This is a genomic window from Micromonospora sp. C28SCA-DRY-2, from assembly GCF_030519475.1.
In the GTDB taxonomy this organism is placed as follows: Bacteria; Actinomycetota; Actinomycetes; order Mycobacteriales; family Micromonosporaceae; genus Micromonospora.
Genome location: NZ_JAUMKD010000001.1, coordinates 452356 through 909073 on the forward strand (window position 1 = coordinate 452356; position 456718 = coordinate 909073).

412 protein-coding genes, 6 tRNA genes, 5 pseudogenes and 1 riboswitch (2 of these 424 running past the window's edge) are annotated in these 456718 nt (G+C 74.5%); of the genes and pseudogenes, 167 read left to right on the forward strand and 256 right to left on the reverse strand.

Translation table 11 applies throughout. From position 1 onward, the window contains the following. From dxs to Q3W71_RS02055, 4 genes are all read right to left on the reverse strand, one after another. A protein-coding gene (dxs, locus tag Q3W71_RS02040; protein ID WP_302917555.1) for a 1-deoxy-D-xylulose-5-phosphate synthase crosses the window boundary here: on the reverse strand, positions 1-1929 show its 5' portion. It extends 27 nt beyond the left edge of the window; the window shows 1929 of its 1956 coding nt (coding positions 1-1929); its start codon is at positions 1927-1929; its stop codon lies off the left edge, out of view. Positions 1930-2011: 82 nt separating this feature from the next. After that, positions 2012-3169 carry an anhydro-N-acetylmuramic acid kinase gene (locus Q3W71_RS02045; protein WP_302917556.1) on the reverse strand — a complete coding sequence of 386 codons (1158 nt, stop codon included), beginning with the start codon at positions 3167-3169 and terminating at the stop codon, positions 2012-2014. Between the two features lie 54 nt (positions 3170-3223). Continuing rightward, positions 3224-4459, reverse strand: coding sequence for a class I SAM-dependent RNA methyltransferase (locus Q3W71_RS02050; protein WP_302917557.1), 1236 nt, complete (start codon positions 4457-4459; stop codon positions 3224-3226). Continuing rightward, a complete protein-coding gene (locus Q3W71_RS02055) occupies positions 4452-6530 on the reverse strand; it encodes an APC family permease (RefSeq protein WP_302917558.1) in 2079 nt (692 codons plus the stop codon). Before Q3W71_RS02055 ends, Q3W71_RS02050 begins: the two co-directional genes overlap by 8 nt. Positions 6531-6693: 163 nt before the next feature. Between Q3W71_RS02055 and Q3W71_RS02060 the strand changes: the two genes are divergently transcribed. After that, positions 6694-7359, forward strand: coding sequence for a TrkA family potassium uptake protein (locus tag Q3W71_RS02060; RefSeq protein WP_302917559.1), 666 nt, complete (start codon positions 6694-6696; stop codon positions 7357-7359). Between the two features lie 2 nt (positions 7360-7361). Next, on the forward strand, positions 7362-8051 hold the full coding sequence (locus Q3W71_RS02065) for a TrkA family potassium uptake protein (protein WP_088995322.1): 690 nt from the start codon (positions 7362-7364) through the stop codon (positions 8049-8051). 17 nt (positions 8052-8068) lie between these two features. On the opposite strand, the gene Q3W71_RS02070 is transcribed toward Q3W71_RS02065, so the two are convergent. The 4 genes from Q3W71_RS02070 to dut all read right to left on the reverse strand — a co-directional run bounded on the left by Q3W71_RS02070 (position 8069) and on the right by dut (position 10490). Next, positions 8069-8749, reverse strand: coding sequence for a DUF3159 domain-containing protein (locus Q3W71_RS02070; RefSeq protein ID WP_302917560.1), 681 nt, complete (start codon positions 8747-8749; stop codon positions 8069-8071). Then, positions 8746-9126, reverse strand: a complete 381-nt coding sequence (locus tag Q3W71_RS02075) for an OB-fold nucleic acid binding domain-containing protein (RefSeq protein ID WP_302917561.1) — start codon at positions 9124-9126, stop codon at positions 8746-8748. Before Q3W71_RS02075 ends, Q3W71_RS02070 begins: the two co-directional genes overlap by 4 nt. A gap of 124 nt (positions 9127-9250) precedes the next feature. Beyond that, positions 9251-9952 carry a DUF3710 domain-containing protein gene (locus Q3W71_RS02080; RefSeq protein WP_302917562.1) on the reverse strand — a complete coding sequence of 234 codons (702 nt, stop codon included), beginning with the start codon at positions 9950-9952 and terminating at the stop codon, positions 9251-9253. Positions 9953-9977: 25 nt separating this feature from the next. Continuing rightward, the gene (gene dut / locus Q3W71_RS02085; protein WP_302917563.1) at positions 9978-10490 is read right to left on the reverse strand and encodes a dUTP diphosphatase; all 513 of its coding nucleotides are present in this window, start codon (positions 10488-10490) and stop codon (positions 9978-9980) included. Positions 10491-10579: 89 nt separating this feature from the next. Here dut and Q3W71_RS02090 point away from each other — a divergent pair, with 89 nt between their 5' ends. Then, the gene (locus Q3W71_RS02090; RefSeq protein ID WP_302918703.1) at positions 10580-11086 is read left to right on the forward strand and encodes a DUF3093 domain-containing protein; all 507 of its coding nucleotides are present in this window, start codon (positions 10580-10582) and stop codon (positions 11084-11086) included. A 10-nt stretch (positions 11087-11096) separates the two neighbouring features. On the opposite strand, the gene Q3W71_RS02095 is transcribed toward Q3W71_RS02090, so the two are convergent. Beyond that, a complete protein-coding gene (locus tag Q3W71_RS02095; protein ID WP_302917564.1) occupies positions 11097-11909 on the reverse strand; it encodes a hypothetical protein in 813 nt (270 codons plus the stop codon). 120 nt (positions 11910-12029) lie between these two features. Further along, positions 12030-12326 (reverse strand): DUF4193 domain-containing protein, encoded by a 297-nt coding sequence (locus Q3W71_RS02100; RefSeq protein WP_007075406.1) that lies wholly within the window; start codon positions 12324-12326, stop codon positions 12030-12032. 435 nt (positions 12327-12761) lie between these two features. Between Q3W71_RS02100 and Q3W71_RS02105 the strand changes: the two genes are divergently transcribed. Further along, complete coding sequence (locus Q3W71_RS02105) at positions 12762-13277, forward strand: LytR C-terminal domain-containing protein (RefSeq protein ID WP_302917565.1); 516 nt, start codon at positions 12762-12764, stop codon at positions 13275-13277. A 185-nt stretch (positions 13278-13462) separates the two neighbouring features. Here the strand turns inward: Q3W71_RS02105 and Q3W71_RS02110 are convergent, their stop codons facing one another. Further along, complete coding sequence (locus Q3W71_RS02110; RefSeq protein WP_302917566.1) at positions 13463-14278, reverse strand: inositol monophosphatase family protein; 816 nt, start codon at positions 14276-14278, stop codon at positions 13463-13465. A gap of 288 nt (positions 14279-14566) precedes the next feature. Here Q3W71_RS02110 and Q3W71_RS02115 point away from each other — a divergent pair, with 288 nt between their 5' ends. Both Q3W71_RS02115 and Q3W71_RS02120 read left to right on the forward strand, forming a co-directional pair. Next, complete coding sequence (locus Q3W71_RS02115) at positions 14567-16177, forward strand: RNA polymerase sigma factor (RefSeq protein WP_302917567.1); 1611 nt, start codon at positions 14567-14569, stop codon at positions 16175-16177. Between the two features lie 245 nt (positions 16178-16422). Then, positions 16423-16656: a hypothetical protein gene (locus Q3W71_RS02120; protein ID WP_073835435.1), complete on the forward strand. Its 234-nt coding sequence runs from the start codon at positions 16423-16425 to the stop codon at positions 16654-16656. 211 nt (positions 16657-16867) lie between these two features. Here the strand turns inward: Q3W71_RS02120 and Q3W71_RS02125 are convergent, their stop codons facing one another. The 3 genes from Q3W71_RS02125 to Q3W71_RS02135 form a co-directional block, all read right to left on the reverse strand. Then, positions 16868-18601, reverse strand: coding sequence for a DEAD/DEAH box helicase (locus tag Q3W71_RS02125; RefSeq protein WP_302917568.1), 1734 nt, complete (start codon positions 18599-18601; stop codon positions 16868-16870). Positions 18602-18814: 213 nt separating this feature from the next. Further along, positions 18815-19453: a trimeric intracellular cation channel family protein gene (locus Q3W71_RS02130; protein WP_302917569.1), complete on the reverse strand. Its 639-nt coding sequence runs from the start codon at positions 19451-19453 to the stop codon at positions 18815-18817. Positions 19454-19493: 40 nt separating this feature from the next. Then, positions 19494-19712, reverse strand: a complete 219-nt coding sequence (locus Q3W71_RS02135; protein WP_091340497.1) for a DUF3039 domain-containing protein — start codon at positions 19710-19712, stop codon at positions 19494-19496. A gap of 88 nt (positions 19713-19800) precedes the next feature. On the opposite strand from Q3W71_RS02135, the gene Q3W71_RS02140 reads away from it, so the two are divergent. Together Q3W71_RS02140 and Q3W71_RS02145 are read left to right on the forward strand one after the other, a co-directional pair. Further along, positions 19801-20730: a pseudouridine-5'-phosphate glycosidase gene (locus Q3W71_RS02140; RefSeq protein ID WP_302917570.1), complete on the forward strand. Its 930-nt coding sequence runs from the start codon at positions 19801-19803 to the stop codon at positions 20728-20730. Further along, a complete protein-coding gene (locus Q3W71_RS02145) occupies positions 20727-21620 on the forward strand; it encodes a carbohydrate kinase family protein (protein ID WP_302917571.1) in 894 nt (297 codons plus the stop codon). The genes Q3W71_RS02140 and Q3W71_RS02145 overlap by 4 nt, the downstream gene beginning before the upstream one ends. Before the next feature lie 30 nt (positions 21621-21650). Here the strand turns inward: Q3W71_RS02145 and Q3W71_RS02150 are convergent, their stop codons facing one another. Then, a complete protein-coding gene (locus Q3W71_RS02150; protein WP_302917572.1) occupies positions 21651-22010 on the reverse strand; it encodes a DUF3099 domain-containing protein in 360 nt (119 codons plus the stop codon). Between the two features lie 104 nt (positions 22011-22114). Here Q3W71_RS02150 and Q3W71_RS02155 point away from each other — a divergent pair, with 104 nt between their 5' ends. After that, positions 22115-22426, forward strand: a complete 312-nt coding sequence (locus Q3W71_RS02155; RefSeq protein WP_302917573.1) for a hypothetical protein — start codon at positions 22115-22117, stop codon at positions 22424-22426. Continuing rightward, positions 22416-22727: a hypothetical protein gene (locus Q3W71_RS02160; RefSeq protein ID WP_302918704.1), complete on the forward strand. Its 312-nt coding sequence runs from the start codon at positions 22416-22418 to the stop codon at positions 22725-22727. The genes Q3W71_RS02155 and Q3W71_RS02160 overlap by 11 nt, the downstream gene beginning before the upstream one ends. Before the next feature lie 13 nt (positions 22728-22740). On the opposite strand, the gene Q3W71_RS02165 is transcribed toward Q3W71_RS02160, so the two are convergent. From Q3W71_RS02165 to Q3W71_RS02175, 3 genes are all read right to left on the reverse strand, one after another. Continuing rightward, positions 22741-23982, reverse strand: a complete 1242-nt coding sequence (locus Q3W71_RS02165) for a low temperature requirement protein A (protein WP_302917574.1) — start codon at positions 23980-23982, stop codon at positions 22741-22743. A 53-nt stretch (positions 23983-24035) separates the two neighbouring features. Continuing rightward, positions 24036-24626, reverse strand: a complete 591-nt coding sequence (locus Q3W71_RS02170; protein WP_302917575.1) for an HhH-GPD-type base excision DNA repair protein — start codon at positions 24624-24626, stop codon at positions 24036-24038. Positions 24627-24729: 103 nt separating this feature from the next. Further along, entirely contained in the window at positions 24730-25950 is a 1221-nt protein-coding gene (locus Q3W71_RS02175; RefSeq protein WP_302917576.1) for a S8 family peptidase, read from the reverse strand. A 191-nt stretch (positions 25951-26141) separates the two neighbouring features. Here Q3W71_RS02175 and Q3W71_RS02180 point away from each other — a divergent pair, with 191 nt between their 5' ends. The 4 genes from Q3W71_RS02180 to Q3W71_RS02195 all read left to right on the forward strand — a co-directional run bounded on the left by Q3W71_RS02180 (position 26142) and on the right by Q3W71_RS02195 (position 32958). After that, entirely contained in the window at positions 26142-27626 is a 1485-nt protein-coding gene (locus tag Q3W71_RS02180) for a methyltransferase (protein WP_302917577.1), read from the forward strand. Further along, positions 27626-28048 carry a D-aminoacyl-tRNA deacylase gene (gene dtd / locus Q3W71_RS02185; RefSeq protein WP_302917578.1) on the forward strand — a complete coding sequence of 141 codons (423 nt, stop codon included), beginning with the start codon at positions 27626-27628 and terminating at the stop codon, positions 28046-28048. Before Q3W71_RS02180 ends, dtd begins: the two co-directional genes overlap by 1 nt. A 106-nt stretch (positions 28049-28154) precedes the next feature. After that, positions 28155-31853, forward strand: coding sequence for a S8 family serine peptidase (locus Q3W71_RS02190; RefSeq protein ID WP_302917579.1), 3699 nt, complete (start codon positions 28155-28157; stop codon positions 31851-31853). A 124-nt stretch (positions 31854-31977) separates the two neighbouring features. Beyond that, on the forward strand, positions 31978-32958 hold the full coding sequence (locus Q3W71_RS02195; RefSeq protein WP_302917580.1) for a helix-turn-helix domain-containing protein: 981 nt from the start codon (positions 31978-31980) through the stop codon (positions 32956-32958). A gap of 92 nt (positions 32959-33050) precedes the next feature. Here Q3W71_RS02195 and Q3W71_RS02200 read toward each other — a convergent pair whose 3' ends face one another. Then, positions 33051-33839, reverse strand: coding sequence for a sporulation protein (locus Q3W71_RS02200; protein WP_302917581.1), 789 nt, complete (start codon positions 33837-33839; stop codon positions 33051-33053). A gap of 242 nt (positions 33840-34081) precedes the next feature. Here Q3W71_RS02200 and sigB point away from each other — a divergent pair, with 242 nt between their 5' ends. The 4 genes from sigB to Q3W71_RS02220 all read left to right on the forward strand — a co-directional run bounded on the left by sigB (position 34082) and on the right by Q3W71_RS02220 (position 36476). Continuing rightward, entirely contained in the window at positions 34082-35092 is a 1011-nt protein-coding gene (gene sigB, locus Q3W71_RS02205) for an RNA polymerase sigma factor SigB (protein ID WP_302917582.1), read from the forward strand. A gap of 121 nt (positions 35093-35213) precedes the next feature. Then, complete coding sequence (locus tag Q3W71_RS02210; protein ID WP_302917583.1) at positions 35214-35573, forward strand: helix-turn-helix transcriptional regulator; 360 nt, start codon at positions 35214-35216, stop codon at positions 35571-35573. Beyond that, the gene (locus Q3W71_RS02215; protein WP_302917584.1) at positions 35570-36058 is read left to right on the forward strand and encodes an SRPBCC family protein; all 489 of its coding nucleotides are present in this window, start codon (positions 35570-35572) and stop codon (positions 36056-36058) included. The genes Q3W71_RS02210 and Q3W71_RS02215 overlap by 4 nt, the downstream gene beginning before the upstream one ends. A 10-nt stretch (positions 36059-36068) precedes the next feature. Beyond that, the gene (locus Q3W71_RS02220) at positions 36069-36476 is read left to right on the forward strand and encodes a VOC family protein (protein ID WP_302917585.1); all 408 of its coding nucleotides are present in this window, start codon (positions 36069-36071) and stop codon (positions 36474-36476) included. A gap of 4 nt (positions 36477-36480) precedes the next feature. Here the strand turns inward: Q3W71_RS02220 and Q3W71_RS02225 are convergent, their stop codons facing one another. Genes Q3W71_RS02225 through Q3W71_RS02235 form a run of 3 tightly spaced genes read right to left on the reverse strand, consistent with a single transcriptional unit; the run spans position 36481 to position 41139 of the window. Further along, positions 36481-39036, reverse strand: a complete 2556-nt coding sequence (locus Q3W71_RS02225; protein WP_302918705.1) for a bifunctional GNAT family N-acetyltransferase/acetate--CoA ligase family protein — start codon at positions 39034-39036, stop codon at positions 36481-36483. A 16-nt stretch (positions 39037-39052) separates the two neighbouring features. Beyond that, positions 39053-40234, reverse strand: a complete 1182-nt coding sequence (locus Q3W71_RS02230; RefSeq protein WP_302917586.1) for an acetoin utilization protein AcuC — start codon at positions 40232-40234, stop codon at positions 39053-39055. A gap of 47 nt (positions 40235-40281) precedes the next feature. Next, the gene (locus tag Q3W71_RS02235; protein ID WP_302917587.1) at positions 40282-41139 is read right to left on the reverse strand and encodes a sulfurtransferase; all 858 of its coding nucleotides are present in this window, start codon (positions 41137-41139) and stop codon (positions 40282-40284) included. A 100-nt stretch (positions 41140-41239) separates the two neighbouring features. Between Q3W71_RS02235 and Q3W71_RS02240 the strand changes: the two genes are divergently transcribed. Continuing rightward, positions 41240-41929, forward strand: coding sequence for a metal-dependent transcriptional regulator (locus Q3W71_RS02240; RefSeq protein ID WP_302917588.1), 690 nt, complete (start codon positions 41240-41242; stop codon positions 41927-41929). Between the two features lie 77 nt (positions 41930-42006). Here the strand turns inward: Q3W71_RS02240 and Q3W71_RS02245 are convergent, their stop codons facing one another. The 5 genes from Q3W71_RS02245 to Q3W71_RS02265 all read right to left on the reverse strand — a co-directional run bounded on the left by Q3W71_RS02245 (position 42007) and on the right by Q3W71_RS02265 (position 45869). Continuing rightward, entirely contained in the window at positions 42007-42555 is a 549-nt protein-coding gene (locus Q3W71_RS02245) for a hypothetical protein (protein ID WP_302917589.1), read from the reverse strand. Positions 42556-42629: 74 nt separating this feature from the next. Continuing rightward, positions 42630-42872, reverse strand: a complete 243-nt coding sequence (locus Q3W71_RS02250; RefSeq protein WP_302917590.1) for a DUF5522 domain-containing protein — start codon at positions 42870-42872, stop codon at positions 42630-42632. Positions 42873-43074: 202 nt separating this feature from the next. Continuing rightward, a complete protein-coding gene (locus Q3W71_RS02255; RefSeq protein WP_302917591.1) occupies positions 43075-44064 on the reverse strand; it encodes an asparaginase in 990 nt (329 codons plus the stop codon). Positions 44065-44279: 215 nt separating this feature from the next. Next, a complete protein-coding gene (locus Q3W71_RS02260) occupies positions 44280-45572 on the reverse strand; it encodes a M23 family peptidase (protein ID WP_302917592.1) in 1293 nt (430 codons plus the stop codon). Positions 45573-45608: 36 nt separating this feature from the next. Then, positions 45609-45869: a hypothetical protein gene (locus Q3W71_RS02265; RefSeq protein ID WP_302917593.1), complete on the reverse strand. Its 261-nt coding sequence runs from the start codon at positions 45867-45869 to the stop codon at positions 45609-45611. Between the two features lie 379 nt (positions 45870-46248). Between Q3W71_RS02265 and Q3W71_RS02270 the strand changes: the two genes are divergently transcribed. The 3 genes from Q3W71_RS02270 (at position 46249) to Q3W71_RS02280 (ending at position 49254) form a co-directional block, all read left to right on the forward strand. Further along, entirely contained in the window at positions 46249-47211 is a 963-nt protein-coding gene (locus Q3W71_RS02270) for a helix-turn-helix transcriptional regulator (protein WP_302917594.1), read from the forward strand. Between the two features lie 160 nt (positions 47212-47371). Then, the gene (locus tag Q3W71_RS02275; RefSeq protein WP_302917595.1) at positions 47372-48661 is read left to right on the forward strand and encodes an MFS transporter; all 1290 of its coding nucleotides are present in this window, start codon (positions 47372-47374) and stop codon (positions 48659-48661) included. Positions 48662-48690: 29 nt separating this feature from the next. Next, positions 48691-49254 (forward strand): dihydrofolate reductase family protein, encoded by a 564-nt coding sequence (locus tag Q3W71_RS02280; protein ID WP_302917596.1) that lies wholly within the window; start codon positions 48691-48693, stop codon positions 49252-49254. Here the strand turns inward: Q3W71_RS02280 and Q3W71_RS02285 are convergent. From Q3W71_RS02285 to nrdR, 3 genes are all read right to left on the reverse strand, one after another. Beyond that, positions 49251-50186, reverse strand: a complete 936-nt coding sequence (locus tag Q3W71_RS02285; protein ID WP_302917597.1) for a DUF2332 domain-containing protein — start codon at positions 50184-50186, stop codon at positions 49251-49253. The two genes, Q3W71_RS02280 and Q3W71_RS02285, sit on opposite strands and share 4 nt — an antisense overlap. A gap of 173 nt (positions 50187-50359) precedes the next feature. Then, on the reverse strand, positions 50360-53263 hold the full coding sequence (locus Q3W71_RS02290) for a vitamin B12-dependent ribonucleotide reductase (protein WP_302917598.1): 2904 nt from the start codon (positions 53261-53263) through the stop codon (positions 50360-50362). Between the two features lie 21 nt (positions 53264-53284). Further along, positions 53285-53779 (reverse strand): transcriptional regulator NrdR, encoded by a 495-nt coding sequence (gene nrdR / locus Q3W71_RS02295; protein WP_167187561.1) that lies wholly within the window; start codon positions 53777-53779, stop codon positions 53285-53287. 567 nt (positions 53780-54346) lie between these two features. Here nrdR and lexA point away from each other — a divergent pair. Then, positions 54347-55135 carry a transcriptional repressor LexA gene (gene lexA / locus Q3W71_RS02300; protein WP_302917599.1) on the forward strand — a complete coding sequence of 263 codons (789 nt, stop codon included), beginning with the start codon at positions 54347-54349 and terminating at the stop codon, positions 55133-55135. A gap of 87 nt (positions 55136-55222) precedes the next feature. Here the strand turns inward: lexA and Q3W71_RS02305 are convergent, their stop codons facing one another. Next, positions 55223-56884 carry a hypothetical protein gene (locus tag Q3W71_RS02305; protein ID WP_302917600.1) on the reverse strand — a complete coding sequence of 554 codons (1662 nt, stop codon included), beginning with the start codon at positions 56882-56884 and terminating at the stop codon, positions 55223-55225. 50 nt (positions 56885-56934) lie between these two features. Further along, complete coding sequence (gene hflX / locus Q3W71_RS02310) at positions 56935-58386, reverse strand: GTPase HflX (RefSeq protein WP_302917601.1); 1452 nt, start codon at positions 58384-58386, stop codon at positions 56935-56937. A gap of 177 nt (positions 58387-58563) precedes the next feature. On the opposite strand from hflX, the gene Q3W71_RS02315 reads away from it, so the two are divergent. Further along, complete coding sequence (locus tag Q3W71_RS02315) at positions 58564-60030, forward strand: NAD-dependent malic enzyme (RefSeq protein WP_302917602.1); 1467 nt, start codon at positions 58564-58566, stop codon at positions 60028-60030. Between the two features lie 133 nt (positions 60031-60163). On the opposite strand, the gene dapF is transcribed toward Q3W71_RS02315, so the two are convergent. From dapF to Q3W71_RS02330, 3 genes are all read right to left on the reverse strand, one after another. Further along, a complete protein-coding gene (dapF, locus tag Q3W71_RS02320) occupies positions 60164-61015 on the reverse strand; it encodes a diaminopimelate epimerase (RefSeq protein WP_302917603.1) in 852 nt (283 codons plus the stop codon). Between the two features lie 7 nt (positions 61016-61022). Further along, positions 61023-61970, reverse strand: coding sequence for a tRNA (adenosine(37)-N6)-dimethylallyltransferase MiaA (gene miaA, locus Q3W71_RS02325; protein WP_302917604.1), 948 nt, complete (start codon positions 61968-61970; stop codon positions 61023-61025). A 61-nt stretch (positions 61971-62031) separates the two neighbouring features. After that, complete coding sequence (locus Q3W71_RS02330) at positions 62032-62748, reverse strand: hypothetical protein (RefSeq protein WP_302917605.1); 717 nt, start codon at positions 62746-62748, stop codon at positions 62032-62034. Between the two features lie 201 nt (positions 62749-62949). Here Q3W71_RS02330 and Q3W71_RS02335 point away from each other — a divergent pair, with 201 nt between their 5' ends. After that, the gene (locus tag Q3W71_RS02335; RefSeq protein ID WP_302917606.1) at positions 62950-64158 is read left to right on the forward strand and encodes a DUF349 domain-containing protein; all 1209 of its coding nucleotides are present in this window, start codon (positions 62950-62952) and stop codon (positions 64156-64158) included. A gap of 332 nt (positions 64159-64490) precedes the next feature. Here the strand turns inward: Q3W71_RS02335 and miaB are convergent, their stop codons facing one another. After that, on the reverse strand, positions 64491-65990 hold the full coding sequence (gene miaB / locus Q3W71_RS02340) for a tRNA (N6-isopentenyl adenosine(37)-C2)-methylthiotransferase MiaB (protein ID WP_302917607.1): 1500 nt from the start codon (positions 65988-65990) through the stop codon (positions 64491-64493). 52 nt (positions 65991-66042) lie between these two features. Between miaB and Q3W71_RS02345 the strand changes: the two genes are divergently transcribed. After that, positions 66043-66273 carry a DUF2277 family protein gene (locus Q3W71_RS02345; protein WP_302917608.1) on the forward strand — a complete coding sequence of 77 codons (231 nt, stop codon included), beginning with the start codon at positions 66043-66045 and terminating at the stop codon, positions 66271-66273. A 137-nt stretch (positions 66274-66410) separates the two neighbouring features. Here Q3W71_RS02345 and Q3W71_RS02350 read toward each other — a convergent pair whose 3' ends face one another. Together Q3W71_RS02350 and selD are read right to left on the reverse strand one after the other, a co-directional pair. Continuing rightward, a complete protein-coding gene (locus Q3W71_RS02350; protein ID WP_302917609.1) occupies positions 66411-66890 on the reverse strand; it encodes a hypothetical protein in 480 nt (159 codons plus the stop codon). Positions 66891-67110: 220 nt separating this feature from the next. Beyond that, entirely contained in the window at positions 67111-68100 is a 990-nt protein-coding gene (gene selD, locus Q3W71_RS02355; protein WP_302917610.1) for a selenide, water dikinase SelD, read from the reverse strand. A 193-nt stretch (positions 68101-68293) separates the two neighbouring features. Between selD and Q3W71_RS02360 the strand changes: the two genes are divergently transcribed. From Q3W71_RS02360 to Q3W71_RS02375, 4 genes are read left to right on the forward strand one after another with little or no spacing between them, the layout of a single operon-like run. Next, complete coding sequence (locus Q3W71_RS02360; RefSeq protein WP_302917611.1) at positions 68294-69049, forward strand: amino acid ABC transporter ATP-binding protein; 756 nt, start codon at positions 68294-68296, stop codon at positions 69047-69049. A 57-nt stretch (positions 69050-69106) separates the two neighbouring features. Then, positions 69107-69988, forward strand: coding sequence for a glutamate ABC transporter substrate-binding protein (locus tag Q3W71_RS02365; RefSeq protein WP_302917612.1), 882 nt, complete (start codon positions 69107-69109; stop codon positions 69986-69988). A gap of 41 nt (positions 69989-70029) precedes the next feature. Further along, entirely contained in the window at positions 70030-70737 is a 708-nt protein-coding gene (locus Q3W71_RS02370; protein WP_302917613.1) for an amino acid ABC transporter permease, read from the forward strand. Then, complete coding sequence (locus tag Q3W71_RS02375; RefSeq protein ID WP_302917614.1) at positions 70734-71699, forward strand: amino acid ABC transporter permease; 966 nt, start codon at positions 70734-70736, stop codon at positions 71697-71699. Before Q3W71_RS02370 ends, Q3W71_RS02375 begins: the two co-directional genes overlap by 4 nt. Positions 71700-71758: 59 nt before the next feature. Here Q3W71_RS02375 and rny read toward each other — a convergent pair whose 3' ends face one another. The 11 genes from rny to Q3W71_RS02430 all read right to left on the reverse strand — a co-directional run bounded on the left by rny (position 71759) and on the right by Q3W71_RS02430 (position 83509). Further along, positions 71759-73525 carry a ribonuclease Y gene (rny, locus tag Q3W71_RS02380; RefSeq protein ID WP_302917615.1) on the reverse strand — a complete coding sequence of 589 codons (1767 nt, stop codon included), beginning with the start codon at positions 73523-73525 and terminating at the stop codon, positions 71759-71761. Positions 73526-74700: 1175 nt separating this feature from the next. Next, on the reverse strand, positions 74701-75429 hold the full coding sequence (locus Q3W71_RS02385; RefSeq protein ID WP_302917616.1) for a 3-keto-5-aminohexanoate cleavage protein: 729 nt from the start codon (positions 75427-75429) through the stop codon (positions 74701-74703). A gap of 94 nt (positions 75430-75523) precedes the next feature. Next, positions 75524-76222 (reverse strand): regulatory protein RecX, encoded by a 699-nt coding sequence (locus tag Q3W71_RS02390; RefSeq protein WP_302917617.1) that lies wholly within the window; start codon positions 76220-76222, stop codon positions 75524-75526. Between the two features lie 8 nt (positions 76223-76230). Then, positions 76231-77277 (reverse strand): recombinase RecA, encoded by a 1047-nt coding sequence (recA, locus tag Q3W71_RS02395; protein WP_088995380.1) that lies wholly within the window; start codon positions 77275-77277, stop codon positions 76231-76233. 184 nt (positions 77278-77461) lie between these two features. Beyond that, positions 77462-77662: a DUF3046 domain-containing protein gene (locus tag Q3W71_RS02400; RefSeq protein WP_302917618.1), complete on the reverse strand. Its 201-nt coding sequence runs from the start codon at positions 77660-77662 to the stop codon at positions 77462-77464. A gap of 4 nt (positions 77663-77666) precedes the next feature. Continuing rightward, entirely contained in the window at positions 77667-79004 is a 1338-nt protein-coding gene (locus tag Q3W71_RS02405) for an MFS transporter (RefSeq protein WP_302917619.1), read from the reverse strand. Positions 79005-79084: 80 nt separating this feature from the next. Next, entirely contained in the window at positions 79085-80224 is a 1140-nt protein-coding gene (locus tag Q3W71_RS02410) for an acyl-CoA dehydrogenase family protein (protein WP_302917620.1), read from the reverse strand. Between the two features lie 67 nt (positions 80225-80291). Next, positions 80292-81071 (reverse strand): GNAT family N-acetyltransferase, encoded by a 780-nt coding sequence (locus tag Q3W71_RS02415; protein ID WP_302917621.1) that lies wholly within the window; start codon positions 81069-81071, stop codon positions 80292-80294. Positions 81072-81206: 135 nt separating this feature from the next. Continuing rightward, positions 81207-81911 (reverse strand): UdgX family uracil-DNA binding protein, encoded by a 705-nt coding sequence (locus Q3W71_RS02420; protein WP_302917622.1) that lies wholly within the window; start codon positions 81909-81911, stop codon positions 81207-81209. Positions 81912-81962: 51 nt separating this feature from the next. Continuing rightward, positions 81963-82094, reverse strand: a complete 132-nt coding sequence (locus Q3W71_RS02425) for a hypothetical protein (protein ID WP_302917623.1) — start codon at positions 82092-82094, stop codon at positions 81963-81965. 74 nt (positions 82095-82168) lie between these two features. Further along, positions 82169-83509 (reverse strand): aminotransferase class I/II-fold pyridoxal phosphate-dependent enzyme, encoded by a 1341-nt coding sequence (locus Q3W71_RS02430; RefSeq protein ID WP_302917624.1) that lies wholly within the window; start codon positions 83507-83509, stop codon positions 82169-82171. A gap of 34 nt (positions 83510-83543) precedes the next feature. Between Q3W71_RS02430 and Q3W71_RS02435 the strand changes: the two genes are divergently transcribed. Together Q3W71_RS02435 and leuE are read left to right on the forward strand one after the other, a co-directional pair. Beyond that, positions 83544-84785: a bifunctional pyridoxamine 5'-phosphate oxidase family protein/GNAT family N-acetyltransferase gene (locus tag Q3W71_RS02435; RefSeq protein ID WP_302917625.1), complete on the forward strand. Its 1242-nt coding sequence runs from the start codon at positions 83544-83546 to the stop codon at positions 84783-84785. Next, entirely contained in the window at positions 84785-85453 is a 669-nt protein-coding gene (leuE, locus tag Q3W71_RS02440; protein WP_302917626.1) for a leucine efflux protein LeuE, read from the forward strand. Before Q3W71_RS02435 ends, leuE begins: the two co-directional genes overlap by 1 nt. Before the next feature lie 14 nt (positions 85454-85467). Here leuE and Q3W71_RS02445 read toward each other — a convergent pair whose 3' ends face one another. The 11 genes from Q3W71_RS02445 to Q3W71_RS02495 all read right to left on the reverse strand — a co-directional run bounded on the left by Q3W71_RS02445 (position 85468) and on the right by Q3W71_RS02495 (position 97487). Then, positions 85468-86397 (reverse strand): sporulation protein, encoded by a 930-nt coding sequence (locus Q3W71_RS02445; RefSeq protein WP_302917627.1) that lies wholly within the window; start codon positions 86395-86397, stop codon positions 85468-85470. 89 nt (positions 86398-86486) lie between these two features. Beyond that, positions 86487-87551 carry a hemolysin family protein gene (locus tag Q3W71_RS02450; protein WP_302917628.1) on the reverse strand — a complete coding sequence of 355 codons (1065 nt, stop codon included), beginning with the start codon at positions 87549-87551 and terminating at the stop codon, positions 86487-86489. Continuing rightward, entirely contained in the window at positions 87548-88906 is a 1359-nt protein-coding gene (locus tag Q3W71_RS02455) for a hemolysin family protein (protein WP_302917629.1), read from the reverse strand. Before Q3W71_RS02455 ends, Q3W71_RS02450 begins: the two co-directional genes overlap by 4 nt. A gap of 193 nt (positions 88907-89099) precedes the next feature. Beyond that, positions 89100-90662 carry a M20/M25/M40 family metallo-hydrolase gene (locus tag Q3W71_RS02460; RefSeq protein ID WP_302917630.1) on the reverse strand — a complete coding sequence of 521 codons (1563 nt, stop codon included), beginning with the start codon at positions 90660-90662 and terminating at the stop codon, positions 89100-89102. A 228-nt stretch (positions 90663-90890) separates the two neighbouring features. Continuing rightward, complete coding sequence (mnhG, locus tag Q3W71_RS02465) at positions 90891-91223, reverse strand: monovalent cation/H(+) antiporter subunit G (RefSeq protein ID WP_302917631.1); 333 nt, start codon at positions 91221-91223, stop codon at positions 90891-90893. A 34-nt stretch (positions 91224-91257) separates the two neighbouring features. Next, the gene (locus Q3W71_RS02470; RefSeq protein ID WP_302917632.1) at positions 91258-91521 is read right to left on the reverse strand and encodes a monovalent cation/H+ antiporter complex subunit F; all 264 of its coding nucleotides are present in this window, start codon (positions 91519-91521) and stop codon (positions 91258-91260) included. Next, positions 91518-92111: a Na+/H+ antiporter subunit E gene (locus tag Q3W71_RS02475; RefSeq protein ID WP_302917633.1), complete on the reverse strand. Its 594-nt coding sequence runs from the start codon at positions 92109-92111 to the stop codon at positions 91518-91520. Before Q3W71_RS02475 ends, Q3W71_RS02470 begins: the two co-directional genes overlap by 4 nt. After that, positions 92108-93613 (reverse strand): Na+/H+ antiporter subunit D, encoded by a 1506-nt coding sequence (locus tag Q3W71_RS02480; RefSeq protein ID WP_302917634.1) that lies wholly within the window; start codon positions 93611-93613, stop codon positions 92108-92110. Before Q3W71_RS02480 ends, Q3W71_RS02475 begins: the two co-directional genes overlap by 4 nt. Before the next feature lie 34 nt (positions 93614-93647). Next, positions 93648-94127 carry a Na(+)/H(+) antiporter subunit C gene (locus tag Q3W71_RS02485; RefSeq protein WP_302917635.1) on the reverse strand — a complete coding sequence of 160 codons (480 nt, stop codon included), beginning with the start codon at positions 94125-94127 and terminating at the stop codon, positions 93648-93650. Then, complete coding sequence (locus Q3W71_RS02490) at positions 94124-96961, reverse strand: Na+/H+ antiporter subunit A (RefSeq protein ID WP_302917636.1); 2838 nt, start codon at positions 96959-96961, stop codon at positions 94124-94126. The genes Q3W71_RS02485 and Q3W71_RS02490 overlap by 4 nt, the downstream gene beginning before the upstream one ends. Before the next feature lie 139 nt (positions 96962-97100). Beyond that, positions 97101-97487 (reverse strand): hypothetical protein, encoded by a 387-nt coding sequence (locus tag Q3W71_RS02495; protein WP_302917637.1) that lies wholly within the window; start codon positions 97485-97487, stop codon positions 97101-97103. Between the two features lie 275 nt (positions 97488-97762). Between Q3W71_RS02495 and Q3W71_RS02500 the strand changes: the two genes are divergently transcribed. After that, positions 97763-102337 (forward strand): ATP-dependent helicase, encoded by a 4575-nt coding sequence (locus Q3W71_RS02500; RefSeq protein WP_302918706.1) that lies wholly within the window; start codon positions 97763-97765, stop codon positions 102335-102337. Positions 102338-102415: 78 nt separating this feature from the next. Here Q3W71_RS02500 and Q3W71_RS02505 read toward each other — a convergent pair whose 3' ends face one another. After that, positions 102416-102991: a hypothetical protein gene (locus Q3W71_RS02505; protein WP_302917638.1), complete on the reverse strand. Its 576-nt coding sequence runs from the start codon at positions 102989-102991 to the stop codon at positions 102416-102418. Between the two features lie 152 nt (positions 102992-103143). On the opposite strand from Q3W71_RS02505, the gene Q3W71_RS02510 reads away from it, so the two are divergent. The 4 genes from Q3W71_RS02510 to Q3W71_RS02525 all read left to right on the forward strand — a co-directional run bounded on the left by Q3W71_RS02510 (position 103144) and on the right by Q3W71_RS02525 (position 109333). Continuing rightward, positions 103144-103668 carry a GNAT family N-acetyltransferase gene (locus Q3W71_RS02510; RefSeq protein ID WP_302917639.1) on the forward strand — a complete coding sequence of 175 codons (525 nt, stop codon included), beginning with the start codon at positions 103144-103146 and terminating at the stop codon, positions 103666-103668. Positions 103669-103677: 9 nt separating this feature from the next. Continuing rightward, positions 103678-104472 carry an S-adenosyl-l-methionine hydroxide adenosyltransferase family protein gene (locus Q3W71_RS02515; RefSeq protein ID WP_302917640.1) on the forward strand — a complete coding sequence of 265 codons (795 nt, stop codon included), beginning with the start codon at positions 103678-103680 and terminating at the stop codon, positions 104470-104472. A gap of 151 nt (positions 104473-104623) precedes the next feature. Beyond that, positions 104624-105433, forward strand: coding sequence for a DNA-formamidopyrimidine glycosylase family protein (locus Q3W71_RS02520; protein ID WP_302917641.1), 810 nt, complete (start codon positions 104624-104626; stop codon positions 105431-105433). 261 nt (positions 105434-105694) lie between these two features. After that, on the forward strand, positions 105695-109333 hold the full coding sequence (locus tag Q3W71_RS02525; protein WP_302917642.1) for a hypothetical protein: 3639 nt from the start codon (positions 105695-105697) through the stop codon (positions 109331-109333). 9 nt (positions 109334-109342) lie between these two features. Here the strand turns inward: Q3W71_RS02525 and Q3W71_RS02530 are convergent, their stop codons facing one another. The 7 genes from Q3W71_RS02530 to Q3W71_RS02560 all read right to left on the reverse strand — a co-directional run bounded on the left by Q3W71_RS02530 (position 109343) and on the right by Q3W71_RS02560 (position 115838). After that, positions 109343-110122 (reverse strand): hypothetical protein, encoded by a 780-nt coding sequence (locus tag Q3W71_RS02530; RefSeq protein WP_302917643.1) that lies wholly within the window; start codon positions 110120-110122, stop codon positions 109343-109345. 25 nt (positions 110123-110147) lie between these two features. Then, the gene (locus Q3W71_RS02535; RefSeq protein WP_302917644.1) at positions 110148-111029 is read right to left on the reverse strand and encodes a PspA/IM30 family protein; all 882 of its coding nucleotides are present in this window, start codon (positions 111027-111029) and stop codon (positions 110148-110150) included. A 200-nt stretch (positions 111030-111229) separates the two neighbouring features. Beyond that, positions 111230-111679, reverse strand: coding sequence for a helix-turn-helix domain-containing protein (locus Q3W71_RS02540; protein ID WP_302917645.1), 450 nt, complete (start codon positions 111677-111679; stop codon positions 111230-111232). A 281-nt stretch (positions 111680-111960) separates the two neighbouring features. Then, positions 111961-112494 carry a CinA family protein gene (locus tag Q3W71_RS02545; RefSeq protein WP_302917646.1) on the reverse strand — a complete coding sequence of 178 codons (534 nt, stop codon included), beginning with the start codon at positions 112492-112494 and terminating at the stop codon, positions 111961-111963. Between the two features lie 57 nt (positions 112495-112551). Then, entirely contained in the window at positions 112552-113142 is a 591-nt protein-coding gene (gene pgsA, locus Q3W71_RS02550) for a CDP-diacylglycerol--glycerol-3-phosphate 3-phosphatidyltransferase (RefSeq protein WP_302917647.1), read from the reverse strand. Positions 113143-113219: 77 nt separating this feature from the next. After that, positions 113220-114785: a 30S ribosomal protein S12 methylthiotransferase RimO gene (rimO, locus tag Q3W71_RS02555; protein ID WP_302917648.1), complete on the reverse strand. Its 1566-nt coding sequence runs from the start codon at positions 114783-114785 to the stop codon at positions 113220-113222. A 126-nt stretch (positions 114786-114911) separates the two neighbouring features. Further along, positions 114912-115838 (reverse strand): ornithine cyclodeaminase family protein, encoded by a 927-nt coding sequence (locus Q3W71_RS02560; protein ID WP_302917649.1) that lies wholly within the window; start codon positions 115836-115838, stop codon positions 114912-114914. A gap of 110 nt (positions 115839-115948) precedes the next feature. Continuing rightward, positions 115949-116013, forward strand: a riboswitch (guanidine-III (ykkC-III) riboswitch). Between the two features lie 64 nt (positions 116014-116077). On the opposite strand from Q3W71_RS02560, the gene Q3W71_RS02565 reads away from it, so the two are divergent. After that, complete coding sequence (locus Q3W71_RS02565) at positions 116078-116392, forward strand: multidrug efflux SMR transporter (protein WP_302917650.1); 315 nt, start codon at positions 116078-116080, stop codon at positions 116390-116392. A gap of 138 nt (positions 116393-116530) precedes the next feature. Next, the gene (locus Q3W71_RS02570; protein ID WP_302917651.1) at positions 116531-116776 is read left to right on the forward strand and encodes a hypothetical protein; all 246 of its coding nucleotides are present in this window, start codon (positions 116531-116533) and stop codon (positions 116774-116776) included. Positions 116777-116969: 193 nt separating this feature from the next. On the opposite strand, the gene Q3W71_RS02575 is transcribed toward Q3W71_RS02570, so the two are convergent. Both Q3W71_RS02575 and Q3W71_RS02580 read right to left on the reverse strand, forming a co-directional pair. Continuing rightward, entirely contained in the window at positions 116970-117359 is a 390-nt protein-coding gene (locus Q3W71_RS02575) for a glyoxalase/bleomycin resistance/extradiol dioxygenase family protein (RefSeq protein ID WP_302917652.1), read from the reverse strand. Then, entirely contained in the window at positions 117352-119811 is a 2460-nt protein-coding gene (locus Q3W71_RS02580; protein ID WP_302917653.1) for a DNA translocase FtsK, read from the reverse strand. The genes Q3W71_RS02575 and Q3W71_RS02580 overlap by 8 nt, the downstream gene beginning before the upstream one ends. Before the next feature lie 114 nt (positions 119812-119925). On the opposite strand from Q3W71_RS02580, the gene Q3W71_RS02585 reads away from it, so the two are divergent. After that, positions 119926-120405, forward strand: coding sequence for a YbjN domain-containing protein (locus Q3W71_RS02585; RefSeq protein ID WP_302917654.1), 480 nt, complete (start codon positions 119926-119928; stop codon positions 120403-120405). Positions 120406-120473: 68 nt separating this feature from the next. Continuing rightward, complete coding sequence (locus Q3W71_RS02590; RefSeq protein WP_302918707.1) at positions 120474-122030, forward strand: YbjN domain-containing protein; 1557 nt, start codon at positions 120474-120476, stop codon at positions 122028-122030. 163 nt (positions 122031-122193) lie between these two features. Here Q3W71_RS02590 and Q3W71_RS02595 read toward each other — a convergent pair whose 3' ends face one another. The 6 genes from Q3W71_RS02595 to Q3W71_RS02620 form a co-directional block, all read right to left on the reverse strand. Then, entirely contained in the window at positions 122194-123762 is a 1569-nt protein-coding gene (locus Q3W71_RS02595) for a S1 family peptidase (RefSeq protein ID WP_302917655.1), read from the reverse strand. A gap of 101 nt (positions 123763-123863) precedes the next feature. Next, on the reverse strand, positions 123864-125552 hold the full coding sequence (locus Q3W71_RS02600; protein WP_302917656.1) for a ribonuclease J: 1689 nt from the start codon (positions 125550-125552) through the stop codon (positions 123864-123866). 52 nt (positions 125553-125604) lie between these two features. Beyond that, positions 125605-126531, reverse strand: a complete 927-nt coding sequence (gene dapA, locus Q3W71_RS02605; protein ID WP_302917657.1) for a 4-hydroxy-tetrahydrodipicolinate synthase — start codon at positions 126529-126531, stop codon at positions 125605-125607. A 47-nt stretch (positions 126532-126578) separates the two neighbouring features. After that, the gene (thyX, locus tag Q3W71_RS02610) at positions 126579-127322 is read right to left on the reverse strand and encodes an FAD-dependent thymidylate synthase (RefSeq protein ID WP_302918708.1); all 744 of its coding nucleotides are present in this window, start codon (positions 127320-127322) and stop codon (positions 126579-126581) included. A gap of 418 nt (positions 127323-127740) precedes the next feature. Further along, on the reverse strand, positions 127741-128292 hold the full coding sequence (locus tag Q3W71_RS02615) for a DUF2752 domain-containing protein (RefSeq protein WP_302917658.1): 552 nt from the start codon (positions 128290-128292) through the stop codon (positions 127741-127743). Positions 128293-128296: 4 nt separating this feature from the next. Then, entirely contained in the window at positions 128297-129526 is a 1230-nt protein-coding gene (locus Q3W71_RS02620) for a winged helix-turn-helix domain-containing protein (RefSeq protein ID WP_302917659.1), read from the reverse strand. Between the two features lie 78 nt (positions 129527-129604). Between Q3W71_RS02620 and Q3W71_RS02625 the strand changes: the two genes are divergently transcribed. Beyond that, on the forward strand, positions 129605-130156 hold the full coding sequence (locus Q3W71_RS02625) for a GNAT family N-acetyltransferase (RefSeq protein WP_302917660.1): 552 nt from the start codon (positions 129605-129607) through the stop codon (positions 130154-130156). Here Q3W71_RS02625 and Q3W71_RS02630 read toward each other — a convergent pair. Then, positions 130055-131332 (reverse strand): glycosyltransferase family 87 protein, encoded by a 1278-nt coding sequence (locus Q3W71_RS02630; RefSeq protein WP_302917661.1) that lies wholly within the window; start codon positions 131330-131332, stop codon positions 130055-130057. The genes Q3W71_RS02625 and Q3W71_RS02630 overlap by 102 nt on opposite strands. 35 nt (positions 131333-131367) lie before the next feature. On the opposite strand from Q3W71_RS02630, the gene Q3W71_RS02635 reads away from it, so the two are divergent. After that, the gene (locus Q3W71_RS02635) at positions 131368-131949 is read left to right on the forward strand and encodes a GNAT family N-acetyltransferase (RefSeq protein ID WP_302917662.1); all 582 of its coding nucleotides are present in this window, start codon (positions 131368-131370) and stop codon (positions 131947-131949) included. Between the two features lie 106 nt (positions 131950-132055). Here the strand turns inward: Q3W71_RS02635 and Q3W71_RS02640 are convergent, their stop codons facing one another. The 7 genes from Q3W71_RS02640 to truB form a co-directional block, all read right to left on the reverse strand. Further along, positions 132056-132529 carry a GNAT family N-acetyltransferase gene (locus Q3W71_RS02640; protein ID WP_302917663.1) on the reverse strand — a complete coding sequence of 158 codons (474 nt, stop codon included), beginning with the start codon at positions 132527-132529 and terminating at the stop codon, positions 132056-132058. Between the two features lie 41 nt (positions 132530-132570). Next, positions 132571-133344 (reverse strand): 4-hydroxy-tetrahydrodipicolinate reductase, encoded by a 774-nt coding sequence (gene dapB, locus Q3W71_RS02645; RefSeq protein ID WP_302917664.1) that lies wholly within the window; start codon positions 133342-133344, stop codon positions 132571-132573. Positions 133345-133480: 136 nt separating this feature from the next. After that, complete coding sequence (locus Q3W71_RS02650) at positions 133481-134875, reverse strand: pitrilysin family protein (RefSeq protein ID WP_302917665.1); 1395 nt, start codon at positions 134873-134875, stop codon at positions 133481-133483. A gap of 47 nt (positions 134876-134922) precedes the next feature. Further along, a complete protein-coding gene (locus Q3W71_RS02655) occupies positions 134923-137286 on the reverse strand; it encodes a polyribonucleotide nucleotidyltransferase (protein WP_109900103.1) in 2364 nt (787 codons plus the stop codon). Positions 137287-137508: 222 nt separating this feature from the next. After that, positions 137509-137778 (reverse strand): 30S ribosomal protein S15, encoded by a 270-nt coding sequence (gene rpsO, locus Q3W71_RS02660; RefSeq protein ID WP_043962418.1) that lies wholly within the window; start codon positions 137776-137778, stop codon positions 137509-137511. A gap of 263 nt (positions 137779-138041) precedes the next feature. Next, the gene (locus Q3W71_RS02665) at positions 138042-138971 is read right to left on the reverse strand and encodes a bifunctional riboflavin kinase/FAD synthetase (protein ID WP_302917666.1); all 930 of its coding nucleotides are present in this window, start codon (positions 138969-138971) and stop codon (positions 138042-138044) included. A gap of 87 nt (positions 138972-139058) precedes the next feature. Next, positions 139059-139940: a tRNA pseudouridine(55) synthase TruB gene (gene truB / locus Q3W71_RS02670; protein WP_302917667.1), complete on the reverse strand. Its 882-nt coding sequence runs from the start codon at positions 139938-139940 to the stop codon at positions 139059-139061. Between the two features lie 226 nt (positions 139941-140166). Between truB and Q3W71_RS02675 the strand changes: the two genes are divergently transcribed. Then, on the forward strand, positions 140167-140469 hold the full coding sequence (locus tag Q3W71_RS02675; protein ID WP_302917668.1) for a hypothetical protein: 303 nt from the start codon (positions 140167-140169) through the stop codon (positions 140467-140469). A gap of 146 nt (positions 140470-140615) precedes the next feature. Continuing rightward, a complete protein-coding gene (locus Q3W71_RS02680) occupies positions 140616-141563 on the forward strand; it encodes a hypothetical protein (protein WP_302917669.1) in 948 nt (315 codons plus the stop codon). A 9-nt stretch (positions 141564-141572) separates the two neighbouring features. Here Q3W71_RS02680 and Q3W71_RS02685 read toward each other — a convergent pair whose 3' ends face one another. The 12 genes and pseudogenes from Q3W71_RS02685 to rimP all read right to left on the reverse strand — a co-directional run bounded on the left by Q3W71_RS02685 (position 141573) and on the right by rimP (position 153043). Then, the gene (locus tag Q3W71_RS02685; RefSeq protein WP_302917670.1) at positions 141573-142898 is read right to left on the reverse strand and encodes an MATE family efflux transporter; all 1326 of its coding nucleotides are present in this window, start codon (positions 142896-142898) and stop codon (positions 141573-141575) included. Between the two features lie 47 nt (positions 142899-142945). Further along, on the reverse strand, positions 142946-143890 hold the full coding sequence (locus Q3W71_RS02690) for a DMT family transporter (RefSeq protein WP_302917671.1): 945 nt from the start codon (positions 143888-143890) through the stop codon (positions 142946-142948). A 1013-nt stretch (positions 143891-144903) separates the two neighbouring features. Continuing rightward, complete coding sequence (locus Q3W71_RS02695) at positions 144904-145113, reverse strand: DUF6186 family protein (protein ID WP_302918709.1); 210 nt, start codon at positions 145111-145113, stop codon at positions 144904-144906. Beyond that, entirely contained in the window at positions 145113-145520 is a 408-nt protein-coding gene (locus Q3W71_RS02700) for a hypothetical protein (protein ID WP_302917672.1), read from the reverse strand. Before Q3W71_RS02700 ends, Q3W71_RS02695 begins: the two co-directional genes overlap by 1 nt. A gap of 244 nt (positions 145521-145764) precedes the next feature. Next, the gene (locus tag Q3W71_RS02705; protein WP_302917673.1) at positions 145765-146844 is read right to left on the reverse strand and encodes a bifunctional oligoribonuclease/PAP phosphatase NrnA; all 1080 of its coding nucleotides are present in this window, start codon (positions 146842-146844) and stop codon (positions 145765-145767) included. Continuing rightward, positions 146841-147344, reverse strand: a complete 504-nt coding sequence (gene rbfA, locus Q3W71_RS02710) for a 30S ribosome-binding factor RbfA (protein ID WP_302917674.1) — start codon at positions 147342-147344, stop codon at positions 146841-146843. The genes Q3W71_RS02705 and rbfA overlap by 4 nt, the downstream gene beginning before the upstream one ends. 158 nt (positions 147345-147502) lie before the next feature. Then, positions 147503-147796, reverse strand: a complete 294-nt coding sequence (locus tag Q3W71_RS02715) for a DUF503 domain-containing protein (protein ID WP_302917675.1) — start codon at positions 147794-147796, stop codon at positions 147503-147505. Positions 147797-147886: 90 nt separating this feature from the next. Further along, positions 147887-150013 (reverse strand): annotated as a pseudogene (gene infB / locus Q3W71_RS02720) (translation initiation factor IF-2); the annotation flags it as partial. A 711-nt stretch (positions 150014-150724) separates the two neighbouring features. Beyond that, positions 150725-150877: pseudogene (locus Q3W71_RS30930) on the reverse strand (translation initiation factor IF-2 N-terminal domain-containing protein); the annotation flags it as partial. An 81-nt stretch (positions 150878-150958) separates the two neighbouring features. After that, positions 150959-151291: a YlxR family protein gene (locus Q3W71_RS02725; RefSeq protein WP_302917677.1), complete on the reverse strand. Its 333-nt coding sequence runs from the start codon at positions 151289-151291 to the stop codon at positions 150959-150961. A gap of 16 nt (positions 151292-151307) precedes the next feature. After that, on the reverse strand, positions 151308-152351 hold the full coding sequence (gene nusA / locus Q3W71_RS02730; RefSeq protein WP_302917678.1) for a transcription termination factor NusA: 1044 nt from the start codon (positions 152349-152351) through the stop codon (positions 151308-151310). Beyond that, the gene (rimP, locus tag Q3W71_RS02735) at positions 152348-153043 is read right to left on the reverse strand and encodes a ribosome maturation factor RimP (RefSeq protein WP_302917679.1); all 696 of its coding nucleotides are present in this window, start codon (positions 153041-153043) and stop codon (positions 152348-152350) included. The genes nusA and rimP overlap by 4 nt, the downstream gene beginning before the upstream one ends. A 227-nt stretch (positions 153044-153270) precedes the next feature. Here rimP and Q3W71_RS02740 point away from each other — a divergent pair, with 227 nt between their 5' ends. The 7 genes from Q3W71_RS02740 to Q3W71_RS02770 all read left to right on the forward strand — a co-directional run bounded on the left by Q3W71_RS02740 (position 153271) and on the right by Q3W71_RS02770 (position 159645). Beyond that, positions 153271-153720 carry a hypothetical protein gene (locus tag Q3W71_RS02740; RefSeq protein WP_302917680.1) on the forward strand — a complete coding sequence of 150 codons (450 nt, stop codon included), beginning with the start codon at positions 153271-153273 and terminating at the stop codon, positions 153718-153720. After that, the gene (locus Q3W71_RS02745) at positions 153717-154166 is read left to right on the forward strand and encodes a ferritin-like domain-containing protein (RefSeq protein WP_302917681.1); all 450 of its coding nucleotides are present in this window, start codon (positions 153717-153719) and stop codon (positions 154164-154166) included. The genes Q3W71_RS02740 and Q3W71_RS02745 overlap by 4 nt, the downstream gene beginning before the upstream one ends. A 67-nt stretch (positions 154167-154233) precedes the next feature. After that, positions 154234-154815, forward strand: coding sequence for a PadR family transcriptional regulator (locus tag Q3W71_RS02750; protein ID WP_302917682.1), 582 nt, complete (start codon positions 154234-154236; stop codon positions 154813-154815). Then, a complete protein-coding gene (locus Q3W71_RS02755; protein WP_302917683.1) occupies positions 154812-155576 on the forward strand; it encodes an ABC transporter ATP-binding protein in 765 nt (254 codons plus the stop codon). The genes Q3W71_RS02750 and Q3W71_RS02755 overlap by 4 nt, the downstream gene beginning before the upstream one ends. Next, positions 155573-158290, forward strand: coding sequence for an FtsX-like permease family protein (locus Q3W71_RS02760; RefSeq protein ID WP_302917684.1), 2718 nt, complete (start codon positions 155573-155575; stop codon positions 158288-158290). Before Q3W71_RS02755 ends, Q3W71_RS02760 begins: the two co-directional genes overlap by 4 nt. 58 nt (positions 158291-158348) lie before the next feature. Beyond that, a complete protein-coding gene (locus tag Q3W71_RS02765) occupies positions 158349-158846 on the forward strand; it encodes a nitroreductase/quinone reductase family protein (RefSeq protein WP_302917685.1) in 498 nt (165 codons plus the stop codon). A 61-nt stretch (positions 158847-158907) separates the two neighbouring features. Next, positions 158908-159645, forward strand: a complete 738-nt coding sequence (locus Q3W71_RS02770; protein WP_302917686.1) for a nucleotidyltransferase domain-containing protein — start codon at positions 158908-158910, stop codon at positions 159643-159645. A gap of 65 nt (positions 159646-159710) precedes the next feature. On the opposite strand, the gene Q3W71_RS02775 is transcribed toward Q3W71_RS02770, so the two are convergent. Together Q3W71_RS02775 and map are read right to left on the reverse strand one after the other, a co-directional pair. Then, positions 159711-160427, reverse strand: a complete 717-nt coding sequence (locus tag Q3W71_RS02775) for a VIT1/CCC1 transporter family protein (RefSeq protein ID WP_302917687.1) — start codon at positions 160425-160427, stop codon at positions 159711-159713. Then, on the reverse strand, positions 160424-161281 hold the full coding sequence (gene map, locus Q3W71_RS02780) for a type I methionyl aminopeptidase (RefSeq protein WP_088995449.1): 858 nt from the start codon (positions 161279-161281) through the stop codon (positions 160424-160426). The genes Q3W71_RS02775 and map overlap by 4 nt, the downstream gene beginning before the upstream one ends. Before the next feature lie 95 nt (positions 161282-161376). Between map and Q3W71_RS02785 the strand changes: the two genes are divergently transcribed. Next, positions 161377-161691, forward strand: a complete 315-nt coding sequence (locus Q3W71_RS02785) for an STAS domain-containing protein (RefSeq protein ID WP_302917688.1) — start codon at positions 161377-161379, stop codon at positions 161689-161691. Positions 161692-161756: 65 nt separating this feature from the next. Here Q3W71_RS02785 and Q3W71_RS02790 read toward each other — a convergent pair whose 3' ends face one another. From Q3W71_RS02790 to pcaF, 10 genes and pseudogenes are all read right to left on the reverse strand, one after another. Next, positions 161757-165413: a SpoIIE family protein phosphatase gene (locus Q3W71_RS02790; RefSeq protein WP_302917689.1), complete on the reverse strand. Its 3657-nt coding sequence runs from the start codon at positions 165411-165413 to the stop codon at positions 161757-161759. 361 nt (positions 165414-165774) lie between these two features. After that, a pseudogene (locus Q3W71_RS02795) lies at positions 165775-166483 on the reverse strand (gamma-glutamyl-gamma-aminobutyrate hydrolase family protein). Beyond that, the gene (locus Q3W71_RS02800) at positions 166480-167247 is read right to left on the reverse strand and encodes a 3-oxoacyl-ACP reductase (RefSeq protein ID WP_302917690.1); all 768 of its coding nucleotides are present in this window, start codon (positions 167245-167247) and stop codon (positions 166480-166482) included. The pseudogene Q3W71_RS02795 and the gene Q3W71_RS02800 overlap by 4 nt, the downstream one beginning before the upstream one ends. Positions 167248-167341: 94 nt before the next feature. Next, the gene (locus tag Q3W71_RS02805) at positions 167342-168697 is read right to left on the reverse strand and encodes an aldehyde dehydrogenase (protein WP_302917691.1); all 1356 of its coding nucleotides are present in this window, start codon (positions 168695-168697) and stop codon (positions 167342-167344) included. A gap of 111 nt (positions 168698-168808) precedes the next feature. After that, positions 168809-170173, reverse strand: coding sequence for a glutamine synthetase family protein (locus tag Q3W71_RS02810; protein ID WP_302917692.1), 1365 nt, complete (start codon positions 170171-170173; stop codon positions 168809-168811). Positions 170174-170267: 94 nt separating this feature from the next. Beyond that, on the reverse strand, positions 170268-171875 hold the full coding sequence (locus Q3W71_RS02815) for an amino acid permease (protein WP_302917693.1): 1608 nt from the start codon (positions 171873-171875) through the stop codon (positions 170268-170270). Positions 171876-172166: 291 nt separating this feature from the next. After that, entirely contained in the window at positions 172167-172667 is a 501-nt protein-coding gene (locus tag Q3W71_RS02820) for a DUF456 domain-containing protein (RefSeq protein WP_302917694.1), read from the reverse strand. Between the two features lie 13 nt (positions 172668-172680). Continuing rightward, on the reverse strand, positions 172681-174849 hold the full coding sequence (locus tag Q3W71_RS02825; protein ID WP_302917695.1) for a bifunctional diguanylate cyclase/phosphodiesterase: 2169 nt from the start codon (positions 174847-174849) through the stop codon (positions 172681-172683). A 4-nt stretch (positions 174850-174853) separates the two neighbouring features. Beyond that, positions 174854-175672 (reverse strand): SAM-dependent methyltransferase, encoded by an 819-nt coding sequence (locus tag Q3W71_RS02830; protein ID WP_302917696.1) that lies wholly within the window; start codon positions 175670-175672, stop codon positions 174854-174856. Between the two features lie 234 nt (positions 175673-175906). Next, the gene (gene pcaF / locus Q3W71_RS02835) at positions 175907-177112 is read right to left on the reverse strand and encodes a 3-oxoadipyl-CoA thiolase (protein ID WP_302917697.1); all 1206 of its coding nucleotides are present in this window, start codon (positions 177110-177112) and stop codon (positions 175907-175909) included. Positions 177113-177217: 105 nt separating this feature from the next. Between pcaF and Q3W71_RS02840 the strand changes: the two genes are divergently transcribed. From Q3W71_RS02840 to Q3W71_RS02855, 4 genes are all read left to right on the forward strand, one after another. Further along, entirely contained in the window at positions 177218-178183 is a 966-nt protein-coding gene (locus tag Q3W71_RS02840; protein WP_302917698.1) for a glutathione S-transferase family protein, read from the forward strand. Further along, a complete protein-coding gene (locus tag Q3W71_RS02845) occupies positions 178176-178841 on the forward strand; it encodes a DUF998 domain-containing protein (RefSeq protein WP_302917699.1) in 666 nt (221 codons plus the stop codon). The genes Q3W71_RS02840 and Q3W71_RS02845 overlap by 8 nt, the downstream gene beginning before the upstream one ends. 202 nt (positions 178842-179043) lie before the next feature. Continuing rightward, complete coding sequence (locus Q3W71_RS02850; RefSeq protein WP_302918710.1) at positions 179044-180345, forward strand: dicarboxylate/amino acid:cation symporter; 1302 nt, start codon at positions 179044-179046, stop codon at positions 180343-180345. Positions 180346-180409: 64 nt separating this feature from the next. After that, entirely contained in the window at positions 180410-181477 is a 1068-nt protein-coding gene (locus Q3W71_RS02855) for an NADH:flavin oxidoreductase/NADH oxidase (RefSeq protein ID WP_302917700.1), read from the forward strand. Positions 181478-181574: 97 nt separating this feature from the next. On the opposite strand, the gene Q3W71_RS02860 is transcribed toward Q3W71_RS02855, so the two are convergent. The 6 genes from Q3W71_RS02860 to Q3W71_RS02885 form a co-directional block, all read right to left on the reverse strand. Further along, the gene (locus Q3W71_RS02860; RefSeq protein ID WP_302917701.1) at positions 181575-185111 is read right to left on the reverse strand and encodes an ABC transporter ATP-binding protein; all 3537 of its coding nucleotides are present in this window, start codon (positions 185109-185111) and stop codon (positions 181575-181577) included. A 125-nt stretch (positions 185112-185236) separates the two neighbouring features. After that, positions 185237-185830 (reverse strand): TetR/AcrR family transcriptional regulator, encoded by a 594-nt coding sequence (locus Q3W71_RS02865; RefSeq protein ID WP_302917702.1) that lies wholly within the window; start codon positions 185828-185830, stop codon positions 185237-185239. Between the two features lie 29 nt (positions 185831-185859). Continuing rightward, on the reverse strand, positions 185860-188094 hold the full coding sequence (locus Q3W71_RS02870; protein ID WP_302917703.1) for a YhgE/Pip domain-containing protein: 2235 nt from the start codon (positions 188092-188094) through the stop codon (positions 185860-185862). Beyond that, entirely contained in the window at positions 188091-189032 is a 942-nt protein-coding gene (locus tag Q3W71_RS02875; RefSeq protein ID WP_302917704.1) for an ATP-binding cassette domain-containing protein, read from the reverse strand. The genes Q3W71_RS02870 and Q3W71_RS02875 overlap by 4 nt, the downstream gene beginning before the upstream one ends. 86 nt (positions 189033-189118) lie before the next feature. Further along, positions 189119-189958 carry a DUF4081 domain-containing GNAT family N-acetyltransferase gene (locus Q3W71_RS02880; RefSeq protein ID WP_302917705.1) on the reverse strand — a complete coding sequence of 280 codons (840 nt, stop codon included), beginning with the start codon at positions 189956-189958 and terminating at the stop codon, positions 189119-189121. A gap of 55 nt (positions 189959-190013) precedes the next feature. Further along, positions 190014-191240: an MFS transporter gene (locus tag Q3W71_RS02885; protein WP_302917706.1), complete on the reverse strand. Its 1227-nt coding sequence runs from the start codon at positions 191238-191240 to the stop codon at positions 190014-190016. Positions 191241-191364: 124 nt separating this feature from the next. Here Q3W71_RS02885 and Q3W71_RS02890 point away from each other — a divergent pair, with 124 nt between their 5' ends. Then, entirely contained in the window at positions 191365-191997 is a 633-nt protein-coding gene (locus tag Q3W71_RS02890; protein ID WP_302917707.1) for a PadR family transcriptional regulator, read from the forward strand. A gap of 123 nt (positions 191998-192120) precedes the next feature. Here the strand turns inward: Q3W71_RS02890 and ispG are convergent, their stop codons facing one another. From ispG to Q3W71_RS02915, 5 genes are all read right to left on the reverse strand, one after another. After that, positions 192121-193293 (reverse strand): flavodoxin-dependent (E)-4-hydroxy-3-methylbut-2-enyl-diphosphate synthase, encoded by a 1173-nt coding sequence (ispG, locus tag Q3W71_RS02895; RefSeq protein WP_302917708.1) that lies wholly within the window; start codon positions 193291-193293, stop codon positions 192121-192123. 9 nt (positions 193294-193302) lie between these two features. Then, positions 193303-194553 (reverse strand): RIP metalloprotease, encoded by a 1251-nt coding sequence (locus tag Q3W71_RS02900; RefSeq protein ID WP_302917709.1) that lies wholly within the window; start codon positions 194551-194553, stop codon positions 193303-193305. After that, complete coding sequence (dxr, locus tag Q3W71_RS02905) at positions 194553-195764, reverse strand: 1-deoxy-D-xylulose-5-phosphate reductoisomerase (RefSeq protein WP_302917710.1); 1212 nt, start codon at positions 195762-195764, stop codon at positions 194553-194555. The genes Q3W71_RS02900 and dxr overlap by 1 nt, the downstream gene beginning before the upstream one ends. 75 nt (positions 195765-195839) lie before the next feature. Continuing rightward, on the reverse strand, positions 195840-197156 hold the full coding sequence (locus tag Q3W71_RS02910; RefSeq protein WP_302917711.1) for a family 43 glycosylhydrolase: 1317 nt from the start codon (positions 197154-197156) through the stop codon (positions 195840-195842). 132 nt (positions 197157-197288) lie between these two features. Then, positions 197289-197864: a GNAT family N-acetyltransferase gene (locus Q3W71_RS02915; protein WP_302917712.1), complete on the reverse strand. Its 576-nt coding sequence runs from the start codon at positions 197862-197864 to the stop codon at positions 197289-197291. 169 nt (positions 197865-198033) lie between these two features. Here Q3W71_RS02915 and Q3W71_RS30935 point away from each other — a divergent pair, with 169 nt between their 5' ends. Then, entirely contained in the window at positions 198034-199005 is a 972-nt protein-coding gene (locus Q3W71_RS30935) for a peptidoglycan DD-metalloendopeptidase family protein (RefSeq protein ID WP_368050137.1), read from the forward strand. Between the two features lie 159 nt (positions 199006-199164). Beyond that, positions 199165-200013 carry a YhjD/YihY/BrkB family envelope integrity protein gene (locus Q3W71_RS02930; RefSeq protein ID WP_302917713.1) on the forward strand — a complete coding sequence of 283 codons (849 nt, stop codon included), beginning with the start codon at positions 199165-199167 and terminating at the stop codon, positions 200011-200013. Positions 200014-200101: 88 nt separating this feature from the next. On the opposite strand, the gene Q3W71_RS02935 is transcribed toward Q3W71_RS02930, so the two are convergent. Next, positions 200102-201268 (reverse strand): alkaline phosphatase PhoX, encoded by a 1167-nt coding sequence (locus Q3W71_RS02935; protein ID WP_302917714.1) that lies wholly within the window; start codon positions 201266-201268, stop codon positions 200102-200104. A gap of 67 nt (positions 201269-201335) precedes the next feature. After that, the gene (locus tag Q3W71_RS02940; RefSeq protein WP_302917715.1) at positions 201336-203495 is read right to left on the reverse strand and encodes an MMPL family transporter; all 2160 of its coding nucleotides are present in this window, start codon (positions 203493-203495) and stop codon (positions 201336-201338) included. A gap of 102 nt (positions 203496-203597) precedes the next feature. On the opposite strand from Q3W71_RS02940, the gene Q3W71_RS02945 reads away from it, so the two are divergent. Both Q3W71_RS02945 and Q3W71_RS02950 read left to right on the forward strand, forming a co-directional pair. Then, the gene (locus tag Q3W71_RS02945) at positions 203598-204320 is read left to right on the forward strand and encodes a TetR/AcrR family transcriptional regulator (protein WP_302917716.1); all 723 of its coding nucleotides are present in this window, start codon (positions 203598-203600) and stop codon (positions 204318-204320) included. 100 nt (positions 204321-204420) lie between these two features. Further along, positions 204421-206013: an NAD(P)/FAD-dependent oxidoreductase gene (locus tag Q3W71_RS02950; protein WP_302917717.1), complete on the forward strand. Its 1593-nt coding sequence runs from the start codon at positions 204421-204423 to the stop codon at positions 206011-206013. A 107-nt stretch (positions 206014-206120) separates the two neighbouring features. On the opposite strand, the gene Q3W71_RS02955 is transcribed toward Q3W71_RS02950, so the two are convergent. Further along, a complete protein-coding gene (locus tag Q3W71_RS02955) occupies positions 206121-206735 on the reverse strand; it encodes a TMEM175 family protein (RefSeq protein ID WP_302918712.1) in 615 nt (204 codons plus the stop codon). A gap of 152 nt (positions 206736-206887) precedes the next feature. Continuing rightward, positions 206888-208468, reverse strand: coding sequence for a Rieske 2Fe-2S domain-containing protein (locus Q3W71_RS02960; RefSeq protein ID WP_302917718.1), 1581 nt, complete (start codon positions 208466-208468; stop codon positions 206888-206890). A gap of 386 nt (positions 208469-208854) precedes the next feature. On the opposite strand from Q3W71_RS02960, the gene Q3W71_RS02965 reads away from it, so the two are divergent. Further along, on the forward strand, positions 208855-209076 hold the full coding sequence (locus tag Q3W71_RS02965) for a DUF2631 domain-containing protein (protein WP_302917719.1): 222 nt from the start codon (positions 208855-208857) through the stop codon (positions 209074-209076). Positions 209077-209161: 85 nt separating this feature from the next. Here Q3W71_RS02965 and Q3W71_RS02970 read toward each other — a convergent pair whose 3' ends face one another. From Q3W71_RS02970 to Q3W71_RS03005, 8 genes are all read right to left on the reverse strand, one after another. Further along, positions 209162-210196: a DivIVA domain-containing protein gene (locus tag Q3W71_RS02970; protein WP_302917720.1), complete on the reverse strand. Its 1035-nt coding sequence runs from the start codon at positions 210194-210196 to the stop codon at positions 209162-209164. 31 nt (positions 210197-210227) lie between these two features. Continuing rightward, positions 210228-211379: a 23S rRNA (adenine(2503)-C(2))-methyltransferase RlmN gene (gene rlmN, locus Q3W71_RS02975; RefSeq protein ID WP_302917721.1), complete on the reverse strand. Its 1152-nt coding sequence runs from the start codon at positions 211377-211379 to the stop codon at positions 210228-210230. 104 nt (positions 211380-211483) lie between these two features. Continuing rightward, on the reverse strand, positions 211484-212686 hold the full coding sequence (locus Q3W71_RS02980) for a phosphatidate cytidylyltransferase (protein WP_302917722.1): 1203 nt from the start codon (positions 212684-212686) through the stop codon (positions 211484-211486). 317 nt (positions 212687-213003) lie between these two features. Next, positions 213004-213561, reverse strand: coding sequence for a ribosome recycling factor (gene frr, locus Q3W71_RS02985; RefSeq protein ID WP_109904139.1), 558 nt, complete (start codon positions 213559-213561; stop codon positions 213004-213006). 79 nt (positions 213562-213640) lie between these two features. Continuing rightward, the gene (pyrH, locus tag Q3W71_RS02990; protein WP_302917723.1) at positions 213641-214408 is read right to left on the reverse strand and encodes a UMP kinase; all 768 of its coding nucleotides are present in this window, start codon (positions 214406-214408) and stop codon (positions 213641-213643) included. 161 nt (positions 214409-214569) lie between these two features. Continuing rightward, positions 214570-215424, reverse strand: a complete 855-nt coding sequence (tsf, locus tag Q3W71_RS02995; protein WP_302917724.1) for a translation elongation factor Ts — start codon at positions 215422-215424, stop codon at positions 214570-214572. Positions 215425-215561: 137 nt separating this feature from the next. After that, positions 215562-216407, reverse strand: coding sequence for a 30S ribosomal protein S2 (gene rpsB, locus Q3W71_RS03000; protein WP_302917725.1), 846 nt, complete (start codon positions 216405-216407; stop codon positions 215562-215564). A gap of 514 nt (positions 216408-216921) precedes the next feature. Then, a complete protein-coding gene (locus Q3W71_RS03005) occupies positions 216922-218244 on the reverse strand; it encodes a hypothetical protein (RefSeq protein ID WP_302917726.1) in 1323 nt (440 codons plus the stop codon). A 357-nt stretch (positions 218245-218601) separates the two neighbouring features. Between Q3W71_RS03005 and Q3W71_RS03010 the strand changes: the two genes are divergently transcribed. From Q3W71_RS03010 to Q3W71_RS03020, 3 genes are all read left to right on the forward strand, one after another. Beyond that, on the forward strand, positions 218602-218961 hold the full coding sequence (locus tag Q3W71_RS03010; RefSeq protein ID WP_302917727.1) for a YraN family protein: 360 nt from the start codon (positions 218602-218604) through the stop codon (positions 218959-218961). Positions 218962-219045: 84 nt separating this feature from the next. Further along, the gene (locus tag Q3W71_RS03015; protein ID WP_302917728.1) at positions 219046-220566 is read left to right on the forward strand and encodes a YifB family Mg chelatase-like AAA ATPase; all 1521 of its coding nucleotides are present in this window, start codon (positions 219046-219048) and stop codon (positions 220564-220566) included. Beyond that, the gene (locus tag Q3W71_RS03020) at positions 220563-221816 is read left to right on the forward strand and encodes a DNA-processing protein DprA (protein ID WP_302917729.1); all 1254 of its coding nucleotides are present in this window, start codon (positions 220563-220565) and stop codon (positions 221814-221816) included. Before Q3W71_RS03015 ends, Q3W71_RS03020 begins: the two co-directional genes overlap by 4 nt. A gap of 133 nt (positions 221817-221949) precedes the next feature. Here Q3W71_RS03020 and Q3W71_RS03025 read toward each other — a convergent pair whose 3' ends face one another. Both Q3W71_RS03025 and Q3W71_RS03030 read right to left on the reverse strand, forming a co-directional pair. Next, entirely contained in the window at positions 221950-223308 is a 1359-nt protein-coding gene (locus tag Q3W71_RS03025) for a M28 family peptidase (RefSeq protein WP_302917730.1), read from the reverse strand. A 695-nt stretch (positions 223309-224003) separates the two neighbouring features. Next, positions 224004-224345: a hypothetical protein gene (locus Q3W71_RS03030; protein WP_302917731.1), complete on the reverse strand. Its 342-nt coding sequence runs from the start codon at positions 224343-224345 to the stop codon at positions 224004-224006. A gap of 519 nt (positions 224346-224864) precedes the next feature. Between Q3W71_RS03030 and Q3W71_RS03035 the strand changes: the two genes are divergently transcribed. Together Q3W71_RS03035 and Q3W71_RS03040 are read left to right on the forward strand one after the other, a co-directional pair. Next, positions 224865-226055, forward strand: a complete 1191-nt coding sequence (locus Q3W71_RS03035; RefSeq protein WP_302917732.1) for a tyrosine-type recombinase/integrase — start codon at positions 224865-224867, stop codon at positions 226053-226055. 108 nt (positions 226056-226163) lie between these two features. Beyond that, complete coding sequence (locus tag Q3W71_RS03040; RefSeq protein ID WP_302917733.1) at positions 226164-227345, forward strand: aminotransferase class V-fold PLP-dependent enzyme; 1182 nt, start codon at positions 226164-226166, stop codon at positions 227343-227345. 63 nt (positions 227346-227408) lie between these two features. On the opposite strand, the pseudogene Q3W71_RS03045 reads toward Q3W71_RS03040, so the two are convergent. Then, a pseudogene (locus Q3W71_RS03045) lies at positions 227409-228050 on the reverse strand (murein hydrolase activator EnvC); the annotation flags it as partial. A 142-nt stretch (positions 228051-228192) separates the two neighbouring features. On the opposite strand from Q3W71_RS03045, the gene Q3W71_RS03050 reads away from it, so the two are divergent. Further along, complete coding sequence (locus Q3W71_RS03050) at positions 228193-228837, forward strand: class I SAM-dependent methyltransferase (RefSeq protein WP_302917734.1); 645 nt, start codon at positions 228193-228195, stop codon at positions 228835-228837. Positions 228838-229055: 218 nt separating this feature from the next. Continuing rightward, positions 229056-230162 (forward strand): sulfite oxidase, encoded by a 1107-nt coding sequence (locus Q3W71_RS03055; RefSeq protein WP_302917735.1) that lies wholly within the window; start codon positions 229056-229058, stop codon positions 230160-230162. Positions 230163-230324: 162 nt separating this feature from the next. Here Q3W71_RS03055 and Q3W71_RS03060 read toward each other — a convergent pair whose 3' ends face one another. From Q3W71_RS03060 to proS, 12 genes are all read right to left on the reverse strand, one after another. Continuing rightward, complete coding sequence (locus Q3W71_RS03060) at positions 230325-230648, reverse strand: DUF2469 domain-containing protein (RefSeq protein WP_007075222.1); 324 nt, start codon at positions 230646-230648, stop codon at positions 230325-230327. Then, positions 230645-231457 (reverse strand): ribonuclease HII, encoded by an 813-nt coding sequence (locus tag Q3W71_RS03065; RefSeq protein WP_302917736.1) that lies wholly within the window; start codon positions 231455-231457, stop codon positions 230645-230647. The genes Q3W71_RS03060 and Q3W71_RS03065 overlap by 4 nt, the downstream gene beginning before the upstream one ends. Continuing rightward, a complete protein-coding gene (locus Q3W71_RS03070; protein ID WP_302917737.1) occupies positions 231451-231927 on the reverse strand; it encodes an NUDIX hydrolase in 477 nt (158 codons plus the stop codon). Before Q3W71_RS03070 ends, Q3W71_RS03065 begins: the two co-directional genes overlap by 7 nt. A 77-nt stretch (positions 231928-232004) precedes the next feature. Then, the gene (gene lepB / locus Q3W71_RS03075) at positions 232005-232640 is read right to left on the reverse strand and encodes a signal peptidase I (RefSeq protein WP_302917738.1); all 636 of its coding nucleotides are present in this window, start codon (positions 232638-232640) and stop codon (positions 232005-232007) included. A 10-nt stretch (positions 232641-232650) separates the two neighbouring features. Beyond that, complete coding sequence (lepB, locus tag Q3W71_RS03080; protein WP_302917739.1) at positions 232651-233523, reverse strand: signal peptidase I; 873 nt, start codon at positions 233521-233523, stop codon at positions 232651-232653. A 184-nt stretch (positions 233524-233707) separates the two neighbouring features. Beyond that, on the reverse strand, positions 233708-234064 hold the full coding sequence (gene rplS / locus Q3W71_RS03085; protein ID WP_302917740.1) for a 50S ribosomal protein L19: 357 nt from the start codon (positions 234062-234064) through the stop codon (positions 233708-233710). A 143-nt stretch (positions 234065-234207) separates the two neighbouring features. Beyond that, positions 234208-234981, reverse strand: coding sequence for a tRNA (guanosine(37)-N1)-methyltransferase TrmD (gene trmD / locus Q3W71_RS03090; RefSeq protein ID WP_109899947.1), 774 nt, complete (start codon positions 234979-234981; stop codon positions 234208-234210). Between the two features lie 19 nt (positions 234982-235000). Further along, complete coding sequence (gene rimM, locus Q3W71_RS03095; RefSeq protein WP_302918713.1) at positions 235001-235558, reverse strand: ribosome maturation factor RimM; 558 nt, start codon at positions 235556-235558, stop codon at positions 235001-235003. Between the two features lie 2 nt (positions 235559-235560). Continuing rightward, positions 235561-235821, reverse strand: a complete 261-nt coding sequence (locus Q3W71_RS03100; RefSeq protein ID WP_302917741.1) for an RNA-binding protein — start codon at positions 235819-235821, stop codon at positions 235561-235563. Beyond that, positions 235796-236254 (reverse strand): 30S ribosomal protein S16, encoded by a 459-nt coding sequence (rpsP, locus tag Q3W71_RS03105; RefSeq protein ID WP_088995517.1) that lies wholly within the window; start codon positions 236252-236254, stop codon positions 235796-235798. The genes Q3W71_RS03100 and rpsP overlap by 26 nt, the downstream gene beginning before the upstream one ends. 266 nt (positions 236255-236520) lie before the next feature. After that, positions 236521-237168 (reverse strand): DUF402 domain-containing protein, encoded by a 648-nt coding sequence (locus Q3W71_RS03110; protein ID WP_302917742.1) that lies wholly within the window; start codon positions 237166-237168, stop codon positions 236521-236523. 118 nt (positions 237169-237286) lie between these two features. After that, positions 237287-238693 carry a proline--tRNA ligase gene (proS, locus tag Q3W71_RS03115; protein WP_302917743.1) on the reverse strand — a complete coding sequence of 469 codons (1407 nt, stop codon included), beginning with the start codon at positions 238691-238693 and terminating at the stop codon, positions 237287-237289. Positions 238694-238797: 104 nt separating this feature from the next. Between proS and Q3W71_RS03120 the strand changes: the two genes are divergently transcribed. Next, on the forward strand, positions 238798-239409 hold the full coding sequence (locus tag Q3W71_RS03120; RefSeq protein WP_302917744.1) for a TetR family transcriptional regulator: 612 nt from the start codon (positions 238798-238800) through the stop codon (positions 239407-239409). Between the two features lie 57 nt (positions 239410-239466). Here the strand turns inward: Q3W71_RS03120 and Q3W71_RS03125 are convergent, their stop codons facing one another. The 9 genes from Q3W71_RS03125 to ftsY form a co-directional block, all read right to left on the reverse strand. Beyond that, entirely contained in the window at positions 239467-240546 is a 1080-nt protein-coding gene (locus Q3W71_RS03125) for an amidohydrolase family protein (RefSeq protein WP_302917745.1), read from the reverse strand. 156 nt (positions 240547-240702) lie between these two features. Then, the gene (gene ffh / locus Q3W71_RS03130; RefSeq protein WP_302917746.1) at positions 240703-242259 is read right to left on the reverse strand and encodes a signal recognition particle protein; all 1557 of its coding nucleotides are present in this window, start codon (positions 242257-242259) and stop codon (positions 240703-240705) included. A gap of 169 nt (positions 242260-242428) precedes the next feature. Then, complete coding sequence (locus Q3W71_RS03135) at positions 242429-243085, reverse strand: response regulator transcription factor (RefSeq protein ID WP_302917747.1); 657 nt, start codon at positions 243083-243085, stop codon at positions 242429-242431. Further along, positions 243082-244200 (reverse strand): sensor histidine kinase, encoded by a 1119-nt coding sequence (locus tag Q3W71_RS03140; RefSeq protein WP_302917748.1) that lies wholly within the window; start codon positions 244198-244200, stop codon positions 243082-243084. Before Q3W71_RS03140 ends, Q3W71_RS03135 begins: the two co-directional genes overlap by 4 nt. 137 nt (positions 244201-244337) lie before the next feature. Further along, positions 244338-246599 carry a [protein-PII] uridylyltransferase gene (locus Q3W71_RS03145; protein WP_302917749.1) on the reverse strand — a complete coding sequence of 754 codons (2262 nt, stop codon included), beginning with the start codon at positions 246597-246599 and terminating at the stop codon, positions 244338-244340. A 16-nt stretch (positions 246600-246615) separates the two neighbouring features. Continuing rightward, positions 246616-246954: a P-II family nitrogen regulator gene (locus Q3W71_RS03150; RefSeq protein WP_170839442.1), complete on the reverse strand. Its 339-nt coding sequence runs from the start codon at positions 246952-246954 to the stop codon at positions 246616-246618. A 25-nt stretch (positions 246955-246979) separates the two neighbouring features. Then, positions 246980-248413: an ammonium transporter gene (locus Q3W71_RS03155; RefSeq protein WP_302917750.1), complete on the reverse strand. Its 1434-nt coding sequence runs from the start codon at positions 248411-248413 to the stop codon at positions 246980-246982. A gap of 209 nt (positions 248414-248622) precedes the next feature. After that, positions 248623-249486 carry an aminoglycoside phosphotransferase family protein gene (locus Q3W71_RS03160; protein ID WP_302917751.1) on the reverse strand — a complete coding sequence of 288 codons (864 nt, stop codon included), beginning with the start codon at positions 249484-249486 and terminating at the stop codon, positions 248623-248625. Between the two features lie 7 nt (positions 249487-249493). Continuing rightward, complete coding sequence (gene ftsY / locus Q3W71_RS03165) at positions 249494-250681, reverse strand: signal recognition particle-docking protein FtsY (protein ID WP_302917752.1); 1188 nt, start codon at positions 250679-250681, stop codon at positions 249494-249496. A gap of 149 nt (positions 250682-250830) precedes the next feature. On the opposite strand from ftsY, the gene Q3W71_RS03170 reads away from it, so the two are divergent. From Q3W71_RS03170 to Q3W71_RS03190, 5 genes are all read left to right on the forward strand, one after another. Further along, positions 250831-252543: an alkaline phosphatase D family protein gene (locus Q3W71_RS03170; RefSeq protein ID WP_302917753.1), complete on the forward strand. Its 1713-nt coding sequence runs from the start codon at positions 250831-250833 to the stop codon at positions 252541-252543. A 22-nt stretch (positions 252544-252565) separates the two neighbouring features. Then, complete coding sequence (locus tag Q3W71_RS03175) at positions 252566-253006, forward strand: MarR family winged helix-turn-helix transcriptional regulator (protein WP_302917754.1); 441 nt, start codon at positions 252566-252568, stop codon at positions 253004-253006. Positions 253007-253133: 127 nt separating this feature from the next. Continuing rightward, complete coding sequence (locus Q3W71_RS03180) at positions 253134-254753, forward strand: MDR family MFS transporter (RefSeq protein WP_302917755.1); 1620 nt, start codon at positions 253134-253136, stop codon at positions 254751-254753. Position 254754: 1 nt separating this feature from the next. Continuing rightward, positions 254755-255252, forward strand: a complete 498-nt coding sequence (locus Q3W71_RS03185; protein WP_302917756.1) for a universal stress protein — start codon at positions 254755-254757, stop codon at positions 255250-255252. Between the two features lie 43 nt (positions 255253-255295). Further along, a complete protein-coding gene (locus tag Q3W71_RS03190; RefSeq protein WP_302917757.1) occupies positions 255296-255817 on the forward strand; it encodes a DinB family protein in 522 nt (173 codons plus the stop codon). On the opposite strand, the gene Q3W71_RS03195 is transcribed toward Q3W71_RS03190, so the two are convergent. After that, positions 255804-256835: a helix-turn-helix transcriptional regulator gene (locus Q3W71_RS03195; protein ID WP_302917758.1), complete on the reverse strand. Its 1032-nt coding sequence runs from the start codon at positions 256833-256835 to the stop codon at positions 255804-255806. The genes Q3W71_RS03190 and Q3W71_RS03195 overlap by 14 nt on opposite strands. Positions 256836-256910: 75 nt before the next feature. On the opposite strand from Q3W71_RS03195, the gene Q3W71_RS03200 reads away from it, so the two are divergent. Next, positions 256911-257861 carry an SMP-30/gluconolactonase/LRE family protein gene (locus Q3W71_RS03200; protein WP_302917759.1) on the forward strand — a complete coding sequence of 317 codons (951 nt, stop codon included), beginning with the start codon at positions 256911-256913 and terminating at the stop codon, positions 257859-257861. A gap of 53 nt (positions 257862-257914) precedes the next feature. Here Q3W71_RS03200 and Q3W71_RS03205 read toward each other — a convergent pair whose 3' ends face one another. The 3 genes from Q3W71_RS03205 to Q3W71_RS03215 all read right to left on the reverse strand — a co-directional run bounded on the left by Q3W71_RS03205 (position 257915) and on the right by Q3W71_RS03215 (position 262672). After that, positions 257915-258535, reverse strand: coding sequence for an HAD-IA family hydrolase (locus Q3W71_RS03205; protein WP_302917760.1), 621 nt, complete (start codon positions 258533-258535; stop codon positions 257915-257917). Then, complete coding sequence (smc, locus tag Q3W71_RS03210; RefSeq protein ID WP_302917761.1) at positions 258536-262147, reverse strand: chromosome segregation protein SMC; 3612 nt, start codon at positions 262145-262147, stop codon at positions 258536-258538. 330 nt (positions 262148-262477) lie between these two features. Further along, positions 262478-262672, reverse strand: coding sequence for a hypothetical protein (locus Q3W71_RS03215; RefSeq protein WP_302917762.1), 195 nt, complete (start codon positions 262670-262672; stop codon positions 262478-262480). Between the two features lie 371 nt (positions 262673-263043). On the opposite strand from Q3W71_RS03215, the gene Q3W71_RS03220 reads away from it, so the two are divergent. Both Q3W71_RS03220 and Q3W71_RS03225 read left to right on the forward strand, forming a co-directional pair. Then, positions 263044-264393, forward strand: a complete 1350-nt coding sequence (locus Q3W71_RS03220; RefSeq protein ID WP_302917763.1) for a CAP domain-containing protein — start codon at positions 263044-263046, stop codon at positions 264391-264393. 105 nt (positions 264394-264498) lie between these two features. Then, positions 264499-265341, forward strand: coding sequence for an endo alpha-1,4 polygalactosaminidase (locus tag Q3W71_RS03225; protein ID WP_302917764.1), 843 nt, complete (start codon positions 264499-264501; stop codon positions 265339-265341). 159 nt (positions 265342-265500) lie between these two features. Here Q3W71_RS03225 and Q3W71_RS03230 read toward each other — a convergent pair whose 3' ends face one another. The 9 genes from Q3W71_RS03230 to rsmD form a co-directional block, all read right to left on the reverse strand. After that, positions 265501-267720, reverse strand: a complete 2220-nt coding sequence (locus Q3W71_RS03230; RefSeq protein ID WP_302917765.1) for an MMPL family transporter — start codon at positions 267718-267720, stop codon at positions 265501-265503. A gap of 220 nt (positions 267721-267940) precedes the next feature. Continuing rightward, the gene (gene mutM, locus Q3W71_RS03235; RefSeq protein WP_302917766.1) at positions 267941-268798 is read right to left on the reverse strand and encodes a bifunctional DNA-formamidopyrimidine glycosylase/DNA-(apurinic or apyrimidinic site) lyase; all 858 of its coding nucleotides are present in this window, start codon (positions 268796-268798) and stop codon (positions 267941-267943) included. Next, a complete protein-coding gene (rnc, locus tag Q3W71_RS03240) occupies positions 268791-269630 on the reverse strand; it encodes a ribonuclease III (protein WP_302917767.1) in 840 nt (279 codons plus the stop codon). The genes mutM and rnc overlap by 8 nt, the downstream gene beginning before the upstream one ends. Further along, positions 269627-270607 carry a phosphate acyltransferase PlsX gene (locus Q3W71_RS03245; protein WP_302917768.1) on the reverse strand — a complete coding sequence of 327 codons (981 nt, stop codon included), beginning with the start codon at positions 270605-270607 and terminating at the stop codon, positions 269627-269629. The genes rnc and Q3W71_RS03245 overlap by 4 nt, the downstream gene beginning before the upstream one ends. A gap of 113 nt (positions 270608-270720) precedes the next feature. Continuing rightward, positions 270721-270894, reverse strand: coding sequence for a 50S ribosomal protein L32 (rpmF, locus tag Q3W71_RS03250; protein ID WP_012181392.1), 174 nt, complete (start codon positions 270892-270894; stop codon positions 270721-270723). 5 nt (positions 270895-270899) lie between these two features. Further along, positions 270900-271463 carry a DUF177 domain-containing protein gene (locus Q3W71_RS03255; RefSeq protein WP_302917769.1) on the reverse strand — a complete coding sequence of 188 codons (564 nt, stop codon included), beginning with the start codon at positions 271461-271463 and terminating at the stop codon, positions 270900-270902. Positions 271464-271573: 110 nt separating this feature from the next. Further along, entirely contained in the window at positions 271574-272071 is a 498-nt protein-coding gene (locus Q3W71_RS03260; protein WP_109906109.1) for a hypothetical protein, read from the reverse strand. A gap of 226 nt (positions 272072-272297) precedes the next feature. Next, positions 272298-272789, reverse strand: a complete 492-nt coding sequence (coaD, locus tag Q3W71_RS03265; protein ID WP_302917770.1) for a pantetheine-phosphate adenylyltransferase — start codon at positions 272787-272789, stop codon at positions 272298-272300. Next, positions 272786-273349 (reverse strand): 16S rRNA (guanine(966)-N(2))-methyltransferase RsmD, encoded by a 564-nt coding sequence (rsmD, locus tag Q3W71_RS03270; RefSeq protein ID WP_302917771.1) that lies wholly within the window; start codon positions 273347-273349, stop codon positions 272786-272788. The genes coaD and rsmD overlap by 4 nt, the downstream gene beginning before the upstream one ends. A 315-nt stretch (positions 273350-273664) precedes the next feature. On the opposite strand from rsmD, the gene Q3W71_RS03275 reads away from it, so the two are divergent. Continuing rightward, positions 273665-275167 (forward strand): cell wall anchor protein, encoded by a 1503-nt coding sequence (locus tag Q3W71_RS03275; RefSeq protein ID WP_302917772.1) that lies wholly within the window; start codon positions 273665-273667, stop codon positions 275165-275167. A gap of 350 nt (positions 275168-275517) precedes the next feature. Here the strand turns inward: Q3W71_RS03275 and recG are convergent, their stop codons facing one another. Next, positions 275518-277719, reverse strand: coding sequence for an ATP-dependent DNA helicase RecG (gene recG / locus Q3W71_RS03280; protein WP_302917773.1), 2202 nt, complete (start codon positions 277717-277719; stop codon positions 275518-275520). Continuing rightward, positions 277716-279323 (reverse strand): DAK2 domain-containing protein, encoded by a 1608-nt coding sequence (locus Q3W71_RS03285; protein WP_302917774.1) that lies wholly within the window; start codon positions 279321-279323, stop codon positions 277716-277718. The genes recG and Q3W71_RS03285 overlap by 4 nt, the downstream gene beginning before the upstream one ends. A gap of 273 nt (positions 279324-279596) precedes the next feature. On the opposite strand from Q3W71_RS03285, the gene rpmB reads away from it, so the two are divergent. Together rpmB and Q3W71_RS03295 are read left to right on the forward strand one after the other, a co-directional pair. Further along, complete coding sequence (gene rpmB / locus Q3W71_RS03290; RefSeq protein ID WP_088963534.1) at positions 279597-279788, forward strand: 50S ribosomal protein L28; 192 nt, start codon at positions 279597-279599, stop codon at positions 279786-279788. Between the two features lie 190 nt (positions 279789-279978). Next, positions 279979-281232: an ATP-grasp domain-containing protein gene (locus tag Q3W71_RS03295; RefSeq protein ID WP_302917775.1), complete on the forward strand. Its 1254-nt coding sequence runs from the start codon at positions 279979-279981 to the stop codon at positions 281230-281232. 34 nt (positions 281233-281266) lie between these two features. Here the strand turns inward: Q3W71_RS03295 and Q3W71_RS03300 are convergent, their stop codons facing one another. Both Q3W71_RS03300 and Q3W71_RS03305 read right to left on the reverse strand, forming a co-directional pair. After that, a complete protein-coding gene (locus Q3W71_RS03300) occupies positions 281267-281728 on the reverse strand; it encodes a GNAT family N-acetyltransferase (RefSeq protein ID WP_302917776.1) in 462 nt (153 codons plus the stop codon). A gap of 29 nt (positions 281729-281757) precedes the next feature. Next, on the reverse strand, positions 281758-282696 hold the full coding sequence (locus tag Q3W71_RS03305) for a thiamine-phosphate kinase (RefSeq protein ID WP_302917777.1): 939 nt from the start codon (positions 282694-282696) through the stop codon (positions 281758-281760). A gap of 307 nt (positions 282697-283003) precedes the next feature. Here Q3W71_RS03305 and Q3W71_RS03310 point away from each other — a divergent pair, with 307 nt between their 5' ends. Further along, positions 283004-283237: an Lrp/AsnC ligand binding domain-containing protein gene (locus Q3W71_RS03310; protein ID WP_013284547.1), complete on the forward strand. Its 234-nt coding sequence runs from the start codon at positions 283004-283006 to the stop codon at positions 283235-283237. A gap of 9 nt (positions 283238-283246) precedes the next feature. Continuing rightward, positions 283247-283867, forward strand: a complete 621-nt coding sequence (locus tag Q3W71_RS03315) for a DUF3515 family protein (RefSeq protein WP_302918714.1) — start codon at positions 283247-283249, stop codon at positions 283865-283867. Positions 283868-283990: 123 nt separating this feature from the next. Here Q3W71_RS03315 and Q3W71_RS03320 read toward each other — a convergent pair whose 3' ends face one another. Further along, positions 283991-285091, reverse strand: coding sequence for a D-alanine--D-alanine ligase family protein (locus Q3W71_RS03320; protein ID WP_302917778.1), 1101 nt, complete (start codon positions 285089-285091; stop codon positions 283991-283993). Positions 285092-285329: 238 nt separating this feature from the next. On the opposite strand from Q3W71_RS03320, the gene Q3W71_RS03325 reads away from it, so the two are divergent. Continuing rightward, the gene (locus Q3W71_RS03325) at positions 285330-286652 is read left to right on the forward strand and encodes a 26S protease regulatory subunit (RefSeq protein ID WP_302917779.1); all 1323 of its coding nucleotides are present in this window, start codon (positions 285330-285332) and stop codon (positions 286650-286652) included. A 78-nt stretch (positions 286653-286730) separates the two neighbouring features. Here Q3W71_RS03325 and Q3W71_RS03330 read toward each other — a convergent pair whose 3' ends face one another. After that, positions 286731-286949, reverse strand: a complete 219-nt coding sequence (locus Q3W71_RS03330) for a hypothetical protein (protein WP_088995555.1) — start codon at positions 286947-286949, stop codon at positions 286731-286733. 281 nt (positions 286950-287230) lie between these two features. Between Q3W71_RS03330 and Q3W71_RS03335 the strand changes: the two genes are divergently transcribed. Together Q3W71_RS03335 and Q3W71_RS03340 are read left to right on the forward strand one after the other, a co-directional pair. Beyond that, entirely contained in the window at positions 287231-288076 is an 846-nt protein-coding gene (locus Q3W71_RS03335) for a helix-turn-helix transcriptional regulator (protein ID WP_302917780.1), read from the forward strand. Positions 288077-288080: 4 nt separating this feature from the next. Next, positions 288081-288281 carry a DUF397 domain-containing protein gene (locus tag Q3W71_RS03340; RefSeq protein ID WP_302917781.1) on the forward strand — a complete coding sequence of 67 codons (201 nt, stop codon included), beginning with the start codon at positions 288081-288083 and terminating at the stop codon, positions 288279-288281. Between the two features lie 88 nt (positions 288282-288369). Here the strand turns inward: Q3W71_RS03340 and Q3W71_RS03345 are convergent, their stop codons facing one another. From Q3W71_RS03345 to Q3W71_RS03370, 6 genes are all read right to left on the reverse strand, one after another. Beyond that, a complete protein-coding gene (locus Q3W71_RS03345; protein WP_302917782.1) occupies positions 288370-289422 on the reverse strand; it encodes an ROK family protein in 1053 nt (350 codons plus the stop codon). 271 nt (positions 289423-289693) lie between these two features. Then, positions 289694-290923: a serine protease gene (locus tag Q3W71_RS03350; protein WP_302917783.1), complete on the reverse strand. Its 1230-nt coding sequence runs from the start codon at positions 290921-290923 to the stop codon at positions 289694-289696. 154 nt (positions 290924-291077) lie between these two features. Continuing rightward, a complete protein-coding gene (locus Q3W71_RS03355; RefSeq protein WP_302917784.1) occupies positions 291078-291866 on the reverse strand; it encodes a putative protein N(5)-glutamine methyltransferase in 789 nt (262 codons plus the stop codon). Between the two features lie 165 nt (positions 291867-292031). Further along, complete coding sequence (locus Q3W71_RS03360) at positions 292032-293177, reverse strand: cystathionine gamma-lyase (RefSeq protein WP_302917785.1); 1146 nt, start codon at positions 293175-293177, stop codon at positions 292032-292034. Then, positions 293174-294172, reverse strand: a complete 999-nt coding sequence (locus tag Q3W71_RS03365) for an NAD(P)H-dependent glycerol-3-phosphate dehydrogenase (RefSeq protein ID WP_302917786.1) — start codon at positions 294170-294172, stop codon at positions 293174-293176. Before Q3W71_RS03365 ends, Q3W71_RS03360 begins: the two co-directional genes overlap by 4 nt. A 76-nt stretch (positions 294173-294248) precedes the next feature. After that, positions 294249-294989 (reverse strand): 1-acyl-sn-glycerol-3-phosphate acyltransferase, encoded by a 741-nt coding sequence (locus tag Q3W71_RS03370; protein ID WP_302917787.1) that lies wholly within the window; start codon positions 294987-294989, stop codon positions 294249-294251. Positions 294990-295117: 128 nt separating this feature from the next. On the opposite strand from Q3W71_RS03370, the gene cofC reads away from it, so the two are divergent. Genes cofC through Q3W71_RS03390 form a run of 4 tightly spaced genes read left to right on the forward strand, consistent with a single transcriptional unit; the run spans position 295118 to position 299289 of the window. Beyond that, positions 295118-295753 carry a 2-phospho-L-lactate guanylyltransferase gene (gene cofC, locus Q3W71_RS03375; RefSeq protein ID WP_302917788.1) on the forward strand — a complete coding sequence of 212 codons (636 nt, stop codon included), beginning with the start codon at positions 295118-295120 and terminating at the stop codon, positions 295751-295753. A gap of 23 nt (positions 295754-295776) precedes the next feature. Continuing rightward, positions 295777-295974 (forward strand): cold-shock protein, encoded by a 198-nt coding sequence (locus Q3W71_RS03380; RefSeq protein WP_302917789.1) that lies wholly within the window; start codon positions 295777-295779, stop codon positions 295972-295974. A 54-nt stretch (positions 295975-296028) separates the two neighbouring features. Further along, positions 296029-298332: an RNA degradosome polyphosphate kinase gene (locus Q3W71_RS03385; RefSeq protein ID WP_302917790.1), complete on the forward strand. Its 2304-nt coding sequence runs from the start codon at positions 296029-296031 to the stop codon at positions 298330-298332. 24 nt (positions 298333-298356) lie between these two features. Continuing rightward, positions 298357-299289, forward strand: coding sequence for an NUDIX hydrolase (locus tag Q3W71_RS03390; protein ID WP_302917791.1), 933 nt, complete (start codon positions 298357-298359; stop codon positions 299287-299289). A 179-nt stretch (positions 299290-299468) separates the two neighbouring features. On the opposite strand, the gene Q3W71_RS03395 is transcribed toward Q3W71_RS03390, so the two are convergent. The 4 genes from Q3W71_RS03395 to leuC all read right to left on the reverse strand — a co-directional run bounded on the left by Q3W71_RS03395 (position 299469) and on the right by leuC (position 304546). Beyond that, on the reverse strand, positions 299469-301532 hold the full coding sequence (locus Q3W71_RS03395; RefSeq protein ID WP_302917792.1) for an endonuclease/exonuclease/phosphatase family protein: 2064 nt from the start codon (positions 301530-301532) through the stop codon (positions 299469-299471). Positions 301533-301716: 184 nt separating this feature from the next. Further along, on the reverse strand, positions 301717-302319 hold the full coding sequence (locus Q3W71_RS03400) for an HU family DNA-binding protein (protein ID WP_368050159.1): 603 nt from the start codon (positions 302317-302319) through the stop codon (positions 301717-301719). Positions 302320-302491: 172 nt separating this feature from the next. Then, a complete protein-coding gene (gene leuD / locus Q3W71_RS03405; RefSeq protein ID WP_302917794.1) occupies positions 302492-303079 on the reverse strand; it encodes a 3-isopropylmalate dehydratase small subunit in 588 nt (195 codons plus the stop codon). Positions 303080-303094: 15 nt separating this feature from the next. Then, positions 303095-304546, reverse strand: coding sequence for a 3-isopropylmalate dehydratase large subunit (leuC, locus tag Q3W71_RS03410; RefSeq protein WP_302917795.1), 1452 nt, complete (start codon positions 304544-304546; stop codon positions 303095-303097). A 49-nt stretch (positions 304547-304595) separates the two neighbouring features. Here leuC and Q3W71_RS03415 point away from each other — a divergent pair, with 49 nt between their 5' ends. Next, positions 304596-305282 carry an IclR family transcriptional regulator gene (locus Q3W71_RS03415; RefSeq protein ID WP_302917796.1) on the forward strand — a complete coding sequence of 229 codons (687 nt, stop codon included), beginning with the start codon at positions 304596-304598 and terminating at the stop codon, positions 305280-305282. A 160-nt stretch (positions 305283-305442) separates the two neighbouring features. Here the strand turns inward: Q3W71_RS03415 and Q3W71_RS03420 are convergent. The 4 genes from Q3W71_RS03420 to Q3W71_RS03435 all read right to left on the reverse strand — a co-directional run bounded on the left by Q3W71_RS03420 (position 305443) and on the right by Q3W71_RS03435 (position 306853). Next, positions 305443-305515, reverse strand: a tRNA-Glu gene (locus Q3W71_RS03420). A 151-nt stretch (positions 305516-305666) separates the two neighbouring features. Then, positions 305667-305739: transfer RNA gene (locus Q3W71_RS03425), tRNA-Glu, on the reverse strand. A gap of 132 nt (positions 305740-305871) precedes the next feature. Beyond that, positions 305872-305943: transfer RNA gene (locus tag Q3W71_RS03430), tRNA-Gln, on the reverse strand. Positions 305944-306049: 106 nt separating this feature from the next. Continuing rightward, a complete protein-coding gene (locus Q3W71_RS03435) occupies positions 306050-306853 on the reverse strand; it encodes a fumarylacetoacetate hydrolase family protein (RefSeq protein ID WP_302917797.1) in 804 nt (267 codons plus the stop codon). A 161-nt stretch (positions 306854-307014) separates the two neighbouring features. On the opposite strand from Q3W71_RS03435, the gene Q3W71_RS03440 reads away from it, so the two are divergent. Continuing rightward, positions 307015-308301: a hypothetical protein gene (locus tag Q3W71_RS03440; RefSeq protein WP_302917798.1), complete on the forward strand. Its 1287-nt coding sequence runs from the start codon at positions 307015-307017 to the stop codon at positions 308299-308301. A 37-nt stretch (positions 308302-308338) separates the two neighbouring features. Next, positions 308339-309208: a 3-methyladenine DNA glycosylase gene (locus Q3W71_RS03445; RefSeq protein ID WP_302917799.1), complete on the forward strand. Its 870-nt coding sequence runs from the start codon at positions 308339-308341 to the stop codon at positions 309206-309208. Between the two features lie 109 nt (positions 309209-309317). Here Q3W71_RS03445 and arfB read toward each other — a convergent pair whose 3' ends face one another. From arfB to Q3W71_RS03480, 7 genes are all read right to left on the reverse strand, one after another. Further along, positions 309318-309743 carry an alternative ribosome rescue aminoacyl-tRNA hydrolase ArfB gene (arfB, locus tag Q3W71_RS03450; protein ID WP_109899383.1) on the reverse strand — a complete coding sequence of 142 codons (426 nt, stop codon included), beginning with the start codon at positions 309741-309743 and terminating at the stop codon, positions 309318-309320. Between the two features lie 9 nt (positions 309744-309752). After that, positions 309753-310049, reverse strand: a complete 297-nt coding sequence (locus Q3W71_RS03455; RefSeq protein WP_302917800.1) for a hypothetical protein — start codon at positions 310047-310049, stop codon at positions 309753-309755. Positions 310050-310242: 193 nt separating this feature from the next. Next, the gene (locus Q3W71_RS03460) at positions 310243-311106 is read right to left on the reverse strand and encodes a S1C family serine protease (protein ID WP_302917801.1); all 864 of its coding nucleotides are present in this window, start codon (positions 311104-311106) and stop codon (positions 310243-310245) included. A gap of 29 nt (positions 311107-311135) precedes the next feature. Further along, complete coding sequence (locus Q3W71_RS03465; protein WP_302917802.1) at positions 311136-312095, reverse strand: VWA domain-containing protein; 960 nt, start codon at positions 312093-312095, stop codon at positions 311136-311138. Then, positions 312092-313105, reverse strand: coding sequence for a DUF58 domain-containing protein (locus Q3W71_RS03470; RefSeq protein WP_302917803.1), 1014 nt, complete (start codon positions 313103-313105; stop codon positions 312092-312094). The genes Q3W71_RS03465 and Q3W71_RS03470 overlap by 4 nt, the downstream gene beginning before the upstream one ends. After that, on the reverse strand, positions 313102-314151 hold the full coding sequence (locus Q3W71_RS03475; protein ID WP_302917804.1) for a MoxR family ATPase: 1050 nt from the start codon (positions 314149-314151) through the stop codon (positions 313102-313104). Before Q3W71_RS03475 ends, Q3W71_RS03470 begins: the two co-directional genes overlap by 4 nt. A 181-nt stretch (positions 314152-314332) precedes the next feature. Then, a complete protein-coding gene (locus Q3W71_RS03480) occupies positions 314333-314833 on the reverse strand; it encodes a hypothetical protein (protein ID WP_302917805.1) in 501 nt (166 codons plus the stop codon). 372 nt (positions 314834-315205) lie between these two features. Here Q3W71_RS03480 and Q3W71_RS03485 point away from each other — a divergent pair, with 372 nt between their 5' ends. Continuing rightward, a complete protein-coding gene (locus Q3W71_RS03485) occupies positions 315206-316195 on the forward strand; it encodes an endonuclease/exonuclease/phosphatase family protein (protein ID WP_302917806.1) in 990 nt (329 codons plus the stop codon). A gap of 29 nt (positions 316196-316224) precedes the next feature. Here the strand turns inward: Q3W71_RS03485 and cimA are convergent, their stop codons facing one another. Beyond that, positions 316225-317808, reverse strand: coding sequence for a citramalate synthase (cimA, locus tag Q3W71_RS03490; protein ID WP_302917807.1), 1584 nt, complete (start codon positions 317806-317808; stop codon positions 316225-316227). 336 nt (positions 317809-318144) lie between these two features. Here cimA and Q3W71_RS03495 point away from each other — a divergent pair, with 336 nt between their 5' ends. The 4 genes from Q3W71_RS03495 to Q3W71_RS03510 all read left to right on the forward strand — a co-directional run bounded on the left by Q3W71_RS03495 (position 318145) and on the right by Q3W71_RS03510 (position 320632). Continuing rightward, entirely contained in the window at positions 318145-318705 is a 561-nt protein-coding gene (locus tag Q3W71_RS03495) for a peroxiredoxin (RefSeq protein ID WP_109900148.1), read from the forward strand. A 2-nt stretch (positions 318706-318707) separates the two neighbouring features. Then, positions 318708-319238 (forward strand): carboxymuconolactone decarboxylase family protein, encoded by a 531-nt coding sequence (locus Q3W71_RS03500; RefSeq protein ID WP_302917808.1) that lies wholly within the window; start codon positions 318708-318710, stop codon positions 319236-319238. Positions 319239-319374: 136 nt separating this feature from the next. Continuing rightward, entirely contained in the window at positions 319375-319833 is a 459-nt protein-coding gene (locus Q3W71_RS03505) for a PRC-barrel domain-containing protein (RefSeq protein ID WP_302917809.1), read from the forward strand. Positions 319834-319894: 61 nt separating this feature from the next. Then, positions 319895-320632 (forward strand): tyrosine-protein phosphatase, encoded by a 738-nt coding sequence (locus Q3W71_RS03510; RefSeq protein WP_302917810.1) that lies wholly within the window; start codon positions 319895-319897, stop codon positions 320630-320632. A gap of 106 nt (positions 320633-320738) precedes the next feature. On the opposite strand, the gene Q3W71_RS03515 is transcribed toward Q3W71_RS03510, so the two are convergent. Together Q3W71_RS03515 and Q3W71_RS03520 are read right to left on the reverse strand one after the other, a co-directional pair. Further along, positions 320739-321836 (reverse strand): branched-chain amino acid aminotransferase, encoded by a 1098-nt coding sequence (locus Q3W71_RS03515; protein ID WP_302917811.1) that lies wholly within the window; start codon positions 321834-321836, stop codon positions 320739-320741. A gap of 171 nt (positions 321837-322007) precedes the next feature. Next, positions 322008-323039: a 3-isopropylmalate dehydrogenase gene (locus tag Q3W71_RS03520; RefSeq protein WP_302917812.1), complete on the reverse strand. Its 1032-nt coding sequence runs from the start codon at positions 323037-323039 to the stop codon at positions 322008-322010. A gap of 153 nt (positions 323040-323192) precedes the next feature. Between Q3W71_RS03520 and Q3W71_RS03525 the strand changes: the two genes are divergently transcribed. Both Q3W71_RS03525 and Q3W71_RS03530 read left to right on the forward strand, forming a co-directional pair. Continuing rightward, positions 323193-324038: an FAD:protein FMN transferase gene (locus tag Q3W71_RS03525; RefSeq protein WP_302917813.1), complete on the forward strand. Its 846-nt coding sequence runs from the start codon at positions 323193-323195 to the stop codon at positions 324036-324038. Positions 324039-324362: 324 nt separating this feature from the next. Continuing rightward, the gene (locus Q3W71_RS03530) at positions 324363-324719 is read left to right on the forward strand and encodes a hypothetical protein (RefSeq protein ID WP_302917814.1); all 357 of its coding nucleotides are present in this window, start codon (positions 324363-324365) and stop codon (positions 324717-324719) included. A gap of 84 nt (positions 324720-324803) precedes the next feature. Here the strand turns inward: Q3W71_RS03530 and serA are convergent, their stop codons facing one another. The 5 genes from serA to Q3W71_RS03555 form a co-directional block, all read right to left on the reverse strand. Beyond that, entirely contained in the window at positions 324804-326402 is a 1599-nt protein-coding gene (gene serA / locus Q3W71_RS03535) for a phosphoglycerate dehydrogenase (RefSeq protein ID WP_302917815.1), read from the reverse strand. Positions 326403-326847: 445 nt separating this feature from the next. After that, positions 326848-327861, reverse strand: coding sequence for a ketol-acid reductoisomerase (gene ilvC, locus Q3W71_RS03540; protein WP_109900155.1), 1014 nt, complete (start codon positions 327859-327861; stop codon positions 326848-326850). A gap of 77 nt (positions 327862-327938) precedes the next feature. After that, entirely contained in the window at positions 327939-328454 is a 516-nt protein-coding gene (gene ilvN / locus Q3W71_RS03545) for an acetolactate synthase small subunit (protein WP_088995589.1), read from the reverse strand. Continuing rightward, entirely contained in the window at positions 328454-330340 is a 1887-nt protein-coding gene (locus tag Q3W71_RS03550; RefSeq protein ID WP_302917816.1) for an acetolactate synthase large subunit, read from the reverse strand. Before Q3W71_RS03550 ends, ilvN begins: the two co-directional genes overlap by 1 nt. 182 nt (positions 330341-330522) lie before the next feature. Further along, positions 330523-332907: a bifunctional diguanylate cyclase/phosphodiesterase gene (locus tag Q3W71_RS03555; protein WP_302918715.1), complete on the reverse strand. Its 2385-nt coding sequence runs from the start codon at positions 332905-332907 to the stop codon at positions 330523-330525. 143 nt (positions 332908-333050) lie between these two features. Between Q3W71_RS03555 and ilvD the strand changes: the two genes are divergently transcribed. After that, the gene (gene ilvD, locus Q3W71_RS03560; protein WP_302917817.1) at positions 333051-334898 is read left to right on the forward strand and encodes a dihydroxy-acid dehydratase; all 1848 of its coding nucleotides are present in this window, start codon (positions 333051-333053) and stop codon (positions 334896-334898) included. Positions 334899-334954: 56 nt separating this feature from the next. Further along, complete coding sequence (locus Q3W71_RS03565; protein ID WP_302917818.1) at positions 334955-335665, forward strand: hypothetical protein; 711 nt, start codon at positions 334955-334957, stop codon at positions 335663-335665. Positions 335666-335720: 55 nt separating this feature from the next. Here the strand turns inward: Q3W71_RS03565 and Q3W71_RS03570 are convergent, their stop codons facing one another. Continuing rightward, on the reverse strand, positions 335721-336902 hold the full coding sequence (locus tag Q3W71_RS03570) for an ROK family transcriptional regulator (RefSeq protein ID WP_302917819.1): 1182 nt from the start codon (positions 336900-336902) through the stop codon (positions 335721-335723). Positions 336903-337094: 192 nt separating this feature from the next. Between Q3W71_RS03570 and Q3W71_RS03575 the strand changes: the two genes are divergently transcribed. Genes Q3W71_RS03575 through Q3W71_RS03600 form a run of 6 tightly spaced genes read left to right on the forward strand, consistent with a single transcriptional unit; the run spans position 337095 to position 342076 of the window. Then, entirely contained in the window at positions 337095-337823 is a 729-nt protein-coding gene (locus tag Q3W71_RS03575) for an amino acid ABC transporter ATP-binding protein (RefSeq protein WP_302918716.1), read from the forward strand. Between the two features lie 17 nt (positions 337824-337840). Continuing rightward, a complete protein-coding gene (locus tag Q3W71_RS03580) occupies positions 337841-338794 on the forward strand; it encodes a glutamate ABC transporter substrate-binding protein (protein WP_302917820.1) in 954 nt (317 codons plus the stop codon). A 15-nt stretch (positions 338795-338809) separates the two neighbouring features. Continuing rightward, a complete protein-coding gene (locus Q3W71_RS03585; RefSeq protein ID WP_302917821.1) occupies positions 338810-339454 on the forward strand; it encodes an amino acid ABC transporter permease in 645 nt (214 codons plus the stop codon). After that, complete coding sequence (locus tag Q3W71_RS03590) at positions 339451-340314, forward strand: amino acid ABC transporter permease (protein WP_302917822.1); 864 nt, start codon at positions 339451-339453, stop codon at positions 340312-340314. The genes Q3W71_RS03585 and Q3W71_RS03590 overlap by 4 nt, the downstream gene beginning before the upstream one ends. Continuing rightward, positions 340311-341333 carry an asparaginase gene (locus Q3W71_RS03595; RefSeq protein ID WP_302917823.1) on the forward strand — a complete coding sequence of 341 codons (1023 nt, stop codon included), beginning with the start codon at positions 340311-340313 and terminating at the stop codon, positions 341331-341333. The genes Q3W71_RS03590 and Q3W71_RS03595 overlap by 4 nt, the downstream gene beginning before the upstream one ends. Then, positions 341333-342076, forward strand: a complete 744-nt coding sequence (locus tag Q3W71_RS03600) for a copper homeostasis protein CutC (RefSeq protein ID WP_302917824.1) — start codon at positions 341333-341335, stop codon at positions 342074-342076. The genes Q3W71_RS03595 and Q3W71_RS03600 overlap by 1 nt, the downstream gene beginning before the upstream one ends. A 171-nt stretch (positions 342077-342247) precedes the next feature. Here the strand turns inward: Q3W71_RS03600 and Q3W71_RS03605 are convergent, their stop codons facing one another. Together Q3W71_RS03605 and Q3W71_RS03610 are read right to left on the reverse strand one after the other, a co-directional pair. Beyond that, complete coding sequence (locus Q3W71_RS03605) at positions 342248-343951, reverse strand: SulP family inorganic anion transporter (protein WP_302917825.1); 1704 nt, start codon at positions 343949-343951, stop codon at positions 342248-342250. Beyond that, positions 343948-344286, reverse strand: a complete 339-nt coding sequence (locus Q3W71_RS03610; RefSeq protein WP_302917826.1) for a helix-turn-helix transcriptional regulator — start codon at positions 344284-344286, stop codon at positions 343948-343950. The genes Q3W71_RS03605 and Q3W71_RS03610 overlap by 4 nt, the downstream gene beginning before the upstream one ends. 519 nt (positions 344287-344805) lie before the next feature. Here Q3W71_RS03610 and Q3W71_RS03615 point away from each other — a divergent pair. Continuing rightward, the gene (locus tag Q3W71_RS03615; protein WP_302917827.1) at positions 344806-345825 is read left to right on the forward strand and encodes a LacI family DNA-binding transcriptional regulator; all 1020 of its coding nucleotides are present in this window, start codon (positions 344806-344808) and stop codon (positions 345823-345825) included. A gap of 21 nt (positions 345826-345846) precedes the next feature. Here Q3W71_RS03615 and Q3W71_RS03620 read toward each other — a convergent pair whose 3' ends face one another. After that, positions 345847-347499: a bifunctional diguanylate cyclase/phosphodiesterase gene (locus tag Q3W71_RS03620; protein WP_302917828.1), complete on the reverse strand. Its 1653-nt coding sequence runs from the start codon at positions 347497-347499 to the stop codon at positions 345847-345849. A 208-nt stretch (positions 347500-347707) separates the two neighbouring features. Between Q3W71_RS03620 and Q3W71_RS03625 the strand changes: the two genes are divergently transcribed. Continuing rightward, positions 347708-348085, forward strand: a complete 378-nt coding sequence (locus Q3W71_RS03625; protein WP_302917829.1) for a PH domain-containing protein — start codon at positions 347708-347710, stop codon at positions 348083-348085. A 151-nt stretch (positions 348086-348236) separates the two neighbouring features. Here Q3W71_RS03625 and Q3W71_RS03630 read toward each other — a convergent pair whose 3' ends face one another. Beyond that, a complete protein-coding gene (locus Q3W71_RS03630) occupies positions 348237-349163 on the reverse strand; it encodes a 2-hydroxyacid dehydrogenase (protein ID WP_302917830.1) in 927 nt (308 codons plus the stop codon). 221 nt (positions 349164-349384) lie between these two features. Here Q3W71_RS03630 and Q3W71_RS03635 point away from each other — a divergent pair, with 221 nt between their 5' ends. From Q3W71_RS03635 to Q3W71_RS03645, 3 genes are all read left to right on the forward strand, one after another. Beyond that, positions 349385-351205, forward strand: a complete 1821-nt coding sequence (locus Q3W71_RS03635; protein WP_302917831.1) for a SpoIIE family protein phosphatase — start codon at positions 349385-349387, stop codon at positions 351203-351205. Positions 351206-351333: 128 nt separating this feature from the next. After that, positions 351334-352509: a sorbosone dehydrogenase family protein gene (locus tag Q3W71_RS03640; protein WP_302917832.1), complete on the forward strand. Its 1176-nt coding sequence runs from the start codon at positions 351334-351336 to the stop codon at positions 352507-352509. A 49-nt stretch (positions 352510-352558) separates the two neighbouring features. After that, positions 352559-354136 (forward strand): metallophosphoesterase, encoded by a 1578-nt coding sequence (locus Q3W71_RS03645; RefSeq protein WP_302917833.1) that lies wholly within the window; start codon positions 352559-352561, stop codon positions 354134-354136. A gap of 14 nt (positions 354137-354150) precedes the next feature. On the opposite strand, the gene Q3W71_RS03650 is transcribed toward Q3W71_RS03645, so the two are convergent. From Q3W71_RS03650 to ligA, 6 genes are all read right to left on the reverse strand, one after another. Next, positions 354151-356508 (reverse strand): transketolase C-terminal domain-containing protein, encoded by a 2358-nt coding sequence (locus Q3W71_RS03650; RefSeq protein WP_302917834.1) that lies wholly within the window; start codon positions 356506-356508, stop codon positions 354151-354153. Between the two features lie 115 nt (positions 356509-356623). Beyond that, positions 356624-358123 carry an Asp-tRNA(Asn)/Glu-tRNA(Gln) amidotransferase subunit GatB gene (gene gatB / locus Q3W71_RS03655; protein WP_302917835.1) on the reverse strand — a complete coding sequence of 500 codons (1500 nt, stop codon included), beginning with the start codon at positions 358121-358123 and terminating at the stop codon, positions 356624-356626. A 13-nt stretch (positions 358124-358136) separates the two neighbouring features. Continuing rightward, entirely contained in the window at positions 358137-359612 is a 1476-nt protein-coding gene (gene gatA, locus Q3W71_RS03660; RefSeq protein ID WP_302917836.1) for an Asp-tRNA(Asn)/Glu-tRNA(Gln) amidotransferase subunit GatA, read from the reverse strand. After that, complete coding sequence (gene gatC, locus Q3W71_RS03665; protein ID WP_088995614.1) at positions 359609-359914, reverse strand: Asp-tRNA(Asn)/Glu-tRNA(Gln) amidotransferase subunit GatC; 306 nt, start codon at positions 359912-359914, stop codon at positions 359609-359611. Before gatC ends, gatA begins: the two co-directional genes overlap by 4 nt. Before the next feature lie 153 nt (positions 359915-360067). Continuing rightward, on the reverse strand, positions 360068-362911 hold the full coding sequence (locus Q3W71_RS03670) for an EAL domain-containing protein (protein WP_302917837.1): 2844 nt from the start codon (positions 362909-362911) through the stop codon (positions 360068-360070). A 186-nt stretch (positions 362912-363097) separates the two neighbouring features. Then, on the reverse strand, positions 363098-365233 hold the full coding sequence (ligA, locus tag Q3W71_RS03675) for an NAD-dependent DNA ligase LigA (RefSeq protein ID WP_302918717.1): 2136 nt from the start codon (positions 365231-365233) through the stop codon (positions 363098-363100). Between the two features lie 263 nt (positions 365234-365496). Between ligA and Q3W71_RS03680 the strand changes: the two genes are divergently transcribed. After that, a complete protein-coding gene (locus Q3W71_RS03680) occupies positions 365497-366090 on the forward strand; it encodes a type II toxin-antitoxin system PemK/MazF family toxin (protein ID WP_302917838.1) in 594 nt (197 codons plus the stop codon). Between the two features lie 19 nt (positions 366091-366109). On the opposite strand, the gene Q3W71_RS03685 is transcribed toward Q3W71_RS03680, so the two are convergent. From Q3W71_RS03685 to Q3W71_RS03705, 5 genes are all read right to left on the reverse strand, one after another. Next, positions 366110-367114 carry an ADP-ribosylglycohydrolase family protein gene (locus Q3W71_RS03685; RefSeq protein ID WP_302917839.1) on the reverse strand — a complete coding sequence of 335 codons (1005 nt, stop codon included), beginning with the start codon at positions 367112-367114 and terminating at the stop codon, positions 366110-366112. A gap of 67 nt (positions 367115-367181) precedes the next feature. Next, positions 367182-367547, reverse strand: a complete 366-nt coding sequence (locus Q3W71_RS03690; protein ID WP_302917840.1) for a VOC family protein — start codon at positions 367545-367547, stop codon at positions 367182-367184. A gap of 36 nt (positions 367548-367583) precedes the next feature. Next, the gene (locus Q3W71_RS03695) at positions 367584-368588 is read right to left on the reverse strand and encodes a methionine synthase (protein ID WP_302917841.1); all 1005 of its coding nucleotides are present in this window, start codon (positions 368586-368588) and stop codon (positions 367584-367586) included. A gap of 109 nt (positions 368589-368697) precedes the next feature. Continuing rightward, on the reverse strand, positions 368698-369771 hold the full coding sequence (gene mnmA / locus Q3W71_RS03700; protein WP_302917842.1) for a tRNA 2-thiouridine(34) synthase MnmA: 1074 nt from the start codon (positions 369769-369771) through the stop codon (positions 368698-368700). 167 nt (positions 369772-369938) lie between these two features. Continuing rightward, on the reverse strand, positions 369939-371114 hold the full coding sequence (locus Q3W71_RS03705; protein ID WP_302917843.1) for a cysteine desulfurase family protein: 1176 nt from the start codon (positions 371112-371114) through the stop codon (positions 369939-369941). Positions 371115-371470: 356 nt separating this feature from the next. On the opposite strand from Q3W71_RS03705, the gene Q3W71_RS03710 reads away from it, so the two are divergent. After that, positions 371471-371641, forward strand: coding sequence for a hypothetical protein (locus Q3W71_RS03710; RefSeq protein ID WP_302917844.1), 171 nt, complete (start codon positions 371471-371473; stop codon positions 371639-371641). Between the two features lie 62 nt (positions 371642-371703). Here the strand turns inward: Q3W71_RS03710 and Q3W71_RS03715 are convergent, their stop codons facing one another. From Q3W71_RS03715 to Q3W71_RS03735, 5 genes are all read right to left on the reverse strand, one after another. Continuing rightward, on the reverse strand, positions 371704-374412 hold the full coding sequence (locus Q3W71_RS03715) for an HAD-IC family P-type ATPase (RefSeq protein WP_302917845.1): 2709 nt from the start codon (positions 374410-374412) through the stop codon (positions 371704-371706). A 149-nt stretch (positions 374413-374561) separates the two neighbouring features. Beyond that, the gene (locus tag Q3W71_RS03720) at positions 374562-375521 is read right to left on the reverse strand and encodes an electron transfer flavoprotein subunit alpha/FixB family protein (RefSeq protein WP_302917846.1); all 960 of its coding nucleotides are present in this window, start codon (positions 375519-375521) and stop codon (positions 374562-374564) included. 11 nt (positions 375522-375532) lie between these two features. Next, on the reverse strand, positions 375533-376312 hold the full coding sequence (locus Q3W71_RS03725; protein ID WP_302917847.1) for an electron transfer flavoprotein subunit beta/FixA family protein: 780 nt from the start codon (positions 376310-376312) through the stop codon (positions 375533-375535). Between the two features lie 379 nt (positions 376313-376691). Continuing rightward, positions 376692-377096 (reverse strand): hypothetical protein, encoded by a 405-nt coding sequence (locus Q3W71_RS03730; RefSeq protein ID WP_302917848.1) that lies wholly within the window; start codon positions 377094-377096, stop codon positions 376692-376694. Positions 377097-377098: 2 nt separating this feature from the next. Next, complete coding sequence (locus tag Q3W71_RS03735) at positions 377099-377896, reverse strand: GNAT family N-acetyltransferase (protein ID WP_302917849.1); 798 nt, start codon at positions 377894-377896, stop codon at positions 377099-377101. Positions 377897-377935: 39 nt separating this feature from the next. On the opposite strand from Q3W71_RS03735, the gene Q3W71_RS03740 reads away from it, so the two are divergent. The 3 genes from Q3W71_RS03740 to Q3W71_RS03750 are packed head-to-tail and all read left to right on the forward strand — an operon-like array spanning position 377936 to position 379140. After that, entirely contained in the window at positions 377936-378328 is a 393-nt protein-coding gene (locus Q3W71_RS03740; RefSeq protein WP_302917850.1) for a YidH family protein, read from the forward strand. Beyond that, positions 378325-378705 (forward strand): DUF202 domain-containing protein, encoded by a 381-nt coding sequence (locus tag Q3W71_RS03745; protein ID WP_302917851.1) that lies wholly within the window; start codon positions 378325-378327, stop codon positions 378703-378705. Before Q3W71_RS03740 ends, Q3W71_RS03745 begins: the two co-directional genes overlap by 4 nt. Positions 378706-378732: 27 nt before the next feature. Beyond that, positions 378733-379140: a PLD nuclease N-terminal domain-containing protein gene (locus Q3W71_RS03750; RefSeq protein ID WP_302917852.1), complete on the forward strand. Its 408-nt coding sequence runs from the start codon at positions 378733-378735 to the stop codon at positions 379138-379140. 27 nt (positions 379141-379167) lie between these two features. Here the strand turns inward: Q3W71_RS03750 and Q3W71_RS03755 are convergent, their stop codons facing one another. From Q3W71_RS03755 to Q3W71_RS03770, 4 genes are all read right to left on the reverse strand, one after another. Continuing rightward, positions 379168-379977 (reverse strand): ABC transporter permease, encoded by an 810-nt coding sequence (locus tag Q3W71_RS03755; RefSeq protein ID WP_302917853.1) that lies wholly within the window; start codon positions 379975-379977, stop codon positions 379168-379170. Further along, positions 379974-380948, reverse strand: coding sequence for an ATP-binding cassette domain-containing protein (locus tag Q3W71_RS03760; RefSeq protein ID WP_302917854.1), 975 nt, complete (start codon positions 380946-380948; stop codon positions 379974-379976). The genes Q3W71_RS03755 and Q3W71_RS03760 overlap by 4 nt, the downstream gene beginning before the upstream one ends. Positions 380949-381132: 184 nt before the next feature. Continuing rightward, entirely contained in the window at positions 381133-382755 is a 1623-nt protein-coding gene (locus Q3W71_RS03765) for an acetolactate synthase (protein WP_302917855.1), read from the reverse strand. A 97-nt stretch (positions 382756-382852) separates the two neighbouring features. Continuing rightward, positions 382853-383626 (reverse strand): enoyl-CoA hydratase-related protein, encoded by a 774-nt coding sequence (locus Q3W71_RS03770; RefSeq protein WP_302917856.1) that lies wholly within the window; start codon positions 383624-383626, stop codon positions 382853-382855. Positions 383627-383736: 110 nt separating this feature from the next. Here Q3W71_RS03770 and Q3W71_RS03775 point away from each other — a divergent pair, with 110 nt between their 5' ends. Then, positions 383737-384213, forward strand: a complete 477-nt coding sequence (locus Q3W71_RS03775; RefSeq protein WP_302918718.1) for a DUF6232 family protein — start codon at positions 383737-383739, stop codon at positions 384211-384213. On the opposite strand, the gene Q3W71_RS03780 is transcribed toward Q3W71_RS03775, so the two are convergent. Further along, positions 384210-384611, reverse strand: coding sequence for a nuclear transport factor 2 family protein (locus tag Q3W71_RS03780; protein WP_302917857.1), 402 nt, complete (start codon positions 384609-384611; stop codon positions 384210-384212). The genes Q3W71_RS03775 and Q3W71_RS03780 overlap by 4 nt on opposite strands. Positions 384612-384739: 128 nt before the next feature. On the opposite strand from Q3W71_RS03780, the gene Q3W71_RS03785 reads away from it, so the two are divergent. Together Q3W71_RS03785 and Q3W71_RS03790 are read left to right on the forward strand one after the other, a co-directional pair. Further along, positions 384740-385222, forward strand: coding sequence for a DUF6232 family protein (locus Q3W71_RS03785; RefSeq protein ID WP_302917858.1), 483 nt, complete (start codon positions 384740-384742; stop codon positions 385220-385222). Positions 385223-385265: 43 nt separating this feature from the next. Further along, positions 385266-385994 carry a hypothetical protein gene (locus Q3W71_RS03790; protein WP_302917859.1) on the forward strand — a complete coding sequence of 243 codons (729 nt, stop codon included), beginning with the start codon at positions 385266-385268 and terminating at the stop codon, positions 385992-385994. 6 nt (positions 385995-386000) lie between these two features. Here Q3W71_RS03790 and Q3W71_RS03795 read toward each other — a convergent pair whose 3' ends face one another. Continuing rightward, positions 386001-386459 (reverse strand): rhodanese-like domain-containing protein, encoded by a 459-nt coding sequence (locus tag Q3W71_RS03795; RefSeq protein WP_302917860.1) that lies wholly within the window; start codon positions 386457-386459, stop codon positions 386001-386003. A 72-nt stretch (positions 386460-386531) separates the two neighbouring features. Here Q3W71_RS03795 and ftrA point away from each other — a divergent pair, with 72 nt between their 5' ends. After that, positions 386532-387530: a transcriptional regulator FtrA gene (gene ftrA, locus Q3W71_RS03800; protein ID WP_302917861.1), complete on the forward strand. Its 999-nt coding sequence runs from the start codon at positions 386532-386534 to the stop codon at positions 387528-387530. A 57-nt stretch (positions 387531-387587) separates the two neighbouring features. On the opposite strand, the gene Q3W71_RS03805 is transcribed toward ftrA, so the two are convergent. Beyond that, positions 387588-388160 carry a hypothetical protein gene (locus Q3W71_RS03805; RefSeq protein WP_302917862.1) on the reverse strand — a complete coding sequence of 191 codons (573 nt, stop codon included), beginning with the start codon at positions 388158-388160 and terminating at the stop codon, positions 387588-387590. 185 nt (positions 388161-388345) lie between these two features. Between Q3W71_RS03805 and Q3W71_RS03810 the strand changes: the two genes are divergently transcribed. Further along, complete coding sequence (locus Q3W71_RS03810) at positions 388346-389701, forward strand: BTAD domain-containing putative transcriptional regulator (protein ID WP_302917863.1); 1356 nt, start codon at positions 388346-388348, stop codon at positions 389699-389701. Positions 389702-389773: 72 nt separating this feature from the next. Here Q3W71_RS03810 and Q3W71_RS03815 read toward each other — a convergent pair whose 3' ends face one another. Both Q3W71_RS03815 and Q3W71_RS03820 read right to left on the reverse strand, forming a co-directional pair. Beyond that, entirely contained in the window at positions 389774-390670 is an 897-nt protein-coding gene (locus Q3W71_RS03815) for a ribokinase (RefSeq protein ID WP_302917864.1), read from the reverse strand. Positions 390671-390691: 21 nt separating this feature from the next. Further along, a complete protein-coding gene (locus Q3W71_RS03820) occupies positions 390692-391534 on the reverse strand; it encodes an ABC transporter ATP-binding protein (protein ID WP_302917865.1) in 843 nt (280 codons plus the stop codon). Between the two features lie 131 nt (positions 391535-391665). On the opposite strand from Q3W71_RS03820, the gene Q3W71_RS03825 reads away from it, so the two are divergent. Together Q3W71_RS03825 and Q3W71_RS03830 are read left to right on the forward strand one after the other, a co-directional pair. Then, positions 391666-392691, forward strand: a complete 1026-nt coding sequence (locus Q3W71_RS03825) for an ABC transporter ATP-binding protein (RefSeq protein WP_302917866.1) — start codon at positions 391666-391668, stop codon at positions 392689-392691. Beyond that, a complete protein-coding gene (locus Q3W71_RS03830; protein WP_302917867.1) occupies positions 392688-393701 on the forward strand; it encodes an ABC transporter permease subunit in 1014 nt (337 codons plus the stop codon). The genes Q3W71_RS03825 and Q3W71_RS03830 overlap by 4 nt, the downstream gene beginning before the upstream one ends. An 87-nt stretch (positions 393702-393788) precedes the next feature. On the opposite strand, the gene Q3W71_RS03835 is transcribed toward Q3W71_RS03830, so the two are convergent. After that, positions 393789-394964, reverse strand: a complete 1176-nt coding sequence (locus Q3W71_RS03835; protein ID WP_302917868.1) for an ROK family transcriptional regulator — start codon at positions 394962-394964, stop codon at positions 393789-393791. A 177-nt stretch (positions 394965-395141) separates the two neighbouring features. Here Q3W71_RS03835 and Q3W71_RS03840 point away from each other — a divergent pair, with 177 nt between their 5' ends. After that, positions 395142-396593 carry a glycoside hydrolase family 3 N-terminal domain-containing protein gene (locus tag Q3W71_RS03840; RefSeq protein ID WP_302917869.1) on the forward strand — a complete coding sequence of 484 codons (1452 nt, stop codon included), beginning with the start codon at positions 395142-395144 and terminating at the stop codon, positions 396591-396593. A gap of 75 nt (positions 396594-396668) precedes the next feature. Further along, the gene (locus Q3W71_RS03845; RefSeq protein ID WP_302917870.1) at positions 396669-397871 is read left to right on the forward strand and encodes a PP2C family protein-serine/threonine phosphatase; all 1203 of its coding nucleotides are present in this window, start codon (positions 396669-396671) and stop codon (positions 397869-397871) included. A 76-nt stretch (positions 397872-397947) separates the two neighbouring features. On the opposite strand, the gene Q3W71_RS03850 is transcribed toward Q3W71_RS03845, so the two are convergent. Then, positions 397948-398298 carry an STAS domain-containing protein gene (locus tag Q3W71_RS03850; protein WP_302917871.1) on the reverse strand — a complete coding sequence of 117 codons (351 nt, stop codon included), beginning with the start codon at positions 398296-398298 and terminating at the stop codon, positions 397948-397950. Between the two features lie 162 nt (positions 398299-398460). Here Q3W71_RS03850 and Q3W71_RS03855 point away from each other — a divergent pair, with 162 nt between their 5' ends. Genes Q3W71_RS03855 through Q3W71_RS03865 form a run of 3 tightly spaced genes read left to right on the forward strand, consistent with a single transcriptional unit; the run spans position 398461 to position 400125 of the window. Continuing rightward, positions 398461-398976: a hypothetical protein gene (locus Q3W71_RS03855; RefSeq protein WP_302917872.1), complete on the forward strand. Its 516-nt coding sequence runs from the start codon at positions 398461-398463 to the stop codon at positions 398974-398976. Next, positions 398973-399464, forward strand: a complete 492-nt coding sequence (locus Q3W71_RS03860; RefSeq protein WP_302917873.1) for a thiol-disulfide oxidoreductase DCC family protein — start codon at positions 398973-398975, stop codon at positions 399462-399464. The genes Q3W71_RS03855 and Q3W71_RS03860 overlap by 4 nt, the downstream gene beginning before the upstream one ends. Continuing rightward, complete coding sequence (locus tag Q3W71_RS03865) at positions 399427-400125, forward strand: TetR family transcriptional regulator (RefSeq protein ID WP_302917874.1); 699 nt, start codon at positions 399427-399429, stop codon at positions 400123-400125. The genes Q3W71_RS03860 and Q3W71_RS03865 overlap by 38 nt, the downstream gene beginning before the upstream one ends. Before the next feature lie 386 nt (positions 400126-400511). On the opposite strand, the gene Q3W71_RS03870 is transcribed toward Q3W71_RS03865, so the two are convergent. Then, a complete protein-coding gene (locus tag Q3W71_RS03870; RefSeq protein ID WP_302917875.1) occupies positions 400512-401171 on the reverse strand; it encodes a GNAT family N-acetyltransferase in 660 nt (219 codons plus the stop codon). An 84-nt stretch (positions 401172-401255) separates the two neighbouring features. After that, positions 401256-401855, reverse strand: coding sequence for a DUF4396 domain-containing protein (locus tag Q3W71_RS03875; RefSeq protein WP_302917876.1), 600 nt, complete (start codon positions 401853-401855; stop codon positions 401256-401258). Between the two features lie 135 nt (positions 401856-401990). On the opposite strand from Q3W71_RS03875, the gene Q3W71_RS03880 reads away from it, so the two are divergent. The 4 genes from Q3W71_RS03880 (at position 401991) to Q3W71_RS03895 (ending at position 404653) form a co-directional block, all read left to right on the forward strand. Next, positions 401991-402686, forward strand: coding sequence for a response regulator transcription factor (locus Q3W71_RS03880; RefSeq protein WP_302917877.1), 696 nt, complete (start codon positions 401991-401993; stop codon positions 402684-402686). Next, positions 402679-403707: a sensor histidine kinase KdpD gene (locus Q3W71_RS03885; protein ID WP_302917878.1), complete on the forward strand. Its 1029-nt coding sequence runs from the start codon at positions 402679-402681 to the stop codon at positions 403705-403707. The genes Q3W71_RS03880 and Q3W71_RS03885 overlap by 8 nt, the downstream gene beginning before the upstream one ends. A 64-nt stretch (positions 403708-403771) precedes the next feature. Then, positions 403772-403969 (forward strand): DNA repair protein, encoded by a 198-nt coding sequence (locus Q3W71_RS03890; protein ID WP_302917879.1) that lies wholly within the window; start codon positions 403772-403774, stop codon positions 403967-403969. A 165-nt stretch (positions 403970-404134) separates the two neighbouring features. Continuing rightward, entirely contained in the window at positions 404135-404653 is a 519-nt protein-coding gene (locus tag Q3W71_RS03895) for a hypothetical protein (protein ID WP_302917880.1), read from the forward strand. Positions 404654-404662: 9 nt separating this feature from the next. Here Q3W71_RS03895 and Q3W71_RS03900 read toward each other — a convergent pair whose 3' ends face one another. Further along, positions 404663-405394: a Clp protease N-terminal domain-containing protein gene (locus Q3W71_RS03900; RefSeq protein ID WP_302917881.1), complete on the reverse strand. Its 732-nt coding sequence runs from the start codon at positions 405392-405394 to the stop codon at positions 404663-404665. 78 nt (positions 405395-405472) lie between these two features. Next, positions 405473-406225 (reverse strand): methyltransferase domain-containing protein, encoded by a 753-nt coding sequence (locus Q3W71_RS03905; RefSeq protein WP_302917882.1) that lies wholly within the window; start codon positions 406223-406225, stop codon positions 405473-405475. Positions 406226-406253: 28 nt separating this feature from the next. On the opposite strand from Q3W71_RS03905, the gene Q3W71_RS03910 reads away from it, so the two are divergent. Beyond that, entirely contained in the window at positions 406254-406664 is a 411-nt protein-coding gene (locus Q3W71_RS03910) for a MerR family transcriptional regulator (RefSeq protein WP_302917883.1), read from the forward strand. Positions 406665-406772: 108 nt separating this feature from the next. Here Q3W71_RS03910 and Q3W71_RS03915 read toward each other — a convergent pair whose 3' ends face one another. Further along, positions 406773-408605: a glycoside hydrolase family 15 protein gene (locus tag Q3W71_RS03915; protein WP_302917884.1), complete on the reverse strand. Its 1833-nt coding sequence runs from the start codon at positions 408603-408605 to the stop codon at positions 406773-406775. 262 nt (positions 408606-408867) lie between these two features. On the opposite strand from Q3W71_RS03915, the gene Q3W71_RS03920 reads away from it, so the two are divergent. Both Q3W71_RS03920 and Q3W71_RS03925 read left to right on the forward strand, forming a co-directional pair. After that, positions 408868-409047: a hypothetical protein gene (locus tag Q3W71_RS03920; RefSeq protein WP_302917885.1), complete on the forward strand. Its 180-nt coding sequence runs from the start codon at positions 408868-408870 to the stop codon at positions 409045-409047. A gap of 226 nt (positions 409048-409273) precedes the next feature. Beyond that, positions 409274-409561 carry a DUF421 domain-containing protein gene (locus Q3W71_RS03925; protein ID WP_302917886.1) on the forward strand — a complete coding sequence of 96 codons (288 nt, stop codon included), beginning with the start codon at positions 409274-409276 and terminating at the stop codon, positions 409559-409561. 144 nt (positions 409562-409705) lie between these two features. On the opposite strand, the gene Q3W71_RS03930 is transcribed toward Q3W71_RS03925, so the two are convergent. The 3 genes from Q3W71_RS03930 to Q3W71_RS03940 all read right to left on the reverse strand — a co-directional run bounded on the left by Q3W71_RS03930 (position 409706) and on the right by Q3W71_RS03940 (position 412390). Next, on the reverse strand, positions 409706-410965 hold the full coding sequence (locus Q3W71_RS03930) for an MFS transporter (protein ID WP_302917887.1): 1260 nt from the start codon (positions 410963-410965) through the stop codon (positions 409706-409708). Continuing rightward, entirely contained in the window at positions 410962-411678 is a 717-nt protein-coding gene (locus tag Q3W71_RS03935; protein WP_302917888.1) for a winged helix-turn-helix domain-containing protein, read from the reverse strand. The genes Q3W71_RS03930 and Q3W71_RS03935 overlap by 4 nt, the downstream gene beginning before the upstream one ends. Before the next feature lie 636 nt (positions 411679-412314). Next, positions 412315-412390: transfer RNA gene (locus Q3W71_RS03940), tRNA-Lys, on the reverse strand. A gap of 186 nt (positions 412391-412576) precedes the next feature. Here Q3W71_RS03940 and Q3W71_RS03945 point away from each other — a divergent pair. Both Q3W71_RS03945 and Q3W71_RS03950 read left to right on the forward strand, forming a co-directional pair. Continuing rightward, entirely contained in the window at positions 412577-413836 is a 1260-nt protein-coding gene (locus tag Q3W71_RS03945; protein WP_302917889.1) for an Ig-like domain-containing protein, read from the forward strand. 285 nt (positions 413837-414121) lie between these two features. Next, complete coding sequence (locus Q3W71_RS03950; protein WP_302917890.1) at positions 414122-415411, forward strand: Ig-like domain-containing protein; 1290 nt, start codon at positions 414122-414124, stop codon at positions 415409-415411. 68 nt (positions 415412-415479) lie between these two features. Here the strand turns inward: Q3W71_RS03950 and Q3W71_RS03955 are convergent. Both Q3W71_RS03955 and orn read right to left on the reverse strand, forming a co-directional pair. Beyond that, positions 415480-415552 (reverse strand) — tRNA-His (locus Q3W71_RS03955). A 106-nt stretch (positions 415553-415658) separates the two neighbouring features. Next, positions 415659-416249 (reverse strand): oligoribonuclease, encoded by a 591-nt coding sequence (gene orn / locus Q3W71_RS03960; RefSeq protein WP_302917891.1) that lies wholly within the window; start codon positions 416247-416249, stop codon positions 415659-415661. A gap of 72 nt (positions 416250-416321) precedes the next feature. Between orn and Q3W71_RS03965 the strand changes: the two genes are divergently transcribed. After that, a complete protein-coding gene (locus Q3W71_RS03965; RefSeq protein ID WP_302917892.1) occupies positions 416322-417617 on the forward strand; it encodes a glycosyltransferase 87 family protein in 1296 nt (431 codons plus the stop codon). Positions 417618-417764: 147 nt separating this feature from the next. Here the strand turns inward: Q3W71_RS03965 and Q3W71_RS03970 are convergent. The 4 genes and pseudogenes from Q3W71_RS03970 to Q3W71_RS03985 form a co-directional block, all read right to left on the reverse strand. Continuing rightward, a pseudogene (locus Q3W71_RS03970) lies at positions 417765-418244 on the reverse strand (hypothetical protein); the annotation flags it as partial. Positions 418245-418913: 669 nt separating this feature from the next. Next, on the reverse strand, positions 418914-419651 hold the full coding sequence (locus Q3W71_RS03975) for a YcnI family protein (protein WP_302917893.1): 738 nt from the start codon (positions 419649-419651) through the stop codon (positions 418914-418916). Between the two features lie 14 nt (positions 419652-419665). Then, the gene (locus Q3W71_RS03980) at positions 419666-421330 is read right to left on the reverse strand and encodes a copper resistance CopC/CopD family protein (protein ID WP_302917894.1); all 1665 of its coding nucleotides are present in this window, start codon (positions 421328-421330) and stop codon (positions 419666-419668) included. A 35-nt stretch (positions 421331-421365) separates the two neighbouring features. Then, entirely contained in the window at positions 421366-422010 is a 645-nt protein-coding gene (locus Q3W71_RS03985) for a zf-HC2 domain-containing protein (protein ID WP_302917895.1), read from the reverse strand. 107 nt (positions 422011-422117) lie between these two features. Here Q3W71_RS03985 and Q3W71_RS03990 point away from each other — a divergent pair, with 107 nt between their 5' ends. From Q3W71_RS03990 to Q3W71_RS04005, 4 genes are read left to right on the forward strand one after another with little or no spacing between them, the layout of a single operon-like run. Next, positions 422118-422708, forward strand: coding sequence for a sigma-70 family RNA polymerase sigma factor (locus Q3W71_RS03990; protein WP_302917896.1), 591 nt, complete (start codon positions 422118-422120; stop codon positions 422706-422708). Between the two features lie 32 nt (positions 422709-422740). Further along, positions 422741-423265 carry a MauE/DoxX family redox-associated membrane protein gene (locus Q3W71_RS03995; RefSeq protein ID WP_302917897.1) on the forward strand — a complete coding sequence of 175 codons (525 nt, stop codon included), beginning with the start codon at positions 422741-422743 and terminating at the stop codon, positions 423263-423265. Further along, positions 423258-423974, forward strand: coding sequence for a thioredoxin domain-containing protein (locus Q3W71_RS04000; RefSeq protein WP_302917898.1), 717 nt, complete (start codon positions 423258-423260; stop codon positions 423972-423974). The genes Q3W71_RS03995 and Q3W71_RS04000 overlap by 8 nt, the downstream gene beginning before the upstream one ends. Beyond that, positions 423971-425050: a hypothetical protein gene (locus Q3W71_RS04005; protein ID WP_368050188.1), complete on the forward strand. Its 1080-nt coding sequence runs from the start codon at positions 423971-423973 to the stop codon at positions 425048-425050. Before Q3W71_RS04000 ends, Q3W71_RS04005 begins: the two co-directional genes overlap by 4 nt. Before the next feature lie 105 nt (positions 425051-425155). On the opposite strand, the gene Q3W71_RS04010 is transcribed toward Q3W71_RS04005, so the two are convergent. From Q3W71_RS04010 to Q3W71_RS04025, 4 genes are read right to left on the reverse strand one after another with little or no spacing between them, the layout of a single operon-like run. Continuing rightward, a complete protein-coding gene (locus Q3W71_RS04010; RefSeq protein WP_302917899.1) occupies positions 425156-425920 on the reverse strand; it encodes an energy-coupling factor ABC transporter ATP-binding protein in 765 nt (254 codons plus the stop codon). Beyond that, complete coding sequence (gene cbiQ, locus Q3W71_RS04015) at positions 425917-426687, reverse strand: cobalt ECF transporter T component CbiQ (protein WP_302917900.1); 771 nt, start codon at positions 426685-426687, stop codon at positions 425917-425919. The genes Q3W71_RS04010 and cbiQ overlap by 4 nt, the downstream gene beginning before the upstream one ends. Positions 426688-426701: 14 nt before the next feature. Next, entirely contained in the window at positions 426702-427109 is a 408-nt protein-coding gene (locus tag Q3W71_RS04020; RefSeq protein ID WP_302917901.1) for a PDGLE domain-containing protein, read from the reverse strand. Beyond that, entirely contained in the window at positions 427106-427822 is a 717-nt protein-coding gene (locus Q3W71_RS04025; RefSeq protein ID WP_302917902.1) for an energy-coupling factor ABC transporter permease, read from the reverse strand. The genes Q3W71_RS04020 and Q3W71_RS04025 overlap by 4 nt, the downstream gene beginning before the upstream one ends. Positions 427823-428063: 241 nt before the next feature. Here Q3W71_RS04025 and bcp point away from each other — a divergent pair, with 241 nt between their 5' ends. The 4 genes from bcp to Q3W71_RS04045 all read left to right on the forward strand — a co-directional run bounded on the left by bcp (position 428064) and on the right by Q3W71_RS04045 (position 430262). Next, the gene (gene bcp / locus Q3W71_RS04030) at positions 428064-428540 is read left to right on the forward strand and encodes a thioredoxin-dependent thiol peroxidase (RefSeq protein WP_302917903.1); all 477 of its coding nucleotides are present in this window, start codon (positions 428064-428066) and stop codon (positions 428538-428540) included. Between the two features lie 30 nt (positions 428541-428570). Next, a complete protein-coding gene (locus Q3W71_RS04035; RefSeq protein WP_302917904.1) occupies positions 428571-429512 on the forward strand; it encodes an HNH endonuclease in 942 nt (313 codons plus the stop codon). Further along, positions 429475-429562, forward strand: a tRNA-Leu gene (locus Q3W71_RS04040). The genes Q3W71_RS04035 and Q3W71_RS04040 overlap by 38 nt, the downstream gene beginning before the upstream one ends. A 157-nt stretch (positions 429563-429719) precedes the next feature. Further along, entirely contained in the window at positions 429720-430262 is a 543-nt protein-coding gene (locus Q3W71_RS04045) for a GNAT family N-acetyltransferase (protein ID WP_302917905.1), read from the forward strand. A 110-nt stretch (positions 430263-430372) separates the two neighbouring features. Here the strand turns inward: Q3W71_RS04045 and Q3W71_RS04050 are convergent, their stop codons facing one another. Together Q3W71_RS04050 and Q3W71_RS04055 are read right to left on the reverse strand one after the other, a co-directional pair. Then, positions 430373-431191, reverse strand: a complete 819-nt coding sequence (locus Q3W71_RS04050) for an MOSC domain-containing protein (RefSeq protein WP_302917906.1) — start codon at positions 431189-431191, stop codon at positions 430373-430375. 4 nt (positions 431192-431195) lie between these two features. Further along, positions 431196-432029: a class I SAM-dependent methyltransferase gene (locus Q3W71_RS04055; protein WP_302917907.1), complete on the reverse strand. Its 834-nt coding sequence runs from the start codon at positions 432027-432029 to the stop codon at positions 431196-431198. A 117-nt stretch (positions 432030-432146) separates the two neighbouring features. Here Q3W71_RS04055 and Q3W71_RS04060 point away from each other — a divergent pair, with 117 nt between their 5' ends. The 11 genes from Q3W71_RS04060 to Q3W71_RS04110 all read left to right on the forward strand — a co-directional run bounded on the left by Q3W71_RS04060 (position 432147) and on the right by Q3W71_RS04110 (position 445922). Then, positions 432147-433211, forward strand: a complete 1065-nt coding sequence (locus Q3W71_RS04060) for an LCP family protein (protein WP_302917908.1) — start codon at positions 432147-432149, stop codon at positions 433209-433211. A gap of 354 nt (positions 433212-433565) precedes the next feature. Next, a complete protein-coding gene (locus Q3W71_RS04065) occupies positions 433566-434867 on the forward strand; it encodes a sugar transferase (protein WP_368050379.1) in 1302 nt (433 codons plus the stop codon). 130 nt (positions 434868-434997) lie between these two features. Further along, entirely contained in the window at positions 434998-436134 is a 1137-nt protein-coding gene (locus Q3W71_RS04070; protein ID WP_302917910.1) for a glycosyltransferase, read from the forward strand. Between the two features lie 21 nt (positions 436135-436155). Beyond that, a complete protein-coding gene (locus Q3W71_RS04075; RefSeq protein WP_302917911.1) occupies positions 436156-437028 on the forward strand; it encodes a glycosyltransferase family 2 protein in 873 nt (290 codons plus the stop codon). Next, entirely contained in the window at positions 437025-438266 is a 1242-nt protein-coding gene (locus tag Q3W71_RS04080; protein ID WP_302917912.1) for a hypothetical protein, read from the forward strand. The genes Q3W71_RS04075 and Q3W71_RS04080 overlap by 4 nt, the downstream gene beginning before the upstream one ends. Beyond that, positions 438259-439155 carry a glycosyltransferase family 2 protein gene (locus Q3W71_RS04085; protein WP_302917913.1) on the forward strand — a complete coding sequence of 299 codons (897 nt, stop codon included), beginning with the start codon at positions 438259-438261 and terminating at the stop codon, positions 439153-439155. The genes Q3W71_RS04080 and Q3W71_RS04085 overlap by 8 nt, the downstream gene beginning before the upstream one ends. Before the next feature lies 1 nt (position 439156). Then, positions 439157-440299: a glycosyltransferase family 4 protein gene (locus Q3W71_RS04090; protein ID WP_302917914.1), complete on the forward strand. Its 1143-nt coding sequence runs from the start codon at positions 439157-439159 to the stop codon at positions 440297-440299. Continuing rightward, positions 440296-441660, forward strand: coding sequence for an O-antigen ligase (locus Q3W71_RS04095; protein ID WP_302917915.1), 1365 nt, complete (start codon positions 440296-440298; stop codon positions 441658-441660). The genes Q3W71_RS04090 and Q3W71_RS04095 overlap by 4 nt, the downstream gene beginning before the upstream one ends. Before the next feature lie 238 nt (positions 441661-441898). After that, complete coding sequence (locus tag Q3W71_RS04100) at positions 441899-443206, forward strand: polysaccharide biosynthesis tyrosine autokinase (RefSeq protein ID WP_302917916.1); 1308 nt, start codon at positions 441899-441901, stop codon at positions 443204-443206. A gap of 183 nt (positions 443207-443389) precedes the next feature. Beyond that, on the forward strand, positions 443390-444661 hold the full coding sequence (locus Q3W71_RS04105; protein ID WP_302917917.1) for a DUF1800 family protein: 1272 nt from the start codon (positions 443390-443392) through the stop codon (positions 444659-444661). 1 nt (position 444662) lies between these two features. Beyond that, complete coding sequence (locus Q3W71_RS04110; RefSeq protein ID WP_302917918.1) at positions 444663-445922, forward strand: DUF1501 domain-containing protein; 1260 nt, start codon at positions 444663-444665, stop codon at positions 445920-445922. A 70-nt stretch (positions 445923-445992) separates the two neighbouring features. Here Q3W71_RS04110 and Q3W71_RS04115 read toward each other — a convergent pair whose 3' ends face one another. Beyond that, positions 445993-447753: a trypsin-like peptidase domain-containing protein gene (locus tag Q3W71_RS04115; protein ID WP_302917919.1), complete on the reverse strand. Its 1761-nt coding sequence runs from the start codon at positions 447751-447753 to the stop codon at positions 445993-445995. Between the two features lie 204 nt (positions 447754-447957). Here Q3W71_RS04115 and Q3W71_RS04120 point away from each other — a divergent pair, with 204 nt between their 5' ends. From Q3W71_RS04120 to Q3W71_RS04150, 7 genes are all read left to right on the forward strand, one after another. Next, the gene (locus tag Q3W71_RS04120; RefSeq protein WP_302917920.1) at positions 447958-448809 is read left to right on the forward strand and encodes a MurR/RpiR family transcriptional regulator; all 852 of its coding nucleotides are present in this window, start codon (positions 447958-447960) and stop codon (positions 448807-448809) included. A 12-nt stretch (positions 448810-448821) separates the two neighbouring features. Continuing rightward, on the forward strand, positions 448822-450471 hold the full coding sequence (gene hutU / locus Q3W71_RS04125) for a urocanate hydratase (RefSeq protein ID WP_302917921.1): 1650 nt from the start codon (positions 448822-448824) through the stop codon (positions 450469-450471). Positions 450472-450473: 2 nt separating this feature from the next. After that, positions 450474-451676 carry an allantoate amidohydrolase gene (locus tag Q3W71_RS04130; protein WP_302917922.1) on the forward strand — a complete coding sequence of 401 codons (1203 nt, stop codon included), beginning with the start codon at positions 450474-450476 and terminating at the stop codon, positions 451674-451676. Positions 451677-451797: 121 nt separating this feature from the next. Continuing rightward, on the forward strand, positions 451798-453159 hold the full coding sequence (locus Q3W71_RS04135; RefSeq protein ID WP_302917923.1) for a formimidoylglutamate deiminase: 1362 nt from the start codon (positions 451798-451800) through the stop codon (positions 453157-453159). Between the two features lie 114 nt (positions 453160-453273). Further along, the gene (hutI, locus tag Q3W71_RS04140; RefSeq protein WP_302917924.1) at positions 453274-454479 is read left to right on the forward strand and encodes an imidazolonepropionase; all 1206 of its coding nucleotides are present in this window, start codon (positions 453274-453276) and stop codon (positions 454477-454479) included. Positions 454480-454555: 76 nt separating this feature from the next. After that, positions 454556-456091 (forward strand): histidine ammonia-lyase, encoded by a 1536-nt coding sequence (gene hutH, locus Q3W71_RS04145; protein ID WP_302917925.1) that lies wholly within the window; start codon positions 454556-454558, stop codon positions 456089-456091. Between the two features lie 103 nt (positions 456092-456194). Next, on the forward strand, positions 456195-456718 hold the start of the coding sequence (locus Q3W71_RS04150; protein ID WP_302917926.1) for a hypothetical protein. It continues 751 nt past the right edge of the window; the window shows 524 of its 1275 coding nt (coding positions 1-524); it begins with the start codon at positions 456195-456197; the stop codon falls past the right edge of the window.

Consider the following 456718-nt stretch of genomic DNA (forward strand, 5'->3'; position numbering starts at 1 on the left):
GGAGAGCCGGACCGGCTCCACCGGCTCGACGTCGAGCCGGGAGATCCAGCCGGTGACGTCGCGGGCCACGTCCTGCGCGGTCAGGCCGAGGTCGGCCAGGATCTGCGCCCGGGTGCCGTGCGGGTGCCAGTCGGCCGGTACGCCGAGGTCGCGCAGCGGCACCCGGACGTCGGCGTCCCGCATCGCCTGGGCGAGCGCGTCGCCGACACCGCCGACCCGCACGCCGTCCTCGACGGTGACCACGAGGCGGTGCCCGGCGGCCAGCTGGACCAGCTCGGCCGGGATCGGGCGGACCCAGCGCGGGTCGACCACGGTGACCCCGTAGCCCTGCTCGGCGACCCGGGCGGCCACCTCCATGCCCAGCTGGCCGAACGCGCCGACCGCGACCAGCAGCACGTCGGTACGCGCCGACTCGGCCAGCACGTCGACCGACCCGACCCGGCGCACGGCCGGCAGGTCGGCGGCCACGGTGCCGGTCGGGAAGCGCACCACGGTCGGGCCGTCGTCGACGGCCACCGCCTCGCGCAGTTCCTCGCGGAGGGTGGCGGCGTCCCGGGGCGCGGCGATCCGCAGCCCGGGCACCACCCCGAAGACCGACATGTCCCAGATGCCGTAGTGGCTGGGGCCGTCCGGGCCGGTGATCCCGGCCCGGTCCAGCACGAAGGTGACCGGCAGCTTGTGCATCGCCACGTCCAGCAGGACCTGGTCGAAGGCGCGGTTGAGGAAGGTCGCGTAGACCGCCACCACCGGGTGCAGCCCGCCCAGCGCCAGCCCGGCGGCCGAGGTGGCCGCGTGCTGCTCGGCGATGCCCACGTCGTAGGTGCGCTCCGGGTACTTGCGGGCCAGCGAGGCGATGCCGGTCGGCTCGGCCATGGCGGCGGTGATGCCGACCACGTCGGGCCGCTCGTCGGCGATCGCGACCAGCTCCTCGGCGAAGACGTGGGTCCACTTCACCGACGGGGCGGCGACCAGCTTGCCGGTCTCGATGTCGAAGGCGCCGCCGGGGCCGTGCAGGCAGTCCGCCTCGTCCTCCTCGGCCGGCCGGTAGCCGTAGCCCTTGCGGGTGACCGCGTGCACGATCACCGGGCCGCCGAAGTTCTTCGCCGCGCGCAGCGACGACTCGACCGCCGACACGTCGTGCCCGTCCACCGGGCCGACGTACTTGATGCCGAGGTCCTCGAACATCGCCTGCGGGGCGACCGCGTCCTTGATGCCCTTCTTGACCGCGTGCAGCACCTCGTACATCGGCTTGCCGACCAGCGGGGTGGAGCCGAGCGCGTCCTTGACGGTGTCCAGCACCTTCTCGTAGCCGGGGTTGAGCCGCAGCGAGGAGAGGTGGTCGGCCAGCCCGCCGATGGTCGGCGAGTACGACCGGCCGTTGTCGTTGACCACGATCACCAGCGGGTTGCCGCTGGTGGCGATGTTGTTCAGCGCCTCCCAGCACATGCCGCCGGTCAGCGCGCCGTCGCCGACCACCGCCACCACGCTGCGCGACTCGCCCCGCAGCGCGTACGCCTTGGCCAGGCCGTCGGCGTAGGAGAGGGCGGTGGAGGCGTGCGAGTTCTCGATCAGGTCGTGCTCGCTCTCCGCCTGGCTGGGGTAGCCGGAGAGCCCGCCGCGCTGGCGCAGCCGGTCGAAGCCGGCCTGCCGCCCGGTCAGGATCTTGTGCACGTACGCCTGGTGGCCGGTGTCGAACAGGAGCCGGTCCCGGGGGGAGTCGAAGACCCGGTGCATGGCCAGGGTCAGTTCCACCACACCGAGGTTGGGCCCGACGTGCCCGCCGGTGCGGGAGACCTTCGCGATCAGGAAGTCGCGGATCTCGGCGGCGAGGACGTCCAGTTCCTCGGCGGACATCCGCTTGACGTCCTGCGGACCGCGCACGGTGGCCAGCAGCCGGCCCGGGGCGGCCGTGTCCTGTTCAACACTCATGACCGGAGAGTCTATCGGCCGCCCGGTACTCCGCAGCCCGGGCCGAGCCCGCCCGGCCCCCGGCGCCGGGCTGAGCACCAGCTCAGGACCGGATCCGCAGCCGGCGCGGCGGGGTGGGCGGGACGGCGTCGCGGGCCGGCCCGGCCGGGGTCCAGGAGCCGAGCACGGCGGCCCGGGTGGCCCCGGTCACCGACGGCAGCGCGCCCGGCAGCCCGTGCCAGGAGTGCCAGCCCAGTAGGGCGAACGCGTACGCCTCCTTGGCCTGCGCGGGCACCCCCAGCTCGTCGGTGGTGCGCAGCCGCCACCGGCCGGCGCCCAGCGCCGCCAGCCGGCGCCGCAGGGTGGGGTTGCGCACCCCGCCACCGGCCGCCACCACCTCGACCACCCGGTGCCGGTCGCACTCGGCGGCGACCACCCGGGCGGTCAGCTCGGTCAGCGTGGCGAGCACGTCGTCGGTGGGCACCGGCTCGCCGACCGCGGCCAGGTGCCGGTCCAGGTACCCGGCGTGGAACAGCTCCTTGCCGGTCGACTTGGGCGGCGGCGCGGCGTAGTACGGCTCGGCCAGCAGTGCGGCGAGCAGCCCGGCGTGCACCCGGCCGGCCGCCGCCCGGGCCCCGTCGGTATCGCACGGGCGGTCCAGGAGGCGGCGGGCGGCCGCGTCGAGCAGCGCGTTGGCCGGCCCGACGTCGTACCCGAGCACCGGGGCGCCCGGCGCGACCACCGTGAGGTTGGCGATGCCGCCGAGGTTGAGCGCCGCCCGCGGCCCGGCGGCCGGGTCCAGCAGCAGCGCGTCGAAGGCCGGGACCAGCGGCGCGCCCTGCCCGCCGGCCGCGATGTCCGCCGAGCGCAGGTCGCTGAGCACGGGTACGCCCACCCGGGCGGCCACCCGGGCCACCGCGCCGAGTTGCAGGGTGCCCCGGGCGCGCCCCTCGGCGACCCAGTGGAAGACCGTCTGCCCGGGCGAGACCACCGCGTCCGCGCCACCGGCCAGCTCGACCCCGACCGCCGCCGCCTCGGCGAAGACCTCGCCGAGCCGGTTGTCCAGCCGGCAGACCGCCTCGACGGTGGTGCCGGCCGGGGGCAGCAGCGCGCCGATCTCGGCGCGCAGCTCGTCGTCGTAGTCCAGCCCGCGGTGGCCGAGCGGGCGCAGCCACAGCGTGTCGCCCTCGACCTCGAACTCGGCGGCGGCCACGTCCACCCCGTCGTAGGAGGTGCCCGACATCAGCCCGACGATCTTCACCGGGCCAGGCTAGCGCCACCCGGCCGCGCGGTCGGCCGGGGCACCGCGGCCGGCTCAGTCGGGCGGCAGCAGCAGCCCGACCAGCTCGACGTGCTGGGTCATCGGGAACAGGTCGAAGCCGCGCACCGTGGCCAGCCGCCAGCCGAGCCCGGTGAAGGTGCGCACGTCCCGGGCGAAGGCCGCCGGGTCGCAGGCCACGTACGCCACCGCGCGCGGACCGGCGGCGGCCAGCTCGCGCACCACCCGGGCGCCGGCGCCGGAGCGCGGCGGGTCGAGCACCACCACGTCGACCGGGCCGGTGATCCGGCGCCGGGCCAGCGCGGTCTCCACCCGGGCCGCCACCACCTCGACCTGGCGCAGGTCGCGCAGGTTCTCCCGGGCCGCGGCCACCCCTTGGGCGGCCGACTCGACCAGGGTGACCCGCCCGCCGGGGCCGACCCGGTCGGCCACCGCCGCGGCGAACAGCCCGGCCCCGCCGTAGAGGTCCCAGGCCGACTCCCCCGGCCGCGGCTGCAGGGCCGCCAGCACCGCGCCGACCAGCGTGTCCGCCGCCGCCGGGTGCACCTGCCAGAAGGCGGACGCGGGCAGCGTCCACTCCCGGCCGGCGGCCACCTCGCGCACCTCGGCCGGCCCGTCGACCGGCGTGGCGACCCCCTCGGCGACGGTGGAGACGGTGACGTCGCCGCCGGTGGAGGCGACCGTGTCCACCGCGTCCGCGTCCGGCCAGCGCGCCCCGCTCGGGCTGAGCACCGGCAGCTCCTGGATCACCGGGTGGGCGATCAGGCAGCGGTCGATCGGCACCACCTCGTGCGAGCGGTGCTTGAGCAGGCCGGCCCGCCCGGCCGCGTCCACCGCGTAGCGCACCCGCGAGCGCCAGCCCAGCGGGCCGCCGGGCAGCGCCTCGACCCGTACGCCCAGCCGGTCCAGCTCGTCCCCGGTCAGCCCACCGAGCCGGGTGAGCTGCTCGCGCACAACCGCGGCCTTCCACTCCAGCTGCGCCGCCGGGGTGACGTGCTGCAGGTCACAGCCGCCGCACCGGCCCGGCTTCGCGTACGGGCAGGGCGGCTCGACGCGCTCCGGCGCGGCGGTCAGCACGGTCACCGCGTCGGCCCGCACGAAGCCCTTGTGCACCTCGGTGACCTCGGCGACCACCCGCTCGCCGGGCAGCGCGTGCCGGACGAAGACCACCTGGCCGTCCACCCGGGCCACGCAGTGCCCGCCGGGGGCGACCGCCCCCACGGTCAGCTCGACCCGCTCGGCCTCCTCCAGGCCCCGCCCCGGCTCAGTCACGGCGGGCCCCGGCGCCACGGCCGCCCTCCCCGGGCTCGTCGGCGCCGAGCGGCGGCACGGCCGGCGGCAGGGTGCTGCGCGGCACCACCCGCGGGCCCCGGGCCGGCCCGCGGCTGAGCGTCGCGTCGAGCCGGTCGAGGTTCTTGCTGGCGGTCGACTCCAGCTGCCACGGCACGCTGGTCACCATCACCCCCGGCTCGAAGAGCAGCCGGCCCTTGAGCCGCAGCGCGCTCTGGTTGTGCAGCAGGTTCTCCCACCAGCGGCCGACCACGTACTCCGGGATGAAGACGGTGACCACGTCGCGCGGGGACTCCCGGCGGACCCCGGCCACGTAGTTGAGGATCGGCCGGGTGATCTCCCGGTACGGCGAGTCGATCACGGTCAGCGGCACCGGCAGCTCCCGCCGCTCCCACTCCTCCTGGAGATCCCGGGTGTCCTTGTCGTCCACGTTAACGGTCACCGCGGTCAGCGTGTCCGGCCGGGTGGCCCGGGCGTAGGCGATGGCCCGCAGCGTCGGCTGGTGCAGCTTGCTGACCAGCACCACGGCGTGGTTACGGGCGGGCAGCACGGCGCGGCCGCCGTCCGGCGGGGTCAGCTCGTCGGCCACCCGGTCGTAGTGCCGGCGGATGGCCAGCATCAGCACGTAGATCACCGCCATCGCGGCGATCGCGATCCACGCCCCGAGCAGGAACTTGGTGACCAGGACGACGACCAGCACCGCGCCGGTCATCGCCATGCCGAAGGTGTTGATCGCCCGGGAGCGGAGCATCCGCCGCCGGGCCTGCGGGTCGCGCTCGGTCTTCAGGTGCCGGTTCCAGTGCCGGATCATGCCGGCCTGGGAGAGGGTGAACGAGACGAACACCCCGACGATGTAGAGCTGGATGAGCCGGGTCACCTCGGCCTGGAAGCCGACGATCAGCACGATCGCGAAGACGGCCAGGAAGACGATGCCGTTGGAGAACGCCAGCCGGTCGCCCCGGGTGTGCAGCTGGCGGGGCAGGTAGCGGTCCTGGGCGAGGATCGAGCCGAGCACCGGGAAGCCGTTGAACGCGGTGTTCGCGGCCAGGAAGAGGATCAGCGCGGTGGCCCCGGCCACCACGTAGAGCAGCACCGAGCCGGAGCCGAAGACCGTCTCGCCGAGCTGCGTGGTGACCGTCTTCTGCACGTACCCCTCGGGGCCGGCGACGATCTGCAGGGCCGGGTCCTCGACGAACTGGAGCCCGGTGAGCCGGGACAGCCAGATGATGCCGACCAGCATCGCCACCGCGATGGTGCCCAGCAGCAGCAGGGTGGTGGCCGCGTTGCGGCTCTTCGGCGCCTTGAAGGCGGGCACCCCGTTGGAGATCGCCTCCACGCCGGTGAGCGCCGCGCAGCCCGAGGAGAAGGTGCGCAGCAGCAGGAAGACCAGGGCGAAGCCGGTCACGCTGTGCTCGGCCTGGATCACCAGGTCGGCGCTGGGGGCGCGCAGGTCGTCACCGAGCACGAAGATCCGGATCAGGCCGGTGAGCAGCATCGCGCCGATCACGATGACGAACCCGTAGGTGGGGATGGCGAAGGCCGTCCCGGACTCGCGCAGCCCGCGCAGGTTCATCGCGGTCAGCAGCACCACCGCGAGGACCGCGATGAGCACCTTGTGGGTGGCCACGAACGGCACCACGGAGCCGAGGTTGGCCACCCCGGAGGAGACCGACACCGCGACCGTCAGCACGTAGTCGACCAGCAGCGCGCTGGCCACCCCGACGCCGGCGCGCGGCCCGAGGTTGACCGTGGCCACCTCGTAGTCGCCGCCGCCGGAGGGGTAGGCGTGCACGTTCTGCCGGTAGCTGGCCACCACCGTCAGCATCACCACGACCACGGCGAGGGCGATCCACGGCGAGAAGAGGTACGCCGACGCGCCCGCGATGGAGAGCGTCAGCAGGATCTCGTCCGGCGCGTACGCCACGCTGGAGAGGGCGTCGGAGGCGAAGACGGGCAGCGCGATGCGCTTCGGCAGGAGGGTGTGCTGGAGCCGGTCGGACCGGAACGGTCGACCGACGAGCAGCCGCTTCAGCAGCGAGGTGGGACTGGCCACAACCGCCAAGCGTACGACCCGCCGTCCGGGCGCGCGGGGGTGGTCGATCACGTCGGGGGCGCCCCGGCGGAGTACCGTCGGTGCCCGCCCGTGCCGGGAACGTGGCAGGCTCGCAGACACACGCCCGATCCGGCGGGGGCGGGTGGCACCTTGGGAGGGCAGCGTGCACGTCGTGATCATGGGATGTGGCCGGGTCGGCTCGACCCTCGCCCACAGCCTGGAGTCCCGGGGGCACTCGGTGGCGGTCATCGACCAGGACGCCGACGCCTTCCGCCGGCTCGGCCCGGACTTCGCCGGGATCACCGTCACCGGCGCCGGCTTCGACGGCGAGGTGCTGCGCCAGGCCGGCATCGAGCGGGCGGACGCCTTCGCGGCGGTCTCCAGCGGCGACAACTCCAACATCATCTCGGCCCGGCTGGCCCGGGAGACCTTCGGGGTGTCCCGGGTCGCCGCCCGGATCTACGACCAGCGCCGCGCCCAGGTCTACGAGCGGCTGGGCATCCCCACCGTGGCCACCGTCCGGTGGACGGCCGACCGGATGCTGCGGCACCTGGTGCCGGAGGGGAACGTGGAGATCTTCCGCGACCCGACCAGCACGGTGTCGATCGTCGAGGTGCCGACGCACAAGGACTGGATCGGCCGGCCGGTGCGCGCCCTGGAGGACGCCACCGGGGCCCGGGTGGCGTACCTGACCCGCTTCGGTATCGGCACGCTGCCCACCACGTCCAGCGTCGTGCAGGAGGGTGACCAGGTCTTCATGCTGGTCACCGACGACATCGTGGCGACGGTCACGTCGGTGGCGGCGGCGCCGCCGGAAGGAGTGCACTGAGCATGCGGATCGCCATCGCCGGCGCCGGCAACGTGGGCCGTTCCATCGCCCAGGAGCTGATCGACAACGGCCACCAGGTGATGCTCATCGAGCGCCAGCCCAAGATGCTCCGGCCGGACCGGGTGCCGGCCGCGGAGTGGGTGCTGGCCGACGCGTGCGAGCTGACCAGCCTGGAGGAGGCCAACGTCGCCGGCTGCGACGTGGTGGTCGCGGCCACCGGCGACGACAAGGTCAACCTGGTGGTGTCGCTGCTGGCCAAGACCGAGTTCGCGGTGCCCCGGGTGGTCGCCCGGGTGAACCGGGCCGAGAACGAGTGGCTCTTCACCGAGCAGTGGGGCGTGGACGTCGCGGTGAGCAAGCCCCGGGTGATGGCCGCCCTGGTCGAGGAGGCGGTCACGGTCGGCGACCTGGTCCGGCTGATGACCTTCCGGCAGGGCGAGGCCAACCTGGTCGAGATCACCCTGCCGACCACCGCCCCGTACGTCGGCCAGCCGCTGCACGCGGTGCCGCTGCCCCGCGACTCGGCGCTGGTGGCGATCCTGCGGGGCAAGCGGGTGCTGGTGCCCAGCCCGGACGACCCGCTGGAGGCCGGCGACGAGCTGATCTTCGTCTGCACCGCCGAGGTGGAGGACGCGGTGCGGGCCGTGGTGCTCGGGCCGGACAGCGTCGAGCGGACCCGCGAGGCGCGCTGACCCCGACCGGGGGTGGCTCAGCCGCCGGCCAGCGGGGCCGGCTGGTTCTCCCGGGTGGCGCGGCGGACGGTCCAGACGGTGATCAGCAGCAGCAGCGCGTAGGGCGGGTAGCCCAGCGCCAGCCGGGCCACGCCGAGCGCGGTGTCCTGGTGGGCGAGGTAGAGCCCGGCCTGCACGCCCACCTTGGCCAGCCAGACCACGCCCCAGAGCACGGTCAGCCCGGTGAAGGTCTTCACCAGCCGCGGGTCGTCGCGCCACTCCGAGCGGCCCTGGGCCACCAGCACCGACCAGATCCACCCCACCAGGGGCTGCCGGATCGCCGCCGAGAGCAGCAGCGCCAGGCCGTAGCCGATGCCGTAGAGGATGCCGGGGAGGTAGAAGTCCCGCTCGTCGCCGGTACGCCAGGCGATCGCCGCGCCGATGGCGATGCCGAAGAGCCCGTTGACCGCGTGCCGGACGGGCCGGCGCTGGGCCAGCCGCAGCACCGCGATCGCCAGCGCCACGGCCACCGCGGCGATCACCGCGGGGCGCAGCTCGCCGAGGATGTTGGCGACCACGAAGACGACCACCGGGATGCTCGACTCGACCAGCCCCCGCCAGCCGCCGAGCTGGTCGGCCATCTGCTCGGCGATGGAGGGCAGCCGCTCCTCCTCCGGCCCGGTCTCCGGCTCCGCCGCCCGGTGCTGTCCGGTCGTCACTTCGGCGACTCCAGCTCGTAGTACGGGTTGTAGATGACCTTCCGGTCGTCCCGGACGGCCACCCGCCCGCGCGCGGTGAGGTGCCGGCCGGGCTCGATGCCGGCGATGTGCCGCCGGCCCAGCCAGACCAGCGTCACCACGTCGCTGCCGTCGTAGAGGTCCGCCTCCAGGGTGGGCAGGTTGGTGCGCGGGGTGTAGACCACGGTGCGCAGCCGCCCGGAGACGGACACCACCTGGCCCCGGTGGCACTGCCGGGCCGGCACGCCGCCGTGCTCGGCGCTCTCCTTCTGCAGCTCCTGCGCCTCGATCTCGGCCTCGCTGGCCGTGAACCGGCGCAGCATCCGCCGCAGCGATCTCCGGTCCTCGTCGGTCGTCATGACCTCCGCGTCACCCTTCCACGCCGGCCGGCCCGCGCCGGCACTGCCCGAGCCCGGCGGCGCCGGGACCGTTCCGCCAGCGTACGCCGAGCGGGCCGGTCCCGGCGGGCCGGCGAACGCCGGGTCAGACCTCGCGGGGCTCCGCAGCCGCCCGGCCGGCCGCCGCACCCGTGTCGGCTCCCTCGGCGCCGGCCGGGGCGGCCTGCTCGGCGACGTCCCGGGGCAGCCGCAGCGGCAGCGGCTCGCGCACCGGCTTCGCCTCCTGGCCCCGGTCGACCACCAGCCCGTCGAGGCACTGGGCCAGCGGCCCGGCCGCGGCCGGGTCGACGGCCGCCGGGCCCTGGTAGACCCCGCGGACCATCCAGCGCGGCCCGTCGATGCCGACGAACCGCAGGTCGGTCAGGCCGTCCGGGGTGCGCACCCGGGCCCGCAGCTCGGTGCCGTACTCCCCCTCGGCCTCCTGGGCGGCGGCGCCGTCGTTGAACAGCGACTGCCGGATCTCCTCGCGCACCTCGTCCCAGATGCCCTCGGAGCGGGGCGCGGCGAAGACGCCGAGTTGGAGCGCGTTCTGGCCGTGCACCAGCACCACCTGCTGGATCACGCCCTGCGGGTCGGCCTGCACCCGCACCTCCACCTCGGGCACCGCCGGGATCTGCAGGCTGCCCAGGTCGAGCCGCTGCACGCCGGCGGGCGCCTCGCTGACGTCGTACGGGCCGCGCGCCGGGGCCGCCGGGGTCTGCTCGCCGTCGTGGCTGTCGAGGACCTCGGTGGTCCGCTCGTCGCGGCCGCGCCGCCCGGCGTCGGCCCGCTTACGGGAGAAGATCACTGCGCCAACCCTCCGCTGTTCGCACTCACCCTGCCACCTCTTCCGTCCGCCCGTCCGCCCCGTCGGTGCGCGGCGCGGGCGGCACCAGCCCGGCGTGCCCGCCGGTGGAGCCGTGCCCGCCGGCGCCGCGCGGGGACGCGGGCAGCTCGACCACCGGCTGGAAGACCGCCCGTTCCACCCGCTGGATGACGAGCTGGGCGATCCGGTCGCCACGGGAGATCTTCGCCGGCACGTCCCGATCATGGTTGATCAGGTTGACCAGGATCTCACCCCGGTAGCCGGCGTCGACCGTACCGGGCGCGTTGAGCACGGTCACGCCGAGCCTGGCCGCCAGCCCCGACCGGGGGTGGACCAGGCCCACGTACCCCTCGGGGAGGGCGATCGCCAGGCCGGTCGGGACCAGGGCCCGACCGCCGGGTGGCAGCTCCACGTCCGCGGCGGCCACCAGGTCGGCCCCGGCGTCACCGGGATGGGCGTACGCCGGCAGCGGCAGCTCCGGGTCGAGCTGCCGTACGGGCACGGGTACGACGTCGGTCACGGTTCCCCTCTTCCGTCCGGTTCACGGGGTGACCCTGCCATCCTGCCGGGTACCCGGGCGGTTGTGCGCCGTACCCTCGGACTGTGAGCCTGTCGCCATCCTCGCCGTCGCCGTCGCCGTCACCGACGTCGCCCGTCGCGGCGCCCACCGAGCACTCCGAGCGGCTCGGCCTGCCCTGGTGGCTCTGGCTGGCCGGGGTGGCCGCGGCCGCCCTGCTCGCCGCCGAGCTCTGGATGGGCTACTCCGGGGTCCGCGCGTGGCTGCCGTTCGCGGTGCTGCCGCCGGCGGCCGTGCTCGGTCTGGCCTGGCTCGGCCGGGTCCGGGTCGCGGTACGCGACGGCGAGCTGCGGGTGGACGACGCCCGCCTGCCGGTGCGGTTCGTGGCGGACGCGATCCCGCTGGACGCCGCCGGCCGGCGCGAGGTGCTCGGGGTCGGCGCGGATCCGCTGGCGTTCGTGGTGCAGCGGCCGTGGATCAGCGGCGCGGTGCAGGTGGTGCTGGACGACCCGGCCGACCCGACCCCGTTCTGGGTGGTGAGCAGCCGCCGCCCGGTCGAGCTGGCCGAGGCGATCCTGGCCGCCCGCGACGCCGGCTGACCGCCGCCGCTCAGGGGCGCGCGGACGCGCCGGGCGGCTCCGGTGGGGCCCCCGGCAACGCGCGGCGCCTGCGGTGCAGGTCGGCCCGGACCTGGTCGGCCAACCCCCGGGTGGCTCGCCGGTTGAGGTAGCTGGCGACCGCCGCCCCGGTGAGGAACGGCCCGAGCGTGGTCAGGTTGCGCCCGAAGCGCCGCAGCAGGGTGTCCCGCAGTTCCCGGCGGGCCGCGGTGCCGAGCACGGCGCCCACCCCGGCGCCGGGGATCATCGGGTTGACCCCGCGCTGGCTGGCCCAGGAGTGCACCAGCGCGACGGCGCGCGGGGTGCCGCCCATCGGCAGCGAGACCCCGTAGACCTCGTGCAGCTCGCCGACCAGCTTCAGCTCGATCGCCACCACGGCGACCGTCTCGGCGGCCAGCAGCACCGGCGCGGAGAGCAGGGTCGGGGTGACCGCCCACTCCACGGCGGCGACGCCGCCACCGGCGGCGCCCACCCCGGCCGTCGCCCGGGCGGCGTTGCGTACCAGCCGGTCGGCGAGCGCGTCGTCGTCCAGCCCGGGGAAGTGCCGGCGCAGGGTGGCCAGGTCACGCACCGGCACGTGCGGCGCGATCTCGGCGACCGTGTCGACCATCCAGCGGACCGCGGCGCGGGGCTTGAACAGGTCGCCGAGCCCGCGGGCCCGGGCCTGCCCGACGAGCCGGGTGAGCAGTTGCCGGCGCCGGGCCGGCTCGATCTCGTCGGCGGTCAGCGCGGCGACGGTCGCCCCCAGCTCGTCGTCCGCGCCACGCTCGCCCACACCCGCCTCGTCCGCGCCACGCTCGCTCATCGAACCAACCTCCGTGCCGGCTACCCGTCACGAGTCAAGCAGTTCCCCGGGCGCGCCGCACGACGACTCGGACAGCGGCGGCCCCCGCCCGGGAGCCGCCGCTGGTGGACCCGGTGCGGATCAGACGCACTCGCGGCAGATCAGCTCGCCGTTGCGCTCGACCGCCAGCTGGCTGCGGTGGTGCACCAGGAAGCAGCGGGCGCAGCGGAACTCGTCCTGCTGCATCGGCAGCACCTTGACCGTGAGCTCCTCGTCGGCCAGGTCGGCGCCGGGCAGCTCGAAGCTCTCGGCCACCTCGGCCTCGTCGACGTCCACGGCGCCCGACTGTGAGTCGACGCGCCGGGCCTTGAGCTCTTCCAGGCTGTCCTCGCCGAGGTCGACCTCGTCGCGACGCGGGGCGTCGTAGTCGGTGGCCATCGGTTTCACTCTCCCATATCGATGTTGTCGCTTCCGGTTGTAACGCCGGACGACGCTGTTTCGGTTCCGCTGGCCGGCCACCACTTGTGTCGGTCACCCGACCCGGCTGACCGTACGGGCCGGCGCCGCCAGAGGAACTCCTCCAGCGAGCGCGGAACCATACCCCCCCTTTGGGCGAGGCATGTATACCGCCCTCGTGGCTGAGATGTACGCCCCCGCACGCGAAGTTGTTCCCAATGTGACTCAGGCGACACGAAGATAGGGGTAGTAGTACCCGGTTCCGGGATGGCGCGCCGGCATGTCCGGCTGTTTCCACGCGACGGCCGGACAACCGTTAACCTCAGCGGCGTACTCGACGGCCGGCGGGGCGGTCCGACCGCCGGCGGCCGCCGCCACCCATCACTGTCCGGGAGCACCCTGATGAGCTTTGCGCGAGTGCGAGCACTCGTTGTCGTCGGCCTGCTGGGGGTGCTCGCCCTGGTCTTCGTGGTCGTCGCGCTGGTCCGCGACACCCAGGGCAACGCCGGCCTCGCCGGTGGCTGCCCGGAGGGCTGGCCGCTGGTCGACGTGAGCCTGCGCGAGCCCAAGGACGTGAAGATCAACGTGCTGAACGGCACCGACCAGCCGGGTCTCGCCGCCAACATCGCCGACGACTTCCGCAACCGGAAGTTCCAGGTCAAGAAGGAAGGCAACGAGAAGAAGCAGGTCGACGAGGTGGCGGTGCTGCGCTACGGCCCGAAGGGCGTCGGCTCGGCCCACCTGCTCCGGGCGTACTTCCTGAACGCCGCCAAGTACGAGTACGACGCCGGCCGCCAGGACGACACCGTCGACGTGGTGCTGGGCAACGACTTCCAGCAGTTGGCCACCACCACCGAGGTCAACCAGTCGCTGGGCGACCTGGGCTCGCCGGTGGCGCCGCCCGGCTCCTGCCCGATGCCCGAGAAGGGCTGACCGGCCCGGCCGGCTCCAGCGGCTCCCGGTCGCGGCGGCCGTCCCACCCCGGGGAGACGGGTGCCCGCCCCTGCCCGGACGCCGCTGCCCCGGCCCCACGCCGCTGCCCCCGGGAGCGCGCCACCGCCACCGGGGGCCGCGCTGCCGCAGCCGGCCCAGGGCGGCCACCGGGCGCGGGACGGCCGTCAGGGGCCGCCGGAGGCGTCCAGGTCGGCCAGCCGGGTGTGCAGCGGCCCGAACAGCGCCGGCGGGGCGGCGATGACCATGTCCGGGCCCGGCGGGAGCCCGCCCAGTCCGCCGACCCGCAGCCCGGCCTCGCCGGCCACCAGGCCGCCGGCGGCCAGGTCCCAGGCGGCCAGCCCCTTCTCGTAGTACGCGTCCACCCGGCCCTCGGCGGCCAGGCAGAGGTCGAGCGCGGCGGCGCCCAGCCGGCGGATGTCCCGCACGTGCGGGATCAGCTCGGCGATCACCCGGGCCTGGTGCGCCCGACGCCCCGGGTCGTAGCCGAAACCGGTGGCCACCAGCGCCTGGCCGAGATCGGTCTCGGTGGAGCAGCGCAGCCGCTCGCCGTCGCGCCAGGCGCCGCCACCCCGGGTGGCGGTCCACTCCTCGCCGGTGCTGACGTTGCGCACCACCCCGGCGACCACCTGGCCGTCCACCTCGGCGGCCAGCGAGACCGCGCAGTGCGGCAGCCCGTAGAGGTAGTTCACCGTGCCGTCGATCGGGTCGAGGATCCAGCGCACCCCGCCCGGCCCGGCCGGGCCGCCCGCGCCGTACTCCTCGCCGAGCACCGCGTCCGCCGGCCGCAGCCGGTGCAGCGCCTCCATCACCTGCCGCTCCACCGCCCGGTCCGCGGCGGTCACCACGTCCGTGGCGGTGCTCTTGGTGGCCGCCACCGACACGCCCTCGGCCCGCATCCGGTGCGCCGTCGCGGCCGCGTCCCGGGCCACCTCGACCGCGATCTCCAGCAGTTCCCGCGGCGCCGGCGCCGTCCGGTCCATCGTCCGTCCCCTTCCCGCACGACCGGGGTGTTCCGGATCCTGCGCGGGTATCATCCTTACAAAGTCCACATCTGCGTCGAATCCGCGGTCCCCGCCGCGGGTACGCCGTGCGCCGCAGGATGATCGCCGCAGACGGCGTTACAATTCACCCCTGCCCACGCGCCACGGACCGCCAGCGACCGGCCGGCCCGGGACACGGGGGTTCCTCAACCACATCGTTCGGCACGGTGCCCCGCTCTGCGTCGGACGACCCGGCCGTGCTCGCTCTTCGCCTCCGGAAGGTCATTCGTGACAGAACCCCGCCAGACCGGCGCCGACGTTCGCTCGCTCACCGACACCCTGATCGCCCACGCGCAGAGCGCCGGCGGCCAGCTCACGTCGGCCCAGCTCGCGCGCACCGTCGAGTCCGCCGAGGTGACTCCGGCCCAGGCCAAGAAGATCCTGCGGGCGCTCTCCGAGGCGGGAGTGACCGTGGTGGTGGACGGCTCGGCCAGCACCCGCCGCCGGGTGGCCGCCGCCCGCTCGGCCACGCCGGCGTCCCGGGCCACCACCGCCAAGACCACCAAGAAGGCCGCCGCGCCGGCCCCGAAGCAGGCGCCCGCCGCCGAGGAGGCCCCGGCGCCGGCGCCGCGGAAGGCGACCGCGCGCAAGGCCGCCGGCACCACCGCCGAGGTGGCCGCCAAGGCCGCCGCGCCGGCCAAGAAGGCCACCCGGGCCACCAAGGCCACGGTGGCCGCCGCGACCGGCCCGGCGAAGGCCACCAAGGCCGCCGGCAAGGCCAAGGGCGACGCCGCCGAGGGCGAGATCGACCCGGAGGAACTCGCCGCCGAGATCGAGGACGTCGTGGTCGAGGAGCCGGCCGAGCTGACCCAGGCCGCCGAGACCGACGCGGCCAACTCGGCCAGCGACAACGACTTCGAGTGGGACGACGAGGAGTCCGAGGCGCTCAAGCAGGCCCGCCGGGACGCCGAGCTGACCGCCTCCGCGGACTCGGTCCGGGCGTACCTCAAGCAGATCGGCAAGGTGCCGCTGCTCAACGCCGAGCAGGAGGTGGAGCTCGCCAAGCGGATCGAGGCCGGGCTCTACGCCGCCGAGCGGCTGCGCGCGGCCGAGGAGGGCGAGGAGAAGCTCACCCGCGACATGCAGCGGGACCTGCTCTGGATCTCCCGCGACGGCGAGCGTGCCAAGAACCACCTGCTCGAGGCCAACCTGCGGCTGGTCGTCTCGCTGGCCAAGCGCTACACCGGTCGCGGCATGGCCTTCCTCGACCTGATCCAGGAGGGCAACCTCGGCCTGATCCGCGCGGTCGAGAAGTTCGACTACACCAAGGGCTACAAGTTCTCCACCTACGCCACCTGGTGGATCCGCCAGGCCATCACCCGCGCCATGGCCGACCAGGCCCGCACCATCCGCATCCCGGTGCACATGGTCGAGGTGATCAACAAGCTCGGCCGGATCCAGCGCGAGCTGCTCCAGGACCTGGGCCGCGAGCCCACCCCGGAGGAGCTGGCCAAGGAGATGGACATCACACCGGAGAAGGTGCTGGAGATCCAGCAGTACGCCCGGGAGCCCATCTCGCTCGACCAGACCATCGGTGACGAGGGCGACAGCCAGCTCGGCGACTTCATCGAAGACTCGGAGGCCGTGGTCGCGGTCGACGCCGTCTCGTTCTCGCTGCTGCAGGACCAGCTCCAGCAGGTGCTGCAGACGTTGTCCGAGCGTGAGGCGGGTGTGGTACGCCTGCGCTTCGGCCTCACCGACGGCCAGCCGCGCACCCTGGACGAGATCGGCCAGGTGTACGGCGTGACCCGGGAGCGTATCCGGCAGATCGAGTCCAAGACGATGTCCAAGCTGCGTCACCCGTCGCGGTCGCAGGTGCTGCGGGATTACCTCGACTGATCCGCGATCGTCAACCCGGCGTGTCGTTTTGGCCACTTGGCGTGCAACGTCGGATGGTGATCCTTCGGTTGCACGAATGTGATCGTTGACGTGGCACCCTTGGTGCACGGCACACTGTGCCTGCCATGTGTGACCTCCATCCCGCGCGGGCACACAGGGAAGGCAAGGCCCCACAAGGGTGTTGCACGATAGGTGAGCAACGACCGAAGAGATTGTTCATCGGTGACGACCAGAGGAGGAAGGCGATGACCCCGACCCTCACGCCGCCGCCCGAGACGGTGAGCCCCCCGGCCGCCGATGAACGGTGCGACCGCTGCAATGCTGCCGGCAAGCTCCGGATCACTCTGGCGGGTGGTAGCGAGCTGGTGTTCTGTGGGCACCACGCGAACAAGTACGCGGAGGATCTCGTGAAGATCACCGTGCGGTACGCCACGGACCCCGAGTTCAGCTGGCGTGGCGCCGATCTGATGGCGAACTGAGTCCGCTAACCGACATAGCCGGCCGGAGGCACCCCCAGGGTGCCTCCGGCCGGCTTTTCGCTGTCCGCGCCCGGTGACCGCCCGATCGCATCCACCCCACGCACCCCTCACCCCCCGGCTCAGGTCGGCCGACGCGGGGCAGGCGTGCGGTGGGCCTGCTGCGCTGCTCACGGCGAGACGATCAGGGCACGGCGGGATGAGCGTCCGGCCGTCAGAGGGTCTGGACGGTGGCGATGCGCTCTTCGAGTTGTTCGATGGTGGCCTGGGCGCTGGGCGGGCCGCCGCAGAGCCGGCGCAGCTCGGCGTGGATCTTGCCGTGCGGCTGGCCGGTGCGGTGGTGCCGGGCGGCCACCAGGGCGTTCAACTGCCGGCGCAGCGCCACCCGGCGCTGAGCGGCACTCATCGGGGCGGCCGGCTGCGGGGGTGCGTCGGCGGCCGGCTCGGTCGCCCGCGCGGCGGCCTTGCGCCGCTGGGCGGCCAGCTGCTCGGCCTGCCGCTTGCTCAGCAGCAGGGCCACCTGGTCGGCGGTGAGCAGGCCGGGCAGGCCGAGGTACTCCTCCTCCTCCGGGGTGCCGGCCTGGGCGGCGGTGCCGAACGAGGCGCCGTCGAAGATCACCTGGTCCAGTTCGGCGGTGGCGGAGAGCGCCGCGAACCGCTTCTCCAGCTCGCCGCTGGCCTGCTCGTCGCGCTGGGCGCGTTCCAGCAGGTCGTCGTCGAAGCCCTCGCGGTCCTTCGGCTTGCCGAGCACGTGGTCCCGCTCGGCCTCCATCTCGCTGGCCAGCCCGAGCAGGTGCGGCACGCTGGGCAGGAAGACCGAGGCGGTCTCGCCGGGGCGACGGGCCCGGACGAACCGGCCGATCGCCTGGGCGAAGTAGAGCGGCGTGCTGGCGCTGGTGGCGTAGACCCCGACCGCCAGCCGGGGGATGTCGACCCCCTCGGAGACCATCCGCACCGCCACCAGCCAGCGCTGCTCGGACGCCGCGAAGCTGGCGATCCGCGCGGAGGCGCCGACGTCGTCGGAGAGCACCACTGCCGCCTTCTCGCCGGTCACCTGCTCGACCAGCTTGGCGTACGCGCGGGCGGCCTGCTGGTCGCTGGCGATCACCAGACCGCCCGCGTCACTCATGCCGGCCTCGCGCAGCACGGTGAGCCGTGCGTCGGCGGCCCGCAGCACCTGCGGCATCCAGTCACCGGCCGGGTCCAGGGCGGTCCGCCAGGCCTGGGCGATCAGGTCCTGGGTCATCGGCTCGCCCAGCCGGGCGGCCAGCTCCTCCCCGGCGTTGGTGCGCCACCGCGTCTCCCCCGAGTACGCCAGGAAGAGCACCGGCCGGACCACGCCGTCGCGCAGCGCGTCGGAGTAGCCGTAGACCGAGTCGGCGCGGGACCGGAGCAGGCCGTCGTCGCCCCGCTCGTAGCTGACGAACGGGATCGGGTTGTCGTCGGAGCGGAACGGGGTGCCGGTGAGCATCAGCCGGCGGACCGCCGGCTCGAAGGCGGCCTTCACCCCGTCACCCCAGGACCGGGAGTCCCCGGCGTGGTGGATCTCGTCGAGGATGACCAGGGTGCGCCGGGTCATGGTGCGCCGCCGGTGCACCTGCGGGGCCATGCCGACCTGGGCGTAGGTGACCACCGCGCCGTGGAAGTCCGCCGAGGAGTGCAGGTCGGCGTTGCGGAACGCGGCGTCGAGCTGGATGCCGACCCGGGCGGCCGAGGCGGCCCACTGGGTCTTCAGGTGCTCGGTCGGGGCGACCACGGTGACCGCCTCGACGGTGCCGTCGGCGAGCAGCTCGGCGGCGATCCGCAGGGCGAAGGTGGTCTTGCCGGCGCCGGGCGTGGCGACCGCTGTGAAGTCCTCGCTCCGGCGGCGCAGGTACTCCACCAGCGCCTTGCGCTGCCAGGCGCGTAGTGCCGGAAACGTCTCGATCGCCGGCAACCGGGCAGCCACGCGACGCTCCTCTCCGACCGCACACAGGCGGACCCCGGCCGAGGGCCAACGGGGACCGCCGCCCATGAAAACGCCTCCGCGCAGAAGATGCCGCGAAGGCCGACTCAGCATAACCAGCGGCCCCCACCGGGTGCAGCGGACGCCACGCTGGTCACCCCGGTCACATCCGGAGCGCCACCACCGCGCGTCCCCGCCACCACCGGGACGGCCGGATCAGAGGCCCGGGCCGCGCGGCGGGCGCAGCGTGGCCACCGGGGCCGACCAGCGCCGGCGCAGCGCCACCAGGCGGATGCCGAAGACCAGCGCCGCGGCGGCGATCAGCCAGCCCGCCTCGGCCCGGTCGAGGGCGTGCAGCATCGCCACCACGACCGAGCCGACGAGCGCGGCGACCGCGTAGATCTCCCGCCGGAGCACCACCGGGATCTCGGCGGTGAGCAGGTCCCGGCCGAGGCCGCCGCCGATCGCGGTGAGCATGCCGATCACGCAGGCGCCGACCGCGGGCACCTGGGCGTCCAGGGCCTTCAGGGTGCCGGTGACGGTGAACAGGCCGAGGCCGGCCGCGTCCAGCACCAGCACGGTGGTGCGCAGCCGGGCGAGCTGGGGGTGCAGCCAGAACACGGCGGCGGCGGTGACCGCCGCGGTCGCCGCGTAGCGCCAGTCGGCGAAGGCCAGCGGCGGGACCTCGTCGATGACCAGGTCCCGGAAGATACCGCCGCCGAGGGCCGCGACGAAGCCGACGAAGACGACACCGAAAAGGTCGAGCCGTTTGGCCACCGCCGCGGAGGCACCGGAGGCGGCGAAGACGGCCACCCCGGTCAGGTCGGCGAGGAGCAGCGCGGTGGAGGTGGTCACCGCCGCAGGCTACGTGGGCGGCCGGCGGGGCCGCCCGTGATCACTCGGCCCAGGAGTCGTAGATCTCCTTGCACTTCGGGCAGACCGGGGAACCGGGCTTGGCGGCCTTGGTCACCGGGAAGGTCTCCCCGCAGAGCGCGACGACGAACGTGCCCATCACGGCACTTTCGGCAATCTTGTCCTTCCGGACGTAGTGGAACATCTCCGGACCGGTGTCGGCGTCCTTCAGCTCCGGACGCTCGAGGACCTGTGTGCTCACTTTTCCACCTCCAACCCTCAAGTCTGGCAGGTCACCGCGGCCCGGTCCACTTCAGCCCGGCCGGGACGCGGCCCGTACCGTGGCGGTCGTGAACAACTTCCACATCCGTTACGGCACCGAGGTGGCCGACGCGCTGCGCGACGGGCGTCCCGTCGTCGCCCTGGAGAGCACCATCGTCTCGCACGGGCTGCCCCGCCCGGACAACCTGCGGGTCGCCCGGCAGATCGAGCAGGCGGTCCGGGACGCCGGGGCGGTGCCGGCGACCATCGGCATGGTCGGCGGCAACCTGGTGGTGGGCCTCGACGACGCCGAGCTGACCCGGCTGGCCACCGCCGACGGGGTGACCAAGCTCTCCGTACGCGATCTGGCGGTGGCCGCCGCCACCGGCGCGGACGGCGCCACCACCGTGGCCGCGACCAGCGCGGTGGCCGCGGCGGCCGGGATCGGGGTGTTCGCCACCGGTGGCCTGGGCGGGGTGCACCGGGAGGCGGCGCAGACCTTCGACGAGTCGGCCGACCTGGTCACCCTGGCCCGGACGCCGATCGCGGTGGTCTGCGCCGGGGTCAAGTCGATCCTCGACGTGGGCGCCACGCTGGAGCGGCTGGAGACCCTCGGCGTCGGCGTGGTCGGCTACCGCACCCGGCGCTTCCCCGGCTTCTTCGTCACCGATGGCGGCTTCGACCTGGACTGGTCGGTCGACAGCCCGGAGCTGGTGGCCGACGTGCTGGCCGCCCGGGAGCAGCACGGCGTGCACCGCGGCGGCCTGATCGTGGCGAACCCGCTGCCGGCCGACGAGCAGCTCGACCCGGACCTGCACGACAGCACCCTCGCCGAAGGGCTGGCCCGGCTGGAGCGCGACGGGGTGACCGGCAAGGCGGTGACGCCCTACCTGCTGGCGCACTTCCACTCGGCGACGGAGGGGGCGAGCCTGGCGGTGAACGTCCGGATCATCCTGCGCAACGCCGACCTCGCCGCCCGGATCGCGGTCGCCGCGGCCGCCCGCCGCGCCGACGCATGACCGCAGGCCGCGTCCTCGTCGTCGGTGACCTGATCACCGACGTGGTGGCGGTGCTGGCCGGGCCGCCGGCCACCGGGTCCGACACGCCGGCGGCGATCCGGTTCAGCGGTGGCGGACAGGCCGCCAACACCGCTGCCTGGCTCGCCGCCCGGGGCGTGCCGGTGACGCTGGTCGGCGCGGTCGGCGACGACAGCCAGGGGCGGGACCGGGTGGCCGAGCTGGCGCGCGCCGGGGTCGACTGCGCGGTCAGCCGGCACCCGGACCACCCCACCGGCACCGTGATCGTGCTGACCACCGACGGCGAACGCACGATGATCACCGAGCGGGGCGCCAACCTGTGGCTGACCGCGGAACACGTCGAGGCGGCGCTGGCCGCCGCACCGGACGCGGCGCACCTGCACCTGTCCGGCTACACCCTGCTGGACGCGGCGTCCCGCCCGGCCGGCCTGGCCGCGTTGGCCGCCGCGCGCGGGCGTGGGCTCACCACCAGCGTCGACGCGGCCTCCGCCGCACCGCTGCGGCGGGTCGGCGCGGCGGCCTTCCTGACCTGGGTACGCGACGTCGACCTGCTGCTGGTCAACGCGGACGAGGCGACCGTGCTGGCCGGCGGGCTGGACCCGGCCGCCCAGGGTCGGGCGTTGACGGCGTCCGCCCGGCGGGTGGTGGTGAAGCGGGGCGCGGCCGGGGCGGTCTGGGTGGACCGGGACGGGGCGGTGACGGTGTCGCCGGCCCGCCGGGTGGCGGTGGTGGACGTCACCGGCGCCGGGGACGCCTTCGCGGCCGGGCTGCTCTCCGCGTGGCTGGCCGGGGCGGCACCGGCGGCGGCGCTGGCCCGGGCCGGTGACCTCGGCGCGTCGGCGGTCTCCCAGGTGGGCGCCCGCCCGGAGTGAGCCGACCCGGCCGGGTGGAGCCCGGCCGGGTCAGGGCTCGGCGTCGATGACCTTGTGCGGCCGTTCCTCGGCCGTGAGGCTCATCGGCGGTGTCTCGTCCCGGTGCCGGGCCTGGAACCGGTTCATCAGCCGGTGCTCGTCCTTCGGCGGCCGGTCGTTGGCCAGCAGCACGGCCAGCCAGGGGATGAGCAACATGCCCAACGCGACCATCGGCAGCCAGAGCCAGAGCAGCGGGGCCTGCACGCCGACCAGGATCGCACCGACGATCAGGCAGGCCACCCGGATGCCCATCATCAGCACGTACCGCTTCTGCCGGCTGGTGAGCTGGTCGTCCTGGCTGCGCGAGGCGTCGGTGATCAGGATCGGCTGGTACGCCTGACGCTTCACCACGGACCTCCTCGAGGGGGTTACGCCCCATCCTGTCACCCCGAGCCCGTGATCAGCGAAATTCCGCGGCATCGAGGCTCGTGTTACGCCCGTGGTACGCTCGCCCCGTGGGCAGCAGGTTCAGCTTCACCGACGAGGCGTTGGCCAACCTGAGGGTCTACGACGTCACGCCGGGGGAAGTCTGGGAGGCGCTGCACAGCAGCCGGCGGGTCATCCGCCACCTGGGCGACGACGTGATGGTCGTCTACGCCGCCGCCCGCCGGGGGCGTCGGCTGGCCGTGCTGCTCGCCGAGGCCGACGGCACCGACAACGACTGGGACATCCTCTCCGCCCGCGAGCTGACCGAGGTCGAGGCCAAGCGCTACGACGAGGCAGTGCGGAGGTCCCACCGACGAGGAGGCGGTGACGATGCACCGTAACGACGCGACCAAGCAGTTCCACAGCGGCGGTGACCGGCTCGCGGAGCTGATCGACGAGAGCCCGCCGGTGGAGCTGCCCACCCCCGACACCGACACCCCGATGGTGAGCCGCTCGGTCCGGCTGCCGCTGGAGACGTACGAGCGGGTGCGGGCGGCCGCCGAGGCCCGGGGCATCGGCGTCACCACGCTGATGCGGCAGTGGATCGAGGCCGGGCTGGCCGACCTCGACGACTCGGCCACCGTCTCGCTCGCCGACGTCCGGCGCGCGCTGGCCGCGCTGGCCCACCCGACGGCCGCCTGAACCCCACACCCGCTCAGGGGGCCCGGTGGAAGTCGCCGCCCGCGTCCCCGCCGTGCAGCAGCGGTGAGGCGGGCACCTCGGGGGGCCGGCCCCGGCTGCGCCACGCGTCGGCGGTGGCCACCGCGGCCAGCACGGCGGCGACCGCCGCCAACGCCACCATCGGCGAGCTCAGGGTGAGGGCCGGCGCCAGCAGGAGCAGTGCCGCCAGTCCGCCCCAGCGCGACCAGGACACCCGGCCGAAGATCTCGTACTCGAAGCGGGCCCGGGCGGCCAGGAAGATCGCCGGGCCGCCCACCACGAAGACCAGCCAACCCGGATCGGTCCGGCCGTACGGGTGCGCGATCACCAACTCGTAGCCCACGCCCGTGCCCAGCACCCCGACCACGATGGCCAGGTGGGTGGCGCCGACGGAGGAGCCGAGCCGCCCCGCCGACCGGGCCACCCGCAACGCCTCGGCGAGCAGGTGGCCCGCCCGGTGGAAGTAGATCCGCCAGAGCAGGGCCGTGGTGACGAACGCGATGGCGAAGGCGCCGGCCCGGTCGGCGGTGAACGCCATCCCGCTGTAGGTCACGCCGATGACCAGGATGGTCTCCCCCAGCGAGATGAGGAAGATCTGCTGGTACCGGTCGGCCAGGTGCTCGCCGGCGATCAGCCAGCCGGACGCCCGCGCCGGGCCCAGGCGGGGCAGCGGCCAGCCGAGCAGGAGGCCGATGCCGTCGACGGTCAGCGCGAGCACCCACAGCGGCAGGCGCAGCTCGTCCGGTGCGTACGCCCCGGCCAGCCAGGGCACGGCACCGGCCGCCGCCCACGCGGCCAGCCGCAGCGGCACCGTGCGGCGCGGATGGCGGTGCAGTGCCGCGGCGACGACCAGCGGCCGGCCGATCATCGCCGCCAGGTAGCCGAGCACGAACGGCAGCGCCCGGTCCTCGAACGCGCCGGGCAGCGCGACCGCCATCACCAGCGCGGCGAACATCGACCCCACCACGACGAACTGGATCACGCCGTGCTCGGGCTCGTACCGGCTGGTGACCCAGGTGGTGATCGACCAGAGCAGCCAGAGGGCGAGGAAGAGCACGCCGGTGCGCGCGACCTCGACCGCCAGTTCACCGCCGGAGTCCCCGGCGGCGTCGATCAGGCGCACCGAGACCCGGGTCAGCGCGAAGACGAAGACCAGGTCGAAGAAGAGTTCGAGGAAGGTGGCCCGGGTCGCGCTGACCTCGGGGCGCAGCAGTTGCGCTCCGCGCCAGTCCGTCATCGGTCGCCCGTCGCCATCCTGCCTACAACGACCGTGCCGGCGGCCCGGTTGCGTCAGCCCTGCGCGGTCTTCGCCTTGGCCGCCGCCTTCATCTGCTGCTTGTACTCGCGCACCCGGCGCAGCGAGTCCGCGTCGACGACGTCCGCCACCGACCGGTGCGCGTCCGGGTCGCCGTACCCGCCGGCCGCCTCCCGCCAGCCCTCCGGCGTGACGCCGAACCGCTTGCCGAGCAGGGCGAGGAAGATCTGCGCCTTCTGCTTGCCGAAGCCGGGCAGGTCGGCGATGCGCCGCAGCAGTTCCCGGCCGTCGGTGACGTCGGACCAGAGCCGGGCGGCGTCGCCGTCGTAGCGGTCGACGAGGACCCGGCACACCTCCTGCACCCGGGCGGCCATCGCCTTGGGGAAGCGGTGCAGCGCGGGCGGCTGGGCGAAGAGGGCGACCAGGGCCTCCGGGTCGTACCCGGCCAGTTCCGCGGCGTCCGGCTCGTGCCCGAGCCGTTGGGTCAGCACGTACGGCGAGGAGAACGCCTTCTCCATCGGCACCTGCTGGTCGAGGACCATGCCGAGGAGCAGAGCCAGCGGGCTGCGCTCCAGCAGCCGGTTGGCCTCGGGATCGATGGGCAGCGCGAGCGTCATGGCAGCCATGGTCCCGCACGAACCGGCCCGGGTGCAGCCGGGACACCGAACCCGCCGGCACGCACCCGCGGCCCGGCGGACCGGTCAGGTCGGTCCGCCGGGCCGGTCGGGGTCAGTTGACCACGAAGAGCAGCCGGTTCGGCGAGCCGGAGCCGGGGTTGGTCACCTGGCCGGTGGTGGCGTTGCTGGTCAGGTAGCTGCTGACCTGCGCCGGCGACCAGGACGGGTTGGCCGAGAGCACGAGGGCGGCGGCGCCGGCCACGTGCGGCGAGGCCATCGAGGTGCCGCTGATGGTGTTGCTGGCGGTGTCGCTGGTCCGCCAGGCCGACAGGATGCTCGATCCGGGGGCGAAGACGTCCACGCAGGAGCCGTAGTTGGAGAACGACGAACGGGCGTCGCTGCTGGTGGTGGAGCCGACGGTGATCGCGGCCGGGGTGCGGGCCGGGGAGTAGTTGCAGGCGTTGGCGCTGGAGTTGCCGGCCGCCACCGCGTAGCTCACCCCGGAGTTGATCGAGTTGGCCACCGCGTTGTCGATGGCGCTGCTCGCCCCGCCGCCGAGGCTCATGTTGGCGACCGCCGGCTTGACCGCGTTGGCGGTGACCCAGTTGACGCCGTTCACCACGCTGGTGGTGCTGCCGCTGCCCGAGCAGTTGAGCACCTTGACCGCGATCAGCCGCACCTGCTTGGCGACGCCGTAGGTGGAGCCGCCGACGGTGCCGGCGACGTGCGTGCCGTGGCCGTTGCAGTCGGTGTTGTTGCTGTCCACCGTGTTGGTGCCCCAGGTGGCCCGGCCGCCGAACTGGGAGTGGGTGGTCCGGATGCCGGTGTCGATGATGTACGCCCGCACGTTCGACGCGGTGTTCGGGTAGGTGAAGCTGCGGCTCAGCGGCAGGGTGCGCTGGTCGATGCGGTCCAGCCCCCACGGCGGGTTGGACTGGGTGGCCTGGACGGTGAGCACCTGGTCCTGCTCCACGTAGGCGACCGCCGGGTCGGCGGCGAGCCGGCCGGCCTGGGTGGCGCTCATCCGGGCGCTGAAGCCGGTCAGCGCCGCGCTGTACACGTCGCCGACGCTGCCGCCGTACCGCTTGGTCAGCGCGCTGGCCCGCTCGGGCACGGCCGCGCGGGCGGTGGCGGTGCCCGCGGCGCCGGCCGCGTCCGGCCGGAGGACGACCAGGTAGCTACCGCTGATCGCGTTCGGGGACGCGGCGCCCCGGATCTCCCCGGTGGGTGGCGCCGCCAGGGCGGGGGTGGCGGCCGCGGTGACGGCCGCCATGCCGGCGGCGACGGCGAGCGCCCGGAACAGACGCCGCCGCGCAACGGACCCTGCTGGCATCGTGTGCCTCCTCATCGGTACGCCCGGCCGTGCCTGCTGGGCCGCGGGGCGCACCCTCGACGGTTGGTGCCGCAGATGGTAGCCGTTACATCGACGATGATGATAGAGATGATTGTCGATTAGTTTGGGCGTCCGGCACGGATGTCGCGGGTGGCGCCGCCCGCCGCGACGGCAGGAGGCAGGATGGCGACGTGGACGAACACGACATGCTGCTCTCCCCCGCCGGGGTGACGGCGCTGCGGACCGCGCTCACCCGGGCCGGGTTCACCGCCAACGGCATCGCCACCCGGCTGGGCCCGCAGGCCACCGGCGGGGTGGCCCGCAACGACTTCCGGGCCGCGCTGCGGGCCACCGAGGAGCGCGACCCGCTCGGCACCCTGATCCGGGTCTTCATCTGCGAGCAGACCGAGCCGGAGGCGGCGGTGGCCGCCGCGCTGGCGCCCCTGTCGATCGAGGAGGCACTCGCCGGCGGCCTGGTCGAGCGGCACGGCGACGGCCTGCGGATGGGGCTGGACCTGGAGCCCTACGGCGACGACTGGTGGGTGCTCGCCGACGTGCCGGCCAGCGCCCGGCCGGGCCGGCCGCTGCACGCCGAGCACGTGCTCGGCATCGGTGGAGCGACCCAGACCCTGATCGGCGCCACCGTCCGCCGGCCGGTGGAGACCGCCCTCGACCTGGGCACCGGCTCCGGGGTGCAGGCGTTGCACCTGTCCACCCACACCCGGCGGGTCACCGCCACCGACGTCTCCGAGCGGGCGCTGCGCTTCGCCGCCACCACCGCCGCGCTGAACGGGCAGGACTGGGAACTGCTCCGCGGCGACCTGGTCGCCCCGGTGGCCGGGCGCCGGTTCGACCTGGTGGTCAGCAACCCGCCGTTCGTGGTCGGGCCGGGCACCACCACGCACGTCTACCGGGACTCCGGGCGGGTGGGCGACGCGATCGGGGCCGAGCTGGCCGCCGCCGCGCCCGACCTGCTCACCGAGGGCGGCACCATGCAGTACCTGGCGAACTGGGTGCACGTCGCCGGGGAGGACTGGGCCGAGCGGGTCACCGGCTGGTTCGCCGGCACCGGCCTGGACGCCTGGGTGATCCAGCGCGAGGTGGCCGACCCGATGGCGTACGTCAACCTGTGGCTGACCGACGTCGGCGAGGCCGCCGACCCGCAGCGGATGGCCGACTGGCTGGACTGGTTCGACGCGCACAAGGTGGAGGCGATCGGCTTCGGCATCGTGTCGCTGCGCCGGGCCGGGCACGACGACCCGGTGATCCGGGTGGAGGACCTGCGCCAGCGGGTGGAGGCGCCGATGGGCGACCGGATCGCCGGCTGGTTCGACCGGCAGGACTGGCTGCGTACGCGCGGCGCCGACGGCCTGCTCGCCGCGCGCTACCGGGCCGCCGAAGGGCTCCAGCTGCGCCAGGAGGCCACCATGGGCGACGAGGGCTGGGCGGTCGACCGGCAGGTGCTCGCCATGCCGCACGGGCTGCGCTGGACCGAGGAGATCGACCCCCTGGTGCTGGCCCTGGTCGGCGGGGCCGACGGGCGGTTGCCGTTGCGCGACCAGCTCGCCCTGCTCGCCGCCGCGCACGACGTGGCCGTCGACGAGCTGGCCGAGGCGGCCGGGCCGATCGTGGCGCACCTGGTCGAGCGGGGCTTCATCGAGCCGGTGACCGGCTGATGCGGGCGGTGGTGCAGACCGTCGGCCGGGCCGGGGTGACGGTCGACGGCGAGCTGGTCGGCGAGATCTCCGACGGGCTGCTGGTGCTGCTCGGGGTCACCCACACCGACACCGTGGAGACCGCGCGCACGATGGCCCGCAAGGTGCACGAGCTGCGCATCCTCGACGACGAGCGGTCGGCCGCCGACACGGGGGCGCCGATCCTGGTGGTCAGCCAGTTCACCCTCTACGGCGACGCCCGCAAGGGGCGCCGTCCGAGTTGGACGGCGGCGGCCCCGGCCGAGGTCGCCGAGCCGCTGGTGACCGCGGTCGTCGAGGCGCTGCGCACCCGGGGGGCGAAGGTCGAGACCGGGCGGTTCCGCGCGCACATGCTGGTGGAGAGCGTCAACGTCGGGCCGCGCACCATCCTGCTCGATCTCTGACGGCTCCCGCGGGCCGGCCAGGCGGGCGGTGGCGGAGTGACGCCGTGGCGTGACCCCGCCACCGCAAGCTGTTCACCGGGCCGGACGGCGGCGGTAGAACCGTCGCATGCCATCGCCCTCACAGCCCTCCGCCGCCGGCCGGACGAGACGGCGGCTGCTCGCCGCCGCGACCGCCGCCGGACTGGTCGCGGCCGGCGCCGCCGCGATCCAGCCACCCGCCGCCGCGGCCGACCCGGCCCCGCCCGCCCCGGCCACCACCCGGGACACCCACACCGTCACCCTGGTCACCGGCGACGTGGTCACGGTGACCACGTTCGCCGACGGCCAGTCCACCGCCGACGTCGACCGGCCCGACCACGCCACCGGCGGGGTACGGATCCAGCAGAGCGGCGGCGACCTCTACGTGCTGCCCGACGAGGCGCTGCCGCTGCTCGGCAGCGACCGGCTGGACCGGCGGCTGTTCAACGTCACCGACCTGATCGAGATGGGCTACGACGACGCCCGGACGGCGGAACTGCCGCTGATCGCCACCTATCCCCCGGCCAGGGTCCGGGCGGGTCGCCCGGCCGCTCCGCCGGGCACCAAGGTGGTCCGCGAGCTGCCCAGCGTCACCGGCGCCGCGCTGGCCGCCGACAAGAAGCAGGCCCGCGCCTTCTGGTCCACCGTCGCGTCCGCGCCGGCGGCCCGGTCCGGCACGGCGCTCGGCGGCGGGCTGGCGAAGCTCTGGCTGGACGGCCGGGTGCGGGCCAGCCTGACCGAGAGCGTGCCGCAGGTCGGCGCCCCGGCCGCGTGGGCCGCCGGCTACGACGGCGCGGGCGTGACGGTCGCGGTGCTGGACAGCGGGGTCGACGCCGGCCACCCCGACCTGGCCGGCCAGGTCGACGAGGCGGTCAGCTTCGTGCCCGGCGAGGACGTCTCCGACCCGAACGGGCACGGCACCCACGTCGCCTCGACGATCGCCGGCACCGGGGCGGCCTCCGGCGGCGACCGCAAGGGCGTCGCCCCCGGCGCCGACCTGATCGTCGGCAAGGTGCTCGGCAACGACGGGTACGGGCAGGACTCGTGGATCATCGCCGGCATGCAGTGGGCGGCCGAGTCCGGGGCCGACGTGGTCAACATGAGCCTGGGCGACGCGTCGCGCACCGACGGAACCGACCCGATGACGGCGGCGGTGGACACCCTCACCGCCCGGCACGGCACGCTCTTCGTGGTGGCCGCGGGCAACTCCGGCCCGCAGACCATCGGCTCGCCCGGCACCTCGGCCAGCGCGCTGACCGTCGGCGCGGTGGACAAACAGGACGAGCTGGCCTGGTTCTCCAGCACCGGCCCGCTGGCCCGTACCGGCGCGCTGAAGCCGGACCTGAGCGCGCCCGGCGTCGGCATCACCGCCGCCCGGTCCGGGCAGGCCGCCGGCGAGGGCGCGTACCAGAGCATGGACGGCACCTCGATGGCCGCCCCGCACGTGGCGGGAGCGGCGGCGATCCTCGCCCAGCGGCACCCCGACTGGTCCGGCCCGCAGCTCAAGGAGGCGCTGACGAGCAGCGCCAAGGGCCTGTCCGACAGCTACCAGCCCTACCAGGTGGGCAGCGGCCGGCTGGACGTGGCGGCGGCGGTGCGCAACACCGTCCGGGCCACCGGCTCGGCGTTCTTCGGCAGCTTCGACTGGCCGCACGAGCCCACCGACGCGCCGGTCGTCCGGTCGGTCACCTTCACCAACTCCGGCCCGGCGGACGTCACCCTCGACCTGGCGCTCACCGGCACCGGCCCGTTCACCCTGGGCGCCACCTCGGTGACCGTCCCCGCCGGCGGCAGCGCCGACGTTCCGGTGACCGGGGACCCGCGCGGCGAGGCCCACGGCCAGCTCACCGGTTACCTGGTCGGCACCGACGCGGCCACCGGCGCGCCGGTCACCCGCACCGCGCTCGCCCTGCTCAAGGAGGACGAGCGGTACGACCTGACGGTCAGACTGACCGGCCGGGACGGCCGGCCCACCAGTTCCGAGGTGGTGCTGAAGAAGGCCGGCGAGTACTACCCGTGGCGGTACGCCGTCGACGGCGAGCGGACGCTGCGGCTGCCGCCGGGCACGTACACCGTGGAGGCGGTGCTGGACGTCCCCGGTGAACGGCCCGACCGGCTCGGCCTCGCCCTGCTGGTCGACCCGGAGACGGTGCTCGACGGCGCGGCCGAGGTGGTGCTGGACGCGAGCCGCGCCCGCCTGCTCGACACCACCGCGCCGCAGCGCGCCGAGGACCGGCAGCGCCGGCTCGACTACCGGGTCGAGTACGCCGGCGGCGACAGCTACCGTGCGGCCTACCAGGTGCCGGTCAGGTACGACGACCTCTACGTGACGCCGACCGAGCCGGTCCGCCAGGGGTCGTTCACGATGGCGACCCGGTGGCGCAAGGGCGAGCCGATGCTCAGCCTGCGCTCCCCCGGCGAGCCGCCGCTGGCGGCCACCGTGCAGCCGGGCAGCGCGCTCACCGCGGGCACCGGGAAGCTGCGCCCGGTCCACGCCGGCACCGGCGCCCCCGCCGACTACGCCGGCATCGACGCCAAGGGCCGGATCGCGGTGGTGACCCGCAGCGACGCGGTCTCCCCGGCGGAGCGGGCCGCCGCCGCGGCGGACGCCGGAGCGGCGCTGCTGCTCGTCGTCAACGACGGGCCCGGCATCCTCAACGAGTACGTCGGCGAGGCCCGGATCCCGGTGGCCACCCTGCACCGCGACGCGGGACAGCGGCTGATCACGGCGATCCGTCGCGGCACGGCGCCCAAGCTGACCGTGGAACGGGCGCCGTACGCGAACTACGTCTACGACCTGACCCGGGTCTACCCGGACCAGGTGCCGGACCGGCCGCTCCGGTACCACCCGGACCACCGGGACCTGGCCCGGCTCGACGCCCGCTACCACGCCGTGCGGGACACCGCCGGCGCCGGCTACCGGTACGACATGACCTTCAGCCCGGCGTTCGGCTTCCCGGAGTCGGAGTGGCACCCCGGCACCCGTACCGAGTGGGTCACCCCGGACGTGGTCTGGCACGAGGTGCACCAGCAGGACAGCTGGACCGACACCGCCTACCTGAACACGTACGCCAAGGGCACCGCGACCCGGCTGGACTGGTTCGCACCCGCCGTCCGGCCCGCCTTCAACCGGGCGTTCGGGGTCCGCAACAGCCGCTACCGCGACTTCATGACCCTCAACGTGCAGGCCTGGAGCCCGTCGGACGACATCCTGGAGCACGGCGGCAACCTGGACTGGGGGTCGGTGCCGACCAACCTGAAGCTGTACCAGGGCGACACCCTGCTGGACGAGAACACCTTCAACGCCGATCTCCAGTGGACCGAGGTGCCCGCCGGGACGCTGCCGTACCGCCTGGTGCTGGACGCCTCGCGGCCGGCCGAGCAGTGGCGGCTCTCCACCCGTACGCACACCGAGTGGGACTTCGTCTCCGGCTCCAACCAGGCGGACACCTTCGTGCCGTTCGCACTGCTGCAGCTCGACTACGCGCTGGAGACGGACCTGCGGGGTGACGTCAGGGCGGGCACCAGCCAGCAGATCAGTGTCACGGCGGGGCCGCAGCCGGGTGGCACCGGCACCGGCACCGTCACCTCGGTCGAGCTGGAGGTCTCGTACGACGACGGCGGCAGCTGGCAGCCGGTGACGCTGAGCCAGGGCGCCGGCGACCGGTGGACCGGCTCGCTGAAGCTGCCGAAGCAGCCCGGCTTCGTCTCGGTCCGGGCCGCCGCGCGGACCGACGCCGGCTTCGCCATCCGGCAGGAACTCATCCGGGCGTACGGCCTGCGGTGAGCCGGCCGGCGGACCCCCGGGACCGGCACCGTCCCGGGGGTCCGCCCCGCCCCGCCCCTGGTCAAGATCCATGAAGGTGACCCATACTCTGCGTGCCGTCACCGCCGGAGGGAGGCAGCCACCGATGCTGGGCGCCCTGGGTCTGAGCCCGGACGACGAGGCGGTCTACGGCCTGCTGGTCCGGCGCGGGTCGGCCGGCCCGGCCGAGCTGGCCGACGCCCTGCGGCTGCCCACCGCGACCATCGGCGCGGCGCTGTCCCACCTGGCCGCGTCCGGCCTGGTGAAGTCCGGCCCGGACGAGGCGTACTCGGTGGCACCGCCGGCGGTCGCGCTCGGGGCGCTGATCAGCGAGCAGCGCAGCGCCCTGCGCAGCGCCGAGCTGGCGCTGGTCACGTTGGCCGAGGAGTACCGGGGTGCGGTCGCGGGCCGGGCCATCGACGAACTGATCGAGGTGGTCACCGGCATGGACGCCATCCGCCACCGGTTCGCCCAGGTGCAGCACGCCGCCCGGACGGAGGTCCGCAGCTTCGTCACCACGCCCTTCATCGCCGTGCCGCCGGGCACCAACGCGGTCGAGGAGGTGGCGGTGGGGCACGGCGTGCGGTTCCGGGTCGTGGTGGATCGCCCGACGCTGGCCGAGCCCGGGGTGGTCACCGAGACACTGGAGTCGCTGCGCAACGGCGTCCAGGTGCGGGTGGTCGACTCGTTGCCGATCAAGCTGATCCTGGCCGACGCGGACCTGGCCCTGGTGCCGCTCGCCGGCACGCCCGGCGGCGAGCCCGGCGCCGTGCTGCTGCACCGCACCGGGCTGCTGGCGGCGATGGACGCGTTGTTCGAGACCGTGTGGCGCACCGCCCGCCCGCTCGACCTGACCGCCGAGGGCCTGGCCGAGCGCCCGGACGCCGACGGCACGGCCGGCCCGACCGAGCTGGACCGCCGGATCCTGGCGCTGCTGCTGGCCGGGCTCACCGACCAGGTGGTCGCCGCCCAGCTCGACCTGTCGTTGCGGACGCTGCAACGGCGGCTGCGCCACCTGATGGACCTGGCCGGCGTCGAGACCCGGATGCAGCTCGGCTGGCACGCCGCCAAGCACGGCTGGACCTGACCGGGCTCCCCCGCCGACCGGCGCCGGCCCGGCCCGGCCCGGCCCGGCCCGGTCCGGTCAACCCCGGTCCGGTCAACCCCGGTCCGGCTCGATCAGAAGAAGAGGCCCCGGCGCTGCAACGACTGGCGCAGCCAGCCGTCGAGCTGGGCTGCCCAGTCGGTGCGGTCCATGGTGGCGTAGTCGACGGTGAACCGGCCGAACGCGTCGCGACCCTCGGTGAGCAGCCCACCGCGCTTGTCCAGCTCCAGCACCACCTGCATCTGCCGCGGGTCGGCGACGAAGGTCACCTCCAGCTGGTTGATCGCGCGGGCGTACTGCGGCGCCGGGTGGAACTCGATCTCCTGGTAGAACGGCAGGGTCTGCCGTACGCCGTAGATGTGGCCCCGCTCCACGTCGGCGCGGGCGAACCGGAAGCCGAGCCGCAGCAGCGCCTCCAGCAGCCGTTCCTGGGCCGGCAGCGGGTGCACCGCGACCGCGTCCAGGTCGCCCTTGTCCACCGCCCGGGCCACCTCCAGCTCGGTACGCAGCCCCATCGTCATCCCGTGCAGGTGCTGCCCGTACAGCTCGGTGACCGGGGTCTCCCACGGCACGTCGAAGCGGAACGGGATGTCGTAGCGCTGCCCCGGCTCCAGCCGGAACGCGCCGGTCACCTGCTGCCGGTGGAACTCCTGGGTGGAGTTGTACTCGTTGTCGCCGCTCTCCACCTCGACCCGGGTGACCAGGCCCAGCGCCACGTAGCTGACGTCGACCTGGTGGTCGCCGCCGGCCACGTGCACGGTTCCCTCCAGCTGGCCACCGGGCCGGCAGTTGGGGTTCGCCAGCACGGTTTCCACCGACGGGCCGCCCACACCCATCGCCTGCATGAGCCGCTTGAAGACCACGACGCCCTCCGTTGCCTGATCCGCGCCGGCCGGCGCGATCGGCCCCGCTGGCCGACCGCTGGCACGGTAACCGGGCCCGGCAACCACCGGCGGCCGACACCCCGGCACCCGACGTTCCGCCGAGATTGGTGTCGGTTCCCCGATCGCCTCACTCCCGTTTCACGCCCCGCCCGCCAAGCTGTGTGTCACACCGGCACCACTGGGCCGGACGAGCGGCACAGACGCGGACACGGGGAGAAGAGATGGCCCTGCAGATGACGGAACACCGGATGCGCGGCACCATCGAGGCCGAGCACGGCACCGACACCCTGACCGACCTGGACGCCACCGACGAGCGCGGCGTCTCCACGGACCTGGTCCGGGCATACCTGAACGGCATCGGCCGTACCAAGCTGCTGACCGCCGCGCAGGAGGTCGACCTGGCCAAGCGGATCGAGGCCGGGCTCTTCGCCGAGGAGAAGCTGGCCACCTGCACCCCGGTCTCCGCGCAGCTGCGGGCCGACCTGGAACTGATCGCCGCCGAGGGCCGCGCCGCCAAGGACCACCTGCTGGAGGCGAACCTGCGGCTGGTGGTCAGCATCGCCAAGCGGTACACCGGTCGCGGCATGGCCTTCCTCGACCTGATCCAGGAGGGCAACCTCGGCCTGATCCGCGCGGTCGAGAAGTTCGACTACACCAAGGGCTACAAGTTCTCCACCTACGCCACCTGGTGGATCCGCCAGGCCATCACCCGCGCCATGGCCGACCAGGCCCGCACCATCCGCATCCCGGTGCACATGGTCGAGCAGGTCAACCGGATGGTCCGGGCCCGCCGCGAGCTGTCCGTGACGCTGGGCCGGGAGCCCACCGTGGCCGAGGTCGCCCGGGCGCTGGACATCCCGGAGTTCCAGGTGATCGAGCTGATCTCGTACGACCGGGAGCCGGTGAGCCTGGACCAGGCGGTCGGTGAGGACGGCGAGAGCGCGCTCGGCGACTTCGTCGCCGCCGTCGACCCGGCCGCCGAGCCGGGCGACGCCGCCGCGCAGGGCGAACTGCGCAACGAGGTGAGCATCGTGCTGGCCACCCTCTCCCAGCGGGAGCAGGCGGTGATTCGGCTCCGGTTCGGCCTGGACGACGGCCGCCAGCGCACCCTCGACGAGGTGGGTCGCGAGTTCGGCCTGTCCCGGGAGCGGATCCGGCAGATCGAGAAGGTGACCCTGCTGAAGCTGCGGGCCCCGGAGCGGGCCCAGCGCCTGGAGGCGTACGCCTGCTGACGGCGCCTGCCGCACCGTGGCCCCGGCGGTTCGCCGGGGCCACGGTGCGTCCCGGGGTGCTTGACCCGGCCCCCGATCCGCGATAGAACCAACTGGTTATAGAACCAGGAGGTTATGAACGGTGGCTCCCGAACTGCTGGACGCGACCTTCGCCGCGCTCGCCGACCCCACCCGGCGGGCCATCCTCGCGCGGCTGGCGGCCGGCGAGGCCACCGTGACCGAGCTGGCCGCGCCCTTCGCGATGAGCCAGCCGGCCATCTCCAAGCACCTCAAGGTGCTGGAGCGCGCCGGGCTGGTCAGCCGGGGCCGGAACGCCCAGCGGCGGCCCTGCCGGTTGGAGGCCGGGCCGCTGCGGGAGGCCAGCGCCTGGCTGGCGAACTACCGCGACTACTGGGCGGAGAGCTACCAACGCCTCGACGCCCTGCTCGACGAGGTGCGGTCCGGCGACCGGACCGCCGCGGAACAGGACCCGGCCCGGTGACCGGCCCCGCCGACCCGCTGGTGGTGGCCACCCCGGGCGACCGGGAGATCGTGCTGAGCCGGCTCTTCGACGCCCCGGCGCACCTCGTCTTCGCCGCCTTCACCCGCCCCGAGCTGCTGGTCCGCTGGTACGGCGCGCGCGGCTGGCGGCTGGTGGAGTGCGAGGTGGACCTGCGGGTGGGCGGGCGCTGGCGCTATGTCTCGCAGGGCCCGGACGGCGAGCGGATGGGCCAGGGCGGGGTCTACCGCGCGGTCGAACCACCGCACCGGCTGGTCTGCACCGAACTCTTCGACGACCAGTCCTACCCGGGCGAGACCCTGGTCACCCACGAGTTCACCGAACTCGTCGGGCGCACCACCGTCACCACCACGCTGCGCTACGCCACTGCCGAGGGACGCGACCGGGTGTTGCGTTACCCGATGACCCGCGGCGTCGGTGAGAGCTTCGCGCGGCTCGCCGAGCTGCTGCACGAGACGACGAGGTGAGGAGAGCACCGTGAACTGGACCCTGGAAGTGGTGATCGTGCCGGTCTCCGACGTGGACCGGGCCAAGGCGTTCTACGCCGACCAGCTCGGCTTCACCGTCGACCACGACACGGTGGTCGGCGACGACGCGCGGATCGTGCAGCTGACCCCGCCCGGCTCCGGCTGCTCCATCGTGATCGGCAAGGGCGCCGTGCCGGAGATGCCGCCGGGCTCGCTCAAGGGCCTCCAGCTGGTGGTGCCCGACCTGCACAAGGCCCGGGCCCAGTTGGTCGAGCGGGGCGTCGAGGTCAGCGAGATCCAGGTGCTGGGCGAGAACCCGCGCCCGATGCCGGACCCGCTGGACAACGTCGGCTTCGTCTTCTTCACCGACCCGGACGGCAACTCCTGGGCCGTCCAGCAGATCTCCGACCGGGCCTGAGGCGCTACAGCCGGCGCGGGCCGGTGTCCGGCCGGTCGGCCGCGGAGCCGGTGCGCACGGCGGCGTGCAGCACCGAGAGGCCGTCCGGCCGCACCAGCACCGGGTTCAGGGTGAGGGAACGGACCCGGGGCTGCTCGTCGGCGAGCCGGCCGACCCGCAGCAGCAGCTCGGCCAGGGCCGCCCGGTCCACCGGCGCGGCGCCCCGGTGCCCGCGCAGCAGCGGCGCCGCGCGCGGCTCGTCGACCAGCTCGGCGGCGTCCAGGTCGGTCAGCGGGACGGCCCGCCAGGCCCGGTCGCCGAGCAGCTCGGTCGCGACGCCGCCGAGGCCGAAGCCGACCACCGGCCCGAACGCCGGGTCCTCCACCAGCTCGACCACGCAGGCCACGCCGGGCGGGACCATCGGCTGGACCAGCACGTCCGCGCCGAAGACCGGGGACATCTCGGCGTACGCGCGGCGCAGGGTCGCCGGGTCGGGCAGGTCGAGCCGGACCGCGCCCAGGTCGAGCCGGTGCCGCAGCCCGGGGGCGGCCGCCTTCAGCGCCACCGGGTAGCCGAGCCGGTCCGCCGCGGCCACCGCCTCGTCGGCCGAGCGCGCGGGCACCGACTCGACCACCTCGATGCCGTACGCGGCGAGCAGGCCCGCCGGGTCGGTGGCCTCCGGGCGCAGCGCCGCCTGCGCCGCAGCCCGGTCGACGCCGGGCAGCTCCGGCACCGCCCCGGGCGGGCGGCGCAGCCAGTCGGCGTACGCGGCGACCCGGGCCAGGGCGCGGACCGCCTCCTCCACGCTCGGGTACGCCGGCACCCCGGCCGGCGCCCGGCCGACCAGGAACGTGGCCACTGTCGGCTTGCCGGGCGCGAGCGCGTTGGGCAACGCGGCGGAGAAGTCCGCCTCGGCGTCGGGGAGCTGGCCGGGCAGCGGCGGCGCGAAGACCACCACCAGCGCGTCCACCTGGTCGTCGGCGGCGGTCTCGGCCAGCGCGGCGGCGAACTCAGCGGCCCCGGCGCGCGGTCCGACGTCCCGGACGCCGCCGGCGGCGACGGTCAGCCCCTGGGCGGCGCAGGCGGTGGCGGCCAGCCCGGTCAGCGCCGAGGAGTTGCCCACCACGCCGACCCGCCGGCCGGCCGGCAGCGGCTGGTTGGCCAGCAGCACCCCGACGTCGAGCAGTTCGGCCACGGTGTCCACCCGGATCACGCCGGACTGGGCGAACAGCGCGCTCACCGCCACCTCGTCGGGGCCGACGGAGTCGCCGACGCCCGGCGGGCGGGCCGGCGAGGCGAGCGCCACCACCGGCTTGTCCCGGCCGATCCGGCGGGCCAGCCGGGCGAACTTGCGCGGATTGCCGAACGTCTCCAGGTACAGCATGATCACGTCGGTGCCCGGGTCGTCCTGCCAGTACTGGAGCAGGTCGTTGCCGGAGACGTCGGCCCGGTTGCCCGCGGAGACGAAGCTGGACAGCCCCAACCCGCGGCGGTCCGCCTCGGCCAGCAGGGCCACCCCGAACGCGCCGGACTGGCTGAAGATGCCCACCCGGCCGGGCACCGGCAGCCGCGGGGCGAGGGTGGCGTTGAGGCGTACCGCCGGATCGGTGTTGGCGACGCCGAGGCAGTTCGGGCCGACCACCCGCATCCCGGCGGCGTGCGCGGCGCGGACCAGGGCCCGTTGCGCCGCGGCCCCCTCCGGACCGGCCTCGGCGAAGCCGGCGGAGATCACCACCAGGCCGTGCACCCCGGCGGCGGCCGCGTCCGCGACCACCGTCTGCGCCGCCTCCGGCGGCACCGCGACCACGGCCAGGTCCACCGGCAGGCCGGCCGCGGCCGCCGACGGGTACGCGGGCAGCCCGGCGACCGTCGCCGCGCTCGGATGCACCGGCACCACCGAGCCGGTGAAGCCGGAGTCGCGCAGGTGCCCCAGCACCGCCGCGCCGACGCCCTGCCCGGTGGCGCTGGCACCGTAGACCGCCACCCCGCGCGGGGCGAGCAGCCGGGCGATGGACCGGGCCTCGGTGCGGTGCTCCCGGCCGCGCTGCACCTCCAGCGTCGCCTCGGTGGGCGCGATCGGGAAGCTCAGGTGCACCACGCCGTCGGCGAACTCGCGCTGGACCTGGTAGCCGAAGTCGGCGAAGACCCGCAGCATCGCGCCGTTGGCCGGCAGCACCTCGGCGACGAAGTTGACGATGCCGACCCGGCGGGCCGCGTCGGCCAGGTGCTCCAGCAGCACCGAGCCGATCCCCCGGCCCTGGTAGGCGTCCTCGACCACGAAGGCGACCTCGGCCTCGGGCGCCTCCGGGCCGAGCCGCTCGTAGCGCCCCACGGCGACGATCCGGTCGCCGGCCAGCACCACGAACGCCTCCCGGTCGCGGTGGTCGACGTTGACGAAGCGCTGCAGGTCGCGTTCCGGGATCCGCGGGTACGGCGAGAAGTAGCGCAGGTAGCGGGTGCGCTCGGAGAACCGGGAGTGCATGGCCACGATGCCCGGGGCGTCCGCCGGCCCGATCTGTCGCAGCTGGACGGTGGTGCCGTCGCTGAGCAGCACGTCCACCGGTTGCGGCGCGGTCGCCACCGGCCCGGCCGGGGGTTCAGTCACGGGGGTCGTGCGGGTCGAGCCCGAACAGCGGGAAGACCGCCTTGCGGGTGGCCGCGATGGCCCGGTCCACCGCGTTCGGCTCCCCGGTCGGCTGCCACGGCTCGTACGCCGGGTCGACGTCGTCGGTCATCCGCAGCGGCACCTGGTGGCCGGGACGGCGCGCGGCGGCCAGTTCCCGCCAGGCCGGCGGGGTGAGCGTGGCCGGGTCGACCGGCTCGCCGGTGGCGACCGCCAGCAGGTGCGTCCAGGCCCGGGGCACCACCTCGACCAGCGCGTACCCGCCGCCGCCGGTGGCCACCCAGCGGCCGTCGCAGAGTTCGTCGGCGAGCGCCCGCAGGACCAGGTAGGTGGCGCGCTGCCCGTCCACCGACAGGTGCAGGTCGGCCAGCGGGTCGAGCCGGTGCCCGTCCGCGCCGCACTGGGTGACCAGCAACTGCGGCCGGAACGCGCGCAGCACCGAGGGCACGATCGCGTGGAACGCGCGCTGCCAGCCGGCGTCGCCGACGCCCGGCGGCAGCGGCACGTTGACCGCCGTCCCCACCGCCTCCGGGCCGCCGGTCTCGTCCGGGAACCCGGTGCCGGGGAAGAGCGCGAGCGGGGTCTCGTGCAGGCTGACCGTGAGCACCCGCGGGTCGTCCCAGAAGATCTGCTGCACCCCGTCGCCGTGGTGCACGTCCACGTCGACGTAGGCGATCCGCTCGGCGCCCAGGTCGAGCAGGCGGGCGATGGCCACCGCCGGGTCGTTGTAGACGCAGAAGCCGGCGGCCCGGGCCGGCATCGCGTGGTGCAGGCCGCCGGCCACGTTGACCGCGCGGCGGGCCTCGCCCCGCCAGACCGCCTCGGCGGCGGCCACGCTGGCGCCGGCGACCAGCGCGCTGGACTCGTGCATCCCTTGGAAGACCGGATTGTCCGAGGTGCCCAGCCCGAACCCGGCGAAGAGCGGATCGCTCGGCGCGACCCGCACCGCGTCCAGGTAGCGCGGGTCGTGCACCCGGGTCAGCAGCGCCTCGTCGGCCGGCTCCGGCTTGACCAGCCGCACCCCCGGCCGGCGCAGGACGCCCAGCTCGCGGGCGAGCGCCATGGTCAGCTCCACCCGCACCGGGTCCAGCGGGTGGTCACCCATGTCGTAGGCGAGCAGCGACTCGTCCCACACCACCACCGTGTCGTCGGACATGGGCTCATCGTCGCACGCGTCCCGGAGTGACCCCGCGCACGCGCTGCTCACGCGTCGGGTGTCGCCCCGGTGGCCACCGGCCGGGAGGGGTCGGCGACCCAGTTGCTCCACGAGCCGACGTAGAGCGCGGCGTCCGGGCGGCCGGCCAGGTGCAGGGCGAGCACCGCCTGGGCGGCGGTCACCCCCGAGCCGCAGTACGCCCCGACCGGGCGGTCCGCGCCGACCCCGGCGGCGGCGAACCGGTCGCGCAGCGCGTCGGCGGCCGGGAACCGCCCGTCCGGACCGACGTACTCGGCCGCCGGCAGGTTGGCCGCGCCCGGCACGTGCCCGGCCACCGGGTCGATCGGCTCCGTCTCGCCCCGGTAGCGGGGGGCGGTCCGCACGTCCAGCAGCACGCCGTCGCCGGCGGCGAGCCGGGCCGCCGCGCCCGCGTCGAGCACCGGCAGTTCGCCCGGCCGGACGGTGACGTCGCCGGGGCGGGGCTCGGGCACCTCGGTCGAGGTGGGCAGCCCGGCCGCCAGCCAGGCCGGGAAGCCGCCGTGCAGCAGCCGCACCGCGCGGTGGCCGGCCCAGCGCAGCGTCCACCAGGCCCGCGCGGCGGCCATGCCGTCGCCGCCGTCGTACACCACCACGGGGTGACCGGCGCGGACGCCGGCGGCCCGCAGCGCCGCCTGCAACGCGGCCGGGTCGGGCAGCGGGTGCCGGCCGGCGGCGCCGGGCGGCCCGCAGAGGTCGGTGTCCAGGTCGACGAAGACCGCGCCGGGCAGGTGGCCGGCCGCGTAGTCGTCCCGGCCGGGCGGGCCGGTGAGCCGCCAGCGGACGTCGAGCACGGTGGGCGGGTCGGCGCGGTCGAGCTCGGCGGCGAGCCGGTCGGGTTCGACCAGAAGATCATCGGTACCGGACATGGCGTCCAGTCAACACCATCGGGGCTGCCACCACCGGTTCGGCGGCGGTCAATCGTCGGACGTCCGAGGTAGCATCGACCACCGGAGGGCCGCTGACGATATGAAGTCTCACGACCTGGTCGATACGACCGAGATGTACCTGCGCACCATCCTCGAACTCGAGGAGGAGGGGGTGCCGCCGCTGCGCGCCCGGATCGCCGAACGGCTGCGGCAGAGCGGCCCCACCGTCAGCCAGACCGTCGCCCGGATGGAGCGCGACGGCCTGCTCACGGTCGAGGGCGACCGGCACCTGACGCTCACCGCGCAGGGCCGGGCCACCGCGGTCTCGGTGATGCGCAAGCACCGGCTGGCCGAGCTGCTGCTCGTCAACGTGATCGGGATGCCCTACGAGGAGGCCCACGAGGAGGCCTGCCGGTGGGAGCACGTGATGAGCGACGCGGTCGAGAAGCGGGTCTACGACCTGCTCAACCGGCCCACCCGCTCGCCGTACGGCAACCCCATCCCCGGGCTGGAGGAGCTGGGCTCCCCCGAGCCGCAGACCGCCGAGGTGGCCGAGGGTGAGCGCAACCTGGCGTTCCCCGGCCTGTCCGGGCCGGTGGTGGTGCGGCGGATCTGCGAGAGCGTGCAGACCAACGCCGACGTGCTGCGCCAGCTGCACGCCGCCGGTGTCGACCCGGGTGCCCGGGTGACCGTGGCGCAGGAGCGCGACGGGGTCTCCATCGACCGTGACGGCGGCCGGATCCGGCTGCCCCGCGAGGTCGCCTCGCGGGTCTTCGTCGCGGCCGGCTGACCGGTCCCGCTCCCGGGCCGGCTGGCCCCCGCTCCTGCGGCGGCCACCGGCCGGCCGGCTGACGGTGCCCGCCGCCGTCACAGGGCCCCGGTGTCGACCTTCTTCGCCAGGTCGACCAGCGCGGCGACGAGGTCGTCCACCGCACCCCGGTCGGTGCCCTTCGGGCTGGTCCAGTGCAGCGTGGCCAGCCGCCCCCCGCCGGCCAGCCAGCCCACCTCGGCCACCGGGCCGTGACCGCCGCCCGCGGCACCGGTGCGCCGGTACGCCCGCTGGCCGAGCCCGGTGACCTTGGTCGCCTTCGCCGGCACCACGTCCTCGGTGAACGTGGTCGGGTCGATGGACGTCTCGGTCACGGTCAGGGTCAGCTCGGGCAGGCTCGCCGTTCCGGAGCGCACCACGCAGGTGTGGCTGTCGCCCCGATCGCTGGCCGCCGCCACGTCGAAACGGACCTGGGCGTGCTCCTCGATCACGGCGAAGTCGAGCAGCCGGCACGCGCCGCCGGACGAGGCCGCCGGCACGTCGATCGAGATCGGCGCCGGCGGCGGCACCGCCACCGGTTCGGCCTCCGCCGCGCAGCCCGCCACCAGTAGCACGGCCACGCCGGCGACCACGCTCCGCCCGTGCACGATCACTCCTCCGCTGTCCACCCCGACGTGTCCGCCGGACACCGTACGGGCTCACCCGGTCCCGGCGGAAGCCCTCAATCGGCCACGTACGGGCAGTGCCGGCAGCCGCGGCCGCAGCAGGTGCCCCGGCGGGCCAGGAAGCCCGCGCTGAGCACGAAGAGACCGGTGCCCGGGTCGAGGTAGCCGGCCTCCCCGGCGGCCAGCGCGGCGGCGTGCGCGGCGAGGATCCGGTCCCGGTCGGGGTGCCCGGGCGGCAGCCGGGACGGGTGCGGCTCGGTCAACGGCCGGTCCGCCAGCGGTCGTCGCTCTCCGCTCACCGGGGCAGTCTAGGGAGACGACCCGGCCGCCCCGGACCAGGGCGGCGACCCATCCGCCCGGACCAGGGCGGCGGCTCAGCCGGACCGGAGCGCGCGACTCAACCGCCGGGCCGCAGTGCGGCTCAGCCGCGCCGGGCCGGAGCGCGGCTCAGCGTGCCGGACCGGAGCGTCGCGGCGCAGCGGCGGCGGGCCGGAGCGCGGTTCAGCCGTGCCGGGCCAGGGCGGCGGTGATGGTGCCCCGGCTCGCACCCGCCGCGAGCAGCAGCCGGAGTAGCACCTTCGCCTTGTACGGGTCGAGCAGACCGCCGTCCAGCAGCCCGCGCCGGCGCAGGTCGGTCTCCGAGCCGACCGCGCCGTAGGTGTTCCGCAGCACCGACCCGGCGCCGCAGCGGGAGGTGAGCACCACCGGGATCCGGTCGGCCAGGGCGCCGAGCACCGGGGCCAGCGTGGCGGGGACGTGCCCCACGCCGAAGCCGGCGACGACCAGTCCGTGGTGGGTGTCGGCGACCCGGTCGAGGAGCAGCCCGTCGTCGTCCAGGGTCACCGTGTGCAGGGCGACCCGGGTGTCGGCCAGCCGGGCCGGGTCGACCGGCGGCAGCGGCGCCGGCCGCTCCGGCCGGAGCAGCACGCGTACCCGCCCCTCGATCACGTGCCCGAGCGGGCCCGTGTTCGGCGAGGCGAAGGTGGCCGTGCTGGTGCTGTGCGTCTTGCGTACCCAGCGGGCGGCGTGGACCTCGTCGTTGAAGGCGACCAGCACGCCCAGGCCGCGGGCCGCCGGGGCGGCCGCCACCCGGGCCGCGGCCAGCAGGTTCGCCGGGCCGTCCGGGCCGGCCAGGGTCGGGTTGCGCATCGCCCCGGTGAACACCAGTGGCGCGTCGTGCGGCCAGACCAGGTCGGCCAGGAACGCCGACTCCTCCAGCGTGTCCGTGCCCTGGGTGACCACCGCGCCGGTGGCGCCCGCGGTCACCGCCCGGCCGGCGGCGTCGACCACGTCGAGCAGCTGGCGGTACGTCAGGTGGGCGCTGGGCACCGCGAGGGCGTCCCGTACGTCCAGCGGCGCGTCGAGGTCGCCGAGCCCGGGCACCGCGGCGACGAGGTCCGCGCCGGTCAGCCGGGTGACCACCCCCGCCCGCCCCGGGTCGTGCCCGCCCATCGCGATGGTGCCGCCGAGGGTGAACAGGGCGATGGACACGTGCGGACCTCCCGTCAGCGCCGCGGCGCGCGGCCCGCCGACCGTACCGCCCGGGCGGAATGGGGTGGCACCGGGCGAGCCGCGCCGGCAGGCTGGCCGGGTGCCCTACCGCCGCGTCGAGACCGATCCCGGCCCCGACGCCGTACGGGCAGGCGCACGACGGCCGCCTGCCGCGACCGGGGTGGTCGCGGCAGGCGGGGTGACCGTCGTACGGGTCAGCTGACCGTCCTCGGCTGCGTGGAGAGCAGCACCTGGGTCCAGCCGGACGCGTCGACCGGGTCGCTCAGGTGGTACTGGACGTCACTGCCGTCCAGGTCGTACGGGTTGACGTCGTGGTAGTGGTACATGCCGCCGGAGGAGGTGCGGCCGAAGTAGATGCCGCCGCCCGGCGACATCAGGTGGGTGAAGCCCCAGCCGTCGGCGTCGAGCGTCGCCGGGTTCCAGTCGTCCGGCCCGTTGATCTTGTAGGACCGGAGGGTGCCCGCGCTGGTGGTGCCCAGGATCCAGTTGGTCCCGGTCGCGGTCAGGGTGTTCAGCGTGAAGCCGCTGCCGATCAGGGTGTTGGTGTTGATGGTCACGGAGTGGGTTCCCACGGTGACGCCGTAGCGGCGCAGCTGGCCGTCGGCGATGCCGAACAGGTTGCCGGCCCCGTCGTAGGCGAGCAGGTCGCTGGTCCAGCCCTTCGAGCCGATCTCGACGGGCGCGTCGAAGGTGAGGGACTCGTTGTTGGTACGGACGTCGACCCGGTAGAGCTTGCCGGCGGTGGAGGTGACCAGGATCGTGTTGAAGTTCATCGTGGCCATCGCCTTCGGCGTGAAGCCCAGGGTGGCGGTGGAGATGACCGGCCCGAAGGTGCGGTCCCCGGTGCCCGCGTCGATCACGGAGTAGGTCATCCGGCCGTCCGGCAGCACGCCGTAGACGGAGGCGTTCCCGGCCACGTGATCCGCCGACCACCAGCTCGTCCGCTTCTGCGCGCCGGCCCAGCTGAAGCTGAAGTGGATGTGGTCGGTGTGCGGGTTGGCACCGCTGTAGGTCTGCCAGCCGGCCGAGGGCTCGTACGCCTTCCAGATCTTGTTGTTCCAGATGATGTACATCATGCCGAGCCGGCGCGCCATCGCGTGCCGGTTGCCGTACGAATCGGTGGCGAGCAGCCAGTTAAGCAGATCGGTGGCGTCCGCCCGCTGCCCGGCGTCGTAGTAGTTGAAGTGGTAGTCGAGGGCCCGGCCCTCCTTGTGTTCACTGGTCCCGCCGCTGCCGCAGTCCCGGCCGATGCCCCAGGTGTGGGAGCCGTAGGTCGCGTTGAGCAGGTCCTTGAAGCCGACCACGCCCGGCTTAGCCGTGGGGTCGCAGGTGTCCTGGCCGTCGTAGGCGGCGTAACCGTCGATCCGGGAGCCGAAGGCGGGGGTGCTGGGGGCGGCCAGGGCAGTCGTCGGCGCGGCGACGACGGTCGCCGCCAGGGCGGTGGTCACGGCGGCGGCCAGGCCGGCCATCCGGAGCAGACTTCTCACGTACGGTGTCCTTTCCCGGGACTGGAAAAACGGAAATCAGACGATGCGCCAGAGGTCGAGCCGCGGATCATCCGCGAGGCAGCACTGAACCGCCCGACGCAGAATTGCGTACGCCAACGACGGCCGGTCGGTGGCGACGAATGCGAGAATGTCGAATCCGGACGGCCCGGCCCGAATTCGGAAATGGTTAATCCGATCGTCCAGACGCGCCCGCGCCGACAGCAGGCCGTTCAGCTCCGGTTCGGGATATCGCGGATCCCCGCCGAGTGGGGCTATCCGGACCACGGCGGCGATCACGCCTGGTTCGGCGCCGGAAGCGGCGGCGTCCAGCCGAAACCCTCGGCGAGCGGACCCGTGGTGACCTCGATGCCGAGGGCCGCGGCGATGGCCGTCAACACCGCGACGAGCAGCACCGGAACGAACAGTCGGGTGGACAGAGAGCGGCACGCGGACATGACTGGTCCCTTTCGGATAATGGCGGAAGATGGCACCTCGACGCGTATTCGGTGATTGCTCACCGGCGTTGGGACAAGCGTGCCGCTCCCGCGGGGCGCTGTCACCGTCTTGGGGCTGGCCAGACCCTGCCTGGCGAGAAGTCGCAACCGCCGCCACGGGACAGCGGAAAAGGCCGCGCCACATCTACACTCGTCCCCATCGAACCAACGGGGAGGTTTCGGTGCTGGAAGCGCTGGGTTTGTCCACTGTCAATGAATCGGTCTACCGGGCGATGCTCGCGCATCCCACCCTCGACGTGGCCGGTCTCGCCGCCCACCTGGATCTCGACCCGGCGCAGGTGCACGCCGCGCTCGACGTGCTCGCCGATCTGGCGCTCGTCCGGTTGGACGGCACCGGCGGCGCGGCCCGCGCGGTGCGGCCGCAGACCGGGCTCGCCGCGCTGCTGGCCCGGGTCGAGGCCGACATCGCCGTACGGCAGCAGCAGATCGAGGCGGTGCGCGCCGCCATCGCCGACATCGCGGTGACGCACGAGCAGCACGAGGTGGTGCTCCGGCTGGAGGGGATCGACGCGGTCCGCGACCGGCTGGCCGAGCTGGCCGGCAGCGCCACCACCGAGTGCCTCTCGTTCAGCCCGGGCGGCGCCCAGCCCGCCGACACCCGGCATTCCGAGGCGCCCCTCAACGCCGCCGCCCTGGACCGCGGCGTCCGGATCCGCAACGTCTACCAGGACAGCTTCCGCAACGACCCGGCCACCCTGGCCCACGCCCGGCGGATGGCCGCGCTGGGCAGCGAGTCGCGCACGGTGCCGACCCTGCCGATGCGGCTGATCATCGTCGACCAGAGCATCGCGCTGACCCCGATCGACCCGCGGGAGCCCCGCCTGGGCGCCCTGGAGCTGCGCAGCCCCGGTCTGGTCGCCGGGTTGCTCGCGCTCTTCGAACAGGTCTGGCAGCAGGGCAGCCCGTTCGGGGAGGTGCCCGGCGCCCGGTCCGGGACACTGACCCCGCAGGAGAAGGCGTTGCTGCACCTGTTCGCCGACGGGCACACCGACGAGTCGGCGGCCCGGCAGCTGGGCATCTCCGCGCGCAGCGTGCAGCGGCTGATGAACGCGCTCACCGAACGGTTGCAGGCGAGTAGCCGGTTCCAGGCCGGCGTCGAGGCCACCCGGCGCGGCTGGATCTGACCGCCCGGCGGCCGGCGCGCGGGCCACCGGCGCCACCGCCGGCCCGGAAATGGCTGGCACGGGCCGGGGTGGGGCGGCAGGCTGGCGCGGTGCCGCACCGCTGCGTCCAGACCGACTCCGCCCCGGCCGCCGCACGCCGGCTGACCCGGGGGGCAGGGACGTGACGCAGCGACTGCTGCCGTCCGCCGAGGCGGCCACCCCGGCACCGCTGTGGCGCAGCCGGGACTTCGGCCTGCTCTGGGGCGGCCAGACGGTCGCCGAACTCGGCACCCGGATCTCCAACGTGGCGGTGCCGCTGCTCGCCGCGGGCACCCTCGGCGCCAGCGTCTTCCAGGTCTCCCTGCTGACCTTCCTGGCCTGGCTGCCGTACCTGCTCTTCTCGCTGCCGGCGGGGATCATCGCCGACCGGGTCGACCAGCGCCGGCTGATGGTCGCCTGCGACCTGGGCCGGGCCGTGCTGCTGCTGTCGGTGCCGGTGGTCGCCCTGGTCGGCCGGCTCAGCCTGCCCTTCCTGTACGCCGTGGTCGGCCTCGCCGGCGTGCTCACCGTCTTGTTCACCGTGGCGTACAAGAGCGTGCTGCCGGCGCTGGTACCGGCCGAGCAGTTGCTGGACGCCAACGCGAAGCTCACCATCAGCCAGGACTCGGCCGAGCTGGTCGGGCCGACGATCGGCGGGGTGCTGGTCGGGCTGGTCGGCGCCGCGAAGACCTTCCTGGCCACCGGGGCGACCTTCCTGGTGAGTGCGGTGACGTTGCTGCTGGTCCGGCGCCGCCCCGCCGTCCGGTCCGGGCGCGAGCGAGGGCCGCTGCGCGCGGAGCTGACCGGCGGGCTCGGCTTCATCCGCCGGCAGCGGATCCTGCTGGCCATCCTGGCCTGCACCACCACGTCCAACTTCTTCGTGATGGCGTCCAGCTCCATCGAGGTCGTCTTCATGCTGCGCGAGCTGCACGCCTCCCCCGCGCTGGTCGGGCTGGTCTTCTCGGTCAGCGCGGTGGGCGGGCTGGTGGTCGGCGCGCTGGCCGGGCGGCTGACCGCCTGGCTCGGGTCCGCCCGGGTGATCTGGGTGGCGATGGCCGCGCCCGGCCCGCTCTACCTGCTGATGCCGCTGGCCCAGCCCGGGTGGGGGGTGCTGCTCTACGGGGTCGGGCTGGCCGCGTTCTCGGCCAACGCGGTGCTGTTCAACGTCGCCTCGATGACCTACCGGCAGCGGATCACCCCACCCGAGCTGCTCGGCCGGGTCAACGCGGCGTTCCTCTGGATCTGCTTCGGGGTGATCCCGCTCGGCGCGTTGCTCGGCGGCGCGCTGGGCAGCCAGCTCGGGCTGCGGCCCGCGCTGTGGATCTGCGTGCTCGGCACCTGGAGCGCGTCGCTGTTCGTGGTCTGTTCGCCGCTGCGCGGGATGCGCGACGTGCCGGCGGCTGTCCGACCCGTCGGGGATGCTGTGAGCTGACGGCAGCCGATCGCGAAGGAGCACCGACGATGCGGAAGATCATCGTGCACATGAGCGTGTCGCTGGACGGGTTCTTCGAGGGCCCGGGCGGGGACATCAGCTGGCACATGGTCGACGAGGAGCTGCACCGCCACTTCAACGCCGAACTGCGCACCATGGGCGGGTTCCTCGACGGGCGGCGGACCTACGAGCTGATGGCCGCCTTCTGGCCCACGGCCGACCAGGATCCGGCGAGCAGCGAACCGATGAAGGAGTTCGCCGGGATCTGGCGGGACATGCCCAAGGTGGTCTACTCGCGGACCCTCGAGCGGGCCGACTGGGGCACCACCATCGTCCGGGAGGTCGTCCCCGACGAGGTACGCAAGCTCCAGGCCGAGCCGGGCGGCGATCTCGTCCTCGGCGGGGCGGACCTCATCGCCACCTTCCTCGAACACGACCTGGTCGACGGGTGGCGGATCTACGTCCACCCGGTCATCCTCGGCCGGGGCCGGCAGATCTTCCCCACCTCCGGCGAACGGCGCCCGCTGCGGCTGGTCGGCACCCGCACCTTCGGCAACGGCGTGGTGCTGCTCTGCCACGAGCGGGCACGCTAACCGAACCAGGTCATCGCCTGGCCGTGCCCGCGGGTCCAGGCCAGCGGCGTCCCGTCCAGCGCCAGCACGTTGTGATGGGCATCGCCCGGCGGCTCCGGGAGCGCGTCGTACGGCAGCACGTCCGGCGCCTCGTTGGCGATCCAGTGGCCGGGCAGGGCGCGTACCGCCTCGGCGAACGCCGCCCGGCGCGGCGCCGGCACCTGGTAGAGCACGGAGGTGTGGAACACCACCAGGGTGGCGCCGGCCGGCGCCCGCGCGGCCAGCGCGGGCAGGTCGTCCACCAGGTCGCCGCGCACCAGCAGCGGCGGGTCGGCCGCGGCGACGGCCGCCGCGGCCCGCAGCCGGTCCCGGCGGTGCTCGTGCTCCGGCCAGATGAGCGCGTCGAGCCAGGCGACGTCCGCCGGATCGGTCACGTCGAGCGGGTTCAGGTCCAGGCCGGCCCGCCACACCACCTCGGGCCGGCGCTCCGGCGGCGCGCTGCCGGTGAGCGCGCAGTCGAGGACCGGCCCGCCCCGGCCGAGCAGCCGGTCGCCGTAGCGGTAGGCGTACCGGTCGGGATAGAGGCAGAGCCCGGCGGAGGCGCCCACCTCGATCAGCGCGAGCGGCTGCGGCAGGGCGGCGAGCACCGGCAGCAGTACGGCACAGCGCCCCGGCTCGTTCGTCTGCACGGCCCGGCTGCGCAGCTCCGCCTCGATCGCCGGCCAGTTGGCCAAGGTGAAGTCGTGGAACGCTGCCGGGTCGTGCACCGGCCCGCCGAGCAGCCGCACCACACCGAAGAGCAGGTTCGGCTGCCGCTTGGCCGGCGGGAGCGTCTCGGCGAGGGCGAGCAGCCCGTCGTCTCGGGAGACCGCGAGGGAGAGGCGCTCGTACGCGGGCGACACGCCCCGCGCCTCGCGGGCTCCGAACCGCACGTACGTCTCGGCGATGGTCATCCCCCGATGATCGCCGGCATGCCCCCACGTTGTCCTGCCCGCCGACGGCGTCGACACCGGATTCGCCGTGGTGGACTCCCCCAGGGCGTTGAGGCCGCGACATCCCGCATCGCGCGCGGAGGAACGGACGAGCCCCGGGCGTCGGAACGCCCGGGGCTCGTCGCGGTGGTTCGTCAGCTGCAGCCGCTGGTGGAGCCGCAGCCCTCGCAGACGTAGCAGCTACCGGCCGGGCGCATCTTCGTACCGCAGGTGAAGCAGAGCGGCGCGTCGGCGGCCTTGCCGATCACGGCCTCCAGCAGCTCGGTGCTGGAACCCACCGACGGCGCCGGCTTGGCGGCGGCGACCTCGGCGACCTCCTGGGCCGGCTGGGCCACCGGGCCGGTCTTCGGCTCCTCCGGCTTGGTCTCGACCGGGGCGGAGGCGGCCATCGCGGCGAGGTCCGCGCCGCTCTCCGCCTCCGCCTCGGCCCGCAGCTGGGCAGCCCGCTCCTTGGCGGTGAAGATGCCCAGCTCCGCGCGCCGCTCGTACGGCAGGAAGTCCAGCGCGAGCCGACGGAAGATGTAGTCCATCACCGAAGCGGCCATCCGCACGTCCGGGTCGTCGGTCATGCCGGCCGGCTCGAAGCGCATGTTGGTGAACTTGCTGACGTACGTCTCCAGCGGCACGCCGTACTGGAGGCCGATGGAGATGGCCACCGAGAAGGCGTCCATCACCCCGGCGAGGGTCGAGCCCTGCTTCGACATCTTGAGGAAGACCTCGCCGAGGCCGTCGTCCGGGTAGGACGACGCGGTGAGGTAGCCCTCGGCGCCGCCGACGGAGAAGCTGACCGTCTGGGACGGGCGCTTCTTCGGCAGCCGCTTGCGCACCGGGCGGTACTCGACGACCTTCTCGACCACCTTCTCCACCTCGGCCGGAGCCTCGGCGGTGGCCTTGTTCGGCTTGGCCGCGGACAGCGGCTGGCCGACCTTGCAGTTGTCCCGGTAGATCGCCAGGGCCTTGAGGCCGAGCTTCCAGCCCTCGAAGTAGATCTTCTCGACGTCCTCGACGGTGGCCTGCTCGGGCATGTTGACCGTCTTGGAGATCGCGCCGGAGATGAACGGCTGGACCGCCGCCATCATCCGCACGTGCCCCATCGGGGCGATCGACCGCTCGCCCATGGCGCAGTCGAAGACCGGGTAGTGCTCCGGCTTCAGGCCGGGGGCGTCCACCACGTGGCCGTGGTCGGCGATGTGCTCGACGATCGCCTCGACCTGCTCCTCGGGGTAACCGAGGCTGCGCAGGGCGCGCGGCACCGTCTGGTTGACGATCTGCATCGAGCCGCCGCCGACCAGCTTCTTGAACTTGACCAGCGCCAGGTCGGGCTCGACGCCGGTGGTGTCGCAGTCCATCATCAGGCCGATGGTGCCGGTCGGGGCGAGCACGCTGGCCTGCGAGTTCCGCCAGCCGTTCTTCTCACCGACCTTGTTGCCCAGCGTCCACTGCTTCGTGGCCTCCCGCTGGATGGCGGTGGCCACGGTGCCGGCCGACTTGATCTCGTCGTTGGCGGCGGCGTGCTTGCGCATGACCCGCTTGTGCGGCTCCGCGTTGCGGGCGTAGCCGTCGTACGGGCCGACGATGCCGGCCAGCTCGGCGGAGCGGCGGTAGGCGGTGCCGGTCATCAGCGAGGTGATCGCCGCGGCGACCGAGCGGCCCTGGTCCGAGTCGTACGGCAGGCCGGAGGCCATCAGCAGGGCGCCCAGGTTGGCGTAGCCGATGCCGAGCTGTCGGTAGGCGCGGGTGGTCTCACCGATCTTCTCGGTCGGGAAGTCGGCGAAGCAGATCGAGATGTCCATCGCGGTGATGACCAGCTCGACCGACCTGACGAACTTCTCCACCTCGAAGCCACCGTCGGCGCGGAGGAACTTCATCAGGTTGAGCGAGGCCAGGTTGCACGAGGAGTTGTCCAGGTGCAGGTACTCCGAGCACGGGTTCGACGCGGTGATCCGGCCGGTCTCCGGGCAGGTGTGCCAGTCGTTGATGGTGTCGTCGTACTGCAGGCCGGGGTCGGCGCACTCCCAGGCGGCCTGGGAGATGGTGCGGAACAGCTTCTTGGCGTCGATGGTGTCGATCACCGAGCCGTCCAGCCGGCCGCGCAGGTCGAAGCTGCCGCCGTTCTCCACGGCGGTCATGAACTCGTCCGACACCCGGACCGAGTTGTTGGCGTTCTGGTACTGCACGCTGACGATGTCGGCGCCGCCCAGGTCCATGTCGAAACCGGCGTCGCGCAGCGCGCGGATCTTGTCCTCCTCGCGCGCCTTGGTGACCACGAACTCCTCGATGTCGGGGTGGTCGACGTCGAGGATGACCATCTTGGCCGCGCGCCGGGTGGCGCCGCCGGACTTGATGGTGCCGGCGGAGGCGTCCGCGCCGCGCATGAAGCTCACCGGGCCGGAGGCGGTGCCGCCGGAGGAGAGCAGTTCCTTGGAGGAGCGGATCCGGGAGAGGTTCACCCCGGAGCCGGAGCCGCCCTTGAAGATCAGCCCCTCCTCCTTGTACCAGTCCAGGATCGAGTCCATCGAGTCGTCGACCGCGAGGATGAAGCAGGCGCTGACCTGCTGCGGCGACGGCGTGCCGACGTTGAACCAGACCGGCGAGTTGAAGCTGAACACCTGGTGCAGCAGCATCCAGGTCAGCTCGTGCGCGAACACCTCGGCGTCGGCCGGGCTGGCGAAGTAGCCGTACTCCTCACCGGCCGTGCGGTAGGTGGTCACCACCCGGTCGATCAGCTGCTTGAGCGACCACTCCCGCTCCGGGGTGCCCACCGCGCCCCGGAAGTACTTGGTGGTCACGATGTTGGCCGCGTTGACGCTCCAGGTCTCGGGGAACTCCACCCCGCGCTGCTCGAAGTTGATCGAGCCGTCCCGCCAGTTGGTCATCACGACGTCGCGGCGCTCCCAGGTGACCTCGTCGTACGGGTGCACCCCCTCGGTCGTCCAGACCCGCTCGACCTTCAGACCTGTCCCCGCCTTGTTCCGCGACCTGCTCGTCGTCACGACGTCCGCCCCCTCGTCTACGTGGTCACCCACCACGCGTCCCATCTGTCAGAAATCTGGAAAAACTCAACCGGCCCGGCCCGCGGCCTCTGCCGCGCCGGCCTCGGCGCCCTCCCGGGCGCGTGCCCGCAGCGTCTCGATCTCCCGCTCGAAGTCGGCGAGCGAGTCGAACGACCGGTAGACGCTGGCGAACCGGAGGTAGGCCACCTCGTCCAGGTCCCGCAACGGGCCCAGGATGGCCAGCCCCACCTCGTGGCTGGGGATCTCGGCGGCCCCCTTGGCCCGGACGGTCTCCTCGACCCGCTGCGCGAGCAGCGCGATCGAGTCGTCGTCCACCGGCCGGCCCTGGCACGCCTTGCGCACCCCGCCGATGATCTTCGTGCGGCTGAACGGCTCGGTCACCCCGCTGCGCTTGACCACCGCGAGGACCGCCTCCTCGACGGTGGTGAACCGCTTGCCGCACTCCGGGCAGGACCGCCGCCGGCGGATCAACTGGCCGTCGTCGGCCTCCCGCGAGTCGACCACCCGAGAGTCGGCGTGCCGGCAGTACGGACACCGCATCGCCTGACCTCCTTCGTCGATCCACGGGCCCGATCCCACGCATCTCCGGGCACGCCGGACCCCGGCGGGGCCATCCTCCGATGGCCGTCGCCGTGCCGACAGTACTGGAGTGCGGTCGGTAGTCGAACCCAACCTGTAGGCGACTTACGCCCGTGTGACTACTACATCTAGGGGTCGACCGTATGCCGCCGACGAACGGAGGTCAAGTTGGGCGGCGTGTCCGGCGCGTCACCGGCAAACCGCGTCGAACCCACCGTCCGGTGCCGCCGGAGGACCAACCGAACGACCCCGCCGGGGGTTACCGCCCGGCCGGTCCGCGCTCGCCGACGATCCGCCAGGATCGAACACCCGTTCGACCCGACGTACCATTACCAGAACGGGCGTACGAGCCGCGAGCTTTTCCACCGCGACACGCCGAGCCGAGGTCGTACAGATGTTTGAAAATGACCGATCTCACCTATACGGTCAGGAACAACCGGTCGCGGCACCCGCCGCACCGGCCAGCACAGCCCCGCCGCACGCACCACGAGCCGCCGAGGCACCCAGCGCCGACCAGGGAGGACGGACGTGACCGAGGACCGGGCCAGCCGGCCCAAGAGCCCGCACCAGATCACCGAGGCGGGCCCGCCGGCCACCCGACGCCGGGCCGCCACCCGCGGCCGGGCGGCCGGGCAGCCCGCCGTGCGCCCGGTCACCCCGGTGGTCAGCGCATTCCCCGACCCGGCGACGGTCGACCTGACCGCCCGGCAGCGGCGGATCCTGGAGTTCATCCGCACCTGGGTCGACCGGCACGGCTACCCGCCGAGCGTGCGCGAGATCGGCGAGGCGGTCGGCCTGGTCTCCCCGTCCAGCGTCGCCTACCAGCTCAAGGAGCTGGAGAAGAAGGGCTTCCTGCGCCGCGACCCGAACCGGCCGCGGGCGGTGGACGTCCGCGCCCCGAGCGACGTGGTCGACGACGAGCTGAGCCGCTCCCAGCGCCCCACCCCGGCGTACGTGCCGATGCTGGGCCGGATCGCCGCCGGTGGCCCGATCCTGGCCGAGCAGGCGGTCGAGGACGTCTTCCCGCTGCCCCGCGAGCTGGTGGGTGAGGGCGAGGTCTTCATGCTCCAGGTCAAGGGCGACTCGATGCTCGACGCGGCGATCTGCGACGGCGACTGGGTGGTGGTCCGGCAACAGCCCAACGCCGAGGCCGGCGACATCGTCGCGGCCATGCTCGACGGCGAGGCGACAGTGAAGACCTACCGTCGGCGCGACGGTCACGTCTGGCTGATGCCGCAGAACCCGGCATTCGACCCGATCCCGGGCGACGACGCCACCATCATGGGTCGGGTCGTCGCGGTGCTGCGCCGCATCTGACCCGTTCCGCCGGGTGGCCGCCGACCGGCGGTCACCCGGACCGGCCCACCCCCGACGGCGGGTCAACCGGTCGGGCGAAGGGGATGGTCAGTACCGGTCGCCCCGATAGCCCCGGCCGGGCACCTGGCCGTACGAGCCGCGCCCGTCGTCGTAGCCGCCGTCGCGGCGGCGCCCTGGCCGCTGCCCCCGGGGATCCTGCTCCGGGCCGCCCCGGCGAGGCGGCTCCGCCCGGCCACCACCGCCGTACCCACCGCCGGGCTGACCGCCGTAGACGCCGCCACCGCCACCGGCGGGCCGGCCGTTGGGGCGGCCGCCACCGTAGACGCCACCCCCGTCGGCCGGGCGGCCACCGCCGTAGACGCCACCACCGCCCGCCGGGCGGCCACCGCCGTAGACGCCGCCACCGGCCGGTGCGCCACCCCGGCCACCGCCGCCCGCCCGGCCACCACGGTCACCGCCGCCGGCCGGGGGGCCACCGCGGCCGCCGCCGTAGACCCCGCCGCCGGCCGGTCCCCCGTACACGCCGCCGCGGCGGGCGTCGGGCTCGGAGCGGTCGTCGTCGGGTCGGATCCGGCGATTGTCGGGCAGGTCGTCGTCGGGGTCCCGGCCGTCCGCGTCGTCACCGGACGACCCGGCGCCGCGCTTGCGGGCCCGGAGGATGCCGACGATGCCGGCGCCGACCAGCAACGCGCCGATCACGCCGACCGCCGCGATGAGGTAGGTGATGTCCTGCAGCGACAGCGAGTCGAACCAGGACAGCGAGGCCTTCTTCGGCTGGCCGTCATCCTCGCCGGCCACCGGCTTCGCGCCCTCGGTGGAGGGGGTGTAGCTGAGGATCTCAATCGGCTCGTCCTCCTCCATCTGCCCGCCGTCGGAGACGGTGAGGAAGGACTTGCCGTCGGGGGTGTAGGCGATCGCCTCGCCGAACGGGTCGGCCAGCGGGGTCACCTTGGGCTTGCCGGTGGTCACCGCGGCCAGCACGTCGCCGTTCGACACGTCGTACTCGAAGGCGTCGGCGTACGTGCGCAGCACCACCCGGGTGCCGTCCGGCGACCGGGCGGCGCCGGTGATCGCGACCCGGCCGAAGGTGTTGAACGGGTTCTCCGTGGCCGTCTTCGGCAGGGTGATCTCGCCGACCTGCTTCATCGGCACCGGCTCGGTGTCGCCGGTCTTGAGCTTGCCGTCCGGGGTGAAGACCTTCGCCTTGCCGCTCGTCACCTTCGTGATGACCAGCGGGCTGCCGTCGGAGTTGATCAGCAACGCCTCGGCGTCGTGGTGCTTGCCCTCCGGGTACGACAGCCGGTGCAGCTGCGGCTTCTTGCTGCCGCTGACCGGCATGCTCCACACCGCCACCCGGTCCCGCCGGTTCTTGCTGGTGACGTTGTCGCCGGTGTCGGCGATCCAGAGCGTCTTGCTGTCCGGGGAGAGCGCCAGGTCCTCGGTGTCGAACGGCCCGCCGCCGGAGTAGCTGACGTCCTTGGTGACCTCGCACTTGCTGTCGAGGAAGAAGACCCGCTTGCGGCTCTCGACGTCGGTGCCGTCGTTGATCACGATGTAGCCGCTCCGGGTGGCCACCAGGCCGGAGAGTTCGCGCAGCCGCTCGTCGGCCACGGTGCACCGCTTCTTGCCCGGGGCAACCGCGGACGGGAGGGAGGCGGGGGCGGGCGCCGCCACGGCGGCTCCGCCGGCCGCCACGGCTACCCCCACCAGACCGAGGGCAGCCATGATCAACGAGACAGCGCGGCGCATGGAGTCAGTGTCGCATGCCCCACGTTTCGGCCGGGTGACGCCGGGACGCCTCACCGGGCCCCGGCGACCGCCTGGTCCTCCCCCGCCCGGAACGGCGCCAGCTCGGCCGCGAGGCTCTCGCCCACCCGGACGTGCAGCAACGTGCCCTCCGCCAGGTGGGCCGTGCTGAGCACCTCGCCCTGCCGGTGCACCCGGGCGACCAGGTCACCCCGGTCGTACGGGAGCACCGCGCGGACCTCCACCGCGGGGCGGGGCAGCCGTGCCTCGATCTCGTCGCGCAGCCCGTCGATGCCGCGGCCGCTGTGCGCCGAGACGAAGATCGCCTCCGGCCAGAGCCGCTTCAACCGCAGCAGCGTCTCCTCGTCGGCGGCGTCGGTCTTGTTCACCACCAACAGCTCCGGCAGCCGGTCGGCGCCCACCTCGCCGAGCACCTCACGGACCGCCCGGACCTGCTCCTCCGGATCCGGGTGGGTGCCGTCGACGACGTGCACCACCAGGTCGGCCTCGGCGACCTCCTCCAGCGTCGAGCGGAACGCCTCGACGATCTGGTGCGGCAGGTGCCGGACGAAACCGACGGTGTCGGAGAGGGTGTAGAGCCGCCCGTCGGCGGCGGTGGCCCGGCGGGTGGTCGGGTCGAGGGTGGCGAAGAGCGCGTTCTCGACCAGCACGCCCGCCCCGGTCAGCCGGTTGAGCAGGCTCGACTTGCCGGCGTTGGTGTAGCCGGCGATGGCCACCGCGGGGACGGCGTTGCGGGCCCGGCGGGCGCGCTTGGTCTGGCGTACCGTCTTCATGCCCTTGATCTCCCGGCGCAGCCGGGCGATCCGGTGCCGGATCCGGCGCCGGTCGGTCTCCAGCTTGGTCTCACCGGGACCACGCAGGCCCACGCCGCCGCCGGCGCCGCCGCCGCGACCGCTACCACCGGTCTGCCGGGACAGCGTCTCGCCCCAACCCCGCAGCCGGGGCAGCAGGTATTCCAGCTGGGCCAGCTCGACCTGGGCCTTGCCTTCCTTGCTCTTGGCGTGCTGGGCGAAGATGTCGAGGATCAGCGCCGTCCGGTCGACCACCTTGACCTTGGTGCGCTGCTCCAGGTTGCGCAGCTGGGACGGGGACAGCTCGCCGTCGCAGATCACCGTGTCGGCGCCGCTGGCGAGGACCACCGAGCCGAGGTCGTCGACCTTGCCCCGCCCGATGTAGGTGGCCGGGTCCGGCCGGTTGCGCCGCTGGATCAGCCCCTCCAGCACCTGCGAGCCGGCGGTCTCGGCCAGCGCGGCCAGCTCGGTGAGGGAGTTCTCGGCGTCGATCTGGGTGCCCTCGGTCCAGACGCCGACCAGGACGACCCGCTCCAGCCGGAGCTGGCGGTACTCGACCTCGGTGATGTCGGTGAGCTCGGTGGAGAGGCCGGGGACCCGCCGCAGCGCCTGCCGCTCCGACAGCTCGAACTCACCGGTGGTGGCGTCGAGCTCGTCGTCGTCGAGGGGAACGTAGGTCTCCTGGTCTCGCAAGCTGTTCTCCTGTCCGTTCTGTCAGGTACCGAGCAATCCTGACATGTAGCAACGCCGGACGCACCTGCAATATGCCCGGTGGCGTACCCGCCGGTAGCGGGGTCGGATGCCGGCCGACCTGCGCGGGCGAGTAGAAATGCGGGGCGACACCCGTTCAGTGCTGACGGAGGGAAACCCGTGGCCATCACCCGACTTCCGAGTGCGGGCTTCTCGATCACCATCCGGATCGCCGTACCCGCCGACGCCTCGTCGATCGGCCGGCTGACCACCTCCGTCGGGGAGGCAGGGGCGATCGTCACCGCGCTGGACGTCGTCGACTCCGACCCGACCCACGTGATCGTCGACCTGACCTGTGACACCGCCGACGCCGGCCACGCCGACCAGGTGGTCGAGGCGCTCACCGCGCTGGACGGGGTGGACGTGCGGAAGGTGTCCGACCGCACCTTCCTGCTGCACCTGGGCGGCAAGATCGAGGTGAGTTCGAAGGTCGCGCTGCGCACCCGCGACGAGCTGTCCCGGGCGTACACCCCGGGGGTGGCCCGGGTCTGCCAGGCGATCGCCGAGAACCCGGCCGACGCCCGCCGGCTGACCATCAAGCGCAACACCGTGGCCGTGGTCAGCGACGGCTCGGCGGTGCTGGGCCTGGGCAACCTCGGGCCGGCCGCGTCGCTGCCGGTGATGGAGGGCAAGGCCGCGCTGTTCAAGCGCTTCGGTGGGGTGGACGCCTGGCCGGTGGTCCTCGACACCCAGGACACCGACGAGATCGTGCAGATCGTCAAGGCCATCGCCCCGGCGTACGGCGGGATCAACCTGGAGGACATCGCCGCGCCGCGCTGCTTCGAGATCGAGGCCCGGCTGCGCGAGGCGCTGGACATCCCGGTCTTCCACGACGACCAGCACGGCACCGCCATCTGCGTGCTGGCCGCGCTGACCAACGCGCTACGGGTGGTGGGCAAGCAGCTCGCGGACGTCCGGGTGGTGGTCTCCGGCGCCGGTGCGGCGGGCACCGCGATCATGAAGCTGCTGCTGCGCCAGGGTGTGGGCGACATCATCGCGTACGACCGGCAGGGCGCCCTGCACCGCGGCCAGGCCGGCCTCAACCCGGCCTGGCAGTGGCTGGCCGAGCACACCAACAAGGAGAACTACTCCGGCGACCTGCCCGGGGCGATCCGGGGCGCCGACGTCTTCATCGGGGTGAGCGCGCCCAACCTGCTCACCGGCGAGGACATCGCCGCGATGGCCAAGGACGCCATCGTCTTCGCGCTGGCCAACCCGGACCCGGAGGTCGACCCCCGGGAGGCGCGCAAGCACGCCGCGGTGGTCGCCACCGGCCGCTCGGACCAGCCGAACCAGATCAACAACGTGCTCGCCTTCCCCGGCGTCTTCCGCGGCATGCTCGACGCGCACGCCGAGGAGTTCACCGAGGAGATGGCGATCGCCGCCGCCCAGGCCATCGCCGACGTGGTCGGCGAGGACAAGATCAACCCGACGGTGATCGTGCCCAGCGTCTTCGACTCGCGGGTCGCGCCGGCGGTGGCCGCGGCCGTCCGGGCCGCCGCGCAGAACCCGGCTCCCGCCCCGGCCGCCGACCCCGGTCCGGCCGACCTGCCCGAGATCGCCGCCGAAGCCTCCGCCACCCCCTGACCCGCCCGCGCCCCCCTCCCCGCGCCAGGTCGGCGCGACGGGGACGGTGATCGCTGGTGTTCGGGTGCGTCTGTCGTCGCCACAGCAGCAACAGACGCACCCGGACCGCGGCGCCGGGTGGCGGAGGGCCGGGTCAGGGGGCGGTGGTGAGGGCGGTGGGGGCGATCTCGCCGGTGGCGACCAGCACGGCCGGACCGGCGAGCCAGCACGAGTCGTCGGTGACGGTGACCGAGAGCCGGCCGCCGGGGACGTCCACCGCCACCACGCCGGTGTCCCGGCCGGCGTCGCGCAGGGCCACCGCGGCCACCGCGCAGGCGCCGGTGCCGCAGGAGAGGGTCTCCGCGGAGCCCCGCTCGTACACCCGCATCAACACGTGCCCGTCGGCGCCGTCGACCGGGTCGCCGAGGGCGGTGAACTCGACGTTCACGCCGTTGGGGAAGGCGGCCGGGTCGACCTCGGGTGCCCGGGTGAGGTCCAGCCCGGTCAGGTCCAGGCCGGCCGGCAGGGCACAGACCAGGTGCGGGTTGCCCACGTCCACCGAGGTGCCGGGCAGGGTCAGCCCGCCCAGCGAGGCGGTCGACGTGTCGTACAGCCGGGGGCGGCGCATCTCGACGGCGATGCTGTCGCCGCTCACCCGCGCCCGCACGACGCCGGCCCGGGTGGCCACCGGCAGCGTCCCGTCCGCCGGGTCGGCCAGCCCGGCGGCGACCAGGTAGCGGACGAACACCCGGGCCCCGTTGCCGCACATCTCGGCGAACGAGCCGTCGGAGTTCCAGTAGTCCATGAACCACTCGGCGTCCCCGGCCTGCCCGGCGGCCTCGGGGTGCGCGGTCGCCCGGACCACCCGCAGCACGCCGTCGGCGCCGAGCCCGCGCCGGCGGTCGCAGAGCGCGGCGACCATCCCTGGCGTCAACTCCAACTGCCCGTCCGGGTCGGGCAGGATCACGAAGTCGTTGCCGGTGCCGTGCCCCTTGGTGAACTCCACGCCCCCATCATCGCGCAGCGGCGGGGACCAGCCGCAGGGCCTCGGCAACCAGGTCCGGCGCGGCCGCGTCCAGCCAGTGGATCCGCGGGTCCCGGCGGAACCAGGAGCGTTGCCGGCGGACGAAGCGCCGGGTGGCCCGGATCGTCTCGTCGTGCGCCTCGGTCTCGGTCAGCTCACCGGCCAGGAACCGCAGCACCTGCTGGTAGCCGAGCGCCCGGCCGGCCGTACGCCCCTCGGGCAGGCCGCGGCCGACCAGCTCGCGGGTCTCGGCGACCAGGCCGTCCGCCCACATCCGGTCCACCCGCAGGGCGATCCGCTCGTCCAGCAGCGCGGTGTCCAGGTCGACCCCGACCTGCACGGACGGGTAGTACGGCGTCGGCTCGGGGAGCGCGGCGGTGAACGGCGCCCCGGTGAGCTCGATCACCTCCAGCGCCCGCACGATCCGCCGGCCGTTGCCGGGCAGGATGCCCGCCGCGGCGGCCGGGTCGGCGGCGCGCAGCCGGGCGTACAGCGGCGCCGGGCCGGCCTCGGCCAGCTCCCGCTCCAGCCGCTCGCGGACCGCCGGGTCGGTGCCGGGGAACTCGAACCGTTCCAGCACCGCCCGGACGTACAGCCCGGAGCCGCCGACCAGCAGCGGCACCCGGCCCCGGGCCAGGATGTCGTCCACCGCCGCCCGGGCCAGCCGCTGGTACTCGGCGACGCTGGCCGGCTCGGTGACGTCCCAGATGTCCAGCAGGTGGTGCGGCACCCCCTCGCGCTCGGCGGGGGTGAGCTTGGCGGTGCCGATGTCCATGCCGCGGTAGAGCTGCATCGAGTCGGCGTTGACCACCTCGCCGTCCAGGGCGTGCGCGAGGGCGATGCTCAGCGCCGACTTGCCGGCCGCGGTCGGCCCGACCACGGCCACCACCGGGCCGGCCGGCGGGCGGCTGCCACCGGCCTCGACCGGCCCGCTCATGCCGGCCCGCCGCTTCGCCGCGCGCCGCCGCGCGGCACCACCGCGCCGACGTTCCGCCCGCTCACCCGAGCTCCCAGCCGGCCACGAAGTAGGCCACGCCGTAGGGGGCGGCGTGGTAGCTCAGCTCGCCACGCCAGGCGCCGCCGGCCGCGCGGGCCGCGCCGGCGAGCACCTGCCAGGGCGCGCGCCCGGCGACCCGCAGCTCCGCCGACAGCCCCGGGTCCAGGCCGAGCAGGGCCCCGGCGTCCGCGTCGGCCAGCGCCCGGGCGACCCCCCGGTCGTACGGCTCGGCGCGCGGGTCGTGGTAGCCGGGCGACTTCTCCCCCCGGCAGGCGGACCCGTCCCCCATCGCCAGCAGCGCGACCCGCGGGCGGTACCCGTCGACCTGTCGGGCGAGTTCGGCCACCTCGTCGGCGGGCGCGTCCGGCGACACCTGGGCGCCGACCACCCGCGCGCCGACCCGGTGCCGGCCGAGCAGCCACGCGCCGACGGTCACGCTCAACGGCAGCACCGCCGGCCCGTCGGGCAGCGCCGGGACCAGCGGGACGGTGCGGTCCACGCCGAACGGGCGGAGCGTGCCGAGGGCGGGCGGGATGATCCAGCCCGTCTCCGGGCCGGCGCCCAGCACCACCACGCAGTCCGGCTCGCTGGCCAGCAGCCGGGTGACGGCGGCGTCGCAGGCGGCCCGGAGGTCGTCCAGCTCACCGGCGGCGGTGCCGGCCACCTCGGGCACGAGCAGGGGCGGATGCGGGCAGACGGCGGCGGCGACCAGTGGCACGGGTCCACGTTAGCGGGACGTCCCGGTGCGTCCCCGCGCCGATCCGGTCATTCGACGGCTAGGACACCGTATGGTCACGGTCGGCGATAGGCGCTCGACGCGGACGGGGGCGGACCTGTGACAATGCCGGGAGAAACTTTGCTGCGCCGTGGCGGCGATCGCGGGACTGCTCCCCGACGCCGGGAGAACGAGGATGGGCACATGAGCGACTGGACTGCCTTCGGACGGGTGGACGCGGACGGCACCGTGTACGTCAAGACCGCCGAGGGTGAGCGGGTGGTCGGTTCCTGGCAGGCGGGAGCACCGGAGGAGGGGCTGGCGCACTTCGCCCGGCGCTTCGCCGACCTGGTGACGGAGGTGGACCTCACCGAGGCCCGGCTCAACTCGGGTGCGGCGGACGCGGGCCACTCGCTGACCACGATCCGCCGGCTGCGTGCCTCGCTGGCCGAGGCGCACGTGGTCGGCGACATCGACGCGCTCGCCGCGCGGCTCGACAAGCTCGCCACCGTCGCCGAGGAGAAGGCCGGGGAGGCCCGGGCCGCCCGGGACGCCGCCCGCAGCGAGGCGCTGGCCCGCAAGACGGCCCTGGTCGAGGAGGCCGAGAAGATCGCCGCCGAGTCGACCGGCTGGAAGACCGCCGGGGACCGGCTCAAGGAGATCCTCGACGAGTGGAAGACCATCCGCGGGGTCGACAAGAAGACCGACGGCGAGCTGTGGAAGCGGTTCGCCGCGGCCCGGGACGGCTTCACCCGCCGGCGCGGCGCCCACTTCGCCTCCCTCGACGCGCAGCGCAAGCAGGCGCAGTCGGTCAAGGAGGAGCTGGTCGCCGAGGCCGAGAAGCTGACGGACTCCACCGACTGGGCGGCCACCGCCAACCAGCTCAAGGACCTGATGAACCAGTGGAAGGCCGCGCCGCGCGCCTCCAAGGAGGCCGAGCAGCGGCTCTGGGAACGGTTCCGGGCGGCGCAGGACGCGTTCTTCACCCGGCGCAGCGAGGTCTTCTCGGCCCGCGACAACGAGCAGCGGGCCAACCTGGAGCGCAAGCAGGCCCTGCTCGCCGAGGCCGAGGCGCTGGACGTCGACGGTGACCCGAAGGGCGCCCAGGCCAAGCTGCGGGAGATCCAGGCGCAGTGGCACGAGGCCGGCCGGGTGCCCCGGGAGGCGGCCGCCGGGCTGGAGCGCCGGCTGCGCGCGGTCGACGAGAAGGTCCGCGAGGTGATGGACTCGGCCTGGCGGCGGACCACCAAGGAGGACAACCCGCTGCTCGCCCAGATGCGGGCGCAGGTCGCCGAGGCGGAGGAGCGGCTGGCCCGCGCCCAGGCCGCCGGCGACGCCAAGCGGATCCGCGAGGCCGAGCAGGCGCTGGCCTCGAAGCGGCAGTTCCTCCAGCTCGCCGAGCAGTCCAGCTGACCTGATCCAGCGTGACGAGCCCCGGTCCCCCACGGGACCGGGGCTCCTGCGTGTCCCGGACCCGCCGCGCGCCCGCCGCCCGTCCCCGCCCCGCCCCGCCCGCAGGCCGGGGGCCGTCCCGCTCGGATGGCCGCCCTGCCCCGGGACCGCCGCCCCGCCCGCGCCGCTGCGGGCCGCGGCGCGGCCCGACAACGGCGCACCTTCCCGGTGCGCGGATCCTGGGGCGCGCCGGGCCACGATCGCGCTACACCAACGATCCAGTGGCCTCACCGTGCGGTCGAGGGCACTACATCCGGGTTGCGCGTGATCTTGCGGCAGGCCCCGGTGACCGGTCAGTGGGCGGCGCAGCCGGTGGTCGGCGCGGGCGCCGCGGCCGGCGCGCCGACCGTGGGCAGCCCGAGCAGCACCCCGGGCGTACGCGGGGCACGCCCCGCCTCGGCCGCGTCGCCGGCCCGGGTGCGCCGGTGCGACAGCGGCTCGCCGTCGGCGTTGAGGTGGTGCGGCGCGGCGTACGTCACGGTGGTGTGCACGATGTCGCCGGGGCGGATCCGTCCCGCGTACGAACCGGCGTCGAAGTGCACGAGCCGGCCGTCCCGGGCCCGGCCGGACATCCGTCCGGTGCGCTCGTCCTTGCGCCCCTCGCCGACGGCGACCAGCACCTCGACGGTCTCCCCGACCAGCTTCCGGTTCTCCGCCCAGGTGATCTCCTCGACGCAGGCGATCAGCCGCTCGTAGCGCTCCTGGACGACCTGCTTGGGCAGTTGGCCGTCCATCGTGGCGGCCGGGGTGCCGGGGCGCTTGGAGTACTGGAAGGTGAACGCCGAGGAGAACCGGGCCTCGCGCACCACGTCGAGGGTGCGCTCGAAGTCGGCCTCGGTCTCGCCGGGGAAGCCGACGATGATGTCGGTGGTGATCGCCGCGTCCGGCATGGCCGCCCGCACCTTGGCGATGATGCCCAGGTAGCGCTCGGCCCGGTACGAGCGCCGCATGGCACGCAGCACCGCGTCGGAGCCGGACTGCAACGGCATGTGCAGCGAGTGGCAGACGTTCGGGGTCTCGGCCATCGCGGCGATCACGTCGTCGGTGAAGTCCTTCGGGTGCGGGCTGGTGAACCGGACCCGCTCCAGGCCCTCGACGTCGCCACAGGCGCGCAGCAGCTTGCCGAAGGCCAGCCGGTCGCCGAACTCGACGCCGTAGGAGTTGACGTTCTGCCCGAGCAGGGTCACCTCCAGCACGCCCTCGTCGACCAGCGCCCGCACCTCGGAGAGGATGTCACCGGGGCGGCGGTCCTTCTCCTTGCCGCGCAGGGAGGGCACGATGCAGAACGTGCAGGTGTTGTTGCAGCCCACCGAGATCGACACCCAGCCGGCGTACGTCGACTCGCGGCGGGTGGGCAGCGTGGAGGGGAAGACGTCGAGGGATTCGAGGATCTCCACCTCGGCGGCGGTGTTGTGCCGGGCCCGCTCCAGCAGCACCGGCAGCGAGCCGATGTTGTGCGTGCCGAAGACCACGTCCACCCAGGGCGCCTTGCGGACGATGTCGCCGCGGTCCTTCTGGGCCAGGCAGCCGCCGACGGCGATCTGCATGCCGGGGTGCTTGTCCTTCACGGGGCGCAGATGACCGAGGTTGCCGTAGAGCCGGTTGTCGGCGTTCTCCCGCACCGCGCAGGTGTTGAAGACCACCACGTCCGGGTGCTCGTCGGCCTCGGCGGCGCGCACGTAGCCCGCCTGCTCCAGCAGCCCGGAGATGCGCTCGGAGTCGTGCACGTTCATCTGGCAGCCGTAGGTGCGCACCTGATAGGTGCGCGGGCTGCTCGCCGCTGCGGTAGTCATGACCCGGACAGCGTATCCGGGCCGGGTAGCCCGAACCGAACGAGGAGGAGCCGTGTGCCGGAGCATCAAGACCCTGCGTGAGCCGTACGTCGCCGAGGTGACCCCGGCCGACGTCGACGCCGCGGCGTTGCAGTACGTCCGGAAGATCTCCGGGTTCCGCAAGCCGGCCGCGCACAACGCGGCCGCCTTCGACGCGGCGGTGGCCGCCGTCGCCGCGGCCACCCAGACGCTGCTGGAGCAGTTGGAGGTCCGGGGCGGGCGGTCGGCCAGCCCGACGAGTTGACCGCGGGTCCGACCGGGCCCGGCCCGCTGACCGGCCTGGCCCGCTGACCGACGGGCCCACCGGCTCCCGCTCGCTGACCGGCGCGCGATCCGCCGGTCCGGCGCGCTGACCGCCGGCCGGCCCGCCCGCGTCGTCGGTCAGGCGGCGGCGAGCGCGGGCAGCACCGAGTCGGGCGCCCACTTCGAGCGGTGGCACTGGGACCAGCCCCGACAGCCGGCGTTGGCCTCGGTGCAGAGCCGCTGGTCGCCGAGCACCTCGCCGTCGTCGGTCTCCCGGACGGTGAAGTGCACCGGCCGGATCGTGCCGTCCGGCGCGACGAGCAGGTGCCGGCCGGCGTCGAGGGTGTCGTCGCGCACCAGGCAGTTGCGGTCCAGCAGCCGGGCCAGGGCCGCGATGCTGGCGTGCTCGGGGAGCCGTTCCGGGACCCCGTAGCAGTCCACCATCGTGCCGAAGTCGCCCGGCGCCTCCCAGACGTCGCAGATCACCGCGTACGTCGGCAGCCGGGTCGGGTCGGCCACCGCCAGGGGCATCACCACCCGGCCGAGCGCCTCGGCCAGTGCCGGGTAGACCTGAACCGGCGCCGCCCGGTCGATTCTCCAGTTCCACAGCTCGGTCATGCCGCCTCCTCGCTGTGCTCGTCCCACCGGCCTCCGGATCGGGCCTTACTGACGATGGTGGGGTGCATTTGACCTCAGCCGGGGGCAAGTTACCGGTCTGTGACCATTCCGGGCAAAATTTACCCGAGCCGCATTGCTCCGAGTAGCCGGAAGATGACAGTTTATCGGGTATGGTGCCGCATCCGGTGCCGCGCCACGTCGTCTTTCCGACCCGCGTCGCTCAGCGCAGGACCACCAGGTGCTCGCCGCGCGGGAGCAGTTCGCCGACCACGGTGGCACCCGGGAGTTCGCCGGCGACCAGCAGCCCGCCGGAGGTCTGCGCGTCGGCCAGCAGCAGCCGGTCGTCCGCGCCGACGCGGCCGAAGTCCGTCCACGGCGTCACCCAGTCCAGGTTGCGCCGGCTGCCGCCGCTGACGTACCCGTCGCGGACCGCCTCGCGGGCGCCGGCCAGGTAGGGCACCCGGGCCGCGTCGAGGGCCACGGTGAGCCCGCTCGCCCGGGCCAGCTTGGACGCGTGGCCGAGCAGCCCGAAGCCGGTCACGTCGGTGCCGCAGCGCACGCCGGCGGCCACCGCCGCCCGGGCCGCGTCGCGGTTCAGCGTGGTCATCGCCGCCACCGCCTCCGGGAAGCGCTCCCCGGTGTTCTTGTGCCGGGTGTTGAGCACCCCGACGCCGAGCGGCTTGGTCAGCGACAGGGGCAGGCCCGCCCGGCCGGCGTCCAGGGTGATCAGCTCGTCCGGGCGCACCACCCCGGTGACGGCCAGCCCGTACTTGGGCCCGTCGTCGTCCACGCTGTGCCCGCCGGCCAGGTGGCAGCCGGCGTCGCGGGCCACGTCCTGGCCGCCGCGCAGCACCTCCCGGGCCAGCTCCAGCGGCAGCACGTCACGCGGCCAGCAGAGCAGGTTCAGCGCCACCAGCGGGGTGCCGCCCATCGCGTACACGTCGGAGAGGGCGTTGGTGGCGGCGATCCGGCCCCAGTCGTACGCGTCGTCGACGACCGGGGTGAAGAAGTCGGCGGTGCTGACCAGGCCGGTGCGCTCGTCCAACCGGACCACCGCCGCGTCGTCGCCGTGGTCCAGGCCGACGAGCAGTTCGACGGTGCCGGCGGCCGGGCCGAGCCCGGCGACCATCGCCTCCAGCTCGCCGGGCGGGATCTTGCAGGCGCAGCCGCCGCCCCGGGCGTACCGGGTCAGCCGTACCGGTTCGGTCATCCCTACATGATTTACTCGACGCGCGCAGGTCGCCACATGGCGCACCAGGACGGTGGTCGAATTCGGACTTCCCGCCGTGATCACGAATGGTGTTACCGCTCCGTGACCAACTGAGTTGCATTCCGCCACATCCCCCCGCCTACAGTTGCCCAACCGGGGGTCAACCGACCCCGCTGGGGCGACGACAGGGACGGTGGACGACGTGACGACGGGCGAACCGCTCATCGTGCTGGACTCGGTCAACAAGTGGTTCGGGCCGCTGCACGTGCTGGACGACGTCTCACTCTCGGTCGGCAAGGGCGAGGTGGTCGTGGTGATCGGCCCGTCCGGCTCCGGCAAGTCGACGCTCTGCCGCACGATCAACCGACTCGAGCCGATCAACTCCGGCACCATCACCTTCGACGGGCAGCCGCTGCCGGCCGAGGGCAAGGCGCTGGCGAAGCTGCGCAGCGAGGTCGGCATGGTCTTCCAGTCGTTCAACCTCTTCGCGCACAAGACCATCCTGGATAACGTCACCCTCGGGCCGATCAAGGTGCGCAAGGAGAAGCCCGCGGCCGCCCGCGAGCGCGCCCTCGCCCTGCTCGACCGGGTCGGCATCGCCAACCAGGCCGACAAGTTCCCGGCCCAGCTCTCCGGCGGTCAGCAGCAGCGGGCGGCGATCGCCCGCGCGCTGGCCATGCAGCCCAAGGCGATGCTCTTCGACGAGCCCACCAGCGCGCTCGACCCGGAGATGGTCGGTGAGGTGCTCGAGGTGATGACCTCGCTGGCCCGCGACGGCATGACCATGGTCGTGGTGACCCACGAGATGGGCTTCGCCCGGCACGCGGCCAACCGGGTGATCTTCATGGCCGACGGCCAACTGGTCGAGGACGCTCCCCCGGCCGAGTTCTTCGGCAACCCGCGCAGCGAGCGGGCCAAGGACTTCCTCTCCAAGATCCTCACGCACTAGGCGTCCGTACCTGGAGCGCGCCGTCCCCCGGCGGCTTCGTCGAAGAAGGAGAAGAGTATGCGTATGAAGCGCGTAGCGGCGCTCGCCGCGGCCGCCACCCTGGCGCTCGGCATGGCCGCCTGCGGTGGCGACGACGACGGCGGCGAGGGCACCGGCGCCGGCAGCAAGTCGTTCGCCGCCGGCACCACGATGGAGCGGCTGAACAAGGCCCAGTCCATCAAGATCGGCACCAAGTTCGACCAGCCGGGCTTCGGCCTCAAGGGCCTGTCGGGCAAGCCGGAGGGCTTCGACGTCGAGGTCGCGAAGATCATCGTCAAGGAGCTGGGCATCCCCGAGGACAAGATCGAGTGGGTGGAGGCCCCCTCGAAGGTCCGCGAGGACGTGATCGTCAACGGCACCGTCGACCTGGTCGCGGCGACCTACACGATCAACGACAAGCGCAAGGAGCGGATCGCCTTCGCCGGGCCGTACTACGAGGCCGGCCAGAACATCCTGGTGAAGAAGGACGACACCACCATCACCGGGCCGGACTCCTTCAAGGACGGCACCAAGAAGGTCTGCTCGGTCACCGGCTCGACGCCGGCCGAGGAGATCAAGAAGTACGTCAAGGACGTCGCCACCCAGCTGGTGCTCTTCGACACGTACGACAAGTGCAAGGACGCCCTCAAGGGCGGCCAGGTGGACGCGGTGACCACCGACAACGTCATCCTGCTCGGCTACATCGCCAAGGACGAGGCGTCGTTCAAGCTGGCCGGTGACAACTTCACCAAGGAGCCGTACGGCATCGGGGTGAAGAAGGAGGACACCGAGTTCCGCAACTTCATCAACGACACGCTGGAGAAGGCGTTCGCCGACGGCAGCTGGAAGAAGGCGTGGGACGACACCGCCGGCAAGTTCGGTGCCGAGCTCGGCAGCGCTCCGACCGTCAACCGCTACTGATCTGACCCGTTGATCTGGAGGGTGGGGAGGAAGACCGACCCGTGAGTGTGCTCATCGACAAGTTCGACGTCTTCGCGGGTGGTTTCTGGCTCACCCTCCAGATCTGCGTACTCGCCGCGATCGGCGCCCTGATCCTGGGCGCCGTCGTGGCGGTGCTCCGCATCTCACCGGTGCCGCCGCTGCGCGCGCTCGGCACCGGATACGTGAACGTGTTCCGGAACATGCCGCTGACCGTGGTGATGTTCTTCGCCGCCTTCGGCCTGCCGGCGCTCGGCTCCAACGCGGACTTCCTCCGCATCCCCGGGCTGGACGCCATCTTCACCCGGCTCGGCACCGACCTGCCGTACTTCCGCTTCGCGCTGGTCGCGCTGGTGCTCTACACCGCGGCGTTCGTCTGCGAGGCGCTGCGCTCGGGGGTCAACGCGGTGCCGGCCGGGCAGGCCGAGGCCGCCCGGTCGCTGGGCCTCACCTTCGGCCAGAACCTGCGCTACGTGGTACTGCCGCAGTCCTGGAAGGCGTCCGTGGTGCCGCTCGGCTCGGTGATCATCGCGATGATCAAGAACTCGGCGCTGATCGGGTTCTTCGGGGTCGTCGGCGACCTCTCCGCGACCGCCGACCAGCTCACCTCGGCCGAGGGCTACGCCTTCGTGCCGGTCGCCATCGGCATCTCGATCGGATACCTGATCATGACCGTCCCCCTGGGCGCCCTCCTCGACCGGATCGAGAAGCGGCAGGCGGTGGCCCGATGAGCCAGCAGACCGTCCTCTACGACGTACCCGGCCCCCGGCAGCGCCGGATCACCCTGGTCAGCAGCGTGGTGGCCACCGCCCTGCTGCTGGTCGGCGCCTACTTCCTGGTCTACCGTCCGCTGGACGAGAAAGGCCAGTTCTCGATGGAGCTGTGGGGCCCGCTGGTGGACCCCGGCAACGAGAACTTTCCGCTGGTCTGGGAGCGGATCGGCCTCGGCTTCAAGAACACGCTGATCGCCGCCGCGCTGGCCATCGTCTCCTCGCTGATCGTCGGCACCCTGCTGGCGATGCTGCGGATCCAGCTCAAGAGCCTCGCCAGGCGCCGGTTCACCGGGCTGGCCACCCCGGTGTCGTACCTGCTGCGCGGGCTGAGCATGCTGCTCTCCGGGGTCACCCGGGTCTGCGTCGAGGTCTTCCGGGGCCTGCCCGTGGTCATCACGATCTTCTTCGTGGCCCGCGGCTTCCCGGAGTTCGGGGTTACCTTCGACACGCTCTGGTACCTGGTCATCGGCCTGACCATCTACAACTCGGTGGTCATCGCCGAGATCCTCCGCTCCGGCATGGAGGGTCTGCCCGGCGGGCAGGCCGAGGCGGCCGCGGCGATCGGTCTCGCCCCGTGGCAGACCACCCGGATGATCCTGCTGCCGCAGGCGTTCCGGATCATGCTGCCGGCGCTGATCAGCCAGCTCGTGGTGGTGCTCAAGGACACCTCGCTCGGCTTCATCATCAGCTACGAGGAGGCCCTGAACATCGGCAAGCAGATCATCGGCTCGCTGGGCAACCCGATCCAGGTCTACATCGTGATCGGCGTGATCTTCATCGTGGTCAACTACTCGCTGTCCAAGCTGGCCCAGTACGTCCAGCACCGGCTCGCCCGGGGCCGCAAGAGTGCGGGCGGCACCCGTACCGGGGCCGCGGGCACCGAGCTGGAGACCGAGGCGGTCGCCGGCACCACCACCTGACGTCGGGAAACGAGAGGGCCGGCCCGGGAGACCGGGCCGGCCCCCTCGCCGTTGACGGGTCAGCGGGCGATCTCGGTGACCCGGGACTCGCGGACCACGGTGACCCGGATCTGACCGGGATAGGTCAGCTCCTCCTCGATCTGCTTCGCCACGTCCCGGGCCAGCACGGCGGCGCCGATGTCGTCCACGTCGTCCGGCTTGACCATCACCCGGATCTCCCGGCCGGCCTGCATGGCGAAGACCTTCTCCACGCCGAGCTTGCCGGCCGCGATCTCCTCGATCCGCTCCAGCCGCTTGACGTACGCCTCCAGGCTCTCCCGGCGGGCGCCCGGCCGGCCGCCCGAGCAGGCGTCGGAGGCCTGGGTCAGCACCGCCTCGATGGTCTGCGGCGGCACCTCGTTGTGGTGCGCCTCGATGGCGTGCACCACGTCCTCGCTCTCGCCGTACTTGCGGGCCAGGTCCGCGCCGATGATCGCATGGCTGCCCTCCACCTCGTGGGTGAGCGCCTTGCCGATGTCGTGCAGGAACGCGCAGCGCTTGATGGTGGGCACGTCCAGGCGCAGCTCGGCGGCCATGACGCCGGCGATGTGCGCGGTCTCCACCAGGTGCTTGAGCACGTTCTGCCCGTACGAGGTGCGGTAGCGCAGCCGGCCGAGCAGGGTGACCAGCTCCGGGTGGATCTCGGTGATGCCGACCTCGACCAGGGCGTCCTCGGCGGCCCGCTGGCAGAGCTCCTCCACCTCGTGCCGGGCCAGGTCGTAGACCTCCTCGATCCGGTGCGGGTGGATCCGGCCGTCCAGCACCAGCTTCTCCAGGGTCAGCCGGCCGACCTCCCGGCGGACCGGGTCGAAGCAGGAGAGCAGTACCGCCTCGGGGGTGTCGTCGATGATCAGGTTGACCCCGGTGACCGACTCGAAGGCCCGGATGTTGCGGCCCTCGCGACCGATGATCCGCCCCTTCATCTCGTCACCGGGCAGGTGCAGGACGCTGACCACGCTCTCCGCGGTCTGCTCGCTGGCCACCCGCTGGATGGCGTCGACCACGATGTGCCGGGCCCGCTGCTCGGCGGTGCTGCGCGCGTCCGCCTCGATGTCCCGGACCAGCAGCGCCGCCTCCCGCTTGGCCTGCGACTCGATGGCCTCGATCAGCTCGGCCCGGGCCGCGTCGGCGGTGAGCCCGGCCACCCGTTCCAGCTCGCGCCGCCGCTGCTCCTCGGCCTCGGCCAGCTCCGCCTCCCGCCGGGCCAGCTCGGCCTCCCGGGCGGCCAGCGCGGCCGTCGCGGCGGTCAGCTGCCGCTCCCGCTCGGCTAGCCGCTCGACCTCCTCGGTGTGCAGTCGCTCCCGCTCGTCCATCCGGGCCGCCCGGCGCTCGACCTCGGCCGCCTGCTCGCGGGTGGTGGCGGCGAGCACCGCCACCTCACGCTCGCCGCTGCGCCGGGCCGCCGCCCGCAGTTGCTCGGCGTCCGCCTCGGCCTGCTTGTGCGCCCGCTCCAGCACGGTGTCCGCCTCGGCGCGGGCGTCGTCGAGCACCCGGCGGGCCTCCGCCCGGGCCGCCTTCGCCTCCGCCTTGGCCGCGGCCGCCTCGGCCCGCGCCGCCGCGGCCGCGGACTTCGCCACGTCGATGGTGCTGTTCGCCTCGTCGGCGGCGCTGCGCAGCGCGGCCAGGGACTGCTCCTGCCGGTCCTTCTCGGCGATGAAGGCCGGATCCTCGGGAGCCGGCGCGGCCTGGAACCGGCGCAGCGTCCGGACGCCCAGCAGCACCGCCCCGACCACCACCACGGTCAGGATCAGCACCACCACGAGGAGCACGACGTCGAATCCGCTCATGCCGGCACTCCGCTCCGCTGCGTGCCGACACGAGGCTCAAGCGCACCGCCCCGCTGATCCGCTCGCTGACGCTCCCTCATGCCGGCACTCCGCTCCGCTGCGTGCCGACACGAGGCTCAAGCGCACTGCCCCGCTGATTCGCTCGCTGACGCCCGCTCATGCCGGCACTCCGCTCCGCTGCGTGCCGACATGAGGCTCAAGCGCACTGCCCCGCTGATTCGCTCGCTGACGCTCGCTCATGCCGGGACCTCGTGGGGACCACCGGTGAACCTGTGCCGCCCCGCCATGGCCGCCTCCCCTGAACGTCGGCGCCGCAGTGACCGTGCCGGAAGGCACACTCCTGCGGCTCTGGACGCCCGACCGGAGCGACTGGCCGTGGGTAGCTCTCTCCGCCGGCGGTGCCCGAAGCATCGCCGGCGACCGGGTGCAGTTGTCTCCTCAACTCCCGACCGGCCTGTCCGGAGCTGCGGTGGTATGGCCGGTGGTGCTGGCCAAAGTGATGCGGTTCTGTTACGCGATCTATGTTGTGCGCTTAGCCTGCGCTGGTCGGGCAATGTGAGCCTGTATGGCGAGGCTAGGTCGCGAGGGCCGGTCTGGTCAAGAACTCATGATCAAACCCCCCGAACGGAGCGAAGTTGCCGCGTCACCCAGCGCTGACGAAACGCCGGACACCGGGGGACAAACTCCACCGCCCGGGCCGGTGTCGGATGGCTGTCATCGCTGCTCAACCCCGGGGTCGAGCGCGCCGGCAAGGTGCTCCGCCCGGCCCGACCCGGCCGGCTCGGGCTCGCGACTCGGGCTTAGGGGCTCGGGACTCGGGACTGGGGCTCGCGGCTCAGGGCTCGCGGCTGGGGACTGAGGGCTGGGGGCTCGCGGCTGGGGGCTCGCGGCTCGCGGCTGGGGACTGAGGGCTCGCGGCTCGCGGCTCGGGGCTCGCGGCTCGCGGCTCGGGGCTCGGGGCTCGGGGCTCGCCGGAGGATCATCGCGGCGTCGTCGCCGCGGCTGATCGACTCGTGTCGCCGACATGGCGGTCTCCCGGCCCGCCGGACACCGCCACATCGCCGATCTGGCGTCGGGCCGGCGCCAACCCGGCGGCGGGTGCCGCCGATCCCGCGTCGGTCAGCGCCGCCGCGGCGAGGGGTGCCGTCGGCCCGCGCCGGCCCGGCGGGGGCGGCTCAGCGGGCGCCGGCGGCCAGCGCGGCGGTGACCAGTGCCGGGTTGTCCGGGGCGGGCGTGCCGTCCGGTAGCTGGAGGGTGTCTTCCAGGCCGATGCGGGTGTGCAGCCCCCGGCGGACCGCCTCGGCGAGCACCGTCCAGGTGGCCGGCCCCTCGGCGTGCAGCAGCACCGGCGGCTCGACCCGCGGCTCGACCGGCGCCGCGGCGCGCGGCAGGGCGGCGAGCATCGCCGCCGCGTCCGCGAGCGCCACCGGCGGTTGCTCGGCCATGCACTCGATCAGCAGCCGCCCCGCCGGCACCCGCCAGGCCCGGTAGGCCGCCACCGCCTCGACCGTCCAGAACCCGGCCTCCACCAGCACGCCCCGCTCGTGCAGCGCGGCGGCGACCGCCTCCGCGCCCTCCTCGTGGGCGTTGACCGACGCGAAGTCGGGCAGGACCCGCCAGGCGCGGACGGCGGCCACCCGAGCGGCCGGATCCGGTTCGATCCAGGCGCCGGTGCTCACCCCGACCGGCAGCCCGGGCCGGGCGGCCCGGATCGCGGTGAGGGCCGCCGCGATGACCTCGGGACGCAACGACTCGGCACCGTCGGTGTCGCGCGGATGGACGTGCACCGCCGCCACGCCGAGATCGGCGCAGCGGGCCGCGTCGGCGGCCAGTTCGGCCGGGGTGAGCGGGACCGCCGGGTGCTCGTCGCGACCCCGCCCGCCGTTGAGGCAGGCCTTCAGCATCGGCCGGCCCTCCCTGGCGCCGCCACCCGCCGACCGGCCGCCGGGAGTGGTTCGCTCGGCCGGTCGCCCGGCCACGTGAACATCGCCCGGCCGGTCATTCGGCCGCCCGGTTGTCGCGGTCCAGTTCGCCCTCGGCGTCGGCGAGGGCGTCGGCGTCGATCTGCTCAGCGAACTCGGCCGCCTCGGCGCTCTGCGCGGCGAGGGCGTCCTTCACCGCGCGGATGGCCACGCCGGGCGGGTAGCCCTTGCGGGCCAGCATGCCGACCAGCCGGCGGAACACCGCGTCGGGCTCGCCACGGGCGACCCGGAGCTTCCGCTCGACCAGGGCGCGGGCCGTCTCGGCCTCGGTGGTCTCGTCCAGCTCGCCGAGCGCCTCGCGGGCCACGTCGCCGTCGACTCCGCGCTGGCGCAGTTCGTTGGCCAGCGCCCGGCGGGCCAATCCGCGGCCGGCGTGCCGGCTGCTCACCCAGGCACGGGCGAAGGCGGCGTCGTCGATGATGCCGACCTCGTCGTAGCGGTCGAGCACCTCGGCCGAGACCTCCTCGGAGATGCCCCGCTTGGCGAGCGCCGTGGCCAGCTCGGCCCGGGTACGGGGCCGCACGGCGAGCTGGCGCAGGCAGATCTCCCGGGCCACCTCCGCCTCGTCGCGCGGCGCGGCGGCGGGCGCCTCGGAACCGGCCTCCTCCTCGGAACGGCCGCGCCGGCCGCGGCGGGGCCGCGGCGTGCTGGCGTCACCCGTACGGGGTGGGCTGGCATCCCAGCCCCGCCCCGTACGGGCACGTCGTCCTGCCACGAGTCAGGTCAGAAGTCGACCGGCGGCAGCTCCGGGCCACCGGCGGCGTCGCCCGCGCCGACCCCGACGCCGAGCTTCTCCAGGATCTTCTTCTCGATCTCGGCGGCCACGTCCGGGTTCTCGCGGAGGAACTCGCGGGCCTTCTCCTTGCCCTGGCCGAGCTGGTCGCCGTCGTAGGTGTACCAGGCGCCGGACTTGCGGATGATCGCCTGCTCGACGCCGACGTCGATCAGCGAGCCCTCACGGGAGATGCCCTTGCCGTACATGATGTCGAACTCGGCCTGCTTGAACGGCGCGGCGACCTTGTTCTTCACCACCTTGACCCGGGTGCGGTTACCGACCACGTCGGTGCCGTCCTTGAGGCTCTCGATGCGGCGCACGTCGAGCCGGACCGAGGCGTAGAACTTCAGCGCCCGACCACCGGTGGTGGTCTCCGGGCTGCCGAACATCACACCGATCTTCTCGCGCAGCTGGTTGATGAAGATCGCCGTGGTGCCGGTGTTGTTGAGCACGCCGGTGATCTTCCGCAGCGCCTGGCTCATCAGCCGGGCCTGCAGACCCACGTGGCTGTCGCCCATCTCGCCCTCGATCTCGGCGCGCGGCACCAGCGCGGCCACCGAGTCGATCACGATGATGTCGAGCGCGCCGGAGCGGACCAGCATGTCGGCGATCTCCAGCGCCTGCTCACCGGTGTCCGGCTGGGACACCAGCAGCGCGTCGGTGTCGACGCCCAGGGCCTTCGCGTACTCCGGGTCGAGCGCGTGCTCGGCGTCGACGAAGGCGGCAATGCCGCCGGCCCGCTGGGCGTTGGCCACCGCGTGCAGCGCCACCGTGGTCTTACCGCTGGACTCCGGACCGTAGATCTCGACGACCCGGCCGCGGGGCAGACCGCCCACGCCGAGGGCCACGTCGAGCGCGATGGAGCCGGTCGGGATCACCGCGGTCTGGATGACCGGCCGCTCCCCCAGCCGCATCACCGAGCCCTTGCCGAACTGCTTGTCGATCTGAGCGAGAGCAAGGTCGAGTGCCTTCTCCCGGTCAGGCCCTGCTGCCATCGTTGCCACCCCTGCCTTCGCCGGCGTCTTTCCTGAGCTTCGCGTCACGCGGACACGCTAGGCGCTGGGTCCGACAGAAAACCAGCCGACGGGCCGCGAGCTGTGGACGAGCACCCCGCTGTGGACAATAGCCGAACAGGTGTACGACTCGGCAAGCGACACGCGGGGGCGGCGAAAAGGCTGCTCAGCGTAGTCGGGCGGGCACCCGGTCGGGATAGGCGGCGACGACCGCCCGCCACACCACGTGCGTCTCCTCACCCGCGGCGAGCGCCTGCTGGATGGTCCGTCCGCCGAGCTGGGCCAGCACCTGGTCGGAGGCGATGCTGGCCGCGTAGCCCGGCCCGAACGTCTCCTCCAGCCGCGCCCAGAAGTCGGTCAGCCGCACGTGATCAGTCCTCCTCGTCCGGTGCGCTCGCCGGCACCGCCCGCAACGCTAGCGCCACCAGCGGCACCACGGCGATCGCCGCGAGCAGGGTGAGCACCGGATAACCGGCGGCCCGCATGACAAACCCGCTGACCGCGGCGGCTCCCGCGCCGGCCAGCCCCATCGTCAGGTCGGAGAACCCCTGCACGCTCGGGCGGACGGCCGCCGGCACCGACTCGGACAGCAGCGTGGAGCCGGCCACCATGGTGCCGGACCAGCCCAGCCCGAGCAGGACCAGGCCGATCGAGAGCCGGGGCGTGTGGTGCCCGGCCGTGCCGGCCACCGCGCACGCGGCGAGCAGCAGCCCGACGCCGGTGAGGATCACCGCGCGCCGGCCGAGTCGGTCGGTCAGCCAGCCGACCAGCGGGGAGAGGGCGTACATGCCGGCGATGTGCAGGCTCAGCACGATGCCGACCACCCGCAGCACGTCGGCGTCGCCGTGCGACTCGCCGAGGCGGACCGGCGTCATCGACATCACCGCCACCATCACCACGTGGCCCACCGCCACCGCGGCGATGCCGAGCCGGGCGGCCGGGCGGCCGCGTACCACCTGCCAGGCCGCCCGCATCCCCGCGCCACGGGCGGGCCGGGCCGGCGCGGCGACCGCCTCGGCCGGTGGGGTGACGTCCGCCGCTCCGGTGGCCACCGGGGTGGGGGCCGCCGCCAGCCGGCGCGCGGTGAGCAGCGGGTCGGGCCGCAGCAGTACCAGCAGTACGCCCGCGGCCAGCACGAACGCGGCCGCGCTGAAGGCGAACGGGCCGGCCAGCGGCGGCAGTCCCCAGCCGCTGGTGGTGCGGTCGGCGAGCGCGGCGAAGTTCGGCGCGGCCACCGCGCCGATGGTGGTGGCCCAGACGATCAGCGAGAGCTGCCGCCCCCGGCGGGCCGGTTCGGCGAGGTCCACCGCGGCGTAGCGGGCCTGGAGGTTGGCCGCGGTGCCGCCGCCGAAGAAGAGCATGCCGAGGAAGAGCAGCGGCACGGACCGGGTGACCGTGGCGAGCACCACCAGCACCGCGCCGACCGCGCCGGCCAGGTAGGCGAAGGCCAGCCCCGGCCGGCGGCCGTGCGCGTTCATGATCCGGGTCACCGGGACGGCCAGCAGCGCCCCACCCACCACGGCGGCGCTCTGGGCCAGGCCGGCCACCGCGGTGCCGGCCACCCGGGCGGCCAGCAGCGCGCCCACCGCGATGCCGATGGTGACGCCGATCCCGCCGATGATCTGGGTGCCGAAGAGCAGCCCCAGGGTCCGCCGCTGGATCGGCGCGACGTCCGGGGCGGCGACCGGCGCGGTCAGGTCCGTGGTCATCGGCGGCTCCTCGGTCCGGTAAGGGGTGCGGGCGCTGTCCATCCTTGCGCAGCCACCCGGGCCGATGGCACCCGGTTTCGCTACAGGCCGAGCCCGCGGCCGATGATCTCCTTCATGATCTCGGTGGTGCCGCCGTAGATGGTCTGCACCCGCCCGTCCAGCCACGCCTTCGCCACCGGGTACTCCAGCATGTAGCCGTAGCCGCCGTGCAGCTGCACGCAGCGGTCGGCGACCCGGTTCTGCAGCTCGGTGGTCCACCACTTGGCCTTGGCCGCGTCGGTCACCGAGAGCCGGCCGGCGTTGAACTCGGCGACGCAGTGGTTGACGAAGGTCCGGGCGATGGTCACCTCGGTGTCCAGCTCGGCCAGGAGGAACCGGTTGTGCTGGAAGGCGCCGATCGGCCGGCCGAACGCCTGCCGGGAGCGGGCGTAGTCCAGGGTGACGGCGAGCAGCTTCTCGGCGGCCGCGACCGCGGCGACCGCGATGCTCAGCCGCTCCCGGGGCAGGTTGGCCATCAGGTGGTAGAAGCCGTGGTTCTCGGTGCCGATCAGGTTCTCCGCCGGCACCCGGCAGTCGTCGAAGAAGAGCTCGGCGGTGTCGTTGGCCTTCAGCCCCACCTTGGCCAGCCGCCGGCCCCGGGTGAAGCCGGGCGTGCCGGTCTCCACCGCGATCAGGCTCACCCCGTGCGCGCCCTGGTCGGCCGTGCGGGCGACCACGACCACCAGGTCGGCCAGCTCGCCGTTGGTGATGAAGGTCTTCTGACCGTTGAGCACGAGCGCGTCGCCGTCGCGTACCGCGGTGGTGCGGACGCCGGCCAGGTCGGAGCCGGCGCCGGGCTCGCTCATCGCGATGGCGGTGACCAGGTCGCCGGAGCAGAACCCGGGCAGCCAGCGCTTGCGCTGGTCGTCGGTGGTCAGCTCGGTGAGGTACGGGGCCACCACGTCGTTGTGCAGGCCGAAGCCGAGCCCCGAGCAGCCGGCGGCGACGATCTCCTCCACCAGCACCGCGTTGTACCGGAAGTCCCGCTGGCCGCCGCCGCCGTACTCGGGGTCGACGTCCATGCCGAGCAGTCCGGCGGCGCCGGCCTTGCGCCACACCTCCCGGTCGACGATCCCGGCGGCCTCCCACCGCTCGTGGTGCGGCACCGCCTCGCGGGCGAGGAACGCGCGGCACAGGTCCCGGAACTCGTCGTGGTCGCGCTCGTAGAGATGCTGCTGCATGGCGGCAAGTGTGGCACCGGCCACCCGTGCGGAACAGGGCCGATCGCCGACCGGCGGGGTCGGGCGGTCAGGACCACCAGGTGGCCCGGGCGACGGGCCGGAAGCCGAGCGAGTCGTAGAGCGGGCGGCCGGCCCGGGACGCGGTGAGGGTGACCGGGTGACCGGCCAGCTCCGCCAGCGCCGCGTGCAGCAGCGCCCGGCCCACGCCCCGGGACCGGTGCTCGGGCAGCGTGGTCATCCAGTACAGCCCGGCCACCTCGGCGCGCACGGTCAGGCAGGCGCCGGCGGGTATGCCGTCGACCTCGGCGAGCAGGAACCGGATCCCGGGTCGGCCGAGCAGGGCCACCGGGAACGCCTCACCCGCCCGGTACGGGTGCAGCCCGCCCAGCGGGAAGCCGGACACCACCACCCGCTCGACAGTGGCCAGCCGCCGCGGGTCGTCGACCGGGATCACCCGCGGCGCGGGCGCCGGGGCGGGCGCGGGAGGGCGGATCATGACCGGCAGGTGCCGGGGCGCCAGGCCCGTGCCGGTCAGGTCCACGGCGCCGAACGGGTCCTCGACGGTCACCGGGCCCGCGGCGCGTCGCCGGACCAGCGCGGCGATCTCGGCCACCTCGTCCGGGGTGGGTTCCGGGGTGCGCAGCAGGACGCGCAGGCCGGCCCGGTCGTCGCCGTGCACGGCGAGGAAGCCGGGTCGCCGGGTCAGCGGGTGCCGCCGGGTCTCGGCCAGCGCCGTCCAGAGCGCGGCGGCGTTGCCGGTGGCCAGCCCCAGCTCGGCGTCCGGGTCGGTCGGCGGCTCGGCGGCGGCGTCGACCGGGGACGGGGCGGTGGGGTGGGTCGAGCTCATGCCGCCACGTTAGGCGCCGGGCGGACCCTGCCGCAGAGCCGATCCCCGCGCGCCCGGCCGGACCAATCCGGAGTGTGGGTGTTCGCCGTCGGCCCGGTAACCGTCCACCGGCCGCCTGGGACGAGGCCGGTCGGGTCAGGCGGCCAGGGCGCGGGCGGCCACGGTGAGGTCGGCGACCAGCCCGTCGTACGCCTTGTCCTGGTCGTCGGCGCGCAGCACCGCGGACGGGTGGATGGTGGCCAGCAGCCGGGCCTCGGGCGCGTCGGCGACCTTGCCCTCGGCGTCCACCGGCACCCGCTGGAAGTCCTCGGGGTGCTGCGCCGAGGCGGGCCACGGCAGCAGCTCGCCGCGCTGGCGGGTGACCCGGAACGTCGGGCCGAGCAGCGCCTTGGCGGCGGTGGCGCCCAGCACCACCACGATCTCCGGGTCCAGCCGGGCGAACTCGGCGACCAGCCAGGGGCGGCAGGCGGTGATGTGCACCCGGTCCGGGGTCTGGTGGATGCGCCGCTTGCCGCGCAGCTCGAAGCGGAAGTGCTTGACCGCGTTGGTCAGGTAGATGTGCCCCGGGTCGAGGCCGGCGTCGTCGACGGCCTTGCGGAGCAGCCGGCCGGCGGGGCCGACGAACGGCAGGCCCTTCTGGTCCTCCATGTCGCCGGGCTGCTCGCCCACGAAGACCACCCGGGCGCTCTCGTCGCCCCGGCCGAACACCGTCTGCGAGGCGTCCCGGTAGAGCTCGCAGCCACGGCAGCCGGCCGCCGCCGCGCGGAGCGCGTCGATGGTGTCCGCCTCGGGCGGGATGAACCGCTGGGCGCCCGGAGCGCTCTCGGTCTGCTCGGCCATGTCGACTGTTATATACCCGTTCGGGGGACTCCGCCGGGCGGGCCGGCGCCGTCAGTACCCGCCGCCACCGCCGCCACCGCCGTCACCGCCGCCGGACGCCAGCGCGATGATCACGATGATGAGCACGATCACCGCCACCGCGACGGCGATCCAGACTCCCCGCTTCGACCCGGACCCAGCCATGTCGCTCACCTCCGGGGCCGCGCTTACCCCCTGCGCGGCGGCTCACGCTCGTGCCGGCCATCCGTGCCGGCCGCTCAGGCGGTGAAGCCGGCGACGGGGGCCGGGCGGACCGCCCCGGCCAGCGCGTCGGCGAGCGGCTCGACGTCGGCGTCGGTCAGCCGGCTCACGGTGATCCGCAGCCCCGGCGGGCCGGCGATCCGGTAGAGCGCGCCCGGCGCGACGGCCCAGCCGGCGTCGCGCAGCGACGTCAGCGCGCTGGTCTCGTCCGCCACCGGCAGCCAGACGTTGATGCCGCTGCGCCCGTGCGCCGGCAGACCGCGCCGGGCCAGCGCGGCGAGCAGCGCGCCGCGGCGCCGCTCGTAGCTGCCGGCCGCCCGGTCGACCAGCTCGGCCACCGCCGGGTCCCGCCAGAGCGCCAGGACCAGCCGTTGCAGCACGGTGGAGACCCAGCCGGCGCCGACCCGGGCCCGGCCGGCCACCCGGGCCACCGTCGTCTCGTCGCCGACCAACACGGCCAGCCGCAGGTCGGGCCCGAAGGGCTTGCTCACCGACCGGAGGAAGGCCCACGTCGGGGTCGCCCCGGCCAGCGGGTGCAGCGGTACGCGGGCCAGCTCGGCGGCGTGATCGTCCTCGATCAACAGCAGGTCGGGCCGGCCGGCGAGCAGCTCGCGCAGCTGCCGCGCCCGGTGCGCGGAGACGGCCGCGCCGGTCGGGTTCTGCGCCCGGCTGGTGACCACGAGCGCGCGGGCCCCCGCGGCCAGCGCCGAGCGGACGCCGGCGACCAGCGGCCCGTCGTCGTCGACCGGTACGCCGATCGGGCGCAGCCCGAGGGCGGCCACCAGGTCGAGCAGGTTGGCCCAACCCGGGTCCTCGACCGCCACCGCGTCGCCGGGGCGCAGGTGGGCGCCGAGCAGGCGCTCGATGCCGTCGAGCGCGCCGCCGGTGATGGTCAGTTCGCCGGCCGGTACGCCGTCGGCGGCCAGCCGCGCCCGGGCCGCCTCGACCAGTTCGGGCAGCACGCCGGCACCGGAGTAGCTGACCGGCGGACCGGCCGCCGCGGCGAGGGTGGCCAGGTGCGGGCCGAGCGGGGGCAGCAACGCCGGGTCGGGTTCCCCGGTGGACAGGTCGCGCAGGCCGGCCGCCGGCGGCGGGCGCAGCGCCGAGCGGCGGGATGCCACCGGCGGGCGGGGCCGGACCCGGGTGCCGTGCCGGCCGGCGGTGACCACCAGCCCGCGCTGGCGCAGCTCCTGGTAGGCCCGGGCGACGGTGGCCGGGCTGACCGCCAGCTCGGCGGCCAGGGCCCGCACCGGCGGCAGCGTGGCGCCGGGCGGCAGCGCGGCAGCCCGGATGCCGGACTCGATGCTGGCCGAAATCTCGACGGCCGTCGTACCGGTGACCTGATAGCGTGCTGACACAAATGCAGGATTGTACTAGAACAAAGGCGGGAGCATGTACCCACCGACCCCTCGGACCACCGCCAGCCGCAGCCGGGAGCGGATGAGCTACGACCGCGCCGCCGCGCACGCCGTGCTGGACGAGGCGTACCACTGCGCGCTGGGGTTCGCCGTGGACGGCGAGCCGCGGGTGCTGCCCACCCTGCACGTCCGCCTCGGCGACACCCTCTACCTGCACGGCTCCACCGGCAGCCGGCCGCTGCTCGCGGCCCGCGGCGACGGGCTGCCGGTCTGCGTCGCGGTCACCCTGCTCGACGGCCTGGTCTACGGCCGCTCCCAGTTCCACCACAGCGCCAACTACCGCTCGGTGGTCGCGCACGGCACCGCCCGGCTGGTCACCGACGAGCGGGAGAAGGCCGACGTGCTCGCCGCGCTGGTGGAGAAGGTCGGCGCCGGGCGCAGCGCGGACAGCCGCCCGCCGAGCCGCCGCGAGCTGGCCGAGACCGCCGTGCTGGCGCTGCCGCTGCGCGAGGTCTCGGTCCGGGCGCGCACCGGGGGCGTACGCGACGAGGAGGCCGACCTCGACCTGCCGCACTGGGCCGGCGTGGTGCCGCTGCGGCTGACCGCCGGCGTGCCGGAGCCGGACGCCGGCGTCACCGCCCCGGTCCCGGCGTACCTGCGGCCGGGCCGGTCGCCGTGGCTGGAGCCGGCGGTGCTGCGCGGCGAGCACGTGGTGCTGGAGCCGCTCGACCTCGCGCACGCCGACGAGTTGCACACCGCCACCGCCGACCCGGACGTCTGGCGGCACCTGGGCACCGCCATGCCGGCCGACCCGGCCGGGACCGCCGAGGTGGTCGCCGCCGCGCTGGCCGCGCACCACCGGGGTGAGCGGGTGCCGTGGGTGCAGCGCTGCGCGGTCACCGGCGCGGTGGTCGGCACCACCTCCTACTACGAGGTCGACCCGGACCGGCGGGCGGTGGCGATCGGATACACCTTCCTGGGCCGGCCGTGGTGGCGCACCGGGATCAACACCGAGGCGAAGCTGCTGCTGCTCACCCGGGCCTTCGACGAGCTGGGCGCGCTGCGGGTGGTGTGGCACACCGACATCCGCAACGAGCGCTCGCAGCGGGCCATCGAGCGGCTCGGCGCCACCCGCGAGGGGGTGCTGCGGATGCACCGGCAGCGCGCCGACGGCTCGTGGCGGGACACCGTGCAGTATTCGATGACCGTCGACGAGTGGCGAGGAGCACAGGTCACGCTCCGGGAAAGGCTTCGCCGGGCGGCACCGGTGGCGTGATGATGTCCGGCGTGCTGGGCATCACCGACATCTGGACGTACCTGCTGGGCACCGTGGCGATCATCCTGCTGCCCGGGCCCAACACCCTCTTCGTGCTCTCCACCGCCGCGCAGCGGGGCGTGGCGGCCGGCTACCGGGCCGTGGGCGGGGTGCTCGTCGGCGACGGGGTGCTGATGCTCCTCTCCGCCGCCGGGGTGGCCTCGCTGCTCCAGGCGTACCCGGCGCTGTTCCTGGTGGTGAAGTACGCCGGCGCCGCGTACCTCGGCTATGTGGGGTTGACCATGCTGCGCGGCGCCTGGCGGCGCTGGCGGGACCGCAACGACCCGACCACGCCGCGGCTGATCGACGCCGCGGAGCCGGCCGCGCTGCGCAGCCCGTTCCGCAAGGCGTTGGTGGTCAGCCTGCTCAACCCGAAGGCGATCCTCTTCTTCATCTCCTTCTTCATCCAGTTCGTCGACCCCGGGTACGCCTGGCCGGCGCTGTCCTTCCTGCTGCTCGGGCTGATCGCCCAGGTCACCAGCGCGCTCTACCTGACCGCGCTGATCTTCGCCGGGACGTTCCTGGCGGCGCAGTTCCGCCGGCGCCGCCGCCTCGCCGCCGGCGCCACCACCGGCGTGGCCGCCCTCTTCCTCGGCTTCAGCGTCAAGCTCGCCACCGCCACGATGTAACCCGGCGCGGCGGCTCAGGTGCCGTCGCCGCCGCCACCGCCGCCGCCGATGCCGGCGCCGCCGGCCGTGCCGCCGAGGCCGAAGCCCGGGTGCAGCGGCTCGTCCGGCGGGCGGCTGACGTGCGCGGACTCGGTGATGTTGGCCGACCAGTCGCTGTGCGCCGCCGCGGCGGCGTGCCGGTTGATCGCGTGCCGCAGCCACCCGTCCACCGTCGCCACCCAGTCCCGCCGCTCCGCGCCGACGTGCCAGACCCGGAACCGGCTGATGCTCTGGTGGGTGATCCCGGCCAGGGCCAGCCGGCGGTCCAGCCAGAGGATCACCTCCAGCCCGGCCGAGTTCGCCACGAAGATCACCTCCAGCTCGGTCATCGGCCCGGCGTAGAGCGGGGCCACCCAGTAACCCAGCCGCTGGTGCAGCGGCAGGGTCTGCTCCACCCCGGGCAGCCGGCCGTCCAGCAGGCCGGCCTGGCGCAGGCTGAAGCCGAGCGTGTCCAGCGCGGCCAGGACGTGCGCCTGGGTGGGCAGCGGATGGACGAAGACCGGGACCATCGCCCCCTGGTCGAGCTGCGGCTCGATGGCCACCTCGGTACGCAGCCCCATCCGCAGGCTGAGCAGCGGGACCCCGCCGAAGATGGTCACCGGCGTCTCCCAGGGCATCGGGAACGTGAACGGCATGGTGCGGGCCCGTCCGGCCCGCACCACGAAGCCGCCGGAGACCGCCGCCTGGTGGAACTGCACCAGGCGGCGGGGCGCCTCCGGGTCGTCCGGCTCGACGGAGGTGACCAGACCGAGGCGGACGTGCCGGACCGGCACGTCGAACCGGCCGGCGGTGATCGTGATCCGCCCGGGCAACCGCAGCCCCGGGCGGGTGCTCGGGTTGGCCAGGGCGGTCTGCACGGACAGCCCGGTCCAGCCGGACTCCGGTGACACCCCGGTCAGCCGCACCGCGCTCCCCCGTCCCGGCGGACCGGGCGGGGGCTGCCCCCGCCCGGGCGGGACCGCCCCGCCGCCGGAGCCGGCTTACCCGGCCGGCCTCACCGCAACCGCCGCCCGCGCGGCACCGGGTCGGTCTCGTCGTCGAACTCGCCGATGACCTCCTCCAGCAGGTCCTCCAGCGCGACGAACCCGATCGGCCGGGCCGGGCCGCCACCGTTGCGGACCAGCGCGAGCTGGGACTGCCGGGCCCGCATCGCGGCCACCGCCTCGGTGACCGACGCCGACGCCGGCAGGGTGAACGCGGCGGTCATCAGGTCGCCGGCGGTGGCCGACCGGCCGGTGGTGGTGACCCGCACCGCCTCGCGGACGTGCACCAGCCCGCAGACGTCGCCGGCGGCGTCCAGCACCGCCAGGCGGGACCGCCCGCTGTCCCGGCTGACCTGCTCGATCCGGTCGGCGGCGTCGTCCCGGCGCACCGTCACCATCCGGTCGAACGGCTCCATCACCTGCGCCACGGTGGTGCCCTGCAGCTCCAGCATGCTGGTCAGCAACTCGTGCTGCTCGGCGCCGAGCAGGCCGTGCTCGCGGGACTGCTCCAGCAGGATGCGCAGCTCGCCCGGGCCGTGCACCTGGGCGAGCTGGTTCTGCGGGTTCACCCGGAACAGCCGCAGGATCGCGTTGGCGAGCGCGTTCAGCGCGGACAGCACCGGCCGGGAGACCCGGGCGAAGGCCCGGAACGGCAGCGCCAGCAGCATCGCCGAGCGCTCCGCGTCGGTGATCGCCCAGGACTTCGGCGCCATCTCGCCGATCACCAGGTGCAGGAAGGTCACCAGGCTCAGCGCGAAGATCAGCGCGATCGCGTGGCTCGCCGCGTCGGGCAGGCCGACCGCGTGCAGCAGCGGGCTGACCAGGTGCTCGATCGCCGGCTCGGCGAGCGCGCCGAGGCCCAGCGTGCACAGGGTGATGCCCAACTGGGCGCCGGCCAGCATCAGCGACAGCTCGCGCACCCCGTCCAGGGCGGCCCGGGCCGCCCGGCCGCCACCGGCGGCCGCCTGCTCCAGCCGGTACCGCTTGCTCGCCACCAGGGCGAACTCGGCGGCCACGAAGAAGCCGTTCAGCGCCAGCAGCAGCACCGAGCTGAACAGCGCCACCCCGGGGCTCATGCGGACACCTCCCGGCGCTCGCCGGGCTCGGCCAGCCGCAGCCGGACCGAGTCGGCCACGTGCCGGTCGACCGCGAGCACCTCGACCAGGGCGCGCGGCTCCACCGCGCCGTCCTCGCCGTCGGCGGGCAGGCTGATCTCCAGCCGGTCGCCGACCTCGGGCACCCGGCCCAGCTCGCGCATCACCAGGCCGGAGAGGGTGTCGTACTCCGGGGCCTCGGGCAGCGCGATGCCGGTGCTGTCGGCCACCTCGTCGATGCGCCAGCGGGCGGGCACCACCCAGGACCCGTCGTCCTGCCGGGCCGGGGCGCGCTCCGGCGGGTCGTCCTCGTCCCGGATCGGGCCGACCAGCTCCTCGGCGATGTCCTCCAGCGTGATCACGCCGGCGAAGCCGCCGTACTCGTCGACCACGCAGGCCATCTGCCGGTGCCCGGACCGCAGCCGGTCCAGCACCGTGGGCAGCGGCAGGGTCTCCGGCACCAGCAGCGGCGGGCCGGCCACCGCGCCGACCGGGGTGCTCGCCCGCCGGGCCGGGGGTACGCCGAGCACGTCGGCGATCCCGACCACGCCGACCAGGTCGTCGACGCCCTCGGCACCGCGCACCGGGAACCGGGAGTGGCCGCTGTCGAGCAGCTCGACCACCCGGCTGACCGGCTCGTTCGCCCGTACGGTGTGCACGTCGACCCGCGGCACCATGGCCTCGCCGGCGGTCAGCTGGCGGAAGTCGAGGCCCCGGTCGAGCAGGGTCGACATCTCGACGTCGAGGTGCCCCTCCTGCCGGGACTCGGCGATGATCTGCTCCAGGTCCTCCGGGGTGGCCCCGCTGGGCAGCTCCTCGATCGGCTCGATGCCGACCCGGCGGAGCAGCCGGACCGCGGCCCGGTCGAAGAGGGTGATCACCGGCCCGGCCACCTTGAGGTAGACCAGGGTGGACCGGGCCAGCGCCCGGGCGACCGGCTCGGCGCGGGCGATGGCCAGGTTCTTCGGCGCCAACTCGCCCAGCACCATCTGCACCACTGTCGCGATGACCAGGGCCAGCGCCACGGAGAGCGGCAGGCTCAGCGAGCGGGAGACGCCGGCCACGCCGAGCAGGTCGGCCAGGCCGGCGCCGAGGAACGGCTCGGCGACGTAACCGACCAGCAGCGCGGTGACGGTGATGCCCAGCTGGGCGCCGGAGAGCATGAAGGAGAGCCGGCCGGTGACCTCCAGGGCCCGGGCGGCGGCCTGGTCGCCGCCGTCGGCGAGCTGCTTGAGCTTGCCTCGGTCCACGGCGACGTAGCCGAACTCCTGGGCCACGAAGTAACCGGTGGCGGCGGTGAGAACGATGATGAAGAGGAGACCGACGACGATCAACACGGGACGCTCAGGGCTCCCGGGGACGTCGGGGTCGTCAGGCGCCGGGCACGACCCGGCTGGCTACTGCTGCCCTCCTGGGCAGAGGAGTCGATCATGCACGCCATTTTATCGGCGGCACCTGTACGTCCGCTGAAGGTGTGCGGAAGGACCCGGGTCGCCCGGTACTGGCGATCCCGGGCCCTGCCGTCCGGTTTCAGCTCTGGGTGACCGTCATGTCGTCCACCGCCGCCTCGACGAGGCTGGCGGTGCCGGCGTCGGCGGCCTCGACCAGGATCCGCACCGTCTGGCCACGCAGCGCCGAGACGTCGACCGTGGCGCTCTGCCAGGACGCCGCCCGGTTGCTCGCGGCGCCGGTCGCGGTCAGCGCGGTGACGGTGCTGGTGCCGACCACCCGCACCCGGAGGTAGTCGGCGCTGGTGGCGTTGTTCAGGTGGGCCAGGTACCAGGAGAAGGAGAGGGTGAGCGTGCCGCTGGCCGGCAGCGTGATCGCCGGCGAGCGGATGCTGCTCACCCCGCCGTCCAGGTCGTACGCCCCGGCGCTGCTGCCCGCGGCCGCCCCGGTGACCAGGTCGTAGCTGCCGCTCACCGTGCTGCCCGACTGGGTGGTCACGCCCGAGCTGCTGGTCGCCGCGGGGTCGCCGCGCTCCCACTGGCCCAGGGTGGCGGTGTCGGTGCCGGACGGGTCGGCCGTCCAGCCGGTCGCCGTCTCGAAGGTGTCGCTCCAGACCGTGCTGCCCGGCGGCGTGCCGGCCCCGCCCAACGTCCAGACCGTGTACGCGATCGCGTCGGCGTTGCGGTCCAGCGCGGTGTCGTTGATGTTGGCGGTGGTGTCGCAGGAGCGGTGGTAGCAGGGGTCGAACGCCTGGCCCGCGGTGCCGCCCCAGAGCGACGCCTGGGCGCTGGACTTGATCCCCTCGGCGCCGGTGAAGGTGCCGCCGGCCGGGATGCCGACGCTGATGAACGGGCCATAGTCGCTGCGGCCGTCGAAGTCGGTGCCCCGGGTCGGCACCCCGATCGAGGTGAAGTACGCCTGGATGGTCTGCTCGATCTGGGCGGAGCCGGCCGGGCCGGGGCCGGAGCCCACCCCGTCGGAGTTGTCGCCGTCGTAGACGAAGTAGCCGGCGTTGGGCGAGCCGACCATGTCGAAGTTCAGGTACTGGCTGATCTTCGCGCGCTCCGCCGTGGGCAGGGTGTTCACGTAGTGCCGGGAGCCGCGCAGGCCCAGTTCCTCCGCACCCCACCAGGCGAACCGCAGGTGCTTGGCGGGAGCGAAGCCGGTGCGGGCCACCGCGAGCGCGACCTCGAGGATGGCCGCCGAGCCGGAGCCGTTGTCGTTGATACCCGGCCCCGCGGCGACGCTGTCCAGGTGGGCCCCGGTCATCAGCACCGCGTTCGGGTCGCCACCGGGCCAGTCGGCGATCAGGTTGTAGCCGGTGGCGCCGTTGTAGCTGAACGACTGCACGGTGGTGGTGAACCCGGCCGCGTCCAGCTGGCCCTTGAGGTGGTTGACCGAGGCCAGGTAGCCGGGCCGGCCGTGCGCCCGGTTGCCGCCGTTGGCGGTGGCGATGGACTGGAGCTGGGTGAGGTGCGCCTTCACGTTGGCCAGCGGGATGTCCGGGGCGGCGGCGAGCGCGGCGGGCGGGGCGGCGGGGGCCGGGGCGGTGGGGGCGGCGGCGGCCGAGGTGGCGGTCAGCACGGTCGCGGCCGCGACGGCCAGCCCGGCCAGCCAGCCGGGACGAGGGGTGCGGGAGCTCATGGGTCCTCCGGGGTGGGGGTGGTCCGGTTCCGCCGGGTGGGCGGTGACCGGGCGACGGTCATTGATCGATGACCATCACTGCGAAGAGTGCCGCCGGGCCCGGAACCCGGCAAGAGGCAAGACGCAGAATCGCCGCAGTCCCGGAATTGGGACGCGCGGGACGCATCCCCGCGAGCGGCGGCGGATGCCACCCGACGGACGACGCGGACAGCGGGGTACCCCCCGGCCTCAGCGGTCGGCCAGCTCGTCCACGTCGAGCAGGCGGGGGTCGACCCGGCCGGTCCGGTAGGCGGCCCGACCGATCATCTGCGCGGCGACCGGGGCGGTGGCCATCTGGAAGATCCCGACCAGCGCCACCATGCCCAGGTCCTCCGGGTCGCGCAGCCGCAGCGCCAACCCGACGAGCAGCAGCAGCACCCCGAGCGTCTGCGGCTTGGTGGCGGCGTGCATCCGGTCCAGCACGGTCGGGAAGCGCAGCAGGCCGATCCCGGCGACCAGGCTGAGCAGCGCGCCGGCGACCAGGAAGGCGCCACCCGACCAGTCGGCGAAGGTGCCGAGCATCAGACCCTCCTCGGCACGGCGGGCGTGGCGGGCATCAGGACTCCTCCCGGACGGCGAAGCGGACCAGCGACACCGAGCCCACGAAGCCGAGCAGCGAGAGCACCACCAGCACCGGCAGGCTGGTGGCGTTCCGGTTGACCGCCGCCTCGGCGCCCACCCCGCCGATCATGGTGGCGAGCAGCATGTCGGCGGCGATCACCCGGTCCAGCAGGGACGGGCCCCGGTACAGCCGGACCAGCGCGCACAGCGCGGTGATCGAGAACAGTACGGTGAGGACGGCGGCGAGGATCGCGGTCACGATCGGTCTCCCTTCGGCACGGATTCGGACTGCACCAGGGGCAGCTCCGCGGGCGAGCCGACGGCGCGGACGAGCCGCTGCTCGACGGCGAGGATCCGGTCCCGGCTGCCGGTCAGGTCCTGCGGGCCGCGGACGTCGAGCACGTGCACGTAGAGGGTGCCGCTGTCCCGGTCCACCTCCACGATCAGCGTCCCCGGCACCAGCGAGATGATCTCGGCGGTGAGTGCCAGGTTCAGATCGGTGCGCACCCGCAGCCGCACCGCGATGATCGCCCCCCGGGGCCGGAACCCGGGCCGCACGGCGATCCACGCGACGTGCAGGCTCGCGCGGACCAGCTCGCCGGCGAAGCGGACGGCGAAGACCAGCAGCGGAACGGGCCGCAGCCGGCCGCCGAAGGTCACCGGCGGCAGCGGGAAGAAGACCAGCACCGCCCCGCCGACCAGCAGCCCGCCCAGCAGGTTGCCCCAGGAGAAGTCGCCCCAGAGCAGCATCCAGATCAGCACCAGCCAGCCGTACGCGATCAGCTGGTCGCGGGAGCGGACCACCCGGCCGCGCACGTCCCGCGCCCGGTCCGCCGGCTGCGCGTTCACGGCGCCCCCTGGGGCAGCACGGCCCGGACGTACGGGGTGCGTTGGCGCAGGTCCACGGCCGCGTCGGCGGTGACCCGGAAGAGCGGGCCGGCGACCACCGTCATCGCCAGCCCGAGGACGACCAGGGCGACCGTGGACCCGACCATCAGGCCGGGCAGCCGGGTCGGCGGCTCCTCGGTGGCCAGCCGGGGTGCCCGCCAGAAGGCGATGTTCCATACCCGGGAGGCCACGTAGAGGGTGAGCAGGCTGGTCAGCGCCCCGGCCGCGACCAGCGCGCCGGGCAGCGGGCCGCCGGCCGCCACGCCGGCCTGGAACAGGCTGAGCTTGCCGAGGAACCCGGAGAACGGCGGGACGCCGGCCAGGTTCATCGCCGGCACGAAGAAGATCACCGCGAGCACCGGGGCCACCCGCGCCAGGCCGCCGATGCGGCGCAGGTCGGTGCTGCCGGCCCGGAGCTGGATCAGGCCGACCACCAGGAAGAGCGTGGTCTGGATGGTGATGTGGTGCAGCACGTAGAAGATCGCGCCGGTGAGACCGGCCACGCTGCTCAGCGCCACCCCGAAGATCATGTAGCCGATGTGGCTGACCAGGGTGAACGAGAAGAGCCGCTTCAGGTCCGACTGGGCCACCGCGCCCAGGATCCCGACGATCATGGTCAGCCCGGCCACCACCAGCAGCAGCGTGCCGGCGTGGCCGCCCGGGAAGAGCAGCGTCTCGGTCCGGATGATCGCGTACACGCCGACCTTGGTGAGCAGGCCGGCGAAGACCGCGCTGACCGGCGCGGGCGCGGTCGGGTAGCTGTCCGGCAGCCAGGCCGACAGCGGGAAGACCGCCGCCTTGATCCCGAAGGCGAGCAGCAGGGTCAGCTCCAGCATCAGCCGTACGCCGGCCGGCAGGGCGTCCAGCCGGTGGGCGAGCTGGGCCAGGTTGACGGTGCCGGTCGCCGCGTACACCAGGCCCACCCCGGCCAGGAAGAGCATCGAGGACAGGATGCTGACCACCACGTACGTCGAGCCGGTGCGGATCCGGGCCTCGGTGCCGCCGAGGGTGATCAGGACGAAGCTCGCGGCGAGCAGGATCTCGAAGCCGACGAAGAGGTTGAACAGGTCGCCGGCCAGGAACGCGTTGGTCACGCCGGCGGTCAGCACCAGGTAGGTGGGGTGGTAGATGGTCACCGGCGGGGCGTCGCCGAAGTCGCCCTGGCCCTGCCCGATCGAGTAGAGCAGCACGCAGAGGGTGACCGCGGCGGAGACCACCAGCATCAACGCGGCCAACTGGTCGGCGACCAGCACGATGCCCACCGGCGCCGGCCACGCCCCGATCTGCGTCACCAGCGGCCCGTGCCGGTACGCCTGCACCAGCAGCACCACCGCCACCGCGAGGGTGGTGGCCAGGCAGGTCACGCTGATGGCGCGCTGCGACCGGGGGTGGCGGGCCAGCATCAGGGTCAGGGCCGCGCCGAGCAGCGGCACCACCACCGGCAGCGGCACCAGCCGGCTCACCGGGCACCCCGGTCCGGGGTCGGCGGGCGGCCGGTCACCGGTCGCCGTCCTGCTCCGGCGGCCGGCGCGGCGGCTCCGGGTCGACCTGCTCGGGGTCGCCGTCCGGGCCCTCGCCGCCGAGGTCGGCCGGGACCAGTTCGTCGCGCTCGGCCCGCCGTCTGACCTGCCGGTCCTCCAGGTCGTCCGGCACCTCGTCGTCGCCGGTGAGGTACCAGCTGCGGTAGCTGACGGCGAGCAGGAACGCGGTCAGCCCGAAGGTGATGACGATGGCGGTGAGCACGAGCGCCTGCGCCAGGGCGCCGCTCATCGCGTCGGTCGGGGCGGTGCCCACCACCGGCGGGGCGCCCGGCCGGCCGCTGAGCAGGATGAGCAGGTTGACCCCGTTGCCGAGCATGATGACGCCGAGCAGGATCCGGGTCAGGCTGCGCTCCAGCAGCAGGGTCACCCCGCAGGCGACGAGGATGCCGATGGCGAGCACCACGGTCAGCGTGGGGCCCGTCGCGCCGTCCCTCACCGCCGCTCCCCCTCGTGGTCGACGGCGAGCCCGCCACCGGGGCGGCCGGCCGCCTCGATGTGCCGGTCCACCTGGGTGCCGAGGCTGCGCAGGATGTCCAGCATCAGCCCGACCACCACCAGGTAGACGCCGATGTCGAAGAAGAGCGACGTGACCAGGTAGAACTCGCCGATCAGCGGCAGCGCCAGGTCGATCTTCGCGCTCTGCAGCACCGAGCCCCCGGCGGCCAGCGCGATCACCCCGCTGCCCACCGAGACGGCGAGCCCGGCGCCGAGGACCGTGCCGGCGCTGACCGGGGCCGCCTCGGCCAGTTCGTACCGGCCGCCGGCCAGGTAGCGCACCACCAGCGCGAGGCTGGCCACCAGACCGCCGGAGAACCCGCCGCCCGGCGCGTTGTGCCCGGAGAAGAGCAGGAAGAGCGAGAACAGCACCACGGTGTGGAAGAGCAGCCGGGTGATCACCTCCAGCACCAGGGACCGGCGTCGCTCCTGGAGGCTGGCCCCGCCGCGCAGCCAGACCGGGCGGTCCGGGCGGGTCGGCTGGCCGGCGGGCTCCGGCCGGCGCGGGCGCGGCCCGGTGCGGGACCGCTCGAAGATCAGGCTGGCCACCCCGGTCGCCGCCACCACCAGCACCGACAGCTCGCCCATGGTGTCCCAGGCGCGGATGTCGACCAGGGTCACGTTGACCACGTTGCGGCCGTACCCCTCGGTCACCGCGAGTTCCGGGAAGGCGTCCGAGATCGGGGGTGCCCGGCGGGCGTCGGCGGCCACCAGGGCCAGTCCCGCGGTGACCACGCCGGCGGCCACCCCGATCGCCCGCCGCGCCCACCGGCTGCGCCGCAACGGCCGGGCCGAGAACCGGTCGGGCAGCCGGCGCAGCACCAGCACGAAGATCGCGATGGTGGCCGTCTCCACCAGGAACTGGGTCAGCGCCAGGTCCGGCGCGCCGTACAGCACGAAGAGCATGGCGGTGCCGTAGCCGGTGGTGCCGACCAGCAGCATGGCCGTCAACCGGCGGCGGGCGTTGACGGCGAGCACGGCCGCCACGGTGATCACCAGGAGCACGACCGGTTGCAGCGGCGTGTACCAGAGCGCGACGTCGGTCGCCCAGGGCCGGGCGAGCAGCATCGCCCCACCGGGGACCGCCACCAGCGCCAGCAGGATGACGCCGAGGTACTGCGGCAGCGAGCCGCGCTGGGTGACGGCGGTGACGTCGGCGGCGAGCCGGTCGAAGTGGCCGATCACCCACTCGTACCCCTGGTTGCCGTTCACCGGGGCGCGCACCCGGGCCAGCACCGGGGCGAGTGGGCCGCGCAGCGCGAAGAGCAGCGCGCCGCCGGCCACCGCGAGCGCGGAGTAGCCGAGCGCGGGGGTCAGGCCGTGCCACAGCGCCAGGTGCGCGCCGACGCCGCCGAAGAGTTCGGCGTACGGGTGGAACAGGCCGTCCAGCCCGCTGGCGGCCGGACCGGCGACCAGCCCGGCGGCGGCCAGCAGGGCGGGCGGCGCCAGCATCGGCAGGGCCACCCGCCCGACGTCGGTGGTCGGCACCCCGGGCCGGGTGGCGAACGCGCCCCAGACGAACCGGGCGCTGTACGCCACGGTCAGCGCCGTGCCGGCGACCAGGACGGCCAGCGCCAGCGGCCGGTCGGTGAACGCGGCGAGCACCGCCTCCTTGGCGACGAAGCCGACCAGTGGGGGCAGGCCGGCCATCGACGCCGCGGCCAGCACCGCCACGGTGGCCAGCAGTGGCGCGGCGCGGCCCAGCCCGGACAGCTCGGTGAGGTCCCGGGTGCCGGTGCGGTGGTCGATGATGCCCACGACGAGGAAGAGCGCCGCCTTGAACAGCGCGTGCGCGAGCAGCATCGCGGCGGCGGCCAGCGCGGCGTCCGGGGTGCCCACCCCGGTCACCGCCATCAGCAGCCCGAGCTGGCTGACCGTCCCGTACGCCAGCAGCAGCTTCAGGTCGGTCTGCCGCAGCGCCGCCCAGCCGCCGACGAGCAGGGTGGCCAGCCCGGCGACCAGCACCACCGGCCGCCACGGGCCGACCGCGGCGAGCACCGGCGCGAGCAGCCCGACCAGGTAGACGCCGGCCTTCACCATCGCCGCCGCGTGCAGGTAGGCGCTGACCGGCGTGGGCGCCGCCATCGCCACCGGCAGCCAGGTGTTGAACGGCAGCACGGCCGACTTGGCCAGCGCCCCGACCAGGATCAGCACCACCGCCGTGCCGAGGTAAGCCCCGTCGGGCAGCGGCCCGGCGGCGATCACCGACCAGCGGTAGCTGCCGGCGTGCTCGCCGAGCATGACGAACCCGACCAGCATGGCGAGCCCGCCGAGGGTGGTCACGGTCAGCGCCTGCGCCGCCGCCCAGCGGCTGGACCGTCGTTCGGTGCTGTGGCCGATCAGCAGGTACGAGAAGATCGTGGTGAGTTCCCAGCAGACGTAGAGCAGCAGCAGGTCGTCGGCGAGGACCAGGCCGAGCATGGCTCCGGCGAAGGCCACCAGGACCGCGGCGAACCGGGCCAGCCCGAGCGAGCCGGGCCCGAAGTACCGGGCGCTGTAGACCAGCACCAGGGCGCCGACCCCGCCGACCAGCAGGGTCATCAGCCAGGACAGGGTGGTCAGCCGCAGCGCCAGCGCCATCCCGAGCTGGCCCACCCAGGGGTACGTCTCGACCACCGCGCCGCCGTCCCGGACCGCTGGCGTGCGGGCCAGGGCCCAGCCGAACGCGGCGGCCGGCGCCAGCGCCAGCGCGTAGCAGGCGCGCGGGCCCCACCACCGGACCAGCAGCGGCGCCACGAGGGCCGCCAGGAGGTGGAGGATCAGCAGTACGAGCACCCGCGCTCCAGGTCGAGGTGGCAGGGGGCACCGCTGAGGTGGGACGGCACCTACGAGCGATCAGACGCCAGTTCGCCGCTCGACGGGCGGTTTTGCCGGAAATCGCCCGCCCGACCGCCGCCCCGTGCCGGCCACGCTGTCAGTGGAGGGCGACGTCGGCGGCGGGCAGCGCGGGCTCCCGGGCCGGGCGGTCCCACCGCGCCTCCACCAGCAGGTCGGGGCGGCCGAGCTGGCGTACCACCCGGTTGACCACCCGCTGGGCGGCGGTGAGCGAGCGGACCGAGAGCAACCGGCCGCGGCTCTCCCGGCGGAGCACGAAGAAGTGCACAGCGGCGCGGACCCGGCCACGGTCGGCAGCGCTGGCCTGGGCGGTGGAGACCACCAGCTCGCGCAGGCAGTCGGCGAGTCGCTCGGCCAGCTCCAGCTCGGGGCCGGTGAGGCCGGCGCGGACGGCGGCGAGATGACTGTCGACCTTGCGGATCAGCACGTCGGTGCCGGGCTCGAAGCTCCGCTGCTCGACCGCCATCCGACCCCTCCGCCCCGCTGCGCGTTGCGAGTGAAGTTACTTTATGTTGCGCTGTACTAGCAAGCAGTTAACTGAGACTTACCGCGTTCAACGTCGCATCCGTCGCGTAAGAGCCCGACCCGGACAGATTCCCCGGTCGGCACGGGCGGGATGTCAGACCGCCGGGGCAGGATGGAGGCGTGGCGGAGGTGCGAGGCGGCGCGGGTGGCGACGGCCCGGCGGAGCGTCCGGTCGACCCGGCGGCGGGGCCGTCGGGCGACCCCGAGACGGCCGGGGTGCTCGCCGGCTTCGGCCCGGCCACCCGCGAGTGGTTCCGCGCCGCCTTCGCCGCCCCGACCGCGGCGCAGACCGGCGCCTGGCAGTCGATCGCCGCCCGGCGCAACGCCCTGGTGGTGGCGCCCACCGGCTCCGGCAAGACGCTCGCCGCGTTCCTCTGGTCGCTGGACCGGCTGGCCCGCGAGCCGGCGCCGGCCGAGCCCCGGCAGCGCTGCCGGGTGCTCTACGTCAGCCCGCTCAAGGCGCTGGCGGTCGACGTCGAGCGCAACCTGCGCGCTCCGCTGGCCGGCATCCGGCAGGCCGCCACCCGGCTCGGCGTCGCCCCGCCCGACATCACCGTCGGGATGCGCACCGGCGACACGCCGGCCGACGAGCGCCGCGCCTTCGCCCGCACCCCGCCGGACATCCTCATCACCACGCCCGAGTCGCTCTTCCTGCTGCTCACCTCCGCCGCCCGGGATTCGCTGCGCGGGGTCGAGACGGTGATCGTCGACGAGGTGCACGCGGTGGCCGGCACCAAGCGCGGCGCCCACCTGGCGCTCTCCCTGGAGCGCCTCGACGAGCTGCTGCCCGCCCCGGCCCAGCGGATCGGCCTGAGCGCCACCGTCCGGCCGGTCGACACCTGCGCCCGGTTCCTCGGCGGGGCCCGCCCGGTCGACGTGGTCGCCCCGCCCACCGCCAAGACGATCGAGGTCACCGTCCAGGTGCCGGTGGAGGACATGACCCGCCTCGACGAGCACGAGCAGCCGCCGGAGGACGACCTCGGCGGGCTGGGCCCGCGCCGCGCGTCGATCTGGCCGGCGGTGGAGGAACGGGTCTTCGCGCTGATCCGGGCACACCGGTCGACCATCGTCTTCACCAACTCCCGCCGCTCGGCCGAACGGCTCTGCGCCCGGCTCAACGAACTCGCCGTCGAGGAGCTGGCGGCGGCCACCGACGGCGGGCCCGCCGGGGGCGGGCCGGGTGGCGCCGGTGGGCGCGGCGGGCGGATGCCGGCCGAGCTGATGGCCCAGGCCGGCGCGGTGGCCGGCGCCCCGCCGGTGATCGCCCGCGCCCACCACGGCAGCGTCTCCCGCGAGGAGCGCAAGCAGATCGAGGAGGCGCTCAAGTCCGGGCAGCTGCCCGCCGTGGTGGCCACCTCCAGCCTCGAGCTGGGCATCGACATGGGCGCCGTCGACCTGGTGGTGCAGATCGAGGCGCCGCCGAGCGTGGCCGCCGGGCTGCAACGGGTCGGTCGGGCCGGCCACCAGGTGGGCGCGGTGTCCCGCGGCGTGGTCTTCCCGAAGCACCGGGGCGACCTGCTCTCCTGCACGGTGGTGGCCGAGCGGATGGCCGGCGGGGCGATCGAGGAGCTGCACTACCCGCGCAACCCGCTGGACGTGCTGGCCCAGCAGATCGTGGCGATGGTGGCGCTGGAGCCGTGGCGGGTCGGCGACCTGGCGGTCGTGGTCCGCCGGGCGGCGCCCTTCGCCGAGCTGCCCGACTCGGCGCTGCACGCGGTGCTCGACATGCTCTCCGGCCGCTACCCGTCCACCGCCTTCGCCGAGCTGCGGCCCCGGCTGGTCTGGGACCGCTCCACCGACCTGCTCACCGGCCGGCCGGGCGCGCAGCGGCTCGCGGTGACCAGCGGCGGGACCATCCCCGACCGGGGCCTGTTCGGGGTCTTCCTGGCCGGCGCCGAGCGCGCCGCGCGGGTCGGCGAGCTGGACGAGGAGATGGTCTACGAGTCCCGGGTCGGCGACGTCTTCCTGCTCGGCTCCTCGTCCTGGCGGATCGAGGAGATCACCCCCGACCGGGTGCTGGTGTCGCCGGCCCCGGGGCAGGCGGCGAAGATGCCGTTCTGGAAGGGCGACCAGCTGGGTCGCCCGGTGGAGCTGGGCCGGGCGATCGGCGCCCGGGTGCGGGCGCTGCTGCGGCAGGACGACGAGACGGCGGTCGCCGCGCTGCGCGCCGGCGGGCTGGACGACTGGGCCGCCGGCAACCTGATGGCCTACCTGCGCGAGCAGCGGGCCGCCACCCGCGCCCTGCCGGACGACCGCACGGTGGTGGTGGAGCGGTTCCGCGACGAGCTGGGCGACTGGCGGCTGGCCGTGCACAGCGTGCTCGGCGCCCGGGTGAACGGGCCGTGGGCGCTGGCGATCGGGCGCCGGCTGGCCGAGCGCTACGGGGTGGACGCCCAGGTGATGCCGGCCGACGACGGCATCGTCGTCCGGCTGCCGGACACCGCCGACGAACCGCCCGGCGCCGACGTGGTGGTCTTCGACCCGGACGAGATCGCCCAACTGGTCGAGGAGTCGGTCGGCACGTCCGCGCTCTTCGCCGCCCGGTTCCGGGAGTGCGCCGCGCGGTCCCTGCTGCTGCCCCGGCGCGACCCGCGCCGCCGCCAGCCGCTCTGGCAGCAGCGCCAGCGGGCCGCCCAACTGCTCGACGTGGCCCGCGAGTACGCCGACTTCCCGGTCACCCTGGAGGCCGCCCGGGAGTGCCTGCAGGACGTCTTCGACCAGCCGGCGCTGGCCGAGCTGATGCGCGACCTGGCCGCCCGGAAGGTGCGGCTGGTCGAGGTGGAGACGCCCCAGCCGTCCCCGTTCGCCCGGTCGCTGCTCTTCGGCTACGTCGGCGCCTTCCTCTACGAGGGCGACGCCCCGCTGGCCGAGCGCCGGGCCGCCGCGCTGGCGCTGGACTCGGCCCTGCTCGGCGAGCTGCTCGGCCGGGTCGACCTGCGCGAGCTGCTCGATCCGGCGGTGCTGGCCGAGACCGAGCGGCAGCTGCGCTGGCTGACCGAGCAGCGCCGCCCGCGCGACCCGGAGGACGTGGTCGAGCTGCTCCGCGTGGTCGGCGACCTGAGCACCGACGAGCTGGCCGAGCGCGGCGCGCCGGCCGACTGGCTCACCGAGCTGGCGGCGGCCCGCCGGGTGCTGTCGGTCCGCATCGCCGGCGAGGAACGGTGGGTGGGCGTCGAGGACGCCGGCCGGCTGCGCGACGCGCTCGGCGTGGCCCTGCCGGTGGGGGTCGCCGAGGCGTACCTCGAACCGGTCGCCGACCCGCTCGGCGACCTCGTCGCCCGCTACGCGCGCACGCACGGCCCGTTCGCCGCCGCCACCTGCGCGGCCCGGTTCGGGCTCGGGGTGTTCGTGGTGGAGCAGGCGCTGCGCCGGCTGGCCGCCACCGGCCGGGTGGTCTCCGGCGAGTTCGCCCCCGACACCGTCGGCACCCAGTGGTGCGACGCGGAGGTGCTGCGCCTGCTGCGCCGCCGGTCCCTCGCCGCGCTGCGCCGGGAGATCGAGCCGGTGCCGCCCCGGGCGCTGGCCGCGTTCCTGCCCCGCTGGCAGCAGGTGGGCTCGTCCGCCCGCGGCGTGGAGGCGGTGGCCGCCGCCGTCGAGCAGTTGCAGGGGGCGGCGGTCCCGGCGTCGGCGCTGGAGCGGCTGGTGCTGCCCGGCCGGGTCGCCGACTACTCCCCCGCCCAGCTCGACGAGCTGTGCGCCAGCGGCGAGGTGCTCTGGGCCGGCTCGGGGGCGATCTCCGGCGGGGACGGCTGGGTCACCCTGGCGTACGCGGACGCGGCGCCGCTGCTGCTCCCGCCGCCGGACGAGGCGCTCACCCGTACCCCGCTGCACGACGCCGTGCTGGAGGCGCTCGGCGACGGGCAGGCGCTGTTCTTCCGGTCGCTGGCCGACCGGGTCGGCTCGACCGACGACGCCGCGCTGGCCGCCGCCGTCTGGGACCTGGTCTGGGCCGGTCACCTGACCAACGACACGCTCGCCCCGCTGCGCGCCGCGCTCGGCGGTGGCGGCGCGCACCGGTCCCGCCCGAGCGCGCCACGCACCCGCTACCGGCGCCCCGGCCGGGTGGCGCTGCCGAGCCGCAGCGGCCCACCGACCGTCGCCGGCCGGTGGTCCCGGCTGCCCGAGCGCGACACCGACCCGACCCGCCGGGCGGCGGCGCTGGCCGACGTGCTGCTGGAACGGCACGGCGTGGTCACCCGGGGCGCGGTGGTGGCCGAGCAGGTGACCGGCGGTTTCGCCGCGGTCTACCCGGTGCTCTCCGCGCTGGAGGAGCGCGGCGCGGCCCGGCGGGGCTACTTCGTCGAAGGGCTGGGGGCGGCGCAGTTCGCGGTGCCCGGCGCGGTCGACCGGATCCGCGCGCTGGCCGAGCCGGCCGACGGCGGGCGCGGTCGCGGCGGCGGGCCGACGCTGGTGCTCGCCGCCACCGACCCGGCCAACCCGTACGGCGCGGCGCTGCCCTGGCCCGAGCGGGCGGTCGACTCCGGCGACGGGGCGGCCCCGGCCACCGGGCACCGGGCGGGTCGCAAGGCCGGTGCCCTGGTCGTGCTGGTCGGCGGCGACCTGGTGCTCTACGTGGAGCGGGGCGGGCGGACGATCCTCTCGTTCACCGACGACGCCGACGCCCTCGCCGCGGCCGGCAAGGCGCTCGCCGACGCGGTCCACTCCGGGGCGCTGGGGGCCATGTCGGTGGAGCGCGCCGACGGCGAGGCCGTGCACGCCTCACCGCTGCGGGACGCGCTCACCGCTGCCGGCTTCCGCACCACCCCGCGCGGGCTGCGCCTGCGCGGCTGACCGCCGGCCGCCGGTCCAGGGCGGGCCGTCGGCCGGGCGGGCCGGGGGCACGCACTGCGCACGGCCGCACCGGCTCGGTCAGCGCAGGGTTCTGAGTACCCGCTCGTACCGGGCGCGGTCGGTGGCCGGGCTCTTCGCCTCCAGGTAGTTGAGCACCACGGCGCCGCGCCGGTACGACTGGCCGCGCCAGATCTCCGCGACGTCGCCGGCGCTGGGCTCGTCCGGGAAGACGTAGACGGTGACCGCGTCGGTGGCGACGATCTCCGCGCAGCCCAGCCCGAGCCCGTCCGGCCCGCAGTCGGCCGAGCGGTCCCGCGGGTTGCCCGCCGCCAGCCCGGCGGCCCGGAACGCGGCGACGACCTGCCGCGCACCGGGCGTCCCCGCCGGCCGGGCCGGCAGCACCACCGGCGGCGGGCCGGTCGGGCGGCGTTCGGTGGTACCGCTCGGCCCCGCCGGCACGGCGGGCCTCGGCGGGATGGCCGCGGTCGTGCCACCCGGGACGACCGGCGGGCCGGTGACCGGGGTGGCCGGCCCGGCGTCCGGGGCGCCGGGCGGGGCGGCGGCGGGATCCGGCCGCCGGTCGGCGCCGCAGGCGGCGGTCAGCGCGGCCGTGAGCAGGAGCACCGCGACGGCGGGCGGCTTCCGGTTGGTCACCCCGGCAGTGTGCGGAACCGGCCGCCGGCGGCGGCAGTGGCCGGTCGGCCAGTGCCGCTGTCCCATATCCGCCAGCCCGCCCGGTAAATCCGGCGGACCGGACCGGCCCGGTGCGGATACCATCCGGGCCGGTCGCAGGGCGGGGAGGCGGGATGAGCGGGGTGCGGGTACGGCCGGCCGAGCCCGGGGACCGGGCGGCGGTCGAGGCGCTGCACGAGCGCGAGTGGGGTGGGCCGTACGTGATCGCCCACGACACCCGCTTCGACCTGCGTACGCTGCCCACCCTGGTGGCGGTGGACGGCGCCGGCGGGGTGGTCGGGGCGCTCGCCCACCACACCGGCGCCGACGGCCTGGAGGTGGTCAGCGTGGTCGCCGCGACGCCCGGCGGCGGCGTCGGCACGGCGCTGCTGGCCGCGGCGGTGGACGCCGCCCGGGCCGCGGGCGCGGCCCGGCTGTGGCTGATCACCACCAACGACAACCTGCGGGCGCTGCGCTTCTACCAACGGCGCGGGCTGCGGCTGGTGGGCGTGGACCGGGGCGCGGTGGACCGGGCCCGCCGGCTCAAGCCGAGCATCCCGACGGTCGGGGAGGACGGCATCCCGCTGCACGACGAGCTGATCCTGGAGCTGCGCCTGGCCCCCGACGGCGCGGCGCCGGCGCCGGGGCGGACGAACTAACCTGCCGGCATGGCACCGATCCCGTGGATCTCGCTGACCACCGACTACGGCCTCGCGGACGGCTTCGTGGCCGCCTGTCACGGGGTGATCGCCCGGCTCGCGCCGACCGCCCGGCTGATCGACGTGACCCACCTGGTGCCGCCGGGCGACGTCCGCCGGGGCGCGGCCGTGCTGGCGCAGACCGTGCCGCACCTGCCGGTCGGCGTGCACGTGGCCGTGGTGGACCCGGGGGTCGGCACGGCCCGGCGGGGAGTCGGGCTCGCCACGCCGGGCGGGCTGCTGGTCGGGCCGGACAACGGCCTGCTGCTCGACGCGGCGGCGGCGCTCGGCGGGATCACCGCCGCCGTCGAGCTGACCGCGCCCGGGTGGCTGGCCGCCCGGGTGTCGGACACCTTCCACGGCCGGGACGTCTTCGCGCCGGTGGCGGCGCGGCTCGCGCTCGGCGCGCCGCTGGCCGACGCCGGCCCGGCCGTCGACCCGGAGACCCTGGTCCGGCTGCCGGCGCCGGTGCTCGACCGCGAGGCCGGCGGGTTCACCGCCGAGGTGCTGACCGTCGACCATTTCGGCAACGTGCAGCTCGCCGCGCCCGCGGACCTGCTCGGGGCGTTGCCCGCCCGGGTACGGGTGGCCGGTCGGGACGCGGTACGCGGGCGGACCTTCGGCGACGCCCCGGCCGGCGGGCTGGTGGTGCACGGCGACTCGGCCGGCCTGGTGGCGGTGGCGGTCAACGGCGGCCGGGCGGCCGACCTGCTCGGCGTCGCACCCGGCGACCTGCTCCGGGTCGCCGCCCCGGACGCCGGCTGACCCCGCCGCGCCGGCCCGACCGCGGGCTGCGACGCCGCCGCGTCGAGTCGGCGCGGGCCGGAACGCCGCCGCGCCGGGTGGAAGCCGCCGCCCACCCGGCACGGCGGCCGGTCAGCGGGCCGGCACCCGGCGGCGGGTGCAGGATGGCAGGGTGCCCGAAGGCGACACCGTCTGGAACACCGCCCGCGTGCTGCACCGCGCGCTGGCCGGCGCCCGGCTGACCGGCAGCGACTTCCGCGTGCCCCAGCTCGCCACCACGGACCTCACCGGCTGGACCGTGCGGGAGTCCGCCAGCCGGGGCAAGCACCTGCTGCTCCGGCTCGCCGCACCCGACGGGGCGCACTGGACGCTGCACTCGCACCTGCGGATGGAGGGCGCCTGGCGGGCGTACGCCCCCGGCGAGCGGTGGAGCGCCCGGCCGGCCCACCTGATCCGGGTGGTGCTGCGCAGCCCCGGGGCGGTCGCGGTCGGTTACCACCTGCACGAGCTGGCGCTGGTGCCCACCGCCGAGGAGGAGTCGCTGGTCGGGCAGCTCGGCCCCGACCTGCTCGGCGCGGACTGGGACCCGGCCGAGGCGGTGCGCCGGCTGGCCGCCCACCCGGAGAGGACCATCGGCGAGGCGCTGCTGGACCAGCGCAACCTGGCCGGCATCGGCAACCTCTACAAGTGCGAGGTGCTCTTCCTGCGCGGCGTCTCGCCGTGGACGCCGGTGGGCGCGGTGCCCGACCTCGCCGGCACGGTCACCCTGGCGCAGCGGCTGCTCGCCGCCAACCGGGGCCGGTGGACGCAGAGCACCACCGGCTCGCTGCACCGCGGCCAGACCAGCTACGTGTACGGCCGCCGGGCCCAGCCGTGCCGCCGCTGCGGCACGGCCATCCGCAAGGAGGAACTCGGCGAGCGGGTCACCTACTGGTGCCCGGTCTGCCAGCCCGAGCGCACCCGGCGCGACGACGCAGGGTGACGCCGACCGGGCGCACCGACCCCGGCCATACCGCTCCCCGCGCCGTGGAACTTCCACGGCCCGGCCACCCGGGACCACCAGCGTCGATGGCCGGTGCGGCCGAGGATCCACGCTCGACAGCAGATACGGACGATTGGGTACTTCCTAACCCACCCGTCCGCGTCGCATGCTGCGGTTGAGTGCTCACCGATCGTCAACGCGAGCGCGACCGGGCCGCCACGCCGGGGTGGTGGCCGCCGCGCCCCGACCCCGGGGAGAGCCATGGTGATGTTCCGTCGACTCCGGATCCCCTGGGCGGCCCGCCTCGGCGCCACCGCCGGCCCGACCCCCACCGTCCCGGCGGCCCGGACCGCCGATCCGGTCGCCCCCGTGCCGGCCAGCCTCGACCCGGCCGCGGTGCCGCGCTGCTTCGGTCCGGTGCCGAACTTCGCCGGCAGCCCCCGCCCGGTGCTCGACGCCGACGGCCGGGTGACGGTGGGCACCGGCATCCGCAAGTTCGTCGACGCGCTGCCCGGCCTCGGCACGCTGGGCGCCAACGACCTCGGCGCCCACCTGCCGGTGGCCACCCCGGACACCATCAGCTACCCCGGCTGCGACTACTACGAGATCGGCCTGGGGGAGTACGCCCAGCGCCTGCACCGGGACCTGCCGGCCACCCGGCTGCGCGGCTACCGGCAACTCAACCTGGGCACCGACGCCGACGGGCACAACACCGTCGCACCGCCGGAGCGCCCCTGGCACCTCGGGCCGGTGGTGCTGGCCCGGCGGGGCCGGCCGGTGCGGATCAAGTTCATCAACCAGCTCCCCACCGGCCGGGCCGGAGAACTCTTCCTGCCGGTCGACCCCACGGTGTACGGGGCCGGTACCGGCCCGCTGGACGGTCCGGCGCCGTACCCGCAGAACCGGGCGGTGCTGCACCTGTCCGGTGCGCAGACGGCCTGGATCTGCGCCGGGAACCCGTGGCAGTGGATCACCCCGGCGGGCGAGATCACCCCGTACCCGAGCGGTGCCGGGCTGACCCACGTGCCGGACATGCCGCCGCCCGGCGCCGGCGCCACCACCCTCTACTACCCGAACGAGCAGAGCGGCCGGCTGCTCTGGTTCCACGACAACACCCTCGGCCTGGCCCGGCTGACCGTCTACTCCGGTCAGGTCGCGCTCTACCTGCTCACCGACCCGGCCGAGGAGGAACTGGTCGCCGACGGGGTGCTGCCGGCCGACCAGGTGCCGCTGGTGATCGAGGACAAGACCTTCGTGCCGGACGACACCCAGCTCGCCGGGGAGGACCCGACCTGGGACCGGGACCGCTGGGGGGCCCGGGGCAGCCTCTGGCACCCGCACGTCTACCAGCCCCGGCAGAACCCGTACCGGGCCGACGGGACGAACCCGACCGGCCGGTGGGACTACGGCCCGTGGTCGCGTACCGCCGAGCGGAGCGGGCCCGCCGCCGGGCCCGACGGTGCCGGCCCGGCGCACCCCGGCCCGGAGCCGGTGCCGAACCCGCACCACGACCCGGTGACCGACCCGGCGGAGCCGCCGTGGACGCCCGGCGTGCCGCACCCGTCGGCGGTGCCGGAGGTGTTCGGCGACACCATGCTGGTCAACGGCGTCGCCTACCCCTACCTGACCGTCGAGCCCCGCACCTACCGGTTCCGGATCCTCAACGCCTGCCTCGACCGCAGCCTCAACCTGGGCCTCTACCGGGCCCGCTCGACCGGGCCGATGTGGGCGGCCGACGGCAGCCTGGCCGACGCCGACGCCGGCGAGGTGCCGATGGTGGACGCGGTCCGGGCGCCCGGCCGCCCGGCCGGCTGGCCGACCGACGGGCGCGACGGCGGGGTGCCCGACCCGGCCGCCGCCGGCCCGGAGCTGGTCCAGATCGGCAACGAGTGCGGGCTGCTGCCGGCGCCGGTGGTGATCCCGAACCGGCCGGTCGGCTACCGGTACGACCGCCGCGACCCCACCGTGCTCAACGTCGACGGGCACGCCCTGCTGCTCGCCCCCGGCGAGCGGGCCGACGTGCTGGTCGACTTCGCCGCCGTCGCCCCGGGCAGCACGCTGATCCTCTACAACGACTGCCCGGCCCCGCTGCCCGGCTTCGACCCCCGCTACGACCAGCACACCGGCGCGCCGGACCGCACCGCCGAGGGCGGGGCGCCGCCCACCCGCCCGGGGTACGGGCCGAACACCCGCACGCTGCTCCAGTTCCGGGTGTCCGGCACCCCGGCGCCCCGCTACGACCTGGCCCGGCTGCGCGACCGGCTGCCCCGGGCGTACGCGGCCGGCCAGCGGCCGCCGATCGTGCCGCAGCCCGGCCACGACGCCGCCTTCGGCACGCGGACCGACCGGCCGACCCTGGTGCCGGCGCAGGCCACCACTGTCACCTTCACCCCCGCCGGAGCCGGCGCCCCGGTGACCCTGCCGCTGCTCGGCAAGGTGGTGCAGCAGGTCGTCGAGCCCGGGTACGGCCGGCTGACCGGACGGCTCGGCGTCGAGCACCCGCACACCGGGCCGCTCTCCCCCGCCACCCTGCCGCTGGACCCGACCGACCCGGCCACCGAGATCCTCTTCGCCACCGACCCGGCGGTCGGGATCGGCGCCGCCGCCGACGGCACCCAGCTCTGGCGGATCAGCGGCCACGCCCGGCAGACCCAGCCGGTGCAGTTCGACGGCTGCGACGTGCAGGTGGTCAACCGGGTCGGCTGGGACGGCACGGTCCGGCCGGCGGAGGGAGCCGAGCTGGGCTGGAAGCAGGTCGTCCGGGTCGACCCGCGGGAGGACGTGATCGTCGCCCTGCGGCCGGTCGCCCCCGCCCTGCCGTTCAAGATCGGCGACAGCGTACGGCTGCTCGACCCGACCCGGCCGGCCGGCGCCCGGACCGGCTCGACGCCGGTGAGCCCGGCCGACGGCCGCCCGGCGATGGTGCTGAACCACCTGGTCAACCTGGGCTGGGAGTACCGCTGGTACAGCCGGCTGGCCGGGTACCGCGACCAGGGCATGAACCGGCCGCTGGTGCTGCGGGTCGCGCCGAAGGCGCCCACCGGGCTGACCGCCACGCCCGCCCCCGGCTCGGCCACCGCGCTGCCGGCGATCGCGTTGGCCTGGACCGGCAACGGCAGCCGCCCCCCGGCCACCAGCCACCTGCTCCAGCGGGCCACCGACGGCACCTTCACCGAGGGGCTTACCGAGATCACCGTGGCGGCCACCGCCACCCGGTACACCGACGCCACCGTCACGCCCGGGGTGACCTACCACTACCGGATCCGCGCCGAGAACGCCGTCAGCTGCTCCGCCTGGTCGAACAGCGTGCCGGCCGCGGTGCGGCTGACCGCGCCCGCCGGGCTGGCCGCGGTGATCCCGCCGGCCGCGCCGCTGCGGGTCGCGCTGCGCTGGGCGAACCGCTCCTTCGCCACCGGGATCGACGTGCAGCGGGCCACCAACCCGACGTTCACCAGCGGCCCGGGCACCACCGCGATCGGCGTCGGCGACCAGCACCTGGACGCCGCCGTCGCCCCGGACACCACGTACTACTACCGGGTGCGGACGACGTACCTGGGCGCGGCCTCACCCTGGTCGACGGTGGCCACGGTGACCACCCCACCGGTGCCCGGCACGCCGACCGCGGTGAGCGCCACGGCCACCGCGCCCGGCCCGGACACCGCCACGGTGATCCTGGGCTGGTCGGCCAGCGCCCCGAGCGGGCCGGGCGCCGGGTTCATCGTGCAGCGGGCCCTGGATCCGGGGTTCGCCCGCGAGGTGGCCACCTTCACGGTCACCGGCCGGGGCTTCACCAACACCGGCCTGGCCCGCGGGGTCACCTACCACTACCGGATCCGCGCGTTCAACGTGGTCGGCAGCTCGCCGTTCACCACGCCGGTCCCGGTCACCACGCCGCGGTGACCGGCCGGCTCAGCGGGCGCGCAGCGGGGTGTTGACGGCGCGCAGCTCGGCCAGCGCCCCGGCGACGCCGTGCAGCAGGTCGGTGGCCTCGGTGAGCTGGGCGGCGGCCGGGTGCTCGGCGTCCGGCCGGGCGTCCTCGGCGACGTAGCCGGCGGCGGCCACCACCAGCCGCTCGTACGCGGCGACGCCGCTGTCCAGCTGCGCGGTGAGCGACCGGTGCGCCTCGGCCAGCGGCGGGCGGGCGTCGGCCGGGGCCAGCCGCATCGCGCGCTCCACGCTGGCCACCCGGTTGGCGAGGTCCCGCAGCGACCGGTCGGCCGTGGCCGCCTCCTGCACCGCCGGCTCGGCGAGGCCGGTGAGCCGGGGGGCCATCCCGGCCAGGGTCAGCGCGGCCCGGTCCAGCCGGGCCCACGGCTCGGCGGCGCTGGTGCCGCGCAACGCCACCCGGGAGCGGACCCGGCGTACCTCGGCGAGCACGCCCGGGCCGACCGGGAGCCGCTCCACCGCGGCGACCAGCCGGGCCCGGGAACGGGCGGCGGCCTCGGCCGGGTCGAGCGGCGGCGGCGCCGGCCGGGCGGCCAGCGCGCGCAGGTCGATCCAGCGCCAGGCGGCCAGCGCCACCGCGCCGCCCGCGCCGGCGGCCCAGGCCGCGTCCGGCAGCCCCAGCCCGGCGTACGGGGTGAGCACGGCGGCGGCGCCACCGAGCCCGCCGGCCAGCACACTCCACCGGCGGGCGGACCGCCGCAGCCGGCTCAGCCGCCGGAAGTACCGGGTTCGCTCGTCTGCCACCTGTGCCTCCTCGACCCCCGGCCGCTCAACCGGCGGCGGTGGTGTCCCCCGTGCCTCGTTCCCGGCTCATGCTGGCCCGGATCTCGTCCAGCCGGGCGGCGGCCGCCGGGTCGGCCGCCGGCGCCGCCGGCGCGGCCTGCTCGGCCCGGGGCACCGCCTGCTGCTCCCGCTGGGCGCCGAGCTGCTCGCCGGCCATGCTGGCCCGGATCTGCTCCAGCCGGGCCGCGCCGGCCGAGTCCAGGGTCGCCTTCTGGATCTCCAGCATCCGCCCCTCGACGGAGTTGCCGGCCAGTTCGGCGCGGCCCATCGCGTTGGCGTAGCGCCGCTCGATCCGGTCGCGCACCTCGTCCAGGGTGGGGGTGGTGCCGGAGGCGGTCAGCGCCGACATCGACTCCAGCGACTGGGCGACGCTCTCCTGCATCTTGGCCTGCTCCAGCTGGCTGAGCAGCTTGGTGCGCTCGGCGAGCTTCTGCTGGAGGATCATCGAGTTGTTCTCCACCGCCTTGCGCGCCTGCGCGGCGGCCCCGAGCGCCTGGTCGTGCAGGGTCTTGAGGTCCTCGGTGGCCTGCTCGGCGGAGACCAGCTGGGAGGCGAGGGTCTGCGCGGACTGCTCGTAGCGCCCGGCCTCGGCCTCTTCGCCCCGGGCCCGGGCCTGGTCGGCGAGGACCAGGGCCTGCCGGGCGTTGCCCTGCAACCGCTCGACCTCGGACATCTGGCGGGAGAGCTTCATCTCCAGCTGACGCTGGTTGCCGATCACCGCGGCGGCCTGCTGCACCAGCGCCTGGTGCTGGCGCTGCGCCTCCTCGATGGCCTGCTGGATCTGCACCTTGGGATCGGCGTGCTCGTCGATCTTGGCGCCGAAGAGCGCCATCAGGTACTTCCAACCCTTGACGAACGGGTTCGCCATCTCCGCGGTATCCCCTCAGTCGCGTCGCTGCGCCGCACCGTGCCGGACGGCCCGACGGTCCCGACGCGGCGCTGGCTCCATCGTCCCAGCCGGACGCCAGCTCGGCATCCGTACCGGCCAGCGGGCAACACCGGCACCGTCCGCGATCAACCCTACGCGGCGCGGGCCACAGGCGGCCACGGAGCGCGCGGGGACGCCGGTCAGGCGGCGCAGACCACGTCGCGGTCGGCCGGGCGCACCCGGGTGCTGCGCAGCGTGGCCTTGAGCGGGGAATCCTGGTGGACCGAGACGGCGACCTTGCCGTCGGAGCTGACCTGGTGCACGGCCCGGCCGGTGGCCTTGCGCACGGCGGGCCGGGCGACCGGGGCCGGCTCGGCCGGCTCGTCCTGCACCGGCACCAGCACGCCCGGCATCTGCTCGGCGAGCGCGACGGTGTCGCTGACCTCACGCAGCAGCTCGGACAGGCGCGCGCCGAGCGCGTCGCAGATGGCGGCCAGCAACTCGCTGGAGGGCTCCTTCTGGCCGCGCTCGATCTCGGAGAGATAGCCGAGGCTGACGTTGGCCGCGGAGGAGACCTCGCGCAGGGTGCGGTGCTGCCCCTGCCGGCGCGCCCGCAGTGCGTCACCGATCACCCGGCGTAGCAGGACCATCGCACCTCCCCCTGAGGGACACCTCTGTCGCCCCCGGCCGCCCGGTCCGGCGCGGCGGACCGCGCCGGCCCCGACCGCCGGAGCCTTCCCGCAACCGTACCCGTTGCCGGGCCCGGCGACATCCCACCCCGCCCGGGGATCGCGGGTTGTCTGCCGACCGCAGACCCGCTCCCCCGGTCGACGTCGCCCCGCGCGGAAAGCGCGGGCATGATCGACACCACATCGCCGGCAGGGGCCGACGACGGCGGCGCGACACCGCGACGCCGGCGAACCGGCGTGGGTCACACGCCGGCGGCGGCCCGATCCGCGTCGGCCTCGTGGATCCGCTCGGCCAGCAGCCGCAACGCCTCGATCACCGCCGCCGACCGCACGTGGTCCCGCCCGCCGTCCAGGTCCAACTGGCGTACGGTGCTGCCGCCCGGCCCCGCCACGGCCACGTAGACCAGGCCGACCGGCTTGCCGTCCTGCGGCTCCGGGCCGGCCACCCCGGTGGTGGCGAGGCCCCAGTCGGCGCCGCAGCGCCGCCGGCCGCCCTCGGCGAGCGCGGCGGCCACGTCCGGGTCGACCGGCCCGCGTTCGGCGAGCAGGTCCGCCGGCACCCCCGCCAGCTCGGACTTCAGCTCAGTGGCGTAGACCACCAGACCACCGCGGTAGACGCCGCTCACCCCGGCGATCTCCACGATCGAGGCGGCCAGCAGGCCGCCGGTGAGCGACTCGACCGTGGCGAGCGTCTCCTCCCGCTCGGTCAGGCTGTGCACCACCGCCGCCGCCGGACTCCCGACCGGCCGCTCCCCGTTCGCGTCGCTGCTCTGCATGTCCCGATCCTTCCCCCCACTGCTTCCGATCAACCCTGCCCCCACCGGAGTCCGGCGTCACGGGGTGCGGCGGAGGCGGAGGGCCTGGGCCACGTAGTCGAAGCCGGTGATGACGGTCACGGCCACGGCCGCGGCCATGATCCAGGGGCCGACGGCGGCGAGTGCGGCCGGCATCGGCCAGAGGTACCAGGCGATGGCCAGGATCTGCAGGGCGGTCTTGATCTTGCCGCCCCGGCTGGCCGCGATGACGCCGCGCCGGATCACCCAGAACCGCAGGGCGGTGATGCCCAGCTCGCGGGCCAGGATCACCGCGGTCACCCACCAGGGCAGCCGGTCGTACCAGGAGAGCAGCAGCAGCGCGGCGCCGGTGAGCGCCTTGTCGGCGATCGGGTCGGCGACCTTGCCGACCGAGGTGACCAGGCCGAACCGGCGGGCGATCCAGCCGTCGACCAGGTCGGTCACCGAGGCCACCGCGAAGATCAGGCAGGCGGCCGTCCGCCAGCCGGCGTTGCTCATCGCGGAGATGACCACGCTGGCCGCGAAGACCGGCACCAGCACCAGCCGCAGCGCGGTGAGCGCGTTGGCCGCGTTGAGCACCGGCACCCGGCCGACCACCGGGGCCGGCGTCGAGCCGGTCGCCCCGGTCACCGCCGCGCCCCGCGCGGGCCGCCGTGGCGTTCCCGGTACCCCACCACGTGGCCTCCCCGCTCCGTCCGGGCCCGCCGTCACCGTGCCGCGCCGGGCGCCGCCGAGATCATCTCATCCGGCACGGCGAGCAGATCCACCCCTTCGGTGCCGGTGACCGTGGCCCGCACCAGGTCGCCGGGGCGCAGCGCGGCCAGGTCCACCCCGCCGCCGTCCGGCTCGACCAGGGTGGTCGAGCCGTCCACCTCGGGGGCCTGGTGCGCGGCGCGCCCCTCGACCACGCCGTCGGAGACCGAGTCGACCAGCACCTCGACCGTCGAACCGAGCCGCTCCTCGGCCCGCTGCGAGCAGAGTTCGTCGGCGAGCGCGCTGAGCCGGTCGTAGCGGCGCTTGACGGTGGCCGCGGAGACCTTGCCGGAGAGCCCGGCGGCCTCGGTGCCGTCCTCGTCGCTGTAGTCGAACACGCCGATCGCGTCGAGCCGGGCCGCGGTCAGGAACCGGACCAGCTCGTCGACGTCGGCCCGGGTCTCGCCGGGGAAGCCGACGATGAAGTTGCTCCGGGCACCCGCCTCGGGCGCCAGCTCCCGGGCGCTGGCGAGCAGGTCGAGGAAGCGGTCGGTGGAGCCGAACCGCCGCATCCGGCGCAGCACCGGCTCGCTGGAGTGCTGGAACGACAGGTCGAAGTAGGGGGCCACCCCGGGCGTGGTGGCGATCGCCTCGACCAGGCCGGGCCGGGTCTCCGCCGGCTGGAGGTAGCTCACCCGCACCCGGACCACGCCGTCGATCGCGGCGAGCTGCGGCAGCAGCTTCTCCAGCGCCCGCGGGTCGCCCAGGTCCTTGCCGTACGAGGTGGAGTTCTCGCTCACCAGCACCAGTTCCCGGACGCCGGTCTTGGCCAGCCACTCCGCCTCGGCGAGCAGCTCGTCGGGCGTACGCGAGACGAACGCGCCGCGGAACGCCGGGATGGCGCAGAACGCGCAGCGGCGGTCGCAGCCGCTGGCCAGCTTGAGCGAGGCCACCGGGCCGGTGTCCAGCCGCCGGCGCAGCACCTGGCGCAGGTGGGCCGGGGTGTGCTCGTCGGTCTCGACGGCGCCCCGGGCCGGGGTGCCGTGGCCGGGCAGCGACACCGCCGCCGCCCGCCGGTTGACCGGGGTGAGCGGCAGCAGCTCGCGCCGGTCGCGCGGGGTGTGCGCGTGCAGCGCCTCACCGGCGACGACGGCGTTCAGCCGGGCGGCGATGTCCGGGTAGTCGTCGAAGCTGAGCACCGCCTGCGCCTCGGGCAGGCTGTCGGCCAGCTCGCGGCCGTACCGCTCGGCCATGCAACCGGCGGCGACCACCTTCGCCCCGGTGTCCGCCGCGGCCAGCAGGGTCTGGATCGAGTCCTGCTTGGCCTTCTCCACGAAGCCGCAGGTGTTCACCACCACCACGTCGGCGCCCTCGCCGTCGGTGGTCACCTGCCATCCGTCGGCGTGCAGCCGGGCGGCCAACTCCTCCGAGTCGACCTCGTTGCGGGCACAGCCCAGGGTCAGCAGGGCGACGCGACGGCCGTCGCCGGCGGGCGACAGCTCGGAGGACAGCTCCAGGTCGCGGCGCGGCGCCAGACGGGCCGGGCTGGAGTCGTCGGACGGGGAGGTGGCAGACACCATCCGAGGGTACCGGGCCGGGGCCCCGTCCCCGCCGTCGGCGGGCCGTCGGCAGTAGGCCGGCTCACATCCGCCCGGCCGGGCCGACCTGGCCGCGCGGCGCCGCCGAGCCCGGCGGGATCGCGGCCGTCAGGCCGCGGCCGCCGCGCCGACCCGGACCAGCCGGTCGAGCAGGAACACCTCGGTGCCGGCCAGGCCGACCGAGCAGAAGACCGAGATCTGGTCCGCGCGGGTCCGGCCGGCGGCGGCGCCGGCCAGCACCGCGCCCAGGTCGAGCAGCCGGTCGGCGTACGGCGGGTCGGCCGCGAGCATCGGCGGGGCGTACGCGGACGCCTGCGCCGGCGAGTCGGTGACCAGCAGGTCGGCGATGTCCAGCAGGTCGCTGCCGAACTCGGCCCGGTCGCGCTGCTTGAAGCCGACCGCGTTGACGTGGGTGCCGGGGCCGAGGTCGGCGGCGTCCAGCACCGGGGTCGGGCTGGTGGTGGCGAGCACCACCACGTCCCGCTCGCGCACGGCGGCCCGGGCCGAGTCGACCGCCCGGGCCGGGACACCCAGCTCGGCGCGGACCCGGGCGGCGAACGTGTCCCGCCGGGCGGCGGAGCGGCTGTGCACCGTCACCTCGCGCAGCGGGCGCACCGCGGCGGCCGCCCAGACCTGCGTCCACGCCTGCCGGCCGGAGCCGATCACGCCGAGGGTGGCCGCGTCGGGCCGGGCCAGCGCGTCCACCGCGACCCCGCCCAGTCCCCCGGTACGCCGTGAGCCCAGCTCCTCGCCGACCGCCACCGCCCGCACCGCCCCGGTACGCCCGTCGTGCAGCACCACCACCTGCTCCGACTCCGGGTGACCGAAGGTGTCGTACGAGCGGAAGCCGTACCACTCGCCGGTCAGGTGCCCCGCGGTCAGCACCATCCGCCCGCCACCCAGCGACGCGGACGCCCGGGGCGGGGCCACCAGCCGGCCGTCGTACGCGGCCCGGAGGGCGTCCCGCATGGCGTCCACCGTGGTGGTGGCGTCCAGCGCGGCGGTGACCTCGCGGTCGGAGAAGAGCAGCGTCATGAGCCCATCCTGCAAGCTGAAGTGAGGTTCAGGTCAACGGACGGTGGCCGGGCTCACCCCCGCGCGGCTCACCCCCGCCGGCCCGGCGGCGGCCGGTGCTAGCCTCGGCCCTGGTGGCCCACGGGCCGCCCCGGACGAGTGGTGGGCGTACCCGGTCAGGCCAAGACGCCCCGCGTGACATGCAGACTCGACTCGTCCCGGCCCCGGCGGTCCGGGCAGCCCGCGCAGAGGTGACATCGATGGCCTGGATCGTGCTGGTGGTCTCCGGACTCCTGGAAACCGCGTGGGCGGTGGCCCTGGACCGCAGCGCCGGCTTCACCCGCCCCGTCCCGTCGCTGGTCTTCGTGGTGACGCTGGTGCTCAGCATGCTCGGGCTCGCGTACGCGCTGCGCGAGATCCCGGTCGGCACCGGCTACGCGATCTGGGTCGGCATCGGCGCGTCCGGCACCGCCCTGGTCGGCATGCTGGCCCTGAACGAGCCGGCCAGCCTGCCCCGGATCGCCTGCCTGGCGCTGGTCCTCGCCGGCGTGGTCGGGCTGAAGGTCTTCCACTGAGCGCCGGCGCGCCGCCCGGTGCCGGGCCGCGTGCCGCCCGACAGCGCGTGGACCGGCCAGCCTGGTTACCGAGGCGTGCCGGGTGCCCGAAGTGGGTAGAGATCGGCTGACATCGCAGGCTCTCTGACGGAGGCAGATATGGCCGACATGCCCAGCACCGCCCGTCCGCGCAGCAACGCCGCCCGCATCTGCACCATCCTGGGCTTCGTCTTCGCGGTCCTCGCGCTCCTGCTCAACCCGATCATCTTCGGCGTGCTCGGCGTCATCCTCGGCGTCATCGGCGCGGTGCTGGGCGACAAGCCGCTCGGCTGGTACGCCGCGGTGGCCAGCGTGGCCGGCGCGGTGATCGGCCTGGTGCTGGTGGCCGCCATCGTCAACAACTGAACCACACCGCTCCCCCGACGCGACGGGCCCGCCGCACGCCGGCGGGCCCGTCCGTGTCCGTGGCCCACCGCCCGGCCGACCGTTCCGCCGGCCGGGCCGGCCAGCGGCGCGCCCTCCCACCACGGCCGTCCCGGCGGCACCACCGGCCGCCCGGGAACACCGGGTCGGGCCGCTGGCGACCCCGCGGGGCGGCTCAGCTCCCGCCGGCCGCGCCCCGGTCGGCGACGATCACCCGGTGTCCGTCCGGATCGCGGACGACCGCCATCCGCTCGCCCCACGGCTGCGCCGCCGGTTCCGCCAGCACCGGCACGCCGGCCGCGCGCAGCCGGGCCACCGCGGCGTCGCAGTCGCCGACGTACACCCAGAGCGCGGTCCGGTCCTCGGGCGGCGGCCCCGGATCCACCTGGCGCCCGATGCCCAGCTGGCCGGCGCCGAAGCTCAGCGCGACGTACTCCGGCTCGCCCGTCTCCGGGAAGCGGTAGGTGACCGTGCCGCCGAGCAGGTCCCGGTAGAAGCCCAGCGCGGCCGGCAGGTCCACGGCGGTGAGGATCGGGAACAGCTCCTGGGCCAGCGGCTCACTCATCGCCACCGCGCAGACCGGCCAGGACCTCCTCCAGCTCGTCCGGCTTGACCAGCACGTCGCGGGCCTTGGAGCCCTCGGACGGCCCGACCACGCCCCGGGTCTCCATCAGGTCCATCAGCCGGCCGGCCTTGGCGAAGCCGACCCGCAGCTTGCGCTGGAGCATCGAGGTCGAGCCGAACTGCGAGGTGACCACCAGCTCGACCGCCTGCACCAGCAGGTCGAGGTCGTCGCCGATGTCCTCGTCGATCTTCTTCTTGCCCTCCTGCGCCACGGTCAGCACGTCCGGGCGGAACTCCGGCTCGCGCTGGTCCTTGCAGAACTTCACCACGTCGGCGATCTCGCGCTCGGTGACCCAGGCGCCCTGGATCCGGATCGGCTTCGAGGCGCCCATCGGCAGGAACAGCCCGTCACCGCGGCCGAGCAGCTTCTCCGCCCCCGGCTGGTCGAGGATGACCCGGCTGTCGGCCAGCGAGGAGGTGGCGAAGGCGAGCCGGGACGGCACGTTCGCCTTGATCAGGCCGGTGACCACGTCCACCGAGGGGCGCTGGGTGGCCAGCACCAGGTGGATGCCGGCGGCCCGGGCCAGCTGGGTGATCCGGACGATGGAGTCCTCCACGTCGCGCGGCGCGACCATCATCAGGTCGGCCAACTCGTCCACGATCACCAGCAGGTACGGGTACGGCCGCAGCTCCCGCTCGCTGCCCGGCGGGGCCTTGATCTCGCCGTTGCGGACCTTGCGGTTGAAGTCGTCGATGTGCCGGACCCCGTTGGCGGCGAGGTCGTCGTAGCGCATGTCCATCTCGCGGACGACCCACTCCAGCGAGTCGGCCGCCTTCTTGGCGTTGGTCACGATCGGGGTGACCAGGTGCGGGATGCCCTCGTAGCCGGTCATCTCGACCCGCTTCGGGTCGATCAGCAGCAGCCGCACCTCGTCCGGGGTGGCCCGGGTGAGGATGGACACCAGCAGCGAGTTGAGGCAGGACGACTTGCCCGCGCCGGTGGCCCCGGCGATCAGGATGTGCGGCATCTTCGCCAGGTTGGCCACCACGTAGCCGCCCTCGATGTCCTTGCCGAGGGCGACCACCATCGGGTGGTGGTCGCCGGTGGCGGCCCGCGAGCGCAGCACGTCGCCGAGCGCGACGTTCTCCGGGTCGGTGTTCGGGATCTCCACGCCGACCGCGCTCTTGCCCGGGATCGGGCTCAGGATCCGCACGTCCGGCGACTTCACCGCGTACGCGATGTTGCGGGAGAGCTGGGTGATCCGCTCGACCTTGACGCCGTGCCCGAGTTCGACCTCGTAGCGGGTGACCGTCGGACCGCGGGTGAAGCCGGTGACCGCGGCGTCCACGTCGAACTGCTCGAAGACGCCGGAGAGCGCGGCGATCACCTCGTCGTTGGCCTTGCTCCGCTTCTTCGGCGCCGCGCCGCTGCTGAGCATGTTCGCCGGCGGCAGGGTGTAGTCGCCGGCCAGCCCGGTCAGCGCCAACTGCTCGGCCCGGGTGGGCGCGGGCGAGTGCTCCGGCGGCTCGACCGGCTTGCGGGTCGCCGGCACCTTGGCCGGCGCCTTGCGCGGCAGCACGATGGTGTCCTGCAGGTCGACGCCCTCGTCGAGGTCGTCGAAGTCGTCCGGGTCCAGCGGCGGCGGCATCCGCTTCGCCGGGCGCTTGCGGGCGGGCGTGGCCCGGGCCTCCGCCTCGTCCGCCGCCTCCGCCGCGGGCGTGCCGGTCACCGCGCCGGCCAGCAGGCCGAGCCGCTCCGGGATCTTGTTGATCGGCGTGGCGGTGACCACCAGCAGCCCGAAGACCAGCAGCAGGATCAGCAGCGGCACCGCGACCCAGGCGGTGACCGCCCGCTCCAGCAGGCTGCCCACCCCGGCGCCGACCAGCCCGCCGGCGAAGTCGCGCTGGGTCGCGTCGACCGGCTCCTGCCCGATGTGCAGCAGCGCGGCGGTGGCCACCAGCATCGAGCCCCAGCCGACCAGCCCGCGACCGCGGTGCTCCGGGTCGGCCGGTTCGCGCATCAGCCGCCACGCGCCGATCATCAGCAGCACCGGGACCACGATGGCGATCGCGCCGAGGAAGAGCCGGACGGTGTCGGCCACCCGCTCGCCGACCGGGCCGGCCGCGGAGAACCAGATGCCCACGGCACTGAGCAGCGCGAGCCCGAAGACCAGCAGGCCGGCGCCGTCGCGGCGGTGCTCGGGATCCAGCTCCCGGGCCGAGGCGGCCTGCCGGCCGGCGGCCCGGACCGCCCAGCCGACGCCGTGCGCGAGCCCCATCCACAGTGCACCGACGGCCCGGCCGACGTAGACCGCCGGGCCCGGACGGGCCGCGGTGGTGCGCCGCCGGGCCGGGGTGCGAGTCTTCTTCGCCGGCTGGCGGGCACGGCTGTTCGTGCCACCGCGCGGCGACGCGCCGCGCCGCCGGCTCGCCTGAGAGGTACGGCCCGCCATAGCATCAACTTAACGGCGTGACCCGGCAGATCGCCGCTTTTCCGGGTCGTGTCCGCGCGTCGCAGCACGGACCTCGCCGTCCGCCGTGATATTCGCCCCTGAAGGGATGCCCCCATGGCGTCGCCGGAGATCGAGGACGGTCCGGACGGCCCCCTGGCCGGACCGCCCCGGCAACTGCGACCGTTGACCGGCGAGCTGATCGCCGCCGTGCTGGGCAGCCGGGGGTACGTCGTCCAGCGCGACCCGGACGGCGACCTGGTCGGCCGCTGGGACGACAGCCTGATCTGGTTCCTGCGCCTGGGCGCCGCCGGGGAACTGCTCCAGGTGCGCACCGTCGCCGCGCCCACCTTCTCCATCGAGCACGTCCCCGCGCTCTACGCGTTCTGCAACGGCTGGAACCACGACCGGCTCTGGCCCAAGGCGTTCGTGCACGTCGAGGACGACGGCCGGGCCCGGGTCTGCGGCGAGGTGATCGCCGACCTGGAGCGAGGCGTCACCCCGCACCAGCTGGACCAGCTGCTCGACTGCGGCATCGCCACCGGCTGCCAGCTCGCCGCCGAGGTGCGCCGGCTGCCCGGCGCGGTGATCGCGTGACCGGCCGGGGCGAGCGCCAGCGAGCGGCACCGGGCGGGGCCGGCCGGCCCGGGCCGGCGGACGCGGCGCTGTCCGACGCGCTCGCCGACGCGCGGGACCTGCCCGACGGCGAGGCCCGGACCGCCGAGCTGGAACGCGTCGCCGCGCACGCGGACGCGGCCGGGGACGACCGCTGCGCGGTGGCCGCCCGGTTCGCGCTGGTCGAGGCGTACCTGCGCGACGGGGAGCGGTGGCGGCTGGTGGAACCGGTGCGCCGTTGCCTGGCCGCCGTCGACCGCCGGCCCGACCTGCTCCCCGCCGCCGACGCCGAGCTGCTGCTGCGCTACCAGCGGTACGCGGTGGAGGCGCTGCTCGGCACGCCCCGGGTCGGGCTGGACCAGGCCCGGTCCATGCTGGACGACCTGACCGAGCGGACCGCCTCGGGTGCCGGCGACGCCGCCGTGGTCGCGGAGCTGCGCTGCCGGATCGCCGACCACCTGGGCGACGAGCCGACCGCCCGCCGGTGGTACGACCGGTGGACCGCCGCCGAGCCGGGGCCGGCTGACGGGTGTCCCGGCTGCGCGCCGGCCCGCCGCGCCGACCTGCTCGCCGGTTGGGGTGACTGGCCGGCCGCGCTGGACGAGCTGCGGGACCCGCTCGACGGCACGCTCACCTGCACCGAGCAGCCGGAGCGGGCGCTGGCCGCGGCGCTGCTGCCGTGGCTGCGGGCCGGCGAGCCGGAGCGGGCCGGCGCCGCGCACGTGCGGGCGTACCGGCGGCACCGGCGGGAACCGGCCGCCTTCCCGTACCTCTCGGCGCACCTGCGGTTCTGCGCGCTCGGCGGGCACCTCGACCGCGGGCTGGACATCCTCGCCGAGCAACTGCCCCGGCTGGACCGACCGGCCGACGACCTGTCCGCGATGGAGTTCGCCGCCGCCGGCGCGCTGCTCTGCGCGCTCGCCGTCGAGGCGGGACTGGGCCACCGCACGCTGCGCCGCCCCGCCGCCGGCCCGCGACCGGCGGCCGAGCTGGACGTGGAGACGCTGGGGCACACCCTGCTCGGCACGGCCACCCGGCTGGCCGGCAGCTTCGACGCCCGCAACGGCACCGGCCACCAGTCCGGCCGGATCGCCTCCTGGCTGGCCGAGCGGCCGCTGGCCGCCCCGGTGCCGCTGCCCGCCGACGGCGCCCCCGACGACCCCGACGACCCGCTGGACGGCGACGACGGCCCGGCGGAGCTGGAACCGGCGCCGCTGACCCTGGCGATGATCACGGCCGAGCTGGAGCGGCGCGGCGACCGGTACGAGGTGGACGGTGCCGGCACGGTGTTCGGCCGCTGGGGCGAGGCGCTGATCCAGTTCCGCCGGGCCGGCGAGCGCGGTGAGATCCTGCACGTCCGGGTGGTCGCCGCGCGCCGGCTGCCGGCCGTCCGGCGCGCCGAGGCGTACGCGTTCTGCAACGCCTGGAACCACGACCGGCTGCTGCCGAAGGCGTACGTGCACGACCTCGGGGGCGAGCTGGCGCTGGCCGGCGACGTGAGCACCGACCTGGCGCACGGGGTGGCACCGGCCCAGCTCGCCGTGCTGCTGGACGCGGCCGTGCGCACCGGCGCCGGGTACGCCGAGGCGGTCGCCGCGCTGCCCTGACGCGCGAACGGCGTGCCGGGTTGCGGCCGACGTGCGGAGACCGCCACCCGGCACTCGCGCAACCCGTTCCCCGGCTCAGGGGTGGTCTCCGTGTCGACCGCACCCGGCTCCGGGCCGGTCACCGACGTGCACGGGATGTCGGCGACCGGCCCGGCCGGGTGGGTCAGCCGGCGGAGAACGCCAGCGTGTAGTCGCCCGAGCCGCGCAGCGCGGTCACCCGGTAGCGGTAGGCGCCGGCCTGGCCCTCGGTGGCCAGTTGGGCCGCCGCCGCCCCGTTCGTGTCGGCGCGGGCCACGGTCCGCCAGCCGGTGCCGGTCCAGCGTTGCAGGGTCAGCGCGAAGGTGGCCCCGTCCGGGGCGTCCAGGCAGGCTCGCTGCGGGCCGGCCGGGGCGCGGAACCAGCGGCCGTCGGGCTGGGTCTGGCTCCGCCCGGCGGCCAGCGAGCCGGCCCGGGTGACCTGCCCGGTGCAGTCGGTGTCGCCGCCGGCCGGCGGGGCCGGCGGCGTCGTCGGCGGCGGGGTGGTGGCCGGCGGCTCGGCCGGCCCGGAGGGCGGGGGCACCTCGCCGCCGTCGGCGGTGACCAGGGTCAGCCGGTTGGCGGCGAGGATCTCGTTGACCGGCTGGAAGAAGGTGACCCCGCCCCGGGTGCAGTCGCCCGAGCCGCCGGAGGTGACGCCCTGGGCCTGGTCGCCGGAGAGCCAGGCGCCGCCGGAGTCGCCCGGCTCGGCGCAGACGTTGGTACGGGTCAGCCCGGTGACCGTGCCCTCCGGGTAGTTGACAGTGGCGTTGCGGGCCTGGATCACCCCGCAGCGGGTGCCGGTGGTGGAGCCGGACCGGCAGATGGACGCCCCGATCGGCGCCTCCTGCGAGCCGGCCACCGGCACCGTGCCGCCGTTGAAGTCGTTCACCACGCCCTGCGGCGTCCAGTCGCCGTTCACCTCGACGAACGCCCAGTCGTCGCCGGGGAAGGACGAGGCGCGGAAGGTGCCCTGGGCGACCCGGTTCGAGCCGGTGGTCCGGTCCCCCGGCCGGCCGCAGTGCCCGGCCGTGACGAACCCGCCGACCACCGAGAAGCCGACCGAGCAGCGGCCGGCGTTGTTGATGAAGTACGCGTCCCCGCCGCGCACGTCGAACAGCAGCCGCGGCTCCTCCGCCACGGTCCGCACGGTGACCGCGTCCGCGGCGGCCCCGCCGGCGGCGGCGAACCGCCGGCCGGCCGCCTCGGCGCCCGGCCGGGCGAGCACCACGACGCGGTTGTCGGCCACGTCCACGTACCAGCCGGCCAGGTCCGGGCTGGCCTGGGCGCCGGCCCGGTCCAGCCGGCGCTTGACCGCGTCCAGCTCGCCGACGCCCCGGGTCACCTGCTTGGGCACCGCGCCGGCGGCGCGTACCCGGTCGGCGCCGGCCGGGTCGGCGACCGCCACGGTCAGCTGGCGGCCGTCCGCGCTCAGCCAGCTGCCGCCGTAGTCGGCGCCGAGTTCGGTGCGCAGCCGGGCCACCGCCCCGGCCGCCTGGCGTTCGCTGCGCAGCCGGTCGACCACCTGCTCCGGGCTGAGCGACAGGTCCCGCCGCAGGGCGTCGAGCACCTCCGGGGCGACCCCGGTGGCCGCGCCACCGGTCCGGTCCGCCGGTGGGGTGGTGCCCTCCCCGGCCAGCGCGGGCAGCGTCACCGCCGCCGCCGCTCCCGCCGTCGCCACCAGGACACCGATGGCTGTCATCCGTCTGCGGTCCATCCGCCACGCTCCTCCCGGCCGGCCTGGTCAGGCCTGCCGGGACGGAGTACGGGCGGACGGGGGCGGACGGTTGAACGACGGCCGGAAACGATCCGGATCGGTCAGACCTCGACGACGGTCGGCACGATCATGGGCCGCCGGCGGTACGCGTCGTTCACCCACCGCCCCACGGTGCGCCGGACGATCTGCTGGAGCTGGTGCGGGTCGGTGATGCCGTCCGCCGCGGCCCGGTTCAGCGCCTCGGTGACCAGCGGAACCACCGGATTGAACGCCTCCGGGTCCTCGGAGAAGCCCTTCGCCGAGACGGTCGGCCCGCCGACCACCTTGCCGGTGACCGAGTCGACCACCACGGTGGCGGCGATGAAGCCGCCGTCGCCGAGGATCCGCCGCTCGGTGAGCAGCGACTCGCTGACGTCGCCGACGGCGAGGCCGTCGACGTAGACGTAGCGGCTCTTCACGTGCCCGACCAGGCTGGCCCGGCCCTCGACCAGGTCGACCACGTCGCCGTCCTCGCAGAGCACCACCCGGTCCGCCGCCACCCCGGACTCGATGCCGAGCCGGGCGTGGGCGCGCAGGTGGCGCCACTCGCCGTGCACCGGCATCAGGTTGCTGGGCCGCACCACGTTGAGCAGGTAGAGCAGCTCACCGGCGGGGGCGTGGCCGGAGACGTGCACCTTGGCAACGTCCTTGTGCACCACCACCGCGCCGGCCCGGGCCAGCCGGTTGATCACCCGGTAGACCGAGGTCTCGTTGCCGGGCACCAGCGAGCTGGCGAGCACCACTGTGTCGCCGGGGGCGATGGTGATGTGCCGGTGGTCGCCGCTGGCCATCCGGCCCAGCGCGCTCATCGGCTCACCCTGCGAACCGGTGGACATCAGCACGATCTGCTCCGGCGGCAGCGTGGTGGCCTCCTCGATCCCGACGACCAGGCCGGCGGGGATGTTGAGCAGCCCCAGGTCGCGGGCGATGCCCATGTTGCGGACCATGGACCGGCCGATCAGCGCGACCTTGCGGCCGTGCTCGGCGGCGGAGTCGAAGACCTGCTGCACCCGGTGCACGTGCGAGGCGAACGAGGCGACGATGATCCGGCCGCGCGCCTTCTGGAAGATCGAGTCGAGCACCGGCCCGATCTCCCGCTCCGGGGTGACGAAGCCGGGGATCTCCGCGTTGGTGCTGTCGGAGAGCAGCAGGTCCACGCCCTCGGCGCCGAGCCGGGCGAAGCCGGCCAGGTCGGTGATCCGGCCGTCCAGCGGAAGCTGGTCCATCTTGAAGTCGCCGGTGTGCAGCACCAGGCCGGCCGGGGTACGGATGGCCACCGCGAGCGCGTCCGGGATCGAGTGGTTCACCGCGAAGAACTCGCACTCGAACGGGCCGAGCCGCTCCCGGCCCCCCTCCCGCACGGTCAGCGTGTACGGCTGGATCCGCCGCTCGGCCAGCTTCGCCTCGACCAGGGCGAGGGTGAACTGCGAGCCGACCAGCGGGATGTCCGGCTTGTGGGCGAGCAGGTAGGGCACCGCGCCGATGTGGTCCTCGTGGCCGTGGGTGAGCACGATCGCCTGCACGTCGTCGAGCCGGTCCAGGATCGGGCCGAAGTCGGGCAGGATCAGGTCGACGCCGGGCTGCTCCACGTCCGGGAAGAGCACCCCGCAGTCGACGACGAGCAGCTTGCCGTCGTACTCGAAGACTGTCATGTTGCGGCCGATGGCGCCGAGCCCACCGAGCGGGATGATCCGCAGTCCACCCTCCGGCAGCGGCGGGGGGAGTTCCGCCGTCATGTGCGCCTCGGTCACGCGTCCACCTCATTCTGGGACGCCGTCGCCCGGCGTCCGTCGTGTCGTTCGGTCATTCGGGTAGTGCCAGGCCCGCCGCCGCGCAGTCCGCGCGCAGCTGGGCCAGTTCGTCGTCGGTGGCGTCCACCAGCGGCGGGCGGACCGGGCCGGCCGGCAGGCCCTGGGCGGCGAGGCCGGCCTTGACCAGGATCACGCCCTGGGTCCGGAAGATGCCGGTGTACAGCGGCAGCAGCCGCCGGTGCAGCTCCAGCGCGGTGCCGGTGTCCCCCGCGTCGTACGCCTCGATCATCCGCTTGGTCAGCGCGCCGGTGAAGTGGGTCGAGGTGCCGACCACGCCGACGGCGCCCACCGAGAGCGCGGGCAGGGTGAGCGAGTCCTCGCCGCTGTAGAAGGCGAGGTTGGTGCGGCTGGTCACCCAGCTGGTCGCGGTGAGGTCGCCCTTGGCGTCCTTGACCGCCACGATCCGGGCGTGCTCGGCGAGCCGGACCATCGTCTCGGTGGCGATCGCCACACCCGCCCGGTGCGGGATGTCGTAGAGCATCACCGGCAGGCCGGTGGCGTCCGCGACCGCTGTGAAGTGGCGCAGCAGCCCGCTCTGCGGCGGCTTGTTGTAGTACGGGGAGACCACCAGCAGGCCGTTCGCGCCGGCCTTCTCGGCGGCGGCGGCCAGCTCGATGGTGTGCCGGGTGTCGTTGGTGCCCACCCCGGCCACCACGCTGGCCCGGTCGCCGACCGTCTCCACGACGACCCGGATCAGGCGCTCCTTCTCCGCGTCGGTGGTGGTCGGCGACTCGCCGGTGGTGCCGTTGACCACCAGCGCGTCGTTGCCCTGCTCGTCGACCAGGTGGTTCGCCAGTCGGGCGGCGCCGTCGAGGTCGAGCGAGCCGTCGGCGGTGAACGGGGTCACCATCGCCGTGAGCACTCGCCCGAACGGGCGGGACACCGCCCGGGCGGGGGTGTCAGGGTGGTCGTGCGTCATGCCATCCAACCTAGCGGACGACCACCGGGCCGCCGCCGGGGAAGGGCTCAGGAGAGCTGGGCGTGCGGGCTGGCCGCCACCTCGGTGCCGTCCGGCAGGGTCGAGATGACGAAATCGGCGAAGACGTTCGGGGCGACCCGCTGGAGCTGGCGCAGGCACTCCACGGCCAGCTCGCGGATCTCGACGTCGGCCTGCTCGGTGGCGCGCATGGCGATGAAGTGCCGCCAGGCGCGGTAGTTGCCGGTGACCACGATCCGGGTCTCGGTGGCGTTGGGCAGCACCGCGCGGGCCGCCTGCCGGGCCTGCTTGCGCCGCAGGGTGGCGTTCTCCACGTCGGAGAAGCGTCGCTCCAGCCCCTCCAGCAACTCGTTGTACGCCCGCACGCTGGCCTCGGCGGCCTCGACGAACTTCTTGTGCAGCTCCGGGTCCTCGGCGATCACGGTCGGTTCGACCATGGCGGCGTCCCGCTCCGGCACGTACCGCTGAGACAGCTGCGAGTACGAGAAGTGCCGGTGCCGGATCAGCTCGTGGGTGAACGACCGGGACACCCCGGAGAAGTAGAAGCTGACCGAGCCGTGCTCCAGCACCGAGAGGTGCCCGACCTCCAGGATGTGCGCCAGGTAGCCGGCGTTGGTGGCGGTGGCCGGGTTGGGCTTCTTCCAGCTCTGGTAGCAGGCCCGGCCGGCGAACTCGGCGAGCGCCTGGCCGCCCTCGGCGTCGGTCGACCACGGGACGTCGTCCGGCGCCTCGAAGTGGGTCCACGCGATCAACTTCACCTGCGGCTGCACCATGTCCGGCATGCCTCGGACTGTACTGGCGCGCGGCCCGCGGGAAAACTGGGGCGCGCGGGGCGGAAAGCCGCCAGCCAGGCGGAATGCCGCCCGCAGTCCCGTGGACGGCAGCCGGAGTGGTCAAGATCTCGGTTCGATCCGGCGCCCGCGGCGCTGGTGCTGCCGCGCTGGCCCCGTCCACGGCGGGTCCGCTGTCCCGGCCGCGATGGACGCCACCCCTGGCAGCTGTCCTATCGAGCTGCCCCGGCAACAGGACCACGCCCGGCGAGCGCCGCACCGGGACGGGTGGTCCCATCCGTGGGGCAGCTCGGAAGCGTCCGGACGAGAGGCGGTGGCTCGACGTCCGCGGGCCGTGGCAATTGCGGCGGGCCGACCAGCCGGCTGCCGGCGGCGTGCCGGCGTTCGTGCTGCCGACGTCTCAGACGTAGAGCGAGGTGAACGGGGCCCAGGGCAGGTTGCGCAGCACCGAGAAGGCCAGCCAGAGGCCGAGGAAGCCACCGATCACCTTGGGGCTGATCCGCAGCTCCGGCAGCCGCCAGCCGAACGCCTGCCGGCCGGCCCAGGCGACGAAGAGGTACGCCAGGAAGGGCACCGCGAAGACGAACAGGAAGTGGTGCCGGGCGGCGGCCGGCAGGTCGGCGTGCAGCAGGTACCAGGCTGCCCGCGTGCCGCCGCAGCCGGGGCAGTCCAGGCCGGTGGTCAGCTTCAGCAGGCAGGTCGGCGCGGCGTCCGGCGCCGACCGGGTCGGGTCGCTGAGCAGCGTGTAGCCGATGGCGGCGCCGACGCAGCCGACCGCGGCCAGCGGCACCACCCAGCGCGGCGAACGCTCGTAGAGCCGGGTCACGAACCGGGTGAGCCGGTCGGGTTCGGCGACCGGGTAGGGCGGCACCTGGCCCGCGGGCCACGCCGGGGCGTCCGGGGCGCTGGTCGGCGACTGCGGTTGGCCGACCGGTCCGTCAACGCTCGTCACGCGCTCACCGTACACCGGCGACGCCCACCAGCGCGGCGGCCAGCGGGGCGGCCAGGTCACCGGCGGCGGGCGGCGCCACCGCGTCCAGGCCGAGCCAGCCGGCGAGCCGGTAGAGCTCGGCGGCGAGCGCGACCGCCGTCTCCCCCGGGTCGGCGCCCGGCTCCGCCCAGGCCGCCGGCACCTGCAGCACCCGGGCCTTGCGGTCGGCCTTCAGGTCGACCCGGGCGGTGAACCGGTCGCCCTGGAGGAAGGGCAGCACGTAGTAGCCGTAGACCCGCTGCGGCGCCGGCACGTAGATCTCGATCCGGTAGCTGAAGTCGAAGAGCCGCTCGGTGCGGGCCCGTTCCCAGATCAGCGGGTCGAACGGGCTGACCAGGGTGTTGCCGCGGATCCAGCGGGGCAGGCGGGCCTGCGCGTGCAGCCAGGCCGGCTGCCGCCAGCCCGCCACGGTGACCGGCAGCAGCTCGCCGGCCTCGGCCAGCTCGGCGATCGCCTGCCGGGCGCCGGCCAGCGGGAGGCGGAAGTAGTCGCGCAGCTCCGGCTCGGCCGCCACCCCGAGCGACCGGGCGGCGATCGCCACCAGCGTGCGGTACGCCTCGGCGTCGGTCGGCGTGGGCGCGTCGAGCGCGGCCGCGGGCAGCACCCGTTCGGGCAGGTCGTAGCGGCGGGCGAAGGAGGTGGTGCGCTCGGCGGCGGTCACCTCGCCGGCCCAGAACAGGAACTCCAGGGCGCGCTTCACCGCCGACCAGTTCCACCCCCAGTTGCCGGTCTCCCGGGGAGCGTCGTGCTCGATCTCGGCGGCGGTCAGCGGGCCCCGGGCGGCGACCTCGTCGCGGACCCAGGCGACCAGCTCGGGCTGCTCCTCGGCGATCCGCCGCATGCCGCCCCAGGACTCGCTGTGCGCCCGGGCCATCCGCCAGCGCAGCGCCGGGTGCAGCCCGACCGGCACCAGCGACGCCTCGTGCCCCCAGTACTCGAACAGCTCCCGGGGCCGGCGGTAGGCGGCGGTGTCGAGCAGGGTGGTCGGGTACGGCCCGAGCCGGCTGTAGAGCGGCAGGTAGTGCGCGCGTTGCAGCACGTTGACCGAATCCATCTGGATCAGCCCGACCCGGTCGAGCACCCGGCGCAGGTGCCGGCGGGTGGGTGCCCCGGTGGGCGCGGGGTCGGCGAAGCCCTGGGCGGCGAGCGCCACGCGGCGGGCCTGGGCGAGCGAGAGTGATTCCGGTGCGGTCATCGTCGGCGAGGTTAATCCACGCCTGCGACACCGGAGCGGCCGCTGGACCGGACGCCCGGGCCGGCATAGAACGGACACATGCTCACCATCCGCCGGGAGGAGCCCGAGGACGCGGAGGCGGTCGCCCGGGTGCACGTGCACGGCTGGCAGGCCGGGTACGCCGGGCTGATGCCGGAGGAGGTGCTGGCCCGGCTGAACGTGGCGGCCTGGGCGCAGCGCCGCCGCGACCTCGGCACCGCCGACCCGGAGCACCCGTTCACCACGCTGCTCGCCGAGGTCGACGGGGTGCTCGCCGGCTTCACCACGTTCGGCCCGTACCGCAACGACCAGGACCGGGGCGACCTCGACCCGGCGCACGGGGAGGTGGTGGCGATGTACGTCGAGCCGGCGCACTGGGGCGACGGCACGGCCCGGACGCTGCTCGCTGCCGCCCGCGCCGGGCTGCGCGAGCGCGGCTGGGTCGAGTACCGGCTCTGGGTGCTGGCCGGCAACCACCGGGCCCGCCGGTTCTACCAGCGGGCCGGGCTGTCACCGGACGGTGAGCGATCGACCTACCGGGTGCCGCTCGCCGGTGGCCGCCCGCCGGTCGGGCTCGTCGAGCTGCGGTACGCCGGCCGGCTCGACGACTGACCCCGCCGGCGCCGCCGGGCGGCGGATCGGCAGGAACGCCAGCAGGGCCAGGCTGATCCAGACGTAGGTGTTGGCGCCGAGGAAGCCGTCCACCCCGGTGAAGTCCTTCTCCCAGGCCCAGACGATCCGGCTGGTCAGGAAGGCGTACCCGACGGTGGCGGCGACCAGCAGCAGCCGGCGCCGGCGGCTGCGGGCCGGCGCGGCCATGCCGCTGTCGACCAGCAGGATCAGCCCGGGCAGCAGCCAGACCAGGTGGTGCACCCAGGTGACCGGGCTGACCAGGCACATCACCGCGCCGGTCAGGGCCAGGCCGGTCGCCTCGTCGCCGGCGGCGGCCGCGGCCCGGGAGCGCCACGCCCACAGCGCCACCGTGGCGGCCACCAGCACCAGCCAGGCCAGGGTGCTCGGCTGCTCCGGGTCGAGCCGGGCCACCACGCCGCGCAGCGACTGGTTGGAGACGAACGCCAGCTCGCCCACCCGCCCGGTGTTCCACAACGCCTCGGTCCAGAACTCCCGGGAGGCGTCCGGGAAGAGCGCGGCGGCGACCAGGGTGGCCACGGTGGCGGTGACCATCGCGGTGACCGCCGCCCGCCAGCGGCGGGTGACCAGCAGGTAGACGATGAAGATGCCGGGGGTCAGCTTGATCGCGGTGGCCAGGCCGATGCCCACCCCGGCCCACCGGCTGCCGCCGGGCAGCAGCCGCAGCAGGTCGACCGCGACCAGGAAGAGCAACAGCGTGTTGACCTGGCCGAAGTTGACAGTCTCGCGCATCGGCTCGTACGCGGCGGCCAGGCAGAGCGCGACCGCCAGGGCGAACCAGCGGGTCCACCCGGCCCGGCGGGCGACCGGGTCGAGCAGCCAGAAGATCAGCACGGCGCTGGTCAGCACGCTGGCGGTCACGCTCACGGTGATCGCCGCCAGCCACGGCAGGTACGCCATCGGCAGCATGACCAGGGCGGCGAACGGCGGGTAGGTGAAGCCGTACTGGGTGCCCGGCTTGAGGAAGTCGTAGATCTCCCCGCCGTCGTGCACCCACCAGGTGAGCGCGCCGTAGTAGACCTTGAGGTCGAAGAAGCCGTGCCGGACGGCGGCCACGGAGAGGAAGGCGGTCACCGCGACGGCGAGCGCGACCACGCCGACGACCTGCGCCGCCGTCCTTCTGGCACCCTGGGCCACCGTCGCCTCCCTCGCCCTGCGTAGGCTTCCGTCCCATGGCTCTCGGGTACGTCCGCCCGGCGCGTCCGGAGGACGCCGGCGAGATCGCACGCATCCAGCTCGCGACCTGGCGGGTCGCCTATCGCCGGATCCTGCCCCGGCATGTGCTCGACAACCTGGACGAGGCGTGGCTCGCCCGGCGGTGGAGCGCAGCGGTGCAGGAGGCGCCGTCGCCCAGCCACCGGGTGCTGGTCGCCGTCGAACAGGCCGAGCAATCGTATCTGGTGGGGTTCGCCGCCTCCGGTCCGGCCGACGCCGAGGCGCTCGCGCCGGGCGAGCCGGCCGAGGCCCTCGGCGCGGACGTGGTGGCGGTGACCGACCTGCTGGTGGAGCCGCGCTGGGGGCGGCGCGGGCACGGCAGCCGGCTGCTCGCCGCCAGCGTGGACCTGTGGCGGGAAGACGGCTTCGCCCGGGCGGTGGCCTGGGCGTTCGACGCCGACGAGGCGACCCGGAAGTTCCTCACCAGCACCGGCTGGGAACCGGACGGCGCCACCCGCGCCCTCGACGTCGACGACCTGCTGGTCCCCCAGCTCCGCCTCCACGTCGCCGTCCCCACCGACCCCGTCCCCACCGACTGACCCCGCGATCCTGCGCCTGGCGCCCGGGCGCATCGGGCGGGTCCGCCCGGGTGGAGGGGCGGACAGCGCAAGATCACGGAAAGGGGTGACCCGATCGCCGGCCGGGTCAGCGGCCGGGCGTAGCCAGTTCGGCGACCAGTTCGTCGTCCTCCATCACCCCGGTGGGCCGGAAGCCGAGGGCCGTGTAGAGGCGGGCCGCGTCGGTGTTGTCCGGGTGGTACGAGAGCCGGACCGGCTCACCCTGGGCGGCCAGCCAGCCGGCGAGGGTGGCCACGGCGGCGCGACCGACACCCCGGCCCTGCTCGGCGGCGTCGACGATCATCCCGCCGATCCAGCGCGAGCCGTCGCCGTCCACCCCCCACATGACGTGGCCGGTCACCGTCTCGTCCGCGTACACGGCGAGCGAGTTCCACACCTCGGAGCGGGTGGTCAGCAGCAGGTAGCGGGCCGCCAGCGCGGGCACCCACTCCCGCTGGTCGTCGCGGGGGGCGACGTCGGCCACCGCCCGCCAGTTCTCGTCGTCCACCGGCCGCAGGGTGACCCGGCGCCCGGCCCGGTCCCGTTCTCCCGAATCGATCACCGGGGCAGCGTAGGGGCCGCCCCGGGATCCGGCCAGCGGATTCAGTCCAGCAGGGCGTCCAGGCCGACGGTCAGGCCGGGCCGGTCGCGCACCGCGCGCACGGCCAGCAGCACGCCGGGCATGAACGAGGCCCGGTCGTACGAGTCGTGCCGGATGGTCAGCGTCTCGCCGGTGGTGCCGAAGAGCACCTCCTGGTGGGCGACCAGCCCGGTGGCGCGTACCGCGTGCACGCGTACCCCGTCGACGTCGGCGCCCCGGGCGCCGGCGACCTCGTCCCTGGTCGCGTCCGGCGCCGGACCGAGCCCGGCCTCGGCGCGGGCCGCGGCGATCAGCCGGGCGGTGTGCGTGGCGGTGCCGCTCGGCGCGTCCAGCTTGCGGGGGTGGTGCTGCTCGACGATCTCGACCGACTCGAAGTGCCGGGCCGCCCGCGCGGCGAACTGCATCATCAGCACCGCGCCGATGCCGAAGTTGGGTGCGATCACCACGCCGACCCCGGGCTTGCGGGCCAGCCAACCGCGCACCCGCTCCAGCCGCTGCGCGGTGAAGCCGGTGGTGCCGACCACCGCGTTGATGCCCTGGTCGATGCACCAGTGCAGGTTGTCCATGACGACGTCCGGGGTGGTGAAGTCGACGACCACCTCGGCGCCGGCGTCGGAGGCGGCGAACAGGCCGTCGCCCTGGTCGACCATGGCCACCAACTCCATGTCGGCAGCGGCGTCGACGGCCTTGCACACCTCGACGCCCATCCGGCCGCGGGCGCCCAGCACGCCGACCCGGATCGGCTCGGCCGCGCCCTTCTCCTGCTCGTCAGTCACGGGGCACAACCTATCCCAATCGGGACGCCGTCACCCCGCGGGTGGGCCACCGTCCCGCCGGCACCGGACCCGACCCGCGACCGGCCGGCACCGGCCCTGAGCGCCGCGGTGTGAACGGCACCGGGGCGGGCGGCGGTCAGCGGGCGACGAAGTCGTGCTCGCCGAACGGGCCGACCACGGCCAGCGACATCGGCCGGCTCAGCAGCTCGGCGGCGAGGGTGTTGACGTCGTCCACGGTGACCGCGTCCACCCGGCTGAGCAGCTCGTCGACCGGCATCAGGTCGCCGTAGAGCAGCTCGCCCTTGGCCAGCCGGCTCATCCGCGAGCCGGTGTCCTCCAGGCCGAGCACGAACGACCCCTTCGACATGCCCTTGCCCCGGGCCACCTCGGCCTCGGTCAGCCCCTCGGCGGCCACCCGGGCCAGCTCGGCCCGGGTCAGCTCCAGCACCTCGTCGACCTTGCCCGGCGCGCAGCCGGCGTAGACCGCGAACAGGCCGGTGTCGGCGTACTGGCTGGCGTAGGAGTAGACCGAGTAGGCCAGGCCGCGGCGCTCCCGGATCTCCTGGAACAGCCGGCTCGACATGCCGCCGCCGAGCACGTTGTTGAGCACGCCGAGGGCGAACCGCCGCCCGTCGGTGCGGTCGATGCCGGGGCAGCCGAGGATGACGTGCGCCTGCTCGGTCTCCTTCGGCTCGACCAGGGTGGTGGCGACCTTCGTGCGTACCGCCGGGGTGGCCGGCCGGTGCGGCGCCGGCGACGCCGCTTCGGTGTCCAGCGGGGTGCCGCGCAGCGCCTGGCGGACCAGCTTGACCACGGCGGCGTGGTCCAGGTTGCCGGCGGCGGCGATGACGATCTGCGGCGCGACGTAGCGGCGCCGGTAGAAGCCCTGGATCTGCCGCCGGGTCATCGGGGTGACCGTCTCCTCGGTGCCGGAGATCAACCGGCCGAGCGGGTGGTCACCGTAGACGGCCCGGGCGAACAGGTCGTGCACCTCGTCGCCGGGCTCGTCGTCGTGCATGGCGATCTCCTCGAGGATCACGCCCCGCTCGGTCTCCACGTCGGCCGGGTCGAGCACCGAGTCGGCGACCAGGTCGCACATCACGTCGATGGCCAGCGGCAGGTCCTCGTCGAGCACCCGCGCGTAGTAGCAGGTGTACTCCTTGGTGGTGAAGGCGTTGGTCTCGCCGCCCACCGCCTCGATCGCCGAGGAGATCTCCAGCGCGCTGCGCTTGCGGGTGCCCTTGAAGAGCAGGTGCTCCAGGAAGTGCGCGGCACCGGACTGGGGGCCGGTCTCGTCCCGGGAGCCCACCGCCACCCAGATGCCGAACGACACGCTGCGCATCGCCGGGATCGCCTCGGTGAGCACGCGCAGCCCGCTGGGCAGCACGGTACGCCGTACCGTGCCGCCCAGCGGGTCGTCGCTCAGGGTCCGGGTCACCGCCCGGGCGGCGCCGCCGGCGCGGGCAGCCCCGGCGGACGCGACCACCCCCCGTCGATCCGGCGGAAACGGCGCAGCTGCGGCCCGACTCACGTGGTGCTCCCAGATCGACGAGGGGTGGGTGGTGCTGTTGTCAGGCGTCAGCTGTGCCGGGTCCGGCGGCGCGGACGCTCGCCGCCCTCGCCACCCTCGCCCCGCTCCGGGCCACGGCCGCCCCGCTCGCCACCGCGCTCGCGGTCACCCCGGTCGCGCGGGCCCCGGTCGCCCCGGTCCCGGCCGGCCGGCCGCTCGCCACCGGCGGCCTCGCCCTCGGCCGGCGCCTCGGCGCCCTCCGGGCGGACCTTGTCCAGGTAGATCTTGCCGCGCTGGTCGATGTCGGCGATCTCGACCTCGACCTTGTCGCCGACGTTGAGGAAGTCCTCGACCTTCTCGACCCGCTTGCCGTCGCCCACCTTGGAGATGTGCAGCAGGCCGTCGCGGCCCGGCAGCAGCGAGACGAACGCGCCGAACGCGGCCGTCTTCACCACGGTGCCGAGGAACCGGTCGCCGACCTTGGGCAGCGTCGGGTTGGCGATCGCGTTGATCCGCTCCACCGCCGCCTGCGCCGACGGGCCGTTGGTGGCGCCGACGTAGATGGTGCCGTCGTCCTCGATCGAGATCTCGGCGCCGGTCTCGTCCTGGATGGCGTTGATGGTCTGCCCCTTCGGGCCGATCACCATGCCGATCTTGTCGACCGGGATCTTGACGGTGGTGACCCGCGGCGCGTAGTCCGACATCTCGGCCGGCGCCTCGATCGCCCGCTGCATCACGTCGAGGATGGTCTGCCGGGCCTCGTGGGCCTGCTGGAGCGCGGCGGCCAGCACGTCGGACGGGATGCCGTCGAGCTTGGTGTCGAGCTGGAGCGCGGTCACGAAGTCCCGGGTGCCGGCGACCTTGAAGTCCATGTCGCCGAACGCGTCCTCGGCGCCGAGGATGTCGGTCAGCGTCACGTACTGGGTCTTGCCGTCGACCTCGTCGGAGATCAGACCCATGGCGATGCCGGCGACCGGCGCCTTCAGCGGCACACCGGCGCTGAGCAGGCCCAGCGTCGAGGCGCAGACCGAACCCATCGAGGTCGAGCCGTTGGAGCCGAGCGCCTCGGACACCTGCCGGATGGCGTACGGGAACTCCTCGCGCGAGGGCAGCACCGGGATCAGCGCCCGCTCGGCGAGCGCGCCGTGGCCGATCTCGCGCCGCTTCGGCGAACCGACCCGGCCGGTCTCACCGGTCGAGTACGGCGGGAAGTTGTAGTTGTGCATGTAGCGCTTGGACTTCTCCGGGGAGAGGGTGTCCAGCGACTGCTCCATGCGCAGCATGTTCAGCGTGGTGACGCCCAGGATCTGGGTCTCGCCCCGCTCGAACAGCGCCGAGCCGTGCACCCGCGGCAGCACGCCGACCTCGGCGGTCAGCGGGCGGATGTCCCGCGGGCCGCGGCCGTCGATGCGGACCTGCTCGCGCAGCACCCGGCTGCGGACCTCGGACTTGGTCAGCGACCGCAGCGCGGCGCTGAGCTCCTTCTCCCGGCCCTCGAAGCGCGGGCCGAGCTCCTCGGCCACCCGGGCCTTGATCCGGTCCAGGGCCTCCTCGCGGTCGGCCTTGCCGGCGATCTTCAGGGCCTCGGCCACGTCGGCACGGGCCAGCTCGGCCACCGCGTCGTACGCGTCGTCCTGGTAGTCCAGGAAGACCGGGAACTCGGCGACCGGCTTGGCGGCCACCTCGGCCAGCTCGCCCTGCGCCCGGCACAGCTCGCGGATGGCCGGCTTGGCGGCCTCCAGACCGCTGGCCACGACCTCCTCGGTCGGGGCGGGGGCGCCGCCGGCGACCAGCTTCACGGTGTGCTCGGTGGCCTCGGCCTCGACCATCATGATCGCGACGTCGCCGTCGGGCAGCGCCCGGCCGGCCACCACCATGTCGAAGGTGGCCCGCTCCAGCTCCTCGTAGGTCGGGAAGGCGACCCACTGGCCGTCGACGTGGGCCATCCGGGTCGCCCCGATCGGGCCGGAGAACGGCAGCCCGGAGAGCTTGGTCGACATCGAGGCGGCGTTGATCGCCACCACGTCGTACGGGTGCTGCGGGTCGAGGGCGAGGACGGTCTCGACGACCTGGACCTCGTTGCGCAGGCCCTTGACGAACGACGGGCGCAGCGGCCGGTCGATCAGCCGGCAGGTGAGGATGGCGTCCTCGCTGGGCCGGCCCTCGCGGCGGAAGAACGAGCCGGGGATCCGGCCCGCGGCGTACATCCGCTCCTCCACGTCCACGGTCAGCGGGAAGAAGTCGAACTGCTCCTTGGGCTGCTTGCCCGCGGTGGTGGCGGAGAGGACCACCGTCTCGCCGAGCTGGGCGATGACGGAGCCGGCGGCCTGCCGGGCCAGCCGGCCGGTGGAGAAGGTGACCTCGCGGGTGCCGAAGGACCCGTTGTCGATCACGGCGGTGCGGGACTGGGTGCCGAGGTTGCTCTCGGTCATGTGCGGTCGTGCTCCTTCGCATCGGGGGCCCACGACGCGGGGAGCTGCTCAGACGGCCGGTCTTCGATCGAAGCGCCCGGGCGGCGGCGAGATGCCGGATGCCCGGGGGCCACTACCGGAGACCGGTACGCTGACCGGCTCCCTGTTCGGGTGGTCGCGCGGCCCTGTTTCTTCTGTGGTGTGGAACGGGGGAGCGGCCGTCGCGGCCACTCCCCCGTCACGTCACCGGCGCAGACCGAGCCGCTCGATGAGCGACCGGTAGCGGTTGATGTCCTTCTTCTGGACGTAGTTGAGCAGCCGACGGCGGCGGCCGACCAGCAGCAGCAGCCCGCGGCGGCTGTGGTGGTCGTGCTTGTGCACCTTCAGGTGCTCGGTGAGCTCCGCGATCCGCTTGGTTAGGACCGCGACCTGCACCTCCGGCGAACCGGTGTCGCCCTCGGCGGTCGCGTACTCCGCGCGGATCTTGGCCTTGGCTTCCTGGTCGAGCGCCATGTTCTCCCTGTTTCGTGGGTTGTCGATGGTGTCCGTCGGATCGGTCAGGGGACCGGAAACGGACCGGTACCTCGCACCCGCGGCGTCGTGCAGGCACGCGAGGCCCCACGTCGGTCAGCCGACGTCCCCGCCAGACTACCAGCCCGCCCGGGCGTCGGCCGGTCAAGGGCCGCGAAGCGGGGCGTCACAGCCCCCCGGGCCGGCCCGGCGACCGGCCCGTCGGGGCCGCGTACCGGCTCGGGGTCGGGCCCACCGGGCGGTGGTCAGCCGAGCGCCCGGCGGGTCCGCTCGACGTCCTCCTCGATCTGGGCGACCAGCGGCTCGATCGCGTCGAACCGGATCTGTTCCCGCAGGTGCGCCACGAAGTCCAGGGCCAGCCGCTCGCCGTAGAGGTCGCCGGTGAAGTCCAGCGCGTACGCCTCCACCCGCCGCTCCCGGCCGGAGAAGGTCGGGTTGGTGCCGACCGACACGGCGGCGGCCAGCGGCTCGCGCTGCCCGCGGCGCACCAGCCGGGCCGCGTAGACGCCGTCGGCGGGCACCGCCGCGTACCGGTGGCAGAGCAGGTTGGCGGTGGGGAAGCCCAGCTCGCGGCCGCGCTGGTCGCCGCGGACCACCACCCCCTCCAGCCGGTGCGGGCGGCCCAGCGCGGCGGCCGCCGCGCCGACGTCGCCCGCGTCGACGCAGGAGCGGATGTAGGTGGAGGAGAAGACGGTGCCCGCCTCGGCGACCAGCGGACCGGCCTCCACCCCGAAGCCGAAGGTGCGGCCGAGCCGCTCCAGCAGCGCCACGTCGCCGGCGGCCCGGTGCCCGAAGCGGAAGTTGTCGCCCACCACCACCAGGGCCGCGTGCAGGTGCTCCACCAGCACGTCGTGCACGAACGCCTCGGCCGGCAGCCGGGAGAACTCCGGGGTGAACGGCACCACGCAGAGCACGTCGGCGCCGAGCGCCTCGATCAGCTCCGCCTTGCGGGCCGGCTCGGTGAGCACCGCCGGGTGCGAGCCGGGGCGGACCACCTCGGCCGGGTGCGGGTCGAAGGTGACCACCACCGACTTCACGCCCAGATCCCGGGCCCGGGCCACGGCGTGCCCGATGGTCGCCTGGTGCCCCCGGTGCACCCCGTCGAAGACGCCGATGGTGACGACCGACCGCCCCCAGCCACCGGGCGCCGCGTCGTACCCCCGCCACCGCTGCATGCTGCTCCTCCCCTGCCTGCCCGCGGGCCGCGACCGGCCGCGGGTGGAACCTCCCGCCGGCCCTGCCGGCGGGGCCGCGCCCGGCCGTCAGGCCGGCGCGAGCACGATCTCCGCGCGGGCCCGACCGTCCCGCTCGCTGACGATAGCGATCAACGCCCCGGCCGGGTCGAAGACCGCGTAGGGGCCGGCGATCCCGACCGGGTCGAGCGGCCCGCCGTGGGAGAGCACCTTCGCCTCGTCGGCACCGGCGTCCCGGCGCGGGAAGAACCGGTCGGCCGCCGCGGCCAGCGGCAGGTTGACCACCTCGGGCGCGCGCCGCTCCAGCTCGTCGAGGGTGGCGGCCTCGGCTAGGGTGAAACCGCCCACCGCGGTACGCCGCAGCGCGGTCAGGTGGCCGCCGACCCCCAGCGCCAACCCCGCGTCCCGGGCGATGGCCCGGATGTACGTCCCGGACGAGCAGTCCACTGCCACGTCCACGTCCACCACGTCGCCGTGGCGGCGGACCGCCAGCACGTCGAGCCGGGAGACGGTGACCCGGCGGGCCGGCAGCTCGACGCTCTCGCCCTCGCGCACCCGCTTGTACGCCCGCCGCCCGTCGATCTTGATGGCGCTCACCGCGCTCGGCACCTGGTCGATCTCGCCGGTCAACCCGGCCAGCGCGGCCCGGATCGCGTCCTCGGTGACCAGGCCGGCCGGGGTGGTGGCGATCACGTCGCCCTCGGCGTCGTCGGTGACGGTGGCCTGGCCGAGGCGGATCGTGCCGGTGTAGCCCTTGCCCGCGCCGATCACGTACGTCAGCAGCCGGGTGGCCCGGCCCACCCCGATCACCAGCACCCCGGTGGCCATCGGGTCGAGCGTGCCGCCGTGGCCCACCCGGCGGGTCCGGGCCAGCCGGCGGATCCGCGCCACCACGTCGTGCGACGTCATGCCGCCCGGCTTGTCGACCACGATCAGACCGTCTGTGCTCACGACACCCAAGCCTGCCAGACGGCCGCCTCGGGGCCACGGGCGGTGGACGCCACCGGGATCCGACGTCCGGCCACCGCACGGCTCCGCCGGTCGGCCGATCTTCCCGGTGGACCGACGGGCGGGGCGGCGGGCGCCGCGCCACGGGTGCGACGATCATGCGCCCCCAGGGCTCCGACCGGCGGCCGACGCCAACCGGAACCGGCCCACCACCGCCGACAGGAGCACGATGAGTCCCGACGTGCCGCCCGCACACGAACACCGCCCGCACGTCGACCTGCCGGAGTGGATGCGCACCCCGACGCCGGCCCGGCGGACCCTCGGCCGCCGCGTCTCCGAACTGGTCGAGCGGGTGCCGGCGATGCGCGCGGCCCGCCGAGCGCTGTGGCGGCGGTGGGACCGCCCGCGGTGGAGCGAGCGGCACCCGGTGGTGAGCGCGTTCCTGTCGTTCTTCGGCGTGGCCGTGGCGGCGACCGCCCTGGTCACCGGCACGCTCTACCTGTTCCACAAGATCATGCGCGGTGAGCTGTGACGGAGGACCCGATGAGCACCGACCCACCGCTCGACCGGTCGACGACCGCTGCCCCACCGGCCGTAACCGCGCAGTCGGTACCGGCCGCGCCTTCTCGCGGTGATGCCGACGGAGGAGTGCGGTTCGCCGAGGCCACACCGATCCGGGTGCCCGACTGGATGCGCGAGCCGCAGCCGGACCGCCCGCTGACCCGTGCCGAGCGGCTCCGGCTGGGCTGGGCGGAGCACAGCGGGAAGCTGCTCGGCGGGCTCGCCGCCGTGGTGGTGCTGGCGTTCCTGGCGGTCCTCGGCATCGGCGGGCTCGGCATATACGACCATGCGCGGGACAACGGCCCGCTCCTGCCCGACCGCCGGGGCCTCCCCGGCCAGCCACGGCCCACCGACGCCGACGGCAACTCGATCAGCCCGTGGGCGGCCACCCCGGCCGAGTCCTTCGCCGCGGGGGCGGACGCCATCGTCGCGCCGCCGGCGAAGGCGACCGGCCCGTTCACCGTCAGGCAGGTCACGGACGCCCTCGCCACGGTCCGGCAGGCGCTGGTCGAGGCGCGGATCGACCGGACGATGGTGGAGCTCGGCGACCCGACGCCCTTCCTCGGCCTGCTGGCCCCGGACAGCCGGCCGAAGATCCGCGCCGACTTCTCGGCGGGCGGCGCGCTGAACTACGCGACCCGGGTGGACCGCGACGCGGAGCCGGGGCTGGACGCCACCGACCGGGTGCGGGCGCGGGGCACTGTCAGCTACCGGGCGACGACCGACCAGGACGGGATCCGGGTGCTGGAGATCACCACCAGCTTCATCTGGGTCTACCACTTCGACCTCTGGCAGGCGCAGGAGTACCCGCCCGGGGCCGAGCTGGTCACCGTGCGTGACCGGGTGGTCTGGCACCTGCCGCATCCCGACGACGTGCGTCCCTCGTCCCGTGGGCTCTGGCTGGAGGACGCGGCGAGCACGCTGGTCAACGCCGACTGCGCCGGGATCAATCGCGGCTTCCTGGCGCTGACCCCGGAGGAGCCGTTGCGGCGCCGGCCGACCCCGGGGCCGACCGGCGACGTCTACGACCCGAGCTGGCGCCCCGGCGACGGCGAGGCCTGCTGACCCGGCCGTTCAGCGCACCGCGCCGACCACCGCCCAGCCACCGGAACGCAGCCGCAGCAGCAGGGCGGCCAGCCGGAGCACGATGAACAGGGTCAGCCCGGCCCAGATCCCGCCCAGCCCGAGGTCCAGTCCGTAGGCCAGCCAGATCGCCGGCAGGAACCCGCCGAGCGCCGACACCACTGTGAGGTTGCGCAGGTAGCGCACGTCCCCGGCGCCGATCAGCACGCCGTCGAGGGCGAAGACCACCCCGGCCAGCGGCTGCATCGCCACGAACCACGGCCAGGCCACCATGGCCTGCTCGCGGACCTGCGGGTCGGAGCTGAACCAGGCGGGGACCACGCCCGCCCCGGCGGCGATCAGCACCGCGAACACCACCCCGCAGGCCCCGCCGAGCAGCGCGACCCGGCGGGCCAGCGCGCGGGCGCCGACCGCGTCGCCGGCGCCGAGCGCGGCCCCGACCAGCGACTGGGCGGCGATGGCCAGCGCGTCGAGCACCAGCGCGGTGAAGAACCACAGTTGCAGGGCGATCTGGTGCGCGCCGACCGCGGCGGCGCCGAACCGGGCGGCGACCGCGGTGGCGGACAGGAAGCTGGCCTGGAACGCCACGCCCCGGATCAGCAGGTCGCGGCTGAGCACCAGCTGGTGCCGGATCAGCCGTGGCCGGGGCCGCAGGGCGATCCGCTCGCCGACCAGCGCGGCGGCGAACAGCCCGCCGGAGATGGTCTGCGCGATCGCGTTGGCCACCGCCGAACCGGTGAGCCCGAGCCCCACCGGGTAGACCAGCACCGGGCAGAGCAGCGCCGACAGCAGGTTGGGGCCGAGCACGAACCACAGCGGGCGGCGGGTGTCCTGGATGCCGCGCAGCCAGCCGTTGCCGGCCGCGGCGAGCAGCAGGCCGGGCGCGCCGAGCGCCGCGATCCGCAGCCACTGCGCGGCGGCGTCGGCCACCTCCCCGGCACCCCCGGCGAGGGTACGCGCCAGCGCACCCCCGCCGAGCTGCATGCCGACCGCGACGAGCAAACCGACGCCGAGCGCCAGCCAGGACGCCTGCACCCCCTCGGCCACCGCCGCGGCCCGGTCGCCGGCCCCGAACCGCCGCGCCGAGCGCCCCGTGGTGCCGTACGCGACAACGGTGCCCAGCCAGGCGGTGAGGGTCATCACCGTGCCACCGACCGCGAGCGCGGCCAGCGGCACCCGGCCGAGGTGCCCCACCACGGCGGTGTCGACCAGCACGTAGAGCGGCTCGGCGGCCAGCACGACGAGGGCCGGCAGGGCGAGCGCGGCGATCCGGCGGGGTGACGCGGACCGCGTCGCGGTGAGGGTGTCCTGGCTCATCGCCGCCGATCCTGACACGGCGCGGGTAAGGAGTGCAAGGGTCGCGATCACTTACCAGCGCGGAGGTGGACGACGGTGACGGCACCGAGCAGCAGCGCTCCCCCGACGAACGCCGGCGCGGGCATCGTCTCGCCGATGAGCCATCCGGCGAGCAGCACCGCGGTGAGCGGCTCCACCAGGGTCGCCAGTGCGGCGCTGCCACCGGTGGTGGTCCGCAGCCCGGCGTAGAACAGCACGTACGCCAGCGCGGTGGTGACCACCCCGAGGTAGACCAGCAGCCCGACGGGCGCGACCCGGACCGGGACACCCAGCCCGTCGAGCACCGCGACCGGCGCCAGCACCAGGGCGCCGACCACGGCGGACACCGTGGTGAGCGTCAGCGCGGCGACCCGCTGCGCGGCGTGCCGGCTCAGCACCGTGCTGGCGGCGTAGCCGACGCCCGAGCCGAACGCGGCGAGCAGACCGAGCAGCGGTCGTGGCGCGTCGGCGCTCGGCTGCCCGGCCGACACCGTGATGAGCACCAGGCCCACCAGGCCGGCCACCAGGGCGCCCAGCAGGCCGCGCTCGGGCAGCCGCCGGGCGCGCAGCGTCTCCCAGCCGAAGACGAGGACGGGGGCGAGTCCCAGGCTGACCAGGGTGGCCACGCCGACCCCGCCCGCCGCCACGGCGACGAAGTACAGCGCCTGGTAGGCACCGAGGCCGGCCCCGACCAGGACGAGGACCACCGGCGCCGACCGCAGCGCGGCCAGCACCGGGCCCAGCCGGCGGGCCAGCAGCGCGACGAGCACCACCGCGCCGATGGCCAGGCGGTAGAAGCCGATGCCCGTCGGCGTCAGCGCGGTGGACTGGCGCAGCAGTTGGACGGCGACTCCGGTGGTGCCCCACAGCGCGGCGGCACCGGTGATGGACAGCAGGCCGACCCGCAGACCGGCCGGGCGTCGGCGGGCGGTGGGCAGGGACGGGAGGGACGGAGAACGGAAGGATCGGGACATGCGTGCGCTCCAGGAGAATCTTGCCGCGGACAGATCGACGTCTGTCGGAGCGCGGGCACGACGGGCCGACCGCTGACCACTCGGCGGGGCGGCGGGAAACCCGTCACCCGGGGCGGGCAGCCCGACGGGACCGGCGGTCACCCCACGGACAGGGGGACGCACACCGGCGGCGTGGCGCTCCGATCAGGAGCGCGGTGGGGGCAGCAGGCCCGGACGGCACGACATACCGGGGACCCTAACCCACCCCGGCCGGCGCGATCATCCGTACTTCCCGCATGGCGGACACGGGGCACCAGGGGCCCGGAGGCGAGGCGGCGGCCCGGACGCGGGGCGGCGGCCCGGACGCGGGGCGGCGGCCCGGACGCGGGGCACCAGGGGCCCGGAGGCGAGGCGGCGGCCCGGACGCGGGGCGGCGGCCTGGCCAGCAGGCGCGGGACCCACGACGGTCGGCGGCCGAGCGGCCGGGTCGGGTCCGGGGCGAACCCGGCGGTTGAGCAGGCCGGGCGGGCCGGGTCTCACCAGCGGGCGCGCAGACCCGCGGTGCCCGGCTGAACGGGCGGTGGCCCGGGGAGGGGCGCGTCAGGGAGCCGGTCGGCCCGGGTGGGCGGTGACGTCGTCGGCGTGGGACGTCGGCGGCGTCACCGCCGGTGGGTCAGCGTCACTGACGGGTGTCCATCGACGTCTGCAGCGCGCGGCGCATCTGCTCGCGGGCCTCGTCGGTGGTCTCGGGCTTGGGCTTGTTCGGCATGGTGGTGATCCCCTTCCAGGGTGCGAGCCGCCGACGGACGGCAGCTCTCACGGGCGGTCGTGCTGAGCGCCCGGCACAGCGGTCCGGGATCACCGGAGCGGCTGGTGGGGCAGCGTGAGCCCGGGTCGGTCGACCCTGGAGGGAGGCGGCGCCGGGTGTGGCCCCACCGCCCACGGCCGCCGCCACGCGCGGCGCCGGCCGTTTCCCAAGCTATCGTTCAGGTCCACATGCTGCCCAGGGTTCCCGCCATTCGGACGGGATCGGCTCACCGGGCCAGGAAGTGCCAGCCCAGCCACCACCAGAAACCGAAGAGCCCGATCCGGCCGACCGGCACCGAGCCCACCTCGTACCGCATCACGTACGCGCAGACCTCGCCCAGGGTGGGGATGCGCGAGCCCTCCCGTCGGGCGAGCCACTCGACGGCGGCGAAGAGCAGCAGCGCGGTCAGGAAGCCCGTGATGGCCAGGGTCCGCATCATCGCCGCACCAGCCCCCAGAACGCCGACAGCCAGAGCAGCCAGCCCGCCGAACGGACCAGCTGGTCCTCCAGCAGCGGATCGGCCAACCGGGAGAAGGTGGGGAACTCGTCGCCCGCGGCGAGCACGAAGGTGGCCCCCTCGAAGACGCCGAAGACCACCACCGGCAGCGTCCACCAGACCGCACCGGAACCGAGCCGGGCCGGTGCCGGCCGCCGGGGCACCCGGTTGCTCAGGCCCAGCCAGATCAGCACGCCGCCGGCGCCGAGGGTGTAGAGGTTCGCCTCCGTCGAGAAGGACGGGAACCGACCGCCGACCAGGGAGAGGCAGACCAGCACCGGAACGGCCACGGCGGGCCGGTCCCAGGCGCGGGGCGCGTCGACGGTGAGGTCGTGGGGCTGCTCCATCCCGCAATTCTCCCCGCCGGCACCAAACCCGGAAAGGTCAACACCCCCCGGAGCTGACCCTGATCTATCCACGAGCCCGGCACCGCGAGCCCGCACGGCCCGGGAACCCGCACGGCCCGGGAACCCGGAATCGCCCGCGAGCCCGGTACCACCGGCGACCCCGCGCCCTCCGCGAGCGGGGGCATCGCCCGCGGGCCCTCCACCGCCCGCACTCCCGCCCGGCCGAGCCGGAGCGGCTCCGCCGTCAGCCGTGGGCCGGGTGGAGCAGCGCGCCGGGCAGTTCGGCCCGGATCCGGTCGACCACCTCGTCGACGGCGCCCCGGCCGGTGAAGCCGGCCGCGAACCGGTGCCCGCCGCCGCCGAGGGCGACCGCCACCCGGCTCACGTCGACCGCTCCCTTGCTGCGCAGTGAGACCGCCCACTCGCCGGCCGGGGTCTGCTTGACCACGCAGCTCACGTCGGCCTCGGCCGTGCACCGCACCGAGTCGATGAGCGCCTCCAGCACGTACGGCCGCTGCTCGTGCCGGGCCAGGTCGTCCTGGGTGGCGTAGGTCCAGACCAGGCCGTGCCCGCCGGCCGCGGCCGGCTCCAGCCGGGCCCGGCCGAGCACCTCGCCGAAGAGCCGGACGGCCCCGAAGGGCCGGGTGTCGAAGACCCGCCGGGAGATGTCCCCGGGGCGGATGCCGGTGGCGAGCAGCCGGGCCGCCATCTGGTGCACCGCCGGGGTGGTGGCCTCGAACCGGAACGAGCCGGTGTCGGTGGTCAGCGCCACGTAGAGGCACTCGGCGATGTCGGCGTCCAGCGGCACGTCCAGCCGGGCCAGCAGTTCCTCGACCACCACCGAGGTGGCCGCGGCCCGGGGATCGACCAGGTTGACGTCGCCGAAGCCGGTGTTGGACGCGTGGTGGTCGAGCACCACCGCGGTGCCCGCGCCGGTCAGCCGGTCGACCAGGTCACCGAGGCGCGACTCGCTCGCCGCGTCGAAGCAGACCACCAGATCCGGGTCCGGATACGCCCGGGTCGCCGGCACCAGCAGGTCGAGCCCGGGCAGCCCGCGGAACGGCTCAGGCACCTCCGGCGGGCCGGGGAAGGTCGCCTGCAACCCGCGCACGCCGAGCCGGCGCAGCCCGAGGGCGAAGCCGAGCATGCTGCCCAGCGCGTCGCCGTCCGGGTTGACGTGGCAGATCAGCAGCACCCGGGCGTCGGGCGGCAGCTGTCGGACGGCCGCGACGGCGGCGCTCCAGTCGGCCTCGGTGGGCCCGGCGCCGGCCGGGGGCGCCGCCGTGACGAGGGCGCTCCCGGGCTCGCTGGCGGAATCGGTCACCGCCGTTCCCCGCCCCGGGGCGGGGTCTCGTCCACGTCCTCGTCCTCGGCGTCCTCGCCCACGGCGTCCTCGTCGTCGGACTCCTCGTCCAGCCGGTACGGCTGGGCCTCGCCCGCGTACTCGGCCCGGGCGGCCAGCCGCTGCACCTCGGCGTCGGCGTTGCGGGCCGCGGCGAGCAGGTCGTCGATGTGCTTGACCTGGTCCTGCACGTCGTCGAGGACGAACGTCAGGGTCGGCGAGTGCCGCAGCCCGAGCGCCTTGCCCACCGTGCTGCGCAGCATGCCCTTGGCGCTCTCCAGCGCGGCGGCGGTGCTGGACTGGGCCGCCGCGTCACCGAGCACCGTGTAGAAGACCGTGGCGTCGCGCAGGTCCGCGGTGATCCGGGCGTCGGTGATGGTGATCATCCCGAGCCGCGGGTCCTTGATCTGGCTCCGCACCACCGACGCGACCAGTTCGCGAATACGCTCCGCGTGCCGGCGTACCCTGGCCGGATCCGTCATCTCCGCCACCTCCACGGCGTCCCGCTCCCGGCCGGGCGGCGACGCCCGTGGCGCCGCCGGAACCGACCGGCCAACATCTCGAACACTACCCGCGCGCCCCGGCCCGCCGCGCGGCACCGGGTGGCACCGCCGGTGGCGCCGGCGGGGCACCCGCCGGGTCAGTCCTCGGCGCCGTAGAGCCGGCGGCGCACCGACAGCAGTTCGGTCTCGGGGCGGGCGGCCACCAGCCGCTCGCAGGAGTCGAGCACCTCGCGGACGTGGGCCGCCTCGGCGGCCACCACGGCCACCCCGATCTGGGCCCGGCCGTGCAGGTCGAGCGCGCCCACCTCGGCGGCGGACACCTCGAAGCGACGCAGCGCCGCCACGATCGGACGTACGTATGATCTCTTGGCCTTGAGCGACCGGGAGTCGCCCGGCAGCAGCAGGTCGAAGACCACGGTTCCGGTGAACATCGCCCCGGACGATACCGGGACGTACCCCCACATGATCAAGGGGTTTACGCCTTCCGGCGTAAACCCCTTGATCAGTGCGTCACCTCGGGATCAGGCGCGCGGCTTCTCCCGCATCTCGAAGGTCTCGATGATGTCGCCGACCTGGACGTTGTTGTAGCCACCCAGAGTCAGACCACACTCGAAGCCCTCGCGGACCTCCGTCGCGTCGTCCTTGAACCGCTTGAGCGAGTTGATCGTGAGGTTGTCCGCCACGACCGACCCGTCCCGCAGCAGCCGCGCCTTGGCGTTGCGGCGGATGAGACCGGACCGGACGATGCAGCCGGCGATGTTGCCGATCTTGGACGAACGGAACACGTCGCGGATCTCCGCGGTGCCCAGCTCGACCTCCTCGTACTCCGGCTTGAGCAGGCCCTTGAGCGCCGCGTCGATCTCCTCGATGGCCTGGTAGATGACCGTGTAGTACCGGATCTCCACGCCCTCGCGGTCGGCGATCTCGCGGACCTTGTTGGCGGCCCGCACGTTGAAGCCGATGATCGTGACCGCCTCGGACGAGGCGCTCGCGAGCATGACGTCGCTCTCGGTGATCGCGCCGACGCCCCGGTGGATGATCCTGAGCTGGACCTCCTCGGGGATGTCGAGGTTGAACAGCGCGTCCTCGAGCGCCTCCACCGAACCGGAGACGTCGCCCTTGAGCACCAGGTTGAGCGAGGTCTTCTCGCCCTCCTTGAGCTGCTCCATGAGCGTCTCGAGGGTGGCCCGGCCCCGGGAGTTGGCGAATGCCGCCGCCCGCCGCCGTGCCTGCCGCTGCTCGGCGATCTGCCGCACCGTGCGGTCGTCCTCGGCCGCCAGGAACGTGTCGCCCGCCCCCGGCACCGCGGTCAGGCCGAGCACCAGCACCGGACGTGCCGGACCGGCCTCGGCGACCTGGTTGCCGTTCTCGTCGAGCATCGCGCGGACCCGGCCGTGCGCCCCACCGGCGACGATCGAGTCGCCCGCCCGCAGGGTGCCCTTCTGCACCAGCACCGTCGCCACCGCACCGCGGCCCTTGTCCAGGTGCGCCTCGATGGCCACACCCTGCGCCGGCCCGTCGATCGGAGCGGTCAGCTCCAGCGACGCGTCGGCGGTCAGCAGGACGGCCTCGAGCAGGTCGTCGATGCCGATGCCCGGCTTGGCGGCCACGTTGACGAACATCGTGTCGCCGCCGTACTCCTCGGCGACCAGGCCGTACTCGGTCAGCTGCTGGCGGACCTTGTCCGGGTTCGCCTCCGGCTTGTCGACCTTGTTGACCGCCACCACGATCGGCACGTCGGCCGCCTTGGCGTGGTTGAGCGCCTCGATCGTCTGCGGCATCACGCCGTCGTCGGCCGCGACCACCAGGATCACGATGTCGGTGACCTGGGCACCACGGGCACGCATGGCGGTGAACGCCTCGTGACCCGGGGTGTCGATGAAGGTGATCGCCCGGTCCTCGCCCTCGTGCGGGACGTGGACCTGGTAGGCGCCGATGTGCTGGGTGATGCCACCCGCCTCGCCGGCCACCACGTTCGCCTTGCGGATCGCGTCGAGCAGCTTGGTCTTACCGTGGTCGACGTGACCCATGACGGTCACCACCGGCGGCCGGCTGACCAGGCGGTCCTCGTCGACCTCGGCGTCGAGGTCGATGTTGAACTGCGCGAGCAGCTCGCGGTCCTCGTCCTCCGGGCTGACGATCTGCACGTTGAAGCCGAGGTGCTCACCCAGCAGCAGCAGGGTGTCGTCGGAGCACGACTGGGTCGCGGTGACCATCTCGCCCAGGTTGAACATCTCCTGGACCAGCGAACCCGGGTTGGCGTTGATCTTGTCGGCGAAGTCCGACAGCGAGGCGCCACGGGAGAGCCGGACGACCTGACCCTGACCCCGGGGAGCACCCGAGCTCATGGTCGGGGCCGACAGGTTGTCGAACTCCTGTCTGCGCTGCTTCTTGGACTTGCGACCGCGGGTCGGCTTGCCGCCCGGACGCCCGAAGGCACCCGCGGCGCCGCCGCCGCGGCCACGACCGCCACCGCCGGGACGACCCGCGCCACCGGCCGGAGCGCCGGGACGGAAGCCGCCGCCGGCACCGCCGCCGGGGCCACCGCGGTAACCGCCGCCGCCACCGGCGCCGCCGCCGGGGCCGCCACGGTAACCGCCGCCGCCACCGCCGCCACCGGGGCCGCCGCGGAAACCACCGCCGCCGCCGCCGGGCCGACCGGCGCCGCCGCCGGGCCGACCCGCACCGGGGCCGCCGGGGCGACCGGGGCGCTGGCTCGGCATGGAGGCCGGGCTGGGCCGGGGCGGCATCGACGCCGGGCTGGGCCGCGGCGGCATGCCCGCCGGGCTCGGCCGCGGGCCGCCCGCACCGGCGGCCGGCGGCCGCTGCTGCTGGCCGCCCTGGATGCCGAACGGGTTGTTACCGGCGCCGCGCGCCGGCGGACGACCGCCCGGACGCCCACCGGGACCCGGGGCCGGGCCGCCGGGACGACCGGCGGTCGCCGGACCCGGACGGGGCGGGATCGCGTTCGGACCCGGTCGGGGACCGGGACGGGGACCACCCTCGGTCGGGGGCTCCCGGCGGACGTTCTCGCGCTGCTGCTGGCGGGCGGCCTGCGCGGCCTTGACCGCGGCCTCCTGCTCAGCCTTCAGCGCGGCGGCACGCGCCTCGGCGGCCGCCACCTCGATGTCGTGGGCACTCGCCGGCTTGGCGACCGGAGCCGCCGGCTGCGGCGGACCGGGCACCGGCCCCTTCGGCTTCGGACCGGGCGCCGCCGGCCGCCGGGGCGGCGTCGGCTTCGCGGTGATCCGGGGCTCGCCGGGGGTCGGCGCCGGAGTCGGCGCCGGAGCCGGGGACGGCGCGGCCGCCGGCGGGGCGGCCGGGGCCGGCGCGCCGGCGGAGGCGACGAATGCGCTGCGCAGCCGTCGGGCGACGGGCGCCTCGACGGTGCTCGACGCGGACTTGACGAACTCGCCCATCTCCTTGAGCTTGGCGAGAACGGTCTTGCTTTCGACCCCGAGCTCCTTAGCAAGCTCGTGTACGCGGGCCTTACCTGCCACTGCACTCCTCACTCCGAGGTCGTGCGGGCAGCACCCGCAGCGACCTCACTCGTGCACTTGAAGCCTGGTCATTTCTGCGACTTCATCGTGTGCTCATGTCGGTCGTCCTACCTTGCTAGCGACCCTCGTCCGGTCGGGTTGACCGGACGTAGTGGTTGGCGCATCGATGTGCTCCGCCAGCTCACCGTGGTCGAGGACCCCGGTGATGCGCAGTGCACGCCCGAAGGCGCGACGCCGCACCGCCAGCGCGAAGCAGGCCGGATCCGGGTGCATGTTCGCTCCCCGACCCGGCATTCTGCGGGCCGGATCGGGCCGGAGGCTGTAGCCAGCCTCGTCGCCGACCGCGACGATCCGCAGCAATTCGCTGGCCGGCGCACGTCGCCGGCAACCCACACAGGTGCGCTCCGGCAGCGCGCGTCGTACCACTGGCGAAAGTCTACCCCTAGCTGCTCGAGATCGCGCCGCCCGGCTCCGGTACGTGATCAGCTTCGCCCCGGCCGGGTGCGGCCGCCTGCTCGGCGTCGGAACGGATGTCGATCCGCCAACCGGTCAGCCGGGCCGCGAGCCGGGCATTCTGCCCTTCCCGGCCGATCGCCAGCGACAGCTGGAAATCCGGGACGGTGACCCGGGCGGTCCGGCTGGCCAGGTCGACCACCTCGACGCGCAGCGCCTTGGCCGGCGACAACGCGTTGCCGACGAAGGTCGCCGGGTCCTCCGACCAGTCGATGATGTCGATCTTCTCGCCGTGCAGCTCGCTCATCACCGCGCGGACCCGCTGCCCCATCGGGCCGATGCAGGCGCCCTTGGCGTTCACGCCCGGGGCGGTCGAACGGACCGCGATCTTCGTACGGTGACCTGCCTCACGTGCGATCGCCGCGATGTCGACGGTGCCGTCGGCGATCTCCGGCACCTCCAGCGCGAAGAGCTTCTTCACCAGCGCCGGGTGCGAGCGGGAGAGCGTGATCTGCGGACCCCGCATCCCCTTGGCCACGTGCACCACCACGCAACGGATCCGCTCGCCGTGCGCGTACCGCTCGCCGGGCACCTGCTCGGACTGGGGCAGGACGCCCTCCAGCTTGCCCAGGTCGACGCTGACGATGCCCTTCTCGGCCCGCGCCTCGTGCGCCTGCACCACGCCGGTGACCAGGTCGCCGTCGCGCCCGACGTACTCGCCGAAGTGCACCTCGTCGGTGGCCTCCCGCAGCCGCTGGAGGATCACCTGCTTGGCGGTCATGGCGGCGATCCGGCCGAAGTCGTGCGGGGTGTCGTCCCACTCCCGCGCCACCCCGCCCTCGTCGTCCAGTTCCTGGGCGTACACCAGGGCGGCGCCGGTCTTGCGGTCGATCTCCACCCGGGCGTGCGGCTCCGCGCCCTCGGTGTGCCGGTAAGCGGTCAGCAGCGCGGTCTCGATCGCCGCGAGGATCGTGTCGAACGGGATCTCCCGCTCGCGCTCCAGTGCGCGCAGCGCCGCGAGGTCGATGTTCACCTCTCCTCGTCCTCCACATCGTCGTCGTCGTCGAAGTCGTCGGTGTCGTCTGTCCCGTCGAGCCCGTCCGGCTCCTCGATCTCGTCGAGGCGGGTGAACTCGACCTGCACCCGGCCCGGGCCGAGGTCGGCGTGGGCCACCTCGGCGCGGCCGGCGTCGGTCTCCAGCACCACGCGCTCGTCGTCGGCCGCGACCACCCGGCCGGTGACCTGCCGGTCACCCGCGGGATGCTCGCCGCGCTGCCCGGGCAGCCCGCCCCGGACGGTCACCTTCACCAGCCGGCCCACGTTGCGCCGCCAGTGCCGCGGCTGGGTCAGCGGCCGGTCCACCCCCGGCGAGCTGACCTCCAGCTGGTACTCCCCGGCGACCAGGTCGCCGCCGGACTCCTCCGCGGCGTCCAACGCCGCCGAGACGGCCCGGGAGACGTCGGCGACGGCGTCCAGGTTGATCCCGCCGTCGGCGTCGACGATCACCCGCACCACGTGCCGCCGGCCGGCCCGGGAGACGGTGAGCTCCTCCAGGTCGTAGCCGGCCGCGCCGACCACCGGCTCGATGACCTCGCGCAACCGGGCGCGCCGGGCGGCCAGGTCGCCCCGGGGGGCGCCGGCGCGCTCGACGCCACGCGGGCCGTCGGCCCGGCGGGGTCGTCCCGTCGGCCCCGTCGACCTGGTGGCTCGGCCACGCTGCGTCATCTGGCGCACCCTCTCCTTCAGCGGCGGCGCGATCTGCCGCCATGCCGGCACGCCACCGGGGCGGACGCGCCGGTGGCTGCGCAGAGCGTAACGCGCCGGTGCCGTCCCGGACCGGGCGGCGCACCGACGCCCTGGCCCACGTACCGCCACCGATGGTGTTGACTTGTCCGGTGGCGACGGGCAGAACGACACAACACAGCCGGGGATCCGGGCATTCCCGACGAACGGTGCTGCGGGCCGGCGCCCTGCTGGCCCTCGGCGGCGCGGCCGGGTCGCTGGCCGGCTGCGGGCTCTTCGACCGCGACGACCCGGCCCCCGGGCCGGACCCGCTCGCGCCACTGGTCGACGAGTCGCTCCGGCTGGCCGCCGGGCTCCGGGCGGCCGCCGGCGCCCACCCGGCGCTGGCCGACCGGCTCACCCCGATCGCGGAGGCGCACCAGGCGCACGCGGCGGAACTCGCCCGGGTGATCGGCACGCCGCTGCCGTCCGCGCCCGCGCCGACCCCCTCCGACCCCGCCGCGGCCGACCCGGACGCCGCCCTCGCCGCGCTGCGCGAGGCCGAACGCGCCGCCCGGGAGACCGCGACGAAGGCCTGCGCGGCGGCGCCGGCCGAGCGGGCCGCGCTGCTCGGCTCGATCGCCGCCGCCCGGGCCACCCACGTGGAGGCACTGAAGTGACGCAGCCGACCGCCCCGGCCGGGCCCACCGCCGCCCTGGCCGACGCGCTCACCGCCGAGTACGCGGCCATCTGGGCCTACGGCCCGATCGGGGTACGGCTCAGCGGGGCCGCCCGGGCGGCCGCCCGGGACGCCGAGGCCGCCCACCGGCGCCGGCGGGACGCCCTGGTGCTGCGGCTGAGCACCACCGGCGGCACGGTCCCGGCGGACCGGGCCGGCTACGCGCTGCCGTTCCCGGTGACCGACCGGGCGAGCGCGCTGCGGCTGGCGGTGGAGGTCGAGGACCGGGCCGCCGCGTTCTGGCGGGCGGCCCTGCCGCACACCACCGGCGCCGACCGCGACCAGGCGCTGGCCGCGCTGGTGGAGTACGCCCTGCGGGCCACCCGCTGGCGGCGCACCGCGGGGATCACCCCGCTGACCGTGCCGTTCCCCGGCCGACCTGCCTGAACCCGGGCCGCGGCGCAGTCGCGCCTCCGGTTGCGGGTGACATACCAGGTATGCATACTCCGTTGCCATGTCCATCCGTCACGGGCTGCTCGCCCTGCTCGAACGCGGCCAGATGTACGGCTACCAGCTGCGCGCCGCGTTCGAGGAGTCGACCGGCTCGACCTGGCCGCTGAACATCGGGCAGGTCTACACCACCCTGTCCCGGCTGGAACGGGACGGGCTGGTCCGGTCGCTGCCGGAGAGCGAGGCCGGGCAGCGCCCGTACGAGATCACCGACGCCGGGCGGGCGGACCTGACGTTGTGGTTCGCCACCCCGATCAGCCGGACCGACCGTCCCCGGGACGAACTGGCGATCAAGCTCGCCCTGGCGCTCACCACCCCCGGGGTGGACGTCCGGTCGGTGGTGCAGACCCAGCGCAGCGCGACCATGCGCACGCTGCAGGAGTTGACCCGGTTGAAGTACGCCAGCGACCGGCCCGAGGACCTGCCGTGGCGGTTGGTGCTGGACGCGATGGTGTTCCAGGCCGAGGCGGAGGTGCGCTGGCTGGACCACTGCGAGACCAGCCTGGTGCGGTACCGGCCGCCGGCCGGCGGACCGGCGGCCGCCCCGGGGGCGGTGGACCGGACCGACGAGGAGGCGCGCCGGTGAGCGTCGACGGCGGCGCGCACGGGCCGGGCCAGCCGGCCGAGGGCGCCGTGCTCGACCTGCGCGACGTGCACCGCACCCACGGCACCGGCCCGGCCGCCGTGCACGCCCTGCGCGGGGTGAGCCTGTCGGTGCGGCCGGGTGAGCTGGTCGCCGTGATGGGACCGTCCGGCTCCGGGAAGTCGACCCTGCTGGCGCTCGCCGGCGGGCTGGACAGCCCGACCGCCGGCGAGGTGCGCGTCGAGGGCCAGCCGCTGGGCGAGCTGGACCGCCGGCGGCTGGCCCAGCTGCGCCGGCGCCGGATCGGCTACATCTTCCAGGACCTCAACCTGCTCGGCAGCCTCACTGCGGTGGAGAACGTGGCGCTGCCGCTCGAACTGGACGGCGCCGGCGTGCGGCGGGCCCGGCGGCTGGCCGCGGAGGCGCTCGCCGAGGTGGGCCTGCCGGAGCTGGGTGACCGCTTCCCGGACCAGCTCTCCGGCGGCCAGCAACAGCGGGTCGCGATCGCCCGGGCGCTGGTCGGCGAGCGCCGGCTGGTGCTGGCCGACGAGCCGACCGGCGCGCTCGACTCGCAGACCGGCGAGGCGGTGCTGCACCTGCTGCGCCGCCGGGTGGACGCGGGCGCGGCCGGGGTGCTGGTCACCCACGAGGCGCGGCACGCCGGCTGGGCCGACCGGGTGGTGTTCCTGCGCGACGGGGTGCTGGTCGACACCACCGCTCCGCTGGTCGGGGTCGAGCAGTTGCTGAGCGGCAGCGGGCGGTGAGCCGGGGCCGCGGCGAGCGGCTCGCCGGGGTGGTCGGGTCCTGGCGGGCGGCGCTGCGGATCGCCCGGCGGGAGGCACGGCGGGCCCGGGGCCGTACCGCGCTGGTGCTCGCGATGATCACCCTGCCGGTGCTGGCGCTGAGCTTCGCCGCGGCCAGCTACGACATGTCCGAGCTGTCCCGCGCCGAGCAGCTCGACCGCCAGCTCGGCACCGCCGACGCGGAGCTGCGCTGGGTCGCCCGGGGCCCGGTGGCGCAGAGCGCCTGGGGGGAGGGCTGGCGCCACGAGGGCGACCCGGCCCAGCCCGCCCCGGTGACCGCCGAGCAGGTCGGCGCGTTGCTGCCCGCCGGCAGCCGGGCCCTGGAGGTACGCCGGTGGGTGCCGGTCCCGCTCCGGGTCGGCGACCGGGACGAGGCCCTCTCCGGCCGGGTGCTCGATCTCACCGACCCGCTCGGTGCCGGGCTGGCCCGGGTGCTCTCCGGCCGCCCGCCCGGCCGGGCGGGTGAGATCGCGCTGAACCCGGCGGCGCTGCGCCGCCTGGACGTCCGTCCCGGTGGCACGGTCACCACCGCCGACGGCTCGGCCAGCTACACCGTCGTCGGCGTGGTCGATTTCCCCGAGGAGCTGCGCCCGGTGGTGGCGCTGCACCCGGCCACCCCGCCCGGCCCCGCGGTGGTGCCCGACAGCACCTTCCTGGTCGACCTGCCCTCCGACGTGGACGGTGACCTGGTCCGCCGGCTCAACCAGCGCGGGATCGTGGTGACCGCGCGTACCCCGGCCCCGGTCGGGCCGCTGGCCGGCGACGCCGACGTCGTGCCGGTCCCCTCCCCGGCGGTCGACGTCGAGCAGGTGAGCACCCTGGTGCTGGTCGGCGGGCTGGGCCTGCTGGAGGTGGTGCTCCTGGTCGGCCCGGCCTTCGCGGTCGGCGTACGGCGCCGGCGGCGGGACCTGGCGCTGGTCGCCGTGGCCGGCGGGGACGCCGCCCAGCTGCGCCGGATCGTGCTGGCCGACGGGGTGGTGCTGGGCGCGGTCGGGGCCGCCGTCGGGGTGGTGCTCGGGGTCGCGGTCGCGTTCGCCGGCCGGCCGCTGGTGGAGCAGTACCTGTTCGGGGCGCGCTTCGGCGGGTACCGCTGCTGGCCGGCGGCGCTGCTGACGATCGCCGGGGTGGCGGTGCTGGCCGGGGTGCTCGCGGCGCTGGCACCGGCCTGGACGGCGGCCCGGCAGGACGTGGTCGCCGGACTGGCCGGGCGGCGCACCGCGCCGGCGCACCGGCGGCGGTGGCTGACCGCCGGGCTGCTGCTGGTCGCCGGAGGCGCCGCGGTGGCCGCCGCCGGAGCGGCCGGGAGCACGCCGAGCGTCACCCTGGCCGGGCTGGTCCTCGGCGAGCTGGGGCTGGTCTTCGCCACGCCGACGCTGGTCGGGTTGCTCGCCCGGCTCGGCCGGGCGCTGCCGCTGGCACCCCGGATCGCGCTGCGCGACGCCAGCCGCAACCGGTCCTCCACCGCGCCGGCCATCTCCGCGGTGATGGCCGCGGTCGCCGGCAGCGTCGCCCTCGGCGTCTACCTGGCCAGCGACGAGGCCCGTGCCGACCGGATGTACGAGCCGACGATGCCGTACGGCAACGTGGTGGTCAGCCCGCCCGGCCCCGAGGGCGCGGCGGACGCCGGGACGCGGGCCCGGGTCGCCGCGGCGGCCCGCGCCCATCTCGGCGCCGACCGGGTGGCGCCGCTGAGCACGGCGTACTGCCCACCGGGGGTCGACTCCTGTTCGGTCAGCCCGGTGCTGCCGCCGGAGCGGGCCTGCCCGTGGCCGCCCGGCGACGGCCTCTCCGCCGCCGAACGCCGGCGGGCCCTGGCCGACGCCCGCTGCCGGGACGCGCCGGCGGACCGGTACGGCGAGTACTTCCAGGTCGTGGTGGACGACGGGACAGCGCTGCCGATCCTCACCGGCGCCGAGCCGGCGGACGTGGCGGCCGCCACCGCCGTGCTGCGCGCCGGTGGGGCGGTGGTGACCGATCCGCGCTACCTCGTCGACGACCGGGTGCGGGTGCAGGTCGGCCACCTCGGCGACGACCCGGACGCGCCGGCGCCGGCCACCACCGCGCTGCCCGGCTACGCGCTGCGCACCGGGACGGGCGTCCACCGGCTGCTGCTCTCGACGCCGGCCGCGGACCGGCTCGGGCTGGTCACCCAGCCCCTCGGCTGGGCCATCGACGGGGTGCCGGACCAGCGCCGGCAGGACCGCTTCGTCACCGCGCTGCGGCCGCTCGGCCTGCAGGTGGAGATCGAGCGGGGCCGACCGGAGAGCGGGGCGCGTCCGCTGCTGCTCCTGCTGGCGGCGGCGTCCGGGGTGGTCACCGTGGGCGCCGCGGGCATCGCCACCGGGCTCGCGGCGGCCGAGGGCCGCGCCGACCTGTCCACCCTGGCGGCGGTCGGCGCCGGTCCGGGGGTACGCCGGCTGTTGTCGCTCTGCCAGGCCGGGGTGATCGCCGTGCTCGGCTCCGCGCTCGGCATCGTCGCCGGCCTCGGCACCGCCCTGATCATCCTGACCGCGACCAACCGCCGGTACGCCTCGACCTGGCCGGTGGCGGAGCCGTACCCCATGGTGGTCCCGTGGACCGTCCTCGGCGTGCTGGTGCTGGTGCCGCTGGTGGCGATGCTCGGCGCGGGCCTGTTCACCCGGTCCCGGCTGCCGGTGGAGCGCCGGCTCGACTGAGCACCCGTACCGGATCCGGGGGTGCCGCGGACGGCCGCCGGCCGGCACACTGGGCACCGTGCCCGTGCTGGGATCCCTCACCCGCCGAGTCGGCCACCACCGCTGGTTCGGTGCCGCCGCCCGCCTGCTCGTCCCCGCCGACCGGTTGGTCGGGCGGCTGACCCGGGGGCGGGTGGTCGCCCTCGGCCTGGTGCCGTCGCTGGTCATCACCACCACCGGTCGCCGCTCCGGCAAGCCGCGCAGCAACCCGCTGCTCTACGTGCCCGACGGCGACGCGTACGTGGTGGTCGGCTCGAACTGGGGCCAGGCGCACCAGCCCGGCTGGTCGCTGAACCTGCTCGCCGACCCGGCCGCCGAGGTGGCCGTCAAGGGCCGCCGGATCCCGGTGCGCGCCGAGGTGGCCACCGGCGCCGAGCGGGAGCGGCTCTGGCACCTGCTGGTCACCGAGTGGCCGGCCTACCGGACGTACGTCCAGCGGGCCGGTGGCCGGGAGATCCGCGTCTTCCGGCTGGTGCCGACCGGGCGCGGCGCAGCCGCCAACCCCGGCGGAGCCTGACTAGGGTGGAGACGGCGCCCGGCCGACGGGCGGCGCTGCGCACGAGGCAGGGGTGATCGGCGTGGACGCGAGCACCGCGAACGCCGGGACGGACGGGCACCTGGGCGATCCACGGTGGCCGGTGGCCGAGCGGGTGGCCGACGCCGTCCGGCGGCGGTTCCCGGCCGACGTGCTGGCCGTGGCGGTGCACGGCCCGCTGGCACACGGCGACGACGACGGCGGCGGGGATGGCGAACTCGGGCTGCTGGTGGTCACCTACCGGCCCGGCGCCGGGCCGCCGGCCGCCACCCGCCGGGTCGACGGCGTGCTGGTCGACCTGACCGTCGCCGGCGCGGACGACTACCTGGCCCGGGCCCGCACGATCACCTCGCTGTGGCCGCTGACCGCCGACCGGTTCGTCACCACCCGGCCGCTGCACGACCCGACCGGCTGGCTGCGCACGCTGCGCGACGAGCACCTGGGCCGGCTGGCCCGGGCCCGGCCCGCCGAGTTCAGCACCGCCGCCCGGCGGGCCTGGTACCGGGGCAGCGCGGCGCACGCCCGGGCCGCCCGGCTGGCCGAGTGGTACGAGACGGACCAGGCCCTGCTGATGCTCGGCGAGGCGCGGCTGGCGGCGGCGAGCGTGAGCGGCCTGCTCAGCCGCACCTACTTCCGGGATCCGGGCGACGCGGTGCGCCGGACCGGCCTGGCCGGCGCGGACATGACCGAGGTGGGCCGGGTGCTCACCCGGCAGGCCGAGGAGTTGGCCGCCCGCGGCCGCCCGGTCGACGGCACCGTCGACGACCTGCTCGACGGCTGAGACCGGGGGCGGCGCCGCGAACGGCGGGTCGGTCCCGCCGAGCGGCCGACCGACCGGCCGCCGGGTCAGCCGAGGCCGCCCTGGACGCCGATCAGGGCGCCGATCAGGTAGGTGGCCGTCGCGGCGGCGCCGCCCAGCAGCAGTTGGCGCAGGCCGCTGGACCACCAGGGCCGGTTGGTGAACCGGGCCACCACCCCGCCGGCCGCGAAGAGCCCGAGGCCACCCACCCCGAGCGCCAGCCAGAGGTTGGTGAACCCGAACAGGTAGGTCAGCAGCGGCACCAGGGCGCCGACGGAGAAGAACAGGAACGACGAGATCGCCGCCGCCCACGGGCTGGGCTGGTCGTCGGGGTCGACGCCCAACTCCTCCCGGACGTGCACCCGCAGGGCCTCCTCCGGGTTGCGCCGGACCGCCTCGGCGACCTGCGTGGCGAGGTCGCGGGGCAGCCCCCGGGCCACCCAGGCGTCGGCCAGCTCGCGGGCCTCCGCCTCGGGGTGGCGTTCCAGTTCCCGGCGCTCCTTGGCCACCTCGGCGGCGACCTGCTCGTTGGCGGAGCGGACGCTGGTGTACTCGCCCAGCCCCATCGAGATGGCGCCGGCCACCAGACCGGCGGTGCCGGTCAGCACGATGCTGCGCGGCGACACCCCGCCGCCGCCGACGCCGGCGATCAGGGCGATGTTGGTGACCAGGCCGTCCATCGCGCCGAAGACGGCCGGACGCAGCCAGCCGCCGGACACGTCCGCGTGGTGGGCCTCGCGCAGGGCGGCCGGGGTCTCGGTCACGGCAGGGTCAGGATCTCGTGGCCGTCCTCGGTCACCACGATGGTGTGCTCGAACTGGGCCGTCCACCTGCGGTCCTTGGTGACCACGGTCCAGCCGTCGTCCCACATGTCGTACTGGTGGGTGCCGAGGGTGATCATCGGCTCGATGGTGAAGGTCATCCCGGGCTCCATCACGTCGGTGGGGCGCGGGCTGTCGTAGTGCGGCACGTAGAGGCCGCTGTGGAAGGACTCCCCGATGCCGTGCCCGGTGAAGTCGCGTACCACGCCGTAGCCGAAGCGCTTCGCGTACGACTCGATGACCCGGCCGATCACGTTGATCTGCCGGCCCGGGGCGACCGCGCGGATGCCCCGCATCATCGCCTCGTGGGTCCGCTCGACCAGCAGCCGGGCCTCCTCGCTCACCTCGCCGACGCAGAAGGTGGCGTCGGTGTCGCCGTGCACCCCGTTGATGTACGCGGTGACGTCGACGTTGATGATGTCGCCGTCCTCCAGCACCGTCGAATCCGGGATGCCGTGGCAGATGACCTCGTTGAGGCTGGTGCAGCAGGACTTCGGGAAGCCCTTGTAGCCCAGCGTCGACGGGTAGGCCCCGTGGTCGCAGAGGAACTCGTGCACCACCCGGTCGATCTCGTCGGTGGTCACGCCCGGCTTGCAGTGCTCGCCCGCGAGCTGGGTGGCCTGGGCGGCGAGCCGACCGGCGATCCGCATCTTCTCGATCGTCTCCGGCGTCTGCACGTGCGAGCCACGCCACTCCTGCGGACGCTTCTTGCCCACGTACTCCGGGCGGGGAATGTGGGCGGGCACCTGCCGCCACGGGGAGAGCGTGCCTGGGGTCAGCGGCGCACGGACGGTCATGACGCAAGCCTATCGCCGCGGGCGGGGTGAGCCGCGCCACCGCCCACCCCGCGGGGACAGTTGCCCAGCCAGGCCGCCTGTGCCATCGTGTTCGCGTGGATCAAGGGGGCACTCCTCCCGTCTTCTCGGCGAGCGCCGAGATCGACGGTGACCACCTCCGCGTGGTGGTCGCCGGCGAGGTCGACATGGCGACCGCCGACACCATGCTGCAGACCGCGCTGCGCGAGCCCGCCGAGCGGATCACGCTCGACCTGCGCGCGGTCACCTTCTTCGACTCGGCGGCGATCCACGCGCTGGTGCGGCTCGCCCAGCAGTTCCCGGGCACGCTCACCGTGCTGCCGTCCCGGCAGGTCGACCGGGTGCTGACGATCGCCGGCCTGGGCGAGCAGAGCTGGCTGAACCCCGCCTGACCCGCTGCCCGGCCCGGTTCCGTGTGCGGCCCGCCGGGCCCGGTCCCGCGCCGGGCCCGGCCGGCTCAGTCCTGCAGCCGCCGGCGCAGCGTCAGCTCCGTCCCGTCGGCGGTACGGGTGACGGTCAGCTCCCCCAGCGCCCTGATCAGCGACAGCCCGCGCCCGCGGAAGCCGGCCCCGGTCGGCTCCCGCCACCGGCCGCTGTCGCGGATGGTGGCCACCACCGTGCGGTCCTCGATGGTCACCTCGACGCCGATCGTCGCCTCGGTCGGGTCGACCGGGTGCTCGATGGCGTTGGCCGCCGCCTCGGAGACCGCCACCGTCAGGTCGAACAGGTCCGTCTCGCCGACCCGGTGCGCGACCAGGAAGTCCTCCAGCCGCTTGCGCAGCACGCTCAACCGGGTCGGGTCGGCCGGCAGTCGCAGCGCGAACCGGTTGAGTTCGGTGGCCTCCAGCGCGAGCACCGCCACGTCGTCCCGGCGGGGCCGCTGGGCGACCCGGCGCACCACCGCGTCGACCAGGTCGGCCACGTGCTCGCCGGGTTTCGTGGCGTCGGCGCGCAGTCGGGCCAGCGCCTCGTCGATGCCGAGGCGGCGGTCCTCGATCAGGCCGTCGGTGTAGAGCAGCAGCCGGCTGCCCGCGGTCAGCTCCCCCTCGGCGGTGCCGTAGGAGGTGTCGGGGATGGCGCCCACCGGCGGCCCGAGTGCCCGGTCGTGCAGGAACGCCACCTGCTCTCCTCTGATCAGCAGCGGGGACGGGTGACCGGCGTTGGCGTACCGGAGCCGGCCCGTGCGGGGACTGAACCAGAGGCAGACCACGGTGGCGAAGGAGCGCCCCTCGGTGCTGCCGACGAGCCGGTTGAGCCGGGTCAGCGACTCGCCGGGGTCGAAGCCCTCCAGCACGTACGCCCGCAGCGCGTTGCGCAGCTGGCCCATGGCCGCGGCCGCCCGGACCCCCTTGCCGACCACGTCGCCGATCACCAGGACGAGCTCGTCGTCGCCCAGCGCGACCACGTCGTACCAGTCGCCGCCGACCTCCACGTCGGCGGAGCCGGGCAGGTAGCGGCTGGCCACCACGGCGCCGGGCAGCTGCGGCAGCGAGCGGGGCAGCAGGCTGTGTTGCAGGGTGCTGGCGATCCGGTGTTCGGCCTCGTAGAGCTGGGCGTTCTCCAGCCGGACGCCGACCAGCCGGGCCAGCTGGGTGAGCGCGGCCTCGTCGGTGTCCGCGCCGTCCCCGGCCGCGCGCCAGACCCGCAGCTCGCCGAGTTCCTCCCCGGCGGTGCCGGTGAGCGGCAGCGTGAACGAGGGCTCGGGCGAGGTGACGCCGCCCGCGTCGGCCTCGTAGCGGATCCCGCCGGCCGACACCACCACCCGGGCCGCCTCGGCCAGGTTCAGCGCGTGCCCCGCGGCGACCTGGCACACCTCGGCGGTGGTGCGGGCGCTGTTGACCGCCACCGCCGCGTCGGCCAGGCCGCGCAGCCGCCGGATGATCTGCCCGCGCAGCTGTCCCAGTTCGACGTTGGTCCGGACCCGGGCGACCAGTTCCTGACTCGAGAAGGGCTTGGTGAGGTAGTCGTCGGCACCGACCGACAGCCCGGCGACCGCCTCGGCCGGGCCGGCCCGGGCGGAGAGCAGCACGATCGGCACGTACCGGGTGCGCGGGTCGGCCCGCAGCGCGGCGACCAGCCCGAAACCGTCCAGCCGGGGCATCATCACGTCGGTCAGCACCAGGTCGAACGGGCTCTCCATGGCCCGCCGCAGCGCCTCCACGCCGTCGGTGACGGCGACCACCTCCCAGGTCGGGGAGAGCAGCCGGGTGACGTGTTCGCGCAGGTCGGCGTTGTCGTCGGCGAGCAGGATCCGGCCGGCGGGGGGCCCGGCGGACGGGCCGGCCGGAGCCTGGTCGGTGACCGACCCGGTCCACAGCGCGGTCTCCGCGACGTAGAGGTCGGCCTGCAGCGGCTCGGGGCGCGGGTGCGCCGCGTGGGCCACCCGGTCCGCCGGGAGGTGGCGGGTGCCGAACGGGACGGTCACCGTGAACGTGCTGCCAGCGTCGACCCGGCTGGTGACGGCCACCCGCCCACCGTGCATCTCGACCAGCTCGCGGACCAGCGCGAGCCCGATCCCGGTGCCCTCGTGGGTACGCGAGCGCGTGCCGGGGACCCGGTGGAAGCGCTCGAAGACGTGCGCCAGCTCGTCCGGATCGATGCCGACGCCGGTGTCGCTGACCTCCAGCCAGGCGGCGTCGTCGACCGCGGCGATCCGGACCCGGATCTCGCCGTCGAAGGTGAACTTCACCGCGTTCGAGACCAGGTTGAGGACGATCTTCTCCCACATGTCGCGGTCCACGAAGACCGGCGCCGGCAGCGGCGGGCAGTCCACCACCAGGCGCAGGCCGGCCCGCTCGGTCGCCGAGCGGAACGTGCTGGCCAGTTGGGCGGTGTAGCCGGCCAGGTCGGTGGGCTGGTAGTGGGCGGTGAGCCGACCCGATTCGAGCCGGGAGAAGTCGAGCACCGTGTTGACCAGCTTGAGCAGTCGCAGCGCGTTGCGGTGCATGGTGGTCAGCCGGTCGGTGTGCGCCCCGGCCAGCGCCGGGTCGGCGAGCAGCTCCTCCAGCGGGCCGAGCACCAGGGTGAGCGGGGTGCGGAACTCGTGACTGACGTTGGCGAAGAAGTTGGTCTTGGCCCGGTCCAGGGCGGCCAGCTCGGCGGCCCGCGCCCGCTCCTGCTCGTACGCCAGCTGCCGGCCGGCCGCCCGGGACAGCTGCGCGGCGACCAGGTCGAGGAAGTCGCGGTAGTCGGCGGTGAGCGGAAGCCGGCGGGCGACGCCGAGCACGACGGCGCCGACGATCTCGTTGGCGGCGGCGACCGGGAGCAGCAGCGCCTGCCCGGCGGCGTCGGCGGGCACCGCGTCGAGCAGGTCGGTGACCTCCACGGCGGTGGCGCCGTCGGGGTCGAGGCGGTCGAGCACCGCCGACGGCGCCAGGGTCACCGACCCGGCGTCCACCCCGGGGCAGCCCGCGAGGGTGACCTCGCCGGCTGCGTCGCGCAGGTAGAGCAGGGCGAAGGGCAGGTCGGCACGGTGCCGGTCGAGCACGTCCGCGGCGGTGCGGCCGAGGTCGGCCAGACCGTTCGCCTCGGCCAGCTCGGAACCCAGCTCGGCCAGGGCCCGCAGCCGGCGCTCGCCGAGCACCCGGCCGGTCGTCTCGTTGACGATGCAGAAGATGCCGTCGACGGTGCCGTCGGCGCCGCGGATCGGGTCGTAGGAGACGTTGAAGTAGGTCTGTTCCACGAACCCCTGCCGGTCGAGGAGGAAGAGATGGTCCTCACCCCGGTAGGACCGGCCGGTGCGCCGGACCCCGTCCAGCAGCGGGGCCAGCACGTCCCAGGTCTCCGCCCAGTGCTCGCGGGCCGGCTGGCCGAGCACCTGCGGGTGCTTGGCGCCGATGGTGGGCCGGTAGGCGTCGTTGTAGAAGGCGAGCTGGTCCGGGCCCCAGAACATCACGATCTGCGCGCTGGAGGCGAGCATGGTGCTGACCGCGGTGGACAGCGCCGGGGGCCAGCCGCTCGGATGGCCGACCGGGCTGGTGGACCAGTCGAAGTCGGCCAGCCGCCCGCCCATCTCGCCGCCGTTGGCGAAGGCCGCGGCCAGCGAGGCCGGAACCTTCCCGTCGGCACCGTCGAGGGGTCGATCCCCGTCCGCGCCCCCCAGGGCCGAGCTCATGCAGCCTCCCGCTTCGGCCATCCCCGCCTCGGCCGGTGATCGACCGGCCGTGCCCCGCCCAGTACCCCGGCGAAGCAGCAAGGTAACGCACAACGCCCGGAGGACGCTGCTTAGTGGGCCCGCACCACGCCGGCTACGACCCGCCGGCGAGACGCCCCCCGCCCGCACCGTCCGCGACCCGCCCGGGGCGGGCCGCCCAGAAGGCTTGCGACAGCAGGCCTTCCGGTCCCATTGACGGGACTTACCCCGCTCCGGCGGAGCCGGACCGCCGGCTCATTGTGACCTCGGTAACATTTCGGCACCGTCCACAATCACCCGCCCGGGGACCGGGCCCCGGACACCCCGCGGGAGCGGTCACCGGTCAGCGCGGCGCGCCGGCACCCCGGGCGGCGGCCCGGACCAGCGCGGTGATCGGCCGGGCATCGGCGGCGTTCTCCGGGTGCCACTGCACGCCCAGCACGAAGGGGCGGTCCGGGTCCTCCACCGCCTCCACCACCCCGTCGTCGGACCAACCGGTGACCGCCAGCCGGCCCGGGTCGGCGACCGCCTGGTGGTGGTACGAGTCGACCCGGTCCACCCCGGCCATCACCCGCGCCGCCAGGCTGCCCGGGGTGAACCGCACCCCGTGCGCGCCGTAGACCCCGGGCGCGGGGCGGTGCCCGTCGTGGCCCACCACGTCGGGCAGGTGCTGGTGCAGCGCGCCGCCGCAGGCCACCACGAGCAGTTGCATCCCCCGGCACACGCCGAGCACCGGCAGCCCGGCGGTCAGCGCGGCGTCGAGCAGGGCCAGCTCACCGGCATCGCGCCCCGGCCGGCTCTCGGTCCGGGGCGCGGGCGGCTGGCCGTACCGGCCCGGATCGACGTCGGCCCCGCCGGCCAGCACCAGCCCGTCCAGCACCCGCACCACGTCGGCGTCCCGGTCGTCCGGGGGCAGCACCACGGCCCGGCCGCCGGCCGCGGTCACCGCGCGGACGTACGCCCGCGGCACCAGCACCGCCGGGACGTCCCGCCAGACCCCCCCAGGCGGCCGGTTCGACGTACGCGGTGACCCCGATCAGCGGCCGGGTCACAGCGGCGTCACGTACGCGCCGGTGATGCCGCCGTCGACGACGAACTGGGCGGCGGTCATGAACGAGGCGTCGTCGCTGGCCAGGAAGGCCACCGCGGCGGCGATCTCCTCCGGTTCGCCGAACCGGCCCATCGGCACGTGCACCAGCCGGCGGGCGGCCCGTTCCGGGTCGGCGGCGAAGAGTTCCCGCAGCAACGGGGTGGCGACCGGGCCGGGGCAGAGCGCGTTGACCCGAATGCCCTCCCGGGCGAACTGCACGCCCAGCTCCCGGGTCATCGCCAGCACCCCGCCCTTGCTCGCGGTGTACGCGATCTGCGAGGTGGCCGCCCCCACCAGCGCCACGAACGAGGCGGTGTTGATGATCGAGCCCTTGCCCTGCCGCCGCATGTGCGGGATGGCGTACTTGCAGCAGAGGTAGACGCTGGTGGTGTTGACCCGCAGCACCCGTTCCCAGGCCTCGATCCCGGTGGTCAGGATCGAGTCGTCGTCCGGCGGCGAGATGCCGGCGTTGTTGAACGCGACGTCCACCCGGCCGTGCCGGGCGGCCACCCCGTCGAACAGGTCCCGGACGGCCGCCTCGTCGGCCACGTCCGCCGCGACGAACTCCCCGCGGACCCCGTCCGCGGCCCGCTTGCCGGCCTCGACGTCGATGTCGACGCAGACCACCCGGGCCCCCTCGGCGGCGAACCGCCGCGCCGTGGCCAGCCCGATCCCGCTGCCCGCCCCGGTGACCACGGCCACCCGGTCCTGCAACCGACCCTGCATGGTCCTCCCCCATCTGCTCGTCCGGCCGGACGTCCCGCCGCCGGCCCTACCCCTCTGCCGCCCGGCCCGCGCCCGCGCGTGGACCGGCCGCCGCTCAGCTCTCCGTCGCGATGAAGACGTTCTTGACGTCGGTGAAGGCGTGCAGCGCGTCCGGGCCGAGTTCGCGGCCCAGCCCGGAGCGCTTCATCCCGCCGAACGGGGTCCAGTACCGCACCGAGGAGTGCGAGTTGACGCTGAGGTTGCCGGACTCCACCGCCCGGACCACCCGCACCGCCCGGCCCACGTCCCGGGTCCAGACCGAGCCGGAGAGGCCGTACTCGGTGTCGTTGGCGAGCCGGACCGCGTCGGCCTCGTCGTCGAAGGGCAGCACCGAGACCACCGGGCCGAAGATCTCCTCCCGCCAGTGCCGGTCGGTGGGGGCGTCGGCGAGCAGCACCGTCGGGGGGTACCACCAGCCGGGGCCCGGCGGGCAGGAGCCGGTGAACGCCACCCGCGCGCCGTCGACGTAGCCGGTGACCCGGTCCCGCTGGCCGGCCGAGATCAGCGGGCCCATCTCGGCGCTCTCCCGGGCCGGGTCCTCCACCCGCAGGGCGCGCACCGCCGGCTCCAGCAGTTCCAGGAACCGGTCGTACACCGGCCGCTGGACCAGGATCCGGGACCGGGCGCAGCAGTCCTGGCCGGCGTTGTCGAAGACCGCGTACGGTGCGCTCGCGGCGGCCCGTTCCAGGTCGGCGTCGGCGAAGACCAGGTTGGCGCTCTTGCCGCCCAGCTCCAGGGTGACCCGCTTCACCTGGGCTGCGCAGCCGGCCATGATCCGGGTGCCGACCTCAGTGGAGCCGGTGAAGCAGATCTTGCGGACCGCCGGGTGGGTGACGAACCGCTCCCCGACCACCGAGCCCGCGCCGGGGAGCACGGTGAACACGTCCTCGGGCAGCCCCGCCTCGCGGGCCAGCTCGGCCAGGCGCAGCGCGGTCAGCGGGGTCAGCTCGGCCGGTTTGAGCACCACCGTGTTGCCGGCCGCCAGCGCCGGGGCGAAACCCCACGCGGCGATCGGCATCGGGAAGTTCCACGGCACGATCACCCCGACCACGCCGAGCGGCTCGTGGAAGGTGACGTCCAGCCCGCCCGGCACCGGGATCTGCCGGCCGGTCAGCCGTTCCGGCGCGCCGGCGTAGTAGTCGAGCACGTCCCGGACGTTGCCCGCCTCCCACCGGGCGTTGCCGATGGTGTGCCCCGAGTTGCGCACCTCCAGCCGCGCCAGCTCCTCCAGGTGCGCGTCCACCACTGCGGCGAACCGCCGCAGCAGCCGCGCCCGGTCCCCCGGCGCGACCCCCCGCCACCGCTCGTACGCCGCCGCCGCCCGCGAGATGGCCGCGTCCACCTCACCGAGCGAGGCCGCTTCCACGCTCGCGACAACCTCCCCGGTAGCCGGGTTCCGCACGTCGGTCACGCGCCCCGCCCTCCTTCGTCTCCGCGATCTTGCGCTTGCTGCCCCGGCAAAAGCCGCTCATCACCACGAATCCGGGGCGGAAAGTGCAAGATCGCGGGGAGCGTCGGCGGGTCAGAGGCGTTCGAAGCCACGGGTCAGTTCCCAGTCGGTGACGGCGGCGTCGAAGGCGGTCAGCTCGACCCGGGCGTGGTTGGCGTAGTGGGCGGCCACCTCGGCGCCGAACGCCTCGGTGGCCAGCGACGACGCCTCCCAGAGGGCGAGGGCGTCGCGCAGCGTGCCGGGGACCCGCTCGGCGGCCCGGTCGTCGTACGCGTTGCCGGTGCACTCCTCGCCCAGCGGCAGTTCCCGCTCGATGCCGTGCAGCGCCCCGGCGATCAGCGCCGCGATGGCCAGGTACGGGTTCACGTCCGCCCCGGGCACCCGGTTCTCCACCCGCATGCCCTGACCGTGGCCGACCAGCCGCAGCGCGCAGGTGCGGTTGTCGGTGCCCCAGCGCAGCGCGGTCGGGGCGAACGAGCCGGGCTGGTACCGCTTGTAGGAGTTGACGTTGGGCGCGAAGAAGAGGCTGAACTCCCGCATGGTGGCCAGCAGCCCGGCCAGCACCCGCTGCCCGGTCACCGACAGCTGCGCCGGGCCGTCGCCGAGCAGGGCCGAGCCGCCGGTGCGGTCGCGCAGCGAGAAGTGGATGTGGCAGGAGTTGCCCTCCCGGGCGTTGGGCTTGGCCATGAAGGTGATCGACATGCCCTCCTGGGCGGCGATCTCCTTCGCCCCGTTCTTGTAGATGACGTGGTGGTCGGCGCAGGCCACCGCCTCGTCGTAGCGGAAGGCGATCTCGTGCTGGCCGAGGTTGCACTCGCCCTTGGCGCTCTCCGGGGTAAGCCCGGCGCCGGCCATCTCGCGCCGGATCCGGCGCAGCAGCGGCTCCACCCGGGCGGTGCCGAGCAGCGAGTAGTCCACGTTGTACTGGTTGGCCGGGGTGAGGTCCCGGTAGCCGCGCCGCCACGCCTGCTCGTACGAGTCGCGGTACAGCACGAACTCCAGCTCGGTGCCGGCGTACGCGGTCAGCCCGTGCTCGGCCAGCCGCTCCACCTGCCGGCGCAGGATCTGCCGGGGCGAGGCGACCACCGGGGCGGCCCCGTCCAGCCAGGCGAGGTCGGCCAGCACCAGGGCGGTGCCCGGCTGCCAGGGCACCCGGCGCAGGGTGTCGAAGTCGGGCAGCATGGCGAAGTCGCCGTAGCCCCGCTCCCAGCCGGACATGGCGTACCCGTCCACGGTGTTCATATCCACGTCGACCGCGAGCAGGTAGTTGCACCCCTCGCTGCCGTGCGCGACCACCTGGTCCAGGAAGTAGGGCGCGTGGAACCGCTTGCCCTGCAACCGGCCCTGCATGTCGACCAGGGCCAGCACCACCGTGTCGATCTCGTGCTCGGCGACGGCGACCCGCAGTTGTTCCAGTGTGAGCGGCGCTCTCCTCATCCGCGGGCCTCCATCACCAAGGTCTACCGGTAAGACGTGATCACCGTCAATGCCCGCTGGCCCGGCGCCGGCAAACCGCCGCCGGGCCGCCACTTCACGCCGGCTCGTCCGCCCGGTCGCCGTCCGCCCGGTCGCCGTCGGCCGCGGCCCGGGGCGCCGGCAGGTCGACGGTACGCACCGGGCCGGTGAACCACCGCCGGGCCGAGGCGTACCACCAGACCGCTACCAGCAGCAGCACCCCGCCCACCGCGATCGGCGCGTAGTTCACCGCCGACCAGGTGAAGTCCGGGTTGCCGGGCACCCCGGCGGGGACGATCGGCAGCACGAAGTAGATCGAGATCACCGCGATCTCGACCACCGCGATCCAGCCGAGCAGCTTGTACCGCGGACCCAGCGTCCACGGTCCCGGGACGAACCGGTCGCCCATCCGCAGCCGCAGGTAGATGGGGATGATGAAGGACAGGTAGAGCCCGATCACCGCGACCGACACCACCGCGTAGAAGGCGACCGGGATGCCGTCCGGGCTCTGGTAGAGCGCGGGCAGGGTGAGCACCAGGCCGGCCAGGGTGGCCCCGATGATCGCGTTCACCGGGGTGCCGTTGCGGTCCACCCGGGACCAGAGCCGCCAGCCGGGCACCGCCCGGTCCCGGCTGAACGCGTACGCCATCCGGCTCATCGAGGTCACGCAGCTCATCCCGCAGAAGAACTGCCCGATGGTGGAGATGATGATGACCGCCTTGAAGAAGAACGGGGTCAGCGCGGATTCGAAGATCGCGCCGGAGAAGCCGTCCGCCTCGTTGACCGCCTCGACGTCGGTGGCGGCGAAGAGGAAGGCCAGCAGCAGGATCCAGCCGCCGATGGCGGAGTAGAAGATCGACTGCCAGAGGCCGCGGGCGGCGGCCTGGGAGGCGCCCCGGGTCTCCTCGGAGACGTGCGCGCAGGCGTCGAAGCCGGTGATCGTGTACTGGGTGAGCAGGAAGCCCAGCGGCAGCACGTAGAACCAGAAGGTCAACCCGCTGGTGTCGCCGTCGCCGAAGCCGGAGTTGTTGAACCGCTCGGTGAAGACGAACTGGAAGCTCTGGTGGTCGTCCGGGACCAGGACCAGGATGGCCACCACGGCGGTCGCGCCGGCCACGTGCCACCAGACCGACACGTTCTGGAGTACGTCGATGATCCGGTGCCCGAGGATGTTGATCAGCCCGTGCAGCACCAGGATGATCACGAAGAGGATGAACGCCTGCCGCAGCGTCCCCGCCCAGCCGTCGAAGAGCGCGGAGAGGGTGAGGTTGAGGAACGTCGCGCAGCCGTAGTCGACCGACGCGGTGACCGCGACCAGGCCGATCAGGTTGAGCCAGCCGGTGAACCAGCCGTGCACCGGCTTGCCCATCCGCGCCGCCCACCAGTAGATCCCGCCCGCGGTCGGGTACGCGCTGACCAGCTCGGCCAGGCAGAAGCCGATGATCAGGATGAACAGCGAGATGAGCGGCCAGCCCCAGGAGACCGCGACCGGCCCGCCGTTGTTCCAGGCCTGGCCGAAGGTGGTGAAGCAGCCGGCCAGGATGGAGATGATGGAGAACGAGATGGCGAAGTTGGAGAAGCCGCTCCACTTGCGGCGCAGCTCCTGCTTGTAACCGAGTTCGGCGAGTCGTCGGGCGTCGTCGTCCATCGGCTGCTCGGCGGTCGGCGCGGGCGTCGTGGCCACTGCACACCTCCTCGAGGCGGGTCCCCGGTGCGAGTGGGCAAAGTGTCGTCCCGCCGATCAAGGCGGTCAATACATCACGGGTGGGAATGTCACCGCCGGCCGGGCTAATTCCGTTGCCGCCCCGGGCCGTCCGGGCGCATCCTTGACGTCGTGACCAGGCCCGATCGCGACGGGCCGGCGCCGGGCGCTCGGACCGCCCCGGCACCGCGGCGGCGCGGGGCACGTCACCTCTCTCTCACCCGTACGGCGGTACGCCGTACCCGACACCCGCCCCGCGCCGCCGCCCAGCCGTCAGCCCAGCAGCAGCCCGGCGACCCACAGCGCGGCGATGAGCAGGCCGGCGAGGAACTCGACGAGCATGGCCAGCCCGGCCGCCGCCACCGCCCGCTTCGTCGCCGGCCAGGCCAGCCGGGAGTCGCCCAGGCGCAGCCGTTCCGCCGCCCACACCCCGCCGACGAAACCGAGCACCAGCCCGACCACCGGGACCACGAAGAAGCCGACCAGCCCCAGCAGCCCGCCGGCCAGCAGCGACGAGGTGGGCACGCCGGTGCGCTTCAGGTTGCGCCCCGGCCAGGCGTACTTGACCACCGTCCCGCCGAGGGCGACCAGGGTGGCGGCCGCGAGCACCAGCCACCGGCCGGCGCCCGCGCCGCCGAAGAGCGCCCAGACCAGCACCCCGCCCCAGCACAGCGGCAACGCCGGCAGCCCGGGCACCACCACCCCGGCCAGCCCGGCCAGGATCGCCAGGGCGGCCAGCACCGAGACGGCCGCCTGCGAATCGGTCAGACTCACCTGACCCGCCTCCTCACGCCGCCGCCTCGCCGCCGCCGAGCCGGGCGGTGATCCGGTCGGCCGGCATCGGCGGGCCGAAGAACCGGCCCTGCCCGGTGTCGCAGCGCAGCGCCCGCAGCCGTTCGGCCTGCACGGCGGTTTCCACCGCCTCGGCGGTGACCCAGAGTTCCAGCGCGTGCGCCAACCGGACCAGCGCGTCGACGATCCGCTCGTCCCGGTGGTCGGCCGCCGCCTCGACGGCGTCGCCGCGGATCCCCTCCACGAACGGCCCGGCCAGCTTGACGCAGTGGATCGGCAACCGGCGCAGGTACGCCAGGTTGGAGTAGCCGGTGCCGAAGTCGTCGATGGCCAGCCGTACGCCCAGCGCGGCGAGCCGGTGCAGCGACCGCAGCGGCTCCCCCGCGGTGCCCATCACCGCGCTCTCGGTCAGCTCCAACTGCAACAGTTCCGCCGGCAGCCCGGTGGTGGCCAGCACGTCCGCCACGGTGTCCACGATGGCCGGGTCGTCGGCCTGCCGGGCGGCCAGGTTGACGCTCACCACCAGCCGCGCCTCGGGGAACTGGCGGCGCCACTGCTCGGCGTCCCGGCAGGCCTGCCGGAGCACCCACTCGCCGAGCCGGACGATCAGCCCGGTCTCCTCGGCCAGCCCGATGAATCGGTCCGGTCCGATCATGCCCAGCTCCGGGTGCTGCCAGCGGACCAGCGCCTCCACCGCGAGCATCGAGCCCTCCAGCAGGGAGACGATGGGCTGGTACCGGAGCACGAACTCGCCCCGGTCCAGCGCGGCGGGCAGCCCGGCGGCCAGCGCCGACCGGGCGATGTCCCGGGCGCCGCGCTCCGGGTCGTAGACCGCCCACCGGCCCCGCCCCTCCGCCTTGGCCCAGTAGAGGGTGGTGTCCGCGGCCTTCATCAGCTCGGAGGCGGAGGTGCCGCCGGCCGGGCACTCCACGATGCCGACGCTGGCCGACACGGCCAGCTGCTGGTCGCCGACGTGCACCGGGGCGGCGACCGCGGCCAGGGCGGCCTCGGCAACCGCCACCGCCTCGGCCATCCCGTCGCCGTCGTCGACCAGGATGACGAACTCGTCCCCGCCCATCCGGGCGACCAGGTGGCCCCGGCTGGCGACGGAGTCGGCCAGCCGCCGGGCGATCACCACGAGCAGGCGGTCGCCGAGGTCGTGGCCGAGGCTGTCGTTTATCGCCTTGAAGCCGTCCAGGTCCAGGAAGCAGATCCCGACCCGCTGCTCGGGCGTCGCGGAGTCGAGGATCCGGCCGAGCGTCTCGAAGAACAGCGTCCGGTTCGGTAGGCCGGTGAGCGGGTCGTGCAGCGCCTGGAAGCGCAGCCGCTGCTGGAGTTCGTACCGCTCGGTGATGTCCTCGATCATGGCCACGGTGAACCGGGGCCGGCCGTCGTGGTGCCGGATCAGCGACACGGCCAGGTCGGTCCAGAGCACGCTGCCGTCCTTGCGGTGGTAGCGCTTCTCCAGCCGGGCGGTGTCCTGCTTGCCCTCGACCAGGTGCTGGTAGGTCTCCCACATCCCGGGGGCGTCGTCGGCGTGGAACAGCGACGCCACGTCCGCCTGCCGCAGCTCGTCCACCGAGTAGCCGAGCATGTCGGCGAACGCCTGGTTGACGTCGATGATCCGACCGTCCACCCCGGCGATGCCGATCCCGATCGCCGCGCCGGTGAACACCGCGCGGAACCGGGCCTCGCTGTCCCGCAGGGCCTGCTCCACCTCGTCCCGGGCCTGCCAGGCCGACCGGGCGATCCGCTCCTGCTGGCTGAAGGTGCGGTCGCGCAGCGCCCGGGCGAAGCCCTCGGCCAGCCCGCCCTGCAGGGCCGCGACCCGCCCGGTCGCCGCCGCGGTCCGCGCCCGGGCCGGCACCACCTCGACGAGGAACCGCTCCCCGAGCGAGCGCACCGACCAGTCCAGCATCCGCGGCTCGGTCAGGTGCGCCTCGACCAGCGCCCGGCCGACCTCCTCGGCCGGCCGGGCGGAGAACCGCTCGGCGAGCAGGGCCTGGGCCAGCCGCACGGTGTGCACGAGCAGCAGCCGCTCGGTCTCGGCCGCGTCCAGCGGCACGAACCCGAGCCGGCGCACCGCGCGGGCCCAGTCGGCCGCGTACCCCTGGGCGCCGGTCCGGCTGATCTCGTCCCCGCCGGGATCCGGGACGGCCGTCATGGGGTCAGCCGGCGGGCCGGTCGTACCGGGCCACGCCACCGAAGGCGCCGAACCGCTCCGGGTGCTCGTCGACGTCGGACGGCGAGTCGGGCCGCCACAGCGGCATGTGCACCACGCCGGGCTCCAGGATGGTCCAGTCGCCGAAGAAGCCGGTGATCTCGGCCCGCGAGCGCAGGGTGATCTCGGTGTCGGTACGCGCCGAGAGCCGCTGCGCGTCGAGCATCTCCTGCGGCTGGTCCTCGAAGGTCGAGTGGGACACCACCAGGTAGCTGCCCGGGGCGGCGGCGGCCCGCAGGGTGGCCAGGATCTCGCCGGGCCGGTCGGCGTCCGGGATGAAGTGCACCACCCCGGCCAGCAGGATGCCCAGCGGCCGGTTGAAGTCGAGCAGGTTCAGCTCCCGGGCCTCGGCCAGGATCCGCTCCGGCTCGCGCAGGTCGGCGTGGATCACCCCGGTCAGGTCGTTGCCGGCGAGCAGCTCGCGGCTGTGCGCCACCGCGACCGGGTCGATGTCGACGTAGACCACCCGCGCCTTCGGGTTGGCCGCCTGGGCGACCTCGTGCACGTTGCCGACGGTCGGGATGCCGGAGCCGATGTCGAGGAACTGGTCGACGCCGTCGTCCAGCAGCGCCCGTACGGCCCGGCGGAGGAACTCCCGGCCGGCGCGCATGGTGGCCGCCAGGTTCGGCGTCATGCTCGCGATCTGCTCGGCGAGCTGCCGGTCGATCTCGAAGTTGTGCGCCCCGCCCAGGAAGTAGTCGTACACCCGGGCCGCGCTCGGCCGGGAGAGGTCGATCTCGACGGGAAGTCCGTCCGGCATCTGCACTGCTGCACCCCAAGTCGTCGCCGCGGTGCGGGAGGGAACCGGTGCCGGGGACGCGTGCGCGGCACGCGGCGGTCGCACCGGCCGACCCGCGGATCGTGTGGTGCTGACCACAATAGGCCCGGCCGTCCCGTTCCGGGGAGATCGGCCGAGCCGGCGACGGCAGTCCCGGCCGGCCGGGGGGTGAGCCGGGGCCGGGCCCGCCGCCGCCGGCCCCGGCACCGCCGCGCGCCCGGGTCAGCCCACCGACTCCAGCAGCAGCGAGATGCCCTGCCCGACGCCGACGCACATGGTGGCCAGCGCCCGCCGGCCGCCCCGGCGGCGCAGCTCCAGCGCGGCGGTCAGCGCCAGCCGGGCGCCGCTGGCACCGAGCGGGTGGCCGAGCGCGATCGCCCCGCCGTTCGGGTTCACGTGCTCGGCGTCCTCCGGCAGCCCCAGCTCGCGCAGCACCGCGACGGACTGCGCGGCGAACGCCTCGTTCAGCTCGATCACGTCGATCGCGTCGAGGCCGGTGCCCAGCCGGTCGAGCAGCTTGCGGGTGGCCGGCACCGGGCCGACCCCCATGATCCGGGGCGGCACGCCGGCCGCCGCGGCCCCGCTGACCCGGGCCAGCGGGGTGAGGCCGTACCGGGCCACCGCCGCCTCGCCGGCGACCAGCAGCGCCACCGCGCCGTCGTTGACCCCGGAGGAGTTGCCGGCGGTCACCGTGCCGCCCTCGCGGAACGGGGTGGGCAGCGCGGCCAGCTTCTCCAGTGAGGTCTCCCGGGGGTGTTCGTCCACCTCGACCAGCCGGTTGCCCGTGCGCCCCGCCGGCACGGTCACCGGCACGATCTCCTCGGCGAACCGGCCGTCGGCCTGCGCCTTCGCGGCGCGCTGCTGGGACCGGTAGGCGAACGCGTCCTGCGCGGCCCGGTCCACGCCGTACTGGGCGGCGACGTTCTCCGCCGTCTCCGGCATCGAGTCGATCCCCCACTGCCGCTTCATCAGCGGGTTGACCAGCCGCCAGCCGATGGTGGTGTCGTAGACCTCGGCGGTGCGGGAGAACGCCGAGGTGGCCTTCGGCATGACGAACGGCGCCCGGCTCATGCTCTCCACCCCGCCGGCCACCACCAGCTCGGCCTCGCCGGTGACGACGGCGCGGGCGGCGGTGGCGAGCGCGTCCAGGCCGGAGCCGCAGAGCCGGTTGACAGTGCTTCCGGGCACCTCCTCGGGCAACCCGCCGAGCAGCGCCGCCATCCGGGCCACGTTGCGGTTGTCCTCGCCGGCCTGGTTGGCGCAGCCCAGGATCACGTCGTCCACCCTGGCCCAGTCCACCGACGGATGCCGGGCGACCAGCTCGCGGATCACGTGCGCGGCCAGGTCGTCGGGGCGTACGCCGGCCAGGGCGCCGCCGTAGCGGCCGATCGGGGTGCGGACACCGGCCACCAGGTATGCCACGGTCATCGCGAGTCCTTCGGGGTGGGAAGGGTGGGACGGGAGCGTCCACCGGGTCGCGGGGGGACGCCCGGCCGCCAGGATATCCGCGCCCGGGGCCGATAGGTTGACGGCATGACCCGGGCCCAGTTCAGCGCGGAGACCAGCGGAGCCGGCGAGTTCGTCCGGCAGCCCAACCGGTTCACCGACCGGGTCACGCCGCACTCGACGTCCCCGCCCGGCGGCGGGCCGGACGAGCAGGGGCGCTGGCCGCTGGAGGCGGGCCGCTACCGGCTGATCTGGTGCCGGGCCTGCCCCTGGGCGCACCGGGCCCGGATCGTCCGCGGCCTGCTCGGTTTGGCGGACGTCATCTCGCTGGGCACCGTCGACCCGGTCCGGGACGAACGGGGCTGGCGGTTCAGCCTCGACCAGGACGGGTTCGACCCGGTGCTCGGCATCGGCTTCCTCTCCGAGGCGTACCTGGCGACCGACCCGGACTACGCCGGGCGGGTGACCGTGCCGGCGCTGGTCGACACGCTCACCGGGCGGGTGGTCACCAACGACTATCCGCAGCTCACCCTGGATCTGTCCACCGAGTGGCGGCGCTTCCACGCCCCGGACGCGCCGGACCTCTACCCGGTGGCGCTGCGCCCCGAGCTGGACGCGTTGATGGCGGAGATCCACCGGGACGTCAACAACGGCGTCTACCGGTGCGGCTTCGCGACCTCCCAGCAGACCTACGACGAGGCGTTCCGGACCCTGTTCGCCCGGCTCGACGCGCTGTCCGAGCGGCTCGCCGGGCGCCGCTACCTGATGGGCGACGCGATCACCGAGGCGGACGTGCGGCTGTTCACCACGCTGGTCCGCTTCGACGTGGCGTACCACGGCCACTTCAAGTGCAACCGGCACAAACTGACCGAGCTGCCGGTGCTCTGGGCGTACGCCCGGGACCTGTTCCAGACGCCGGGCTTCGGCGAGACTGTCGACTTCGACCACATCAAGCGGCACTACTACGCCACCCACGACATGATCAACCCGACCCGGATCGTGCCGCTCGGCCCGGACCTGTCCGGCTGGACCACCCCGCACGGGCGTGGCTGAACCGGTGTGGCGCGCCGGGCCCGCGTCCCGGGCCGCCGCGTCGGCCGCCGCCGGCTGCACCCTGGCCGGGGCGGTAGCGGTGACGGTCGCCGTGGTCGCCGGTCCGGGTCCCGGCCTGACCGGGTACGTCAGCGAGGCCGGCATCGCCGGCACCGGGTTCGCCCGGACGTACCGCATCGGGGTGTTCGCCCTGGCGGCGGGGCTTTTCCTGCTGGCCGCGGCGCTGCCGCCGGCGCTGCGCGTGACGGCCGGACTGCTCGCCGCGGCCGGGGCCTGCACGGTGGTCTCCGGCGCGGTGACGTGCAGCGCCGGCTGCCCGCTGCCGCCGTTCGAGCGGGCCACCGTGGCGGACCTGGTGCACGGCGGGGCGAGCATCGCCGCGACCGCCGCCGTGGTGCTCGCGATGCTGGCGCTGCTGGCCACCCCCGGGGCGCCCGCGGCGCTGCGCCGGGTGGCCCGCCTGGGCGCGGCGCTCGCGGTGCCGCTGGCCGCCGCGATCGGGCTGGCCATCCTGCTGGTCGGGCGGGGCGGTCTGGTCGGCGCCCTGGAGCGGCTGCTGCTCGCGGTGGCGGCCGCCTGGGGCCTGGTCACCGCGACCACGCTCGGGCTGACCGCCGATCGGGACGGACGGAGCAACCGGTCCCGAACGGGCGTGTAAGGACCGTCACGCTCGTCGCTCCTTCCTCCTCGGGAGCGGCGCGGAGTAGCCTCGGCGGGCGATGACCAACGTCTGGCACCTGACCGTGCGCCTGTACGTCGACCTCCGACGGCAGGCCAGCGGCATCTGTCCGGCGCAGCCGCTCTCCTGACGCTGCCCTGACCGACCCCAGACCCTTGGACGCATCAGTATGCCTTCCGCCCTGCGCAAGATCCCCTTTTCCGTGCAGATCCTGCTCGGCCTCGTACTCGGCGTGGCGCTCGGCTTCCTCGCCCGCGCCAACGACCTGAGCTGGCTGGCCAGCACCCTCGACACCGTCGGCGGCCTCTTCGTCCAGTTGCTGAAGCTGGCCGTGCCGCCGCTGGTCTTCACCGCGATCGTGGTCAGCGTGGTCAGCCTGCGCGGCGTGGCCAACGCCGCCCGGCTGGCGCTGAAGACGCTGCTCTGGTTCGGCCTCACCGCGCTGGTCGCGGTGGGCGTCGGCATCGGCCTCGGCCTGCTCACCGACCCGGGCCGGGGCGTGACCCTGGACCTCGCCGGCGCCGCCGCGCCGCAGAAGACCGGCTCCTGGACCGACTTCCTCACCGGCATCGTGCCGACCAACCCGGTCGGCGCGTTCGTCGAGGGCAACGTGCTCCAGATCGTCTTCCTGGCGCTGGTCGTCGGCGCCGCCGCGCTGCTGGTCGGCGAGGCCGCCGAGCCGTTCGTGGCGCTCAACCGCTCGCTGCTGGAGATCGTCCAGAAGGCGCTCTGGTGGGTGATCCGGCTCGCCCCGATCGGCACCCTCGGCCTGATCGGCAACGCCGTCGCCGCGTACGGCTGGGACCTGGTGGCCCCGCTGGCCCGGTTCACCACCGCCGTCTACGTCGGCTGCGCGATCGTGCTGTTCGTGGTCTACCCGCTGCTGCTGGCGGCGGCCGGCCGGCTCAACCCGCTGCGCTTCTTCGCCGGCGCCTGGCCGGCCATCGAGCTGGCCTTCGTGTCCCGCTCCTCGGTGGGCACCATGCCGGTGACCCAGCGCTCCGTCGAGCGGCTCGGCGTGCCCCGCGAGTACGCCTCGTTCGCTGTGCCGTTCGGCGCCACCACGAAGATGGACGGCTGCGCGGCGATCTACCCGGCGCTGGCGGCGATCTTCGTCGCCCAGGTCTTCGGGGTGGACCTCGGCGTCACCGACTACCTGCTGATCGCCTTCGTCTCGGTGGTCGGCTCGGCCGCCACGGCCGGCCTGACCGGGGCGATCGTCATGCTCACCCTGACCCTGAGCACGCTGGGCCTGCCGCTGGCCGGCGCCGGCCTGCTGCTGGCCATCGACCCGATCCTGGACATGATCCGCACCGCCACCAACGTGGCCGGGCAGGCGCTGGTGCCGACCACCGTCGCGGCCCGGGAGGGCACCCTGGACCGGGCCGCGTACGACTCGGCCGGCCGGCGCTCGCCGGTCGAGCCGGTCGCGGTGGAGGACCGGCCCACCCGTACCGACCGGCCGAGCCCCGTCCCGGCCTGAGTCCGTCGGCCCACGGCGCGCGGGCCCCGGCCCCGGGGGTCGCGCCTGTGGAGGGATGTCGTCCATGAGTTCCCTCTTCACACCGCTGGCGCTGCGCGCGGTGACGCTGCCCAACCGGGTCGCGCTGGCGCCCATGTGCCAGTACTCCGCCGGGCCGGACGGGCTGCCCACCGACTGGCACCTGGTGCACCTGGGCGCCCGGGCGGCCGGCGGCGTCGGGCTGGTGCTGACCGAGGCGACGGCGGTGCTGCCGGAGGGGCGGATCAGCCCGCAGGACACCGGCCTCTGGTCCGGTGCGCACGTCGACGCCTGGCGGCCGGTGACCGCCTTCCTCGCCGCGCACGGCGCGGCGCCGGCGGTGCAGCTCGCGCACGCCGGGTTCAAGGCGTCGACGTACCGGCCGTGGGCGACACGGCGGGGCGGGGTGCCGGACGCCGACGGCGGCTGGACCCCGGTCGGCCCGGGCGCCGAACCGTTCCAGCCGGACTACCGGGTGCCCACCGCGCTGGACGCGGCCGGGATCGCCCGCGTGGTCGAGGCGTTCGCCACCGCGGCCGGGCGGGCGGTGGCCGCCGGGTTCGCCGCGGTGGAGATCCACGCGGCGCACGGCTACCTGCTGCACGAGTTCCTCTCCCCGCTGACCAACCACCGCCGCGACGAATACGGCGGCGACCGGGCCGGCCGGATGCGGCTCACCCTGGAGGTGGCCCGCGCGGTCCGCGCCGCGGTCGGCGAGGACGTGCCGGTGCTGGCCCGCATCTCGGCCACCGACTGGGTGCCGCAGGGCTGGACCGTCGAGGACAGCGTGGTGCTCGCCGGCGAGCTGGCCGGGGCGGGCGTGGACCTGGTGGACTGCTCGTCCGGCGGGGCCGCCGCCGGCGCCAGCATCCCGGTCGGGCCCGGCTACCAGGTGCCGCTGGCCGCCCGGGTACGCCGGGAGGCCGGCGTCGCCACCGGCGCGGTCGGGCTGATCGTCGAGCCGGAGCAGGCCGAGCAGATCGTCGCCACCGGCGCGGCCGACCTGGTGCTGCTCGGCCGCGAGCTGCTGCGCGACCCGTACTGGCCGCACCGCGCCGCCGCCAAACTCGGCGCCACCCCCACCTGGCCCCCCCAATACCTCCGCGCCACCTGACCCCCCACCCCCTCGCCGCGTTGATCATGAGGTTAGCGGGGCGTGATGTCCGATCCTCCGCCGCCAACCTCATGATCAACGCGGCGAGGGCGGGGGGTCAGCCGGCTAGGTGGGACCAGTGGGGTTCTAGGTCGCGCCAGGGGCCCTGGGCGGCGACCGTGCCGGACTGGAGGACCACCACGTGGTCGGCGCGGACCAGGGCCGCCCGCTTGGAGGTCGAGCCGATCACGGTGACCCCGTGCTCGCGCAGCGCCCGCCAGAGCGCCAGCTCGGTGGTGACGTCCAGCGCCGAGGAGACGTCGTCGGCCACCAGCAGCTCGGTACGCGGCGCCAGCGCGCGGGCCAGCGCCAACCGCTGCAACTGCCCACCGGAGAGCCGGGTCCCCTTGTGCCCGATGAGCAGCCCCAGCCCGCCGCCGGCGGCGGCCAGGTCGTGCTCCAGCTGGGCGGTCGTCACGGCCGCCGCGGCGTCCACCGGGTGGCCCAGGGTGATGTTGTCGGCCACCGTGCCGGAGAGCACCCGGGGCAGCTGGCCCACGTAGCCGACCTGGTTGGGACGCAGGAACAGCTCCGGCTCGGTGACCGGCTCACCGTTCCAGGTCAGCCGCCCGGTGTGGTGCACGATCCCGGCCAGCGCCCGCAGCAGCGACGACTTGCCCGAGCCGACCGGGCCGACGACCAGCACCAGCTGCCCGCGCTCGACGGTCAGGTCCACGTCCCGGACGGCCACCGTGCCGTCCTCGTGCCGTGCCCCGAAGCCGGTCAGCTCCAGCCGGCGCAGCGGGTGCCGGGGCGGCACCGGCGGGGCCGGGGCGGTGCCCGCGCCCAGGTCCACCCCCGGCACCTCGGCCGAGTACGCCGCCACCCCGGTCATCGCCACCGTCCGCCGGGTCCACACCCGCGCCGACGGGTACTGGGAGACCAGTGAGGCGGTGGTCCAGGCGAACCAGCGGGCCGCGCCGAGCGTGGCGACCGCCACCAGCGTCGCCCCGGCGGAGAGCCCACCGGCCAGGAAGAGCGCCCAGGCGCCGATCGGCAGCAGCCCGCTGACCAGTGCCGGGGTGGACCGGGCCCAGACCTGCACCGAGATCTCCCGGCGCTGCCGGTCGCTGCGCACCACGTCCAGGCCGGCCAGGTGGGTGAGCACCGGCCGGGTCGACCCGGCCAGCTTCACCGTGCGGGCCGCCGACAGCGTGGAGACCAGCGCGGTGGCGAACGCCGCCCGGGCCGCCACGGTGGCCCGGGCGGAACGCTCCAGCCGCGGCCCGAACAGCGTGGCGGCCAGCCCGGAGACCACCATCGTGCCGAGGAAGAACAGCGCCGGTACGACGCTGCCGGTGACCACTGTCATCGCCACCACCAGCACCAGCGAGATGAACTGGTCCAGCAGGTTGTCGGCGAGCTGCACCACCCGCTCGGTGTCGCCGCCCTGGGCCACCACCTCGGCCGGGGTGTGCCCGCTGACCCGGCGCGGCCCGGTCTGCCCGTGCACCAGGCGCAGGCTGATCCGCAGCATCTGCCGTACCCACCAGTGCGGGAACCAGAGGTTGGTGGCGTAGTGCATCGGCATGGTGGCCAGGAGCGCGACGACGATCCCGAGCGCCGGCAGGTAGGGGTCGCCCAGGCCGTCGACCAGGTCGGCCCAGAGCCAGGGCAGCACCGCGCCGTCCAGGCCGAGCACCATGATCGCGACGAAGAGGGCGACCGCCAGCAGGCCGTAGCGGGCGTCGTTGCGGCAGAGCCGGAAGATCTCCCGCAGGGTCCGGGCGGGCGCCGGTGGCGGCAGCGGCGGCGGTTCGGCCTTGGGCGGGGCCGCCGCGGCCGGTTCCGGCGCCCGGTCCGGCCCGGCCGGCGCCGGCCGGTCCAGCTCGGCCGGCGGCCAGCCGTCCGGCGGCTCCGGCCCGGTCAGCAGGTCGGTGCCGCCGCCGGCCCGCACCGCCGACCCGACCTGGGCGTACGCGGCGCTGTGGCTGGTCGCCAGCAGCTCGGCGAAGCGCTCCGACTCGCGCAGCGGGCCGGCCTCGACCACCGCGCCGTCGGCCATCACCACCACCTCGTCGCAGCGGCGCACCGAGGAGAGGCGGTGGGCGATGACGATGCCGATCCGGTCGCGCAGCAGCCGCTCGGTGGCCCGCTGCACCCGCGCCTCGGTGACCGGGTCGAGCCGGGCGGTGGCCTCGTCCAGGATCACCACGTGCGGGTCGCGCACCAGGATCCGGGCGAACGCCACCAGCTGCTCCTGCCCGGCCGACAGCACGTGCCCGCCCTCGCCGAGCCGGGTGTCCAGCCCGTCGGGCAGCTCGGCGATCCAGCCGGCCAGGCCGAGTTCGCGCAACGCCCGGGCGGCGTCGTCGAGCAGGTCCGGGTCGAAGAGCGCGACGTTCTCGGCGAGCGTGCCGGCGAGGATCTCGGTGCGCTGCGGCACCACGGCGATCCACCGGCGCAGTTGTTCGAGGTCGAGGTCGAGCAGGTCGCGGCCGGCCAGGAAGACCGTGCCCCGGGGCAGCTCGACCGCCCGGGTGAGCACCTTGGCCAGCGTCGACTTCCCGGACCCGGTCCGCCCCACCAGGGCGTACGAGCGGCCCCGGACGAAGGTCAGGTCGACGCCGCGCAGCGCCGGACCGCGCTCGCCGTCCGGGTCGGTGCTCGGGTAGCGGAAGGTGAGGTCGCGGATGGTCAGGTCACCCTCGGTCGGGGCCGCCCCGCCGGTGGGCTCCTGCCGGGCGCCCTCCAGCAACTGGACCCGGGCCCACGCGCCGAGCGCGTACTGTAGCTCCGGCACCATCCGCGCGACGTGCTCGACGGTCAGTCCGAAGCCGAGCGCGAGCAGCCACACCGCGGTCAGCCGGGCGGCGTCCACCCGGCCGGTGGCCAGCGCCCACGCCCCGCCGAGCACCACCGCGGCGATCCCACCCCGGGTCACCCCGGCGGCGATCGTGGTGACCTTGGCCGACATCCGCCACACCCGGACCCCCCGGGACAGCACCTCGGCCGCCCGCCGGGCGTACAGGCGCAGCACGTACGGCCGGGCCAGGCTGGTGCGGACGTCGTCCTGGCCGTGGATCGCCTCCTCCATCACGGCGGCCAGGTCGGACCACGCCTCCTCCTCGGCCATCCGGGCCGGGGCGATCCGGGCGGTCGGGCGGCGCAGCGCGGCCGCCAGCACGGCGGTGAGCAGCAGCATGCCGACGCCGACCGGCCACCAGACGGTGAGCGCGACGGCCGCCGAGAGCAGCCCCACGGCCAGCCCCTGCGCGATCCGTACGCCGTGGTTGCGCACCGATGCGGCCACCTGGTAGACGTCGCCGTCGATCCGGTCGAGCAGTTCACCGACCGGGGTGGTCTCCAGGGTCGGCAGGTCCTGGCCGAGCGCCACCCGGCACAGCCGGCGCCGCACGTGCGCGGACCAGTCGGCGGTCAGTCCGGCCATCAGCAGGCTCACCGCGAGGTCGCTGAGCACGGCGGCGACCAGGCCGATCGCCAGCGCGGTGAAGAACCCGCCCGACCGGTGCACCAGCACCGGCCCGGCCAGCGCCGACGCGGCCGCCTGGCCGCCCGCGCCGAGCACGATCAGGCAGGTCACGACCGCCATCCGGCGCGGCGAGGTGGCCCACAGATCTCGGAGCAGGCGCATGGAAGGTCCTCCGGGTATCGGTGGGGGAACCTCCAGCCTGCGTGCTCGCCGGATGCGGATCAACGGAATTACGCGGCGCGGAGAATCGGCGTCACCACTGTGGGTGATCCACGGGGCCGAACCGATCAGGTCTGCGCGACCCGGCGGACGATGCCGAGCAGCGCCTCCTGCACGTCCTCGATCGGCCGGTCCGGTTGGAAGACCAGCCAGTCGACCGCCACCACCAGCCCCACCCCGAACAGTGCCGACGACGCGGTCCGCACGTCCAGGTCGGCCGGCAGGTCGCCGCTGGCCACGCCGGCCCGGACCGTCTCGGCGATCACCTCGATCGCCTCGCCGCGCAGCAGCCGCAACGTCTGCTGCCACTCCCGGTTGGTCCGCCACATCTCCGACAGCAGCAGTTGGGCGAAGGCCCGGTAGCGCCGGATGTACTCGAGTTCGGCGCGGACCAGGGCGGCGAGCGCCTCGCGCGGCGGCAGGCCGGCCACCGCGGCCCGGAACTCGGCGGTGAGCAGCCCGATGCCGTGCCGGAGCAGCTCCTCGAAGAGGACCGTCTTGGACTCGAAGTTGTAGTAGACGGTGCCCTTGGCCACCCCGGCACGGGCCGCGATGTCGTCCACGGTGGTCGCCGAGAAACCCTGCTCGGCGATGAGTTCCACGGCCGCCTCGAAGAGGCGCTGCCGGGTGTCGACCCGCCGCCGCGACCGTCCGTCCGTCACTCGCCCTCCCGTCCGCGCCCCGCCCATCCTCACATGGTCAGCTCGGGGTGCAGGGTGGCCGGGGTCAGCCGCCGGGACCGGCGGGCGGCGGCCACGGTGAGCGCCAGCGCGCCGGCCGCGAAGCCGGCCAGCACGGCGGCGCCGGTCAGTACCGGCCCGACCGGTCCGCCGTTGACGGTGTGCCGCAGCCCGGCCACCAGGTAGCTCATCGGCAGCCACGGGTGGACGACCTGGAAGAAGCCAGGCGAGGTCTGCACCGGGTAGGTGCCGCCCGAGGAGGTGAGCTGGAGCATCAGCAGGGCCAGCGCGGCCAGCCGGCCGGCCGGGCCGAGCTGCGCGCCCAGCCACTGCACGATCGCGGTGAAGGCCAGCGACGCCAGCGCGAGCAGCCCGAACGTGGCGGCCGGGCGGGCCGGGTCCAGCCCCAGCGCCAGGGTGACCACCGCGAAGAGCATCCCGGCCTGGGCCAGCCCGATCGCCGCGGCCGGCAGCCAGCCGGCCAGCGCGACCCGCCAGGCGGGTGCGCCGGACATCACGTGCCGCCGGTTGAGCGGCCGCAGCAGCAGGTAAGTGATCATCGCGCCGACCCAGAGCGCCAGGCCGAGGAAGTACGGGGCGAAGCCCACCCCGTACGCGCCGGCCGGGTTGCGGGTGCTGCGCTCCAGCGCCACCGGGTCGCCGAGGACGTCGGCGCGCGCCTCGGCGTCGTCGTACCCGGGCAACCGGTCGGCGCCCGCGGTCAGGCCGTCGGCCAGGTCGCCCGCGCCGCCGCCCAACCGGGTCAGGCCGGCGGCCAGGTCACCGGCCCCGGACTCCAGCCGGGTGAGCCCGTCGGCGAGCCGTTCGCTGCCGTCGCCGAGCCGGGTCAGCCCACCGTCCAGCTCCCGTGCGCCGGTGGCGAGCCGGAACAGCCCGCCGCGCAGCTCGTCGGCGCCGCCGGCCGCCGTGCCGAGGCCGTCGCGCAGCTCGGCGCTGCCCCGGGCCAGCGTGCCCAGCCCGGTGGCCAGCTCGTTCACCTTGGCCCGGGCGGTGGCCACGTCGTCGGCCAGGTGCGGCGCGGCGGCGGCGATCTCCCGGGCGGTGGCGGCCACCCCGGTCATCCGGTCCCGGAGCGCGGTCAGCTCGGCGCCGTCCAGGGTGGTGGTGACCGCCCGGGCGGCCTCGACCGCGGCGGTCGCCGCGGCCCGGGCCGCCACCACGCTCCGGTCGTCGGCCAGCTCGGGGTGCTCGGCGACCAGGGCGGCCAGCCGGTCGCGCACCTCCTCCGCCCGGCTGACCGCGTCCTCGGCCCGCCGGGGCAGGGCGTCCAGGCCGTCGGCGAGCGCCTGCGCGCCCTCGGCGATGGCGGTCGCCGCCTGCTCGATCCGACCGGCGTTGTCGCGCAGCACCGGCTCGATCCGCTCGGCCGCGCCGTTGACCCGGTCGGCCACCGCCCGGGTCTCGGTGGCCGCCCGGGCGGTGCCGTCGGCGAGCTGCCCGGCGCCGGCGCGCAGTTCGCCCAGGCCGGCGGCCAGCTCGTCGACGCCGCGTACCGACCGGTCCAGGCCACCGGCCAGGGTCTGCGCGCCGGCGGCGGCGCCGCCCAGCCCGTCGGCGAGCTGGTCCGCGCCCGCCCCGGACGTGCCCAGCCCGTCGGCGATCGTCCCGGCGCCGGCCTCCGACCGGCCGAGCCCGTCGGCGAGCTGACCGGCCCCGTCGGCCGCCCGGGCCGTCTCGGCCCGGGCGTCGGTGAAGCCGACCAGCATCCGGGCGAAGTAGTCCTTCGCGGCGGACTCGGCGGCGGCGGCCCGGATCTCGCCGAACGCCGAACGGGCCAGCAGGCCGGAGAGGTAGTTGGTGGCGTCGTCGTTGACCAGCTTCAGCTCGCCCCGGCGGGCCGGCCGGTCCGGCTCGGGGCCGGCCGCCAGGGTGGCGGAGAAGTCCGCCGGAATGGAGAAGATCAGGTGGTAGCGGCCGCTGCGCAGGCCGGCGGCGGCGTCCCGGGGGTCGGTGACGTGCCAACCGAAGACCCGCCGGTCGAGCAGTTCGTCGGTGAGGTCCTGGCCGGCCCGCACCGGGCTGCCGTCGGCCGCGGTGGCCGGCCGGTCGGCGTTGACCAGCGCCACCGGGATCCGGTCCAGCTTCCCGTACGGGTCCCAGAACGCGTAGAGGTAGAGCGCGCCGTAGAGCAGCGGGATGACGGTGAGCACGGCGAGCGCCGCGCGGGGCAGCCGGCCCCGGGTCAGCCGGCGCAGCTCGAACCGGGCGAGTCGGAGCACGCTCATCGGGTCACCTCGGCACGCTCGGCGGCCGGCGGGGCCGCAGTCGGGCAGGGGACGTCGGGCTCGCGCGCCGGCGCGGCCGGTTCCGCCGCGCCGGCGGTCCCGGTGCTCGCTCGGGCCGCCTCGACCTCCGACGGCGGGTCGGCCGGCTCCACCGCTTCCCCACCGTGCGCCTCGGCAGCGCTGGACTCCGCGGCGGCGGGGCCGGCGGCGCCGGGGGCCGGGACCGCGCGGGCCGGGGCGGGGCGCGGGGCGGGCACCGTACCGGCGGGTGGCGGGTCGGCGGGCGGCTCGCCGAGCCGGTGCACGATCGCCGGGGTGTCCGGCTCGACGGCCCGGGCGCTGGCGACCACGGCGTACCCCTGCTCGGCCAGGCGGCCCAGGGCCGACCAGAGCCAGGCCCGCTCCGGCGCGTCCGCGCCGGCGTCCACGTCGTCGGCGACGATCAGGCTGGGCCCGCTCAGCGTGGCCAGCACGAGGCCGAGCACCTGGCGCTGCACCGGGGTGAGGTCACGACCCCGGATGTCCGGGTCGAGCGGCGCGTCGTCGGCGAACCCGGCTCCCTCGAGCGCGGTGGCGAGCGCCTCCCGGCGGTACGCCCGCCGGGCCCGTGCCGCCGCCACCGGCGCCAGCCGGCGTCGCCGACCGGGCGCCGGGCCGAGCAGCAGCAGCCGTTCCCGGACGTGCTCGGCGACGGTCAGCGCCGGGTCGGGCTCGTGCACCCCGGCGACCTGCCCGAGCGCCGCCGGACCGTGCCGGCGCAGCCGGCCATCGCTGGTCGGGAAGCGCCCGGCCAGGGCGAGCAGCAGCGAGGTACGCCCGCTGCCGGGCGGCCCGGTCACCGCGTGCAGTTCCCCGGCCGCGGCGGTCAGGTCGACGTCCCGGAACACCCAGCCCCGGCGGGTCCGCAGCCCGAGCCCGCTCGCCTCGACGACCACCATCGACCCGGCACACTCCTTTGAACTGACCAGTCAGTACAAAAACATGGCCAGCATAGCCCCGCCCGGTGCCACGGGCGGAAGGCGGGTCAGAAGAGCACGGTGGCCAGGGTGCCGACCGGCCGGAAGCCGCACCGGTCGTAGACCCGGCGGGCGGGCAGGTTGAAGTCGTTGACGTAGAGGCTGACCGTGGGGGCCGCGCGCAGCAGCGCGTCGCGGACCACGGCGGCCATCGCCGCGGTGGCGATCCCCCGGCCCCGCCACTCCGGGGCCACCCAGACCCCCTGCACCTGGGCGGTACGCCGGGTGACCACCGCCAACTCCGCCTTGAAGACCACCTGGCCGTCGACGAAGCGGGCGTACGCCCGGCCGGCCCGGACCAGGTCGGCCACCCGCCGCCGGTAGCTGCGCCCACCGTCGTCGGCGAGCGGCGAGACGCCGACCTCCTCGGTGTACATCGCCACCGCCGCCGGGAAGAGCCGGTCGATCTCCCCGCTGCGCACCTGGCGCACCTCCGGGTCGGCGGGCACCGCCGGCAGCGCGTCGGTGGCCAGCAACGGCTGGTTGGGGCGTACGTCCCGGGCGGGCCCCCAGGCCGAGGCGAGGCGGTCCCAGAGCCCGAGCACGGCGTCGGCCCGGCCCACGATCGACGAGCAGAGCCGCTCCTCGCCGGCGAGCAGGTCGGCGTAGGCGGCCACCGCCGGCTCGCTGGCCAGCACCGGGGTGAGGTTGCCGCCCAGCCAGCAGACCGACTCCAGGTGGCGGCGGGTGCCGTAGCCCAGCACCCGGCCCTCGGCACGCCACCAGGCCAGGCCGCGCGCGGCGACCCGCTCGGCGACCTGCGCGCCCGCGAACGGGTCCAGGTCGAGCAGCCGCTCGACCGCGCGGCGCTCCGATTCCCCCAGTTGCCGTACCGGCACCGTCAGCACGCCTACCAGCCTGCCATGTCCGACCCCCGGTTCGCGGGTCGAGTGACGAGCCCGGCTACCCCACCGCGACCGGGTCGACCGCCGGCCCGGTGACCCGGGTCCGGGCGGCCCACCGGACGACCACCGGCACCAGCGCCCCGAGCAGCAGGAACAGCCCTCCGAGCAGCAACCACCCCGGTACGCCCCAACCGATCGCCAACGTGGTCACCACCGCCGGCGCCAGCATCCGGCCCAGCTCGAAGCCCATGCTGTAGGCGCCCTGGTACTGCCCGTGGGCGTGCTCGGGCGCCAGCCCGAACGAGATGCCCCAGCCGGCGGCGGAATGCCACAGCTCGCCGATCACGTGCGCCAGCGCGCCGCCGACCAGCAGCGCGATCGCCACGCCGGTCGGCAGGTCTCCCGCGGCGGCGAAGAGCGCGCAGGCGACGGCGATGGCCACTCCCGCGCGCCGGGCCGCGCGGCCGGCCCCGGTCAGGCTCTCGGTGCCGCGCGCGGCGCGTACCTGGAACAGCACCACCATTCCGGTGTTGACCAGCAGCAACGCGGAGATCACCCAGGCCGGCGCCCGGGTGTGCCCGGCGATCCAGAGCGGGAGGGCGATGTTGAGCAGGCTGAAGTGCATCGACATCAGCCCGTCGAGGACGGTGAACGCGAGGAAGGGGCGGTCCCGCAGGGCGATCAGCCGCGGGCCGTGCGCCGGGACGGGGGCCGGAGCGACCGCCGGCAACCGGGTGAAGACCGCGGCGGCGGCCAGGTAGGTCACCGCGGCGGTGAGGATCAGCGCCACGTAGCCGGCGCGGGTGTCCAGGGCGATGGCGAACCCGGCCAGCACCGCGCCGACCGAGATCCCGACGTTGGTGGTGGCGCGCAGGTAGGCGCGGGTGCGGACCCGCTGGTCGGCGGGGACGGAGCCGGCGATCAGCGCGCCCCGGGCGCCCCGGTCGGCCGCGTCGGCCAGCGCGGTGGCGGCGCCGATGACGAGGAACGCCGGGAACGACCGGACGGCCAGCAGGCCGGCGGTCAGCACGCCCCCGGCCACCTGGGCGGCGATCTGGGTGCCGCGCGGGCCGAGCCGGTCGGCGAGATAGCCGGTCGGGGCGCTGGCCAGCAGGCCGACCAGCGCCGAGACGGTCAGGCCGAGCCCGACCTCGGTGGCGGTGAGCCCGGCCGAGCGGGTGAGGAAGAGCGCGCTGGCCGCCAGCCAGAGGCCGCGGCCGACGGTCCGGACCAGGGTGCCGAGGGTGAGGGTCCGGGCCGGGCCCGGTTCAGGGAGCAGTCGCACGTCGAGCAGCTTAGCAAGACGTACGTACGGTTTGTAAATCGGAATTTCGCGGAGTTCCTTGTCGCCGACACATTGCCGATATATCGTCGATGCATCAGCGACAGTACGAAGGAAGGTGGGGACCATGGGGTTCCATCGCAGACTGCACGAGCTGCACGAGGCCCGGATGCGCGGCTTCGGCTTCCCGCCCGGCCCGCACGGACCGGGCGGCCACGGCGGCCACGGCGGCCACGGCGGCCACGGCGGCCACGGTGGCCGGGGCGGGCACGGCGGCTGGGGCGGCGGCTGGGGTGGCCGCGGCCGGGGCCGGGGACGCCGGCCCAACGTCCGGCACGCCGTGCTGGCCCTGCTCGTGGAGCGGCCGATGCACGGCTACGAGATGATCCAGGAGATCGACTCCCGCACCGGGGGCGCCTGGCGGCCGAGCCCGGGTTCGGTCTACCCGACCCTGCAACTGCTGGAGGACGAGGGGCTGATCGCGGCGAGCACCGATGAGGCCGGCGGCGGGCGCAAGCGGTTCGCGCTGACCGAGGCCGGCCGCGCGGAGGCCACCGAGGCGGCGCAGACCCCGCCCTGGGCGGAGTTCGCCCAGGACACGGTCAACAGCTGGCACGACATCCGGGACGCCGGCGCGCAGGCGATGAACGCGCTGCGCCAGGTGATGATGACCGGCACCGACGACCAGCGGGAGCGGGCCGCGCAGGTGCTCGACGAGACCCGCCGCAAGCTGTACGCCATCCTCGCCGAATCCGAGTGAACCGGGCGGCCCGGGCCGCGCCCCCGACCCGTCCGCTCATACCGGGAAAGAGTGGCCATTCCACGGGGGATGGCCACTCTTTCCGTGTTCGTGCGTGCGCGCCGGCCGGTCCGGCGCCGAGGGTCAGTGGACGGTGACGGTGGGGCCGGGGAGCATGCCGCGCAGCTCCTCGGGCAGCTCGGCGCCCATCTCGTCGGCGATGCGCAGCGCCTCGGAGATCAGCGTCTCCACGATCTGCGCCTCGGGCACGGTCTTGACCACCTTGCCCTTGACGAAGATCTGGCCCTTGCCGTTGCCGGAGGCGACGCCCAGGTCGGCCTCACGGGCCTCACCGGGGCCGTTCACCACGCAGCCCATCACGGCCACCCGCAGCGGCACCGGCAGCCCCTCCAGGCCGGCGGTGACCTCCTCGGCGAGCTTGTAGACGTCCACCTGGGCCCGCCCGCAGGACGGGCAGGAGACGATCTCCAGGCCCCGCTCGCGCAGCCCGAGCGACTCCAGGATCGCCGTGCCGACCTTGATCTCCTCCACCGGCGGGGCGGACAGCGAGACCCGGATGGTGTCGCCGATCCCCTCGGCCAGCAGCGCGCCGAAGGCGACCGCCGACTTGATGGTGCCCTGGAAGGCCGGGCCAGCCTCGGTGACGCCCAGGTGCAGCGGGTAGTCGCACTTCTCGGCGAGCAGCCGGTACGCCCGGATCATCACCACCGGGTCGTTGTGCTTCACCGAGATCTTGATGTCCCGGAAGCCGTGCTCCTCGAAGAGCGAGCACTCCCAGAGCGCCGACTCGACCAGCGCCTCGGCGGTGGCCTTGCCGTACTTGGCGAGCAGCCGCTTGTCCAGCGAGCCGGCGTTCACGCCGATCCGGATCGGCACCCCGGCGTCGCCCGCCGCCTTGGCGATCTCCTTGACCTTGTCGTCGAACTGCCGGATGTTGCCCGGGTTGACCCGCACCGCGGCGCAGCCGGCGTCGATCGCGGCGAAGACGTACTTCGGCTGGAAGTGGATGTCGGCGATGACCGGGATCTGCGACTTCTTCGCGATCGCCGGCAGCGCCTCGACGTCGTCCTGGCTGGGCACGGCGACCCGGACGATCTGGCAGCCGGACGCGGTCAGCTCGGCGATCTGCTGGAGCGTGGCGTTGACGTCGGCGGTGAGGGTGGTGGTCATCGACTGCACGGAGACCGGCGCGCCGCCGCCGACCGGCACCGAGCCGACCATGATCTGCCGGCTGGCCCGGCGCGGCGCGAGCGGCGGGGGCGGTACGGCGGGGATACCGAGACTGACAGCGGTCACTTCAGGCACTCACCTTGAGAAGAGCGTGATCGGGTTGACGACGTCCGCCGTGATGGTCAGCAGCGTGAACGCGCCACCGATCAGGATCACCGCGTACGTGAAGGGCATGAGCTTGAGGTAGTCGACCCGACCCGGGTCCGGGCGGCCGATGCGGGCGTACACCCAGGAGCGGGCCCGCTCGAACCAGGCGATGGCGATGTGCCCACCGTCCAGCGGCAGCAGCGGCAGCAGGTTGAACACGCCGATGAAGAAGTTCAGCGACACGAACAGCATGAAGAACAGCAGCCAGGCGTTGTTCTCCACGGCCTCGCCGCCGAGCCGGCTGGCGCCGACCACGCTGATCGGGGTGTCCACGTCCCGCTCGCCGCCGGTGATCGCGGTCCACAGGGCCGGGATCTTCTGCGGGATCCGCTGCAGGGCCTGCACCGTGTTGACAGCCATGTCGCCGGTGAAGTCGGCGGTCGCGCCGAACGCGGCGATTGGCCCGTACGTCAGGCGGGTCGGGGTGGTGGGGATGAGCTCGACGCCGAGCGCCGCGACGTCCCCGACCGGGCCGTTGGGGTTGTCCAGCGGCGGCCGCCGGGTCTTCGCGAGCACCGCCTCGGACTCGCCCGGCTGGCCGTCCCGGACGTAGGCGATCTTCGCCGTCTCCCCCGGCTTGAGGGTGCGTACCCGGTCGAGCATGTCGCCCCAGGTGGCCACCGGGGCGCCGTTGATGGCGGTGATCCGGTCGCCGTCGCGCAGCTGGGCCTGGGCGGCCGGGCTGGCCGGGCTGTCCGGCGTGCACTCGCGGGCGGTGACGTCCGGCACCACGCACGGGGCGAGCTGGACGACCGCCGGCTCCTTGCGGATCTCCGCGTCGGTGCTCGGGAAGTCGGGGTTGGGCAGGCCGGCGGTGACCGCGATCACCCAGAGCGCGACCAGCGCCAGGGCGAAGTGGGTGATCGAGCCGGCGGACATCACGATCGTCCGCTTCCAGACCGGGAAGCGCCACATGGCCCGCGGCTCGTCCGCCGGGTCGACGTCGTCGTCCTGCGGCGTCATTCCGACGATCTTGCAGAAGCCACCGAGCGGGATGCCCTTGACGCCGTACTCCGTCTCGCCCCGGCGGAACGACCAGAGGGTCGGGCCGAAGCCGACGAAGTAGCGGGTGACCTTCATGCCGAACGCCTTGGCGGTGAGCATGTGGCCCGCCTCGTGCAGGCTCACCGAGATGAGGATGGCGAGGGCGAAGAGCACCACCCCGAGCAGGTACGCCATCAAGCTCCTTCCACCGATCCCTCGATGATCTCCTGCGCGTGCGCGCGCGCCCACGACTCCGCCGCGAGCACGTCCTCGACGGTACCTGGTTCGCCGAAATCGGGAGCCTCGTCGAGGACCCGCTCGAGGGTGTCGACGATGCCCAGGAACGGCAGCCGGCCGGCCACGAAGGCGGCCACGCACTCCTCGTTCGCCGCGTTGTAGACGGCCGGGCGGCACCGACCGGCCTCGCCGGCCGCCTTGGCCAGCGCGACCGCCGGGAACGCCTCGTCGTCCAGCGGCGCGAACTCCCAGGTGTGCGCCGTGGTCCAGTCCACCGCGGCGGCGGCGTCGGGCACCCGGTCGGGCCAGCCGATGCCCAGCGCGATCGGCAGCCGCATGTCCGGCGGGCTGGCCTGGGCGAGGGTGGAGCCGTCGGTGAACTCGACCATCGAGTGGATCACCGACTGCGGGTGCACCATCACGGTGATGTCGGCGTACGGCACGTCGAACAGCTCGTGCGCCTCGATCACCTCCAGCGCCTTGTTCACCATGGTCGCGGAGTTGATCGTGACGACCGGCCCCATGTTCCAGGTCGGGTGGGCCAGCGCCTGCTCCGGGGTGACCCGGGTCAGCTCGTCGCGCCGCTTACCGCGGAACGGGCCGCCGCTGGCGGTCACGATCAACCGCCGCACCTCGCCCCGGCTGCCGCCGCGCAGGCACTGGGCCAGCGCCGAGTGCTCCGAGTCCACCGGGACGATCTGCTCCGGCCGGGTCACCGCGGCCCTGACCAGCGAGCCGCCGGCGACGAGGGACTCCTTGTTGGCCAGCGCGAGGGTACGCCCGGCGCGCAGCGCGGCCAGCGTCGGCGCCAGCCCCAGCGAGCCCACCACGCCGTTGAGCACGACGTCGCACGGCCACTGCGCCAGCTCGGTCATCGCGTCCGGCCCGGCGACGATCTTCGGCAGCTTGAAGTCGCCGGTGGCCCAGCCCCGGCGGCTCGCCTCGGCGTAGAAGGCGAGCTGGAGGTCCTGGGCGGCCGAGGCCCTCGCCACCCCGACCGCGTCGACGCCCAGTTCGAGGGCCTGGGCGGCGAGCAGGTCGACGTTGCCGCCGCCCGCGCCGAGCGCGACCACCCGGAACCGGTCCGGGTTGCGCCGCACGATGTCGATGGCCTGGGTACCGATCGAGCCGGTGGAGCCGAGCAGGACCAGTTCTCGGGGGGAGGTCACCGGATCATTCTCCCCCAGCGCGTCCGCACGCCCGCCGGGAGCCTCGACCCCGCCCCGGTGGCCCGCTCTCCTCCGCTAGGCCACCTCGACGAAGTCGAGTTCCGCCCAGCGGCTGCGGTGGGTGAACCGCAGCGTGTTGAACCCGGCGTCGAGGGTGACGTCCACGCCCACCTGCCGCCAGACGTCCCAGCCGGTGTTGGGGTAGCTGACCACCTGCGCGGCGCCGCCGTTGACGGTCAGCGTGTGCTGGGCGTCGCCGTAGCCGGCGGCGTAGCCGACGTGGGCCCGGTACCCGCCGGCCCGGGGCGCGAAGACTGTCACGTCGACCCAGCTGTCGGCGTAGTCGATGTACGCCACCACCTGCCCCTGCGACGCGCCCGCGACGGCACGCGCCGAGCAGTGGTTGAGCGCGCCGCGCTCGGCCTCGTACCGCACCCGGCTGCCCCGCACGACGGGATAGCCACCCGCCCAGCCCAGCGCCGCCACGTACATGCCCCGGGCGGAGTAGTTGTTGATCCAACCGTGGAACACGATGTGGTCGCCGCTCGCCTCGCGCACCACGTCCGCGCCGCCCGGCCCGCGCACGGCCGAATCCAGCGACGCCGTGGTCATCAGCGACCGGTACGCCTTGGTGTAGGGGCCGGTCAGCGAGGTCGAGGTGGCGTAGCTGGTCTGGTAGCCGTCGCCGCCGTAGCCGCCGAGCGAATAGAACAGCACGTACTGCCCGCCGACCTTGGTCAGCACCGGCGCCTCGATGATGCCGGACTCCTCGGCACGGCCGCTGCGCAGCAGCTCGACCCGGGCGCCCTGGAGGGTCACGCCGTCGGCCGCTACCTGTTGCAGCCAGAGGCTGGTCGGCTGGCCGATGGCGTTGCCGTCGTCCTTGTAGAGCAGGTAGCGCAGCCCGGTGCTGTCGGTGAAGCTCGCCGCGTCGATGTCGCCGCCCTCGCCGGCGTTGCAGACCAGTGGCTGGGTGCCGACGGCGGTGAACGGCCCGAGCGGCGACGTGGCGAGCGCCGCGCCGATGCACTGCCGGCCGGCGGCCCGGCTGCGGGCGGTGTAGTAGAGCAGGTACCGCCCGTCGGCCCGCTGGGACACGTCCGGCGCCCAGGTCAGGCCCCCGCTGGCCCAGGCGCCGAGGGTCGGCAGCGCGTCCGGCCGCCGGGTCCACGGCCCGGTCAGCGAGCTGGCCGTGGCGACCGGGACGTTCCCGTTGCCGTTGTTGGTGGAGTACGCGTAGTAGGTGCTGCCGAACCTGACGACGTCAGGGTCGGGAAAATCGCTGGCGATGACCAGCGACGGCGGCGCGGTGGCGGCCGCGGCCACGCCCGGGCTGACGAACAGGGGACTGACGACGAGCGCGGCCGCCAGCCAGACGAGACCTCTCCGCATGACGAAAGTCAACCACAGACATCGATGAATTGAAAAGTTTCGCCACCAGGCCGGTCGGCCCGGCGGGCGCGAAGCCTCGCCCACCGCCGCCATCGCGGCCACTCACCTCATCCACGGCCGCGCCGCGGCCACTCACCGCCGGCCGGCGACCGCCGAGGGCGACCCGGCGGGGGCGGCGAGCACGAAGGTCTCCAGTTCCTCGCCGCCGTACCAGTCGGTGCGCCGGCCGAGGTGGGCCATGCCGAGCCGGCGGCAGACCGCCATGGACGGGTCGTTGCCGGGCGCGACCACGGCGTACACCCGCGGGGTGCCGGTGGCGAACTCGCGGGCCAGCACCGCCCGGGCCGCCTCGGTGGCGTACCCGTGGCCCCGGGAGTCGGGGTGCAGGTGCCAGCCCACCTCGATGTCGTCGGTGGGCGTGACCCCGTCCGCGCCGGGCAGCGGCTTGAGGATCAGCGTGCCGGCGACCCGCCCGGTGTCGCGTACCTCCATCGCCCAGGTGCCGTACCGGCCGCCGTGGTCGGCGTGCCGCTCGCGCCAGATCCGCAGCCGGTCGGCGGCCTGCGCCGGGTCGGTCAGCGGCAACCCGGACGCGGCCAGCCAGCGGGTGATCTCCGGACGGGAGTAGATGTCCCAGATCCGGGCCAGGTCGGCCGGGTCGACGGTCCAGTCCCGCAGGACCAGGCGGTCCGTGGTGAGAACGGTCATGGCCGGCGATCCTAACGACTCGGGGCGGCCGGGAGGGGCCGGCACGGTGGGCCGCAGTCCCGATGTCACCGACCCCGATCGATGTAAGTCTCTTACAATCATCGATCGGTATTGGTTAAATACCTTCACCCCACCGCCCCTCGCACCCCTGACTCCCGGGAGGGACCCCGTGAAAATCGCCACCGCCGCACGCGCCCTGGTCGGCGGGCTGACCGCAGCCGCCATGGTGCTGCTCGGCCCGGCCGGATCCGCGTCCGCGGCGACCGTCACCGTGGACAACGCGACCGCCGGGCGCTTCACCGCCAGCACCAACTGGGGCACGTCGTCCTGGTCCAGCCAGAAGAACGGCGCGGACTACCGGTTCGCGACGCCGTACACCGGTGGCAGCGACGCCGCCTGGTTCAGCGCGTCGATCGCGGCGGCCGGCGCGCACCTCGTCGAGGTGTGGTACCCGGCCGACGCCGGCTACAACGACGCCACCCCGTTCATCGTCGCGACCAGCAGCGGCAACCAGACGGTGGTCGTGAACCAGCGCGCCAACGGTGGCCGCTGGGTCAGCCTCGGCACCTTCACCCTGGCCGCCGGCGACTACCCGGTGGTCGGGGTCAGCCGGTGGACCAACGGCACGGGCTACGTGGTCGCCGACGCCGTCCGGATCACGTCCAGCTCCGGCAACCCCGCCTTCGCCCTGCCGCTGCCGAAGAGCGCGCTGCCGCGCAGCGAGTACGACGACCCCCACCACGACTATCCCGCCATCGACCTCCCGGTCGGCACCGGCACCAGGGCGTACGCGGTGCGGGCCGGCACCGTGACGATCATCAACGACAGCTCCTGCGGCCAGGGCGTGAACCTCACCGGCACCGACGGAGCGGTCTACACCTACTGCCACTTCTCGGCGTGGTCGGTCAGCAACGGCGCGTCGGTCGCGCCCGGGCAGCAGCTCGGCCTCACCGGCAACACCGGCAACTCCACCGGGCCGCACCTGCACTTCGGCATCCGTACCGGCAGCACCCGCCGATGCCCGCAGAACTTCCTGCTGGCGCTCTACGACGGGGTCACCCCACCGGCGGCCACCAGCCTGCCCACCACCGGCTGCTTCTACGCCACCCGCAGCACCGGCGAGGTGCAGCCGCTGGGCTGACCGGCGCAGCGCACCCGCCCGCCGACCCCGCCCGGACCACCCGTCCGGGCGGGGTTCCCGCCGTCTCCCCCAACCGGACGCCCCATCGCCCGGACCCCGGCCGTGGCCGGCCGGCGATCTCGATGCGTGGCGGCTGCCGGGAGGGGGAAAGGAACCGGGATGGGCGACGGCTGGCGGCGGGCGAAACGGATCGGCGCCGCGGCGTTCCGCCCGCTGCGCGGCCGGGACCTGTCGCTGCACGCCGCCGCCATCACGTTCTACGGCGCGATCGCCGTGGTCCCGGTGGCGCTGCTGGCGATCTGGTTGACCGCGCTGGTGGCCGGCGCCGAGCGGGTCCGCCGGCTCACCTCGTACGCCGTGCGGGCGCTGCCCACCGAGATCGGCGCGCCACGGGCGGTGGCCGCCCTGGTCGATGCCGGGGTGGAGCTGACCCCGCTGCTGGCGCTGGCCTCGCTGCTGCCGGCGTCGCTCTACGGCGAGGGGCTGCGCCGGGCGTTCGTCTCGGTGGCCGCCCCGCGCAACGACGAGTCGCTGGTCGGCTGGCGGGGCCGGCTGCTGCTGCTCCCGCTGCTCGCGCCGGCCCCGGCCCTGCTGCTGTCGATCCTGCTGGCGCTGCCGACCACCACCGGGCTGGTCCGCCAGGGCGGCTGGCTCGGGGCGCTCGGGGTGGTGCTGTCCTTCCTGGGGGTGTGGCTGGTGCTCACCCCGGTGCTGCTCTGGGTGTTCCGGGTGGTCGGGCCGGCGTCGCCGGACTGGCTCTCCGCGCTGGCCGTGGGCTCGTTCACGGCGGCCAACCTCTCCGGCTTCCTGCACGGGTTCGTGCTCTTCGCGTCGCTCCCGATCGACCTGGGGGCGCCGTTCGGCGGCTTCGACGAGATCGGCGCCGGCGTCGCCGTGCTCCTCTGGCTCTACCTGTTCCACGTGATCGTCCTGGCCGGCTACTCCGCCACCCTCGCCCTCTCCCACTGGCGCACCCACCACCCGACCCCGAACCCGGGTCGATCATGAGGTTAGCGGCCTGGAGAGCGCTTCCCGACGCCGCTAACTTCATGATCAACGCGCCTCCGGCCCGGATGGGCCGGGGTGGGGTGGGGGGTTAGGGGCGGAAGGGGCCGGTGATTTCGTAGGTGACGCCGGCGGAGCCGGTGCGGTCGCCGGTGGTGCCGCGCTGCGAGGAGAAGTAGAGGCGGGTGCCGTCGGGCGAGAAGGCGGGGCCGGTGAGCTCGGACTCCGGGTGGCCGTGCAGGCGCAGGAACGGGGTGACCACGCCGGCGGGCGTGATCATGTTGATCTCCATGTTGCCACCGTCCTCGGCCACGTACAGGTCACCGCCCGCGGTGCCGGTGATGTTGTCCACCCCGGTCAGCGGCGCCGCGCCGGCCGGCACCAGCGAGTCGTCGTAGGCCAGGTCGAGGCGCTCGGCGACCGCGTCGTAAGCCCAGACCCGGTTGTCGCCCTTGGTGGTGAACCAGCAGGTCCCGTCGGCGTACCAGCAGCCCTCGCCGCCGTCGAAGTGCTTGGCCGCGCCGACCTGGAAGCGGGTGGGCACCGGGAAGCCGTCCCGGTCCGGCACGTCCCGCCAGGTCACCGGCCCGGCGGTGGCCTCGGCGGGTGCGCAGAGCACCTGCAAGCGGCCGGTGCGCAGGTCGCCCCAGGCGTCCGGGACGAAGCGGTAGAAGCAGCCGTCGCCCTCGTCCTCGGTCAGGTAGACCACCCGGCGGTCCGGGTCGCAGGCCGCCGCCTCGTGCTTGAACCGGCCCATCCGGGTGCGCTCCTCGGCCTCCCGGCCGCCCTGCGGCCAGGTCTCGAAGACCCGCCCGAGCGGCACCTCCTCGCAGGAGAGCCAGGTGCCCCACGGGGTCGCGCCACCGGCGCAGTTGACGTTGGTGCCGCCGAGGATCCGGTACGCCGCGACGATCGAGCCGTCGGCCGCGAAGCGCACCGCCGACGCGCCGCCGGCCAGCGGGATCTCCGAGTTGGAGACGTAGATCCAGCCGGTGCCGGCCGGGAAGCAGGCGCCGCCGTCGGGCGCCCAGTGCCAGGCGTACGAGGTGCCGGCGACCCGCTGCCCGGAGCGGGCGATCACCCGGCTGGTGAAGCCGGCGGGCAACTGGATGCCGTTGGCGTCGGCGGCGAGCAGTTCCCCGTACGGGCCCGGGCCGGGCTGGGCGGGGGCGGCCAGCGCGGCGCAGGCCCAGAGGCTGCCCGAGAAGGCGGCGGTGCCGCCGGCGACGGTGGCGCGCAGGACGGTGCGACGGTCCATCGGAGACCTCCCGGTGAGAGTCGATGCCCCGTCGACGCTAGAGCCGACGGAGCATCGATGGAAGTCTCTACCCGGTGAACGCGGGGTGACGCTCCGCCGGCTCCGGCTCGGCGCCCTCGCGGATGCCGTACCGGCGGTAGAACCGGCCGAGCGGCCCGGGCGCCCACCAGTTCCACCGCCCGAGCAGGCGCATGGTGGCCGGCACCAGCAGCGCCCGCACCAGCGTCGCGTCGACCACGATCGCCACGATCATGCCGATCCCGATCAGCTTGATGTAGGCCATGCCGCCGGTGGCGAAGCCGGCCACCACGATGATCAGCAGCAGCGCGGCGGCGGTGATGATCCGGCCGGTGTGCTGCAACCCGGCGGCCACCGAGGCCGTGTTGTCCCCGGTCCGGTCCCACTCCTCGCGGACCCGGGAGAGCAGGAACACCTCGTAGTCGGTGGCCAGCCCGAACAGCACCGCGAGCATCAGGATCGGGTTGCTCGGCTCGATGAACCCGGTCGGGGTGAAGCCGAGCAGGTCGGCGAGGTGGCCGTCCTGGAAGATCCAGACCACCACGCCGAACGACGCGCCGATCGAGACCAGGTTCATCAGCACCGCCTTGACCGGCAGCACCACCGAGCCGAAGGCGAGGAAGAGCAGCAGCAGGGTGGCCGCGGCCATCAGCAGGGCCATCCACGGCAGCCGGTCGGCGAGGCTGTCCAGCAGGTCCCGGTCGGCGCCGGGCCGGCCGCCGACCAGCACCTCGGCCCCGGCCGGCGCGGGCAGGTCGCGCAACTGGCGGACCAGGTTCTGGGCGACCTCGCCCGTGGGCTCGCCCGGGTAGCTCACGGTCAGCAGCGTCGACTCGCCCCGGTTCGCGGCCACCTGCACCGCGCGCACCCCGGGCAGGCCGGCGATCCGGTCGGCGAACGGGCCGACCGCCTCGGCCGGCGCCCCGGAGACCAGCACGTCGATCGGGGCGACCGTGCCGCCGGGGAACTCCGCGGCGATCCGCTCGGAGACCACCCGGGGCGCGGCGTCCGCGGGCAGCACCCGCTCGTCGAAGCCGCCGAACTCCATCCGCAGCGACGGCACGGCCAGCACGGCGAGCAGCAGCACCACCCCGACCAGGTAGCGCACCGGCCGGCGCATCACGCTGCGGGCGATCCGGGCCCAGGCGCCGCCGCCGGCCGCCGGCCGACCGCCCCGCCGCCACGGCAGCGGTACGCGCCACGCGTCGATCCGCGGGCCGAGCACCGCGAGCAGGGCCGGCAGCACGGTGAGCGCGGCGAGCATGGCGACCAGCACCGCGGCCATCCCGCCGAGACCCATCGAGCGCAGGAAGGACTGCGGGAAGATCAGCAGGCTGGCCATGGCGAGGGCGATGGTGAGCCCGGAGACCAGCACGGTACGGCCGGCGGTGGCCATGGTGCGCCCGATCGCCGTCGGGGTGTCCCGGCCGGCGGCCAGCTCCTCGCGGAACCGGCTGACCACGAAGAGCGCGTAGTCGACAGCCATGCCCAGGCCGATCAGCGTGATGATGTTGATCGCGAAGATCGACACGTCGGTGAAGAGGTTGACCAGCCGGACCGCGACGAACCCGCCGAGGATCGCCAACCCGCCGATCAGCAGCGGGGTGGCCGCGGCGACCAGGCCGCCGAAGATGAGCACCAGCAGCACCAGCAGCACCGGCATGGAGAGCAGCTCCGCGCGGGTGATGTCCTCCGTGGTCTGCCGGTTCGCCTCGTGCAGGAACGGCACGTTGCCGCCCGTCTCGGTCCGTACGCCGGGCGTCTCGATCGCCGGCCGCAGCGCCTCGTACGCCGCCGTCTTGCCGTCCTCGTCGGCCGGCCGGAGCTGGACCAGCGCGTAGGTGGCCCGGCGGTCGGTGGCGAGCAGCGCGGGCGCCTGGGTGTCGTACCAGGTGGTGACGTTGGCGACCTCGGGACGCTCGCGCAGCCGGGTGACGGTCGCGGTGACCGGGTCACGGAAGGCGGGCTGGTCGGCCGTCACCGAGTCGCTGGACCAGAGCACGACCACGTCGGCCCCCTGCGGGCCCAGCTCGTCGGTGATCCGCTCGTACGCCCGGCTGGACTCGCTGGCCGGGTCGTCGAACCCGCCCCCGGTCAGCTGCCCGAAGACCCCGGCCCCCCAGGTCGATCCGACCGCGACCAGCAGCACGGCCGCGGCGAGCACCGCCCAGCGCAGCCGCACCACCGCTCGTCCCCACCACGCGAACATGGCCTCCCCCTCCGCCGACGGCTAAACTGTGACCATCGCTCATTTGAGTGAACGCCGTTAACTATCGCAACGGCGTTCGCTTTGGTCAAGGGGGTTAGCCGCATGACCGCACCAACCCGACGGGAACGCCTGCGTACCGCCACCCTCGCCGAGATCAAGGCGGGGGCGCGCCGGCTGCTGGTGACCGGCGGGATCGACGCGGTCTCGCTGCGCGCCATCGCCCGTGACATGGGCATGACCGCGCCGGCCATCTACCGCTACTTCCCCAGCCTGGAGGCGCTGGTCGCGGCGCTCGCCGCGGACCTCTTCGACGAGCTGCGACTGGGCCTGGAAGCGGCCCGGGACGCCGCCGGCGGCGAGCCGGTCGACCAGCTCCTGGCCATGTGCCGGGCGTTCCGGGCCTGGTCGGTGGCGCACCCCGCCGAGTTCGGGCTGATCTTCGGCGCGCCGACCCCGGGGCTGGCGACGTTCGTCGACGACTGCGTCGACCCGGACCATCCCGGTGCCCGGCTCGGCGCGGTCTTCCTCGCCCCGATGATCGACCTGTGGCACCGCTCCCCGTTCCCCACCCCGCCGGTCGAGCTGATCCGGGAGCGCCTCGGCGACCGGCTGGAGCCGCTGCGACTCAGCCACGGCGACATCCCGATCGAGGTCACCTACACCTTCCTGGCCGGCTGGACCCGGCTCTACGGCCTGATCGCGGCGGAGGTCTTCCAGCAGTTGACCTGGGCGGTCACCGAACCCGAGGCGCTGTTCGAGCTGGAGCTGGGGGCGTTGGCCGGCCAGTTGGGCGGCGTCGACCGGCCGGACGGCACGGCCCGCTAGCCCCACGCGTGGGCGGCCACGACCGGCCCGGGCGGCGCGCCCGGGTGGCGGCCGGCGAAGGGCTGACCGGCGGGCCGGGCGGGCACTAGGCTCCCGCGGCATGAGTGACGAGCTGCCGACCCGGGCCGACGTGGTGATCGTCGGGTCCGGGCACAACGGTCTGGTGTCCGCGATCCTGCTGGCCCGCGCCGGCCTCGACGTGCTGGTGCTGGAGGCGGCCGAGGTGATCGGCGGGGCGACCCGGACGGAGAACCCGTTCCCGAAGGTGCCCGGCCTGCGCCACTCCACCGGTTCCTACCTGCTCGGGCTGATGCCGCCGGAACTGCTCGCCACGCTCGACGTCCGCATCCCGGTGCTGCGCCGCGACCCGCACTACTTCCTGCCCACCCCGGGCCCGGAGGGCTCCCCGTACCTGCTCTTCGGCAGCGACACCGCGGCCACCCGGGCGCAGCTCACGGAGTTCTTCTCCCCCGCCGACGTGGCCGCCGACGACGCCCTCCAGGCCGAACTGGCCGCGCTCCGCGACGACCTCGCGCCGGTCTGGCTGGCCGACCCGCTGACCGTCGAGGAGACCGCCGAACGGTACGTCCGCCCGGCGCTGCGCCAGGTCTTCGTCGACCTGGTCCGCGGCTCGGTCGCCGACTACCTGGCCCGCTTCGACTTCCGCTCCGAGCTGCTCGTCTCGATGTACGCGGTCACCGACGGCCTGTCCGGGCTGAACGCCGGCCCGGACGACCCCGGCACCGGCCACAACTTCCTGGTGCACAACATGTGCCGGCTGCCCGGCTCCGGCGGCACCTGGATGATCGCCGAGGGTGGGATGGGCACCGTGTCGCGGACCTTCGCCGAGGCCGCCCGGGCCGCCGGGGCGAGGATCCTGACCGGCGCCGGCGTCAGCGCGATCACCCTGTCCGGCGGCGCGGCCAGCGGGGTGGTCCTCGCCGACGGCCGGGAGGTGGGCGCCCGGGTGGTGCTCGGCGCGTGTGACCCGTACGCGCTGATGGACCTGCTGCCCGACGGCGCGCTACCGGCGCCGCTGGCCGAGCGGATGGCGGCGGTCCGGCGCCCCGGCACCACGCTCAAGCTCAACCTGGCGCTGAGCGGCCTGCCCCGCTTCTCCTGCCTGCCCGCCGACGCGCCCAGCCCGTTCGGCTCGACCATCCACCTGCTCCCCGGCTCGGCCTCGCTGATCGGCGGCGGCGAGTCGCCGATGACCGCGCTGCGCGCGATGTGGGCGGACGTGCGGGCCGGCCGGCTGCCCGCGGAGCCGACCATCGAGTGGTACCTGCACACCACCGTCGACCCGTCGCTCTCGGACGGGCAGGGCCACCACTCGTCGGCGCTCTTCGTCCAGTCCGTCCCGTACGAGCTGGCCGGCACCAGCTGGGACGAGGCGCTGCCCGGGTACGTCGACCAGCTGATCGCGATCTGCGAGCGGTACGCCCCCGGCACCGGCGACCTGATCGCCGACGCGGTGCCGCTGACACCGCCCGGCATCGAGGCGCACTTCGGCATCACCGGCGGGCACATCCACCACGTCGACAACACCGTCTCGTTCACCGACCGGATGCCGTACGCCACCGGGATCGACGGCGTCTACGCCGGCAGCGCCGGCTGCCACCCGGCCGGCAGCGTCATCGGCGCCGCCGGCCACAACGCCGCCCGCCGCATCCTCACCGACCTGACCCCCTGACCCACCGCACCGCCGTCTCAGGCCCCCGTTGACCATGAAGTTGTTGACCGCGCGCACGCCGTGTCCTGGCGACAACTTCATGATCGACGGGGGGGTTGGTGGCCGGGTCAGCGGGCGGAGGAGGGGAGGTCGCCGGGGCCGCGGACCAGGTAGACGCCGATCAGCAGCAGGTAGAGGCAGAGGCTGAGCACCGGGTTGACGAAGACGAAGGCGAACGCCACCAGGTAGAGCACCGGGCCGACCAGGAAGCGCAGCGCCACCGCGCGGGCCAGCCGGGGATCCAGATCGGGGTGCAGCAGCCGCCGGCGCCGCGCCCACCACCAGCTCAGGTTGAAGAAGAGCGCCTCGCCGAGCACCGAGCCGACGTAGAGCGCCGCGGTCAACCGCTGGTCGGTCACGCTGCCGCGCAGGTTGTCCGCGAGCAGGTCGGCGGTGAACGGGATGGCCGCGACGAAGAGCAGCAGGAGCAGGTTGAACACCAGCAGCAACTGGTCGACCCGGACGACGTAGCGCCACATGTTGTGGTGGGTCAGCCAGACCTGGCCGACGATCGCGAAGGTGATCACGTACGCCAGGTAGGCCGGCCACTCGTGCGCCAGCGCCTCGGTGAGGTCTCGCTCGGAGCGCGGGCCGAGCTGGAGCAGCTCGACCGCCATCAGGGTGAGCACGATCGCGATGACCGCGTCGCTGAACGCCTCCACCCGGGACGCGTCCCGGGCCATCTCCCGGTCACGCGAGTACCGGTACCCCGAGTCCTCCTCGTCGGGCTGCGTCACGCCCACCCCCGCGCGCCGTGCCCGCTACCGGTCCGTCCGGAGCGGGGCGGCACACCTGCATGGTCGCGCAGGTACGGGGGTGCGCGCGGAGGTTCGTCTCAGCTGGCGCTCTCGCCGGCCGGCGCCGGGGTCTCGGCGTCGACCCGGCGCGCCCGGACCTTGTGGCCGACGCTGGTCAGGCAGCGGCCGCTGGCCAGGTCGAACCGCCACCCGTGCAGCTGGCAGGTGAGCTGGTCGCCCTCGACGATGCCGAACCGGCTCAGGTCCGCCTTCAGGTGCGGGCAGCGCCGCTGCACCACCCAGTCGCCGAGCGTGATGTCCTCCGCGTCGACCGCCCGCTCGTGCTCGTCGTACCAGCCCTCGGCGTACTGGAGCCGCTCCTCGGAGAGGCACTTGAAGAACGCGTAGACGAACTCGTTGTACTGGCCGATCCGGGCGGCGGAGAAGCGGCAGGACAGGAAGAGCGAGTTGACCCAGTCCACCTCGCCGATGTGCAGCAGGTGCTCGACCAGCGCCCGCTCGGTGCGGAACCGGTACCGGACCTTCTCGTCCGCGTACGGCCGGACCTGCTTGCCCGGGAAGTCCACCACGATCGACTCGACGCTCTCCCCGTCGTAGCCGACCAGGTCGAAGCGGACCGGACCGCCGACCCCCTTGGCCAGGTAGATCGACTCGTCGAGCAGCGGCTCGACGCGCCGCTTCATCTCCTTCAGGACGTCGATCTCCGGGTGCCGCCAGGACGCCTTCTCCGCCTCGATGATCGGGCGCTTGCGCTCGCGCATCTCCTCCAGGTGGGCGACCTTGTTGGCGAAGAACTCCTCGACCGGGACCGGGTGGGTGGTCTCGCAGCCGTCGGCGGTGACCTCGGCGACACTGCCCGGCAGCAGCACCACGCCGTTGCTGCCGCCGACCTTGGCGTACTCGCGCAGGAAGACCGACTGGTCCGGGAAGATGTTCCCCTCGTCGCCGAAGATGTCGTTGAACTGCCACAGCTCGTCGTCGAGGAAGCACGGCGGGCCGGCGATCGGGAAGACGTGCGACGCCTTCAGGTCGTCGATGTAGCGCCAGGTGCGGTCGAACTGCCGGTCGCGCTTCTGCTTGCCGAACGCCGTCTTGGCGGCCTGCGGCAGCTCGTAGACCATCGGGTACCAGATCGCCCCGGAGAACTGGAGCAGGTGCGCGTGCACGTGACCCAGCTCGGCGAAGACGCTCAGGTCGGTGGGGCGGGCGTCGTTCTGGTTCAGCAGCCGGACGCCGTCGTACTCGACCCAGAGCGAGGAGTCGCCGATCGGGCCGTCGGTCGGGCTGGTCAGCGCCTGGATCATGATCTTCAGGCCGCCGGGCAGCTCCACGACCTGCTCGTTCGGCGCCTTGAGGAACTTGGTGAAGCCCAGCTCCCGGAACTCGTCCTCCATCTCCGAGGTGGGGAACTCGGGGAGCAGCACTGTCGCGTCCTTCGACACGAAGTCCCGCAGGTGCTTGGCGTCGAAGTGGTCCCGGTGCAGGTGCGAGACGTAGAGGTAGTCGACCTGGCCGAGGGTCTCCCAGTCGAGCTGGGAATTGTCCGGGAAAGGGAACCATGAGGCGAAGTAGGCAGGATTGACCCACGGGTCGCACAGGATGCTGCCCGCGGCCGTGTCGATCCGCATGCTGGCGTGCCCCGTACCGGTCACTCGCACCGCAGTTCTCCCTCGAAAAGACAAACAAGGTGTACGTCCGAACGCTACCGGAGGCAGTGTGGCCGCCGGCCCGCGACGCCGGTAGTGCCGTACCGCCCCGGTCCGCCCGGGTCCTTCGGCCCGGGTTCCCGGTTCCCGCGCCGGCCGGCGCCGAATCCTCGCCGGTGCGGCGGTCCCGGCGCCCGGCACTCGACCGTCGGCGTCAGCCGGCCGCGCCGCCGGGTGCCCGGCCCGCCAGCGCTCCAGCGGCGGCCGCACGCGGGGCCGGACCCGCCGCACACCGCTGCGGGGCATGTCGCGGCTCGCATCCGGCCGGACCCTGCGCCGGGCCCGGTACGGGGCGTGCCAGACTAACCAGAGATCCGATCGCGAGGGAAGGACCGACAGTGGCAGGAAGCGAGCCGGTAACGTCGCCAGACCAGCACAAGCCCGGGCACCGCAAGGCCGGGCGGATCGGCGCGGTGCTGACCGCGCTGGCGCTGCTGGCGATGATCTGCGGCAACCACGAGGGCAGGGTCGAGGACGTCTGGCTGGTCGGCCTGGCCGCGCTGCTGCTGATCATCGTCATCGGCGACGCGGTGCTGCGGCGCAACGGCCTGCGCTCCTGACCAAGACGGCCACCCGCCGGCATCTTTCGCGACACGTACGAGGGCCCGCCCCCACACCGGGGAGCGGGCCCTTCGTGACGGTCGGTCAGCGGCCGAAGAGGATGTCCTGCACGTCCTTGAGCGCGGCGTCCACCTCGGCCTCGAAGTAGCCGCCCTGCACCAGGCCGAAGCGGAGGGTGTCCAGGTCCTTCGGGTTCACCGGCATCGGGTTGCGCCCGGCCATCCCGCCGAGCAGGCTCTCGAAGAACCGGTCTACCTGGTCGGGGTCGTAGCCGCTGCCGAACCGGCGCACCTGGAAGCTGCGGCGGATCTGGTCGACCCGGTAGAGGTCGCTGCCGGGCGGGCCGGCCATCGGCGGGCCACCCATCGGCGGGCCACCGGCCGGCGGGCCGCCCATCGGCCCGCCGCCGAACCCCTGCTGCGGCATCGGCGGCGGCCCGGCCGGGCCGCGACCCCGCAGGTCCCGCTCCGGCATCCGGATCTCGGCGGTCATGTCGGTCCGGCCGCGCCGGCCCGCCTCGAAGCCGTCGAAGCGCTGCTCGTCCGGGCCGTAGCCGCCCGGGCCGGCGGGCAGGCCGCGCGGCGGCGGGCCGCCGTGCCCCATCGGGCCGGGGCCCATCGGCGGGTTCGGGCCGGCCGGGCCGCGCGGCGCGTCGTAGCCCCCGCGCGGGGCGTCGTAGCCCCCGGCGAAGGCGCCGGTCGGCTCGTCGTAGCGGCCGTAGCGGTCGGCCGGCGGCGGACCGGCCTGCGCGGGCATCGGCCGGGGCGGCATCGGCTGCGACACCGGCGGCATGCCCCGCTCGTCGCGCATCGGCGGACCCATCCGGTCCGGCGGGCCGAGCCGGTCGCCCATCCGGGGGTCACCGCCGCGCCCGCCGCGCTCCTCCAGCTCGGCGAGCTGCCGCTCGACCCGGTCCAGGTGCAGGTCGACCTGCCACTCGTCGTAGCCGTTGAACCGGACCCGGAAGACGACGTCGTGGACCTCCTGCGAGGCCACCGGGGCGCCGACCGGCTGACCGGCGAGTGTCGCCTCGACCCGGTCGAGGAAGGCGTCCACCTCGTCGACCTTGTATCCCCGGCGGAGCGCCTTGCGCCGGAAACGCTGACCCTGACTCGCCACTATGTCTCCTGGTCTCGTTCGCTACGGCCGGTCACGCCGTCGTCTCCGTGGTCCGGTCGGTGTCCCTGTCCTCGGCGGCGGCCAGCTGCCCACACGCTCCGTCGATCTCGCGGCCTCGGGTGTCCCGCACCGTCGTGGACACCCCGGCGTCGCGCAACCGCCGGACGAACTCCCGTTCGACCGGCTTCGGGCTGGCGTCCCAGCGGCTGCCCGGAGTCGGGTTGAGCGGGATCAGGTTCACGTGGGCCAGCTTGCCGGCCAGCAGCCGGCCGAGCAGGTCCGCTCGCCACGGCTGGTCGTTCACGTTCTTGATCATCGCGTACTCGATCGACACGCGACGGCCCGTTGCGGCCGCGTAGTCCCACGCTGCGTCCAGCACCTCGGCTACCTTCCAGCGCTGGTTCACCGGCACGAGTTCGTCGCGCAGATCATCATCGGGGGCGTGCAACGACAGCGCAAGAGTCACCGAGAGGTCTTCGCTGGCCAGTCGGCGGATGGCCGGAACCAGCCCGACCGTGGAAACGGTGATGTGCCGCTGGGACAGGCCGAGCCCCTCCGGCGCGGGCGCGATCAGCCGGCGGATCGCGGCGACCACCCGGTTGTAGTTGGCCAGCGGCTCGCCCATGCCCATGAAGACCACGTGCGACAGCCGCGGCGGCGACCCGGCCACCGCTCCGGACGCGGCCACCCCGGCCAGGTAGACCGCCTGGTCGACGATCTCGGCGGTGGAGAGGTTGCGGGTCAGCCCCGCCTGGCCGGTGGCGCAGAACGGGCAGGCCATACCGCAGCCGGCCTGGCTGGAGATGCAGACGGTGACCCGGTCCGGATAGCCCATCAGCACGCTCTCCACCAGCGAGCCGTCGTGCAGCCGCCAGAGCGCCTTGCGGGTCGCGCCGTCGTCGCAGGCCAGCTCCCGTACCGGAGTGAGCAGCCGGGGCAGCAGCCGGTCGGCCAGCCGCTCCCGGGTGGCGGCCGGCAGGTCGGTCATCTGCGCCGGGTCGCGGACCAGCCGGCCGAAGTAGTGGGTGGAGACCTGCTTGGCCCGGAACGCCGGCTCCCCCAGCTCGGTGACCAGCGCGCGACGACCGGCGAGGTCGAGGTCGGCGAGGTGGCGGGGTGGCATGCTCGCCCGGCGCGCGCCGGGGGCGTCGGGGTCCACGGGGATCAGGGGCAGGCTCGTCATGGCGCGTCCAGTCTGTCACGCCGGATGGCGGAAGCACCTGTCCGGACGTGCCGAATCGACCCTGGCCTGGTGGAGGACCCCCGCGCCGGTGCGTGACCCATGCCTCAGCCCACCACCGGCGCGAAGACCACCAGCAGCAGGTACGCGGTCGGCAGGGCGAACAGGATCGAGTCGAGCCGGTCCATCAACCCGCCGTGGCCGGGCAGCAGGTTGCTCATGTCCTTGATGCCCAGATCCCGCTTGATCATGGACTCGCCGAGGTCGCCGAGGACCGCCGCGACCGAGACCGCCAGGCCGAAGACCGCGCCCCACCACGGGGCGACGTCGAGCAGCAGCCAGAGCAGCACGGCGCTGCCGAGCGCCGCCGCGGTGACCGAGCCGGCGAAGCCCTCCCAGGACTTCTTCGGGCTGATGGTCGGCGCCATCGGGTGCTTGCCGAAGGCCACCCCGGCCGCGTACCCGCCGGTGTCGGAGAGCACCACGGCGACCAGGGTGACCAGCACCCGCAGGTGGCCGTCGTCGGGCACCGCGGCCAGCAGCGCGGCGAACCCACCGAGGAACGGCACGTAGACGGCGATCAGGGTGGCCGCGGTGAGGTCGCGCTGGTAGCCGCCCGGACCGTCGCCCAGCCGCCAGACCATCGTGCCGAGCACGGTGACCAGCAGGCCGAGGCAGAGCGCGTCGGGGCCGGCGAACCAGGCCAGCCCGACGGTGAGCACCCCGCCGGCGATCAGCGGCACCAGCGGCGGGTGGGCGCCGCTGCGGCGTACCGCGCGGGCCATCTCCCAGACGCCGACGCCGACGGCGGCGGCGACCACCACCAGGAAGGCCGGCCGGTAGAGGAAGAGCGGCAGCAGGATCGCGCCGACGCCGAGGCCGAGGCCGACCGCGATGGCGGCCGGCAGGTTGCGCCCGGCCCGGCTCGGCTGGGTCGGCGGCCGGCCGGCGCTGGCCCGGCGCCGCCCCCGCTGCCGCCGGCCCGGCGCGGGCTCCGGCTCGCGGGCGGGCTCCGGCTCGCGGTCCGCCCGCACCGGCTCCAGTTGGGCGGTCGGGTAGTCGTCGGGGTCGCGGTGGCCGTTCATCCCGGCCGGCCGCTCGCCGTACGGCTGGCCGGGGTACGCCTCGACGCCGGGGTACGGGTCGGCCGGCGGACGGGTCAGCCCGCGCGGCTCGGCGTACCGGTCGGGAACCGGGCGGCGGTCCCACGGAGCCGGTTCGATCTCCGGCTCGGGCCAGGGCAGGGCGGTCGGGCGGTCGGGTCGGTCCCAGCCGCGCGGCTCACCGCCGTAGGGGTCGAGGTGGGACATCACGCACCGAGCGGAGCCGGCTCGAGATTCACCACATGACGCAAGCGCACAACCATCCCCTACAGGCGTGACTGTTCCTCCGGTTGACCGGCCCGACGGCCGGTCGATTCCCGCCGTTCACCACGAGGTGGCCGGGAATCCTGCCGAGCCTACTGCACCCGTCGCGCCGGCACGGCGGACGATGTCCCGGCCCCTCGTCCAGCCCGCTCCGGCCGGGCGCACCGCCGGCCGGCTACCCGTCGCGCCGTCGCCACCGGCCCGGATCGCCACGAGGCCCGCTCCCCGTCGGGGGCGGGCCTCGTGCGACGACGTACGGCTCAGACCTCGAGCAGCTCGGTCTCCTTGTGCTTGACCAGCTCGTCGACGTTGGCCACGTAGCGCTGGGTCAGGTCGTCCAGCTCCTTCTCGGCCCGGCGGCCCTCGTCCTCGCCGACCTCGCCGTCCTTGACGAGCCGGTCGAGCTCCTCCTTGCCGCGGCGGCGGATGTTGCGGATCGCCACCTTGGCCTCCTCACCCTTGTGCCGGGCCACCTTGATCATGTCGCGGCGGCGCTCCTCGGTCATCTGGGGAAGCAGGATGCGCAGCTGGTTGCCCTCGTTGTTGGGGTTCACCCCGAGGTCGGAATCGCGGATCGCCTTCTCCATGGCGTTGATCTGCGAGTTGTCGTACGGCTTGATGATGGCCATCCGCGGCTCCGGGATGGCCACGGACGCCATCTGGGTCAGCGGCGTCGGCGTTCCGTAGTAGTCGATGATGACCTTGGAGAACATGGCCGGAGTGGCGCGGCCGGTGCGGATGGCCCCGAACTCCTCCTTGGCGTGCTCGACCGCACGCTCCATCTTCTCCTCGGCCTCGAGGAGGGTGTCGTCGATCACCGGTCTCCTCGCCTCCTTCTGTGCTCGTCGTGGGCTGTGCTGGGTGTCGGAGGACCGTCGGGTGGGCCGTGGCGCCCGCTCAGGCGGTGATCAGGGTGCCGATCTTCTCGCCCGCCACGGCCCGGATGATGGTGTCGTCGCCCTGGGCGCCGAAGACCAGCATCGGCAGGCCGTTCTCCATGCAGAGGCTGAACGCGGCGGCGTCGGCGACCCGGAGGTTGCGCTGCAGCACCTCGGAGAAGGTGATCGAGTCGAACTTGCTGGCGGTCGGGTCGATCCGCGGGTCGGCGGTGTAGACGCCGTCCACGCCGTTCTTGCTCATCAGCACCACGTCGGCACGGATCTCCAGCGCGCGCTGCGCGGCCACCGTGTCGGTGGAGAAGTACGGCATGCCGGCGCCCGCGCCGAAGATGACCACGCGGCCCTTCTCCAGGTGGCGGATGGCGCGCAGCGGGATGTACGGCTCGGCGACCTGGGCCATCGTGATCGCGCTCTGCACGCGCGTCTCGATGCCCTCCTTCTCCAGGAAGTCCTGCAACGCGAGGCAGTTCATCACGGTGCCGAGCATGCCCATGTAGTCGGCCCGGGCCCGGTCCATGCCGCGCTTCTGCAACTCGGCGCCGCGGAAGAAGTTGCCCCCGCCGACCACCACGGAGACCTGCACGCCCCGCCGGGCCACGGTGGCGATCTGCCGGGCCACGGCCTGTACGACGTCCGGGTCGACGCCGACCGCGCCGCCGCCGAACACCTCGCCGGAGAGCTTCAGCACCACCCGGCGGGCCCGGCCGGGGGGCGGCGCCGTCGGATCGTCCGCCGCCAGCGTCCGGTCACTCACAACCTGCGTCATCCGCCCCGCCCTTTCCCACGCGCACGCCTGGTGCGCCGCCTACCGCGAAACTGCCGCTGCCGACCCTATGTGACGAGGAGGCCGCGGTGCCTGTCACGTACACCGGCGGCCTCCTCGTCGACGTTCCTGCCCACGGGCGCGTGCGCGCCCGATCAGGCGGCTCAGGCCTGGCCGACCTCGAACCGCACGAAGCGGGTGACCTCGATGCCGGCCTCGGCCAGCATCTGCTTCACCGTCTTCTTGTTGTCGGCGACCGACGCCTGCTCGACCAGGACGTAGTCCTTGAAGAAGGCGTTGACCCGACCCTCGACAATCTTCGGCAGGGCCGCCTCGGGCTTGTTCTCCTCGCGGGCGGTCTGCTCGGCGATGCGCCGCTCCGACTCGACGACGTCGGCCGGCACCTCGTCGCGGGTGAGGTACTTCGGCCGCATCGCCGCGATCTGCATGGCGACCGCGCGGGCGTCGGAGTCCGACGCCTCGTCGTCAGCGGTCGACCGGCCGGCGCTCGCCGGGGCGGTGGTGTACTCCACCAGCACGCCGACGGCCGGCGGCAGGTCCTGGCTCTTGCGGTGCAGGTAGACGGCGGTGGTGCCGTCGACCTTGGCGAACCGGTTGAGCACCAGCTTCTCGCCGATCTTGGCGGACTGCTCCTGGACCAGGTCGGCGACGGTCTTGCCGTCCAGCTCGCTCGCCAGCAGCTCCTCGGCGTTGGTCACGCCGACGCGCGCGCCGTGCTCGACCAGCTGCTGCGCCAGCGCGATGAAGGCGTCGGTCTTGGCGACGAAGTCGGTCTCGCAGTTGAGTTCGAGCAGCGCCTTGCCGGAGTGCGCGATCAGGCCGTTCGCGGCGGTACGACCGGCGCGCTTGCCGACGTCCTTGGCGCCCTTGACGCGCAGGATCTCGATGGCCTTGTCGAAGTCGCCCTCGGCCTCGGTCAGCGCCTTCTTGCTGTCCATCATGCCGGCGCCGGTGAGGTCGCGGAGCTTCTTGACGTCCGCGGCGGTGAATTGGGACATGGCTCTCTCTTCGGTGTTGAGACGGCGTGTGGATGGTCAGAGGGGCCGGTTACCCGGATCCGGGCGGGATGTGCCCGGTGGGCCCGTCGCCACCCCGCCATCCGCCGAAACGGACGGCGGGGCAGCGACGGTACGCCTCACTCCGCGGCGGCGGCGGCCGGCTGCCCGGCAGCCTGCTCCGGCTGGTCCTCGGCCTTCTTCGGCTCCTCGAGCAGCTCGCGCTCCCACTCGGCGAGCGGCTCGTCGGAGGCCACGCCCGGCTCCGGCTTCTCGTCGGTGCCCCGGCGACGGCCGGAACGGGCGATCAGGCCGTCCGCGACGGCGGCGGCGACGACCTTGGTCAGCAGCTCGGCCGAGCGGATCGCGTCGTCGTTGCCGGGGATCGGGAAGTCGACCTCGTCCGGGTCGCAGTTGGTGTCGAGCACGGCGATCACCGGGATGCCCAGCTTGCGGGCCTCGTCGACGGCGATGTGCTCCTTCTTGGTGTCGACCACCCAGATCGCGGCCGGGAGCTTCTGCATGTCGCGCAGACCACCGAGGGTGCGCGACAGCTTCTCCTTCTCGCGGGAGAGCTGCAGGGTCTCCTTCTTGGTGTAGCCGGCGGCGGTGCCGCTCAGGTCACCGAGGGCCTCCAGCTCCTTCATCCGCTGCAGCCGCTTGTACACGGTCTGGAAGTTGGTCAGCATGCCGCCGAGCCAACGGTGGTTGACGTACGGCTGGCCGACCCGGGTCGCCTGCTCGGCGATCGCCTCCTGGGCCTGCTTCTTGGTGCCGACGAAGAGGATGCTGCCACCCTCGGCGACGGTGCCGCGCACGAAGTCGTACGCCTTCTCGATGTAGTCGAGCGTCTGGCGCAGGTCGATGATGTAGATACCGTTGCGCTCGGTGAAGATGAAGCGCTTCATCTTCGGGTTCCAGCGCCGGGTCTGGTGCCCGAAGTGGACACCGCTCTCCAGCAGCTGACGCATGGTCACGACGGCCATGGTGGGGTACTCCTTGCGTCCCTGGTTGTCCCGCCCGGCCGGCGGCCGGGCGTCCTGGCGCCCGGTCGCCGGCCATGGCGGGCCCGACCAAGATCGGGACCAGGGAGGCCGTCGCCCCACGACGGCTCGTGGAGAGGGCGCGCGAGGTCGACCGCGCGAGGCGGTCGCCAGTCGACCAGTGTACGCCCTCCCCCCGCCCGCCGGCCCCCGGGTGCGCGCGGCACCGGCCCCGCCCACGATGTCGATCTCCACCACCGGGCCGGCGACCGGCGCGGCGGCACCGGCGGCGGCCCGGCGGGCGGCCGGTCGCCGGCCGACCGGGTGGTCTGTTGGCGACCGGCCGGCCGGGCATCCGGTCGGCGTCGGTCCGGGCGGTCAGCGGCCAGCCGGCCAGGTCGTCAGCCACCGGCCCGGCCAGGTCGTCAGACGCCGGCCGGCCAGGTCGTCAGGCGCCGGCCGGCCAGGTCGTCAGGCGCCGGCCGGCCAGGTCGTCAGGCGCCGGCCGGCCGGGTGTTCAGTTGGCGGCGAGGGCGGCGGCGACGAAGAGCACCAGGCCGACCGTCAGGTAGGCCGTCGGCGGGCGCAGCCAGCCCCGCCCCCCGTCCGCCAGCGACAGCCCGCCGGTACGCAGCCCGTACAGGCCGACCGCGAAGATCGGCAGGCCGCAGACCAGGAAGGTGCCGACGACCACGTCGGCGGCCGACACCGGATCACCCGTCACGCCGGTGACCAGCACCCGCAGCGCGGGAATCTCGAAGATCGCCACCAGCACGGCGAAGAGCACGGCCAGCGCCGGCCGGCGGGTGCGGTAGACGCCGTCGCCGACCGGTACACCCGGGCCGGCCGCCGGCGGGTAGGCCGGCAGTTCGCCGCGCGGCCCGACCGACGGCATCGGCCCGGTCGGCAGCTCCAGCGGGTGCGGCGCTTCCGTGACCGGACCGGCCGGCGGCACCGTCGGCTCGGCCGCTCGTCCGGGCGCCTCCGCGGGGCGGGCCGGCTCGGTCGCGCGAGCGGGCTCGACGATCGGATACCCGGCCAGCGGCGCCGGCCGCGCCGGGTCTGCGCCGACGCCGGTCAGCGCGGCCGGCCGGCTCGGGTCAGGCCCGGCACCGGTCAGCGGGTCCGGCCGGGCCGGGTCAGCGCCGGCACCGGTCAGCGGGGCCGCGACGGGCGTGGCGACGTCGCGCGGTTCCCGGGCGGCCCGGCGACCCGCCCGGTCGCCGGGCAACTCGCCGGAGGTCTCCACGGGATCCGGTTCCGCCCGGCGAGAGCGGCCCGTCCGGTATCCGTCCGGCTCGCCCCGGCTGTCCTCCTCCCGCGGCTCGGCGGCGGCGTACCGCCCGGGCTCGCCCATCGTCGCCGCACCGAACCGGCCGGCGTCCCCGTCTCCGGCGCCGCCGAACCGGGCGTCGGCGTACCGGCCGCTGTCGACGTCGCCGGTCCCGAGGTGAGCCCGGCCCGGGTCCACCGCGGCGAACCGCCCGGAGTCGGGCTCCGCGCCGAAACGCGCGCTGTCCGGGTCCGCCTGGAAGCGAGCGGTGTCCGGGTCCGCGCCGAAGCGCCCGGTGTCCGGGTCCGCGCCGAAGCGCCCGGTGTCCGGCTCCGCGCCGAAGTGCCCCGTGTCCGGCTCCGCGCCGAAGCGACCGGGGTCTCCGTGACGGCCGGGGAGGTCGGCGTACCGGCCCGCCTCGGCGCCGCGCTGCTCCGGCGGCCGGAACTCGTCCCGGTACCGCGGCTCGGCCGCCGTACGCCAATCCGCTTCGGCGTAGCCGCGCTCCGGTTCTCCGGAATACCAGCGGGGCTCTCGATCTTCGGCAGAACTCCGTCGTCCGTCCACGTCCGGCACCGTATGTGACCCGCCGTACGAACGCCATTCGCCCCCCGGCCAGGCATTCGACCCACTCGGCCCCACCGCAGGTCCAAGATCGTCTGACCCTCGGTAGGCGTGGCCCGTGCTCAGCGACAGACGATCGGGCGAGCAGCGCGCCCAGCCCGGCCGGGAGCGCCAACCGCCGCGGCCGGGGCGGGGCGGTGCGCCGGTCGACGGTCGTCCCGGCACGCCGACCGGGCCCGGACGGCGCGGGCCATAGCACGGCAGGGGCATGATCGTCCGGCTGTCCACAACCGGCCCGGCTGTCCACAGCCAGCCGGGCCGGGGCGGCGCGTCCGAGCCGGTCCGCGGGAGGGTGCCGGCATGACGACGCGGAACCAGGCGGTCGGCGCGTACGGCGAGCGCTGCGCGGTGCGACACCTCATCGAGGCGGGACTGCGCCCGGTGGCCCGGAACTGGCGCTGCCCCGCCGGCGAGATCGACATCATCGCCTGGGACGGGCCCGTGCTCGCCTTCTGCGAGGTGAAGACCCGGGGCACCGGCGAGTTCGGCACCCCGGCCGAGGCGGTCGTCCCGGCCAAGGCCCGGCGGCTGCGCGGCCTGGCCGCCCAGTGGCTGGCCGAGACCGGCACCACCGCCGACGAGGTCCGCTTCGACGTGATCTCGGTACGGCTCGGCCCCGCCGGGCCGGCCCGGGTGGAGCACCTGAAGGGGGCGTTCTGAGATGCCGGGCCGGCGGGAATGGCGCGCGCGGACGGCCGGGCGGTCGGGCGGCCAGAGTGGTGCGGCCGGGACGGCGGTGCCGGCGTGAGCTACGCCAAGGTGCTCTGCGTGGGTCTGGTCGGGGTGACCGGGCACCTCGTGGAGGTGGAGGCCGACCTGGCGCCCGGCCTGCCGGCGGTGGTCATCTCCGGGCTGCCCGACACCGCCCTGCACGAGGCGCGGGACCGGGTCCGGGCGGCCGTGGTCAACTCCGGCCAGCGCTGGCCGAACCGGCGGATCACCCTCAACCTGCTGCCCGCCACCCTGCCGAAGTTCGGTTCGGCGTTCGACCTGGCGATCGCGGCAGCACTGCTGGGCGGCTCCGGGGAGCTGCCGCTGCTCCCGCTGGAGGGGGTGGTGGTCCTCGGTGAGCTGGGCCTGGACGGCACCGTCCGGCCGGTCCGCGGCGTGCTGCCGATGGTCGCGGCGGCGGCCCGGGCCGGCGTGAACCGGGTGATCGTGCCGGCCGACAACGCCGCCGAGGCCGCGGTCATCCCCGGGATCCGGGTCCGCGCGGTGGACACCCTGCACCGGCTGGTCAGCTTCGTCCGCGACGGTGAGCCGCTGATCGAACCGGCCGCCGCCGGGCCACCACCGCCCGCGGAGGGCCCCGACCTGGCCGACGTCGCCGGGCAGGGCCTGGGCCGGCGGGCGCTGGAGGTGGCCGCTGCCGGTGGTCACCACCTCGCGCTGCTCGGGCCGCCCGGGGCCGGCAAGACCATGCTCGCCGAGCGGCTGCCGTCGATCCTGCCCGAACTGGACGACGAGGACGCGCTGGAGGTCACCGCGCTGCACTCGATCGCCGGCCTGCTGCCGGCGGGCGGCCGGTTGATCCGGCGTCCGCCGTTCCAGGCGCCGCACCACAGCGCCACCGTGCCGTCGCTGGTCGGCGGCGGATCAGGGCTGGCCCGTCCGGGCGCTGTGTCACTGGCCCACCGAGGGGTGCTCTTCCTCGACGAGGCGCCCGAGTTCAGCAAGGGAGCGCTGGACGCGCTGCGCCAGCCGCTCGAGAACGGCCGGGTCCAGCTGGCCCGCAGCCGGGGCGGCACCGAGTATCCCGCCCGCACCCAACTGGTGCTGGCCGCCAACCCGTGCCCGTGCGCCAAGCCGGGCGGCGACACCTACTGCGAGTGCTCGCCACTGGTGCGCCGGCGCTACCTGGGCCGGCTCTCCGGTCCCCTGCTAGACCGGATCGACGTGCAGGTGCGGCTGCCCCCGGTCCGGGCGGCCGAGCTGATGCAGGCGACCGCCGAGAGCGAGTCGTCGGCGGCGGTCGCTCGGCGGGTGGTGGCGGCCCGGCAGGCGGCGGCGGCCCGCTGGTCGGCGATCGGTCGCCGGCTCAACGCGGAGATACCCGGCCCGTTCCTGCGCCGCCCGCCCTGGCGGCTGTCCGCCGAGGACACCGCCGAGCTGCGGGCGCGGCTCGACTCCGGTTCGATCTCCGCCCGCGGCTTCGACCGGATCATCCGCCTCGCCTGGACGATCGCCGACCTGGACGGGCGGGACCGGCCCAACCGGGAGGACGTACGGGAGGCCACCGGACTCAGGACGGGAGAGGGATCGTGAGCACGGACGAGGAACGGCTGGCCCGGGTGGCGTTGACCTGGCTCACCGAGCCGGGCACCCGATCGGTGTACCGGCTGGTCCGGCGGCTGGGGCCGGTGGCGACGCTCGACCTGCTGCTCGACGGCGGAGCACCGGAGGAGAAGCTGCGGGCCGCGGTGGCCGCCCGGTCGGCTGGCGGGGACGCCCGGGCGGTGGCCGCCGAGGCGATGGAGCGCACCGAGCGGCTCGGCGCCCGGATCGTGGTGCCCGACGACGACGAGTGGCCGCACCGGGTCGAGCAGCTGTGCAGCCTGCGACTGCCGGAGGCGTACCGGCGGGTGGACGTCGAGACCGACCCGCCGCTCTGTTTCTGGGTACGCGGCTGCTGGCCGCTGGCCGAGGCGTTCGACCGGTCGGTGGCCGTGGTCGGCGCGCGGGCCGCCACCGCGTACGGCACGCATGTCGCCAGCGAGCTCGGCTACGGGCTGGCCGACCGCGACTGGACGGTGGTCTCCGGCGGCGCCTTCGGTATCGACGCGGCGGCGCACCGGGGCGCGCTCAACGCCGGCGGCGTCACCGTGGCGGTGCTCGCCTGCGGGGTGGACCGCCCCTACCCGATGGGCAACGCGGCGTTGTTCGACCGGATCGCCGACACCGGCCTGCTGGTCAGCGAATGGCTGCCCGGTGCCGACCCGCTGCGCCCGCGGTTCCTGATCCGCAACCGGGTGATCGCGGCGGCCACCCGCGGCACCGTGCTGGTGGAGGCCGCGGCGCGCAGCGGCGCGGCCCAGACCACCCACCGCGCGATCGCCCTCGGCAAGCCGGGGATGGTGGTGCCCGGGCCGGTGACGTCGGCGATGTCCGTCGGCGCGCACGAGCTGCTGCGCGAGTACCCGAAGGCCCGGGTGGTGACCGGCGTCGCGCACGTGCTGGAGGAGGTGGGGCCGATCGGTGAGCTGGCGCCCGTCGCGCGCGGCCCGCAGCAGCCGGCCGACCTGCTCGACGACGAGGCGCGGTCGGTCGTCGAGGCGTTTCCCCGGCGGGGCACCGTGGGAGTGGACGTGCTCGCCGCGCGGGCCGGCGTGGACGTGCGGACCGCCCTGCGCAAACTGTCCATGCTGGAGGAACTCGCCCTGGTTGTCCGCCGCGACGACGGCTACCGGCTCGCGCCACCACCGGCCAGGACGGCCGGCGGTGGCCCGGCGCCGGGTCGCGGCGCACCGGGGGCGGCCCGTCGGGGTCGCCGGCTGACCAACGGATCCGACCGGTGACCTCAGGCAGCGGACAAAGCGGCGAGACCCCCAACGCAGCGACGGGCGCCGCATCGGAGTCGTTCCCGACGCGGCGCCCGTCGCCGTGGTGCCCCGCCCCTGCCGTCAGCTCCCACGGCACGGGCGGGAGCGCTCAGCGGGCGGTCGCGAACGCGGCGCAGCCGATCAGTTCGAGCGACACCTGGAGCCGCTCGAGGCTGATGTTCCGGGCGATGGTGTCCTCGGGGGTGTGGTACGGCGGCTCCAGCAGGGCCGGTGTCTCCTCGCCGCGCCAGGAGAAGTTGGCGCTGGCGATGCCGACCTCCTGGAAGGGCTGGTGGTCGCTGGAGCCGCGCTGCGTCACGGGCGAGATCCGCGGGCCGTAGCCCAGGCGGGCCGCCGCGGCCGCCACCTCGTCGGTGGCCCGGTTCGCCTGGCCGGTGTACGAGAGCAACCAGTACCGGGTCGCCGGGTCCCAGCTCGTGGCCACCATGTCGTTCTGGTAGACCGCGAGGATCCGGTCCCGCTCCGCCTGCGGCAGCTGCCGGACGTGGTAGCGGGAGCCCACCAGCCCCTGCTCCTCCGAACCCCAGAGGGCGAACCGGAGGTTGGCCTCGACCGGGATCGCGCGCAGCACCCGGGCCAGTTCCAGACAGAGGACGGTGCCGGAGCCGTCGTCGTTGGCGCCGGGAGCGCCGATCACCGTGTCGTAGTGGGCGCTGACCATCACCACCGGCCCACCGGCACCCGACCGCCCTGCCCGCTCGGCGAGAACGTTGTGCGAGGTCAGACCGCGGTGTGCGGAGGTGGAGATGGTGAGCGCGAGCCGACCGGCGGCGAGCAGGCCCCGCAGCCGCTCCTTCTGTGCCTGGGCCACCCCGACCACCGGGATCGGTACCGGCGAGCTGGCCGAGCCCGGCAGGGTCGGGGAGAACGCCCCGGTCCGCCGTGGCGGTACGCCGTCGGCCGCGAGGAACACGACGGCAGCGGCCCCCCGGGCCAGGGCGGTGGCGACCAGTTGTTCGCGGCGTGCCGCCACGTAGTCGACCAGCACGATGCGGCCGGTCACGTCCGCGGGGTAGTTCTCCGGTGCGCCGGCGCCCACATCCACCACGTCGCCGCTGACAGTGGTGTCCAGCGCGGCGTGCGGGGAGGCACCGACCTGCCAGTTCAAATCGGTGGGGAGCCCGGCCGGGGAGGCGAGCTGGGCGAGGAACTTGTCCGACACGGCGAACGGTTCCAGCTGGACGTCGTAGCCCAGGTGGTCCAGTTCCTTGGCGATGTAGTCGGCGGCGCGGCGCTCGGACGCCGTCCCGCCGATGCGCGGCCCGATGTCCTCGCTGAGGGCACGCAGGTGCGACAGCGTCCGCTCGGCGGAAACCTGAGCGATGACCTTGCGGTCGTCCGGGGTGAGCGTGGGCGCGCGGTACGCGCCGGGACGCTGGTCGTCGGCCGCCCACGCCGGTGCGGGCAGGGCCACGGTGGCGGCGCCACCGAGGGCGATGGTGAGCATCCGCCGTCGGTTCACGGTGGAGCGAACGGGATCGGTCGAGGATGGAACGGAATGGCCGCCGTTGGTCATGGATCCTCCTGATCTTGCGCGGAGCCCGTCGACCGCTGGGGGTGACCGGGCTCACCGAAATTTGAACCTATCCACTCTTCCGGGAGTCACCCAAGATCCGTTCGGGCGGTGGTCGGAGGGCCGTGCAGCCGCCCTGACCAGGCCGGCCGGCCAGGTCAGGCGGCGGAGCGGTGGCCTTCGGGGGTGGACCCCGCACCGTCGACGGCGATCACGGACCACTGGGAGAACGACCAGCGCGGCCGACGCACCGGCCCGCCGATCGCCGTGGCACCCGGGTCCGGCGTGGACGGCCGACGACCGCTGCGGGGGCCGGAAGCACCGGCCGGCGGCGCACCGTAGCCAACCGGCCCAGGGCCAGGTGGCGACCGACGGCGACGCGTCTGATCACCCGGTCCGCCGCCAGAGGCCACCGACAGCCACGCGCCTAACCACCCCACCCACCGCCAGAGGCCACCGACAGCCACGCGCCAAACCACCCCACCCACCGCCAGAGGACCACCGGGACGCGCGCCAAGCCCGCAGCAGGCTGGCCGGGTCGTTCCTCGCTCGGGATCAGCTGCCACACCTGGCGGACCGGTGGGACAAGCGGTCCGCGCCGGCGAGAAGTGCCTTGTCGGCGGTCGCGTTCAGTCGCCTTCGAACCGGATCTCCATGTCCCGGTCCTGCCGGCACCGCCGGGCGAGCCGGTCCAACCGGCGCAGGTGGGTCAGCTCCGGGGTGGTCCGGGCCGCGTCGGCCAGGCAGCGCAGTTCGGCGAGGAGCTGGGTCATCTGCTCGGCGGGGACCAGCAGCTCACCGATCGGGTCGACCCGGTCGAGCAGCGGAGTGCGCCCGGTGCCCCGGACCCGCCGGATCAGGTCCAGCAGCACGTCGTCCGGGTCGGGCAGCACCTCGGCCGGCACGTACGACGTCCGGCGCCGGCCGGGGCCGGCACCGATCACCCGGTAGAGGACGACTTCCACCCCCATGGCCGGTCCCCCTTCGTCGAGCTCGGCCGCTCGCACGGGTGGAGCCGATCGGGCTCACCACGCCCCGTGGAACAAGTCTGCTCGTCTCGGCGTCCGGAATCCATCACTGGCGGGTGTGGACAGTTACCGGAATCCCGTACCCGCACGCGTGATCCGGCCCGCAGGGGTGGGCTGGGCCGCCCGCAGGGGTGGGCAGGGCCGTCCAGCACCGCGTCGAGAGCCGGACGGCGCACCGAACCCGGGGCTCCGGCTGTCCGCGCTCACCGAGAGGTCCCGGGGCGATCCGGCACGGCGCGCGGGCTCGGGCCCCCACCCGGACGATGGACATCGGCCCCGAAGCACCCACCCAGCGGGACGGTGAGGGTGGTCGGGCCGGGGCTCGCCCCGCACGTCGTCCTCGGCCGGCGGGCTGCGCCGACCGTAAGGTGGGTTCGTGCGACGCGACACCGTGAACCGGCCGGTCGTCCGGGCGTGGGCGCCGGACCGCCCGGGCACGGCGCCGCCGGAAGCAGGGCCGGCATGAGCTGGGAGTCGCACGGCACCCGGGCGGCGCACGAGGCACTGCCCGCGGCGATGCGCGAGGCGGTGGACGACTTCGCGGCCCACCTGGCCGGGGTGCGTAACCGCTCCGCGCACACCATCCGGGCGTACGTCGCCGACCTGGTGTCGCTGCTCGACCACGCGAGCCGGATGGGCTGCGCCCAGCCGGCCGAACTCGACCTGACGGTGCTGCGCAGCTGGCTGGCGAAGCAGCGTACGACGGGTGCCGCCCGGTCGTCGCTGGCCCGACGCGCGGCCGCGGCCCGGACGTTCAGCGCCTGGGCGCACCGCTCCGGGCTGCTCCCCACCGACGTGGCGGCCGCCCTGGCCAGCCCTCGCGCGCGGCGGGAACTACCCACCGTGCTCCGCGCCGACCAGGCGGCCGCCCTCGTCGAGGCTCCCGGCGCGTCCTCCCGGCCGGCGCCACCCGCTCTCGGTGGGCCGATCGCGGCCGGCCCGCCGTCGCGGCCAACGCCCTCCGGCCTCGGCACGCCTATCCCGCCCGCCACCGGCACGCCGTCGCGGCCCACATCCGCCGATGGCGCGGCACCCGCCATCGGCGCCGACCGGGGCCACCCGGCGGGCGACGGCGAACAGCCCACCCCGAGCGGAGATGCCGACGCCGACCGCGCCGGCGGCGACCTGCCGGCGGACCCGACCGCCGAGGCGGTGCTGCTGCGCGACCGCGCCCTGCTCGAACTGCTCTACGGCACCGGGGTCCGGATCAGCGAGGCGTGCGGCCTGGACACCGCCGACGTGGACCACGGCCGGCGGGTGGTGCGGGTGCTCGGCAAGGGCGGCCGGGAGCGCACGGTGCCGTACGGGGTCCCGGCGCAACGGGCGCTCGACGAGTGGCTGCGCCGGGGTCGCCCGGTGCTGGCCACGCCACACTCCCGGGACGCCCTCTTCCTGGGCGCCAGGGGTGGCCGGCTCAACCCCACCACCGCCCGTCGGGTCGTCGGTGGGTACGCCGAGGCGGCCGGCCTGCCCCGGATCAGTCCGCACGGGCTGCGCCACTCGGCCGCGACCCACCTGCTGGAAGGCGGCGCGGACCTGCGCGCGGTGCAGGAACTGCTCGGCCACTCGTCGCTGGCCAGCACCCAGATCTACACGCACGTCTCGGTGGAGCGCCTGCGGGCCGCCTACCGCCAGGCACACCCGCGCGCCTGACACCCGCGAAGGACCCGACACCCGACCGCCGCCCCGGCTGTCGTCGACGACCCCGGCGGCCCTGGTCGAACCGGCGGCGGAAGATCGACCAGCGGTTACGATCAGCCGGTGAGCGTCCCGCAGCCGCCGGAGCCGATTCCGGGCGCCCGCCTGCTCTTCTCCCTGGATCCGGCGGTCAGCCACCTCAACCACGGCTCGTTCGGCGCGGTGCCCATCGGCGTACAACGGGCCCAGCAGCGGCTGCGCGACGAGATGGAGGCCAACCCGCTGCGCTTCTTCACCCAGGGGCTCGTCGACCGGATCACCCACACCCGCCGGCACCTGGCCACCGCGCTCGGCGCCGACCCGGACGGTACGGCGCTGGTCGCGAACGCCACCACCGGCGCGGCGCTGGTCCTCCAGTCTCTCGGGCTGCGCCCGGACGACGAGGTGCTCACCACCGACCACGGCTACGGCGCGGTCGACCTGTCCATCCGGCGCGAGTGCCGGCGTACCGGGGCGGTGACCCGGACGGTGCGGGTGCCGCTGGCCGCCACCGACGAGGAGGTGGTCGAGGTGATCCGGGCCGGGCTGCGTCCCGGCCGGACCCGGCTGCTCGTGGTCGACCAGCTCACCTCGGCCACCGCCCGGCTCTTCCCGGTCGCCGCGATCGTCGGGGTGGCCCGCGAGTACGGCGTCCCGGTGCTGATCGACGCCGCGCACGCGCCGGGCATGCTGCCCACCCCGGTGGAGAGCATCGGCGCCGACTTCTGGGTGGGCAACCTGCACAAGTGGGGCTACGCGCCGCGCGGCACCGCGGTGCTCGTGGTGGCCCCGTCGTGGCGGGAGCGGATCGAGCCGCTGGTGGTCTCCTGGGAGCAGGAGTCCGGGTTCCCGCAGCGGGTGGAGTGGCAGGCGACGCAGGACTACACCGCCTGGCTGGCGGCGCCGGCGGGCCTGTACACGCTGCGCAGCCTCGGTGCCGACCGGGTACGCGCGCACAACGCCGCGCTGGTCGCGTACGGCCAGCGGGTGCTGGGGGACGCGCTCGGGGTGGCGCCGGCCGACCTGCCGGACCCCGGCGGACCGGGGATCGCCATGCGGATCGTGCCGCTGCCGCCCGGCCTGGCCACCACCATCGACGCGGCTCGGGCGCTGCGCGCCCGCATCGCCGAGCGGCTGGCCACCGAGGTGGCCGTCATGGCCTGGGACGGGCGCGGCTGGCTGCGCCTGTGTGGACAGGTCTACAACTCCGCCGACGAGTACGAGCGGCTCTCGGTGCGGCTGCCCCCGCTGCTCGCCCTGCGCTGACCCCGGCGGCCAACCGCCGCCCACGCGGCCGCTGACCCCGACGACGACGCCGGCGGGAGCCGTGCCGGACAGCGGCAGCAGTCGCACCGGTCCGAGGCCGAGCAGCGCCAGCGGGTCGAGGTACTCGGCGTCGCGGCGCAGTCCCCAGTGCAGGCAGGCCGGTGCCGGGCAGCCGGCGTGCCCGGCCAGCAGGGCGCCCAGCGGGGTGCCGGCCGAGACCGGGGTGCCGGGGCGGACCGCCGGATCGACCGGTTCGTGGGTGGTCCGCAGACCACCGGCGTGCCCGACGGTGACCACCGGGCGGCCGGCGACCAGCCCGGCGAAGAGCACAGTGCCGGAGCCGGCGGCCCGCACGGTCGCGCCGGGCGCGGCGGCCAGGTCGACGCCGCGGTGACCGGGCAGCCACGGCTGCGGCGGCGGGTCGAACCGGCGCACCGGGCGCGGCGGGCCGTCCAGCGGCCAGCGGAACCGAACCCGGGCGGCCCCCTCGGCCGACGCGGCCACCGTGACCGGCCCGACCGCCGCCGCGGCCACCGTGACCGGCCCGACCGCCGACGAGCCCGGCGGAGCACCCGGCGCAGCGCCGCCCGGGAGGGCCGTCCGGGTCGTGGTGGCCCGGCCCGGGGGATGGGAGAGCTGTTCCGGACCGCCGGCCACCAGGGCGGCGCAGAGCACGGCGACGGCACGGAGCAGGATCGGTCGCATGGGCGCAGCCTGCCCGCGACGGAGCGCGCCTCGCCGCCCCGCGGTGGCCGGCTGTGGACGGCGGAACCCGCTGTGGACAGCCGCCGATCCGGCCGACGATCTGCTATGTGCCGGCAACCCGGGGCGCCCCTAGGCTGGGCCGGTGACGACGGACTGGTACGCCTGGCACGACGACTACGACGAGCCGGGGTCGGCCCTGTCCCGCCGGTTGAGCGAGCTGCGGAAGCGGCTGCGGGAGGCGCTCGACAGCGCCCGGCCGGGGCCGCTGCGCGCGCTGAGTCTCTGTGCCGGGCAGGGCCGGGACCTGATCCCCGTGCTGGCGGCGCATCCGCGCCGGGACGACGTGACCGCCCGGCTGGTCGAGCTGGATCCGCGCAACGCCGAGCTGGCCCGGACGGCCGCCGCCGACGCCGGCCTGACCCGGGTGGAGGTGGTGGTCGGCGACGCCGCCCGCACCGACGCGTACGCCGACCTGGCGCCGGCGGACCTGGTGCTGGTCTGCGGGGTGTTCGGCAACATCTCCGAGACGGACATCCGCCGCACCGTGCGGCACTGCGCGGCGCTCTGCGCCACCGGCGGGACGGTCTTCTGGACCCGGCACCGGCGCAGCCCGGACCTGGTGCCGACGATCTGCGACTGGTTCGCCGAGGAGGGCTTCGTCCCGGTGGCGGTGAGCAGCCCGGCCGACGGTGTCGGCGTGGGCGTGCACCGCTTCCACGGCGAGCCCCGGCCGCTGCCGGCCGGGGTGACCATGTTCGAGTTCGTCGACGACGGCACCCGGCCCTGACCCGGCGCGCCCCGAAACAGGCCGTCCAGCACCCAACCGGGCACGCCCCGCAACAGGCCGTCCAGCACCCAACCGGGCACGCCCGGAAACAGGCCGTCCAGCACCCAACCGGGCACGCCCGGAAACCGGCGACCACGCGCCGGTCCGGCGTCCGGCGGGAGGTTCTAGGCTGGTCCCGGTACGGCGAGGCGCCGCCGTCGCGGACCGGGGAGGCGACCATGACCACTGTGGACGAGGTGAGCCGGCCGTCCCGGCTGGCCGAGCCGGACGAGGCGATCAGCGCCGAGGAACTGCAACTGGCGGCCCGCAACCACGGCATCCCGCTGGAGGCGCTCCGCTACGACGTGACCCCGGCCGGCCTGCACTACCTGCTCATCCACTACGACATCCCGGATCTCGACCCGGCCGGGCACACCCTACGGGTGGACGGCGCGGTGGAGCGCCCCCTCACCCTCGACCTGGCCGACCTGCGGGCCCGGCCCCGGGTCACCCACCGGGTGACGCTGGAGTGCGCGGGCAACGGGCGGGCGCTGCTGCATCCCCGCCCGGTCAGCCAGCCGTGGCTGGTGGAGGCGGTCGGCAACGCGGAGTGGACCGGTACCCCGCTGGCGCCGCTGCTGCGCGAGGCGGGCCTCGACGCCGACGCGGTGGACGTGGTCTTCACCGGCGCCGACCACGGCGTGGAGCGGGGCGTCGAGCAGGACTACCAGCGCGGGCTGCCGGTCGCCGAGGCGCTGCGCGAGGAGGTGCTGCTGGCGTACGAGATGAACGGCGCTCCCCTGCTGCCGCAGCACGGCGCTCCGCTGCGGCTGATCGTGCCCGGCTGGTACGGCATGGCGCACGTCAAGTGGCTGCGCTCGATCACCGTGCTGACCGAGCCCTTCACCGGCTACCAGAACGCGGTGGCCTACCGGCTGCGGCAGGACGCCGACGACCCGGGCGTGCCGGTGACCCGGATCGAGCCGCGCGCGCTGGTCCGCCCGCCCGGTTTCCCCGACTTCATGTCCCGCACCCGGGTGCTCCGGCCGGGTCCGTGCACCCTGGACGGTCGGGCCTGGTCCGGCCACGCCCCGGTGGTGGCGGTCGAGGTCACCACCGACGGCGGCGCGAGCTGGGCGCCGGCCATCCTGGACGAACCGGCCGGTGGGGAGTTCGCCTGGCGGCGCTGGCGCTACGAGTGGGACGCGCGGCCGGGCCGGCACGTGCTGAGCGCCCGGGCCACCGACGCCACCGGCCGGACCCAGCCGGTCGAGCAGCCCTGGAACCGGGGCGGCTTCGCCAACAACCTCGTCCAACGAGTCCAGGTCGCGGTCATCCCCACCTGACCCTCCATCCCAGGCCGGCTAGGTCGAGTCGATCATGGAGTTGTTGTCGGGCGCCACGGCGTGTCGCGACAACAACCTTATGATCAAATGGGCCGGCTACCCGGGGGGGCGCAGCGCGGAGAGGTGGGGTGTGGTCGGCGGTGGGGGGCCGACGGGGGTGGGTCAGCCGCCGAAGCCGGAGTCGGCGGGGAGCGAGATGTCGGGCTTCTCCAGCTCCTCGACGTTGACGTCCTTGAACGTCATCACCCGGACATTCTTCACGAACCGCGCGGGGCGGTACATGTCCCACACCCAGGCGTCGTGCATCTCGACCTCGAAGTAGACCTCGCCGTCGGAGTTGCGCACGTGCAGGTCGACCTGGTTGGCGAGGTAGAAGCGGCGTTCCGTCTCCACCACGTAGGAGAACTGGCGGACAATGTCGCGGTACTCCCGGTAGAGCTGCAGCTCCATCTCGGTCTCGTACTTCTCGAGATCTTCCGCGCTCATCGCACTCCGCCTTCCATGACCACATCTTCCCCCACCGGCGCCGAGGGCCGAGGCTGCTCGCCCAACGCCACGCCGACGGTACCCCTTGCCGCGCCGAAGTGCTCCATCGGCTCGTCCGGGCTTGCGCCCACCGGCCGACGCGAGCGCGGTGGGCGGCCGTCGCGCCCGGACACGGCGGCCACGTTGACGTACGAGAACCGGTGCTCCCGGCACGGACCGTGCTCGCGCAGCGCCGCGCTGTGCTCGGGCGTGATGTAACCCTTGTGCTCGGCGAACCCGTAGGCGGGGAACGTCTCGTCCAGCTCGACCATGATCCGGTCCCGGGTGACCTTGGCCAGCACGCTGGCCGCCGCCACGCAGGCGGCCACCCGGTCGCCCTTCCAGACCGCCAGCCCCGGCACGTCCAGGCCGTCCACCCCGAAGCCGTCGGTCAGCACGTACTCGGGCCGGGTGGTCAGCGAGGCCAGCGCCCGGCGCATCGCCGCCAGGTTGCACACGTGCAGGCCGCGGGCGTCGACCTCCTCGGCCGGGATGACCACCACGGCGTACGCCAGCGCCCGGGCGACCACCTCCTCGTACACCCGTTCCCGGCTGGCCGGGGTGAGCAGCTTGGAGTCGGCCAGCCCGTCGATCTCGCCGCGGCGCCCCTCGGGCAGGATCGCCGCGGCGGCGACCAGCGGACCGGCGCAGGCGCCCCGGCCGGCCTCGTCGGCCCCGGCCACGTGCCGGAAGCCGCGCCGCTGCAGCGCCCGCTCCAGCGCGTAGAGCCCGGCCTCGCGGCGCACCACGGTGCGCGGCGGGGTCAGCACGGGGCACCTCCGGCGGGGGCCGAGAGCACCCGGGCCAGCACCGCGGGCAGGTCGGGCGGGTAGTAGCGCTCGTCGGTGGCGGCCAGCTCGTCGACCGGCCACCAGCGGTGCCCGTCCACGCTGGCCCGCTCGACGTCGCTGAAGCCGGTCGTGTCCACCTCCCAGGCCGGCACCCGGACCAGGAAGAACTCCTGCTCCTGCCGGTACCAGACCCCGTCGAAGGGGAACTCGACGGTGTCCCGCCAGACCGGCTCGCCGACCTGCTCGGGGGTCAGCCGCAGCCCGGTCTCCTCGGCCAGCTCACGGGCGGCCCCGGCCGCCGGGGACTCCCCCGGATCCAGGCCGCCGCCCGGGGTGAACCAGTAGCGGTGGTCGGGCCGGGCCGGGTCGAAGCCGGCGAAGAGCAGCACCCGACCGGTCGCGTCGACGAGCAGCACGCGGGCCGCGCGCCGAGGGGTGTAGACCGTCACCGCCCCAGCCTGCCAGACGCCGCCGACAACGCCCACGCCCCCGCCCGGATCGGCCCGCCGCGCGCCGGCGGCGGCGCTCAGGAGTTCGGGATGCCCTCGTACTGCTTCGGCACGCTCAGCCAGGTGGCCCGGCTGACCGGCCAGAAGACGGTGAACGCCCGCCCGACGACCTCGTCCTCGTCGATGGTGGCCACGGTGATGTCCTGCCCGGACTGCTGCCAGTGCTCCAGCGAGTCGCCGGAGGCGGACCGGTGGTCGCCCATCACCCAGAGCCGGCCCTCTGGCACGGTGATGTCGAACTCCTGGTCGGCCGGCTTGTCCCGCTGCCCGTCGGCGGAGAAGATGTACGGCTCGTCGAGCGGCTTGCCGTTGATCACCAGCCGGTCCTGCGGGTCGCAGCAGACCACGTGGTCGCCGCCGACGCCGATCACCCGCTTGATGAAGTCCTCGCCGTCGGGGTTGCTGCTCCACTCCAGCGGCGCCTTGAACACGATGACCTCGCCCCGGCGGGGCGAGCGGAAGTCGTACACCAGCTTGTTGACCAGCACCCGATCGTCGATCTGGAGCGTGTTCTCCATGGACGGCGAGGGGATGAAGAAGGTCTGCAGCACGAAGGCACGCACCAGTACCGCGACCAGGATCGCCACGCCCAGGAGAATGGGCAGCTCCTTCCAGAAGGAGCTGCGGGGCTTGTCGGTCTGCTCGTCAATCACGGGATGGAGCCTACGTTGCCCGGCTGGACGTCACCGTCCGGAACGCGCGAGAACGCCACAGCGCGGCCGTGAGCGGGAGGAGCAGGACGACTCCGCCCTCCGGGGTGGGTCGCACCGGCGGCGGGCCGTCGGGGGCGGCCACGGCCGGCGCGCGTACGTCGGCGAAGGTCTCGGGCACCGAGAGGGCGCTCCACCGCGACGACGGCCACACCACCGTGAAGGCCCGGCCGACGACGTTCTCGATCGGCACCGGGCCCTGGCAGCGGGCGTCCTGGGAGACCAGCCGGTGGTCGCCCATCACGAAGATCTGGCCGGGCGGGACGACCACCTCGGCGAAGCGCCGGGAACGGCACTCGCGGGGGTTCGGCGGGATGTCCAGCGGGGAGTCGCGCACCACGTACGTCTCGTCGAGCGGGGTGCCGTTGACGGTTACCCGGCCCTGCTCGTCGCAGCACTTCACCCGGTCGCCGGGCAGCCCGATGACCCGCTTGATGAAGTCCTTCTCGCCGGGGCGGCTCACCCCGACCAGGTCGCCGACGGTGCGGCCGAGCTTGCCGAGGAAACCCGGGTCGGGCTCCTCGTCGACCTGCGGGGCCCAGCGGTCGGTGCCCCGGAACACCACCACCTCGCCCCGCTTCGGGTCGCGGACGTCGTAGACCACCTTGTTGACCAGGACCCGGTCGCCGACGAGGAGGGTGTCCTCCATCGAACCGGAGGGGATGAAGAACGCCTGGAGCAGGAAGGTGCGGATCAGCACCGCCAGGCAGAACGCGACGACCAGCAGCAGCGGCAGTTCCTGCCAGAGCGGCATCTGCCGGCGGCCGCGGCGGGCCCGCCGACGCCACGGATCGACAGCGCCGCCCTCGTCAAGCGTCCGCACCACGCCACTCCCCGGTCCGCAGAAATGACACTACCGCCCGGGAACCCTGTCGAGGCTCCCCGGGCGGTAGTGGACGTCTCCCCGCCGCTGTCGCGGGGCGACCGCCCCGCTGCGCCCGTACGCCCAGCGTAGTGTGGGCCGGGTCGTACGACATACGCGCAGCTCGGGCGGCGTGGCGAGCGGAAGGTCAGCTCGGCTGCTTCTCGCGCTTCTCCTTGATCTTGGCCTTCTTGCCCCGCAGCTCGCGCAGGTAGTAGAGCTTGGCGCGGCGGACGTCACCGCGGGTGACGACCTCGATCCGGTCGATGGCCGGGCTGTTGACCGGGTAGGTCCGCTCGACGCCGACACCGAAGCTCACCTTGCGGACCGAGAAGGTCTCGCGCAGGCCGTCACCCTGGCGGCGGATGACCACGCCCTGGAAGATCTGGACACGGGACCGGTTGCCCTCGACCACCCGGGCGTGCACCTTGACGGTGTCACCTGCCCGGAAGTCGGGGACGTCGGTCCGCTTCGACTGGGCGTCAAGGGCGTCCAGGATGTTCATCGCAGCAACCTCGTGAGGCTCACGGCGCACCGTCAGTCGGTGCGCGGGTGGGTGATTCTGATCCCCGGGTGGTGATCGGTGGCGCCGACCCCGGTCGGAGATCCTCGCAGCCGTCCGCGGCGCGGCCGGATGCGGCAACCCCTCTACTTTGCCACATCCCCCGGTGGCGGCTGAAATCCGGCCCGCTCCAACGCCGCGACGTCCCGTTTGTCCAGGCGCTCCGGGTCCAGCGCGGCCAGCAGGTCGGGCCGGCGGCGCGCGGTGCGGACCAGCCCCTCCTCCCGCCGCCAGCGGGCGATCCGGCCGTGGTCGCCGGAGCGGAGCACCTCCGGCACGTCCAGGCCGCGCCAGCTCGGCGGCTTGGTGTAGACCGGGGCCTCCAGCAGGCCGTGCGCGTGCGACTCCTCGTCCAGCGAGCCGGCGTTGCCGAGCACCCCGGGCAGCAGCCGGGTGACCGCCTCCAGGATCACCAGCACCGCCACCTCGCCGCCGAAGAGCACGTAGTCGCCGAGGGAGACCTCGGTGACCGGCATCCGGGTGGCGGCGTGGTCGAGCACCCGCTGGTCGATGCCCTCGTACCGGCCGCAGGCGAAGAGCAGGTGCGGCTCGGCGGCCAGTTCGTAGGCGAGCGCCTGGGTGAACGGGACGCCCACCGGGGACGGCACCAGCAGTCGCGGCGGGGTCAGCTCCGCCGGCGCGAGCGCGTCGAGCGCCTCGCCCCACGGCTCCGGCCGCATCACCATGCCCGGTCCGCCGCCGTACGGGGTGTCGTCGACAGTGCGGTGCACGTCGTGGGTCCAGGTGCGCAGATCGTGTACGGCCAGCCTGAGGGTGCCGTTGGCCCGGGCCTTGCCGATGAGCGACAGCTCCAGCGGGGCGAGGTACTCCGGGAAGATCGACACGATGTCGACGCGCATGCGGGGGTGCTCCGGCGGGCTAGAGGTCGAGCAGACCGGCCGGCGGGTCGACGACCACGCGGCCACCGGCCAGGTCGACCTCGGGAACGATCGCCTTGACGAACGGGATGAGCGCGGTCTTCCCCTCGGGGCGGCGCAGCACCAGCAGGTCGGAGGCGGGCGCGTGGTCGATCCGGGCCACCTCGCCGAGCCGCTCGCCGGTCGGGGTGACCGCGGCCAGCCCGACGAGCTGGTGGTCGTGGAACTCCTCCGGATCCTCCGGCGGGGCCACGTCGGCGCTGTCCACCCCGAGCAGGGTGCCGCGCAGCGCCTCGGCGACATCGCGGTCCAGCACACCGTCGAAGGCGACCAGCAGCCGGCCCTGGTGCCACCGGGCGGACTCCACGGTCAGTTCGGCGGGCACCCGGAACGGCACCCCCGGCCCCGCGGACGGCGAGGGCGGCGGGGGTGTCGCCCCCGGCTCGGTGCGCAGCACCATGCCGGGGGCGAACCGCGCTTCGGGTTCGTCGGTCCGCACCTCCACGGTGACCTCACCGCGGATGCCGTGCGGCTTACCGATCCTGCCGACGATGAGCAGCATCAGTACGAGTCGACGATGTCGACGCGTACGCCGCGCCCACCGATGGAGCCGATCACCTGGCGCAGCGCCTTGGCGGTCCGGCCGGACCGCCCGATCACCGTGCCGAGGTCCTCGGGGTGCACGCGGACTTCCAGCCGCTTGCCCCGACGGTTGTCGACCAGCCGGACGCGGACATCGTCCGGGTGGTCGACGATGCCCTTGACCAGGTGCTCCAGCGCCGGACGCAGAGCCACGTCAGGCCTGTTCGCCGGAGTCCGCACCGGCCTGCTCCTCGGTCTTCGGCGCCTCCTCGGCGGCCGGAGCCTCGGCCTTGGCGGCCTTCTTGGCCGGCTTGGCCGGAGCCTCGGCCAGCCCGGCCGCGGCCTTCGCCTCGGCCTCGTACGCCGCGGTGCGGTCGGCCCGCTCGGGGGCGACCTTCAGCGGCGGCGGGGCCGGCAGGCCCTTGAACTTCTGCCAGTCACCGGTCAGCTCCAGCAGCCGCTGCACCGCCTCGCTCGGCTGGGCGCCGACGGACAGCCAGTACTGGACCCGGTCCGACTTGACCTCGATCACCGAAGGGTCTTCCTTCGGCTGGTAGATCCCGACGAACTCGATCGCCCGGCCGTCGCGCTTGGTGCGCGAGTCGGCGACGACGATGCGGTACTGCGGGTTGCGGATCTTGCCCATCCGCAGAAGCCGGATCTTTACGGCCACAGTTGTTTCGCTCCTGTTGCGATCTCACCGGCCCGGTACGGGCGGTGTGCACGGGTGAGCGCCGACCGGCACAGTGGGGTTGGGCCGGAGACTACTCGGTGGACTGGCGACGTGCCCGGGTTAGAGGGCGCCGGGCACACGCCGGATACCAGCCAGCCATTCTGCCAGATCCGGCCCGGATCTCTCACACCGGACCGGCACAGGTCACCCGACGGGCGGTCGAGGTGACCGAAAACACACCAGCGGCGCGGCCACCGCGGGCCCGGTCAGCGCACCGGCGGGCGGTCCCAGCCGGCCGGCAACGCCTCCGGGGCGGTCCAGTGCGGCGGCGGGGTGAAGTCGCACCAGGTGCCGTCGAACGGGAACTCCCCCGCCTCGGCCAGCGCGATCACCCGCTTGCCCTCGGCCCGGACGGCGTTCTCGTCGGCCACCCAGTAGTCGTCGGGGTAGGCCAGCCGCTCGACGAACTCCTCCTCGTCCTTCCACTCCCAGCTGCGGTCCGGGCGGACCAGCACGTCGAGGTCCTGGTCGACCACGTCCACCCCGGCGAGCGTGCCGTCGTCCCAGCGCACCCCCGGCTCCTCCAGGTTGACGTACCAGGTGGCGAAGCGGTCGCGCGCGTCGCGGAACCACCAGACGGAGTGGGCCGCGCCGGTGGGCAGGAACTTCAGCAGCGGCGGCCCGTTCCACCGGCCCACCGCCAGCCGGTACGACGCGGCGATCCAGTCGGCGAACGGCATCGCCCGCATGCCCAGCCCGGCCGCGGTGACCTCGTTGGCCACCGGGGTGTCCCGGGCGATCCACAGCAGCAGGCCCCGGTCGTCGTCGCTGACCACCCGGGCCGGGCGGACCCAGCCGATCCGGCCGCGCCGCACGTTGCGGTGCACGATCAACCGCCCGGGTTCGAACCTCACGGGTGCGACCCTACCGGCGGGCGTGCCGGCCGCCGCGGGCCCGAGCCGAAACCGGACCCGCGGCCGGAAACGCGGCAGCCGGCCCCGCCGAGGCGGGACCGGCTGCCGGACGGGTGGGTCAGTAGGCGCGGGCCAGGATGGCGACCAGGTCGGGCTCGTCCTCGCTGTCGGGCACCGAGCCGTCGGCGCGGACCAGGCAGCGCACCGTCACGCCCTGGCCGTTCGCCTCGGCCTCGCCCTGGACGCCGACCGCCGACCACGGCACCCGGGCCCAGCCGGTGGCCGCCGCCTCGATCGCCTCGGCGAGGGTGCTCACCTCGGTGGTCCGGGCCTGGCGGTGGGCCAGCGCCTGGTCGTGCAGCGCCTGCTGGTCGGCCTCCAGCGCGGCCAGCACCGCGCCGACCACGTCGGCCACCGGCACCGGGGACTTCGAGCCGTCCGTACGCCGGACCACCACCGCGTTGCCGGCGGCCAGGTCGCGCGGGCCGACCTCGACGCGGATCGGGTAGCCGCGCAGCTCGGCGTCGACCGCCCGGCGGCCGAACGGGGTGTCGGTGCGGTCGTCGAGCGCCACCCGGACACCGGCGTCGCGCAGGCCGTCGCGCAGCTTGGCCGCCGCCTCCCCGACGCCCTCGCCGTCCTTGACCACCATGACGTACGCCTGCACCGGCGCCAGCTTCGGCGGCACCCGCAGGCCGTTGTCGTCGCCGTGGCACATGATCAGGCCGCCGAGCATCCGGGTGGAGGTGCCCCAGGAGGTGGTCCAGGCGTGCTCCCGGCCGCCCTCGGCGGAGGAGTAGCTGATGTCGAAGGCCTTGGCGAAGTTCTGCCCCAGCTCGTGGCTGGTGCCCAGCTGGAGCGCCTTGCCGTCGCCCATCATGCCTTCGCAGGTGTAGGTGGCGGTGGCCCCGGCGAAGCGCTCGCGGGCGGTCTTCAGGCCGACCACCACCGGGATGCCGAGCACGTTGACCATCAGGTCCTCGTACGCCTCGTGCAGGATCCGCCGGGCGTAGGCGCGGGCGTCGTCCCGGGTGGCGTGCGCGGTGTGCCCCTCCTGCCAGAGGAACTCGCTGGTGCGCAGGAAGATCCGGGGGCGTAGCTCCCAGCGGACCACGTTGGCCCACTGGTTGAGCAGCAGCGGCAGGTCCCGGTACGAGTCGATCCACTTGGCCATGAACTCGCCGATCACCGTCTCGCTGGTGGGGCGGACCACGACCGGCTCGGCGAGCTGCTTGCCGCCACCGTGGGTGACCACCGCCAGCTCCGGCGAGAAGCCCTCGACGTGCTCGGCCTCCCGCTTGAGGTAGTTCTCCGGGATGAAGAGCGGGAAGTACGCGTTCTCCGCGCCGGCCGCCTTGATCCGGGCGTCCATCTCGGCCTGCATCCGCTCCCAGATGGCGTAGCCGGCCGGTCGGATCACCATGGTCCCCCGGACCGGGCCGTTGTCGGCCAGCTTCGCCTTGGCGATCAGGTCCTGGTACCAGCGGGGAAAGTCCTCCGCACGGGGAGTGAGCACGCGTGCCATGACCGCACATCCTATGCGCCGCCCGGCCGCCCGACGCGATCGGGCGGCCCGCGCCACGCGCGCGCCGGGCCGGACGCCCCGCCCGGCCGTAGACTTCGATCACCATGAACGAGGTACGGGACGCCGGACGCCAGCGGCTGCGGGACCAGATAGTGGTCGCGGCCCGGACGCTGACCGTCGACCGGGGCTGGGACAACGTCCGGATGGGCGCGGTGGCGACCGCCGCCGGGGTGAGCCGGCAGACCGTCTACAACGAGTTCGGCAGCAAGGCCGGGCTGGCCGAGGCGCTGGCCCGGCGCGAGGTCGACCGGTTCGTCGCCGACGTCCGGGCGGCCCTGGTCGCGCACGGCACCGACGTGCGCGCCGGCGCGTACGCGGCGATCCGGCACACGCTGGCCGAGGCGGCCGCCAACCCGCTGATCAGAGCGATCCTGACCAGCGCGCGGGGCGGCTCCGACGAACTGCTGCCCTTCCTCACCACCCGCTCCGGGCTGGTGCTGACCGAGGCGAACGGCGCGCTGCTGGAGTGGGTCGCCACGGTGGTGCCCGGCGCCGACCGGGCCGCCCTGCGGTTCGCCGCCGACAGCGTGGTCCGCCTCGTGGTCAGCCACATCGTGCTGCCCGGCGCGCCCGTCGACCAGACCGCCCGCGCCCTGGCCGACCTGGCCGTCCACCTCTTCACCCGCGCCGCCGTCATCCCCCACCCGCCCGGCTGAGGCGGAGGTCCGCGTCCGGAACCAGCCGGGCGCCTGCCCGGCACGGGCCCGGCGGGGTCAGCGGACGGGGCGGCCGCGCAGGACGATGCGGCTGGGGGTACGCACCACGCGCAGGTCGACGCGGGGGTCCTCGGCGTAGACGACGAGGTCGGCCAGGCCGCCCTCGACCAGGCCGGGAAAGCCCAGCCACTCGCGGGCGCCCCAGGAGGCGGCGGCGAGCACGTCCACCGCCGGCATGCCGGCCCGCTCGTGCAGCAGCAGCATCTCCTCGGCGGCCAGCCCGTGGTCGATGCCGCCGCCCGCGTCCGTGCCGACGTAGATGGGCACCCCGGCCTCGTGCGCGGAGCGCACCACCTCCGGGAAGCGGTCCCGCAGGGCGAGCATGTGGTCGGCGTACCCGGGGAACTTGGCCCGCGCCTGGTCGGCGATCCCGCCGAAGGTCTGAATGTTGATCATCGTGGGCACCAGCGCGGTGCCCCGCCGGGCCATCTCGTCGATCAGGTCCAGGCTCAGCCCGGTGCCGTGCTCCACCGAGTCCACCCCGGCGCGCACCATGATCTCGACGGCCGACTCCGAGAAGGTGTGCACGGCGGCGCGTACCCCGGCGGCGTGCGCGGCCTCGACCGCGGCGGTCATGGTGGCGGCGTCCCAGGCCGGCGCCAGGTCACCGACGCCCCGGTCGATCCAGTCGCCGACCAGCTTGACCCAGCCGTTGCCGGCCCGGGCCTGCTCGGTCACGGCGGCCGCCACCTCGGCCGCGCCGACCTCGATGCCGATGTCGCGCAGGTAGCGCTTCGGCGGGGCGACGTGCCGGCCGGCGCGGGCCAGCCGGGGCAGTTCCGGGTCGTCGTCGAGTTCCGGGTACGGGTACGGCGAGCCGGCGTCCCGGATCGCCAGCACCCCGGCGTCCCGGTCGACCCGGGCCAGCTCGCGGGCCTGGTCGAGCGAGGTGATCGGGGCGCCGCCGCGGGCGATGCCGATGTGGCAGTGCGCGTCGATCAGCCCCGGCAGCACGAAGCCGCCGTCGGCGATGGTCTGCGCGCCCGGCACCGGCTCGAAGGTGACCCGGTCGCCGACCAGCCAGATGTCGCGGACCTCGTCGTCGGGGAGCAGCACACCGCGCACATGCAGAGCCATGTGCACAGTCCTACCGGATCATTCCCCGCCGGGTGCGGGCAGCCCGCCCCGCCGCGCCGGCGGGCGCAGATCGACCCGGCATACGGCAGGTCGCGGTCTCCGGGCTACGGGAGACCGCGACCTGCCGCAATCCGAGTGGGTCGGGACGCCGGGCCGTCAGCGGGGGCGGTTGTCGCCCTTGCCGAGCTTGTTGAAGTCGATCTTCGGCAGCTTGAAGCCCGGGGGCAGCCCCTGGCCGGCGGCCAGGTCGTTCGGGTCCATCCCCGGCGGGAGCTGCGGCATGCCGCCCGGGAAGCCGCCGGGCATCCCGGCGCCCGCTCCGGCGCGCGGCCGGTTGCCGCCCTTGGTGCCCTTGCGCTTGTTCTTCGGCGACTTGGTCGCCTTGCGCCGGCCCCCGCCGGGCAGGCCCATCATGCCGCCCATCTGCTTCATCATCTTCTGCGCGTCGGCGAAGCGGTTGAGCAGCTGGTTGACGTCCATCACGGTGACCCCGGAGCCGTTGGCGATGCGGGCCCGGCGGGAGCCGTTGATGATCTTCGGGTTGCTGCGCTCGCCCGGGGTCATCGACCGGATGATCGCGGTGACCCGGTCGAAGTGCTTGTCGTCCAGCTCGGCGAGCTGGTCCTTCATCTGCCCCATGCCCGGCATCATGGCCAGCACGTTGGCGATCGGCCCCATCCGCCGCACGGCGATGAGCTGGTCGAGGAAGTCCTCCAGGGTGAAGGTCTCGCCGCCCATCAGCTTGGCGGTCATCTTCTCCTTCTGATCGGCGTCGAAGGCCTGCTCGGCCTGCTCGATCAGGGTGAGGACGTCGCCCATGCCGAGGATCCGGCTGGCCATCCGGTCCGGGTGGAAGACGTCGAAGTCCTCCAGCTTCTCGCCGGTGGAGGCGAAGAGGATCGGCTGGCCGGTGACCTCCCGGACCGACAGCGCGGCGCCACCGCGGGCGTCGCCGTCCAGCTTGGAGAGCACCACACCGGTGATGCCGACGCCGTCGCGGAACGCCTCCGCGGTACGGACGGCGTCCTGACCGACCATCGCGTCGATGACGAAGATGACCTCGTCCGGGTCGACCGCGTCGCGGATGTCGGCCGCCTGCTGCATCATCTCCGCGTCGATGCCGAGCCGGCCGGCGGTGTCGACGATGACGATGTCCCGGGCCGCCCGCCTGGCGTGCTCGATCGACGCCCGGGCCACCTGCACCGGGTCGCCGACCCCGTTGCCGGGCTCCGGGGCGTACACCTCGACGCCGGCCCGCCCGCCGAGCACCTGGAGCTGCCCGACCGCGTTGGGGCGCTGGAGGTCGGCGGCGACCAGCAGCGGCTGGTGCCCCTGCGCCTTGAGCCAGCGGGCCAGCTTGCCGGCGAGGGTGGTCTTACCGGAGCCCTGGAGACCGGCCAACATGATCACCGTCGGCGGCTGCTTGGCGAACTGGAGCCGCCGCCCCTCGCCGCCGAGGACGTTGATCAGCTCCTCGTTGACGATCTTGATGATCTGCTGGGCCGGGTTGAGCGCCTGGGACACCTCCGCGCCGCGCGCCCGCTCCTTGACCCGGGCGATGAAGCCCTTGACCACGGGCAGGGCGACATCCGCCTCCAGCAGCGCGAGGCGGATCTCGCGCGCGGTGGCGTCGATGTCGGCGTCGGTGAGCCGACCCTTGCCGCGGAGCTTGGTGAAGATCCCGGAGAGGCGGTCACTCAAGGTGTCAAACACGCGAACATCCTGTTTGTCGGGGTTCCGGCGGGTAACGGGCCGGCGGGTGCGAGACACCCGGCCACCGCTAGGGTAGCCGCCCACCACCCCGGCCGCCGCGTCACCGCGCACTCCCGGCGATCTTGCCGGCGGCGGTCCGCCGCCCGGCCGGCGCCGGGCCGGCCGGCGGTCAGAGTTCGACCAGGCCGGACTGGTAGGCGTAGACCACGAGCTGGGCACGGTCGCGGGCGCCCAGCTTGACCATCGCCCGGCTGACGTGGGTACGCGCCGTCGCCGGGCTGACCACCAGCCGGTCGGCGATCTCCGCGTTGCTGAGCCCCTCGCCGACCAGCCCGACCACCTCCCGCTCCCGGTCGGTGAGCGTGTCGAGCCGGGGGTGCGGTCGGGGCACCCGGGGCGGGCGGGCGGCGAACTCGCGCACCACCCGCCGGGTCACCGACGGCGAGAGCAGCGCCTCGCCGGCCGCCACCAGCCGGATCGCCCGCAACAGCTCGGCCGGCCGGGTGTCCTTGGTGAGAAACCCGCTCGCCCCGTGCCGCAGCGCGTCGAAGACGTACTCGTCCAGCTCGAAGGTGGTGAGCACGACCACCCGGGTGGCGGCCAGCCCGGGGTCGGCGACGATCCGCCGGGTGGCCTCGATGCCGTCCACGCCGGGCATCCGGACGTCCATCAGCACCACGTCCGGGCGTTCCCGCCGGGCCAGCTCCACCGCCCGCAGCCCGTCCGCCGCCTCGCCGGCCAGCGCCAGGTCGTCCTCGCTCTCCACCAGCGCGCGCAGCCCGAGCCGGACCAGGTCCTGGTCGTCGGCGATCAGTACCCGGATCACCGGGCCGGCTCCACCGGCAGCCGGGCCGCGACCCGGAACCCGCCACCCGGACGCGGGCCGGCGGCCAGCTCGCCGCCGAGCGCGGTCACCCGCTCCCGCATGCCGGCCAGGCCGTGCCCCGCTCCCCCGCCACCGCCCACCCCCCGGTCGAGCACCTCCACGGTCAGCGCGTCCCCGCCGTAGCCGACCGTCGCCTCCGCCTCGGCCACCCCGGCGTGCCGCAGCACGTTGGTCAGCGCCTCCTGCACCACCCGGTACGCGGCCAGGTCCACCGCCCCCGGCAGCTCGCGCGGCTCGCCGGTGACCCGCAGCGTCACGGCGAGCCCGGCGTCGGCCAGCCGCTCGCGCAGGGCGTCCAGCCGGGCCAGCCCGGGCACCGGCTCCCGCCCGCCGCCCCGGCGCACCGCGCCGAGGGTGACCCGCAGCTCGTCCAGCGCCTCCCGGCTGGTGCGGCTGATCGCGGTGAGCGCGATCTCGGCCTGCTCCGGACGCTTGCCGAGCAGGTGCAGGGCCACCTCCGCCTGCATGCTGATCGCCGCCAGGCCGTGCCCCACCACGTCGTGCACCTCCTGGGCGATGCGCAGCCGCTCCTCGTCGGCCTGCCGCCGGGCCGCCTCGGCGCGGCCCCGGGCCGTGCTCTCCCGGGTGACCCGCACCGCGACCCCCACCGCGAACGGTACGACCACCCAGGCCGCGGCGGGAAGCGCCCCGAACCAGCCCGGTTCCGGCCCCCGGGACCAGAAGACGTGCGCCAGCAGCACGGCCAGCGCCAGCCCGGCCGCCACGCCGGCCCGGCGCACCGGCAGCCGGACCGCCGCGGTGTAGACGGCGACCAGGAGGGCGAGCTGCACCGGCCCGTACGGGTAACCGAGCACCAGGTAGGCCGAGGTCGCCACGGCCACCACGGCGAGCGTGGCCAGCGGGGCGGTCCGGCGCGCCACCAGGGCCAGCGCCGCCACCGCCAGCAGGGTGCGGCAGGCGACGTCGACCGGCGCGGAGCCGGGCTGGTTCGCGCCGGCCAGCGGGGTGGCGAGCAGCCCGAACGCCAGCAGCGCCAGCGCCAGGGCGGCGTCGGCGGCCACCTCCCGCCGCCGGTCCCGCTGCCGCTCCCGCATGGCGGTCATTCTGCCCCCGCCGGCACCCCTCGTCGTGCGTCCGCGGACGGCACCGCGGCTACGTTCCGGGACGTACCCGCCGGGTTCGCCGCGTCCGCCGCCAGGCGTCGTGCCCCGCCCGGCGGGCGCCGGCCGGGTCAGACCGCGCCGAGGACCGCGGCCTCCAGGCGGGCCCGGGTGGCGTCGTCCGGCCAGCCGCCGACCAGGTAGAACGCGTCCACCACGTCCCCGCCCAGGGTGGAGATGCGGGCGGCACGCACCTGCGCGCCGGCCTCGTCGAGGGCGCCGGCCACCCGGTAGAGCAGGCCGGCCGCGTCGGCGGCGCGCAGCTCCAGCAGCACCGCGTCGGTGGCCGCCTCCCGGTGCCAGACCACCCGGGGCGCCGCCGCCGACCCGCGCGCGGCCAGCGCCCGGCCGCGCAGCCGCTGGGTCACCGAGACGTCCCCGGCCACCGCCCGGCGCAGGTCGCTGCCGAGCGCGATCGGATCCGGCGGCTGTCCGTAGCGCGGCTGCACCCGGCACTGCACCAGCGCCCGCCCGTCCACCGTGGTGGCGTCGGCGGAGACCACCTCCAGCCGGTGCAGGGCCAGGCAGCCGGCCACCGTCGCGAGCAGCCCGCGCCGGTCCGCCGCGGCCACCGCCACCTGGTCCCCGCGCAGGTGTACGACCGGCAGCGGCCCGGCCACCAGCGCCGGGTCCGGGGCCGGCGGGGCGGGCAGCGCCCCGGTGTCCAGCGCGGTCCGCACCCGCCCGACCAGTTCGGCGACCAGCCGGCCCTTCCAGTCCGACCAGGCGGCCGGCCCGGTGGCGGCGGCGTCGGCGCGGACCAGCGCGTGCAGCAGGTCGAGGGTGGCCGGGTCGCCGACCGAGCCGGCCACCCCGGCGATGGTCTTCGGGTCGGCGAGGTCGCGCCGGGTGGCCACGTCGGGCAGCAGCAGGTGCAGCCGGACCAGGGTGCCGATCAGGGCCACCTCGGGCGCCGGCAGGCCGACCCGGGCGGCCACCGCCTCGGCGACCGGCGCGCCCACCGTGCTGTGGTCGCCGGCGAGTCCCTTGCCGACGTCGTGCAGCAGAGCGCCGAGCAGCAGCAGGTCGGGGCGCTCCACCTCGCGGGCGTACCGGCTGGCCTCGGCCGCGGTCTGCACCAGGTGGCGGTCGAGGGTGAACCGGTGCACCGGGTTGTGCTGGGGCAGGCTGCGCAGCCGGGTCCACTCCGGCAGCCAGCCGTCCACCAGCCCGTACCGGTCGCAGGTCTCCCAGGCCGGCACCAGGCCGGGGCCGGCGCCCAGCAGGGTGACCAGCGCGGCCCGGGCCTCGACCGGCCAGGGCGCCGGCAGCGGCGGGCAGTAGGCGGCCAGCCACTCGCAGGTGGCCCGGGCGATCGGCAGCCGGGTGGTGGCCGCCGCGACGGCCACCCGCAGCGACAGGCTCGGGTCGGGGCGCGCCCCGATGGCGGTCCGGGCCAGCACCAGCTCGCCGTCGTGCTCCACCACGTCCCGGGCCACCGGCCGGCGCACCGGGCGGCCGTCGGCGCCCCGGCGACGCCCGGACCGGAGCCGGTCGACCGTCCGGAAGGCGTCGTCCAGGGCGTGGCTGACCGTCCGGGCGTCCCCGGCGACCCGGCGCAGCAGCGCGTCGCCGTCGTCCAGCCCGAGCAGCGCGGCGACGCCGTCGCGTTCCTGCGCCACCAGCCGGTCCACCCGGCGGCCGACCTGCTGGTGCAGCGCGTCGCGGGTGTCCAGCAGGCGCAGGTGCGCGGCGCGGACCGCGGGCCGCAGCGCGTCGGTCACGCCGGCCATCGCGATCGCCCGCAGGATGCCCACGTCGCGCAGCCCGCCGGCGGCCTCCTTGAGGTCGCCTTCGAGCAGGAAGGCCAGTTCGCCGTGGGCCTGCCAGCGGGCGGCGGTGGCCGCCCGCAGCGCGGGCAGTTGGCGTACGGCGGTCCGCCGCCAGTGGTCGGCGGCGGTCCGGACCAGCGCCTCGGCGAGCGCGGCGTCCCCGGCCACCGGGCGGGCGTCGAGCAGGCCGAGGGCCACCTTCACGTCGTCCTGGGCCACCGACAGCGCCTCCGGCACGGTGCGCACCGAGTGGTCCAGCCGCAGCCCGGCGTCCCAGATGGGATACCAGAGCGCGGCGGCCAGCTCGTCGACGCCCGGCACCCCGGCGTGCACCAGCACCAGGTCGAGGTCGCCGTACGGGGCGCACTGCCGCCGTCCCAGCCCGCCGACGGCCAGCAGCGCCACCCCGTCCCGCGGCGGCAGCAGCGACCGCAGCCAGCCGTCGTACGCGTCCGCCCGGGCCGACCGGGCCGCGGCGCCGATCCCTCCCGGTACGCCGACGACCTCGTTGACCAGCGGAACCCGGTCGGTGCCGGACGCGTCCCTGGTCAACGAGGTCATCTCGGCCGCTGCGTGCTCAGAGCGCGTCGAGCCCGCGCTCGCCGGTACGGACCCGGACGACCTCCTCGACCCCGGTCACCCAGACCTTGCCGTCGCCGATCTTGCCGGTCCGGGCGGCCGCGACGATGGCGTCCACGATCTTCTCGACGTCCATCTCGTCGGTGAGCACCTCGACCCGGATCTTGGGCAGGAACTCGACCGTGTACTCGGCACCCCGGTAGACCTCGGTGTGCCCCTTCTGCCGGCCGTAGCCCTGGACCTCGCTGACGGTCAGGCCGGCCACCCCGAGGGCGTGCAGGGCCTCCTTCACCGCGTCCAGCTGGTACGGCTTGATGACCGCGGTCACCAGCTTCATGTCCAACCCCTCCATCCCAGGAACGTTATCCGCCGACCTTCTCGTCCACCGGCTCGGACGCCGGCTCGGACGCCGGCTCGGCGGGCGCCGCCACCGGCTTGGCGGCGCCCGCGGTCGCGCCCGGGGAGCCGATCCCGGCCAGCGCGAACGCGCCGCCGGTGCTGCCGCCGGCCGGGGAGAGGTCGTAGCCGCTCTCCGCGTGCTCGGCGATGTCGATGCCCTCGACCTCGGCCTCGGGCCGGGCCCGGAAGCCGATCGTCTTCTCGATGGCGAAGGCGAGCAGCCAGGCGATGCCGAACGACCAGACGCTGACGATCAGGCCGGCCAGGGCCTGCCGGCCGAGCTGGGTCAGGCCGCCGCCGTAGAAGAGGCCGTCGGAGGCGCCGACCACGTCGGAGATGGCCGCGTTGACCGAGTTGGTGGCGAACAGGCCGAGCCAGAGCGAGCCGATCCAGCCGCCGACGAAGTGCACCCCGACCACGTCGAGCGAGTCGTCGTAGCCGAGCTTGTACTTGAGGCTGACCGCCAGCGCGCAGACCGCGCCGGCGACCAGGCCGAGCAGCACGGCCGCCCACGGGGCGATGAAGCCGCAGGCCGGGGTGATGGCGACCAGGCCGGCGACGGCGCCGGAGGAGGCGCCCACCATGGTCGGCTTCCGGTCCTTGATCCACTCCACCGCGATCCAGCCGAGCAGCGCGGCCGCCGTGGCGAGCTGGGTGTTGAGGAAGGCGAGACCGGCCACCGAGTCGACGGTCAGCTCGGAGCCGGCGTTGAACCCGAACCAGCCGAACCAGAGCAGGCCGGCGCCGAGCGCGACCAGCGGGATGTTGTGCGGCTTCATGCCCTCCCGCGGCCAGCCGAGCCGCTTGCCCAGCACCAGCGCCACCGCCAGGGCGGCCGCACCGGCGTTGATGTGCACGGCGGTGCCGCCGGCGAAGTCGAGCGCGTGGATGTCGCCGCCGATGATGCCGCCGCCCCAGACCCAGTGGGCGACCGGGAAGTAGACAAGGGTGGCCCAGCCGAAGGCGAACAGCAGCCAGCCGGCGAACTTCGCCCGGTCGGAGATCGCGCCGCTGATCAGCGCGACGGTGATCACCGCGAAGACCATCTGGAAGGCCATGAACACGTACAGCGGGACGCCGATGCCGCTCGGGTTCTCCGCCGTCGCGCCCCACAGGTCGGTCTCGGCGAGGAACGTCTTGGTGCCCAGGTAGGCGGCCGGGTCGCCCCAGAAGCCGTTGACATCGCTGCCGAAGGCGATGCTGAAGCCGTAGAACCACCACAGAACGGAGATGAGCCCGATCGCGGAGAAGCTCATCATCATCATGTTGAGTACGCCCTTGGCCCGGTTGAGGCCGCCGTAGAACAGCGCCAGTCCGGGCGTCATGAGCAGCACGAGCGCGGTCGACACCAGCAACCAGACGGTGTTGCCGGAGTCAATCGTCGGTGCTTCAGGCACGCTGGCCTCCTAACGGTGAAGTTCCCTCCTTCACGGCTTCCGGGGCAGCGTCGCCCGTACGCCGGATGCGCGGAAGCCTCGTCGCTGGCTGTTTCCTCCAGCGTCACCCGTCGATTTCCGTACCGTGACGGCTTGTTTCGGACGTGTGAAGAGAACCTCACCGCCGCGGCCGGCGGCGGGAGCGAAAGGGACGGGACCGGCGGAACCGGTCAGCGCAGGGCGTACTCCAGGGCGTTCCGCTCGTAGTCGAGCAGCCGCAGGTCACGCATCGGCCGGCGCAGGTGGCCCTTGTGCACGATCCGGACGAACGCCGGCTCGCCGGCCGCGGCCATCCGGCGGATCCCCTCCACGTGGTCGACGATCCGCTTGCGGATGGTCCGGATCAACCGGTGCCGGTCGCGCGGGATCAGCCCGTACGCGTCGGCGAAGAGGCGCAGCCGGCGCGGCCGGTCGGGGTGCTTCCAGCCGAGCGTGATCGAGTCCCGGTCGGAGAAGATCGGCACCCAGGTCCAGGCCGCGTACGCCACGTCGTAGATCCGGGCGCCGGGCGAGGCGAGGTCGAAGTCGATCAGCCCCAGGGTGCCGTCCGGCCGCCAGATCACGTTGTGCGGGGCGGCGTCGTGGTGGCAGATCACCTCGGTGTCCGGCGGCGGCGGCCCGAACGAGCGCCAGACCGCCCCCTGCGGCGGGACGAAGCCGTACTGGGCGTCGTGGAACATCCGCAGCATGGTGGCGACGGTCACCAGCGCCTCGTCGGTGACCCAGTGCGGGGCGAGCGGGTACTCCCCGCACTCCCCCTCCAGGTACGACAGCACCTCCCGGTTGCGCTCGTCCATGCCGAGGGCGCGGGGTGCGCCGGTGAAGCCGACGTACTCCAGGTGCCGCAGCAGGGCGTGCACGCTCGGCGTCCAGGGCCCGGCGTTGCGCCGCACCGTGTCGCCGACCCGGACCACGGTGCTGACGTTCCCGCCGTGCAGCGGGATCTCCTGCGAAGTCACGTACGGTCTCCCGAGGCGTGGCGCCGGGTGGCTGGGGTCGCGCCACCCCGCGTAGGCGCGATCGTCAGTCGTCACTTCGAGGTTACGCGTCCCGTCCGGGGGCTTCAGTGCCCAGCAGCGCGTCGACGAACTGCGCGGGGTCGAACGGGGCCAGGTCGTCCGGCCCCTCGCCGAGCCCGACCAGCTTCACCGGGATGCCCAGCTTGCGCTGCACGGCGATCACGATGCCGCCCTTGGCGGTGCCGTCGAGCTTGGTCAGCGCCACGCCCGTCACGTTGACCACCTCGGTGAAGACCCGCGCCTGCTCCAGGCCGTTCTGGCCGGTGGTGGCGTCCAGGATCAGGATCGTCTCGTCGATCGGGCCGTGCTTCTCCACCACCCGCTTGACCTTGCCGAGCTCGTCCATCAGGCCGACCTTGTTCTGCAACCGCCCGGCGGTGTCGATCAGCACGGTGTCCACGCCGGCGTCGATGCCGCGCTTGACCGCGTCGAAGGCGACGCTGGCCGGGTCGGCCCCCTCCGGACCGCGGACGGTCTCCGCGCCGACCCGACCGGCCCAGGTCTCCAACTGGTCGGCGGCGGCGGCCCGGAAGGTGTCGGCCGCGCCGAGGATCACGCTGCGGCCGTCGGCGACCAGCACCCGGGCGATCTTGCCGCAGGTGGTGGTCTTGCCGGCGCCGTTGACGCCGACCACCAGCAGCACCGCCGGGCCGCCCTCCTTGGGCGCGGTGTGCAGGGAGCGGTCCAGCGTCGGGTCCAGGGCGGTGACCAGCTCGGTGGCGAGCAGCGCGCGCAGCTCCTCGCCGGACCGGGTGCCGAGCACCCGGGTGCGCTCGCGCAGCCGGTCGACGATCTCCCGGGTGGCGTCGATGCCGACGTCGGCGGTGATCAGGCTGTCCTCGATCTCCTCCCAGGCGTCCTCGTCCAGCCGGTCCCGGCTGAGCAGGCCGAGCAGGCTCTTGCCGAAGACGTTCTGCGAGCGGGACAGCCGGGACCGCAGCCGCACCAGCCGCCCGGCGGTCGGCTCGGGGACCTCCAGCACCGGCGCCGGGGCCTCGACCACCGGCGGCTCCACCAGGATGCCGGTGGACAGGTCGGCCTCCGGCGCCACCACCGGCGGGCCGGCGAGTTCCTCCTCCGCCCGGGTCCGCACCTCCTGCTCCGGCAGGGGCGGCTCCGGCCGCCGGCGCAGCCGCGGCACGACCAGCCCGATGGCACCCAGGATCAGCACGCCGAGCAGGGCGAGGGCGATGAGGAGGTATTCCGTCATGCCGAAATCCTGTCAGATGGCGGCGACGGCGTCCCAGCCACCGCACCCCGTGGGCCGCATCCGCCGGCGGTAGGCTCGGCCACAGCCAGCAGTGGTGCGACCGCCGGCGGGGTAGTAAAGAAGAAGTCCGCTCACCTCGGAGGTCCACCATGCCCGCGGCGCACCTGCTCATCGGCCCACTGCTGCGGCGGGTCGTCGGCACGCGGGCCACCGTCTGGGTCGAGACCAGCGCGCCCGCCGTGGTCACCGTCCGCACGGCCGACGGCGCCGGCGGCACCGCGCCCACCTTCTCCGCGTACGACCACCACTACGCGCTGGTCGTGGTGGAGGGGCTCACCCCGGGTGCGGCGACCCGCTACGAGGTGCTGGTCGACGGCGAGGTCGTCTGGCCGGTGCCGGAGAGCGGCTTCCCGCCCAGCGTGATCCGCACCCGGGCCGCCGACGACCGGGACCAGCCGGTCCGGCTCATCTTCGGCTCCTGCCGGGAGACCACCCAGCACGCCACCACCCGGCGGCTGCCGCCGGACGCGCTGGACGCGTACGCCCGGCGGTTGATGGCCGACCCCGACCCGGCCGCGCTGCCCGACCTGCTGGTGCTGCTCGGCGACCAGGTGTACGCGGACGTGACCTCGCCCACCGTGCGGCGGCTGCTGAAGCGGCGCCGGCGCCGGCCGAAGGACGCCCCCCGCGACCAGGTGGTGAGCTTCGACGAGTACACCAAGCTCTACCTGGAGTCCTGGCGGGATCCGGAGATCCGCTGGCTGCTCTCCACCGTGCCGAGCGTGATGATCTTCGACGACCACGAGATCATCGACGACTGGAACACCTCCGCGTCGTGGCGGGCGGACGCCCGGCGGCAGCCCTGGTGGGCGGAGCGGATCGGCAGCGGGCTCGCCTCGTACTGGGTCTACCAGCACCTGGGCAACCTCTCCCCGGACGAGATCGCCGCCGACCCGGTCTTCGCCAAGGTGACCGCCGCCGAGGACGCCACCGGCGTGCTGCGCGAGTTCGGGCACCGGGTCGACCAGGAGAGCGACCTGGCGCACGACACCGAGCGCTGGCGCGCGGTGCAGTACCAGTGGAGCTACGCGCTCGACCTGGGCCGGACCCGGCTGGTGATGCTGGACAACCGGTGCAGCCGGGTGCTGGAGCCGGGCCAGCGCGCGATGCTGCCACCCGGCGAGTGGTCCTGGTTCCTCGACCAGGCGCACGGCGTCTACGACCACCTGGTGGTGGGGGCCTCGCTGCCCTGGCTGCTGCCGCCGGGCATCCACCACGTGGAGTCCTGGAACGAGAAGCTGGCCGACTCCCGCCGGCGCTGGGTGGCCGGCCTGTCGGAGAAGCTGCGCCGCGGGCTCGACCTGGAGCACTGGGCGGCGTTCCGCCGGTCGTTCGACGCGCTCGGCGCGCTCTTCGCCCGGCTCGGCAGCGGCACCCCGGGCGCCACCGGGGAGCGGGTCGGCGCCGGTCCGGCGTACGCGCCGCCCGCCTCGATCAGCGTGCTCTCCGGTGACGTGCACCACTCGTACGTGGCCCGGGCCCGGTTCGACGACCCGGCGGTGGCCACCCCGGTGCACCAGCTCACCTGCTCCCCCATCCACAACCAGGTGCCGGCCGGGATGCGCCCGCTGATGCGGCTGGGCTGGTCGGCCGGGCCGGCCGGGGCCACCCGGGCGCTGGCCCGCTCGGCCGGGGTACGCCGCCCGGCGCTGCGCTGGCGGAAGCTGGCCGGCCCGTACTTCGGCAACGCGGTGGCCACGCTGGTGCACGACGGCCGCACGGCCGAGGTGACCATCGAGGGCACCACCGCCGACGGGCACCTGCGGCCGGTGATGCGGCGCCGACTCACCGACGCCGGTTGATGGTGGCCTTACCCTCTACGGCGTGGACGACGAGCTTCCGGAGCCGCTGCGGGCGGTCGAGCACGAACTGACCGTGCTGCTGCGCCGCGGGCGCGCGGTCTCCTGGGAGATCGCCCGGGAGGTGCACCCCAACCTGGAGCCGAACGCGTACGGCCTGCTGCTCTGGCTGCGCCGGTGCGACTCGATCCGGCTCACCGACCTGGCCGCCCGGCTCGGCATCGGCAAGGGCACGCTGAGCCGGCAGATCAACGGGCTGGAGGCGTTGGGCCTGGTCCGCCGCGACCCGGACCCGACCGACCGGCGGGCCGCCCAGCTCAGCCTCACCGACCAGGGGCGGCAGCGGTTCGACGCGGCCCGGTCGGCCCGGCTGCGGCAGTTCCGCCGGACGCTGGAGGACTGGCCGGCCCGGGACGTCGAGGAGTTCGCCCGGCTGCTGAGCCGGTTCAACGAGATCCCGCTCTGAGCTGACCCCGGGGGCCGGGAACAAAGCCTCCCCAGGCAGAGTTGTTGCTCTGGGCAACGAAGGCATACGGTTGCCCGGGGCAACGCCCCACCAGACTTCCCTCGACTCCCTGCCGGAGGCAGCCACGATGAGCTCCGCGCCAGCGCCCGCCCGGGCGACCGCCGTCGACATGACCCACCGGCAGGTGCTGGAGGCCCTCTCCGGCCTGCTGCTGGGCATGTTCGTCGCGATCCTCTCCGGCACCGTCGTCTCCAACGCCCTGCCGAGGATCATCACCGAGCTGGGCGGCGGCCAGTCCGCGTACACCTGGGTGGTCACCGCGGCGCTGCTCGCCACCACCGCGACCACCCCGATCTGGGGCAAACTGGCCGACCTGACCAACAAGAAGGTCCTGGTCCAGATCGCCCTGCTGATCTACGTGGTCAGCTCGGTGCTGGCCGGGCTCGCCCAGGACACCGGGCAGCTGATCGCCTGCCGGGTGCTCCAGGGCGTCGGCGCCGGCGGCCTCACCGCGCTGGCCCAGGTGATCCTGGCCACCATCATCGCCCCGCGCGAACGCGGCCGGTACAGCGGCTACCTGGGCGCGGTGATGGCGGTGGGCACCATCGGCGGCCCGCTGATCGGTGGCGTGATCGTGGACACCTCCTGGCTCGGCTGGCGCTGGTGCTTCTACGTCGGGGTGCCGTTCGCGCTCGCCGCGCTGGTCGTGCTCCAGAAGACCCTGCGCCTGCCGGTGACCAGGCGGAAGGCCACCATCGACTGGTGGGGCGCCACGCTGATCACCGCCGCCGTCTCGCTGCTGCTGATCTGGGTCTCGCTGGCCGGCGACTCGTTCGCCTGGGGCTCCTGGCAGACCGCCGTCATGGTGGCCGGCGCGCTGCTGCTCGGCGCGCTGGCGATCCGGGTCGAGCAGCGGGCCGCCGAGCCGATGATCCCGCCGCACCTGTTCCGGTCCCGGACCATCACCCTGGCCACGGTCGCGAGCATCGCTGTCGGTGTCGGGATGTTCGGCGCCTCGGTCTTCCTCAGCCAGTACTTCCAGATCAGCCGGGGGCAGAGCCCGACCATGTCCGGCCTGATGACCCTGCCGATGATCCTCGGCCTGCTGGTCTCCTCCACGGTCACCGGGCGCCTGATCACCCGCACCGGCCGCTGGAAGCGCTACCTGGTCGCCGGCACGGCGCTGCTCACCGTCGGCTTCGCGCTGATGGGCACGCTCCGCGCCGACACCAGCTTCGTCCTGCTCGCCGGCTACATGGCGGTGATCGGCGTCGGGCTCGGCATGAGCATGCAGAACCTGGTGCTCGCGGTGCAGAACACCGTCGGCACGCACGAGCTGGGCGCCGCCAGCTCGGTGGTCGCCTTCTTCCGCAGCCTCGGCGGGGCGGTGGGCGTCGCCGCGCTCGGCGCGGTGCTGGCGCACAAGGTCAACGACTACCTCGTCGAGGGGCTGACCGCGCTGGGCATCCCGACCGCCCGCTCGGGCGGCGGGGGCGCGCTGCCGGACGTGCACACCCTGCCCGCTCCGATCCGGGGCGTGGTGGAGGCCGCGTACGGCCACGCGGCCGGCGACATCTTCCTGGTCGCCGCCCCGTTCGGGCTGATCGCCCTGATCGCTGTCTGCTTCATCCGGGAGGTGCCGCTGCGCCGGCACACCGGCGACCCGGTGGACGCCGAGATCGAGCAAGAATCGACGGTGGCGGCCGGAGCCGGAGCCGCTGTGATCAAGACCGGAGAACGGAGCTGACGTGACCGTCGACGCCCCTCGGGAACGGGAGGACTACGGCCCCCGCACCCGTCCGCTGCCCTTCGAACGGGGCACGGACGGGCCCCGGGTGGTGCTGGTGGGCGTGGACGGCACCCGGACCTCGGAGCGGGCCGCCTGGTACGCCGCCGGGCTCGCCCGCCGGCAGGGTGCCGCCCTGGTGGTGGTGCACGTCCGCCCGACCGCCGGGCTCACCGCCCTGGTGCCCGGGGTGGACGCCGGCGCGCTGGAGCGCTGCCACGACGAGCTGACCGAGGAGCTGCGCCGGGAGTGCCGGCGCGGCGCCGAGGAGCTGGGGCTGCCGGTGACCTTCCTGTCCCGGCGCGGCGACGCGTACACCGAACTGCGGACCGCGGCCGACGAGTTCCGGGCGGACCTGGTGGTGGTCGGCGCGTCCGAGCAGGCCGGGCACCGCCTGGTCGGCTCGGTCGCCACCCGCCTGGTCCGCGCCGGCCGCTGGCCGGTCGTCGTGGTGCCCTGATATCCGGTCGCGGGTGTCGGACCCGCCGAGCAGGATGGCCGGCATGACCTGGAGAGCACCGGAGATCGTCCGGACCCCCGAGCCCTACGTCGGCGACGAGCGCACGATGCTGGAGGGCTGGCTCGACTACCACCGGCAGACCCTGCTGCTCAAGTGCGCCGGGCTGACCGCCGAACAGCTGCGCACCCCGAGCGTCGAGCCCTCCGGGCTCACCCTGCTCGGCCTGGTCCGCCACCTGGCCGAGGTGGAGGCCTGGTGGTTCCGGGAGAACTTCGCCGGCGAGAAGGTCGACTACCCGTACTTCACGCCGGACAATCCGGACGCCGACCACGACGTGCGCGACGCGGACGCCGAGGCCGACTTCGCCACCTTCCACCGGGAGGTGGAACTGGCCCGGGCCGCCGCCGCCGGCCACTCGCTGGACGAGACCTTCACCGAGGTCGGGCCGAAGCGCCGGACCTTCAACCTGCGCTGGGTCTACGTGCACATGATCGAGGAGTACGCCCGGCACAACGGCCACGCCGACCTGATCCGGGAACGCATCGACGGCGTCACCGGCGAGTGACAGTTGCCGGCCGCCCGTCGCCGGCCGACCCGGTCGGGGCGGGCCTTGCGGGCCGGGCGGCGCGCAGCAGGTGCTCACCGAGTGGGGTCAGCGCGTGCCGCACCGCCGAGCCGGCACGGTGCGTGGTGATCAGTCCGGCCGAGCGCAGGGTGGCCGCGTGCTGGCTGGCCGAGGCGATCGAGATGCCGAGCGTCCGGGCGACCTGCGAGGTGCTCGGGCCGCCGACGATCGCGCCCAGCACCGCCGCCCGAGTCCGGCCCAGCAGGTCGGCGAGCGGCTGGCCGGTGGTCAGCTCGCGCCGGGTCGGCCGGATCGGGTAGGCCAGCACCAGCGGGCCGTCCGGGTCGTCGAGGACGCACGGCTGCGGCAACAGGTAGGACGGCACCAGGGTGACACCACGACCGTCCGGCACAACGTCCAGATTCGTGCCGAAGGCGCATTCGTACGACAGCCGGTAGGTCGCGCCGGACGACGTCCAGTGCAGGTACGGGCTGAGGTCCCGCAGCACCCGGTCGATCCCGGCGTCCACCATGGTGTGCCCGCGCGCCGCCCGGTCGGCGTGCACCGCCGCCAGGATCGTCGGCCAGTACGGCCCCACCGCGACGGCGTGGAAGGCACCCATCGCCGCACGGAGCCGCTGCCGCGCGACCGGGTCGCCGGCGGCGAGGGGGGCGACCCGGGGCGGAATGTCGCCGGCCTGGATCCGGGCTCGCAGTTCCGCGTCCAGCGTCGCCGCCGGGGTGGCGGCCACCGCGTCCAGTGCGGCGGTGACCTCGGTGGCATGGCCGGTCGGGGTGAGGAAGTCCGGCAGCCAGTGCGGCAGTCGGCACAGGTCCAGCAGCGGCCGCATCCCGGGCCGCAGCGCCGCGCGCGTGCGCGCCTGCCACGCGGCGAGATGCTCCGGGCCGCCGGGCCGGAAGACCCGCTGCCCCGCCGCGGCCACCTCCAGCAGCACCGACGGCGTCGACCGCACCACCGTGCGGCTCAGATCCGACGCGTTCAGGTGCAGGGTCAGCATCCGCTGACGCTAACCACCTTCGGCCGTACCCGAAAGGGGTGGAGTCGCCGCCCGCGCGCCCCCGACGCTGCCGGCATGAAGACGATCGTCGCCGCGACCACCGCGGCCGTCACCGCCCTCACCGCCACCGTCCCGCTGCCCGCTCCCGGGCACGGGCGCCCCGACTCGTACGTGGTGTCCGCCGAGCCGGGGGTGCGGCCCGAGGGCATCGCGGTGACCCGCACCGGCACCATGTACGTCACCAGCGTCTCCGACGGCGCTGTCTACCGCGGCCACGTCCACGACCGGGAGCTGCGTCCCTTCCTGCCCGCCGGCACGGACGGCCGGACCGGTGCCGCCGGAGTGCGCCTGGACCGGTGGGGCCGGATCTTCATCGCCGGCTGGGACACCGGCACGCTCTTCGTGTACGCCCCGGACGGCACGCTGCTGGCTCGCCGGCCGGCGGGCCCCGGTGCCGCCCTCAACGACCTGGTGGTCACCGAGGACGCCGTCCACGTCACCGACTCGGCCACCGGCGTGCTCTGGCGCGCCGACCTCGACGGTGCGCAGGTCGGCGACCTCACGCCGTGGCTCACCCCGGCCGACTTCCCGGCGGCCCCCGGTTTCCTCAACGGCATCGCCGCCACCGCCGACGGCCGGCTCGCGTTCGTGGCCGACCAGGGCACCGGGGTGCCGGGCAGCGAACGGCTCCACCGGGTCGACCTGGGCCGCCGGACGGCCACCGTGGTCCCGGTGACCGGCGGGCAGTTGGGCGCCGACGGGCTGCTGCTGGAAGGGAACCGGCTCTACGGCGTGGTGAACTTCCCGGACGGGCAGCACGGCTGGCTCTTCGCGGTCAACCTCGCCCTGCTCGGCCCGGACGGGCGGACCGCCCGGGTGGTACGGCAGTCGCGGCCCGCCCCGCTGGCGCAGTCGCCGACCACCATCGCCCGCGACGCCGACCGGCTGCTCTGGGTCAACAGCCAGCTCAACGCCGCCGCACCGACGCCGCCGTTCACGGTGACCGAGGTGCCGGGACTCCGCTGACCGGCCCCGTCCGGCCCGGCGGCAGCACGGGGTGCCGCCGGGCCGGACCGGCCTCAGTACGCCAGCGCCGCCCGCAGGTAGCGCAGGTCGCCCGGGCCGGTCCAGCGGTACGCCGACAGCCCGGCCGCCCGGGCGCCGCGCACCGACCAGTCCTCGTCGTCGACGAAGAGCACCCGGTCCGGCGGGGTGCCCACCGCCTGGCAGGCGGCGTGGAAGTACTCCTTGGCCGGCTTGTTCACCCCGAGCCGGTACGAGTTGACCACCGTGTCGAACTCGCCCGTCAGGTCGAGCGCGGCCAGGTCGGCGTCGAGCAGGTCGGTGGCGTTGGTGGCGAGGCCGACCGGAAGCCCGGCGGCGCGCACCTCGCGGAGGAAGTCGAGCACCTCCGGGTCCACCTCGCCCCGGTAGCGCTGCCACTGCTCGACGGCGGCCCGGGCGCGCTCCGGCCCGCCGGCCGGCCCGGCCAGCGCGTCGGCCACGCTGGTCATCCAGTCGGCGTGGCTGACCTGGCCGGTGAGCACCGGCTGGAGCCGGCCCCACTGCATGGCGATCTCGCTGAGCACCCCCTCGGAGAGGCCGTACTCCCGCTCCACGCCGGCGGCCACCGCCGGGTCCCAGCGCCGCAGCACGCCGTCGAAGTCCACCAGCAGCGCCGTCGCGCGTTCCCGAGCCACTCAGTTCTCCTCGCCGCGGCCGTGCCGCTCGTCGTCCCCGTCGGCCCGGCTGAGCCGCTGGCTGATCACCTGGGTGACACCGCTGCGCATGGTCACCCCGTAGAGGGCGTCGGCGACCTCCATCGTCCGCTTCTGGTGCGTGATGACGATCAGCTGACTCTTCTCCCGCAACTGTGCCAGCAGCGTGATCAGCCGTCCCAGGTTCACGTCGTCGAGGGCCGCCTCCACCTCGTCCATGATGTAGAACGGGCTGGGCCGGGCGCGGAAGATCGCCACCAGCATGGCCACCGCGGTCAGCGACCGCTCGCCACCGGAGAGCAGCGACAGCCGCTTGATCTTCTTGCCCGGCGGTCGCGCCTCCACCTCGACGCCGGTGGTCAGCAGGTCGTCCGGGTCGGTGAGCACGAGCCGCCCCTCGCCGCCGGGGAAGAGCACGGTGAACACCTGCTCGAACTCCCGGGCGGTGTCGGCGAACGCGCTGGCGAAGACCTCCAGGATCCGGTCGTCGACGTCCTTGACCACGGTGAGCAGGTCCCGCCGGGTGGCCTTGAGGTCCTCCAGCTGCTCGGAGAGGAACTTGTAGCGCTCCTCCAGCGCGGCGAACTCCTCCAGGGCCAGCGGGTTGACCTTGCCGAGCAGGGCCAACTCGCGTTCCGCCTTGGCGGCCCGCTTCTCCTGCACCGGCCGCTCGTAGCGGACCGGCTCGGGTGCCGGCCGGCCCTCCTGCTCGGCCAGCGCGAGGTCCGCCTGGGTGGGCGGGACCGGCTGGTTCGGGCCGTACTCGGCGACCAGCGTCTCCACGTCCAGCCCGAAGTCCTCGGCGGCCTTCGCCTCCAACTGCTCGATGCGCAGCCGCTGCTCGGCGCGGGCCACCTCGTCCCGGTGCACCTGGCTGGTCAACCGCTCCAGCTCGGCGCCGAGCCGCTTGGCGGCGCCGCGTACCTCGGACAGCTCGGCCTCGCGGGCGGCGCGCTCCCGCGCCACCGCGTCGCGGTGCTCCTCGGCCGCCGCGATCGAGACGGTCAGCCGGGTGAGCGCCTCCCGGGCGCCGCCGGCGACGGCCCGGGCGATCCCCGCGCCGCGGGTCCGCGCCGCCCGCCGCGCCGCCGCGCGTTCCCGCGCGGCCCGCTCGGCGGTGGCCTGGCGCCGCAGCGAGTCCGCCCGTCCGGCGATCGAGGCCACCCGCTCCTCGGCGGTACGCACCGCGAGCCGGACCTCCATCTCGTTCTGCCGGGCCTGCGGCACCATCGCGGCGAGCTGGTCCCGCTCCTCGGTGGACGGCTCGGCGTCCACCGGGGTCTCCTCGGCCAGCCGCAGCCGCTCCTCCAGCTCGGCGAGGCGCAGCAGGTCCTGCTCCCGGGCGGCCTCGGCGCGGGCCCGGGACTCGCCCAGGCGCTCGGTCTCCGCCTTCGCCGAGCGGGCGGCCGCGCCCAGCTCGGCCAGCCGGCGGGCGGCCGCGTTGCGCTGCCCCTCCGCCTCCCGCTTCGCCGCGGCGGCGTGCTGCACGGTCTCCTTCGCGGCGGCCACCTCGGCGCGCGCGTCGACCAGTTGCTCGCGCAGTTCGGCGCTGGTCCGTTCGGCGGCGACCCGGTTCGCCCGGGCCTCCTCGACCGCCGCCTGCACCTCGATGAAGCTGGGGGCCTTGGCCGAGCCGCCGGCCGCCGCGTACGCCCCGACCACGTCGCCGTCCGGGGTGACCGCGCGCAGCTCGGGGTTGCCGGCGGCCACCTCGGCGGCCGCCGCCAGGTCGTCCACCAGCACCACGTCGCGCAGCGCCCGGTGCACCGCCGGGCGGATCTCGGCCGCGCACTCCACCAGGTCGGGCGCCCAGCGCGCGCCGTCGGGCAGCTTCGGCCGCAGGGCGTCGGCGGGCCCGTCCATGCCCGGCCCGGCGGGGCTGCCCACCAGCAGTCCGGCCCGGCCGGCGTCGGAGATCTTCAGCAGCCGCATCGCCTCGACGGCCTCGTCCACCCCGGTCACCGCCACCGCGTCGGCGAGGCCGCCGAGCGCGGCGGCGAGGGCGGCCTCGTGTCCGGGTGCGACGGTGAGCAGCCCGGACAGGCTGCCCAGCAGGCCGGGGACCTGGTCGGCGCGGGCCAGCAGGGCGCCGGCGCCGTCCTTGCGGCGCAGGCCCAGGGCGAGCGCCTCCTCGCGGGCCTTCCAGGTGGCGGCGTCCTTCTCCGCCGCCCGCTCCGCGTCGGTCAGCGACCGGACGGTGGCCTGCACCCGCTCCAGGGCGGCGACCGCCTCGGCGTGCCGGGCGTCCAGGTCGGCGTTGTCCCGGTCCGCCTCGGTGGACTCGGCGGCGACCGCGTCCAGGTCGGCCTGGGCCCGCTCGGAGCGGGCCAGCGCGTCGGCGTGCGCGGCGGCGAGCCGCTCGATCTCCTCACCGGCACTGGTGGTCCGGGCGCGGGCCGAGTTCACCTGCCCGGTGAGCCGGGCCAGCCCCTCCCGCCGGTCGGCGATCGCCTTCGCCGCGGCGACCAGTTCCCGCTCGGCGGCGGCGAGCTGGCGCTCCAGTTCCTGCCGGTGCTCGACCGCCTCGGCGAGCCGGATCTGGTCGTCGGTGAGCGCCGCCCGCAGCTCCTCCTCCTGCTCGCGGACCCGCTCCGCCTCGGCCTCCAGCTGGTCCGGGTCACGGCCCGGCCGCTCGTCGTCCGGGGTGGCGCTGAGGTGGCGCAGCCGCTCCCGGGCGAGCTGCTCGATCGAGCGGAACCGCTCCTGCAACGCGGAGAGCTTGTACCAGGTGTCCTGCGCGGCGGCGAGCAGCGGGGCGTCCTCGGCCAGCGCCGCCTCCAGCTCGCCGAGGCGCCGCTGCACCTCGGTGTGCTCGGCCTCGACCTGCTCGCGCCGCTCGCGCAGCGCGGTCTCGTCGGCGATCTCCTTGTCCAGGGTCGCGCGCAGCGTGGCCAGGTCGTCGGCGAGCAGCCGCAGCCGGGCGTCGCGCAGGTTGGCCTGGATCGTGGCGGCCCGCCGGGCCACCTCGGCCTGCCGGCCCAGCGGCTTGAGCTGGCGGCGCAGCTCGGCGGTCAGGTCGGTGAGCCGGTTGAGGTTGGTCTGCATCGCGTCGAGCTTGCGCAGCGCCTTTTCCTTGCGCTTGCGGTGCTTCAGGACGCCGGCCGCCTCCTCGATGAACGCCCGGCGGTCCTCCGGCTTGGCGTGCAGCATGCCGTCGAGCCGCCCCTGCCCGACGATGATGTGCATCTCCCGGCCGATACCCGAGTCGGAGAGCAGCTCCTGGATGTCGAGCAGCCGGCAGGAGTTGCCGTTGATCTCGTACTCGCTCTCCCCGGAGCGGAACATCCGGCGGGTGATCGACACCTCGGTGTACTCGATCGGCAGCGCGCCGTCGGTGTTGTCGATGGTCAGCGTCACCTCGGCGCGACCCAGCGGCGCCCGGCCGGCGGTGCCGGCGAAGATGACGTCCTCCATCTTGCCGCCGCGCAACGCCTTGGCGCCCTGCTCGCCCAGCACCCAGGCGATGGCGTCGACGACGTTGGACTTGCCGGAGCCGTTCGGGCCGACCACGCAGGTGATCCCCGGCTCCAGCTTGAGCGTCGTCGCGGAGGCGAAGGACTTGAAGCCCTTCACCGTCAGGCTCTTGAGATACACCTTCTCGATCCTCGTCCGGTGGCCGCCGTACCGTCGCCGGCTGCGCGGACCTGGGTGAACCCGCAGACTAACCCGGAGCCGGGTACGGCGCGGCACCTGACCCGCCCCCACCGTTTCCGCGGCGCCCGGTAATCGCCGAAGACCGGTTCACATCCGGGCCCGCCGGAGCTGTTTTCGCCCGGCCCCGGAGGGTCGCAGTTTCGCGAACCCGGTCAGTTACAAGATCGCTTTATGCGCCCACGGAAAAGGGAGCGGACAGAGTTGCGCGCCGGCACAAATGTGTCGGCGCGCTTTTTCGCGTGGTGCGATTCAGTTTTCCCGGCTCGAGACTCAGGTGAGCGCCGGCTCGGCCAGCCGGAGCAGACCGTCCGCCTCGGAGGCGGCCGCCGCGAGCCGATCGTTCTCGGCACGCACCCGGGCGAGCTCGAACTCCAGTGCCTGAACCCTGGCACGCAGTCGGGTGACCTCGTCGAGCAGGCGCCGGTCGGGCGCCGCACCTACGTGGCCGTAGAGGGCCTTCGCCATGTTGACTCCTTGATATGCGCTGCCGGAAAGGCCGGCCAACGCGCGCCCCTGTGTTCGCGGCTGTCATTCCAACTGTTCTTGGGCATGACCGGGCGCGACTGGCGACACCTATATATTGAGCCGATACCCCCCCCTTCGTCAAGTTCTCGCAGGCCGTAGATCATCTCCACGTCGACCTGTCCACTTGCCGGGGGGCCGCCACAAGGCGCAGACACGCTCTGTCCGGACACCTTTACTGTACGCCTCGGTTCCCGGGAACTCCCTACCCGGACGCCCGACTTCCCCTTAACTCTTTCTTAGCCACGTTGCCGCTGGTCGAGGCCGCCCCGTACCGTCACCCCGGCCCGCAACCGACCCGTGGAGGCTACGGCGTGTACGGATGGACCGACCCGAACGATCCGGATGGCGCTCAGCGGCGCCCCGAGCCGCCGGTCGACGAGCCGGCCTGGCTGACCGACCGTCCGGCGCCCCGGTCGTCCTACCTGTTCGGCGACGAGCCGGCGCAGCCGGTCGACGACCGGCACCAGGAACCCCCGACCGGCGCGTGGCACGGCGAGCAGGCGTACGGCCCGGTGGACCAGCCGTACGGGGACCAGCCCACCGAGCGGTGGCAGCCGGGCGCCGACCGGGACGCCGCTCCGCCCGGCGGTATCGGCTGGCGTGAGCAGCCGGACGAGGGCTGGCGTACCGACCCGGGGTGGCACCGCGACCAGCCGACCGAGCAGTGGCGGCCCGGCGAGGCGTGGCACGGCGACCAGCCGGCCGGCACCTGGCAGCAGGACCGGCCCACCGAGCGGTGGGCGGCGACGCCGGACGCCGGCTGGCACCGGGACGAGCCGGCCGACCGCTGGGGCGGCGACCAGGCCACCGGCGAGTTCCACCCGACCGGCGGTTACCCGGCGTTCGCCGGTGACACCGACCTCGGCGCGCACCGGGAGGCCGGGGCCGGGCAGGAACCGGCCGACGGCCGGCACCGGGCCCGCCGGTTCCCCCGGCCGGCGCTGATCGGCGGCGCCGCCGCGGCGGCCACGCTGGTGGTCAGCCTCGGCGTCGGTGCCGTCGCGCTGGGCGGTGGCGGCGACGAGCGGCCGGACACCACCGCGACCGGTGACGACACGGTGGCCGCCGCGCCCTTCGACGCCGGAGCGGAGTCGCCGGCCGACGCGCTGGCCGCACCCACCCCGGGTGCCACCCCGACCCCGACGAAGCCCACCCCCTCCCCGACCAAGGTGACCAAGCCGAAGCCGGCGCCGGCGCGGACCACCGCGCCCTCGCGCCGGTCGCCGGAGCGCAGCACCGCGCCGGCCGGCGGCGCCGGTGTCGCCCCCGGCGGCACCGTCAGCAGCCAGGCCCGCGAGGTGGTCAACCTGGTCAACGCGGAGCGGGCGAAGGCCGGCTGCCGGGCGCTGGGCATCGACGACAAGCTGATGACCGCGGCCCAGCGGCACAGCCAGGACCAGGCCGACCACCAGGACATGTCGCACACCGGCAGCGACGGCAGCGACGCCGGCGACCGGCTGGACCGGGTGGGCTACGCCTGGCGTACCTACGGCGAGAACGTGGCCTGGAACCAGAAGACCCCGGCCGCGGTGATGGACGCCTGGATGAACAGCCCCGGCCACCGGGCCAACATCCTCAACTGCGCCTTCACCGAGATCGGCGTGGGCGTGGCCAGCAGCAACGGGCCGTACTGGACGCAGGTCTTCGCCGCGCCGCGCTGAAGCACGAATCGTGGTCGGGTCCGTGCTCGTTTGACCGGGTGAGGTACGCCGGAGGGGCGTACCGGCTCGGGCGGTGGGATGCCGCCCGCGACCCGGGAGTTGCCGATGCGGATCCGGCCGCGTGCGCGCGCCGCCGGGCGTGGCCTGCGCCGGGCGCTGCCGGCCTGCCTGGCGCTCGTGCTGGCGATCCCGCTGTACGGCTGCCGGGTCGAGCTGGCCCGGCCCGGCGCGCCGACCACCTGGCCGGCCGAGTCGGTCCGCCGCTGGCAGTGGCAGTGGCAGCTCACCGGGGCGCTGGACCCGGGTGTGGACGCCGACGTGTTCCTGCTCGACCCGGTGACCACCACGGCGGCGCAGACCGCCGAGCTGCGCTCGCGGGACCGCCGGTTGATCTGCCAGGTGCACGTCGGCTCGGTACTGCCCACCGATCCGGACGCGGACCGCTTCCCGCCGGGGGTGCGCGGCACCGCGTCCCGCCGCCCGGACAGCCGCTGGCTGGACGTCCGGCAGTGGGACACGCTGCGGCCGGTGCTGGCCGACCGGTTCCGGCTCTGCCGGGGCAAGGGGTTCGGCGCGGTGGCCCTGGCCGACGCCGACGGCTACGCCCACCGGTCCGGCTTCCCGCTGGGCTTCGACGACGCGCTGCTGTTCAACCGGCGGCTGGCCGAACTGGCCCGCGCGCTGGACCTCTCCCCCGGCCTGCTCGGCAACACCGAGCAGGTGGCCGCGCTGGCGCCGGACTTCGACTTCGCGGTGGACGAGGAGTGCGTACGGCTGCGCCGGTGCGCGAAGCTGCTGCCGTTCGCCGAGGCGGGCAAGCCGGTCTTCCACGTCGAGTACACCGGCACGACCGAGGACTTCTGCGTGGAGACGGTCGGCTACGGCTTCGCCTCGATCCGCAAGGACCGCGACCTCGACGCCTGGCGGGTCTCCTGCCCCGTGCTGTGACCAGCCGGCACGCTGACCGGCCGTCGCGCTGAGCGGCGTTCGCCCCGGCCGGCGCGTAGCTCCGAGCGGCCGGTCGGGCTTGCGCCGCCGTGCCGGGCGGGCCGGTCGGCGCGGCAGGGCCGGACCGCGTGGTGCGGTCCGGCCCGGGAGCGCGGTCGGTCAGCGGACGCCGACCAGCTCCGGCGCGGGGGCCGGCGGGTCGGCCGGGGTCGCCGCGGGGCGCTGGCGCAGGAAGCGCGGCGCCCACCAGTTGGCGTCGCCGAGCATGGTCATCAGCGCCGGCAGCACCACCGCGCGGATGATCGTGGCGTCCAGCAGGATCGCCGCCGCCAGGCCGATGCCGAGCTGCTTGAAGTCGATCATGCTCAGCGTCGCGAAGATCGAGAAGACCCCGACCATCACGATCGCCGCGCTGGTCACCACGCCGGCCGACGAGGTGATGCCGTACGCCACCGCCTCCCGGTTGGGCATGCCGGCCCGGATGCCCTCGCGGATCCGGCTGACCACGAAGACGTGGTAGTCCATCGAGAGCCCGAAGAGCACCACGAAGAGGAAGAGCGGCAGCCAGGCCACGATCGCGCCCATCGAGGTGAAGCCCAGCAGGCCCTCCGCCCAGTCGCCCTGGAAGACCAGCACCAGCAGGCCGTACGCGGCGCCGGCGGAGAGCAGGTTGAGCAGGATCGAGCTGAGTGCGATGACCACCGAGCGGAAGGTCAGCACCATCACCAGGAAGGTCAGCACCAGCACGAAGCCCACGACGATCGGCAGCTTGTCCCGGACGTGCTGCGCGTAGTCCTCGCTGCCGGCGATGTCGCCACCGACCGCGTACTCCACCCCGGGGACCCCGCCGAGCGTCGCCGGGACCAGGTCGTCGCGGAGCCGGTCCAGCGACTGCCCGGCCTTGGCGTCCCGGCTGGTGTACGGGGTGGCGACGGTCAGCACCGACACCCGCCGGTCGTCCGACACCCGGATCTTCGGGCCGTCCGCCTCGGTCGGCGCGAAGAGCGGGTCGGCCGACGCCCGGGCGGCCAGCTCGGTCAGCGCCGCCGACACCCGGTCGGCCTCGGCGGCCGGCGCCCGGACCGCCACGGTGTGGCTGGTGCCGTTGCTCGGGAAGGCCGCGGTGAGCCGGTCGTACGCCTGCATCGCCGCGGTGCTGCGCGGCACGTCCTCCATGCCGGGGAACTTCAGCTTCATGTCGAGCGCGGGCACGGCGAGCGCGAGCAGCAGACCCACCGAGATCACCAGGGTGGCCACCGGGGCACGCAGCGCGGGCTTCAGCACGGCCGGCCAGAACCGGGGCTTCGCGGGCTCGCCGTGCCGCCCGGTACGCGGCGCGGTCAGCCGCCACAGCAACGGCACCCGGGGCCGGTCGACCCAGCGCCCGAGCTTGGCCAGCAGGGCCGGCAGCACGGTCAGCGAGCCGGTCACCGCGACCGCGACCACCAGGATCGAGCCCACCGCGAGGGAGGAGAAGACCACGTCACCGGCGAGCAGCAGCCCGGCCATCGAGATGATCACGGCGAAGCCGGAGACCACCACGGCGTGCCCGGAGGTCTCCGCGGCGATCTCCACCGCGTCCAGGCCCGAGCGGCCCTTGGCCCGCTCCTCCCGCTCCCGCCGCACGTAGAACAGCGAGTAGTCCACCCCGACCGCCATGCCGATCAGCAGGATCACGCTGGCCGTCGTGTCGGTCGCGGGCACCAGGTGCGAGGCGAGGGTGGAGAGCCCCATCGCCGCGGCCACCGAGGAGAGCGCCAGCAGCACCGGCACGCCGGCGGCGATCAGCGCGCCGAACGCGATGATCAGGATGGCCAGGGTCACCGGCAGGCTGAGCAGTTCGGCCCGCTTGAAGTCCTTGCCGAGCGTGTCGTCCAGCGCCTTGTTGATCGACGGGCCGCCGACCTGCTCGATCCGCAGCTGCGGGTGCCCGTCCTGCACCTGGGCGGTGGCGTCGCGCAGCGGCTGCACCCGGTCGGCGGCGGTCTCCGGGTCGCCGGACATGGTGATCGGCAGCAGCACCGCGGAGCCGTCCCGGGCCGGCATCGGCTCGCCGACGGAGGCGACCCCGGTCACCGAGCGCAGCCGGGCCGCCGCGTCGGCGGCCGCCGCCTGCGCGGCGGTCTGGTCGAGCATGCCGCCGCGCGGGGTGATGAGGATGTTCTCCGTGGCCGGGTCGTCGAAGTTCCCGGCGTCCACGATCACCCCGGCCCGGCCGGACTCGCCGATGGCCTGGTCGGCGGAGGTGGCCTCGTTGAGGCCGGCGGCGCTCCCCCCGACGAAGCACACCGCCACGAACACCACCCACATCGCGACGGCCCGCCACGGATGTTCCGCGCTCCAGCGTGCCAACCGCACCGTCACCGGTCTTGCCCCCATCACGGGTCCCCCTGTCACGTCAACCCCCTGTCAACGGGGCTGACGCTATGGGCGCGACGGGGTCGGTACATCAGGGAACGGCCCCGGTCCGGCCCGGAACCGGTGCGAGGCATGTACGGGCGCCACGAACGGGCCGATCGGGTGCGGGCGTACGCCACACCGGATCCTTCCCGGACCGGTCGGGGCGACGCGCCGGCGCCGACCCGGATCCGGCTCGGGGTCATCCCCGAAGCGATCCCCGAGGACGCGGCTGGCAGCGCGGGCAGCTGTACGACGACCGGTTCATGAACGCCTCACGGCGGATCGGCGCGCCGCACCGTCGGCACGGCAGGCCCTCCCGGCCGTAGACGTTCAGCGCCCGGTCGAAGTAGCCGCTCTCGCCGTTGACGTTGACGTAGAGGGCGTCGAAGCTGGTGCCGCCCTCCTTGATCGCCTCGCCGAGCACGTCCCGGACGTGCCCGAGCAGGCGCAGCGCGGCCGGCCGGGTGAGCGCGTCGGTGGGCCGGGCGCCGTGCAGGCGGGCTCGCCAGAGCGCCTCGTCGGCGTAGATGTTGCCCACCCCGGAGATCAGGGTCTGGTCCAGCAGCGCCCGCTTCGCCTCGGTACGCCGCCGGCGCAGCGCGGCGACGAACTCGGCGTCGGAGAACTGCGGGTCCATCGGGTCCCGGGCGATGTGCGCGATCTCCGCCGGCAGCTCCGCCCCGCCGGCCGAGACGGAGAGCCCGCCGAACGTGCGCTGGTCGACGAAGCGCAGCTCGGGGCCGTCGTCGGCGAACCGGAACCGGATCCGCAGGTGGGTCTCGTCGGGCGCGTCGGCGGGCTGCAGCAGCAGTTGCCCGGACATGCCGAGGTGCCCGATCACCGCGTCCCCGCTGTCCAGCGGGAGCCAGAGGTACTTGCCGCGGCGGCGGACGTCGAGCACGGTCCGCCCGGCCAGCACGTCGGCGAAGTGCGCCCCGCCGGGGGCGTGCCGGCGCACCGCGCGCGGGTGGCGCACCTCCACCGCGGCGATCCGGCGGCCGATGACCCACTGGGCCAGGCCCTGCCGGACCGTCTCCACCTCGGGCAGCTCAGGCACGGCGGGCGCCCGTCTCGGCCGCGCCGGACGCCGGGTCGGCGGCGCTCGGGGCCTCCTCGGCGGCACGGGCGGCCAGTTCGGCGGCGGCCACCTCCCGCTGCCGCGCCGCCTGCTCCTGCTCCGCCTGCTCGGTCAGCGTCCGCCAGGCCGATTCGGCGGCGCGCTGCTCGGCCTCCTTCTTGCTGCGCCCCTCGGCGCCGCCGTAGCGGTTGCCGGCCACCACCACCCACGCGGTGAAGGTCTTCAGGTGGTCCGGCCCGGTGCCCTCGATGCGGTACTCGGGCACGCCCAGCCCGAGCGAGGCGGTCAGCTCCTGGAGGCTGGTCTTCCAGTCCAGCGCCGCGCCCCGCCCGGCCGACTCGGCCATCAGCGGGTCGAACAGCCGGTGGATCACGGCGGCCGCGGTGTCCAGGCCGTACTGGAGGTAGATCGCGCCGAGCAGCGCCTCGAGCGTGTCGGCCAGGATGCTGGCCTTGTCCCGGCCGCCGGTGGTCTCCTCGCCCTTGCCGAGCAGCAGGTAGGCGCCGAGCCCGTCCGGGCCCAGCCCGCGGGCCACGTCGGCGAGCGCGCGCATGTTGACCACGCTGGCCCGCAGCTTGGCCAGCTGGCCCTCGGGCAGGTCGGGGTGGTTGTGGAAGAGCGCGGTGGTGATCACCACGCCGAGCACCGAGTCGCCGAGGAACTCCAGCCGCTCGTTGGTGGGCAGGCCGCCGTTCTCGTACGCGTACGAGCGGTGGGTCAGCGCCCGCTCCAGCAGTTCCGGGTCCAGCGTGACGCCGAACGCCGCCTCCAGGTGACCGACGGACGCCCGCCGCCGCTTGTCGTTGGTCATGATGTGCGTACCTCGGTGTCGGTGGTGCGGTCGATGCGGTCCTCCGCGGCGTCGAGCAGCGCGGAGACCAGGTCGGCGGCGCCCCGCCGCCACAGGTGGGCGGCGAGCGCGATGCCGGAGGCCACGTCGTCGGGCCGGGCGGCGCCGTGGCAGACGACCACGGTCCCGGCCACCCCGAGCAGGGCGGCCGCGCGCGGCGCCCCGCCGCCGGCCGGTGGTCCGCCGGCCATCGCGTACGCGCCCTCGATCGCCTTGAGCAGCACGTTACCGGTGAACCCGTCGGTGACCACCACGTCGGCGCGGGTGCCGAGCGAGACGTCGTAGCCCTCGACGAGGCCGACGTAGCGGCCACCGCAGGGCAGCGGCTCGGCGGCCAGCAGCGGGTCGGCGTGCCGGCGGAGGCGGTCGCCCTTGCCCGCCTCGGTGCCGACGGAGAGCAGGCCGACCCGGGGCTCCGGGATGCCGTGCGCGACCGCCGCGTACGCGGCACCGAGCATGGCGTGCCGGGCGAGGGTGGCCGGCCGCGGGTCCAGCGAGCCGCCGACGTCGAGCAGCACGACCGGGCCGGCGACGGCCGGCAGGGTGGCGACCAAGGCCGGCTGGCGGACGTCGGACCAGCGCCCGAGGCCGAGCGCGGCGGCGGTGACGGTGGCGCCGGTCGAACCGGCGGAGACCAGCGCGTCGGCGGCCCCGTCGCGGACCGCGGTGACCGCCGCCCGCACGGTGCTGGGTGCGCGGGCGGCGCTGGGATGGTCGGCCATGCCGACGGCGGCGCGGACCGGCCGCACGGCGACCCGGGCACGTTGCGCCGGGTCGAGGGCGGCGATCACCTCGCCGGCGGCCTCGGCCGGGCCGACGAGCAGCAGGTGCAGGTCAGGGTCGGCGCGCACGGCCCGCAGAGCGCCGTCAACCACGACGGCGGGAGCATCGTCCCCGCCGAGGAGGTCAACGGCGATCCGCGCGATGCCCGGCTCCACCGGAACGCCGGCCGGAACAGGCCGGCCGGCGTTCGTGGGAGCCGGGGCACCGGGCGTTCGCCAGGGCGCGCGCGCCGCCCGACCCGTGGTCGGGGGCGTCACTCGGCGTCCGGTCAGACCTCGAGGACCTGACGGCCGTTGTAGGTGCCGCAGACGGAGCAGGCGGCGTGCGGCAGCTTCGCGGACTTGCACTGCGGGCAGGCCACGGTCGCGACCGCCGCGGTCTTCCACTGCGCCCGGCGGGACCGGGTGTTGCTGCGCGACATCTTGCGCTTGGGGACGGCCACGGTTCTTACTCCTCTTTACGGGTCAGTTGCGACAGGCCCGCCCAACGCGGGTCGATCTGCTGGTGACTGTGGTCGGCCGGCAGCTCGTCCCGGTGCACCCCGCACTCGGGGCACAGGCCTGGGCAGTCCTCCCGGCAGCGCGGGTTGGTCGGCAGTGTGAGCACCACCGCGTCCCGCAACGCCGGCTCCAGGTCGATCAGGTCTCCCTGCATCCGGCCCACCTCGTCCTCGTCGGTCGTGGTGTCCGTGGTGCTGTTCTCGTACGCGTACAGCTCCTGGATCCGCACGACCACCGAGTCGTTGATCTCGCGCAGGCAGCGCCCGCACTCGCCCCGGACGGGACCGCTGACGGTGCCCGAGACGAGCACGCCCTCGGACACCGACTCCAACCTCAGGTCGAGGTCGAGGTCCGCGCCCTCCGGCACGCCGATCAACTCCACGCCGAGGTCCGCCGGTGCCGGTACCACCCGCTTGACCGTACGCAACGCACCAGGCCGACGCGGCAGCTCCCTCGTGTCGAGGACCAGCGGCGACCTGGGGTCGAGTTGGGAAGGCGTGTGTTTGGGCATAGTCAGACTCCGGCCGGTGAGAGGCCGACAAACGAGGTTACCTGGGCAACCCCCGGACCGTCGAACCGGGGGCGACGCCCGCCCCGCCCTGCCGGCTGCTGAGGTGCCGGTCAGAAGGGTAGCGGGCGCTCCGCCTCGTCGCCGGCGAAGGTGCCGATCTCGCGCAGCGCGTGCATCTTGTCGCGCCCGCGTTCGATCGAGGCCAGCGCCCGGGTGAGGAACTGCTCGAAGTTGGCCAGCGCGGTGTCGACGTAGTCGTCGACCTCCTCGCGCAGCCGCTGCGCCTCGGCGCGGGCCTCGGCGATGATCCGGGCGCCCTCGTGCTCGGCGGAGACGGTGATCTCGTTCACCGAGACCAGGCGGGCGTGTTCCGCCTCACCCTCGCTGATGATCCGGTCGGCCTCGCGCTTGCCGGCCTCCATGATCTTGTCCCGCTCCTCCAGCAGGGCGGCCGCCCGGCGCAGGTCGGCGGGGAGCTCGGCGCGCAACTCCTCCAGGGCCGCGATCATCTCGCCCCGGTCGACCATGCAGTTGTTGCGCGACATCGGGACGGAACGGGCCGTCTCCACCATGGCGATCAGTTCGTCGATGCGGTCGAGCGGGTCCACCGGTACCTCACTCCTGTCGTTCGTACGGCCGACCTACATCATGCGGGCTGCGGCCCGGTTCCCGCTTCACCCATCATCACCCGCACCATCCACCACCGCCCCCACCGCCCCCGGCGCGTCGCACGCCCCCGGCCCTCGCGATCGGGCACGTTCCGCCCCCGCATTCCGCCCACCACAGGACGAAAGAGGGCCGAGGTCTCCGGCTCGCGGCAGCGGTGGGGTGGGGTCAGTCGCGGGGGAGGTTAGGGGTCAGGCGGGTGTGGAGGGCGTGGCGGACCACGTCGGGGACGTGGGCGGAGATGTCGCCGCCCCACTTGGCCACGTCCTTGATCAGGCTGGAGGAGAGGAACGAGTAGAGCGGGTTGGTCGGCATGAAGAGCGTCTCGACGCCGGCCAGCCCGATGTTCATCTGGGCCATCTGCAACTCGTAGTCGAAGTCGCTGACCGCGCGCAGGCCCTTGACCAGGACGCTCGCCTGCTGGGCGCGGCAGAAGTCGACCAGCAGCCCGCGGAACGACTCGACCCGGACGTTGTCGTACGAGGCGGTCACCTCGCGGAGCATGTCGATCCGCTCCTCGACGGTGAACAGGCCGCTCTTCGACTGGTTCACCAGCACGCCGACGATCACCTCGTCGAAGAGCCGGCTCGACCGGCCGATGATGTCGAGGTGTCCGTTGGTGACCGGGTCGAACGAGCCGGGACACACCGCACGTCTCATGATCGGCGACCGTACCAAAGGGTGGTCTCGCCGTAACGGCGACTTCGCTCGGCGGTGACACCCGGCACCCACTCGACCGGCCCGGTCCGGCTGGAGCGTTCCACCACCACCAGCGCGTCCGGGGCCAGCCAGCCGCCGTCGACCAGCGCGGCCAGCATCGCGGTGACCTCCGCGTCCGGCAGCGCGTACGGCGGGTCGGCGAAGACCACGTCGTACGGGCCGCCCTCCGGGCCGGCCGCCAGCACGGTGCCCACCTTCCCGGTGACCAGCCGGGCGGCCGGGGCGGCGCGCAGGGCCGCCACGTTCTCCCGGATCACCCGGGCGGCCCGCGGGTCGGACTCGACCAGCAGCACGTGCGCGGCGCCCCGGGACAGCGCCTCCAGCCCGACCGCGCCGGAGCCGGCGTACAGGTCGGCGAAGCGGGCGCCGGTCAGATCGACCTCGGCCTGGACGGCACTGAACAACGCCTCCCGGACCCGGTCGGACGTCGGCCGGGTGCCCGCGCCGGGCGGCGCGGCGATCCGCCGGCCACCGAGCGTCCCGGCGACGATCCGGGTCACCGTCTCCTCCTGCTCATGGCCCCGACGCTACGCGAGACCGGGGGACCCGCCGACGACACCGCCGGTATGCGCGTCGCGCCGGCCCGGCCACCCTTCGTATATCAATGATCTCGCATTCATAACATCATCCTTAGGTCCCGCTGAACGCTGTAACGCACGCGGCGATCTCGCTAGGGTCTGCCGGGTGTCGGCGGTGGACCGCCGGCCCAGGCACGGAGCGGCGCCCGCACCGGACGCGCACCGAGGCACCCGCGACCGTCCGAACCGCCCCACTCCGCGCCCACCCCCTTCAGCTTCCTCACCCCGGGAGTACGCGTGATCCGTACCAGAGCGTCGCTGCGGCGACCACTGGCCGTACTGGGGGCCGCCTTCCTCGGCCTCACCGCGGCCGTCGCGGTGGCCGCGCCGGCCAGCGCCCACCACACCACCATCACCGCCACCGCCGACTGCGACGGGCTCACCGGCGAGCGGGTGATCACCTGGACGGTGGAGAACAGCGAGCGGGACAAGGCCGCGACCCTCAAGACCGTCACCGCCGACCCGTCCACCCCGGTGAATCTGGCGGCCGACACCACCAAGCCGCTGCAGGGCGCCGTCGTCCCCAAGGGCGGCTCGGTGCAGGCGGTGCAGCGGGTGCCCGGCGACACCGCCGGCGCGAAGCTGACGATCTACGCGCTGTGGAAGAAGAACGGCCAGGACCGCACCAACGAGGGCAGCATCAAGCTGGGCGGCGACAAGCCCTGCACCCCGGCGCCGAAGTGTGTGGACGCCAGCAAGGCCAAGTACAGCCACACCTTCGACGGCCCGAAGGGCACCGCGACCGTCAAGCTCGACGGTGACCTGCCGCTCTGCGGTGACAGCAAGCAGTACTTCACGCTGGTGTCCTACTTCGCGCCGCGGCCGCAGTTCGCCACCCCGCAGTACGTCTACGGCACGCCGGACAGCGACTGGATCGGCGGCACCCAGACCGAGATCGACCTGAAGGTCGAGATCCCGGACTGCCACACCCAGGTGGACCTGATCTGGGGCGGCACCGACGAGATCATCGACCCGCTGGTCGAGGGCGGCAAGCGGTACGGCGACAAGAAGCTCGGCTCCAAGGGCGCGCCGGGCAACCGGTCCACCGGCCCGCATGGGGCGTACAACGGCGGCGACAAGAGCTGCACCACCCCGGCGGCCACCTTCGCGTCCAACTGCGACGGCACCGTCACCGTGTCGCTGAGCAACGACGGCAAGATCTCGAAGTACCCGGTCGAGTTCGAGGTCCGGGGCGAGAACGGCTGGTCCAAGAAGGTCACCGTCGAGCCGGGCAAGGCCGACAACGGCACCGTGGTGCCGGCCGAGAACGCCGGCAAGGTCGAGGTGCTGGTCGACGGCAAGGTGATCGAGGACGGCAGCTACTCGTGGCAGCGTCCGGAGGACTGCCCGCTGCCCACCATCACCACCAAGGCGGACTGCGAGACCTTCACGCTGACCGCCACCAACCCGGAGGGTGGCCTGCCGGTCAAGGTGGTCTTCACCTACGGCAAGGAGACCGAGACCCGGACCGTGCAGCCGGGCGACTCCGAGACCGTCACCTTCAAGGCCGGCAAGGACGACACCGCGCTGGTCGTCCTTCCCGAGCTGGAGCTGGAGATGGAGGCCGTCTACGCCCCCGAGGGTGACTGCGGTGGCGGTGGCGGCGGTGGCGAGGAGCCGGGCCTGCCGGTGACCGGTGCGGCGGCCGGCGGCATCGCCGCGGGCGCGGTCGCCCTGCTCGCCCTGGGCGCGGTGCTCTTCGTCGTCGCGCGGCGTCGGCGGGTGCGCTTCACCGCGTGAGCTGAGCCGAGCTGAGCGCTGAGGGCGCGTCGACCCACCCGGGTCGGCGCGCCCTCACCATGTCCCGCCGGCACGGCCACCCGCCGCGCCGGCCCGGCACGCGGCGCGAGCCGATGCCGGTGCTGCCGCGGACCCGCTCCGCCGCATGGCACGAGCGGACGATGCCGACACGGACCACCGCCGCGCGGCACGCTCACCACCACAGGGCACGGGCGGACGGTCCTGGCGCGGGCCGCCGGGATGCCACACCGGGATCCCCGACACGGCACTGACGAGGTACACCCGCGCGGGTCGGCCTCGAAGCATCAGCTGGCCAGCGCGACCGCACGAGAGGTACGGCGGCGCTCCGGTCAGCCCTTCTCCAGGTATTCCGCGCGCTCCTCGTCGACCAGGGCGGCCACCGAGGCGGCCAACGCCGGGTGCCGGGACAGCTCCGGATCCTCCTCGACCAGGGTGATCGCCTCGGCCCGCGCGTCGCGGATCAGGTCGGCGTCGCGCAGCAGGGAGAGCAGTCGCAGGTGCGAGCGGCGGCCGGACTGGGTGGCCCCCAGCACGTCGCCCTCGCGGCGCTGTTCCAGATCCAGTTCGGCCAGCTTGAAACCGTCGGTGGTGGAGGCGACGGCGTCCAACCGCTCGCGCGCCGGGCTGCCCTCGTTCGCCTCGGTGACCAGCAGGCAGAGCCCGGCGGCGGCGCCCCGGCCGACCCGGCCGCGCAGCTGGTGCAGCTGCGAGACGCCGAACCGGTCGGCGTCCAGCACGATCATCACGGTGGCGTTCGGCACGTCGACGCCGACCTCCACGACAGTGGTGGCCACCAGCACGTCGAGGTCGCCGGCGGCGAAGGAGCGCATCACCGCGTCCTTCTCGTCGGCCGGCAACCGGCCGTGCAGCACCCCGATCCGCAGCCCGTGCAGCGGCCCCTCGGCGAGCAGCGGCGCCACCTCGGTCACCGCCAGCGGCGGCCGCCGCCCGGAGTCGTCCTCCCGCGGCGCCTCCTCCTCGGACGCCGGACCGTCACCGATCCGCGGGCAGACCACGTACGCCTGGTGCCCGGCGGCCACCTCCTCGCGCAGCCGGCGCCAGGCCCGGTCCAGGAAGGCCGGCTTCTCGGCGGCCGGCACCACGTGCGAGGCGATCGGCGACCGGCCGCGCGGCAGCTGGGACAGCGTCGAGGTCTCCAGGTCGCCGTAGACGGTCATCGCCACCGTGCGCGGGATCGGGGTCGCCGTCATCACCAGCACGTGCGGGGGCTGCTCGGCCTTGGCGCGCAGCGCGTCGCGCTGCTCGACGCCGAAGCGGTGCTGCTCGTCGACCACGACCAGGCCCAGGTCGGCGAAGTCGACCCCCTCGTAGAGCAGGGCGTGGGTGCCGAGCACGATGCCGGCGGCGCCGCTGGCCACCTCGGCCAGCGCCCGCCGGCGGGCGGCCGCGCCGAGCGAGCCGGTGACCAACTCGACCCGGGTGGCGTGCTCGGCGGCGCCCAGCTCGCCGGCCCGGCCCAGCGGCCCGAGCAGGTCGAGCATGCCGCGGTGGTGCTGGGCGGCGAGCACCTCGGTGGGGGCGAGCAGCGCGGCCTGCCCGCCGGCGTCGACCACCTGGAGCATGGCGCGCAGCGCCACCACCGTCTTGCCCGAGCCGACCTCGCCCTGCAGCAGCCGGTGCATCGGGTGCGGGGTGGCCAGGTCGGCGGCGATCTCGGCGCCCACGTCCCGCTGGCCGGGGGTCAGCTCGTAGGGCAGCCGGGCGTCGAAGGCGTCCAGCAGGCCACCCGCGCGCGGCGGGCGGGGGCGGGCGGGCCAGTCGGCGGCCCGGTGCTTGCGCTGCACCAGGGTCAGCTGCACGGCGAACGCCTCGTCCCACTTCAGCCGCCGCCGGGCCCGGTAGAGCTCCTCCTTGCTGGACGGCCGGTGGATCTCGCGCAGCGCGGTGCCGAGCCCGACCAGGTTGCGGCTGGCCCGCACGGTGGCCGGCAGCGGATCGTCCGGCGGGGTGAAGGTGTCCAGCACCACCCGCACGCAGCGGGCGATCACCCAGGTCGGCACCGCCGCGGCCGCCGGGTAGACCGGGATCAGCGCGCCGGCGAACTCCTCGATCTCCTCGCTGGCCGCCGCCTCGCCGTCGCCGCCCTCGCCGAGCAGCACGTACTCCGGCCCGTTGAGCTGCCGCTTGCCCCGGAACTCGGTGACCTTGCCGGCGAACAGCCCCCACCGGCCCGGCCGCAGCTCCCGCTCCCGCCACGCCTGGTTGCCGAAGAAGGTCAGGGTGAGCAGGCCGCCGGAGCCGTCGCCGACGGTCACCTCCAGCAGGTTGCCGCGGCGCTGGCGCATCGGGCGTACGGCGGTGCGCTGCACCTGGGCCAGCACGGTGACCTGCTCACCGACGTCCAGCGAGCGGATGTCGGTGTGCTCGCCGCGCTCGTCGTAGCGGCGCGGGAAGTGGTAGACCAGGTCGCCGGCGGTGTGCAGGTCGAGGTGGCTGGCCAGCGCCTTCGCCGTCTTCTCGCCGACCAGCTTCTTCAGCGGCGTGTCCACCGTGGCCGTCTCGGGCATCACTCGACCCCCACCAGGAGCGGATAGTGCGGCTGGCCGCCCGGATAGGCCTGCACCTCCACGAACGGCCAGTGCCGCCCGACGTGCTCGCGCACCGCCTCGGCCAGCCCGTCCGGGGCGTCCGCGCCGGCGAGCAGGGTGACCAGCTCGCCGCCGCCGCCGAGCATCCGGTCGACCATGGCGACGCAGGTGTCGAGCAGGTCGGCGCCGATCAGGTGCACCTCCCCCTCGACCAGCGCCAGCACGTCGCCGGGGCGGCACGGGCCGGCGACGGTGAGCGCCTCGCGGCTGGCGTAGCAGACCTCGGCGTAGCGGCAGGCGCCGGCCGCCTCGGCCATCGCGATCACGTCGTCCTCGAAGCGCCGTCCGGGGTCGCGTACGGCCAGCGCCGCCAGCGCCTGCACCGGCGAGCGGGTCGGCACCACGCTCACCTTGACGCCGAGCCCGTGCGCCTCCCGGGCGGCGGCGCTCGCCACCGCCTGGGTGTTCGGGTCGTTGGGCAGCACCACCACCCGGGCGGCCCCGGTCGCCCGGATGGCGTCCAGCAGCTCGCCGGTGGAGGGGTTGCCGGGCACCACCGTCGCGCCCTCGCCGCCGAAGAGCTCGGCGATGCCCGCGCCGGCGGCCACCACCACGGCGGCCCGCCCGTCCGCCGCCACGGCGGGTGACACCGGTGCGACCTGGTCGGCGAAGCGGGTCACCGAGATCCGGTGCGGCCGGCCGGCGACCACTCCCGCCTCGATGGCCGCCCCGACGTCGTTGACGTGCACGTGCACGTTCCAGGTGCCGTCGCCGTCGCCCACCACGACCAGCGAGTCGCCCAGCGCCGCCAGCTCCGCCCGCATCCGGGTCACCGCCGGCTCGTCGGCGTCGAGCAGGAACTGCACCTCGTAGGCGTACTCGTCGGAGCCGGTCTCGCGGGCGGCGACGGCCGGCGGGCGGGCCGCCGGCCGCGCGGACGCCGGCCGCTGCGGGCTCTCCCCGGTGATCACCTCGACCAGCGCGTCGAGCAGCAGGCAGAGCCCGCGCCCGCCGGCGTCGACCACGCCGGCCCGGGCCAGCGCGGGCAGTTGCTCGGGGGTGCGGGCGAGCGCCCGGGACGCCTCGCCGGCCGCCGCCCGGGCGACCGCGCAGAGCTCGTCGCTGTCCGCCCGCTCGGCCGCCCCGGCGGCCGCGGCGACGACGCTGAGCAGGGTGCCCTCGACCGGGCTGGCGACCGCGGCGTAGGCGGCGGTGGTGGCGTCGCGCAGCGCGACCGCCAGCTCCCGGCCGCGCACCGCGGGCCGGGCGGCCAGCGCGTCGGCGAAGCCGCGCAGGATCTGCGACAGGATCACCCCGGAGTTGCCCCGGGCGCCGAGCAGCGCGCCGCGCGCCATCAGCCGCAGCGCGTGACCGTGCGGGGTGGGCCCGTCGTCGGGGAGGGTGTCGAGGTCCATGGCCAGCGCCTGCTGGGCCGAGGTCAGGGTGAGCACCAGGTTGGTGCCGGTGTCGCCGTCGGGCACCGGGTAGACGTTCAGGTCGTCGATCTCGCCCTGGTGCCGCTTGAGCGCGGCCAGCCCGCCCGCGCACCAGCGGCGGACCGCGGCGGCGTCGAGGGTGTCCAGCACGGCGTGAAGCCTACTGGCGCGCACCGACACCCGCCGGGCTCGGCCGGACCGCCCCGGCGTGTCCCGGCTACCACCGGTGGGCGGCCGGGCGCGCTACCCTTGCCGGGCGTCCCGTCACGCCGCGGGCCGCTCCCCCCGCCACCCCGCGGGCCCGCACGGCCCGGGCGGACCGGGCCGGTTGGGCAGGGCGGCGGGTCATCGGGTAACCTGGCCAGGTTGCCCGGGCAGCGCCTGGCGGCGACCTCATGAACGTTTCAAACCCAGGAGTATCCCGTGGCTAGCGTGTGCGACGTCTGTGGCAAGGGGCCGGGCTTCGGCCACAACGTGTCCCACTCGCACCGGCGGACCAACCGCCGCTGGAACCCGAACATCCAGTCGGTGCGGACCCCGGCCGGTGGCGGCAACACCAAGAAGATGCAGGTCTGCACCTCGTGCATCAAGGCCGGCAAGGTCACCCGCGCCTGACGCGGTAACGCCGACCGACATATTCGCCAGCGCCGGCGGGCCCTCGTGGCCCGCCGGCTCTGTCGTGTCCGGGCACCGGTGTTGACCGGTACGCGACGCTGCGTCGACGCACCCGCACCGGTCCGGTTAGGGTCTGCGTGCGCCGGCCGTCCCCTTCCCGGCGCGCACCCCCGAGCACGGAGGACGACTGGTGCAGCTGGACCTGGGCCGAGACGAGATGATCATTGTCGGGGCGTCGATCGGCATGCTGCGCTGGTACGCCGAGGAGCTGCCGGCCGGCTCCGTGGTCCTGGTCGAGGAGCCGGACGTGATCCAGCGGCGCGGCATCGAGCAGCTGGCGGGCGAGCTGGCGTTCATCTCCCGGGTGGTGGCCGCGCGCTACCAGACCGGCCTGGACGCCGCCGCGCTGGTCGCCCGTGAGCCGGGGCTGCGCTCCGCCCGGCTGGTGGTGCCCGGACTGGAGTACGCGGTCGGCGCGGCGGCCCGGCTCGCCGCCGAACTCGGCCTGCCCGGCGCCGGGGCGGCGGCCGCCGACATCTTCTCCGACAAGCACCGGATGCGGCTGCTCGCCGCCGACGCCGGACTGGCCAACCCGGCCTTCGAGCTGGTCGGCACGGCCGCCGAGGCGGTGGCGTTCGCCGAGCGGCACGGCGGCCGGTGCGTGCTGAAGCCCACCCGCCGCTCCGGCAGCCTCGGCGTCCAGATCATCACCGACCCGGCGGAGATCACCGACGCCTGGGCGGCCACCGCCTCCCCGGAGGCGCCGCCCGAGGCGACCGACGGGCTGCCCACCGGGGTGCTCGTCGAGCAGCTCCTGGCCGGGCCGGAGCACAGCGTCGAGCTGCTGGTCGCCGACGGCGAGGTGATCTTCGGCAACGTCACCGACAAGCGGGTGTTGCCCGGACGCTGCCCGGTGGAGACCGGGCACACCGTGCCCACGGCCCTGCCGGCGGCCACCCGCCGGGAACTGCTCGCGGTGGCGGCCCGGCTGGCCACCGCCGCCGGCTTCCGCACCGGCGTGCTGCACAGCGAGTGGATCCTCGCCGACGGCCGGCCGACGCTGGTGGAGTGCGCCGCCCGGCTGCCCGGCGACATGATCACCGCACTGATCTCGATCGCCTACGAGTGCGGGTTCATCGAGGCGTACCTGCGCACGCTGCGCGGCGAGCGGCCGGCGCTGCGGCCCCGGCCGACCGGCGCGGCGGCGGTGGAGTTCCTGCTCGCCTCCCCCGGCACGGTCTCGGCCGTCGACGGGCTGCGCGACGCCCGCCGGGTGCCGGGCGTGCTGGACGTGCAGGTGGAGGTGGCGGTGGGCGACACCGTGACCGAGGTGACCTCCTCGCTGCGGCGCAGCGGCCACGTGCTGGCCTGGGGCATCGACGGCTCGGCCGCCACCGACTCCGCCGGCAAGGCCGCCGAACAGATCCGGATCACCACCGGCTGACGCCGCCGGTCACGGCCCCGCGCGGGGCGGTGGCTCAGAGGGTACGGCCGAAGGAGAGGCAGCCCGGCTCGTCCTTGTAGAAGCCGAAGTTCGGGATCCGCTCGTAGCCGGCCGAGGTGTACAACCCGATCGCCTCGGGCTGCCGGTCGCCGCACTCCAGGATCAGCCGCTTGCGCCCCTGCTCGCGGGCGGACCGCTCGACCGCCGCCAGCAGCGCCCGGGCCACCCCCCGGCCGCGCGCCGCCGGCGCGGTGTACATCCGCTTCAGCTCGGCGGTCCCCTCGCCGTGGCTGCGCCAGCCGCCACAGCCGACCGGCTCGCCGTCGAGCCTGGCGATCAGGAACGCGCCGCCGGGCGGCTCGAACTCGGCGGCGTCGACCGGGGTGTCGTCGCCGCTGCCGCCGTACCGGGCGCCGAGGTCGGCCAGCGCGTCCCTGATCAGGCGCTGCGCCTCCGGCGAGTCGAAGCGCGCGGCGTGGATCTCGATCTCCGTCACGGAGTAAAGGTTACGACCGCTCGGGGCCCTTACCGGAAGTGGTCCCAGCCGGTGACCCCCTGGTACGGCTCGCCGTCGACGGTGACGCCCTCGCCGGCCACCACCCGCCCGACCGGGCGCCACTGCTCGGGCAGCGTCACCTCGGGCGGGAAGGTGGCGGCGAGCGCGTGGTCCTCGCCACCGGCCAGCAGCCAGGCGTACGGGTCGACGCCGAGCGCCTGGGCCGCGTCGCGCATCTGCCGGGGCACCTCGAAGGCGTCCCGGCGCACGTCGATGCCGACCCCGCTGGCCCTCGCCACGTGGCCGAGGTCGGCGAGCAGCCCGTCCGACACGTCGATCATGGCGGTGGCGCCCAGCCCGGCGGCCTGCGGGCCGGCCGCGTACGGCACCTCCGGGCGCCGGTACGCCTCGACCAGCAGCCGCGGCGTCCGGAAGCCCCGGGAGAGCACGGTCAGCCCGGCCGCCGCGTACCCGGTGCGACCGGCGAGCGCGACCACGTCGCCCGGTCGGGCGCCGGAGCGCACCACCGGCGCCCGGCCGGCCAGGTCACCCAGGGCGGTCACCGCGATGGTCAGCGTGGGGCTGCCGGACATGTCGCCGCCGACCACGCTCGCGCCCACCGTCGCCGCCTCCGCGGCCAGCCCGTCGGCCAGTTCCTCGGCCCAGCCGACGGCCAGGTCCGCGGGGATGCAGAGGGCCACCAGCAGGGCGGTCGGGGTGGCTCCCATGGCCGCGATGTCGGCCAGGTTCGCCGCCGCCGCCCGGTGCCCCACGTCCCGCGCCCCGGACCAGTCCCGGCGGAAGTGCCGCCCCTCCACCAGCACGTCGGTGGAGGCCACCACCCGGGCGTCCGGGGCGGCCACCAGCGCCCCGTCGTCCCCGGGCCCGAGCAGCACCGTCGAGCCGGCGGACAGCCGGGCGGTGACCCGGTCGATCAGACCGAATTCGCCCACTCCCGCGACGCTCATGCCGGCACTCCGCTCCGCCGCCGGCCGCCAGCAGGCAGAAACCCGCCGAGCCCGGTGATCCGCGCGCTCGTGTCGGCGCTCCGCCCCGCCGCACGTGCCCACTGCACCGTCGCGCAGCGCTCGATGATCCACTCCCTCATGCCGGCACCTTCCTCGCCGCCGGCGCCGCACCCGGTCCGACGCCCCGCCCGCTCCTGCCGCGCTCGCTCACCGCTTCTCCTTGACCACCGATAGGGATCAGACCTGGTCCGTAAGGTACTTTCTCCTCTCGGGCCGCTCGCGGGCGGCGACGGACGGAGGTCGAGTCGTGGTACAGGCGTACATCCTCATCCAGACGGAGGTCGGCCGGGCGCGTGACGTGGCCGGTCTGATCGCGGACCTTGCCGGCGTGGTACGGGTCGACGCCGTCACCGGGCCCTACGACGTGGTCGTGCTCACCGAGGCGAACACCGTCGACGAGCTCGGCAAACTCATCGTCAGCAAGGTGCAGATGGTGCCCGGCATCACCCGCACCCTCACGTGTTCGGTGGTACGGCTGTAAGTGGACAAGATCACTGATTCTCCCCGCCGGGAGGCCGGCGGGGCGGAGAGCCCCGCGCCCACGACGCCGGACGGCACCAACCGCCGCGCCGCGCTGATCGCGACGCTGGTCGCGCTCCCGGTCACCGTGCTGGTGGCCGGGCTCGCCTTCGTCCAGCTCGCGCCGGACGAGCCGGCCCCGTCGCCGAGCCCCTCGGCGACGACCGCCCGCGCCCAGTCCACCGCGCCCGTGGAGATGGCCGCGCCGGCCCTGGCCGAGCGCCCCGCCACGGTGTGCCGCGCGCTGCTCTCCCAGCTCCCGCCGAGCGTGCGCGACCTGCAGCAGCGCCCGGTCACCGCCGGCCCGGAGCAGAACGCCGCGTACGGCGACCCGGCGCTGACCGTCGCCTGCGGCGGCGCCGAGCCGGCCGTGGGCGCCACCGACGACGTCTGGCTGGTCAACAAGGTGTGCTGGCACGCCACCGAGCAGACCGACGCCACCGTGCTCACCACGCTGGACCGGGAGACCGCGGTCACCGTCCGGGTGCCGCGCGCCTACGAGCAGCCGTTGCAGTGGATCGCGCCGATCGCCGACACCGTGGTCGCCGCGGTCCCGTCCGGCGGCGAGGCCCCCACCGGCTGCCAGGGCTGACCCTCCCCACCGCGCACCAGGCACCCCTGGACCCGGGCGTGCACGTTCACGGAAAGAGTGGCTTCCCACGCTCGGGAGGCCGCTCTTTCCCCAAAAGTGCGGGCGGGGCGACCCGCGCGCGGGTCAGTGGAGGCCGACGCCGCGGGTGAGGGCGGTGCGGATGAGGCGGTCGACCAGCTTCGGGTACTCCAGGCCGGAGGCGGCCCACATCCGCGGGAACATCGACGTCGGGGTGAAGCCGGGCATCGTGTTGATCTCGTTGAGGTAGACGTCCAGCTCCGGGGTGACGAAGAAGTCGACCCGGGCCAGCCCGGCGCAGTCGAGCGCGGTGAACGCGCGGACCGCGTACTCCTGGACCTGCCGGGTCACCCGGTCGGGCAGGCCGGCCGGGATGTCGTACTCGCAGGCGTCGTCGAGGTACTTGGCCTCGAAGTCGTACCAGTCGTGGTCGGCGACCACCCGCACCTCGGCCAGCACGGACGCCTCGGGCGCTCCGCCGGCCTCGCCCTCCAGCACGCCGCACTCGATCTCGCGGCCGACGATCGCCCCCTCGACGAGCACCTTGGGGTCGATCTGCCGGGCGGTGGCGACGGCCGCGTCCAGGTCGGCCCAGTCGTCGACCTTGGTGATGCCGAACGACGACCCGGCCCGCGACGGCTTGACGAAGACCGGCAGGCCGAGGCGCTGCTTGTCCTCCTCGCTCAGGGTCATCCCGTTGCGCAGCACCGCGTACGGGCCGACCGGGATGCCCTCGACGGCGCAGAGCTTCTTGGTGAACTCCTTGTCCATCGCGGCGGCGGAGGCGAAGACGTTCGCCCCGACGTACGGGATACCGGCCATCTCCAGCATTCCCTGGATGGTGCCGTCCTCGCCGTACGCGCCGTGCAGCACCGGGAAGACCACGTCCACGTCGGCCAGCGCCCGGGGACCCTCGGTGGGGTCGAGCACCATCAGCCCGTTGCCGGTCGGGTCGGCGCGCAGCACGATGTCGGTGCCGGACTCGGCGGTGATCTCCGGCAGCCGGCGCGAGTTGATCGCCAGCTGCGACGGGTCGCCGTTGGTCAGCACCCACTGCCCCGCCCGGGTGATGCCGACCGGCACCACCTCGAACTCGTCCGGGTCCAACGCGCCGAGCACGCTGCCGGCGCTGACGCAGGAGATGCCGTGCTCCGGGCTGCGGCCGCCGAAGACGATCGCCACGCGGGTCTTGCCTGGGGTGGTCACTCCGGTCACCTCTCGGTACGCGACTGCGGGCTGGCGCTCACCCGGTTGACCTTACTGTGCGTGGCCGGAAACCGATGCCGATACCCGAGGAGACGCGAGGGGCCAGGACAACCGGTCACCGCGTGCTTTACGGTACGTAATCGGGCGCTGGACGCCCGGGGCCCTGCTGGGCGCGCTGGACGGCGGCGGGGGCGAGGGTACGCCGGCATCGGCGGGCGCCCACTACGCTGCTCGTCCTATGAGCCCTGATCCCCTCATCGCCTCGCTCTCGGCGGCCCTCGACGCCCGCCCGGACGACCTGCCGCTCCGACTGCACCTCGCCGCGCTGCTGCTCGACGCCGGCCGGTCCGGCGAGGCGATCGCGCAGATCGGGCAGGCGCTGGCCCGGGATCCGGGCAACGGCGAGGCCCAGGCGCTGATGCAGCGGGCGCTGGCCCCCGTACCCCCGCCCCCGGCGACCCCGCCGGCGCCGGCAGCCCCGCAGCCTCCGACCGCCCCGCAGTCGCCGCCGGCCCCGCCCGCGCCGGCGCAGCGGCCCGCGCCGGCCGGGCCGGACGTGCCGCCGGCGGCCGACGGATCCGACCCGCTGGCCGCGTACGAGCAGGAACTGGCCGATATCGTGCCGCCGCGCTTCGCCCGGGCCGGCGACGAGCCCGAGCCGGTGACCGGCGACGCCGACCGGGTGTACGACGTGGAGGTCTCCGGGATCCGGCTGGCCGACGTGGGCGGCATGACGGCCGTGAAGGAGCGGTTGGAGCTGGCCTTCCTCGGCCCGCTGCGCAACCCGCAACTGCGCAAGATGTACGGCAAGAGCCTGCGCGGCGGGCTGATGCTCTACGGCCCGCCCGGCTGCGGCAAGACCTTCCTGGCCCGGGCGGTGGCGGGCGAGATGGGCGCCAAGTTCATCTCGCTGTCCATCGTGGACGTACTCGACATGTGGATGGGCAACTCGGAGCGCAACCTGCACGAGCTGTTCGAGGCGGCCCGGCGCAACGCGCCCTGCGTGCTCTTCCTCGACGAGATCGACGCGCTCGGCCACAAGCGCTCCCAGGTCAGCTCCAGTTCGATGCGGACGTTGGGCAACCAGCTGCTCGCCGAACTGGACGGCATGGAGGGCAACAACGAGGGCGTCTTCGTGCTGGCCGCCACCAACACCCCGTGGGACGTGGACCCGGCCCTGCGCCGTCCGGGCCGGCTCGACCGGGTGGTGCTGGTGCTCCCGCCGGACGCCGAGGCCCGCCGGGCGATCCTCGAGTACCACCTGCGGGACCGGCCGATCGCCGGGATCGACCTGCGCAAGGTGGTCGCCGGGACGGAGGACTTCTCCGGCGCCGACCTGGCCCACCTCTGCGAGACGGCGGCCGAGTTCGCGATGGCGGACTCGGTCCGCACCGGCGAGGTGCGGATGATCGAGCAGCGGGACCTGGAGCGGGCGCTGAAGGAGGTGCGCCCGTCGACCCGCCCGTGGATGGCCACCGCGCGGAACGTGGCCATGTTCGCCAACGAGGGCGGCGTCTACGACGACCTGGTGGCGTATCTGAAGCGGCGCAAGCTGCTCTGAGCGCGGGGCGGCCCGGCGGGGCGCCGGGCCGCCGCCCGCCGGGCCGGGCTACCACCGCGCGTGCGCGCGGGCCGTCCCTCAACCGCGGGCGTGCCGCCGGCCGATGGCGATCACCTTGACCCGCTGCCGGCCGGCCCGCACCATGCCCAGCGCCATGAACGCGCCGGCGATCCGCTCGGCCGCCTCCCGGCTGCTCGCGCCGACCACCTGGCGGCGCCGCTCGGGACAGGTCCGCTCGTTGCGCCAACTGCCGTCGATCGGGCGGACGTCCGTGAGCACCACCAGGAACCGGGTCATCGCCGGCCGCCGGCGCGCTCGGCGGGATCCTGCTGACCAGTACGCACGTCGAGTCCCTTTCCTGTGTGCGGCCGCCAGGTGGCGTGGCACGCGGCGGTCGGGTACGGGGGAGAAACCCGACCGCCGCGCGCCCCATCCCCTCCGGTCGCTCACCGCCGCCGTCGCCACGACAACCGGCGGTGAGGACGCGATGACAGATTGACACCTTCACAGCCATGAATGCAACTCTCATCGGCGTTCTCTCATGTACTAATTCCCGATACGTGTGCGACCATCGATGCATGGCCCCCAAGACCGCGCGTGCCCGCCGGCTCGGCATCGCGCTGCGCACCCACCGGGAGGCCGCCGGGCTCACCCTCGAGGCGGCGGCCGACGAGATCAACAGCACCCGGAGCACCCTCTCCCGCTACGAGAACGCCCAGACGCTGGTCAGCCCGGCCACGGTGCGCGCCCTGCTCACCCTCTACGGGGTCGCCCCCGACGACGTGGCGGCGGCCGTGCAACTGGCCAAGGACGCCCGCAAGCCGGGCTGGTGGGTGTCCTACTCGTACCTGCTGGACCGGCGCACCATCGACTTCATCGCGCTGGAGGCCGAGGCGACCGGGATCGCCAACTTCGAGCCGTCGGTGGTGCCCGGGCTGCTGCAGACCGCCGACTACATCCGCGGCGTGATGCGGGGCGGCCCGCACACGCTCGGCGACGACCAGGTGGAGCAGCGGGTCCAGCTGCGGCTGGACCGCCAGCAGCGACTCACCGCCGACGAGCCGCCGATCCTCGACGCGATCATCGACGAGGGCGCGCTGCTGCGGCCGGTGGGCGACCGCGGCGTGATGGAGGGCCAGCTACGCCATCTGCTGAAGATGGCCGAGCTGCCCAACATCACCGTGCAGGTGATCCCGCTGGCCGCCGGCTACCACCGGGGCACCCGGGGCTCGCTGCACATCCTGGAGTTCGCCGACCCGGAGGACCCGATCATCGCCTCGGTGGAGACGGTGGCCGGGCAGATGGTCCTGGACCGGCCGGGCGACCTGCGTACCTGCACCAAGATCATGGAACACCTGCGGACCGTCGCGCTCAGCCCGGCGGACAGCCGCGACCAGCTCCTCCAACTCCTGAAGGGACGGTAGGACCATGACCCCGACGATCAGCGCGGCGCTGGCCTCGGCCGGGTGGCGCAAGAGCAGCCACAGCGGCGACGAGGGAGCGTGCGTGGAGGTGGCGGCGATCCCCGGCACGGTGGCCGTCCGCGACTCCAAGGACCCGGCCGGGCCGGCCCTGCTCTTCCCGCCCGCCGCCTGGGCGGCCTTCGCCGCGGCGCCGCCGCGCCGCTGACCGTCCAGGCGCCGACGACGCGCCGCTGACCGTCCGGCGGCCGCCGCGCCGCTGACCCTCGCGCCGCCGCCGCGCGGCGGGTCGGCGCTCAGCCGCCGACCAGCGGTCGCGGGGCCGGCTCGGCGCGCAGCGCCTCCAGCGCCGCGATCGCCGCGCCCCGGGCGCCGGCCGTGTCCCGCTCCGGCACCAGGGCGAAAGTGGCCACCGCGGCCTGCTCCGCGCGCAGCACCGTGTGCTCGCGTACGGTCGCCAGGAACCAGTCCCGGAACTCTGGCTCCGCCTCCACCACCCCGCCGCCGACGAAGTACGCGTGCGGGTCGGTGAAGTTCGCCGCGACGGTGAAGAGCCGGCCGAGCGCCATCGCCTGCTGCGTGAAGACCTCCCGGGCCAGCGCGTCGCCCCGCTCCCCGTAGCCGCGGACCAGCTTCGCCGCGCGGGCCGGTGGTTCGGCCGCGAGCGGGTGCCCGGGATAGCGGGTCAGCCAGTACGGCAGCAGGTTGCGGGCGATCCCGGTCAGCGAGGCGACGCTCTCCGCGTCCCCGGCGAAGCCGCAGGCGCAGGTCGGCACGGGTTGGTCGGGGGCGAGCAGGCCGGTGAGCGGGATGTGCACGTGGCCCAGTTCCCCCGCCATCCCGGCGGCGCCGGCCACCACCCGGCCGCTCTCCACCACGCCGCCGCCCAGCCCGGTGCCGACGATGGCCGACACCGACGAGCGCCGCATCGCCTCGCCGCCGAAGTACGCGTGGTGGGCGTAGAGCGCGGCCGCGTTCCCGTCGTTGTGGTAGACCACCGGCAGCCCGAGCCGCCGCTCCAGCGCGCCGCGGACGTCGAACCCGCGCCAGGCCGGCTGGGAGAAGTTGGTCGACCCACGTGACGAGATCACCCCGGTCGCGCTGGCCGGGCCGGGGGTGTCCAGGCCGACCGCGCGCACCTGCCCGCGCGGGACCCCGGTCAACGCCAGCACCCCGTCGAACGCGCGGGCCAGCGCCTCGATCGCCGCCTCCGGGCCGGCCAGCACCTCGCTCGGGATCTCCACCAGCCCGTCCACCAGGAACCGACCGTCCACGGTGAGCACCGTGGCGTTGTTGCTGGTGCCGCCGTTGTCCAGGCCGACGACCACCGGACCGTCCACGCCGCCCACCGCGCCGCCTCCCGTCGTAGTGACCTGCCGGAAGGCTAGTTCCCGAGGCCCGGCTCCGCCATGCCCGCGCCGGCCACGCCCCGCCCGCCGGCCGCGCCGGTCAGACCCACGACACCGGCGTCGCCGGTCAGGCCCGCCGCGGCGACGCGCCGGCCGACGGCGGACACCGGCACGGGTCCGGGCCGGACGCGGCTGCGCGCCATCCGGGAGGTCGCCCCGGCACACCGGCGGCCGCCGGAACGCGTCGCGCTCCGGCGGCCTGGGTGGTCGGTCAGCCGTTGTCGATCAGGCTGGCGATCTCGTTGTAGATCAGGTGGGCCTTGGCGCCCTGGTTGGACGGGCAGCCGCCGAGGTGGTGCAGGGCGATCACCCGGTGGCTGCCGTTCAGCACCGGAGAACCCGAGTTGCCGCCCGAGGTGTCACAGCTGTAGCTGATGTTCCAGGTGTTGTAGTTCGCGTTCTTCACCGTGCAGAGCGCGCCGCCCTGGGTGTCCTCGTAGATCGACAGCCGCTTCGGCCGGCCGTCGCCGTGCCCCGGGATGTACATCCGGGTGCCGGTGGTGGTGGCGCTCGTCGCCAGGTAGAGCGTGCCGAAGCCCTGGATGCTGGCGAAGTTGTTGACCGAGTACAGGGTGTAGTCCAGTTGGCTGGAGCCGCCGGCGCTCACCTTGTACAGGGTGGCGCCGCTGACCTTCGTGCCGGCGCCCGGGTTGTTGCCGCCGCAGGTGGCGCACTGGTAGTTGAACTGCATCTCGCTGCCGCTGACCGTGGCCTGCGTCGACATGCAGTGCTTGTTGGTCAGCATCCGGTTGGTGTTGCCGACCCGCCAGGTGGTGCACATCCCGCCGCCGCTGATCAACAGCCGGGCCACCGCGTTGCCCCGGGCGTACTCGGTGGGGTGGCTGCTCTGGTAGCAGACCACGTCGCGGCGGGCGTCCGTGCTGCACACCGACTGCGTGGAGAAGTTGTACTGGCCGATCTCCGCGGCGTCGTACCCGCGCCAGAGCCGGTCGATGGTCGCGGCCTCGCCGCCCGAGCGGCGGCTGCTGTGCAGTTTCACCACCGCGGTGTCGCCGTCCACCGACATGGCCCAGAAGCCCGGCCGGCCGTCGGTGGTGTAGTCCGAGCCGGTGGCCCGGTTCAGGGAGCGGTCGTACCGGTAGCTCTCCCGGCCGTCCGGGCTGGACACCGTGACGTAGTCGCCCGGGGCAAGCCGCAGCGAGCTGAAGTGCACCTTCACGTACGCCGCGCCGGGGTGCCGGATGACCTGCGTGCGGCCGTCGCGGGCGTAGGACAGCGAACTGTCGACCGTGCGCAGTTCACCGACCGTGGTGACCCCCTCGGCGGAGAACTGCTCCGACTCGGGAGCCCGCTGCGACTGTGGCGCGAGGGGCTGGTCCGGATCCGCTGCGACGGCGGGTGCCGACACCAGGCTCAGCCCGAGCGCGCCGGCGGCGAGCGCGACCGCCGCCGTGCGCATGCGGAGTCGAGATTGCTTCATCGTCGCTCCTCCCCAAGGAGGCGGCCGGTCGCCGCCCTTGCCGCCTTCATACCGGAGCCGATCGATACATACAAGATTATCTATACCGCGGTATGGCCGGCGTGCCGGCCCGCCCGGAGCTGTCCGGAGCTGTCCGGGCGGGCTGGCGGCCGGATCAGGCGGGACGGCGGGCGGTGACCGCTGTCGCCTCCAGGTCGTCGTCGCGCAGCACGGTCGGCACCAGGCCGGCGGCGGAGAGCATCGCGCACAGCCCGTCCACCTGCCCGGCGCTGGTCTCCACCGCCAGGTGCCCGCCCGGAGCCAGCCACTCGGCGGCGCCCGCGGCCACCCGGCGCAGCACGGCCAGGCCGTCCGGCCCGCCGTCGAGCGCCACCGGCGCCTCGTGCAGCCGCGCCTCCGGCGGCATCAGCGCCACCGCCGCCGTCGGCACGTACGGGGCGTTGGCCACCACCAGGTCCAGCCGTCCCCGCCAGGCCGACGGGACCGGGTCGAACAGGTCGCCCTGGTACACCTCGACGCCGGAGCCGGCCAGGTTGCGCCGGGCGCAGGCCACCGCCGCCGGATCGATGTCGGCGCCGGCCAGCCAGCGCGGCGCGAGCCGCCGGGCCAACGCCAGGGTGGTGGCCCCGGAGCCGCAGCAGAGGTCGAGCACGGCCGCCGCCGGGCCGGTCACCGCGACCGCGGCGTCCACCAGCAGCGCGGTACGACCGCGCGGCACGAACACGCCGGGGTCGACGGCGACCCGCATGCCGCAGAACTCGGCCCAGCCGAGCAGGTGCTCCAGCGGCAGGCCGGCCACCCGGCGGTCGACCAGGTCGGCCAGCGCCCGCGGCGAGTCGGCGGCGGCGATGAGCAGGTCCGCCTCGTCCTCGGCGTAGACGCAGCCGGCGGCGCGCAGCCGGCGCACCAGGTCGGAGTGGTCGAAACGGTGGCGCGATGTCATGGGTTACCTCCGGGAAACGCTCGTCGGCGCTCCCGGCCCGCCTACTCGGCGGCGACGTGGGAGGGAGCGCCGGTCCGGCTCGTCTGGTGGATCGGACTCACCTCCTCGGGTCGGGGCCCCACCCGGGCCACGGACGGGCCCGGTACGGGCCACCGAGACGATAGCTCAGCCGGCGGTCGCCGTACCGCCCGGTCCGGCGGCGTCCAGCGCGGCGGTGACGTCGGCGACCAGGTCGACGGTGTCCTCCACGCCGCAGGAGAACCGGACGAAGCCGGGGCCGGTGGCGTCGCCCCACTGGGCCCGCCGGTCGGCGGTGGTGTGCAGCCCGCCGAAGGAGGTGGCCGCGAACACCAGCTTCGCGGCGTCCAGGAACCGGGCCACCCGCTCGGCGTCGCCGAGGTCGAAGGAGAGCACGCCGGGTATCCGGCGCATCTGCGCCGACGCCACCCGGTACGCCGGGTCGCCGGGCAGCCCGGGCCAGCGCAGCCCGGTCACGTCCGGGCGGTCGGCGAGCAGCCGGGCGAGCGCCTCGGCGTTCGCGGTCTGCCGGGCCAGCCGCAGGTCCAGGGTGGCCAGCGACCGGTGCGCCAGCCAGGCGTCGAACGCGCCGGGGACCGCCCCGGTCGCGGACCGCCAGCCGGTGACCTTGTCGAGCAGTTCGGCCGACCGGCCGGCCAGGTAGCCGAGCAGCAGGTCGGAGTGGCCGGTCAGCGCCTTGGTGCCGGAGGCGACCACCAGGTCGGCGCCGAGGTCGAGCGGGCGCTGCCCGAGCGGGGTGGCGGTGGTGTTGTCCACCGCCAGCAGGGCGCCGGCGGCGCGCGCCTCGGCGGCCAGCGCGGACACGTCGGCCACGTCCAGGCCGGGATTGGCGGGCGTCTCGACCAGCACCAGGCGGACCCCGTCGAGCGACGGGTAGGGGCCGGCGGTCGGCACGAAGCGCACCCGCACCCCCAGCTCCTCCAGGGTCCCGGTGGCGAACGACCGCACCGAGTAGTAGCCGTCGGCGGGGAGCAGCACGGTGTCCCCCGGCCGCAGCACCGTCAGCAACAGCCCGGTGATCGCCGCCTGTCCGCTGGCGAAGACCCGGCAGTCGCCGCCCTCGAGGTCGCCGATCGCCGCCTCCAGCAGCCGCCGGGTCGGGTTGTCCGGCCGGCCGTACCCGTTCGGCGCCGCCGCCGGGCCCTGCCACGGGTCGAGGTGGTACGGCGCCGCGAAGACCGGTCCGGGCAGGAACGGCTCCCCCGGCACCGGCTCGGGCAACCCGGCGTGCACGCATCGGGTGCCGTCGTGCTGATCGGCCATCTCACTCACTCCGGTTTGGTCGTACGGCTCATCAGGGCGGCCACGGCCAGCCGGGGGTCGACCCCCTCGTGGCACACCAGTTCCACCTGCTCGGTGATCGGCATCTCCACCGCGTGCGCCCGCGCCAGGTCGCGGATGGCCAGCGCGCTCTTGACCCCCTCGGCGGTCTGCCGGGTGGCCACCCGGGCCTCCTCCAGCGTGGCGCCCCGGCCGAGGTGCTCGCCGAAGGTGCGGTTGCGGGCCATCGGCGACGAGCAGGAGGCGACCAGGTCACCCATCCCGGCCAGGCCGGCGAAGGTCAGCGGGTCGGCGCCGAGGGCCACCCCGAGCCGGGCCGTCTCGGCCAGCCCTCGGGTGACCAGCATCGCCCGGGTGTTGTCGCCGAAGCCCATCGCGGTGGCGATGCCGTACGCCAGGGCGATCACGTTCTTGACCGCGCCACCCAGTTCGCAGCCGATCACGTCGTCGTTGGTGTACGGGCGGAAGTACGGCGTGGTGATGGAGCGCTGCACGAGCGTGGCCCGGTCGGAGTCGGTGCAGGCCACCACGGTGGCGGCCGGCTGCTCGGCGGCGATCTCCGGGGCCAGGTTGGGACCGGAGACCACCACCACCCGGTCCGCCGCCACCCCGGCGGTCTCCACGATCACCTCGCTCATCCGCTTCGTGGTGCCCAGCTCGATGCCCTTCATCAGGGAGACCAGAGTCGCGTCCGGGTGCAGGTGCCCGGCCCAGCCGGCGAGGTTGCCCCGCAGCGTCTGCGACGGCACGGCCAGCACCACGACTTCCGCGCCGGTGATCGCCTCGGCGGCGTCCCCGGTGGCGGTCACCCGCGCCGGCAGCACCAGGTCCGGCAGGTACTCCGGGTTACGCCGCTCGGCGCGGATGGTGTCGGCCACCGGCTGTCGGCGGGCCCAGATGGTGACGTCCCGCCCGGCGTCGGCGAGGATCTTGGCGAACGCCGTCCCCCACGAACCGGCCCCGAGCACCGCGACGTGCCCGCTCATGCCGGCACTCCGCCGCGCCGCGGGCCGCCCTGCGGCACCGTCGCGCCGAGCCTGCTGATTCGCTCGCTCCGCTGGCTCACGCCGCCGCCTCCGGCTGCTGCCCCTGGCTCGGCGCGGGACGGGGCGGTCGTTCCCACAGCGGTGGCGGGGTGCCGCCGCGGATCTCGGCGAGCAGGTCGCGGATGCTCAGCATGATCGCGTCGGTCATCTCCTCCAGGGTGGCCCGGGTCGGGGTGGCGCCGGCCCACGCGCTCAGGTCGACCGGCGGCCCGGCGGCCACCGAGACCGGGATCCGGGGCCGCAGGCTCAGCCGCGTGGTGCGCGGGTCGAAGATCCGCTCCGGACCCCACATGGCGACCGGGATGACCGGGGCGCCGGTGGCCAGTGCCAGCCGGGCGGCGCCGGTCTTGCCCTTCATCGGCCACAGGTCGGGCTCCCGGGTGATGGTGCCCTCCGGGTAGATCACCACCGCGCCGCCCTCGTTCAGCGCGGCGACCAGGGCGTCGAGCGACCGGACCGCGTCCACCGTGCCCCGCTCGACCGGGATCTGCTTGCACCGGTGCAGGATCCAGCCGATCACCGGGACCTTGAACACGCTGGCCTTGCCGAGGAACTGCGGCCAGCGGCCGGCGTCGTAGATGAAGTGCGCGGAGACCAGCGGATCGGCGTGCGAGAGGTGGTTGGGCACCACGATCACGCCGCCGGGGTGGCGCAGGTGCTCCATGCCGCGCCAGGTGCGCCGGGTCCAGACGGTCATCACCGGCTTGACCACCACCACGGCGAACCGTTGCCAGAACCCCAGCCTCCGCCGTGTCACTGCGCCTCCTCGTGCCGCCCCGACCCGCGCACCGGACCCCGCCGGTGACACCCGCCGCGGAAATCATGCCTGCTCGCCCTCGGTACGGCCAGTGAGGGTACCGCCGGCCGGCTGGCAGGATTGCGGGTGTGAGTCAGCCGACGTGGACCGTGGTGGTGCCGGTCAAGCGCCTGGCCGTCGCCAAGAGCCGGCTGCGGGGGGCGCTGGCGGGCGTACCGCACGAGGAACTGGCGCTGGCCCTGGCGGCCGACACGGTCGCCGCGGTGCGGGCCTGCCCGGCGGTGGCCGAGATCCTGGTGGTCACCGACGACGCGCGGGTGGCCGCGGCGGCCCGCGACGCCGGCGCCCGGGTGCTGCCCGACCGGCCGGGCGCCGGCCTGAACGCCGCGTTCCGGCACGGCGCGGCCGCGGCCGGCGGCGGGTGGGTGGCCGGGCTCACCGCCGACCTGCCCGCGCTGCGCCCGGCCGAGCTGGTGGCGGCGCTGCGGGCGGTGCCCGCCGGCCCGCCGGGGGTACGCCGGTTCGTGGCCGACGCCCCGGGCGACGGCACCGTGCTGCTCGCCGCGCCGCCCGGAGTGCCGCTGGACCCCCGCTTCGGGGCCGGCTCGGCCGCCGCACACGCGGCGAGCGGGGCGCTGCCGCTGGTCGGGGACTGGCCGAGCCTGCGCCGGGACGTGGACACCGCCGACGACCTGGCGGCGGCGGCCCGGCTCGGGCTGGGGCCGCGCACGGCGGCGCTGGCCGCGGCGCGCTGCCCGGCCTGACCCGCCCGGTGTACGGTGCTGGCATGCAGGGCACGGTGGCCACCTTCGACGCGGCGACCCGCAGCGGCGTGCTGCTCCTCGACGACGGCACCGAGCTGGCCTTCCCGGCCCGGGCGTTCGACGCCTCCGGGCTGCGGCTGCTCCGCCTCGGCCAGCGGGTACGGATCGACCGGGACGGCGCCGGTGAGGTCGTCCGGGTGACGTTGCCGACGATGGCCTGACCCGACCGGCCGAAGTTCATTTTGCGTTAACCCGGGTCGGGTGATTATGAGCGGGTGAGCACCCCTCGCGAGCACCCCGCCCGCCCACCGCGCGCCCCCGAACCGGCCGCCCCCCGCAACGGCACCCGCGCCCGCGGCGCCGACGGCCGCTTCCGCCCCGCCGAGACCCCGCACGCCGGGGTCGACCCGCTCGGGCCGGGCACCGACGCCGGTGCCGCCTCGGCCGGGCTGGAGGAGGTGCTGGACCCGGAGGTGGCCCCGCCAGCACCGGCGGACGAGGCGCCCGCTCCCCAGCCGCTGCCGGAGGACCGCTTCTTCAACCGGGAGCTGTCCTGGCTCGACTTCAACGCGCGGGTGCTGGCGCTCGCCGAGGACGCCCGCACGCCGCTGCTGGAGCGGGCCAAGTTCCTGGCCATCTTCGCCAGCAACCTGGACGAGTTCTTCATGGTCCGGGTCGCCGGGCTGAAGCGGCGGCTCCAGGCCGGCCTGCCGGTCCGCGGCGGCGACCGGATGCCGCTGCGGACCCAGCTGGAGCTGATCGCCGGGAAGACCGCGACGCTGGTCGCCCGGCACGCCGCCTGCTTCGTCGACGACGTGCTGCCCAAGCTGGCCGCCGAGGACATCCGGATCCTGCGCTGGGCGGAGCTGGACGACGCCGAGCGGGAGCGGTTGCGGGCGTACTTCCGGGAACAGATCTTCCCGGTGCTGACCCCGCTCGCGGTCGACCCGGCGCACCCGTTCCCGTACATCTCCGGGCGGTCGCTGAACCTGGCCGTGGCGGTCCGCGACCCGGACGGCGGCTCGGAGCTCTTCGCCCGGGTGAAGGTGCCGAACAACGTCCCCCGGTTCGTCCGGGTGCACCGCGACCGGCCGGGTGTGCGGATGCTGCCGGTGGAGGACCTCATCTCGGTGCACCTGGGGCAGCTCTTCTCCGGCATGCAGGTGGTGGAGTGCCACCTGTTCCGGGTCACCCGCAACGCCGAGGTGGAGGTCGACGAGGACCGCGACGAGGACCTGCTCCAGGCGCTGGAACGGGAACTGGCCCGGCGCCGGTTCGGGCCACCGGTCCGGCTGGAGGTGGCCGCCTCGATCTCCGACCACATGCTGGACCTGCTCGTCCGCGAGCTGGACATGGCCGACCAGGACGTGCTGCGGGTGCCCGGCCTGCTCGACCTCTCCGCGCTCTGGCAGGTCTACAACGAGGCCGACCGGCCGGACCTCAAGGACCCGCCGTTCGTGCCGGCCACCCACCCCCGGCTCACCGAGGGCGAGGTGCCGCGCAGCGTCTTCGCCACCCTGCGCGACGGCGACATCCTGGTGCACCACCCGTACCACTCGTTCGCCACCAGCGTGCAGCGCTTCATCGAGCAGGCCGCGGCCGACCCGGACGTGCTGGCCATCAAGCAGACGCTCTACCGCACCAGCGGCGACTCGCCGATCGTGGACGCGCTGGTCGACGCGGCCGCCGCGGGCAAGCAGGTGGTGGTGCTGGTCGAGCTGAAGGCGCGCTTCGACGAGGTGGCCAACATCGGCTGGGCCCGCACCCTGGAGCGCGCCGGCTGCCACGTGGTCTACGGCCTGGTGGGGTTGAAGACGCACTGCAAGACCGCCCTGGTGGTACGCCAGGAGGGCAACCAGATCCGCCGCTACTGCCACATCGGCACCGGCAACTACCACCCGAAGACGGCCCGGCTCTACGAGGACTTCGGCATGCTCACCGCCGACCCGGAGATCGGCGCCGACCTGACCGACCTGTTCAACGTGCTCACCGGCTACAGCCGGCAGACCGGGTACCGGCGGCTGCTGGTGGCCCCGCAGGGCATCCGCAGCGGCCTGATCGAGCGGATCGAGCGGGAGATCGCGCACGTCCGGCTGGGCGTGCCGGGCCTGGTGCAGTTCAAGGTGAACGCGCTGGTCGACGAGGAGATCACCGACGCCCTCTACCGGGCCTCCCGGGCCGGCGTGCACGTCGACCTGCTGATCCGCGGCATGTGCACGCTGCGCCCCGGGGTGCCGGGCCTGTCGGAGAACATCCGGGTGCGGTCGATCCTCGGCCGGTTCCTGGAGCACTCCCGGATCTTCCGGTTCGGCAACAACGGCGACGCCGAGTTCTGGATGGGCTCGGCCGACCTGATGCACCGCAACCTGGACCGCCGGGTCGAGGCGCTGGTCCGGGTCAGCGACCCGGTCGCCCGGGCCGAGCTGGACCAGGTGCTGACCGCCGCGATGAGCCCGGAGGTGGACGCCTTCGAGCTGGCCGCGGACGGCACCTGGACCCGGCGGATCGGCACCGCGGAGGCGCCGCTGACCCAGTTGCAGGAACTCCTGCTGCATCGGGTCGCTGGCACCGCGAGCTGACCCCGGCGCGCATAGGCTGACCAGATGCTGGATGAGCGGGATTCGGCCGGCGCGGGCCGGACCGGACCGGCCGGGGAGCCCGACGACGGGACGCGGATCCGGGCCGCCGGCGGGGTGGTGTGGCGCCCGGGCGGGCCGGGCGGCGCGGAGGTCTGCCTGGTGCACCGCCCCCGCTACGGCGACTGGTCGCTGCCGAAGGGCAAGCTGGAGCCGGGCGAGCGCCCGCTGGTGGCCGCCGTCCGCGAGGTGGCCGAGGAGACCGACGTACGGGCCGTGCCGCAGGTGCGGCTGCCCACCGTGAGCTACCGCAGCGAGGGCCGGCCCAAGGCGGTCGACTACTGGTCGATGCGGGCGGCGGCGAACGGCGGCTTCGAGCCCGGCACCGAGGTGGACGAGGTGCGCTGGCTCGGCGTCGACGAGGCGATCCGGCTGGTCAGCTACCCGCACGACGCGGAGGTGCTGGCCGCGTTCGCCGCGCTGCCGGCGGTCACCGCGACGGTGGCGCTGGTCCGGCACGCGCACGCCGGCCAGCGCGGCACCTGGACCGGCCCGGACACCGGCCGGCCGCTGGACGCCCGCGGCTGGTCGCAGGCACACGCGCTGGTCCCGCTGGTGGCGCTGGTACGCCCGGCGCGGCTGGTGTCGGCCTCGGCCCGCCGGTGCGTGCAGACCCTGGACCCGGCCGCCGCCGAACTCGACCTGCCCATCGAGGTGGTCGGCGACCTGGACGAGCCGCGGCCGGGCCAGCAGCCCGACGAGTGCGCCCTGGCCGCCGCCGCCCGGCTGGTCGAGCTGGCCGCCGCCGGCGAGCCGGTGGCGGTGTGCAGCCAGGGCAGGGTGATCCCGGGAGCGCTGGCCCGGCTCACCGGGCGGACGGACGACTTCACCACCCCGAAGGGCGGCGGCTGGCTGCTGGCGTTCGCCGGCGACCGCCTGCTCTCCGCCGACCGCCTCTGAGCCGGCGCCCGGACCGCCGGCGACCGGCTGCTCGCCGCCGACCGTCTCTGAGCCGGCACCCGAGCCGCCGGCGACCCGGGCCGCCGCAGGGACGCCCCGCGGCCCCGCGCGCCGGCCCGGGCCCGTCGCGCCGCCCGGGCCCGTCGCGCCGCTGCGGCCCGGGGCGCCGGCGGCGCGGGTCAGGGCAGGGTGAGCGTCACCGCGACCGGCAGGTGGTCGCTGGCCTCGCTGCGCGGCGCCACCGGGTCGGAGGCGGCGAGGCCCGCCGAGACGAGGACGTGGTCGATCTGCTGGCGCGGGTCGTCGGCCGGGCTGGTGGGCAGCGGCCGGGCCGCCGCCAGCGCGTCGACCAGGCCGGCCCGGGTGAACTCGGCGAAGGCCGCCTCGCCCGGCTCGGTGTTCAGGTCGCCGGCGACCACCAGCGGGCGGCCGGCGGCGTACCCGGTGGCGAACTCGGCGACCGCGCGGGCCTGGACCACCGGCTCCTGATCGGGCGGGGGTTGCAGGTGGGTGCTCACCACGGCGAGCCGGACCCCGCCGCCGAGGTCCAGGTCGACCGCGAGGGCCTGCGCCCCGGTCGGCGCGCCGACCGCCGGCAGTGCCCGGGTGCGCGGCGAGGTGGTCGGCCAGCGGCTGAGCACGGCGTCGCCCCAGACCGGGTCGGCGGCCGGCGCGAAGACGTACGGCATGTCGAGCCGCTTCGCCAGCAGGGTGAGCGTGTCGTGGCCACCGTTGAGCAGCCAGGCCCGGTCCACCTCGCTGAGCACCACCACGTCCGGCCGTTCGGCGCGGACGACCCGGGCCAGGCCGGCCAGGTCGAACCGCCCGTCCAGCCCGAAACCCATCCGGACGTTGTAGGCCACCAGCCGGACCGTCTCCGGCGGGCCGGGCCGGTTGCTCGACACCAGCCACGGGCCGTGCCCCCATGCGGCGAGCAGGGTCACCGCGGCCAGCACGGCGGCCGTCCGCACCGGCGGCAACGTGGCCGGCGGGCGGGGCGCGGGGGCGGTCACGGCCACCCCGGCGACCAGCGCGGCCGCGGCGACCGGCGCCCAGCCGTTGGGGTAGCCGAGGTCGTAGGCCGCGTAGTAGCCGACGGCGGCGACCGCGAAGACCAGCATCCCGCCGACGGCGGCGTAGCCGCGCCGCAGGTCGGCACGGGCGGGCCGGGGGGTGGCACCGTCCCCGGGCCCGCCGGCGCCGACCGTGGCCGGCGGCGCGGGCGGGCCGGCGGCGGCACCGCTCGCCGGAACGCCGGCGCCGACCGTGACCGCGCCGGCCCGTGCCGGCTCGGCGCGGGGTGCCGGCTCCGCGCCGGGTGCCGGCGCGGCGATCGGGCCTGGCTCGGCGCCGGGTTCCGGCTCGGTGTCGGGTGTTGGCGCGTCGGTGCGGGCCAGGCAGCCGCCGAGGCCGACGGCGGTCAACAGGAGCGCCGGGACGAGCAGCGCCGGCCGGTCGAGGGCGAACAGCAGCGCGCCGAGCAGCAGGGCCACCGGCGCGGCCGGCCACCAGCGCCGCGCCGGAGCGAGCGCGGCGAGCACGAAGAGCCCGACCGCCCCGCCGGCGAGCGCCAGGCCCAGCGGCGGCGGCCCGGCGATGCCGGCCGCCGGGCCGTACCAGTAGGACATCGCCGTCCCGGCCAGCGCCGGGGAGAGTGCGACCATCCCGGCCAGCAGCAGTCCCGGACCGGCCAGCAGCCAGGCACGGCCGCCACCGGCTGGCGCGGGCGCGGTGGGCCGGTCCTGGAACGCCGTGGCCAGGAAGAGCGCGACCAGCACGGCGCCGGCCGACCAGGCCAGCCAACCGCCCCGCCAGACCAGGTCGTACGTGTCGAGCAGCGCGTGCCCGACGGCGGCGAGGGCGAGCCCCACCGCCAGGCCGGGCACCGGTCGGGGCGTGCCGGCGGCGACGCCGGCCAGCCACAGCAGACCGACGAGCAGGCCGGCGGTGGCCAGCCACAGTTGGGCCCGGCCGCCCGGGGCGGCGGTGAGGGCGAGCCGGATCCCGGCCAGCAGCACCGCGGCGGCGAGGGTGACCCGGCGGACGCCGATCCGCCGCACCAGCGGCGGCGCGACCAGGGCGAGCAGGAAGCAGCCGAGCGCGAACGCGCCCATCAGCTCCGCCGGAGTGGACGCCGCCTGCCCGAAGATGGTGATGATCGACGGGAGCCAGACCCGCAGCACGTCGGTGAGCAGGACGAGGCCGAGGGCGAGCGCGGCGGTGGTGAGGTGGCGGAAGCGCACCGGCGCCCTCTTCTCGTGACCGGCGGGGTGGGTCGGCACCGCGATTCTGCGCGCGGGGTCGCTTTCCGGTCAACGCTTCCGGACCCGGTCGGCCGCCGAGGTACCCGCGCCGCTGGGACACCGAGCCGCCGAGACGCCGAGGGGCGTCCACCAGACGGTGGACGCCCCTGCGGTACGGGCCGGGTCAGCGGCGGGTCGCTGCCTTCTTGGCCGGGGACTTCTTCGCCGGCGCCTTCTTGGCCGCCGCGCTCTTGCTGGCCGTGGCGGTCTTCTTCGCCGCGGTGGCCTTCTTGGTCGCCGCGGCGCTCTTCGTCGCCGGGGCGGTCTTCTTGGTGGTGGTCTTCTTCGCCGCGGCGGTCTTGGTGGCCGCGGCGCTCTTCTTGGCCGGGGCGGTCTTCTTGCCGGCGGTGGTCGCCTTGGCCCCGGTCGCCTTGGCCCCGGTGGCCTTGGCGCCGGTGGTCTTGGCGGCGGCCGTGGTGGTCTTCTTCGCCGCCGCCGTGGCCTTCGGCACCTTGCCGCTGGCCACCATCTCCTTGAACCCGGCGCCCGGCCGGAAGGTCGGCACGGATGTCTTCTTGACCTTCACCGCCTCGCCGGTACGGGGGTTCCGCGCTGTTCGCGCGCCCCGGACGCGCTTTTCGAACGCTCCGAAACCGGTGATGGCCACCTTCTCGCCCTTGGTTACCGCCGCCTGGACCTCAGCGAGGACCGCGTCGAGCGCGGCCGTCGCCGTCTTCCGGTCCCCCAGGCGAACGGCGAGCGCCTCGATGAGCTCGGCCTTGTTCACGACTTCCTCCCGATTGTGCAACTGACTCGACGCGAGCCATTCTGCGCGCACGGTATGCCCTGTGCTGCCGGGACACAAACATTCGGTGGAAAAAAGCCCTTGTGTCGCAACGGATTCGCCCCCACCGGCAGAACCGGTGGGGGCGGAATCCGATGCGGGCTGGGGCGTACGGCTATCCGACGGTCGGCAGGAACGCCGGTCGGCGGGCCTCGAAAGCGCTGATCTCCGCCTCGTGCCGGAGGGTGAGTCCAATGTCGTCCAAGCCCTCCATCAGCCGCCAGCGGCTGAAGTCGTCCAGCGGGAACGACCAGGTGGCGTCCTCGACCCGGACCTGTCGGGCGGTCAGGTCGACGGTGACCGCGGCGGTCGGGTCGGCCTCGACGAGCGCCCAGATTTCTTCGACCGCTTTCAATTCGAGCTCGACCGGGAGCAGACCTTCCTTGAGCGCGTTGCCGCGGAAGATGTCGCCGAAGCGCGGGGAGATCACGGCGCGGAACCCCCAGTCGCGCAGCGCCCAGACGGCGTGCTCCCGGGACGATCCGGTGCCGAACTCCGGGCCGGCCACCAGAATCGACGCTCCCGAATACGCGGGATCGTTCAGCACGAATTGCTGATCTTCGCGCCAGGCGCTGAACAGACCGTCGGCGAACCCGGTCCGGGTCACCCGCTTGAGGTACACGGCCGGAATGATCTGATCGGTGTCCACGTTGGATCGCCGCAGCGGTACGGCGGTGCCGGTGTGGGTGGTGAACCTCTCCATCTGCGGTGTGCCCTTCTACAGATCGGCGGGAGCGGCCAGCCGGCCCACCACGGCGGTGGCGGCGGCGACCGGCGGGGAGACCAGGTGGGTGCGTCCGCCCCGGCCCTGGCGGCCCTCGAAGTTGCGGTTGGAGGTCGAGGCGCAGCGCTGGCCGGGGGCGAGGGTGTCCGGGTTCATGCCCAGACACATCGAGCAGCCGGCGAACCGCCACTCCGCTCCGGCGTCGGTGAAGACCTTGTCCAGCCCCTCCGCCTCGGCCGCCTCGCGGACCGCGGCGGAGCCGGGCACCACCAGCATCCGGACGCCGTCGGCCACCCGGTGCCCGCGCAGCACGTCGGCGGCGGCCCGCAGGTCCTCCAGCCGGCCGTTGGTGCAGGACCCGACGAAGACCACGTCGATCGGCAGTTCGCGCAGCGCGGTGCCGGGACGCAGGTCCATGTACTCCAGGGCCCGGCGGGCGGCGGTCCGCTCGCTCTCGGTGACGAACTCCTCCGGATCCGGCACCGACGCGCCCAGCGGAGCGCCCTGCCCGGGGTTGGTGCCCCAGGTCACGAACGGGGTGATCCGGCTGGCGTCCAGGGTCACCTCGGCGTCGAAGGTGGCCCCCTCGTCGGTGGGCAGGGTCCGCCAGTAGGCGACCGCCGCGTCCCAGTCGGCGCCGCGCGGGGCGTTGGGCCGCCCCTTGAGGTACGCGAAGGTGGTCTCGTCCGGCGCGATCATGCCGGCCTTGGCGCCCCACTCGATGGACATGTTGGCGATCGTCATCCGCCCCTCCATGGACAGCGACCGGATCGCCTCGCCGCGGTACTCCACGATGTGGCCGCGCCCGCCCCCGGTACCCACCTGGGCGATCAGGGCGAGCACCAGGTCCTTGGCGGTGACGCCCGGGCCGAGCTGCCCGGTGACGGTGACCGCCATCGTCCGCGGGCGGGCCTGCGGCAGCGTCTGGGTGGCCAGCACGTGCTCCACCTCGCTGGTGCCGATGCCGAAGGCGAGCGCCCCGAACGCGCCGTGGGTGGCGGTGTGCGAGTCGCCGCAGACGATGGTCATGCCGGGCTGGGTGAGGCCGAGCTGCGGACCGATCACGTGCACGATGCCCTGGTTGTCGTCGCCCAGCGGGTGCAGCCGGATGCCGAACTCGGCGCAGTTGCGGCGCAGCGTCTCGATCTGGGTACGCGAGGTGGGGTCGGCGATGGTGAGCAGGTCACCGCGCCGGGACCGGAACGCCGGATCGGCGTACCCGGTCGGGGTGTTGTGGTCCTCGGTAGCGATCGTGAGATCGGTACGGCGCACCCGGCGGCCGGCGAGCCGCAACCCGTCGAAGGCCTGCGGGCTGGTCACCTCGTGCAGCAGGTGCAGGTCGATGAAGAGCAGATCCGGCTCACCCTCGGCGGACCGTACGACGTGCGCGTCCCAGACCTTCTCGGCCAGGGTCCTGGGCGCCGGCTCGGGAGTGACTCCCACCATCTGGACATCCTAAATTCTGGGAGGTAAATTTCGGCTTGTGGGACACAGTATGAGCGGTGTCGGCGTTCTCGACAAGGCGGTGGTCATCCTGGCCGCCTGCGTCGACGGCGCCAGCCTGGCCGAACTCGTTGAACGCACCAAGCTGCCCCGGGCAACGGCGCACCGGTTGGCACAGGCACTGGAGATCCACCGAATGCTGGTACGCGACACCCAGGGCCGCTGGCGCCCGGGCCCACGCCTGGGCGAGCTGGCCAACGCCGCCCCGGACGTGCTGCTGACCGCGGCGGAGCCGCTGCTGGCCGCGCTGCGGGACGCGACGGGCGAAAGCGCCCAGCTCTACCTGCGCCGCGCCGACGAGCGGATCTGCGTGGCCGCCGCCGAGCGGGCCAGCGGCCTGCGGGACACCGTGCCGGTCGGCTCCGTGCTGCCGATGACCGCCGGGTCGGCGGCGCAGATCCTGCTCGCCTGGGAGCCGCCGGAGGCGGTGATGCCGCTGCTGCCCCGGTCGAAGTTCACCGGCCGCACCCTGGCCGAGGTCCGCCGGCGCGGTTGGGCGCAGAGCGTGGCCGAGCGGGAGGCCGGTGTGGCGAGCGTCTCCGCCCCGATCCGGGACCGCACCGGCCGGGTGATCGCCGCGATCAGCATCTCCGGCCCGATCGAACGCCTCGGCCGCCGCCCCGGCGAACGCCACGCCATGGCCGTAGTCCGCGCCGGCCAACGCATATCCGGCCTCTAACCCCCACTCCCTCCCCACCCCACCCCACCCATTCAACGGGTTGATCATGGGGTTGGCCGGCGGGTTCGATCTCCCGGACCGCCGCTAACCCCATGATCAACGGGGTGGGGTGGGGGGAAGGGGACAGCCCGCCTCGGGGGGCGAGGCGGGCTGTTGGGTGTAGCCCCGACCGGATTCGAACCGGCGCTACCGCCTTGAGAGGGCGGCGTCCTGGGCCGCTAGACGACGGGGCCAGGCACTTCCTGCGTTCACCGCCCTGTCGGGCGGGTGCCGCTGTAGTGTAGCGGCGTCCCCTCACCGGGTGTGGACCGGGTCGGGGCGGGTAGACCGCGCAGAAGCGGACCGACCCGCCTCACCGAAGCGAGGCGGGCCGTTACCCGGATGTAGCCCCGACCGGATTCGAACCGGCGCTACCGCCTTGAGAGGGCGGCGTCCTGGGCCGCTAGACGACGGGGCCAGAACCTGTGGTGCCGTGCCGCTCTGCCGAGCGGCGCCGCTGAACCCTATCAGAGACCTCGCCGGCCCCTCGCGGGACCGGCGTGGACTCCAGCAGAATCCAGCGACCGACGTTCTCACGAACATCGGTTTGCTGGGGTACCAGGACTCGAACCTAGACTAACTGAACCAGAATCAGTCGGGCTGCCAATTACCCCATACCCCATTGGCCCCTTGCGGCGCCGGGGACAAACTTTACCCTCCCGGTGCCGACAGGCCAAATCGAGCCCCCCGAAACCGCCCTTGAGCTGCGGAAACGGGCTCTCGACGCGTCAGCCGACGGGCACCACCGGGTTGCTCAGCTCGCCGATGCCCTCGATTCGTACGGTGACCGTATCCCCGTCCGTCAGCGGGCTAACCCCCGCCGGCGTGCCGGTCAGCACCACGTCCCCGGGCAGCAGCGTCATCACGTGCGAGATGTACGACACCAGCGCCGGCACGTCGAAGACCATGTCCCGGGTGCGGCCCAGCTGCCGGACCTCCATCTCCTCCGGGCCGCGCCCCACCTCGCACCGGATCTCCAGGTCGCTGACGTCCAACCCGGTGGTGATCCAGGGCCCGATCGGGCAGAACGAGTCGAAACCCTTGGCCCGGGTCCACTGGCCGTCGGAACGCTGCAGGTCCCGCGCGGTGACGTCGTTGGCGCAGGTGTAGCCGAAGATGGCCCGCTCCGCGGCGGCCCGGTCGGCCCGGCGGGCGCCCGGCGCGCCGATCACCACGGCCAGCTCCGCCTCGTGCTCGACCTGCTTGGAGAAGATCGGCAGCCGGATCGCGTCCCGGGGGCCGATCACCGAGGTGGACGGCTTGAGGAAGAGCAGCGGCTCCTTCGGCACCTCGCTGCCGTGCTCGGCGGCGTGCTCGGCGTAGTTACGCCCGACACAGACCACCTTGCTGGGCAGGATCGGCGAGAGCAGCCGGACGTCGGAGAGCGCCCACCGGGCGCCACTGAAGGTGATCTGACCGAACGGGTGGCCCTCGATCTCGGCGATGGTCAGGCCCTCCGGGCCCGCCCCCGGCTCCCCCTCGACGACCCCGAACGACATTCCCCTGGCATGAGCGAAACGAGCGATACGCACGACGCCAATCTAGCCCGGCCGGTGCCCACCCGGCCGGCGCCACGGGGCAGGTCGGAGCCGGGGCACGATACCCGGTCCCCCGGCCCCGGGGGCGGGATTCCCGGCTTCGTACCCGCACGACGTCCGGCCGCCCCTAGCGTCGGCTGCGGAGGTTCGTTCGTATGCCTGCATCGACACGACACCACAAGGCCCTCGCAGTGTTCGTCCACTGCCTCGGCGTCCTCGCCGCGCTGCCGGCGCTGCACCCGGCCCCGGAGGCGGCGGCCGCCCGGCCCCGGCCGGCCGCGGCCCCGCAGACGCCGGCACCGGCCATGCCGTCGGCACCGCCGGCGGTGCCCACCCCGACCCGGGCCGCGCCGGCACCGGCCCCGTCGCCGGTGACCGTCGCGGTGGCGCCGGAGAGCACGCCGGCCCCCCGCTACCGGATCCAGGTGCGCAACACCGGCGGCGCGCCGGTGGACACCACGGTCCGGCAGGAGCTGCCGCCGGGCTCGTCGGCCACCGCGATCTCCTCGGGCGGCCGGGCCGTCCGGTCGGCCGGCCAGACCTCGGCCACCGAGGTGACCTGGCGGCTCCGGCTGCCGGCCCGGAGCACCACCACCCTCGGCACGGCCCTCACCACCGCCGCGCCGGGCCGTCCGCTGACCGCGCCGGCCTGCGCCTTCGCCGGTGACGGCAGCCGGCCGTACGACTGCGCGACGGCGACCTGGAACGCGGCGCCGGTGCCGGCCGCCGAGGTGACCGAGACGCCGGTGTGGCGCCGGACACCCGTGGTGCTGGCGGGGCTGGGCGCGGTGCTGCTGGTCGCCGCGGTCGGCGCCGGTTGGATCTGGCGCCGGCGGCGCCGGCCGGTGGCCGCGGCGCTGGCCACGGACGGGCCCGGCACGGTGTACCCGCGACCGGCCGCGCCCCGGCCGCCGGAGCGCCGCCGCACCCCGCCGGTGTGGCTGCTCGTCGGGGTGGCCGCGGCGGTGCTGGCGGGCACGGTCGGCGCGGCCGGCTGGACGGCCACCCGGCGGGTCGCCGCTGTCGACACCGACAGCCAGCCGACCAGCGGCGCGTGGGTCGGCCGGGGGGTGAACGGCACGGTCGGGATGCCGCTGCGCGAGTCGGCGTTCGAGTTCACCGTCTACCGCGTCGCCTGCGACCCGGGGCAGGGCGCCCGGCGCTGCCAGGCCACCGTCGGGGTCCGCAACGTCAGCCCGGAGCAGGAGAGCTGGCACGGCCGGCTGCAACGGGCGTACCTGTCCGACGGCAACTTCGTCAGCACCGACGAGCAGGCCACCCGGACCGCCAACCAGGGCCGGGACGTCTTCGCCCAGCCGGTGGCGGCGGGCACCCGGATGGTGCTGCCGCTGGTGTTCACCGTCACCGGGCGGGAGCCGCCGACCCAGTTGGAGCTGCGCAGCGGGGTCTTCTCCGCCGGGGTGCGGGTGGACGTGCCCTGACCCGTCGGCGGCGGGCGGCGGTCGTACCCTGGGGTCCGTGACCGCCGCCCTCGCCCCCACCGCCGCGCTCGACGCCGCGAACTGGCAGGCCCGGCGGCGGGCGCACGAGCAGCGGGTGGACGCCTGGCTCACGCCGCACCTGGCCCGCCGTCGCCGGGGCGAGAAGCACCCGGTCGAGGACTTCCTCTTCACCTACTACTCGCACCGGCCGGCCCAGTTGCGCCGCTGGCACCCGGGCGCCGGGGTGGTGCTGCGGGACGCGGACCCGGCCGAGTTCGGGCGGGACTACCGCGCCACCGCCGCCGGGGTGACCCTCGACACCGCCGCGGTACGCGCCCGCCGAGCCGACTCGGTGGAGTGGATCCGCTCACTGCTCACGGCCACCGCCGGCCGGGCCGCGCACTTCGGCTGCTTCGGGATGCACGAGTGGGCGATGGTCTACCGGCAGACCCAGGCGGAGCTACGGCACAACGCCTGGCCGCTGCGGCTCAGCCCGGAGCAGACCGCGCGGACGGTGGAGGCGAACCGGATCCGGTGCAGCCACTTCGACGCGTACCGCTTCTTCACCGCGCCCGCCCGGCCGCTGAACCTGCTCACCCCCACCCGGGAGACCCAGCACGCCAACGAGCAGCCCGGTTGCCTGCACGCCAACATGGACCTCTACAAGTGGGCGTACAAGCTCTCGCCCCTGGTCGCGTCGGAGTTGGTGGCGGACTGCTTCGAGCTGGCGCGGGAGATCCGCACGCTGGACATGCGGGCCTCGCCGTACGACCTGGCCGCGCTCGGCTACCCGCCGGTCCGGGTGGAGACGGCCGAGGGTCGGGCCGAGTACGCGACCGCCCAGCGCGGCTTCGCCGAGCGGGCCGCCCGGCTGCGGGACCGGCTGCTGGCGTCCGTCCCGGACTAGCCCGCCGACGCCAGATCGGCGATCTGACGGTGTCCGGCAGGTGCGGATGCCGCCAGATCGGCGACCTGGCGACCGAAGCGGGCGCGGCGGGAGCCGCCGGGACGGGCGGCTATTCGCCGTCGACGCGGCGGTCGCGCTTGCGTTGCGACTGGCGCTTCTTCTCCGCCAGCCGGCGTTCCTTGGCGCCCCGCGACGGGCGGGTCGGCCGGCGCGGCGGGGGCGGCGGGGCGACCGCCTCGCGCAGCAGGGCGACCAGCCGCTCCCGGGCGGCCTCCCGGTTGGCCAGTTGCGCCCGGTGCTCGCTGGCGGCGATGGTGAGCACGCCGTCGACCAGCCGGTTGGCGAGGCGCTCCAGGGCCCGGGCCCGCAGCGACGCCGGCACGCTCGGCGACGAGCCGAGGTCGAAGCTCAGCTCGACCCGGGAGTCGGCGGTGTTCACCCCCTGCCCGCCGGGGCCGGACGAGCGGGAGAAGCGTTCCCGCAGCTCACCGGCGGGGACGACCCACCGGTCGGTCACCCGCAGTCCGTCGTCCACCCCTTGAGGCTATCGGCCCGGCCGCTCGCTGGGCGTGACACTCGGGGTGGGCGACGGTTGCGCGGACTCGTCGTCGGCGCCGACGGCCGCGTACGCCACCGCGCCGACCAGCAGCAGGGCGATCACGCCGATCTTCGTGGTGACCGCCCGGATCAGCAGCCACGCGGCGCGACGAGCGCCGGGCACGCTCTTCTTGACGGTCTGGTAGTCGGCCCAACTTCGACGCGCCCGGGCGTACGCCGACCCCACCCCGCACCCGATGACCAGGCCCACCAGCAGGAGGACCGCGATGAGAGGACGCTCCACCCACGCCAGTATCCATACTCAGCGTAATATTTCCATGGCCCGATCATTCCGCGCCGGGTATCCGACACTTCTCGCTTTCCCAGCACGGCACGCCGGCCGCCTCGGCCGACCAAGCCGCCGGACCCGCGGCCACCAGGCCGCCGGCCCACCAGGCCCCCGGGGGCACGGCCAGCACAGCCCGAGCGGTCGGGACTCAGCCGCCCTTGCCGATGATCGTGTCGGCGGTCTGCTGGACCTGGTCGATCGGGATGGCGAAGCCGATGCCGATCGAGCCGTTGCCGTCGATGGTGGCGATCGCCGTGTTCACCCCGACCACCTCGCCGCGCGCGTTGACCAGTGGCCCGCCCGAGTTGCCCGGGTTGATCGAGGCGTCGGTCTGCACCGCGGAGTGCCGGTTGTCGCCGAGCCGGACCTGCCGGTCCACCGCGCTGACGATGCCGGCCGTGACGGTGCCGGGCAGCCCCAGCGGCGACCCGACCGCGAGCACCGGTTCGCCGACCCGGGTGGAGCCGGGTTTCGCCAGCGGCAGCGCCGCCAACCCGGCCGACGGCGGCACCTTGAGCACCGCCAGGTCGCTGCGCGGCTCCCGGCCGACCACCTCGGCGGCGAACCGCCGGCCGTCCGGCAGTTCCACGGTCACCGAGCCGTTGCGGCCCTTGGCCAGGATGTGGTCGTTGGTGATGATGTGCTGCTGGTCGTCCACGGCGAACCCGGATCCGGTGGCCGACGCGCCGCCGGCCCCGCCGACCAGCACCGAGACCACCCCCGGCACGGTCTTCCCGGCCGCGGTGACCAGCTCCGCCGGCACCGGGGCGGCGGACGCCGGCGTCCCGCCCGGTGCGCCGTCCCGGCTGGCCACCCAGCCGCCGGCCGCCGCGCCGGAGACGGTGGAGAGGGCGACCACCGCCAGCGCGGCCAGCAGCCGGGTGCGCCAGCGCCGCCCCGCCGCCTCCCGGCCCGCGCCGGTCCCGTCCCGCCCGCCCCGCCCGTCCGGGTCCAGCTCGGGCGAGATGAACCAGGGGCCGCGCGGCTCGCCCAGTCCGGTCTGCACTGCCATGCGTACGCTCCTCACTCTCGGTCGGCCGGTCAGGGCAGGCGGGAGAACCAGCGCATCGAGCCGGCCGCCGCGCCCAGCGCGAACACCAGGCCGAGGCCGATGAACCGGGCCGACACGTCCTGCCGTTCGGTGCGGTAGCCGACCGAGCTGCCGATGTCCTCGTAGACCGCGCGCAGCTCGTCGCTGGTGCTGGCCTCGTGGAAGCCGCCGCCGGTCTCCTCGGCGACCGCGCGCAGGGTCTGCCCGTCCACCGGCACCTGGATCGGGCGGCCACCCCGGTCGACGAACCCGCTGGGGGTGCCGAACGAGATGGTGTGTACCGGGACCTCGACCGCGACGGCGTCCGCGGCGGCCTCCATCGGGTCCATCCCGGAGGTGTTCGCCCCGTCCGAGAGCAGGATGATCCGGGCCGGTGGTGGCTCCTTCGCCGCCTGGCTGTCCAGGCCCTTCACCGCGCCGAGCGAGGTGCTGATGGCCTCGCCGATGGCGGTGCCCTGCACGCCGGTGGCGCCCTCGGCGAGCCGCTCGATCCCCTCGTGCAGCGCCTCCCGGTCGGTGCCCGGCGGCACCAGCACCGCCGCGCTGCCGGCGAAGGCGACCAGCCCGACGTTGAACTCGTCCGGCAGGCCGTCGACGAACCGGCGGGCCGCCTCCTTGGCCGCGCTGAGCCGGTCGGGTTCGACGTCGGTGGCGAGCATGGAGGTGGAGACGTCCACCGCCACCATCACGGTGGCGCGTTCCCGCGGCACCTGAACCTCGGCGGTCGGCCGGGCGAACCCGACCACCAGCAGCGCCAGCATGGCCAGGAAGAGCCCGGCGGGCACGTGCCGCCGCCAGGCCGGCCGCTCCGGAGCCACCCGGTCGAGCAGCCGCAGGTTGGTGAACCGGACGGCGTACCGGCTGCGGCGCCGCTGGAGCATCAGGTAGCCGACCGCCAGCGCGAGCACCCCGACCAGCAGCCAGAGCCGGACCGGGGACAGCCAGATCACGCGCCACCTCCCCGGTTCGCACCGGCCGGGGCGGCCGCGAGCCGGCGCTGCGCCCGCACGTGCCGCACGATGTCCGCGCCCCAGTCCCGGTCGGTGCGCAGCGGCAGGTGCGTCGCCCCGCTGCGGTGTACCGCCTGGCGGACCTGCTCGCGCTGGGCGGCCGCGGCGGCCGCGTACCGCTCGCGCAGCCGCTCGTCGCCGGTCCACACCTCGCGGCGGCGGCCGGTTTCCGGGTCGACCAGGGTGACCAGGCCGACGTCCGGCAGCTCCAGCTCACGCGGGTCGGTGATCTCGACGGCGAGCACCTGGTGGCGGACGGCGAGCCGGCGCAGGGCGCGTTCCCAGGGCGGCTCGTGCCGGGGGTCGTCGGGCAGCCCGTCCAGGAAGTCCGAGACCACCACCACCAGCCCGCGCCGGTTGGCCACCCGGTGCACGGCGTCCAGCGCCTCGGCCAGGTCCGGCACCGCCGGGGGTGTGCCCGCCGCGTCGTGCCCGCCGACGCGGGGCGCGGCCAGCAGCGTGCGGAGCAGCCCGAGCAGGTGGGTACGCCCGCTGCGGGCCGGATAGCGGCGCAGCCCGTCGGGGCCGAGCACCTGCGCGCCGAGCCGGTTGCCGAGCCCGGCGGTGAGGAAGCCGACCGCCGCCACGGCCGCCACGGCCAGCTCGCGCTTGTCCAGCTCGGCGGTGCCGTACTCCATGCTGGGGCTGGCGTCGACCAGCAGCCAGGTGGTCAGTTCCCGGTCGGCGTCGACCTCGCGGACGTGCGGCACGGTGGTCCGGGCGGTCACCGCCCAGTCCATCCGGCGTACCTCGTCCTCACCGGGGCGGTACTCCCGGCTGCCGGCCGGTTCGCTGCCCGGACCGGGCAGCAGTCCCCGGTACTGCCCGTGCAGCAGGCCGTCGAGGCGCCGGGTCACTGTCAGCTCCAGCCGGCGCAGCCGGCGGTCGGGGGTGAGGTCGGCCAGCCCGGGATCCGCCGGCGCCGGCGTGGTGGTGGCGCGCCACCTCATGCCGCCGCCAGGTCGGGCGCGTACTCCGGGCGGTTGTTGGCGATCCGCGGCGGCGGCACCGCCTCCACCAGCCGGCGGACCACCGACTCGGCGGCCACCCCGTCGGCGATCGCGTCGAAGGAGAGCACCAGTCGGTGGGCGAGCACGTCAACGGCCAGTTCCCGGACGTCCTCGGGCAGCACGTACTCGCGGCCGCGCAACAGCGCCTGGGCCCGGGCGGCGGCCACCAGGCCGAGGGTGGCCCGCGGGCTCGCCCCGTACGCGAGCAGCGACGCGATCTCCGGCAGCCCGAACCGGCCCGGGTCCCGGGTGGCCAGGATGAGCCGGACCACGTACTCGGCGATGGCGTGGTGCACGAAGATGCTGCCGGCACGGACCTGGAGCGCGCGCAGCCGCTGCGGGTCGAGCACCTGCCGGGGGCGCGGCCGGTCGGTGCTCATCCGGTAGAGGATGGCCAGTTCGTCGGTGTCGCTCGGGTAGTCGACGACGACCTTCATGAGGAACCGGTCGCGCTGCGCCTCCGGGAGCTGGTAGACGCCCTCCGACTCGATCGGGTTCTGGGTGGCCAGCACCAGGAAGGGCTCGGGCACCGGGTAGCTGCGCCCGCCGATGGAGACCTGCCGCTCGGCCATCGCCTCCAGCAGCGCCGACTGCACCTTCGCCGGGGCCCGGTTGATCTCGTCGGCGAGCACCAGGTTGGCCATCACCGGCCCCAGCTCGATGTCGAAGGTCTCCTTCGAGGCCCGGTAGATCCGGGTGCCGACGATGTCGGACGGGACGAGGTCCGGGGTGAACTGGATCCGGGAGAAGGTGCCGCCGACCGCCGTGGCGAGGGTCTGCGCGGCCAGGGTCTTGGCCACGCCGGGTACGCCCTCCAGCAGGCAGTGCCCGTCGGCCACGAGGGCGGTGAGCAGCCGTTCGACGAGCCGATCCTGCCCGACGATCACGCGTTTGACCTCGAAGAGGGTCTGTTCCAGCTCAGCGCCGGTCGCGTCGGGATCGGCCGGGCTGGGCATGCTGGCCAGGGTGTCCGAGATGTCCGTCACGGTGCTTGCTTCCCGGGGCGGCCCTGGGACAAACGTCGGAATATCGCACCCTGGGGCACCCATACCGCGCCGGAGCGGCGCGACGACCCGCAACGCCGCAGCCCGGCAGGAAACGGAGAAGCCGGCCCGCACGCTGGCGTGCGGGCCGGCTCCCCGGCGGGGGTCGGAGGCGTACCGGGGGTCAGAGGTGGACGACGAGGTGGAACGGCAGGTCGGCGGCGACCCCGGCCGAGTTGCGGGTCTGCACGAAGACCCCGTTCGGGGTGAGCAGCCGGGGAGCGACGGCGACCTCGCCGCCGGCCGGGACGCAGCACGAGTCCGGTCGGCCGATGGTGGCCACGTAGACGCCCCGGGTGACGTTGTACGGGAACTGGACCTCGTACTGGCCCACGCCGTACTTGATGACGGTGCCGGTGCCCCGGGCCCGGGTGCCGTTGGCGTTGACGACGGTGATGTAGTGGGTGCCGGCGGCGGCGGTCGCCTGGGCGCCGGCGGCCAGCGCCGCCTTCGCCTTGCGCGCCGACTCCGCGGTCACCGGCGGCTGGCTGCCGCCGCTGGCCCGGGCCACGGGCTGGCTGCCCCCGTCCGGGGCCTTCGCGACGGCGACCCCGCCGCCGGCCAGGCTGAGCGCCAGGACGGCGAACGCCACCGCCGCCGCCTTACGTCTGAAGATCGTGGTCATGACAGGTCTCCCCTTTTGTGACCGTGGTGATACTGCCGCACCCGCGCTGCGCGGGACGGTTGATGCCCTTTTCCAGCCGGGACGATAATTGACCGGAGTCGGTCACAGAATTGCCCCGCTCGCACCTGACCAGTTGACGACTTCTCTTTTCGCACCCTCGCTGAGCTGCGATAACTACTCACAGTTCCGATGCCTCAACCACGTGGAACGTAGCACCGCAAAAAGCTGGACGTCAATAGTAGACGACCCTTTCCAGGGTTGTCGTATCGCCGTCCGATAATTGTGAGAAGCGAACGCTTCCGCATTCACGAAAAGGGCTCGCCGCCGAATGACCGGCACCCGGAACGACGCCCGCGCGGCTAGTCTTCAGCCATGATCACGCAGACCCTGGCGCGCCTGGCGGGCACCCGCTCCGGCCGGGTCCGGAGCGCGCTCTGCTGGGTCGTCGTGACGCCCGGGGCGGTCTGGGCCGCGGTGCGGCTACCGGGGCTGGAACGCGGGCCGCTGGTGCAGGCGCTCGCCTTCACCCCGTACGTGGCGGCCTGGAGCCTGCTGCCCCCGCTGCTCGCGCTCGCCCTGCGACGCCGCTGGCCGGCGGTGGTCGCGGCGGTGACAGCGGTCGCGCTGGTCGCCGTGGTGGCGCCCCGGGCGCTGGGCTCGGCACAACCCGCGGCCGCCGGGCCGACCGTGCGGGTGCTCACCGCGAACCTGCTGGCCGGCTCCGCCGACGCGGCGGCGCTGGTCGACCTGGTCCGCGCGCACCGGGTCGACGTGCTGGCCGTGCAGGAGTTCACCCCCGCCGCGCAGGCCGAGCTGGACCGCCTCGGCCTCGACCGGCTGCTGCCGCACCGGCAGCTGAACCCGCAGGTGGGCACGCCCGGCTCCGGCCTCTACGCCCGCTGGCCGATCAGCGACGGCGGCGTGCGGCAACTGCGCGGCGGCTGGGGCTTCACCCAGGCGTACGGCACGGTGGCGGTGCCGGGCGGGCCCGCGGTGCGGGTCGAGTCGGCGCACCCGGCCGCGCCGTACGCGGTCGACCAGGTCGGCTACTGGCGGGACGACCTGGCGGCGCAGCCGCCGGCCACCCCGGACGGCCCGCTGGGCATCCTGGCCGGCGACTTCAACGCCACCCTCGACCACGCACCGCTGCGCGCCCTGCTGGCCACCGGGTACGTGGACGCGGCCGACGCCGCCGGCGCGGGCCTGCGCGGCACCTGGGGCCCGTACGACGGCGACCCGATCCCTCCGGTGACCATCGACCACGTGCTGGTCGACCGCCGGATCGCCGTCCGCGCGGTGGCGGTCCACCCGCTCCCGCGCACCGACCACCGCCCCGTCCTGGCCACCCTCGCCCTCCCCTGACGGGTCCGGCGATCCATCGTGGACCGCGCTCAGACCCGGGTGCGGTCCAGGCCGTAGGTGAGCGCGTCGACCAGGGCGTGCCAGCTCGCCTCGACCACGTTCGGGTGCACGCCGACGGTCGTCCAGTCGCGGCCGGTGCCGTCGGCGGTCTCCAGCAGCACCCGGGTCACCGCGCCGGTACCGGTGGTGCCCTCCAGGATCCGCACCTTGAAGTCCGCCAGCTCGAAGTCGCGCAGCTCCGGGTAGTGCCGGGCCAGCGCCACCCGCAGCGCCTCGTCCAGGGCGTTGACCGGGCCGTTCCCCTCGGCCGTGGCGATCACCCGTTCGCCGCGCACCCTGATCTTCACGGTCGCCTCGGAGACCACCGCGCCGTCCTCGCGGTGCTCCACCAGCACCCGGTACGACTCCAGCGCGAACGGCCGCACCGGGGCGGCGTCCGGCAGCTCGGAGCGGACCAGCAGCTCGAAGGAGGCGTCCGCGGCCTCGAACGACCAGCCGCCGGCCTCCAGTTCCTTGACCCGCTGGGTGACCCGGGACAGCGCCTCCGGATGGCCGGCCAGGTCCAGCCCGAGCTCGCGGCTCTTGAGCTCGACGCTGGCCCGGCCGGCCATCTCGGTCACCAGGATCCGCATGTCGTTGCCCACGACCTGTGGGTCCACGTGGTTGTAGAGCAGCGGATCCACCTTGATCGCGCTCGCGTGCAGCCCCGCCTTGTGGGCGAAGGCGGCGGCCCCGGCGTACGCCTGGTGGGTGTCGGGGGCGATGTTGGCGATCTCGGCGATGGCGTGGGAGACCCGCACCATCTGTTCCAGGCAGCCCTCCGGTAGGACGGGCAGCCCGAGCTTGAGCTGGAGGTTGGCGACCACCGCGAAGATGTCGGCGTTGCCGGGGCGCTCGCCGTAGCCGTTCGCGGTGCCCTGGACGTGGCGCACCCCGGCCTCGACCGCGGCGATGGTGTTGGCCACCGCGCAGGCGGTGTCGTTCTGGGCGTGCATGCCGAACAGTTCCGGGCCGACGCCGAGCCGGTCGGTCAGGTCGGCGATCGCCGCGCTGACCTGGGAGGGGAGCATCCCACCGTTGGTGTCGCAGAGCACCACCCGCTCGGCGCCGGCGGCCAGCGCGGTCTCCACCACCGCGGCGGTGTACGCCGGGTCGTGCCGATAGCCGTCGAAGAAGTGCTCGCCGTCGACGAAGACCCGCCGCCCCTGTCCCACCAGGTACGCCACGGTGTCGTGGACCATCGCGAGGTTCTCCGCGGCGGTGGTGCGCAGCGCGCGCTCGACGTGCCGCAGGTCGGCCTTGGCGACCAGGGCCACCGCCGGGGTCCGCGCGTCGAGCAGGCCGCGCACCTGCGGGTCGTCGGCGACCGCCACGCCGGCCCGCCGGGTGGCGCCGAACGCGACAAGCACCGCGTGCTTCAGGTCGAGTTCGCCGTACGCCCGGCGGAAGAACTCGGTGTCCTTGGGCACCGCGCCCGGCCAGCCGCCCTCGATGAAGCCGACGCCGAACTCGTCGAGCAGCCGGGCGACCGCGAGCTTGTCGACCACCGAGTAGCTGAGCCCCTCGCGCTGCGCGCCGTCGCGCAGCGTCGTGTCGTACACCTGGAACGTCATGGGGAGTCCTTTCGGGGAGCAACAAAAAGACCCCCCGCGGGATGCGGGAGGTCTGCGCGCTCGGCGGAGGGAGGCCGGCGCGCTAGCTGCGAATAATCAGGACGGTGCTGGTCACGATCAGTACTCTGCCACCCCCGGCTGATTTTGGGAGGCAAAATCCACATGCCGGGACGGTGACGCAGAGTCGCGGCCCCGCGCGGTACGCGACTTCGGGACACAATCCGCCCTCGGTGATCGACTTCACAAATCACCCGGCCGCCATCAGGCGGAAACAACGCTGAGGAAGCATCTGGAACTGATCCAGTTACGGCCTCGTGCCGCTGTCAAGGAGGACCTGTGCTCACTGTCGGTGACCGCTTCCCCGAGTACGAACTCACCGCCTGCGTGTCGCTGGAGGCCGACAAGGCGTTCGAGACGATCAACCACAAGTCCCACGAGGGCAAGTGGCGGGTGGTCTTCTTCTGGCCCAAGGACTTCACCTTCATCTGCCCCACCGAGATCGCGGAGTTCGGCCGGCTCAACGGCGAGTTCGCCGACCGGGACGCCCAGGTTCTCGGTGTGTCGGTGGACAACGAGTACGTCCACTACGCCTGGCGCAAGGACCACCCGGACCTGCGTGAGCTGCCCTTCCCGATGCTCAGCGACATCAAGCGCGAGCTGACCAGCGCCTGCGGCGTGCTCGGCGAGGACGGCGTGGCGCAGCGGGCGACCTTCATCGTCGACCCGAACAACGAGATCCAGTTCGCCATGGTGACCGCCGGATCGGTCGGCCGGAACGTCTCCGAGGTGCTGCGGGTGCTGGACGCGCTGCAGACCGACGAGCTCTGCCCGTGCAACTGGAACAAGGGCGGCGAGACGCTCGACGCCAACGCGCTCCTCGCCGGCGCCGGGGCCTGAGCATGGGCCTGGACGCGGTCAAGGCGGCTCTGCCCGAGTACGCCAAGGACATCAAGCTCAACCTGGGCTCCACCATCGGGACCAGCACGCTGAACCCGGTCCAGGCCTGGGGCACCGCGCTGGCCTGCGCGGTCGCCGCGCGCAACCCGGTGGTGCTGCGGGAGATCGCCGCCGAGGCGGCCGACCACCTCAAGCCGGAGGCGATCGAGGCGGCCAAGGGCGCCGCCGCGATCATGGCGATGAACAACGTCTACTACCGGGCCAAGCACCTGATCGGCGACGAGCAGTACCAGTCGATCCCGGCCCGGCTGCGAATGCAGATCATCGCCCGGCCCGGGGTCGAGAAGGCCGACTTCGAGCTGTGGTGCCTCGCCGTCTCGGCGATCACCGGCTGCGGCGTCTGCCTGGAGTCGCACGAGAAGACGCTGCGTGCCGCGGGGTTCAGCCGCGAGCAGGTGCACGAGGGGCTGCGGATCGCCGCGGTCGTGCACGCCGCCGCGGTCACCATGGACGCGCAGGCCGCGCTCGCCTGAGCCGTCGTCGAGGGCCGGCCGGTCGCACCGGCCGGCCCTTTTCGTGGGTCACAGGTGTAGCGATCTCGACACCGGGTAGGACATGGGGCTGACAGGGCACCAACCCCCGATCAGTCGAGTAGAGGAGTGAAACGCCATGGAGCGGCTCGACCCTCGAACGACCCACGGGACGCCGGATCCGCTCGTGCAGGGTGGTCAGGGCGCCTTCCCGGGCGGCACGCCCGGCGGCACCTTCGACCCGTGGCGCTACCGCGACGACGCCGGGGTGACCGGCACCGACCTGGTGGGCTACAAGGTGGAGGCGAGCGACGGCGGCATCGGCAAGGTGGACCGGGCCAGCCACGAGGTCAACTCCAGTTACCTCGTGGTCGACACCGGTCCGTGGATCTTCGGCAAGAAGGTCATGATCCCTGCCGGCACCGTCAACCACGTCGACCACGACGAGCGGAAGGTCTACGTCGACCGGAGCAAGGACCAGATCAAGGCCGCGCCCGAGTACGACGAGACCGCCGACACCGACCCGGCCTACCGGGACAAGCTCGGTGGTTACTACGGCGACACGTACTCGGCCATCCCGCCGGGTACCGCCCGGTAACGGTTGATCCTGTTTGGACGGCCGGTGGGGCCGCGGCCCCACCGGCCGTTACCGTGTCAGGGTGGACGCCATCGAGGTGAATCGCCGGATCCCCTTCTCCGCCATGTTCAACTTCCGTGACGTCGGTGGCTACACCGGTCACGACGGCCGGACGGTGCGCCGGGGCCGGCTCTACCGCTCCGACTCGCTGCACCGCATCGACGAGACCGACCGGGAGGCGTTCGCCGCCCTCGGCATCCGGACCGTCATCGACCTGCGCCGCCCGTACGAGGTCGAGCGCGACGGCCGGGTCCCCGACTTCCCCGGCCTCACCTGGCGGCACGTCGCGCCCGAGCACGCCGAGTGGCACCTGCGGCCGTACGAGCCGGGCAGCGACCTGGCCCGCTACCTCGCCGACCGGTACGCCGAGCTGGCCGACACCGGCACCGCCGGGCTGGCCGAGGCGGTGGGGCTGATCGCCGAGGCGGGCAACGCCCCGGTGGTGGTGCACTGCGTGGCCGGCAAGGACCGCACCGGCACCGTCTGCGCGCTGACCCTCGCCGCCCTCGGCGTCGACGACGAGACCATCGGCGCGGACTACGCGCTCAGCACCGAGGCGGGTGAGCGGTTCCTCGCCTGGTTCGCCGGCACCGGCCAGCGGACCCCGTCGGGCCTGCCGCCGCTGGCCTGCCCGCCCGAGGCCATCACGCTCTTCCTCGCCGAGCTGCGCGAGCGGCACGGCTCGGTGGAGGACTACCTGCGCCACGCCGGGGTCACCGACGCCCAGCTGGCCGCGCTCCGCGACCACCTGCTCGAATAGCGGCCCGGCGGGCCGCCGGCCCGGCGCCGGTCAGGTGCGGCGAGGGCCGCCGACATCGATCGCCCGACGGCGCCGCGGCGACCCTGGGTCGCCGCGGCGGCGCGGATCAGAGGACCCGGGTGACCCAGCCGTGCGGGTCGGCGACCTTGGCCCGCTGGAGGTCGACCAGCTGCTGGCGCAGGGCCATGGTGACCCGCCCCGGCTCGCCGCCACCGATCAGGAACTCGCCGTCCGGGAACCGCACCTCACCGATCGGGGTGATCACGGCCGCGGTGCCGCAGGCGAAGACCTCGCGCAGCCGGCCGCTGGCCGCGTCCGCCTGCCAGTCGGCGAACGTGATCGGCCGCTCCTCGACCCGGTGCCCGGCCTCGGCGGCCAGCGTGAGCACCGACTCCCGGGTGATGCCGGGCAGGATGGTGCCGGTCAGCGGCGGGGTGACCAGGGTGTTGTCGTCGTAGACGAAGAAGACGTTCATCCCGCCCAGTTCGTCGACGAACCGGCGCTCCACCGCGTCCAGGAAGACCACCTGGTCGCAGCCGTGCTCGATGGCCTCGGCCTGGGCGACCAGCGACGCGGCGTAGTTGCCGCCGCACTTCGCCGCGCCGGTGCCGCCGGGCGCGGCCCGGGTGTAGTCCGGCGAGACCCAGACCTTCACCGGCTGGACCCCGCCGGAGAAGTACGCCCCGACCGGCGAGGCGATCAGCACGTAGAGGTATTCGTTGGCCGGCCGGACACCGAGGAACACCTCGCTGGCGAACATGAACGGCCGCAGGTAGAGGCTGCCGTCCTCGCCCTCGGGGATCCACTCCCGGTCGATCTCGATGAGCCGGTGCAGCGAGTCGACGAACGCCTGCGGCGGCAGCGTCGGCATCGCCATCCGCTGGGCCGAGGCCACGAACCGGGCCGCGTTCGCCTCCGGGCGGAACATGGTGACCCCGCCGTCGGCGGTGCGGTAGGCCTTCAACCCCTCGAAGATCTCCTGCGCGTAGTGCAGGACGGCGCTGGCCGGATCCATCGGGATGGGCGCCCGTGCCTCGACCCGGGCGTCGTACCAGCCCTTGCCGTCGGCGTAGCGGATGGTGACCATGTGGTCGGTGAACACCCGGCCGAACCCGGGGTTGGCCAGCAGGGCGGCCCGGTCGGCGGCGGATACCGGCGCGGGATTCGGACGGATCTCGAACTCGATCTTGTCACCACCGCTCATCGCGCTGACCTCCCTGCTGGGCAACGGCATGCGGGACCGCATGCCGGGAAACTGTGCCAGAAACTTACCCCGAACGGTCGTTCAGCGGGTAGCGCCGCCCGGGCGTACCGGGACGGCCGAACCGGTCACGGCCCGCCGGGCGAACGCCCGCCGGGCCGGCGACGACCCCGCTCAGGCGACGGCGTAGGCCGCGAGCCGGTCGCCTACCTCGGCGGTGCGCAGCGGTACGCCCGGCGCGCGGGCGGCCAGTTCCTGGCCGACCGCGGCGGTGACCCGGGCCGCGGCGTCGGCGTGGCCGAGCTGGTCGAGCAGCAGCGCGGCGGAGAGCACCGCCGCCACCGGGTCGGCCACGCCGCGCCCGGCGATGTCCGGCGCGGAGCCGTGCACCGGCTCGAACATCGACGGGTACGTCCCGTCGGGGTTGATGCTGCCGCTGGCGGCCAGCCCGATGCCGCCGGTGACGGCGGCGGCGATGTCGGTGAGGATGTCGCCGAAGAGGTTGTCGGTGACCACCACGTCGTAGCGCTGCGGCTGGGTGACCAGGAACATCGCGGCCGCGTCGACGTGCTGGTACTCGGTGGTCACGTCCGGGTGCTCGGCGGCGACCGCCTCGAACGTGCGGGCCCAGAGCGAACCGGCGTGGGTGAGCACGTTCGTCTTGTGCACCAGGGTGACCTTGCGCCGCTCCCGGCGGGCGGCACGGGCGAAGGCGTCGCGGACCACCCGTTCCACCCCGTGCCGGGTGTTCAGGCTCTCCTCGGTGGCGATCTCGGCGGGGGTGCCCCGGTGCAGCGCGCCGCCGGCGCCGGCGTAGAGGCCCTCGGTGCCCTCGCGCACCACCACCAGGTCGACCTCGCCGGGCTTGACACTGCCGAGCGGGCCGGCCGTGCCCGGCCAGAGCCGCGACGGGCGGAGGTTGACGTACTGGTCGAAGGCGAACCGGAGCTTGAGCAGCAGGCCGCGCTCCAGCACGCCGGGCGGGACGCTCGGGTCGCCGACCGCGCCGAGCAGGATCGCGTCGTGCCCGGCCAGCTCGGTCAGCACCGACTCGGGCAGCACCTCGCCGGTCCGGTGGTAGCGGGCCGCGCCGAGGTCGTACTCGGTGGCGGTCACGCCGGGCAGGACGGCGTCGATGACCTTGCGGGCCTGCGCGACCACCTCGGGTCCGATCCCGTCACCGGCCACCACCGCGATGCGTGCCACGTCCTGTGCTCCCTCGACTCGCCCGACGCCCCGACGGTACGCCGCCATCCCGTCTCCCGGTACGGATCTTCCAACATACGGGAAACCGGGATGCACAGGAGGCTCCCAGGTGGGATTCATGATGTGGTCAACTCCGCTGGTTAGCGTGACCCCATGCGGATCGATGAGCAGCCCCGTACCCGCTGGGTGGACCAGTCGGCCTTCCACAGCCGCCGCCCGGACCTGCGACTCGGCCCGCGCAGCCAGCGGTTCGACCGGCCCGGCGCGGTGACCGGCGACCGGATCGCCGTGCGGCACACGGTACGCACCTCCACCGCCGAGTACGCGCTGCTGCTCAACGCCCCGGAGTGGCTCGGCCACCGCCGCGTCGGCGAGGCGCTGCGCGACGCGGTGGCCGAACTGCGCGCGATCGACCTCACCTACGGCCCGAACCGCCCGGAGAGCCTGGTCTCCCGGCTGCGCCGGGGCGAGATCAGCGCCGAGTCGTACCCGCCGCTGGCCGACCTGGTGGACCGGTGCGCCGCGATGCGGGCGGCCACCGACGGCTGGTTCGACGCCTGGGCGGTGCCCGGCGGCTTCGACCCCGGCGGCCTGCTCGGCGGCTGGGCGGTGGAGCGGGCGGCGGCCCGGCTGCGCGCCGCCGGCGTCCACGACTACGCCGTGCTCACCGGCGCCGACCTGGTGGTACGCGGCCACGCCCCGCACGGCGGCCCCTGGCGGGTGGCGGTGCACCACCCCACCGACCGGCGGCGGGCACCGCTGGTGCTGGAGATGACCGCGGGGGCGGTCGGCACCTCCGGGGTGACCGGCCGGCAGGGGCACGTGGTGGACCCGCACACCGGGGAACCGGCCGACCAACTGGTGGCGGCCACCGTCGTCGGCCCCGATCTCGCGGTGGCCGACGCGTACGCCACCGCGCTCTACGCCGCCGGCTCGGCCGGGCTGGCCTGGTTCGGCAGCGGTTCGGACTACCGCCCGCTCTTCGCCCACCGCCGCTGAGCGTCGCGCCGGCGCCGGGTGGGCTGACCCGCGATCGGCCCCCACGGCCGCGGCAACGACCGTGGAGGCCGGTCAGCGACGAGTGCGCGTGGCTCGCGCAATCGAGGGGTGCGGGCCGGTCGGGCCGGACGTCGACCTCGCCACCCGAAGACGGGCCGCCGCCGCGAGCTCGGCCAGTGACCGCACAGGTACGCTAGCGAATCGACGCAACTCGACGCAAGAGTCTCCACAGCGGACTGTCCCGGCAGGATGATGGCGGGTCGGCGGCCGGCCCGCGGCGGGGCAGTTTCGACATGGTGAACCTCTGATGGCACGCTGTCCGCCGTGAGTTTCGATCTGAGCGTGTGGGCCCTCGCGGACGGGGCGACACCCGAGGACGTCCGGGGCGCGGTGCAGCGGTGCCGCCAGGGACAGCACCTGGACCGGCACCCGGACCCACGGGTCGTGGGCTTCTACCGGGCGATCACCGCCACGTACCCGGACCGGCATCCCGGGCCGGACACCCCGTGGGCGGTCACCCCGCTGCACGCGGCCCACGACCACGTCGAGCTGAACCTGCACCCGACCTGCGAGGACCAGGTGCTGCTCGACATCGAGCGGCTGGCCGGCGAGCACGGGCTGATGCTCTTCGACGCCCAGGACGGCACCGTCTACCCGCCCCCGGCGCGGCTGCCCCACTGAGCGCCCCGACCGGTACCAGGGCCCGGTCGGCGTACGACAACGGGGCCCGGCGGATCGCCGGGCCCCGCCTCGTCGTGCCCGCGACTACTCGTCGCGCAGGTCGGCGGCGCTGGCCGCGGCCGCGCCGATCGACTCCGCGGCCGAGGTGAGCAGGTCGGCGCCGAGCGCCTGGTCGACGGTGAGCGTCATCAGCGTCTCGCCGCCGGCCTCCCGGCGGGCCACCTGCATGGCCGCGATGTTGATGCCGGCCTCGCCGAGCAGGGTGCCGACGGTGCCGACCACACCCGGCCGGTCGACGTAGCGCAGGAAGAGCAGGATGCCCTCGGCGCCGATCTCCACGTCGAAGCCGTCGACCTCGGTGAGCTTGATGATGTCCCGGGCGCCGGCGGTGGTGACCGTGCCGGAGACGCTGACCGTACGGCCGTCCGGCAGCGCGCCGCGGACGGTGACCAGGTTCGGGTGGTCGGCGGTCTCGGCCTGGGTGACCAGGGTGACCTCGACCCCGCGCTCGGCGGCCAGGTGCGGCGCGTTGACGTAGGTGACCTGCTCCTCGACCACCGAGCTGAACAGCCCCTTGGTGGCGGCGAGCTTGAGCACCGAGACGTCGTGGTTGACGATCTCGCCGCGGACCTCGACGGTGACGCTGGCGGCGACCCCGCCGGCGACCGCGGTGAAGGCCCGGCCGAGCTTCTCGGCCAGCGGCAGCAGCGGCCGGACGTCCTCGGCGACCACGCCGCCGGCCTGCACGTTCACCGCGTCCGGCACGAACTCGCCCTGCAACGCCAGCTTGACGCTCTTGGCCACGGCCAGGCCGGCCTTGTCCTGCGCCTCGTGGGTGGAGGCGCCCAGGTGCGGGGTGGCCACCACGTTGTCGAAGGCGAACAGCGGCGAGGAGGTGCACGGCTCCTTGGCGTAGACGTCGACGCCCGCGCCCGCGACCCGGCCCTCGGCGATCGCGTCGGCCAGCGCCTGCTCGTCGATCAGGCCACCGCGGGCGGCGTTGACGATCCGTACGCCCGGCTTGACCAGGGCCAGTTCCTTCTCACCGATCAGCCCGACGGTCTCCGGGGTCTTCGGCAGGTGGATCGAGATGAAGTCGCTCTCCCGCAGCAGCTCCTCCAGGCCCACCAGGCGGACGCCGAGCTGCGCCGCGCGGGCCGGCTGGATGTACGGGTCGTACGCGATCAGCCGGGTGCCGAAGGCGGCGATCCGCTGGGCGAAGAGCACGCCGATGCGGCCGAGGCCGACCACGCCGACGGTCTTGCCCTGGATCTCCACGCCGGTGTACTTGGACCGCTTCCACTCCCCCGCCTTCAGCGCGGCGCTGGCGCTGGCGGTGTTCCGGGCCACCGCGAGCAGCAGCGCGACGGCCTGCTCGGCGGCGGAGACGATGTTGGAGGTGGGCGCGTTGACGACCATGACACCGCGGGCCGTGGCGGCCGGCACCTCGACGTTGTCCAGCCCGACACCGGCCCGCGCGACGACCTTCAGCCGCGGCGCGGCGGCGATCGCCTCGGCGTCGATCTGGGTCGCGCTGCGCACGATGACGGCGTCGGCCTCGGAGAGCGCCGAGAGCAGGGCCGGGCGGTCGGTGCCGTCGACGTGGCGGACGTCGAAGTCGTGGGCGAGCACCTCGATGGCGGCGGGAGCGAGTTCTTCGGCGATCAGTACGACAGGAGTCATTGGTCCTCGTAGATGTCGTCAGAGCGGGCGGCCGGGCCGCCGGGCGCCGCACTGCGCCCCGCGCTGATCCGTGCCTTTTGCCGTCAGGTGCCGGCTACGCACCTACCCGCGATCGTAGGGGGCGGGCCGGCCGGCATGTCGCGGACCGTGGGGTGAGTGCCCTCACAACCAGTGGTAACCGGCCGGTGAACGGCAGTCGGCCCGTTCCCGGCGCGACGCGGTCCGGTCCGGTGCGACCGGGCCGCGCTGAGGTGTTGGTCACCCGGTCCCAGCAGGTAGGCCGGCGGCCGGGCAGTTCCGGCGTGGCGTTGCGGTCCCGCCCCGCCGTGCGTGCGAGCGGGCACGACGCCCGACGGCCCCGGCCCGGCGCCGGGGAGAGCGCCGGGTCGGGGCCGCCGGTGCGGCGCCGGTCGTACGCCGACGACCGGGCACCGCGGGAAAGGCGTCAGGCGGTCTCGGTGATCGGGCGGTCGACCCAGCTCATCATGCCGCGCAGCTTCCGGCCGGTCTCCTCGATCGGGTGCGCCGCGCCCTCGGCGCGCCACTTGGCGAAGTTCGGCCGGCCGGCGTCGTCCTCGGCGATCCACTCGCGGGCGAACTCGCCGGACTGGATCTCGGAGAGGATCTTGCGCATCTCCTCCTTGACCCGGGCGTCGACGACCCGCGGGCCGCGGGAGAGGTCGCCGTACTCGGCGGTGTCGGAGACGCTGTAGCGCATCCGGGCGATGCCGCCCTCGTACATCAGGTCGACGATGAGCTTCAGCTCGTGCAGGCACTCGAAGTAGGCGATCTCCGGGGCGTAGCCGGCCTCGGTGAGCACCTCGAAGCCGGTCTGCACCAGGGCCGCCGCCCCGCCGCAGAGCACCGCCTGCTCGCCGAAGAGGTCGGTCTCGGTCTCCTCGGTGAAGGTGGTCCGGATCGCGCCGGCCCGGGTGCCGCCGATCCCCTTGGCGTACGACAGGGCGAGCGCGAAGGCGGAGCCGGAGGCGTCCTGCTCGACGGCGACCAGGCAGGGCACGCCCTTGCCGTCGACGTACTGCCGGCGGACCAGGTGGCCCGGGCCCTTCGGGGCCACCATCGCCACGTCCACCTCGGCCGGCGGCTTGATCAGGTCGTACCGGATGTTGAAGCCGTGCCCGAAGAAGAGCGCCTTGCCCGGGGCGAGGTGCGGCGCGATCGACTCCGCGTACAGGGTGCGCTGCACGGTGTCCGGCGCGAGCAGCATGATCACGTCGGCCTCGGCCGCCGCCTCGGCCGGGGTGACCACCCGCAGCCCCTGTTCCTCGGCCTTGACCCGGCTCTTCGAGCCGGTCGGCAGGCCGATCACCACGTCGACCCCGGAGTCCCGCAGCGACAGCGCGTGGGCGTGGCCCTGGCTGCCGTAGCCGATCACCGCGACCTTCTTGGCCTGGATCAGGCCGAGGTCGGCGTCGTCGTCGTAGTACACCTCAACGCTCATGACTTCCCTTTCGCGTACGGCGGCCCGGGCGGCCCGTCGTGGATCGTTGCGTGTTGTCAGCGGGCGGCGGGGCCGCCTCAGGCGGCCCGCAGCGCCGGTCCGGCGGTGATCGACCGCGAGCCGCGCCCGATCGCCACCAGTCCGGACTGGACCATTTCCTTGATTCCGAAGGGTTCGAGGTCGCGCAGCAGCGCGTCGAGCTTGTCCGGGGTGCCGGTGGCCTCGATGGTCAGCGTGTCCGGTGCCACGTCGACCACCCGGGCCCGGAACAGGTTCACCGTCTCCAGCACCTGGGCCCGGGCCGTACGGTCGGCCCGCACCTTGACCAGCAGCAGTTCCCGGGCCACCGAGACCTGCGGGTCCAGCTCGACGATCTTCAGTACGTTCACCAGCTTGTTGAGCTGCTTGGTGACCTGCTCCAGCGGCGAGGACTCGGCGTTGACCACGATGGTGATCCGGGAGACGTCCGGGTTCTCCGTCTCGCCGACGGCCAGGCTGTCGATGTTGAAGCCGCGCCGGGAGAACAGCCCGGAGACCCGGGCCAGCACACCCGGCTTGTTCTCCACCAGCACGCTCAGCGTGTGCATCGTCATCAGATGTCATCCTCGTCGAAGACCGGGCGGACGCCGCGGGCGAACATGATCTCGTCGTTGCTGGTGCCGGCGGCGACCATCGGCCACACCATGGCGTCCTTGCCGACCACGAAGTCGATCACCACCGGGGCGTCGTTGATCTCCATGGCGGCGGCGATGGTCCGGTCGACGTCCTCGGCCGTCTCGCAGCGCAGCCCGACGCAGCCGAGCGCCTCGGCGAGCTTCACGAAGTCGGGGATCCGGTGCTTGTGGGTGCCGAGGTCGGTGTTGGAGTAGCGCTCCCCGTAGAACAGGGTCTGCCACTGCCGCACCATGCCGAGGTTGCCGTTGTTGATCAGGGCGATCTTGACCGGGATGCCCTCCAGCGCGCAGGTGGCCAGCTCCTGGTTGGTCATCTGGAAGCAGCCGTCGCCGTCCACCGCCCAGACCACCGTGTCGGGCTTGCCCACCTTGGCGCCCATCGCGGCCGGCACCGCGTAGCCCATCGTGCCGAGGCCGCCGGAGTTCAACCAGGTGTACGGCTTCTCGTAGGAGATGAACTGCGAGGCCCACATCTGGTGTTGGCCCACACCGGCGACGTAGATCGCGTCCGGACCGGCGATCTCGCCCAGCCGCTTGATCACGTACTGCGGGGAGAGCGTGCCGTCGGCCGGCTCCTCGTAGCCCAGCGGATAGCGCTTGCGCAGGTCGTCGAGCTGGGCCCACCAGTCGGCCAGGTCGGCGCGCCGGCCGGCCGTCTGCTCCGTGGTCACCGCGGTGACCAGCTCGTCGATCACGTGCCGGGCGTCGCCGACGATCGGCACGTCGGCGTGCCGGTTCTTGCCGATCTCGGCCGGGTCGATGTCGGCGTGCACCACCGTGGCGTCCGGGGCGAACGAGTCGAGCTTTCCGGTGACCCGGTCGTCGAAGCGGGCGCCGAGGGCGACGATCAGGTCGGCCTTCTGCAACCCGTAGACCGCGGCGACCGTGCCGTGCATGCCCGGCATGCCGAGGTGCTGGGGGTGCGAGTCGGGGAACGCGCCGAGCGCCATCAGGGTGGTCACCACCGGGATGCCGGTCAGCTCGGCCAGCCGGCGCAGCCCCTCGGTGGCGCCGGCCTTGAGCACGCCGCCGCCGACGTAGAGCACCGGCCGCCGGGCCGCGGTCATCAGCCGGGCCGCCTCCCGGATCTGCTTGCCGTGCGGGTGCAGGGTCGGCCGGTAGCCCGGCAGGTCCAGCGTCGGCGGCCAGGCGAACGTGGTGGCCGCCTGGAGGACGTCCTTCGGGATGTCGACCAGCACCGGGCCGGGCCGGCCGGTGGCGGCCAGGTGGAACGCCTCGGCCAGCACCCGGGGGATCTCGTCGGCGTTCTGCACCAGGAAGTTGTGCTTGGTGATCGGCAGGGTGATGCCCTGGATGTCCGCCTCCTGGAAGGCGTCGGTGCCGATCGACGGCCGGGCCACCTGGCCGGTGATCGCGACCACCGGCACCGAGTCCATGTACGCGTCGGCGATCGGGGTGACCAGGTTGGTCGCGCCCGGGCCGGAGGTGGCGATGCAGACGCCGACCTTGCCGGTGGCCTGCGCGTAGCCGGTCGCCGCGTGCCCGGCGCCCTGCTCGTGCCGGACCAGGATGTGCCGGACGCTGGAGTCGTAGAGCGGGTCGTAGGCGGGCAGGATCGCGCCGCCGGGGATGCCGAAGACGACGTCCACGCCGAGCGCCTCGAGCGAGCGCACCAGCGAACCGGCGCCGGAGACCTGGGCCGGGGCGGGGGTGCGTACCCCCGGAACGGCCGGGGTGGCCGCGGTGCGGACGGCCGCGGCGTGGTCGGCGTCGCTCGCCGGCTCGGCGGCCGCGCGCGCCCGCCGGGCGGAGTGGGCGAGTGTTTCGGGCGTGGGTCTGGTCATGGCGGTTCAGGCCTTCGGCTGGAGTGGGTGAGGCTCTACAGGCAAGTGAAACGCGGGCGGGGCCCGCTCCGACGGGTTTCGATGGCAACAAAAAAGCCCTCGTGCAGGATGCACGGGGCCAGCGCACTCTCAGCGGGGGAGAGTGCGCTCAGGTAAGTACTCGCAGCGACCGGGACATGGGGTCAAGCCTGACGCATCTCACGCGATGAGTCAACTGATCCCACATGTTGGTTAACGGATCTCGGCGCGTCGCCGTCCGACGCGCCCAGCGCACCCGGTGCGACCTGCCCGGACGCCGCTTCGGCGGGGCGTGGGGCGGGCGGCCGGATCGGCCCGACCACCGGCGGGGTGGGAAACGGCGCGGGTGCTCGCGCCGGGCGGGCGCCCGGCGAGGTGGCCGCCTCCAGCATCGCCTCCAGGTGCTCGGCCGGCACGCCCCAGCCGCAGAGCGCGCCCTGGCCGAACCGGCAGCCGGCGGCGACCACCGCAGCCAGCTCGGTCGGCGTGGTCACCCCCTCGGCGATCACCTCCAGGCCGAGCTGGTGGCCGAGCCGCATCACGATGTCGACCATCGGCGCGAAGGCCGGACCCTCGCGCCCCACCGGCCGGACCGGCTCGTGCTCGGCGACCAGGCTGTGGTCGATCTTGAGGATGTCGATCGGCAGGCGGCGCAGCTGCCCGAGCGACGAGTAGCCGGCCCCGAAGTCGTCCAGCGCGATCCGCACCCCGGTGCGCCGCAGCGCGGTCAGCCGCCGGATCAGCTCGTCGAGGTCGGTGGCCACGGCGTGCTCGGTGACCTCCAGCACCAGCCGCTGCGGCGGGACGTGGTGGGCCCGCAGCGCCTCGGCCACCTGCACCACGTACTCGGGGGCGTGCAGCTCGCGCGGGGAGACGTTCACCGACACCCAGACGTCGTGCCCGTCGGCGAGCCAGCGGGAGAGCTGGTGACAGGCCTGGTGCAGCACCCAGGCGCCGAGCTTGGCGATCATCCCGCACTCCTCGGCCAGCGGGATGAACTCGTCCGGCCGGACGTTGCCCAGCCTCGGGTTGTGCCAGCGCAGCAGCGCCTCCGCGCCGACCGGGCGGACCGAGGGCAGCGAGGCGACCGGCTGGAACACCAGCCGCAGCTCGTCGCGCTCGATCGCGCCGCGCAACTCGTGCTCCAGTGTGGTGCGCCGGCGCAGCAACTGGTCGTACGCCGCGTCGTAGCGCTCGATCCGGTTCTTGCCGCGCTGCTTGGCGTAGCGCAGCGCCAGGTCGGCGTGGCGCTGGAGCAGCTCCACGTCGGGCTTGCCGGCCCAGCCGGCCAGCCCGATGCTCACCGAGAGGAAGACCGGCCCCGCGGGCTGCTCGTAGGCGCCGCCGAGCACGCCGAGCAGCCGCTCGGCGACCCGGTCCGCGTCGGCCGGGTGGCCGTGCAGCAGCACCGCGAACTCGTCCCCGCCGAGCCGGGCGGCCACGTCGCCGGGACGCAGGTTGCCGCGCAGCCGCCGGCCCACCTCGGCCAGCACCGCGTCGCCCACGTCGTGCCCGCGCATGTCGTTGACGTTCTTGAAGCCGTCCAGGTCGAGGCCGAGCAGCACGCACGGGGTGCCGGCGGCGGCGCGGCGGTGCAGCGCGCGCAGCAGCCCGCGCCGGTTGGCCAGCCCGGTCAGCGCGTCGGTGTGCGCCAGCTCGCGGAAGTGCGCCTCCCGCTCGGCCAGCCGGCCGGCGTAGCCGCGCACGTCGTGCACCGTGAGGTACTGCCGGGCCACCAGGGCGAAGCCCTCCACGCTGCCGGCCGCGACGGCCAGCGCGCCGAACCGGCCGTCCTGGAGCAGGTGGTAGACGGCGGAGGCGGCCATCGCGACGACCGGGAGCAGCGCGTACTCGCCGTCGCGGCCGATCACGTCGGGGTCGGCCCGGTCCGGCGGGTGGACCCGGCGCAGTGCCAGCGCGGCGGTGAGGGCACCGGCGGCGAGCAGCGCCGCCGAGGTCACCGCCACCCCCGGCCCGGCCTGGCAGAGACCGGTCGCCAGGCCCATCCCGCCGCCGGCCAGCGCGATGGCGCCGGCACCGGCGGCGACGAGGTGGGCGCGGGACGCGGGTGCCCGGAAGACCACGATGAGCGCCACCCCGGCGGTCAGCGCCGCGCTCACCGTGGCGATCAGGATCGCCGGGCAGGCCATCGGGGTGGCCTCGCCGAGCAGTCGGGTCGGCTCGGCGACGAGCACCCAGCCGACGAACCAGAGCGCCCCCGCCATGATCAGCCCGTCGAGGACCAGCCGGGCGGTGGCCGCGACGGTCGGCGCCACGCCGGGCAACCGGAGCAGCCCGGTGGAGAAGAGCAGCCCGCTGGCCGCGGTGCCGACCGAGACCACCGTGGCCCGGTCGGTGCGGGCGCCCTGCTCGTGCTCCCAGTGCACGGCCGCGTCGAACACCTCCGCGACGCCGAGCAGCACGGTCGCCAGCGCCACCGCGCCGGCGGCGGCGAACAGCAGGCGGGCCGGGCGCTGCGCCGCCGCCCGCCGCCGGGCGGTGGCGGCCAGCAGCACCGCCGCCGAGGCGGTCACGAGCCCGCTCAGCACCGCTACCGCGACCGCGCCCGGGGGGAGATGCACGTCTCAACTCTGCCGGATGAGCGCTCCGGATGGGGGACCGGGTGCGCAACTGTTGGGACACGGCCGGCACGCCCGCCGGCCGGCGCGGCGACGGTGCCAGACTGGTAGTCATGCCTGAGCTGCGGTCGAAGACCTCCACGCACGGTCGGACGATGGCCGGTGCCCGGGCCCTCTGGCGGGCCACCGGGATGACCGACGACGACTTCGGCAAGCCGATCGTCGCCATCGCCAACAGTTTCACCCAGTTCGTACCCGGTCACGTGCACCTCAAGGACCTCGGCGGCCTGGTCGCCGACGCGGTGGCCGAGGCCGGCGGGGTGGGGCGGGAGTTCAACACCATCGCTGTCGACGACGGCATCGCGATGGGGCACGGCGGCATGCTCTACTCGCTGCCCAGCCGCGAGCTGATCGCCGACGCGGTGGAGTACATGGTCAACGCGCACTGCGCGGACGCCCTGGTCTGCATCTCCAACTGCGACAAGATCACCCCGGGCATGCTGCTCGCCGCGCTGCGGCTCAACATCCCCACCGTCTTCGTCTCCGGCGGGCCGATGGAGGCCGGCAAGACGGTGGCGATCGAGGGGGTCGTGCACAGCAAGATCGACCTGATCGACGCGATGATCGCCTCCTCCAACGAGGCGGTCACCGACGACCAGCTCGGCGCCATCGAGCGCTCCGCCTGCCCCACCTGCGGCTCCTGCTCCGGCATGTTCACCGCCAACTCGATGAACTGCCTCACCGAGGCGATCGGGCTGGCGCTGCCGGGCAACGGCTCGACGCTGGCCACCCACGCCGCGCGCCGCTCCCTCTTCGTCGAGGCCGGGCGCACCGTCGTCGAGATCGCCAAGCGGTGGTACGACGGCGACGACGCCTCGGTGCTGCCCCGCGCGATCGCCAACCGGGCCGCGTTCGAGAACGCGGTGGCGCTGGACGTGGCGATGGGCGGCTCGACCAACACCATCCTGCACCTGCTCGCCGCCGCCCGCGAGGCCGAGCTGGACTTCGGGGTGGCCGACATCGACGCCATCTCCCGGCGGGTGCCGTGCCTGGCCAAGGTCGCCCCGAACTCGCCGCAGTACCACATGGAGGACGTGCACCGGGCCGGCGGCATCCCGGCCATCCTCGGCGAGCTGGACCGGGCCGGGCTGCTGCACCGGGACGTGCACGCGGTGCACTCCCCCTCGCTGGAGCGCTGGCTGGCCGACTGGGACGTGCGGGGCGGCTCGGCGACCCCGGAAGCGGTCGAGCTGTTCCACGCCGCGCCGGGCGGGGTGCGCACCACGGAGGCGTTCTCCACCACCAACCGCTGGTCCTCGCTGGACACCGACGCGGCCGGCGGCTGCGTGCGGGACCGCGAGCACGCGTACTCGGCCGACGGCGGGCTGGCCATCCTGCACGGCAACCTGGCGCCGGACGGCTGCGTGGTGAAGACCGCCGGCGTGCCGGAGGAGTGCCTGACCTTCCGCGGCCCGGCCAAGGTCTACGAGTCCCAGGACGCGGCGGTCGAGGGCATCCTCAACAAGCAGGTCGTCGCCGGCGACGTCGTGGTGATCCGCTACGAGGGGCCGAAGGGCGGCCCCGGCATGCAGGAGATGCTCTACCCGACCTCGTTCCTCAAGGGCCGTGGCCTGGGCCGGGTCTGCGCGCTGCTCACCGACGGCCGGTTCTCCGGCGGCACCTCCGGGCTCTCCATCGGGCACGTCTCGCCCGAGGCGGCCTCCGGCGGGCTGATCGCGCTGGTCCGGGACGGCGACGAGATCGTCATCGACATCCCGGGCCGCTCGATCGAGCTGAACGTGCCCGAGGACGTGCTCCAGGCCCGCCGGGTCGCCGAGGAGAAGCGGGACCGCCCGTACACCCCGGTCGACCGGCAGCGGCCGGTGTCGGCGGCGCTGCGCGCGTACGCGTCGATGGCCACCTCGGCCAGCGACGGCGCCTACCGCCGCGTCCCGGAGTAACCCGCCCCCACGCCGCCCCCCGGCGCCGGTATGGTCCGCGTCGGGGGTGGGCGATCATGAGCTACGCGGGGTTGGTCCGGCCGGTCATCGACCGGGTGTACGTGGGCGCCCGCCAGGCCGCCCGGGACCGGATCACCGCCTACTACGCCGAGCGCGGGCTGCGGCCGGGCTTCGAGGTGAGCTTCAACTTCGGGCTGCTGGCCCGGCCGATGCCGGCCCGCGCGCTGGACGACGTGCTGGTCTACGTGGGCGCGGACATGACCACCGAGCTGGCGCAGGGCGTGGCCGAGGTGGACGCCGAGGGCGCCTGGCGGCTGACCGCGCTCGGGCGCGAGCTGGCCGCTGCCGTGCAGCGGATGACCGCCGAGGCGGCCGAGGAACGCTGGGCGGCCGCGCCGGCGTACCTGCCCGGCCTGGCGGCGGTGCCCCGGCTGGCCGACCTGGTCGGCCGGCTGCTGGCGCACGGGCTGGCCACCGGCGGGCCCGGGTTCCGGGCGCTGGCCCCGGTGTACGAGCCACCGGACGCCTCCCCGGCGCTGCGGCTGACCTCGCGGCTGGGCGCGCTGCGGCACCACCGCGGCGACGCGCACCGGGCGGCGTGGCGGGCGGCCAGGCTGACTGCGGCGGAGATCACGGCGCTGCCGGACGGGCCGGCGCGCCGGGCGATCGAGACCGAGACGGACCGCCTCGACGAGCCGGTCTACGCGGTGCTCACCGCCGAGGAACGGCTGGAGCTGCTGGCCGGGCTGGGCGCCCTGCCCGGCTGACCGCCGGCGCCCGACCGGCACGAGATCCTGGTGGCCGACGGCCGCCCGCCGACCGTCAGCCGGGCTCGACGACGCGGTCGACGACCAGCTGGGCCGCGCCCATGATGCCGACATCGGCCCCGGTGACGACCCGCTCGATGAGCAACGCCTGGGTGGCCAGTGGCAGGCACCGCTCGTAGAGAGTGGCCCGCATGCTGGCCAGCAGCGGCTCGCACTCGGCGAGCCGGCCGCCGATGGCGACGACCTGCGGGTTGAAGAAGTTGACCACGACAGCGAGGATCTCGCCGATCGAGCGGCCGGCCCGGCGGGCCAGCGCGGTGGCGTGCCGGTCGCCGTCGTCGATCAGCCGCATCACGCCGGTCAGGTCCTCGACCGGTACGCCCTGCTCGCGCAACGCGGCGACCAGGGCCGCGCCGCTGGCCACCGCCTCCAGGCAGCCGGTGTTGCCGCAGCTGCACAGCGGCCCGGGGTCGGCCACCACCCGGCAGTGGCTGATGTCGCCGGCGGAGCCCTGGGCGCCCCGGTGCAGCCGGCCGCCGGAGATGACCCCGGCGCCGATCCCGGTGCCCGCCTTGACGTAGACCGCGTGGTCGAGGTCGGCGTGCACGGCCCGGTGCTCGCCGAGCGCCATCAGGTTGGCGTCGTTGTCCACCACCACCGGCACGTCCGTTCGCCGGGCGCAGAACTCACGCACGTCGAAGCCGTTCCAGCCGGGCATCCGGGAGGGGCTCACGATCCGGCCGGTGTCGTAGTGGACCGGGCCGGGGATGCCGATGCCGATGCCGCGCAGTCCGCTGCCGGCGGCGCCGCCCCGCTGGCCGGGCACCGCGGCGGCGGGCGCCAGGGCGGCGACCTCGTCGAGCAGCGCGCCGAGCACGGCCTCCGGCCCGTCCTCGATGCGTACCGGCCGGGTGCGGGCCTCGACGACCCGTCCGGTGAGGTCGAGGGTGCCGAGCCGGGCGTGGTGCGCGCCCAGGTCGATCGCCCCGATCAGCGCCCCGCCGGTGGGCACCGCGAGCTGCCGGGGCCGGCGGCCGCCCCGGGACTTCCCGGCCCCGGTCTCCTGGAGCAGCCCTTCGCTGATCAGCGCCTCGACCCGCTGGGACACGGTGGACGGCGAGAGCCCGGAGAGCCGGGCGAGATCCGCACGACTGACCGCCGCTCCGCTGGCCACCAACCGGAGCAGCTCCCGTGGACCGCCGCGCAGGCCGTCACGCGGGGCGTCGTCAATCGTCACGCGAGGTTCATAGCATCCGAACTTTCTTGGGGCAAGCTGTTGACTTAGTTTGCCCTCTCGCATTAGATGGCCCCGTTGATTCGAGAAATGCATAACTTTATTCGGGCATCGTAGAAAGTGAGGCGAGCTGTGGCATCGACGGCGGCACCCGACCTCGCCGGCCGGAGCGGACCCACCCGCCCGGACCGGCCGATGGTGGCCGTCCGCGGCCTGCAGAAGTGGTTCGGCCCGCTGCACGTGCTCAAGGACGTCGACCTGACCGTGGCCGCCGGCGAGGTGGTGGTCGTGATCGGCCCGTCCGGTTCCGGCAAGTCGACGCTCTGCCGCTGCCTCAACCGCCTGGAGGTCGCCGGCGACGGCAGCATCGAGATCGACGGCGAACCGCTGCCGGCCGAGGGGCGCAAGCTCGCCCGGCTGCGCGCCGACGTCGGCATGGTCTTCCAGTCGTTCAACCTGTTCGGCCACCGGACCGTGCTGGACAACGTCACGCTCGGCCCGGTGAAGGTCCGCCGGGTGCCCCGGGCCGAGGCGCGTGAGCAGGCGCTGGCCCTGCTCGACCGGGTCGGCATCGCCGACAAGGCCGACCACTACCCGGCGCAGCTCTCCGGCGGGCAGCAGCAGCGGGCCGCGATCGCCCGGGCGCTGGCCATGCGGCCGAAGGTGCTGCTCTTCGACGAGCCGACCTCGGCCCTGGACCCGGAGATGGTCAACGAGGTCCTGGACGTGATGGTCTCCCTCGCCGCGGAGGGGATGACCATGATCGTGGTGACCCACGAGATGGGCTTCGCCCGCCGCGCCGCGGACCGGGTCGTCTTCATGGACGACGGCCGGATCGTCGAGTCCGGCACCCCCGACGAGTTCTTCGCCGCCCCCAGCACCGAACGGGCGCGCGACTTCCTCTCCAAGATCCTCCAGCACTGACCCCCGAGGAGGGTGGCATGTCGTTTCTCCACACGAGCTTCACGCGACGCCGCGCGCTGACCGTGGCCGCGACGGCGGTGACCGTCGCGCTCGCCGCCGCCGGCTGCGGCGACGGCGGCTCCGCCCCGACCCTGCCCGGCAACGCCGGCGGCGAGAAGGTGGCCCAGTCCGTCTTCGACGCCGCCCCGGTGGCGTCGGACGCCGAGATCCCGGCCGGCTCCACCATGGACATGATCCGCAAGCGCGGCTACCTGAACGTCGGCGGCTCGCTGGACGCCCCGCTGCTGTCCCAGCAGAACCCGGTCACCGGTCAGATCGAGGGCTTCGACGCCGACATGGCCAAGCTGCTGGCCAAGTACATCATCGGCAAGCCCGAGGTGAAGACGGTGACCATCGGCACCCAGACCCGGGAGGCGATGCTCCAGGCCAAGTCGGTGGACGTGATCTTCCAGACCTACACGATCACCCCGCAGCGGGCCACCCAGGTCGCCTTCGCCGGGCCGTACCTGACCTCCGGCCTGGCCGTCGCGGTCCGCAAGGACGAGACCGGCATCAAGGGCGTCCAGGACCTGGCCGGCAAGACCGTCATCGTCGGCGCGAACACCCCGGCGGTCACCGCGCTGCCGAGCGCGGCCCCCGGTTCCAAGCAGGTCGCCTTCGCCACCGACCCGCAGGCCGTGCAGGCACTGCTGCAGAAGCGCGGTGACGCCTACGTGCAGGACTTCACCCTGCTCGCCTCGGGCGCCAAGGCGAACCCGGGGATGAAGGTGGTCGGCGAGCCGTTCACCACCGAGGCGTACGGCATCGGCCTGAACCGGGAGGACGCCCAGTTCAAGGAGTTCGTCAACAACTGGCTCAAGAAGATCCAGGCGGACGGCACCTGGGCGAAGGTCTGGGAGAGCACCCTCGGCTCGGTGGTGGAGGGCGGCACCCCGACCCCGCCGGCGATCGGTTCCGTCGAAGGTTCCTGAGGACCCGCACCCGTCATGGACGCCCTCACCGCCCACCTCGACGAACTCGGCCACGGGCTGGTCACGACGGTCCAGTTGACCGTCGTGACCACCCTCGGCGCGCTGCTGCTCGGCGTCGTCGTGGCGACCCTGCGGGTCTGCCCGGTGCCGCTGCTGCGCAGCGTCGGCATGGTCTACGTCGAGGTGCTGCAGAACCTGCCGCTGCTGGCCCTGCTGGTGCTCTTCGTCTTCGCGCTGCCCACGATCGGCATCACGTTCCCGCTGTTCACGTCGGCGGCCATCGTGATCGCCGCCTACGAGGGGGCGTACCTGGCCGAGGCGATCCGCGCCGGGATCAACACGGTGGGGGTGGGGCAGGCCGAGGCGGCCCGCGCCATCGGGCTCACCTTCAGCCAGTCCCTGCGGTACGTCATCCTGCCGCAGGGACTGCGCGCGGTGATCCAGCCGATGGGCAACATCTGCATCGCGCTGCTGATGAACACCTCGCTGGCCGCCGCGGTCGGGGTGGTCGAGCTGACCCAGGCCGCCAACAACGTCAACCTCGTCGAGGCCCAGCCGATCGCCGTCTTCACCGGCGCCGGCCTGGCCTACATGCTGCTGGCGCTGGTGATCGGTCGGCTCACCGGCACGCTGGAACGAAGGTTGGCGATCGTCCGATGAACCCGAACCAGCAGATCCTCTTCGACGTGCCGGGCCCGCGCGCCCAGCGCCGGATCCGGATCGCCACCGTGCTGGGCGCGCTCGCCGTGCTCGGCGGGCTCGCCTGGGCGGTGCACCGGTTCGCCAGCTACGGCGAACTCGCCGCCGACCGGTGGCAGCCCTTCACCACCTGGCCGATCTGGCGCTACCTGCTCGACGCGCTCTGGAACACGCTGCTCGCCGCCGCGGCGACCGCCGTGCTCAGCGCCGCGCTCGGGCTGCTGCTGGCGCTCGGCCGCCTGTCGGTGCACCGCCCGGTCCGGTGGCTGGCCGGCGCGTACGTGGAGGTGTTCCGGACCGTCCCGGCGCTGCTGCTGATCTACGTGACGCTCTTCGCGCTGCCCCGGTACGGCCTGAACTTCCCGCTGTTCTGGAAGCTCGTGGTGCCGCTGGTGGTCTCCAACTCGGCGGCCTTCGCCGAGATCTTCCGGGCCGGCATCAAGGCGCTGGACCGGGGCCAGACCGAGGCGGGACTGGCCGTCGGGCTGCGCCGGGGCCAGGTGATGCGGCTGGTGGTCCTGCCGCAGGCCCTGCTTCAGCTCACCCCGTCCCTGGTCAGCCAGCTGGTCGGGCTGCTCAAGGACACCTCGCTCGGGTTCGTGGTCAGCTACACCGAGCTGCTCTACAGCGGGCAGGTGCTCGCCTCGTACACCAACCTGCTGATCCAGACGTTCCTGGTGGTGGCGCTGATCTACCTGGTGGTCAACGCCTCGCTGTCGAAGTTCGCCCGCGTCCTGCAGGCCCGCAACGGGCGGTTCACCGGCCGCGGCCGGTCGGCCCGACCGGACCCGGCCGTCCTCACCCCAGGGGGTAACCGGTGACCGACCGCCCGTACGCCGAACTGGCCCGGGTGACCCGCAACGGCTTCGTGGAGAGCCGCCACCACGGCAGCGTCGTGGTGCTCGACCCGACCGGCGCCGTCGCGCTGCGGGCCGGCGTACCCGACGAGCCGGTGCTGCCCCGCTCCACCCTCAAGCCGGTGCAGGCGCTGGCCTGCCTGACCGTCACCGAGGCCGCCGGGCCCACGTCGGCGCGGGCCGGGGTGCTCGCCGGGCCCGCGCTGGCCATCGCCGCCGGCAGCCACACCGGCGACGACCGGCATGTGGCAGTGGTACGCGACCTGCTGACCGCCGCCGGGCTGACCGAGGACGCGCTGGGGTGCCCGGTCGACTGGCCGGAGGACGAGGCCACCCGGGAGCGGCTGATCCGGGCCGGCGAGCGGCGCAGCCGGATCCGGATGAACTGCTCGGGCAAGCACGCCGCGATGCTGCTCGCCGCCGCCGCCCGGGGGTGGTCGACGCACGACTACCTCGACCCGGCCCACCCGGTGCAGCGCGAGACCGCCGCCGCCGTGGCGCGACTGGCCGGCACCCCGGTCAGCACCGTGGCCGTGGACGGCTGCGGCGCGCCGCTGTTCGGCCTGCCGCTGACCGGGCTGGCCCGCACCTTCCAGGCGCTCGCCGCGGCGGAGCCGGGCAGCCCGGAGGCGCGGGTGGCGGAGGCGATGCGCCGCCATCCGGAACACGTCGGCGGCTGGCACGGCCACCCGAACACCGACCTCATGCGGGCGCTGCCCGGGGTGCTCGCCAAGGGCGGCGCCGAGGGCGTGCTGGGGGTGGCGACCCCCGACGGCTACGCGGTCGCCGTGAAGGCGATCGACGGCAGCCCGCGCGCCACCACCGTGATCGCGCTCGCCGCCCTGGCCGAGGCCGGCGCGGCGGTCGACGGCGCCGCGGAGCTGCGCCGGGTGCCGGTGCTCGGCGGAGGCGAACCGGTGGGCGCCGTCACCGCCGCCATCGACTGGACCGCGGGACCGGCCCGCACGGAGAAGGAAGACTGATGACGACATTCGAGATCTGCATCGACAGCGTCGAGGGGGCGATCGCCGCCGAGGCGGCCGGCGCCGACCGGGTGGAGCTCTGCTCCGCGCTGTTCGACGGCGGGCTGACGCCCAGCATCGGCACCATCGAGACCGCCCTGCGCAGCGTGGACCGGATCCGGGTGCACGTCATCGTCCGCCCCCGGGCCGGTGACTTCATCTACTCGCCGGCCGAGGTCGACGCGATGGTGCGTGACGTGCGGGCGGCGGTGGCGGCCGGCGCGCACGGCGTGGTGATCGGGGCGCTGACCCCGGAGGGGGACGTCGACGTCCCCACCACCCGGAAGCTGATCGAGGCGGCCGGGGACGTCAGCATCACCTTCCACCGGGCGTTCGACATGGTGCGGGACCCGTTCCAGGCGCTGGAGCAGCTCGTCGAGCTGGGCGTGCACCGGGTGCTGACCTCGGGTCAGGAGGTGAGCGTGCTGGAGGGGGCGCCGCTCATCGCCGAACTGGTCCGCCGGGCCGGCGACCGCATCGTCGTCATGCCGGGTGGTGGCATCACCCCGCGCAACATCGCCCGGATCATCGCGGCCACCGGGGCGCAGGAGTACCACTTCGCGGCGCTGGTCACCTCGGACAGCCCCGCCGTGCACCGCAACCCGCGGCCGCTGATGGGCGGCGCCCTGAACCGGCCCGAGTACGAGCGCTCCGGCACCTCCGGCGAACTGGTCGGCCAGGTGCTCGCCGCGGCCCGCGGCTGACCGCCCGACCACCCAACGCTTGACCGGACGATCCGGCGGGGAGGCGCCCCCGCCGGATCGTCGCCTTTCCGCAACCGGCACCACGGCTTCGACGGGAGCCCCACCGGGCACGACGGCCCGACCGCGCCGGGAGGCCCGGAGCGTGTCGGCCCGTGCCCGCCGGCCGGCGTCTCAGCGACCGGGGGCACCGGCGGGCGCGGTCTCGGCCGGCCGGTCAGCGGCGAGCGCGACGGACCGGGCGTGCCGGATGGCGCTGGGGGTGTCCGGGAAGACCAGGCCGTCGCGGCGCAACTGGTCGGCCACCCCCAGGGCGGCCAGCACCTGGTCGTGGCCGGGTGCGATCCCGGAGAGCAGCACCGTGATGCCGCGGCCCTGCAACCGCAGGATGGCGTCGCCGAGGACCTGCGCGCCGGTGGCGTCGATGGTGGAGACCCGGGACATCCGCAGGATGACCATCCGTACGTCGGCGACGTCGGAGAGCTGGAGCAGGAAGTTGTGGGCCGCCGCGAAGAACAGCGGCCCGTCCAGCCGGTAGGCCACGATGTGGTCGGCGAGCAGCGCGTGCTCCTCGGCGCTGTGCTCTCCCCGGTCCAGCGGGACCTGCTCCACCCGGGCCGTACGGGCCACCGCGCGCAGGGCGATCACCACGGCCACGCCCACCCCGACCGCCACGGCGGTGACCAGGTCGAGCGCCACGGTGACGGTGAAGGTGAGCACGAGCACCAGCGCGTCGCCCCGGGTGGCCCGGGCCAGCGCCCGCAGCGAACCCGCCTCGACCATCCGCACGGTGGTGGCCAGCAGGACGCCGGCCAGCGCGGCCAGCGGGATCCGGCCGACCAGCGGGGCGGCGGCCAGCACGATCGCGGCGAGCGCGACGGCGTGGGTGAGTGACGCCAGCTTCGAACGCGCGCCGGCCCGCACGTTCACCGCGGTCCGGGCGATGGCGGCGGTCGCCGGGATGCCGCCGAACACCGGTGCGGCCAGGTTGGCCAGCCCCTGACCGAACAGTTCCCGGTCGGGATCGTGGCGTTCGCCGACCGTCATGCCGTCGGCGACGGTGGCGGAGAGCAGGCTCTCCAGCGCGGCCAGCGCCGCCACCGCCAGCGCGGAGGGCAGCAGCACGCCGACCGCGGCCGGGTCGAGGAAGCCCAGCGACGGCGCCGGCAGCCCGCTGGGCAACGCGCCGATCCGGGCCAGCTCGACCGGCACGGTCTCCGCGAGCACGGTGGCCAGCGCCACCCCGATCAGCGAGAACGGCAGCCCGGGACGCCACCGGGCGCCGAGCAGCATGAGCGCGGCGACGCCGAGGGCCAGCGCGAGCGGCGCCGGCGCGGGGTGCGCGGCGAACCGGACCACCGCGTCGGCGGCGACCGCCCAGACCCGCTCGCCGTGCGCGTCGGCCACCCCGAGCGCGGCCGGCACCTGTTGCAGGGCGATGACCACCGCGATGCCCGCGGTGAACCCTTCGATCACCGGGACCGGCAGGTAGCGGACGTACCGGCCGAGGCGGGCCAGCGCCAGCGCGATGAGCAGCAGCCCGGCCATCGCCCCGACCATCAGCACGCCGGTCGCGCCGAAGCGCTGCACCACCGGCACCAGCACCACTGTCATCGCGCCGGTCGGGCCGGAGACCTGGAGGTTGGAGCCGCCGAAGACGGCGGCGACCGCGCCGGCGACCACCGCGGTCACCAGGCCCGCCTGCGCGCCCAGGCCGGAGGTGACGCCGAAGGCCAGGGCCAGCGGCAACGCCACCACGGCCACGGTGACCCCGGCGAGCAGGTCGCGGCGGGGCGAGCGGCGCACCGCGCGCCAGTCGGCGGGTTGCGGCAGCAGGCCGAGGAGGCGATGGCGGAGCAGGACGGCAGCGGCACTCACCGGGTGGACCTGTCGGCCCGCAGCTCGCCGAGCAGCCCGTCCCGGTCGGCGAGGACCGCGCCGAGGATCCGCCGCCCGGCGGCGAGCAGGTCGGCCACGTCCGGGGTGCTGAGCGCGTACATGACCAGGGAGCCGTCCCGCCAGGTGCTGACCATGCCGGCGCGGCGCAGCACGGCGAGCTGCTGGGAGAGGTTGGACGCCTCGACGTCGATGGCCGCGAGCAGGTCGCGGACCGGCCTGGGCCCGTCCTGGAGCAGCTCCAGCACCCGGATCCGCACCGGATGCCCGAGCGTGCGGAACAGTTCGGCCTTCGCCTGGTACAGCGGCACTGACACGCCGTCGCCTCCCCCTGTCGCGCGGCCACCCGCCGCACAGACCTGAAGACTTTAGCACTTGCAGAATCCTTCAAATCAATGGTGCGGCCTAGCCGAGAAGGGCCCCGTCTCATCTCACCCTCCGCATGCTGGAACCCTCCGTAGATCGAGAGACGTTGACTTAACCGGATAAGCATGGACACCGCACGGGCCGGTTGCGACAGTGTCAAACGATCGACAACCGCCGACCTCCCCCGATGGATCCGAGCGCCATGGGAGCACGATCATGCGTGCGGTCGACCTTGATGCGGATAGGCCGGCCCGCTGACTCCCGATGCCGGGCAGTGAGACTTAACCGGAAAAGGTCGTAGCCCCGAGCGGGCCGTCTCGGCGCGGCAGCCAGGCACCGGCCGGGTGCAGTACCGTGATCTCCGCCGGCCGCCCGGCGGGCACGTCCCCGGGTCGGACGGACGGTCCCGCCACGGGCGGGCCGGGAAAACGCCGTCCCGCCACCGCGCGGGAGGGAGGAGGAGCACGCCGGTGAAGCGGCCGACCATCGCCGACGTCGCCCGACGGGCCGGGGTCTCCAAGGGCGCGGTGTCGTACGCGCTGAACGGCCAACCCGGCGTCTCCGCGGCCACCCGCCAGCGGATCCTCGCCATCGCCGCCGAGATGGGCTTCAGCCCCAGCAGCGCCGCCCGGGCGCTCTCCGGCGCCAGCGCCGAGGCGGTCGGGCTGGCCCTGTGCCGCCCGGCCCGCACCCTCGGCATCGAGCCGTTCTTCATGGAGCTGATCAGCGGCGTCGAGGCGGAACTCGCCGCCCGGTCGTACGCCCTCACCCTCCAGGTGGTGGCCGACCCGGCGGCCGAGATCGCTGTCTACCGGCGCTGGTGGGGCGAACGGCGGGTCGACGGCGTGCTCGTCTGCGACCTGCGCACCGACGACCGCCGGGTGCCCGTGCTGGAGGAACTCGGCCTGCCCGCGGTGGTGATCGGCGGCCCGACCGGCACCGGACGGCTGGCCAGCGTCTGGTCCGACGACGCGGCCGCGCTGGTGGAGACGGTGGAGTACCTCGTCGCGCTCGGGCACCGGCGGATCGCCCGGGTCGGCGGCCTGCCCGACCTGCTGCACACCGAGATCCGCACCGAGGCGTTCGACCGGGCCTGCCGGCGGCTCGGGCTGGCCGACGCGGTGACCGTGCCGTCGGACTACACCGGCGAGGAGGGCGCCCGGGCCACCCGCCGGCTGCTCAGCTCCGCCGCCCGACCGACCGCGGTGATCTACGACAACGACGTGATGGCGATCGCCGGCCTGTCGGTGGCCCAGGAGATGGGGCTCGCCGTTCCCGGTGACCTGTCCATCGTGGCCTGGGACGACTCGCCCCTCTGCCAGCTGGTGCACCCGTCGCTGACCGCGCTCAGCCGGGACATCCCGGCCTACGGCGCGCAGGCCGCCCGGCAGTTGCTGGCGGTGATCGGCGGCGCCGACCCGACCGGGTTGCAGGACGAGACGGCGCACCTCACCCCGCGCGGCAGCACCGCGCCGCCGCGGAACGGTTGAACCGGCCGGACCGGCGGGGCCTCAGCGGAACGCGGAGGGGAACTCCTCGAAGTACGCCTCCACCCGCTCCGCGGTGGCCGGCCGGGCCAGCGCGAACCCCTGGCCGTAGCGGCAGCCGGCCCGGCACGCCCCCTCGACGTGGGCGGCCGACTCCAGCTCCTCGGCGACGATCTCCAGCCCCAGGCGGTCGCCGACGTTCACCACCACGTCGATCAGTGGGCGCTCCGGATCCGCCGGGTCGACCAGCTCCGGGCCGACCTTGAGCAGGTCGATCGGCAGCCGGCGCAGTTGCGCGAGCGAGGCGTGCTCGGCCCGGAAGTCGTCCAGCGCGGTGCGGATGCCGAGCGACCGCAGCCCGGCCAGCCGGGCCACCACGGTCGGCAGCTCGGCACCCACCCGCGGCTCGGCCACCTCGACCACCAGCCGGTCCGGCGGCACCCCGTACGCGTCGAGCACCGCCGCGGTACGCGGCACGAAGTCCGGCGAGACGAGTTCGGGAACGCTGACGTTGATCGCCATCCAGAGTTGCCGGCCGCCGGTGGACCAGGCGGCGAGCTGGCGGCAGGCCCGCTCCAGCACCCAGCAGCCCACCTCCCCGACGAGGCCCAGGTCCTCGGCCACCGGGAGCAGCTCGGCCGGCAGCACCGTGCCGAACACCGGGCTGCGCCAGCGCAGCAGCGCCTCCGCGCCCACCGGAAGCCGGTCGGCCAGCCCGACCACCGGCTGGTAGACCAGGTCCAGCTCGCCCCGGGCGAGCGCCCCCGGCAGCTCCCGCTCCAGGTCCAGCCGGCGGACCAGCTGCTCCTCCAGGTAGGCGTCGTACCACTCGACCCGGTCCCGGCCGAGCTGGACGGCCCGCCGCCGGGCCAGGTCGGCCTGGCGCAGCACGTCCTCCGGCCCGGATCCGGCGATCTCGGCCAGCCCGATGCTGGCCCGCAACCGCAGCACCGCCCCCGGCACCGGATAGGGCTGGGTGAGCGCGGCCAGCAACCGGGTGCCCAGCGCGTACGCCAGCACCGGGCCGGCGGCGGTGAGCACGGCGAACCCGGCGCCGCTCGGCTCGGCGAGCAGGTCCCGGGGGCCGAGCACCGCGCGGGCCCGGCGGACCGCCTCGGCCAGCACGTCCTCGCGGACCGCGTACCCCGGCCCCTCGGCGGCGGCGGTCAGCTCGACGACCAGCAGCGCCCCGGACGGCACCGGCGCGTCCCGCAACGCGTCCAGGGCGCGCACCAGGTGCGCACGGTCGGCGGGCACCGACGCACGGCCGGCCGGCGGCTCGGCCGGCGCCCGCCGCTCGCCGAGCAGTTCGCGGAGCACCAGCGGCGGCACCACCGCCAGGGCGAGCAGGACGGCGGTCGGGTCGGCCGCACCCGCGCGGAGCTGGTGCCCGGCGCCCAGCACGGCCAGCCCGAGCACACTGGACGCCCCGACCAGCTGGCAGCGCCCGACCCCGCCGTACCGGTAGGCCTCGGTCAGCGTGACGAGGGCGCAGGCGGCCGGCGCGCCGAGCGCCACCGCCACGGCGAGCCGGGCCGGGCCGCTGAGCCCCTCGGGCAGCAGCAGCCACGCGGCGAGCACCAGTGCCACCGCCGGGCAGGCCGCGTCGGCGGCGTGCCGCTGGAGGCGTCGGGACGCCGGCGGGAGGGAGACGAGGGAGGGGTACGGAAGGGGCACGGCGATCGCCTTCGTGAGGGGGGCACGGGGCGGTGCGGGGCGCGGGCGGCGGCGCGGAGCCGAGTCCACCGTCCACCAGAGCCGAACGAGGGACGGCCGGCCGGGTGACGGGCACCGGACAGTGACCCACGTCACTACCGGGGTCGATCCGCCCACCCGGTTTCCGCCCGACGGGAACGGCACCGGGCCGGGGTGGGATCATCGGGGGGTGAGCCGCTCCGACACCGTCCGCTTCCGCTACAACCAGGCGATCCTGGTCGCCGCGGTCATCGCGGCCATTGGCGCCCTGCCGCTGGCCAGCGCCCGCTGGTACCTGCTGCCGGTGCTGCTCGTGCCGGTGGCGGTCGGGCTCTGGGCGTGGCGGGCCGGCACCGACGCCGACGCCCGGGAGCTGCGCCTGCGGGCGCTCGCCGGGCAGCGCCGGATCGGCTGGGAGCACGTCGTCGAACTGGCCACCGACCCCCGCGGGCGGGCGGTCGCCCGGCTCGACGACGGGCAGCAGGTGGTGCTGCCGGCGGTACGCGGCACTGATCTACCCCGACTGGTCTCGGCGACCGGGCAGGCCCTGCCCGGCTCGGCCGGCTGAGCCGGGGCCACCCTTCCGCGCCGCGACCGGCGCGGCCGCGGCGACCCGCCCGGCCGCCCGTCAGCGACAGCGGGTGCCGTCCGCGACAGCGCCAGCCCGTCCGCGGCAGCGGCGGGCCGGTCCGCCACGGCTGCCGGCGCCGGGCGGCGGCTCAGTAGCCGTCGACCACCGCGTTGATCAGCGGCTCACCGGCCGCGAACCGCCGCACCTGGTCGCCGACCAGCCGGTACGCGCGCGGCAGCAGTCCCCGCACCGAGCCGGCCACGTGCGGGGTGAGCAGCACGTTCGGCATCGCCCAGAGCGGGTGGTCGGCGGGCAGCGGTTCCGGGTCGGTGACGTCCAGCGCGGCGGAGATCCGGCCGGTGGACAGCTCGGCGACCAGCGCGTCGGTCCGGGCGACCGGCCCGCGGGCGGCGTTGACCAGCAGCGCGCCGTCCCGCATCGCGGCGAGGAACTTCTCGTCCACCAGCCCCCGGGTCCGCTCGGTCAGCGGCACCAGCAGCACCACCACGTCCGCCTCCGGCAGCAGCCGGGGCAGCTCGTCAACGCCGAACACGCCCTGCTCGGGGCGGGCGGTACGGGCGACCAGCGTGAAGTCGACCTCGAACGGGGCGAGCCGGGCCCGCACCGCCGAGCCGATCGAGCCGGCTCCGACGATCAGCACCCGCTTGCCGGCCAGCTCGTCGGTGGGCGCCACCGCGTCGTACGCCCACTCCCGGCGGGCCTGCGCCCGGGCCAGGGCGGGAAAGGCGCGCAGTTGGGACAGGATCGCGGCGACCACCCACTCGGCGGTGGACGGGTCGTGCACCCCGCGCGCGTCGCAGAGGGTCACCCCGGCCGGGATCCGGCCGACCCAGGCGTCCGCCCCGGCGGAGAGCAGCTGCACCACCTCGAGGTCGGGCAACTCGCGCACCAGCGCGGCGGCGGCCGGACCGGCCAGGAACGGCGGCACCCAGAACCGGACGCCGGCCACGTCCGAGGGGAGCCGGGCCCGGTCCTCGGCCACCTCGACCGTGACGCCCGTCGGCGGCTCGCCGAGCAGCGCGCGCCCGGCCTCGTGCGGGATCCATACCTTCACGCCCGCCGACCCTATGCCCCCGCCCCGGTGGCCGGCCGGTCGGGGCGGATCCCGGCACCCGGACGGGTGCCACCCGGTGACCGAGCCGACCGGGCGGCGCGGGGTGACGCAGCCGACGACCGCGACCGCCCCGGCGGCACGAGTCGCCGCCGATTCGCCGGGGTATACGGGTGGCCGGAGTGCCGCCGGCCTCCCTCCGCCCCTCGCCAGACAGGTGCACGATGACCGACGGCCCCCGTGGACAGCGCACTCCGCCTTCCGTGCCGAGTACGGGGCTGGCCGACCCGGGCCGGCTGCGGTCGCTGGACGAGACCGGCCTGGGGCCCGCGCCGGACGAGGCGTTCGACCGGTTCGCCCGGCTGGTCGGTGACCTGCTCGACGTGCCGGTGGCGCTGGTCTCGCTGGTCTCCGCCGACCGGCAGTTCTTCCCCGGGGCGGTCGGCCTGCCGGAGCCGTGGGCCGCGCTGCGCGAGACGCCGCTGAGCCACTCGTTCTGCCAGCAGGTGGTGGACATCCCGGCGCCGATGGTGCTCCCGGACGCCCGGCTCGATCCCCGGGTGCGCGACAACCGGGCGGTGCCCGACCTCGGTGTGGTCGCGTACGCCGGGATGCCGCTGACCGACCTGGCCGGCCGGGTGCTCGGCGCGCTCTGCGCCATCGACAGCAGACCCCGCGCCTGGACCGCCGACCAGCTGCGGACCCTCGCCGACCTGGCCGCCGCCTGCTCGTCGGAGCTGCGGCTGCGGATCGCGCTGGACGGCGCCGAGCAGGCCCGGCGGCGGGCGGAGGAGGCGCACGCCCGGCTGGAGCTGCTGGCCGGGCTGAGCGAGACGCTGGCCGGCACGCTGGAGGTGTCCACCGCGCTGCGCCGGCTCGGCGAGACCATGGTGCCGCTGCTGGCCGACTGGTGCCTGGTGACGCTGGTCGGGCCGGACGGCTCGCCGTACGAGGTGACCGGGACCCACCGGGACCCGGCCCACGCGGCCGACGTGGCGCGCTTCGCCGACCTGATGCGCACCCGGCTCAGCCCGGAGTCGATCACCCGCGCGGTGCTGCGCACCGGCCGTCCGGTGCTGGGCGGCGCCGGCGGTTCCGCCGACGTCCGGCGCGGCACCGTCGGCCCGGAGATGCCGGAGATCGCGGCCCGGGTCGGCTTCGCCTCGCACCTGACCGTGCCGGTCACCGACACCGGGCGGGGCCGGGTGCTCGGCACCATCACCCTGGTCAACGGGCCGGGCCGGCGGAGCTTCGACGACGGCGACCTGCTCACCGCGCTGGACATCGGCCGCCGCGCCGGGCTGGCGATCGGCAACAGCTCGATCTACGGCGAGCAGCGGCACGTCGCCCACGTCCTGCAACACAGCATGCTGCCGCACCTGCCCACCACCCGCGGCCTGGAACTGGCCGCCCGGTACCAGCCGGCGGCCGACCGGGTGGAGGTCGGCGGGGACTGGTACGACGCGTTCGTCCAGCCCGACGGGGACCTCGTCGCGGCCATCGGGGACGTCGCCGGCCACGACATCGAGGCGGCGGCCACCATGGGGCAGTTGCGCAACCTGGTCCGGGGCAACGCCTTCGGCCGGCCGGACGCCCCCGGCGAGCTGATGAGCCACCTGGACGAGGTGATCCGGGGGCTGCGCATCCCCTCCGCCGCCACCGCCATCCTGCTCCGGCTGCACCGCGACGGCGCGGGCGGCTGGTCGGTCAACTGGTGCAACGCCGGGCACCCGGCCCCGCTCGTGGTCCGGGCCGACGGGACGGTCCGGGCGCTCGCCGGGGCCCCGGAACCCCTACTGGGGCTGGCCCGGCCGGTGCCCCGGACCACCCGGACCACCGGCCTCGCCCCGGGCGACACCCTGCTGCTCTACACCGACGGCCTGGTGGAACGGCGGGACCGGTCCATCGACCACGGCACCTCGGAGCTGCTCGACCGGCTGGCCGGCACCCACGCCCTGCCGCTGGCCGAACTCTGCGACCTGCTGCTGGCCGGGGCCGCCAGCCGGGAGGACGACGTCGCGCTGCTCGCCGTCCGGGCCCGCTGACCGCACGCCGTTCGGGCCGGCCGAACCGGAAGCGCGGGGCCACCCCGGCGGCGGCCACCCCGACCGCGCACCGCGGGTCGGCTCCGTCGGGCCGGTTTCCGGGGCCCCGGCGGGCTAACCTTGGGCCGGTGAGCGCCCGTCCCCCGTACCCCCGCACCCGCCGCCTCCGGGCGGCCGTCGCGGCGCCGTGCGCGGCGCTGCTGCTGGCGGTGACCGGCTGCAGCTTCGGCGAGCCGGAGCCCGACCCGGCCGGCGAGCCGCCCAACCTCCCGACCCCCTCGGCCACCGCCAGCCCCGGCGGCGCGGGCCAGCAGGTCGTCACCACCGTGCTGGCCAAGGGGCTGCGGGTGCCGTGGGGCATCGCGTTCCTGCCCGACGGCGGCGCGCTGGTCACCGAGCGGGACACCGCCCGCATCCTCAAGGTCGGCCCCGAGTCGGGGCCGGACGGGCTGAAGGTCACCGCTGTGCAGACCATCGCCGACGTGGCCGCCGCCGGCGAGGGCGGCCTGATGGGGATCGCCGTCTCCCCCGACTACGCCCGGGACCGGTCGGTCTTCGTCTACTACACCACCGAGCAGGACAACCGGATCGCCCGGCTGCGGCTCGGCGAGGAGCCGACGCCGATCCTGACCGGCATCCCCAAGGCCGGCATCCACAACGGCGGCGGGCTCGCCTTCGGCCCGGACGGCCGGCTCTACGCCAGCACCGGCGACGCGGGCGACCGGCCGCAGTCGCAGGACCCGAAGCGGCTCGGCGGCAAGATCCTGCGGATCACCGCCGACGGCAAGCCGGCGCCGGGCAACCCGTACCCCAACTCCCCCGTCTGGTCGGTCGGGCACCGCAACGTGCAGGGCCTGGCCTGGGACGCCGGCAAGCGGATGTACGCCGTCGAATTCGGCCAGAACACCTGGGACGAGATCAACGAGATCACCAAGGGCCGCAACTACGGGTGGCCGCAGGTCGAGGGGCGCGAGGACGACAAGCGCTTCGTCAACCCGGTCGTCCAGTGGCCGACGTCGGACGCGTCCTGCTCGGGAATGGCCGCTGTCGACCGGGTGTTGGTCACCGGGTGCCTGCGGGGCAAGCGCCTCTGGCTGGTCGAGCTGACCGACACCGGCACCGTCCTCGGCCAGCCGCGGGAGCTGCTGACCAACCGGTACGGCCGGCTCCGGGCGGTGGTGGCCGCCCCGGACGGCTCGCTCTGGGTGAGCACCTCCAACCACGACGGGCGGGGTGACCCGGCGCCGGAGGACGACCGGCTGCTGCGGTTGGTCTTCGCCGACGGCGGGGCCGGCCGGAGCTGACGGCGCCCGCGGGTTTGTCAAGATCCTTCACTGGGCAGGTCGGGAACACATGGATGGGCAGCAGAACGAGGAGCACGGCGGCGGAGGCGAGGAGACTCCGGTGACCGGCCACGCCCCCGACGTGCCGTTCGGAGCGCGCCCGGGCACCCGGCCCGACTGGCGCCGGCCGGTGCGCCGGCTGGGGGTGACCCTGGCCGTGCTGGCGGTCACGCTGGTCGGCGTGGTGCTCGGCGTGCTGGCCGGCGGTCAGGTGAGCACCGACATCGGGCCGTTCCACGCCGACCTGCGGGTGGCCCCGGCGACCAGCGGCAGCACCACCGTCGACATCCCGCCGCTGGGCGCGCTGCTGCTCGACAGCCACGACGGGCCGACCCACCTGACAGTGGAGCTGGGCGCGCTCGACCAGGGGCGGACCGAGGCACTGCTCGACGACCCGGCGAGCATCAACCGGGCGAGCCAGTCCGCGGTCGACGACGTCCGCGAGGGGGTGATGCGGCTCGGCCTGCGGACCGTCGCGTCGGCCGTGCTGGTCACCCTGGTGCTGGCCCTGCTGGTGTTCCGCAACGCACGGCGGGCGGCCTGGGCCGGCACGCTCGCGCTGCTGGTCACCGCCGGCAGCCTCGGCGCCGCCGCGGCCACCCTGCGCCCGCAGTCGATCGAGGAGCCGCGCTACGAGGGGCTGCTGGTCAACGCCCCGGCGATCGTCGGCGACGCGCGCCGGATCGCCAACGACTACACCCGCTACGCCGAGCAGCTCCAGCGCATCGTCGGCAACGTCAGCCAGCTCTACACCACGGTGTCGGCGCTGCCGGTCTACGAGCCCGAGCCGGACACCACCCGGGTGCTGCACGTCTCCGACATGCACCTCAACCCGACCGGCTGGCAGCTGATCCGCACGGTGGTCGAGCAGTTCGGCATCGACGTGGTGATCGACACGGGCGACATCACCGACTGGGGCAGCGAGCCGGAGGCCAACTACGTCGGCTCGATCGGGCTGCTCAAGAAGCCGTACGTCTTCATCCGGGGCAACCACGACTCGGGCCGGACGGCGGCCGCGGTGGCCCGCCAGCCGAACGCGATCGTGCTGAACAACAGCACCACGACGGTCGCCGGACTCACCATCGCCGGCATCGGCGACCCGCGCTTCACGCCGGACAAGAACACCTCGCCGGCCGGCAGCGGCCTCACCCGGCAGGTCGCCGACCAGGTGATCGGCGCCGGCGAGCAACTGGCGGCCACGGTGCGCAGCTCACCGCAACCGGTGAACATCGCGCTGGTGCACGACCCGGCCTCGGCGGGCCCGCTCTCCGGTACCTGCCCGCTGGTGCTCGCCGGGCACACCCACAACCGGCAGGTGTCGAAGCTGCCCGAGGTGGCCGGGCAGATGCCGACCCAGCTCATGGTGCAGGGCTCCACCGGCGGCGCCGGGCTGCGGGGCCTGGAGGGCGAGAAGCCGACCCCGCTGACCATGAGCGTGCTCTACTTCGACAAGGACAAGCTGCTCCAGGCGTACGACGACATCACCGTGGGCGGCACCGGCCAGGCCCAGGTGAACCTGGAGCGGCACATCGTGGAGAACCCGAAGGCCGGCGCCCCGGTCCCGGTCACCCCCACCCCGACCCGCTGACCCGCCGGGGCGGCTCAGCGCAGGGCTAGGGCGGCCAGGGCGGCGTTGACGATGCTGCCGGGCAGCAGGTCGTGCAGCTCGTACAGCTCCCCGACGCTGCCGGACTGGCCGAACTCGTCCACCCCGAGCGGCACCGCCGGGGCGCCGAGCGCCGAGCCGAGCCAGGCCATCGCGTGCGACGCGGCGTCGTGCACGGTCACCACCGGCACCCGGTCGGCGAAGGCGGTGCGCAGCGCGCCCGGCACGCTCGGCACGGTCGCGGTGCGCACGCCCTGGCGCAGGGTGCGCTGCCAGGCCCGGTAGAGCCGGTCCAGGCTGGTCACGTCCACCACGTGCGCGGCGATGCCCTCCTCGGCCAGCTCGGCCGCCGCCGCCAGCACCTCGGGCAGCACCGCGCCGGACGCGGCCAGCTGCACCACCGGCGCGTCGGCCAGGTGCGGGTACGCCTGGTGCGCGTCCACCAGCCGGTACGCCCCGGCCACCGCCTGCCGGCGCAGCACCGCGTCGCCCAGCCGGGCCCGGGCCGCCTCGAACGGCGCCTGGTCGATGGGGCGGGTGCTGAGCCGGAAGTAGTACGCCCCGTCCTCGGCCGGGGCGGCGGTGGCCGACGGGCTCGCCCCGCCGGCGATCTGGCCCAGCGCGTCGCAGAGCAACCAGTCCAGGGTGGTCGCGTACGCGGGCTCGACGAAGGTCACGCCGGGCAGCTCCAGGCCCACCGAGGCGGTGATGGTGGACTGGTGGGCCCCGCCCTCCGGGGCGAGCGTGATGCCCGACGGGGTGCCGGCGACCACGAACCGGGAGCCGGAGTACGTGCCGTACAGGAACGCGTCCAGGCCGCGCAGCACGAACGGGTCGTAGACGGTGCCGACCGGCAGCAGCGGCTGGCCGGACAGGTCCCAGGACAGGCCGAGCTGGCCGAGCAGCAGGAACAGGTTCATCTCCGAGATGCCCAGCTCGATGTGCTGCCCCGCGGGGCTCTCGGTCCAGCGCAGCATCCGGTCCTCGGTCCAGGAGCGCTGCTCGGTCGGGGCGAACACCCCTGTCTTGTTGATGAAGCCGGCGAGGTTGGTCGAGGTGGCCACGTCCGGCGCGGTGGTGACCAGGTACTTCCCGACCTCGGGGTCGCGGGCCAGATCGACCAGCACCCGGCCGAAGACCTCCTGGGTGGAGATCGGCTTGTTGGCGCGTACCCGGGTGGTCTCCGGGACGGTGATCCCCAGCGCCCGCCGGCGCGGCGGGCGGGACAGGGTCTCCCGGCGCTCGCCGGCCCGGATGCCGGCCGCCGACGCCGGGTCGAGGCGGTCCCACTCGGTCTGCGGGGTCAGCCCGTGCGCCGCGCGCAGCGTGTCGACCTGTTCGGTGGAGAGCAGCGCCGAGTGGTTGCGCGGGTTGCCGGCGATGGGCAGCCCCCAGCCCTTCACCGTGTACGCGAACACCACGCTGGGCCGGTCGGTGACCGCGTCGCACTGGGCGTACGCGTCGAGCAGCGCCGCCAGGTCGTGCCCGCCGAGATCGGTGACCAGCGGCCCCAGCTCCTCGTCGGGGATGTCGGCGATGAACTCCGCGATGCCGGCCGGCGCGCCGTCGAGGAACTGCTTGCGCAGCGCGGGGCCGGCCAGCCCGAACAGCGACTGGTACTGCTCGTTGGGCATCGCGTCGATCCAGGACCGCAGCGCGTCGCCGCCCGGGCGGGCGTACGCCTCGGCGAGCTTGCGGCCGTACTTGACCTCGACCACGTGCCAGCCGGCCGCCTCGAACTGCCCGCGCCACTGGTTGATCCGCACCCCGGGGACGACCCGGTCCAGCGACTGCCGGTTGAAGTCGACCAGCCACATGACGTTGCCGAGCCCGGTGGTGGCCGGGTCGGCGACCGCCTCCCAGATGTTCCCCTCGTCCAGCTCGGCGTCGCCGATCAGCGCGATGAACCGGGACCGCGGGCGCGGCCCGAAGTGCGCGTCGACGTAGCGCCGGGTGGCGGCGGCGAACAGCGGTGCCGCCGCGCCGAGCCCGACCGAGCCGGTGGAGAAGTCCACCCCGTCCGGGTCCTTGGTGCGCGACGGGTAGGACTGGAGGCCGCCCCGGGCCCGCAACTTCGTCAGGTACGACCGGTCCAGGTTGCCCAGCAGGTACTGGATGGCGTGGAACACCGGCGACGCGTGCGGCTTGACCGCCACCCGGTCCTCGGCGTCCAGGTGCGCGAACCAGAGCGCGGTCATCGCGGTGACCAGCGACGCGCTGGACGCCTGGTGCCCACCCACCTTCACCCCGTCGCCGGTGTCCCGGTCGTGGTTGGCCGCGTCGACGATCCGGGTGGCGAGCCAGAGCACCCGCCGCTGGATCTCGTCGAGGACGTCGAGGTCGTGTTGGTTCACGGTGGCTCCATCCGGGCGTCGCCGTTGACGCCCTGCCGAGGGGTGGCGCGGGTCGCGCGCGTTGCGGGCGGGACGGGCCGCCACCGGGTCCCGGCGGCGGCCGTCCGCTGGTGGTTCAGCCCTGGACGCCGAGGCGCGCCAGGATCAGCTCGCGGACCGTCTTCGCGTCCGCCTGGCCGCCGGTGGCCTTCATGACCGCGCCCACCAGCGCGCCGGCCGCGGCGACCTTGCCGCTGCGGACCTTCTCGGCGATGGCCGGGTTGGCGGCGATCGCCTCGTCGACGGCGGCGGTGAGCGCGCCGGTGTCCGAGACGACCTCCAGGTTGCGGTTGGTCATGATCTCGGTCGGCGAGCCCTCGCCAGCCACCACGCCCTCCAGCACGACCCGGGCCAGCTTGTCGTTGAGCTTGCCCGCGTCGACCAGGCCCTGGAGCTCGGCGACCTGCGCCGGGGTGGCCCCGACGTCGGCCAGCTCCACGCCGGTCTCGTTGGCCCGCCGGGACAGCTCGCCCAGCCACCACTTGCGGGCGGCGGCCGGGCTGGCGCCGGCGGCCACTGTCTGCTCGATCAGCTCGACCGCGCCGGCGTTGAGCACCGACTGCATGTCCGCCTCGGACAGGCCCCACTGCTCCTGCAGCCGGCGCCGGTGCAGCCGGGGCAGCTCCGGCAGGGCGGCCTTCAGCTCGGCGACCCAGGCCGGGTCCGGCGCGAGCGGCACCAGGTCCGGCTCCGGGAAGTACCGGTAGTCGGTCGCGGTCTCCTTGGACCGGCCGGGCGTGGTGTCGCCGGTGTCCTCGTGGAAGTGCCGGGTCTCCTGGGTGATCCGGCCACCGGCGTCGAGGACGGCCGCCTGCCGCAGCATCTCCGAACGGACCGCCCGCTCGACCGAGCGCAGCGAGTTGACGTTCTTGGTCTCGGTGCGGGTGCCCCACTCCTGCCCGGGCAGGTTGAGGGAGGTGTTGACGTCGCAGCGCAGCGACCCCTCCTCCATCCGCACGTCGGACACGCCCAGCGAGCGGATCACGTCACGCAGCTCGGTGACGTACGCCCGGGCCACCTCGGGAGCGAGCGCGCCGGTGCCGGCGACCGGCTTGGTGACGATCTCGACCAGCGGGATGCCGGCCCGGTTGTAGTCGACCAGCGACTCGGTCGCGCCGTGGATCCGGCCGGTGGCGCCGCCGACGTGCAGCGTCTTGCCGGTGTCCTCCTCCAGGTGCACCCGCTCGATGCCGATCCGCACCAGCTCGCCGTTCACCTCGACGTCCAGGTAGCCGTCGACGCAGAGCGGCTCGTCGTACTGGCTGATCTGGAAGTTCTTCGGCATGTCCGGGTAGAAGTAGTTCTTCCGGGCGAACCGGCACCACTGCGCGATGGAGCAGTTCAGCGCCAGGCCGATCCGGATGGTCGCCTCGATGGCCGCCTTGTTCGCCACCGGCAGCGAGCCGGGCAGGCCCAGGCAGACCGGGCAGACCCGGGTGTTCGGCGCGCCACCGAAGTCGGTCGGGCAGCCGCAGAACATCTTGGTGTTCGTGCCCAGCTCGACGTGGGTCTCCAGGCCGATCACCGGTTCGTAGCGCGCGACGACCTCGTCGTACGCGGGCAGTGTCGTCGTCATCGGTGCTCCTGCCTCACAGTGCCGGTGGGGTGAACGTGCCGACGGCGCTCTCCAGCGCGGCCGCGACCCGGTACATCCGGTCGTCGGCCATCGTCGGGGCCATGACCTGAAGGCCGACCGGGAGCCCCTCGGAGAGCCCGCACGGCACCGAGATGCCGGGGCCGCCGTACAGGTTCGTCGGGATGGTGAACAGGTCGGCCAGGTACATCTGGTACGGGTCGGAGGTGCGCGCCCCGATCGGGAACGCCACGAACGGGGTGGTCGGCGAGATCAGCGCGTCCACCTGCTCGAACGCGGCGGTGAAGTCGCGCGTGATCAGGGTGCGGACCTTCTGCGCCTGCCCGTAGTAGGCGTCGTAGTAGCCCGACGACAGCGCGTACGTGCCGATCATGATGCGGCGCTTGACCTCGGGCCCGAAGCCGGCCTCCCGGGTCAGCGACATGACCTCCTCCAGCGACCGGTTGCCGTCGTCGCCGACCCGCAGGCCGAACCGGACGCCGTCGAACCGGGCCAGGTTGGAGGAGCACTCACTCGGCGCGATCAGGTAGTACGCCGGCAGGGCGTACTTGAAGTTCGGGCAGGACACCTCGACGATCTCGGCGCCCAGCTTGGTGAGCGTGTCGACCGACTCGCGGAACGCGGCCATCACGCCCGGCTCGGCGCCCTCGCCGGTGAACTCGGTGACGATGCCGAGCTTCACCCCGGTCAGGTCGCCGGTCGCGCCGCGCTTCGCCGCGGCCACCACGTCCGGCACCGGCTGCGGGATGGAGGTGGAGTCGGCCGGGTCGTGCCCGCCGATCACCTCGTGCAGCAGCGCCGCGTCCAGCACGGTACGGGCGCACGGGCCGGGGGTGTCCAGCGAGGAGGAGAACGCCACCAGGCCGTAGCGGGACGTGCCGCCGTAGGTCGGCTTGGCGCCGACGGTGCCGGTGACCGCGCCGGGCTGGCGGATCGAGCCGCCGGTGTCCGAGCCGATCGCCAGCGGCGCCTCGTACGCGGCCAGCGCCGCGGCACTGCCGCCGCCGGAGCCGCCCGGGATCCGGCTCAGGTCCCAGGGGTTGTGGGTCGGGCCGTACGCGGAGTACTCCGTGGAGGAGCCCATCGCGAACTCGTCCATGTTGGTCTTGCCGAGCATCACCGTGCCGGCCTCGCGCAGCCGCCGCACGATCGTCGAGTCGTACGGCGGGCGCCAGCCCTGAAGGATCTTCGACCCGACGGTGGTCGGCACGCCCTTGGTGGTGAGCACGTCCTTGACCGCGACTGGCACCCCGGCCAGCGGGCCGAGCCGCTCACCGGCGGCCCGCCGCTCGTCCACCGCGCGGGCGGCGGCCAGCGCGCCCTCGGAGTCGACGTGCAGGAAGGCGTGCACCCGGTCGTCGACCGCCGCGATCCGGTCCAGGTGCGCCTGGGTGACCTCGACGGCGGAGGTCTCGCCCGCGGCCACCAGGCCGGCGATCTCCGACGCGGTCAGCTTGGTCAGGTCGGTCATGACGCCACATCCTCGTCCAGGATCCGCGGTACGCGGAACCGCTGCTCCTCCGCGTCGGGCGCGCCCGACAGCGCCTCCTCCGGGGTCAGGCACGGCGTCACCACGTCCTCGCGCAGGACGTTGGTCAGCGGCACCGAGTGCGAGGTCGGCGGGATGTCCGCGGCGGCGACCTCGCCGACCTGGGCGACCGCCTGGAGGATCACGTCGAGCTGGCCGGCGAAGGTGTCCAGCTCCTCCTCCGTGACGGCGAGCCGCGACAGTCGCGCCAGGTGCGCGACCTCCTCGCGGGAGATGGCGGCCATCAGTGCCCCCTTCGTGACTGTGCTGCTTCCTCCGGGCGGTGTGCCGACCACGCGGCGTGGAGCGTGACGCGCGGTGACCGGAGCGAGTCTATTGTTCCGCTCCGGCGTCCCGCCCCCGACACCCCCTCCCCGCGCCGGGAGGGGGCGGGCCGGTCAGCGGGGCGACCGGCGCGGCAGGTCGTTGTCCGGGCCGCCGACCGGCCGGACCGGCCGGTAGCGGGCCAGCCAGCCGACCAGCTCCTCGGCCGGCATCGGGCGGGCGTAGAACCAGCCCTGCGCGGCGTCGCAGCCGGCCGCGTGCAGCATCCGCCAGGTCCGCTCGTCCTCCACGCCCTCGGCGACCACCCGCAGCCCGAGCGCCCCGGCCAGCTCGATCATCGAGCGGACGATCGCCGCGTCGTCGGCGTCCTCGGCCATCCCGAGGACGAACGAGCGGTCGACCTTCACCTCCGACAGCGGCAGCCGGCGCAGGTGTTGCAGCGACGAGTAGCCGGTGCCGAAGTCGTCCAGCGCGATGCCCACCCCGATCCGGTGCAGCCGGGCGATGGTGGCCAGCACCCGGCGCGGGTCGGCCATCAGGGCACCTTCGGTGATCTCCAGTTGCAGCCGCTGCGGCGGTACGCCGTACCGGGCGAGCCGGTCGGCGATCTGGTCGGCGATCTCCCCGGTGTGCAGGTCCCGGACGCTGACGTTCACCGCCGCCCGCAGCCCGATGCCGGCGGCCGACCACTTCGCGAGCTGCTCCACCACGTCGTCGACCACCCGGCGGGTGAGCAGGCGCATCACCGCGCTCTGCTCGGCGACCCGGATCAGCTCCTCCGGGTCGACCATGCCCCGCCGCGGGTGTCGCCAGCGCAGCAGCGCCTCGACGCCGACCACCTCGCCGGTCGCGATGGCGATCTGCGGCTGGTAGTACATGGTGATCTCGCCGGCTTCCGGGGCCGGCGCGACCGGCGGGGCCGCCGGCGGGGCGTCGGCGTCCCGGCCGGGCAGCGACGCCCGGTCACCGGGCCGCGCCTCGTCGGCGGCGAGACCAGCCGGCTCGGCCGGGACAACTGCCGCCGGTTCGCCCGCCGGTCGCGGTCGCTCGCGGTCCGCCGCGCGCCGCCGGTCCACGGTGGGGGTGGTGGACGCCCGCCGCCGGATCGGGTCGGCGCCGGTGAGGATCCGGGCGATCAGCTCGTCGTCCTGGTGGGCCGGGTCGGGTCGCTGCCGGCGCCGGGCCCACCACCGGCGATCAGGACGGCCGTCCGCCGACCGGCGCGAGCGCCGCCCGCCGCTGGTCGCCCCAGCGCCGCCCGGCACCGCCGCCCCGCCCGGCGGGGCAGTCGCCGCACCGTTCGGCACCGCCTCTTCGCCCGGCCTGGTCGCCGCCGCGCCGCCGGGCAGGGCGGTCGGGGCACCGCGCCACACCGACTCCCCGCCCGGCCCGGCCGCTTCCGTGCCACCCGGCGCCGCGTCCCCGCGCGAGCGGGCGTACGCCGCACCGTTCGGCGCCGGCTCCCCGCCGGGCCGCGTGGTCGGGGCGCCGTTGCGCACCGCCTCCGCGGCCGGCAGGGACGGCGCGGGCAGGGTGGCGCCGTCGCCACCGCGGGCCCCGCTCGGCCCGACGGGCGGCTCGGCACCCAGCCGGCCGGCCCCGGCCGGGCCGCCGCTGGCCGGGCCGCCGGTGGACGGGCCGCCGGTGGACGGGCCGGATTCCAGCACCCGGCGCAGGTCGGCGAGGAGCCCGAGCCGCTCGGCGGAGTTGTGGTCGGACTCGGCGGCGTAGACCGCGACGGTGTCGTTGCGGTGCTTCGCGTCGTACATCGCGACGTCGGCGTGGCGCATCAGGGTGGCGAAGTCCTCGCCGTGCTCGGGGAAGAGGGCGATGCCGATCGACCCGCCGACGTCCAGCGGCAGCCCGTCCAGCGACACCGGCTCGGCGAGCACCCGCACCACCCGGTCGGCCAGCTCGCGCGCCTGCCCGGCGTCGGTGAGCCCGGTCATCACGATGGCGAACTCGTCGCCGCCGAGCCGCGCCACCATGTCCGGCTCGTCGACCACCGCGGTCAGCCGGGCGCTCACCTCGACCAGCAGCCGGTCGCCCACCGCGTGGCCGAGGGCGTCGTTGACGTTCTTGAACCGGTCCAGGTCGATCAGGAGCAGCGCCAGGTGCGCGTCCGGCTCGCCGCGCGCCGCCCGCTCGGCGTGCAGGTGCACCTGCTCGCCGACCTCGGCCAGCAGGGCCTTGCGGTTGGGCAGCCCGGTGAGCGGGTCGAGCGAGGCCACCTGCTGCTGCTCGACGGTGAGCCGGGCCATCCGGTACACGGCGAAGAGCGGCACCAGCACCAGCGGGATCAGCGCCGCGCTGGCCCGCGCCGCCGCCACCAGCACGGGCGCCAGCAGCAGCAACGAGCCGGTGGAGAGCAGCTCGAACGGCAGGCCCTGCCGGGCCGACGGCCACCAGCGGTCGCCGAACCGCAGCCGTACGGCCGCGCTGACCAGGCCGTAGTTGACCGCGAACCAGGCCACCGTGGCGCCGGCGACGGCCGCCACGTCGGCCCAGTGCAGCCGGTGGCCGTCGAAGATGCCGTCCGGGCCGAGCCGGGTGATGCCGTACGCGGCGGCCAGCGCGCAGGCGTACTGGCCGGCGTTGAACGCGGTGCGCCAGGCGGCGTGCCCCATCCGCCACCCGGAGACCACCACCGCCACCGCCTGCACCGCGACCGCCGGACCGAGCCCCCAGCCGAGCAGGATGGCGAAGGTGAAGCAGGTCGACGGGAAGACCGCGGAGGACTGCCGTCGCCCCGGCGGGACGAACGGGCGCGCGTCGCAGCCGACCGCGAGCACCGCCATCGTCCAGAACGCCGCCGGCAGCCGGGACACCTGCTCCGGCAGTGCGGCCAACGACGGCGCCGAGACCAGCACGGCGGCGGCCAGCACCGCTGCCACGAAGGCGGAGAACGGCCCGGTGCGTCCAGGTGGGACGGAGTTGCGCGGATCGGCGGTCTCCATCACACCTCCCGGGACGCCGTGGCGCGTTCACGCGCCGTGCACCAATGAAACGCCCTCGGTGCCGGGTTCCCCGGTATGACAGTCACGAATCGGTCGTAGTCGTAATTAAGTTGGTATACGCGGCCAGGTGCCCGCAAGATCCCCACCCGACCCGGGGTGCCAGCCGGCTGCCGGGACGGCCGGCGGTCACCCCTCGACGCGGGCGACCTCGCGGGCGGCGTCCGGCCCGGCGTCGAGGAGCACCCGGAAGCCGTCCTCGTCGAGCATCGGCACCTTGAGGCTGGCCGCCTTGTCGGCCTTGGAACCCGGGTTGTCGCCCACCACCACGAAGCCGGTCTTCTTGGAGACCGAGCCGCTCACCTTGCCGCCCCGGGACTGGATCGCCTCGGCCGCCTGGTCCCGCGAGAAGCCGGCCAGGGTGCCGGTCACCACCACGGTGACCCCCTCCAGCGGGCGCGGGCCCTCGTCCACCGCCTCCTCAGCCATCCGTACGCCGGCCTCGGCCCACTTGCGGACCACCTCGCGGTGCCAGTCGACGGCGAACCACTCGCGGATGCTGGCGGCGATCGTCGGGCCCACCCCGTCGACCGAGGAGAGTTCCTCCTCGCTGGCCTTGTCGATCGCCTCCATGGAGCGGAAGTGCCGGGCCAGCGCCTGCGCGGCGGTGGGGCCGACGTGCCGGATGGAGAGCGCCACCAGCACCCGCCACAGGTCGCGTTCCTTGGCCACGGCCAGGTTGTCGAGCAGCTTGACCGCGTTGCTGCCGAGGCTGCCGTCCTTGTTGACGAAGAACGGCGACCGGGCCAGCTGGTCGGCGTCGAGCAGGAAGAGGTCGCCCTCGTCCTGGATGATCTCCGCGTCGAGCAGCGCCGCGGCCCCCTTGTAGCCGAGCACCTCGATGTCGAAGGCGCCGCGGCCGGCGAGGTGGAAGACCCGCTCGCGCAGCTGCGCGGGGCAGCTGCGGGTGTTGGGGCAGCGGATGTCGACGTCGCCGGACTTGGCGGGGGCGAGCGGCGTGCCACACGCCGGGCAGTTGGTGGGCATCACGAACGGCCGGGCCTCGGCGGGCCGCAGGTCGACCACCGGCCCGAGCACCTCGGGAATGACGTCGCCGGCCTTGCGGATCACCACCGTGTCGCCGATCAGCACGCCCTTGCGTTCGACCTCGCGGGCGTTGTGCAGGGTGGCCAGCGCGACCGTGGAGCCGGCCACCCGCACCGGCTCCAGCACCGCGAACGGGGTCACCCGGCCGGTACGCCCGACGTTGACGTCGATGTCGAGCAGCTTGGTGTTGACCTCCTCCGGCGGGTACTTGAAGGCGATCGCCCAGCGCGGCGCGCGGCTGGTCGAGCCGAGCCGGCCCTGGATGGAGACCGGGTCGACCTTGACCACCACGCCGTCGATCTCGTGCTCGACGTCGTGCCGGTGCTCGGCGTAGTAGGCGATGTACTCCGCCACGCCGGCCAGGTCGGGCACCACCCGCCACCGGTCGCTGGTCGGCAGGCCCCACGCCTTGAGCGCCGCGTAGGACTCGGACTGGGCGGTCGGCTGGAAGCCGCGACGGGCGCCGATGCCGTGCACCACCAGGCGCAGCGGCCGGGACGCGGTGATCCGCGGGTCCTTCTGCCGGAGGCTGCCGGCGGCCGCGTTGCGCGGGTTGGCGAACGGTGGCTTGCCCTGCTCGACCAGGCCCGCGTTGAGGTCGGCGAAGGCGGCCACCGGGAAGTAGATCTCGCCCCGGACCTCCAGGAGGTCGGGGATGTCGGGGAACTCGGGGGACGGCGTGAGCCGGCCCGGCACGTCCCGGATGCTGCGCACGTTGGCGGTGACGTCCTCGCCGGTGCGGCCGTCGCCCCGGGTGGCGGCCCGGACCAGCCGGCCCCGCTCGTAGGTCAGGTTGATGGCCAGGCCGTCGACCTTGAGCTCGCAGAGGTAGGACACCGGGCCGCCGGCGTCGCGCTCGACCCGCTCGGCCCAGGCGGCCAGCTCCTCGTCGGCGAACGCGTTGTCGAGCGACATCATGCGCTCGGCGTGGGTGACCGGGGTGAAGTCGGTGGAGAAGGTGCCGCCCACCCGCTGGGTCGGCGAGTCGGGGGTACGCAGCGCCGGGTACCGCTCCTCCAGCGCCTCCAGCTCACGCAGCTGCCGGTCGAACTCGGCGTCGGAGATCGTGGGTGCGTCCAGCACGTAGTAGCGGTACTGGTGCTCGGTCAACTCCTGGCTCAGCGTGGCGTGCCGCTCCCGGGCCTCCGGGGTCGGCTCGCCACCCGCCGCGGCCTCCTGCGCCGGGCTCACCTGCTGCGCGACCGCATCCTCGGACATCGCCCCGGACCCGTCGCCGTCTGTGGACACCTTGCCGTCCTTGGACACCTCGTGCGACCTCCCTGATCACGCTACCCCCGCACGGTATCCGGAAGGTGAGACAATCCGCCGCCCACCCGCCGCGCCCATCCGCCCGCGCCGCCCGGCACCGGTCCCGCCCGGCCCCGGGTTTCCGGTGCCGCCGGCCGCACCGTGCGAGGATCACCGGACGGCGGACCCGACGACCGCCGTCCGAGGAGAACCGGCGAGCGACGGGGGTAGGGATGCCCGGGTGGCTGCTCTGGGCGGCGGCGGTCGTGCTGGCCGTCGCGGCGGGTTGGGCCTGGGGCGAGCTGCGCCACCGCCGTCGCCGTCCCCCGGCCGGCCGCGGCGACGGCGGTGGCGCCGGCAGGGCGCCCGGCGCGGGCGGGCGGCGCGGTACGCGGGGTGGGCCGGAGCGGCCCGGCACCCGACCCGGCCGGGGCGCCCCGCCGCGGTCCCCGGGTCGGTCCACCGCGGCACCGCGACCGCGCGGCGCGGACCGGACGCCCGGCGGCGCGCCCCGGCCGGGCGACATCTGGTGGGCCGACGTGCCCTACGCCGACGGCACCGGCTCGAAGGTGCGGCCCTGCCTGGTGCTCCGGGTCGACGGGCGATCCGCCGAGGTGCTGAAGATCACCAGCCAGGACAAGAGCGGCCGGGACGACCACGTCCGGATCCCCACCCGGGACTGGGACCGGGGCGCCGACCACGACAGCTACCTCGACATCGGCGACCCGATCCGGGTGCCGCTGCCGGCCTTCCGGGACCGGGCCGGCACCTGCGACCCCACCCTCTGGCGCCACCTGCGCACCCTCCCCCACCTCCCCACCCCCTGACCCCGCCCCGTCGCTCCCGTCAGGGGTGGTGGAGGGCGGTGAGGGCGGTGAGTTGGTCGGCGTACTCGATGCGGGTGGACCAGTCGGCGGGCCAGGCCGCCATGCCGGCGGCCGCGCCCACGAAGGCGCCGGCCAGGGCGGCGATCGAGTCGGAGTCGCCGGCAGTGGTGGCGCCCCGGGCCAGCGCGCCGACCGGGTCGTCGGCGTGCCGGATCGCGCAGTACAGCGCGGTGGCCAGCGCCTCCTCGGCCACCCAGCCCTCGCCGGTGTGCCGGCACGGGTCACCGCCGTCGTCGGGTCGGGCCAGCGCGGCGGCCAGCCGGTCCAGCGCCGAGCGGCACTCGTCCCAGCCCCGGGCGATGAAGTCCGCCGGGGTCTGGCCGCCCGGCCGCTGCCACAGGTCACCGAGCCAGTCCGCCCGGTAGGTACGGCGCTGCTCCCGGACCCGGTCGGTCAGCAACCCCGGTAGCTCGGCCAGCGCGGCGCCCTGGCACAGCAGCCGCACCGCGTACGCGGTCAGCTCGCTGGCCGCGAGGCCGGTCGGGTGACCGTGGGTCAGGCCGGCCTGGAGCTGGGCCAGCCCGGCGAGGGTGTCCAGGTCGACGTCGAGCAGCCCGACCGGGGTGACCCGCATGTTCGCGCCGCAGCCCTTCGAGCCGGCCACTGTCGCCTCCTGCCAGCGCAGCCCCCGGTCCAGCTCGGCGCAGGCCCGCAGGCAGGTCATGCCCGGGGCCCGGTTGTTGTCGGGGCTGACCGCCCAGGCCAGGAAGCGCCGCCGCAGCAGCGGCTCGACCGCCTCGGGCGTAAAGGCGGGCGCGTCGTGCAGCGCCCAACCGACCGCCAGCGCCATCTGGGTGTCGTCGGTGACCAGCACCGGGTCGCCGGCGAGTTCCCGGGGCCCGCCCGGGCCGTAGCGGTCGACGATCTCGGCGACGGTCAGGAACTCGGTCGGCCGGCCCAGCGCGTCACCGTAGGCGAGGCCGAAGAGCGAGCCGGCGGCCCGGTGGAGCGAGGAGTCGATCACACCGCGATCATGCCCGCCCGCCGCCACACCCGCCGGCCCCGCCCGCCGGCCACGTGCGTGCGCCCGGTCAGTCCCAGCAGAGGCAGAACGGGTGGCCGGCAGGGTCGGCGTAGACCCGGAAGCCCTCGCCCTCGCCCGGCAGCCGCCGCGCGCCCAGCGCGAGCGCCGCCTTCTCGGCGGCCTCGATGTCGTCGACCGTGACGTCGAGGTGGAACTGCTGGGGCCGCTCCGGATCCGGCCAGGCCGGCGCGCGCAGGTTGAGCGCCTTCTGGAACGCCAGCCGCGGCTGGTGCCCGGGCCGCCCGCCGAGCACCACCCAGTCGTCGTCGGAGTCGCTCTCGATCAGCGGCAGGCCGAGCAACTCGGAGTAGAAGCCGGCCAGGGCCCGCGGGTCGGGGCAGTCGATCACCGTGGAGCGCAGCTGTCCAATCATGCCCGTCATCCTGCCCAGCCGGTACGACGGAAAACGTCAGTCCTCGGCGAGCCGCCGGCCCGCGTCCCGGCAGGCGGTCAGCACCTCGCGGGCGTACCGCGGCGGGGCGCCGGCGAGCCCGCAGGCCGGGGTGACCACCACCTGCTCGGCCAGCCGGCGGCGCGGGAAGCCGAGGCGGTCCCAGAGCTGGCGTACCCGGTCGGCCACCTCGGCCGAGGTGGGTGCCCGGCCGGTCGACGGCGGCCGGGTGGGCGCGGCGCCGGCCAGCAGGCCGAGCCCGGCGTCGATCGCCTCGCCGAGCGGGTCGAGGTCGGTGACCAGGCTCAGGTCGAGCGCCACCGCGACGGCCCCGGCCGAGCGGATCAGCTCCAGCGGCACGTCGGGGGCGCAGCAGTGCACCAGGGTCGGCACGCCGGCCGCCTCCACCACCGTGCGCAGCAGGGCAGCGGCGTCGCCGGACTCCACCGCCCGGTGGGTGGCGAAGCCGCTCTCCGTGGGCACCCGCCCGGCCAGGACGGCCGGCAGCGACGGCTCGTCCAGTTGGAGCAGCACCGCGGCGCGCGGCAGCCGCCGGGTGACCGCGGCGACGTGCTCGCGGATCCCCTCCGCGAGCGACCCGGCGAGGTCACGCACCGCGCCGGGGTCGCCCAGCATCCGGCCGCCGATCGGCAGCTCCAGCGCGGCGGCCAGGGTGAACGGCCCGCCGGCCTGCACCTTGACCGGCCCGGCGTACCCCTCGGCCTGCTCGGCGAGCTGGTCCAGGTCGCGTTCCATCAGGTCGCGGGCCCGGCGCAGGTCCCGGCCGGGGCGCGGGGCGATCCGCCACCGGGCGGCGTAGAGCTCCACCGGCAGCTCGACCAGCAACCCGGCCGTCCGGCCGATCAGGTCGGCGCCGGGGCCGCGCGCCGGCAGCTCCGGGAGGTGCGGCAACGCGGGCAGCTCACCGAGGACGATCCGCTGCGCCTCGGCGATGTCGGTGCCGGGCAGCGAGCCGATGCCGGTCGCCGCGCCGGGCGGCCACGGCCATGCCTGGTCTGTCACGGCCGAAGACTATCCGGTACGCGGACCCCGGCACGCCACCGCCGGCCACCCGGCCGATCCGGCGCGACCTCCGGCGGGAGCCGCCGGGGCGACGGGCCCGACGGCGTGGTCAGCCGGCGATGGTGGCGGAGCCGAGCACCACGTCACCGGCCGGGTCCGGCCGGTAGGCCACCACGGCCTGCCCGGCGGCCACGCCCCGGACCGGCCGGCGCAGCTCGGCCCGGAACGTGTCGCCGTCGAGCGTCACGGTGGCGGGCACCACGTCGCCGTGCGCCCGCAGCTGCACCTCGCACTCCACCGGCGCCTCCGGCCGTGGGCCGCCGGTCCACACCGGACGCTCGGCGCGCACCCGGGCGACCTCCAGCGCCTCGGCCGGGCCGACGGTCACCGTGTTGGTCTTCGGGGTGATGGAGAGCACGTAGCGCGGCCGGCCGTCCGGGGCCGGCCGGTCCAGGTGCAGCCCCCGCCGCTGGCCGACCGTGTACGCGTACGCGCCGGTGTGGCTGCCGACCACCGCGCCGGTGCTCGCGTCGACCACGTCGCCCGGGGCCTCGCCGAGCCGCTGGGCGAGGAAGCCGCGGGTGTCGCCGTCGGCGATGAAGCAGATGTCGTGCGAGTCCGGCTTGTCGGCCACCGCCAGGCCGCGCCGGGCGGCCTCCTCGCGGACCTGCGCCTTGGTCGAGTCGCCGAGCGGGAAGATCGACCGGTCCAGCTGCTCGCGGGTGAGCACCGCGAGCACGTACGACTGGTCCTTCGCCGCGTCGACGCTGCGGCGCAGCAGGCCGTCCGCGCCGAGCCGGGCGTGGTGGCCGGTGACCACCGCGTCGAAGCCCAGGGCCACGGCGCGGTCCAGCACCGCCGCAAACTTGATCTTCTCGTTGCAGCGCAGGCAGGGGTTCGGGGTACGGCCGGCCGCGTACTCGGCGACGAAGTCGTCCACCACGTCCTCGTGGAACCGGTCGGCCATGTCCCAGACGTAGAACGGGATGCCGATCACGTCGGCGGCCCGCCGGGCGTCCCGGGAGTCCTCCAGCGTGCAGCAGCCGCGCGCCCCGGTGCGATAGGTCTGCGGGTTCCGGGCGAGCGCCAGGTGCACGCCGGTCACGTCGTGCCCCGCCTCCACGGCACGCGCCGCCGCGACCGCCGAGTCGACCCCGCCGGACATCGCCGCCAACACCCTCACCGGCCCACCCCTTCACCCCACCGAGCCTTCCCATGCCCTCGCCCACCCCCCCGCCCCCGCCTCTCTCCCCCCGCCCCGCGATCTTGCACTTCGCGCCCCGGACAAAGGTATTGATGCCGCGGATCGAGGGACCGAAAGCGCAAGATCGCGGGGATGGGAGGGGCGGGTCAGCGGGGGGTGCGGAGGGCGGCGGCGCGGCGGGCGCGGTCGACGGCGGCGGGGAGGGCGGCGATAAGGGCGTCGACGTCCGCGGGGGTGCTGGTGTGGCCGAGGGTGAAGCGCAGCGAGGAGCGCGCGCGGTCGTCGTCGGCGCCCATGGCGAGCAGCACGTGCGAGGGCTGGGCCACCCCGGCCGAACAGGCCGACCCGGTCGAGCAGGCGATGCCCTGGGCGTCCAGCAGGAGCAGCAGGGCGTCGCCCTCGCAGCCCGGGAAGGAGAAGTGCGCGTTGCCGGGCAGCCGGTCGAGCGGATCGCCGTTGAAGATCACCTCTGGCACCGCCTGCCGGACCCGCTCGACCAGGTCGTCGCGGAGAGCGGCCACCCGGGCCGCGTACTCCTGCTGGCCCTTCACCGCCGCCTCCACGGCGACCGCGAAGGCCACGATGCCGGCGGTGTCCAGGGTGCCGGAGCGCACGTCCCGCTCCTGGCCGCCGCCGTGCAGCAGCGGGGTGGCGGCCACGTCCCGGGCGAGCAGCAGGGCGCCCACCCCGGCCGGCCCGCCGAGCTTGTGCCCGGTGACGGTCAGCGCGGCGACCCCGCTGGCGGAGAAGTCGACCGGCACCTGACCGACGGCCTGGATCGCGTCGGTGTGGAACGGCACCCCGTACTCGGCGGCGACCGCGGCCAGCTCGCTGACCGGTTGCACCGTGCCGACCTCGTTGTTCGCCCACATGGCGGTGACCACGGCCGCCCGGTCGCCGTGCTCGGCCAGTTCGGCCCGGAGCGCGTCGGGAGTGAGCCGGCCGGCCGCGTCGACCGGCAGCCAACCCACCTCGGCGCCCTCGTGCCCGGCGAGCCAGTCCACCGCGTCGAGCACCGCGTGGTGCTCGACGGCGCTGGAGACCACCCGGCCGCGCCGCGCGTCGGCGGCCCGGCGGGCCCAGAAGATGCCCTTGACCGCCAGGTTGTCGCTCTCCGTGCCGCCACCCGTGAAGATCACCTCGGACGGCCGGGCGCCGAGTGCGGCGGCCACCCGCTCGCGCGACTCCTCCACCCGACGGCGGGCACGACGCCCCGCCGCGTGCAGGGAGGACGCGTTGCCGACCTCGCGGGCGGTGGTGACGTACGCCTCCAGTGCCTCGTCGAGCATCGGCGTGGTGGCGGCGTGATCCAGGTAAGCCATCACGACTCAGCCTACGACCGCCGACGGATCGGCCGAACGCCGGAGGCCGGGCGGGCCGGGGCGCGGTCACCCCCTCCCCCGCACCCCGGCTCGCCGCGCCGCCGGCACCCGGCGATCACTCGGGCACGGCTCGGCGCCGTCGGCGCGCTCGCGGCGCTCGGTCCGGCCGAGCCGGCGTCCGACCCGACCCCGCGGCGGGCGGTGCTGGCCAGCGCCGCACTGACGGCGTACGGCTCGACGCCGCCGGACGCCAACGGCGAGGCCCGGGTGTTCGACAACCGGCGGCTGCACCTGCACGTGGCGAATCTCCCGGCGGTCCCGGGGTACTACGAGGTTGGCTCATCAACCCACGGACCATGGAGATGTTCTCGGTCGGTGTGCTCGGTGACGCGGCGGACGAGCTACTCCCGTTGCCACCGAACGTCGACCTTCAGGCATACTCGGTTGTCGACGTTTCCGCCGAGCGGTTCGACAACAACACCGCCCACTCCGGCGAGAGCCTGTTGAGGGGCACCCTGACGGGCTGATCGGCGGGCCGGCTCAGCTCCCCGGCCCGCCGATCAGCTCCCCACCGCCGGTCCCGGTCGGCTCAACCCAACCGGCGGCCGAACCAGCCGAACCGCTTGTCGAGCGCCACGACGGCGGAGACCAGCGCGGCGATGCCGGCGATGCGCAGCCACGCCGTCCCGCTGATCGGGGCCGTCCGGAACAGGTCGTTGAGCACCGGCAGGTAGGTCAGGGCCAGCTGGGCGAGGGCCTGCACCAGCACCCCGGCGATCAGCCAACGGTTGCTGAACAGGCCCAGCCGCCACGGCGAGCGGGTCAGCGACCGGCAGCTGAACAGGTAGCAGGCCATCACGACGACGAACAGGTTCACCGCCGCGGTGCGCGCCTGCGCCAGCTCCGACCCGGCGTTCAACTCCCACTCGAACAGCCCCCAGGCGCCGACCACCAGCAGCGCGGAGACCAGCAGGACGCGGGCCACCAGCGCGGCGGTCAGCAGCGGCTGGCCGGGGTCGCGCGGCGGCCGGTCCATGATCCCCGGTTCCTTCGGCTCGAAGGCGAGCGTCAGGCCGAGCGCCACGGCGGTGGTCATGTTGATCCACAGGATCTGGCTGGGCAGGATCGGCAGCGCCGTGCCGAGCACGATGGCGACCAGGATGACCATGCCCTCGGCGGCGTTGGTGGGCAGCGTCCAGGTGATGAACTTGGTCAGGTTGGCGAAGACGCCGCGCCCCTCCTCGACCGCCGACTCGATGGTGGCGAAGTCGTCGTCGGTGAGCACGATGTCGGCGGCCTCCTTGGCCACCTCGGTGCCGCTGCGTCCCATCGCCACCCCGATGTTGGCCTGCCGCAACGCCGGGGCGTCGTTGACCCCGTCGCCGGTCATCGCCACCACCTGGCCCTCGGCCTGCAACGCCTCCACCAGCCGCAGCTTCTGTTCCGGCGAGACCCGGGCGAAGACCGACGCCCGCCGTACCGCGGCCGGCAGCTCGGCCGCGGGCAGCGTGGCCAGGTCCGTCCCGGTGACCACGTCACCCGGGCCGGGCGCGCCCGGGAGCAGGCCGAGCCGCCCGGCGATGGCGGTCGCGGTGGCCCCATGGTCCCCGGTGATCATCTTCACCGCGATGCCCGCCCGGTGGCACGACCGTACGGCGGCCGCCGCGGCGGCCCGGGGCGGGTCGAGCATCGCGTGCAGCCCGGTGAAGACCAGCGTGCCGGGCAGCTCCCGCTCCACCAGCCCGTCGTCCGGGCCGACCGGGCGCATCGCGGTGGCCAGCACCCGCAGCCCGTCGGCGGCCAGTTCGTGCGCGGCGGCCAGCACGGCCTCGGCGTCCAGCGGGCCGGTCGAGCCGTCGTCGCGCAGCGCCGCGGTGGACCACTCGACCACCCGCTCGACCGCCCCCTTGACCAGCACCACCCGGCCGCCCTCGCGCCGGTCGTGCAGGGTGGCCATGTACTGCCGTTCGGAGGTGAACGGGACGCTGCCCAGCCGGGGCAGCTCCTCGGCGACCCGGTGCGGGGTCAGCCCCACCTTGGCGCCCACCACCAGCATGGCCCCCTCGGTGGGGTCGCCGGACACGGTCCAGCGGCCGTCCTGCTCGTCCAGCCGGGCGTCGTTGCACGCCACGCCGGCCAGCAGCGACCAGTGCAGCGCCCCCTCCCCGGTCGGGGCCGGGCCGCCGTCGGCGTCCAGGATCTCGCCGGTCGGGGTGTAGCCGGCGCCGGTGACCCGGAAGCGGCCCCGCGACGTACGGAGCAGCTGGACGGTCATCTGGTTCTCGGTCAGTGTGCCGGTCTTGTCGGTACAGATCACGGTCGTGCTGCCCAGCGTCTCCACGGCCGGCAGGCGTCGGATCACCGCCCGCCGGCGGGCCATCCGGGACACCCCGATGGCCAGGGTGATGGTCACCGCGGCGGGTAGCCCCTCCGGGATCGCGCCCACGGCCAGCGCGACAGCGGCGGTGAAGGTCTGCCCGGCGTCCTGGCCGCGCAGCAGGCCGATCCCGAAGGTCACCGCGGCCAGCACCAGGATCGCCACGGTGAGCAGCCGGCTGAACCGGGCCAGCTGCACGGTCAGCGGGGTGTCCAGCACCCGGGCGCCGCCGACCAGCCGGTGGATCCGGCCCAGTTCGGTCTCCGCGCCGATGGCCACCACGACGCCGGCCGCCGACCCGCCGGTGAGCAGGGTGCCGGAGTAGAGCAGGTTGCGGCGGTCGGCCACCGGCGTCTCGGCCGGTACGACCAGCTCGTCCTTGCGGACCGGCAGCGACTCGCCGGTCAGCGCCGACTCGTCCGCCCGCAACTCGGCGGCGTGCACCAGCCGCAGGTCGGCGGGGACCTTCTCACCGGCCTCCAGGAGCACCAGGTCACCGGGGACGACCTCGGTGGAGGGCACCCGCCGCTGCCGCCCGCCGCGCACCACCCGCGCCTCGGTACGCACCATCGCCCGCAACGCGTCGAGGGCCGCCTCGGCCCGGGACTCCTGGAGGAAGCCGACCACCGCGTTGACCACCACCACCCCGAAGATCACCGCGGAGTCGACGTACTCGCCGAGCAGCAGGGTGACCGCGCCGGCGGCGAGCAGCACGTAGATGAGGGGGTTGTGGAACTGCCGCAGCAGCCGCCGGAAGACCCCGCCCTGGGTGGCCCGGGGCAGCAGGTTCGGCCCGAACCGCCGGAGCCGGTCGGCCGCCTCCGCCTCGGTCAGCCCGTGTTCGACGTCCGTCTGGAGCAGCAGCACGACCTCGTGCGCGGCCAGGGCGTGGTGGTCCCCCTCGGGCCTGGCGGCCGGCATGTCGCGCTCCTTCGTCCGATCGGCGGGCGGGGGTGCGCGGGGGTGCTCCCCCGATGGTCCCAGCTCCGGGCGCGTCGCGGGCGGTTCCCGGAAACGGGAAGGGCCGGGACCGCGCCGCGGTCCCGGCCCTTCCTCGAACGAGCGTCAGCTCACTTGCGCTTGCGGATCTCCTCCGCGGCCTGCGGGACCACCTTGAACAGGTCGCCCACCACGCCGAAGTCGGCCAGCTCGAAGATCGGCGCCTCGGCGTCCTTGTTCACCGCGACGATGGTCTTCGAGGTCTGCATGCCGGCCCGGTGCTGGATCGCGCCGGAGATGCCCAGCGCGATGTAGAGCTGCGGGGAGACCGTCTTGCCGGTCTGGCCCACCTGGAACTGGTGCGGGTAGAAGCCGGAGTCCACCGCCGCCCGGGACGCGCCGACCGCGCCGCCGAGCAGGTCGGCCAGCTCCTCGACCAGCTTGAAGTTGTCGGCGTTGCCGACGCCACGGCCGCCGGAGACGACCACCGACGCCTCGGTCAGCTCGGGACGCGAGCCCTTCTGCTCGGCGACCCGGTCCACCACCTTGGCCAGCTTGTCGGTGTCGGTCACGGTGACGGTGAGCTGCTCGACCGCCGGGGTGGCGGCGGCCGGCACCGGGTTCACCGAGTTCGGCCGGAGGGTGACCAGCGGCAGGCCGCGGGTGACCTTGGACTTCACGATGGTGGAGCCGGCGAACGCCACCTGGGTGGCGGTGCCGTCGGCGTCCAGCGCGACCACGTCGGTCAGGATGCCGTTGTCCAGCTTGACCGCCAGCCGGGCGGCGATCTCCTTGCCCTCCTGGGAGGAGGCGAGCAGCACGGCCGCGGGCTCGACCCGCTTGACCAGCTCGGCCAGCACGGTGGCCTTGGGCGCCACCAGGTAGCCGTCGATCTCCTCGCTCTCCGCGGCGTAGATCTTCTCCGCGCCGTACTCGCCCAGCTTGGCGCTGAGCGCCTCGGCCGCGCCGGCGCCGCCGAGCACCACCGCGCTGGGCGTGCCCAGCTCGCGGGCGAGGGTGAGCATCTCCAGGGTGACCTTCTTGACGCCGAATTCCCGGGTGGCTTCGACGACGACGAGAACCTCAGACATGTCCGGACCCCTCACACGAACTTCTCGGTGGCGAGGAACTCGACCAGCTTGACGCCGCCCTCGCCCTCGTCGGTGATCTTGGCGCCGCCGGAGCGCGGCGGCCGCTTGCTGTGCTCCAGCACGGCGCTGGTCGCGCCGTCGAAGCCCACCTCGGCCGGGGCGACCCCGAGGTCACCGAGGGAGAGCGTCTGCACCGGCTTCTTCTTGGCGGCCATGATGCCCTTGAACGACGGGTAGCGCGGCTCGTTGATGGTGTCCCAGACGGAGACCACGGCCGGGGTCGAGGCGGTGACCACCTCGTAGCCCTCCTCGGTCTGCCGCTCGACGGTGAGCGTGCCGCCGTCGACGGTGAGCTTGCGGGCGCCGGTCAGCGCCGCGACGCCCAGCCGCTCGGCGATCATGTGCGGCATGACCTGGACCCGGCCGTCGGTGGACTCGGCGCCGCAGATCACCAGGTCGGCGTTGAGGGTGCCGAGCGCGGCGGCGAGCACCTTCGAGGTCGCCACGGCGCAGGACCCGTGCAGCGCGTCGTCGACCACGTGCACGGCCTTGTCCGGCCCCATCGAGAGCGCCTTGCGGATCGACTCGGTCGCCCGGTCCGGACCCATGGTCAGGACGGTGACCTCGCCGCCGTGCGCCTCCTTGATCTTCAACGCCTCTTCGATGGCGTACTCGTCCATCTCGTTGATGACGTTGTTCGCCGAACCGCGGTCGACGGTGTTGTCGTCAGTACGCAGGTTGCGGTCCGCGCCCGAGTCGGGCACCTGCTTGACGAGTACGACGATGTTCATCGCGCTTCGACGACCCTCCTGTTTGGTGTAGCGATCGCTCGCCCGGTCTGGGGCGCAGCCTCGCGCGTCGGGTGACGCCGGTCAACCGCAGGCTGCTGTGCGGTTTCCCACGAGGCCATGTTACCTGTCAGTAGCATCGCCTTCCCGGGCACTCAGAGTGACACAGCTCACCGACGATCTCGACGCCGGGTAAGCTGGCAAACCGGGAGGTATCACGACATGTGAGGAAAGCGTCCGGTGCGCGCGGCGGCCGTCGGCCTCGCCTGCCGGCGGGCGCTGCCCGAGTCGTACCGCTGCGCCTGCGGCCGGATCCGCGACCGCTGCGTGCGGGCGGCCGTCCGGGCGCTCTGGTCACCGGCCCCGCCCGGCGCCGGCCCGCTCAGGCCGGCTCACCCAGCGCGTCCCTGATCCGGTCGATGACCGCCGCCTCGGCCGGCGCGACGCCCCGGTGGGCCCGGGCCACCCGTTCCGCGGCGGCCAGCACCACCGAGCGGTAGACCGGCACGTCCCGCGGGGCCTTCTCGCGCAGGATCCCCATCGCCCGGCCCAGCGCGGGCAGCACCACCGACTCGACCTCCATCGCCGAGTCCCGGGGCAGCTTCGGCAGCGGACCGGTGGTCAGCGCCTCCTTCACCACGCCGCTGGCGTCCGACATCGCCCCGGAGGCGGCGAAGCTCTCCCGGAACAGCGCCAGCATGCCGGGATCGGCGTTCGAGACCAGGAAGACCGCGCCGAACGCGCCGGTCTTGAGGGTGAGAAGCTCCTCCGCCGTCAACCGCTGCATGATCACGGAGTGTAGACGTACGGCGTGGTGGTGGTGACCGGGACGAAGCCGAGCCGCTCCAGGATCGGCCGGCTGTCCGGCGAGGCGTCGACCTGCAACAGGGTCCGGCCGCGCTGGGCGGCCAGCCGGGCCCGGTAGGTGACCAGCGCCCGGTAGATGCCCCGCCCCCGCCACCGCGGCAGCGTCGAGCCGCCCCACAGGGTGGCGAACCCGGTGTCCGGCACGTACCGCACCCAGCCCGCGCAGACCACCGTGTCCGCCGCCTCCGCCACCACCACGGTGATCGACTGCGGGTCGGCGGCGATCTCCCGGGCCAGCCCGTCGGCCAGGTGAGCGCGGTCGGCCTGCCAGACCTCCTCCTCCATCGCCACGATCCGGTCCAGGTCCGCCCGGGTGGTCACCTCGCGCAGGCGTACGCCCTCGGGCGGCACCGGGAGCGCGGCCGCCAGCGGCGCGACCGGCCCGATCACCACTGTCTCCAGTTCCTCCGGCGCGAAGCCGGCGGCGCGCAGCCGGTCCGGCAGGTCGGCGGGCTCGTCGTGGCCGTGCAGTTTCCACTCCACCCGCTCGCCCCGGAGCCGGAAGAACTCCACCTGGCGGGCGATCAGCTCGTCCAGCGCCGCGCCGGTCAGCCCGCCGAGGTCCCGGTAGGTGAGGAAACCCCCGTGGTCGAGGCCGAGCATCCGCACCAGGGGACCGTCCCACTCCACCGTCACCCCGGCCGGCAGCGGGTCCGGCACCACGGCGCGCAACTGGTTGTCGTACGCGTTCCGCAGGGTCGTCACATCAAGATCCGTCACCCGTCCAGGCTAGGCCGGCCGCCAACCGATAATCGGGGTGTGTGGCAGTCGATCAGGCGCTGGTTCGACCCGCGGGAGCTGCGGGCCGTCGGCAGCACCCCGGACTACCGGTTCTCGCTGGCCAACGAGCGGACCTTCCTGGCCTGGCTGCGGACCGGACTGGCGCTGGTGGCCGGCGGGCTGGCCGCCGCGCAGTTCCTGCCGCCACTGCCGCTGGCGCACCTGCGCGAGCTGATCGCGGTGGCGCTGCTGCTGCTCGGTGGCGCCGTCGCCGTCCACGCCGTCGACCACTGGGCACGCACCGAACGGGCCATCCGGCTCGGCGAGGAGCTGCCCGCCTCCCGCTTCCCGGCGGTGCTCGCCCTGACCATCGGCTTCGGCGCGGTGCTGCTGGTGGTGGCGGTGCTGGCCCGGGCCTTCGGCAACCGGTGAGCGCCGGCGACCGGCCGCCCGGTCCGCCGGGGCCGCCGACACCGGCCGGCGCGGCCGGGCCACCGGGCCGACCGGCCGGGGCGCGTGACCCCGGGCTGCAACCCGAACGGACCCGGCTGGCCTGGCGGCGGACCGCGCTGACGCTGACAGTGGTCCTGCTGCTGACCCTGCGGCTCGCGTTCCCCGCCGGGCCGGTCGGCGCGCTGCTGGCTGGGCTGGCGCTGCTCGGCTGGGGCGCTGCGGTCACCGTCTGTTGGCCCCGGGCCGCCGCCACCGGCCCGACCCGCACCGGTGGCCGGACGCTGCCGCTGGTCGCCCTGGCCACCGCCGGTTTCGCGCTGCTCGGCACCGCGCTGGTGCTACGCGGGCTGTGGTGACCGGCGCCGGTGCGCCATCATTGACCCATGGCCCGGCTGTACGTCCTCCTCTTCCTGGCGCAGATCGTCCTCGCCGTCTGCGCGCTGATCAGCTGCCTCTCCGCCGAGGAGGGCGAGATCCGCGCCCTGCCCCGGATCGCCTGGGTGCTGATCATCCTGTTCTTCCCGCTGCTCGGCTCGATCGCCTGGTTCGTCGCCGGCCGGGAGACCGCGGGCACCCGCCCCCGCCCGGCCTGGCCGATGGGGAACGGCGACGCCGCGCGCAAGCGGTCCCGGCCGGTCGCCCCGGACGACGACCCCGAGTTCCTGCGCTCGATCGAGGAGCGCTCCCGGCAGCAGGATTCCGAGCTCTTCCGCCGCTGGGAGGAGGACCTGCGGCGGCGCGAGGAGGACCTGCGCCGCCGCGAGGACGAGGAGGACCGGCCCCCGGCGTAGCCGCCCGGGGCGGCGGTCAGCCGCTGGTCAGACCCGACGCCGCAGCCCGCGTACGGCCAGCGGGGCGAAGATGGCGGCGAGGACGCCCGCCCAGAGCAGGGACTGCACCACCGGCGCGGCCACCGGGCCGCCGACCAGCAGGCCGCGCAGCGCGTCGGCGAGGATGGTCACCGGGTTCACCTCGACCCAGGACTGCAGCCAGCCGGGCATGGTCTCGGTCGGCACGAACGCGTTGCTGGTGAAGGTGAGCGGGAAGATCACCATGAAGCCGAAGATCTGCACCTTCTCCGGCTCGTTGACCAGCACCCCGACCAGCACCGAGATCCAGGACGCGGCCAGCGAGAACGCCAGCAGCAGCGCGAACGCCCCGAGCAGGCCGAGCAGCCCGTTCTCCAGCCGGAACCCGAGGATCATGCCGACGCCGACCAGCAGCGACACCGACCACGCCTGCTTGACCGTGTCGGCGAGGATCCGCCCGGCCAGCGGCGCCCAGCGGGCGATCGGCAGCGCGCGCAGCCGGTCGAACACGCCCTTGGTGAGGTCGTTGTTCAGCCCGAAGCCGGTGGTCATGGTGGCGAAGAAGGCGTTCTGCACGATGATGCCGGGCAGCGCGAAGGTCAGGTAGTCCCCCGGCGAGCCGGAGATCGCCCCGCCGAACACGTACGTGAAGAGCAGTACGAACATGACCGGCTGGATGCTCAGGTCGAGCAGTTCCATCGGGTTGTGCTTGATCTGCACCAGGCTGCGCCAGGCCAGGGTGAGGGTGTGCCGCAGCCCGGCGGTCGGGCCGAGCCGGCGGGCCGGGGTGAGCGGGGCGGTCACGGTGGTTGCGGTCATGCCACGCTCCCTTCCAGGTCGGCCCCGGCGGGGGCGTCGGTCTCGGCCCGGTGGCCGGTGAGCGAGAGGAAGACCTCGTCCAGGCTGGCGCCGCGCAGGGCCAGCTCGGCGACGGGGATCTCGGCCGCTTCGAGGCGGCGGACCACGGCGGGCAGCACACCCGGGGCGTTCACCGGCACGGTGACAGTGGTCTGGACGACCTCGGGGGTCGCCCCGGCGACCTCGGCGGCGATGGCCACCACGGTGGGCAGGTCGTCGGCGTCGGCGGGGCGGACGGCCAGCGTCTGCCCGCCGGTCCTGGTCTTCAGCTCCTCCGGGGTGCCCTGGGCGATCACCCGGCCGTGGTCGACCACCGCGATCTCGCTGGCCAGCTGGTCGGCCTCCTCCAGGTACTGGGTGGTGAGCAGCACGGTCACCCCGTCGGAGACCAGGTTGCGGACGATGTCCCACAGCTCGTTGCGGCTGCGCGGGTCCAGCCCGGTGGTCGGCTCGTCGAGGAAGAGCACCTGCGGCCGGCCGACCAGGCTGGCGGCGAGGTCGAGCCGGCGGCGCATGCCACCGGAGTAGGTCTTGGCGGCCCGGTCGGCGGCGTCGCTGAGGTGGAAGTCGGCGAGCAGCTGCCGGGCGCGGGCCTTGGCGTCGGCCCGGCCCAGGCCGAGCAGCCGGCCGATGAGCAGCAGGTTCTCGAAGCCGGTGAGCGTCTCGTCGACGGAGGCGTACTGACCGGTCAACCCGATGAGCTGGCGCACCCGGTGGGCGTCGCGCACCACGTCGAAGCCGCCCACGGTGGCGTGCCCCTCGTCGGCCCGCAGCAGGGTGCTGAGCACCCGTACCGCGGTGGTCTTGCCCGCCCCGTTCGGGCCGAGCAGGCCGAAGACCGTCCCGGTGGGTACCGCCAGGTCGACTCCGGCGAGGGCGGTGGTGTCGCCGAAGCGGCGCACCAGACCCTCCGCACGGATCGCGTGCTCCATCGCCACTCCTGTCGTCTCCGTTGGTGGCCGCACCGTGACCGGTGGCGACCTCCCACGGCGCTGACGTTACGGCGACAGGCGCTCACGGTGCGTCGATTTTCCTGCTGGCAGAGCCCGTTCAGCTGCGGGTGAAAACGCGCCCGCCGCCGTCGCCGGGTGACGGCGACGGCGGCGGGCGGTGGTCTCAGGCCAGGTTCGACGAGCGGGGGTACGCGTCGGCCGGGTCGGTCAGCACGTTCACCAGGTACGGCACCCCGGCGTCGAAGGCGCGCTGCAGGGCCGGCCCGAGGTCGGCCGCCTTGGCGACCGTCTCGCCGGCCCCGCCGAGGGCGCTGACCACCTGGTCGTAGCGCAGCTCCGGCTGGAGGTCGGCGGCGACGTCGTAGCCGTACATGGCGCGCATCGGGTGCTTCTCCAGGCCCCAGATGCCGTTGTTGCCGACCACGATCACCACCGGCAGCCGCTGCCGGGCCAGCGACTCCACGTCCATCAGCGAGAAGCCGGCCGCGCCGTCACCCATCAGCACGCAGATCTGCCGGTCCGGGTGGCTGACCCGGGCGCCCATCGCGTAGCCCATGCCGGTGCCGAGGCAGCCGTACGGGCCGGGGTCGAGCCAGGTGCCGGGCTGCGCCGGCTCCAGGTAGCGGCCGGCGTACGAGACGAAGTCGCCGCCGTCGCCGATGGTGATGGCGTCGCGGGCGAGCACCTTGCGCAGCTCGCCGTAGACCCGGGCCGGGCGGATCGGGTCGGTCTCGGCGGCCATCTCCTCGGCGTCGCGGGCCCTCGCGGCGTCCTCGGCGGTGCGCAGCTCGGCGATCCAGCCGGCGTGGTCGGCCCGGTCGCCGGGGTGCTCGGCCAGCGCGGTGAGGATCAGCCGCAGGTCGCCGGCGGGCGCGGCGGCCGGCTGGACGTGCCCGGCCCGCTGGCTCGGCGCGTCGACGATGTGCACCACCGTGGCGTCGCCGAAGTCGCCGAAGCTCAGCCGGAAGTCCAGCGGGGTGCCGATCACCACCACCACGTCGGCGCCCTTCAGCGCCACCCGGCGGGCCTTGGCGAAGGCGAGCGGGTGCTCCGGCGGCAGCGCGCCCCGGCCCATCCCGTTGGTGAAGACCGGCACCTGCAACGCCTCGGCCGCGGCGCGCAGCGCGTCGACCGCGTCGCCGGCGTAGACGTCGGAGCCGGCGATGATCACGGGGCGGCTGGCCGCCGCGATCAGCTCCGCCGCCGTGCGCACCTCGTCCGGGTCGGCCTCGACGGGCGCGATGCCCGGCAGCGCCGGCAGCTCGGCGTCGGCGACGGAGAAGACCGCCTCCAGCGGGAAGTCCAGGAAGACCGGCCCGCGGTGCGGGGTGAGCGCGGTGGTCAGCGCCGCGGTCACCGCGCGCGGGATGTCGTCGGGGCTGAACACCGTCTCCGCGTGCTTGGTGACCGGGGCGACCAGCGGCAGGTGGTCCATCTCCTGGAGGCTGCCCGAGCCCCAGCGGAACTGCGGGGCCCGGCCGCCGAGCACCAGCACCGGCGAGGCGTTGAAGTACGCGCTGGTCAGCCCGGAGATGCCGTTGGTGACGCCGGGGCCGGCGGTGAGCACGGCCAGGCCGGGGCGGCGCTGGAGCTTGGCCACCGCCTCGGCGGCGAAGACGGCGGACTGCTCGTGCCGGACGTCGTAGATCGGGAAGTCGTTCTTGTGCGCGGCGTCGTAGAGCGGGAAGACGTGCCCGCCGGAGAGGGTGAACATCTCCCGCACCCCGTACGCGCGCAACGCCGCGAGCGCCAGCTCGCCGCCGTGACCTTCGATCCGCTCCGTCATGCCGCTTCCCTTCGTCGCCCGGCCGGAGTCACACGCTACTGGCCGGTAGGCCGAATGTGAACCGCCGCCTGGCGGCGGCGGTTCACCGGCGCAGGGGTCACCGGCCGGTGAAGTCCGGCTTGCGCTTCTCCACGAACGCGGCCATGCCCTCGCGCCGGTCGTCGGTGGCGAACAGCGCCGCGAAGAGCTGGCTCTCCCAGGCCAGGCCCGAGTTGAGGTCCATGTCCAGGCCGCCGTCCACGGCGAGCTTCGCCGCGCGCAGCGCCTGCACCGGGCCGGTGAGGTACGGGCGCACCAGCTCGACCGCGGCGTCGTAGACCTCGGCGGCCGGGGCGACCCGGTCGGCCAGGCCGATCCGCAGCGCCTCCTGGGCGTCGACCATCCGGCCGGACATGATCAGATCCTTGGCCCGGGCCGGGCCGATCAGCCGGGCCAGCCGCTGGGTGCCGCCGGCGCCGGGGATGATGCCGAGCTTGATCTCGGGCTGGCCGAGCTTGGCGTCCTCGGCCACCACCCGCCAGTCGCAGGCCAGCGCCAGCTCGCAGCCACCGCCGAGGGCGTAGCCGGTGATCGCCGCGACGACCGGCTTGGGAATCCGGGCGATCGCGCCGAGCGCGCTGGACAGGTCGGCCGCCCGCGCCGCCATGTCCACGTAGGACATGTCGGCCATCTCCTTGATGTCCGCGCCGGCGGCGAAGACCTTCTCGCCGCCGTACACGATCACCGCGCGGACGCCCGGGTCGGCGGTGGCCGCCGTCGCGGCGGCGCGCAACTCCTCCTGCACCTGGGTGTTCAACGCGTTCATCGGCGGCCGCTCCAGCCGGATGGTGCCGATCCCGTCCTTGGTCTCCAGCCGCACGAACTCGCTCACGCGCACCCTCACTTCCTCGTCGAAGTCGCGTGCCAACCTTACGGCGCGGCCCGTCCGGGTAAGTAGTCTGGTATCAGCCCCGCTCCGGGAGTTCAGCGATGAGACCAGCGATGATCACGTACTACGACGACAGGTCGGTCCAGGTCACCTCCACCGCCGTACGGGTGGACGGCCGGACGTTTCCGCTCACCGAGATCAGCATGGTGTGGCACCAGCGCGGCAGCCGGTCCTGGCGGGTGCTGGCCGGCCGGGGCGCGATCGGCGCGGCGCTGGCCGGGCCGCTGGTAGCGGCCGCGCTCGGCATCGCGCTCGCGCTCCGGCTGGACCGCTCGCCCACCGTCACCATCGCGATCGTCGGCGCCTCGGTGCTGGTCGGGCTCGCCGTCGGGCCGGTCGCCGACCTCCTCTTCGAGCACCTGGACCGCTCGTACGCCCGGGGCAGCCGGCAATTGGAGCTCTGGGCGCGCTGGCGCGGACACCCGGTCCGGCTGCTGCGCACCGGCGACGCGCTGCGCTTCGGCCAGATCTACCGCGCGGTGCAGCGGGCGGTGGAGCGGGGCCAGCCGGCGACGGTCCGCCGCGGTTAGCACCCGATCGGGCCGTCCGGCAGCATGCCCAGCCCGCGCAGCAGGCCGAACAGGTCCTGCTCGCCCCAGAACTGGACGATCACGCCGCCGGCCAGCCGGTACATCTTGCACGCGCTCTGCACCGCGGTGACGCCGGTGGCGTCCCGCCGGTAGGTCTGCGCCAGCGAGACCACCACTCGGTCCGCGGCCGCGAAGAGTTCGACGATCTCCTGGTCGAGCACGGTCAGCCCGAGCGAGGCGACCGCCTGCTCGACGAAGTGCCGGCCCCGCACCGCGCCGCCGGAGCCGTAGATCGCCACGTCCTCGGCCACCACCGCGCGCACCTCGGCGAGGTCCTTCGTGACGAAGGTCCGCAGGTAGCGGCGGACCACCTCGACGTTGCGCTCCTGCTCGGTCATGCGCCCGGACGCTACGCGACGGGTGGGCCGCCGCACCGCCCCGGTCAGCCCTTCCGACGACGTGGGCGGCTCAGCTCCACAGTGGGCGGCCCGAGCGCCCCGTTGCCGGGAAGTGCTAGAGCTTAGTGATGACCCTCTATTACCGGGACGAGGCGGTGCAGGTGACCTCCGAGTCGATCCGGGCGGGTGGGCAGGTCGTGGCGATCGCCGACCTGACGTACGTCTGGCATGCCCGCGGGCGGACCACGGCGGCGGTCCGGGGTCGGGTGCTCGGCCGGGGCGTGCTGGTCCTGCTGTTGTCGCTGCCGCCGCTGGTCGCGGTGGTCTGCGTGCTCTCGCTGGCCTGGTCGGCGCAGGACCGGGGCGAGTGGCGGCTCGCGCTGGTCGTCCTGGCCGCGTGCGCGGTCGCCGCGCTGGCCCTGGCCCCGTTCCTGGAGGTGCCGCTCGGCTGGCTGGACCGCTCCTACGAGCGCGGCAACCGGGTGCACGAGCTCTGGGTGCAGCACCACGGGCGGGAGGAGTTGCTGCTGCGCACCCCGGACGCGCTGCGGTTCGGCCAGATCTACCGCGCCGTGCAGCGGGCCGTCGAGCAGCACGGGCCGGTCGACTGACGCCGCCGGGCGGTTCTCGCGGCGACGACGCACACTTGGTGCCATGGCGATTCCCCTCCCCCGGCCCGGCGCGGTCGTCGGCCTCACCCGCTCCGCCCTCGACCAGGCCCTCGGCTCGGCCGCGTCGTTCGCCGCCGTGCCCGTCCGCGCGTTCGCGGTGCTCGACGGGGTGGAGGCGTTGCTGGCCCGGATCAACGGCGTGGTGGACCGCATCGAGCAGACGCTGGACCGCACCGACCGGGTACTCACCGACGCCGAGGCCGCGGTCCGCGAGGTCGCCGTGATCAGCGCCGCCGCGACCGCCGCGATCGACACCGCCACCGAGGTGGCCGCCGCGGCCACGGCGGTGGTCACCGAGGCCGACAAGGTGGCCCGGACGGCCGCCACGGTGGTCGCCGAGGCCGACTCGGTGGCCGGCCGCGCGGCGGCCACCGTGGGCGCCGCGGCGGAGGCGGCGGCCACCGCGGCCGAGCTGCTGACCGCGTACGAGCCGGCGCTGCGCCGGGCCGCGCCGATGGCGAACCGCTTCGTCGAGCAGCTCAGCCACGAGGAGGTGACCGCCGCGATCCGGCTCGTCGACGAGCTGCCGAAGCTCAAGCAGCACCTGACCTCGGACATCCTGCCCATCCTGGCCACCCTCGACCGGGTCGGCCCGGACCTGCACGACCTGCTCGACGTGACCCGCGACCTGAAGCTCGCGGTGGCCGGCATCCCCGGGCTGAACATGCTGCGCCGGCGCGGCGAGAAGCTCACCGACGACGCCGAGGGGTGACCGGCGTCAGCAGTCGCAGGCGACGGCGGCCCGGGGCGCGGTCAGGTCGTCGACCGGGCGGCGGGTCAGCCCGGTCCCGGTGACCACCGGCAACCCCTCCCGCACCCAGTACTCGTACCCGCCGATCAGTTCCTTGACGGTGAAGCCGAGCCGGGCGAACTCCAGCGCGGCGCGGGTGGCGCCGTTGCAGCCCGGGCCCCAGCAGTAGGTGACCACCCGGGACCCGGCCGGCACCAGGCCCGTGGCGCGCCCGGCGATCTCGGCGGTGGGCAGGTGCACGGCGCCGGGCAGGTGCCCCTGGGCCCAGGCGGCGGCGCCCCGGGAGTCGACCACCACCAGGTCGGGCACCCCGGCGGTCAGGTCGGCGTGCACGTCGCTGACGTCGGTCTCGAAGGTGAGCCGGGCGAGGAAGTGGGCGGCGGCGACCGCCGGTTCGGCGGCCGGCACGGCGAAGGTCTGCGTCATGCCGATGATCCTCCGGCGGCGCCGGCCGACCGGGCGAGTGGCGGGAACGACGACGAGCGCTAACATCCCGCCATGTCCCTGCGTGCTCCGGCCGGCCGCACCGTCGCCGTGCTGGCGTACCCGGGGATGTCGGTCTTCGAGACCGGCATCGTCACCGAGGTGTTCGGGCTGCCCCGGCCCGAGTTCGACGTGGACTGGTACGAGCTGACCGTCTGCGCCGAGCGGCCCGGCCCGGTGCCGGTCGTCGGCGGGGCCACCCTGCACACCCCGTACGGGCTGGACGTGCTGGCCGCGGCCGCGACGGTGATCGTCCCCGGGGTGCCGGACGTCACCGCCGACCCCTCGCCGGACCTGGTCGCCGCCCTGCGCCGGGCACACCGGGCCGGCGCCCGGATCATGTCCATCTGCTCCGGGGCGTTCGCCCTCGCCGGCGCCGGGCTGCTGGACGGCCGGCGGGCCACCACCCACTGGCGGTACGCGGACCTGCTGGCCCGCCGGTATCCCCGCGTCGAGGTGGACCCGGACGTGCTCTACCTCGACGACGGGGACCTGCTGACCAGCGCCGGCAGCGCGGCCGGCCTGGACCTCTGCGTGCACCTGGTCCGCCGGGACCACGGCGCGGCGATCGCCAACGCGGTCGCCCGCCGGCTGGTGATCCCGCCGCACCGCGACGGCGGCCAGGCCCAGTTCATCGAGGCGCCGGTGACCGTCGACCCGGACGACGACCGGATCGCCGGCAGCATCGCCTGGGCGCTGGGGCACCTGGCGGAGCCGGTCACCGTCGACCGGCTGGCCCGGCAGGCGCACATGTCGCCGCGCACCTACCTGCGGCACTTCGCCCGGGCCACCGGCACCAGCCCGATCCGCTGGCTGGTCGACCAGCGGGTCCGGGCCAGCCTGCCGTTGCTGGAGGGCACCGACGCGCCGGTGGAGGAGATCGCCGCGGCGGTCGGGTTCGACAGCCCGGTCACCTACCGCCACCACTTCGGCCGGGCCATGCGCACGTCGCCCTCGGCGTACCGGCGGGCCTTCCGCAGCGGCACGGCGGTGGTCCGTCCCGGTACCGGCTGAACCGGGCGGACGCGGCGCCGCCCGGTCGGGCGGGACCCCGGCCGGGCGGCGCAGGACTCAGTCCACGTCGGTGCAGACGTCGTGCGTGGTGCCGCGCAGCATCGTGATGGTCTTGTCGAACGTCGGGGTGAACTCGACCCGGAACACCCCGTCCACCAGCCACAGGCCGCGTGGCAGCGAACCGGCGTTCTCCCGGAAGCCGAGCAGCACCGGCCCCACCACGTACCAGGTCATCGAGCCGTCCGTGCCGTGCACGACGAGCGCGGAGCCGCTGGCGTCCGCCATGCTGGTGGCGCCGGTCTCCAGGTTCGTCACCTCGTCGATCAGAGCGCCGGTGTAGACCTCCCGCTTCGGCGAGCCGTCCGGGTAGGTCTCCAGCACCAGCTTGCGCACCTCGTCCACCACCGGCTGGACGCGGACGGCGAAGTCGCACCGCGCCCCGGCGGGCAGTTCGAACGCCTCCTGCGGCGCCGGCACCCAGCCGTCGAGCCGGCTCGCCTCGGCGAGCGCGGCGGCCAGCTCGGCCGGCACGGTCGGCGTGGCGGCGGGGGCGGCGGGCGCCGCCGTCGCCGTGCTCGCGACGAACACCGCTGCCGCCAGGGCCGTTCCGACACTCGTACTCCACCGCATGATCGCTCCCTCTGTTCTCGACGGTCGGACCGGATCAGCGTCACCGGCGCCCCTGACCACGTCCTGACCGCGGCGGCCGCGACACAGCCGCCCCCGCCCGCCGGGTCGGCCGCCGGCACCCGGGAAATCACCAGCCGCTCACCGCACCGGCAACCGTCCACGGCGGCCAGGTGGTCTGACCGGGTATGGACTTCCGACTGCTCGGCCCCTTCGAAGCGCGTCAGGACGGTCAGCCCGTCGAGCTCGGCAGCCGCCGGCAGGAACGGTGCATCCTCGGCGTCCTGCTGCTCGACCCGGGCCACCTGGTCAGCACCGACCGGCTCATCGAGCTGCTCTGGCACGGCCAGCCGCCCGCCTCGGCCCGCGGCGCCGTGCACACCTACATCGGCCGGCTCCGGGCGTCGCTGGCGCCCCACCGGGTCCGGATCACCACGCGGGGCGAGGGCTACCTCGTGGAGCCCGACGGGCACCGGGTCGACGTCGAGGAGTTCAGCCGCCTCGTCCACCAGGCGAGCGGCACCGCCGAACCGGCCGAGCGAGTGCGGCTGCTCGACCGGGCGCTCGGGCTCTGGCGGGGACCGCTGCTCGCCGACACGGCCGACGACGAACTGCGCGGCCGGTTGGGCGGACCGATCGAGGAACTCCGGCTCACCGGCGTCGAGTTGCGGGCCGAGGCGCGGCTGGCGCTGGGTCACCAGGCCCGGGTGATCGGTGAGTTGACGCCACTGGTCACCCGGCACCCGACCCGGGAACGGCTGGTCGCCTCGCTGATGACCGCGCTGTACCGGGCCGGCCGGCAGGCCGAGGCGCTCCAGCTGTACCGGACGACCCGGCGCACGCTCGTGGCCGAGCTCGGCGTCGAGCCGGGCATGCGGCTGCGCGAGGTGCATCGGGGGATCCTCCGCGCCGACCACCGGCTCGACCGGCCCGACCTGCCCGTCTACGAGGTACGGGTGCGTGGCGAGAACCTGCCGTGGAGCGTCGGTGGGCATCCGGCGCTGGAGTTCTGCAACACCTTCGCCGGCTGGCGCCACGAGCCGCCACTGCCCGGATCGGAGTGGCTCCGCGGCTACCCGACCCTGGCGGTCTGGGCCGGCCACGTGGGGTTGGTCGACGACGTGGCGGTGGGGCGGCTGCTCGACCTGGCCCGGCGGAACCCGGACGAGGCCGCCGCCACGCTGAACGAGGCCCGCGCGCTCCGCGCCCGGCTGTACGCCTGCCTGACCGATCCGGAGGACCGGGCTGCGTTCGACGCCGTCGCGCGGGCCGCGGAGGCGGCCGCGAAGACGATGGTGTTCCGGCGCGAACCCGACGGCCGGGGACGGTGGTGGCCCGATCTCTCGGCCGGACTGCGGCTGCCCGTGCACGCCGCGGCGTGGAGCGCCGCCGCGCTGCTGGCCGATCCGCGCCGGCTCACCGTCCGCGCGTGCCCGGACGAGCGGTGCGGCTGGCTCTTCCTCGACGCGAGCGGCCTACGCCGCTGGTGCAGCCTGGCGACCTGCGGCCGCTCGGCCGCCCAGGCGCCGTGCCGCAGCGCCTGAGCCCCGCCGCGCCCCGGGCACCGGCCTCGGACTCCGGACCGGAGCGGGCAGCCGCGGCGGTCGCTGCCCGGATCAGGCGGGGACGTACAGCTCGTCGATCTCGGCCCGGCGGGGCAGCGCCACCGAGGCGCCCAGCCGCCGGGCGCACGCCGCGCCGGCCGCGGCCGCCCAGCGCACCGCGTCGACCAGGTCCCGCCCCTCGCCCCAACCGACGGCGAGGGCGGCGGTGAACGCGTCGCCGGCTCCGGTGGAGTCGACCACGTCCACCTTCACCGCCGGCACGTGCACGTCGGTGCCGTCCCGGTCGCCGTACCAGGCGCCCTCGGCGCCCAGTGTGAGCACCGCCCGGGGCACCAGGTCGAGCAGGGCGCGCGGCTCGTCCCGGCCCCGGCCGGTGAGTGCCCGGGCCTCGTTCTCGTTGACCACCAGCAGGTCCACCGCGGCCAGCAGCTCGGCGGGCACCGGCCGGGCCGGCGCGGCGTTGAGCACCACCCGGGTGCCGGCCGCGCGGGCGGCCACCGCCGCCGCGGTCACCGTCTCCACCGGCACCTCCAACTGGGCGACCAGCACGTCCGCGTCTCGTACGGCGGCCAGTTCGGCCTCGGTGAGCGCGGTGAACGCGCCGTTCGCGCCGGGGGTGACCAGGATGGCGTTCTCCCCCTCGGCGTTCACCATCACCAGGGCGACGCCCGAGGCGCCGTACACCACCCGCAGCTGGCTGGTGTCCACCCCGGCAGCGGTGATCCGGGCCCGCAGGGTGACCCCGAACGAGTCGGAGCCGATCGCGCCGAGGAAGGCGCAGGCGGCGCCGGCCCGGGCGGCGGCGACCGCCTGGTTGGCGCCCTTGCCGCCGGGCACCGTCACGAAGTCCGTGCCGAGCAGGGTCTCCCCCGGCCGGGGCAGGGCGGGGGCGGTGGCCACCAGGTCCATGTTGGCGCTGCCGACCACGACGACCCGGGTCTGCCGCACGCTGGCCTCCTTACCGCGGCGTCAGGCCGCGCGAGCCGTGTACCGGTCGCCGGAGCGCTGGACCACCAGCGGCAGGCCGAAGGCCTTCGAGAGGTTGTCGCCGGTGAGCGTCTCGCCGAGCAGCCCCTGCGCCACCACGCCGCCCTCGCGCAGCAGCAGCGCGTGGGTGAAGCCGGGCGGGATCTCCTCCACGTGGTGGGTGACCAGCACCATCGCCGGGGCGTCCGGATCCTGCGCCAGCTCGGCCAGCCGGGCCACCAGGTCCTCCCGGCCGCCCAGGTCGAGGCCGGCCGCCGGTTCGTCGAGCAGCAGCAGCTCCGGGTCGGTCATCAGGGCACGGGCGATCTGCACCCGCTTGCGCTCCCCCTCGGACAGTGTGCCGTAGCTGCGCTCGGCGAGGCCGCCGACGCCGAGCTGGCTCAGCAGCGCGCGGGCGCGGGCCTCGTCGGTCGGGTCGTAGCTCTCCCGCCAGCGGCCGACCACCGACCAGGCGGCGGTGACCACCACGTCGGTGACCCGCTCGTCGGCGGGCACCCGCTCGGCGAGCGCGGCGGTGGAGAGCCCGATCCGGGTCCGCAGCTCGGTCAGGTCGGTACGGCCGATCCGCTCGCCGAGCACGTACGCGCTGCCGGTGGTGGGGTGCAGCCGGCCGGCCGCGATGTTGAGCAGGGTGGTCTTGCCGGCGCCGTTGGGGCCGAGCACGACCCAGCGCTCGTCCAGCTCGACCCGCCAGGTGAGGTCGTGCAGCAGGGCGGTGCCGGACCGGCGTACGCCGACGCCGTCGAGGCTGACCACCAGATCCGCGTCCACGGGCGGGGGTGCGGGTGCGGCGCCGCCGGCGCCGGGGATCAGGTCACCAGTCACCCGACCATCCAACCACGCAGCGCCGTAGCGCCCCCCACGGGCGGCGGGCCGGCCGTATGGTGGGGCGCCGTGTCGTTGGTCACCCCACCCGGAGGACGCTTCATGCCCGGTCGGAGCAGGGAGCCGCGCGGATGAGCGCGGTCATCGAGATCGAGGGTCTGCGCAAGACCTTCCACAGCCTGCGGCACGGTCGCCGGGTGGCGGTCGACGGCTTCGACCTGCTCGTGGAGCCCGGCCAGATCCACGGCTTCCTCGGTCCGAACGGCTCCGGCAAGACCACCACCCTGCGTGCCCTGCTCGGCCTGGTCCGCGCCGACGCGGGGCGGATGACGGTGCTCGGCGCGCGGTCGCCGGAGCAGCTGCCCCGGGTGTCCGGGCGGGTCGGGGCGATCGTGGAGAGCCCGCAGTTCTTCGGCAACTTCACCGCCCACCGCACGCTGCGGCTGCTCGCCCGGGCCGGCGGCGTTCCGGTCTCCCGGGTCGACGAGGTGCTGACCCAGGTCGGCCTCTACGACCGGGGTCACGAGCGGGTCAAGGGCTATTCGCTCGGCATGAAGCAGCGCCTCGCGGTCGCCTCCGCCCTGCTCAAGGACCCGGAGCTGCTGATCCTCGACGAGCCCGCGAACGGGCTGGACCCGGCCGGCATCCGGGAGATGCGGGACCTGATGCGGTCCCTGGCCGCGGCCGGGGTGACCGTGCTGGTGTCCAGCCACATCCTGGCCGAGATCCAGCTGATCTGCGACCACGTCACGATCATCTCCCGGGGCCGGCGGGTGGCGGCCGGCCGGGTGGACGAGGTGCTGGCCGGCTTCGACCGGCACGAGTTCCTGGTCCGGGTGGCCGAGCCGGCGCGGGCGGTCGAGCTGCTGGGCGCCGCCGGGCTGACCGCCACGGCGCACGACGACCACCTGACCGTGGCCGACGTGACCGACCCGACCCTGGTCAGCCGCACCCTCGGCGAGCAGGGCCTCTGGGTGGGCGAGCTGACCCCGCTGCGGCCGGACCTGGAGAGCGTCTTCCTGGAGCTGACCGGCACGGCGGGGCATCCGGGGGTGCCCCGGCAGGTGGACGACTCGGTACTGCCCGACCGCCCGACGCGGGACGGGACGATCGACCTCGACGCCGGGGTCGGCGAGACCAGAGGGGTGGACGCGTGAACCTGGTCCGTGCCGAACTGGAGCGGCTGAGCGCCCGGCGCTTCGTCCAGCTCATGGTCGTCCTGCTGGTGCTGGCCTTCGGGATCACCGCGGCGACCACCCTGGCCGGCTCCCACCGGCCCACCGCCACCGAGCTGGCCGAGGCGCAGCGGCAGGCGGCCGAGGAGCGGCGCAACCTGGAGGTCATCCACGAGCAGTGCCTCGCCCGCGAGCGCGGCGTGCTGCCGCCGGAGCAGGCCGACCAGTACTACCCGCCCAACTGCAGCGAGGTGGACCCGGCGCTGCGGGAGCGGCTGCCGGTGGCCGCCGACTACCTGGTCGGGGTGTTCACCTTCGCCACGGAGGCCCGGCCGCTGCTCTACTTCCTGATCGCCTTCCTGGTCCTCTTCGGCTTCCTGGTGGGCGCCTCCTACATCGGCGCCGACCTGAACTCCGGCGGGGTGGTCAACCTGCTGCTGTGGCGGCCGCGCCGGATGACGGTGCTCGGCGCCAAGCTGGGCACGCTGCTCGGCGGGGTGCTGGCGCTGTCGCTGGTCGCGTCGGTGGTGTACCTGGGCAGCTTCTGGTTCATCGGGCAGGCCGCCGGGCAGCCGGGCCATCTCGACGACCAGTTCTGGCGGTCGCTGGGCACGCTCTGGGGTCGCGGCCTGGTGCTGGTGGTGCTGGCCACGGCGCTCGGCTTCGCCATCGCCACCCTGGGCCGGCACACCTCGGCGGCGCTCGGCGCGGTGGCCGCGTACCTGGTGGTGTGGGAGCTCGGCGCCCGGCTGGTGTTCGAGATCCTGGAGGTGGCCCGGCCCGACCAGCTGATGCTCTCCAGCCACCTGGCCGCCTGGCTGACCGGGCGGGCCGAGTTCTGGGACAACCAGGCCTGCGCCGGCGTCTTCGACGGCAGCTGCGACGGCTTCTACGCGCTGACCTGGGCGCCGGCGCTGGTCGTACTGGTCACGCTGACCGCCGCGCTCACCGCGGCGGCGTTCGCCCTGTTCCGCCGACGGGATCTGATCTGAGCCCGCCGGGCACCCGGCCAGGGTGCGGCAACACCTTGCAGCACTCCGGCCGATGGTGAAGAATTCCTTCACATGACGGACGCCGGTTCAGCCGACGGTGGACCCGAAGACCTCGTCGCGGACGGCGTCCAGCGCGGTCCGCAGTGCGCCGTTGAGGATCGGCTCCTCGGTCAGCCCGGTCGGCACCACCCGGGGGCGCACCAGCGTGATCGCCGCCACCTCGTGCTGCACCCGCTCGGCCAGCGCGGCCCCGCCCGCCTGGCCGACCTCGCCGGCGAGCACCACCAGCGGCGGGTCCAGCACCACGCAGGTGCTGGCCACGCCGAGCGCCAGCCGCCGGGCCAGCTCGTCGAGCATCGGGCCGCCCGCCGTGCCGTCCGCGATCGCCGCGCGCACCGCCGCGGCGGCACCGTCGTCGGGGTAACCGTGCTCGCGGGCCAGCGCGCGCACCGCGTCCCCGCCGACCAGCTGCTGGAAGGCCGGCTTGGCCCGGCGGGACACGTCACGCGGGATGGGCGCGCCGGGCACCGGCAGGTAGCCGATCTCGCCGGCGGCGCCGCTGCTGCCGTGGTGCAGCCGCCCGCCGAGCATGATCGCCAGGCCGACACCGGCGCCGACCCAGACCAGTACGAAGTCGGTCACACCGCGGGCCGCCCCGGACTGCGCCTCGGCCACCGCGGCCAGGTTGACGTCGTTCTCGAAGACGACCGGGGTGTGCAGGTCGTCGCGGAGCGCGGCGAGCAGGCCGCTGTGCCAGCGCGGCAGGTTGAAGGCGAAGGTGATGTCGCCGGTGGCCGGGTCGACCAGGCCGGGGGTGCCGAGCACGATCCGCCGGACGCTGGACAACTGGGCCTGGGCGCTGCTGGCCGCCTGGACCACCGCGTTGTGCACCACGCCGACCGGGTCGTCGGTGTCCCGGGTGGACTGCTCGACCCGGCCGATCACCGCACCGGTGATGTCCGCGCAGGCGGCGACCACCCGGTCCGGGCCGACATCCACCCCGACCACGTGGGCGCTGCCCGGCCGCACCGCGTAGAGCTGGGCGTTCGGCCCCCGCCCGCCGGCCTGCTCGCCGACCCGGGTGACCAGCCCGCGCTCCTCCAGCCGCTCCACCAGCTGGGAGGCGGTGACCTTGGACAACCCGGTCAGCTCACCGAGCCGGGCCCGGGTCAGCGGACCCTGCTCGAGCAGCAGCTCGAGCGCGGCGCGGTCGTTGAGCGCCCGCAGCAGGCGAGGGGTGCCGGGCAGCCGGGTCGCACTCATGCCACGTCCTTCATGTTCTATAAACTTTGCTAACTGTAAATCGACCGGTGAATGGGTAGCCGTAGCGTATCGGCCACCCGGCACCGGAGAACTCGGACGACCCGGCACCGCTGCACCGCCGGGACGGCCGCCTCCGTCACGACGTCGTGCCGTCCGGGCACCGGAAGGGGAGATCACGTGGGGCTCGATCCAGGACTGCGCCGGCTCGCGCTCGGCACGCTGCTGGCCGCGTACCCGGGACCGGTGCCGCCGGACTGGGCGGTCGACCTGGTCGCCGAGGGGCTCGCCGGGCACACCCTGTTCGGCACCAACGTGCACAACCCGGCGCAGGTGGCGGCCAGCACCGCCGCGCTGCGGGCCGGCCGCGCCGACGTGCTGATCGCCATCGACGAGGAGGGTGGCGACGTCACCCGGCTCGCGCACGCCACCGGCAGCCCCTACCCCGGCAACGCCGCGCTCGGCGCGGTCGGCGACGTGGCGCTCACCCGGCGGGTCTACGAGGCCATCGGGGCCGAGCTGGCCGCGCTCGGTATCACCGTCAACCTCGCGCCCACTGTCGACGTCAACACCGCCGACGAGAACCCGGTGATCGGCACCCGCTCGTTCGGCGCCGACCCGGTCCGGGTCGCCGCGCACTCGGCCGCCGCGGTCGCCGGCCTCCAGGCGGCCGGCGTCGCCGCCTGCGCCAAGCACTTCCCCGGGCACGGCGCCACGATCGCCGACTCCCACCACGAGTTGCCCACCGTGGACGTACCGGTCGAGGTGCTGCGCGAGCGCGACCTGCCCCCGTTCGCCGCGGTGGTCGACGCCGGCACCCGCGCGGTGATGACCGCGCACATCCGGGTACCGGCGCTGACCGGCGACGGCCCCGCCACCTTCAGCCGGGCCGTCCTGGTCGACCTGCTCCGCGGCGAGTACGGCTTCACCGGCACGGTGATCACCGACGCACTGGAGATGAAGGGCGCCGCGATCGCCGCGGGCGGGGTGGGGCCGGCCGCGGTGCGGGCCCTCGCCGCCGGCGCCGACCTGCTCTGCATCGGCGCCAAGGTCGACGCCGACCTGGTCGAACGGGTGGTCGCCGAGATCGTCGCGGCGCTCGGCGACGGCCGGCTGGACCGCGCCCGGGTGGAGGAGGCCGCCGGCCGGGCCGCCGCGCTGGCCGCCTGGACCGGGGCCGCCGGCGGGATCTCCGCCGCCGCCACCGACCTGGGGTACGCGGCGGCGCGCCGTGCCGTCCGGGTGGAGGGCAGCCTCACCGAGCTGGACCGGCCGCTGGTGGTCCAGTTGCACGCCGCCTCCACCATCGCCGAGGGCCGGGTGCCGTGGGGGCTCGGGCCGCACCTGGCCGACGCCGAGGAGATCCGGGTGGTGGCCGCGGAGACCGAACCGGCCGCCCTGCGCGGGCTCGCCGGGTCCCGGCCGATCGTGCTGGTCGGCCGGCACCTGCACCGGCTGCCCGGCGGTCCCGAGCTGGTGACCGCGCTGGCCGCCGAGCACCCGGTGACCGTTGTCGAGATGGGCTGGCCGGCGAGCTGGCGGCCGGCCGGCGTGCGGGCCTTCGTCACCACCTACGGCGCGAGCCACGCCAACGGCCGGGCCGCCGCCGAGGCGCTCGGCCTCGCCGGCTGACAGCGGGCCGGGCGGACCGGCGGCGGACCCGGCCCGGGCGGCATTGACCGGGCCGGAGCGGGGTATGCGGATGGGATGACGGCTACCGACCCCTGGCACCGGGCGCTGGCCGACCTCGTGTCCCGGTCGCACCGGCTGCCGCCGGACGAGCTGGCGGCGGCGGTCGGCACCGTACTGCGGCCGCTGGGCGCCACGGCCACCGTCTACCTGGTCGACGCCGAACAGTGCGACCTGCGGCCGCTGCCCGAGCCGGGCCGGCCGGCGCCGGACCCGCTGCCGATCGACACCAGCCTGGCCGGTCGCGCCTTCACCCACGTCGAGCCGCACATCGGGCACGGGCCGCCGCCCCGGCTCTGGGTGCCGATCGTCAACGGCACCGACCGGTTGGGGCTGCTGGAGGTCTTCCCGGCGGACGGCACCGACCCGTCCGACCCGTCGTTCCAGGACGGCTGCCGGCTGATCGCCGGCCTCGTCGGTCACCTGGTGACGAGCAAGTCCGGGTACGGCGACACCCTGCACCGGGCCCGGCGCAGCCGGTCCATGGCGGTCTCCGCCGAGCTGCTCTGGCACCTGCTGCCGCCGCTGACCTTCGCCGGCCCGGACACGGCGATCAGCGCCCTGCTCGAACCCTGCTACGAGGTCGGCGGGGACGCGTTCGACTACGCCCTGGACGGCGGGGTCATCTCGCTGGCGATCCTGGACGGGGTGGGCCGCGGCCTGCCGGCGGTGCTCACCACCTCGGTCGCGCTCGCCGCGCTGCGCGCGGCGCGGCGGGCCGGCAGCGACCTGACCGGCCTGGCCCGCTCGGTGGACACCGCCATCGCGGGCCAGTGGCAGGACGCCCGCTTCGTCACCGGCGTGCTGGCCGAGTTCGACACCCGCACCGGCCAGCTCCGGTACCTCGTCGCCGGGCATCCGCCGCCGCTGGTGCTGCGGGGCGGACGGGCGGTGCAGGAGCTGGCCGGCGGCCGGCGCCTCCCGCTCGGCCTGGCCGACCAGGTCACGGTGGCGCAGGCCCGGCTGGAGCCGGGTGACCGGCTGCTGCTGCACACCGACGGGGTGACCGAGGCGCGCAGCGCCACCGGCGAGCTGTTCGGCCTGCCCCGGCTGGCCGATCTGGCCGAGCGGCAGATCAGCTCCGGGCTACCGGCGGCCGAGATCCTGCGCCGGCTGAGCCACGCGGTCACCGAGCACCTGGGCGACGGGACGGGGCGCGACGACGCCACGCTGCTGCTGGTCGAGTGGTCGGCCGAGGCGTCCGCGAACGCCGAACCCTGACCGCCGCGCGGCCGGACCGAGCGCCGGCGGGAGTGGGACCGATCGTCGCCGGCCGGCGCCCGCGCCGCCCGCCCGGTCAGTCCAGGCCGCGCCAGCCGCCGCCGGCCGGGCCCCCGTTGTCGGTGGCGGCCAGCCCGAGCAGGACGTCGACCGACGTGATCCGCAACACCCGGGCCACCACCGGCTGCGGCCGGGTCACCCGGAACGCCACGTCGTGCTTGCGGGCCACCGTCAGCCCGTGCACCAGCACGCGCACCCCGCTGGAGTCGAGGAACTCGACGTCGGCCAGGTCGACCAGGACCTCGCCGACGTCGGTGCGGCGCAGCGCGTCCAGGACCTCCGCCTCGAGCGCGTCGGCGGTGGACATGTCGATCTCGCCGGTCGGTCGCAGCACCACCTGCCGCCGCTCCGCGTCCTGCGCCCGCACCCACTCACCGCCTCACCAGGGAGCCCCGGCGTCCGTGCCGGTGCCAGCCGACCATACCCACCCGGAGGTCGCGCGGCCATTCGTCACCGCCTTCTTGAACGCGTTCAACTCTTCCCCTACGCTGAGCGCAGCGAATTTGAACGCGTTCAAGAAGGAGTCGGGATGGACACGAAGGTCTGGATGTACCTGGTCTACCTGGCGATCAGCATCGGGCTGACCATCTGGGTGGCCCGGGCGCTGTCCCGCAACGGGCTGGTCTTCCTCGAGGAGGTGTTCGCCGACGAGCGCCTCGCCAAGGCGGTGAACAGCCTGCTGGTGGTCGGCTTCTACCTGCTCAACCTCGGCTACGTCACGGTGGCGATGCGGCACCCCGACCCGGTGGGCACGACCAGCGTGGCGATGGAGGAGCTGTCGCTCAAGGTCGGTCTGGTGCTGCTGGTGCTCGGCGCGCTGCACTTCTTCAACGTCTTCGCGCTCAACCGGTACCGCCGGGGGCGGCTCCGCCAGCTCGCCACCCACCCGCCGCTCGCCCCGGTCGGCCAGCTGCCGATGGCACCGGTCCCGCCGGCCGGCCACCCGGCCGGCCCGCAGCCGCCGTCCGGCCCGTACCCCGGCGGTCCCCACCCGCAGCCCGGCCAGCCGGGCGCCGGCCCGACCCCTCCCCCGGCGCCCCGATGACCGTCCCGCCCGCCGGAGCGCGAGGACTGCCGGATACCACCACGCACTCCGGTGGTGGCATCCGGGGCTTCACCGTCCTGTTCGACGCGCACTGCCCGCTGTGCCGGGCCGCGCGTACCTGGCTGGCGTCCCGCCCGCAGCTCGTACCGCTGGAGTTCGTGCCGGCCGGCTCGGCCGAGGCCCGGCGGCGGTTCCCCGGCCTGGACCACGCCGCGACGCTGCGCGACCTCACCGTGATCGCGGACACCGGCGCGGTGTACGCGGGCGACGGCGCCTGGTTCGCCTGCCTGTGGGCGCTGGCCGAGCACCGGTCGACGGCCGAGCGGCTGGCCCGCCCGCACCTGCTCCCGCTGGCCCGGCGGGTGGTGGCGATCGCCTCGGCGGTACGCGAACGGGTCCGCGAGCCGTGGCCGGAGCCGGCGCACGACCCGCCGGGTTACGGTGGCCCCGATGACCGAGCAGACTGCGCCGACGACCGCTGCGGGTGAACCGGCGACCGCCCGCGGCGAGCAGACGCGGCAGCTCATCCTCGACACCGCGATGCGGCTGTTCCGCGAGCGCGGGTACGCCCAGACCACGATGCGGGCGATCGCGCAGGAGGCCGGGGTGGCGGTGGGCAACGCCTACTACTACTTCGGGTCCAAGGACCACCTGATCCAGGAGTTCTACGCCCGCTCCCAGGTGGAGCACCGGGCGGCGGCCCAGCCGGTGCTCGACCGCGAGTCCGACTTCGCCGCCCGGCTCGCCGGGGTGCTGCACGCCGGCATCGACGTGCTCACCCCCTCGCACGGCTTCGCCGCCAGCTTCTTCAAGACGGCGGCCGAGCCGACCTCCCCGCTGAGCCCGTTCTCCGCGGAGTCCTCGGCGCCCCGCCAGGCGGCGATCGACCTCTTCGCCGAGGTGCTGGACGGCTCCACCGCCAAGGTGGACGCCGAGCTGCGTCCCCAGCTGCCGGAGCTGCTCTGGCTGGCGTACATGGGGGTGATCCTGTACTGGGTCTACGACCGGTCACCCGGACAGGCCCGGACCCGGCAGCTGATCGACGGGGCGGTGCCGCTCATCGACCGGCTGGTGGGGTTGTCCCGGCTGCGGGTGCTGCGCCCGGTCACCCGCCAGGTCCTCGACCTGATTCGCACGCTGCGTCACTGAGCCGAGGGATCGACCTCCTGGTCTTCTTACCAGGTCAAGTCCGCTATTCGACACTCCGAGACCGGCGTTGGCAGCTTGCTGCCAGAGCCTTCGATACGTAGCGTAATCAACATCGCGCCAACCCACGGGGACCTGGGGGAAGGCTGCGGACCGTGGATCCGGCCCGGGATCCACGGTCCGCGCCCTCGGAATGCCGTCCGCCGCCGCGCGGCAGCTCTCGCGACGGCGGACCGCGGTGGCGGGCGGCACTGCTCCGGCGGCCCGCAGCTCTCCCCCGGTACCGCGGCGACGGGCGGCGTCGCTCCGCCGAGCACGGCGCTCCGCCGGACGGGCCCGCCGGCTCCCCCGGCACAGGGTCGCCGCACCGGGTCGGGCCGCTCCGCCGCTCAGGTGGGGTAGACCCCGAACGACCGCCAGCCCCGGTCCGGGAAGCCGGCCGCCGCCGCCACCTTCGCCGAGGCGACGTTGCGGCGATCGTGCAGATAGGTCGGGACGGCGCCCTCGTCGAGCACCCGGCGGGCGGCCTGCGCCACCAGGCGGCGGGCCAGGCCACGGTTGCGGGCCGCGGGCACCGTGCCCACCGCCAGCTCGTGGCCGTACGCGTCGTGCCGCTTGATCCCCACCCCGGCCAGGTAGCGACCACGCTCGTCGCGGACCACCAGCACCGCGTGGTCGAACAGCCGCAGCCAGGCCGGCAGCCCCGGCTCGGCCGGGGAGATCCACTCACCGACGTCGGGCAGCGGCGCCGGCGACACGCTCCACCGGAAGACGTCGTCGTGCAGCGCCCAGCCCCGGTGACCGACCGCGCTGGGCAGCTCCGGCAGCAGTCGCTTCGGCCGCCGGGCCAGCTCCCGCACCGCCGCGACCCGGTCCGGCGGCACCGACAGCACGGTGCTCGCGCCGGCCCGGACCGCGATCGCCGGGCGGAGCCGGCCGTCCCAGGCAGGCCGGACCCGGCGGTGCGAGCCGACCACGTGCAGGCCGGGGCCGGCGGGCCACTGCCCGAGCCAGGTGGCCAGGTGCAGGTGGAGTCTCCGGTCGAGCACCGACTCACCTCCCTGCACCGCCGGCCACCGGGCCGGAATCCGATCACGGTACGCCGGGCGGCTCCGCCCGGCGTACCGAACGGGTCAGCGCCGGTCGTGCCCCACGTCGTGCCCAGCGTGCTCCCCGTGCCCGGCGTGCTGACCGTGACCGGCATGTCCGGCGTCGGCGCCGTGCATGGCCCGCTCGCCGTGGTCGGTGTGCGCGTGGCCCGCGTCGTGGGCGGCGTGCTGGCCGTGGCCGGCGTGGTACCGGTGGGTCACCGCGTGCCCGCGACCGCGGGCGATCAGCGCGCGGTTGACCGGCACGGTGACCACGAAGGCCACCGCCAGCGCGCCGGCCAGGCTGGCCCAGAACACCCAGCTGGTCAGGCCCGCTTCCATGGCACCCGGGATGGCGAGCATGACGCCGTTGTCGACCACCTCCATCACGGCGATGCTCACCGTGTCGGCGACCAGCGCCACCTTGACCGCCGTCCGCAGCGGGACGCCCGAGCGGAGCACCGGGCGGATGGTGAACGAGTAGCCGAAGAGGAAGGCCAGGCCCACCGCCAGCGCGATGGTGCCGAGGTCGGACCAGCCGAGCGCGGTGCCGATGACCATGCCGAGCACCTCGCCGATGGCGCAGCCGGTGAGGCAGTGCAGCGTCGCGGTGATCGCCAGTCGGGTCAGGTTCTGGTTGCTCATGCCGCCGACCATATACCCCCCGGGGGTATTAGGGGAAGTGGTGTCCATCACTGCGCGACGGGCGCCGTAAGGAGATGGCAAGACCTACGACGGGGCACGGCTGGCTACGCTGTGCCGGCGCGAGGGAGGTGCCCGGTGACCCAGCGGGTGCTGGTCGTCGACGACGACCGGACGGTCAGCGACGTGGTCTGCCGCTACCTGGAGCACGCCGGCTACCGGGTCGAGCACGTCGGCGACGGGGCCGCCGCGCTGGCCGCCGTCGCCGCGGAGCCACCGGACCTGGTCGTACTCGATCTGATGCTGCCGGTGCTGGACGGCCTGGAGGTCTGCCGGCGGCTGCGGGCCCGGCCGGACGGCGTACCCATCGTCATGCTCACCGCCCGCGGCGACGAGGCCGACCGGATCCTCGGCCTGCAACTGGGCGCGGACGACTACCTGGGCAAGCCGTTCTCCCCCCGGGAGTTGGTGCTGCGGGTCCGCTCGGTGCTGCGCCGGGCCGGCGGCGAGCCGGCCGGTACGGCACCCGAGGTCCTCGCCGACGGCGGGCTCGAGGTGCTCACCGGCCCCCGGGTGGCCCGGCTGCACGGCCGCGAGCTGGCCCTGACGCTGCGCGAGTTCGACCTGCTGGCCCACCTGATGCGGCACCCGGCACGGGCGTTCCGCCGGGCGGAACTGCTGGAGCGGGTGTGGGGCTGGAGCTTCGGCGACCAGTCGACGGTGACCGTGCACGTACGGCGGCTGCGGGAGAAGGTGGAGGTCGATCCCGCCGACCCCCGGCGGATCGTGACGGTCTGGGGCGTGGGCTACCGGTACCAGCCGACCGATGCGTGAACTGGCCCTGATCTTCGCGGCGGCGCTCGCCGCGGCGCTCTGCGTCGGCGCCGCCGGCGCGCTCGCCCTGCGGCTGCTCCGCGGCCGGTCGATCACCGTCCACATCGTGGTGCTGCTGGCGGTCACCGTGACCGCGGTGGTGGCCGGCGTGGCAGTGGTCGCCGAGGCGATGTTCCTCTCCGCCCACGACCTCGAGGTGGTGCTGATCACCGTGGCGGCCGCGGCGGCGGTCAGCCTGGCCGTCGGTTGGCTCTTCGCCCGCCGGCTCGCCGCCGCCGCGGTCTGGGCCGACCAGGCGCGGGCGCGGGAGAGGCGGATCGAGCAGGGAAGGCGGGACCTGGTCGCCTGGGTGTCGCACGACCTGCGCACCCCGCTGGCCGGGCTGCGGGCGATGGCGGAGGCGCTGGAGGACCGGGTGGTGCACAACCCGGAGACGGTCGCCGAGTACCACCGCCGGATCCGGGTGGAGACCGACCGGATGACCCGGCTGGTGGACGACCTGTTCGAGCTGTCCCGGATCAACGCCGGCGCGCTGCGGCTGTCGCTGTCGGCGGTGCCGCTCGGCGACGTGGTCTCCGACGCGCTGGCCGGCGCGGCGCCCCTGGCCGCCGCCCGGCGGATCCGGCTGGTCGCCGCCGAGACCGGCTGGCCCACGGTGCTGGCCAGCGAGCCGGAACTGGCCCGGGTGGTGGGCAACCTGCTGCTCAACGCGCTCCGCTACACCCCCGAGGACGGCACTGTACGCATCGACGGCGGCCGCGACGCCGACGCCGCCTGGCTGGCCGTGGCGGACACCTGCGGCGGGATCCCGGAGGAGGACCTGCCCCGCGTCTTCGACGTGGCGTTCCGGGGCGAGCCGGCGCGGACGCCGCGACCGGGCAACGGCCACCCCGCCGGGTCGGGCGGTCTGGGCCTGGCGATCGTGCGCGGGCTGATTGAGGCGCACGGTGGCCGGGTAGACGTACAGAACCTCACCGACGGGTGCCGGTTCGTGGTCCGCCTGCCCGCCGCGGGAACCTGATCCATCGATCCAGCGTCATATTCATTTCCATACATGTACAACTTTCTTTGGGACGGTAATGGTCATGCCGAATCAGCCGAATGACCGGTACCAGCAGGACACCGAGCGCCTCTGGCGGGTCCCCGAGGCCGCCGGACGGTTCCCGGGCCAGCCGCCGTACCGGGGCAACCGGGCCGCCGCCGGCACCGACGCGCTGCCCTGGAGCGAGCTGAACAAGCTGCCGGCCGGCGCCTCCGCCCGGCGTGGCCTCAACACCCGCTGACCCGTCGACCCGCGCCCGCCGCCGCTCCGCCGGCGGGACCGGTGGCGCCGCCGGGCGGGTGCGACCGGGCGACACTCCCGGGCGGACCAACGGCGGCTTTCGCACACCTGTCGGGTAATTTCTTGGGGTCCGCAACCTCGGTCCACGACAGGAGAAGCGCAGCGCATGGGCAAGAAGACGATCCACGTCTCCGACTTCAGCGGCACGGTGCTGCGCCCCGACGACGAGGTGGTCCGCGTCGTCGTGCTGGAGCACCCTGACCTGGTCGCCGGGCCCGTGCAACTGGACGCCACCCCGGTCGAGGTGGAAAGCATCGACGACGCGGCGCTGGACGTCGCGGTGGTCGAGATCCACGACCGGCACGGCGGCGGCGAACCGCGCCGGGTGGTGCTGACCGCCAGCGAGTTCGACGCTATGGCCACCGACGTGCCGATGGCCCAACTGCTCAGGACCGCCGAGCGGATCCGCCCGCCCAAGTCCCGCCGCGGCGCCGAGCGGCTCGACTACGGCACCATCGAGCACGCCGGCAAGCCGCACCGGGGCCGGGTCACCGAGGAGGAGGCCCGGTTGGTGCGCGAACGGCTCGACGAGGTGAACAAGCGCCTCGCCGACGCCGGGATCCGCCAGATCGACCCGGCCGACCCGGAGCACGCCGCCCGGTACGGCTTCCCCACCGCTTCCTGACCGGCCCGGTCAGGAAGCCTTCTTCGTCACGGCCTCGAGCGCCGCGACCACCCAGGTCTCGGCGCCGGCCTTGTCGACGCCGAGCCCGGTCAGCACGCCGCTGCCGTTCTCCAGCTCCAGCAGGGCGAGCAGGATGTGCTCGGTGCCGATGTAGTTGTGCCCCAGCCGGAGCGCCTCGCGGAAGGTCAGCTCCAGCGCCTTCCTGCTCTGCGCGTCGTACGGGATGAGGTCGGGGACCTCGGCCGCGGACGCCGCCGGCAGCGCGGCGAGCGCGGCCTCGCGGACCCGCTCCAGCGGTACGCCCTGCGCGACGATCGCCTTGGCGGCCAGCGCCTCCGGCTCGCTGAGCAGCCCGAGCGTGATGTGCTCCGGCCGGATCTCGGCGTGCCCGGTGGCGCGCGCCTCGTTCTGCGAGGCCATCGCCACGTTGCGGGCGCGGAGGGTGAACCGGCTGAAGCCCTGCTCCGGGTCGAGCGGCGGATCGGTGGGCTTGGGCACGAACCGCTTCTGGGCGGCCTGCTTGGTCACGCCCATGCTGCGGCCGATCTCGGTCCACGAGGCGCCGGAGCGCCGGGCCTGGTCCACGAAGTGGCCGATCAGGTGGTCGGCCACTTCACCCAGGTGGTCGGCGACGATGACCGCGTCGGCGAGTTGGTCGAGCGCGTCGGAGTGCGCCTTCTTGATCGCCTCGATCAGGTCGTCGAGCCGGACGGGGTTGTTCATGGGAAGAGGACTGGTCATGCGTCAACCGTAAGTTGACGAACCTCTTCCGTCAACCTTTGGTTGACGATTGCCTCCGGGTGTCGGCACCGCCCCAGGTCAGGCACGACGGGCGGCGGCGACGAAGAACGGGATGGCCACCAGGGCGCGATCCCGTGCCGCCCGGCGTCGCTGGTCGGCCAGCCAGAGTCCCGCCTCGGCGGGCGTGACCACCCCCGCCGCCACCGCCGGACCGGTGAACCCGGCGAGCATCGGCAGGACCTCCTCCCCGGTCCGCACCCAGGTGTGCACCTCCACCTCCGGCGCCGCGAAGCCGGCGTCCAGCAGCAGGCCCCGGTAGCCCCGGGCGACCCGCGGGCTGTTCACACGATCGGCCCGGGCGTGCACGATGGCGCGGGTCAGCGCCGGCTCGCCGGAGTCGACCACGATGGCGTCCCAGTCCTGGCCGACCAGCACGATCCGGCCGCCGGGCGCGAGCACCCGCCGCGCCTCCGCGAGCGCCCGGTCCGGCTGCGCGAGGTCGTGGAGCACCTTGTCCGCGCGGTAGCCGCGGACCGCGCCGTCCGGCAGCGGCAGCGCACCGGCGTCCGCCACCCGCAGGTCCGCGCCCGGCTGCCGGTCCCGGGCCACCGCGATCATCCGCGGGTCCAGGTCGACGCCGACCGGCCGCGCCCCGAGCGCGGCCAGCTCGGCCACCGCCCGGCCGGTCCCGCAGCCGACGTCGACCACCGGCGCGCCGTCGGTCAGGCCCAGCAGGGCGTACGAGTGGGCGCGCAGCGCCGTCGCATCCGGACTGTCGTCGACGGCGTCGAGCAGCCGGATCAGTCGGTCCACCTCGTCGTACGTTGACATGCCGGCCATCCTGCGACTTCATGTCGACATGACGTCAACCAGCGACCAGCCGGAGCTGAGCATCGGCGAGATCGCCGCCCGGTTCGGGCTGCCCACCCACGTACTGCGGCACTGGGAGTCCGTCGGGCTGCTCTCCCCCGCCCGGTCGGTGGCCGGCCGGCGGCGCTACGGCACGGCCGACCTGTACCGGATCGCGACGATCCTGCGGGCCAAGGAGGCGGGCTTCAGCCTGGACGACGTCCGCGCCGTCCTCGACGAGCCGGACCCGGCCGAACGCCGCCGGATCCTGGCCCGGCAACGGTCCGCCCTGACCGAGCGGATCGCCCGCGCGCAGGCGTCGTTGGAGATCATCGACGTCGCGCTCCGGTGCGAGCACGACGACATCGCCGAGTGCCCCCACTACCGGGCGAGCCTCGCGGCGCGGATCGGCTCGGCGTAGGCCGACCGCTTCCCCGCCCGTCACCCACGACCCCGCCGCTGCCGGCGCCCGCCGTCGCACCTGCCGCTGCCGCGCCCCGCGCCGGGCGTGCCGCTGCCGTTGCCCGGGTCAGGGGCGCCGTCGCAGCAGCCGGTCGAGGTGCGTCGCGGTGCTGATCAGGGAGAGATGGCTGAACGCCTGGGGGAAGTTGCCGACCTGCTCACCGCTCGGGGCGATCTCCTCGGAGTACAGCCCGAGCTGGCTGCTGTAGGTGAGCATCTTCTCGAAGGTCAGCCGCGCGTCGTCGAGCCGGCCGGACCGGGCGAGCGCCTCGACGTACCAGAAGGTGCACATGCTGAAGGTGCCCTCGTTGCCGGCGAGGCCGTCAGGCGCGGCGCCCGGGTCGTACCGGTAGACGAGGCTGTCCGAGACCAGGTCGGCGTCGATGGCGCGCAGGGTCGACTGCCACATCGGGTCGGTCGGCGCGACGAACCCCATGGACGGCATGGCGAGCAGCGACGCGTCCAGCACGTCGGTGGCGTAGTGCTGCACGAAGGCGCCGCGCCCGGGATGGAAGCCGCGCGTCATGATCTGCTCGTAGACGGCGTTGCGAGCGTTCCGCCAGCGGGTGGTGTCGCCCGGCCGCCCGAGCTGGTCGGCGAGACGGATGGCGCGGTCGAAGGCCACCCACGACATCAGCCGGCCGTAGGTGAAGTCCTGCCGGCCGGCGCGGGTCTCCCAGATCCCGTCCTCGGGCTGGTCCCAGTTGGCGCAGAGCCAGTCCACCAGGTGCACGATGTGCCGCCACTCCTGGTGGGAGGCGCGCAACCCCCGATCGCTGGCGAGGTGCACCGCGTTGAGCGTCTCGCCGTAGATGTCGAGTTGCAGCTGGCCGGCGGCGCCGTTGCCGATCCGGACCGGCGCCGAGCCGCGATAGCCCTCCAGGTGGTCGAGCACCTCCTCGGTGAGGTCGGGCGAGCCGTCCACCCGGTACATGACCTGGAGCGGGGCCCCCTCCTGCCGCGCCTGCCGGACCCGGTCGGTGAGCCAGTCCAGGTAGCCGCTGGCCTCGTCGGTGAAGCCCAGGCTGAGCAGGGCGTGCACGGAGAAGGACGCGTCCCGGATCCAGGTGTACCGGTAGTCCCAGTTGCGCACCCCGCCGAGTTGCTCGGGCAGCCCGACGGTCGGCGCGGCGATGAGCGCGCCGGTCGGGGCGTACGTCATGAGCTTGAGGGTCATCGCGGAGCGCTCGACCATCTCCCGCCACCGCCCGGTGTACCGGGAGCCGGCGAGCCACCGCCGCCAGAAGTCGCGCGTCTCCTCCAGCAGGTCGCGTACCTCGCCGGGGGTGTAGGCACGCGGCGGCGCGGTCGAGGCGGTTTCCAGCACCACGCCGCCGGCCTGGCCCTCCCGCAAGGTGCCGATGACGCAGATGCCGTCCTGCTCCCGGTGGATCTCCTGGTCCGCCATCTGGGGTAGGTCGGCGTAGCGGACCGGGTTGATCGTGAGCGTGAGCGTCGGGCTGCGGAAGACGCTGCCGTCCGGATGGACGTCGAGCTGGTGCGGGTCGCGCCCGTAGTTGAACCGGGGCCGGCACTCGACCCGGAACCGCATGCTGCCCCGGACGACCCGCAGCATCCGGACCAGGCGGTGGCGATCGGTCGCCTGCCCGCCGGTCACCGGCATGAAGTCGATCAGCTCACCCACCCCGTCCGCGCTGAGGAACCGGGTGATCAGGATTGGCGTGCCGGGCAGGTAGAGCTGCTTGCTCACGTAGTCGATGCCGCACGGCGAGGCCTGGAAGTGGCCGCCCTTCCGCCGGTCCAACAGCCCGCCGAAGACGCTCGGCGAGTCGAACCGGGGCGCGCAGAACCAGTCGATCGTCCCGTCCCTGGTGATCAACGCCGCGGTCTGCAGGTCACCGATCATGCCGTGGGCCTCCACGGCGGGATACGTCTCCACCCGACCTCCCAGCTCTCGGCCGACGGGAAGGAGGCGACTACCCGCCGCCGGCCCGGGGACACCTCGGGGATGTCGCCTCTCCGCGCGGGCCGGTCGCCGGGGTGCCCCACACGGGTTGCGCGATGTAGCGGTGTCGAGGACGCCGCGACGCCCCGACACCCGGGATCTGGAGTGGATCACGCGCCGGACCGTGCCGTTCCCGGCCGGGAACTCCGGACGGTCGTGGCAGCGGGGAGACTGGAACCCGCGAGGGAGGTGGGCGATGAGCGAGGACCGAGAGCACGCCGACCGGAAGAAGGACGAGGAGTACGAGACCAGGCGGCGGGACCGGTTCGGCAAGCTGCCGGAGCGGGTCGCGCCCGAGGACCTGGTCGAGACGACCGACACGGATCCGGCGCACGAGGAGCCGCAGGAGCCTCAGGTACGCCGCGAGTGGGGATAGCACCTCTCCGGAAGCACCGACGCCCGCTGCCGGCGAGGGCGGCCGCAACCGCGCTGACAAACCTGACCGGATGACGTGACGCTACTGTTTGCCCGCATTTATCACGGGTACGGCCCCGCCATGCCTGACTGGGGTGAGCTGTTCGCGTTGAGCCGGCCGCCGCTGGAGATCCTGGTCCGGGGGACCGTGACGTTCCTGGCCCTGCTCGCCATGCTCCGCCTGGTGGGTGTTCTGGAGTGTCGCCCTGGACGCGTTGGCCTACCGGTGGCCGCGATTGGCGGTGCTGCTGAAGGCCCGCCCCCGGCTGCTGATCGTCGACGGCCGGCTGAACCGGGCGGTGATGCGCCGTGAGTTCATGACCTACGACGAGGTGCGAAGCCAACTCCGCCCGCACGGCATCGAGGACATCACCCACGTACGCCGGGCGTACCTGGAGCCCAACGGGATGATCAGCGTCCTGCGCGGCGACGACAGCCAGGTCGACGAGCCGATCGAGCCTCCGGTGCGCACCTGACCGGCCGCCCGGCGCCGGCGGCCGTGAGCGCGGCGCCTGTGGCCGCCGTCCCGGCGTCATCGCTGCCGCCGAAACCGGCCGGGGTCGCCGTCCCGGCCGGCTCGACCCGGCTTCCCACCGTCCCGCGACCACCGCCGACGGGAGTCAGGTCGGCACGGCGACCGGGGCGGCGGCGGGAGCGGGCCGGTCCATCAGGCGCCAGGTGCGCCGGCGGACCAGCGGGTCCAGGGTGACCAACAGGTACGCCGTGCCCACGACGAGGATGCCGCCGGTGGCGCCGAGGGTGGAGGCGAGCACGCCGCCGACGAGTCCGCCGAGCGGGATACCGGCCCACGCCAGGCCGCCGACCGCGCCCAGGACCCGGGCCCGCAGGTCGGCCGGGATGCGTTCGAACTCGGCGGCGGACAGCAACGGGTTGATGGCCCCGATCAGCACCCCGCCGACGAGCGCGACGCCCGCGATGACCGGCAGTCCGACCGGCAGCGCCAGCACGAAGATCCGCGGGACGGCGCCGAGCAGGAAGGCCAGGGCGTACGTGCGCCACCGCGGCAGTCGCGCGCCGTACACCGACACGAGCAGCGACCCGACGAAGGCGCCGGCGCTGAGCGCGCCGAACACCAGCCCGACGGGTGCGGCGTCGTCGAAGCGCTCGGCCGCCCACACCGGGATCAGCACCGCCGTCATCGCCTGGTCGAGCAGGTTCGTCAGCAGCACCATCGCGACGATCGCCCGGAGCAGTGGATCACGCCGGACGAAGCGCAGCCCGGCCCCGAGGTCGGCGAGGTAGCCGCGGACGCCGGTGCGCTGGCCGGCCTCGACCGGGTCGGTCTCGGCACGCCGGACCCGGACCAGTGTCGCCACCAGCGCGGCGGCGAGCAGGAAGCTGGCCGCGTCCAGCGCGATGACCACGGGAGCGCCGACCAGAGCGATCAGCACGGCGCCCAGCGGCGCCCCGATCAGCGACCCGAGGCGATGAACGCTGTCGGCCAGCCCGGCGGCACGCTCGTTGCTCCAGCCGGCGGTGGCCGCGACGTCGGGCACCATCGCGTACTTCGCGTTGTCCGACGGGCCGCGGAACAGCCCGACCAGGCCGACCATCACGAGCAGGACCGGATAGCCGAGCAGGCCGGCGGCGTAGAGCAGGGGCACCACGCCGAGCACCAGCCCGGCGATCACGTCACCGCCGACGCTGGCCATCCGCGACCCGATCCGGTCGACCAGTGGCCCGCCGAGGATGCGCGCCGCGACCAGGGCGGCCATCTCCACGAACGCGGTGACGCCGGTGAGCAGGGCGTCGCCGGTGGTCTGCAACACGAACCAGGGCACCGCCACGACCGACATCCGGGTGCCGGTGACCGAGACCGCCTGGGCGACGAGCAACCCGTACGCCGACCGCTGGCTCATGCTCGGCCCCCGTCCGCGGCATCGGAGGGTTCATCGGCCGCGGTGCCGGACGATCCGTCGCCCGCGGTGCCGGGCCCGCCGGCGGACTCCGCTCGCGCCGCCAACAGCGCGTCCAGCTGGCCGCGCCGCGGGAAGATCTGGAACTGCGTGGTCATCGCGACGCGTTCCGACCCGTCACCGGCCCGGTCCGCCGCCCGGTCCCGATACCGCACCAGCAGGGCCATCATGTCGTCGGCGAGCTGCTGCGCCTCGGCGGCGCTCAGGCTGACCGTGAGGTCGCTCATGCTGGCCGCCCGCACCCACTCCTGCGGCCAGTCGGCCAGCTCGGTGATGGACTGCTCGACGTTCTCCGCGTACATCCGCGCGACCGTGCGCAGGTACGCCTCGCCGAGTTCACGTTCCGGCGCGTCCCGGTCCGGAGCGTCGAACCAGGTCGAGCGATGCACCGCGCGCCAGAAGCGTTCCCGGCCGCGACCCAGCTCGGGCGCGTCGGTGACGAAGCCGTGCGCGGCCAGGGTGCGGAGGTGGTAGCTGGTCGCCGCGCTGGACTCGCCGAGCCGGGCGGCCAGTTGGGTGGCGGTCTGCGGGCCGTCGTGGCGCAGCGAGCCGAGCAACCGCAGGCGCAGTGGATGGGCCACCCCGCGCAGGGTCCGGGCGTCGAGAACCACGTCCTGGGTGGCGTCGTACCCGGGCTTGTGTGAATCAGCGCTCATGATGCCAAGATAGCTTTGCAAAGAAATCTTTGCAACGAGTCCTTGGCATGGCGTGCAGTCGCTAACCGCGGACGTTCGATCGGGCTCCGGCCGTGCCCTCCACAGCTCCCTGCTCAGTGGCAGGTGCCGCCGGGTCGGCGGGCTCCCGGAGCTGGCGTGCATGCCCTAGCGTCATGGCATAACGGCACTGGTGGTATCGCTCGGGGTGCTCGCGGTGTTGCTGGTCGCGGTGGTTGTTCTCGTGGGCTGGCGAGACCGGCGCCGGCACTCTGCGGATGTGGATTCGACAGCGGTCCGCCGCGCCACCGCCGACCAACATCGGCACGAGGTGGAGCGTCACTCACAGTCAGCGAGCAACCACAATCACTACCCCCACCTGTAGTAACTGCCATCCCATCGACGGAACGGTTCGGCAGCTCGATCCGGCTGCCCGACGATGGCTACGACTTCCTGGGCCTCTGCATCGCGGAGAACGGGTGAAGCCCCGACGATCACGAGCTGATCTACGTCGAGGTGACCGGGCGGGCTCGACGACCGGCCACGGGCGAGCTGGTCGTCTGTTCGATGCCTGATCGGAAGGGTCGCCAGAACGAGATCAGGGCCGGTCTCATCGACCGGCCCTGAGGGTGTTACTGCTGGTGCGCCGCCAGGGACTCGAACCCCGAACCCGCGGATTAAGAGTCCGCTGCTCTGCCAGTTGAGCTAGCGGCGCTCGCTGGCAACGGGGAGAACCTTAGCACGGCCCCGGAGCCGGGTTCCAATCCGATCCCCGGCTCCCCCCTTCGGTCGAGCTTAAGCCGCGAAAGCGGCAAACACCCCAGGCGTACGGCCACCGGGACCAGCGGAACGGCGCCGATGCGGCACGATGTCCGCCAGGTACGCGAGAACAGAGGTGGGGATGGGCAGGTTCGCGCGGGCCGGGGCGATGGTGGGTGCCCTCGGCCTGGTGGCGTCGCTGGCTCTGACGGGCTGTGGCGACGATCCGAAGAAGGCCGAGTTCGTCGACGCGGCGGCGCCGAGCGCCACCGCCAGCGCCGCGGCCGAACCGTCGACACCGGCCGCCCCGACCGGTCCGGCGCTGTCGGTCAGCCCGGCCGACGGGGCGAAGAACCGGCCGGTCAGTTCGGAGATCGGCGCCAAGCTGCCGGACGGCGGGAAGGTGTCCAGCGTCACGCTGACCACCGCCGACGGCAAGCCGGTCGAGGGCAAGCTGCGTACCGACGGCTCCTCGTGGGTGCCCTCGGCGCCGCTGAAGTGGGGCACCCGCTACACCGCCACCGTCACCGCCACCGGGGCGGACGGCCAGACCAGCCAGGGCACCAGCACGTTCACCACGATGGCCAAGCCCAGGTCGATGATCAGCTCCGGGCTCTACCTCTTCGACGACAAGACCTACGGTGTGGCGATGCCGGTGGTCGCCGAGTTCCACCCGGGCATCCCGAAGAAGGACCGGGCCGCGGTGCAGAAGCGGATGTTCGTCAGCACCGACCCGCCGCAGCCGGGCGCGTGGCACTGGGTGGACAACGGCACCCAGGCCTACTACCGGGCGCCGGAGTACTGGAAGCCGGGCACCACGCTCACCGTCCGGATCGCGCTGGCCGGCATCCCGCTGAGCAACGGCCGTTACGGCAACGTCGACCGGAAGGCCACCGCCAAGATCGGCCGCGCCTTCGAGATGAAGGTCGACAACGCCGACAAGCAGATGCGGGTCTACGAGGACGGCCAACTGGTCCGCACCCTGCCGGTCAGCCTGGGCAAGCGGAAGACCCCCTCGTCCAGCGGCACCATGGTGGTGATGGAGAAGAAGGAGTCCACGGTCTTCGACACCCGCGACGATCCCGATCCGGCGAACCGCTACGTCACCGAGATCGACTTCGCGCAGCGGCTCACCTGGGGTGGCGAGTACATCCACGCCGCCCCCTGGTCGGAGCACGTGCAGGGCCGGCAGAACGTCTCGCACGGCTGCGTCAACGTGTCGATGGCCAACGCCCGCTGGCTGTTCGGAAAGACGAAGATCGGTGACCCGATCACCATCAAGGGCACCGAGCGGCGGCTGGCTCCCGGCAACGGGTGGACGGCCTGGAGCCTGAGCTGGCCGGAGTTCATCAAGGGCAGCGCCCTCCCAGTCCCCGAAGGCGGCGCCGCCCCCGCCCTCTAACCCACCCACCCCACCCACCCCACCCAACCCCCTCCCTCCCCCGGCCCACCCAGCGTCGATCATGAGGTTGGCGGCGCCGATTCCGGCATTCCGCCCCGCCAACCTCATGATCAACCGGCTGGATCCGCAGGTGGGGAGGGGCGGGAGGGGAGAGTTGGTGTCGGAAACATCCGATTACGGACATGATGGTCGGGGTGTTTCACGGCACCCCTGGCAACGGGTATCCCTCCCCGTGCGTCAGTTGAGAGACGATGGGCAACCGGGGACCACGACTGTGAGGGAATCATGCGAGCTGTCCAGGACCAGCTGAAGCGCCGCGGTGGGCGGCGCCGCGGGCTCGCGGCGGCCGTACTCGCCGCGGCGCTCGCGCTGACCACCGCCTGCACCGACGGCGGCGGCGACAAGCCGTCGGGGTGGCAGGCCGGCAGCCAGAACGCCGCGCCGAAGGCCGCGGCCACCATCACCGAGCCGCAGGCCGACGCCAAGGACGTGCCCGCCTCCACCGGCATCACCTTCACCACGAAGGACGCCCAGGAGACCACCGTCGAGCTCAAGGACTCGGCCGGCGAGGCGGTCGAGGGCCAACTCGCCGCGGACGGCAAGAGCTGGCTCCCGGCCGGCGCGCTGAAGTACGGCGAGACCTACACCGCCACCGTCACGGCGACCGGTGACGACGGGCGGCCCGCCACCGCTACCAGCACCTTCACCACCATGGCCAAGCCGTCCAAGCAGGTCCGGGTGAGCAGCTTCCTCGGCGACGGCCAGGTGGTCGGCGTCGGCATGCCGCTGATCGTGAAGTTCAGCCGGGCCGTACCGGAGGACTACCGCGACGACGTCCAGCGCCGGATGACGGTGACCTCCACGCCGGCCCAGGAGGGCATCTGGCACTGGGTCAGCCCGACCGAGGTGCGCTACCGGCCGAAGGAGTTCTGGAAGGCCAACAGCACAGTCTCGTACCGGGTCCAGGCCGGCGGCCTGCCGATGGGCGACGGCTGGTACGGCCGCGCCGACCTCACCGTCGACGTCAAGATCGGCCCGTCGCTGATCATGACGGTGGACAACAAGACCAAGCGGATGACCGTCCGCAAGGACGGCGCGGTGGTCAAGACCATCCCGGTCAGCCTGGGCAAGAAGAGCACGCCGTCGTCCAGCGGCACGATGGTGGTGATCGAGAAGCTGCGCAAGACGGTCTTCGACACCTTCGAGGAGCTCGGTCCCGAGGAGGGCTACCGGACGAAGATCGACTACGCCCAGCGGCTCACCTGGGGTGGCGAGTTCATCCACGCCGCACCCTGGTCGGAGGGGCAGCAGGGCCGGGTGAACGTCTCGCACGGCTGCGTGAACGTCTCGATGGCCAACGGGGCGTGGCTGTTCGCCAACACCCGCATCGGTGACCCGATCGTGGTCAGGGGCACCGAGCGGAAGCTGCAGAACGGCAACGGCTGGACGGACTGGAACATGAGCTGGGAGCAGTACGTCAAGGGCAGCGCCCTGCCGTACGAGCCGCCCGCCGCACCGGGCACGGACGCGACGGCGGACCCGGACATCGCGCCGAGCACGAGCCCGACCGCCTGAGTGCGGCACCCCGGGCCGCACCGGAAAACGACGGAAGCCCCCTCCGCGGAGGGGGCTTCCGTCTACCGGGTGACTGATGGGAATTGAACCCACGACAACCGGGACCACAACCCGGTGCTCTGCCAACTGAGCTACAGCCACCATGCCGTCCACCCCGGGCGATCGCCCCGGGCGGGTGCGGACCAATCATAGCCTCACCCCGGCCCGCCGCGTCCAGCGGGTTGCCGCCGCCGGCGGGCGGCCCGGTTCACAGCTGCGCGGCGATCGCCTTGGCGCTCTCCACGTCCGGCCCGGGCAGCGGGACGAAGATCGTCCGCCGGTAGTACTCCAGCTCCCGGATGCTCTCCCGGATGTCGGCCAGCGCCCGGTGCGCGAGGCCCTTCTGCGGCTGCCCGAAGTACACCCGCGGGTACCACCGGCGGCAGAGCTCCTTGATCGAGGAGACGTCGATCATCCGGTAGTGCAGGTGGGCGTCGAGGCGCGGCATGTCCCGGGTGATGAAGCCCCGGTCGGTGGCGATGGAGTTGCCGCAGAGCGGGGCGGTGCGCGGGTCCTTCACGTAGCGGGTCACGTAGTCGAGGACCATGTCCTCGGCCTCCGCCAGGGTCACCGTCGACCGGCGGACCTCCTCGGTCAACCCGGACTTGCCGTGCATCGTCGCCACGATCTCCGGCATCGCCTCCAGCGCCGCATCCTCGGCGTGGATCACGACGTCGACTCCGTCGCCGAGCACGTTGAGGTCGGGGTCGGTGACGAGCGCGGCGACCTCGATCAGCTTGTCCCTGCCGAGGTCCAATCCGGTCATCTCACAGTCGATCCAGACGAGGAGATCAGCCACCGGGACAGCCTACGCGCAGCCCACGACCCGCGGCTGCGCGCTCCCGGCCGAGCGGACGGTTAGGGTTTGCCCGTGCCCGCAAAACCCGCCGCACCGCCCGCCGTCCTCACCGACGACGCCGGCGGCGGCCGTCGGGTGCGCCGGATCCTCGCCGTGCTGGCGCTCGCCGCCGTGCTGCCGGCGCTCTACCTGCCGGGCCTGGTGCACGACTTCTTCGACCTGAAGATCTACATGCGGGCGATGGACTGGTGGGCGGCCGGCAACCCGCTCTACGACTACGTGCAGCCGGACCGGGTGCAGGGCGAGTTGTACTTCACCTACCCGCCCTTCAGCGCGTTGCTGCTGCTGCCGTTCGGGGCGCTGCCGCTGGGCGCCACCGTGGCGATCTTCACAGCGCTCACCGGGCTGGCCGTGGTGGTCACCACCCGATGGCTGGTCCTGCCCGTGATCGAGCGGCACCACCTGCCCCGGCTGTTCACCCTCGTGGTGGCGGTGCTGCTCGTGCTCGCCGTGGAGAGCACCCGCGAGACGATCACCTTCGGTCAGATCAACATGCTGCTGGTCGTGCTGATCCTGGCCGACCTGCTCTTCGCCGTACCGCAGGGGCGGAAGTGGGCCGGGGTGGGGGTCGGGCTGGCGACGGCGCTCAAGCTCTTCCCCGGCATCTTCATCGTCTACCTGCTGGCCACCCGGCGGTGGCGGGCGGCGATCGTGGCGAGTGTCACCGCCGCCGCGGCGACCCTGCTCGCCGCGGCCGTCGCGCCGCGGGACTCGTGGCGGTTCTGGACCCACGAGCTGTGGGCCACCGACCGCGTCGGTCGCACCGACTACACCGGCAACCAGTCGCTGTTCGGGCTGCTCAGCCGGATCACCGCGCCCGAGCAGCCGTCCCGGCTGGTGTGGCTGCTGCTGGTCGCGGTCGTCGCCGGGTACGGGCTGTGGCGGGCGGTGCGGGCCGCCCGGGCCGGGGACGCGCTGGCCGGGCTGGCCCTGACCGGCCTGGTCGGGGCGCTGGTCAGCCCGATCACCTGGACGCACCACATCTACTGGTTCATCCCGGCGGTGGTGGTGCTGGTCGACGCCGCCTGGCGCGCCGATCCGTCCACCATGGCCGGCATGCGGCGCCGCCGCTGGCTGGCCGCGCTGGCGATCGGCACCATCGCCCTCATCGTGTACGGGGTGGTCACCTTCTACGACTGGGGGGTCGCCCCCGCGCGTACCGACTCGCCGGGGGAGTTCCTGGTCCGCAACACGTACGTGCTGCTCAGCCTGCTGCTGCTGGTGACGCTGCCGGCGCGGCCCACGGTGTCCGGGACGCTGGCACCCGGCCGGGAGAAGTCGCACCAAATGGACGGACTTCCCGAGTAGCGCCGATCACCGCTAATCTGGTCCCAACTACCTCAGACGTCTCTCGGGTAGCACCGATCCCCCGGTGAGGGCGGCCCTCCGTGTCGGCAGCGCGGCGGGCCGCTCGCCGTTTCCACGCCGGCTCCCGGACGAGCGGCGGATCGATCGTCAGTCGGCGGCCTCGGGCCGGCCGGCCTCGGTGCGGTCGGTCACCGGAACCGGGGCGACCGTCTCCTCCGGCCCGCTGGGCGGCCAGGCCAGGGTCAGGGTCACCTCGCGCGGGTGCGGTGCCTCCGTCGCGCCGGGTTCGGGCAGGTCGGCCAGGGTGGACGGCCGGCGGGCGGGACCGGACCCGATCGCCGGCCGGGCGGCCCCGACCGTCGCGAGTTGCCGCCCGCCGACCAGGGACCGGTCGGTGTCCCGGGTCGGTTGCGCGCCCAGCCCGCTCAGCGAACTCACCCCGAGGCGCCCGGCCAGCACCGGCACCTGGTCCGGCTCGACCACGAAGACCACCTCGCGGGGCCGGACCGGCCGCAGCAGGAGCAGCAGCGCCAGCGTCACCAGCAGCATCCCGCCGGCGAGCAGGCCCGCCGTGGCCGGGGCGGTCCACCCGGACCGCAGTTCGGCGCGCAGCCGCAGGGTCAGGTCGGGCCGGCCGTCGGGGTGCATCACCACCAGGCTCAGCCGCTGGTCGGCCACCTCCTGCGGGCTCCACTCGAGCGCGCCGATCCCCTCGCGTACCCAGAAGGGACGGCCGACGGGGGCGATGCCGGCGGCCGGCGCGGCGGCGGTGGCGGGTCCGGCCCGGTCGAGCCGGACCGGCAGCGGGCCCCGGGCCAGCGCCACCCGGCGGACGGTGGCGTGCGGCACCGGGTCGAGCCAGCGCCGCACCTCGTCGGTGGGGGCCAGGCCGACGAAGGCCGGCCCGTCGGCGGTACGCGCCTCCAACCGGAGCGTCGACCCGACCCGCGCGAACGGCGCCTCCGCGCGGAGCAGCGCGTCCACGTCCCGGACCACCACCGCGTGCCCGGTCGTCTGCACCGTCTCGAAGCGGGCGGCGAACGCGCCGCCGGGGTCGGCGTGCCGAGCCAGCATCCAGAGCGCCCCACCGGCGAACAGCGCCGGAATCCCGATGATCAACAGCACCGTTCCGAGCAGCGCCCGCACGACCCGCATCCGCTCCGTCCCCCTCCGTAGCCGAGTACCCGGCCGACCTTACCGACGTCGGCCTCTTGATCAGCGGATATCCACGGTCGAGGATCCGGAAAAGCCGTCGGCCCGCCGGCTGGTCCGGCGGGCCGAGCGGCGCGGCGCGACTCAGGACTTCGGGGTCGCCTCCCGGCGGGTACGCGCGAACGCCAGTCCGCCCAGCAGCAGGCCGGCCGCGCCGGCGACCAGGCCGGCGATGCCGAGCCCGGTGGCCACGCCCACGCCCTCGGCCTCGACCTCGTCGTCATCGTCGTCGTCGTCCGCCCGCGCCCCGGCGGTGGGGCTGGCCGACGCGCCGGCCGCGGTGAGGGTGAGCACCGGCGCGGGGCTCTCCGGCTCCTCGCCGCCGGGCGTCGGCTCCTCGATCCAGCGCTGCACGTTGCCGTCGGAGTAGGTCTGCAACGTCTTGAAGACCATCCGGTCGACCTGCGGCAGCGGGCCGAGCGAGACCGGGAACTCCTGGAACTCGCCGGGCTTGACCCCCGCGTTCGCGGTGGCGGTCCAGGTCAGCTTCGACACCACCTCGCTGAGCTGGCTGCCGTGCACCTCCACCGGCGGGTCGACCTTGCGCTTCTCCACCGCCACCGTCCAGCCGGGCACCGGCATCGTCGACACCGAGCCGACCGGCGCGTTCTCCGGCAGCACCACCTCCACCTTGGTGGTGGACGCCGTGTCGCTCTCGTTCGGCACCCGGAACGCGATCCGGGCGTAGCCGCCCTGCGTCGCGTCCTTCGGGTTCACCGTGACGTGGGCCGACGCGGGCGCCGCGAAGCCGAACACCGCGGTGGCGACGGCGCCGAGCGCCAACGCGGCCGCGGCAGTGAAGGAACGCCGGTGACGGATCATGGACGGGGACCTCTCTAACGGATCGGCACGGTGGCGGTCACCGTGGCCTGGTCGATGTCGGACGTACGGGCGGTGACGCGCAGTTGCCACTCCCCCGCCGCCGGCAGGTTCATCTCGCCGGTCGCGTGGTTGTCGGTCAACGGCAGCAGCGGGACCTCGATCGGTTCGATCCCGGCCGACGGCAGCGCGGCGGTGGCCTTCCACTCGACCACCGGCTGCGGCCGGTTGTCGGCGGTGTACGCGTAGAAGTGCACCGTGTTGTTGCCCCGCTGGGCCGGGTCGATCTCGATCTGGAGCGAGAAGAGGGAACTCGACACGGTGGTGGAGAAGTAACCGGCCTCGGACCCGGCCACGTTGGTGGCGGCGGTGCGGGCCGGGGTGGTCTGCACCAGGGTCGCTGTCACGCCGAGCACCACGGCGGTGACCGCCAGCTCCACCCAGACCGCCCGGCGCACCTGCCCCGGCCGCTCGACCCCGACGCGCCGGCGCACCAGCTGCCGGGAGTACGCGGCCACCCCGATCACCAGCGCGAACAGCGCGATCTTGGCAAGCACCAGCCGGCCGTACGTGGTGTTCACCAGGGCGCCCGGGGTGGCCACCTCGATCAGCGCCTGGACGGTGCCGGCGAGCAGCAGCGCGGAGACCGCCAGCGCCGCCCAGCGCGACCAGATCGGCAGGATGGCGCCCAGCTCCCGCTCGTCGGCCCGGGGCAGCAGGAAGCCGGCGAGCATCACCAGCCCGCCCAGCCAGACCGCCATGCTGCCCAGGTGCACCGCGTCGACGACCACCGAGACCGCCGGCGCCGGCGAGGCGGCCGGGTGCCCGGCCACCGGCCAGGTCAGCAGCGCGGCCCCGGCCAGGATGCCCAGGATGACCAGGTCGGCCCGGCCGACCGGCCCGGCCAGCAGCGGGCGGAGCAGGAACGCCGCCGCGGCCAGCAGACCCAGCCGGACCAGGTGCGCGGCGCCGAACGCGCTGCCCAGCACCGCGCTCAGCCCCTCGCCGGTCACGTCGAAGAGCCCGCCCCCGGCGGTGTACGGCACCTGGAGCAGCAGGTTCGCCACGGTGGAGAGCGCCACCAGGCCGATGCCGGTCCAGGCCAGCCGGGCCGGACCACGCCGGGACAGCCGCCGCGGCCAGAGCGCGGCGAGCACCAGCGCCGGGCCGACGAGCAGCAGCAGCCCGACGTAGCCGACGTACTTGGCGACCTTGACCGCGGTGCCGACCACCGGGTCGGCGCGGCTGTCGTCGCCGCTGTCGACCGGGGGCGCCGAGGGAGCGCCGACCGAGTAGGTGAACGCCCCGGAGACCGGGTGGCTGTCGGCGGAGATCACCCGGTAGCTGACCAGGTAGGTGCCGCGCCCGGCGGCGGGATCCACCGGGATGGTCACCACCGCGCCCTCGAAGGTCGGCTCGCCGCGGTCGGCGCGGTCGCCGTCCGGCGCGATCACCCGGATCTTGCCGGGCACCTTGCGCACCGACTCGCTGAACGTCAGCACCACCTCGGCCGGGGCGCTCGGCACCACGGCAGAGGAGACCGGGCTGCTGCTGACCAGCACCGCGTGGGCGCTGGCCGGGCCGGCCGGGGCGATCAGCAGGGCGACGACGGTGACCAGCAGGCCGGCGGTGGCGGTCAACCGGGCGGACCAGCGGCGGATGGCGGCAGTCATGCCGATCATGCTCGCCGACGACGGCCCGCCGCGGCGACCCGGCGTCACCCGCGCCCCGCCGCGACCGCCGTCGACAGCGGTCGGTCCGGCTCGCCGCTGACCCGGCCGAGCGCCCAGAGCAGGCCCGCCTGGACCACGGCGGCCAGGTGGCCCACCTCGTGCACCAGCGCCGTGGTGGAGTTGGCGATGTCCACCGCGCTGGTGCCGGCCAGGCAGACCGCCAGCACCAGGGCGACCGGCACGAACGCGCGGGCCCGCTCGGGCCGCCAGGCGGCCAGCGCGAAGCCGACCGCGAGCGCCACGTCGAACGACGCCATCTCCCGGCTGGTGTGCGGGTCCACCGACACCCCGAGCCCGGCGAGCAGGATCGGCAGCGCGATGGCCAGCTGGGCGACCGCGGCCACCGCGACCGCCACCCGCAGCAGCTGCCGGCGGGCGCGCACCGCGGCCGCCGCGGCCCGCCCCGGGCCCAGCGGGTCGGCGGCGACCGCCGCCAGCACCGAGGCGGTCAGATCCGGTACGGCCACCGCCCGCACCCGGACCAGCCGGGTCACCTGCTCGGCCCGGGCGAGCCAGTTCCGGCAACCCGGGCAACCAGCGGTGTGCGTGTCCAGCGCCGCCGGCGCCGTCTGCGGATCCTCGCCGTCCAGCCGCGCCGACAGCGCCGCGCGTACGTCGTCGCATGTCATGAGCGGGTAGTCGGCCCGGATCCGGGAAAAGTTCCCGACGTGGCGCAGGACATGGAGGGGCCGAAGGACCCTCCCGCCCGCCACGGCGCCGCGTAACCTGGTTTGTCGTGATCCCCGCCCCGCGCGACACCACCGCCGCCGGTCCGGCCGACCCGGCCGGTGCCGCCGGGCGGGAGTCGGCGACCGGCTGGGCGCTCGCCGCCCGCGACGGCGATCCGGTGGCCCAGGCCGCGTTCGTCCGGCTCACCCAGGCCGAGGTGTGGCGCTTCGCCGCCGCCCTGGTCGACCCGGACAGCGCGGACGACCTGACCCAGGAGACGTACCTGCGGGCGTTCCGGGCGCTGCCGTCGTTCGAGGGCCGCTCCAGCGCCCGTACCTGGCTGCTCGGCATCGCCCGCCGGACCTGCGCCGACCACCTGCGGGCCGTGGTGCGGCGGCGGCGCCTCGACGCACGGCTGGCCGCCGACGCCTGGACCGACCGGCCGCACCCCGACCCGGCCGGCCACCTCGGCGCCGCCGACCTGGTCCGCCGGCTGCCCGCCGAGCGGCGCGGGGCGTTCGTGCTCACCCAGCTGCTCGGCCTGTCGTACGCCGAGGCCGCCGTGGTGGAGGGGGTGCCGGTGGGCACCATCCGCTCCCGGGTCGCCCGGGCCCGCGCCGACCTGGTCGAGGCGGTCGGCGACGCCCTCGCCGGGTGATGCGGGAACTTCCAGCGGAGCCGGAACGACAAATGACCGTGACCGCACCGAGCATCCGGGCCGCCCGCCGGCCCGCCGTCCGGCCCTGGCTCGGCGTCGCCGCACGGTTGGGCCTGGCCGCCGTCTGGCTGGTCGCCGGCGGCTCCAAGATCGACGATCTGGCCGCCTCCGGCCGCGCCGTGCACGCCTACCAGATCCTGCCGTACGACGTGGCGACCGTGGTCGGCGCCGCGCTGCCGTTCGTGGAGCTGGCGCTGGGCGTACTGCTGCTGCTCGGGCTGGCCACCCGGCTGGCCGCCGGGGTCTCCGCGGCGCTGCTGGTGGTCTTCATCGCGGGGATCGCCTCGGCCTGGAGCCGGGGCCTGGCGATCGACTGCGGCTGCTTCGGCAGCGGCGGGCAGCTCGCCCCGGGGCAGGCGCCGAGCTACCTCCCGGAGATCCTCCGGGACCTGGGTTTCCTGGCGCTCGCCGGATTCCTGCTGATCTGGCCGCGTACGCCCGTCTCGGTCGACGGCTGGCTGACGGGCGACGCACCCGTGGAGGACGAGGATGAGTAGTCGCAAGGGACAGAAGGGCGCGGCCCGGGTGGTCCGCGAACAGCTCGCCCGGGAGCGGCGGCGCAAGCGGACGCTCTGGGTGTCGATCGGCGCGGTGCTCGTGCTGGTCGTCGCCGGCCTGATCGGCTGGAGCGTCTACTCCAGCCAGCGGGCCGACGAGTTCACCGCCCCGCCGGGCGCCAACGAGGCCGGCACCGGCGTCGTGCTCGGCACCGGCCCGGTCACCATCGACCTCTACGAGGACTACCTCTGCCCGGCCTGCAAGCAGTTCCAGCAGGTCAGCGGCGACACGATCGACCAACTGGTCAGCGCGGGCAAGGCCAGGGTCGTCTTCCACCCGGTGGCCTACCTGAACCGCTTCTCCACCACCGACTACTCCACCCGGTCGTCGGCCGCCTCCGGCTGCGCGGCCGCAGGCGGCAAGTTCAAGGAGTTCACCGACGTGCTCTTCGAGCGGCAGCCGCCGGAGGGTGGCGCCGGCCTCAGCGACGACGAGCTGATCGACATCGGGGCGGGCGTCGGGCTGAACCGGGACGACTTCGGCTCCTGCGTGCGCGACGGCACGTACGAGCCGTGGACCGAGCACGTCACCGACGAGGCCAGCAAGGCGAACATCACCGGCACCCCGACCATCCTGGTCGACGGCAAGCCGGTCGCCGACCGCAGCCCGGAGGGGATCAGGGCGGCCGTGGAGGCGGCCGGGAAGTGATCCGTGTCCTGCTGACCCGCGCCGGGCTGCTGCTCGCCGGGGCGCTCACCGCCACCCTCGCCACCGCCGCGCCGGCCGCCGCGCACGGCGCGGACGCCCCGGACGGGACCGACTACCGCACCCAGATCACGGCGGTCACCCCGAGCCGGCCGGACCTGAGCGTACGGGTGGTGGAGGCGGGCGCCCGGCTGGAGCTGACCAACACCGGCGACACCGCGGTGGAGGTGCTCGGCTACTCCGGCGAGCCCTACCTGCGGGTCGGCCCGGACGGGGTGTACGAGAACCGCCGCTCCCCCGCGACGTACCTGAACCGGACCATCGCCGGCGACACCAGGCTGCCGGCCGAGGCCGACCCGGCCGCCGCGGCGGACTGGCGGCGGGTGGACGACTCGTCGACGGTGCGCTGGCACGACCAGCGGGCGCTCTGGCGCGAGTCGGCGCCACCGCCGCAGGTGCGGGCCGCCCCCGACCGGCAGCACCGGGTGCGGGACTGGGTGGTGCCGCTGCGCGCCGGCGGCGAGCCCGCGGAGATCCGCGGCACGCTCGACTGGGTGCCGCCGCCGGACGCGTACCCGTGGTGGGCGGCGGCCACGGTCGGGCTGCTGGCGGTGGGCGCGCTCGGGCTGCTCCCGGCCCGGTCCCCGGCCGGCGGGCGGGCGCTCGCCGGGCTCGGCGCGCTGCTGGTCGCCGGCGGGCTGGCCGCCGTCGTGTTCACCGTGGGCCGGGAGGTCGACGCCGGCGCGCGGGGCGTCGGCGGGCTGCTCACCGGCCTGCTGGCCGGGCAGGTGTGGGCGTTGCTCACCGGGCTCGGCGCGGTCGCCGCCGGGATCTACGCGCTGGCCCGCCGGCCGGCCGCCGAGTTCGCGCTGGCGCTGGCCGGCGCCTGCCTGGCGCTCTTCGCCGGGGTGGCCAACGCGGCCGTCTTCGCCCGCGCCGTCGCCCCGGTGCCCTGGCCGGGCACCGCGGCCCGGATCCTGGTCGCCCTGGTCCTCGTCGCCGGCGCCGGCGCCACCGCGGCCGGCGCCCTCCGCCTGCACGCCGCCCCCCGCCAACGCACCCCCACACCCCACCCCTGACGCGTCCCCGCGCCACCCCTTGCCTCGTCGATCTTGCACTTTCGGCCCTCGATTCGGGGGTTACACCCGCTTCTGTCGGGGCAGCAAGTGCAAGATCGCGGGGCGTCAGCGCGGGGTGGGGGTGAAGCCGTAGGGGAGTTCGAGGCGGTGGCGGGTGAGGAGGTCGGTGTCGGTCAGGAGGTCGCGGGTGGGGGCGTCGGCGACGATCCGGCCGGCGTCCAGGATCACCGAACGCTCGCAGAGCTCCAGCGCGTACGGCAGGTCGTGGGTCACCATCAGCAGGGTCACCGGCAGGCCCCGGAGGATCTCGGCCAGCTCCCGCCGGGCGGCCGGGTCGAGGTTCGACGAGGGCTCGTCGAGCACCAGGATCTCCGGGTGCATGGCGAGCACGGTGGCCACCGCGACCCGGCGACGCTGGCCGAAGGAGAGGTGGTGCGGGGCCCGGTCCCGGTGTTCGCCCATCCCCACCGCGGCGAGGGCCTCGTCCACCCGGGCGGCCAGCTCCGCGCCGCGCAGCCCGAGGTTGGCCGGGCCGAACGCGACGTCCTCCGCCACCGTCGGCAGGAAGAGCTGGTCGTCCGGGTCCTGGAAGACGATCCCCACCCGGCGGCGCACCTCGGCGAGGGTGGCCCGGTCCTGGCTCACCGCCAGCCCGCCGACGCGCACGCTCCCCTCGGTGGGCGTCAGGATGCCGTTGAGGTGCAGCACCAGCGTGGTCTTGCCGGCGCCGTTCGGCCCGAGCAGCGCCACCCGCTCACCGCGCGGCACGGTCAGGTCGACCCCGTGCAGGGCCACGTGCCCGTCCGGGTACGCGTACCGCACGCCACGGACGTCCAGGCTGGGAGGTGTCGGCTGCACGACACCGATCATGTCAGCAGGACGGCGGTGGCGGCGACGCCGGCCGCCAGGACCGGCACGGTGGCCGCGACCAGCCACTGCCCGGCCGTCGCCGCGCCCGCGCCCTGCCACACCGCCGGCATCCGCCCCGAGTAGCCGCGCGACAGCATCGCCAGGTAGACCCGCTCGCCCCGCTCGAACGCGCGCAGGAAGAGCGCCCCGACGCCGGCGGCGAAGCCGCGCAACTGCCAGAGGAAACGCGGGTCGTCACCCCGGGAGACCCGGGCCACCCGCATCCGGCGGGCCTCACCGACCAGCACGTCCAGGTAGCGCAGCATGAACGTGGCGATCTGGGTGAGGATCTGCGGGCAGCGCAGCCGGTCCAGGCCGACGATCAGGTCGCGGGTGGTGGTGGTCGCGGCCAGCAGCAGCGAGGCGAGCACGCCCAGCGTGCCCTTGGCGACGATGTTCCAGGCCCCGTACAGGCCGTCCTCGGACAGCCGCAGCCCGAGCAGCTCGACCCGCTCGCCGGCCCCGAGGAACGGCAGCGCGACCGCGAACAGCACGAACGGCAGCTCGATCAGCGCCCGGCTGAGCAGCCAGCCGGGGCCCACCCGGGCCAGCGCCGCCACCGCCGCCACCAGCAGGGCGTACGCGCCGAACGCCCAGAACGCGGTGCGCGGGGTGGCCACCACGGCCAGGGTGAACACCACCATCGCCACGATCTTGACCTCGGGCGGGAGCCGGTGCACCGGTGAGGCGGACTCCCGGTACAGCACGTGCGCGTGCCCGGCGCCCATCGTCGTACCGCCGCTCAACCGGCGGTGCCGGCGCGCTGCCGCCCGTCGGCGGCCGCGTCCGGCGCGCCCCCGGCGGCCCCGCCGGCGTCCGAGCCCCGGCGGCGGACCAGCCAGAACGCGCCACCGGCCACGGCGAAGGTGAGCAGCACGCCGAGCACCCCGGACAGGCCGGTGGAGAGGAACTCGTTGTCGACGCCGGAGATGCCGTAGTCGGCCAGCGGGCCGCCGATCTCGTGCTCCCGCTCCGCCCGCGCCGGGCAGGTGCCGCCGGTGATGTTGTCCTCGGCGTCGAACGTGCAGCCCTCGCGCAGCGACGAGTCCAGCCCGTCCGGGTGCGACGAGGCGAAGTTGCTCACCACCCCGGCCAGCAGCAGGGCCACCAGCAGCCCACCGACGACGAACCCCCAGGAACGCTTCCTCACCGGACACCTCCGACGGCCGGAACGGGCGCCGGCGCGGCCGGCTTCAGGGCGCGCAGCGCGTAGACGAGATCGGGCCGCACCTTGGCGACGGTGACCACCGTGGTCGCGGTGATCAGCCCCTCGCCGACGCCGATCAGCAGGTGCACCCCGGCCATCGTGCCGGCCAGGCCACCCAGGTTGCCGCCCAGGTCGGTGGTGCCGCCGAGCCAGTACTGCCCGACGAAGCCCATCGCGGCGACCACCACGCTGAACAGGGCGGAGACGAACGCGGTCACGCCGAGGCCGGTCGGGGTGCGCGGCAGCACCCGCAGCAGCAGCGCGATCAGCAGGTACGCCGCGGCGGTGCCGAGGACCGCCATGTTGGTGATGTTGAGGCCGAGCATGGCCACCCCGCCGTCACCGAAGACCAGCGCCTGCACGACCAGCACCACCGCCACGCAGAGCGCGCCGACCCACGGGCCGACGAGCATCGCGGCGAGCGCCCCACCGAGCAGGTGGCCGCTGACGCCGGCGGTGAAGATCGGGAAGTTGAGCATCTGCACGGCGAAGATGAAGGCGGCGACGAGGCCGGCCATCGGGGCGAGCCGGTCGTCCAGGTCACTGCGGCCGCGCAGGACGCAGAACGTCATCGCCACCAGCGCCACCGCCGCGAACACCGCGGCGACGGGACCGTCGATGATCCCGTTCGAGATGTGCATCGCCAGGGTTTCCACGTGACCTCCCACGCGACGGCGGGCCTGTCCACGCCGGCAGGCTCAGCCTATTTCCCCCATATCGCTGTTGCCAATATCTGGCAACAAGCCATGGTCCTGATCACGGCGGTCCGGCCGCCCCGGCGGTGGACCGGGCCGGGCCGATCGCGACGGCGCGCCGGGGTCCGGCTCGCCGTGTGACGCCGGCGTCGACGCGGCGCCACCAGCCCCGACCGGCCCGGGCGGCGGTAGGGTCTCGGTCATGACCGCGCCCGAGCGACTCTCTCCCGGCGACCCCGCGCCCGAGTTCAGCCTCCCCACCGACACCGGGGACACCCTCTCCCTGGCCGACCTGCGCGGCCGCAAGGTCGTGCTGTACGCCTACCCGGCGGCCATGACCCCCGGCTGCACCAAGCAGGCCTGCGACTTCCGCGACTCGCTCGCCTCGCTCCAGGCGGCCGGCTACGAGGTGGTCGGCATCTCCCCGGACAAGCCGGAGAAGCTGGCGAAGTTCCGCGAGCGCGACGCGATCACCTTTCCGCTGGTCTCCGACACCGACAAGAGCGTGCTCAGCGCGTACGGCGCCTACGGCGAGAAGCAGATGTACGGCCGCACGGTCACCGGCGTGATCCGGTCCACCTTCGTCATCGACGCGGACGGCAAGATCGAGCGGGCGCTCTACAACGTCAAGGCCACCGGGCACGTCGCCAAGCTGCGCCGGGACCTCGGCCTGGACTGACCTGTCGTACCGGGCCACTACGGTGCGTACGTGGTCCGGTACAAGTACACCCCCGAGGCGCTCGCCGCGGCGGCGGCCGTCGCGCGCAGCGTCACCGAGGTGATGCGGCTGCTCGGGGTGCGGGTCAGCGGCGGCTCGCACGCGCACATCAGCCGCCAACTGAAGCGCTTCGGCATCGACACCTCCCACTTCACGGGTGCGCGCAACGGTGCCGGGCGGCGCGAGCGGCGGACGACCTCCGCCCAGCTGCTGGCGCGGCTACCGGAGGGATCCCGGCGCATACCTGGCACCCGGCTGAGGTGGGCCCTCGGCACCATCGGCGTGCCCGAGGAGTGCGAAGAGTGCGGCATCGGGCCGAGCTGGCGGGGCAAACCGCTGATTCTGCACGTCGACCACATCAACGGGGACTCCCTGGACAACCGTCCGCCCAATCTGCGCATCCTCTGCCCGAACTGCCACAGTCAGACCGCGACCTACGCGGGTCGGAGCCGTCGAGTCTTCGGGACGGCACCGCCTGACCCGCCTGCGCCGTCCGGGCACGGGCCCCCACTGGCCAACGCGCGGCGGCCCGTCACCGAGCGGGACCTTGTCGAGTTGTTCGGCCGTGTCGACGCGCGGGAGCTGACCGCCACGGAAGCCGCGCATCGCGTCGGATGTCATCCCAACCACCTGCACCGGATCCGCCAACGGCTGGAGCAGGAGGGGGTGCTCAGGCCACGGCCCGCCGGCCGCCGCTGGCGCTCGGCCGCGCTCCGGGAGACGGTTATCGAGTACGCACTGGCCAACCCGGACCTCGGGCCGAAGCGGCTGGCGCGCCTACTCCAGCAGTTGCCGAACGGCGGCTGCGAGGTGAGCCGCGGAACCATCTTCCACATCCTGAGCCAGGCCGGGCTCACCACCAGGGCGGCCAGACGCTCTAGACTCACCAACGCCAGCGGGAGTGGCGAAACTCGGCAGACGCGCAGGATTTAGGTTCCTGTGTCCGTGAGGACGTGGGGGTTCAAGTCCCCTCTCCCGCACCAACTTGTGGTCCCAGCGGCGGCGGGGCGGACAACTTCCGGCCTGCCGTCGCCAACGTGACTGGCGTGGGCGGCCGGCGACGGTCCGCCCGGCAGGCGGGGCGTCGTCGGCTGTCGTGCGCGTCACGATCGCGGGTCGCGGCGCGCCGCGCGGGCCAGGATGGCGGGCGTGAGTCTGCGCTTCGTCCTCGACCCCGAGTTGACCCCCGAGCTGCGCGAGCAGATCGTCGCGCTCTGGGTCGACGTCAGCAACGCCGGCGGGGCCGTGGGTTTCGTGCCGCCGGTGACCGCCGAGCGGGTCCGCGCCACCGCGGAGCCGATGTTCGTGGACGTCAGCGACGGCCCGGACCGGCTGCTGGTGGGGTACGCGGGCGAGCGGCTGGTCGCCGTGCTGATCTTCAGCGACAACCGGTTCGACCTGAAGGCGCACTGGTGCGTGCTGAAGCGGGTGATGGTGCACCCGGACACCCAGGGTCGCGGCTACGGCGCCGCGCTGATGCGCGAGGCCGAGCGGGTCGGCCGCGAGCTGGGGTGGGAGGCGCTGCACGTGACCCTGCGCGACGGACTCGGCCTGGACCGGTTCTACCGTGGCCTCGGCTACCGGGAGATCGGCCGGCTGCCCCGGGCGCTGCGCGTCGGACCCGGCGACGACCGCGACGAGATCCTGATGTGGCTCGACCTGACCGACCGGGCCGCCGCCTGACCTGCCCGGGCCGCCCCAGCCCAGCGGGCCGCCCCAGCCCAGCGGGCCGCCCCAGCCCAGCGGGCTGCCTCAGCCCAGCGGGCGCCTGAGCCGCCGGTGTGCCCGGCCGGTCAGCCGTCGACGCGGACCGCGTCGCCGACCGCCACCGCGCCGGTCTCCACGGGCACGAGGTGGAGTCCGAACAGCAGCTTCTGCTCGACCTTGCGGTACCGGGCGAGGGTGCGCAGCGGTTCCTTCCCGCGTACCCCGGTCTCCTGGTCGGTGGTGGTGACCACGCACCGGTCGCACCGCCCGGCGGCGCGGAAGCGCAGCTCGCCGATCCGCAGCGACCGTCCGGCCCAGCCGTCCTCGGCCCAGGCCGGCGCGCCGTCGACCACCAGGTTGGGCCGGAACCGGCTCATCGGCACGGCCTCCTCGCCGGCCTCCGCGAGCCAGTCGTTGAGCGCGGCGAGCGAGGCGGTGCTGGCCAGCAGCAGCGGGTAGGCGTCGGCGAAGCTGACCTGGTCGCCGGTGTCGTACTCGCGGTCGCCGGCGGGGATGTGCCGGGTCGGCTCGGCCAGCCAGACCAGCCGGACCGGCCGGCCGAGCAGCCCGGTGAGCCAGTCGTCGGCCGCCGGCCCGGCGGGCAGCGCCGGGACCGGCAGCTTCCGGCTGCGGAAGGTCCGCACCGCGACCGCCGCGCCGCCGGCCGGCTCGGGCACGTCGAGGTCGGGCCGGCCCGGCGCGCGCAGCACCAGGCCACCGTCGCGGACGGTGGCGCGCAGGGCGACCAGGCGGGTGCTCTCGCGCTGGGTGACGCCGACGCCGTCGGCGTCGACCACCATCCAGCGCCGGTCGCCGGCCAGGCCCCACGGCTGCACCCGGGCGTCGTCGTGGTCGAGCCGGTGACAACCCTTGACCGGGTACGTGTGGATCCCGCTCAGCCGCATCCGGTCACCATGCCACGCCGATGCCGTCCCCCGGGTACCAGTGGTTGGCCGGGGTCTCCCGGTAGGCGAGGAACCGCCGGCCGGTGCGTTCGGCGTGCTCGGCGAGGACGTTGGTGGCGGTGACGTTGTCGGTGAGCAGCAGCGCGTTCGGGGCCAGTTTGCTCTCCACGGCCTCGAACTCGCGCTTCTCGTGGGCCCGGCTGTGGTCGCTGTCGTGCAGGAAGAGGTCGACCGGCCGGTCCAGCGCGGCGATGGAGGCGATCGAGTCGCCGATCACCAGGTCGACCACCTCGGACCAGGGCGCGGTCCGGGCCAGGTAGCCGGCCTCGGGGTTGATGTCCAGCGAGGTGACCCGGCCGGGGTGCCCCTCGGCGGCGTTGCGCAGCAGCGCGGCGGCGAGCACGCAGCTGCCGAGTCCCTTGTCGACACCGGTCTCCACCACGTGCGCCGGGCGGGTGGCCCGGACGATGGCGTACCAGCCGATCCGGCGGGCGTAGCGGACCTGCTTGTCGGCGAGCCCGCGGCGGGCGGCGCCGGCGGTGGCCTGCTGGATGTGCTGGCGCAGGGTGTCGTCGGACTCGATCTCGTCGAGGTACGCGCGCACCTGCTTGACCGGGATGTCGCAGACCACGCTGACGAACCAGGCGAGGTGGTGGCGACTCAGCTTGGTCAGGTCGTAGGTGTAGTTGTGATGTTCGCGCGACGTGAGCAGCCAGCGCGCCGAGGTGCGCAGCACCTTGGCGTCGTGGCGGGCGACCCGGGCGAGCCGCTTGGGGAAGGCGGCGACCGGGGCGAGCGGGGTGCGGGCGATGGCCCGTCGGAGCTTCGTTGCGTCCACGGGAGGGTTGTACCAGCCGGAGGGAAACGGTGGCTGTGAAAGTTTTCATTCACCAGCCGGCTCTTCGGCACGAACGGTGGGTACGCGGCCCGCAACCCGAATCAGTAGCATCGCGCCATGCGTCAAAGCCAGGAGCACGCGGAACCCGAGACCCGGTTCTTCGACGAGCAGCCAGCGCCGGAACCGACCGAGGAACCGCGGCCGCGGCGGCGCCGGTGGCGGAAGGTCGCGCTGATCACGCTGCTCGTCATGGCGTTGATCGGCGGCGGTGGCCTGATCGCCGGTGGCCTGTACTTCCGGTCGATCAACTCCGACATCGAGCGCGTGGACGCCTTCGACGACGTGCCCGAGGCGTCCCGCCCGGAGGTGGTGGCGAAGGGCGCCATGAACATCATGATCCTGGGCAGCGACTCCCGCGACCCGGAGAACAGTTCGGGCTCCCGCAGCGACACCATCATCGTGGCCCACCTGCCCAAGGACCGGTCGAGCGCGCAGCTCATCTCGATCCCCCGGGACACCTGGGTGCACGTGCCGAAGTCGAAGGACGGGCAGCACGGCGGCCGGGACGCCAAGATCAACGCCGCGTACGCCTGGGGTGGCGTTCCGTTGATGGTGCAGGCGGTGGAGAAGTTCACCGGCGTCCGCGTCGACCACGTGGCGATGGTGGACTTCGCCGGCTTCAAGGAGATCGTCGACGCGCTCGGTGGTGTCGAGATCGACGTGGAGAAGGGCTTCACCACGCGCTACTCGCTCGGCGGCAGCCGGACGTTCCCCCAGGGGCGGCAGACCATGGACGGGGCCGCCGCGCTCGACTACGCGCGCGAGCGGCACGCCTTCCCCGACGGCGACTTCGCCCGGATCCGGCACCAGCAGCAGGTGATCAAGGCGATCCTGGACAAGGCGGCCTCCGGCGGGGTACTGGCCAACCCGGCCAAGCTGAACTCGTTCATGAAGGCCACCGCGAACGCGGTGGCGGTGGACAAGTCCATGTCCATCCTGGACCTGGCGATGGAGCTCCGCCACCTGCGCAGCGGCAACCTCGGGTTCTACACCTGCCCGGTCAAGGGCACCGGGCGCGTCGGCAGCGAGAGCGTCGTCTTCGCGGACACGGGCCGGGCCAAGCGTCTCTTCGACGCGGTGCGCCGCGACGCGGTCCCCGACATCCAGGCCGCCGGGAAGTAGGACCCCGAATTGTCATGCCGGCGATAGCGCTACGGCTGACCTGGTCGTATCCTGCCCTCGCCCACTGGTCGTCACGCGCGCCCCGAGGGCTGTCACGGGGGAGGATCGACCATGTCAAGCCAACCGGCGATTAGTCGTCCGGCTGCGCCGGCAGCCCATTCGGGCGGAGCGGCGCAGCAGGTGGCGGAGCCGCCACGGCATGCCGCGCCGGCCGGCGAGGGGAACCGGGTCCCGGTCGCACCGGCGAGCGGCCCGGAGGCCGCCGCCACCACGCGGCCCGGTCTCGACACCACGGCGGTGCTGCCGTACGCCGGCTCGCGGGCCTCGACGCGTACCCGCTGGCTGCGGGCCTGGATGATGACCGCCCCGATCGACGTCGTCGCGCTGCTCACTCCCCTGCTGGTGAGCCAGAACTACTGGCGCGGCACGCTGGCCAACGCCGCCCTCACGGTGGCCATCTTCGCCACCGGCGGGCTCTACCGGGCCCGCCGTCACCTCAGCATCCTGGACGAGCTGCCGATCCTCGGCGGGCGGCTGCTGGCCTCCGCGGCGGTGGTGGCCATCATCGCGGCCGAGCGCCACTCCTCGGTGGAGTACGTCGGTGGCTTCATGCGCGGCGTCGCGCTCTCCGCCGGCCTGGTGATCGTCGGCCGCGCGTTCAGCCGTACGCTCACCAACGCCCTGCGCAAGCGCCGGTGGGTGGAGCACAACGCCATCGTCATCGGCAACGGTCCGGTCGGCCTGGAGCTGGCCCGGCTGCTGCGGCGCTACCCGCAGTACGGCCTGCGCTTCGTCGGCTGCGTCGACGTCGCGTCCCGGCAGGGCGGGGCGCTGCCGCTCATCGGCACCCTCGACGACCTCGAACAGCTGGTCCGGCTGCTGGAGTGCGACGTGCTGGTCATCGCCGACCCGGCCTGCGCCGAGCCGGCGCTGATGGAGACCCTGCTCCAGCCGGCCAGCTCCCGCTGCGACCTCTGGGCGGTGCCGCGCCTCTGGGGCTCGCGCGCCCAGGGCGGCTACCCCGACCACATCGGCGCCATCCCGATCGTCAAGATCGGTGACACCTCGCTGTCCGGCCCGCGGTGGGCCGTCAAGCGGGCCTCCGACGTGCTTTTCGCGCTGGTCGCGCTGGTCGTGCTGAGTCCGCTGCTGCTGCTCTGCGCGATCGCCACCTTCCTCGACGGCGGTCGCGGCATCTTCTTCCGGCAGGAACGGATCGGCCGGTACGGCAAGCCGTTCCAGGTGATCAAGTTCCGGTCGATGCGCCCGGTCGACGAGCACGAGTCGCAGACGAACTGGTCCATCGCCAACGACCGGCGGGTCGGGCCGATCGGGCGGTTCATGCGCCGTACGTCGCTGGACGAACTCCCCCAGCTCTGGAACATCCTGCGCGGTGAGATGAGCGTGGTGGGCCCGCGGCCGGAACGGCCGTACTTCGTCGAGAAGTTCTCCGCCGAGTACCCCGACTACGCGATGCGCCACCGGGTGCCCGTCGGGCTCACCGGGCTCGCCCAGGTCAGTGGCCTGCGCGGCGACACGCCCATCTCCGACCGGGCGCGGTTCGACAACTACTACATCGAGAACTGGTCGCTGTGGTTGGACGCCAAGGTGGTGCTGCGGACCGTGGCGGAGATCTTCCGCGGTGGCGGTCGCTGAGCGCACCGGAGTCCCCGTCCGTCTTTTCACCGACCAGGTCAAACGTTAGGGAGTTCAAGGTGACAAGCGAGGTCGTCGCGCCCACGACTGGGCAGGTGCCGGCTCGGCAGCCGCAGGGCGGCGGGGCCCGGTGAGCACCACTGCCGGGCAGCGCCCGCCGGTCGGGCAGCAGGGTGGCCTTCCCGCTCTCACCGGCTCGTCGGTGGCGCTCGTCCACGAGTGGTTCGGCGTCACCGGGGGCTCCGAGAAGGTCTTCCGGCACATCGCCGACCTCGTGCCGCACGCGGAGCGGTTCGTGCTCTGGAAGGACGCGGGTGTCGAGGAGCCGCAGCTGCGGGAGTCGTGGCTGGCCCGGACCCCGCTGCGGCACAGCAAGGCGGCGGCGCTGCCGCTCATGCCGATGACCTGGCGGACCCTCACCCGTCAACGCTTCGACGTGGTCATCTCGTCCAGCCACGCCTTCGCCCACACCGTGAAGCTGGGGCCGCCGGAGACGACCCGACACCTGAGCTACGTCCACGCTCCCGCCCGGTACATCTGGAGTCCGGCCTTCGACGGCCGCGGCTCCAGCCCGCTGCTCGCCCTTCCCCGACGCGCGCTCCAGGCCGTCGACGTACGGTTCAGCCGGCACGTGCACAGTTACGCGGCGAACTCCCGCGAGGTACAGGCCCGGATCCGCCACTACTGGCGACGGGACGCCGTCGTGGTCAACCCGCCGGTGGACGTGGACTACTTCTCGTCAGCGCCCGCCGCGGACCAGGCCCAGCCACGGGACTACCTGCTCGGCGTCGGCCGGTGGATTCCGTACAAGCGGTTCGACCTGATCATCGAGATCGCCGAGGCCGCCGGCCTGCCGGTGGTCATCGCGGGCTCCGGGCCGGAGGAGGCCAACCTGCGGCGGCTCGCCGAACGCGTCCGCGTCCCCGTCACCGTCGAGGTCATGCCGAGCATGGAGCGCCTGCGCCAGCTCTACTGGGGGGCGCGCGCCCTGCTGTTCCCCGTGCACGAGGACTTCGGCATCATCCCGGTGGAGGCACAGGCGTGTGGCACGCCGGTCATCGGCATCAACCGGGGCGGGTTGCTGGAAACGGTGGTCGACGGCGAGACCGGCTTCCTCATCGACTCGACCGCCCCGGACCGGTTCGCCGCGTTGACCGCCCGCCTGGGCGAACTGCACACGGACCGGATCAGGGCCAACGCCGCCGCCTTCTCCGCGGCCACGTTCGCCGCGAGGTTCTCGGCCTGGGTGACCGATGCCGTCGCGTAGGGTCGCCGGGGTGACGGCCCGATGAGCACCGTCGGTATCGCCATCGTCAACTACCTGAGCGCCGACGACACGGCGGCGCTCGTACGGTCGATCGCTGCCCATACCAGCCCGACCGGCCCACAGGTGGCGATCGCGATCGTCGACAACAGCGACCAACGCCAGCGGCTCGAACCGATCGCCGAGGTCGCGCGGGGCCACGGGCTGTCGGCCCGGGTGATCCACGGTCACGGCAACGTCGGGTACGCCGCCGGGAACAACATCGGCGCGCGCTGGCTCCTGGAGCAGGGCGCCGACGTGGTCTGGGTGCTCAACCCGGACACCCGGATCACCGGCGGCGACCTCTCCGCCGCGCTGGAGGTGTGCCGGGCCGGCGACTTCGCGATCGGCGCGACGACGAGCACCGACGCCGCCGGGGTGACCCGCCCGGAGCTGGGCGCGCTCGACCTCTGGACAGGGCAGAGCGGGCAGCCGTCGGCCGACAGCGCGGGGTCACGCCGGCTGACGTACGTCGCGGGCCACTCGATCCTCATCACCCGGCCGGCGTTCGAGAAGCTCAACGGCTTCACCGAGGACTTCTTCCTCTTCTACGAGGAGGCCGACCTCGCCGTGCGGTCCGAGCGCCTCGGCATCCCGGTCACCGTGGTCTCCGGACTCGAGGTCGAGCACGCCGGCGGTGGCGCGACGGGCGCGAGCAGGGACATGAAGGCCAAGTCGCTGATCACCTACTTCCACGCCAGCCGGAGCTGCATGATCTTCTTCCGCAGGCACTACGGCCGCCGGCTGCCCGTGGCGGCCTTCGCCCGGCTGCTCTACGCGGGGAAGGCGCTGCTGGTTGCCGGCCCGGGGGCGGCGAGCGCGGTCGTCCGGGGAACGGTTGCGGGGTTGCGGGCATGACCCGGTCGTTGCGGGGTTCGGTCCGGCAGGCCGCCGGCAGCGCCACCATGATGTACCTCTCCGCGCTGGCGATGTCCGGCGTCGCCATCCTGCTCAGCGTCGCGCTGCCACCGGCCGAGCGCGGTCTGCTGGTGGCGACGACGACCAGCGCCACCATCGGCGTCGCCGTCGGCGGGTTGTCGTTGGAGACGTTCCTGCTCGCCCAGGGCCGGCAGTGGCTGGACGAGACGGCCGGTCGTCGCAGTCTGGCGATCTACGCCGGCACGGTGCCGTTGACCGCGACGCTCGCGTGGATCTTCGCGCGTTACTCCGAGGAGGCCAATCCGGGCATCGCCGCCGTCGGCGCCGCGTGCATCGCGGCGAGCAACATTCCGGCTGCGGCCGGGCTCACGCTGGGCCGGTTCCTGAGCGTCTACCGGTATCGCGCCGCGTTCGCCGCCATCGCGCCGGCGCTCTATCTCGTGCTGATCGTCGCCGCCGTCGAGGACGCGGAGTTGTGGCTGCTCGCCTGGCTCGGATGCCAGACGCTGATGGCGGTCGCGCTCTGGATGACGCACGGGTTGTCGCTGGTCCGGATGGCTCGCCGGCCGTCGCCTGAGCAGGAGCGGCTTGCCCGGCTGGGCCTCACCCACGCGGGAGCGGTGGCCCAGGTCTTCACCTACCGCTTCGACCAGCTCGCGCTGGCCCGTCATCAGGGGCCCGACGTGCTCGCCGTGTATTCACTCGCGGTAGCGGCGATCGAGTTCACCCAGGCCGGCGCGGTGGTCGCGGCCCAGCGGACCCTCGGGGACCACGCGGACGGCTCGGCCCAGCGGTTGCGGGGCGTGCTGCGCCGGGCGCTGTACCTCGCCGTCGGGATGGGGCTGCTGGTCCTCGTCGGGTTGGCCGCGATCGGTGTGCTGACCAGCGGGTACGAGGCGGCGCTCCTGCTCGGCCTCATCCTGGTCGCGCGGAGCGTGGCGGTGACCTTCGGCAAGATCCTGAGCGCCCGGCTGGTCAACCTCGGTGGCGAGCGGGCGACCGCGGTGATCGCGGCCGGCACCGCCCTGGCCGCGGTCGCGGGCTATTCGCTGGCGGCGCCCGAGTTCGGCGCGGCGGGTGTCGCCGTCATCTCCGTCGTGCTGTTCGCGCTGCACGGCACGGTCACCGCCGCCGTGCTGCGGAAGCGGTCCGAACCGCAGGTCACGACAGTTCCCCGGGCGGATTCCAGCGAACCTAAGGTTGGCAACGTTGTCTGACAGAGTCGTCGCAGTGATCCTCAACTGGAACTGCGCGGACGACACCATCCGGTGCCTCCGGGCCGTTCTCGGCGGCAGCCACGTGCCGGACGTCATCGTCGTCGACAACGGTTCGAGCGACGACTCGAGCGGCAAGCTCGACAAGGTGGCCGAGCCGTTCACCCTGCTCCGGCTCGACCGCAACCTGGGCTACGCGGGCGGGATGAACGCGGGCATCCGGGAGGCGGAGGCCCGCGGCGCCGAATGGGTCTGGCTGCTCAACGCCGACGCGGTCCCCCGGCCGGACGCGCTGGCGACGCTGCTGCGACACGCTGACCGCTTCGACGTGTCGACGTCGTTGCAGACGACCTCGGCAGCGCCGGGCGATCCGGACGCCGAACCCTACGTCGTCGCCGCCATGCTGCCGAACGGCAAGGTCCACCCGGTCCGGTGCGCCGGCTGCGACCAGGCGGCGCACGAGGTGGACATGGTCACCGGCGCGGCACTGCTCCTGCGGCTCTCCTCGGTCACCGCGGTGGGCCTGTTCGACGAACGGTTCTTCCACTACAAGGAGGAGTTCGACCTCGTCCGGCGGATCGCCGACGCGGGCGGCCGGATCGGGTTCGTGTGTGCTTCCGAGGTGTGGCACCAGCGAGGCGGCAGCCTCAGCGGGTCCAGCCCCCGGGCCCGCTACTACCACCACCGCAACGAGGTGCTGTACGTGTGGAAGCACTACCCCCGTCCGTGGCGGCGGCTGCTGATCGGCGAGCCGATCCACTACAAGAACGTGGCGAACGCCCTGTTCCGGATCGCCGCTGGTGGCCGGGCGCGCAGACGGAGCTCGCTCGCGGTGCTGGCCGGCTACTGGGACGGCGTACGGGGCGTCCACGGTCCCACCGAGAGGTTCTAGCGTGCACATCCTGTTCGTGAGTCACTCCGCCGAGCTGATGGGCGCGGAACGGTCACTGATCGCGCTGGTGCGGGAGGCGGTCGAGGTCCGCGGTCACCGCGTCACCGTCTCGGTGCCCGACGACGGACCACTGCGGGCCGAGCTGACCCGGGTGGGCGCGGACGTCGTGGTCCTGCCGACGCGGCTCTGGATGGGAAAGCGGCATACGCCGTTGGTCGGGCTGGTCCGATCGGCCCAGGCCGCGGTCTCGGTACCCCGGTACTGGCGCTACCTGCGGCGGACCCGGCCCGACCTGGTGGTGACCAACTCAGCGGTTGTCCCGGCCGGGGCGATCGCCGCCCGGATGGCGGGCGTCGGCCACGTCTGGACGATCAGGGAGAGTCTGCTCAGCAACCCCAACCTGCGGTCGGCGCTGCCCCGACGGACGGTCGCCCGGATCATCGCCTCCCTCGCCGACGGTGTCGTCGTGATCTCGAAGTACGTCGCCGAGCAACTGCTGAGCGCGGCCCCCGCCGCCGGACCGAAACTCCGGGTGGTTCCGCCGTCGGTGGCGCCCCGGGCGTCGCAGGTCGCCGCCCGGCGGCCCGGTCCGGGGAAGCTGGAACGGCTCGTCCTGCTCGGGCGCTACACGCCCGAGAAGGGTCAGGCGGACGCGATCGAGGCGCTCGGGCGGTGCCTTCGGGCGGGGCGTCCGCTCCATCTGAAGCTGGCCGGGGTGGGCGACGGCGCCGCCCGGCGGGCCGTCCAGGCGCTCGCCGAGGAGCACGGAGTCGGCCACCTCGTCGAGGCATCCGAGTGGACGGACGATCCGCACGCGCTGTACTCGTGGGCGGACGCGACCCTGATGCTCTCCCGTAACGAGGCGTACGGCCGGGTGACCGTCGAGTCGCTGATGTCGGGTACGCCGGTGATCGGCTACCGGGCCGGTGCCACGACCGAGATCCTCGACGGTGGCGGCGGGGTGCTCGTGGCGCCCGACGCCGAGGCGTTGGCGCGGACCCTGCTGGCGCTCGGCGCCGACGACGGGGCATTCGACCGGCTCGTGAACGACGCACTGCTGCGGGCGAAGGAACTGAACCACGCACCGTCGTCGGCGGGAGCCTTCGTCTCCTACCTGGAAGAAGTGCGGGCAGGACGGGCATGACGGCATCGGTGCGGGCCCTCGGCCTGCCGGCGGTGCTCGCCCTCACGGTCGGCGTGCTGGCGAGCTGGCGCCCCGTCCTGCTCGCCGTGCTGGGGCTGGCCGCGCTGCTCGTCTGGGGCCTGTGGACCCCGTCCCGGCTGATGTACGCGCTGTTCGCGGTGTTGCTGCTGGTGCCGGTCACCGCCGACCCGGGTTACCCCACCGAACCGGTGTGGGTCGTCCTGCTGGCCGCGACCGCGATCGCCCTGTTCGGTCGCGTCCAGCGCTTCGATCCGGACCGACCGCTCGCGTCCGTCGGGATGGCCGGGTTCGTGCTGCCGGTGGCGGGGGTGGTCGCCGGCCTGGTGCACTGGCACGGGCCCAAGACCTTGATCGTGTCCCTCGTACCGTTCGTCTGCTACGCCGTCATCGCCTGGCACGTGGTGGAGGAGGCGCGGCGCGACCCGGAACTGGTGAAGCGGGTCGCCACGGCCGTCGCCTGGTTGGGTGTGCCCGTCGCGCTGCTCGCGGTCTACCAGCGCGTGAGCGGGACCTGGCCGGTCCTCGACGCCCTGGCGACGAGCAACGCGTTCACCTCGTCCGGCGGCGCCGGCCGGTCGGTCGGGACGATCGGCCACCCGATCGTGTACGGCACCTACTGCATGATGTCGATGTGCGTCACGCTCGCCCTGCGCGGCCGCCTGTGGCAGTTGCCCTTTGCCGCCGGTGCGGTCGGACTGCTGCTGTCCGGCTCGCGCAGCGCCTGGATCGGCATGGCCGCCGCCCTGGTGGTCTGGTACCTGTCGCAGGAACGGAAGGTGACCCGTCGCGGGGTCGCGCTGGTCGCGGCCTTCGTCGCCGCCGGCGCGGTGCTGGTGCTGGTCGGCCCACGACCGGTGCAGGGCGCGATCGAGATCCTCCGCACCCGCCTGTCCAACGTGACCGGGTCGTCCTCCGCCACCGCGCGGTACAGCCGCTACGACGTGGCGTGGTCGGGTCTGTGGGAACGCGTCGACACCGTGCTGTTCGGGCTGGGACCGGAGGCGCACGTGCGCTACTTCCAGCAGGTGGGTATCGGCGACTTCCTGGCCCAGACCTTCGACAACAGTTACCTCACGCTGTGGTACGACTTCGGCCTGATCGCGCTCCTGCCGTTCGTCGCCATACTGGTCGCGCTGTTCGTCAAATCCCGGTCGCTGGTTGCCCGGATGCTGGTCGCCGCAATTGCGGCGCAGATCTTCTTCTTCGACTTCTACCTGTGGCCGTGCGCCGCCGCCGTCCTGATCCTGGCAGCCGGCCTGGCAATTTCTCGGGGTCACCGGAACGGCACTCACCGGGGGGTGCCCGGAATGGCGAAAGTCCCCCTCGCCCGGGCCGGATGAGCGAAACTCGCGATGCCTGCCGCACTGCTAGGATGACGGCCGCCGCGGCTCGTGCCGACGAGTTGACCCCGGGCTTCTGGCAGGCGGCCAGCGACGCAGATGAGGATCAAGAGTGAGGCTTTCCGGCAAGCTGCTGCCAGCCAAGACGCCCGGTCGACCAACGGATGATCCAGGGGACCGCAGTGGCCTGCGCGGCGTCGTCGACAGTTCCCGCCGGGCCGTACTCCAGTGGGTCGAGTTGACCCCTCGGCACTATTTCAAGGCCCTGCGCGCGCGCCGGTGGATGGTGCTCACCCTCGTCCTGATCAGCACCGCGGGCGGCGGCCTGGCCACCCTGTTGCAGACGCCGATGTACAAGTCGGAAGTGCAACTGTTCTTTTCGCCGAACTTCCCCACCAGGGACATTCGCCAACTCGACACCGGCGGAAACTACATCCTGCAACGGGTCCGGTCGTATTCCGAGATCGCCGACAGTCCCGAGGTCGCCACCACGGTCATAGCGCGGCTGGGTCTGCCGTACTCGTCCGAGGAACTGCTGTCCCGGGTCAGCGTCACGGGCAAGGCGAGCACGGCCATCCTGAACGTCGAGGTCCTCGACCCGGAACCCGGGCGGGCCCGGGACATCGCCAACGCGATCGGGGCGGAGATGCCCGGCTTCATCGCACGACTGGAGCAGCCGACCGGGATCGACACCCCGCCGGTGAAGGTCTCCGTCGTCCGCCCGGCGACCGCGCCGTCGTCGCCGGAGTCGCCGCAGCCTGTGGTCAACATCGGCCTCGCCCTCGCCGGTGGGCTGTTGGTCGGCACGGTGACGGCGGTCACCGCGTACGCCCGGGAGCGCACCGTGCGGGACGCGGACCACGCGGCCGAGGTCGGCGACCTGACCCTGGTCGGGGTCGTCGAGGCCGAACCCGGCGCCAGCCCGCTGCTGGCGCCCGACGAGCGGTCCGCCCGCGCGGAGACCCTCCGGCAGGCGCGGGCGAACCTGCGGGTACAGGCCGTCGGTGAACGGCTGACCAGCGTCACGGTCCTCGGTTCCGCGGGCGACGACGGTGGCGCGCTGACCGCCGGGAACCTGGCGGTTGCCTTCGCCCGGGCCGGCGAGACCGTGGTGCTTATCGACGGGAACCTGCGGAACCCCGAGATCCACGAGTTGTTCGCGGTGCCCAACGAGACCGGGCTGGCGAACGTCCTGCGGGGCGAGGCGTCCGTCAACGAGGTGACTGTCCAGTGGCGTCCGGACTTCCCGCTCTATCTCCTGCCCGCGGGCCGGGACGAGTCGGGGCCGACCGAGCGGCTGTTCCAGCCCGACAAGATCGCCGAACTGATGCGGTCCTTCCGGTTGGGCCAGGTCTTCGTGATCGTCAACGGCCCGCCGCTGCTGTCGGACGCCGAGGCGACGTTCCTGGTCACGGCCACGGACGCGACGGTGGTCGCCGCCCGGGTCGGTACCACCCGGACCGACCAACTGCCCGCCACTGTGGACGCGCTGCGACGGATGCGCGCGAACCTGCTGGGCCTGATGGCTGTCCGGTCGACGAGATAGCGGCACCTTCCGGATCGAACCGCGCCGGCAGGGATCGCTGTGCCGGCACAGGCTACGCGGGAAGCCGCAGGAACGGGCGGCACAGCATGGTCCGTTAGAATGGCTCCCGCCTGGTCTCACCACAGGCAGTGGACGACCCGGACCGGTTCTGAGATCCGGCGACCTTTCCCTGGGGCGACGAGGATGCACGACGACGTCGGGATGCTGTTGCGGCGGGCGGGCTTCGGTCCGACGGCGTCCGAGTTGGCGGCCGCGAAGAAGGCGGGCTACCAGGCAACGGTGGCCCGGCTGATGGCACCCGCCGGGCCGGACCGGGGCGCCGCGACCGCACCGATTCCGGATCTCGGCCGGGACCCCTTCGACGATCTGCCGGATCCGACGACCGAGCAGCGGGCCGCGGCGGAATCGCTCCGGAAGCAGCACACCGATGCGATCATCCGTTGGTGGCTGGACCGGATGACGGTCGCGGACCACCAGGCGAACGAGAAGCTGATGTTCTTCTGGCACGGACACTGGGCCACCTCGATCCGGAAGGTCGGCAGTCCCCAGTTCATGCTCGCGCAGCACCGGAAGATCCGCAGCTCGCCGAACTTCCGGGTGATGGCGAGGAAGCTGGTATCCGACCCGGCGCTGGTCTACTGGTTGGACGGGCAGCTCAACACCAAGCACGCGCCGAACGAGAACCTCGCCCGGGAGCTGATGGAACTGTTCATGCTCGGCATCGGGAACTACACCGAGCAGGACGTGAAGGAGGCCGGGCGTGCGCTGACCGGCTGGAAGACCGACCTGGGCGTCCCGGAGACCGCCATCTTCTTCCCGGCGGACCACGACGGCAGCCGTAAGAAGATCCTCGGCACCACCGCCAGGTTCGACGCCTACACCCTGGTCGACTTCCTGGCCAAGCAGCCGGCCTGCGCGCGCTTCATCGCCGCCCGTCTGTGGTTCCGGTACGGCTCCTCGTCCACGGCCATCGCCCGGTCCACCCAGGAGAAGCTGACGTCGGCATTTCCGGTGGGACTGAACATGCTCCGGGTCCTCTTCGAGGACGAGCACTTCCGGTCGGGCCAGCACCGGCTGGTGAAGCAGCCGGTCGAGTGGCTGGTCGGCGCCATGCGCCAGTTGAACATCCGGCCGGCCCACTTCTCCGAGCAGACGCTGCACCAGGTCGTGAGTGGACTGACCGGGCTGGGGCAGGTCCCCTTCGCACCGCAGAGCGTCGGTGGCTGGCCGAGCGGAGCGGCCTGGCTGAACTCCGCCGCGGCCCAGGTCCGCCTCGGTCTGGCCGACCTGCTCGCCGGGCTGGCGCAGTTCGACCACCTCACCGCCGAGGAGCTGGCGACCATCCTCGCGATCGACACCTGGACCAACCGGACCTATCAGACCTTGAAGCAGGCGAAGAACCCGCGACAGCTCCTGATCCTCGGGCTGGCCAGCCCGGAGTACCTGGTGAATTGACATGGACCCGTTGACCCGCCGCAAGTTCCTCCTCGCCTCCGCCACGGCCGGCGGCGCCGCCGCCATCGCCGCCAGCGGGTTCGGGCTCGCCGAGTTGCTCGCCACCGCCCGTGGAGACGACGGGTCGGACGCCGACGACGGCACCGACAAGCTGGTCCTGGTCACGCTCTACGGCGGCAACGACGGGCTCAACACCGTCATCCCGTACGCGGATCCGGCATACCATTCCGCCCGCCCCGAGCTGGCCTACGCCCCGGAGAAGGTGCTGCACCTCGACGACTCGCTCGGCCTGAACCCGGTGCTGACCGGGCTGAAGCGACGCTGGGACGATCGACAGCTCGCCGTCGTACTCGGCGTCGGCTACCCCAAGCCCGACCGGAGCCACTTCCGCTCCATGGACATCTGGCAGACCGGGTCGCCGGAGGCGCCCGTCCCCACCGGATGGGTGGGTCGCTGGCTGGACGGCACCAACGCCACCGCCGAGGCGGCCGTCAGCTTCGAGCCGGTGCTCCCGCCGCTACTCGTCGGCGCGACGCGGGTGGGAGCGTGTGTGGCGGTCGGTGGGCTGCAACTACCGCCCGGGATCAACGCGGACCTGGTCGCCGCGCTCGGGCGGACCCAGGACGGCGAGTCGGAGCTGCACCTACGCGCGGCAGAGTCCTACCAGGACTTCCTCCGGGTGAACGAGCTGGTCGAACAGGCCGCGAACAGCCCGGCGCCCCCGGAGGTGGCCGAACTCCCGCCCCTGCCGGCCACCGCGACCGGTGGCGCCAGTTCCCTGGCCGCCCAGCTCGCCCTGGTGAGCCGCTGCGTGGAGGCCGGAGTGCCCACGCGGGTCTACTCGGTGAGCCTGGGTGGCTTCGACACCCACGCGAACGAGCGGGTCGGCCAGGAGTGGCTGCTGAAGCAGCTCGACGAGGCGCTCACCGCGTTCCTGGACCGGATGGCGAAGACGAAGGCCGGTCGGCGGGTGACCGTGGCCGTCTACAGCGAATTCGGCCGCCGGGTCAGGGCCAACGCCTCGGACGGCACCGACCATGGGACGGCCGGGCCGCTGCTCGTGATGGGCCCGGGCATCGCCGGCGGGTTCTACGGCGAGCAACCGAGCCTGACCGACCTGGACGACGGCGACCTCAAGGCGACGACTGACTTCCGCGACGTCTTCGGCACGCTGCTCGGTTCCGTGCTGCGGGCCGACCCCGCCCAGTATCTCAACGGCTACCAGGCGAAGCTGCTGCCATTCGTCCGCGGCCGGGTGTAGCGGCGACGGCCGACGTGCGTGGACCGGGACGGGCACCGCGCCCGCCGCGGCCGGCGGCACGGGCCCCGGCTCAGTCCCCGTTCCCGATCTTCTGACGGTCGGCCGCGTGCTGGCGGTAGGTCTGGGCGACGAGGTTGGTGGGCGAGCTGTCAGTGGTGCTGCTGAGTCTGGTGATGGCGTCCGCGTAATCGCCGGCGAAGTAGGCGTCGAGGCCGCTCCGGTACAGCCGATCGGTGTCACCGAGCTGGTTGGTGACACCGGCTTCGCCGAGCATCGCGGCGAGCGTGGCCGCCGGCACGACCGCCCGGTTGGCCTTGTCGGGCAGTTCCTCGTCGTTGTCCAGGATGCCGGCGACCCGGCCGCTTGTGTCGATCACCAGGCCGCCGCGGGAGTGGATGCCGACGTCGCCGTTGACCCGGTAGCCGGACACCTGCCCCACGCTGCCCGAGCTGGCCACGATCACCGGCTTCGACGCGACGGTGTAGGTGGCGGTGAGAGGGTCCTTGTCGCTGGTGGCGTAGCCGACCGAGACCAGTTGGGTGCCCTGCTGGACGACGTCAGTGGTGTTCAGCTCGGCGACCGGGAGACGCTCCTGGGCGAACTTGACCAGGGCCACGTTGCCCATCTCGGGATCCCACGTCCGGACGATCTCACCCGGGATCGCCGGGCTGTCGGTGACATTGCCCTTGGCCACGTTGAACTGCCCGAACAGCCGGACCTCCGGCTCCTGCCCGGTGTCCAGGCCGGTGAAGACGCTCTTCTTGAGATTGGTCGCGACGTACTCGTCGAGCTTGCCGGACTCGAGCTTCTTCTCCTCGATCAGGATCCGACCCAGGGTGTAGAGGGCGTTCTGGGTCGCGGTGTCGGCCGCGGGCCGTACGCAGAGGCCGTTGGTGAACGCGTGGCCGGTCGTACTCACGACGAAGCCGCTGCAGCGGCGGTTGAAGGTGACCGGCGCCGCCCGCAGCGGTGTCTTGGTCGCCTTGTCCCGCAGGTATCCGGTGTAGACGACCTCCACGTAGACCAGCGACGGCGAAGCGATGGCGACCGCCCGCTCTTCGAGGGTGTAGGGCGGCGGCGACTTCTTGTCGTCGCCCGAGCCCGCCCAGACGATCACGCCGCCGACACCCGCGAGGAGCACCAGGACCAACGCGGAGATGCCGAGCCAGAGACCGGTGCGACGGGGGCGCGGCTCGGAGGGCTTGATCCGGCGGTCCGGCGCGGCGAACGGGTCGTACGAGGTCGGCTCAGCCGGTGCAGTGGCGTGCGGTCCGGGCGACTGGGGCGTGCCCGAGACGGGCTGGGCCGAGACCGGGTGCGCCGAGACGGGCTGCGCGGACGCGGGCTGCGCGGACACGGGCTGCGGCGAGACCGGCTGCGCGGAGACCGGGCCGACCTGGATCGCCCAGGGCATGACGGGTGCGCCGGACGTCGGCTGGGGCGCGCCCGAGACCGGCTGCGGCGGGTTGGGGATGGTCTGCGGGGCCCCGGAGACGGGCATGTCGGCACCGATGTCCGTGGGCACCGGCTGGTAGTCGGCGCCGAGCGCGCGGAGCAGCTTCTCCGCACCTGGCCCGGCCTCCGACGGGTACGCCACCCAGGGCGAGTCGGCCGAGAAGTCGGCGTACGCGTAGGCCTGCCCACCCGGTTGCTGCGCGAGCGAGTCCGCCATCGCGGCGAACGCCTCCCGCCAGCGCGGGTCGGTGGCGGCGGCGCCCTCCAGCACGGCGACGGTGACGAACCGGCCCTGCGAGTCGATGGCCGCCCACGCCTTCCCGACCACCGACCCGCCCAGCACGTGGGTGAACCTGTAGGGGCCAACCGGCTGCATGCCAACTCCTCTGTTCAATCGCCGTGCGGATCCTACAGAGCCGATGCTCAGCCATCCGCCCGCCGGTCGCCCGCCCGACACAATTCGGGACGCCGGGTCCGACCTGCGGAATCCACCGTGGCCACCGGAGCCTGGCGCGGGCACGCCCCGGCCGCCAGCGGTGACGCCTTGCGCTGTGAAAGTTTTCATGCATAGAGTCGCGGCATGAATGAGGGAACTGCCGTGGCCCCCGGCGAGCAGGTGCTCGACCTGTTCCACGGGGTACGGCTCACTCCCACCCAGCGCCGGATCGCGCACTGCCTGGTGCAGCACGCCCCGGCCGCGGCCTACCTGTCGGCGGCCGAGGTGGCCGAGCTGGCCGGGGTCAGCCAGCCGTCGGTCACCCGGTTCGCGGTCGCGCTCGGCCACGACGGCTACCCGGCGCTGCGCCGCCGGCTACGCGAGCTGACCGCCGCCACCACTGCCGGGTCCGACGGCGCCGGCAACGAACTCCAGCAGGCGGTACGCGCCGAGATCGGCAACCTGGACCGGCTGGCCGGGCAGCTCGCCGACCGGGAGCCGATCGCCGAGAGCGGCCGGCTGCTGGCCGCCAGCCGCCCGCTGCCGGTGCTCGGCCTGCGGGCCGCCGCGCCGCTGGCCGCGTACTTCGCCTACTTCGCCGCCAAGGTGCACCCGGACGTGCGGGTGCTCGACGACGGCGGCAGCCTGCTCACCGACCGTCTGGAACAGGCCGCCGAGGCCGGGGCGTCCGCCCTGCTCGCCTTCGTGCTCCCCCGCTACCCCCGGGAGACCCTGGACGCGCTGCGTGAGGCCCGGGCCGCCGGCCTGCGCGTGGTGGCGATCACCGACTCGCCGGTCAGCCCGGCCGCCGAGCACGCCGACGTGGTGCTGCCCGCCGCGGTCGGCGCGCACCTCGTGTTCGACCTGCACACCGCCCCGATGACGCTGGCCATGGTGCTGCTCCAGGCGATCTGCGACGCCGCACCGGCCGAGACCCAGCGCCGGCTGGAGGCGTTCGAGGCGTCCGCCGCCCGCCGTCAGTTGTTCCTCGGCTGAGAGGAGACCGAGATGTCCCAGGTTGTCCGCGCCGCCCGTGGCGCCGAGCGCACCGCCCGTGGCTGGCCGCAGGAGGCTGCGCTGCGGATGCTGATGAACAACCTCGACCCCGAGGTGGCCGAGCGCCCCGACGACCTGGTGGTCTACGGCGGCACCGGGAAGGCCGCCCGGGACTGGCCGTCGTTCCACGCGCTGGTCCGTACGCTGACCGACCTGCGCGACGACGAGACCATGCTGGTGCAGTCCGGGCGGCCGGTGGGCGTCATGCGCACCCACGAGTGGGCCCCCCGGGTGCTGCTGGCCAACTCCAACCTGGTCGGCGACTGGGCCACCTGGCCGGAGTTCCGCCGGCTGGAGCAGCTCGGCCTGACCATGTACGGGCAGATGACCGCCGGCTCGTGGATCTACATCGGCACCCAGGGCATCCTCCAGGGCACCTACGAGACGTTCGCCGCGGTGGCCGCCAAGCGGTTCGGCGGGACGCTGGCCGGCACGCTGACGCTCACCGCCGGCTGCGGCGGGATGGGTGGCGCCCAGCCGCTGGCCGTCACCATGAACGGCGGCGCCTGCCTGATCGTCGACGTGGACCGTGGCCGGCTGGCGCGGCGGATGCACGACCGCTACCTCGACGAGATCGCCGACGACCTGGACGACGCGGTGGCGCGGGTGCTCGCCGCGAAGCGGGAGCGCCGGGCGTTGAGCGTCGGCGTGGTCGGCAACGCCGCCGTGGTCTTCCCCGAGCTGCTGGTCAAGGGCGTCGAGATCGACATCGTCACCGACCAGACCAGCGCGCACGACCCGCTGTCGTACCTGCCGGTGGGGGTGGAGCTGGCCGACGCCCGGGACTACGCGGCGGCGAAGCCGGCCGAGTTCACCGACCGGGCCCGGGCGTCGATGGCCCGGCACGTGGCGGCGATGGTGGGTTTCCAGGACGCGGGTGCCGAGGTCTTCGACTACGGCAACTCGATCCGGGGCGAGGCGAAGCTCGGCGGCTACGAGCGGGCCTTCGACTTCCCCGGCTTCGTGCCGGCGTACATCCGGCCACTGTTCTGCGAGGGCAAGGGCCCGTTCCGGTGGGCGGCGCTCTCCGGCGACCCGGCCGACATCGCCGCCACCGACCGGGCCATCCTGGAGCTGTTCCCGGAGAACGAGTCGCTGGCCCGGTGGATCCGGATGGCCGGCGAGCGGGTCGCCTTCCAGGGGCTGCCGGCCCGGATCTGCTGGCTGGGCTACGGGGAACGGGACAAGGCGGGCGTGCGGTTCAACGAGATGGTCGCCGCCGGTGAGCTCTCCGCGCCGGTGGTCATCGGCCGGGACCACCTGGACTGCGGCAGCGTGGCCAGCCCCTACCGGGAGACCGAGGCGATGGCCGACGGCTCCGACGCGATCGCCGACTGGCCGCTGCTCAACGCGCTGGTCAACACCGCCAGCGGGGCGTCCTGGGTGTCCATCCACCACGGCGGCGGCGTGGGCATCGGCCGGTCCATCCACGCCGGGCAGGTCTGCGTCGCCGACGGCAGCGCGCTCGCCGGGCAGAAGATCGAGCGGGTGCTCACCAACGACCCGGCGATGGGCGTCATCCGGCACGTCGACGCGGGCTACGACGACGCCCGCGAGGTCGCCGCCCGCACCGGCGTGCGCGTCCCGATGGCGGAGGGGTGAGGGTGTCCGACGACCTGGTCGGCCGGTTCCGCGCGCTGTGGAACGAGATCGCGCCGGTCGGCCGGGACGGGCGCACCGGCGGCTACCTGCGCTACGCGCTGACCGAGCCGGAACTGCGCCTGCGCACCTGGTTCCGCGACCAGGCCGACCGCCGGGACATGCCGGTCACCGACGACGGCAACGGCAACCTGTTCGCCTGGTGGGGTGACCCGGAGGCGGGCGACGCCGTGCTGACCGGCAGCCACTTCGACTCGGTGCCGCACGGCGGGGCGTACGACGGGCCGCTCGGCATCGTCAGCGCGTTCCTCGCGGTGGACGCGTTGCGGGCGGCCGGCGTCGCGCCGGTCCGGCCGCTGGTGGTCGCCGCGTTCGTCGAGGAGGAGGGGGCCCGGTTCGGCGTACCCTGCCTCGGCTCCCGGCTGCTCACCGGGGCGCTGTCGCTGGACCGTGCGGCCGGGCTGCGCGACGCCGCCGGGGTGAGCTTCGCCGAGGCGCTGGGCGCCCCGCCGGCCGGCGACCGGCCCGAGCTGCTGGCCCGCTTCTCGGCCTTCGTCGAGCTGCACGTGGAGCAGGGCCGGGCGCTGGTCGAGACCGGCGCGCCGGTGGCGGTGGCCAGCGCCATCTGGCCGCACGGCCGCTGGCGCTTCGACTTCCGCGGCGAGGGCAACCACGCCGGCACGACCCGGATGGCCGACCGCCGCGACCCGATGCTCACCTACGCGTTCACCGTGCTCGCGGCGAACAAGGAGGCCCGGCTGCGCGGGGCGCACGCCACCATGGGCCGGGTGACCGTGGAGCCGAACGCCACCAACGCGATCCCGTCCCGGGTGACCGGGTGGCTGGACGCCCGGGCGGCCGAGCCGGAGACGCTCGCCGGTCTGGTAACCGCCGTACACGGCAAGGCGGTCGAGCGGGCCCGCCGGGACGGCACCGAGGTGGCGCTGGCCGAGGAGTCCGCGACCCCGCTGGTCGCCTTCGACGGTGGCCTGGCCGACCGGCTCGCCCGGCTGCTCGACGCGCCGGTGCTGCCCACCGGGGCCGGCCACGACGCCGGTGTGCTCGCCGGCCACCTGCCGACCGCGATGCTCTTCGTGCGCAACCCGACCGGGGTCTCGCACTCCCCGTCGGAGTGGGCCACCGACGCCGACTGCGCCGCCGGGGTGCGGGCGCTGGCCCGGGTGCTCCAGGAGCTGGCATGCGCGTGAGCCACGCCGGCGGACCGGGGTCGTTGGGCCCGGTGGGGCTGATGCCGCGGACGATCCAGCCGGGCCGGGGAGCGTCCCCGGCGACGACGCAGACGATCCAGCTCCGGAGGGGGCGACGGAGATGACCGCGAGCCGCTGGCTGGCCGAGTACGCCTGGCTGCCCGAGCACGCCGAACCGACCCCGGACGTGCTGATCGAGACGGCCGACGGGCGGATCACCGCGGTGACGCCGCTGACCGCCGGCCGCGCCGGGGTCACCGCCGGCGTCGAGGTGTACGCCGACGCCGTCCGGCTGCCCGGGCTGACCCTGCCCGGGCTGGCCAACGCGCACTCGCACGCCTTCCACCGGGCGCTGCGCGGGCGCACCCAGGGCGGCCGGGGCGACTTCTGGAGCTGGCGCGACCAGATGTACGCGGTCGCCGCCCGGCTGGACCCGGACTCGTACCTGGCGCTGGCCCGTGCCGCGTACGCCGAGATGGCGCTGGCCGGGATCACCAGCGTGGGCGAGTTCCACTACCTGCACCACGGCGCGGACGGCGTGCCGTACGCCGACCCGAACGCGATGGGCGAAGCGCTGGTGGAGGCCGCCGCGCAGGCCGGCGTGCGGATCACCGTGCTGGACACCTGCTACCTGACCGCCGGCGTCGACGGCCGGCCGCTCACCGGCCCGCAGCGGCGCTTCGGCGACGGCGACGCGGTGCGCTGGGGCGAGCGGGCGGCGGCGTTCACCCCGGCCGGTGGGCACGCCCGGGTCGGTGCCGCGGTGCACTCGGTACGGGCGGTCCCCGCCGAGCAGTTGAGCACCGTGGCCCGGTGGGCCCGGGAGCGGGACGTGCCGCTGCACGTGCACCTGTCCGAGCAGCCGGCCGAGAACGACGCCTGCCGGGCGCTGCACGGCTGCACCCCGACCCGGCTGCTGGCCGAGCACGGCGTGCTCGGCCCGGCCACCACCGCCGTGCACGCCACCCACCTGACCAGCGGCGACCTGAGCCTGCTCGGGGAGCACCGCACCGGGATCTGCCTCTGCCCGACCACCGAACGCGACCTGGCCGACGGCATCGGGCCGGCCCGGCGGATGGCCGACGCCGGTGTGCCGCTGAGCCTGGGCAGCGACAGCCACGCGGTGGTGGACCTCTTCGAGGAGGCCCGCGCGGTGGAGTTGGACGAGCGGCTGCGCACCCGCCGGCGGGGGCACTTCGCGGCCGCCGAGCTGCTGGCCGCGGCGACCGCGGACGGGCACGCCGCGCTGGGCTGGACGGACGCCGGGCGGATCGCCGCCGGGGCGCGGGCGGACCTGGTCACGGTCCGGCTGGACAGCGCCCGCACCGCCGGCGTCCCCCCGGCGGGGGTGTTCTTCGCGGCCGGCGCGGCGGACGTCACGCACGTGCTGGTCGACGGCCGCCCGGTGGTGCGCGACGGGCGGCACCTGACCGTCGACGTGCCGGCCGAACTGACCCGCGCGGTGGCGGAGGTGGCACCGTGAGCGCGAGGAGTGAGCCGGTGTTGCGAGCCCCGCAGTCGCGAACCGAGGTGGCACCGTGAGCGCGAGGAGTGAGCCGGTCTTGCGAGCCCCGCAGTCGCGAACCGAGGTGGCACCGTGAGCAGTCTGCTGGTGGACAACATCGGTGAGCTGGTCACCAACGTGCCCGGCGCGGGCGACGGCGGCCCGCTGGGCCTGCGCCGCCGGGCGGCGGTGCTGGTCGAGGCGGGCGAGGTGGTCTGGGTCGGCCCGGCCCGGGACGCGCCGGCCGCCGACCGGCGGATCGACGTCGCGGGGGCGGCGGTGCTGCCCGGCTTCGTGGACAGCCACGCCCACCTGGTCTTCGCCGGCGACCGGGCGGCCGAGTTCGCCGCCCGGATGAGCGGGCAGCCGTACACCGGGGGCGGGATCCGCACCACGGTGGCCGCCACCCGGGCCGCCGCCGACGACGAGCTGCGCGGCACCGCCCGCCGGCTGCGCGGCGAGGCGCTGCGCCAGGGCAGCACCACCATCGAGGTCAAGAGCGGGTACGGCCTGACCGTCACCGACGAGGCCCGTTCGCTGCGGATCGCCGCCGAGGTCACCGACGAGACCACCTTCCTCGGCGCGCACGTGGTGCCGGCCGAGTACGCCGACCGTCCGGACGACTACGTGGGGCTGGTGTGCGGGCCGATGCTGGCCGCCGCCGCCCCGTACGCCCGCTGGGTGGACGTCTTCTGCGAGCGGGGTGCGTTCGACGCCGACCACACCCGGGCCATCCTGACCTGCGGGCAGGCCGCCGGGCTCGGGGTGCGGGTGCACGCCAACCAGCTCGGCCCCGGCCCGGGGGTACGCCTCGGGGTGGAACTCGGCGCGGCCAGCGTCGACCACTGCACCCACCTGACCGACGCCGACGTCGACGCGCTCGCCTCGACCCGGGTCGACCCCGGTGAGGGCGAGGCCCCGCACACCACCACGGTGGCCACCCTGCTGCCCGGCGCCGAGTTCTCCACCAGGTCGCCCTATCCGGACGCCCGCCGGCTGCTCGACGCCGGGGTCACCGTGGCGCTGGCCACCGACTGCAACCCCGGCTCGTCGTACACCTCGTCGATGCCGTTCTGCGTCGCGCTCGCCGTCCGCGAGATGCGGATGACCCCGGCGGAGGCGGTCTGGGCCGCGACCGCCGGCGGCGCGCGGGCGCTGCGCCGCGACGACATCGGGGTGCTGCGCCCCGGCGCCCGGGCCGACCTGGTCGTCCTGGACGCCCCGTCCCACCTGCACCTGGCCTACCGGCCCGGTGTCCCCTTGATCCGCCAGGTTCTGCACAACGGAGTGCCGCAATGAGTGAGCAAGGCGAACGAATCATCGAGCACGGCCGCGACGGGGCTCGTGCCGCCGGTGAGCGAAGCGAGGCGGTGGCATGAGCGTCACCATTCAGCCCACCGGAATCTCCGCCGCCGACGTGCTCGCGGTGGCCCGCGGCGCCGCGAAGGTGGTCCTCGACCCGTCCGCGGTGGAGGCGATGGCCACCAGCCGGGCGATCGTGGACGGCATCGAGGCCGCCGGCCGCCCGGTCTACGGGGTCTCCACCGGGTTCGGGGCGCTCGCGAACACCTTCGTCGCGCCGGAGCGGCGCGCCGAGCTCCAGCACGCGCTGATCCGTTCGCACGCCGCCGGGGTGGGCGCGCCGATGCCGCGCGAGGTGGTCCGGGCGATGATGCTGCTGCGGGTCCGCTCGCTCGCGCTGGGCCGCTCCGGGGTCCGCCCGCTGGTCGCCGAGGCCCTGGTCGACCTGCTCAACCACGACATCACCCCGTGGGTGCCGGAGCACGGCTCGCTCGGCGCCTCGGGTGACCTGGCGCCGCTGGCCCACTGCGCGCTGGTGCTGCTCGGCGAGGGCTGGGTGCTCGGCCCGGCCGGCGAGCGGGTCGACGCGGCGGACGCGCTGCGCCGGGCCGGGCTCGAGCCGGTCGAGCTGGCCGCCAAGGAGGGCCTGGCGCTGATCAACGGCACCGACGGCATGCTCGGCATGCTGCTGCTGGCCATCCACGACGCCGCGCACCTGTTCACCATGGCCGACGTGACCGCCGCGCTGGCGATCGAGGCGATGCTCGGCTCCGAGCGGCCGTTCCTGCCCGAGCTGCACAGCATCCGGCCGCATCCGGGGCAGGCCGCCTCGGCCGCGAACATCCACCGGCTGTTGCAGGACTCCCGGGTGATGGACTCGCACCGCGACGACCTGGCCCACGCCGTGCAGGACGCGTACTCGATGCGCTGCGCGCCGCAGGTGGCCGGGGCGGCCCGGGACACCCTGGACTTCGTCCGCACGGTGGCCGGGCGGGAGCTGGTGTCGGTGGTGGACAACCCGGTGGTGCTGGCGGACGGCCGGGTCGAGTCGACCGGCAACTTCCACGGCGCCCCGCTCGGCTTCGCGGCGGACTTCCTGGCCATCGCCGCCGCCGAGGTGGGCGCGATCGCCGAACGGCGGGTGGACCGGCTGCTGGACGTCACCCGCTCCCGGGAGCTGCCGGCGTTCCTCTCCCCCGACGCCGGGGTCAACTCCGGGCTGATGATCGCGCAGTACACGGCTGCCGGCATCGTCGCGGAGAACCGCCGGCTGGCCGCGCCCGCCTCGGTGGACTCGCTGCCGACCAGCGGCATGCAGGAGGACCACGTCTCGATGGGCTGGGCGGCGGCCAAGAAGCTGCGCACCGTGCTGGACAACCTGACCAGTGTGCTCGCGGTGGAGCTGCTGGCCGCCGTACGCGGGCTCCAGCTGCGCGCGCCGCTGACCCCGTCGCCGGCCGGCCGGGCGGCGGTCCAGGCGCTCGGCGGGATCGCCGGTGAGCCCGGGCCGGACGTCTTCCTCGCCCCGCTGATGGAGGCCGCCCGGGCCGCCCTCACCGGCCCCGACCTGCGGGCCGCCATCGAACGCGAGATCGGCCCCCTCACCTGACCCGGGTATCGAGTTCAGCGTCGACGGGCCGGTCCGACGACGTCCGCCCCACCGGCCCGAGCCGGTGGGGCGCTGTCGGTGGCCGTTGCTAGCGTTCGCCCCCGTGACCGACGATTACGCCGTGCCGACGGCTGACGCCCATGCCCCCCACGTACCGAACGTCGAGCGGCGCACGCTCGACGACGAGATCCGCGCCTTCGTCCGCCGCCAGGTGGCGCTGGCCGAGCTGCCGGCGGCGGCCCTCGTCGCCGGGACGGTGGAGTACCTGGACGGCGAGGCAGATCCGGCCCTGGTCGCCGAGTTGGCCTGGCCGGTGGTGGGCGAGGAGTTGAGGGCGCACCTCGCCGCGCAGGAGAGCTGGCCGGAGCTGACCGACAGCGACCGGCTGACCGCCGCCTTCCGGGCGCTGACCGCCGCCGGAATCGTCGCCCGGGAGAACTTCGCCTGCTGTCAGAACTGCGGCCTCAGCGAGATCGGCGCGGACGTGCCGCGGTCGATCGCGCCGCGCGGCTACGCCTTCTACCACCGGCAGGACGCCGAAGGCGGCGTCGACGGGGAGGGCGTGCACATCGCGTACGGGCGGTTCGAACAGCCGCCGTCGGCCGCCGTCGGTGAGGAGGTGGCGGC

Coding starts and splice junctions, on each gene's coding strand:
- Q3W71_RS02065 (WP_088995322.1), top strand. CDS start 7,362: ATGCGGATCGCCATCGCCGGCGCCGGCAACGTGGGCCGTTCCATCGCC.
- Q3W71_RS02075 (WP_302917561.1), bottom strand. CDS start 9,126: ATGACGACCGACGAGGACCGGAGATCGCTGCGGCGGATGCTGCGCCGG.
- Q3W71_RS02095 (WP_302917564.1), bottom strand. CDS start 11,909: ATGAGCGAGCGTGGCGCGGACGAGGCGGGTGTGGGCGAGCGTGGCGCG.
- Q3W71_RS02100 (WP_007075406.1), bottom strand. CDS start 12,326: ATGGCCACCGACTACGACGCCCCGCGTCGCGACGAGGTCGACCTCGGC.
- Q3W71_RS02110 (WP_302917566.1), bottom strand. CDS start 14,278: ATGGACCGGACGGCGCCGGCGCCGCGGGAACTGCTGGAGATCGCGGTC.
- Q3W71_RS02120 (WP_073835435.1), top strand. CDS start 16,423: ATGACCCCGACCCTCACGCCGCCGCCCGAGACGGTGAGCCCCCCGGCC.
- Q3W71_RS02145 (WP_302917571.1), top strand. CDS start 20,727: ATGACCGCAGGCCGCGTCCTCGTCGTCGGTGACCTGATCACCGACGTG.
- Q3W71_RS02160 (WP_302918704.1), top strand. CDS start 22,416: ATGCACCGTAACGACGCGACCAAGCAGTTCCACAGCGGCGGTGACCGG.
- Q3W71_RS02165 (WP_302917574.1), bottom strand. CDS start 23,982: ATGACGGACTGGCGCGGAGCGCAACTGCTGCGCCCCGAGGTCAGCGCG.
- Q3W71_RS02170 (WP_302917575.1), bottom strand. CDS start 24,626: ATGGCTGCCATGACGCTCGCGCTGCCCATCGATCCCGAGGCCAACCGG.
- Q3W71_RS02175 (WP_302917576.1), bottom strand. CDS start 25,950: ATGCCAGCAGGGTCCGTTGCGCGGCGGCGTCTGTTCCGGGCGCTCGCC.
- dtd (WP_302917578.1), top strand. CDS start 27,626: ATGCGGGCGGTGGTGCAGACCGTCGGCCGGGCCGGGGTGACGGTCGAC.
- Q3W71_RS02190 (WP_302917579.1), top strand. CDS start 28,155: ATGCCATCGCCCTCACAGCCCTCCGCCGCCGGCCGGACGAGACGGCGG.
- Q3W71_RS02195 (WP_302917580.1), top strand. CDS start 31,978: ATGCTGGGCGCCCTGGGTCTGAGCCCGGACGACGAGGCGGTCTACGGC.
- sigB (WP_302917582.1), top strand. CDS start 34,082: ATGGCCCTGCAGATGACGGAACACCGGATGCGCGGCACCATCGAGGCC.
- Q3W71_RS02230 (WP_302917586.1), bottom strand. CDS start 40,234: ATGTCCGACGACACGGTGGTGGTGTGGGACGAGTCGCTGCTCGCCTAC.
- Q3W71_RS02235 (WP_302917587.1), bottom strand. CDS start 41,139: ATGTCCGGTACCGATGATCTTCTGGTCGAACCCGACCGGCTCGCCGCC.
- Q3W71_RS02240 (WP_302917588.1), top strand. CDS start 41,240: ATGAAGTCTCACGACCTGGTCGATACGACCGAGATGTACCTGCGCACC.
- Q3W71_RS02280 (WP_302917596.1), top strand. CDS start 48,691: ATGCGGAAGATCATCGTGCACATGAGCGTGTCGCTGGACGGGTTCTTC.
- Q3W71_RS02285 (WP_302917597.1), bottom strand. CDS start 50,186: ATGACCATCGCCGAGACGTACGTGCGGTTCGGAGCCCGCGAGGCGCGG.
- Q3W71_RS02290 (WP_302917598.1), bottom strand. CDS start 53,263: ATGGGACGCGTGGTGGGTGACCACGTAGACGAGGGGGCGGACGTCGTG.
- nrdR (WP_167187561.1), bottom strand. CDS start 53,779: ATGCGGTGTCCGTACTGCCGGCACGCCGACTCTCGGGTGGTCGACTCG.
- Q3W71_RS02305 (WP_302917600.1), bottom strand. CDS start 56,884: ATGCGCCGCGCTGTCTCGTTGATCATGGCTGCCCTCGGTCTGGTGGGG.
- miaA (WP_302917604.1), bottom strand. CDS start 61,970: ATGAGCGGGCCGGTCGAGGCCGGTGGCAGCCGCCCGCCGGCCGGCCCG.
- Q3W71_RS02335 (WP_302917606.1), top strand. CDS start 62,950: ATGAGCGACTGGACTGCCTTCGGACGGGTGGACGCGGACGGCACCGTG.
- miaB (WP_302917607.1), bottom strand. CDS start 65,990: ATGACTACCGCAGCGGCGAGCAGCCCGCGCACCTATCAGGTGCGCACC.
- Q3W71_RS02350 (WP_302917609.1), bottom strand. CDS start 66,890: ATGACCGAGCTGTGGAACTGGAGAATCGACCGGGCGGCGCCGGTTCAG.
- selD (WP_302917610.1), bottom strand. CDS start 68,100: ATGACCGAACCGGTACGGCTGACCCGGTACGCCCGGGGCGGCGGCTGC.
- Q3W71_RS02365 (WP_302917612.1), top strand. CDS start 69,107: ATGCGTATGAAGCGCGTAGCGGCGCTCGCCGCGGCCGCCACCCTGGCG.
- Q3W71_RS02375 (WP_302917614.1), top strand. CDS start 70,734: ATGAGCCAGCAGACCGTCCTCTACGACGTACCCGGCCCCCGGCAGCGC.
- rny (WP_302917615.1), bottom strand. CDS start 73,525: ATGAGCGGATTCGACGTCGTGCTCCTCGTGGTGGTGCTGATCCTGACC.
- Q3W71_RS02385 (WP_302917616.1), bottom strand. CDS start 75,429: ATGCTGAAGGCCTGCCTCAACGGCGGGCGGGGTCGCGACGAGCACCCG.
- recA (WP_088995380.1), bottom strand. CDS start 77,277: ATGGCAGCAGGGCCTGACCGGGAGAAGGCACTCGACCTTGCTCTCGCT.
- Q3W71_RS02405 (WP_302917619.1), bottom strand. CDS start 79,004: ATGACCACGGACCTGACCGCGCCGGTCGCCGCCCCGGACGTCGCGCCG.
- Q3W71_RS02410 (WP_302917620.1), bottom strand. CDS start 80,224: ATGCAGCAGCATCTCTACGAGCGCGACCACGACGAGTTCCGGGACCTG.
- Q3W71_RS02415 (WP_302917621.1), bottom strand. CDS start 81,071: ATGAGCTCGACCCACCCCACCGCCCCGTCCCCGGTCGACGCCGCCGCC.
- Q3W71_RS02420 (WP_302917622.1), bottom strand. CDS start 81,911: ATGGCCGAGCAGACCGAGAGCGCTCCGGGCGCCCAGCGGTTCATCCCG.
- Q3W71_RS02425 (WP_302917623.1), bottom strand. CDS start 82,094: ATGGCTGGGTCCGGGTCGAAGCGGGGAGTCTGGATCGCCGTCGCGGTG.
- Q3W71_RS02435 (WP_302917625.1), top strand. CDS start 83,544: ATGTACCCACCGACCCCTCGGACCACCGCCAGCCGCAGCCGGGAGCGG.
- leuE (WP_302917626.1), top strand. CDS start 84,785: ATGATGTCCGGCGTGCTGGGCATCACCGACATCTGGACGTACCTGCTG.
- Q3W71_RS02450 (WP_302917628.1), bottom strand. CDS start 87,551: ATGAGCCCCGGGGTGGCGCTGTTCAGCTCGGTGCTGCTGCTGGCGCTG.
- Q3W71_RS02460 (WP_302917630.1), bottom strand. CDS start 90,662: ATGAGCTCCCGCACCCCTCGTCCCGGCTGGCTGGCCGGGCTGGCCGTC.
- mnhG (WP_302917631.1), bottom strand. CDS start 91,223: ATGCTCGGCACCTTCGCCGACTGGTCGGGTGGCGCCTTCCTGGTCGCC.
- Q3W71_RS02495 (WP_302917637.1), bottom strand. CDS start 97,487: ATGGCGGTCGAGCAGCGGAGCTTCGAGCCCGGCACCGACGTGCTGATC.
- Q3W71_RS02510 (WP_302917639.1), top strand. CDS start 103,144: ATGAGCGGGGTGCGGGTACGGCCGGCCGAGCCCGGGGACCGGGCGGCG.
- Q3W71_RS02515 (WP_302917640.1), top strand. CDS start 103,678: ATGGCACCGATCCCGTGGATCTCGCTGACCACCGACTACGGCCTCGCG.
- Q3W71_RS02525 (WP_302917642.1), top strand. CDS start 105,695: ATGGTGATGTTCCGTCGACTCCGGATCCCCTGGGCGGCCCGCCTCGGC.
- Q3W71_RS02535 (WP_302917644.1), bottom strand. CDS start 111,029: ATGGCGAACCCGTTCGTCAAGGGTTGGAAGTACCTGATGGCGCTCTTC.
- Q3W71_RS02540 (WP_302917645.1), bottom strand. CDS start 111,679: ATGGTCCTGCTACGCCGGGTGATCGGTGACGCACTGCGGGCGCGCCGG.
- Q3W71_RS02545 (WP_302917646.1), bottom strand. CDS start 112,494: ATGCAGAGCAGCGACGCGAACGGGGAGCGGCCGGTCGGGAGTCCGGCG.
- rimO (WP_302917648.1), bottom strand. CDS start 114,785: ATGGTGTCTGCCACCTCCCCGTCCGACGACTCCAGCCCGGCCCGTCTG.
- Q3W71_RS02560 (WP_302917649.1), bottom strand. CDS start 115,838: ATGACGCTGCTCTTCTCCGACCGCGAGGTCACCGCCGCGCTGGACGCC.
- Q3W71_RS02565 (WP_302917650.1), top strand. CDS start 116,078: ATGGCCTGGATCGTGCTGGTGGTCTCCGGACTCCTGGAAACCGCGTGG.
- Q3W71_RS02570 (WP_302917651.1), top strand. CDS start 116,531: ATGGCCGACATGCCCAGCACCGCCCGTCCGCGCAGCAACGCCGCCCGC.
- Q3W71_RS02575 (WP_302917652.1), bottom strand. CDS start 117,359: ATGAGTGAGCCGCTGGCCCAGGAGCTGTTCCCGATCCTCACCGCCGTG.
- Q3W71_RS02580 (WP_302917653.1), bottom strand. CDS start 119,811: ATGGCGGGCCGTACCTCTCAGGCGAGCCGGCGGCGCGGCGCGTCGCCG.
- Q3W71_RS02585 (WP_302917654.1), top strand. CDS start 119,926: ATGGCGTCGCCGGAGATCGAGGACGGTCCGGACGGCCCCCTGGCCGGA.
- Q3W71_RS02595 (WP_302917655.1), bottom strand. CDS start 123,762: ATGGACCGCAGACGGATGACAGCCATCGGTGTCCTGGTGGCGACGGCG.
- dapA (WP_302917657.1), bottom strand. CDS start 126,531: ATGACGCACGACCACCCTGACACCCCCGCCCGGGCGGTGTCCCGCCCG.
- thyX (WP_302918708.1), bottom strand. CDS start 127,322: ATGGTGCAGCCGCAGGTGAAGTTGATCGCGTGGACCCACTTCGAGGCG.
- Q3W71_RS02620 (WP_302917659.1), bottom strand. CDS start 129,526: ATGACCGCACCGGAATCACTCTCGCTCGCCCAGGCCCGCCGCGTGGCG.
- Q3W71_RS02625 (WP_302917660.1), top strand. CDS start 129,605: ATGCTCACCATCCGCCGGGAGGAGCCCGAGGACGCGGAGGCGGTCGCC.
- Q3W71_RS02635 (WP_302917662.1), top strand. CDS start 131,368: ATGGCTCTCGGGTACGTCCGCCCGGCGCGTCCGGAGGACGCCGGCGAG.
- Q3W71_RS02655 (WP_109900103.1), bottom strand. CDS start 137,286: ATGACCGAGAGCAACCTCGGCACCCAGTCCCGCACCGCCGTGATCGAC.
- rpsO (WP_043962418.1), bottom strand. CDS start 137,778: ATGGCGCTCGACCAGGAAGCCAAGGCCAAGATCCGCGCGGAGTACGCG.
- Q3W71_RS02665 (WP_302917666.1), bottom strand. CDS start 138,971: ATGCAGCGGTGGCGGGGGTACGACGCGGCGCCCGGTGGCTGGGGGCGG.
- Q3W71_RS02675 (WP_302917668.1), top strand. CDS start 140,167: ATGAGTCCCGACGTGCCGCCCGCACACGAACACCGCCCGCACGTCGAC.
- Q3W71_RS02685 (WP_302917670.1), bottom strand. CDS start 142,898: ATGAGCCAGGACACCCTCACCGCGACGCGGTCCGCGTCACCCCGCCGG.
- Q3W71_RS02690 (WP_302917671.1), bottom strand. CDS start 143,890: ATGTCCCGATCCTTCCGTTCTCCGTCCCTCCCGTCCCTGCCCACCGCC.
- Q3W71_RS02695 (WP_302918709.1), bottom strand. CDS start 145,113: ATGCGGACCCTGGCCATCACGGGCTTCCTGACCGCGCTGCTGCTCTTC.
- Q3W71_RS02700 (WP_302917672.1), bottom strand. CDS start 145,520: ATGGAGCAGCCCCACGACCTCACCGTCGACGCGCCCCGCGCCTGGGAC.
- rbfA (WP_302917674.1), bottom strand. CDS start 147,344: ATGACGGATCCGGCCAGGGTACGCCGGCACGCGGAGCGTATTCGCGAA.
- Q3W71_RS02715 (WP_302917675.1), bottom strand. CDS start 147,796: ATGTTCACCGGAACCGTGGTCTTCGACCTGCTGCTGCCGGGCGACTCC.
- rimP (WP_302917679.1), bottom strand. CDS start 153,043: ATGACGCAGCGTGGCCGAGCCACCAGGTCGACGGGGCCGACGGGACGA.
- Q3W71_RS02750 (WP_302917682.1), top strand. CDS start 154,234: ATGTCCATCCGTCACGGGCTGCTCGCCCTGCTCGAACGCGGCCAGATG.
- map (WP_088995449.1), bottom strand. CDS start 161,281: ATGACCGTCCGTGCGCCGCTGACCCCAGGCACGCTCTCCCCGTGGCGG.
- Q3W71_RS02790 (WP_302917689.1), bottom strand. CDS start 165,413: ATGAGCTCGGCCCTGGGGGGCGCGGACGGGGATCGACCCCTCGACGGT.
- Q3W71_RS02800 (WP_302917690.1), bottom strand. CDS start 167,247: ATGCAGGGTCGGTTGCAGGACCGGGTGGCCGTGGTCACCGGGGCGGGC.
- Q3W71_RS02810 (WP_302917692.1), bottom strand. CDS start 170,173: ATGAGGAGAGCGCCGCTCACACTGGAACAACTGCGGGTCGCCGTCGCC.
- Q3W71_RS02825 (WP_302917695.1), bottom strand. CDS start 174,849: ATGACGGCCGTCCCGGATCCCGGCGGGGACGAGATCAGCCGGACCGGC.
- pcaF (WP_302917697.1), bottom strand. CDS start 177,112: ATGACCGTGGCATACCTGGTGGCCGGTGTCCGCACCCCGATCGGCCGC.
- Q3W71_RS02840 (WP_302917698.1), top strand. CDS start 177,218: ATGACCCGGGCCCAGTTCAGCGCGGAGACCAGCGGAGCCGGCGAGTTC.
- Q3W71_RS02855 (WP_302917700.1), top strand. CDS start 180,410: ATGAGTTCCCTCTTCACACCGCTGGCGCTGCGCGCGGTGACGCTGCCC.
- Q3W71_RS02860 (WP_302917701.1), bottom strand. CDS start 185,111: ATGCGCCTGCTCCGAGATCTGTGGGCCACCTCGCCGCGCCGGATGGCG.
- Q3W71_RS02870 (WP_302917703.1), bottom strand. CDS start 188,094: ATGAGCGTGCTCCGACTCGCCCGGTTCGAGCTGCGCCGGCTGACCCGG.
- Q3W71_RS02875 (WP_302917704.1), bottom strand. CDS start 189,032: ATGGTGGTCGTCGAGGCGAGCGGGCTCGGGCTGCGGACCCGCCGGGGC.
- Q3W71_RS02890 (WP_302917707.1), top strand. CDS start 191,365: ATGGGGTTCCATCGCAGACTGCACGAGCTGCACGAGGCCCGGATGCGC.
- Q3W71_RS02900 (WP_302917709.1), bottom strand. CDS start 194,553: ATGGCGTACCTGCTCGGGGTGGTGCTCTTCGCCCTCGCCATCCTCATC.
- Q3W71_RS02910 (WP_302917711.1), bottom strand. CDS start 197,156: ATGCGGAGAGGTCTCGTCTGGCTGGCGGCCGCGCTCGTCGTCAGTCCC.
- Q3W71_RS02915 (WP_302917712.1), bottom strand. CDS start 197,864: ATGACCGTTCTCACCACGGACCGCCTGGTCCTGCGGGACTGGACCGTC.
- Q3W71_RS02930 (WP_302917713.1), top strand. CDS start 199,165: ATGGGCGACGGCTGGCGGCGGGCGAAACGGATCGGCGCCGCGGCGTTC.
- Q3W71_RS02935 (WP_302917714.1), bottom strand. CDS start 201,268: ATGGACCGTCGCACCGTCCTGCGCGCCACCGTCGCCGGCGGCACCGCC.
- Q3W71_RS02940 (WP_302917715.1), bottom strand. CDS start 203,495: ATGTTCGCGTGGTGGGGACGAGCGGTGGTGCGGCTGCGCTGGGCGGTG.
- Q3W71_RS02945 (WP_302917716.1), top strand. CDS start 203,598: ATGACCGCACCAACCCGACGGGAACGCCTGCGTACCGCCACCCTCGCC.
- Q3W71_RS02950 (WP_302917717.1), top strand. CDS start 204,421: ATGAGTGACGAGCTGCCGACCCGGGCCGACGTGGTGATCGTCGGGTCC.
- Q3W71_RS02955 (WP_302918712.1), bottom strand. CDS start 206,735: ATGGCCCGGGACGCGTCCCGGGTGGAGGCGTTCAGCGACGCGGTCATC.
- rlmN (WP_302917721.1), bottom strand. CDS start 211,379: ATGACGAGCCTGCCCCTGATCCCCGTGGACCCCGACGCCCCCGGCGCG.
- Q3W71_RS02980 (WP_302917722.1), bottom strand. CDS start 212,686: ATGTCCCACCTCGACCCCTACGGCGGTGAGCCGCGCGGCTGGGACCGA.
- pyrH (WP_302917723.1), bottom strand. CDS start 214,408: ATGACGCAGGTTGTGAGTGACCGGACGCTGGCGGCGGACGATCCGACG.
- tsf (WP_302917724.1), bottom strand. CDS start 215,424: ATGTCCCAATTCACCGCCGCGGACGTCAAGAAGCTCCGCGACCTCACC.
- rpsB (WP_302917725.1), bottom strand. CDS start 216,407: ATGGCCGTCGTGACCATGCGTCAGCTGCTGGAGAGCGGTGTCCACTTC.
- Q3W71_RS03010 (WP_302917727.1), top strand. CDS start 218,602: ATGACGACGCGGAACCAGGCGGTCGGCGCGTACGGCGAGCGCTGCGCG.
- Q3W71_RS03025 (WP_302917730.1), bottom strand. CDS start 223,308: ATGCTCACCATCGCCCTCGGTGGCGCCGCCACCGTGGCCCTGCCCGCA.
- Q3W71_RS03030 (WP_302917731.1), bottom strand. CDS start 224,345: ATGGGGGTGGAAGTCGTCCTCTACCGGGTGATCGGTGCCGGCCCCGGC.
- Q3W71_RS03035 (WP_302917732.1), top strand. CDS start 224,865: ATGAGCTGGGAGTCGCACGGCACCCGGGCGGCGCACGAGGCACTGCCC.
- Q3W71_RS03055 (WP_302917735.1), top strand. CDS start 229,056: ATGACCACTGTGGACGAGGTGAGCCGGCCGTCCCGGCTGGCCGAGCCG.
- Q3W71_RS03060 (WP_007075222.1), bottom strand. CDS start 230,648: ATGAGCGCGGAAGATCTCGAGAAGTACGAGACCGAGATGGAGCTGCAG.
- rplS (WP_302917740.1), bottom strand. CDS start 234,064: ATGAACATCCTGGACGCCCTTGACGCCCAGTCGAAGCGGACCGACGTC.
- trmD (WP_109899947.1), bottom strand. CDS start 234,981: ATGCGCGTCGACATCGTGTCGATCTTCCCGGAGTACCTCGCCCCGCTG.
- proS (WP_302917743.1), bottom strand. CDS start 238,693: ATGGCACGCGTGCTCACTCCCCGTGCGGAGGACTTTCCCCGCTGGTAC.
- Q3W71_RS03120 (WP_302917744.1), top strand. CDS start 238,798: ATGAACGAGGTACGGGACGCCGGACGCCAGCGGCTGCGGGACCAGATA.
- Q3W71_RS03125 (WP_302917745.1), bottom strand. CDS start 240,546: ATGGCTCTGCATGTGCGCGGTGTGCTGCTCCCCGACGACGAGGTCCGC.
- Q3W71_RS03140 (WP_302917748.1), bottom strand. CDS start 244,200: ATGCGGGAGCGGCAGCGGGACCGGCGGCGGGAGGTGGCCGCCGACGCC.
- Q3W71_RS03145 (WP_302917749.1), bottom strand. CDS start 246,599: ATGACCTCGTTGACCAGGGACGCGTCCGGCACCGACCGGGTTCCGCTG.
- Q3W71_RS03150 (WP_170839442.1), bottom strand. CDS start 246,954: ATGAAGCTGGTGACCGCGGTCATCAAGCCGTACCAGCTGGACGCGGTG.
- ftsY (WP_302917752.1), bottom strand. CDS start 250,681: ATGACGGAATACCTCCTCATCGCCCTCGCCCTGCTCGGCGTGCTGATC.
- Q3W71_RS03170 (WP_302917753.1), top strand. CDS start 250,831: ATGCCCGCGGCGCACCTGCTCATCGGCCCACTGCTGCGGCGGGTCGTC.
- Q3W71_RS03180 (WP_302917755.1), top strand. CDS start 253,134: ATGAGCTCCGCGCCAGCGCCCGCCCGGGCGACCGCCGTCGACATGACC.
- Q3W71_RS03190 (WP_302917757.1), top strand. CDS start 255,296: ATGACCTGGAGAGCACCGGAGATCGTCCGGACCCCCGAGCCCTACGTC.
- Q3W71_RS03195 (WP_302917758.1), bottom strand. CDS start 256,835: ATGCTGACCCTGCACCTGAACGCGTCGGATCTGAGCCGCACGGTGGTG.
- Q3W71_RS03200 (WP_302917759.1), top strand. CDS start 256,911: ATGAAGACGATCGTCGCCGCGACCACCGCGGCCGTCACCGCCCTCACC.
- Q3W71_RS03215 (WP_302917762.1), bottom strand. CDS start 262,672: ATGGCGAAGGCCCTCTACGGCCACGTAGGTGCGGCGCCCGACCGGCGC.
- Q3W71_RS03225 (WP_302917764.1), top strand. CDS start 264,499: ATGCGGATCCGGCCGCGTGCGCGCGCCGCCGGGCGTGGCCTGCGCCGG.
- Q3W71_RS03230 (WP_302917765.1), bottom strand. CDS start 267,720: ATGGGGGCAAGACCGGTGACGGTGCGGTTGGCACGCTGGAGCGCGGAA.
- rnc (WP_302917767.1), bottom strand. CDS start 269,630: ATGACCAACGACAAGCGGCGGCGGGCGTCCGTCGGTCACCTGGAGGCG.
- Q3W71_RS03255 (WP_302917769.1), bottom strand. CDS start 271,463: ATGCCCAAACACACGCCTTCCCAACTCGACCCCAGGTCGCCGCTGGTC.
- coaD (WP_302917770.1), bottom strand. CDS start 272,789: ATGAGACGTGCGGTGTGTCCCGGCTCGTTCGACCCGGTCACCAACGGA.
- Q3W71_RS03305 (WP_302917777.1), bottom strand. CDS start 282,696: ATGAGCGTCGCGGGAGTGGGCGAATTCGGTCTGATCGACCGGGTCACC.
- Q3W71_RS03325 (WP_302917779.1), top strand. CDS start 285,330: ATGAGCCCTGATCCCCTCATCGCCTCGCTCTCGGCGGCCCTCGACGCC.
- Q3W71_RS03330 (WP_088995555.1), bottom strand. CDS start 286,949: ATGACCCGGTTCCTGGTGGTGCTCACGGACGTCCGCCCGATCGACGGC.
- Q3W71_RS03335 (WP_302917780.1), top strand. CDS start 287,231: ATGGCCCCCAAGACCGCGCGTGCCCGCCGGCTCGGCATCGCGCTGCGC.
- Q3W71_RS03340 (WP_302917781.1), top strand. CDS start 288,081: ATGACCCCGACGATCAGCGCGGCGCTGGCCTCGGCCGGGTGGCGCAAG.
- Q3W71_RS03350 (WP_302917783.1), bottom strand. CDS start 290,923: ATGAAGCAATCTCGACTCCGCATGCGCACGGCGGCGGTCGCGCTCGCC.
- Q3W71_RS03355 (WP_302917784.1), bottom strand. CDS start 291,866: ATGACATCGCGCCACCGTTTCGACCACTCCGACCTGGTGCGCCGGCTG.
- Q3W71_RS03365 (WP_302917786.1), bottom strand. CDS start 294,172: ATGAGCGGGCACGTCGCGGTGCTCGGGGCCGGTTCGTGGGGGACGGCG.
- Q3W71_RS03380 (WP_302917789.1), top strand. CDS start 295,777: ATGCAGGGCACGGTGGCCACCTTCGACGCGGCGACCCGCAGCGGCGTG.
- Q3W71_RS03390 (WP_302917791.1), top strand. CDS start 298,357: ATGCTGGATGAGCGGGATTCGGCCGGCGCGGGCCGGACCGGACCGGCC.
- leuD (WP_302917794.1), bottom strand. CDS start 303,079: ATGGAGAGGTTCACCACCCACACCGGCACCGCCGTACCGCTGCGGCGA.
- leuC (WP_302917795.1), bottom strand. CDS start 304,546: ATGGTGGGAGTCACTCCCGAGCCGGCGCCCAGGACCCTGGCCGAGAAG.
- Q3W71_RS03415 (WP_302917796.1), top strand. CDS start 304,596: ATGAGCGGTGTCGGCGTTCTCGACAAGGCGGTGGTCATCCTGGCCGCC.
- Q3W71_RS03440 (WP_302917798.1), top strand. CDS start 307,015: ATGCCTGCATCGACACGACACCACAAGGCCCTCGCAGTGTTCGTCCAC.
- Q3W71_RS03460 (WP_302917801.1), bottom strand. CDS start 311,106: ATGGCAGTGCAGACCGGACTGGGCGAGCCGCGCGGCCCCTGGTTCATC.
- Q3W71_RS03470 (WP_302917803.1), bottom strand. CDS start 313,105: ATGAGGTGGCGCGCCACCACCACGCCGGCGCCGGCGGATCCCGGGCTG.
- Q3W71_RS03480 (WP_302917805.1), bottom strand. CDS start 314,833: ATGACCACGATCTTCAGACGTAAGGCGGCGGCGGTGGCGTTCGCCGTC.
- Q3W71_RS03485 (WP_302917806.1), top strand. CDS start 315,206: ATGATCACGCAGACCCTGGCGCGCCTGGCGGGCACCCGCTCCGGCCGG.
- cimA (WP_302917807.1), bottom strand. CDS start 317,808: ATGACGTTCCAGGTGTACGACACGACGCTGCGCGACGGCGCGCAGCGC.
- Q3W71_RS03500 (WP_302917808.1), top strand. CDS start 318,708: ATGGGCCTGGACGCGGTCAAGGCGGCTCTGCCCGAGTACGCCAAGGAC.
- Q3W71_RS03505 (WP_302917809.1), top strand. CDS start 319,375: ATGGAGCGGCTCGACCCTCGAACGACCCACGGGACGCCGGATCCGCTC.
- Q3W71_RS03515 (WP_302917811.1), bottom strand. CDS start 321,836: ATGAGCGGTGGTGACAAGATCGAGTTCGAGATCCGTCCGAATCCCGCG.
- Q3W71_RS03525 (WP_302917813.1), top strand. CDS start 323,193: ATGCGGATCGATGAGCAGCCCCGTACCCGCTGGGTGGACCAGTCGGCC.
- serA (WP_302917815.1), bottom strand. CDS start 326,402: ATGACTCCTGTCGTACTGATCGCCGAAGAACTCGCTCCCGCCGCCATC.
- ilvC (WP_109900155.1), bottom strand. CDS start 327,861: ATGAGCGTTGAGGTGTACTACGACGACGACGCCGACCTCGGCCTGATC.
- ilvN (WP_088995589.1), bottom strand. CDS start 328,454: ATGACGATGCACACGCTGAGCGTGCTGGTGGAGAACAAGCCGGGTGTG.
- Q3W71_RS03550 (WP_302917816.1), bottom strand. CDS start 330,340: ATGACCAGACCCACGCCCGAAACACTCGCCCACTCCGCCCGGCGGGCG.
- ilvD (WP_302917817.1), top strand. CDS start 333,051: ATGCCTGAGCTGCGGTCGAAGACCTCCACGCACGGTCGGACGATGGCC.
- Q3W71_RS03565 (WP_302917818.1), top strand. CDS start 334,955: ATGAGCTACGCGGGGTTGGTCCGGCCGGTCATCGACCGGGTGTACGTG.
- Q3W71_RS03575 (WP_302918716.1), top strand. CDS start 337,095: ATGGTGGCCGTCCGCGGCCTGCAGAAGTGGTTCGGCCCGCTGCACGTG.
- Q3W71_RS03580 (WP_302917820.1), top strand. CDS start 337,841: ATGTCGTTTCTCCACACGAGCTTCACGCGACGCCGCGCGCTGACCGTG.
- Q3W71_RS03585 (WP_302917821.1), top strand. CDS start 338,810: ATGGACGCCCTCACCGCCCACCTCGACGAACTCGGCCACGGGCTGGTC.
- Q3W71_RS03590 (WP_302917822.1), top strand. CDS start 339,451: ATGAACCCGAACCAGCAGATCCTCTTCGACGTGCCGGGCCCGCGCGCC.
- Q3W71_RS03600 (WP_302917824.1), top strand. CDS start 341,333: ATGACGACATTCGAGATCTGCATCGACAGCGTCGAGGGGGCGATCGCC.
- Q3W71_RS03635 (WP_302917831.1), top strand. CDS start 349,385: ATGACCGACGGCCCCCGTGGACAGCGCACTCCGCCTTCCGTGCCGAGT.
- Q3W71_RS03645 (WP_302917833.1), top strand. CDS start 352,559: ATGGATGGGCAGCAGAACGAGGAGCACGGCGGCGGAGGCGAGGAGACT.
- gatB (WP_302917835.1), bottom strand. CDS start 358,123: ATGACGACGACACTGCCCGCGTACGACGAGGTCGTCGCGCGCTACGAA.
- gatA (WP_302917836.1), bottom strand. CDS start 359,612: ATGACCGACCTGACCAAGCTGACCGCGTCGGAGATCGCCGGCCTGGTG.
- gatC (WP_088995614.1), bottom strand. CDS start 359,914: ATGGCCGCCATCTCCCGCGAGGAGGTCGCGCACCTGGCGCGACTGTCG.
- Q3W71_RS03670 (WP_302917837.1), bottom strand. CDS start 362,911: ATGGAGACCGCCGATCCGCGCAACTCCGTCCCACCTGGACGCACCGGG.
- ligA (WP_302918717.1), bottom strand. CDS start 365,233: ATGTCCGAGGATGCGGTCGCGCAGCAGGTGAGCCCGGCGCAGGAGGCC.
- Q3W71_RS03680 (WP_302917838.1), top strand. CDS start 365,497: ATGCCCGGGTGGCTGCTCTGGGCGGCGGCGGTCGTGCTGGCCGTCGCG.
- Q3W71_RS03690 (WP_302917840.1), bottom strand. CDS start 367,547: ATGATTGGACAGCTGCGCTCCACGGTGATCGACTGCCCCGACCCGCGG.
- Q3W71_RS03705 (WP_302917843.1), bottom strand. CDS start 371,114: ATGGCTTACCTGGATCACGCCGCCACCACGCCGATGCTCGACGAGGCA.
- Q3W71_RS03710 (WP_302917844.1), top strand. CDS start 371,471: ATGGAGATGTTCTCGGTCGGTGTGCTCGGTGACGCGGCGGACGAGCTA.
- Q3W71_RS03715 (WP_302917845.1), bottom strand. CDS start 374,412: ATGCCGGCCGCCAGGCCCGAGGGGGACCACCACGCCCTGGCCGCGCAC.
- Q3W71_RS03720 (WP_302917846.1), bottom strand. CDS start 375,521: ATGTCTGAGGTTCTCGTCGTCGTCGAAGCCACCCGGGAATTCGGCGTC.
- Q3W71_RS03725 (WP_302917847.1), bottom strand. CDS start 376,312: ATGAACATCGTCGTACTCGTCAAGCAGGTGCCCGACTCGGGCGCGGAC.
- Q3W71_RS03730 (WP_302917848.1), bottom strand. CDS start 377,096: ATGCAGCGGTTGACGGCGGAGGAGCTTCTCACCCTCAAGACCGGCGCG.
- Q3W71_RS03750 (WP_302917852.1), top strand. CDS start 378,733: ATGGCCCGGCTGTACGTCCTCCTCTTCCTGGCGCAGATCGTCCTCGCC.
- Q3W71_RS03755 (WP_302917853.1), bottom strand. CDS start 379,977: ATGACCGCAACCACCGTGACCGCCCCGCTCACCCCGGCCCGCCGGCTC.
- Q3W71_RS03760 (WP_302917854.1), bottom strand. CDS start 380,948: ATGGAGCACGCGATCCGTGCGGAGGGTCTGGTGCGCCGCTTCGGCGAC.
- Q3W71_RS03765 (WP_302917855.1), bottom strand. CDS start 382,755: ATGACGGAGCGGATCGAAGGTCACGGCGGCGAGCTGGCGCTCGCGGCG.
- Q3W71_RS03775 (WP_302918718.1), top strand. CDS start 383,737: ATGATCACGTACTACGACGACAGGTCGGTCCAGGTCACCTCCACCGCC.
- Q3W71_RS03780 (WP_302917857.1), bottom strand. CDS start 384,611: ATGACCGAGCAGGAGCGCAACGTCGAGGTGGTCCGCCGCTACCTGCGG.
- Q3W71_RS03785 (WP_302917858.1), top strand. CDS start 384,740: ATGACCCTCTATTACCGGGACGAGGCGGTGCAGGTGACCTCCGAGTCG.
- Q3W71_RS03790 (WP_302917859.1), top strand. CDS start 385,266: ATGGCGATTCCCCTCCCCCGGCCCGGCGCGGTCGTCGGCCTCACCCGC.
- Q3W71_RS03795 (WP_302917860.1), bottom strand. CDS start 386,459: ATGACGCAGACCTTCGCCGTGCCGGCCGCCGAACCGGCGGTCGCCGCC.
- ftrA (WP_302917861.1), top strand. CDS start 386,532: ATGTCCCTGCGTGCTCCGGCCGGCCGCACCGTCGCCGTGCTGGCGTAC.
- Q3W71_RS03805 (WP_302917862.1), bottom strand. CDS start 388,160: ATGCGGTGGAGTACGAGTGTCGGAACGGCCCTGGCGGCAGCGGTGTTC.
- Q3W71_RS03810 (WP_302917863.1), top strand. CDS start 388,346: ATGGACTTCCGACTGCTCGGCCCCTTCGAAGCGCGTCAGGACGGTCAG.
- Q3W71_RS03825 (WP_302917866.1), top strand. CDS start 391,666: ATGAGCGCGGTCATCGAGATCGAGGGTCTGCGCAAGACCTTCCACAGC.
- Q3W71_RS03835 (WP_302917868.1), bottom strand. CDS start 394,964: ATGAGTGCGACCCGGCTGCCCGGCACCCCTCGCCTGCTGCGGGCGCTC.
- Q3W71_RS03845 (WP_302917870.1), top strand. CDS start 396,669: ATGACGGCTACCGACCCCTGGCACCGGGCGCTGGCCGACCTCGTGTCC.
- Q3W71_RS03855 (WP_302917872.1), top strand. CDS start 398,461: ATGGACACGAAGGTCTGGATGTACCTGGTCTACCTGGCGATCAGCATC.
- Q3W71_RS03860 (WP_302917873.1), top strand. CDS start 398,973: ATGACCGTCCCGCCCGCCGGAGCGCGAGGACTGCCGGATACCACCACG.
- Q3W71_RS03865 (WP_302917874.1), top strand. CDS start 399,427: ATGACCGAGCAGACTGCGCCGACGACCGCTGCGGGTGAACCGGCGACC.
- Q3W71_RS03875 (WP_302917876.1), bottom strand. CDS start 401,855: ATGAGCAACCAGAACCTGACCCGACTGGCGATCACCGCGACGCTGCAC.
- Q3W71_RS03885 (WP_302917878.1), top strand. CDS start 402,679: ATGCGTGAACTGGCCCTGATCTTCGCGGCGGCGCTCGCCGCGGCGCTC.
- Q3W71_RS03890 (WP_302917879.1), top strand. CDS start 403,772: ATGCCGAATCAGCCGAATGACCGGTACCAGCAGGACACCGAGCGCCTC.
- Q3W71_RS03895 (WP_302917880.1), top strand. CDS start 404,135: ATGGGCAAGAAGACGATCCACGTCTCCGACTTCAGCGGCACGGTGCTG.
- Q3W71_RS03900 (WP_302917881.1), bottom strand. CDS start 405,394: ATGACCAGTCCTCTTCCCATGAACAACCCCGTCCGGCTCGACGACCTG.
- Q3W71_RS03905 (WP_302917882.1), bottom strand. CDS start 406,225: ATGTCAACGTACGACGAGGTGGACCGACTGATCCGGCTGCTCGACGCC.
- Q3W71_RS03910 (WP_302917883.1), top strand. CDS start 406,254: ATGACGTCAACCAGCGACCAGCCGGAGCTGAGCATCGGCGAGATCGCC.
- Q3W71_RS03920 (WP_302917885.1), top strand. CDS start 408,868: ATGAGCGAGGACCGAGAGCACGCCGACCGGAAGAAGGACGAGGAGTAC.
- Q3W71_RS03930 (WP_302917887.1), bottom strand. CDS start 410,965: ATGAGCCAGCGGTCGGCGTACGGGTTGCTCGTCGCCCAGGCGGTCTCG.
- Q3W71_RS03935 (WP_302917888.1), bottom strand. CDS start 411,678: ATGAGCGCTGATTCACACAAGCCCGGGTACGACGCCACCCAGGACGTG.
- Q3W71_RS03945 (WP_302917889.1), top strand. CDS start 412,577: ATGGGCAGGTTCGCGCGGGCCGGGGCGATGGTGGGTGCCCTCGGCCTG.
- Q3W71_RS03950 (WP_302917890.1), top strand. CDS start 414,122: ATGCGAGCTGTCCAGGACCAGCTGAAGCGCCGCGGTGGGCGGCGCCGC.
- Q3W71_RS03975 (WP_302917893.1), bottom strand. CDS start 419,651: ATGATCCGTCACCGGCGTTCCTTCACTGCCGCGGCCGCGTTGGCGCTC.
- Q3W71_RS03980 (WP_302917894.1), bottom strand. CDS start 421,330: ATGATCGGCATGACTGCCGCCATCCGCCGCTGGTCCGCCCGGTTGACC.
- Q3W71_RS03985 (WP_302917895.1), bottom strand. CDS start 422,010: ATGACATGCGACGACGTACGCGCGGCGCTGTCGGCGCGGCTGGACGGC.
- Q3W71_RS03995 (WP_302917897.1), top strand. CDS start 422,741: ATGACCGTGACCGCACCGAGCATCCGGGCCGCCCGCCGGCCCGCCGTC.
- Q3W71_RS04000 (WP_302917898.1), top strand. CDS start 423,258: ATGAGTAGTCGCAAGGGACAGAAGGGCGCGGCCCGGGTGGTCCGCGAA.
- Q3W71_RS04010 (WP_302917899.1), bottom strand. CDS start 425,920: ATGATCGGTGTCGTGCAGCCGACACCTCCCAGCCTGGACGTCCGTGGC.
- cbiQ (WP_302917900.1), bottom strand. CDS start 426,687: ATGGGCGCCGGGCACGCGCACGTGCTGTACCGGGAGTCCGCCTCACCG.
- bcp (WP_302917903.1), top strand. CDS start 428,064: ATGACCGCGCCCGAGCGACTCTCTCCCGGCGACCCCGCGCCCGAGTTC.
- Q3W71_RS04045 (WP_302917905.1), top strand. CDS start 429,720: ATGGCGGGCGTGAGTCTGCGCTTCGTCCTCGACCCCGAGTTGACCCCC.
- Q3W71_RS04050 (WP_302917906.1), bottom strand. CDS start 431,191: ATGCGGCTGAGCGGGATCCACACGTACCCGGTCAAGGGTTGTCACCGG.
- Q3W71_RS04060 (WP_302917908.1), top strand. CDS start 432,147: ATGCGTCAAAGCCAGGAGCACGCGGAACCCGAGACCCGGTTCTTCGAC.
- Q3W71_RS04065 (WP_368050379.1), top strand. CDS start 433,566: ATGATGACCGCCCCGATCGACGTCGTCGCGCTGCTCACTCCCCTGCTG.
- Q3W71_RS04075 (WP_302917911.1), top strand. CDS start 436,156: ATGAGCACCGTCGGTATCGCCATCGTCAACTACCTGAGCGCCGACGAC.
- Q3W71_RS04080 (WP_302917912.1), top strand. CDS start 437,025: ATGACCCGGTCGTTGCGGGGTTCGGTCCGGCAGGCCGCCGGCAGCGCC.
- Q3W71_RS04095 (WP_302917915.1), top strand. CDS start 440,296: ATGACGGCATCGGTGCGGGCCCTCGGCCTGCCGGCGGTGCTCGCCCTC.
- Q3W71_RS04105 (WP_302917917.1), top strand. CDS start 443,390: ATGCACGACGACGTCGGGATGCTGTTGCGGCGGGCGGGCTTCGGTCCG.
- Q3W71_RS04110 (WP_302917918.1), top strand. CDS start 444,663: ATGGACCCGTTGACCCGCCGCAAGTTCCTCCTCGCCTCCGCCACGGCC.
- Q3W71_RS04115 (WP_302917919.1), bottom strand. CDS start 447,753: ATGCAGCCGGTTGGCCCCTACAGGTTCACCCACGTGCTGGGCGGGTCG.
- Q3W71_RS04120 (WP_302917920.1), top strand. CDS start 447,958: ATGAATGAGGGAACTGCCGTGGCCCCCGGCGAGCAGGTGCTCGACCTG.
- hutU (WP_302917921.1), top strand. CDS start 448,822: ATGTCCCAGGTTGTCCGCGCCGCCCGTGGCGCCGAGCGCACCGCCCGT.
- Q3W71_RS04135 (WP_302917923.1), top strand. CDS start 451,798: ATGACCGCGAGCCGCTGGCTGGCCGAGTACGCCTGGCTGCCCGAGCAC.
- hutH (WP_302917925.1), top strand. CDS start 454,556: ATGAGCGTCACCATTCAGCCCACCGGAATCTCCGCCGCCGACGTGCTC.